At 67.1% G+C, this 456,848-nt stretch carries 404 protein-coding genes, 11 tRNA genes, 1 other RNA gene and 5 pseudogenes (1 of these 421 cut by a window edge); 155 read left to right on the top strand and 266 right to left on the bottom strand.

From position 1 onward, the window contains the following. Positions 1–788: the 5' portion of an HlyD family secretion protein gene (locus tag MRS60_RS09050; RefSeq protein WP_034184249.1), read on the bottom strand. The gene continues 286 nt to the left of window position 1, outside the view; only the first 788 of its 1,074 coding nucleotides appear in the window; it begins with the start codon at positions 786–788; its stop codon lies off the left edge, out of view. Further along, positions 785–2,290: an efflux transporter outer membrane subunit gene (locus MRS60_RS09055; RefSeq protein ID WP_175749451.1), complete on the bottom strand. Its 1,506-nt coding sequence runs from the start codon at positions 2,288–2,290 to the stop codon at positions 785–787. Before MRS60_RS09055 ends, MRS60_RS09050 begins: the two co-directional genes overlap by 4 nt. Positions 2,291–2,942: 652 nt before the next feature. Here MRS60_RS09055 and MRS60_RS09060 point away from each other — a divergent pair. From MRS60_RS09060 to MRS60_RS09075, 4 genes are all read left to right on the top strand, one after another. Beyond that, entirely contained in the window at positions 2,943–4,436 is a 1,494-nt protein-coding gene (locus tag MRS60_RS09060; protein WP_051983825.1) for a basic amino acid/polyamine antiporter, read from the top strand. Between the two features lie 137 nt (positions 4,437–4,573). After that, the gene (locus MRS60_RS09065) at positions 4,574–5,797 is read left to right on the top strand and encodes an arginine deiminase (protein ID WP_243564568.1); all 1,224 of its coding nucleotides are present in this window, start codon (positions 4,574–4,576) and stop codon (positions 5,795–5,797) included. A 52-nt stretch (positions 5,798–5,849) separates the two neighbouring features. After that, positions 5,850–6,851 carry an ornithine carbamoyltransferase gene (locus MRS60_RS09070; RefSeq protein WP_034184252.1) on the top strand — a complete coding sequence of 334 codons (1,002 nt, stop codon included), beginning with the start codon at positions 5,850–5,852 and terminating at the stop codon, positions 6,849–6,851. A 13-nt stretch (positions 6,852–6,864) separates the two neighbouring features. After that, positions 6,865–7,797 (top strand): carbamate kinase, encoded by a 933-nt coding sequence (locus MRS60_RS09075; protein ID WP_105390109.1) that lies wholly within the window; start codon positions 6,865–6,867, stop codon positions 7,795–7,797. Between the two features lie 130 nt (positions 7,798–7,927). Here MRS60_RS09075 and MRS60_RS35150 read toward each other — a convergent pair whose 3' ends face one another. Next, positions 7,928–8,125 carry a hypothetical protein gene (locus MRS60_RS35150; RefSeq protein ID WP_243564569.1) on the bottom strand — a complete coding sequence of 66 codons (198 nt, stop codon included), beginning with the start codon at positions 8,123–8,125 and terminating at the stop codon, positions 7,928–7,930. A gap of 419 nt (positions 8,126–8,544) precedes the next feature. Between MRS60_RS35150 and MRS60_RS09085 the strand changes: the two genes are divergently transcribed. Continuing rightward, entirely contained in the window at positions 8,545–8,856 is a 312-nt protein-coding gene (locus MRS60_RS09085; protein WP_034184301.1) for a hypothetical protein, read from the top strand. A gap of 130 nt (positions 8,857–8,986) precedes the next feature. Here the strand turns inward: MRS60_RS09085 and MRS60_RS09090 are convergent, their stop codons facing one another. The 6 genes and pseudogenes from MRS60_RS09090 to MRS60_RS09115 form a co-directional block, all read right to left on the bottom strand. Further along, positions 8,987–9,361 (bottom strand): DUF3564 family protein, encoded by a 375-nt coding sequence (locus MRS60_RS09090; RefSeq protein ID WP_243564570.1) that lies wholly within the window; start codon positions 9,359–9,361, stop codon positions 8,987–8,989. A gap of 55 nt (positions 9,362–9,416) precedes the next feature. Then, a pseudogene (locus MRS60_RS09095) lies at positions 9,417–9,533 on the bottom strand (cytochrome C); the annotation flags it as partial. 498 nt (positions 9,534–10,031) lie between these two features. Next, positions 10,032–12,431 (bottom strand): phosphoketolase family protein, encoded by a 2,400-nt coding sequence (locus MRS60_RS09100; RefSeq protein ID WP_034184302.1) that lies wholly within the window; start codon positions 12,429–12,431, stop codon positions 10,032–10,034. 317 nt (positions 12,432–12,748) lie between these two features. After that, a complete protein-coding gene (locus tag MRS60_RS09105) occupies positions 12,749–14,470 on the bottom strand; it encodes a bifunctional aminoglycoside phosphotransferase/ATP-binding protein (protein WP_243565614.1) in 1,722 nt (573 codons plus the stop codon). A 142-nt stretch (positions 14,471–14,612) separates the two neighbouring features. After that, positions 14,613–15,953: an ABC transporter ATP-binding protein gene (locus tag MRS60_RS09110; protein WP_051983827.1), complete on the bottom strand. Its 1,341-nt coding sequence runs from the start codon at positions 15,951–15,953 to the stop codon at positions 14,613–14,615. Positions 15,954–15,961: 8 nt separating this feature from the next. Next, positions 15,962–17,695, bottom strand: coding sequence for an ABC transporter permease (locus MRS60_RS09115; protein WP_034184256.1), 1,734 nt, complete (start codon positions 17,693–17,695; stop codon positions 15,962–15,964). A 502-nt stretch (positions 17,696–18,197) separates the two neighbouring features. On the opposite strand from MRS60_RS09115, the gene MRS60_RS09120 reads away from it, so the two are divergent. The 3 genes from MRS60_RS09120 to MRS60_RS09130 all read left to right on the top strand — a co-directional run bounded on the left by MRS60_RS09120 (position 18,198) and on the right by MRS60_RS09130 (position 20,281). Continuing rightward, positions 18,198–19,118, top strand: coding sequence for a DnaJ C-terminal domain-containing protein (locus MRS60_RS09120; RefSeq protein WP_243565615.1), 921 nt, complete (start codon positions 18,198–18,200; stop codon positions 19,116–19,118). A gap of 3 nt (positions 19,119–19,121) precedes the next feature. Continuing rightward, positions 19,122–19,475 carry a chaperone modulator CbpM gene (locus MRS60_RS09125; RefSeq protein WP_347814837.1) on the top strand — a complete coding sequence of 118 codons (354 nt, stop codon included), beginning with the start codon at positions 19,122–19,124 and terminating at the stop codon, positions 19,473–19,475. A gap of 86 nt (positions 19,476–19,561) precedes the next feature. Further along, the gene (locus MRS60_RS09130; RefSeq protein WP_243564571.1) at positions 19,562–20,281 is read left to right on the top strand and encodes a Bax inhibitor-1/YccA family protein; all 720 of its coding nucleotides are present in this window, start codon (positions 19,562–19,564) and stop codon (positions 20,279–20,281) included. A 147-nt stretch (positions 20,282–20,428) separates the two neighbouring features. Here MRS60_RS09130 and MRS60_RS09135 read toward each other — a convergent pair whose 3' ends face one another. From MRS60_RS09135 to MRS60_RS09195, 13 genes are all read right to left on the bottom strand, one after another. Next, entirely contained in the window at positions 20,429–20,905 is a 477-nt protein-coding gene (locus tag MRS60_RS09135; RefSeq protein ID WP_105390103.1) for a papain-like cysteine protease family protein, read from the bottom strand. A 298-nt stretch (positions 20,906–21,203) separates the two neighbouring features. Next, positions 21,204–24,377 carry a multidrug efflux RND transporter permease subunit gene (locus MRS60_RS09140; RefSeq protein ID WP_243565617.1) on the bottom strand — a complete coding sequence of 1,058 codons (3,174 nt, stop codon included), beginning with the start codon at positions 24,375–24,377 and terminating at the stop codon, positions 21,204–21,206. A 112-nt stretch (positions 24,378–24,489) separates the two neighbouring features. Then, entirely contained in the window at positions 24,490–26,124 is a 1,635-nt protein-coding gene (locus MRS60_RS09145) for an ABC transporter ATP-binding protein (RefSeq protein WP_243565618.1), read from the bottom strand. Next, positions 26,124–27,227, bottom strand: a complete 1,104-nt coding sequence (locus MRS60_RS09150) for an ABC transporter permease (RefSeq protein WP_034181386.1) — start codon at positions 27,225–27,227, stop codon at positions 26,124–26,126. The genes MRS60_RS09145 and MRS60_RS09150 overlap by 1 nt, the downstream gene beginning before the upstream one ends. Further along, positions 27,181–28,233 carry a microcin C ABC transporter permease YejB gene (locus tag MRS60_RS09155; RefSeq protein ID WP_034181385.1) on the bottom strand — a complete coding sequence of 351 codons (1,053 nt, stop codon included), beginning with the start codon at positions 28,231–28,233 and terminating at the stop codon, positions 27,181–27,183. Before MRS60_RS09155 ends, MRS60_RS09150 begins: the two co-directional genes overlap by 47 nt. A 12-nt stretch (positions 28,234–28,245) precedes the next feature. Then, complete coding sequence (locus tag MRS60_RS09160) at positions 28,246–30,120, bottom strand: extracellular solute-binding protein (RefSeq protein ID WP_034181384.1); 1,875 nt, start codon at positions 30,118–30,120, stop codon at positions 28,246–28,248. 240 nt (positions 30,121–30,360) lie between these two features. Next, the gene (locus MRS60_RS09165; protein ID WP_034181383.1) at positions 30,361–33,120 is read right to left on the bottom strand and encodes a TonB-dependent receptor; all 2,760 of its coding nucleotides are present in this window, start codon (positions 33,118–33,120) and stop codon (positions 30,361–30,363) included. A 350-nt stretch (positions 33,121–33,470) separates the two neighbouring features. Further along, entirely contained in the window at positions 33,471–34,046 is a 576-nt protein-coding gene (locus MRS60_RS09170) for a helix-turn-helix domain-containing protein (RefSeq protein ID WP_034181382.1), read from the bottom strand. 303 nt (positions 34,047–34,349) lie between these two features. Continuing rightward, positions 34,350–35,540: a tetratricopeptide repeat protein gene (locus MRS60_RS09175; RefSeq protein WP_243564572.1), complete on the bottom strand. Its 1,191-nt coding sequence runs from the start codon at positions 35,538–35,540 to the stop codon at positions 34,350–34,352. A 16-nt stretch (positions 35,541–35,556) separates the two neighbouring features. Beyond that, positions 35,557–35,988, bottom strand: a complete 432-nt coding sequence (locus MRS60_RS09180; protein ID WP_034181380.1) for an ExbD/TolR family protein — start codon at positions 35,986–35,988, stop codon at positions 35,557–35,559. A 144-nt stretch (positions 35,989–36,132) separates the two neighbouring features. After that, positions 36,133–36,555 (bottom strand): ExbD/TolR family protein, encoded by a 423-nt coding sequence (locus MRS60_RS09185; RefSeq protein ID WP_034181379.1) that lies wholly within the window; start codon positions 36,553–36,555, stop codon positions 36,133–36,135. A 20-nt stretch (positions 36,556–36,575) separates the two neighbouring features. Beyond that, positions 36,576–37,478, bottom strand: coding sequence for a MotA/TolQ/ExbB proton channel family protein (locus MRS60_RS09190; protein ID WP_034181378.1), 903 nt, complete (start codon positions 37,476–37,478; stop codon positions 36,576–36,578). Between the two features lie 86 nt (positions 37,479–37,564). Beyond that, positions 37,565–38,266 (bottom strand): energy transducer TonB, encoded by a 702-nt coding sequence (locus MRS60_RS09195; RefSeq protein WP_131948815.1) that lies wholly within the window; start codon positions 38,264–38,266, stop codon positions 37,565–37,567. Between MRS60_RS09195 and MRS60_RS09200 the strand changes: the two genes are divergently transcribed. Further along, complete coding sequence (locus tag MRS60_RS09200; RefSeq protein ID WP_243564573.1) at positions 38,265–38,672, top strand: hypothetical protein; 408 nt, start codon at positions 38,265–38,267, stop codon at positions 38,670–38,672. The genes MRS60_RS09195 and MRS60_RS09200 overlap by 2 nt on opposite strands. A gap of 461 nt (positions 38,673–39,133) precedes the next feature. On the opposite strand, the gene MRS60_RS09205 is transcribed toward MRS60_RS09200, so the two are convergent. Together MRS60_RS09205 and MRS60_RS09210 are read right to left on the bottom strand one after the other, a co-directional pair. After that, positions 39,134–39,619 carry an aminoacyl-tRNA deacylase gene (locus MRS60_RS09205; protein WP_034181377.1) on the bottom strand — a complete coding sequence of 162 codons (486 nt, stop codon included), beginning with the start codon at positions 39,617–39,619 and terminating at the stop codon, positions 39,134–39,136. A 100-nt stretch (positions 39,620–39,719) separates the two neighbouring features. Continuing rightward, the gene (locus tag MRS60_RS09210; RefSeq protein WP_131948857.1) at positions 39,720–40,706 is read right to left on the bottom strand and encodes a cysteine synthase A; all 987 of its coding nucleotides are present in this window, start codon (positions 40,704–40,706) and stop codon (positions 39,720–39,722) included. Between the two features lie 142 nt (positions 40,707–40,848). Between MRS60_RS09210 and MRS60_RS09215 the strand changes: the two genes are divergently transcribed. After that, positions 40,849–41,337: an adenosine-specific kinase gene (locus tag MRS60_RS09215; protein ID WP_243564574.1), complete on the top strand. Its 489-nt coding sequence runs from the start codon at positions 40,849–40,851 to the stop codon at positions 41,335–41,337. Between the two features lie 265 nt (positions 41,338–41,602). Next, positions 41,603–41,890, top strand: a complete 288-nt coding sequence (locus tag MRS60_RS09220) for a YciI-like protein (protein ID WP_034181375.1) — start codon at positions 41,603–41,605, stop codon at positions 41,888–41,890. A 10-nt stretch (positions 41,891–41,900) separates the two neighbouring features. On the opposite strand, the gene corA is transcribed toward MRS60_RS09220, so the two are convergent. Next, entirely contained in the window at positions 41,901–42,878 is a 978-nt protein-coding gene (gene corA, locus MRS60_RS09225; RefSeq protein ID WP_034181374.1) for a magnesium/cobalt transporter CorA, read from the bottom strand. A 179-nt stretch (positions 42,879–43,057) separates the two neighbouring features. On the opposite strand from corA, the gene cydX reads away from it, so the two are divergent. Both cydX and MRS60_RS09235 read left to right on the top strand, forming a co-directional pair. Further along, the gene (gene cydX / locus MRS60_RS09230) at positions 43,058–43,204 is read left to right on the top strand and encodes a cytochrome bd-I oxidase subunit CydX (protein ID WP_034181373.1); all 147 of its coding nucleotides are present in this window, start codon (positions 43,058–43,060) and stop codon (positions 43,202–43,204) included. Beyond that, positions 43,201–43,818 carry an AAA family ATPase gene (locus MRS60_RS09235; RefSeq protein ID WP_034181372.1) on the top strand — a complete coding sequence of 206 codons (618 nt, stop codon included), beginning with the start codon at positions 43,201–43,203 and terminating at the stop codon, positions 43,816–43,818. The genes cydX and MRS60_RS09235 overlap by 4 nt, the downstream gene beginning before the upstream one ends. Positions 43,819–43,919: 101 nt before the next feature. On the opposite strand, the gene MRS60_RS09240 is transcribed toward MRS60_RS09235, so the two are convergent. After that, positions 43,920–45,020 carry a saccharopine dehydrogenase family protein gene (locus MRS60_RS09240; protein WP_034181371.1) on the bottom strand — a complete coding sequence of 367 codons (1,101 nt, stop codon included), beginning with the start codon at positions 45,018–45,020 and terminating at the stop codon, positions 43,920–43,922. Positions 45,021–45,485: 465 nt separating this feature from the next. Further along, the gene (locus MRS60_RS09245) at positions 45,486–45,950 is read right to left on the bottom strand and encodes an Lrp/AsnC family transcriptional regulator (protein WP_006481526.1); all 465 of its coding nucleotides are present in this window, start codon (positions 45,948–45,950) and stop codon (positions 45,486–45,488) included. A 376-nt stretch (positions 45,951–46,326) separates the two neighbouring features. Here MRS60_RS09245 and MRS60_RS09250 point away from each other — a divergent pair, with 376 nt between their 5' ends. Further along, positions 46,327–46,878: a Spy/CpxP family protein refolding chaperone gene (locus tag MRS60_RS09250; protein ID WP_217589560.1), complete on the top strand. Its 552-nt coding sequence runs from the start codon at positions 46,327–46,329 to the stop codon at positions 46,876–46,878. A gap of 129 nt (positions 46,879–47,007) precedes the next feature. Next, complete coding sequence (locus MRS60_RS09255; protein ID WP_021160921.1) at positions 47,008–47,439, top strand: PGDYG domain-containing protein; 432 nt, start codon at positions 47,008–47,010, stop codon at positions 47,437–47,439. A gap of 33 nt (positions 47,440–47,472) precedes the next feature. Here MRS60_RS09255 and MRS60_RS09260 read toward each other — a convergent pair whose 3' ends face one another. The 8 genes from MRS60_RS09260 to MRS60_RS09295 all read right to left on the bottom strand — a co-directional run bounded on the left by MRS60_RS09260 (position 47,473) and on the right by MRS60_RS09295 (position 55,449). Beyond that, complete coding sequence (locus MRS60_RS09260) at positions 47,473–47,835, bottom strand: DUF3022 domain-containing protein (protein ID WP_243564575.1); 363 nt, start codon at positions 47,833–47,835, stop codon at positions 47,473–47,475. 13 nt (positions 47,836–47,848) lie between these two features. Then, on the bottom strand, positions 47,849–48,637 hold the full coding sequence (locus tag MRS60_RS09265; RefSeq protein ID WP_243564576.1) for a YhfC family intramembrane metalloprotease: 789 nt from the start codon (positions 48,635–48,637) through the stop codon (positions 47,849–47,851). 54 nt (positions 48,638–48,691) lie between these two features. Next, positions 48,692–49,735: a LacI family DNA-binding transcriptional regulator gene (locus MRS60_RS09270; RefSeq protein WP_131948809.1), complete on the bottom strand. Its 1,044-nt coding sequence runs from the start codon at positions 49,733–49,735 to the stop codon at positions 48,692–48,694. A gap of 464 nt (positions 49,736–50,199) precedes the next feature. Further along, entirely contained in the window at positions 50,200–51,165 is a 966-nt protein-coding gene (locus tag MRS60_RS09275; protein ID WP_243564577.1) for an NAD(P)-dependent oxidoreductase, read from the bottom strand. A gap of 5 nt (positions 51,166–51,170) precedes the next feature. Then, the gene (locus MRS60_RS09280; RefSeq protein WP_034181366.1) at positions 51,171–52,451 is read right to left on the bottom strand and encodes an MFS transporter; all 1,281 of its coding nucleotides are present in this window, start codon (positions 52,449–52,451) and stop codon (positions 51,171–51,173) included. A 158-nt stretch (positions 52,452–52,609) separates the two neighbouring features. Then, positions 52,610–53,602, bottom strand: a complete 993-nt coding sequence (locus MRS60_RS09285; protein WP_131948807.1) for a sugar kinase — start codon at positions 53,600–53,602, stop codon at positions 52,610–52,612. A 28-nt stretch (positions 53,603–53,630) separates the two neighbouring features. After that, positions 53,631–54,395, bottom strand: coding sequence for a TIM barrel protein (locus MRS60_RS09290; protein WP_105392580.1), 765 nt, complete (start codon positions 54,393–54,395; stop codon positions 53,631–53,633). Positions 54,396–54,555: 160 nt separating this feature from the next. After that, positions 54,556–55,449 carry a LysR family transcriptional regulator gene (locus MRS60_RS09295; protein ID WP_175749465.1) on the bottom strand — a complete coding sequence of 298 codons (894 nt, stop codon included), beginning with the start codon at positions 55,447–55,449 and terminating at the stop codon, positions 54,556–54,558. A gap of 111 nt (positions 55,450–55,560) precedes the next feature. Here MRS60_RS09295 and MRS60_RS09300 point away from each other — a divergent pair, with 111 nt between their 5' ends. Together MRS60_RS09300 and MRS60_RS09305 are read left to right on the top strand one after the other, a co-directional pair. After that, on the top strand, positions 55,561–56,628 hold the full coding sequence (locus MRS60_RS09300; RefSeq protein WP_051983720.1) for a YeiH family protein: 1,068 nt from the start codon (positions 55,561–55,563) through the stop codon (positions 56,626–56,628). Positions 56,629–56,731: 103 nt separating this feature from the next. Then, complete coding sequence (locus MRS60_RS09305) at positions 56,732–58,465, top strand: ClcB-like voltage-gated chloride channel protein (RefSeq protein ID WP_034181361.1); 1,734 nt, start codon at positions 56,732–56,734, stop codon at positions 58,463–58,465. A 96-nt stretch (positions 58,466–58,561) separates the two neighbouring features. Here the strand turns inward: MRS60_RS09305 and MRS60_RS09310 are convergent, their stop codons facing one another. Next, positions 58,562–59,182, bottom strand: coding sequence for a TetR/AcrR family transcriptional regulator (locus MRS60_RS09310; RefSeq protein ID WP_034181360.1), 621 nt, complete (start codon positions 59,180–59,182; stop codon positions 58,562–58,564). A 178-nt stretch (positions 59,183–59,360) separates the two neighbouring features. Here MRS60_RS09310 and MRS60_RS09315 point away from each other — a divergent pair, with 178 nt between their 5' ends. The 4 genes from MRS60_RS09315 to MRS60_RS09330 all read left to right on the top strand — a co-directional run bounded on the left by MRS60_RS09315 (position 59,361) and on the right by MRS60_RS09330 (position 66,359). After that, positions 59,361–60,470, top strand: a complete 1,110-nt coding sequence (locus tag MRS60_RS09315) for an efflux RND transporter periplasmic adaptor subunit (RefSeq protein WP_034181359.1) — start codon at positions 59,361–59,363, stop codon at positions 60,468–60,470. Then, positions 60,467–63,631, top strand: coding sequence for an efflux RND transporter permease subunit (locus MRS60_RS09320; RefSeq protein ID WP_243564578.1), 3,165 nt, complete (start codon positions 60,467–60,469; stop codon positions 63,629–63,631). The genes MRS60_RS09315 and MRS60_RS09320 overlap by 4 nt, the downstream gene beginning before the upstream one ends. A gap of 2 nt (positions 63,632–63,633) precedes the next feature. After that, on the top strand, positions 63,634–65,211 hold the full coding sequence (locus MRS60_RS09325; protein ID WP_243564579.1) for an efflux transporter outer membrane subunit: 1,578 nt from the start codon (positions 63,634–63,636) through the stop codon (positions 65,209–65,211). A 119-nt stretch (positions 65,212–65,330) separates the two neighbouring features. Next, a complete protein-coding gene (locus MRS60_RS09330) occupies positions 65,331–66,359 on the top strand; it encodes a MerR family transcriptional regulator (RefSeq protein WP_243564580.1) in 1,029 nt (342 codons plus the stop codon). Positions 66,360–66,429: 70 nt separating this feature from the next. Here the strand turns inward: MRS60_RS09330 and MRS60_RS09335 are convergent, their stop codons facing one another. From MRS60_RS09335 to MRS60_RS09350, 4 genes are all read right to left on the bottom strand, one after another. Then, entirely contained in the window at positions 66,430–67,140 is a 711-nt protein-coding gene (locus MRS60_RS09335; RefSeq protein WP_243564581.1) for a hypothetical protein, read from the bottom strand. Beyond that, positions 67,115–67,339, bottom strand: coding sequence for a helix-turn-helix domain-containing protein (locus MRS60_RS09340; RefSeq protein ID WP_006488139.1), 225 nt, complete (start codon positions 67,337–67,339; stop codon positions 67,115–67,117). The genes MRS60_RS09335 and MRS60_RS09340 overlap by 26 nt, the downstream gene beginning before the upstream one ends. 8 nt (positions 67,340–67,347) lie before the next feature. After that, positions 67,348–67,911, bottom strand: a complete 564-nt coding sequence (locus tag MRS60_RS09345; protein ID WP_243564582.1) for a DUF2975 domain-containing protein — start codon at positions 67,909–67,911, stop codon at positions 67,348–67,350. 135 nt (positions 67,912–68,046) lie between these two features. Then, on the bottom strand, positions 68,047–69,444 hold the full coding sequence (locus tag MRS60_RS09350; protein ID WP_243564583.1) for a sigma-54 interaction domain-containing protein: 1,398 nt from the start codon (positions 69,442–69,444) through the stop codon (positions 68,047–68,049). 73 nt (positions 69,445–69,517) lie between these two features. Between MRS60_RS09350 and MRS60_RS09355 the strand changes: the two genes are divergently transcribed. The 5 genes from MRS60_RS09355 to MRS60_RS09375 all read left to right on the top strand — a co-directional run bounded on the left by MRS60_RS09355 (position 69,518) and on the right by MRS60_RS09375 (position 74,869). Then, the gene (locus MRS60_RS09355) at positions 69,518–69,697 is read left to right on the top strand and encodes a hypothetical protein (RefSeq protein WP_243564584.1); all 180 of its coding nucleotides are present in this window, start codon (positions 69,518–69,520) and stop codon (positions 69,695–69,697) included. Further along, positions 69,694–70,578: an MBL fold metallo-hydrolase gene (locus MRS60_RS09360; protein ID WP_243564585.1), complete on the top strand. Its 885-nt coding sequence runs from the start codon at positions 69,694–69,696 to the stop codon at positions 70,576–70,578. Before MRS60_RS09355 ends, MRS60_RS09360 begins: the two co-directional genes overlap by 4 nt. A 30-nt stretch (positions 70,579–70,608) precedes the next feature. Next, positions 70,609–72,279: a bifunctional protein tyrosine phosphatase family protein/NAD(P)/FAD-dependent oxidoreductase gene (locus tag MRS60_RS09365; RefSeq protein WP_243564586.1), complete on the top strand. Its 1,671-nt coding sequence runs from the start codon at positions 70,609–70,611 to the stop codon at positions 72,277–72,279. 18 nt (positions 72,280–72,297) lie between these two features. Further along, on the top strand, positions 72,298–73,104 hold the full coding sequence (locus MRS60_RS09370; protein WP_243564587.1) for a sulfite exporter TauE/SafE family protein: 807 nt from the start codon (positions 72,298–72,300) through the stop codon (positions 73,102–73,104). 151 nt (positions 73,105–73,255) lie between these two features. Then, positions 73,256–74,869, top strand: coding sequence for an RICIN domain-containing protein (locus MRS60_RS09375; RefSeq protein WP_243564588.1), 1,614 nt, complete (start codon positions 73,256–73,258; stop codon positions 74,867–74,869). Between the two features lie 105 nt (positions 74,870–74,974). Here the strand turns inward: MRS60_RS09375 and MRS60_RS09380 are convergent, their stop codons facing one another. From MRS60_RS09380 to MRS60_RS09395, 4 genes are all read right to left on the bottom strand, one after another. Continuing rightward, positions 74,975–75,796 carry an ABC transporter permease subunit gene (locus tag MRS60_RS09380; RefSeq protein ID WP_034181346.1) on the bottom strand — a complete coding sequence of 274 codons (822 nt, stop codon included), beginning with the start codon at positions 75,794–75,796 and terminating at the stop codon, positions 74,975–74,977. Then, entirely contained in the window at positions 75,793–76,719 is a 927-nt protein-coding gene (locus tag MRS60_RS09385) for an ABC transporter permease subunit (protein ID WP_034181345.1), read from the bottom strand. The genes MRS60_RS09380 and MRS60_RS09385 overlap by 4 nt, the downstream gene beginning before the upstream one ends. Continuing rightward, positions 76,716–77,876: an ABC transporter ATP-binding protein gene (locus MRS60_RS09390; RefSeq protein ID WP_034181344.1), complete on the bottom strand. Its 1,161-nt coding sequence runs from the start codon at positions 77,874–77,876 to the stop codon at positions 76,716–76,718. Before MRS60_RS09390 ends, MRS60_RS09385 begins: the two co-directional genes overlap by 4 nt. 87 nt (positions 77,877–77,963) lie before the next feature. Continuing rightward, positions 77,964–79,058, bottom strand: a complete 1,095-nt coding sequence (locus tag MRS60_RS09395) for a polyamine ABC transporter substrate-binding protein (protein ID WP_034181343.1) — start codon at positions 79,056–79,058, stop codon at positions 77,964–77,966. 516 nt (positions 79,059–79,574) lie between these two features. On the opposite strand from MRS60_RS09395, the gene MRS60_RS09400 reads away from it, so the two are divergent. Then, the gene (locus MRS60_RS09400) at positions 79,575–79,778 is read left to right on the top strand and encodes a DUF1289 domain-containing protein (RefSeq protein ID WP_006493160.1); all 204 of its coding nucleotides are present in this window, start codon (positions 79,575–79,577) and stop codon (positions 79,776–79,778) included. A gap of 86 nt (positions 79,779–79,864) precedes the next feature. Here MRS60_RS09400 and MRS60_RS09405 read toward each other — a convergent pair whose 3' ends face one another. From MRS60_RS09405 to MRS60_RS09415, 3 genes are all read right to left on the bottom strand, one after another. Beyond that, a complete protein-coding gene (locus MRS60_RS09405; protein WP_034181342.1) occupies positions 79,865–80,506 on the bottom strand; it encodes an OmpW/AlkL family protein in 642 nt (213 codons plus the stop codon). Between the two features lie 65 nt (positions 80,507–80,571). Further along, positions 80,572–81,762: an NAD(P)H-dependent flavin oxidoreductase gene (locus MRS60_RS09410; RefSeq protein ID WP_243564589.1), complete on the bottom strand. Its 1,191-nt coding sequence runs from the start codon at positions 81,760–81,762 to the stop codon at positions 80,572–80,574. 122 nt (positions 81,763–81,884) lie between these two features. After that, complete coding sequence (locus tag MRS60_RS09415) at positions 81,885–83,321, bottom strand: aldehyde dehydrogenase family protein (protein WP_243564590.1); 1,437 nt, start codon at positions 83,319–83,321, stop codon at positions 81,885–81,887. 335 nt (positions 83,322–83,656) lie between these two features. Here MRS60_RS09415 and MRS60_RS09420 point away from each other — a divergent pair, with 335 nt between their 5' ends. Next, positions 83,657–84,022, top strand: coding sequence for a hypothetical protein (locus MRS60_RS09420; protein ID WP_034181339.1), 366 nt, complete (start codon positions 83,657–83,659; stop codon positions 84,020–84,022). Positions 84,023–84,228: 206 nt separating this feature from the next. Beyond that, the gene (locus tag MRS60_RS09425) at positions 84,229–84,786 is read left to right on the top strand and encodes a hypothetical protein (protein WP_243564591.1); all 558 of its coding nucleotides are present in this window, start codon (positions 84,229–84,231) and stop codon (positions 84,784–84,786) included. A gap of 46 nt (positions 84,787–84,832) precedes the next feature. Here MRS60_RS09425 and MRS60_RS09430 read toward each other — a convergent pair whose 3' ends face one another. The 10 genes from MRS60_RS09430 to MRS60_RS09475 all read right to left on the bottom strand — a co-directional run bounded on the left by MRS60_RS09430 (position 84,833) and on the right by MRS60_RS09475 (position 98,424). Further along, positions 84,833–86,071, bottom strand: coding sequence for an MFS transporter (locus MRS60_RS09430; RefSeq protein WP_243564592.1), 1,239 nt, complete (start codon positions 86,069–86,071; stop codon positions 84,833–84,835). Further along, positions 86,052–86,249 carry a hypothetical protein gene (locus tag MRS60_RS09435; RefSeq protein ID WP_243564593.1) on the bottom strand — a complete coding sequence of 66 codons (198 nt, stop codon included), beginning with the start codon at positions 86,247–86,249 and terminating at the stop codon, positions 86,052–86,054. Before MRS60_RS09435 ends, MRS60_RS09430 begins: the two co-directional genes overlap by 20 nt. A 34-nt stretch (positions 86,250–86,283) precedes the next feature. Further along, on the bottom strand, positions 86,284–87,078 hold the full coding sequence (locus tag MRS60_RS09440) for a 2,3-dihydro-2,3-dihydroxybenzoate dehydrogenase (protein ID WP_243564594.1): 795 nt from the start codon (positions 87,076–87,078) through the stop codon (positions 86,284–86,286). Next, positions 87,075–90,989 (bottom strand): amino acid adenylation domain-containing protein, encoded by a 3,915-nt coding sequence (locus MRS60_RS09445; protein ID WP_243564595.1) that lies wholly within the window; start codon positions 90,987–90,989, stop codon positions 87,075–87,077. The genes MRS60_RS09440 and MRS60_RS09445 overlap by 4 nt, the downstream gene beginning before the upstream one ends. Positions 90,990–91,033: 44 nt before the next feature. Next, positions 91,034–91,360 (bottom strand): DUF2218 domain-containing protein, encoded by a 327-nt coding sequence (locus MRS60_RS09450; protein ID WP_034181402.1) that lies wholly within the window; start codon positions 91,358–91,360, stop codon positions 91,034–91,036. After that, positions 91,357–92,232 carry an isochorismatase family protein gene (locus MRS60_RS09455; RefSeq protein ID WP_243564596.1) on the bottom strand — a complete coding sequence of 292 codons (876 nt, stop codon included), beginning with the start codon at positions 92,230–92,232 and terminating at the stop codon, positions 91,357–91,359. The genes MRS60_RS09450 and MRS60_RS09455 overlap by 4 nt, the downstream gene beginning before the upstream one ends. A 48-nt stretch (positions 92,233–92,280) precedes the next feature. Beyond that, complete coding sequence (locus MRS60_RS09460; RefSeq protein WP_243564597.1) at positions 92,281–93,897, bottom strand: (2,3-dihydroxybenzoyl)adenylate synthase; 1,617 nt, start codon at positions 93,895–93,897, stop codon at positions 92,281–92,283. Beyond that, entirely contained in the window at positions 93,894–95,078 is a 1,185-nt protein-coding gene (locus MRS60_RS09465; protein ID WP_243564598.1) for an isochorismate synthase, read from the bottom strand. The genes MRS60_RS09460 and MRS60_RS09465 overlap by 4 nt, the downstream gene beginning before the upstream one ends. Before the next feature lie 49 nt (positions 95,079–95,127). Further along, a complete protein-coding gene (locus MRS60_RS09470) occupies positions 95,128–97,335 on the bottom strand; it encodes a TonB-dependent receptor domain-containing protein (protein WP_243564599.1) in 2,208 nt (735 codons plus the stop codon). A gap of 117 nt (positions 97,336–97,452) precedes the next feature. After that, positions 97,453–98,424, bottom strand: a complete 972-nt coding sequence (locus MRS60_RS09475; RefSeq protein ID WP_243564600.1) for a helix-turn-helix transcriptional regulator — start codon at positions 98,422–98,424, stop codon at positions 97,453–97,455. Positions 98,425–98,585: 161 nt separating this feature from the next. Here MRS60_RS09475 and MRS60_RS09480 point away from each other — a divergent pair, with 161 nt between their 5' ends. The 5 genes from MRS60_RS09480 (at position 98,586) to MRS60_RS09500 (ending at position 103,228) form a co-directional block, all read left to right on the top strand. Next, complete coding sequence (locus MRS60_RS09480) at positions 98,586–99,707, top strand: ABC transporter substrate-binding protein (RefSeq protein WP_034181330.1); 1,122 nt, start codon at positions 98,586–98,588, stop codon at positions 99,705–99,707. 22 nt (positions 99,708–99,729) lie between these two features. Continuing rightward, positions 99,730–100,650: an alpha/beta hydrolase gene (locus MRS60_RS09485; RefSeq protein ID WP_235212497.1), complete on the top strand. Its 921-nt coding sequence runs from the start codon at positions 99,730–99,732 to the stop codon at positions 100,648–100,650. Next, entirely contained in the window at positions 100,647–101,711 is a 1,065-nt protein-coding gene (locus MRS60_RS09490; protein ID WP_243564601.1) for a FecCD family ABC transporter permease, read from the top strand. Before MRS60_RS09485 ends, MRS60_RS09490 begins: the two co-directional genes overlap by 4 nt. Continuing rightward, entirely contained in the window at positions 101,704–102,513 is an 810-nt protein-coding gene (locus tag MRS60_RS09495; RefSeq protein ID WP_034181327.1) for an ABC transporter ATP-binding protein, read from the top strand. Before MRS60_RS09490 ends, MRS60_RS09495 begins: the two co-directional genes overlap by 8 nt. Positions 102,514–102,652: 139 nt before the next feature. Beyond that, positions 102,653–103,228: a polysaccharide deacetylase family protein gene (locus tag MRS60_RS09500; RefSeq protein ID WP_243564602.1), complete on the top strand. Its 576-nt coding sequence runs from the start codon at positions 102,653–102,655 to the stop codon at positions 103,226–103,228. Positions 103,229–103,246: 18 nt separating this feature from the next. Here the strand turns inward: MRS60_RS09500 and MRS60_RS09505 are convergent, their stop codons facing one another. Further along, positions 103,247–104,206: a phosphotransferase gene (locus tag MRS60_RS09505; protein ID WP_243564603.1), complete on the bottom strand. Its 960-nt coding sequence runs from the start codon at positions 104,204–104,206 to the stop codon at positions 103,247–103,249. Positions 104,207–104,231: 25 nt separating this feature from the next. Here MRS60_RS09505 and MRS60_RS09510 point away from each other — a divergent pair, with 25 nt between their 5' ends. Further along, the gene (locus tag MRS60_RS09510; protein ID WP_243564604.1) at positions 104,232–104,921 is read left to right on the top strand and encodes a cephalosporin hydroxylase family protein; all 690 of its coding nucleotides are present in this window, start codon (positions 104,232–104,234) and stop codon (positions 104,919–104,921) included. Here the strand turns inward: MRS60_RS09510 and MRS60_RS09515 are convergent. From MRS60_RS09515 to MRS60_RS09545, 7 genes are all read right to left on the bottom strand, one after another. Beyond that, positions 104,878–106,083, bottom strand: coding sequence for a glycosyltransferase (locus MRS60_RS09515; protein ID WP_243564605.1), 1,206 nt, complete (start codon positions 106,081–106,083; stop codon positions 104,878–104,880). The two genes, MRS60_RS09510 and MRS60_RS09515, sit on opposite strands and share 44 nt — an antisense overlap. 7 nt (positions 106,084–106,090) lie before the next feature. Further along, entirely contained in the window at positions 106,091–107,158 is a 1,068-nt protein-coding gene (locus MRS60_RS09520; protein WP_243564606.1) for an asparagine synthase-related protein, read from the bottom strand. Next, on the bottom strand, positions 107,155–108,033 hold the full coding sequence (locus MRS60_RS09525; RefSeq protein ID WP_243564607.1) for a 4Fe-4S cluster-binding domain-containing protein: 879 nt from the start codon (positions 108,031–108,033) through the stop codon (positions 107,155–107,157). Before MRS60_RS09525 ends, MRS60_RS09520 begins: the two co-directional genes overlap by 4 nt. Position 108,034: 1 nt before the next feature. Continuing rightward, positions 108,035–109,030 carry a phosphotransferase enzyme family protein gene (locus tag MRS60_RS09530; RefSeq protein ID WP_243564608.1) on the bottom strand — a complete coding sequence of 332 codons (996 nt, stop codon included), beginning with the start codon at positions 109,028–109,030 and terminating at the stop codon, positions 108,035–108,037. Further along, entirely contained in the window at positions 109,031–109,780 is a 750-nt protein-coding gene (locus tag MRS60_RS09535) for an FkbM family methyltransferase (protein WP_243564609.1), read from the bottom strand. Positions 109,781–110,031: 251 nt separating this feature from the next. Further along, positions 110,032–111,624: an ABC-F family ATPase gene (locus tag MRS60_RS09540; protein ID WP_034181318.1), complete on the bottom strand. Its 1,593-nt coding sequence runs from the start codon at positions 111,622–111,624 to the stop codon at positions 110,032–110,034. A 132-nt stretch (positions 111,625–111,756) separates the two neighbouring features. Continuing rightward, positions 111,757–114,078: an AsmA family protein gene (locus MRS60_RS09545; RefSeq protein ID WP_243564610.1), complete on the bottom strand. Its 2,322-nt coding sequence runs from the start codon at positions 114,076–114,078 to the stop codon at positions 111,757–111,759. A 153-nt stretch (positions 114,079–114,231) separates the two neighbouring features. Here MRS60_RS09545 and MRS60_RS09550 point away from each other — a divergent pair, with 153 nt between their 5' ends. Continuing rightward, positions 114,232–114,933 carry an ABC transporter ATP-binding protein gene (locus MRS60_RS09550; protein WP_131947561.1) on the top strand — a complete coding sequence of 234 codons (702 nt, stop codon included), beginning with the start codon at positions 114,232–114,234 and terminating at the stop codon, positions 114,931–114,933. Beyond that, entirely contained in the window at positions 114,930–115,733 is an 804-nt protein-coding gene (locus MRS60_RS09555; RefSeq protein ID WP_034181315.1) for an ABC transporter permease, read from the top strand. Before MRS60_RS09550 ends, MRS60_RS09555 begins: the two co-directional genes overlap by 4 nt. 48 nt (positions 115,734–115,781) lie before the next feature. Here MRS60_RS09555 and MRS60_RS09560 read toward each other — a convergent pair whose 3' ends face one another. The 3 genes from MRS60_RS09560 to MRS60_RS09570 all read right to left on the bottom strand — a co-directional run bounded on the left by MRS60_RS09560 (position 115,782) and on the right by MRS60_RS09570 (position 118,338). Next, positions 115,782–116,255, bottom strand: coding sequence for a PliI family lysozyme inhibitor of I-type lysozyme (locus MRS60_RS09560; RefSeq protein ID WP_175749490.1), 474 nt, complete (start codon positions 116,253–116,255; stop codon positions 115,782–115,784). Positions 116,256–116,505: 250 nt separating this feature from the next. Beyond that, positions 116,506–117,057 carry a DUF6013 family protein gene (locus MRS60_RS09565; protein WP_175749491.1) on the bottom strand — a complete coding sequence of 184 codons (552 nt, stop codon included), beginning with the start codon at positions 117,055–117,057 and terminating at the stop codon, positions 116,506–116,508. A gap of 264 nt (positions 117,058–117,321) precedes the next feature. Then, positions 117,322–118,338: a zinc-binding alcohol dehydrogenase family protein gene (locus MRS60_RS09570; protein ID WP_034181313.1), complete on the bottom strand. Its 1,017-nt coding sequence runs from the start codon at positions 118,336–118,338 to the stop codon at positions 117,322–117,324. A 123-nt stretch (positions 118,339–118,461) separates the two neighbouring features. On the opposite strand from MRS60_RS09570, the gene MRS60_RS09575 reads away from it, so the two are divergent. Next, positions 118,462–119,400 (top strand): LysR family transcriptional regulator, encoded by a 939-nt coding sequence (locus tag MRS60_RS09575; protein WP_105393578.1) that lies wholly within the window; start codon positions 118,462–118,464, stop codon positions 119,398–119,400. A 208-nt stretch (positions 119,401–119,608) separates the two neighbouring features. Continuing rightward, positions 119,609–120,454, top strand: a complete 846-nt coding sequence (gene serB / locus MRS60_RS09580) for a phosphoserine phosphatase SerB (RefSeq protein WP_034181311.1) — start codon at positions 119,609–119,611, stop codon at positions 120,452–120,454. An 88-nt stretch (positions 120,455–120,542) separates the two neighbouring features. On the opposite strand, the gene MRS60_RS09585 is transcribed toward serB, so the two are convergent. The 5 genes from MRS60_RS09585 to rimO form a co-directional block, all read right to left on the bottom strand. Further along, the gene (locus MRS60_RS09585; RefSeq protein ID WP_034181310.1) at positions 120,543–121,724 is read right to left on the bottom strand and encodes a cystathionine beta-lyase; all 1,182 of its coding nucleotides are present in this window, start codon (positions 121,722–121,724) and stop codon (positions 120,543–120,545) included. Positions 121,725–121,837: 113 nt separating this feature from the next. Continuing rightward, a complete protein-coding gene (locus MRS60_RS09590; protein WP_243564611.1) occupies positions 121,838–122,380 on the bottom strand; it encodes a hypothetical protein in 543 nt (180 codons plus the stop codon). A gap of 18 nt (positions 122,381–122,398) precedes the next feature. Beyond that, complete coding sequence (gene bktB, locus MRS60_RS09595) at positions 122,399–123,589, bottom strand: beta-ketothiolase BktB (protein WP_243564612.1); 1,191 nt, start codon at positions 123,587–123,589, stop codon at positions 122,399–122,401. A gap of 69 nt (positions 123,590–123,658) precedes the next feature. Continuing rightward, on the bottom strand, positions 123,659–124,585 hold the full coding sequence (locus MRS60_RS09600) for a sugar kinase (RefSeq protein WP_243564613.1): 927 nt from the start codon (positions 124,583–124,585) through the stop codon (positions 123,659–123,661). 3 nt (positions 124,586–124,588) lie between these two features. After that, a complete protein-coding gene (rimO, locus tag MRS60_RS09605; protein ID WP_174381532.1) occupies positions 124,589–125,950 on the bottom strand; it encodes a 30S ribosomal protein S12 methylthiotransferase RimO in 1,362 nt (453 codons plus the stop codon). Between the two features lie 428 nt (positions 125,951–126,378). On the opposite strand from rimO, the gene MRS60_RS09610 reads away from it, so the two are divergent. The 3 genes from MRS60_RS09610 to MRS60_RS09620 all read left to right on the top strand — a co-directional run bounded on the left by MRS60_RS09610 (position 126,379) and on the right by MRS60_RS09620 (position 129,538). After that, positions 126,379–127,743, top strand: a complete 1,365-nt coding sequence (locus MRS60_RS09610; RefSeq protein ID WP_051983719.1) for a M16 family metallopeptidase — start codon at positions 126,379–126,381, stop codon at positions 127,741–127,743. After that, positions 127,740–129,086: a M16 family metallopeptidase gene (locus MRS60_RS09615; RefSeq protein WP_243564614.1), complete on the top strand. Its 1,347-nt coding sequence runs from the start codon at positions 127,740–127,742 to the stop codon at positions 129,084–129,086. Before MRS60_RS09610 ends, MRS60_RS09615 begins: the two co-directional genes overlap by 4 nt. Before the next feature lie 197 nt (positions 129,087–129,283). After that, positions 129,284–129,538 carry a hypothetical protein gene (locus MRS60_RS09620; RefSeq protein ID WP_175749495.1) on the top strand — a complete coding sequence of 85 codons (255 nt, stop codon included), beginning with the start codon at positions 129,284–129,286 and terminating at the stop codon, positions 129,536–129,538. A gap of 289 nt (positions 129,539–129,827) precedes the next feature. On the opposite strand, the gene phaR is transcribed toward MRS60_RS09620, so the two are convergent. The 6 genes from phaR to MRS60_RS09650 form a co-directional block, all read right to left on the bottom strand. Then, on the bottom strand, positions 129,828–130,394 hold the full coding sequence (gene phaR / locus MRS60_RS09625) for a polyhydroxyalkanoate synthesis repressor PhaR (protein WP_034181302.1): 567 nt from the start codon (positions 130,392–130,394) through the stop codon (positions 129,828–129,830). Between the two features lie 119 nt (positions 130,395–130,513). After that, positions 130,514–131,254 carry a 3-ketoacyl-ACP reductase gene (locus tag MRS60_RS09630; RefSeq protein WP_034181301.1) on the bottom strand — a complete coding sequence of 247 codons (741 nt, stop codon included), beginning with the start codon at positions 131,252–131,254 and terminating at the stop codon, positions 130,514–130,516. 106 nt (positions 131,255–131,360) lie between these two features. Then, a complete protein-coding gene (locus tag MRS60_RS09635; protein WP_243564615.1) occupies positions 131,361–132,542 on the bottom strand; it encodes an acetyl-CoA C-acetyltransferase in 1,182 nt (393 codons plus the stop codon). Positions 132,543–132,640: 98 nt separating this feature from the next. Next, positions 132,641–134,506 (bottom strand): class I poly(R)-hydroxyalkanoic acid synthase, encoded by a 1,866-nt coding sequence (gene phaC / locus MRS60_RS09640; protein ID WP_175750324.1) that lies wholly within the window; start codon positions 134,504–134,506, stop codon positions 132,641–132,643. Between the two features lie 359 nt (positions 134,507–134,865). After that, positions 134,866–135,705: a peptidoglycan editing factor PgeF gene (gene pgeF, locus MRS60_RS09645; RefSeq protein ID WP_243564616.1), complete on the bottom strand. Its 840-nt coding sequence runs from the start codon at positions 135,703–135,705 to the stop codon at positions 134,866–134,868. A 6-nt stretch (positions 135,706–135,711) separates the two neighbouring features. Next, positions 135,712–136,920, bottom strand: coding sequence for an RluA family pseudouridine synthase (locus MRS60_RS09650; RefSeq protein WP_175750322.1), 1,209 nt, complete (start codon positions 136,918–136,920; stop codon positions 135,712–135,714). A gap of 41 nt (positions 136,921–136,961) precedes the next feature. Between MRS60_RS09650 and MRS60_RS09655 the strand changes: the two genes are divergently transcribed. Beyond that, positions 136,962–137,786, top strand: coding sequence for an outer membrane protein assembly factor BamD (locus tag MRS60_RS09655; RefSeq protein WP_021163132.1), 825 nt, complete (start codon positions 136,962–136,964; stop codon positions 137,784–137,786). Between the two features lie 121 nt (positions 137,787–137,907). Here MRS60_RS09655 and MRS60_RS09660 read toward each other — a convergent pair whose 3' ends face one another. The 3 genes from MRS60_RS09660 to MRS60_RS09670 all read right to left on the bottom strand — a co-directional run bounded on the left by MRS60_RS09660 (position 137,908) and on the right by MRS60_RS09670 (position 141,257). Then, complete coding sequence (locus MRS60_RS09660; protein ID WP_243564617.1) at positions 137,908–140,157, bottom strand: ATP-dependent DNA helicase; 2,250 nt, start codon at positions 140,155–140,157, stop codon at positions 137,908–137,910. 55 nt (positions 140,158–140,212) lie between these two features. Then, positions 140,213–140,428, bottom strand: coding sequence for a YdcH family protein (locus tag MRS60_RS09665; RefSeq protein ID WP_034181296.1), 216 nt, complete (start codon positions 140,426–140,428; stop codon positions 140,213–140,215). A gap of 76 nt (positions 140,429–140,504) precedes the next feature. Next, positions 140,505–141,257 carry a hypothetical protein gene (locus MRS60_RS09670; protein WP_034181295.1) on the bottom strand — a complete coding sequence of 251 codons (753 nt, stop codon included), beginning with the start codon at positions 141,255–141,257 and terminating at the stop codon, positions 140,505–140,507. 159 nt (positions 141,258–141,416) lie between these two features. Here MRS60_RS09670 and MRS60_RS09675 point away from each other — a divergent pair, with 159 nt between their 5' ends. Further along, positions 141,417–143,741 (top strand): Tex family protein, encoded by a 2,325-nt coding sequence (locus MRS60_RS09675; protein WP_217589500.1) that lies wholly within the window; start codon positions 141,417–141,419, stop codon positions 143,739–143,741. A 266-nt stretch (positions 143,742–144,007) separates the two neighbouring features. On the opposite strand, the gene MRS60_RS09680 is transcribed toward MRS60_RS09675, so the two are convergent. The 17 genes from MRS60_RS09680 to ndk all read right to left on the bottom strand — a co-directional run bounded on the left by MRS60_RS09680 (position 144,008) and on the right by ndk (position 162,726). After that, a complete protein-coding gene (locus MRS60_RS09680; protein WP_034181293.1) occupies positions 144,008–145,924 on the bottom strand; it encodes a potassium transporter Kup in 1,917 nt (638 codons plus the stop codon). Positions 145,925–146,198: 274 nt separating this feature from the next. After that, entirely contained in the window at positions 146,199–146,795 is a 597-nt protein-coding gene (locus MRS60_RS09685; protein WP_034181292.1) for a phosphoribosyltransferase, read from the bottom strand. 6 nt (positions 146,796–146,801) lie between these two features. Next, positions 146,802–148,148 (bottom strand): adenylosuccinate synthase, encoded by a 1,347-nt coding sequence (locus MRS60_RS09690; RefSeq protein ID WP_034181291.1) that lies wholly within the window; start codon positions 148,146–148,148, stop codon positions 146,802–146,804. 113 nt (positions 148,149–148,261) lie between these two features. After that, the gene (locus tag MRS60_RS09695; RefSeq protein ID WP_034181290.1) at positions 148,262–149,410 is read right to left on the bottom strand and encodes an ATP phosphoribosyltransferase regulatory subunit; all 1,149 of its coding nucleotides are present in this window, start codon (positions 149,408–149,410) and stop codon (positions 148,262–148,264) included. Between the two features lie 101 nt (positions 149,411–149,511). Beyond that, complete coding sequence (locus MRS60_RS09700; protein ID WP_006478685.1) at positions 149,512–149,703, bottom strand: DUF2065 domain-containing protein; 192 nt, start codon at positions 149,701–149,703, stop codon at positions 149,512–149,514. A gap of 36 nt (positions 149,704–149,739) precedes the next feature. After that, on the bottom strand, positions 149,740–150,639 hold the full coding sequence (hflC, locus tag MRS60_RS09705) for a protease modulator HflC (protein WP_034181289.1): 900 nt from the start codon (positions 150,637–150,639) through the stop codon (positions 149,740–149,742). Between the two features lie 14 nt (positions 150,640–150,653). Then, positions 150,654–151,997: an FtsH protease activity modulator HflK gene (hflK, locus tag MRS60_RS09710; RefSeq protein ID WP_034181288.1), complete on the bottom strand. Its 1,344-nt coding sequence runs from the start codon at positions 151,995–151,997 to the stop codon at positions 150,654–150,656. Between the two features lie 47 nt (positions 151,998–152,044). After that, on the bottom strand, positions 152,045–153,220 hold the full coding sequence (gene hflX, locus MRS60_RS09715) for a GTPase HflX (RefSeq protein ID WP_175750325.1): 1,176 nt from the start codon (positions 153,218–153,220) through the stop codon (positions 152,045–152,047). A 72-nt stretch (positions 153,221–153,292) separates the two neighbouring features. After that, complete coding sequence (gene hfq, locus MRS60_RS09720) at positions 153,293–153,532, bottom strand: RNA chaperone Hfq (protein ID WP_006399927.1); 240 nt, start codon at positions 153,530–153,532, stop codon at positions 153,293–153,295. 155 nt (positions 153,533–153,687) lie between these two features. Continuing rightward, a complete protein-coding gene (gene der / locus MRS60_RS09725) occupies positions 153,688–155,025 on the bottom strand; it encodes a ribosome biogenesis GTPase Der (protein WP_051983718.1) in 1,338 nt (445 codons plus the stop codon). A 247-nt stretch (positions 155,026–155,272) separates the two neighbouring features. Next, positions 155,273–156,418, bottom strand: a complete 1,146-nt coding sequence (gene bamB / locus MRS60_RS09730) for an outer membrane protein assembly factor BamB (RefSeq protein ID WP_034181285.1) — start codon at positions 156,416–156,418, stop codon at positions 155,273–155,275. A 41-nt stretch (positions 156,419–156,459) separates the two neighbouring features. Continuing rightward, complete coding sequence (locus tag MRS60_RS09735) at positions 156,460–157,089, bottom strand: tetratricopeptide repeat protein (RefSeq protein ID WP_034181284.1); 630 nt, start codon at positions 157,087–157,089, stop codon at positions 156,460–156,462. A gap of 55 nt (positions 157,090–157,144) precedes the next feature. After that, entirely contained in the window at positions 157,145–158,485 is a 1,341-nt protein-coding gene (hisS, locus tag MRS60_RS09740; RefSeq protein ID WP_034181283.1) for a histidine--tRNA ligase, read from the bottom strand. Positions 158,486–158,501: 16 nt separating this feature from the next. After that, the gene (gene ispG, locus MRS60_RS09745; protein ID WP_034181398.1) at positions 158,502–159,809 is read right to left on the bottom strand and encodes a flavodoxin-dependent (E)-4-hydroxy-3-methylbut-2-enyl-diphosphate synthase; all 1,308 of its coding nucleotides are present in this window, start codon (positions 159,807–159,809) and stop codon (positions 158,502–158,504) included. Positions 159,810–159,921: 112 nt separating this feature from the next. After that, the gene (locus tag MRS60_RS09750; protein WP_105392272.1) at positions 159,922–160,941 is read right to left on the bottom strand and encodes a helix-turn-helix domain-containing protein; all 1,020 of its coding nucleotides are present in this window, start codon (positions 160,939–160,941) and stop codon (positions 159,922–159,924) included. A 164-nt stretch (positions 160,942–161,105) separates the two neighbouring features. Further along, on the bottom strand, positions 161,106–162,245 hold the full coding sequence (gene rlmN / locus MRS60_RS09755; RefSeq protein WP_034181281.1) for a 23S rRNA (adenine(2503)-C(2))-methyltransferase RlmN: 1,140 nt from the start codon (positions 162,243–162,245) through the stop codon (positions 161,106–161,108). Between the two features lie 55 nt (positions 162,246–162,300). Continuing rightward, positions 162,301–162,726, bottom strand: a complete 426-nt coding sequence (gene ndk / locus MRS60_RS09760) for a nucleoside-diphosphate kinase (protein ID WP_011352265.1) — start codon at positions 162,724–162,726, stop codon at positions 162,301–162,303. Positions 162,727–162,975: 249 nt separating this feature from the next. Here ndk and MRS60_RS09765 point away from each other — a divergent pair, with 249 nt between their 5' ends. After that, positions 162,976–163,674 carry a Bax inhibitor-1/YccA family protein gene (locus MRS60_RS09765; protein WP_034181280.1) on the top strand — a complete coding sequence of 233 codons (699 nt, stop codon included), beginning with the start codon at positions 162,976–162,978 and terminating at the stop codon, positions 163,672–163,674. Positions 163,675–163,737: 63 nt separating this feature from the next. Here MRS60_RS09765 and rlmD read toward each other — a convergent pair whose 3' ends face one another. Further along, a complete protein-coding gene (gene rlmD / locus MRS60_RS09770) occupies positions 163,738–165,192 on the bottom strand; it encodes a 23S rRNA (uracil(1939)-C(5))-methyltransferase RlmD (protein ID WP_432207821.1) in 1,455 nt (484 codons plus the stop codon). A gap of 147 nt (positions 165,193–165,339) precedes the next feature. Between rlmD and MRS60_RS09775 the strand changes: the two genes are divergently transcribed. Further along, the gene (locus tag MRS60_RS09775) at positions 165,340–166,194 is read left to right on the top strand and encodes an endonuclease/exonuclease/phosphatase family protein (RefSeq protein ID WP_243564619.1); all 855 of its coding nucleotides are present in this window, start codon (positions 165,340–165,342) and stop codon (positions 166,192–166,194) included. 37 nt (positions 166,195–166,231) lie between these two features. Here the strand turns inward: MRS60_RS09775 and MRS60_RS09780 are convergent, their stop codons facing one another. The 10 genes from MRS60_RS09780 to ffs form a co-directional block, all read right to left on the bottom strand. Beyond that, entirely contained in the window at positions 166,232–167,008 is a 777-nt protein-coding gene (locus MRS60_RS09780) for a 3'-5' exonuclease (protein ID WP_034181277.1), read from the bottom strand. 3 nt (positions 167,009–167,011) lie between these two features. Continuing rightward, a complete protein-coding gene (gene rpoS, locus MRS60_RS09785) occupies positions 167,012–168,100 on the bottom strand; it encodes an RNA polymerase sigma factor RpoS (protein ID WP_034181276.1) in 1,089 nt (362 codons plus the stop codon). Between the two features lie 11 nt (positions 168,101–168,111). Further along, the gene (locus MRS60_RS09790) at positions 168,112–169,014 is read right to left on the bottom strand and encodes a peptidoglycan DD-metalloendopeptidase family protein (RefSeq protein ID WP_034181275.1); all 903 of its coding nucleotides are present in this window, start codon (positions 169,012–169,014) and stop codon (positions 168,112–168,114) included. A gap of 5 nt (positions 169,015–169,019) precedes the next feature. After that, positions 169,020–169,952 (bottom strand): protein-L-isoaspartate(D-aspartate) O-methyltransferase, encoded by a 933-nt coding sequence (locus MRS60_RS09795; RefSeq protein WP_034181397.1) that lies wholly within the window; start codon positions 169,950–169,952, stop codon positions 169,020–169,022. Beyond that, positions 169,949–170,710, bottom strand: coding sequence for a 5'/3'-nucleotidase SurE (gene surE / locus MRS60_RS09800; protein WP_034181274.1), 762 nt, complete (start codon positions 170,708–170,710; stop codon positions 169,949–169,951). The genes MRS60_RS09795 and surE overlap by 4 nt, the downstream gene beginning before the upstream one ends. A 106-nt stretch (positions 170,711–170,816) precedes the next feature. Next, positions 170,817–172,022 carry a CaiB/BaiF CoA transferase family protein gene (locus MRS60_RS09805; protein WP_243564620.1) on the bottom strand — a complete coding sequence of 402 codons (1,206 nt, stop codon included), beginning with the start codon at positions 172,020–172,022 and terminating at the stop codon, positions 170,817–170,819. Positions 172,023–172,070: 48 nt separating this feature from the next. Then, on the bottom strand, positions 172,071–172,667 hold the full coding sequence (recR, locus tag MRS60_RS09810) for a recombination mediator RecR (RefSeq protein WP_034181272.1): 597 nt from the start codon (positions 172,665–172,667) through the stop codon (positions 172,071–172,073). A 31-nt stretch (positions 172,668–172,698) separates the two neighbouring features. After that, positions 172,699–173,025 carry a YbaB/EbfC family nucleoid-associated protein gene (locus MRS60_RS09815; RefSeq protein ID WP_006482124.1) on the bottom strand — a complete coding sequence of 109 codons (327 nt, stop codon included), beginning with the start codon at positions 173,023–173,025 and terminating at the stop codon, positions 172,699–172,701. Positions 173,026–173,123: 98 nt separating this feature from the next. Then, entirely contained in the window at positions 173,124–175,472 is a 2,349-nt protein-coding gene (locus MRS60_RS09820; protein WP_243564621.1) for a DNA polymerase III subunit gamma/tau, read from the bottom strand. A gap of 127 nt (positions 175,473–175,599) precedes the next feature. Then, positions 175,600–175,698, bottom strand: an RNA gene (ffs, locus tag MRS60_RS09825) — signal recognition particle sRNA small type. Between the two features lie 389 nt (positions 175,699–176,087). Here ffs and trxA point away from each other — a divergent pair. From trxA to MRS60_RS09865, 8 genes and pseudogenes are all read left to right on the top strand, one after another. Further along, positions 176,088–176,414, top strand: a complete 327-nt coding sequence (gene trxA / locus MRS60_RS09830) for a thioredoxin TrxA (protein ID WP_006402348.1) — start codon at positions 176,088–176,090, stop codon at positions 176,412–176,414. Positions 176,415–176,608: 194 nt separating this feature from the next. Further along, on the top strand, positions 176,609–177,871 hold the full coding sequence (gene rho, locus MRS60_RS09835) for a transcription termination factor Rho (protein WP_006478662.1): 1,263 nt from the start codon (positions 176,609–176,611) through the stop codon (positions 177,869–177,871). A 132-nt stretch (positions 177,872–178,003) separates the two neighbouring features. Further along, positions 178,004–178,504, top strand: coding sequence for a MerR family transcriptional regulator (locus MRS60_RS09840; protein ID WP_034181270.1), 501 nt, complete (start codon positions 178,004–178,006; stop codon positions 178,502–178,504). Next, on the top strand, positions 178,501–180,057 hold the full coding sequence (locus MRS60_RS09845; protein ID WP_034181269.1) for an MFS transporter: 1,557 nt from the start codon (positions 178,501–178,503) through the stop codon (positions 180,055–180,057). The genes MRS60_RS09840 and MRS60_RS09845 overlap by 4 nt, the downstream gene beginning before the upstream one ends. Positions 180,058–180,095: 38 nt before the next feature. Continuing rightward, entirely contained in the window at positions 180,096–180,929 is an 834-nt protein-coding gene (locus tag MRS60_RS09850) for a zinc-dependent peptidase (protein ID WP_131947881.1), read from the top strand. Positions 180,930–181,086: 157 nt separating this feature from the next. After that, on the top strand, positions 181,087–181,347 hold the full coding sequence (locus MRS60_RS09855; RefSeq protein WP_006753671.1) for a type B 50S ribosomal protein L31: 261 nt from the start codon (positions 181,087–181,089) through the stop codon (positions 181,345–181,347). A gap of 145 nt (positions 181,348–181,492) precedes the next feature. Further along, entirely contained in the window at positions 181,493–183,325 is a 1,833-nt protein-coding gene (locus MRS60_RS09860; RefSeq protein WP_105392279.1) for an ArnT family glycosyltransferase, read from the top strand. A gap of 2 nt (positions 183,326–183,327) precedes the next feature. Next, a pseudogene (locus MRS60_RS09865) lies at positions 183,328–184,684 on the top strand (MATE family efflux transporter). Positions 184,685–184,695: 11 nt separating this feature from the next. Here MRS60_RS09865 and lipA read toward each other — a convergent pair. From lipA to MRS60_RS09895, 6 genes are all read right to left on the bottom strand, one after another. After that, on the bottom strand, positions 184,696–185,661 hold the full coding sequence (gene lipA, locus MRS60_RS09870) for a lipoyl synthase (protein ID WP_034181265.1): 966 nt from the start codon (positions 185,659–185,661) through the stop codon (positions 184,696–184,698). A gap of 2 nt (positions 185,662–185,663) precedes the next feature. Then, entirely contained in the window at positions 185,664–186,779 is a 1,116-nt protein-coding gene (locus tag MRS60_RS09875; protein WP_105392281.1) for an acetoin dehydrogenase dihydrolipoyllysine-residue acetyltransferase subunit, read from the bottom strand. 4 nt (positions 186,780–186,783) lie between these two features. After that, positions 186,784–187,788, bottom strand: coding sequence for an alpha-ketoacid dehydrogenase subunit beta (locus MRS60_RS09880; RefSeq protein ID WP_034181263.1), 1,005 nt, complete (start codon positions 187,786–187,788; stop codon positions 186,784–186,786). Positions 187,789–187,842: 54 nt separating this feature from the next. After that, entirely contained in the window at positions 187,843–188,826 is a 984-nt protein-coding gene (locus MRS60_RS09885) for a thiamine pyrophosphate-dependent dehydrogenase E1 component subunit alpha (RefSeq protein ID WP_072437215.1), read from the bottom strand. A 77-nt stretch (positions 188,827–188,903) separates the two neighbouring features. Continuing rightward, on the bottom strand, positions 188,904–189,680 hold the full coding sequence (locus tag MRS60_RS09890; RefSeq protein WP_243564622.1) for an SDR family NAD(P)-dependent oxidoreductase: 777 nt from the start codon (positions 189,678–189,680) through the stop codon (positions 188,904–188,906). 59 nt (positions 189,681–189,739) lie between these two features. After that, complete coding sequence (locus MRS60_RS09895; protein ID WP_131947877.1) at positions 189,740–190,798, bottom strand: ATP-NAD kinase family protein; 1,059 nt, start codon at positions 190,796–190,798, stop codon at positions 189,740–189,742. Between the two features lie 537 nt (positions 190,799–191,335). Between MRS60_RS09895 and MRS60_RS09900 the strand changes: the two genes are divergently transcribed. Continuing rightward, complete coding sequence (locus MRS60_RS09900; RefSeq protein WP_243564623.1) at positions 191,336–193,252, top strand: sigma-54-dependent Fis family transcriptional regulator; 1,917 nt, start codon at positions 191,336–191,338, stop codon at positions 193,250–193,252. 19 nt (positions 193,253–193,271) lie between these two features. On the opposite strand, the gene MRS60_RS09905 is transcribed toward MRS60_RS09900, so the two are convergent. Then, positions 193,272–193,706 (bottom strand): carboxymuconolactone decarboxylase family protein, encoded by a 435-nt coding sequence (locus tag MRS60_RS09905; RefSeq protein WP_034181259.1) that lies wholly within the window; start codon positions 193,704–193,706, stop codon positions 193,272–193,274. Then, a complete protein-coding gene (locus tag MRS60_RS09910; protein WP_105392284.1) occupies positions 193,690–194,151 on the bottom strand; it encodes a MerR family transcriptional regulator in 462 nt (153 codons plus the stop codon). The genes MRS60_RS09905 and MRS60_RS09910 overlap by 17 nt, the downstream gene beginning before the upstream one ends. Positions 194,152–194,436: 285 nt before the next feature. Here MRS60_RS09910 and MRS60_RS09915 point away from each other — a divergent pair, with 285 nt between their 5' ends. Both MRS60_RS09915 and MRS60_RS09920 read left to right on the top strand, forming a co-directional pair. After that, positions 194,437–195,036 (top strand): ComEA family DNA-binding protein, encoded by a 600-nt coding sequence (locus tag MRS60_RS09915; protein ID WP_105392285.1) that lies wholly within the window; start codon positions 194,437–194,439, stop codon positions 195,034–195,036. Between the two features lie 88 nt (positions 195,037–195,124). Next, positions 195,125–195,556, top strand: a complete 432-nt coding sequence (locus MRS60_RS09920) for a YidB family protein (RefSeq protein ID WP_105392286.1) — start codon at positions 195,125–195,127, stop codon at positions 195,554–195,556. A gap of 129 nt (positions 195,557–195,685) precedes the next feature. Here the strand turns inward: MRS60_RS09920 and clpB are convergent, their stop codons facing one another. Further along, positions 195,686–198,283, bottom strand: a complete 2,598-nt coding sequence (clpB, locus tag MRS60_RS09925; RefSeq protein WP_034181255.1) for an ATP-dependent chaperone ClpB — start codon at positions 198,281–198,283, stop codon at positions 195,686–195,688. Between the two features lie 158 nt (positions 198,284–198,441). Further along, entirely contained in the window at positions 198,442–198,960 is a 519-nt protein-coding gene (locus tag MRS60_RS09930) for an Rrf2 family transcriptional regulator (protein WP_034181254.1), read from the bottom strand. A 252-nt stretch (positions 198,961–199,212) separates the two neighbouring features. On the opposite strand from MRS60_RS09930, the gene MRS60_RS09935 reads away from it, so the two are divergent. Beyond that, positions 199,213–199,773 carry a group III truncated hemoglobin gene (locus MRS60_RS09935; RefSeq protein ID WP_243564624.1) on the top strand — a complete coding sequence of 187 codons (561 nt, stop codon included), beginning with the start codon at positions 199,213–199,215 and terminating at the stop codon, positions 199,771–199,773. Between the two features lie 66 nt (positions 199,774–199,839). Here the strand turns inward: MRS60_RS09935 and MRS60_RS09940 are convergent, their stop codons facing one another. The 6 genes from MRS60_RS09940 to MRS60_RS09965 all read right to left on the bottom strand — a co-directional run bounded on the left by MRS60_RS09940 (position 199,840) and on the right by MRS60_RS09965 (position 206,233). Then, a complete protein-coding gene (locus MRS60_RS09940; RefSeq protein ID WP_072437206.1) occupies positions 199,840–200,316 on the bottom strand; it encodes a molybdenum cofactor biosynthesis protein MoaE in 477 nt (158 codons plus the stop codon). A 25-nt stretch (positions 200,317–200,341) separates the two neighbouring features. Next, a complete protein-coding gene (gene moaD, locus MRS60_RS09945) occupies positions 200,342–200,599 on the bottom strand; it encodes a molybdopterin converting factor subunit 1 (protein WP_011352296.1) in 258 nt (85 codons plus the stop codon). 19 nt (positions 200,600–200,618) lie between these two features. Then, positions 200,619–201,866: a molybdopterin molybdotransferase MoeA gene (locus MRS60_RS09950; protein WP_243564625.1), complete on the bottom strand. Its 1,248-nt coding sequence runs from the start codon at positions 201,864–201,866 to the stop codon at positions 200,619–200,621. A gap of 284 nt (positions 201,867–202,150) precedes the next feature. Continuing rightward, positions 202,151–203,602 carry a threonine synthase gene (thrC, locus tag MRS60_RS09955; RefSeq protein WP_105392290.1) on the bottom strand — a complete coding sequence of 484 codons (1,452 nt, stop codon included), beginning with the start codon at positions 203,600–203,602 and terminating at the stop codon, positions 202,151–202,153. Positions 203,603–203,612: 10 nt separating this feature from the next. Further along, positions 203,613–204,941, bottom strand: coding sequence for a homoserine dehydrogenase (locus tag MRS60_RS09960; protein WP_034181249.1), 1,329 nt, complete (start codon positions 204,939–204,941; stop codon positions 203,613–203,615). A 53-nt stretch (positions 204,942–204,994) separates the two neighbouring features. Further along, on the bottom strand, positions 204,995–206,233 hold the full coding sequence (locus MRS60_RS09965) for a pyridoxal phosphate-dependent aminotransferase (protein ID WP_243564626.1): 1,239 nt from the start codon (positions 206,231–206,233) through the stop codon (positions 204,995–204,997). A gap of 316 nt (positions 206,234–206,549) precedes the next feature. Between MRS60_RS09965 and MRS60_RS09970 the strand changes: the two genes are divergently transcribed. The 9 genes from MRS60_RS09970 to MRS60_RS10010 all read left to right on the top strand — a co-directional run bounded on the left by MRS60_RS09970 (position 206,550) and on the right by MRS60_RS10010 (position 214,910). Next, positions 206,550–206,924, top strand: a complete 375-nt coding sequence (locus MRS60_RS09970; RefSeq protein ID WP_243564627.1) for an Mth938-like domain-containing protein — start codon at positions 206,550–206,552, stop codon at positions 206,922–206,924. A 122-nt stretch (positions 206,925–207,046) separates the two neighbouring features. Further along, positions 207,047–208,723 (top strand): glycosyltransferase family 39 protein, encoded by a 1,677-nt coding sequence (locus tag MRS60_RS09975; RefSeq protein WP_034181246.1) that lies wholly within the window; start codon positions 207,047–207,049, stop codon positions 208,721–208,723. A gap of 13 nt (positions 208,724–208,736) precedes the next feature. After that, positions 208,737–209,108 carry an SMR family transporter gene (locus MRS60_RS09980; RefSeq protein ID WP_034181245.1) on the top strand — a complete coding sequence of 124 codons (372 nt, stop codon included), beginning with the start codon at positions 208,737–208,739 and terminating at the stop codon, positions 209,106–209,108. 131 nt (positions 209,109–209,239) lie between these two features. After that, positions 209,240–210,391 carry a DegT/DnrJ/EryC1/StrS family aminotransferase gene (locus MRS60_RS09985; RefSeq protein ID WP_243564628.1) on the top strand — a complete coding sequence of 384 codons (1,152 nt, stop codon included), beginning with the start codon at positions 209,240–209,242 and terminating at the stop codon, positions 210,389–210,391. 6 nt (positions 210,392–210,397) lie between these two features. Further along, complete coding sequence (locus MRS60_RS09990; RefSeq protein WP_034181243.1) at positions 210,398–211,435, top strand: glycosyltransferase; 1,038 nt, start codon at positions 210,398–210,400, stop codon at positions 211,433–211,435. Beyond that, the gene (locus tag MRS60_RS09995; protein WP_243564629.1) at positions 211,432–212,379 is read left to right on the top strand and encodes a formyltransferase; all 948 of its coding nucleotides are present in this window, start codon (positions 211,432–211,434) and stop codon (positions 212,377–212,379) included. The genes MRS60_RS09990 and MRS60_RS09995 overlap by 4 nt, the downstream gene beginning before the upstream one ends. After that, positions 212,376–213,431 (top strand): bifunctional UDP-4-keto-pentose/UDP-xylose synthase, encoded by a 1,056-nt coding sequence (locus MRS60_RS10000; protein ID WP_051983717.1) that lies wholly within the window; start codon positions 212,376–212,378, stop codon positions 213,429–213,431. Before MRS60_RS09995 ends, MRS60_RS10000 begins: the two co-directional genes overlap by 4 nt. 13 nt (positions 213,432–213,444) lie before the next feature. Next, positions 213,445–214,341 (top strand): polysaccharide deacetylase family protein, encoded by an 897-nt coding sequence (locus MRS60_RS10005; protein ID WP_034181241.1) that lies wholly within the window; start codon positions 213,445–213,447, stop codon positions 214,339–214,341. 107 nt (positions 214,342–214,448) lie between these two features. Next, a complete protein-coding gene (locus MRS60_RS10010) occupies positions 214,449–214,910 on the top strand; it encodes a peroxiredoxin (protein WP_006756046.1) in 462 nt (153 codons plus the stop codon). Between the two features lie 192 nt (positions 214,911–215,102). Here the strand turns inward: MRS60_RS10010 and MRS60_RS10015 are convergent. Beyond that, positions 215,103–215,347 (bottom strand): annotated as a pseudogene (locus MRS60_RS10015) (hypothetical protein); the annotation flags it as partial. On the opposite strand from MRS60_RS10015, the gene MRS60_RS10020 reads away from it, so the two are divergent. Both MRS60_RS10020 and MRS60_RS10025 read left to right on the top strand, forming a co-directional pair. Next, positions 215,243–217,045: a PhoH family protein gene (locus MRS60_RS10020; RefSeq protein WP_034181240.1), complete on the top strand. Its 1,803-nt coding sequence runs from the start codon at positions 215,243–215,245 to the stop codon at positions 217,043–217,045. The pseudogene MRS60_RS10015 and the gene MRS60_RS10020 sit on opposite strands and share 105 nt — an antisense overlap. Positions 217,046–217,283: 238 nt before the next feature. Further along, on the top strand, positions 217,284–218,369 hold the full coding sequence (locus MRS60_RS10025; protein WP_243564630.1) for an NlpC/P60 family protein: 1,086 nt from the start codon (positions 217,284–217,286) through the stop codon (positions 218,367–218,369). A gap of 143 nt (positions 218,370–218,512) precedes the next feature. Here MRS60_RS10025 and MRS60_RS10030 read toward each other — a convergent pair whose 3' ends face one another. The 10 genes from MRS60_RS10030 to MRS60_RS10075 form a co-directional block, all read right to left on the bottom strand. Further along, a complete protein-coding gene (locus MRS60_RS10030) occupies positions 218,513–219,523 on the bottom strand; it encodes an inorganic phosphate transporter (RefSeq protein WP_034181238.1) in 1,011 nt (336 codons plus the stop codon). Positions 219,524–219,533: 10 nt separating this feature from the next. Next, on the bottom strand, positions 219,534–220,160 hold the full coding sequence (locus MRS60_RS10035) for a DUF47 domain-containing protein (protein ID WP_034181237.1): 627 nt from the start codon (positions 220,158–220,160) through the stop codon (positions 219,534–219,536). 138 nt (positions 220,161–220,298) lie between these two features. Next, positions 220,299–221,681, bottom strand: a complete 1,383-nt coding sequence (locus MRS60_RS10040; RefSeq protein ID WP_034181236.1) for a replicative DNA helicase — start codon at positions 221,679–221,681, stop codon at positions 220,299–220,301. Positions 221,682–221,820: 139 nt separating this feature from the next. Then, a complete protein-coding gene (rplI, locus tag MRS60_RS10045) occupies positions 221,821–222,273 on the bottom strand; it encodes a 50S ribosomal protein L9 (protein WP_105393807.1) in 453 nt (150 codons plus the stop codon). Between the two features lie 27 nt (positions 222,274–222,300). Then, complete coding sequence (gene rpsR / locus MRS60_RS10050) at positions 222,301–222,576, bottom strand: 30S ribosomal protein S18 (protein WP_034181234.1); 276 nt, start codon at positions 222,574–222,576, stop codon at positions 222,301–222,303. 4 nt (positions 222,577–222,580) lie between these two features. Continuing rightward, positions 222,581–222,880, bottom strand: a complete 300-nt coding sequence (gene priB, locus MRS60_RS10055; protein WP_011657069.1) for a primosomal replication protein N — start codon at positions 222,878–222,880, stop codon at positions 222,581–222,583. 40 nt (positions 222,881–222,920) lie between these two features. Then, complete coding sequence (rpsF, locus tag MRS60_RS10060) at positions 222,921–223,295, bottom strand: 30S ribosomal protein S6 (RefSeq protein ID WP_004193673.1); 375 nt, start codon at positions 223,293–223,295, stop codon at positions 222,921–222,923. A gap of 233 nt (positions 223,296–223,528) precedes the next feature. Then, positions 223,529–224,422, bottom strand: coding sequence for an anti-sigma factor family protein (locus tag MRS60_RS10065; protein WP_105393806.1), 894 nt, complete (start codon positions 224,420–224,422; stop codon positions 223,529–223,531). Next, a complete protein-coding gene (locus MRS60_RS10070; protein WP_131947868.1) occupies positions 224,412–225,053 on the bottom strand; it encodes an RNA polymerase sigma factor in 642 nt (213 codons plus the stop codon). Before MRS60_RS10070 ends, MRS60_RS10065 begins: the two co-directional genes overlap by 11 nt. A 177-nt stretch (positions 225,054–225,230) precedes the next feature. After that, complete coding sequence (locus tag MRS60_RS10075; protein ID WP_047900886.1) at positions 225,231–226,142, bottom strand: LysR family transcriptional regulator; 912 nt, start codon at positions 226,140–226,142, stop codon at positions 225,231–225,233. A 172-nt stretch (positions 226,143–226,314) separates the two neighbouring features. Here MRS60_RS10075 and gcl point away from each other — a divergent pair, with 172 nt between their 5' ends. The 4 genes from gcl (at position 226,315) to lysM (ending at position 230,807) form a co-directional block, all read left to right on the top strand. After that, positions 226,315–228,090 carry a glyoxylate carboligase gene (gene gcl / locus MRS60_RS10080; RefSeq protein WP_243564631.1) on the top strand — a complete coding sequence of 592 codons (1,776 nt, stop codon included), beginning with the start codon at positions 226,315–226,317 and terminating at the stop codon, positions 228,088–228,090. Positions 228,091–228,133: 43 nt separating this feature from the next. After that, entirely contained in the window at positions 228,134–228,943 is an 810-nt protein-coding gene (gene hyi, locus MRS60_RS10085; protein ID WP_243564632.1) for a hydroxypyruvate isomerase, read from the top strand. Positions 228,944–228,984: 41 nt separating this feature from the next. Next, the gene (locus MRS60_RS10090) at positions 228,985–229,878 is read left to right on the top strand and encodes a 2-hydroxy-3-oxopropionate reductase (protein WP_014896847.1); all 894 of its coding nucleotides are present in this window, start codon (positions 228,985–228,987) and stop codon (positions 229,876–229,878) included. 458 nt (positions 229,879–230,336) lie between these two features. Then, positions 230,337–230,807, top strand: a complete 471-nt coding sequence (gene lysM, locus MRS60_RS10095; protein ID WP_034181228.1) for a peptidoglycan-binding protein LysM — start codon at positions 230,337–230,339, stop codon at positions 230,805–230,807. Between the two features lie 96 nt (positions 230,808–230,903). Here the strand turns inward: lysM and MRS60_RS10100 are convergent, their stop codons facing one another. Beyond that, complete coding sequence (locus MRS60_RS10100; RefSeq protein ID WP_034181227.1) at positions 230,904–231,926, bottom strand: asparaginase; 1,023 nt, start codon at positions 231,924–231,926, stop codon at positions 230,904–230,906. A 272-nt stretch (positions 231,927–232,198) separates the two neighbouring features. Between MRS60_RS10100 and MRS60_RS10105 the strand changes: the two genes are divergently transcribed. The 3 genes from MRS60_RS10105 (at position 232,199) to MRS60_RS10115 (ending at position 234,077) form a co-directional block, all read left to right on the top strand. Next, a complete protein-coding gene (locus tag MRS60_RS10105; protein ID WP_034181226.1) occupies positions 232,199–232,489 on the top strand; it encodes a PsiF family protein in 291 nt (96 codons plus the stop codon). Between the two features lie 303 nt (positions 232,490–232,792). Next, a complete protein-coding gene (locus MRS60_RS10110) occupies positions 232,793–233,242 on the top strand; it encodes a membrane protein (protein ID WP_034181225.1) in 450 nt (149 codons plus the stop codon). Positions 233,243–233,489: 247 nt separating this feature from the next. Beyond that, complete coding sequence (locus MRS60_RS10115; protein WP_034181224.1) at positions 233,490–234,077, top strand: BPSL1445 family SYLF domain-containing lipoprotein; 588 nt, start codon at positions 233,490–233,492, stop codon at positions 234,075–234,077. A gap of 96 nt (positions 234,078–234,173) precedes the next feature. Here the strand turns inward: MRS60_RS10115 and MRS60_RS10120 are convergent, their stop codons facing one another. The 9 genes from MRS60_RS10120 to mltG all read right to left on the bottom strand — a co-directional run bounded on the left by MRS60_RS10120 (position 234,174) and on the right by mltG (position 242,830). After that, positions 234,174–235,238, bottom strand: coding sequence for a glycosyltransferase family 4 protein (locus MRS60_RS10120; protein WP_034181223.1), 1,065 nt, complete (start codon positions 235,236–235,238; stop codon positions 234,174–234,176). 273 nt (positions 235,239–235,511) lie between these two features. Beyond that, complete coding sequence (locus MRS60_RS10125) at positions 235,512–236,687, bottom strand: AAA family ATPase (protein WP_243564633.1); 1,176 nt, start codon at positions 236,685–236,687, stop codon at positions 235,512–235,514. A gap of 33 nt (positions 236,688–236,720) precedes the next feature. Then, positions 236,721–237,893, bottom strand: a complete 1,173-nt coding sequence (locus tag MRS60_RS10130; RefSeq protein WP_034181221.1) for a mechanosensitive ion channel family protein — start codon at positions 237,891–237,893, stop codon at positions 236,721–236,723. 90 nt (positions 237,894–237,983) lie between these two features. Continuing rightward, positions 237,984–238,340: a Rap1a/Tai family immunity protein gene (locus MRS60_RS10135; RefSeq protein ID WP_011885036.1), complete on the bottom strand. Its 357-nt coding sequence runs from the start codon at positions 238,338–238,340 to the stop codon at positions 237,984–237,986. A 130-nt stretch (positions 238,341–238,470) separates the two neighbouring features. Next, entirely contained in the window at positions 238,471–239,178 is a 708-nt protein-coding gene (locus MRS60_RS10140) for an ankyrin repeat domain-containing protein (protein WP_034181220.1), read from the bottom strand. A 43-nt stretch (positions 239,179–239,221) separates the two neighbouring features. Next, the gene (locus MRS60_RS10145) at positions 239,222–240,001 is read right to left on the bottom strand and encodes a TatD family hydrolase (protein WP_105392672.1); all 780 of its coding nucleotides are present in this window, start codon (positions 239,999–240,001) and stop codon (positions 239,222–239,224) included. Between the two features lie 141 nt (positions 240,002–240,142). Then, positions 240,143–241,171, bottom strand: a complete 1,029-nt coding sequence (locus MRS60_RS10150) for a DNA polymerase III subunit delta' (RefSeq protein ID WP_243564634.1) — start codon at positions 241,169–241,171, stop codon at positions 240,143–240,145. A 19-nt stretch (positions 241,172–241,190) separates the two neighbouring features. Beyond that, a complete protein-coding gene (gene tmk, locus MRS60_RS10155) occupies positions 241,191–241,811 on the bottom strand; it encodes a dTMP kinase (protein ID WP_034181217.1) in 621 nt (206 codons plus the stop codon). Beyond that, a complete protein-coding gene (gene mltG / locus MRS60_RS10160) occupies positions 241,811–242,830 on the bottom strand; it encodes an endolytic transglycosylase MltG (protein WP_034181216.1) in 1,020 nt (339 codons plus the stop codon). The genes tmk and mltG overlap by 1 nt, the downstream gene beginning before the upstream one ends. Positions 242,831–242,907: 77 nt before the next feature. Here mltG and MRS60_RS10165 point away from each other — a divergent pair, with 77 nt between their 5' ends. Further along, positions 242,908–243,942, top strand: a complete 1,035-nt coding sequence (locus MRS60_RS10165; protein WP_243564635.1) for a YgfZ/GcvT domain-containing protein — start codon at positions 242,908–242,910, stop codon at positions 243,940–243,942. Between the two features lie 76 nt (positions 243,943–244,018). Then, positions 244,019–244,870: an NRDE family protein gene (locus MRS60_RS10170; RefSeq protein WP_034181214.1), complete on the top strand. Its 852-nt coding sequence runs from the start codon at positions 244,019–244,021 to the stop codon at positions 244,868–244,870. 16 nt (positions 244,871–244,886) lie between these two features. Here MRS60_RS10170 and MRS60_RS10175 read toward each other — a convergent pair whose 3' ends face one another. The 4 genes from MRS60_RS10175 to MRS60_RS10190 form a co-directional block, all read right to left on the bottom strand. Next, entirely contained in the window at positions 244,887–245,327 is a 441-nt protein-coding gene (locus MRS60_RS10175; RefSeq protein WP_243564636.1) for a GNAT family N-acetyltransferase, read from the bottom strand. 43 nt (positions 245,328–245,370) lie between these two features. Next, on the bottom strand, positions 245,371–246,330 hold the full coding sequence (locus MRS60_RS10180; RefSeq protein WP_243564637.1) for an alpha/beta hydrolase: 960 nt from the start codon (positions 246,328–246,330) through the stop codon (positions 245,371–245,373). Positions 246,331–246,529: 199 nt separating this feature from the next. Beyond that, positions 246,530–247,009 carry a PaaI family thioesterase gene (locus tag MRS60_RS10185; RefSeq protein ID WP_034181212.1) on the bottom strand — a complete coding sequence of 160 codons (480 nt, stop codon included), beginning with the start codon at positions 247,007–247,009 and terminating at the stop codon, positions 246,530–246,532. After that, complete coding sequence (locus tag MRS60_RS10190; RefSeq protein WP_034181211.1) at positions 247,006–247,320, bottom strand: Dabb family protein; 315 nt, start codon at positions 247,318–247,320, stop codon at positions 247,006–247,008. Before MRS60_RS10190 ends, MRS60_RS10185 begins: the two co-directional genes overlap by 4 nt. On the opposite strand from MRS60_RS10190, the gene MRS60_RS10195 reads away from it, so the two are divergent. Continuing rightward, the gene (locus MRS60_RS10195) at positions 247,301–247,999 is read left to right on the top strand and encodes a tyrosine-type recombinase/integrase (RefSeq protein ID WP_243564638.1); all 699 of its coding nucleotides are present in this window, start codon (positions 247,301–247,303) and stop codon (positions 247,997–247,999) included. The two genes, MRS60_RS10190 and MRS60_RS10195, sit on opposite strands and share 20 nt — an antisense overlap. A gap of 83 nt (positions 248,000–248,082) precedes the next feature. On the opposite strand, the gene MRS60_RS10200 is transcribed toward MRS60_RS10195, so the two are convergent. The 3 genes from MRS60_RS10200 to MRS60_RS10210 form a co-directional block, all read right to left on the bottom strand. After that, positions 248,083–248,334 (bottom strand): PAAR domain-containing protein, encoded by a 252-nt coding sequence (locus tag MRS60_RS10200; RefSeq protein ID WP_243564639.1) that lies wholly within the window; start codon positions 248,332–248,334, stop codon positions 248,083–248,085. Between the two features lie 124 nt (positions 248,335–248,458). Further along, on the bottom strand, positions 248,459–249,007 hold the full coding sequence (locus tag MRS60_RS10205; RefSeq protein WP_243564640.1) for a hypothetical protein: 549 nt from the start codon (positions 249,005–249,007) through the stop codon (positions 248,459–248,461). After that, the gene (locus MRS60_RS10210) at positions 249,004–249,591 is read right to left on the bottom strand and encodes a glycoside hydrolase family 108 protein (protein WP_243564641.1); all 588 of its coding nucleotides are present in this window, start codon (positions 249,589–249,591) and stop codon (positions 249,004–249,006) included. The genes MRS60_RS10205 and MRS60_RS10210 overlap by 4 nt, the downstream gene beginning before the upstream one ends. 1,268 nt (positions 249,592–250,859) lie before the next feature. On the opposite strand from MRS60_RS10210, the gene arsD reads away from it, so the two are divergent. The 5 genes from arsD (at position 250,860) to MRS60_RS10235 (ending at position 257,418) form a co-directional block, all read left to right on the top strand. Further along, the gene (gene arsD / locus MRS60_RS10215; RefSeq protein WP_243564642.1) at positions 250,860–251,225 is read left to right on the top strand and encodes an arsenite efflux transporter metallochaperone ArsD; all 366 of its coding nucleotides are present in this window, start codon (positions 250,860–250,862) and stop codon (positions 251,223–251,225) included. Between the two features lie 14 nt (positions 251,226–251,239). Further along, the gene (arsA, locus tag MRS60_RS10220) at positions 251,240–253,015 is read left to right on the top strand and encodes an arsenical pump-driving ATPase (RefSeq protein ID WP_243564643.1); all 1,776 of its coding nucleotides are present in this window, start codon (positions 251,240–251,242) and stop codon (positions 253,013–253,015) included. A 75-nt stretch (positions 253,016–253,090) separates the two neighbouring features. Beyond that, positions 253,091–254,173, top strand: coding sequence for an ArsO family NAD(P)H-dependent flavin-containing monooxygenase (locus MRS60_RS10225; protein ID WP_243564644.1), 1,083 nt, complete (start codon positions 253,091–253,093; stop codon positions 254,171–254,173). A gap of 477 nt (positions 254,174–254,650) precedes the next feature. Next, positions 254,651–254,965, top strand: a complete 315-nt coding sequence (locus MRS60_RS10230; protein ID WP_243564645.1) for a hypothetical protein — start codon at positions 254,651–254,653, stop codon at positions 254,963–254,965. Between the two features lie 311 nt (positions 254,966–255,276). Beyond that, entirely contained in the window at positions 255,277–257,418 is a 2,142-nt protein-coding gene (locus tag MRS60_RS10235; protein WP_243564646.1) for a hypothetical protein, read from the top strand. A 159-nt stretch (positions 257,419–257,577) separates the two neighbouring features. Here MRS60_RS10235 and MRS60_RS10240 read toward each other — a convergent pair whose 3' ends face one another. The 5 genes from MRS60_RS10240 to MRS60_RS10260 all read right to left on the bottom strand — a co-directional run bounded on the left by MRS60_RS10240 (position 257,578) and on the right by MRS60_RS10260 (position 265,070). Further along, positions 257,578–258,978 carry a sensor domain-containing diguanylate cyclase gene (locus MRS60_RS10240; protein WP_034181209.1) on the bottom strand — a complete coding sequence of 467 codons (1,401 nt, stop codon included), beginning with the start codon at positions 258,976–258,978 and terminating at the stop codon, positions 257,578–257,580. Positions 258,979–259,243: 265 nt separating this feature from the next. Beyond that, positions 259,244–260,422: an acetyl-CoA C-acyltransferase gene (locus tag MRS60_RS10245; protein ID WP_034181208.1), complete on the bottom strand. Its 1,179-nt coding sequence runs from the start codon at positions 260,420–260,422 to the stop codon at positions 259,244–259,246. A 50-nt stretch (positions 260,423–260,472) separates the two neighbouring features. Then, on the bottom strand, positions 260,473–261,105 hold the full coding sequence (gene pncA / locus MRS60_RS10250; RefSeq protein WP_243564647.1) for a bifunctional nicotinamidase/pyrazinamidase: 633 nt from the start codon (positions 261,103–261,105) through the stop codon (positions 260,473–260,475). A 43-nt stretch (positions 261,106–261,148) separates the two neighbouring features. After that, positions 261,149–263,233 carry a 3-hydroxyacyl-CoA dehydrogenase NAD-binding domain-containing protein gene (locus tag MRS60_RS10255; protein WP_243564648.1) on the bottom strand — a complete coding sequence of 695 codons (2,085 nt, stop codon included), beginning with the start codon at positions 263,231–263,233 and terminating at the stop codon, positions 261,149–261,151. A 193-nt stretch (positions 263,234–263,426) separates the two neighbouring features. Further along, positions 263,427–265,070 (bottom strand): 3-(methylthio)propionyl-CoA ligase, encoded by a 1,644-nt coding sequence (locus tag MRS60_RS10260; RefSeq protein ID WP_131948631.1) that lies wholly within the window; start codon positions 265,068–265,070, stop codon positions 263,427–263,429. 155 nt (positions 265,071–265,225) lie between these two features. On the opposite strand from MRS60_RS10260, the gene MRS60_RS10265 reads away from it, so the two are divergent. The 5 genes from MRS60_RS10265 to MRS60_RS10285 all read left to right on the top strand — a co-directional run bounded on the left by MRS60_RS10265 (position 265,226) and on the right by MRS60_RS10285 (position 269,059). Continuing rightward, the gene (locus MRS60_RS10265) at positions 265,226–266,794 is read left to right on the top strand and encodes a protein adenylyltransferase SelO (protein ID WP_243564649.1); all 1,569 of its coding nucleotides are present in this window, start codon (positions 265,226–265,228) and stop codon (positions 266,792–266,794) included. A 46-nt stretch (positions 266,795–266,840) separates the two neighbouring features. After that, the gene (msrB, locus tag MRS60_RS10270; protein ID WP_034181203.1) at positions 266,841–267,272 is read left to right on the top strand and encodes a peptide-methionine (R)-S-oxide reductase MsrB; all 432 of its coding nucleotides are present in this window, start codon (positions 266,841–266,843) and stop codon (positions 267,270–267,272) included. 145 nt (positions 267,273–267,417) lie between these two features. Beyond that, positions 267,418–267,948, top strand: coding sequence for a septation protein A (locus MRS60_RS10275; protein ID WP_034181202.1), 531 nt, complete (start codon positions 267,418–267,420; stop codon positions 267,946–267,948). 1 nt (position 267,949) lies between these two features. Continuing rightward, positions 267,950–268,258 carry a BolA family protein gene (locus MRS60_RS10280; protein WP_034181201.1) on the top strand — a complete coding sequence of 103 codons (309 nt, stop codon included), beginning with the start codon at positions 267,950–267,952 and terminating at the stop codon, positions 268,256–268,258. An 18-nt stretch (positions 268,259–268,276) separates the two neighbouring features. After that, positions 268,277–269,059 (top strand): peptidylprolyl isomerase, encoded by a 783-nt coding sequence (locus tag MRS60_RS10285; RefSeq protein WP_034181200.1) that lies wholly within the window; start codon positions 268,277–268,279, stop codon positions 269,057–269,059. Between the two features lie 170 nt (positions 269,060–269,229). Here the strand turns inward: MRS60_RS10285 and MRS60_RS10290 are convergent, their stop codons facing one another. Both MRS60_RS10290 and purL read right to left on the bottom strand, forming a co-directional pair. After that, entirely contained in the window at positions 269,230–269,775 is a 546-nt protein-coding gene (locus MRS60_RS10290; RefSeq protein WP_243564650.1) for a GNAT family N-acetyltransferase, read from the bottom strand. Between the two features lie 5 nt (positions 269,776–269,780). Continuing rightward, positions 269,781–273,845 carry a phosphoribosylformylglycinamidine synthase gene (gene purL / locus MRS60_RS10295; RefSeq protein WP_175749955.1) on the bottom strand — a complete coding sequence of 1,355 codons (4,065 nt, stop codon included), beginning with the start codon at positions 273,843–273,845 and terminating at the stop codon, positions 269,781–269,783. A 328-nt stretch (positions 273,846–274,173) separates the two neighbouring features. Here purL and MRS60_RS10300 point away from each other — a divergent pair, with 328 nt between their 5' ends. The 3 genes from MRS60_RS10300 (at position 274,174) to pgi (ending at position 278,806) form a co-directional block, all read left to right on the top strand. Continuing rightward, positions 274,174–275,475, top strand: a complete 1,302-nt coding sequence (locus MRS60_RS10300) for an FAD-dependent oxidoreductase (protein WP_034181197.1) — start codon at positions 274,174–274,176, stop codon at positions 275,473–275,475. A 52-nt stretch (positions 275,476–275,527) separates the two neighbouring features. After that, positions 275,528–277,072, top strand: coding sequence for an NAD(P)H-hydrate dehydratase (locus tag MRS60_RS10305; protein WP_243564651.1), 1,545 nt, complete (start codon positions 275,528–275,530; stop codon positions 277,070–277,072). 111 nt (positions 277,073–277,183) lie between these two features. Then, positions 277,184–278,806, top strand: a complete 1,623-nt coding sequence (gene pgi / locus MRS60_RS10310) for a glucose-6-phosphate isomerase (RefSeq protein ID WP_243564652.1) — start codon at positions 277,184–277,186, stop codon at positions 278,804–278,806. Between the two features lie 60 nt (positions 278,807–278,866). Here the strand turns inward: pgi and MRS60_RS10315 are convergent, their stop codons facing one another. Further along, complete coding sequence (locus MRS60_RS10315) at positions 278,867–279,580, bottom strand: ABC transporter ATP-binding protein (protein ID WP_243564653.1); 714 nt, start codon at positions 279,578–279,580, stop codon at positions 278,867–278,869. Here MRS60_RS10315 and MRS60_RS10320 point away from each other — a divergent pair. Further along, positions 279,579–280,253, top strand: a complete 675-nt coding sequence (locus MRS60_RS10320; RefSeq protein WP_034181193.1) for an arylesterase — start codon at positions 279,579–279,581, stop codon at positions 280,251–280,253. The two genes, MRS60_RS10315 and MRS60_RS10320, sit on opposite strands and share 2 nt — an antisense overlap. 84 nt (positions 280,254–280,337) lie before the next feature. Here the strand turns inward: MRS60_RS10320 and MRS60_RS10325 are convergent, their stop codons facing one another. The 7 genes from MRS60_RS10325 to tig form a co-directional block, all read right to left on the bottom strand. Further along, positions 280,338–282,272, bottom strand: a complete 1,935-nt coding sequence (locus MRS60_RS10325) for a SurA N-terminal domain-containing protein (RefSeq protein ID WP_243564654.1) — start codon at positions 282,270–282,272, stop codon at positions 280,338–280,340. Positions 282,273–282,410: 138 nt separating this feature from the next. Beyond that, positions 282,411–282,487, bottom strand: a tRNA-Asp gene (locus MRS60_RS10330). A 23-nt stretch (positions 282,488–282,510) separates the two neighbouring features. After that, positions 282,511–282,586 (bottom strand) — tRNA-Val (locus MRS60_RS10335). Between the two features lie 204 nt (positions 282,587–282,790). Continuing rightward, on the bottom strand, positions 282,791–285,214 hold the full coding sequence (lon, locus tag MRS60_RS10340; protein WP_034181191.1) for an endopeptidase La: 2,424 nt from the start codon (positions 285,212–285,214) through the stop codon (positions 282,791–282,793). 197 nt (positions 285,215–285,411) lie between these two features. After that, complete coding sequence (clpX, locus tag MRS60_RS10345; RefSeq protein WP_006489345.1) at positions 285,412–286,683, bottom strand: ATP-dependent Clp protease ATP-binding subunit ClpX; 1,272 nt, start codon at positions 286,681–286,683, stop codon at positions 285,412–285,414. 166 nt (positions 286,684–286,849) lie between these two features. Next, positions 286,850–287,503: an ATP-dependent Clp endopeptidase proteolytic subunit ClpP gene (gene clpP, locus MRS60_RS10350; RefSeq protein WP_010092137.1), complete on the bottom strand. Its 654-nt coding sequence runs from the start codon at positions 287,501–287,503 to the stop codon at positions 286,850–286,852. Positions 287,504–287,643: 140 nt separating this feature from the next. Next, on the bottom strand, positions 287,644–288,990 hold the full coding sequence (tig, locus tag MRS60_RS10355; protein ID WP_034181190.1) for a trigger factor: 1,347 nt from the start codon (positions 288,988–288,990) through the stop codon (positions 287,644–287,646). A gap of 374 nt (positions 288,991–289,364) precedes the next feature. On the opposite strand from tig, the gene MRS60_RS10360 reads away from it, so the two are divergent. Continuing rightward, positions 289,365–290,510 carry a glycerate kinase gene (locus MRS60_RS10360; protein WP_034181189.1) on the top strand — a complete coding sequence of 382 codons (1,146 nt, stop codon included), beginning with the start codon at positions 289,365–289,367 and terminating at the stop codon, positions 290,508–290,510. 62 nt (positions 290,511–290,572) lie between these two features. Beyond that, positions 290,573–291,022: a MarR family winged helix-turn-helix transcriptional regulator gene (locus MRS60_RS10365; RefSeq protein ID WP_175749950.1), complete on the top strand. Its 450-nt coding sequence runs from the start codon at positions 290,573–290,575 to the stop codon at positions 291,020–291,022. A gap of 190 nt (positions 291,023–291,212) precedes the next feature. On the opposite strand, the gene MRS60_RS10370 is transcribed toward MRS60_RS10365, so the two are convergent. After that, positions 291,213–292,211 carry a 2-dehydropantoate 2-reductase gene (locus MRS60_RS10370; protein ID WP_034181187.1) on the bottom strand — a complete coding sequence of 333 codons (999 nt, stop codon included), beginning with the start codon at positions 292,209–292,211 and terminating at the stop codon, positions 291,213–291,215. Positions 292,212–292,310: 99 nt separating this feature from the next. Continuing rightward, positions 292,311–293,456, bottom strand: a complete 1,146-nt coding sequence (locus tag MRS60_RS10375) for a helix-turn-helix transcriptional regulator (RefSeq protein ID WP_243564655.1) — start codon at positions 293,454–293,456, stop codon at positions 292,311–292,313. 302 nt (positions 293,457–293,758) lie between these two features. Here MRS60_RS10375 and MRS60_RS10380 point away from each other — a divergent pair, with 302 nt between their 5' ends. The 4 genes from MRS60_RS10380 to MRS60_RS10395 all read left to right on the top strand — a co-directional run bounded on the left by MRS60_RS10380 (position 293,759) and on the right by MRS60_RS10395 (position 297,508). Next, entirely contained in the window at positions 293,759–294,805 is a 1,047-nt protein-coding gene (locus MRS60_RS10380; protein ID WP_243564656.1) for a porin, read from the top strand. Positions 294,806–294,825: 20 nt separating this feature from the next. After that, positions 294,826–296,034 carry an MFS transporter gene (locus MRS60_RS10385; protein WP_243564657.1) on the top strand — a complete coding sequence of 403 codons (1,209 nt, stop codon included), beginning with the start codon at positions 294,826–294,828 and terminating at the stop codon, positions 296,032–296,034. 16 nt (positions 296,035–296,050) lie between these two features. Next, positions 296,051–297,160, top strand: coding sequence for a class II histone deacetylase (locus MRS60_RS10390; protein ID WP_243564658.1), 1,110 nt, complete (start codon positions 296,051–296,053; stop codon positions 297,158–297,160). A 117-nt stretch (positions 297,161–297,277) separates the two neighbouring features. Continuing rightward, on the top strand, positions 297,278–297,508 hold the full coding sequence (locus MRS60_RS10395; RefSeq protein ID WP_034181181.1) for a hypothetical protein: 231 nt from the start codon (positions 297,278–297,280) through the stop codon (positions 297,506–297,508). 87 nt (positions 297,509–297,595) lie between these two features. On the opposite strand, the gene MRS60_RS10400 is transcribed toward MRS60_RS10395, so the two are convergent. Beyond that, positions 297,596–297,682: transfer RNA gene (locus MRS60_RS10400), tRNA-Leu, on the bottom strand. Positions 297,683–297,931: 249 nt separating this feature from the next. Here MRS60_RS10400 and hpnD point away from each other — a divergent pair. After that, positions 297,932–298,765, top strand: coding sequence for a presqualene diphosphate synthase HpnD (gene hpnD, locus MRS60_RS10405; protein ID WP_034181180.1), 834 nt, complete (start codon positions 297,932–297,934; stop codon positions 298,763–298,765). Between the two features lie 10 nt (positions 298,766–298,775). Here hpnD and MRS60_RS10410 read toward each other — a convergent pair whose 3' ends face one another. The 3 genes from MRS60_RS10410 to MRS60_RS10420 form a co-directional block, all read right to left on the bottom strand. Beyond that, on the bottom strand, positions 298,776–299,996 hold the full coding sequence (locus MRS60_RS10410) for a DUF1501 domain-containing protein (RefSeq protein WP_243564659.1): 1,221 nt from the start codon (positions 299,994–299,996) through the stop codon (positions 298,776–298,778). A gap of 67 nt (positions 299,997–300,063) precedes the next feature. Next, positions 300,064–301,566: a DUF1800 domain-containing protein gene (locus MRS60_RS10415; RefSeq protein ID WP_243564660.1), complete on the bottom strand. Its 1,503-nt coding sequence runs from the start codon at positions 301,564–301,566 to the stop codon at positions 300,064–300,066. Positions 301,567–301,699: 133 nt separating this feature from the next. Continuing rightward, positions 301,700–301,978 carry a hypothetical protein gene (locus MRS60_RS10420; protein WP_034181178.1) on the bottom strand — a complete coding sequence of 93 codons (279 nt, stop codon included), beginning with the start codon at positions 301,976–301,978 and terminating at the stop codon, positions 301,700–301,702. Positions 301,979–302,236: 258 nt separating this feature from the next. Between MRS60_RS10420 and ompR the strand changes: the two genes are divergently transcribed. The 4 genes from ompR (at position 302,237) to MRS60_RS10440 (ending at position 305,714) form a co-directional block, all read left to right on the top strand. Next, positions 302,237–302,971 carry an osmolarity response regulator transcription factor OmpR gene (gene ompR / locus MRS60_RS10425; protein WP_006478565.1) on the top strand — a complete coding sequence of 245 codons (735 nt, stop codon included), beginning with the start codon at positions 302,237–302,239 and terminating at the stop codon, positions 302,969–302,971. A 39-nt stretch (positions 302,972–303,010) separates the two neighbouring features. Then, positions 303,011–304,372: an ATP-binding protein gene (locus tag MRS60_RS10430; protein WP_034181177.1), complete on the top strand. Its 1,362-nt coding sequence runs from the start codon at positions 303,011–303,013 to the stop codon at positions 304,370–304,372. Positions 304,373–304,561: 189 nt separating this feature from the next. Continuing rightward, entirely contained in the window at positions 304,562–305,110 is a 549-nt protein-coding gene (locus MRS60_RS10435) for a peroxiredoxin (protein WP_034181176.1), read from the top strand. Between the two features lie 76 nt (positions 305,111–305,186). Then, positions 305,187–305,714, top strand: coding sequence for a carboxymuconolactone decarboxylase family protein (locus MRS60_RS10440; protein ID WP_006478562.1), 528 nt, complete (start codon positions 305,187–305,189; stop codon positions 305,712–305,714). A gap of 148 nt (positions 305,715–305,862) precedes the next feature. Here the strand turns inward: MRS60_RS10440 and ispF are convergent, their stop codons facing one another. Continuing rightward, on the bottom strand, positions 305,863–306,348 hold the full coding sequence (gene ispF, locus MRS60_RS10445; RefSeq protein ID WP_034181174.1) for a 2-C-methyl-D-erythritol 2,4-cyclodiphosphate synthase: 486 nt from the start codon (positions 306,346–306,348) through the stop codon (positions 305,863–305,865). Positions 306,349–306,370: 22 nt separating this feature from the next. Further along, the gene (ispD, locus tag MRS60_RS10450) at positions 306,371–307,081 is read right to left on the bottom strand and encodes a 2-C-methyl-D-erythritol 4-phosphate cytidylyltransferase (protein WP_243564661.1); all 711 of its coding nucleotides are present in this window, start codon (positions 307,079–307,081) and stop codon (positions 306,371–306,373) included. A 107-nt stretch (positions 307,082–307,188) separates the two neighbouring features. Between ispD and mfd the strand changes: the two genes are divergently transcribed. The 4 genes from mfd (at position 307,189) to MRS60_RS10470 (ending at position 313,664) form a co-directional block, all read left to right on the top strand. Beyond that, a complete protein-coding gene (gene mfd / locus MRS60_RS10455; RefSeq protein ID WP_243564662.1) occupies positions 307,189–310,659 on the top strand; it encodes a transcription-repair coupling factor in 3,471 nt (1,156 codons plus the stop codon). A 94-nt stretch (positions 310,660–310,753) separates the two neighbouring features. Then, positions 310,754–311,974, top strand: coding sequence for an acetylornithine deacetylase (gene argE, locus MRS60_RS10460; protein ID WP_131948644.1), 1,221 nt, complete (start codon positions 310,754–310,756; stop codon positions 311,972–311,974). 60 nt (positions 311,975–312,034) lie between these two features. Then, positions 312,035–313,054 (top strand): threonine/serine dehydratase, encoded by a 1,020-nt coding sequence (locus MRS60_RS10465; RefSeq protein WP_034181170.1) that lies wholly within the window; start codon positions 312,035–312,037, stop codon positions 313,052–313,054. A gap of 145 nt (positions 313,055–313,199) precedes the next feature. Continuing rightward, a complete protein-coding gene (locus MRS60_RS10470) occupies positions 313,200–313,664 on the top strand; it encodes a DUF3574 domain-containing protein (protein ID WP_243564663.1) in 465 nt (154 codons plus the stop codon). Positions 313,665–313,751: 87 nt separating this feature from the next. Here the strand turns inward: MRS60_RS10470 and MRS60_RS10475 are convergent, their stop codons facing one another. Continuing rightward, positions 313,752–316,274, bottom strand: a complete 2,523-nt coding sequence (locus MRS60_RS10475) for a penicillin-binding protein 1A (RefSeq protein WP_243564664.1) — start codon at positions 316,272–316,274, stop codon at positions 313,752–313,754. A 443-nt stretch (positions 316,275–316,717) separates the two neighbouring features. On the opposite strand from MRS60_RS10475, the gene MRS60_RS10480 reads away from it, so the two are divergent. The 4 genes from MRS60_RS10480 (at position 316,718) to MRS60_RS10495 (ending at position 320,088) form a co-directional block, all read left to right on the top strand. Continuing rightward, on the top strand, positions 316,718–317,398 hold the full coding sequence (locus MRS60_RS10480) for a PspA/IM30 family protein (RefSeq protein ID WP_243564665.1): 681 nt from the start codon (positions 316,718–316,720) through the stop codon (positions 317,396–317,398). 79 nt (positions 317,399–317,477) lie between these two features. Then, the gene (locus MRS60_RS10485) at positions 317,478–318,638 is read left to right on the top strand and encodes a tetratricopeptide repeat protein (protein ID WP_243564666.1); all 1,161 of its coding nucleotides are present in this window, start codon (positions 317,478–317,480) and stop codon (positions 318,636–318,638) included. A gap of 233 nt (positions 318,639–318,871) precedes the next feature. Next, a complete protein-coding gene (gene mscL / locus MRS60_RS10490) occupies positions 318,872–319,303 on the top strand; it encodes a large conductance mechanosensitive channel protein MscL (RefSeq protein ID WP_034181166.1) in 432 nt (143 codons plus the stop codon). Between the two features lie 338 nt (positions 319,304–319,641). Then, positions 319,642–320,088 carry a hypothetical protein gene (locus tag MRS60_RS10495; RefSeq protein WP_027784713.1) on the top strand — a complete coding sequence of 149 codons (447 nt, stop codon included), beginning with the start codon at positions 319,642–319,644 and terminating at the stop codon, positions 320,086–320,088. 66 nt (positions 320,089–320,154) lie between these two features. Here the strand turns inward: MRS60_RS10495 and MRS60_RS10500 are convergent, their stop codons facing one another. Then, positions 320,155–321,048 carry an NAD(P)-dependent oxidoreductase gene (locus tag MRS60_RS10500; RefSeq protein ID WP_175749942.1) on the bottom strand — a complete coding sequence of 298 codons (894 nt, stop codon included), beginning with the start codon at positions 321,046–321,048 and terminating at the stop codon, positions 320,155–320,157. A gap of 135 nt (positions 321,049–321,183) precedes the next feature. Between MRS60_RS10500 and MRS60_RS10505 the strand changes: the two genes are divergently transcribed. Together MRS60_RS10505 and MRS60_RS10510 are read left to right on the top strand one after the other, a co-directional pair. Further along, positions 321,184–321,393: a dodecin gene (locus MRS60_RS10505; protein WP_011549586.1), complete on the top strand. Its 210-nt coding sequence runs from the start codon at positions 321,184–321,186 to the stop codon at positions 321,391–321,393. A 224-nt stretch (positions 321,394–321,617) separates the two neighbouring features. Further along, positions 321,618–322,547: a LysR substrate-binding domain-containing protein gene (locus MRS60_RS10510; protein ID WP_006478550.1), complete on the top strand. Its 930-nt coding sequence runs from the start codon at positions 321,618–321,620 to the stop codon at positions 322,545–322,547. 87 nt (positions 322,548–322,634) lie between these two features. Here MRS60_RS10510 and MRS60_RS10515 read toward each other — a convergent pair whose 3' ends face one another. Then, positions 322,635–324,047: an 8-oxoguanine deaminase gene (locus MRS60_RS10515; protein WP_034181164.1), complete on the bottom strand. Its 1,413-nt coding sequence runs from the start codon at positions 324,045–324,047 to the stop codon at positions 322,635–322,637. 519 nt (positions 324,048–324,566) lie between these two features. Here MRS60_RS10515 and uraH point away from each other — a divergent pair. Both uraH and MRS60_RS10525 read left to right on the top strand, forming a co-directional pair. Beyond that, positions 324,567–324,920 carry a hydroxyisourate hydrolase gene (gene uraH, locus MRS60_RS10520; RefSeq protein ID WP_011352401.1) on the top strand — a complete coding sequence of 118 codons (354 nt, stop codon included), beginning with the start codon at positions 324,567–324,569 and terminating at the stop codon, positions 324,918–324,920. A gap of 54 nt (positions 324,921–324,974) precedes the next feature. Beyond that, on the top strand, positions 324,975–326,168 hold the full coding sequence (locus MRS60_RS10525; RefSeq protein WP_034181163.1) for a urate hydroxylase PuuD: 1,194 nt from the start codon (positions 324,975–324,977) through the stop codon (positions 326,166–326,168). A gap of 92 nt (positions 326,169–326,260) precedes the next feature. Here MRS60_RS10525 and MRS60_RS10530 read toward each other — a convergent pair whose 3' ends face one another. After that, entirely contained in the window at positions 326,261–326,671 is a 411-nt protein-coding gene (locus MRS60_RS10530; RefSeq protein ID WP_034181162.1) for an ACT domain-containing protein, read from the bottom strand. A gap of 123 nt (positions 326,672–326,794) precedes the next feature. Then, positions 326,795–327,199 carry a RidA family protein gene (locus tag MRS60_RS10535; protein ID WP_034181161.1) on the bottom strand — a complete coding sequence of 135 codons (405 nt, stop codon included), beginning with the start codon at positions 327,197–327,199 and terminating at the stop codon, positions 326,795–326,797. 152 nt (positions 327,200–327,351) lie between these two features. Between MRS60_RS10535 and MRS60_RS10540 the strand changes: the two genes are divergently transcribed. Then, positions 327,352–328,317, top strand: coding sequence for a LysR family transcriptional regulator (locus tag MRS60_RS10540; RefSeq protein WP_034181160.1), 966 nt, complete (start codon positions 327,352–327,354; stop codon positions 328,315–328,317). An 81-nt stretch (positions 328,318–328,398) separates the two neighbouring features. On the opposite strand, the gene MRS60_RS10545 is transcribed toward MRS60_RS10540, so the two are convergent. The 11 genes from MRS60_RS10545 to MRS60_RS10595 all read right to left on the bottom strand — a co-directional run bounded on the left by MRS60_RS10545 (position 328,399) and on the right by MRS60_RS10595 (position 338,573). After that, on the bottom strand, positions 328,399–328,911 hold the full coding sequence (locus MRS60_RS10545; RefSeq protein WP_034181159.1) for an ureidoglycolate lyase: 513 nt from the start codon (positions 328,909–328,911) through the stop codon (positions 328,399–328,401). After that, the gene (gene alc, locus MRS60_RS10550) at positions 328,908–329,921 is read right to left on the bottom strand and encodes an allantoicase (RefSeq protein WP_243564667.1); all 1,014 of its coding nucleotides are present in this window, start codon (positions 329,919–329,921) and stop codon (positions 328,908–328,910) included. The genes MRS60_RS10545 and alc overlap by 4 nt, the downstream gene beginning before the upstream one ends. A gap of 62 nt (positions 329,922–329,983) precedes the next feature. Then, positions 329,984–330,505, bottom strand: a complete 522-nt coding sequence (gene uraD, locus MRS60_RS10555; RefSeq protein WP_034181157.1) for a 2-oxo-4-hydroxy-4-carboxy-5-ureidoimidazoline decarboxylase — start codon at positions 330,503–330,505, stop codon at positions 329,984–329,986. Beyond that, the gene (puuE, locus tag MRS60_RS10560) at positions 330,502–331,455 is read right to left on the bottom strand and encodes an allantoinase PuuE (protein ID WP_034181156.1); all 954 of its coding nucleotides are present in this window, start codon (positions 331,453–331,455) and stop codon (positions 330,502–330,504) included. The genes uraD and puuE overlap by 4 nt, the downstream gene beginning before the upstream one ends. Before the next feature lie 148 nt (positions 331,456–331,603). Continuing rightward, complete coding sequence (locus tag MRS60_RS10565; RefSeq protein WP_217589423.1) at positions 331,604–332,395, bottom strand: aspartate/glutamate racemase family protein; 792 nt, start codon at positions 332,393–332,395, stop codon at positions 331,604–331,606. A 10-nt stretch (positions 332,396–332,405) separates the two neighbouring features. Then, on the bottom strand, positions 332,406–333,890 hold the full coding sequence (locus MRS60_RS10570; protein WP_034181154.1) for an NCS1 family nucleobase:cation symporter-1: 1,485 nt from the start codon (positions 333,888–333,890) through the stop codon (positions 332,406–332,408). Positions 333,891–334,037: 147 nt separating this feature from the next. Next, a complete protein-coding gene (locus tag MRS60_RS10575) occupies positions 334,038–334,742 on the bottom strand; it encodes a GntR family transcriptional regulator (RefSeq protein WP_034181153.1) in 705 nt (234 codons plus the stop codon). Between the two features lie 306 nt (positions 334,743–335,048). Continuing rightward, complete coding sequence (gene ldcA / locus MRS60_RS10580; RefSeq protein ID WP_131948653.1) at positions 335,049–335,987, bottom strand: muramoyltetrapeptide carboxypeptidase; 939 nt, start codon at positions 335,985–335,987, stop codon at positions 335,049–335,051. Positions 335,988–336,087: 100 nt separating this feature from the next. Beyond that, positions 336,088–336,684 (bottom strand): tRNA adenosine(34) deaminase TadA, encoded by a 597-nt coding sequence (gene tadA, locus MRS60_RS10585; RefSeq protein WP_181152213.1) that lies wholly within the window; start codon positions 336,682–336,684, stop codon positions 336,088–336,090. Continuing rightward, the gene (locus tag MRS60_RS10590; protein WP_034181150.1) at positions 336,681–337,082 is read right to left on the bottom strand and encodes a DnaJ family domain-containing protein; all 402 of its coding nucleotides are present in this window, start codon (positions 337,080–337,082) and stop codon (positions 336,681–336,683) included. The genes tadA and MRS60_RS10590 overlap by 4 nt, the downstream gene beginning before the upstream one ends. A 279-nt stretch (positions 337,083–337,361) precedes the next feature. Next, positions 337,362–338,573, bottom strand: a complete 1,212-nt coding sequence (locus MRS60_RS10595) for an MFS transporter (RefSeq protein ID WP_105390479.1) — start codon at positions 338,571–338,573, stop codon at positions 337,362–337,364. Between the two features lie 352 nt (positions 338,574–338,925). Here MRS60_RS10595 and MRS60_RS10600 point away from each other — a divergent pair, with 352 nt between their 5' ends. The 6 genes from MRS60_RS10600 to MRS60_RS10625 all read left to right on the top strand — a co-directional run bounded on the left by MRS60_RS10600 (position 338,926) and on the right by MRS60_RS10625 (position 344,175). Beyond that, the gene (locus MRS60_RS10600; RefSeq protein ID WP_105390478.1) at positions 338,926–339,696 is read left to right on the top strand and encodes a GntR family transcriptional regulator; all 771 of its coding nucleotides are present in this window, start codon (positions 338,926–338,928) and stop codon (positions 339,694–339,696) included. After that, positions 339,693–341,432 (top strand): fumarate reductase/succinate dehydrogenase flavoprotein subunit, encoded by a 1,740-nt coding sequence (locus tag MRS60_RS10605; protein ID WP_243564668.1) that lies wholly within the window; start codon positions 339,693–339,695, stop codon positions 341,430–341,432. Before MRS60_RS10600 ends, MRS60_RS10605 begins: the two co-directional genes overlap by 4 nt. Positions 341,433–341,443: 11 nt before the next feature. Beyond that, positions 341,444–341,689, top strand: coding sequence for a 4Fe-4S dicluster domain-containing protein (locus tag MRS60_RS10610; RefSeq protein ID WP_131948657.1), 246 nt, complete (start codon positions 341,444–341,446; stop codon positions 341,687–341,689). 146 nt (positions 341,690–341,835) lie between these two features. Further along, a complete protein-coding gene (locus MRS60_RS10615; RefSeq protein ID WP_243564669.1) occupies positions 341,836–342,828 on the top strand; it encodes a HEAT repeat domain-containing protein in 993 nt (330 codons plus the stop codon). Further along, positions 342,825–343,166, top strand: coding sequence for a gamma-butyrobetaine hydroxylase-like domain-containing protein (locus MRS60_RS10620; protein ID WP_243564670.1), 342 nt, complete (start codon positions 342,825–342,827; stop codon positions 343,164–343,166). The genes MRS60_RS10615 and MRS60_RS10620 overlap by 4 nt, the downstream gene beginning before the upstream one ends. A gap of 391 nt (positions 343,167–343,557) precedes the next feature. Next, on the top strand, positions 343,558–344,175 hold the full coding sequence (locus MRS60_RS10625) for a 3'-5' exonuclease (RefSeq protein WP_243564671.1): 618 nt from the start codon (positions 343,558–343,560) through the stop codon (positions 344,173–344,175). Positions 344,176–344,582: 407 nt separating this feature from the next. Here MRS60_RS10625 and MRS60_RS10630 read toward each other — a convergent pair whose 3' ends face one another. Then, positions 344,583–344,843, bottom strand: a complete 261-nt coding sequence (locus tag MRS60_RS10630) for a hypothetical protein (protein WP_243564672.1) — start codon at positions 344,841–344,843, stop codon at positions 344,583–344,585. A 141-nt stretch (positions 344,844–344,984) separates the two neighbouring features. Here MRS60_RS10630 and MRS60_RS10635 point away from each other — a divergent pair, with 141 nt between their 5' ends. Further along, the gene (locus MRS60_RS10635; RefSeq protein WP_243564673.1) at positions 344,985–345,704 is read left to right on the top strand and encodes a hypothetical protein; all 720 of its coding nucleotides are present in this window, start codon (positions 344,985–344,987) and stop codon (positions 345,702–345,704) included. Between the two features lie 48 nt (positions 345,705–345,752). After that, positions 345,753–346,852, top strand: a protein-coding gene (locus tag MRS60_RS10640; RefSeq protein ID WP_243564674.1) for an IS3 family transposase whose coding sequence is annotated in 2 segments (ribosomal slippage) — positions 345,753–346,005 and positions 346,005–346,852 — 1,101 coding nt in all. Because the reading frame shifts where the segments join, the coding sequence is not laid out codon by codon here. Positions 346,853–347,049: 197 nt separating this feature from the next. On the opposite strand, the gene guaA is transcribed toward MRS60_RS10640, so the two are convergent. From guaA to MRS60_RS10665, 5 genes are all read right to left on the bottom strand, one after another. Further along, the gene (guaA, locus tag MRS60_RS10645) at positions 347,050–348,669 is read right to left on the bottom strand and encodes a glutamine-hydrolyzing GMP synthase (protein WP_175749932.1); all 1,620 of its coding nucleotides are present in this window, start codon (positions 348,667–348,669) and stop codon (positions 347,050–347,052) included. A gap of 107 nt (positions 348,670–348,776) precedes the next feature. Continuing rightward, entirely contained in the window at positions 348,777–349,379 is a 603-nt protein-coding gene (locus tag MRS60_RS10650) for a hypothetical protein (RefSeq protein WP_034181137.1), read from the bottom strand. Between the two features lie 6 nt (positions 349,380–349,385). Continuing rightward, a complete protein-coding gene (guaB, locus tag MRS60_RS10655; RefSeq protein WP_034181136.1) occupies positions 349,386–350,846 on the bottom strand; it encodes an IMP dehydrogenase in 1,461 nt (486 codons plus the stop codon). Between the two features lie 277 nt (positions 350,847–351,123). Next, a complete protein-coding gene (locus MRS60_RS10660; protein ID WP_243564675.1) occupies positions 351,124–351,924 on the bottom strand; it encodes a DUF2182 domain-containing protein in 801 nt (266 codons plus the stop codon). A gap of 33 nt (positions 351,925–351,957) precedes the next feature. Next, positions 351,958–352,722 carry a DUF899 domain-containing protein gene (locus MRS60_RS10665; RefSeq protein ID WP_243564676.1) on the bottom strand — a complete coding sequence of 255 codons (765 nt, stop codon included), beginning with the start codon at positions 352,720–352,722 and terminating at the stop codon, positions 351,958–351,960. Positions 352,723–352,836: 114 nt separating this feature from the next. Here MRS60_RS10665 and MRS60_RS10670 point away from each other — a divergent pair, with 114 nt between their 5' ends. From MRS60_RS10670 to MRS60_RS10680, 3 genes are all read left to right on the top strand, one after another. After that, positions 352,837–354,057: a helix-turn-helix domain-containing protein gene (locus MRS60_RS10670; RefSeq protein WP_243564677.1), complete on the top strand. Its 1,221-nt coding sequence runs from the start codon at positions 352,837–352,839 to the stop codon at positions 354,055–354,057. Positions 354,058–354,088: 31 nt separating this feature from the next. After that, complete coding sequence (locus MRS60_RS10675) at positions 354,089–354,775, top strand: Vgb family protein (RefSeq protein WP_243564678.1); 687 nt, start codon at positions 354,089–354,091, stop codon at positions 354,773–354,775. A 170-nt stretch (positions 354,776–354,945) separates the two neighbouring features. Then, positions 354,946–355,929 (top strand): DMT family transporter, encoded by a 984-nt coding sequence (locus MRS60_RS10680; RefSeq protein ID WP_105390467.1) that lies wholly within the window; start codon positions 354,946–354,948, stop codon positions 355,927–355,929. Between the two features lie 63 nt (positions 355,930–355,992). Here MRS60_RS10680 and MRS60_RS10685 read toward each other — a convergent pair whose 3' ends face one another. Both MRS60_RS10685 and MRS60_RS10690 read right to left on the bottom strand, forming a co-directional pair. After that, positions 355,993–356,316, bottom strand: coding sequence for an RnfH family protein (locus tag MRS60_RS10685; RefSeq protein WP_034181131.1), 324 nt, complete (start codon positions 356,314–356,316; stop codon positions 355,993–355,995). A gap of 4 nt (positions 356,317–356,320) precedes the next feature. Beyond that, entirely contained in the window at positions 356,321–356,758 is a 438-nt protein-coding gene (locus tag MRS60_RS10690; RefSeq protein ID WP_034181130.1) for a type II toxin-antitoxin system RatA family toxin, read from the bottom strand. 98 nt (positions 356,759–356,856) lie between these two features. Here MRS60_RS10690 and smpB point away from each other — a divergent pair, with 98 nt between their 5' ends. After that, entirely contained in the window at positions 356,857–357,303 is a 447-nt protein-coding gene (smpB, locus tag MRS60_RS10695) for an SsrA-binding protein SmpB (RefSeq protein WP_034181129.1), read from the top strand. Positions 357,304–357,554: 251 nt separating this feature from the next. Here smpB and MRS60_RS10700 read toward each other — a convergent pair whose 3' ends face one another. From MRS60_RS10700 to ppsA, 3 genes are all read right to left on the bottom strand, one after another. Then, positions 357,555–358,490 carry an SPFH domain-containing protein gene (locus MRS60_RS10700; protein WP_034181128.1) on the bottom strand — a complete coding sequence of 312 codons (936 nt, stop codon included), beginning with the start codon at positions 358,488–358,490 and terminating at the stop codon, positions 357,555–357,557. 33 nt (positions 358,491–358,523) lie between these two features. Then, positions 358,524–358,958 carry an NfeD family protein gene (locus MRS60_RS10705; protein ID WP_243564679.1) on the bottom strand — a complete coding sequence of 145 codons (435 nt, stop codon included), beginning with the start codon at positions 358,956–358,958 and terminating at the stop codon, positions 358,524–358,526. Positions 358,959–359,135: 177 nt separating this feature from the next. After that, positions 359,136–361,535, bottom strand: coding sequence for a phosphoenolpyruvate synthase (gene ppsA / locus MRS60_RS10710; RefSeq protein ID WP_034181126.1), 2,400 nt, complete (start codon positions 361,533–361,535; stop codon positions 359,136–359,138). A gap of 378 nt (positions 361,536–361,913) precedes the next feature. Between ppsA and ppsR the strand changes: the two genes are divergently transcribed. Beyond that, positions 361,914–362,729: a posphoenolpyruvate synthetase regulatory kinase/phosphorylase PpsR gene (ppsR, locus tag MRS60_RS10715; RefSeq protein WP_034181125.1), complete on the top strand. Its 816-nt coding sequence runs from the start codon at positions 361,914–361,916 to the stop codon at positions 362,727–362,729. A gap of 91 nt (positions 362,730–362,820) precedes the next feature. On the opposite strand, the gene MRS60_RS10720 is transcribed toward ppsR, so the two are convergent. From MRS60_RS10720 to rpsB, 18 genes and pseudogenes are all read right to left on the bottom strand, one after another. Further along, positions 362,821–363,920 (bottom strand): IS3 family transposase gene (locus MRS60_RS10720; protein ID WP_175750021.1). Its coding sequence is split into 2 segments (ribosomal slippage): positions 362,821–363,668 and positions 363,668–363,920, totalling 1,101 coding nucleotides; the frame shifts between segments, so codons are not numbered across the junction. 99 nt (positions 363,921–364,019) lie between these two features. Then, a pseudogene (locus tag MRS60_RS10725) lies at positions 364,020–365,382 on the bottom strand (IS3 family transposase). 96 nt (positions 365,383–365,478) lie between these two features. Further along, positions 365,479–366,261, bottom strand: a complete 783-nt coding sequence (locus MRS60_RS10730) for a TrmH family RNA methyltransferase (RefSeq protein ID WP_105390466.1) — start codon at positions 366,259–366,261, stop codon at positions 365,479–365,481. Continuing rightward, positions 366,258–366,902, bottom strand: a complete 645-nt coding sequence (gene rnhB, locus MRS60_RS10735) for a ribonuclease HII (protein ID WP_034184751.1) — start codon at positions 366,900–366,902, stop codon at positions 366,258–366,260. The genes MRS60_RS10730 and rnhB overlap by 4 nt, the downstream gene beginning before the upstream one ends. Beyond that, positions 366,899–368,068, bottom strand: coding sequence for a lipid-A-disaccharide synthase (gene lpxB / locus MRS60_RS10740; protein ID WP_034184750.1), 1,170 nt, complete (start codon positions 368,066–368,068; stop codon positions 366,899–366,901). The genes rnhB and lpxB overlap by 4 nt, the downstream gene beginning before the upstream one ends. Before the next feature lie 3 nt (positions 368,069–368,071). After that, a complete protein-coding gene (lpxA, locus tag MRS60_RS10745; protein ID WP_217589410.1) occupies positions 368,072–368,860 on the bottom strand; it encodes an acyl-ACP--UDP-N-acetylglucosamine O-acyltransferase in 789 nt (262 codons plus the stop codon). A gap of 58 nt (positions 368,861–368,918) precedes the next feature. Then, positions 368,919–369,386 (bottom strand): 3-hydroxyacyl-ACP dehydratase FabZ, encoded by a 468-nt coding sequence (fabZ, locus tag MRS60_RS10750; RefSeq protein ID WP_006495559.1) that lies wholly within the window; start codon positions 369,384–369,386, stop codon positions 368,919–368,921. A gap of 129 nt (positions 369,387–369,515) precedes the next feature. Further along, positions 369,516–370,595 (bottom strand): UDP-3-O-(3-hydroxymyristoyl)glucosamine N-acyltransferase, encoded by a 1,080-nt coding sequence (gene lpxD / locus MRS60_RS10755; RefSeq protein WP_175749925.1) that lies wholly within the window; start codon positions 370,593–370,595, stop codon positions 369,516–369,518. 16 nt (positions 370,596–370,611) lie between these two features. Next, positions 370,612–371,109 carry an OmpH family outer membrane protein gene (locus tag MRS60_RS10760; RefSeq protein ID WP_034184747.1) on the bottom strand — a complete coding sequence of 166 codons (498 nt, stop codon included), beginning with the start codon at positions 371,107–371,109 and terminating at the stop codon, positions 370,612–370,614. A 64-nt stretch (positions 371,110–371,173) separates the two neighbouring features. Beyond that, positions 371,174–373,483: an outer membrane protein assembly factor BamA gene (bamA, locus tag MRS60_RS10765; protein ID WP_105390464.1), complete on the bottom strand. Its 2,310-nt coding sequence runs from the start codon at positions 373,481–373,483 to the stop codon at positions 371,174–371,176. A gap of 62 nt (positions 373,484–373,545) precedes the next feature. Beyond that, complete coding sequence (gene rseP / locus MRS60_RS10770) at positions 373,546–374,931, bottom strand: RIP metalloprotease RseP (protein WP_175749924.1); 1,386 nt, start codon at positions 374,929–374,931, stop codon at positions 373,546–373,548. Positions 374,932–374,942: 11 nt separating this feature from the next. Further along, positions 374,943–376,139, bottom strand: coding sequence for a 1-deoxy-D-xylulose-5-phosphate reductoisomerase (locus MRS60_RS10775; protein WP_034184744.1), 1,197 nt, complete (start codon positions 376,137–376,139; stop codon positions 374,943–374,945). A gap of 15 nt (positions 376,140–376,154) precedes the next feature. After that, positions 376,155–376,976, bottom strand: coding sequence for a phosphatidate cytidylyltransferase (locus MRS60_RS10780; RefSeq protein WP_243564680.1), 822 nt, complete (start codon positions 376,974–376,976; stop codon positions 376,155–376,157). Further along, positions 376,970–377,752 (bottom strand): polyprenyl diphosphate synthase, encoded by a 783-nt coding sequence (uppS, locus tag MRS60_RS10785; protein WP_006478494.1) that lies wholly within the window; start codon positions 377,750–377,752, stop codon positions 376,970–376,972. Before uppS ends, MRS60_RS10780 begins: the two co-directional genes overlap by 7 nt. A 49-nt stretch (positions 377,753–377,801) precedes the next feature. After that, positions 377,802–378,362 carry a ribosome recycling factor gene (frr, locus tag MRS60_RS10790; RefSeq protein ID WP_021159105.1) on the bottom strand — a complete coding sequence of 187 codons (561 nt, stop codon included), beginning with the start codon at positions 378,360–378,362 and terminating at the stop codon, positions 377,802–377,804. A gap of 91 nt (positions 378,363–378,453) precedes the next feature. Continuing rightward, positions 378,454–379,167, bottom strand: a complete 714-nt coding sequence (pyrH, locus tag MRS60_RS10795) for a UMP kinase (RefSeq protein ID WP_006402648.1) — start codon at positions 379,165–379,167, stop codon at positions 378,454–378,456. 153 nt (positions 379,168–379,320) lie between these two features. Beyond that, positions 379,321–380,202 carry a translation elongation factor Ts gene (gene tsf, locus MRS60_RS10800; protein WP_034184758.1) on the bottom strand — a complete coding sequence of 294 codons (882 nt, stop codon included), beginning with the start codon at positions 380,200–380,202 and terminating at the stop codon, positions 379,321–379,323. Positions 380,203–380,364: 162 nt separating this feature from the next. Further along, positions 380,365–381,105 (bottom strand): 30S ribosomal protein S2, encoded by a 741-nt coding sequence (gene rpsB / locus MRS60_RS10805; RefSeq protein ID WP_011352461.1) that lies wholly within the window; start codon positions 381,103–381,105, stop codon positions 380,365–380,367. Between the two features lie 390 nt (positions 381,106–381,495). Here rpsB and map point away from each other — a divergent pair, with 390 nt between their 5' ends. From map to MRS60_RS10820, 3 genes are read left to right on the top strand one after another with little or no spacing between them, the layout of a single operon-like run. Beyond that, a complete protein-coding gene (gene map / locus MRS60_RS10810; RefSeq protein ID WP_034184742.1) occupies positions 381,496–382,311 on the top strand; it encodes a type I methionyl aminopeptidase in 816 nt (271 codons plus the stop codon). Positions 382,312–382,356: 45 nt separating this feature from the next. Then, positions 382,357–384,933 (top strand): [protein-PII] uridylyltransferase, encoded by a 2,577-nt coding sequence (locus MRS60_RS10815; protein WP_243564681.1) that lies wholly within the window; start codon positions 382,357–382,359, stop codon positions 384,931–384,933. Between the two features lie 16 nt (positions 384,934–384,949). Then, entirely contained in the window at positions 384,950–386,785 is a 1,836-nt protein-coding gene (locus tag MRS60_RS10820) for a pseudouridine synthase (protein ID WP_243564682.1), read from the top strand. Between the two features lie 94 nt (positions 386,786–386,879). On the opposite strand, the gene def is transcribed toward MRS60_RS10820, so the two are convergent. From def to MRS60_RS10845, 5 genes are all read right to left on the bottom strand, one after another. Continuing rightward, complete coding sequence (gene def, locus MRS60_RS10825; RefSeq protein WP_217589404.1) at positions 386,880–387,413, bottom strand: peptide deformylase; 534 nt, start codon at positions 387,411–387,413, stop codon at positions 386,880–386,882. Next, positions 387,410–389,485 (bottom strand): NAD-dependent DNA ligase LigA, encoded by a 2,076-nt coding sequence (gene ligA / locus MRS60_RS10830; RefSeq protein ID WP_131947358.1) that lies wholly within the window; start codon positions 389,483–389,485, stop codon positions 387,410–387,412. The genes def and ligA overlap by 4 nt, the downstream gene beginning before the upstream one ends. A 166-nt stretch (positions 389,486–389,651) precedes the next feature. Beyond that, positions 389,652–390,926 (bottom strand): cell division protein ZipA C-terminal FtsZ-binding domain-containing protein, encoded by a 1,275-nt coding sequence (locus MRS60_RS10835; RefSeq protein ID WP_131947359.1) that lies wholly within the window; start codon positions 390,924–390,926, stop codon positions 389,652–389,654. 85 nt (positions 390,927–391,011) lie between these two features. After that, positions 391,012–394,524: a chromosome segregation protein SMC gene (gene smc / locus MRS60_RS10840; RefSeq protein WP_243564683.1), complete on the bottom strand. Its 3,513-nt coding sequence runs from the start codon at positions 394,522–394,524 to the stop codon at positions 391,012–391,014. A gap of 139 nt (positions 394,525–394,663) precedes the next feature. After that, positions 394,664–395,605 (bottom strand): DMT family transporter, encoded by a 942-nt coding sequence (locus MRS60_RS10845; protein WP_034184736.1) that lies wholly within the window; start codon positions 395,603–395,605, stop codon positions 394,664–394,666. A 159-nt stretch (positions 395,606–395,764) separates the two neighbouring features. On the opposite strand from MRS60_RS10845, the gene dapC reads away from it, so the two are divergent. The 6 genes from dapC (at position 395,765) to cls (ending at position 401,936) form a co-directional block, all read left to right on the top strand. Continuing rightward, positions 395,765–396,997: a succinyldiaminopimelate transaminase gene (gene dapC / locus MRS60_RS10850; protein WP_217589398.1), complete on the top strand. Its 1,233-nt coding sequence runs from the start codon at positions 395,765–395,767 to the stop codon at positions 396,995–396,997. A gap of 44 nt (positions 396,998–397,041) precedes the next feature. Then, positions 397,042–397,869, top strand: a complete 828-nt coding sequence (dapD, locus tag MRS60_RS10855; protein WP_243564684.1) for a 2,3,4,5-tetrahydropyridine-2,6-dicarboxylate N-succinyltransferase — start codon at positions 397,042–397,044, stop codon at positions 397,867–397,869. Continuing rightward, positions 397,869–398,237 (top strand): ArsC family reductase, encoded by a 369-nt coding sequence (locus MRS60_RS10860; protein ID WP_034184733.1) that lies wholly within the window; start codon positions 397,869–397,871, stop codon positions 398,235–398,237. The genes dapD and MRS60_RS10860 overlap by 1 nt, the downstream gene beginning before the upstream one ends. An 83-nt stretch (positions 398,238–398,320) precedes the next feature. Next, positions 398,321–399,460 carry a succinyl-diaminopimelate desuccinylase gene (gene dapE / locus MRS60_RS10865; protein WP_105390455.1) on the top strand — a complete coding sequence of 380 codons (1,140 nt, stop codon included), beginning with the start codon at positions 398,321–398,323 and terminating at the stop codon, positions 399,458–399,460. 11 nt (positions 399,461–399,471) lie between these two features. Next, the gene (gene prmB, locus MRS60_RS10870) at positions 399,472–400,380 is read left to right on the top strand and encodes a 50S ribosomal protein L3 N(5)-glutamine methyltransferase (protein ID WP_111016713.1); all 909 of its coding nucleotides are present in this window, start codon (positions 399,472–399,474) and stop codon (positions 400,378–400,380) included. 107 nt (positions 400,381–400,487) lie between these two features. Then, positions 400,488–401,936, top strand: a complete 1,449-nt coding sequence (gene cls / locus MRS60_RS10875; RefSeq protein WP_175749919.1) for a cardiolipin synthase — start codon at positions 400,488–400,490, stop codon at positions 401,934–401,936. Positions 401,937–401,999: 63 nt separating this feature from the next. Here cls and MRS60_RS10880 read toward each other — a convergent pair whose 3' ends face one another. Next, positions 402,000–402,479 carry a glutathione peroxidase gene (locus MRS60_RS10880; RefSeq protein WP_011549528.1) on the bottom strand — a complete coding sequence of 160 codons (480 nt, stop codon included), beginning with the start codon at positions 402,477–402,479 and terminating at the stop codon, positions 402,000–402,002. Positions 402,480–402,615: 136 nt separating this feature from the next. On the opposite strand from MRS60_RS10880, the gene MRS60_RS10885 reads away from it, so the two are divergent. Next, complete coding sequence (locus MRS60_RS10885; RefSeq protein WP_131947362.1) at positions 402,616–404,547, top strand: ATP-binding cassette domain-containing protein; 1,932 nt, start codon at positions 402,616–402,618, stop codon at positions 404,545–404,547. A 166-nt stretch (positions 404,548–404,713) separates the two neighbouring features. Here MRS60_RS10885 and MRS60_RS10890 read toward each other — a convergent pair whose 3' ends face one another. The 3 genes from MRS60_RS10890 to alr form a co-directional block, all read right to left on the bottom strand. After that, entirely contained in the window at positions 404,714–404,980 is a 267-nt protein-coding gene (locus MRS60_RS10890; RefSeq protein ID WP_034184728.1) for a DUF2866 domain-containing protein, read from the bottom strand. A gap of 146 nt (positions 404,981–405,126) precedes the next feature. Next, entirely contained in the window at positions 405,127–406,503 is a 1,377-nt protein-coding gene (gene radA / locus MRS60_RS10895; protein ID WP_131947363.1) for a DNA repair protein RadA, read from the bottom strand. A gap of 11 nt (positions 406,504–406,514) precedes the next feature. After that, positions 406,515–407,585 carry an alanine racemase gene (gene alr / locus MRS60_RS10900; RefSeq protein ID WP_243564685.1) on the bottom strand — a complete coding sequence of 357 codons (1,071 nt, stop codon included), beginning with the start codon at positions 407,583–407,585 and terminating at the stop codon, positions 406,515–406,517. A gap of 218 nt (positions 407,586–407,803) precedes the next feature. On the opposite strand from alr, the gene lplT reads away from it, so the two are divergent. Continuing rightward, complete coding sequence (gene lplT / locus MRS60_RS10905; protein ID WP_034184726.1) at positions 407,804–409,111, top strand: lysophospholipid transporter LplT; 1,308 nt, start codon at positions 407,804–407,806, stop codon at positions 409,109–409,111. Between the two features lie 58 nt (positions 409,112–409,169). After that, positions 409,170–409,979: a bifunctional hydroxymethylpyrimidine kinase/phosphomethylpyrimidine kinase gene (gene thiD, locus MRS60_RS10910; RefSeq protein WP_034184725.1), complete on the top strand. Its 810-nt coding sequence runs from the start codon at positions 409,170–409,172 to the stop codon at positions 409,977–409,979. A gap of 18 nt (positions 409,980–409,997) precedes the next feature. Here the strand turns inward: thiD and MRS60_RS10915 are convergent, their stop codons facing one another. From MRS60_RS10915 to tsaB, 4 genes are read right to left on the bottom strand one after another with little or no spacing between them, the layout of a single operon-like run. Next, on the bottom strand, positions 409,998–410,963 hold the full coding sequence (locus tag MRS60_RS10915; RefSeq protein WP_175749917.1) for a DUF1853 family protein: 966 nt from the start codon (positions 410,961–410,963) through the stop codon (positions 409,998–410,000). After that, positions 410,960–412,003: a uracil-DNA glycosylase gene (locus MRS60_RS10920; RefSeq protein ID WP_243564686.1), complete on the bottom strand. Its 1,044-nt coding sequence runs from the start codon at positions 412,001–412,003 to the stop codon at positions 410,960–410,962. Before MRS60_RS10920 ends, MRS60_RS10915 begins: the two co-directional genes overlap by 4 nt. Beyond that, complete coding sequence (rimI, locus tag MRS60_RS10925; RefSeq protein ID WP_034184722.1) at positions 411,990–412,490, bottom strand: ribosomal protein S18-alanine N-acetyltransferase; 501 nt, start codon at positions 412,488–412,490, stop codon at positions 411,990–411,992. Before rimI ends, MRS60_RS10920 begins: the two co-directional genes overlap by 14 nt. Then, complete coding sequence (tsaB, locus tag MRS60_RS10930) at positions 412,487–413,254, bottom strand: tRNA (adenosine(37)-N6)-threonylcarbamoyltransferase complex dimerization subunit type 1 TsaB (protein ID WP_105390449.1); 768 nt, start codon at positions 413,252–413,254, stop codon at positions 412,487–412,489. The genes rimI and tsaB overlap by 4 nt, the downstream gene beginning before the upstream one ends. A 147-nt stretch (positions 413,255–413,401) precedes the next feature. Here tsaB and MRS60_RS10935 point away from each other — a divergent pair, with 147 nt between their 5' ends. The 3 genes from MRS60_RS10935 (at position 413,402) to aceA (ending at position 417,268) form a co-directional block, all read left to right on the top strand. After that, the gene (locus MRS60_RS10935; RefSeq protein WP_011352486.1) at positions 413,402–413,671 is read left to right on the top strand and encodes an acyl-CoA-binding protein; all 270 of its coding nucleotides are present in this window, start codon (positions 413,402–413,404) and stop codon (positions 413,669–413,671) included. A gap of 359 nt (positions 413,672–414,030) precedes the next feature. Next, positions 414,031–415,572, top strand: a complete 1,542-nt coding sequence (locus MRS60_RS10940; RefSeq protein WP_034184720.1) for a DEAD/DEAH box helicase — start codon at positions 414,031–414,033, stop codon at positions 415,570–415,572. A gap of 388 nt (positions 415,573–415,960) precedes the next feature. Further along, positions 415,961–417,268 (top strand): isocitrate lyase, encoded by a 1,308-nt coding sequence (gene aceA, locus MRS60_RS10945; protein ID WP_034184719.1) that lies wholly within the window; start codon positions 415,961–415,963, stop codon positions 417,266–417,268. A 192-nt stretch (positions 417,269–417,460) separates the two neighbouring features. Here the strand turns inward: aceA and MRS60_RS10950 are convergent, their stop codons facing one another. Further along, the gene (locus MRS60_RS10950; RefSeq protein WP_034184755.1) at positions 417,461–417,895 is read right to left on the bottom strand and encodes a universal stress protein; all 435 of its coding nucleotides are present in this window, start codon (positions 417,893–417,895) and stop codon (positions 417,461–417,463) included. Positions 417,896–418,054: 159 nt separating this feature from the next. Then, complete coding sequence (locus tag MRS60_RS10955) at positions 418,055–418,960, bottom strand: LysR family transcriptional regulator (RefSeq protein WP_034184718.1); 906 nt, start codon at positions 418,958–418,960, stop codon at positions 418,055–418,057. Between the two features lie 154 nt (positions 418,961–419,114). On the opposite strand from MRS60_RS10955, the gene MRS60_RS10960 reads away from it, so the two are divergent. Together MRS60_RS10960 and aceB are read left to right on the top strand one after the other, a co-directional pair. Next, positions 419,115–419,876 carry a haloacid dehalogenase type II gene (locus MRS60_RS10960; RefSeq protein ID WP_105390445.1) on the top strand — a complete coding sequence of 254 codons (762 nt, stop codon included), beginning with the start codon at positions 419,115–419,117 and terminating at the stop codon, positions 419,874–419,876. Between the two features lie 65 nt (positions 419,877–419,941). Next, positions 419,942–421,534, top strand: coding sequence for a malate synthase A (gene aceB / locus MRS60_RS10965; RefSeq protein WP_034184754.1), 1,593 nt, complete (start codon positions 419,942–419,944; stop codon positions 421,532–421,534). Between the two features lie 125 nt (positions 421,535–421,659). On the opposite strand, the gene MRS60_RS10970 is transcribed toward aceB, so the two are convergent. After that, the gene (locus MRS60_RS10970) at positions 421,660–422,073 is read right to left on the bottom strand and encodes a gamma-glutamylcyclotransferase family protein (protein WP_243564687.1); all 414 of its coding nucleotides are present in this window, start codon (positions 422,071–422,073) and stop codon (positions 421,660–421,662) included. 258 nt (positions 422,074–422,331) lie between these two features. Here MRS60_RS10970 and MRS60_RS10975 point away from each other — a divergent pair, with 258 nt between their 5' ends. Then, positions 422,332–423,210 carry an AraC family transcriptional regulator gene (locus MRS60_RS10975; RefSeq protein ID WP_034184715.1) on the top strand — a complete coding sequence of 293 codons (879 nt, stop codon included), beginning with the start codon at positions 422,332–422,334 and terminating at the stop codon, positions 423,208–423,210. Positions 423,211–423,236: 26 nt separating this feature from the next. Here the strand turns inward: MRS60_RS10975 and MRS60_RS10980 are convergent, their stop codons facing one another. The 9 genes from MRS60_RS10980 to gltX all read right to left on the bottom strand — a co-directional run bounded on the left by MRS60_RS10980 (position 423,237) and on the right by gltX (position 426,500). After that, positions 423,237–423,701, bottom strand: a complete 465-nt coding sequence (locus tag MRS60_RS10980) for a GNAT family N-acetyltransferase (protein WP_034184714.1) — start codon at positions 423,699–423,701, stop codon at positions 423,237–423,239. 228 nt (positions 423,702–423,929) lie between these two features. Further along, positions 423,930–424,006 (bottom strand) — tRNA-Asp (locus tag MRS60_RS10985). 73 nt (positions 424,007–424,079) lie between these two features. After that, positions 424,080–424,155, bottom strand: a tRNA-Glu gene (locus MRS60_RS10990). Between the two features lie 65 nt (positions 424,156–424,220). Continuing rightward, positions 424,221–424,297 (bottom strand) — tRNA-Asp (locus MRS60_RS10995). Positions 424,298–424,376: 79 nt separating this feature from the next. After that, positions 424,377–424,452 (bottom strand) — tRNA-Glu (locus tag MRS60_RS11000). A 63-nt stretch (positions 424,453–424,515) separates the two neighbouring features. After that, positions 424,516–424,592 (bottom strand) — tRNA-Asp (locus MRS60_RS11005). A 78-nt stretch (positions 424,593–424,670) separates the two neighbouring features. Continuing rightward, positions 424,671–424,746: transfer RNA gene (locus MRS60_RS11010), tRNA-Glu, on the bottom strand. Between the two features lie 140 nt (positions 424,747–424,886). Further along, positions 424,887–424,962: transfer RNA gene (locus MRS60_RS11015), tRNA-Ala, on the bottom strand. A gap of 128 nt (positions 424,963–425,090) precedes the next feature. Continuing rightward, positions 425,091–426,500: a glutamate--tRNA ligase gene (gene gltX / locus MRS60_RS11020; protein ID WP_034184713.1), complete on the bottom strand. Its 1,410-nt coding sequence runs from the start codon at positions 426,498–426,500 to the stop codon at positions 425,091–425,093. Between the two features lie 280 nt (positions 426,501–426,780). Between gltX and MRS60_RS11025 the strand changes: the two genes are divergently transcribed. Further along, the gene (locus MRS60_RS11025) at positions 426,781–427,707 is read left to right on the top strand and encodes a patatin-like phospholipase family protein (protein WP_034184712.1); all 927 of its coding nucleotides are present in this window, start codon (positions 426,781–426,783) and stop codon (positions 427,705–427,707) included. Positions 427,708–427,863: 156 nt separating this feature from the next. Here MRS60_RS11025 and MRS60_RS11030 read toward each other — a convergent pair whose 3' ends face one another. The 6 genes from MRS60_RS11030 to MRS60_RS11055 all read right to left on the bottom strand — a co-directional run bounded on the left by MRS60_RS11030 (position 427,864) and on the right by MRS60_RS11055 (position 434,912). Next, on the bottom strand, positions 427,864–428,538 hold the full coding sequence (locus MRS60_RS11030) for a C40 family peptidase (protein ID WP_034184711.1): 675 nt from the start codon (positions 428,536–428,538) through the stop codon (positions 427,864–427,866). A gap of 128 nt (positions 428,539–428,666) precedes the next feature. Continuing rightward, positions 428,667–430,289 (bottom strand): ABC transporter ATP-binding protein, encoded by a 1,623-nt coding sequence (locus MRS60_RS11035; RefSeq protein ID WP_243564688.1) that lies wholly within the window; start codon positions 430,287–430,289, stop codon positions 428,667–428,669. Then, entirely contained in the window at positions 430,286–431,383 is a 1,098-nt protein-coding gene (locus tag MRS60_RS11040) for an ABC transporter permease (protein ID WP_175749911.1), read from the bottom strand. Before MRS60_RS11040 ends, MRS60_RS11035 begins: the two co-directional genes overlap by 4 nt. A 48-nt stretch (positions 431,384–431,431) precedes the next feature. Beyond that, on the bottom strand, positions 431,432–432,475 hold the full coding sequence (locus MRS60_RS11045; RefSeq protein WP_034184708.1) for a microcin C ABC transporter permease YejB: 1,044 nt from the start codon (positions 432,473–432,475) through the stop codon (positions 431,432–431,434). Between the two features lie 52 nt (positions 432,476–432,527). Then, a complete protein-coding gene (locus MRS60_RS11050; RefSeq protein WP_034184707.1) occupies positions 432,528–434,411 on the bottom strand; it encodes an extracellular solute-binding protein in 1,884 nt (627 codons plus the stop codon). Between the two features lie 141 nt (positions 434,412–434,552). Then, positions 434,553–434,912 carry a hypothetical protein gene (locus tag MRS60_RS11055; RefSeq protein ID WP_034184706.1) on the bottom strand — a complete coding sequence of 120 codons (360 nt, stop codon included), beginning with the start codon at positions 434,910–434,912 and terminating at the stop codon, positions 434,553–434,555. Between the two features lie 297 nt (positions 434,913–435,209). Here MRS60_RS11055 and MRS60_RS11060 point away from each other — a divergent pair, with 297 nt between their 5' ends. From MRS60_RS11060 to MRS60_RS11075, 4 genes are all read left to right on the top strand, one after another. Next, positions 435,210–438,428 carry an efflux RND transporter permease subunit gene (locus tag MRS60_RS11060; protein WP_105390437.1) on the top strand — a complete coding sequence of 1,073 codons (3,219 nt, stop codon included), beginning with the start codon at positions 435,210–435,212 and terminating at the stop codon, positions 438,426–438,428. Further along, positions 438,418–439,593: an efflux RND transporter periplasmic adaptor subunit gene (locus MRS60_RS11065; RefSeq protein WP_243564689.1), complete on the top strand. Its 1,176-nt coding sequence runs from the start codon at positions 438,418–438,420 to the stop codon at positions 439,591–439,593. Before MRS60_RS11060 ends, MRS60_RS11065 begins: the two co-directional genes overlap by 11 nt. Then, positions 439,586–441,001 carry an efflux transporter outer membrane subunit gene (locus MRS60_RS11070; protein ID WP_105390435.1) on the top strand — a complete coding sequence of 472 codons (1,416 nt, stop codon included), beginning with the start codon at positions 439,586–439,588 and terminating at the stop codon, positions 440,999–441,001. The genes MRS60_RS11065 and MRS60_RS11070 overlap by 8 nt, the downstream gene beginning before the upstream one ends. A gap of 110 nt (positions 441,002–441,111) precedes the next feature. Continuing rightward, complete coding sequence (locus MRS60_RS11075) at positions 441,112–441,354, top strand: DUF4148 domain-containing protein (RefSeq protein ID WP_243564690.1); 243 nt, start codon at positions 441,112–441,114, stop codon at positions 441,352–441,354. 73 nt (positions 441,355–441,427) lie between these two features. Here MRS60_RS11075 and MRS60_RS11080 read toward each other — a convergent pair whose 3' ends face one another. The 3 genes from MRS60_RS11080 to MRS60_RS11090 are packed head-to-tail and all read right to left on the bottom strand — an operon-like array spanning position 441,428 to position 444,190. Beyond that, entirely contained in the window at positions 441,428–442,093 is a 666-nt protein-coding gene (locus MRS60_RS11080; protein ID WP_034184701.1) for a response regulator transcription factor, read from the bottom strand. Positions 442,094–442,112: 19 nt separating this feature from the next. After that, positions 442,113–443,504, bottom strand: coding sequence for a sensor histidine kinase (locus MRS60_RS11085; RefSeq protein ID WP_034184700.1), 1,392 nt, complete (start codon positions 443,502–443,504; stop codon positions 442,113–442,115). A gap of 11 nt (positions 443,505–443,515) precedes the next feature. Further along, entirely contained in the window at positions 443,516–444,190 is a 675-nt protein-coding gene (locus MRS60_RS11090) for a response regulator transcription factor (protein ID WP_006483985.1), read from the bottom strand. Positions 444,191–444,408: 218 nt separating this feature from the next. Here MRS60_RS11090 and MRS60_RS11095 point away from each other — a divergent pair, with 218 nt between their 5' ends. Next, positions 444,409–444,705 carry a DUF4148 domain-containing protein gene (locus tag MRS60_RS11095; RefSeq protein ID WP_243564691.1) on the top strand — a complete coding sequence of 99 codons (297 nt, stop codon included), beginning with the start codon at positions 444,409–444,411 and terminating at the stop codon, positions 444,703–444,705. Positions 444,706–444,805: 100 nt separating this feature from the next. Here MRS60_RS11095 and cyoD read toward each other — a convergent pair whose 3' ends face one another. The 8 genes from cyoD to MRS60_RS11135 all read right to left on the bottom strand — a co-directional run bounded on the left by cyoD (position 444,806) and on the right by MRS60_RS11135 (position 453,999). Next, positions 444,806–445,138 carry a cytochrome o ubiquinol oxidase subunit IV gene (gene cyoD / locus MRS60_RS11100; protein WP_131947377.1) on the bottom strand — a complete coding sequence of 111 codons (333 nt, stop codon included), beginning with the start codon at positions 445,136–445,138 and terminating at the stop codon, positions 444,806–444,808. After that, positions 445,139–445,747 (bottom strand): cytochrome o ubiquinol oxidase subunit III, encoded by a 609-nt coding sequence (gene cyoC, locus MRS60_RS11105; RefSeq protein ID WP_034184697.1) that lies wholly within the window; start codon positions 445,745–445,747, stop codon positions 445,139–445,141. It lies immediately after the preceding gene. After that, complete coding sequence (gene cyoB, locus MRS60_RS11110) at positions 445,747–447,753, bottom strand: cytochrome o ubiquinol oxidase subunit I (protein ID WP_034184696.1); 2,007 nt, start codon at positions 447,751–447,753, stop codon at positions 445,747–445,749. The genes cyoC and cyoB overlap by 1 nt, the downstream gene beginning before the upstream one ends. A 3-nt stretch (positions 447,754–447,756) precedes the next feature. After that, positions 447,757–448,644 (bottom strand): ubiquinol oxidase subunit II, encoded by an 888-nt coding sequence (gene cyoA / locus MRS60_RS11115; RefSeq protein ID WP_034184695.1) that lies wholly within the window; start codon positions 448,642–448,644, stop codon positions 447,757–447,759. Positions 448,645–448,916: 272 nt separating this feature from the next. Next, positions 448,917–450,446, bottom strand: coding sequence for an NADH-quinone oxidoreductase subunit M (locus MRS60_RS11120; RefSeq protein ID WP_034184694.1), 1,530 nt, complete (start codon positions 450,444–450,446; stop codon positions 448,917–448,919). 499 nt (positions 450,447–450,945) lie between these two features. Next, positions 450,946–452,334, bottom strand: coding sequence for a hypothetical protein (locus MRS60_RS11125; protein ID WP_243565619.1), 1,389 nt, complete (start codon positions 452,332–452,334; stop codon positions 450,946–450,948). A 207-nt stretch (positions 452,335–452,541) separates the two neighbouring features. Continuing rightward, positions 452,542–452,635: transfer RNA gene (locus MRS60_RS11130), tRNA-Ser, on the bottom strand. Positions 452,636–452,748: 113 nt separating this feature from the next. Beyond that, positions 452,749–453,999 carry an aspartate kinase gene (locus tag MRS60_RS11135; protein WP_034184693.1) on the bottom strand — a complete coding sequence of 417 codons (1,251 nt, stop codon included), beginning with the start codon at positions 453,997–453,999 and terminating at the stop codon, positions 452,749–452,751. Here MRS60_RS11135 and MRS60_RS35155 point away from each other — a divergent pair. Continuing rightward, positions 453,982–454,219 (top strand): annotated as a pseudogene (locus MRS60_RS35155) (hypothetical protein); the annotation flags it as partial. The gene MRS60_RS11135 and the pseudogene MRS60_RS35155 overlap by 18 nt on opposite strands. Before the next feature lie 123 nt (positions 454,220–454,342). Here MRS60_RS35155 and tilS read toward each other — a convergent pair. Further along, a complete protein-coding gene (gene tilS / locus MRS60_RS11140; RefSeq protein ID WP_243564692.1) occupies positions 454,343–455,761 on the bottom strand; it encodes a tRNA lysidine(34) synthetase TilS in 1,419 nt (472 codons plus the stop codon). A gap of 46 nt (positions 455,762–455,807) precedes the next feature. Then, a complete protein-coding gene (locus MRS60_RS11145; protein WP_006478433.1) occupies positions 455,808–456,779 on the bottom strand; it encodes an acetyl-CoA carboxylase carboxyltransferase subunit alpha in 972 nt (323 codons plus the stop codon). Positions 456,780–456,848: the final 69 nt, after the last annotated feature.

Below are 456,848 nucleotides of genomic sequence, written 5' to 3' on the forward strand. Positions count from 1 at the left end.
CGACCGACGACCGTTTCGGGCAGGAAGAACGTCATGTAGACGTCCGACAGGTCGACGACGTTGAGCACCTTGCCGCCTGCCGGCAGCACCTCGCCCGATTCGGCCACGCGATACTGGACGCGCCCGTCGCGCGGCGACGTCAGATCGCTGTCCGAGATGTCGGCCTGCACGCGCGCGACGGTCGCCTGCGCGGCCGTCACGGCGGAGCGCGCCGCAACCAGCTGGGCCTTCGTGGCGTCGATCGCGGCCTGCGCGGCTTCCGCCTGCGCACGCGCGGCGCTCACGGTTGCCCGCAGGCTGCCGGCGCGCGCGCGATCGTCGTCGAGCTCCTGCAGCGACGACGCACCGTCGCGCGACAGGGTTTCGGAACGCGCGAGCCGCCGCGTCGCCGCGTCGAGTTCGCTTTCCCGCTGCACGACCACGGCCGCCGCGGCAGCCTTGTCGCTGCGCCGCTGCGCGACCTGCGCGTCGACGCTCGCCGCGGTGTTCACCGCCTGCTGCTCCCTGGCGCGCGCTTCGTCGAGCTGCGCCTGCAGCACGACGACGTCCATGTGCGCGAGTGGCTGCCCGGCCTTCACGAAGTCGCCTTCGTCGACGAGCATCGCGGCGACGCGCCCCGGCAGCTTGGTCGCGACGTCGATCTCGGTCGCCTCGATCCGGCCGTTGCCGCTCACCAGGCCGGCATCCGCGTGTCCGTCGCGCCAGCGTGTCCACCCGTAGTAGATCAGGCCGATCGCGAGCACGGCGGCGCCGGCACCGATCAGAAGAGGGCGCTTGATGGTTTTCATCGTGTGGAATCCGGATCGGTCGAAGTGTTGATCGGCGACGCGGCGGCCTCGTCGTCCTCGTGCGTCGCGCCGCCGAGCGCGCCGTACAGCGCGACGCGGCTCGACAGCAGCGCACGGCGCGCCATCACCCATTGCTGCTCCGCGTTCATCAGGTCCCGTTGCGCGTCGAGCACTTCGAGGAACCGTGTGGCGCCGCTGTCGTAGCGCAGCTTCGCCAGGCGCGCCCGTTCGGTTTGGGAGGCCAGCGTGGCGCGCTCGATGCGTACCTGGTCCGCCAGCCAGTAGCGGGACGCGAGCGCGTCGGACACGTCGCGGAAGGCGCCTTGCAGCGTCTTTTCGTACTTCGCGAGCGCCTCGTCGCGCTGCGCATGCGCAAGGGCGAGATTCGAGCGGTTTCGGCCGCCGTCGAAAAGCGGCAGCGTCACGGTGGGGACGATCGACCATACGCCGGCGCCGGACGACAGCAGATCATGCAGCGCGCTGCTGCCCGAGCCGATCGAGCTCGTCAATGCGATGCGGGGAAAGAATGCGGCGCGCGCTGCGCCGATGTTCGCGCGCGTCGCCTGCAACTCGTGCTCGGCCGCAATCACGTCCGGACGGTTGGCGAGCAGCGACGAAGGCAGGCCGGGGGCGAGCGACGGCGTCACCGCGCCGTCGTCGAGCGCGAGCGGCGCGTCGGGCAGATCCGGCGGCCCGCCGACGAGCAACGCCAGCGCATCGGCAGCCGACGCGCGTGCCTGCTGCAACTGGACCCCAAGGGATTCCGCCTGCTGCAGTAGGATCTCCGATTGCGTCAGGTCGAGTCGCGAAATCGCGCCGGCCGCCTGGCGAAGCCGGAAAATCCGCAGCGATTCGCGCCGCGTGTCGATCGTCGCGCGGGTCAGCGCGATGCGTTCGTCGAGCTCGCACAGGGTCAGGTACGCGTCCGCGACCGCGGTGATCACGCTCAGCGTCGCGGCTCGCCGGGCCGCATCGCTCGCCAGGTAGCGCTGGAGCGCCGCGTCTTTCAGGTTGCGCACACGGCCCCAGAAATCGATCTCCCATTGCGTCTCGGCCAGCCGAACCTCGTAGACCTGGCCGATCATGGGCGTCGGGGACAGGAAGCCGCCCGGTGTACGAAACCGCGCGTAGGCGGCGCCCGCATCGATCGACGGCCACTGGTCCGCGCGGCGGATGCCATAGACGGCGCGTGCCTGCTCGACGCGCGCGACGGCCGCGCGCAGATCGCGATTGTCGGTCAGCGCCTGTGCGATCAACGCGCGAAGACGCGCATCGACGAAGTATTGCTGCCACGCCGGCACCTGCGCCGCGACCGGGGCGTTGGCGTTGACGCTGACGGATGGATCCGGAAATGCGGCAGGGATCGGCGCGGCGGGACGCTCGTCGGGCGGCGCAAGCGACAGGCATCCCGAAAGCAGTCCCGCGCCCGTTGTCATCGCAACGAAACGCACGCACCGCGCAACGGCGATGTGGAAGTCAGCGGGAAGCGCGATGGCGCGCATGGAATGCCTCGGCGAATACGGGAACACGGGATGGCGCCGCCTCGTGGCGTCGCCGCTTCGGGTTCACTTATATCCGACGATAGCGGTCCCCGCCCTTGATCTGTATCACTTCGGCGGGGATGCGTTTCGAGCGGTGCTTCGCTTGACATCTGCGCCGGAAATGTATCAACCCTACGGGTAGCGTCGTACGCCGGACTCGAGCAAACCGCTGGGGGAAGAAGTGCAAAGAGTCGACGCATCCGCCAATCCACCGCCGACCGCTTGCAGGCTCCCCGCGCATCTCCGTTGCCGCCCCCGGGTTCCCCCTTGACATGAGTCAACCGACATCGGCGATTCGGTACCTACTATCGTCATTGGAATCGGCGGGCGCCACGGCGTTGCACTTGCACCGGCATACCCCGCTTGCCTGTCGAGTGATGCCGTCGATATCCGGTTTGCTTCGATCCCGGTCGCATCGATCGATATAAGTAGGACTCCAATTCTTCCTGATTGGACCACGGTTTGTTACCGACGCGTTTCCCGTTCGTTTCGACGAAAACGCATCGGCCGGTTGCGCTGCCCGCAGCCGGGAAGAGCGCCCGTTACGGTGCGACGTCGCAGCATCCAGTCGCATGCCGTGGCCAGGCCAAGTCAACGCATTCGGAGAACTGGTATGAGCCAACCTGTAGTCGAAAAACCGCCGGTCGACGGCCAGCAGCCGTCGAAGCCGGCGGCCGGCGGCCCGGAAACGCGCAAGCTCGGCCTGCTGCTGTTGAGCGGCATCGTCGTCGGCTCGATGATCGGCGGCGGTGCCTTCAACCTGCCGCAGAACATGGCCGCGGGCGCCGGCCTGGGCGCCATTGCGATCGCATGGGCCATCACGCTCGTCGGCATGTTCTTCATGGCCAACGCGTTCCGCACGCTGGCGGACCAGCGTCCCGACCTGACTGCCGGCATCTATTCCTATGCACGAGAAGGTTTCGGCAAGTTCGCCGGCTTCGAGATGGCGTGGGGGTATTGGCTCAGTTCCGCATTCGGCAACGTCGCGTTCGCGGTGCTCATCATGCAGACGCTGGGATATTTCTTTCCGGTGCTCGACGGCAAGAACTGGCAGTCGATCGTGGGCGGTTCCCTGTTGATCTGGGTCTTGCACTTCATGGTGCTCTCCGGCGTGAAGCGGGTGGCGATCCTCAACACGATGGCGAGCATCGTCAACATCGTCACGCTGTCGATCGCGATCGTCGTGATCGCGCTGTTCTTCCAGAAAGGGCACTTCACGTTCGACGTCTGGGGGCAGCAGCAACACCTGGGCAGCACGCTCGCGCAGATCAAGAGCACGATGCTGGTCACGCTGTGGGTGTTCATCGGCATCGAGGGCGCCGTGGTCGTGTCCGATCGGGCGCGCAACCAGCACGAAGTGGGTACCGCGACGTTCATCGGGCTCGCGGTCTGCACGACGCTCTACTTCCTGCTTTCGGCGCTGCCGTTCAGCGTCATGTCCCAGCACCAGCTGGCCGGCCTGCAGAACCCGTCCTCCGCGTATGTGCTGGAGCAGCTCGTCGGGCACTGGGGCGCGATCTTCATCGTCGTCGCGTTGCTGTTTTCGGTACTGAGCTGCTGGCTCGCGTGGACGGTGCTCGTCGCCGAACTGCCCTTTGCGGCTGCCAAGGACAACATTTTCCCGCGCTTCCTGTCCCGCGAGAACCGGCATCACGCGGCCGCGCCGTCGTTATGGCTGTCGAGCGCGGTGATGCAGGTGATGATGTTCGTCGTGCTGTTCGCGCATGACGCATGGATCTGGCTCATCAGTGTGGCCGGGGTCATGATCCTGCCGCCGTATCTCGCGAGCACCGGCTTTCTGTGGAAGTGCGCCACGCAAAAGGGCTTTCACGAGCGGGCGGGCGAGGGCAAGCGCGCGTCGATCTGGACCGGCGTGCTGGGAACCGTTTATGCGGCCTGGCTGCTCTATGCGGCCGGCCCGACCTATCTGCTGATGTCCACCATTTTCTTCGTCGTCGGCATCCCGGTGTTCTGGTATGCGCAGCGCGAGAAGGATCCGCAGTCGAACGTCTTCACCGCTCGCGAACGCGTGGCGGCCGTCGTGCTGCTTGCGGTCGCGGTAAGCGCGGTCGTGCTGTTCGCGAAGGGCATCGTGTCGGTCGGCTGATGCGCGCGCCCGCCGGCTTCCGGGTTTCGACAGCGTGACCCGGAATCTCGACGGCGGGCATGGACGCGACGGCCGCATGCGACTCCCGACCGCCGTCGCGATCTAACCACTACTTCAGGATCAAGGACCATCAAACCATGACATTGGGCGTTCACTCCGAAGCCGGCAAGCTGCGCACCGTGATGGTGTGCGCGCCGGGCCTCGCTCATCGGCGGCTCACGCCGGCCAACTGCGGCTCCTTGCTGTTCGACGACGTGCTGTGGGTCGACAAGGCGATCGAGGATCACCAGACCTTCGTGCGTGTGCTGCGCGAACGGGACGTGGAAGTGCTGGAATTCCAGCACCTGCTGGCCGAAGTCTGTCTCGATACCAACGCGCGAGACTGGATCCTCGATCGCCGCATCACCGAGGAGGAAGTCGGCACCGGCATGTTGCGGGAACTGAGGTTATGGCTCGAATCGATGCCGGCGCAGCGGCTTGCCGACGCACTGATCGGCGGCGTCGCCAAATCGGAGCTGCCGTTCGACGCGCGCGGCCTGTTCGGCGGTTATCTGGAGCGGTCCGACTTCGTGATTCCGCCGCTCGTGAACCTGATTTTTCAGCGCGATCCGAGCGCGTGGATCTACGGCGGCGTGACGTTGCATCCGATGTTCTGGCCGGCGCGGCGCAAGGAAACGCTGCTGCTCGCCGCGGTCTATGCTTTCCATCCGCGTTTTGCCGGCCAGGTTCGCACCTGGTGGGGCAATCCCGACGTCGACCACGGCACACAGACGCTCGAAGGCGGCGACGTGATGGCGATCGGTAACGGCGTGGTGCTGATCGGCATGGGCGAGCGTTCGAGCCCGCAAGCCGTGACGCAGGTGGCGCGCGCACTGTTTGCCGGACACGGCGCGAAGCGCGTGATCGCCTGCCAGTTGCCGAAGTCGCGCGCGTCGATGCATCTGGACACGGTGTTCTCGTTCCTCGACGCGGACTTCGTCAGCATTTATCCGGACGTGGCCGACGAGATCCGCTGCACGAGCCTGTACCCCGGCGACGCGCTCGGGCAGGTGCGCTACGAGCGCCATGACGGCCGGTTCCTGGAAGTCGTCGCCAACGCGCTCGGCGTCGGCTCGCTGCGCGTGCTGACGACGGGGGGCGACCGCTACGAGAGCGAACGCGAGCAATGGGACGACGGCAACAACGTGCTCGCGCTGGATCGCCGCGTCGTGCTCGCGTACGACCGCAACACCTACACGAATCGCAAGATGCGCCAGGCCGGCGTCGAAGTCATCGAGCTGCCGGGCGGCGAACTCGGCCGCGGGCGCGGCGGCAGCCATTGCCTCAGCTGCCCGGTGGCGCGCGATCCGATCGCGCTCTGACCGCACATTCGACCGCGCATTTTGCGCCGATATCGACAGACGGAATCTCACCATGTTCAACGTACACAACCGCAGCTACCTGACGCTGATCGACTATACGCCGCGCCAGATCCGCTATCTCCTCGACCTGTCCCGCGACCTGAAGCGGGCGAAATATGCGGGAACCGAGCAGCCGCGCCTGACCGGCAAGAACATCGCGCTGATCTTCGAGAAGACCTCCACGCGCACGCGCTGCGCGTTCGAGGTTGCCGCGCACGACCAGGGCGCGCACGTCACCTATATCGACCCGACCGGCTCGCAGATCGGCCACAAGGAATCGATGAAGGACACGGCGCGCGTGCTGGGCCGCATGTACGATGCGATCGAGTATCGCGGCTTCGGCCAGGCCATCGTCGAGGAACTCGCGCAGTATGCGGGCGTGCCGGTCTACAACGGGCTGACCGACGAATTCCATCCGACCCAGATGCTGGCCGACGTGCTGACCATGCACGAACACAGCGACAAGCCGCTGCACGAGATCGCGTATTGCTACATCGGCGACGCGCACAACAATACCGGCAATTCGCTGATGATCGTCGGCGCGAAGCTCGGCATGGACGTGCGCCTGTGCGCGCCGCGGCATCTGTGGCCGCATGACGAACTGATCGCGCAATGCCGCGAGATCGCCGCGAAAACCGGCGCGCGGCTCACGCTGACCGAGCAGCCTGCGGAGGCCGTGAAAGGCGCGGACTTCATTTATACGGACGTGTGGGTGTCGATGGGCGAGCCCGAGGAGGCCTGGGTCGAACGCATCCGCACGCTGCTGCCGTACCAGGTGAACGCCGCGCTCCTGGCGGCAGCCGGCAACCCGCGCGTGAAGTTCATGCATTGCCTGCCGGCGTTTCACGACGCTCATACGGTAGTGGGCAAGCAGCTCGCGGATCGCTTCGGCTTGACCGACGGCGTGGAGGTGACCGACGAGGTATTCGAGTCGGACGCGTCCATCGTCTTCGAGCAGGCCGAGAACCGGCTGCATACGATCAAGGCCGTGCTGGTCGCGACGCTGGCGAGCTAGGGGAGGGGAACCGATGCGTATCGTGGTCGCCCTGGGTGGCAACGCGCTGCTGCGCCGCGGCGAGGCGATGACCGCCGCCGCTCAGCAGGAAAACGTGAGACTGGCCGCCGCCCAGCTCGCGGGCATCGCGCACGGCAACGAACTCGTGATCGTGCACGGCAACGGCCCGCAGGTCGGCATGCTCGCGGCATTGTCCGGGCAGGCGCCGGTTGCCGAACGTTTCCCGCTCGACGTGCTCGACGCCGAGACCGAAGGCATGATCGGCTACCTGATCGAACTCGAATTGCGCAACCGGCTGTCTGCATCGCGCCCATGCGCGACGCTGCTGACGATGGTCGAGGTCAGTGCGTCCGATGCCGCCTTCGACCGGCCCGACAAGCCGGTCGGCCCGGTGCTGACGCAGGCGGCTGCGACCGAAGCGGCACGTTCGAATGGATGGACGATCGTCGCCGACGGCAGCGGCTATCGTCGTGCCGTGCCGAGCCCTCGACCGCTGCGCTTTCTGGAGATCGAACCGGTGCGCGCGCTGCTCGCGACCCGGACTATCGTGATCTGTGCGGGTGGAGGCGGCATTCCCGTCGTGAAAGCGAACGACGGTCGGCACCGGGGAATCGAGGCGGTGATCGACAAGGACCGCAGTGCGGCGCTCCTCGCGCGCGAGCTCGACGCAGACCTGTTCGTGATCGCAACCGACGTGGCGGGCGTTTACCTCGACTGGGGCACGCCCGACGCACGCATGGTCCGGCGCACGTCGCCGGAAGCGCTCGCGGCGCTGCAGTTCGCGGCCGGATCGATGGGGCCGAAGGTCGAAGCAGTCTGCGACTTTGCGCGGACAACCGGGCGACGCGCGGCAATCGGCGCGCTCTCGGATATCGCGCGGCTCGTCGACGACACGGCGGGCACGTCGGTTCTGGTCAGTCAGGCAAGCATGTTCGTGGAGCGTTGAGGCCACTCGCGACGCTGGTTGCCAACGTGCGGATTCGAGCAATGCCGATGACGGAGTGACGAATTGGCTCCGCGATTCCGTCAGGCGCGCATCGTGAAGATCTGACGCCCTGAACCGACTTCGAGCCGAATCACAATCGCGGCGTGATCGTCAGCATCGCGAAGGTCGCGATCGGCGCGCTGTTCGGCACGCCGTCGGGCCAGCTGCGGGTGCGCTGCCATGTCGACAGGCTCCTGATCAGCCGGCTGCCGGCCTCGCATCCGGCGCAGGCGCGCATGCCGGTGCGCGGCCTCCCGTCGAAGCCGACCCGACGTTCGTGCGGGTCCATCCCTGCGTGTCGCCGAAGATTCAGTTGTCCGCCCCGCATACCGAGCGGGCCGGCGTGCGCTCGAGCGCCCCGGCCCCGCCTGATGCCGGCGGCCCGGGGCGATAGCGACGCAGCGATCGGTGCGGGTTTCTTCGTCGCGGTTCCTGCGGCGCTCCGGCCTGTCCGGTTTCACGGTGAAAGCGTGCGATCCGTTGCTTGACCACGGTCGGCGCGAGCCGCCGGTTCGTTGCGCGACCGGCGCCGGTTGTCGGGCAGCGTGCGGTGATGTCCGTCGGTTGACGCACATCAACAAGGCAGTGCCGTGGCCATGGAAGATTGACGTACGAGTACGAAATCAAGTATTGCGAGCGCACCACACTGATGAACCGGCTCTCGCCATCAATCGGCGCAATCAACAGGAGCTGAACATGGGAATCTGGATGCAAATCGCTTACTTCGGCTTCGCCGGGTCGACTCAGTTGGAAGCGGAAGCGAGCATCCAGCTGATGCGCCTCGAGCAGTTCAGTCCGCAACTGGCCGGCTGCCATCTCGCGATCGAGGCCATGGGCGCGTCGACTCGCCAGCCGAGGTATGACGTACGACTCGATCTGATCACGCGCAACGGGGAACTCCGTCCCGTTCCGCATATGACGGGCACGGATCCCATGAACGCGTTGGAGCGGGCATTCGACCTCGCCGAGCGGCAACTCGGCACGAGCGCGGCCACTGGAACCCACGAAAACTCTCGCTGACACGTCCCGCGCATCGGGCGTGCTTCGCCATGGCCCGATGCACCGGCCCGCGGCGGTTTGCGGCGACTCGCCAGGCGTGTGTTGATCCGCCGCGTCGACGGAGCCGGCGCAGTCGGCAGCCTTGGTCCGATTAACTTTCCTCGTCGCCCGTGAATACCTCGTGTTCCGGCGTCTCCGCCGTATCGTCGACCCACTGCACCCGCCATGTGCCTGTCACTGGCGCCTGCATGGCGTCGCGCAGCCAGCGCGCGCAGCCGGCCTGGCCTTCGAACGGCCCGGACGATGCGTCGAGATCGAGATCGTCGAGCCAGCAGAGGGTGCCGGCGTTGTCGGGCCCCGTCATCAGGGTGGCGCTGCCTTCGCGGACGAGTGTCCCCCACGCGGGCAGGTCCATTCCGGCATGACCCTCGCGCGACCAGCGTCGCGTGGCCGTGTCGATCCAGAGAATGGCATAGGCCGACGGGTTGTCGCAGGCGAAAGTATCGAGATGCAGCGTGATCCGCACAATGGGCTCCGAATCGATGAAGGAGGGCGGTCGCCGTCACCGGCGGTCGCGGCTTTTACTGGCTCATGACCCGGCGAATCAGCGTATGCGCGTCCTCGGAGGACAGCGGGCCGCCGTGCTCGGCGGGCGGCGGCATCGCGGCGTCGCCCCGGTGCGCACGGCCGCCCGGTCTCGGTGTGTCATTGGAGCGGTAGTCGTCGCGCGCGTGTCCGGCAAGTAGTCCGACTCAGTCTATGCGTGGCCCCGAGCCGGCGCTTGATGCAGGTCAAATGCGGGAACGCGCTCGCCGACCGGTTCTTCGCGATCTGGCGCGCGGCCGGACTGGAATCGCCCGGGATGGAAAGTCAGGCAGGGTTTGGAGAACAGCCGCCGGGGAAGAATGCCGACTGCGGCTACGGCCGGTGAAAACCCTCGCGGACGGCGCTCGGGTACGCCAGCAGCCGCAAGCGCCAACCGCCGGCTGTCCGACTCGAAAGGGGCACGCATCCCGCCCGGATAGCGCGGCACGACATGCGCCGGCCGCTGTGCGGCCGTCATCGCATCGATACGCGCCGATGCCGGCCGGCGGGCGATTCGTTCGTGCACGCGTCGGCGGGGTAACGACGGGGCGTGCGGCCGCGGTTCGCGATCGGCCCGAGACCGTGGCCGCCTCCCGGCGAATACGCGCGGCTCACGGCATCGGGCTCCGGCTTCCCGGCGTCGCGGGCCAGCGCCAGTCGCGGATTTCCGGCAGGTCGTCGCCGTACCGGTCCACATGGCGGCGATGCTCGACCAGCCTGTCGCGCAGGTACTGCCTGAAAAGCGCGCCCGACTGCACGTGTTCGCCCGCATGATCGAGCACGGCCTCGCACAGATGGAACCGGTCGACCCGGTTGAGGACCGTCATGTCGAACGGCGTCGTGGTCGTTCCTTCCTCGATGAAACCGTGCACGTGGAAATTCGCGTGATTCGTGCGGCGATAGGTCAGCCGGTGAATCAGGGTGGGGTAGCTGTGATGCGCGAATATCACCGGCCGGTCGGTCGTGAACATCGCGTCGAAATCCGCGTCGCTCAGCCCGTGCGGATGAACGTCGGCGGGCTCCAGCGTCATCAGGTCGACGACGTTGACGACCCGGACGCGCAACGCCGGCAGATGGGTGCGCAGCAGGTCGACGGCCGCGAGCGTCTCGAGCGTCGGCACGTCGCCCGCGCAGGCCATCACGACATCCGGCTCGCCGTCGCTGCTCGCCCATTCCCAGATGCCCGCGCCGGTGCTGCAATGCCGGATCGCGGCATCCAGATCGAGCCATTGCGGCGCCGGCTGCTTGCCGGCGACGATCACGTTGATCCGGTTCCAGGTGCGCAGCGCGTGATCCGTGACGACCAGCAGCGTGTTCGCGTCGGGCGGCAGATAGACGCGCACCGTGTCGGCCTTCTTGTTGACCGCGAAATCGATGAAGCCCGGGTCCTGGTGGCTGAAGCCGTTGTGGTCCTGCCGCCAGACGTGCGATGTCAGCAGGTAGTTGAGCGACGGCAGCGGCCGCCGCCAGCGGATTTCCCGGCAGGCCTTCAGCCATTTCGCATGCTGGTTGAACATCGAATCGACGATATGAATGAACGCCTCGTAGCACGACATCAGCCCGTGTCGCCCGGTCAGCAGATAACCTTCGAGCCAGCCCTGGCAGGTGTGCTCGCTGAGCATCTCCATGACCCGGCCGTCGGGCGCGAGCTGGACGTCGTCCGGATCGGTCTCGGCCATCCAGGTGCGCGCGGTGACGTCGAACAGCGCCGACAAGCGGTTGGATTCCGTTTCGTCGGGGCCGAACACGCGAAACGTCCGGTCGGCCAGATTCGCGGACATCACGTCGCGCAGGAAGCCGCCCATCACGCGCGTGGCCTGCGCATCGACCTGCCCGGGCGCGGGCACCGCCACCGCGTGGCGGGTGAAATCCGGCATCCGCAACTCGCGCGCTTCGCCGCCGCCGTTCGCCACCGGATTCGCGCTCATCCTGCGCGATCCGGCCGGCGACAGTGACCGGATCGCCTCGCACGGACGCCCGTCCGCGTCGAACAGTTCGTCGGGGCGATAGCTGCTCAGCCAGGCTTCCAGCAATTGCAGGTGTCCCGGTTGTTTCAGGTCGGCGATCGGCACCTGATGCGACCGGAAGTGCCCCTCCGTTTTCAGGCCGTCGACGCGCTTCGGGCCGGTCCAGCCCTTGGGCGTGCGCAGCACGATCATCGGCCAGCGAGGGCGGTCGAGCTCGCGTCCGCCGCGCGCCCGGTTCTGGATGCCGCGAATGTCGTCCAGCGCGTCGTCGAGCGCGGCCGCCATGCGCTGGTGCATGGCCATCGGCTCGTCGCCCGAGACGAACAGCGGCCGATAGCCATAACCGGTCAGCAGGCTCTCCAGTTCGTCCTGTCCGATGCGGCTGAGGATCGACGGGCTGGCGATCTTGTAGCCGTTCAAATGCAGGATGGGCAGCACCGCGCCGTCCGATGCCGGATTGAGGAATTTGTTCGAGTGCCAGGCGGTGGCGAGCGGCCCGGTTTCCGCCTCGCCGTCGCCCACGACGCAGGCGACGATCAGCCCGGGATGATCGAACGCCGCGCCGAACGCATGCGACAGCGAGTAGCCCAGTTCGCCGCCTTCATGAATGGAGCCCGGCGTCTGCGGTGCGACGTGGCTCGGTACGCCGCCGGGGAAGCTGAACTGGCGGAACAGCGCCGCCATGCCCTCGGCGTTTTGCGGCACGTTCGGATAGGTGTCGCTGTACACCCCTTCGAGCCATGCGTTGGCAAGCACGCCGGGGCCGCCGTGGCCCGGCCCGGCGATGAACAGCATGTCCAGGTCGCGTGCGTTGATCACCCGGTTCAGATGCGCGTAGATGAAGTTCAGCCCCGGCGTCGTGCCCCAGTGACCGAGCAGACGAGGCTTGACGTGCGCGATCTGCAGCGGCTCGCGAAGGAGCGGATTGTCGAGCAGATAGATCTGCCCGACCGACAGATAGTTGGCGGCCCGCCACCACGCGTTCATGCGATGCAGCAGTGCGTCGGAAAGCGGGGCGGGGGAGGCCAGGTCGGCTTGGGTCATGCAACGCTCCTGAAAGCGGCCGTGCCGCATGGAAGACAGTGCGATTCGCGACGAATCGATCAGCATCCACCGTACGGTGAGTCGCGGCGCGGCGCTTGATCGTCATCAAGCCGGTGCAACGGCCGGCAGGCGAATTCGTCATACGGCTTGCCGATCTTGCCGATTTGGCAGGGCCCACGCCGGACATGTCCGCCGCTGCCCGACCGCGGCCGGCGGCGGGATCGTCGGTAACGCGAATAGCGGCTCCGCAACGTGGAAAACGATGCGCGCCGCCTTCGGCGCACGTAGCACAGTTGCGCAGTTGCGCAGTTCTCGAATCAACCGGGGAAGGCCGGCACCGTCCCCGGCAACGAACCGACGCACGAGCGCTTCGCCGCTTCTGCGGCGGCGCGCACCCGCTCCGCGTGCAACGCGGCCATTAGCGGCCGCCAGTATCCCGCTGACAGGAATCGATCGATCGGCACCTCCGCGTCGAAGGAAAGCGAGATCGCCGCTTCGTGCGCCGTCAACGGCTCGGCGTCGCGCCATTGCGCGTCCAGCACCGCCGGCCCCGCATCGGACGCGTCGCTTCCGGCCAGCCAGCGCCGCTTGACGCGTTCGGCCATGCAGGCCCGGCCGGCGCGGAAATCGAGGATGAACACCGGTACGCCAAGCGCCTCGGCAAGCGCGACGAAGCGCGCCCGGCGGGCGTGGGCCAGGAAGGTGGCGTCGACGATCGTCGGGTAGCCGGCCCGCAGTGTGGTCTCCGCGATCGCGCGCAGCCGATCGTATTGGGCGTCGATCGCGCGCGCCGCATAGGCGCCGTCGGACAATGCGCCGCGCTCGACGGGAGCGAGCGGATGCGTGCGTTTGCGCTCGCTGTCGCTCGACACGCGGACCGCGCCGATCAGATCGGCCAGCGCGCGGCTTGCGACGGATTTGCCGGAGCCGGACACGCCGTGGCATAGCAGCAGATACGGCGGCGGCCGGTCTGCGACGCGCGCGGCGAGCGCAATGTAACGTCCGGCCACGCGCAGGTCGTCGTCTTGTGCCGATGTGAGTCGCGGGCCGCCCGAACCGGCGCGCAGCACGGCCACCTGCGCGCGCACCAGCGCGCGATAGCCGACGTACAGCGACAGCGCCGCGAGGCCGGCGAAATCGCCGGTCGCCTCCAGCCAGCGATTGAGCAGGCGACGGGCGAGATCGGCGCGGCCGTGCGCGCACAGATCCATCACCAGGAACGCCAGGTCGTTGACGACGTCGATCCAGCGGAGTGCATCGCTGAATTCGATGCAGTCGAACATCAGCACGTCGGTGCCCCGGCGGACCAGATTGTCGAGATGCAGGTCGCCATGGCAGGCGCGCACGAAGCCGTCCGCGCGGCGCGCGTCGAGATGACGGGCGAGTGCCCTGCAGCTGTGTCGATAGCTGTCCCGCAGCGCGGCCGGCAGGGCCATCGGCCCGACCGCGAGCGACGCGAGCACGGCGTCGAGTTGCGCGTGCAGCAAGGCCGCGCTGCCGAACGCGGCGGACGGCACGTCCTTGCTGGCGCGCGCATGAAAGCTCGCGAGCCGGGCCGCGACGCGGTCGATATCAGCGTTCGTGAGCGCTCCCGCCGCAAGCAGGCGGGAAAACAGCGCTGCCTGGTCGAAACGGCGCATCTTCACCAGATAGTCGATGGCCGCCACCGCACGCGTATCGCAGCCGGCAAGCCGGCAACCGCGCCGCGTGCGTTCGAGCGGCATGACGCCCAGATAGAGTTCGCGCGCCAGCGGCCGGTTCAGGACCAGCTCGGCGGCGCAGCTGCGGCGCCGGGCGGCGAGGGGTCTGAAGTCGGCAAAGCCCAGGTCGAGCGGCTTGAGCCGCTTGTAGGCGAAACGTCCGGCCAGGTAGACCACCGACAGATGCGTCTCGATTCGTTCGATCCGGCCGGCAGGGTGCGGGTAGAAGGACGCGCGCCGCAGCGCCGCGTCGAGCCGCCGCGCATGACGGCGGGCGGCCCGCAACCGGTTCTGCTTTCGCAGCGGGCCCAAACGGCGGGGGAGCACGGCAAGCGACATGATTTCCGTGGGATTCGACAATGAATCGCGCATGAAGGGCGTCCGGCCGCCGGATGCGGCTGCCGCCCCGGTCCGGGCTCGCCGCCGTGTCCGCACGAGTCCGCGGACGGGCGCGCCGGCGCGGTTCCGGCGGGTTTCGCGCCTAGTCATCGCCGGCTCCGAACATGCGGGTCGCGTCGTCGTAGGTGTAGAGCCCCGACGCGCGGCCCCAGTCGATGACGGTTCGCAGCGTATCCGCGGCGTCCTGCCGGTTCAGGTGATCTTCCAGTTCGAGCTCGAAACGCTCGCGCGGCGCCCGGTGCCCGTCACGCTCGTCGAGGATTGCCCGGATGTGGCTGGCAAGCGGGACGAAATGCTCGAGATGCTCGCGCAACAGCCGCTTGCGGTCGGCCGCATGTCCCTGCGCATAGACCCGGCCGGCGGCGGTCAGCCGTATCGCTCCGTCGTGCAGTTCCGCGAACGCCAGCAGATGCAGCGCGGCGGCGGCGGGCAGCAGTTCGTTCACCTTGAGCAGCGGCCCGGCGATCTTCGACAGTTCGGTGTAGCCGTTGGTCGAGCCGGCGGCGAGCGTCTCGATGAAGCCGTCGATGCGGTGGCTCGACACCATCGGCAGCCGCTGCGTGAAATCGGGCAGCCCCTTGCGCTGCGCATCGAGCGATTCGACGAGCCGCGCGGTCAGGATCGCGTAGATTTCGTTGGCGAGCGCCTGGAACTGGCTGTCGAGACGCTGGCGCGGATGCGGCAGCGGAATCTCGAGCTCGGCGACGATCTGGCCGGGATGCGCGCCCAACACGAGCACGCGGTCGCACATCTGCACCGCTTCCTCGATGTTGTGCGTGACGAGCAATACCGCTTTGGTCGGCAACTGCCGCGCGGCCCAGAGATCCAGGAAATCCAGGCGCAGCGTGTCGGCGGTCAGCACGTCGAGCGCCGAGAACGGCTCGTCCATCAACAGCAGCGCCGGTTCGCCGACCAGCGCGCGCGCAAACCCGACGCGTTGCCGCATGCCGCCCGAGAGTTCGCGTGGAAATGCGGATTCGAAGCCGTCGAGACCGATCAGCTCGATGACCGACAACGCGCGCCGGCGAACGACGTCGCGCGGCAAGCCGCTCGCGTCCAGTCCCAGCTCGACGTTGTCCAGCACGGTCAGCCACGGGTAGAGCGCGAACGTCTGGAACACGACCCCGATCCCTTCCGCGGGGCCCGCGAGCGGCGCGCCGCGATAACGGACCTGGCCGGACGAGGGCTTGATGAGGCCGCCCGCGATGCGCAGCAGCGTGGATTTGCCGGACCCCGACCGCCCCAGCAAGCCAAGAATCTCGCCTTCGCGCAGCGTCAGGTCGACGCCGGCCAGTACCGGCAGCGGTGCGCCCGAGGGTTTGGCGAACGACATGCAGATATCGTGCAGTTCGATCACGGGCGGCGCTTCGCGAATTGCCGGCGCGGCGTCGGGCTGGATGGAAGCAGGCGTAAGTTCGGACATGGGCGGACTCAATCCAGTCGGGCGCGGCGTTCCGCATACACATAGAGCGGACGCCACAGCAGGCGGTTGGTGGCGATCACCAGGATCGACATCATCGTGATGCCGAGTGCGATGCGCAGGTAGTCGCCCGCAACGGTCATGTGTGCGATATAGGCGCCGAGCCCGCCTCCGTCGAGCGCGGTCGGCCCCCAGCTGACCGCTTCGGACACGATGCTGGCGTTCCACGCGCCACCCGATGCCGTGATCGCACCCGTGACGTAATACGGAAAAATGCCGGGGAGCACCACCTTGCGCCACCACGCATGCGGCCGCAGGCGCAGGCTCGCGGCGGCTTCCCGCAGATCGTTCGGCAGCGCGGTCGTGCCCGCGATCACGTTGAACAGGATGTACCACTGCGTGCCCAGGATCATGAGCGGGCTCAACCAGATCTTCGGCGCGAGGCCGAAGCGCACGATCAGGAACACCGCCATCGGAAACAGCAGGTTGGCGGGAAATGCCGCGAGAAACTGCGCAATCGGCTGCACGCGCTCCGTCAACCTTGGCCGCAGTCCGATCAGCACGCCGAGCGGCACCCAGACGATCGACGCGATCGCAATCAGCACGACGACCCGCGCCAAGGTCAGCATGCCGTCGTGCGCGACGACGGCGACATCGCTCCACATCAGGCGCGGCACGGCGACGCGCAGCAGGACCGAGACCAGCCAAGCGAGGCCGGCGGCGCACGAGGCCAGCCAGATCGCGTCGCCCGCGCGCCGGGACAAGGGCAGACGCGGCGTGAGCGCATGCCGCGGCAACGCGAGGCGCGCGTGCGCGGCCCGCTGCAGGATCGAGCCGAGCGGCGCGCTGGCCTGCCGAATCAGGCTGGAGCGCCGCAGCAGATCGAGCACCCAGCTGTGCGGCGCGCTTCGGCTGGCCGTCTGCTCGAAGCGGAACTTGTCGGCCCAGGCGACCATCGGCCGAAACAGCAACTGGTCGTAGAGCACGATGGCGACGGTCATCGCGAGAATCGCATAGCCGACCGCGTGGAGATCGCGCTGCTCGATCGCCCGCGCGACATACGAACCGACGCCCGGCAGCGCGATCTGCAGGTTGCCGACCGAAATCGCTTCGGAGGCAACCACGAAGAACCATCCGCCCGACATCGACATCATCGTGTTCCAGATCAGGCCGGGCATCGCGAACGGCACCTCGAGCCGCCAGAATCGTTGCCATGCCGACAGCCGCAGGCTGCGGCTCGCTTCGTCCAGATCGTGCGGCACCATCCGCAGCGACTGGTAGAAACTGAAAGCCATGTTCCATGCCTGGCTCGTGAAGATCGCGAAAATCGCCGCCAGTTCGGCGCCGAGCAGATTGCCGGGAAACAGCGACACGAAAAACACCACCGTAAACGACAGGTAACCGAGAATCGGCACCGATTGCAGGACGTCGAGCAGCGGAATCAGCACCATCTCCGCGCGGCGGCTCTTCGCGGCGAGCGTCGCGTAGGTGAAGGTGAAACACAGCGACGCGAACAGCGCGGCCAGCATGCGCATCACCGTGCGCAGCGTGTATCCCGGCAATGCGTCGGGCGCGAGCGTGACGCTCGCGTGCTGCGCGATCGCGAGAGGGCCGACCATCTGCCGCGCGCCGGCGCCGACGAGCACCACCAGGCCGAGCACCAGCAGCACGGCAAGCGGGTCGCGCCAGTCGGGCGCGCGCGGGTGCCAGTGTCCGCCGTGCAGGATGTCCGCATGGTGCTCCAAAGTGGGTCCCCCCGTTCGGTTTCGTCACATCGTCGGCCACGCTGGCCGGCGGGCCGTTGACATGGGTCAAGCATGGCCTGAGCCGCTCGGGACGGGCGACGGCGCGGGGGGCCGGATCGGGTTCATGCGAGTGGGTCAGGTATCGCCCGGGCGGGCGCGATCCGGCCGGTTGAACGCGCAGCGCCCGGGCCATGCGCCGCTGCGGCGAATCCGCCCGGTCCGGGACCAGGTGCACTCGACACTCGGCGCCCGGCGCCCGGGAAGCTTCGTCCACGCGCGCCGCGGGTCCGTCGCGACATCGGCGTGCGCGTTGAGATGGATCAATCCCCGTTGCAGGATCGCTGAATACGCTGCGAAGGAGGGTGCGTGAACGCGCGTGGACGATACGTTCGCACCGCCGTGCCGCGCCATGCCGGAATTCGCGGCACGGAGCGCCGTCTCGGCCAGGCTGCAGCGACGCATGCGCCGACCGGTCCATCGCTCTTACCGCCAGATCTTTCTCATGGAATACAAAGACTATTACGAAGTGCTGGGCCTGGCGCGCGACGCGACTCAGGACGACATCAAGCGGGCGTATCGCAAGCTCGCGCGCAAATATCACCCCGACGTCAGCAAGCATCAGGATGCCGAAGCGAATTTCAAGGAAGTGGGGCAGGCCTACGAGGTGTTGAAGGACCCCGAGAAGCGGGCTGCCTACGACAGACTCGGCGCCGGCTGGCATGGCGGCGACGCATTTCACCCGCAGCCGAACTGGGACGAAGGGTTCGAATTCAGCGGAGCCGGTGCGCCGCCCGACTTCGACGACTATCTGGCGTCGATCTTCGCCGCCGGGCGGGCCAGGCAGGATCGGCCGCTCAACGCCGGGCGCGATCACCATGCGAAGCTCGTCGTCGATCTGGAAGACGCGTATCGCGGCGCGCAGCGCGTCATTTCGCTGAGCGTGCCGGTCGTCGACCCACAGGGTCACGTGCGGCTGCAACCGCGGACGCTGAACGTCGCCATCCCGAAAGGCATCCGGGCCGGACAGTTCATCCGGTTGGCGGGACAGGGCGGTGCAGCGCATGGCGGCGGCGCGCCCGGCGACCTGTATCTCGAGATCGTGTTTCGCGACCATCCGCGGTTTCAGGTGGACGACCGGGATGTGACGGTCGATCTCCCGGTCGCGCCGTGGGAAGCGGCACTCGGCGCAACGGTCACGACGCCGACGCCCGACGGCGAGGTCGCGGTGACCGTGCCCGGGAATTCGCCATCCGGAAGACGGCTGCGATTGAAAGGCAAGGGGATTCCCGGCGATCCGCCCGGCAACCTGTACGTGAAGCTGAATATCGTGCTGCCGCCCGCCGACAGCGAGCGAAGCAAGGCCGCCTACGACACCATGCGCCAGTCGTTCGATTTCGACCCGCGCGCGCATTTTTACGGGTGATGCATGATGAAAGAATCCGAAACCGCCTGTCTGCAAGGACAGGTCATCGACGAGTGCGTCGAACTGACGTTCGTCGAGCTGTGCCGGATGAGCGGCGCGTCCGAGGAAGAAGTGACGCTGTGGGTCGCGGAGGGCGCGCTCGATCCGATCGGCGCCGGTCCGCGAGAGTGGCGTTTCAGCGGCGCGGTGCTGCGCCGCGTCGCGATCGCGCAGCGCCTGTCCCGGGACCTGATGATCAACCCGCCAGGCATCGCGCTCGCGCTCGATCTGCTCGACGAGATCGATGCGCTGCGCGCTCGCACCCGGGCGGCCCCGACCGCGCATCGGGAATCGGGGCCGCCCGCGGGCCCCGCCTGATTCGACTGCCCGACGGGCGAGATTGATCACGGGGGCGGCCATGACGAAGCGCGGCCGCCACGATTGCGATCCGAGGAGACTTGATCATGGGAAACGACTTTCGCAAGGCAGCACGAGCGGAAGAATCGCAGCGCGTATGGGAGGGCGACGACGTCGGCCTTCGACAGTATGTGCGGCGCGTCTACAACTATATGGCCGGAGGCCTGGCGCTGACGGGCGCCATTGCCTACATCGGCGCGTCGACGGGGTTTTACCGCTCGATCGTCGGAACGCCCCTGTTCTGGGTCGTGCTGCTCGCACCGCTGGCGCTGGTCATGTTCCTGAGCTTCCGCATCGAGCACATCAGTTTCGGCGCGGCGCAGATCAGTTTCTGGGCCTACGCAGCGCTGGTCGGGCTCTCCCTTTCCGGCATCTTCCTCGTGTATACGGGCGAGAGCATTGCACGCGTATTCTTCATCAGCGCGGCCACCTTCGGCGCAACGAGCCTCTATGGCTACTCGACACGGGCCGATCTCTCACGCTTCGGCTCCTTTCTGTTCATGGGGCTGATCGGCATCATCATCGCGGGGGTCGTGAATCTCTTCCTGGCTTCCTCGGCGCTGCAGTTCGTCGTTTCAGTGATCGGCGTGCTCGTGTTCACGGGGCTCACCGCATACGACACGCAACGCATCAAGCGCCTCTACATAGCGGGCGAAGAGGGCGAGATCGTCGGCAAGAAGGCGATCCTGGGGGCGCTTGCGCTCTATCTCGACTTTCTCAACCTTTTCCTGATGCTGATGCGGCTCCTCGGCAACCGCCGCAGCTAGGCGAACAACGGTTTCGGATCGGGACCGGAAGCGCCGCGGAAAGCCGGCGGGATCACCTCCGGTGCAAGCAGGGGCAGATTCCTGTCCAACCCGCGCGCTTGTGACAGGAATTTACGTCGACCTTGTTCGCCCCCGACAAACGCAACCTCAATAGCGGCTCGGATCTTTCACCAGCAGCCCGTCGGGCTTCCATCGTCCGGAGTCAAGCGTCCCCAAAAGCATCGTGCGTGCGGGAGGCCCCTCCGGATCGTTGTAGTGAACGACGCTATGCTGGATGCCGGTAATGACGATCACATGACCCGGTTCATCCAGAAAATGACCCGCAGCCCAGATCGGACCGGAGTCCGTCAGTACCGCAGCGAGCCACTCCGGGGTGATCTTGTCGGGCTGATCAAGCGGCACGAGTCCTTCAGCGGCGCATAACTCAAGGATTCTTGCCTCGGGGAGCCCCCGGTCCGCCTGCCATAGCTTCGGAATGCCCCGGCGCGGTCCAGGGCGGAAGTAGTACGAAACCATGCACGCCGCGGCATACCAGCACGCGTTTTTCACCTCTTTGGAACCTGACTTGGTCATCTTCACGCCGCTCTGATCGACCAGCCCAACGTTTAGTCTGACGTCTACCATTTCGGGTCTCGAAGCATGATGAATCTATAAGAGTAGGAAGAGTCGGGCTCGGCGACAACCATCCCGGCAGATCATGGCGATCCGTTCCATTGCAGCCATCGAAGTCTCCGGCGCTGGGTTGCCGGCGACCGGTCAGCTTACGCGGCCCGAAAGCGGACATTTCTATGTAGCCAAAAGCGGACATTTCAATCTAGCCACTACAACCAGTCAATTCGATAATCGATCATCAGCATTATGTAAAATATGATATTCACGTCCCCAAACCCCTGACTCCGCCGCCAACAACCCTCCGCGACCATCAATCCACCTCCGGATCCCCAACCGTCTCCGCCCGCCTTGCCTCGCGCCTCGTCATCGCAACGTGCCGGCCACGCCGGCCCACGGACGCGACAACCCGAAACGCCACCGGCGCGAACACGAGCCCGAACATCGTCGCGGCAAGCACACCCCCGAACGCACCCGTGCCGATCGAACGCCGGCTTTCCGCACCAGCGCCCGTCGCCAGCACGAGCGGCACGACCCCGAGCAAAAACGCCATCGACGTCATTACGATCGGCCGGAATCGCGCGGCGGCCGCGTCGATCACCGCCTGCCGCAGCGGCACGCCGCGCCCGGCCAGATCGCGCGCGTACTGCACGATCAGGATCGCGTTCTTCGCCGCCAGCCCGACCACGGTGATCATCCCGACCTTGAAGTACACGTCGTTCGGCATGCCGCGCGCGAGCGCCGCCGCAATCGCGCCGATCATGCCGAGCGGCACGATCGTCAGCACGGACAGCGGAATCGACCAGCTTTCGTACAGTGCGGCAAGCGCCATGAACACCGCGAGCACCGACAACCCGACGAGCAGCGGCGTTTGCCGCGCGGCAACCTGCTCCTCGCGCGCCGCATCGACCCAGTCGAAACCGATCCCGGCCGGCAGCGCGCCGGCGAGCCGCTCCATCTCAGCCATCGCCGCGCCCGAACTCGTGCCGGCCGCCGCCCGGCCGCTGATGTCGAGCGACGGATAACCGTTGTAACGATTCAGCATCACCGGGCCGATCGTCCAGTGCGGCGCGGCGATGGCCGATAGCGGAACCATGTCGCCGGTGCGGTTCGGCACCGTCAGCGCCATCAGTTGCGCATCGGTCGCGCGTGCGACCGGGTCGGCCTCGATGATCACCCGCCGCATCCTGCCCGACGCCGGAAAATCGTTGATGTAGTTCGAGCCGAACGTGCCGCCCAGGAGCCCCGCGATCCGCTCGAACGGTACGCCGAGCGCATACGCCTTCGCGCGATCGACATCGAGTTCGATACGCGGCGCGTCCGGCAGGTCCTCGAAATGCACGGCGGCGAGCAACGGATCCGCCTTCGCACGCTCGGACAGTTGCTCGCGAGCCGCTTTCAACGCGTCGAGCCCGACGCCGCCCCGATCCTCGAGCCGGAACGTGAATCCGTCGGAATGCCCGATGCCGCGCACCGACGGCGGCAGCGACGCCTCGACGTCGCCGTCGAGGATCGTGCCGAAACGCCCGTTGAGCCGGTCGCGCAGCGCCATCGCGTCGATGTCGCGCTGCGCCCAGTCCTTCAGCTCCACAAACGCCATCCCGACGTTCTGCCCGCTGCCCGCGAAACTCCAGCCGATCACGCTCGTCACGTTCGCGATCGCCGGCTCCGCGCGCAGGATCGCCTCGACACGCTCGACGACCGCGAGCGTGCGCGCCTGCGTAGCGCCCGCCGGCAACTGGATCATCACCTGCAGTTGCCCCTGGTCCTCGGTCGGCAGGAAGCCGCCCGGCATCATCCAGTACAGCAGCCCGCATGCGATCACGAGCGCCGCGTAGACCGCCACGACCAGGCCGATGCGGCGCACGGCGAACGCGGCGATGCGGCGATAACCGGTCTCGACGCGTGCGAAGGCCGCACCGAACCGGTCGGCCAGACGCGCTCCGATGCCGCGTCGCCGCGCGCGGCCGGTTCCGCCATCGTGTCGCGCGACCGGCTTCAGCAGGTTCGCGCACAGCGCGGGCGTGAGCGACAGCGCCATGAACGACGACACCAGCATCGACGCGATCATCGCCACCGCGAACTGCCGGTAGATGCCGCCGACAGTGCCGGGAAAAAACGCCATCGGCACGAATACGGCGGTCAGCACCGCGGTCACGCCGACGATCGCACCGCCGATCCGCTTCATTGCCCGGCGCGTGGCGTCGCGCGGCGACACGCCCTCCTCCATCACGCGGTGCACGCTCTCGACGACGACGATCGCGTCGTCGACGAGGATGCCGATCGCCAGCACGAGACCGAACATCGTGAACACGTTGATCGACAGTCCGAACGCCCACATCGCGACGAACGCGCCCATCAGCGTGACGGGAATCACGACGGTCGGCACCAGCGTGTAACGCAGGTCGCGCAGGAACAGCCACATCACGCAGAACACCAGCACGACCGCCTCGACGAGCGTCAGCACGACCTCCCGGATCGCGATCGTCACGAAATGCGCACCGTCGAACGGAATCTCGATCGCCACGCCCGGCGGTAGCACCCTCGACAGCTCGGCGAGCCGCGCGCGGATCGCGTTCGACGTTTCGAGCGCGTTGCCGCGCGGGCCGAGCTGGATGCCGACGGTGGCCGCCGGTCGGCCGTTCAGCCGCGAATAGAACGAGTAGTCGTCGCGGCCGATTTCGACCCGCGCGACGTCGGCAACGCGCACCGCCGAACCGTCCGTCTTCGACTTCAGCACGATCCGGCCGAACTCGTCCGGCGACGCGAGCTGGCCCTTGACGACAATCGACGCGGTGAGCTGCTGGCCGCCCGGGAACGGCGCATCGCCGATCGCGCCGGCCGTCACCGTCGCGTTCTGCGTGCCGATCGCCGCGATCACGTCGTCGGCGCCGACACCGTATTCGCGCAGCTTGTGCGGATCGAGCCAGACCCGCAGCGCCTCGTCGGCGTCCCACAGCTCGGCCGCGCCGACGCCCGGCGCACGCTTCAGTTCGCGCAGCACGTAGCGGTTCAGGTAATCGCCGAGCTGAGCGGAATCGCGCGTGCCGTCGGTCGACGTCAGCGTGACGAGCATCAGGAACGTGTTCGCCGCCTTGAACACGCCGATCCCCTGCTGGACGACCTGCTGCGGCAACCGCGATTCGACCTGCTTCAGCCGGTTGTTCACGTCGACGAGCGCGATGTCCGGATCGGTGCCGGGCGAAAACGTCACGTCGATCTCGAGGTTGCCGTGACCGTCGCTGCTCGTCTCGTAGTACAGGAGCCCGTCGGCGCCGTCGAGGCTTTCCTCGATGATGCTGCCGACGTCGCCGTCGACCGTCTCGGTCGACGCGCCCGGATACGCGGCCGTGATCACGACCCGCGGCGGTGCGAGGCGCGGATATTGCGCGATCGGAAGCTGCGGAATCGCGAGCACGCCCGCGACGACGATTGCGAGCGCAACGATCCACGCGAAAACGGGACGATCGATGAAGAATGACGGCATCGGCATGCGTCAGCGAACCGACGGCGTTCCGGCACAGGGCCGCAGGACGACATCGCCGTCGGCACCGCCGCACGGCACGCGGGCGGCCTGGGCGCGCTTCGCCCGGTTCACGTCAATCATCGGTTCTCTCTTGCGGGCCGCGCACCGGAGCCAGCATCGACGACGCCAGCAGCGCGCGTGTATACGGATGGGACGGCGCATGCAGCACGTCGAGCGTATCGCCCTCCTCGACCACGCGCCCCGCCTTCATCACGACGACCCGGTGGGCCATCGCACGCATCACCGCGAGATCGTGCGTGATGAACAGGTAGCTCAGCTTGTACTTCCTTTGCAGATTCGTCAGCAGATTCAGCACCTGCTTCTGGATCGACACGTCGAGCGCGCTCGTCGGTTCGTCCAGCACCAGCAGTTCCGGCTCCACCGCCAGTGCGCGCGCGATCGCGATCCGCTGCCGCTGGCCGCCGGAGAATTCGTGCGGATAACGCAGCATCGATTCGGCCGGCAGGCCGACCTCCTGAAGCAGCGCGGCGATCCGCGCGCGCCGCGCGCCTGCGGCCACCTGCGGCCGGTGCACGGCGAGCCCCTCGCCGACGATCTGCTCGACCGTCATCCGCGGCGACAACGAGCCGAACGGGTCCTGGAACACGACCTGCATCCTGCCGTACAGCGCGCGCCTGCCGCCCGTGGTCTGCAGCGCATCGAGCGGCATGCCGTCGATCTCGATCGAGCCGGCCGCCGGCCGCTGCAGGCCGAGCACGGCTGCCGCCAGCGTCGATTTCCCCGAGCCCGACTCGCCGACGATCCCGAGCGTTTCGCCGCGCCTCAGGTTCAGCTTCACGTCGTGCACGGCCCGGAACGTCGTCTTGCCGAGCGCCGCCCGCCAGCCTTTCGCCGCGATGCGGTAATCGACGGCGAGATCCCGCACGTCGAGGATCGTCGGCGCGCCGGCCGCGACCGGCTCGACGTCCCGCTGCGGCGCGCTGTCGAGCAGCCGGCGCGTATAGGCGTGCTGCGGCGCGGCGAACAGCGCGCCGGTCGTGTTCGTCTCCACGAGCACGCCCTGCTCCATCACGGCCACGCGCTGGGCGAAGCGCCGCACGAGATTCAGGTCGTGCGTGATCAGCAGCACGGCCATCCCGCGCGCGGCCGCCTCCTGCTCCTGCAACTCGATCAGCAGATCGACGATCTGCTGGCGCACCGTCACGTCGAGCGCCGTCGTCGGCTCGTCCGCCAGCAACAGCCGCGGCCGGCACGCCAGCGCCATCGCGATCATCGCGCGCTGCCGCTGCCCGCCCGACAACTGATGCGGAAAACTGTCGATGCGCCGCTCCGGCTCCGGGATACCGGTGCGCCGCAGCAGCGCGATCCCGCGCTCGCGCGCGTCGCCCGGCCGCAGCCCCTCGTGCAGCCGCAGGCTCTCGGCGATCTGCTTGCCGATCGTATACAGCGGATTCAGCGCGGTCATCGGCTCCTGGAACACCATCGCGATATCGGCGCCGCGAATCCCGCGCATCTGCTGTTCGGTCTTCGCGAGCAGGTCCTCGCCGTCGAACAGCATCCGTCCCGACAGCGTCGCCTGCTGCGCGAGGCGCAGTATCGACAGCGCTGTCACGCTCTTGCCCGACCCCGATTCGCCGACGAGCGCCACGCGCTCGCCGCGGCCGATCGACAAACTCAGGTCCTGCACGGCCGCCTTCGCACCGAAGCGCGCCGAAAACCCGTCGATCTGCAGCAACGCGTTCGTCATCATCGCCCCCCGCCGAACGCCGAGCCGCGCGAGCGCGTGTCGAGCGCGTTGCGCAGCGCGTCGCCCATGAAAGTCAGCAGCAGCAGCGTCACCACCAGCGCCGCGAACGCGGAGATCGAGATCCACCATGCGTCGAGGTTGTTCTTGCCCTCCTGAAGCAGCTCGCCCAGGCTCGGCGTCGGCGGCTGCACGCCGAGGCCCAGGAAATCGAGGCTCGTCAGCGACAGGATCGCGGCGCTCATCCGGAACGGCAGGAACGTGATCACCGGCGTGAGGCTGTTCGGCAGCACATGGCGCCAGATGATCTGCGCATTCGTCAGCCCCATCGTGCGCGCCGCTTTGACGTAATCGAGCATGCGGTTGCGCAAGAATTCGGCGCGCACGTAATCGGACAGCACGAGCCAGCCGAACATCGACAGCAGGATGAACAGCAGCCATAGCGACGGCGTGAAGATCGACGCGAAGATGATCAGCAGGTACAGGTCCGGCAGCGCGCTCCAGATCTCGATCAGGCGCTGCCCGACCAGGTCGGTGCGGCCGCCGTAGAAGCCCTGCAGCGCGCCCGTCAGCACGCCGACCAGCACCCCCGACACGGTCAGCGCGAACGCCATCAGCACCGACAGCCTGAACCCGTACAGCAGCCGCGCGAGCACGTCGCGCCCGAACTGGTCGGTGCCGAGCCAGTTGCTCGACGACGGCGGTGCCGGATACGGCCGCGATGCGAAGTAGTCGATCGTGTCGTAGCGGTAGCGGTTCGGCGGATAGATCGCGAAATTGCCGTGCGACTCGAGCTTCGCGCGCATGTACGGATCGAGATAGTTCGTCCTGGCGGGAAAGTCGCCGCCGAACGCGGTCTCCGGATAGTCCTTCGCGATCGGAAAATAATAGTGCCCGTCGTAGCGCACGAGCAGCGGCCGGTCGTTCGACAGGCCGTCCGCACACAGGCTGAGCGCGAACAGCGCCGCGAAGATCACGAGGCTTGCATAGCCGAGCGGCTGCGCGCGAAAGCGCTGCCACGTGCGCCGCCACGGCGACGGCGACGGCGCGCACGCGGGGTCAGTGGTCCAGGCGGCCGAACTGGATACGGGGGTCGACGACGACATAGCAGATATCCGCGATAAGCTTGGTCAGCAGACCGATCAGGGTGAACAGGAACAGCGAGCCGAGCACGACCGGATAGTCGCGGCGGATCACCGAGTCGTACGACAGTTGCCCCATCCCGTCGAGCGAGAACAGCGTCTCGATCAGCAGGTTGCCGTTCAGGAATGCGCCGACGAATGCTGCCGGCAGCCCGGTGAGCAGCGGGATCGCCGCATTGCGCAGCACGTGCTTCCACAGCACGTCGCGCTCCGGCGCGCCCTTCGCGCGCGCGGTCAGCACGTATTGCCGGCCGATTTCCTCGAGGAACGTGTTCTTCGTCAGGATCGTGACGATCGCGAAATTGCCGATCACCGACGCGGTCACCGGCATCACGATGTGCCACAGATAGTCGAGCGTCTTGCCGATCAGCGTCAGGTCGTCGAAGTTGTCCGACGTGAGCCCGCGCATCGGAAACACCTGCCAGAACGTGCCGCCGCCGAACAGCATCAGCAGCAGCACGCCGAGCACGAAACCCGGCACCGCGTAGCCGGTCAGCACCAGCACGCTCGTCACGGTGTCGAACCGCGAGCCGTTGCGCACCGCCTTCGCGATGCCGAGCGGTACCGACACGAGATACGTGAGGATCACCGTCCACAGCCCGAGCGTGATCGACACCGGCAGCTTCGACCGGATCACCGCCCACACGCTGCGGTGCGCGAAGTAGGACTGGCCGAGGTCGAACGTCGCATAGCTTTTCAGCATCAGCAGATAGCGCTCGAGCGGCGGCTTGTCGAAGCCGAACTGCTTGCGGATCTGCTCGATCTGCTGCGGATCGACGCCCTGGCTGCCGTGGTAGCCGCCCCCGCCTCCGCCCGCCTCGCCTCCACGCGTGCTTCCGTGACGCAACTGCGCGAGCACCTGCTCCACCGGACCGCCTGGCACGAACTGCGTGACCGCGAACGTGATCGTCACCACCCCGACCAGCGTCGGGATCATCAGCAGCAGCCGCCTGAATATGTATGCCAGCATCGTTGTTCCCCGTCAGGCCGCCGGAGCGGGTTGCGCCGTCGGCTTCTTCACGTACCAGTAGTCGATGATCCAGTCCTCGTATTGATAGGAGTCCGGCACAATTGCCGGATGGCCGAGCGTCGCCTTGTACGCGATCCGCGCGTTCGGCAGGTAATACTGCGGGATCAGTGCGTACAGGTTGATCAGCACGCGGTCGAGCGCGTGCGTGGCCGTCTCGAGATCGTCGAGCGTGTCGGCCGCGAGCGCCGCGCGGATCAACGCATCGACGGCCTTCGACTTCACGCCCGGATAGTTCTCGGAGCCCGGCTGCGATGCGGCCGCGCTGCCGAAACGGCGCGTCAGCTCCGCGCCCGGGATCGTCACGGGCAGATAGATGTACGTCGTCATGTCGTACTCGAAATTGTCGAGTCGCTTCAGGTAGACCGCGCTGTCGATCTCGTGCAGGTACGCGTGGATGCCGAGCGTCGCGAGCGCCTGCGTGTACGGCAGGATCAGGCGGTCCATACCGGGCTGGTCGTCGATGATCTCGATCGTCATCGGCGTGCCGTTCGCGTCGCGCAGCGCACCGTCGCGGTAGTGCCAGCCGGCCTGCGCGAGCAGGTCGCGCGCTTCCTTCAGATTCGCGCGCAGCGAGCCGGGCGGCAGCGTCGACGGCTGGCCGATCATCGGGCCGAACACCGCCGGCGGCAGCGTCGACCGGTAGGGTTCGAGCAGCGCGAGCTCCTTGGCGCTCGGCACGCCGGACGCCGCGAACGGGCTCGCCTCCCAGAAACTGCTGGTGCGACGGTACTGCCCGTAGAACATCATCCGGCTCATCCAGTCGAAGTCGAACGCCAGCGCGAGCGCATGCCGCACGCGCACGTCCTGGAACATCGGCTTGCGCATGTTCATCAGGAAACCCTGCATCTGCGCGGGGCCGTCCCGGAATTCCCCCTTCTTCAGCATGCCGTTGCGAAAATTCTTGCCGACGTACTTGCGCGCCCACTGCGTCGAGCTGTATTCCATGCGCGCGTCGACATCGCCGGCCTTGAACGCCTCCAGCGACGTGTACTGGTCCAGGTACAGCTTGAACGACACGCGGGCGAAGCGAAACATCCCGCGCCGCGACGGCAGGTTCGCGGCCCAGTAGTGCGGGTTGCGCACATAGCTGATCTGCTTGTCGTTCTTGCGCTGCTCGATCAGGTAAGGCCCGCTCGCGATCGGCGGCACGGTTGCGATCTGGTCGAACGGCGGCCGAGTGCCGTCCGCGCGTTGCCCCCATTTCGGCGAGAACACCGGCAGATCGCCCGCGATCAGCGCCGCGTCGCGCTCCGCGTGCTTGAATTCGAAGCGGATCGTCCGCGCGTCGACCACCACCGCGCGCTTGATGATCGAGAACTGCGCGTTGTAGATCGGCGACGCCTGCGGGCTCGTCAGCGTGTCGAACGAATACTTGACGTCAGCTGCGTTGATCGCGTCGCCGTTCGAGAAGCGTGCGGCCGGGTTGAGGTGGAACGTTGCCGACAGCCGGTCCGGCGCGACCTCGACGTCGTCGGCGATCAGCGCGTATTCGGACGCGAGCTCGTCCCAGCTGCGCTGCATCAGCGTGTCGAACATCAGGTTCTTGATGTCCGGCGCGGGCGAGCCGCGCACGAGGAACGGGTTCAGCGAATCGTAGCTTTGCGCTTCGTCGTAGTTTTCGAAATCGAGCGTGCCGTTGTCGGGCGCATCGACGTCCGCATACGCGAAATGCGTGAAATCCGGCGGATATTTCGGCTGGTCGTATTGCGCGATCGCCGACACCGCGAGCGCCGCACGCGGCATGGCGCTACCCGACACGAGCAGCACGGCGCACGCGAACAGCGCTGCGCGCGGCACGCCTGCCCATCGCCATTTCAACAGTTTCATGGTCGGTCTGTCCGAAAGCGTGCGGGCGCGATGCCTGCGCGCGGTCGATGCCTGTGCAGGATGCCGCGTGCCGCCCGCATCCCGCTGGTTGTTCGTGCTGCAAACGATCCTGCAAGCTGCATCGCCGCGCGTCCCGGTTGCGGGCCGTCGTGGCGCCAGGCGAAAAAGGGCCGCTCCAAAAAAAGGGGAGGTGGACGTGGAGCGGCCGGTCCAAAGCCTGTCAGTGCATCGCGATCGCCGTCAGAACTTGTACGTCGCGCCGATCTGCGCGAACCGGCCGACGTACGAATACACCGACGTGTCGTACCCGTTCTGGCTCAGCGTGCCGTTCGCGAAGATCGGGTCGTACGGCGGCGTGCGGTTGAAGATGTTGTCGATGCCGCCGTAGATCGTCCAGTTCTTGAAGCCCGTGTACGTCAGCATCAAGTTGAACTGGCTGTACGAACCGACCTTCGACGGCTCCGGCAGCAGATTCTGCGCGTACGGGCCCGTGAACTGCCACGTCAGCGCCGCGTCGAATTTCCGATAGTTCCAGTCCAGCGTCGTGTTGCCGCGCCAACGCGGGAAGCTGCCGCCGAAAGGCTGCGTGATCGTGAAGTTGTTGCCCGCGCCGTTCACCGGTGCGCCGCCCGGGAAGCCGATCTTGTAGCTGTTGATGTACGCCCAGTCGCCAGACAGCGTGAGCATGCCCCAGCCCTTGAGCGGCAGCCCCTGGCGGAACGTGCCTTCGAAGCCGTTCGTGTCGAGGTAGCCGAGGTTCTGGTACGGAATCACCTTGTACAGCAACTGGCCGGTCGTCGGATCGGTCACGACCTGCGACGGCTTGCCCTGGCCGATCACGTTGTCGATGCGGATCTTGTACCAGTCGAAGCCGATGTCCGTGTAGCGGCTCGGCGAGACCTGGAACCCGATGTTGAAGTTGCGCGTGCGTTCCGGCGCGAGGTTCGGGTTGCCGACCGTGATCGACGTGTAGTTCTGGCCGGTGGCCGGGTCGACCTGGATGCCGAGCGTCTGCGACTTGCTGTCCTCGACGAAGGTCGGCGCGCGGAAGCCGCGGTTGTACGACGTATACAGCGTGAGCGCCTTGATCGGCTGGTAGCGCAACGCAAAGCGCGGCGAGAAGGCGCCGCCCACGTCCGTGTAGTGGTCGTAGCGGCCCGCCTGGCTGAACGTCAGGTTCTCCAGGATCGGCACGTTGATCTGGTAATAGACGGCCGCGACGTTGCGCGCGCCGTTCACTGTCTCCAGATCGGGCGAGATCACCGCGCCGCTCAGGTATTCGGAGCCCGGCGTCAGCGTTTCGCTCTGGTGCGTGAACTGCGCGCCGAAGCCGATGCCGACGTCGCCGGTCGGCAGGTGGAACAGGTTCGGCGTCGACAGCGTCGCGTCGATCGTGTCGAGCTTCGAAATGCCGAGGTTGTTCGCTTCCTGGAACAGCCCGTTGAACGCGTTCGGCGTCGCCGCCGGGTTCGCGAAATTCAGCGTGCCGTTCTGATAGATGTTGTTCAGTGCGTTGACGTTGAGCTGGTTCGTGAACACGTTCGACACCGTGCTCTGCGAATGGCTGACCGAGGTGGCCCAGTCCCAGTCGCCGTACGGTAGCGTAAACGAACCCTTGATGCCGGTTGACGCGCGCCAGTAGTTGGCCCAGGTCTTCTGCGCGACCGCGTTCGGAAACGCGTACGTGAGTGGCGTGGCCGCGCCCGTCGTGTTGTACGGGTTGCTCACCGGCACGACCGTGTTGAACGGCGACAGCAGCTGCGTCTGCGGATTCCACACCAGCGCCGGGTTCTGCGGATTGCCGATCACGTTGCCCCACAGGCCGTTGTTGGTCGTGGTCGTGTTGTAGCTCTCGAGGAAGTCCGCGAATGCCGCCGTCTTGTCGTCGATCTTGAAGTCAGCATGGAGCTTCGCGTTCAGGCGCTCGGTCATCGGCAGGATCGATGTGCTTTCGGCCGTGTTGTACGAGCAGATCGTGCCCGGCAGGCCGGCCGACAGCGAGTTCGGCGCGGCCGGGCGGACCGCACCGCCGAACGGGCAGCCGTTCAGCGCCTGCGCACTGCCGTCGGGCATGTTCCAGTAGGACGGCGCGAGCAGCGAAAAGCCCCCCGGCTTGCCCGTGAAGTCCTGATTGCGGGTCGAATCGCGGTCGGCGAGCGTGAAGCCGTTCGACTTGTAGTAGCTGAGCGCCGCGGTCACGTTGAAGCGGTCGGCGTTCAGGTCGCCGAAGCCGCCGAGCACGCCGAACTTCATCGTCCCGTCGCCGTTGCCGGCATTGATCGCGCTGCCGAGGCTGCCGTCGAGCTGCAGGCCGCGGAAATTGTGTTTCGTGATGATGTTGACGACACCGCCGATCGCGTCCGAACCGTATTGCGAGACGGCGCCCGTCTTCACGATTTCGATGCGCTCGATGTCGTTGAGCGGCAGCGTATTGAGGTCGAAGAACGAATCGACGCTGTTCGAGAAGAATGCGTACGGCGCCACGCGCTGGCCGTCGATCAACACGAGCGTGTATTTTTCGGACAGGCCGCGCAGCGCAATGCCGGCGGCGCCGGCCGCGAAGTTGCCCGACTGCCCCTCGCCCCAGCTGTTCGCGGAGTTGGCCGCCGCATTGCGCAGGAAGTCGGCGACGGTCACCGCACCGCTGCTCTGAATTTCCTTCGGCGTGATCGTCTGCACCTGCTGGAAACCGGTCTTGTCCGCCTGCCGGATCAGCGAGCCCGTCACTTCGAACCGCTTGATCTGCGCGACCTTGCCCTGCCCGTTCGCGCCGGGTGCGGCGGGCATCGCGTCGGCTGTCGCACCGGATGCCGCCACGGGCGCCGCGGCGCCCGCCTGTGCGACGGTCACGGGCGCACCGTTCGCGACCGCATCCGCGATCGCGACGGCGCCCGGCGCCGGCTGGCTCTGGGCGAACGCCGGCGGCACCAGTGCGGCCGTCAGCGCCAGTTCCGCCCAGACTATCCTCTTGATGGCCAACGCCAAAACTCTCTGCTTCATCTTGTTCCCTCTCGCTCGTAGTAAGACCCCACCTGCTGTGCGCCGGAACCTTGTGAATTCCTTGCGCGTCCTGGGTGCCCGTGTTGCGGAACCCGCGATTGCCACTCTTCCGACTGCCATGATTCGAACGGATCGGCCTCGGGGCACCCGTGCCAGTCAGCATCACCGTCTTTCTTTATTTTTATTCGCCATGCTAATTACCTACGTTGAGCGCACTTCCCTGCCAGATCCTGATCCGATGGATGGCGAGTCCTGCAGGCGACGAGAACATCTCGCGCGCCGTGCCGCGTACCATCCGCTGTCGATCGGGTACTTCTCCTTCATCGCGGCGCGCAGCGCCGGCCGCCCCGCTAGAACAGCCTCGGCGTGCCGACCCAGACGATCACCGCCTCTTCGTCGGCCGTGTTGTGCCACGCATGCGGCATCGTCGATTCGTAATGCGCGGTATCGCCCTGGCTCAGCGTGAAGGTGCAATCCTCGAGTGTCAGCGCGACCTGTCCGCGCATCACATAGACGAACTCCTCGCCCGCGTGCGTCGTCACCTCGGACGGCGGCTGCCCCGCCGGCATCCTGACGAGAATCGCGTCGAGCTTGCGGCCACCCGCCGGATTCGTCAGCCTGGCGAACAGGCTGGCCGAGTTCGCGAACTGGAAATACTGCAGCGCGTTCCCGCGGCACACCGAGCGCGCTTCCGTCGGCGTGTCGATGAAGTACTGCATCGTCACGCCCAGTGCCTTTGCGATCCGGACCAGCGACGTGATCGACGGCGTTGCCCGCCCGCGCTCGACCTGCGACAGGAACGGCTTCGAAATGCCGGCGATCGTGGCCGTTTCGTCCAGCGTGAGTTTCAGGCGATGGCGCAGCGCCCGGATCTTGTTGCCGAGCGACACGGCGACGAGCACCGACTCATCAGGGGGCAAAACCATGGAAAGTCGGAGCCTCGCAGTCGAAATCGGTTTGATGTCGGCAACCCTTGACCGATGCGGTGACGCAACCGGCCCGGCGCGATACGCGGCTGCGCGCTGCCGCTGCGTGCAAGCGGTGCGCGGCGCAGCGCGGCATCGTCGCTGCATCGCCGTGCAGCCTTCGTATATTTCATTCGGTTTACTAACTAACAAGGCTGCCCCTTTTCCTCGTCGAACCTGATCGTCAAGCACTAGTACCGTCGCGGCGGCACGCCGCTTGTCGACCGCGCCCGCGCCGCGCGCCGTCGCGCCTTTCCGTTGCCGTTACCGGGATGCCACCGCCGTCCAGAGCTTTGCCAGGTCGCCTGAACCGTCTGATCCCTTGACCGTGCGCAGCACCTGGACCGCATGCGCCTTCTGGCCGGCCACGTAATACGCCTCGCCGAGCCGCAGTCGCGCCGCGTCGGGATGCTCGAGCCCGCCCTTCGCGATCGCCTGCTCCATCATCGGCAAACCCTGCTGCGCATGACCCGCGAAGACGAGGTTCATGCCCGCGTCGATCGGCGCCGCCGGCGTCGCGGCGTCCCCGCCCGGTTGCGCGCGCTTGGCGGCGAGCGCCTGCAGCCGCTTCTCGCGGTCCGCCTGTGCGTCCTTGCCGAGTACGCCGGACGCGAACCCCTGGTCGATTACCTGCTTGCCTTCGGCCGACGATCCCGCAACCAGTGCGAGCTGCGTCATCTCCATGTATGCGTCTGCCGTCGCAAGCGACCCCGTCGCCCGGCGCAGCCGGTAGATGTCGAGGTCGAGCGACGACAGATATCCGGGGTTGCCGCGAATGGCCGTGACCATTTCGTCCCAGTACGCTGGGCTCGGGTGGTACGCCACCAGCAGCCCGAGCGCACTGCGGTATGCGTTGCCGCCCTTCACTTTCTGCGCGCACGTCGCGAGCATCTGCAACTGCCCTTCGTCCGGTGCGTGTCCACCGTTCGCCTGCGCGTCCGTGCTCGCCTTCAACTGGCTCACGACCGGCGCGCAATCGTTCGACAGGTAATACGACTGCGTGAGCAGCGTGCGCATTTCCGGATCCGTTCCCCCTACCTTCAGGTAGCGCTGCGCGGTCCGGATCGCCAGCGGATAGTTCTTCTGCTGGAAGTAGATGCCGGCGAGCGCCGCCGCGGTCCGCTGCTCGTCCTCGCCCGACAGCCGCCCCGAGTTCAGTACGGTTTCGTACGCCTGCGCGGCCGTGCCCGAGTCGCCGGCCGCCATCGCCGCCGCACCGCGCATCTCTTCCACCATGTACGTTTCGTACGGCGTCCGGTTAGGGACGGCGGCCGCCTGCGCGATCTTGCCGAGCGCGTCGCGATACTTGTGCGCCCGGTACAGTTCCTGCGCCGCCGCCAACGGTTTCGCCACGTCCGGCCGAAGCGCGTCCGCCGGCAACGCCGGCCGGCCGAGCATGCATGCCGCGCCGAGTGCCGTCACCGCCATCATCCGTTTCCATCGTCGCTGGTTCATCGGCTCGTCCGTTTCGTCATTGCATGAATTGTTCGTTACCGATCAGGCCGATCTTGGTCGCGCCCACGCGTTGCGCGGACGCCAGCACGGTCGCAACGTCCTTGTACGGCACCAGCTTGTTGGGCCGCAGATGGATCTCCGCCTGCACGGGTTCCGCCGCCACCTGGGTCAGCTTCGCCTCGAGCGCCGCACGGTCCGGCACCGGCGCGCCGTTCCACGTCGTCGTGCCGTCGAAATCGATGTCGATCTGCACGACTTCCGGCGGCGTTGCCGGCGGCGGCGGATTGCCCACCGGCAAGTCCATCTTCACCGAATGCATCTGAATCGGGATCGTGATGATCAGCATGATCAGCAACACCAGCATCACGTCGATCAGCGGCGTGGTGTTGATGTCGACCATCACGTCCGGTTCTGCGTTGCCCCCGCCCGAAGGCACGTTCATACCCATCGTCGACTCCTGTCGATCAGCGTTGGTGCTTTAGCGCTTATGCTGGTCCCATGCTTTGCGGTCGAGCAGCGTTCGCACTATCGCGCTCGTGTCGGCCGGAGCACTTACTCCAGCCCCATGCTTCACAGCCATTCCCGTGCGCGGCTATCCGCCACGTGCGGGTGGCTCCGTAATGAACGACAGCTTCGCGATCCCCGCGCGCTCGCACATCGTGACCACCCGGCCAATGAACTCGTAGCGCGTGTTCTGGTCGCCCCGCACGTGGACGCTCGGCTGCGGCTGCTGCTGCGACACGTCCTTCAGCTTCGCGAGCAGCGTCGGCGCGTCCACCAGTTGCTCGCCCCAGAAGAAATCGCCGTCGCGGTTCACTGCGATCTCGATGCTTTTCGGCGTCGTCTGCAGCGGCTGCACCGTCTCCTTCGGAAGCTGAAGCTGGATCGTGTGCGTCACGACCGGAATCGTGATCAGGAAGATGATCAGCAACACCAGCATCACGTCGACGAGCGGCGTCGTGTTGATGTTGGCGATCACCTCGTCGCTATCGTCCTGCCCGACGTTCATGGCCATCGCGCTTCTCCGTCAGCCGATCAGTTCGCGAGCGATGCCGCCGGCGCCGGCGCGCGCACCGGGCGCCGGTTGCCGGCCAGCAGCACCGTGTGTAATTGCGCGCCGAAGTTGCGGACCCGTTCCATCACCGACTTGTTCCGCCGGACCAGGAAGTTGTAGCCGAGCACCGCCGGCACCGCGACGGCAAGACCGATCGCGGTCATGATGAGCGCCTCGCCCACCGGGCCCGCGACCTTGTCGATCGACGCCTGGCCGGCGATGCCGATCGCCGTCAGCGCGTGATAAATCCCCCAGACCGTGCCGAACAGCCCCACGAACGGGGCCGTCGAGCCCACCGTGGCCAGGAATGCGAGCCCGTCCTGCATGCGGTTCGATACGTTCGTGATCGAGCGTTCGACCGACACGTCGATCCACGTGTTGCGGTCCACCGCTTCCAGCAGTGCGTCTTCGTGATGCTCGCCGGCCTCGATCGCCGTTTCGGCGATGAACCGGAACGGCGACGCCTCGTCGAGCAGCCTGGCGCCCTCGGCCAGCGACGGCGCGGACCAGAGCTGTGCGTCCGCCAGCTTCGCGCGACGATTCGCGCGCAACTGTTCCAGGAACTTGGTGATCATGATGTACCAGCTCCCCATCGACATGATCACCAGCAGGATCAGCACGAAACGTGCGACGAAATCGCCGTTCTTCCATAGCGCACCGAGCCCGTACGGGTTCTCGACCGCTTCCGTCGTGGCCGGCGCGGGCGGCGGCGCCGGCTCGGCGGCGGCCGGCGCCGGCGTGGCCGACGGTGCCGCGGCCTGTGCCGACGTGCCGGCCGCCCCGCTTGCCTGCGCTTGGGCGAGCTGCGGCGCAACGAACCCGTCGACTGCGGCGACGGACATCAACATGCTTGCCGCCAGCGCGGCCAGTGAACGCTTCGTCATACCCCACTCCAGTTCTTTCGGTGAACTTAATACTTCAGTTCGAGACGGTTTTCCCCGGCCCGGCGCGAGCCGGGCCGCCCACTGCATCAATTCAGATTGAACGAGAACGGCACCTGGACCCGCACCGACTGGCCCTGCGCGACGCACTTGAACCGTTTCACGGTGTTGTAGGCGGCGCGATCGAGGATCGGATCGGCGGACTGCGCCACGCGCTCGTTCGTGATGTTCCCTTCCGCATCCACGATGAATTCGATCGTCACGTCGCCCGTGATGTTGTTTTCCTGCGCTTCCTTCGGGTACTGGATCGACGCGCGAAGCGTGTCCGAATTCGGGCAGACGACGCCCACGTCATGGCTGACCGGCTTGGCCGGTGCCGGAGCGGGCGCCACGACCGGCGCCTGCACGGCCGGCGCGGAGGGTACCGGCGCCGACTGGTGCGTGATCGTCGCCTGCGGCGGCGCCTGCACCGGCACTTCCGGCGGCGGGACGAACGGCGGTGGCGGCGGCGCGAATTTCGGCGGCGGGAGCTTGACCACGGGCATCGGCGGTGGCGGCGGCGGCTTGACCGGCTCGATGATGCGGGTTTCGATCGGATGCTGGATCACCTGCACGACTTTCGTCGCGAGGCCGTTGAGCAATGCGTAGATCAGCACTGCGTGCAGCACCAGGACGATTCCGATGCCGCCGAACCGGCGCACCGGATTCTGCTGCTTCCTGCCGAACTCTCGCGGACGCCCCAGCATAGCCAGTCCGCTGTTCGAAGTAGCCAGACGTTCTTCGACTTTCATGCCCACCATCCATCCCCCAAGCGATTCGCCCAGTTTCGGGTTGCGGCCGGTTGCGAAGCCAGGTCGGCATCGCCTCCGCTTCAACCCGAAGATTTCATTTCAAATTCAATTTTCAATCCGAATTGAAAGAATCAAATTCGAATTCCAATTAATTCGTTTTCAAGGAATCGTTCCGGCCGGCGCGGCCCGGTGCGTCACACCGGAAATCCACGCGCCTGCACGTTCAGGCAATTGTCAGCTGAGCTGGCGCGATCTCGCGTTTCGTTTTCGCATGACGGTCACCGTTCGTTACACGGTGATGTCAATAGCGCCGTTCACTTGGGTGCAGAAGATAGCAAGGAAAAAATTTTGCCGTCAAACTTTATTTGATGCCCAAATACAAAGTTTGGAGGGTTTGTTCAAATAATATTCCGGTAAGCATAAATCCAGCTTCCATTATTGAAATAGTAATTGATTTGTATGCGTATATTCGAAATCGAATACTCAACCCTTTCGACATAAATATCCCCGTATTTCCCACGCCGCACCAAAATGGTTCGTCCCGGAAAAACGGGCGAGGCGCGCCCCTTCGCGTCACCAATGCCGGCATCGGTCGTCCAATACCCCCGCCCACCCGCCTCCAGCCGGCCGGCACGGCTCGATACGCACGTCGAGTGCACGAATAGCCAGCAGCACAATTGATCTGCAATCCGATGCAAATAGGAGGCGAACCTTCATCACGATAAAGTCCGCCAAACAGTTTCGGATATCGAATCAACTGTCACAGATGACACCACGCGCCCGTGCACGACCAAGCCGCCTACGCATCGGCACGCACACCTGCGCATCGCCCCGCGACTCGCCGCGTGCGTCGCGTGCGTCGCGCTATCAGGACTGCATCCCCTGCATCTTGTGCGAGAAATGCGCGCGCTCGGCCGTCTCCATCAGCGCCAGGAATTCGTCCTGCGTCATGTGGATCAGCGCTTCGTGGTCGCCGGCCTCGAAATAGACTTCCGGCTGCTGCGCGAGGCGCTCCTCGAGGAACGTTTTCATCCCGTACGCCATGCAGACCGGCGGCAGCGCGCCCATGTCGCAATCCTTGAACAGTTCGCGCAATTCGACCTCCCGGGCGAGCACGAGATGGCGGCCCGTCTTCACCCAGAGATCCGACAGGCGCACGGCGTGCGTCGTCGGCAACACGGCGGCGACGTAGCCCTCGTCGTCCTCGAGGAGCACGGTTTTCGCGAGGCGATCGCCGGGAATATGCGCGGCGGCGGCCGTCTCCATGCTCGTATGGCTATAAGGGTGGTACACGACTTCGTACCGCGATGACTTCTGGCGCAGGCAATCCTGCAGGGTGGCTGACACGGACATGGCACACCTCGTCTGACGAATCGAGCGAACGGCGTTCGCACCGGATTCGTTCAGCATAGTTCGCATTCGGGCCGATGGAAATCGCCGCCTCGCCCCTTCGTCATTCGGGCTCCAACCCAGGTTCCAACCCCTTTTCGCGCAGCCATTCGCGGTTGAAAAGCCGCGCGCGATAGATGTCGCCGCGATCGCACAGCAAGGTCACGATCGTGTGTCCCGGGCCCATCCGGCGGGCCAGCCAGACCGCCGCCGCGACGTTGATGCCGCTCGATCCGCCGACGTACAGCCCTTCTTCGCGCAGCAGCCGGTAGACCATCTTCACGCACTGCGTATCGTCGATCCGCACGGCGTCATCGATCGGCGCGCCGGCGAGATTCGCGGTGACGCGCGTCGAGCCGATGCCTTCGGTGATGGAGTTGCCTTCGGCGCCGAGATCGCCCGTTTTCACGTAACCGTAGAGCCCGCTGCCGTGGGGATCGGCCAGTACGATCCGGACCTCCGGATTCTGCTCCTTCAGGTAGCGGCTCACGCCCGCCAGCGTGCCGCCCGTGCCGGTCGCGCAGACGAATGCATCGACCGTGCCCGCCGTGTCGCGCCAGATTTCCGGCCCCGTCGTCTCGTAGTGCGCCTGCCGGTTGACGACGTTGTCGAACTGGTTGGCCCATACCGCGTTGTCGAGTTCGTCCGCGAGCCGCCCGGCAATCTTCTGATAGTTGTTCGGGTCACGGTACGGCGCCGCCGGCACCGGGCGCACGTCGGCGCCGAGTGTGCGCAGGATCGCCATCTTGTCCGGCGATTGCGTGTCGGGAATCACGATCACGCAGCGATAACCGCGTGCCGCGCAGATATGCGCAAGGCCGATGCCCGTGTTGCCCGCGGTGCCCTCGACGACGGTGCCGCCCGGCTTCAGCGCGCCGCGCTGCTCGGCGTCGCGGATGATGTAGAGCGCCGCGCGATCCTTCACCGAGCCGCCCGGATTCATGAATTCCGCCTTGCCGAGGATCTCGCAGCCCGTTTCCGCGCTGAGCTTCGCCAGCCGGATCAACGGTGTGCGCCCCACGCAGTCGACGAAGCCTTGTCGCACGTCCATTTCGCCCTCCTCTGCATTCGCGCTCGCGCGCCATACACAACGAAGGATAGGACGCGCCCGCCGCTTTCGGCGCCGGCCGCCGCGTACTAAGCTTGGAGAGCCCATTGCGGCGCGCGCGCCGCATCGCCAGACGAGGTCCGCCATGCCGCAATTGCACACCGTCGCCGTCGACAAGCCCGAGGCCATGAATTTCATCCTCGGCCAGTCGCATTTCATCAAGTCCGTCGAGGACATCCACGAGACGCTGGTCGGCACCGTGCCCGGCATCCGTTTCGGGCTCGCGTTCTGCGAGGCATCGGGCAAGCGGCTCGTGCGCCGTTCCGGCACCGATGCGGAGCTCGTCGAACTCGCGTGCCGCAACGCCCTCGCAATCGGCGCCGGTCACGCTTTCATCGTGTTCCTCGGCGACGGTTTCTATCCGGTCAACGTGCTCAATGCGATCAAGGCCGTGCCGGAGGTCTGCCGGATCTACTGCGCGACCGCGAACCCGACCGACGTGATCGTCGCGGAAACCGCGCAAGGACGCGGGATCGTCGGCGTCGTCGACGGCTTTCCGCCGCTCGGCATCGAGAACGACGACGATGTGCGCTGGCGCAAGGATCTGCTGCGCACGATCGGATACAAGGCGTAGCGTGGGCCGCCGGGGCGGATGGGTCATGATCGCGCCTTCCCTGCCGGGGCCCGTCCTGCAGACTCCGCTGCATGAAAGGCGCGGTCGCGGTCGGGATTTCGGGGCGCAGGAAAACCGGACCGTTAGTTGCATTTTTGAAGACGAAGGTACGCTTCCGCTTGCGTCGCGCCACTGCCGCCCGGCTGTCCTATACTGGCCGCAGCAGACCGACCGACGGCCGCGCCGACACACCGGCCACAGCCGCCGATTCTTCCCGGAGCAACGCATGCATTACCAGCTGATTTACGAACTCGTCGACGATTACCTGTCCCGTCGCGAACCGTTCCGCGCCCAGCATCTCGCGCTCGCGCAGGCCGCGACCGAGCGAGGCGAACTCGTGCTCGCCGGCGCGCTGTCGGACCCGGCCGATCAGGCCGTGCTCGTGTTCGAAGGCGATTCGCCGGAAGCGGCCGAGTCGTTCGCGCGCGCCGATCCGTACGTGCAGAACGGCCTCGTGAAATCCTGGCGCGTGCGCCCGTGGCGCGTCGTGGTCGGCAAGCACGCGCCGCGCTAGACGCGCGAGGCTACAGCCACCCTGCCCGCTTGAAGCGCCACCACAGCGCGAGATCGGCCGCGACCATCACCGCAATGCAGCCGTAGAAGCCGTATTTCAGGTGCAACTCGGGCATGTTCGCGAAGTTCATCCCGTAGATGCCGGCAATCATCGTCGGAATCGCGAACAACGCCGCGAACGAGCCGAGCCGCTTGGTCACCTCGTTCTCGGCGAGCGAGATCATTCCGAGGTTGACCTGGATCGCCGTCACGACCATCTCGCGCCGCCCTTCGATCGTCTTCACGATCCGCTGCAGATGGTCGTACACGTCGCGGAAGTAATGCTCCATCCCGCTGCATATCTGCGGGATGCGTCCGCCCGTGAGCTTCGCGAGCGGCTCGATCAGCGGCGCCGTGTGCTGATGCAGCATCACGAGGCGGCGCTTCAGCGAATAGAGATCCTCGATGATCGCGCGCGACGACGCGGGCGTGGCCTTCGTGAAGATGCGGTCCTCGAGTTCCTCGAGTTCGGCGCCGAGCGTTTCGAGGATCGGGAAATAGCGGTCGACGACCTGGTCCATCAGCGCATAGAACACGAACGCCGAGCCTTCCTGCAGCAGATGCGGCTCGCGCTCGCAGCGCTTGCGCACGTCGCGGAAGTCCTGCTCGGTGTGGTTGCGGATCGACAGCACATAGTTCGGGCCGACGAACACGTTCAGCTCGCCGACCTTGAGTTCGCCGTCGCCGTCGAGCTCGACCATATGCAGCACCGCGAACAGCGAATCGCCGTACTCCTCGATCTTCGGCCGCTGATGCCCCTTGCGGGCATCCTCGAGCGCGAGTTCGTGCAGCCCGAACTCCTCGCCCATCAGGTCGATTTCGTCGGGCGTCGGATCCTTCAGCGCGACCCACACGAAGCACTCGGGCTTCGACACGTAGTCGCTGATGGCGTCGATATCGATGTCGGCCAGCTTGCGGCCGTCCTGGTATGCAGCACAGTTGATCAGCATGTTGTCGGTGATGTTGCGGTTTACGCATCAGTTTACCGGTTTGCTACGCGGTCGGCCCGGCTTGCGCGGCACACCGATATTGGTCATGATCGGGCTGCGTGCACCGCAGCACGCGCACCAACGCACTTCGGCACGTACGCCGCACGGCCGTGCGGCCCAACCGTCAAGGAGACAGACCCATGTGGTATTTCTCGTGGATACTCGGCATCGGCGTGGCACTCGGCTTCGGCATCATCAACGCGATGTGGCTGGAAGCGGAAGTGTTCTCGCGCGGCGACAAGCGCAGCGACACGTCGAGCCAGGGGTCGGGGAGCAAATATTCGTGACGCACCTGGTGTTCTTCTGCGGTCACGCCGGCACCGGCAAGACCACGCTCGCGAAGCGGCTCATCGGGCCGCTGATGCGCGCGACCGGCGAAGCTTTCTGCCTGCTCGACAAGGACACGCTGTACGGCCGCTACAGCTCGGCCGCGATGGGCGCGCTCACCGACGATCCGAACGACCGCGACAGCCCGCTCTATCTGAAGCATCTGCGCGATCCCGAATACCACGGCCTGCTCGACACGGCCCGTGAAAATCTTGCGCTCGGCATCAGCGCGATCGTCGTCGGCCCGCTGTCGCGCGAAGTGCGCGACCGGCGCATCCTCGACCGCGCGTGGCTCGGCATCGCGCCCGACGTCACGCTGACGGTCGTCTGGGTCCACACGTCGGAAGACGTCGCGCACGCGCGGATCGTCGCGCGTGGCAACCCGAACGACGCGTACAAGCTCGCGCACTGGGACGAATACCGGCAGCGCCGCTTCGTACCGACCGGCCACGAATGCGACGGCATCGTGATGTTCGATAACACCGCACCGTCCGACGCGGACGTCGACGCATTGCTGTACCGCATCGTGCCGCCCGCGCCCGCCGCGACGATCGTGCCACCGCTGCCGGCCTGACCGGCACCGGCGCCCTTCTCTCTCCCCCCAAAAAAACAACGCCGGAAGCGCTGCTGCGCTCCCGGCGTCGTACGGCCCTCGTGCCTGAGACTGGCGGGTGGTCAGGCCACCGCGTGCACGCGCTCCATCGTGCCGCCTTCGTACAGCTTGCCGAAGCGGTTCGACAGGAACGCCTTCAGCGACACCTTTTCCTGCGGGATGAAACCGCTCTGCGGCAGCTTCTTCTCGCGGAACAGATCCAGCACCGCGCACATCGCGCCGGCCGTCGTGATCTGGATCGCGCTCATGTGCATCCCGCACACGTCCTTCGCGAAGATCTTGCGCGTGAACACGTCCTGCACGAGCTGGCCGTCCTTCACGCCCGTCACCGTGACGAACACGAGCACAACGTCCTGCTTCGTCGACGGCACCGCGCGGCGCATGATCGACTTCAGCGTGTCGCGGTCGGTCGACAGGCGCAGGTCCTCGAGCAGGAACTGGACGAGCTCGCGGTGGCCCGGGTAGCGCACCGACTTGTAGTCGAGCGTCTCGACCTTGCCCGACAGCGTCTCGCACAGCGTGCCCAGGCCGCCCGACGTGTTGAACGCTTCGTATTCGGTGCCGTCGAGCGAGAAGTGCTCGAGGCCTTCGAGCGGCTGCACCCACTGCTTGCGGCCGTCGCGGATCGCTTCGCACGGCTGGCAGTATTCGTTGATCAGGCCGTCGACGCTCCACGTCAGGTTGTACTTCAACGCGTTGGTCGGATACTCGGGCAGCGCGCCGACGCGCATCTTCACGTCGCGCACTTCGCTGAAGCCGTTCACGAGTTCATGCGCGGCGATGCCGATGAAGCCCGGCGCGAGGCCGCATTGCGGCATGAACGCACGGTCCGAACCGTCGGCCAGTTCGCGGATCGCGTGGGTCGCACGCACGTCTTCGGTCAGGTCGAAGTAATGGACGCCCGCAGCCTTCGCGGCGGCGGCGACGTTGACCGCGAGGTAATAAGGCAGCGCGTTGACGAGCGCATCGAAGCCCTTCACTGCTTCGCGAATCGCGTTCGCGTCGGCCGAATCGACCCGTTGCGTCGCAATGCCTTCGCGCGACAGCTTTGCGAGCGCATCCGCATCGCGGTCGAACGCGACGACTTCGTAGTCGCCCGTTTCACGCAGCATGTGAGCAATGGTGTGGCCGATCAGACCTGCGCCGACGATGGCGATTTTCATGCGCTTATCTCCTGATGATGGGTTGCTGTTGTGGACGGCGTTGAGCCATGAACACAGTTTAGGGACGCGCAAAATCAGTTCCAAGACGAAGAATGATGCGAAACGACCGATAATTTCGACGAAATGACGATTCGTTTCGTCCAAACGACCAAACCATCTAAAAATCGCGTATAGCTCGTGCCGCAAGCGGACCGTTACGGCCTGCGTTCTCGAAGGCGGAAAGAAGGAGGAACGACGCGCACTCGTCATGTGCGGAAATGCGCAAGAGAATGCGGCATGGATGCGTCGAACGACGCGTGGAAACGGCCGTCTGGGCCGTCTGCGCCCCTGCGGAACATCGGGCACGGCGGTGTCGAATACGTGGAGTCGCGTGCACTCGGCGCGCACGAATATGCTCGCCGATCACGCAGATATCTGTGCGGAATACTCGACTGCGACATCGAATGCGATGTCGCGAGGTGCGCATCAGCCGCCGATCGTCCCGCGATCGATCTTGCGCGAAAGAATGATCGACGTCGTCGTGCGTTCGACGCCTTCGAGCGTGCCGATCTGGTCGAGCAGGTCGTTGAGCCGTTCGGGCGAATCGGCGCGCAGCCACGCGACGTAGTCGTACTCGCCGCTCACCGCACACAGCAACTGCACTTCGGGCATCCGGTCGAGCTTGCGCAACACGTCCTTGCCGAACTTCGGCGTGAGGATGATGCCGACATACGCGTAAATGCTCGCGTCGAGCACGTCCTGCCCGAGCCGGACGCTGTAGCCGGCGATCACGTTGGTGCGTTCGAGCCGCGCGATGCGTGCGACGACCGTCGTGCGCGCGACGTCGAGCTGGCGCGCGAGATCCGCGACGCTTGCACGCGCATCGGCTTGCAGCAGCGCGACGAGTTGCCGGTCGAGATCGTCGAGTTGGTCGAGGCGGGGTGGACGCATGAGGCCGGGCCGGCACGCGCCGGCTAAGTGGAAGGTGACGCGATGATAGCGCCGAACGCCGGTACGCCCAAACGGCATCGCACGACTGCTCAATCGCGCGCCGTCATGCGGTCGCGCTGCCTTGTCGGTGCGCAACGACCGCACCCGAATCGCGCTCTCGCTTGCCGAGCCCGTCGCCGGTACGTGCCGGACCATCGCCAGCCCCGCGCCGATCCGCCATGTCCCTTTCAATTTCGATTCGTATCGGATGTAAGCAAGTGTCGCATTCACTACCGCGCTGCACGCAACGTGCTACTAATAATGTGCGACGCGAGATGCGTGCTTGCGGCAATTGCCGCCGCGCCCGCTCGCAAGACACCACCCCGGAGAGCCAACCATGAAGAAAATCTCGCTCACCCTCGCTACGCTCGCCGTTGCAGCCAGCGCGTTCGCGCAAACCCCGGCGCAGCCGCAAGCGCCCGCTCCGGCCACGACGGCTGCGGCCGCAGCATCGGCCCCGAGCGCCGAGCAGCGCGCGGCACGCCACGAAGCGCGCGTCGAGCAGCGCATCAAGTACCTGCACGACCAGTTGAAGATCACGTCGGCGCAGGAACCGCAATGGAAGACGTTCGCCGACACGATGCGCGACAACGGCGAAACGATGGGCCGCCTCTATCGCGACCGGATGGCCAAGCACGACGTCTCCGCGCTCGACGACATGAAGCAGTATGCGGAACTGTCGCAGGCGAACGCCGACGGCGCGAAAAAGCTCTCCGACGCATTCGCGCCGCTCTACGCGAGCTTCCCGGCCGAGCAGAAGGCGCTGGCCGACACGACGTTCCGCAGCTGGCTGAACCATGGCGGCGAGCACCGCGGCAAGGGCAAGACGAAGGCCAAGGAAGGCAAGGCGGCAGCCGCGCCGGCCGCAAGCGCACCCGCGCAACCCTGACGCCCTCCCCGCCGGCGCCGAGCTGCCCGTTACGGGCCGAACGGCGCCGCGCGTCCTGCCGGCGATCGGCGCGTCACACGGCGCGCCGAATTCGGGATAAGCTCCCGGCTTTTCCCGCACTTCCTCGCCATGCTCGAACTCAAGCACATCGATCTGCGTACCGACCCGCAGGCCCGTCGCGTCGTCAAGGACGAAACCGTCGCCGTTTCATTCGCGGACGCAGACGGCGAACTGATGAGCCTCGAAGGCCCGAACCGCTATGTCGCGGGCGACGCGCTGATCACGGGCTCGACCGGCGACCGCTGGGTCGTGTCGCGCGCGCGCTTCGACGCCAAATACCTGCCCGCCGATCCGGCACTCGCGCACGGCGCACCGGGCGCCTACCGGAACCGGCCGGCCGTCGTGCTCGCACGCCGGATGGACGAGCCGTTTACGATCGCCCGCTCGGAAAACGGCGACACGCTGCGTGGTGTCGCCGGCGACTGGGTAATGCAGTACGCACCCGGCGATTACGGCGTCGTGCAGGCGCAGCGCTTCGCGCAGGTCTACCGCGACGCGTAATCCGCCGCGCCGGCATGAAGCCGGCGCGCATGCTCACGCAAAGTCTTCGTCGAGTTCGAGTTCCGCGCTGCGCTCGACGGCCTCGCCGGCCGCGTGGCGCTCCTCGAGCGACCCGAGCATCGCTTCCGTATACGCATGCAGCACCGCATGGCTGCGCGCGCGATGCATCGGCTTGAGCGCGAGATAACGCGCGAGCGCGGCCGGCACGATGCGGATATCGAGCGTCATCCGCTTCGGCGTCGCGCCGAAACGCATCGCGAGCCAGTGCACGGACAGGAACCGCCCGCGCTCGTCGCTGCTTTCGGCGAAGCGCGTCTGCTCCGGAAAGAGATCGCAGATCACGCGCGCGAGCGCGTCGAATTCGGCGCTCCGGCATTCGATCAGATAGTCGTCCATCCCGTCTCTCCCGTCAGGCAGCCGTACGCGGCGGCCGGCACGTCTTCACCATCACGACGACCAGGATCGCGGCCAGCACGAAATACGCGGCCTCGACCCATGCGGCCGGCAGCACGCGCACCTGGTACAGCAGCGCCGGCGCCGCCGCGAGCGCATGCAGCACGATCGCGAGCGGCAGCACGCCCGCGCGGCCGGCACGCACACCGCGCCAGACCAGCACCGACAGCGCAAGCTGCAGCACGAACGCCCCGCAGCGTTCGAGCAGCAACAGCAGGATCGACTGCACCGACAGCGTCGCAAGCATCACGTGCAGCCGCACGACGGTGTCGCCCGGCAGGTCGGAAAGCTGCGTCTCGAGCTGGCCGCGGCTTGCCAGCCACGCGAGATACGACCACTGGCCCCATACGAGCACGCCGACGAACCACGCTTCGGCGCCGCCGTGGCCGATCCCGTAGCCGATCGCGCGACCGTCGCCGGCCGACGCGCCGTAGCGCCGGTTCAGGAAACGCATCCCGAGATAACGGCCGACTTCCTCGAATACGGCGGTCGCGAGCGCGCTGTATGCGACGAACGCGAGCGGCTGCGTCAGCCAGCCATCCGCCGGCGTCTGGCTCAGCACGAGCCCGTGGAACGCGCGTTCGACGATCATCGCAAACAGCGTGAAGACGGCGACGCCGACGATCGTGTCGCGGCGGTTGAGCGCGAGCGGCTTGCGCAGGATACGGAAGAGGACAAGCGGCAGCAGCGCGATGATCAGCGTGGCGGCGATCAGCACCGCCAGCGTGACGGGAGCGACAGTCATGTATTTCCTTGTTCGGGGCAGCGCACCTGGCGCGCTGCGTGCCCCGCATGATACTCAGCTTGCGGTCGACGCGCGCGCGATCAGCTCGCCCGGCAGCATCGCGACGCGCACGTCGCCCGCTGCGCCGTCGATCCGCTCGTGCACGAATTCGACGGCCTTGTAGCCGATTTCGTAGGTCGGCTGACGGATCGTCGTGATGCCGATCAGCTCGGCCCATTCCGGATCGTCGATCGACAGCAGCGCGGCCTTCTGCTGCCACGCGGCGCCGAAACGCGCGCGCAGGTGGCGCGCGATCGCGAGCGCGACCGGCGCGTTCGCGGCGAACAGCGCCGCGCGCACGCCGCGCCGCGTCGCATCGTCGATGCGCGTATCGAGGTCGGCGAGTGCCGCCGCGGCCGCGTCCGGCTCGTTCAGGTCGAGCACGACCGTCGCCGGCACCGGCAGCCCGCGCGCGCCCAGCGCCGCGCGGAACGCGGCCTCGCGCAAGCGCCGCGAGCTGACGTGCTCGAACGGCTGCACGACGAAATGGATCGCGTCGAAGCCGTGCTCGATCAGGTGCGCGACCGCCGTCTCGATCGCATCGGCATTGTCGAGGCCGATCAGGTCGGCCTCGAAGCCCTCGACCGTCCGGTCGACGAGCACGGCCGGGATGCCGGCGCCGCGCAGCGGGCGCAGCACGTCCTCTTCGGCGCCGAGCGCGTTGACGATCAGCCCTTCGACACGGTAGGTCGTGAGCAGCTGCAGGAAGCGGCGCTCCATCTCGACCTCGTTCGCCGCGTGACAGATGAGCGGCATGTAGCCGAGCGCGTGGCACGCGGCCTCGACGCCCTGCAGCACTTCGACGGTGTAAGGATTGGTCAGGTCGGCCGCGAGCATGCCGAGCAGCCGGTTGCGGCCGCGCTTGAGCCCGCGCGCCATCTGGTTCGGCCGGTAGTTGAGGCGCGCGATCGCCGCCTCGATCCGCTGGCGCAGATCGACGGACAGCACATGCGTTTCGCCGTTCAGGTAGCGCGAAACGCTGGTCTTGCCCGTGCCGGCCTCGCGTGCGACATCGCTGATCGTCGCCGGACGCGGCGTGGAAGGATGCGAATCGGTCACTGTCGTGCCTCGCGACGTACGATCCGTGCCGCTTCGTGAGCGGACGGACCTTTGTTGTTGGAAACGTAAGCCACCCGGCGGACTCCTCTGTCGACCAGCGTTAGCGCTTTAGCGCTTACGCTGGTCCCATGCTTCGCGGTCGATCGGCGTCAGCCCTTCAACGCTCACGCTGATCCCATGCTTCGCGGTCGATCAGCGTCAGCCCTTCAGCGCTTACGCTGATCCCATGCGTCGCGGTCGATCGGCGCCGGCGCATCGGCGCCCGCTCCAGTCACGTGCAAAAGCAGTCGGCCGCACCGGACCTGGCGCGGATGCCCGTCGCCGGACGCCGCCGGCAGCATTGCCGGGCCGTCGATGCGACAAGCGGGCGATCATAACGCAGCCAGCCCTCCGGCACCAAGACCATCGCCTCTAACGGCGCCGGCGCCCCGCCGGCCGGCTGTCTTCCCGTTACCCGGCGCGGCTCAGGCCCGCGCGAGCGCATCCGGATTGACGAGATTCGCGCGCAGCGTGCCGGCCAGCGCGCCGACCAGGTTTTCCGCGGCGCAGCGCGCCATCGCGTGGCGCGTCTCGTGCGTCGCCGAGCCGATATGCGGCAGCGCGACGACATTCTTCATTTGCAACAGCGGCGAATCCGCCGGCAGCGGCTCCTTCTCGAACACGTCGAGCCCCGCGCCATGGATCGTGCCCGCGCGCAGCGCGTCGACCAGCGCGGCTTCGTCGACGACGGGCCCGCGCGACGCATTGATCAGGATCGCGCCGCGCTTCATCTTCGCGAATTCGGCCGCGCCGATCAGGTGGTGCGTTTCCGGCGACAGCGGCACCTGCAGGCACACGAAATCCGACTGCGCGAGCAGTTCGTCGAGCGTCACGCGCCGCGCGCCGTACTGCGTCTCGGCTTCGGCATGCGCGGACCGGTTCGCGTACAGCACCTGCATCCGGAAGCCGAGCGCCGCGCGGCGCGCAACCGCGCCGCCGATCCGCCCGAGCCCGACGATGCCGAGCGTCTTGCCCTGCACGTCGGTGCCGTACAGGTCCGGGCCGATGCTGCGATGCCAGTGGCCGGCCTTCACCCACTCGGCCAGCTCGACCACGCGCCGCGCGGACGCCAGGATCAGCGAAAACACCGTATCGGCGGTCGACTCGGTCAGCACGTCCGGCGTATGCGCGAGCACGATCCCGCGCCGCGTGAGATCCGCGACGTCGAAGTTGTCGTAGCCGACCGAGATCGTCGACCAGGCCTTCAGCCGCGGTGCGCGGTCGAGCATCTGCGGCGTGACCTTCAGGCTCGCGCCGATCGCGCCGTCCGCGTTGCCGAGCGCATCGGCGAGCGCGTCGGCGCCGTCGGCCTGCTCGACGTCCGCATGCTCGCGCAGGTACGCGAGAACGTCATCGGGCAGCGGCTTGTACGCGACGATACGAGGCTTCATCAGTTTCATTTTCCTTGCAGCGGCGCGGCGAGCGGATGCGCATCGCGCGCCTGGGGTTTGACGGACAGCGTGAGGATCACCGCGGCGACGAGCGCGGCGCTCATGAACGCGTACGAAGCGACGGGCGACCCGGTCGCGCCGTTCAGGTAGCCGACGAAGTACGAGCCGACGAACGAGCCGAGCGCGCCCATGCTGTTGATCAGCGCCATCGCGCCGCCGGCGACGTTCTTCGGCAGCAGTTCCGGCACGATCGCGAAGAACGGGCCGTACGGCGCGTACATCGCCGCGCCCGCGACCACCAGCAGCGCATACGAGATCCAGAAATGCGACGAGCCGAGCGCATACGACGCGGCGAACGCAGCCGCGCCGATCAGCAGGAACGGCCATACGAAGCCGCGGCGCGAGCCGACCTTGTCGGACGCCCACGATGCGGCGAGCATCGCGATCGTCGCCGCGAGATACGGCAGCGCGGACAGCCAGCCGGTCGCGACCATCCCGAGGTCGGAGCCGTTCTTGACGATCGACGGCAGCCACAGCACGAAGCCGTACACGCCGATGCTCCAGCAGAAATACTGCGCGCACAGCTTGATCACGGCCGGCGAGCGGAACGCCTCGCCATAGTTGCGTACGGGCTTGATCGCCGCCTGCTCGGCCGCGAGCGCGGCGTCGAGGTCGCGCTTTTCCTGCGCGGTGAGCCACGGCGAATCGGCCGGCTTGTCCTGCACGAGGAACCACCAGCACACGGCCCAGAGGATGGCCGGCACGCCTTCGGCGATGAACATGTGGCGCCAGCCGAATTCATGCACGAGATAGCCCGACACGATCGACATCCACAGCACGGTGACCGGGTTGCCGAGGATCAGGAACGTGTTCGCGCGCGAGCGCTCGCTCTTCGTGAACCAGTTGCTGATGTAGATCAGCATCGCCGGCATCACGGCCGCCTCGACGACGCCGAGCACGAAGCGGATCGCCATCAGCGACGGGATGTTGCTGACCACGCCGGTGAGCGCCGCGCAAGCGCCCCACAGCACGAGGCTGACGAACACGAGCTTCTTCACGCTGCGGCGTTCCGCATAGATCGCGCCGGGAATCTGGAAGAAGAAATAGCCGAGGAAGAACAGCGCGCCGATCAGCGACGACAGGCCCTTGCCGATCCCGAGATCCTGGTTGATGCCGGCCGCGGCCGCGAACCCGTAGTTTGCGCGGTCGAGGTAAGCGAGGCTGTACGTGATGAACACGATCGGCATGATCGTCCACCAGCGTCGGGCTGCGAGATTGGTTGCCATCAGAATGTCTCCTTTGTTGACCGGGCTGGCGCTTCAGCGCTTCGCGGCCGGAACCGGTGCTTCCGCACCGCTCCGGTCGCCTGCTTTGCCGTCCGGTCTCACGCAAAGCGGTGCTTGATGCACGAAATGAATCCGCGGATTGTGCCGTGTTCGGCCTCTCATTGCGCGGTGACGGTTTCCTCTAAGCGATCGGCGCGATTGCTGACATTTTCGAGCCGGTCGAGTGCTTCGCGCGTCGGCAAGCCTTCCGAATCGCCGATCACCTGGATCGCAAGCGCGCCGATCCGGTTGCCGCGCGCGACGGCCTGTTCGACGCTGCGGCCTTCCAGCAGCGCGCTGACCACGCCGACCGCGAAGCCGTCGCCGGCGCCGACCGTGTCGACGACGCGTTCGACACGCTCGCCCGCGACCGTGCCCTCGCGGCCGTCGGCCGTCCGGAAGTACGCGCCTTGCTCGCCGAGCTTGATCACGACGCCGCGCGCGCCTTGCGCGAGATAGAAGCCCGCGATGTCGGCCGGCGTGTCGTGCCCGGTGAGCTGCCGCCCCTCGGCGAGGCCCGGCAGCACCCAGTCGGCGAGCGTCGCGAGCGCGTTCAGCGTCTTCGCCATCACGTCGGCGGACGGCCACAGCGTCGGGCGCAGGTTCGGGTCGAACGAGATCGTCTTGCCGGCCGCGCGCATCTCGCGCGCAAGCTGGAACGCGAGTTCGCACGACGTCGCGGAGATCGCCGGCGCGACACCCGTCAGGTGCAGGTGGCGCGCGCCGAGCACGTAGTCGGCCACGTAGTCGTCGCACGACAGGTGGCTTGCGGCGGAGCCCTTGCGGAAATATTCGACGGTCGGATCGCTGCCGTCGTCGGTGCGCGACTTCAGCTGGAAACCGGTCGGGTAACGCGGATCGACGGTCACGCACGACGCGTCGATGCCTTCGCGTGCGAGCGTGTCGAGCACGTAGCCGCCGAACGAATCGCGGCCGACGCGGCTCATCCAGCCGACCCTGTAGCCGAGCCGCGACAGGCCGATCGCGACGTTTAGGTCGGCGCCCGCGATCCGCTTCGTGAATTGCGCCGCATGCGCGAGATGGCCGGGCTCGGTCGCGACGAACATCGCCATCGCCTCGCCGTAGGTCACGACATCGAGTGCTGCTTTCATGAGTGAACTCCTCAGGATCCTTCTGCCGTCACGCCGTTGCAAGCCACGCGACGCGCCGGCATGCATCGCCCGCCAGGTCGGCCGCGTCGAACGGAAACTCGATGCCGCGCGGCGCATGCAGCGGCAGCGCCGCGAGCACGCCGGTCACGAGCGGGTCGTTCGGCGCCGGCGCGGCCGCGAAACGGCGCGCGCCCTCGCCTGCGACCGCCTTGCAATGAATGTATTCCACATGCGGCGCGAGCATCTGCGCGCAGTCGAGCGGTGCTTCGCCCGGCCACTGCCAGTTGCCGATGTCGAACGTCATCCCGAGCGCATCGGGCATGCCCGCCGCGGCCAGTGCGTCGAACAGCCCGCGGAATTGCGCGAGCGCGCCGCCGACCGGAAGCTGGCCGTTCTCGACCACCACGCGGGCACGCGCGCCGCGCGACAGCGCGACGATGTCGGCAGCGTGCGCGTCGCCTGCAAAACCGCCGAGCTGGAATTTCACGAAACGCGCGCCGAGCGCGTCGGCTTCCGCGAGCGCGTCGCGCAATGCGTCGGCATCGAGCGCGCCCGTTTCCGTGTACAGCGTGGCCGGCGTCGAATAGACCGACCACAGCCCGTGGCCGGCCAGTTGCGCGCCGAGCGCGGCCAGCGCACCGGGCGTCGTGTCGTCGTCCGACGCGAACAGCTCGCGCCTCACCTCGAAACCGGTCGCACCGGATGCCGCCGCGGTCGCGACGAATGCGCTGTGGCCCTCCTGACGCACGCGGTCCATCCCGAATGCGCTCGCCACGATCACGATGTCTGCCATTTTGCCCTTTTTTACCGGAATGGAACCGGTTCCATTTGCTTGAGACGGATGGTGCGCTTCGCTTCGAACGCACGCCATAGAGGAAATCCCTAGGGCCGGGCGCCACGCGAACGCGCGTCCGCCGGCGCGCATCGCACGTTTCCGGGCGGGCTTCGTCCGCTCAGGCGAGGTCCTGCGCGAGACTCATTTCAAGGAACTGCGAGGCAACCCGCGACGGCGCGCCGCCATGCGGCACGAGGATGGAGAAATGACGCGTGAGCGGCGCGGGCGCCAGCGAGCGCAGCACGAGCGCCGCATCCTGGTGACGCAGCGACATCGCGGACACGAACCCGACGCCCATCCCGGCACGCACGGCCTCCTTCACGGCCTCGACGCCCGCGATCTCGAACGCGACGCGCATCGGCGCGCCGCCATGCGCGAACGCCCGCTCGACGAGCTGCCGCACACCGGAGCCCTCCTCGCGCAGCACGAGCGGATGGGCGGCGAGCGCGGCCAGCGTCACGCCCGCATCGTAGTCGGGCGCGGCCAGCGGATGGTCGGCCGGCACGATCGCGACGATCTCGTCCTCGTGCCACGCATGCACGGCCGTGCCGGGCGGCAGCGCCTCGCCGGGCGGCCCTTCGATCATCGCGATGTCGAGCGACGGCAGCGCGGCGACCACGTCGGCCGTATTGCCGCTCATCGTCTGGATCGCCACGCGCGGCGCGCGCGGCTGGAACGCCGCGATCAGGTACGGCAGCAGGTAGCTCGCCGGCGTCGTGCTCGCGCCGATCCGCAGCGTGCCGGCCTCGAGGCCGCGCACCGCGTCGCGAAACGCGCGCGCCTGCGCAAACGTGTCGCGCTGCGCCTTCGCGTACTGCGCGAGCTGTTCGCCGACCGGCGTCAGCCGGATGCCGCGGCCGTCGCGCTGGTACAGCGGCTCGCCGAATTCGTCCTGCAGCAGCCGCAACTGGCCCGACACGGCAGGCTGCGACAGATGCAGCGCCACGGCGGCACGGCTGATGTTCAGGTGCTCGGCGACGGCCGCGAACGTTATCAGTTGATCCGGGGTCATGGGGTTGAATTATCGGCTTTCCGGATAGTTTACGTCACAAATCACAATTTTTCATATCGATATAACAAAATTAGGATTACAGCATCGCAACACGCTCAACTACGGTGCTCCATGTCCACTGCCCCGACTCCCCATCTCAGCCACGCCGCGCCGTCGATGCGCGGCCAGTTGAACGGCGTTCTGTTCGTCGCGCTGTTCGCCGCCGCCGTCACGAGCCTGTCCGAGCTCCCCGCAATCGCCGGGCTCGGCCTGTCGCCGCTGATCGTCGGCATCGTCGCCGGTGCGCTGTACGGCAATGCGCTGCGCGACGGCATGCCGGCCAGTTGGGCGGCCGGCGTCAATTTCTCCGCGCGCAAGCTGCTGCGCATTGCGGTCGCGTTCTTCGGGTTGCGCGTGAGCCTGCAGGAAATCGCGCAGGTCGGCCTGCCGGGCCTGACGGTCTCGGTGCTGGTCGTCGTCAGCACGCTCGTGATCGGCACCTGGGCCGGCATGAAGCTGATGAAGCTCGACCGCGACGCGGCGCTGCTGACCGCCGCCGGCAGCGCGATCTGCGGCGCGGCCGCCGTGCTCGCGTTCGAGTCGACGCTGCAGTCGAAGCCGCACCAGAGCGCGATGGCCGTGGGTAGCGTCGTGCTGTTCGGCACGCTGTCGATGTTCCTGTACCCGATCGCGTATCACGCCGGGCTGCTGAACCTCGATCCGGCCGGCCTCGGCCTGTTCTTCGGCGGCACGATCCACGAGGTCGCGCAGGTGGTCGGCGCAGCCAGCGACATCAGCCCGCAGGTCGCGCACATCGCGACGATCGTCAAGATGACGCGCGTGATGCTGCTGGTCCCGGTGCTGCTGGTGCTTGGCTGGTGGCTCGCCCGCTCGGCCCGCGCCACGGCCGGCGGTGCGCAAGGCAAGCGCAAGGTGGCGGTGCCCTGGTTCGCGCTCGGCTTCCTCGGCTTCGTGATCGTCAATTCGCTGAACGTGCTGCCCACCGACGTCACGCATACGCTGAACGTGCTCGACACCTTCGCGCTGACGATGGCGATGACCGCGCTCGGCATCGAGACGCGCGTGTCGCAGATCCGCGCAGCCGGCCCCCGCGCACTGGTGACCGGCCTGATCCTGTACGTGTGGCTGATCGCCGGCGGCTACGGGATCACCTGGGCCGTGCAGCACTGGCTTGGCTGAGCCGCCTGTCCGCAGCACTTCGCGCGCCGCGCCCGACGGGATGGTCCCGCGGGCGCGGCGCGGTGCTATGCTTCGCGTCGTTTTCCATCGCCCCCTTTCAGCCGTGCTCTCGTTCCTGCTGAAGCTGCGCACTCGCGCCGAAACGCTGTTCCGCCTGTCGGACGCCCATACGATGCTGATCTGGTCGGCCATCGTCGGCGTCGGCGGCGCCTTCGCCACCATGGCGTTCCGCGAAGGCATCGACCTGATGCAGCGCCTGATCTCCGGGCACAGCGGCAGTTTCGTCCAGATGGCGAAGAGCCTGCCGTGGTACGTGCGGTTCTGGATGCCGGCCGCGGGCGGCTTCCTCGCCGGCTGCGTGCTGCTGCTCGCGACACGCGGCGACAAGCCGTCCGGCAAGACCGACTACATGGAATCCGTCGCGCTCGGCAACGGCATCGTGCCCGTGCGGCAGAGCCTGTGGCGCAGCGTGTCGTCGCTGCTGACGATCGGCAGCGGCGGCTCGATCGGCCGCGAAGGCCCGATGGTGCAGCTCGCGGCGCTCGCCGCGTCGCTCGTCGGCCGCTTCGTGCACTTCGACCCGCCGCGCCTGCGCCTGCTGGTCGCGTGCGGGGCAGCTGCCGGCATCACGTCCGCGTACAACGCGCCGATCGCCGGCGCGTTCTTCGTGTCGGAGATCGTGCTCGGCACGATCGCGATGGAGAGCTTCGGGCCGATGGTCGTCGCGTCGGTCGTCGCGAACATCGTGATGCGCGAATTCGCCGGCTACCGGCCGCCGTACGAAATGCCGGTGTTTCCGGCCGTCACCGGCCCCGAGGTGCTGCTGTTCGTCGTGCTCGGCGCGCTGTGCGGCGTGCTCGCGCCGCAGTTCCTGCACCTGCTCGACGCGTCGAAGAACCAGTTCAAGCGGCTGCCCGTGCCGCTGCCCGTGCGGCTCGCGCTCGGCGGCCTCGTCGTCGGCGTGATCTCGGTGTGGATTCCGGACGTGTGGGGCAACGGCTACAGCGTCGTGAACCACATCCTTCATTCGCCGTGGACCTGGCAGGCGCTCGTCGCGGTACTCGTGTTCAAGGTGATCGCGACCGCCGCGACCGCCGGCTCGGGCGCGATCGGCGGCGTCTTCACGCCGACGCTGTTCGTCGGCGCGGTGTTCGGTTCGCTGTTCGGGCTCGCGATGGAAGCGCTGTGGCCCGGCCATACGTCGGCATATTTCGCGTATGCGATCGTCGGGATGGGCGCGTTCATGGCGGGCGCCACGCAGGCGCCGCTGATGGCGATCCTGATGATCTTCGAGATGACGCTGAGCTATCAGGTCGTGCTGCCGTTGCTGGTGTCGTGCGTGTTCGCGTATTTCGTCGCGCGCGCGACGGGCACGACGTCGATGTACGAGATCACGCTGCACCACTACCAGGACGCGCAGGAACGGCTGCGGCTGCGCACCACGCAGATGCGCGAGCTGATCCAGCCCGCGCAGACGGTCGTGCCGCTCACCGCGAGCGTCGCCGACATGACGCGCGTGTTTCTCGAATATCCGGTGAAGTACCTGTACGTGACCGACGACGCCGGGCGCTTCCGCGGCGCGGTCGCGCTGAAGGACATCACGTCCGACCTGCTCGACAAGCGCGACACGTCCGACAAGACCGCCGCGCACTACGCGCATACGCCGTTTCCGCTCCTCACGCCCGACATGCCGCTCGCGACGGCGCTCGAACGCTTCATGGCGTTCCAGGGCGAACGGCTGCCGGTGATCGAAAGCGAAGCCGAGCCGACGCTCGCGGGCGTCGTCTACAAGACGTCGCTGCTCGACGCGTACCGGCGGATGACCGGCGAGCGCTGACGCGCACGGTGCGGCTCGCGTCGCACCGCACCGTACCGCTTCATCGCATGCAGCCTGCCGCGGGCGAACACGATGCCCGCGAACCCGCTTCCCCGCTCAGTCCGGCGCGCGCCCCAGCACGACCCGTGCGAAGAACCCCGCGAGCACCGATTCGGCCACGTCGGCCGGCACGTGCTGCGGATCGGCCGTGTAGTACGACTGCACGCCATCGCACAGGCACATCAGCCCGAACGCGAGCGTCTCGGCCGGCAGCAGCAGCGGCGTGCCCGAGCGCTCGGCGAAGCGCTGGATGAATTCGGCCATCTGCAGGCGCTTGCCGTGCAGGAACTGGTTGAAGCGCACGCGGAATTTCGCGTCGCGCGCGGCCTGCAGCTTCGCCTCGCCCCACAGCAGCGAGAACTCGTCGTCGCGGAACAGCGTCCGGTAATGCGCGAGCGTCATCGACTCCATCTGTTCGCGCGTCCCGCCCTCGTCGAAAATCGCCTCGAAATCGGCCCGCACCGCCTCATGGTTGCGCTCCAGCAACTCCAGCAGCAGGTCCGACTTGCTGCGGAAATTCGAGTAGAACGCGCCGCGCGTATAGCCGGCCGCGGCCGCGATGTCCTCGACGCTCGCAGCCACATAGCCTTTCTTCAGAAAAATACGATGCGCAGCTTTCAGCAGACGTTCGCGCGTCTGGTCCCTGCTCTGCTCGCGAGTTAAGCGCTGTGGTTTCATGGCGCGCAGTCTAGCACCATTACCCCTTCGGATTCACCTTTGCATTCAGATACAGGTGTGTATTAGAATCCGCCACAGTTTCTGAAATTGTTGTCCGCGCGCCGCTACCGGCGCCGCTTGGGGCAAGCGCCCGTCGCGCTTGCCGGCTTCGTTCCGCTCCATCTCCCCTGGGGGTTTCGTGAATCGCTCCGGTTCCCGCGCCGCGCTGCTGATCGGCGTCGCGCTCTTCGTCGCCGCCTGTCATCCGAAAGAATCCGCGCCGCCCGCGCCGCGCCCCGTCGTCGCGCTGCCCGCGCATGCCGATGGCGCCGCGGTCGCGCGCACGCTGCCCGGCGAAATCCAGCCGCGCTACGCGACGCCGCTGTCGTTCCGCATCGCCGGCAAGATCGTCGAGCGCAAGGTGCGGCTCGGCGATACGGTCAAGGTCGGCCAGGTCGTCGCGCTGCTCGATCCGTCCGACGTCGAGAAAAACGCCGCGAGCGCGCAGGCGCAGCTCGATGCCGCGACGCACACCCTCGCATTCGCGAAGCAGCAGCTCGACCGCGACCGCGCGCAGGCGCATGAAAACCTGATCGCGACCGCACAGCTCGAGCAGACCCAGAACAGCTACACGTCGGCGCTCGCGCAGCGCGACCAGGCACAGCAGCAGCTCGCGCTCGCGAAGAACCAGCTCCGCTATGCGACGCTCGTCGCCGATCATGCGGGCTACATCACCGCCGAACAGGCCGACACCGGCCAGAACGTGTCGGCCGGCCAGGCCGTCTACCAGCTCGCGTGGTCCGGCGACGTCGACGTCGTCAGCGACGTGCCCGAGGCCGCGCTCGCGTCGCTCGCACCCGGCCATGCAGCGACCGTCATGCTGCCGTCGCTGCCGGGCCGCCAGTTCGCCGCAAAGGTGCGCGAAGTTGCGCCGGCCGCCGATCCGCAAAGCCGCACCTATCGCGTGAAGCTCACGCTCGCCGCGCCCGATCCGGCGATCCGCCTCGGCATGACCGCGAACGTCGCATTCGACGGCGCGCCGGCCGCCGGCGACGCGCAGCCGATCACGCTGCCCGCGACCGCGCTGTTCCACGACGGCGCGCAACCAGCCGTGTGGGTCGTGCGCACCAAGGACGACACGCTCGAATTGCGCCGCGTCGACGTCGCGCGCTTCAACGAGCGCACCGTCACCGTGTCGCACGGGCTGCAGCCGGGCGAGCGCGTCGTGCTGCAGGGCGTGCATACGGTCAGCGCGGGCGAGAAGGTGCGCCCGATCGCGCCGCTGCATCCGGAGGACTTCGCATCGTGAGCACCCCCCGCGAAGAAGGCCGGTTCAACCTGTCGGCATGGGCGCTGCGCCACCAGGCGCTCGTCGTCTACCTGATCGCGCTCGCGACGCTCGCGGGCATCCTCGCGTACACGCGGCTCGCGCAGTCCGAAGACCCGCCGTTCACGTTCCGCGTGATGGTGATCCGCACGTTCTGGCCCGGCGCGACCGCGCGGCAGGTGCAGGAACAGGTCACCGACCGGATCGGCCGCAAGCTGCAGGAAACGCCGGCCATCGACTTCCTGCGCAGCTATTCGCGCCCCGGCGAATCGCTGATCTTCTTCACGATGAAGGATTCGGCGCCCGTGAAGGACGTGCCCGAGACCTGGTACCAGATCCGCAAGAAGGTCGGCGACATCGGCTATACGCTGCCGCCCGGCGTGCAGGGCCCGTTCTTCAACGACGAATTCGGCGACGTCTACACCAACATCTGGACGCTCGAAGGCGACGGCTTCTCGCCCGCGCAGCTGCACGACTACGCGGACCAGTTGCGCACCGTGCTGCTGCGCGTGCCGGGCGTCGGCAAGGTCGACTATTTCGGCGACCCCGACCAGCGGATCTTCATCGAGGTGAACAACGCGCAGCTCACGCGCCTCGGCATCTCGCCGCAGCAGCTCGGGCAGGCGATCAACGCGCAGAACGACATCTCGTCGGCCGGCGTGCTGACGACCGCCGACGATCGCGTGTTCGTGCGGCCGAGCGGCCAGTTCGACAATGTCAATGCGATCGCCGATACGCTGATCCGCATCAACGGCCGCACGTTCCGGCTCGGCGATCTCGCGACGGTCAAGCGCGGCTACGACGATCCGGTCGTCACCCAGATGCGCGCGGCCGGCTCAGGTGCGGCCGGCAAGGCCGTGCTCGGCATCGGCGTGACGATGCAGCCGGGCGGCGACGTGATCCGGCTCGGCAAGGCGCTCGACGCCGAATCTAAGGACCTGCAGGCGCGGTTGCCGGCCGGCCTCAAGCTGGTCGAGGTATCGAGCATGCCGCATGCGGTCGCGCATTCGGTCGACGATTTCCTCGAGGCGGTCGCCGAAGCCATCGCGATCGTGCTGGTCGTGAGCCTCGTATCGCTCGGCCTGCGCACCGGGATGGTCGTCGTGATCTCGATTCCGGTCGTGCTCGCGGTCACGGCCCTGTTCATGTACCTGTTCGACATCGGGCTGCACAAGGTGTCGCTCGGCACGCTCGTGCTCGCGCTCGGGCTGCTCGTCGACGACGCGATCATCGCGGTCGAGATGATGGCCGTGAAGCTCGAACAGGGCTACAGCCGCGCGCGCGCCGCCGCGTTCGCGTACACCAGCACCGCGTTCCCGATGCTGACGGGCACGCTCGTCACGGTGTCGGGCTTCCTGCCGATCGCGCTCGCGAAATCGAGCACCGGCGAATACACGCGCTCGATCTTCGAGGTGTCGGCGATCGCGCTGATCGCGTCGTGGTTCGCGGCCGTCGTGCTGATCCCGCTGCTCGGCTACCACATGCTGCCCGAGCGCAAGCGGCAGGCGCACGAAGCGCACCTGCCCGACGACCACGAGCACGACATCTACGACACGCGCTTCTACCGGCGGCTGCGCGGCTGGGTCGACTGGTGCATCGAGCGGCGCTTCGTCGTGCTGCTGATCACGGGCGCCCTGTTCGTCGTGTCGCTGATGGGCTTCTCGCTGGTGCCGCAGCAGTTCTTCCCGAGCTCCGACCGGCCCGAGCTGCTGGTCGACCTGCGGCTGCCCGAGGGCGCGTCGTTCGCGGCGACGCTGCGCGAAACCGAACGCCTCGAGAAGGCGATCGACAAGCGCCCCGAGATCGATCATTCGGTGAACTTCGTCGGCAGCGGCGCGCCGCGCTTCTACCTGCCGCTCGACCAGCAGCTGCAACTGCCGAACTTCGCGCAGTTCGTGATCACCGCGAAATCGGTCAAGGATCGCGAGAAGCTCGCGACCTGGCTCGAAACCACGCTGCGCGACAAGTTCCCGGCCGTGCGCTGGCGGCTGTCGCGGCTCGAGAACGGCCCGCCGGTCGGCTATCCGGTGCAGTTCCGCGTGAGCGGCGACAGCATCGCGACGGTCCGCTCGATCGCCGAGAAGGTCGCGGCGACGATGCGCGGCGATGCGCGCACGGTCAACGTGCAGTACGACTGGGACGAGCCGGCCGAGCGCTCGGTGCGCTTCGAGATCGATCAGAAGAAGGCGCGCGAGCTGAACGTGACGTCGCAGGACGTGTCGAGCTTCCTCGCGATGACGCTGTCCGGCGCGACCGTCACGCAGTACCGCGAGCGCGACAAGCTGATCGCGGTCGACCTGCGCGCGCCGCAGGCCGACCGCGTCGATCCGGCGAAGCTCGCGGGCCTCGCGCTGCCGACGCCGAACGGCCCGGTGCCGCTCGGCTCGCTCGGCCGCTTCGAGCCGACGCTCGAATACGGCGTCGTGTGGGAACGCGACCGCCAGCCGACCATCACCGTGCAGTCGGACGTGCGCGCCGGCGCACAGGGCATCGACGTCACGCACGCGGTCGACGCGAAGCTGAACGCGCTGCGCGCGCAGCTGCCGGTCGGCTATCAGATCAACATCGGCGGCTCGGTCGAGGAAAGCGCGAAGGCGCAGAACTCGATCAACGCGCAGATGCCGCTGATGGCGATCGCCGTGTTCACGCTGCTGATGATCCAGCTGCAGAGCTTCTCGCGCGTGCTGATGGTCGTGCTGACCGCGCCGCTCGGGCTGATCGGCGTGGTCGCCACGCTGCTGCTGTTCGGGCAGCCGTTCGGCTTCGTCGCGATGCTCGGCGTGATCGCGATGTTCGGGATCATCATGCGCAACTCGGTGATCCTGGTCGACCAGATCGAGCAGGACATCGCGGTCGGCCACGGCCGCGTCGACGCGATCATCGGCGCGACGGTGCGGCGCTTCCGCCCGATCACGCTGACGGCCGCGGCCGCCGTGCTCGCGCTGATCCCGCTGCTGCGCTCGAACTTCTTCGGGCCGATGGCGACCGCGCTGATGGGCGGCATCACGAGCGCGACCGTGCTGACGCTGTTCTACCTGCCCGCGCTGTACGCGACGTGGTTCCGCGTGAAGCGCGACGAACGCGACCCGCAGGACGGCCCGCCGCATGACGGCAGCACGCCGGCCGCGCCGACGGGAGCATGACCATGGATGTGTCGATGAACCTGAAAACCCAAGCCGTGCGCGCGCTCGCAGCCGCGAGCCTCGCCGGGCCCCTGGCCGGCTGCGCGTGGTTCGCGCCGAGCGGCGAGCCGCCCGCGATGCCGTCTCCGGCGCATTACGGCGCGGTGCCGCAAGTCCAGCAGACCGTGTCCGCGCAAGGCGTCGCGCAGCAGTTCGAAGTCGGCGCGCAACCGGTGCCCGACTGGTGGAAGCAGTACCGTTCCGATGCGCTGAACGCGCTCGTCGACGAAGGGCTGCGCAACAGCCCGACGCTCAGTGCGGCGTCGCATTCGCTGGATGCCGCGCGCGAGCAGTTGCGCGGGCAGATCGGCAGCTCGATGCTGCCGTCGATCGACGCGGTCGGCCAGGCCACGCGCCAGCGTGCGCTCGGCGTGCCGATTCCGGCGCTCGGCGCACCGACGCTGCTGTACGACACGTTCGTCGGGCAACTGCAGGCGAGCTACACGGTCGACCTGTTCGGCGCCTCCCGCTTCGCGAACCGCGCGCTCGCGAAACGCGTCGACGTCAGTGCGTTCCAGCTCGAATCGGCGCGGCGCGCGCTGGCCGCGAACATCGTCACCGCGTCGATCACGGTGTCGGTGCTCAACGCGCAGATCGACACGACCGAGCGGCTCGTCGCGCTCGCGAACGACCAGGCGCACGACGCCGAACGCCGCTACGCGCTCGGCTCGGCGTCGCGCAGCGACGCACTGAACGCGCGGCAAAGCGCCGACACGTTCGCGGCAAGCCTGCCCGCGCTGCGCCAGCAGCGCGACTCGGCGCGCCATGCGCTCGCGGTGCTGGTCGGCCGCACGCCCGACCGGCCGCCGGCCGATCTCACGCTCGCCGATCTGCATCTGCCCGAGCAGGTGCCCGTCGTCGTGCCGTCGGACCTGCTGCAAAGCCGCCCGGACATCCAGGCGGCCGACGCGGGGCTGAAGGCGGCCGCTGCGGAAGTGGGCGTCGCGACCGCGCAGCTGTTCCCGCAACTGTCGCTGTCGGCGGCGATGGGCAAAGGCGGCTTCAGCTGGCCGGCCATGCTGTCGGGCGCCGGCGCGATCTGGAACGTCGGCGCGTCGCTGAGCCAGCCGATCTTCCACGGCGGCGCGCTGCTCGCGCAGCGCCGCGCGGCGAAGGCCGCCTACGAGGCCGCGGTCGACCAGTACAAGCAGGCCGTGCTCGGCGCGTTCCAGAACGTCGCCGATTCGCTCGCGGCGCTCGAACACGATGCGGAGGCACTCGACGCATCGTCCCGCGCCGCGCTGTCCGCACGCGGCGCATACGACGACGCGGCCGCCCGCGTGCGGCTCGGCGCGCTGCCGCCGTCGGCCGCGCGCGCCAGCGAGCTGCAGTACCGCAACGCACGGCTCGACGAGATCCGCGCGACCGGCGCGCGGTTCGCGGATACCGCGCGGCTCTATCAGGCGATGGGCACGCCGCCGGCCGATAAGGCCGACAAGGCCGATCAGTCCGGCAAAACCGGCAACACGGCCGGCGACACCGCAACCGGCCAGGAAGCGCGCGCCGCCACGCCCCCCGACACCGCGCCTTCGCCGCAATAAGCCGGCCCTTCGATCGGGCGCGCGGTCAACCCGTCGCGCGCCCGATTTTCGATCTTCCGCTTGACCCTCACGTAGCGTAACGTTCGAGACTCCAGTGTGCGTACCGAACGGAGGAACGAATGCAGCTGAAAGTGGGAGAACTGGCGAAACGCAGCGGGCTGACCGTCCGCACGCTTCATCACTATCACGCGATCGGTCTGCTGACGCCTTCGGCACGTGCCGACAACGGCTACCGGCTGTACGACCGCCACGACATCGCCCGGCTCCACCAGATCCAGGCGCTGCGTCGCTTCGGACTGTCGCTCACCGAAATCGGCAACTACCTGAACCAGCCCGGCACCCCGCTCGTCGATCTCGTCGCGAAGCAGATCGCGCTGCTCGACCGCCAGCTCGCGCAAACCGCGCAGCTGCGCGAGCGGCTCGTGAGCCTGCACGCGCAGCTGGCCGCGGGCACGGAGCCGGAGCTGGCCGATTGGCTCACCACACTGGAGTTGATGACCGTGTACGACAAATATTTTTCCGAGGAAGAACTCGCGCGCATGCCGATGTACCGAAAGAGCCAGGCGGGCGACGCGGAATGGATCGCGCTCGTCGGCGAGGTCCGTGCGCTGCACGACGCGGGCGTGCCGCCCGAGGACGAGCGCGTGCGCGCGCTCGCCGGCCGCTGGATGGCACTGCTCGTGCGCGACACGAACAACGACCCGCGTCTGCTGGCGAAGCTGAACCTGATGCACGAGCGTGAACCGGCGATGCAGTCGAAGATCGGCATTTCGACCGCGTTGCGCGACTACGTGCTGCGCGCGACCGCCGAAACGAAGATGCGGATCTTCGAGAAATATCTCGCGCCGGACGAAATCCGCTTCATGCGGGCGCACTACGGCAAACGCGCGATGGAATGGCCGCAACTGATGGGCGACGTGCGCGACGCGATCGACGCGGGCGCGAAGCCCGATTCGCCGGAAGGCCGCGCGCTCGCGCAGCGCTGGCTCGACCTGTTCTGCAGCTATGCGGGCCACGATCCGGCCACGCACGCGAAATTCCGTCACGCGATGATGAACGAGCCGGCGCTGACGAAGGACGCGTGGGTCGACGATACGCTGCTCGGTTTCATCCGCGAGGCGATGGCGCAGTTGGTGCCGGCGCGCTGATCAGCGACGTGGCGGCGGTACGCAGGTCGCCTGCGCGCCGCCGCCAGGCCCGTGAGGCAGGCCGCCCGCGTCACCACTTGCAGCCGGTATCGCGAACCGCATCCAGTGCGAGCATCGGCAACGCAAGGAGGCCGGCGCCCGAGTACGCGCTCCGGCAGTCGACGCGGTGCGCGCGTGACATCCCCCCGGCCAACCTGGCGTCGACGGTATCGCGACGCGGCGCCGCGTGACCGGACGACGCGCCCAATGCGTCGATCGCCGCGTCGGCAGTGCTGCGCCCTGAAGCGCGCCGCACACCGATCGACGCCAGATCGCGCCCCCAGTCGACATCGGGCATCGACGCGTTAGCCGGCCGGTTGTCGCGTCCATCCGGCGCGACACCGGCAGGCGCGTCCGTTCGTGCATGCAGCGTCCCGAATGCATCCGGAAGCGAACGCGCCGGCATGCGCGCGTTCGCGGCGGCGCCGGAACGTTCCGGCGCTCGACCATTGCCGCCCACCTTCCCGTTCCGTCCGGTGCGTCCGGCCATGCCGGTTGCCGGCGGTTGGACCGGCCGCGCCGGAATCAACACGACGCTCAGCGCGGGCCGGGCCGGCGCCCCGACCTCGGGCCTCGCCGCACCGACCGTCGGCGACGCCCAGCGCAGCACGAACCATCCGAGCACGTGGATCGACGCCGCGATTGCGAATGCCACCGCGACGACGCCCAGCCGCCGCCGTCGCGCCGCCGCGCCGGCCGCACGCCACGGCGATGCGTCAGTCGGGCTCGCCGCCGCCGTCATCGCTGAACGCGAGCAGGTCGCCGGGTTGGCAATCGAGATAGCGGCAGATGGCTTCGAGCGTAGCGAAACGGATGCCCTTGACCTTCCCCTGCTTGAGCAACGACAGGTTCTGTTCGGTGATGCCGACCGCCGCCGCGAGATCCTTCGAGCGGACCTTCCGGGTCGCGAGCATCACGTCGAGCTTGACCACGATCGTCATGGCGGGCCTCAGACGAACTGCCGATGTTCGGCGTCGAGCTCGCTCGCCTGCCGGAGAATATGCGCGATCACCGCAATACAGGCTGCCGTAAACAGCGCGACAACGTAAGGCATGCTGAAGCCGATGCTGACCACGCGATGGCCGACCGGCTCGCGCATCGTCGCCCACACGCTCAGGAGCGGTTCGCACAACAGGCTCAGCAGCACCCACAGGCCGATCGCACGGCCCGTCTTGCCGAGATGGCCTGCCGCCTGCGCGGAGAAATAGTCACGGCGCGCGTAAGTCCGGAACAGCGCGCGCAGATGGCGCAGGCCGTTCGCGAGCGCGACGAGCGGCACGCTCGACAGCAGGATGCCGACCGCCTTTTGCCACCACGGGAAAGCAGCGACATCCACGTGCAGGTTCGACATTACCGAGTCCGTGAGGCCGAATACGAAACCGGGCCCGGAGTCGGCCGCGCTCAGCGACGGAAACGCCCGGCAAGCGGCGTTGAGCACCAGCATGGCGACGATGAACCACAACGTGACGGCAGCCATGCGCTGGCTGATGCGGGCAATACGATCGGAATGCATGCGACATCCTCTTCGATGGTGGTGAACACGCATCGATTGTACGTCGACACTTATCGTAAAACGATAATTATTTTTCGCATGACATGAATTTATGATTGCCGGGCATGTTCGTCACCGATACGCCGGAACACCCGCTCACCCGCCGCGCGTGCCCAGCCCGAGCGCCTTCAACCGCCGGTACAGCGTGCGCTCGCTCATCCCCGTGCGCTCGGCCAGCGCCTTGCGTGTGCCGGTGAATTCGCCGGCGATCCGCACCAGTTCGGCATCCGTCAGCGCGCCCGCCGCGCCCGCGCCATCCTGCTGCGCCGCCGATGCCGCCACGAGTTCGGCCGGCAGATGCTCGACGCGGATCGTCCCGTCGTCCGCGAACAGGCATGCGCGTTCGAGCACGTTGCGCAGTTCGCGGATATTGCCCGGCCACGCATACGCGTCGAGGCACGCGTGCGCGCGCTCGGTCAGCACGAACGGCCGGGCCGCGAACGGCCGCGCGCCCGCGTCGCCCGCATTCGCGCGCGCGTTCGCGATCCGCCGCAGGATCGATTCGGCCAGCAGCGCGACGTCGCCCTGCCGTTCGCGCAGCGCCGGCAGCGGAATCGGAAACGCGTTGATCCGGTAGTAGAGGTCCTGCCGGAACCGGCCGTCGTCGATCATCTCGCGCAGCGGCTTGTGCGTGGCCGCAACGAGCCGGAAATCCGCGCGCAGCGCCTCGACGCCGCCGACGCGCCGGAACGTGCCCGACTCGATCAGCCGCAGCAGCTTCACCTGCATCGGCAGCGGCACGTCGCCGATCTCGTCGAGAAACAGCGTGCCGCCCTGCGCGGTCTCGACGAGGCCCGGCTTGCGCTGGTTCGCGCCCGTGAACGCGCCCTTCTCATAGCCGAACAGTTCGCTCTCGAACAGCGTCTCGGCGATCCCCGAGCAATCGACGACGACGAACGGCCCCATCGCGCGATCGCTCGCCTCGTGCAGCGCGCGCGCGAACAGCTCCTTGCCGGTACCCGACTCGCCGAGCAGCAGCACCGGCAACATCGACGGCGCGACGCGCTGCAGTGCGCCGAGCGCCGCGTTGAACGCGTCGGCGCCGCCGACGAGCCCTTCCGCGCTCGGCTGCGCGGACGCGCTGCGCACCGTCGTCAGCCGCTCGACATACGCGATCACGTTGCCGTCCGCATCGAAGATCGGCCGCAGCTCGACGTCGACGTGCTCGGGGCCGCGCGGCGTGTGGTGGATGTGCAGCACGCGGTTCAGCCCGCGCGATTCGAGCGCCTGCTTCATCGGGCAATGCTCGCCGGCCTGGTCGCACGGCACGTCGTAGTGATGCGAGACCTGGAAGCAGTGGCGGCCCACGTGCTCGACGCCCGCCACGCCGAACTGGCGCCGGTACGCATCGTTCGCCGCGAGGATGCGGTAGTCGGGATCGACGACGATCATCGGCTGCGGGTCCTGCTCCAGATAGGCGACGAGCGCGCGGACGTCGGGCGTGACATCGCGGCGCGGCGCGGGAACGATCGGGATGGTGTCGTGCGGATTCATGCGGACGCTCGGTGACGGTTCTGCCGGACGGACTGCCAGGCTGACTGCCAATTCTGCCACGACACTGCCAGATATGGCAGTCAACATGTTCTACCGGCTGGCGCCAACGCCCGCGCAGCGCCTCGGCCGCGCCGAAAACCCGAACCAAATCAAGTCTCTGGCCTATCGGCCGGCACCGCTGTGCCGCTTGGCATGCTTCTTGAGTCAGAGATCCCGATTGCAAATGCAGAACCCGATCGAGGACACCCCGTGAGCAACGCCCCCACGCTGTCGGTCGAAGGCTTTTTCGACCCGGCGACCCACACCGTCAGCTATCTCCTGCTCGATACGGCGAGCCGCGCGTGCGCGCTGATCGACAGCGTGCTCGACTACGACCCGAAATCCGGCCGCACGCGCACCGCCAGCGCCGACCGGCTGATCGCCCGCGTCGCCGAACTCGGCGCGACCGTGCACTGGCTGCTGGAGACGCACGTGCATGCCGACCACCTGTCGGCCGCGCCGTACCTGAAGGCACGGGTCGGCGGCCGGATCGCGATCGGTTCGCACGTGCGCCGCGTGCAGCACGTCTTCGGCACGCTGTTCAATGCAGGCCCCGGCTTCGCGGAAGACGGCCGCCAGTTCGACCGGCTCGTCGACGACGGCGACACGCTCGCGCTCGGCACGCTGACGATCCGCGCGCTGCACACGCCGGGCCACACGCCCGCGTGCATGACCTACTGCGTCGACAACGCGACGCAGCGCGCGGCGTTCGTCGGCGACACGCTGTTCATGCCCGACTACGGCACGGCCCGCTGCGACTTCCCCGGCGGCGACGCGCGCACGCTGTACCGCTCGATCTCCCGCGTGCTCGCGCTGCCGCCCGACACGCGCCTGTACCTGTGCCACGACTACCAGCCGGGCGGCCGCGACGTGCAGTTCGTGACGACCGTCGCCGAGCAGCGCCGCGCGAACGTGCACGTGAAGGACGGCGTGACCGAGGACGATTTCGTCGCGATGCGCACCGCGCGCGATGCGACGCTCGACATGCCGGTGCTGATGCTGCCGTCCGTGCAGGTCAACATGCGCGCCGGCCACCTGCCGGAGCCCGAAAACAATGGCGTGCGCTACCTGAAGATCCCGCTCGACGCGATCTGAGCGCCGCCGCCCCCAACCGAGAACCCCGACATGACCACCATCCGCAAGCTGACCGACGCGCTGTCGGTCTCGCCGCAGATCGCGGCGGCCGACCTGCCCGCGCTGCACGCGGCGGGCATCCGCGCGATCGTCTGCAACCGGCCCGACGGCGAAGGCCCCGACCAGCCGACCGTCACCGAGATCCGCACGGCCGCCGCGCCGCTCGGCATCGACGTGCATTACCTGCCGGTCGATACGGGCAAGGTGACCGACGACCAGGCCGCGCAGTTCGGCGCGCTCGTCGCGTCGCTCGACGGCCCGGTGCTCGCATACTGCCGCAGCGGCATGCGCTCGGCCACGCTGTGGGCGCTGTCGCAAGCGGGCCTGCGCCCGCTGGACGACATCGTCGCGACGGCCGATGCAGCCGGTTACGACCTGCGCGCGCTCGCGTCGCGCGTCATGCAAGGCGGCCGCCAGGCGGCGCCGACTGTCGACGCGCGGCACGACATCGTGATCGTCGGAGCGGGCGCGGCCGGCATCGCGGTCGCATCGAGCCTGCTCGCGCGCGACGCGTCGCTCGACATCGCAGTGATCGATCCGGCCGACGTCCACTACTACCAGCCGGGCTGGACGATGGTCGGCGCGGGCGTGTTCCAGCCCGAGACCACCGCGCGCCAGATGACCGACTTGCTGCCGCGCGGCGTGCACCGGATCCAGGCTGCCGTCGCCGGCTTCGAGCCCGACACGCACACGGTCGTGCTCGACGGCTGCCGGCGCATCGGCTACCGCAAGCTCGTCGTGTGCCCGGGGCTCAAGCTCGACTGGCACGCGATCGAAGGCCTCGCCGACACGCTCGGCCGCAACGGCGTCACGTCGAACTACCGCTACGATCTCGCGCCGTACACGTGGGAGCTCGTCCGTACGTTCCGCGGCGGCAACGCACTCTTCACGCAGCCGCCGATGCCGATCAAGTGCGCGGGCGCGCCGCAGAAGGCGATGTACCTGTCGTGCGACCACTGGCGGCGCGCGGGGCGCCTCGAGGCCGCGAACGTCGAATTCCTGAATGCGGGCGGCGCGCTGTTCGGCGTGGCCGACTACGTGCCCGCGCTGATGGAGTACGTGAAAAGCTATGACATCGCGCTGTCGTTCGGCCATAACCTCGTCGCGATCGACGGGCCCGCGCGCCGCGCGACGTTCGCGCGTGCGCTGCCGGACGGCGGCAAGGAAACCGTCGTGCGTTCGTTCGACATGATCCACGTCGTGCCGCCGCAGAAGGCGCCCGACTTCGTGCGTTCGAGCCCGCTCGCCGACGCGGCCGGCTGGATCGACGTCGATCCGGCGACGCTGCGGCACAAGCACTTTCCGGACATCTACGCGCTCGGCGACGCCACCAACACGACCAATGCGAAGACGGCCGCGGCCGCCCGCAAGCAGGCGCCAGTCGTCGCGCACAACCTGCTCGCATCGCTCGGCCGCGCGCACGGCGACGCCGCGTACGACGGCTACGGCTCGTGCCCGCTCACCGTCGAGCGCGGCAAGATCGTGCTCGCCGAATTCCTGTACGGCGGCAAGGTCGCGCCGACCTTCCCTGCATGGCTGATCGACGGCAAGCGCCCGTCGCGGCTCGCATGGCTGCTCAAGGAACGCGTGCTGCCGCCGCTCTACTGGAAGGCGATGCTCAAGGGCCGCGAATGGCTCGCGAAGCCCGCGATCGCACGTTGACCGGAGCCCGATGACGTCATGCTGATTTCCCTCGTACTCGGCGGCTTCGTCGGCGCCGTGCTCGGCCTGACCGGCGCCGGCGGCGGCATTCTCGCGGTGCCCGCGCTCGTCGTCGGCATGAGCTGGCCGATGCAGCAGGCCACGCCCGTCGCGCTCGTCGCGGTGGCCGGCAGTGCCGCGCTCGGCGCGCTCGAAGGCTTCCGCCGCGGGCTCGTGCGCTATCGCGCCGCGCTGCTGATGGCCGTGGCCGGCGTGCCGCTGACCACGCTCGGCGTGCGGCTCGCGCACGTGCTGCCGCAGCGCCTGCTGCTCGCGCTGTTCGCGCTGACGATGCTGATCGTCGCCGGCCGCCTGCTGCGGCAGGCGCTGCGACACGCACCCGTCGACGCGGACGCGTCGCCGCTGTGCATCGGCCGCGTGAATCCCGATACGGGCCGTCTCGTGTGGTCCTGGCCGGTCGGCTTCGCGCTCGCGTCGACCGGCGCGATGACTGGCCTGATGACGGGGCTGCTCGGCGTCGGCGGCGGCTTCGTGATCGTGCCGATGCTGCGCAAGTTCACGAACGTGTCGATGCACGGCATCGTCGCGACGTCGCTGATGGTGATCGCGCTGGTCGGCGCCGGCGGCGTGTTCGCGACGCTCGTATCGGGCACGCGCGCGCCGCTCGACGTGACGCTGTGGTTCACCGTCGCGACCGCGCTCGGCATGGCCGCCGGCCGCGGTGCATCGCGGCACCTTGCCGCGCGACACGTGCAGGCCGGCTTCGCGGCCGTGCTCGTGTGCGTTGCGCTCGGAATGCTGGCGAAGGCGGTGTTCGGCGCATAAGCCGGCTCAGCATCCGGGTGCGGAACCGATCCCGCGCCCGGCTCGCGACGCGCCCCATCCGTCGCGAATTTGTCAGGACCGCATGCTAGACTCGCCGCCGCGCGCCCGTCCGTCGCGCGTCGAAAACGAATAACTATTCAGGAGTCCGGCCATGCTCGTCCCGTCCGTCAGCCGCGCGGCAATCGCTGCGCTGATGCTCGCTCCGCTCACTGCGCTCGCCGCGCCCGCCTACACGGCGACATTGACGCTCGCCAGCCTGTCGCCGTCCGTCGGCGGCACCGACAAGGCGACGCTGAAACTCGCCAACACCGGCACCGAACCGGCTGCCGCCGGCCTCTCCATCGGCATGCCCGCCGGTTTCACCGCGAACGGTTTCACGAGCGCGTGCGGTGGGACGCTGGCCAGCGACGGCACCGCGCAGCTCGCGCTGACCGGCGCGACGGTGCCGGCAGGCGGCGCATGCACGTTCACCTTCACGCTCGGCGTACCGCCCGTCGCGTCCCTGCCGCCACCGGGCGCGCGCAGTTTCAGCATCGCGGCCAGCACGGCGCCTGGCCTCGCGACACTGTCGGCCAGCACCGCACCGACGCTCAACGGCTTCCTCGGCGCGACGCCGGGGCTTTACAGCAACACGTGGTTTCCGTCGACGCTGCGCAGCGTCGCGATCCTCGACCTGTTCATCACGCCGCGGACCGACCCGGGCCCGAACTCCAACGTGTTCTGGTCGAACCAGGTCAACTCGCTGCACGGCTACACGGGTTTGCAGTCGACCGAACTGGTGTCTGCCAGCGAAGGCACGGGCAAGCAATTCCTGTTCAGCCTGTGGGGCGCCACCGCCGCGAAACCCGGCACACCCGCGAGCGCCGGCATCGGCGCCGGCAGCTACTGCACGGTCAGCGGCTCGGCGACGGATGGCAGCGCCGGCGCGCAATGCCGCTATCGCTACGAGTGGCAGGCCGGCCACACGTACCGCTTCCGCATCACGCCGGACACGAGCCAGGGGCCCGGCTGGTTCAAGAGCAACGTGACCGACGTGACGGGCGGCGCGACCGGCGACAGCTTCGACATCGGCAGCATCTACGTCGGCACGACGCAAACGCAGGTTCCAGTCTCGTCGATCAGCCAGTGGGTCGAGTACTTCGACTGGAATTCGAGTCGCACGAGCTGCGCGTCGGTTGCATATACGAACGCGCAATTCAGCGTGGCTGCTTACGATGGGCTCGGCAATCCGGTGACGGTGCCTGTCCCGTCGGTCACGGTCAACAAGACGTGTCCCACCGCCTACGCCAATGCATCCGAATCGAACGGCGTCGCGACGCTGATCGGCGGCCCGCAGCAGTCGGCCGCAGGCCTCGTCAAGGCGAATGGCGCTTGCCTGACCGCATCGGGCGGCCTGCGCGACGGCAATGCCGCGGTGCTCGGCGCCTGCCCGACGCTCGCGTCGGTGCGCGCCTCCGGCGGCACGCACTTCAATCCGCAATTGTGGGTCGCCGCGGGCGACGGCACGCTGCAGACCAAGTACAGCTACTGCCTCACCGCGCAGGCACCGAGCGCGGGCAACGGCACGCTGCTGCGCACCTGCGTCGCCGGCGAGGCCGATCAGCAATGGCTCGTCAAGGCCGGCACGGCGCCCGGTTCGGCACAGCTCGTGTCGCAGCCGACGGGCCGCTGCCTCGCGCCCGCCGCCGGCGGCACGCTGAGCCTCCAACCGTGCTCGGCCGCCACTGCGGTCTGGACGACGCCCGGCAAGAGCTTCGCGTACTGACCGGCGACGACCTGCGCCGAGCGGCACGCAGGCCGCCCAAACAAAACGCCCGGCCCGACTCGTCGTCGGCACCGGGCGTTTTTCGTTGCGGAAGCAACCTGCGCGTCAGGTCGCGAACCCCGCCATCCGCTTGCGCTCTTGCCGCAGCATCACGAAGTTCGCGATCACGACGCCGGCCGTCACCGCGACGATGAACAGCGTCGCGAGCGCGTTCATCTCCGGATTCAGCCCGAGGCGCACGCGCGAGAACACGACGAGCGGCAGCGTCGTCGAGCCGGGGCCCGACAGGAACGCCGACAGCACGAGGTCGTCGATCGACAGCGTGAACGACAGCAGCCAGCCCGCGATCAGCGCCTGCGAGATCAGCGGCAGCGTGATCGTGAAGAACACCTTCAACGGCGTCGCGCCGAGATCGAGCGCGGCTTCTTCCAGCGACGGATTCAGCTCGCGCACACGCGACTGCACGATGATCGCGACATACGAGATGCACAGCATCACGTGGCCGAGCCAGATCGTGAAGATGCCGCGCTCGGCCGGCCAGCCGATCCACTTCGCGAGCTCGATGAACAGCAGCAGCAGCGAGATCCCCTGGATCACCTCGGGAATCACGAGCGGCGCGTTGATCATCCCGCTGAACAGCGCGAAGCCGCGAAAGCGCCCCATCCGCGCGAGCACGAAGCCGGCCCACGTGCCGATGAACACCGACGCGAACGCGGTCAGCACGCCGATCTTCAGCGACAGCCACGCGGCCGTCAGCAGTTCGTCGTCCTCGACGAGCGCCGAGTACCAGCGGAACGAAAAGCCCGACCACACGGTGACGAGCTTCGACTCGTTGAACGAATAGACGATCAGGCTGATGATCGGGATGTACAGGAACGCGAAGCCGGCAAACAGCGCCGCGAACTGCAGGTAACGATTCGGCTTCATCGGCGGCCCCCCTGCTCCTTCGCCTGGAAGTGCTGGAACATCGCCATCGGCACGAGCAGCAGCAGCACCATCGCGCAGGTCACCGCCGACGCCATCGGCCAGTCTGCGTTGTTGAAGAACTCATTCCACATCACGCGACCGATCATCAGCGTGTTCGCACCGCCGAGCAGTTCCGGAATCACGTACTCGCCGACCGCCGGGATGAACACGAGCAGGCAGCCCGCGATGATCCCGTTCTTCGACAGCGGCAGCGTGATCTGCACGAACGCCTTCCACGGTTTCGCGCCGAGATCGTATGCGGCTTCGAGCAGGCGCAGGTCCATCTTCACGAGGTGCGCGTAGAGCGGCATCACGAGGAACGGCAGGTACGAATACACCATCCCGATGTACACCGCGTAGTTCGTGCGGTACAACTCGATCGGCGTATGGGTCAGGCCGATCCACATCAGGAAGTTGTTCAGCAGCCCGTTGTTCTTCAGGATGCCGATCCATGCATACACGCGGATCAGGAACGACGTCCAGAACGGCAGCATCACGCCCATCATCAGCAGGTTGCGGGTCGCCGGGTTCGAGCGCGCGATGTAGTACGCCATCGGATAGCCGATCAGCAGACACAGCAGCGTCGTGACCGCGGCCACCCACACCGAGTTCACGTAGGTCGCGAAATACAGGCTGTCGGTGAACAGGAACGCGTAGTGCGACAGGTTCAGCGCGACGTGCACGACGCCGTCCGCGTACGACGCGAGCTCGGTGTACGGCGGGATGCCGAGCTGCAGCTCCGCGAAGCTGATCTTGACGACCAGCACGAACGGCACGAGGAAGAACAGCACGAGCCACGTGAACGGCCCGGCGACGACCGCCGACGCGCCCGTCAGGTTGAAGCGCCGCACCGGCCACTCGAGCAGGGACTTGAACGCGCTCATGACGTCAGCACCACGCCTGCGGTCGCGCTCCAGCGCACGTAGATCTCGTCGCCGAGCGACGGCGTGTCGAGCTCCGAAATCGCGAGGCTCGACACGTTCGCGATCACCGTCTTGCCCGCGTCGAGCTTCACGTGATATAGCGAATAGCCGCCCATGTACGCGACGTTGCTGATCCTGCCGCGCGCCCAGTTGAACGCGCCTTCGGGCGGCTTGCGCGTGAGCGCGATCCGCTCGGGGCGCACCGATACCGTGACCGGCATCCCGAGCGGGCCCGAGATCCCGTGGCTCACGTACAGCCGGCTCGGCAGCTCCGGCGATTCGATGTACACGTGGTCGGGTTCGTCCTCGACGGTCACGCCGTCGAACAGGTTCGTCGAGCCGATGAACTCGGCCGAGAAGCGGCTGTTCGGATATTCGTAGACCTCGTTCGGCGAGCCGATCTGCACGATCTGCCCTTCGCTCATCACCGCGAGGCGGTTCGCCATCGTCATCGCTTCTTCCTGGTCGTGCGTGACCATGATGCAGGTGACGCCGACCTTGTTCAGGATGTTGACGAGCTCGATCTGCGTGCGCTGGCGGATCTGCTTGTCGAGCGCGGACATCGGCTCGTCGAGCAGCAGCAGCTTCGGGCGCTTGACCAGCGAACGCGCGAGCGCGACGCGCTGCTGCTGGCCGCCGGAGAGCTGATGCGGCTTGCGCTTCGCGTACTTGCTCATCTGCACGAGTTCGAGCGCCGCATGCACGCGCTCCTTCAGCTCGGCCTTCGGCACGCCTTCCTGCTTCAAGCCGAACGCGACGTTCGACTCGACCGACATGTGCGGGAACAGCGCATACGACTGGAACATCATGTTCACGGGCCGCTTGTACGGCGGCATCTGCGCAAGGTCCTCGCCGTCGATCAGGATCTTGCCCGACGTGACCGTCTCGAGGCCCGCGAGCATCCGCAGCAACGTCGACTTGCCGCAGCCCGAGCTGCCGAGCAGCGCGAACAGCTCGCCCTGGCGCACGGTCAGGTTGACGCTGCGCACGGCTTCGGTGTCGCCGAATTTCTTCACGACGTCGACGATCTGGACAAAGTTCTCGGCGCGCGCATTGGCGCCGGAGGAGGAAACGGAGGACGGTGCGCCCGCGACCGGCGCACCCGACTGGCTATTCATGATGTGCTGCTTCTCTCCTGCGTTTAACGAACAAAGCCCCCGGGGGCACCAGGGGCTTCATGACTGCTGGGGGAACGCCGGCTCGCGTCAGCGGCCCGACTTCAGCTCGGTCCACAGACGCGTCTGCAGGCGCTGGATTTCAGGCGGCAGCGGCTTGAGCAGGAACAGCGTCTTCACGACGTCGGCCGGCGGGTAGACGGCCGGATCGTTCGCGACGTCAGGCCGCACGTACTTGCGTGCCTCGGCATTGGCGCTCGGGTAGTACACCGCGTTCGTGATCGCCGCGTGCACCTTCGGATCCTCGATGTAGTTGATCCACTGCAGCGCGGCATCCTTGTTCTTCGCGTCCTTCGGGATCGCCATCACGTCGAACCACACCGGCGCGCCGCCCTTCGGAATGTAGTACTCGACCTTGTACGGCTTCTTCGCCTCGATCGCGCGATGCTTCGCGATCACGACGTCGCCCGACCAGCCGAACGCGAAGCAGATGTCGCCGCCGACCAGGTCGTTGATGTAGCCCGACGAGTTGAATTGCGTGATGTACGGGCGGATCTTCTTCAGCACTTCCATCGCGGCCTTGTAGTCGGCCGGGTTCGTGCTCATCGGATCCTTGCCGATGTAGTGCAGCGTCGCCGCGAACATCTGGTCGGGCGCGTCGAGCACCGACACGCCGCAGGTCTTCAGCTTCGAGAGGTTTTCAGGCTTGAACAGGATGTCCCAGTTGTCGAGCGGCACCTTGCCGAGCGCCTGCTGCGCCTTGGTCAGGTTGTACGCGAGACCGGTCGTGCCGTACGCCCAGGGCACCGAGTACTTGTTGCCCGGATCCGCGCCCGCGACGAGCGCCATCAGTTGCGGATCGAGGTACTTGAGGTTCGGCAGCTTCGACTTGTCGAGCGGCGCGAAGATGCCGGCGGCGATCTGCTTGCCCGCGTAGTTGCTGGTCGGCACGACGATGTCGTAGCCCGAGCTGCCCGTCAGCAGCTTCGCCTGCAGCGTGTCGTCGCTGTCGTAGTTGTCGTAGCGGACCTTGACGCCCGCCTGCTTCTCGAAGTTCGGGATCGTGTCCTTCGCAATGTAGTCCGACCAGTTATAGACATTGAGCTGCGTATCCTTCGCCGCTGCCGCCGATGCACCCACGCACAGCGCGAGCGCTGCGAACCGGCCCACTACTTTTGCTTTCATCCCGTTCTCCCTCCGGCCGAACCGTTTGTCCGGCTGCCGTCTGCCTCGTCACGGCGGCGCATTCTGGTGCTCCGCCCCTCGAAAACCCCGAAAACTACCACCATTCGCGCTCCGTCACAAAAAAATCATGCCGGTGTCGCGCAAACGGAACAGATTACCGCCGCCGACCAGTCAGGCCGCCCGTGCGGTCGGGCATTCCGAGGGGAATTCTATCGGGTAATCCGCGGCTGTCCACCGGGAAAAACGGGCAGCAGCGCAACCGTGTTCGCCGGCTGCTCGGGTCGCGCGCCCGACGGCCGGGCACGCCGGCGTTTCACCGGTGAAATCGCGGCGCGCTTCGCGCACCGACGCGTGGCTGGCCGCCCCGTGGGCCAGGCGTTGCCGTGCGGCTGCGCCGGACCGGCCAGCCGCACGTTACGACGATGCGCCGGTACCGCATGCCGGCCGCACCCGCCGGGCCGATCGGCCACGATGCATTAAAATGGCGGCTGACGATTCAACTGCGCGAACCCTCCGATGGCCTCCAATCTCCACGACCTGCCCGACAGCCCCTGCATCGGCGTGTGCTCGACCCTCTTCGACGAAGTCTGCAAGGGCTGCGGCCGCACGGCCGCCGAAGTGTCGAACTGGGTGTTCCTGAGCGACGACGAAAAGCGCGCGGTGTGGGAGCGCATCACGCGCGAAGGCACTGCGATGCGCTTCCAGTACGACAAGCTGTAAATCCATCGCGCATAAAAAAAGCGGCATGACGACCGCCATGCCGCGAACCCCAACTCTGTTCTAACTCTGTTCTTTTCCCGCCGCGTCTAGAACTTCATCCCGACGCCCACGCCGACGATCAACGGATCGATGTGCAGCGTGCCGATACCCTTGTCGCCGAGCGTCGCATCGGTGCTCATCCAGATCTTCTTCACGTCGACGTTCATGAACACCTTCTTCGTCAACTGCACGTCGACGCCGAACTGCAGCGCCGGCCCGAAGCTGCTCTTGTTGATCGACACGCCTTCCCCGCCGACGTTGAGCCCGTTGTTGTAGAAGTACGTGTAGTTCAACCCGGCGCCGACGTACGGACGCACCTTGCCGGCATGGTTGAAGTGATACTGCAGCAGCAGCGTCGGCGGCAGCACGCCCACGCCGCCGAGGTTGCCGAGGCTCGACGTCACCTGGTGCCGCGACGTGCCGAGGATCAGCTCGACACCGAGGTAGTCGCGGATCATGTACGTGAAGTCGAGCTCGGGCACGATCGCGTTGTTCACGCCGACGTTGAGCGCGCCGAGCGTGTCGCTCGCGCGCTCGTTCGGCTGGATGCTGATCGCGCGCAGCCGGACCAGGACGTCACCCTGGTTGATGCCGTCGCCCGGCGACGCCGCGTGCGACACCGACGGCATCGCGACGAAGCTTGCCGCGACGGCGGCAGCGGTGACAAAAGTTCGAATCGTTTTATGCATGGTACGGACCCCCAAAGAATGGTTTCCATTCTCCCCGTAGGGTCTTTTCCTTATCTTGATATTCGTCAAGCCAGCGTAAACGTGGGGCGGTTTGCCGCAGGCTCGGTCGCACGGCCCGTCAGCAGCAGGTCGAGCAAATCGCGCACGCTGCGGATCGCGCGGCCGAACGGCAGCGCTTCGCGGCCGCGGAAGAACAAGCCGTTCGCGACGTCGCCGCGCAGCGCGGCCGCCAGCCGCGTGTCGATGCAGAAATGGCCGAACTTCTCGATGCCGTCGCGCAAGCCGCATACGCTCAGGCATTCGAGCGCGGTTGGACAGCGCTGCTTGAATGCGCCTAGCTTGTTGCGAATACGCGTCTCGTTGCGCAGGTAACGATCGAGCCATGGCGTCTTCACCGCGCGCGCGGGCAGCCCCGTCACGCTGACGAATTCGACGATGTCGTCGGGCGTCGCATCGGCGAGCACGCGCTTGAAGTCCGGATGCGCGTCACCCTCTTCCGTCACCGCGAACGGCGTCCCGACCTGCACGCCGTTCGCACCGGCCGCCAGCGCCTCACGCACCATGTCGTGACTGTTGATCCCGCCCGCAACGATCAGCGGGATCGTGTCGCGCGCGAGGCCGAGCGACGCCATCACCTGCGCGGTCTCGTCGAGCACGCGCGCGAAATCGAAGCGCGCGTCGTGCATGTCGTCGATCTGCGTGACGCCGAGGTGGCCGCCCGCGTGCGCCGGATGCTCGATCACGATCGCATCGGGCAGGCGCCCCTTCTTCATCCACTTCTTCAGCACGAGCGCGATCCCGCGGCTGTCCGACAGGATCGGGATCAGCGCGATGTCGTGTCCTTGCGTGAGATCGGGCAGGTCGAGCGGCAGGCCCGCGCCCATCACGACCGCATCGGCGCCCTCGTCGCACGCGACTCGCACGTAGTCCGCATGCGCGCTCACCGCCTTCATCACGTTGACCGCAATCATCCCGCGCCCTTCGCCGTAGGTCTTCGCGAGACGGATCTCGCGCGCCAGTGCGTCGAGGTTCGCGGCCTCTAGCGTCGCGCGATCGGGCTGCGCACGGCAACGCGCGAGCAGGTCCGCATGATGGTGGCGCAGGTCGATGCTCGCGATCGTGCCGACCGCGCCTTCGCGCGCGACGCTGCCCGCCAGCCGGTGCGCGGAGATGCCGACGCCCATGCCACCCTGCACGACAGGCAGCAAGGTACGGCCGCGTATCGTCAGCGGCGGAAAGGAAGTGCGTACGGTCATCGGATACCTCGTCGGAACATCGGAACCGCGATGATCGGCGATTCACTGCAGCGCACCTTGACGGCCGTCAATAAAAAACGGCACGCGAGCGTGCCGTTTCCGGTTCATGCAGTGCGAAACGCTCAGGCCGGCTTCGCTGGCTTCAACTGCATCGACTTGTACTCGAGATACTCTTCGAGCCCGTACACGCCGTTCTCGCGGCCGTGCCCCGACTGCTTGTAGCCGCCGAACGGCGCGGCGCCGTTCCACGTGCCGCCGTTGATGTCGACCTGCCCCGTGCGGATGCGCCGCGCGATGCCCATCGCACGTTCGTCGCTGCCGGCCCATACCGCGCCGCCGAGCCCGTACGGCGAATCGTTCGCGATCCGCACGGCTTCGTCTTCGTCGCGATACGTGATGATCGACAGCACCGGCCCGAAGATCTCTTCCTGCGCGATCGTCGATTTCGGATCGACCCGGCCGAACACGGTCGGCTTCACGAAGAAACCTTTCGCGAGCCCTTCCGGCAGGCCCGTGCCGCCCGTCACGAGTTCCGCGCCTTCATCGATCCCGCGCTGGATGTACGCCTGCACCCGCTGCTGCTGCACGGCCGACGCGAGCGCACCGAGGCGCGTCGCGTCCTGCCGCGGATCGCCCGCCACGTATGTTTCGGCCACGGCCTTCGCAATCTCGCGCGCCTCTTCGTAGCGCGCTTCCGGCACCAGCATCCGCGTGTGCGCCGAGCAGGTCTGCCCCGCGTTCAGGTAGCACGCGTTGACCGTGCCCTTCACCGCCGTCGCGAAATCGGCATCGTCGAGGATCACCGACGCCGACTTGCCGCCCAGTTCGAGCGCGACGCGCTTGACGCCTGCGGCCGCCAGCTCGGCCACGCGCTTGCCGGCGCGCGTCGAGCCCGTGAACGACACCATGTCGACGTCCGGGTCGGTGGCCAGCACTTCGCCGACGACCGGGCCGTAGCCGCACACGAGGTTGAACACGCCGGCCGGCAGGCCGGCTTCGTGAATCGCTTCGGCGAGCATGAATGCGTTGAGCGGCGCGACTTCGGACGGCTTCAGGACCACCGTGCAACCGGCCGCGAGCGCCGGCGCGACCTTCAGCGTGACCTGGTTGAGCGGGTAGTTCCACGGCGTGATCGCCGCGACCACGCCGACCGGCTCGCGCACCACGAGCGAGTTGCCGACCTGTGCCTCGAATTCGAACGACTCGGCGAGCTTCGCATACGCCTTCCAGTTGTAGATCGGGCCGCCGACCTGGATCGCGCGCGACAGCTTGATCGGCATCCCGACTTCGCCGGTGATCGACTGCGCGAGTTCCTCGCTGCGCGCCTGCAGACGCTCGACGATCTTGCGCAGATAGCCCGCGCGCGTCGCGGCCGGCGTGGCCGCCCACGCGTCGAAGGCCGCGCGCGCCGCGCGGATCGCGTCCTGCGCGTCGGAGGCGATGCCCTCCGGAATCCGGCCGATCACGGCCTCGGTGCCCGAGTCGATCACGTCGATCGTGCCCGTTCCGGCCGGTTTGCGCCATGCGCCGTCGATATAGAACTGGTCGTAGATTTTCATCGTGTTCCGTCTCCTGTCGGGCAGAGTTGGCGCTTTAGCGCTTATGGCGGCTGGAGCAGGTACTCCAGCCCCATGCTTCGCGGGAAAGCCGACATTCTAGCGAGCGTTGCGGTCGACTGGCGTGACGATTGACAGCCGTTCGAAAGGACTCCGGCCTCTGCCGCACCCTCGCTGCGCCGTCGGCGTGAACGCCGGCCCGACGTCCGCGATACCGCCGTCGTGTCCGCATCCGCCCGGGTGCGCGGCCGGGCCCGCATCGTGCTATGTTTTTATTATCGGCACCGGCCCATTGCGACCGGCGCCGCCCGGAATCGACGCATTTCGTGAGCGCTGCCATGTCCGACGCATCCCATACCCTCGGCTCGCAAGACCGCCTGGAGCTGCTTTGCTGGCTCACCTGCGGCAATCTCGGCGCGTTTTACCTCAACGAATCGTGGCCGGACGCCACGTTCCAGGTCCAGGCCGCGCACCGCTGGCTCGATCGCCATCACCGTCAGGCCGACTGGCTCGCGATCGCCAAGCTCGCGGCGCTCGCGCAGGACATCGCGAAGCGGCACGCCGGGTTCGTGGACGCGCCGTGGGCACGCGACGCGGTCGAGGAAATCGTCGATACCGACGATCTCGACTATCGGGCAAAACTCGTGCAATGGGTGTACGACGATTGCTGCAAGGCGCTCGCGGACAAGCGGCTGGCCGATTGAGCTGCGTTTCGAGCCGCACGCGTGCGGGCCGCGGCACCGCTCTGCGCGACGGTCTTTTCGTCGATGCGGAAGTAGCGGCCTGACTGACAGCGTAGGTACGCCAGCACCGCCCCCTGCGCGGACACACGCGAAGCGTCATGGAATCGTCGTCGCCTGTCGTTCGGACCATCCGGCCCAATCCCACCTCGAACCCGAAGGATGCTCGCGTGGCGCTCGCCTATCGATTTCTGCTGATCGCCGGCGTATCGGCCGCGCTGATTGCCGGTTCCGGAACTGCCCATGCGGCGCCCGCGCCCGCGGCAACGGCTGCCGCGGCATGCCCGTCGCCGTCGTTCGACCGCTATCCGGCACCCGCCGCAAGCGCACCGCGCAAGCCGGCGGCGTCGCCCAGGCTGACCGCCAGGGAAGCGCGCCTGTACCGCACCGTCATTCGCGACGCATTCACGCAACCGGCCAATTTTGCCGGCTACTATCGCGTCGCGACCTGGGGTTGCGGAACGGATTGCCGAAATTTCGCGATCGTCGACAAGTACACGGGCAAGACGTACACGATGCCCGGCGTGCAGGCCATCGCGGGCGTGATGGGCAACGACGACGAACGCGTCGCTTTCCGCGCCGGCAGCAGGCTGCTGATCGTCGCGGGCTGCTTCAACGACGATTGCGGCGACGGCAATGCGAAGGCTGCCCGGTTCTTCTACGAATGGACCGGCACGCGGCTGCGGCAGGTCGGCACTTGTCCGCTGGTCGTTGCGCCAGTCGAATAACAGTCAAATAACCGGCAACCGATCCGCGCAGCACTCACGAAAACCGTCACGCCGCCGGCGCGCGTGCCCCGTCGCCGCATGCCGCGACGAACACGACCGCGAGCACCACGCCGATCGACACGAACGGCGCCGCCGGATGCAGTTCGTACAGCATCGTACCGGCCAGCGGCGCGACGACCATGCTGAGCCCTTGCGCCATCGACATCGCGCCCGCGCACGCAGCCTGCTCGTGCGCTTCGACGCGCGTGCTCGCGAGCGCCGCGACTGCGGGAAACGCGGCGCCCAACCCGCACGCCGCCACGAAGTAGCTCGCGCACAGCAGCAGCGGGTACGCGGCCTCCGCGGCCAGCGCCGACACGAACCCCGCGCCCCCCGCCAGCGCGCCCCAGCGCAGGCACTGGAGCGGCGCGACCGCACGCAGGCGGCCGACCAGCGACTGCGTCGCGATCAGCCCGATGCCGGCGCTGCCGAGCGCGTAGCCGACCACCATCGACGCGTCGCCCGTCCGCACGTGCAGCCGGTCGATCGCGTAAAAGCCGAGCACGCTGTTCGCGATCATCACCGCGCTGTACAGCGCGAACGCGCTGCACCACGGCAGGCGCAGGCGCGGATCGGTCGGCTTCAGCCGGGGCGGCGCCTGCCGCGCCGCATGCGCGCCGTCGTCGCGCAGCCGTCGCAGCCCCGCCAGTCCGGCGAGCGGCAGCAGCGCGAAAACGGCGAGCGCGAGCGTCATGTCGATCCCGGCCAGCCAGCCCGCGAGCGGCGGCGCGAGCACCATTCCGATCGCGCCCGCCGCGCCGAATCGTGCGACCGCGGCCGCGCGCCCCGTGGCCAGGGTCCGGTCCGCGATCCACGCCATGGCCGCGACTGGCAGCCCCGCATAGCAGCCGCCCATCGCCGCGCGCGTAACGAGCAGCGCGACAAAGCCCGCCCATACCGGCGGCACGGCGCTGCCGCCGTCGCGCAGCGCCCAGCCGACGTAGCCGGCCAGCAGCAGCGAACTCGCGACGAAGCCGCCGATCGCCGCGCGCATCGCCGGCAGCCGCCCGCGGGTGTCCGCCGCGCGCCCCCAGCGCGGCGCGGCGATCATCCACACGAGCCCGACGATGCCGATGATCGCGCCGACATGTAGCGGCTCGAGATGCATGCGCCGCGCCATCGGCCCGGCGATCGTGACGAATGCGTAGGTGCCGGCCACCATCGCGAAATTCACGAACAGCAGCGGCAGGAAAGATACGCCGGCATCGGCCGGCGTGGGCACGGAGTCAGCGGAAGTCGTCGACATAAGGTGTTCCGATGAAAGAAGGCAAGCGTCGTGCGTCAGCACGAATGGACGCCGGCATCGCGTGACGCAGCGCATCGGGCACGGGCAGCCGCGCGCCGACGCGCAGCCGTTCCTCGTAACGCAGCAACGCGAACGCGCCTGCCGCGCCTCGTTCGACACAGGCCGGAATGTGTTTCATGACGATGCGCCGGAAACGGACGAAGGCCGTGCCGTCACACACCGAGCGTCGCGCCGCCGTCGACGCACAGCGTGTGCAGCGTCACGTGGCGCGCGGCATCGGACAGCAGGAACAGCACGGTGCCGGCGACGTCGTCCGGCGTGGCGATGCGGCCGAGCGGGATGCCCGTGCGATAGGTTTCGAGCGAACCCGCGATGACGCCCGCCGGGCCTTCCGGGCCGCGCCACAGTTGGCGCTGCATCGGCGTGTCGGTCGAACCCGGCGCGACGATGTTGCAGCGAATGCCGTGGCCGGCCAGTTCCAGGCCGAGGCAGCGCGTGAACTGATGCGCGGCGGCCTTGGACGCGGCGTAGGCGGCCATCTGCGTGCGCGGCACGAGCGCCGCGTTCGACCCGACGGTCACGATGCTGCCCGCGCGTCGCACGATCATGCGCTGTGCGACCGCGCGCGACAGGTGGAACACGCCGTGCGCGTTCACCGCGAAGCAATGCGCCCAGTCGTCGTCGCTCAGCGACGTCGCGGTCGCGAGCCGCAGCACGCCGGCGACGTTCGCGAGCATGCCGATCGGGCCGACCGCCGCCTCCACGTGCTCGATTGCCGCGCGCACGGCGTGCGCGTCGGCCACGTCGACCGTGAACGGATGGACGCGGCCCGGCGCCGGCGGCCGATCCCCGGTCGCGCGCGCCAGCGCGTCGCCGTCGGCGTCGAACGCGGCGACGTCGGCTCCGCGCGCGGCGAGCGCGCGAACCACGGCGGCGCCGATCCCGCGCGCCGCGCCGGTCACGACGGCCACGCCCGCCGGAAATGTCATTTCGGGTTCCCTGCTCATCGCTTCAAGTTCCTCGTATCGGTTTCCATGTCGGCCCATGCGGCGAGCCGTTCGGTCAGTGCGGCGCCGATCGCCGCCATCGGTTCGGGATCGGACATCCCGTCGTGCGAGCAGTCGAGCGCCACGCAGGTCGGCAACGCCGCCGGCCGGTGCACGGCCCAGCTGTCGGGCGCCGGTGTACCGGGCCGCTTGCGGGTCGCGTTGAACAGCAGCAGTTCGCCGCCGTAATGCGGGGTCGGCGCCGCACGGAACTGACGCATCTGCCGCAGCGTCGCGTCGACCAGCACGTCGAGCCCTGCGCCGCCGAGCGCTGCGAACGGGCTGTTCGCGCGCAGCAGGCGCTGCCGCAGCAGCGCGTCGGACAACGCCGCCGTGTCGAAATCGCCGTTCACCGTCAGCAGGATCCGCAGCGCGTCGCCCGTCTCCGGCTGCGGCTGTGCCGTCCATGCGGACGACGGATAGCTGTCCATCAGCGCGAGCACGCCGACCGGTGCGCCTGCGCGTTCGAGGGCCGCCGCGACCGCGTACGCGAGCGCGCCGCCCAGCGACCAGCCGAGCAGGTGGTATGGACCGTTCGGCTGCAGCGCACGCACGCGCTGCACATAGGTGTCGACGAGCGCGTCGAAATCGGCCGCGCCGTTCGTGTCATCGACCGACAGCTGCAGCCCGTCGATCGTCGTGTCGGGCAGGTACGCGGCGAGCCGCAGGTAGCTCCACGCGAGGCCATCGGCCGGATGGATGCAGATCAGCCGCTGCGCGGGTCCGCCCGCCGCCTGAATCGCGAGATGCGGCGCGAACGCGTCGCGCGCCGCCCGCGGCCGGTATGGCAGCGGCGTGCGCAGCGCAGCCGTCAGCGCCGCGACCGTCGCGTGGCGGAACAGCATCGACACCGGCACGTCGCGGCCGAGCGCGGTCGCCAGCCGCGCGCTCGCCTGGATCGCCTGCAACGACTTGCCGCCAATGTCGAAGAAATTCGAATCCGGCGTCAGCGCGACGCCGCCGAGCACGCTGCGCCACGCGTGCATCACCTGCCGTTCGAGCGCGTCGGCGCGCGGATCGTCGTCCACGCCGATGCGACCCGCCATCGCGAGCTGATGCAACGCGTTGCGATCGGTCTTGCCGTTGACGTTGCGCGGCAGCCGTTCGAGCACGTGCCACGCGTCGGGAATCGCCGCGGCCGGCAGCGCGTCGGCGAGCTGCGCGCGCAGCGCGGCCGTGTCGTCGACCCCGGCGACGAACGCCGCGAGCGTCGTCACGTCGGCGTCGCCGCGCAGCGCGACGACCGCTGCCTCGCGCACGTCCGGCGTGCGCAGCAGCCAGTCCTCGATCTCGCGCGGATCGATGCGCACGCCGCTGATCTTCACCTCGTGGTCGATCCGGCCGTCGAACACCAGCCGGCCATCGCGCACGGTGGCGAGATCGCCGGTCCGGTAGGCACGCGCGCCGCTCCCCGGCAGCGTGACGAAACGCGCGGACGTCAGCGCCGCATTGCCCGGATAGCCGAGCGCCAGCGCGTCGCCGCACAGCACCAGTTCGCCCGTGCGGCCCTCGGCCACCGGATACAGCCGCTCGTCGACGACCTGCGCGTCGACGCCCGCGCGCGGCGTGCCGATCGGCACCGGCTCGCCGTCGCGCCAGACCGCGCCGGGGCCGCTCACGCACGCGGCCGTCGCGATGATCGTGGTTTCGGTCGGCCCGTAGGTGTTCAGCAGCACCTGGTTCGGCAGGTGCGCATGCCAGCGCCGGATCCGCTCCGGCAACGCGGCCTCGCCGCCGATGATCGTCAGGCGCACGCCGGCGAGGCGTTGCGCATGGCGTACGTCCAGTGCGTGGGCGAGCACGTGCCAGTACGCGGTCGGCAGGTCGAGCACCGTGATGCGGCGGCGCTCGACCTCGGCCGTGAACGCGTCGACCGAGTCGAGCATCGCGTCGTCGCGCAGCACGAGCGTCGCGCCATTGCAAAGCGTCGCGAAGATCTCCTCGAAGCTCGCATCGAAATGCAGCGGCGCGAACTGCAGCACCCGGTCGCCCGGACCGATGCGATACAGGTCGCGCGTGCTCGCGACGAAATGCGCGAGCGCGCCGCGCCCGACCAGCACGCCGTTAGGCCGGCCGGTCGATCCCGACGTGTACAGCAGGTACGCGGGCTGTGCCGCGTCGGGCGCCACGCACGCCACGTCATGCGGCGACGGCACACGCGCCGCGTCCAGATCGAGCACCGGCCGGCCGCCTGCGCATTCGCGATACGCATCGCGCGTGATCACCAGCGCAGGCGCTGCATCCGCCAGCATCGCCGCGACGCGCTGCGGCGGCCCGTCCGGATCGATCGGCATGATCGTCGCGCCGACCTTCAGCACGGCCAGCATCGCCGCGATCACGTCGGGCGCGCGCGGTGCCGCGATCGCGACGCGTGCGTCGCGCGCCACACCCCGTCGTCCGAGTTCCGCCGCAAGCGCATCGGCATCGGCGAGCAGCGCGCGATAGTCGATGCGCCGGTCGCCGGCCTCGATCGCCGGTTGCGCCGGCATGTCGAGCGCGATGCGTTCGATCCGCGCGAGCACGTCGTCGCACGGTCCGGCGAGCGGCGCACCGCGCACGATCGACGGCGCGGGCATCCCGTCGAGCAACGCACCGACGGGTTCGTCCGGCGCCTGTCCGGCGAACGCGTCGAGCCACGCGGAAAGATCGTGCGCCTGCGCGGCGAGCACGGCCTCGTCGTATGCGTTCGGGTTTGCTTCCAGCGCCAGATGCCACGCGCCGCCGCGCACGGCGAGCGTCACGTTCAGATCCTTCACCGGGCCGCCGCTTACCGCGCGCGTATCGCTCGCGAGCCCGTGGAACGCGACCTGCCGTTCGAACGGCATCACGTTGACGGCCTGGTTGAACAGGAACGCGTTGCGTTCCAGCAACCCGAGATCGCCGCGAATCCAGCCATACCGGTAATACAGGTGCGGCCGGATCGCGCACAGGCGCTCCGCGCATTCGCGCGCGAGCGCACGCGGCGAGCGCCCTGCGCCGACATGCATGCGCAGCGGCACGATGTTCATCGCCATGCACGGCACGCCGAGTGCCGGCGTGCCGAGCCGGTTCATCACCGGCAGCCCGAGCGTCAGGTCGCACCGGCCGCCCTGCTTCGCGAGCCAGATGCCGACCGCGCACAGCAGCCACGCATTCCAGTCGACGTCGACGCGCTCGGCGGCCGCGCGGAGCGCGTGCACGCGCTCCGCGTCGAGCACGTGCGTCGCGCGCAGCGCGCACGGGGCAATATCCTGCTTCGGCGCGAGCACGAGCGGCGCGGGCACGTCGCGCAGATGTTCGCGCCAGAACGCGCGATCGGCATCGAAGCCGCCGGCGCCGCGATAACGCGCCTCGGCCTCCACCACGCGATCGATCCGCCAGTCGGGCAGCGCCGGCAGCGGCCCGCCGCCGACGCGCGCGTTGTAGCGGGCGGCCACGGCCTGCTGCAGCAGCCCGTAGCCGAAGCCGTCGAGCGCGATGTGATGCACCTGCAGATACCACCAGTGCCGGGTCGGCGACAGCCGCAGCAGCGCGGTGCGGTATAGCGGATCGGCCGTCACGTCGCAGCAGATCGCGAGCGACGCCTTCATCCATGCGTGCGCCGCCTGCACGGGATCGGCTTGCGTCGACAGGTCGACGAGCGGCAGCCGCGTGCGCGGCGGCCGGCGCCCCTGCCACAGCGCATCGTCTTGCCACGCGAACCGCATGTGCAGCGCGTCGGCGTGATCGAGCACGGCCTCGACGCTGTCGGTCAGCGCGGCGACGTCGAGCGCGCCGTCGAGCTCGACGGTCTCGGCCGTCAGATAGCCTGGATCGTCGGGGTCGACCTGTTGCGCGACCCAGATTCCGTATTGCGCGGACGTCGCGCGGATCGGCAAGGATTCGTTTTTCATGAGCGGGCTTGCTCCGAGGTTCGTTGAGCCGGAGACGGGCCGCATCACGCGCCCCGCTCCCATGCGACCACCAGCGCCCGGTTGCGCGCCATCAGCCCCAGGTGCTCGTCCATCACGTACTGGATCTGCTCGAGCTGCTCCGAGGAATCGGCTTCGCAGCGAAGCTGCAGCACGTCGTCGGTGCGCAGCATCCGGCAAACGCCGTACGGGAAATCGACGGTCGCGCGATGTTCGTCGAACACGACGGGCACCTTGATCGCGTAGTGCTTGCACAGCTTGAACAGCACGCGGTCGGCCTGCGGCACCGACACCTCCGCCGTGCTGACGAACGGCGCCGGACGGGCATCGGACATCGCCGGACGCGCCGTCATGCGCTCACCTGCGCCGCGCGCTGCAGCACCCGCGTCCATGCGCCAAGCGTCGGCTGCTCTGCGAGCTGGACGAACGTGACGTCGTAGCCTTGCGCGCGCCACTGCTCGACGAGCGTCATCATCCGGATCGAATCGAGCCCGCAATCGACCAGGTTGTCGTGCTCGCGCAGGTCGGCGGCAGGCATCCGCAGGCTGCGGGCGACCTGCGCCGCGATCGCGGCGAGCGTCGGTGCCGCGTCGTCCGCTGACGCGACGCCGACGAGCGCGCTCGTGGTCACCGCCATCCCGCAGCGGCCGGCCACGTAGTCGATCGCCATGCGGTGCTCGCGCTCGGAGAAATCCGCGAGCGCGTCGGCGACGAAGAACGGCTGCACGTCGCGCATGAACGCGTCGCAGGCGGTCATCAGACAGCCGATGTGCGCATAGATCCCGCAGATCGCGAGCTGGTCGCGTCCCAGCTCGCGCAGGCGCGTCTCGAGCGGCGAGCGCCGGAACGCGCTGTAGCGCCACTTGTCGAGCACCGTGTCGCCGGGCGCCGGCGCGAGTGCGTCGCAGATCGCCGCACGCGACGGCTGCGCGGTGAGGCCCGGCCCCCACATGTCGGTCAGGAGCGCCCGGTCGGCCGCGGCCTGCGTCGCCGGCTGCGCGGTGTAGTAGACCGGCATCCCGGCCGCATGCGCAAAATCGATCAGGCGGCGCACATGCAAGACGAGCGTCGGCACGGGCGCGGCCGCACGGTCGTAGAAGTCGAGGAAGTAGTCCTGCATGTCGTGCACGAGCAGCGCCGCGCGGTGCGGGTCGAACCGCCAGTTCACGCGGTTCGCCGGCAGCTCGGCCGGCATCGGATAGGAAGCGATTTTCGGAATGGCCATGATGGATTGCATTGGAATGGAGGAATCGACGGGGCGCCGCCGCGCCCGTCAAGCGGCGGCGGCGAGCCGATCCGCGATGTGCTGCCGAAGCGCGCGCTTGTCGATCTTGCCGACCGGCGTTTTCGGGAATGCATCGACGAATTCGATCCGGTCGGGCACCTTGTACGCGGCCACGCCCTGTCCGCGCACGAATCGGACGAGGTCCGCTGCGGCCGGCGCGGGCGCGCCGCGAATCACGTATGCGCAACTGCGTTCGCCGAGATACGGGTCAGGCATCGCGACCAGCGCCGCGTCGACGACGCCCGGATGCGCGAGCAGCAGGTGTTCGATCTCCTCGGCCGGGATCTTCTCGCCGCCGCGGTTGATCTGGTCTTTCGCGCGCCCCTCGACGACGAGCTGGCCGCCCGCCGTCAGGCGGACGCGATCGCCGGTGCGATAGAAGCCGTCCGCCGTGAACGCGCGCGCGTTGTGCGCGGCTGCGTCGTAGTAGCCGCGGATCGTGTACGGGCCGCGCGTCAGCAGATGGCCGACCTCACCGGGTTCGACCGGGCAGTCGTCGTCGTCGACGATGCGGATCTCGTCGTCCGGCGAGATCGGGCGCCCCTGCGTGGCGATCACCACGTCGCGCGGGTCGTCGAGCCGCGTGTAGTTGACGAGCCCTTCGGCCATCCCGAACACCTGCTGCAATTGCGCGCCGAAGCCGTCGGCCGCGCGCGCCGCGAGCGCCGGATCGAAGCGCGCGCCGCCGACCTGCACGAGTTCGAGGCTCGCGAGCGCGCCGCGCCGCTGCCCGGCCGCGGCCAGCCACACTGGCACGAGCGGCGGCACCAGCGCCGCCACCGTCACGCGCTCGCGCTCGATCAGCGGGAACGTGACGTCGGGGCTCGCGTTGTCGCTCAGCACCACGGTGCCGCCGGCATCGAAGACGCCGAGCGAGCCCGGCGAACTCAGCGCATAGTTGTGCGCGGCCGGCAGCGCCGCGAGATAGACGCTGCGCTCGGTCAGCCCGCAGATGCGCGCGCTCTCGCGCACGCTGTACAGGTAGTCGTCATGCGTGCGCGGGATCAGCTTCGGCGTACCCGTGCTGCCGCCCGACAATTGCAGGAACGCGATCTCGTGCGCGCCGGGCCCCGGCGGGAGCGTGATGTCGGGCGTCGCCTCCGGCAGCGCGACGCGCGTATTGCCGGGCGCCGTGAACAGCACGTGACGCAGTGTCGGCGCATCGGCACGGATCTCGCTCGCGAGCGCCCGGTAGTCGAACCCGTCGTGCTGTTCCGCCGCGACATAGGCGAGCGCGCCCGCGTGCCGGCAGAAGTAGCCGATCTCGCGCCGGCGATGCGCGGGCAGCGCGAACACCGGCAGCGCGCCGATCCGGAACAGTGCGAACGTCACCGCGAAAAATGCGACGCAGTTCGGCAGTTGCACGACGACGCGGTCGCCCGGCACGATCCCGCACGCGGTCAGCGCGCGGGCCGTGCGTTCGGCTTCCGCCGCGAACGTCCGGTACGACCAGCGCAGGTCGCCCTGTACGAGCGCGATGCGTTCGCCGTGCCGCGCGACGCGTTCGTCTAACCACTGAGCGAACGACTGGCCGAGCCAGTACCCCTTCTGCCGGTACGCGCTGGCGAACGCGTCCGGCCACGGCGTGCAGTTCGCGGACGTCATGCAGCCTCCCGCGCGGCGCCCGATGCGGCATCTCGATCGATATCGAGCGCATCCAGCATGGTCCGGAACTTGGCGGCGGTTTCCGCGCGTTCGCCATCGGGCGTCGATTCGGCGACCACACCCGCGCCCGCATAGAGCCGCAGCGTACGGTCGAACGCTTCGGCGCAGCGAATCGTGACGACCCACTCGCCGTCGCCGTGCACGTCGACCCAGCCGAGCATCCCCGCATAGAAGCCGCGATCGAACGGCTCGGCATCGCGAATGCAGTCGCGCGCCGCCGTGCGCGGCGCGCCGCAGACGGCGGGCGTCGGATGCAGCGCGAGTGCGAGTGTCAGCACATCCGCGTCGGTTTCGCCGCACACCTCGGTCGACAGATGCCACATCGTTTCCGTATGGACGAGCGACGGGCGCGCCGGCACGTCGAGCCGCCGGCACAGCGGCGCGAGGCTGTCGCGCACGGCTTCGACGACGACCCGGTGTTCGTCGAGATCCTTCGCTGACGCCAGCAGCGCCTGCGCGCGACGCCGGTCCTCGACCGGATCGCGGCTGCGCGGCGCGGAGCCTGCCAGCGGATTCGCGCGCACGATGCCGCCGAAGCGGTTCACGAGCAGTTCCGGGCTCGCGCCCAGCAGCGTGCGGCCCCCGCCGAGATCCACGGAGAACGTATAGCCGTGCGGATTGCACGACGCGAGTCGCGTAACGAGCGCCGCAACGTCGACCGGCGCGTCGCCGGTCGCCTCCAGCGTGCGCGCCAGCACGACCTTGTCGAGCTCGCCCGCGCGAATCCTGGCGACCGCCTGCGCGACCGCGTCCGCATAGGCATCCGCCGACGGCACCTCGCGCGTCGCGTAGCGCGTGCCGGCCGGGCGGGCTGCCCGCAGCGCGCCGAGCGGCCGCGCGCACAGCATCGTGCGCGCGACCCGCAGCGCGGCCGGTGCGTCGACGTCGAACGGCACAGCGCCGACTACCGCCGCACCCATGCAGCCGTCGGCCCGCTCGCGGCGCAACGCGTCGTTCACGCGCGCCGCGAGCGGCGCGTCCGCATGCGGGATCGCCGCCGCAACATCGCAGGCCAGCAGCGTATGCGCCGGCGTTGCGAGAAACAGCGGGGCATCCGCGCGATACACATCCCATACGTTATGGGGTACTAATAGTTCGTCAGGCCGGGAAATCGCATTCATGACATTGCCTCCAGATTGAACGAGCCGGCGCGGCGCGCCGGCCATGCCGTCACATTTCGGCGGTCAGACTGACCGCGATGCGGCGCCCCTGGTCGACGAGCCAGTTGCCGCTCAGCCCGGTCGTGCGCGTGCGATCGTCGATCGGCACCATCTTGTTGGTCAGGTTCAGCACTGCGAAATTGACGGAGAAACGCTTGTCGATCCGGTAGCGCCCGCCGAGATCGAAGGTCGTCGTCGACGGCCGCTCGCGCACGCCCTGCGCGCCGTTGCGGAACGCGGCCCAGTATTCGCTGCCGATATAGTTCGCCGTCGCGTAGAGATCGAGCTTGGCCGTCGGCGTCCAGTCGACCTGCACGTTGAATTTGTGCTTCGGCGTCTTGTCGAGCGGATAGCCGTCGAGCGAACTGCCGTTGAACGCCTTCTCGCCGCTGCCTTCGCGGCGCGATTCGGTCAGCGTGTATGCGCCCGACACCTTCAGCGTGCGCGACAGGCGCGTGCCCGCGCCGATCTCGAGCCCGTACAGCTTGACCCGGTCGATGTTGTCGTACACGTAGATGTTGCGGCCCGGCGAGCGCGGATCGGGCTTGCCCGTGTCGTAGCTCGCCACCTTGTTCTTGAACAGGTTGTTGAACAGCGTCAGGCCCGCGTACGTGTCGCCCAGGTCGTAGCGCACGCCGAGCTCCTCGGTCAGGCTCGTCTCCGGCTTGAGATCCGGATTGCCGCACAGCGTACCGGGCGTCGCGCCCGCCGCGCCGCCCGACGTCATGCAGTAGCCGGCCGTGCTCTGGCGCAGCGACGGCGGCCGGAAACCGGTCGATACGCCGCCGCGCACCGTCCACGCCCGGCTGAGCTGGTACACGCCGTAGATGCGCGGGCTCACGTGGCTGCCGTAGCGGTCGTCGTGATCGAGCCGCACGCCGGTCGTCAGCGTGAAGCGGTCGTTGAAGAAGTAGTCGTTCTCGCCGAACAGCGCCCACGCGTTGCGTGTGACGCGATCCGCATTGGCCCCATGCCCTTTCGGCACCGCGTCCTGCACGCTGACGCCCGACAGCCGCGACCAGATGTGCTGGCCGCCCACGGTCAGGATGTTGCGCTCGCCCCACCACGGGATCGCGGCCTTGGCTTCGAGGATCGTGTCGGTCAGTGCGGGCCTCACCGGCGAACGCCCGGCCGGCGTCCACTGGTCCTGCACGCCGCGCTCGCCGTACAGCGATACCGTCGTGTCGCCGAAGCCCCAGCGGCCGTCGTGCGTGATGCCCCAGTAATCGCGGATATGACGCGTCTCCGTGAGCGCGGTGGCCGCCGTGCGCGGCGTAAGCGGCGCGGCGCTCTTGCCCGGCGTGCTGAGATAGGTAAGCTGCTCGCGCCCGATATTGACGCTCACGTCCTGGTTGCTCGCGGGTTTCGCGGACAGTTTCACATCGAAGCTGCCGATCCGCTGCCCGTTCGCCCCGCTCGTTCCGCTGTTCGGGTAGTAGATGTCGTCTTCGCCGCGATGCAGGAGACGCCCCGACGCCTGCAGCCCGAGCACGTCGGATTTCAGCGGACCGCCAAGCCAGAAGTCGACGCTCTGCGTGTCGCCCTGGTTCGATTCGAGCTGCCACACGCTGCCGGCCGTGATCGTGCCGCCCCAGCGCTTCGGCACCTTGCGCGTGATCACGTTGATCACGCCGCCCATCGCGTCGGCGCCGTACAACGACGACATCGGCCCGCGCACGACCTCGATCCGCTCGATCGCCGACAGCGGCGGCATCAGGTTCGACTGCACGCCGGCCGTGCCGCGGTTCATCGTTTCGCGCGTGTTCTGGCGGCGGCCGTCGACGAGGATCAGCGTGTACTCGCCCGGCATCCCGCGAATCGAGATGTCCTGGTCGTTCGGCGAAGCACCGACGACGCTCACGCCCTCGACGTTGGCGACGATCTCGGCGACGGACGTGTACGGCTTCGCGTCGATGTCTTCCCGGCTGATCACCGAAATGCTCGCGGGCGCCTCGCGGATCGCCTGCTCGCGGCGGCTCGCCGTGACGACGATCTCCTTCAGCGCGGCCGGATCGGCGGCAGCCTCCGGCGGCGCGGATCCGGCCGGCTTGGCCCGGTCGTCCGGTCCGGCGGCGGCGGATCGGGCGGCGACAGACGACGCCGCGGCGGGTTCCGCCGTTGGGTCAGGCGTCTGCGCCCACGCGCACGACGCGCCCATCAGATACAGGCCGGCAACGACGACCGGCTTGAATGCAAAGCTTGCAGCTTGATTCGACATGGTGGCGCTTTCGATGTTTCATGATGTGATTGATTCTCATTCTCATTATGAAACATGTAATCAACCGAAATCTTTGCGTAAGCATCGAAGTCGTTTGAGCGCCGTCGCCGGCCGTCGTCAGCGCCGGTCGCTGCGTCGCGCCAGCGTCGGCGTGACGCCGAAGCGGCGCTTGTAGGCCGTCGCGAAGTTCGCGGCGCTCGTGTAGCCGGCCAGCGCCGCAGCCTGCTTGACGCTCACCGCATCGCGCTCGAGCGCGAGCCGCGCGCGCTGCAGATGATGTTCGCGGACGAAGTCGAACACGGTCGTGCCATAGGCCGCGCGGAACCGGCGCTGCATCGCGTTCGCGCTCATCCCGGCGTGCCGCGCGATGTCGTCGAGCGACAGTTCCTGCGCCGCGTCGCTCGCGAGGAACGCGCGCAACTCGGCCATCCGCCGATAGTCGCGCGAGCCGAGCGACGCGTCCGCCGTCTGCGCCGCACCGGTCTCGAGCGGCGTGAAGGCCTCGGCGAGCAGTTCGAGCACGCGACTCTCCAGATAGATCGCCTGCAGCATCGGCTGATAGGCGGGCGGCCGCACGATCTGTTCGGCGAGCGCCGTCGCACGCGGCGTCGGCTGCCAGAAGCGGATCGCGAGATGCGCGGACAGCATCGCGTCGAGCCGTTCCGGCAGGACGCCGCGGCTGGCCGCCTGCAGATGGCCGAGCCATTCGCCCGACATCGCGAGGCTCAGCCGCCGCGCGTAACCGCCCTTGCTGAGCCGCCTGCGGAACGTGTCCGGCTCGACCGCGTTGAGCAGGAACGACTGCATCCGCACCGCAGGCCGCGCGGCTTCGCGGTCCGTGCGGCCGGTGCGCCGCCCGTCCGTCGTCAACACCACGCGCCGATCGCCGTACGACACGTCGAGCGCACCCTCGAGCAGCAGCACGAGATGCAGGCCCGGCGAACACTGCCCCGACATCACGGCGTCGAATTCGTCGGTTGCGTCGTCCGAATGGATCCGCAACCCGGGCCGCACCTCGCGGATCCGCGCGACGTGCGCGTCGTGTCGATAGCGATCGGAATGGGAAGCGGCTGGCGTCAGCGCTGTCATGTCGTCATACCCCCGCGCACAGGCCTCTTGCGCCCGCGCAAACTATTTTGGTGTTCGATCAAATGGCCGATGCCCCTGTCACGGCCTCGGCTCGGCTACAATCAAATGAGAATTGTTCTCATTTATATCGTATCGGGAGTCGCGTGAAAAAAACAAGCGGAATGTGGGCCATGTTGGGTGTATGGCTGTGCGGCTGGCTCGTGATGCATGCCGCGCAGGCGGACACGACGACCGTCACCGACCTGGCCGGGCGGCAAGTCCGGATTCCTGCGCGCGTCGAGCGCGTGCTGCTCGGCGAGGGTCGCCTGCTGCCGGCGCTGGCGGTGGTCGACGGCGACGATCCGACGCGCCGCCTCGTCGGCATGATGGGTGATTTCGAGCAGCTCGATCCCGCGAGCTACGCGCAATGGCTCGCGCGCTTCCCGCGCCTGAAGGACGTGCCGCGCATCGGACGCTCGCAGTCCGGCAGCTTCAGCGACGAGCGCGCGCTCGCGCTGCGTCCGCAGGTCGCGATCTTCGGGCTCGGCGGCGGCCACGGCCCCGGCGAGCGCGATCGCGAAACGCTCGCGCGGCTCGAGGCGGCCGGCGTCGCGATCGTGTTCGTCGACTTCCGGCACGACCCGCTCGCCAACACGCCGCGCAGCATCGCGCTGCTCGGCCAGGTGCTCGGCTCGCCGCAGCGCGCGACGGAATTCAACGCGTACTGGCAGCAGCAGCTCGATCTCGTCCGCACGCGGCTCGCGACCGCGCGCCCGGCCGCGCCGAGCGTGTTCCTCGAAAGCCGCGTCGGCCTGTCGGGCGACTGCTGCGACACGATGACCGGCATGATGGGTCACCTGCTCGACGCCGCCGGCGGCAACAACGTCGCGAAAGGCCGCGTGCCCGGCGAGCACGGCACGCTGAACCCCGAATACCTGCTGAGCCGCCAGCCCGATTTCTACATCGGCACCGCGATCGGCTCGCTCCAGACGCTGCAAAGCGCACCGCAACGCATCGCGCTCGGCGCCGGCGTGCCGCACGACGCCGCCGTCCGTTCGCTCGACCGGTCGCTGAAGCGGCCGCAGATCGCGCCACTGCGCGCGGTCCGCGAGCGGCGCGCGTATGCGATCTGGCATCACTTCTACAATTCGCCGTTCAACGTCGTCGCCGTGCAGGCGATGGCCAAGTGGCTGCATCCGGCGTTGTTCGCCGATCTCGATCCGCGCACCACGTTCGACACGATGGTGCGACGCTTCCAGCCCGTTCCGCTGCAAGGCGAATACTGGGCGCAGGAAGGGTCCTGACATGCGGATGCCCGCCTCCTCCATGCGCCGCTCCCTGCTCGTCGCCGGATTGGCCGGCCCGCTCGGCGGCCGGCTCGCGCCCGCGCGCGCCGCCGATGCGCCTGCGTGGCCCGGCCTCGACGCCGCACTGCCGGTCGTCGTGCCGAACAGCCGCCAGTTCGACGTGACGATCGCCGGCCGCACGCGGCGTCTGTTCGTCTCGCTACCGGCCGAGCGTTCAGGCTCGGCGCCCCATCCGGTGCTCACCGTGCTCGACGGCAATGCGCTGTTCCCGCTCGCGGCGCAGCTCGTCCGCAATCTCCGCGCGCGGCCCGACGGCGCGCGCGACGCCGAGGCCGTCGTGATCGGCATCGGCTATCCGGTCGACGGGCCCTACGACATGGCCGCACGCGCGGACGACTACACGCTTGCGCCGTTGCCGAACGGCCGCGGCGTCGTCGCGGACCGCTTTCTCGACTTCATCGAGCACGACGTGCAGCCGTGGCTCGCCCGCCAGTTGCCGGTCGATCCCGAGCGGCAGACGCTGTTCGGCCACTCGTACGGCGGCCTGCTGACGCTGTACGCGATGCTCACGCGCGCGCACCTGTTTCGGCGCTACGTGGCCGCGAGCCCGTCGATCTGGTGGGGCGAGCGCGCGCTGCTGCCCTATGCCGACCGGTTCGCCGCGCAAATCGCCCCGCTCGCACCACCGCTGAGCGTCCTCGTGACCGCAGGCAGCCTCGAGGAAGGCGCTCCAAACCCCGACGCCGAACGGATGCGCCGCCAGCAGGCACGCAAGCAGGTCAGTTCCGCCCGCGACTTCGTCGCGCGCGTGGGTGGCCGCCCAGGGCTCGACGCCGCGTTCCGGCTGATCGACGGCGAGGATCACGGCGGCGTCGTGCTGCCGAGCCTCGTGCTTGCGTCACGCGTGGTTGTCGAGCCCGCGTCCGGAGCGGCCGCATGAGCACGACGACACCCGTTTCGCCTCCGTCGCTGCGACTCCGCTACCGCGCGGTCGCCGCGCGGCGTATCGGTGCGCTGGCCGCACTCGCATGCGTGCTCGTCGCACTGCTCGTCGTCGACGTCTCGACCGGCCCGTCGTCGTTTCCGGTCGCCGACCTGGTCGGCGGCCTGTTCCGGCCCGACGGGCTGCCGCTCGAACAGCGCGTGATCCTGTGGGACGTGCGCCTGCCGTATGCGCTGATGGCCGTGCTCGTCGGTGCGTCGCTCGGGTTCGCCGGCGCCGAAATGCAGACCGTGCTGAACAACCCGCTCGCGAGCCCGTTCACGCTCGGCATGTCGGCCGCCGCGAGCGTCGGCGCGTCGCTCGTCGTGATTTCCGGCTGGCACCTCGTGCTGTGGAACGAGAACGTCGCGCTGTCGCTCGGCGCGTTCGTGTGCGCGAGCGTCGCGACGCTGCTGATCGTCTGGCTCGCGTGGCGCCACGGCGCGTCGACCGAAACCGTCGTGCTGTTCGGCATCGGCCTGATGTTCAGCTTCGAGGCCCTGCTGTGGCTGCTGCAGTTCATCGCCGACGCGAATGCGCTGCAGCAGATCGTGTTCTGGAGCATGGGCAGCCTGGCCCGCGCGACGTGGGGCAAGATCGCACTGCTGACCTGCGTGTTCGCCGCCTGCGCGCTGTGGGCAAGCGTCGACGTTGCGTCGTTGACGGCGCTGCGCGCCGGCGACGAGCAGGCGCGCAGCATGGGCATCGCGGTCGAGCGGCTGCGGCTCGTCGCGCTCGCGCGCATCAGCCTGCTGTCCGCGACGGCGCTGTCGTTCGTCGGCACGATCGGCTTCGTCGGCCTCGTCGGGCCGCACGTCGCGCGGCTGCTGGTCGGCGACGAGCATCGCTACTACCTGCCGGGCGCGACGCTCGCCGGCGCGATCATGCTGGCCGGCGCGTCCGTGCTCAGCAAGACGCTGATCCCCGGCGTGACACTGCCGATCGGCATCATCACCGCGCTGGTCGGCGTGCCGTTGTTCATGTTGCTCGTCAGCCGGCGCAGGAGGCTCGATGGCTGAGTCGATGCTGCATCTCGACGCGCTGTGCGTCCGCTACGGCTCCCGGGTCGTGCTCGACGGGCTGTCGCTCGCGCCGGTCGAGCCGGGCACGACGATCGGGCTGCTCGGGCCGAACGGGGTCGGCAAGTCGACGCTGCTGCGCGCGCTGGCGCGGCTCGCGTCCGCGACCGGTCGCGCGGCATTCGGCAGCCTCGACCTGCTGTGCGGGTCGCGCCGCGAACACACACGGCAGGTCGGCTATCTGCCGCAGACCTTGCCGCAACCGTCGTCGCTGCTCGTGTACGAAGCCGTGCGCAGCGCGTTGCGCGCCACCTGCGGCGGCCTGTCCGACGCGACGCGCGACCGGCGTTTGCAACAGGTGTTCACGCGGCTGCGGCTGCACCCGCTGGCGATGTCGTCGCTCGACCGGTTGTCGGGCGGCCAGCGGCAGATGGTCGGGCTCGCGCAGGTGCTCGTGCGCGACACGCCGCTGCTGCTGCTCGACGAACCGACCAGCGCGCTCGACCTGCGCTGGCAATTGCTCGCGCTGGAGGCGGTCGGCGAAGCGGCCCGCCGGCGCGGCGCGATCGTGCTGGTCGCGATGCACGACCTGAATCTCGCATCGCGCTTCTGCGACCGGCTCGTGCTGCTGAGCGCCGACGGACTCGTCGCGGACGGCGCACCGGCCGACGTGCTGACGCCGCCGAACCTGCGGCGCGCGTACCGCGTCGATGCAAGGGTCGAGCGCACGGCGTCGGGCGATTATGTCGCGCTGGCGGAGCGAGCGATTCCGGACGAGCCGGCGCTTGCTTGCGACGATTGAGCGATTCAACGCTTGAGCACGGGCGGTATCGCCCGGCCGTGTTGCGCCCGCACGCTTGCGCTCGCTGACGACGCACGACCGGTCAGCCGCCGGATTGCGCTATCGTTCCGGTTCCACTCACGCGCGCGCCCTCCCCGCGATGTCCATTCACCTCAGTTTCGACGACGGCCCCGGCCCGTTGACGCCAGCCTTGCTCGACGTCCTGCGCAACGCCTCGTGCGCAGCGACTTTCTTCCTGCTCGGCAAGAACCTCGCGGGTGCGCTCGACATCGCGGCGAGAATGGCGCGTGAAGGCCATCGGCTCGGCAACCACACCCATTCGCATGCGAGACCGGGCGCGCTGGCGGACGACGAGTTGATCGCCGAAATCGATGCGACCGACGCGCTGATTCGCGACGCGTATCGCCGGGCCGGTATGCCCGCACCGGATACGATCCCGCTGCGCCTGCCTTACGGGCTGATGCCGCAGGACAATCGCGCCGGCGTACTTGCACGCCTTCAACGCGAACACACAGGCTGGAGCGCAATCCTCGACGATTGGCTGCGCCCGGCGCCGTCGCCCGAAGCACTGTTCGACGCAATGCGCGCGCATGTCGCCGACAGCGCGGCACGGCATCGCGACGTGCTGTTCTGCATGCACGACGGATCGCGGCATGGCGAAGCGCGCCCCAACACGGTCGAAGCCGTGCGCCTGTTCCTGAATCGACAAAACTGACGCGGCGGCCGGCCAGCTTCAGGGCGCCGCGCCGTCCAGCAACTGCCGCCAGCCGCCGAGAAACCCGATGCCGGGCCCCGGCATCCACAGGCCGCGTTGCGCGGCTTCCAGATGGATCAGCGTCTGGTCCACGCAGAACAGCGACATCAACGCAGCGCGGTTCGCGCGCATCCAGTCCGGCGCAGCATCGGCCCGCGTCGCCGCGTAGGCTTGCAGGCCGGCGTCCCATCGCTGCGCATCGAAAACGAAGTGATCGTCCCTGCCCGCATCGCGCGACAGCGCGAACAGCGCAAAGGCCGCCTCGAGCCATTGCGCACCCTGCCCGACATCGTCGAAATCGAGTACGCCGCTCACCGCACGCCCCACGTACAGCAGGTTGCCCGCGTGATAGTCGCCGTGCAGCCAATGCACCGGCCCCGTCAACCAGCGTGCCGCGGCGTCGAGATGCATGCCGATTCGCCGGATCATCGTGCCGTAATCGCCGCTCAACTCGCCCGGCAACGACGGCATTGCGCGCGCCGACACGCGTGCATGGCGCGCCGACAGCCACGCCAGCGGTGCCGATTCGGTCGCCGATATCGCCGCCAGCGCCGCATGCAGATGCGCGAGCGCGCGCATCGCATCGATCGCGCCCGCTTGCGCGTCGTCGGGCAAGCCGGGGCTGCCGTCGATATGCTCGAACAGATGCAGCCAGCTTCCATCGGACACCTGCACACCGGGCTGCGCATCCACGGTCGGCCGCAGTCGCGGCAGCGCGGGCAGCATCGGCGCCGTTCGCGAACGGCCGAGATCGCCGAGTATCGACGCCTCGCGATGCACCTGTTCGACCGGCTTGCCGGACCACGACACGCGCAGCACCACGCGCTCCGAATCGCACTCGACGAGGTACGTTTTGTTAGTATGGCCCGACGACAGCGCCTGCAGGCGCGCCGGCCCGAGGTTCCAGTGCCGGCGAAGCCAGGGTTCCAGCGTTTTCACGTCACTCCTACTCGTTGCATTGACCATGTCAGAGCGTCCTTCGGCCCGCATGCGGGACATCAACATCGAATGGCTGACGCGCGCTGCCGAATTCGACCATCTGTTCCAGACGCGCTGGCTCGGCGAGCGCTTCTTCCATCTGCCCGGCGACATGCTCGCGCTCCAGGAACTGATCTGGCGCGAACGCCCCGACTGCATCGTGCAGACCGGCATCGCGGCGGGCGGCGGCGTCGTGTTCTCCGCGTCGATGCTGGAATTGAACGGCGATCGCGGCCGCGTCGTCGCGATCGAGCCGCGCCTGCGCGACGAGGTCAGGCAGCGCCTGCAATCGCACCGGCTCGCTGATCGCATGGTGCTGATCGAAGGCGAATCGTGCGCGGCCGACACGCTCGCGTCGGTGCGCGCCCAGATCGGCGACGGCGCGCGCGTGATGGCGATCCTCGATCTCACGCATACGCACGCGCACGTGCTGCGCGAACTCGAATGTTATGCATCGTTCGTGACGCCCGGCAGCTACGCGATCGTGATGGACACCATCATGGAATATCTGCCGGCATCGATGTTCGACGGCAAGCCGTACGGCAAAGGCAACAACCCGGCGACGGCCGTGCGCGAATTTCTCGCCCGCGACGACCGGTTCGAAGTCGACGCGGACATCGAGGACCGCGTGCTCATGACGCTGTCGCCAGGCGGCTTCCTGAAGCGAGTTCGCTGATCAGGCGGGCGGCCTGCGCCGAGCCGTCGCGCGCGTAGCTCGCACGGATCCGCGCCGCGTGCTCGCGCAGCGGCCCGGGACGCAACAGGCGCTCGAGCGCATCGGTAATGTCCGCGACGCCAGCCTGCTGCAGATCCAGCACGCATCCGGCGCCGGCCCGTTCGACGAAGTGCGCCGAATGAAACTGGTCGTTGCAGAACGGCGACAGCAGCATCGGCACGCCGCATGCGAGCGACTCCATCACCGAGTTCGCGCCGCCGTGGCTGACGAACGCGTGCGTGCGCCGCAGCAGCGCGAGTTGCGGCACATAACGCACCGCGACGACACGCTCGTCACCGGCCGGCAGCAGATCCGAATCGACCAGTTCGCCCACCGACAGCACCAGTTGCGCCGACGTCGCGCGCGTCGCGTCGATCACCTTCGCGAATACGTCCGGGTGGTAATAAAGCTGGCTGCCGAGCGACATGTAGACGAGCGGGCGATCCGCGTCGAGGCGTTCCCACGGGAACGGCGTCTCGTCGCCGCGCGGGCCGGACGGCAACGCGGGGCCGACCAGTTCGATACCCGGCGGCGGCGCACCGACCAGCGCATCGGTCGTGAACGCGAGCGTCAGATGCGGCGACAGGATGTCGCAACCGCGAAAGCGCGCGTCGAGACCGTAGCGCGCGAACAGGCGCGTGCGTTCCGGCGCGAGCCAGCGCACCGTGCGCAGCAGTTCCGAATCGAGATCGTCCGGCAGCACCGGATTCAGCGAATTCGACATCGAGACCCACGGCAGCCCTTCCAGCTCGGCGGCAATCGCCGCCGCATAGAGCAGCGGATCGATCACGACCACGTCGGGCCGCCATTCGCGCAGCACCGCGCGGATGCCGTCCACCTGCGCGGGCGCGAGATCGATCAGCAGCGTGCGGATCCAGTGCCGCAGCCAGTCGGCATCGCGAATGTTCGCCGCGAAGCTCGCGCCGCGCGACAGGTCGTGGCGTTCGGGTGTCTCGCGCGGCCCGACGAACGCGAAGTCGCCCGCGCCGTCGAGCTGCGCGCTGATGTCGGCCGGCGCGTAGAACGCGACGTCGCAGCCGGCGGCACGCAGATGCTGGGCCGGGCCGATGCACGGATTGACGTGCCCTTTTTCGGGCACCACGCAGAACAGGATGCGTTTCATGAGCGGCTCAGGTCGGGCGATGCGCGGCATCGAAGTGGATGTGGTCGAGATGATCGAGGATCAGCGTCAGCGTCGCCCACAGCACGCGTTCGGTATCCGCCTGCAATGTGGGCACGGCAAGACCGAGCGTGTCGGCCAGTGCATGCGTGCGGTCGCGATCGAGTAGTGCCGTGAGGTCCATCGCCGGCGCGAGCCGCCCGCGCTTGGGGCCGTGCACGAGCCGGTCCGGCAGGTTCAGGCGCGCACCGAGATCGCGCAGGCACTGCTTGTTCGGGTCGGGTTCGATGCTCGTCAGATGCGCGACGACGGCGGCGTCGACAAACGGCGGATACAGGTCGACCGACGCCGCATCGAACAACGCATGGCACAGCGGCAGATAGTTGGCCGACCGGTCGCGGCGCAGCACCTGGTCCGCACCGTCGCCGGTGATGGCCACCTCGATGCCGTCCGCGGCCATTGCCTCGGCCAGCAGCAGCTTCGCGACCGGATGCAGGTTGAACATCGGCTCCTCGACCGCATGGGTCGTTCTCGGCAGCGCGGCCACGAAATCGGCCTCGTTCGCGCGCACGATCTTCACCGTCGCCTGCATCTGCGCGGCCAGTTCGAGTGCGGCATCCCGTTCGCAATAGTCCGGCATGTCGGTCGCGAGGATGTAGGACGTCACGTGCCGCTGCGCGCCGAGTTCGCGCAGCAACGCGAGCAGCAGCGCCGAATCGAGCCCGCCGCTCAGCGCCAGCGCGACGCGCTTGCCGCTGTCGAGCGCGCGTTGCAGCGATGCGCGCAGCACGGTTTCCAGATCGCCGCGCTGCGGCCGCTCGGGCGCCGGCTGCACCGCCAGCCCTTGCGGCGAACGGATCAGCGCATGGCCGGGCGGCACTGCCAGCACGTCGCGCAGCACGGTGCGGCCGATGGGACGCTCGCCGCTCAGATAGCCGGCGATGGCGGACGTGTCCGGCGCGCCGGCCGGTTGCCCCGACGCATGCAGGACGGCCCGGATTCCGGACGCCGACACGCCGCTGCGCGGATGGTAGTGCAGACGATCGAAACCGAACAGGTCGCGCGTGCCGACGATCATGGATAACGAGCCTTCAAGGTGTCCACTTCAATGCGTTTGAGGATGCGATGCGGCGCCACCGGCGCGCTGCCGCCCTGGCAATGCAGGCACGCTTCGAGCGGCGCCTCGCGTTGCAGATAGGCGAGCATCGCGTCGAGCATGCCTGCGTCGTCGCGCAGCGGCAGGCCGTCGGATTGAAAATCCTTCTCACCCTTGTACAGCGTATGGAAATGCGCGGGACGCGTGCACGTGTAGAACATGCCGTCGCGAATCATATGGCAGCGCTCGCGGATCCAGCAATCGCGATAGAGGCGCTGCGCGTCGTCGCGGTCCGTGCCGGGCTGTGCGCGATTCATCGTCGTGAACACGTCCTGCACCTTCCAGTTCAGACGGACGTCGAAACGCGCCGCCTGGTGCTCGACGTGCGCGATCAGGTCGGGCGAAAGCGACGGCTTCGGGTAACGCGAGATCGTCAGCGCATCCACCGACTGCCAGAACGCGTCCGGCATCTCGCCGAGCTTCAGGCCGTTCGTCGTGACCGAGATCACGGGCGCGATGCCCGTGGCGCGCACGCGTTCGACGAGCTCGACGAGCGCCGGGTGCAGCAGCGGTTCGCCGCCGACCAGCTTGAACATGCGCGGGCTCAAGACCTTCGCGGCCATGCGCAGATCGGCATCGAGCGAATCGGGGCTCGCATGCCACTCGGGCAGGAGCGGCGACAGCGAGCAGCATTCCGCGCAGGTCAGGTTGCAGTGATCGACGATATGCGCTTCCAGCGAGCGCGTCCGGACGCGCCCGTCTTCGACGCGGTAATCGCGATCCAGCGGCGGCGGGAAGACATGTTGCCGTTCGCCGGATGGCAGCGGGTTCGTGGCCCGGTTCGGATTCGCATTCACTTCAGTTTCCTGCTTCCACGCATTGGGAAAAGAAATCGACGAGACGGCCGCGCGCGTCCACCATCGCGGACGCCATCGTCACCGCCCCGCTCAGGTGCGCGGCGAAACGCGCCGGATCGTCGAGCCAGCCTTGCACGACCCACAGCTTGAGCGCGTGCTGCACACACGCGGCATCGACGGCCCACGCGATGCGCGCGGGATCCACCGGCCGGACCCGCCGGTACGCGCGCACGAAGGCTTCCGCCAGGTGCGGCGCTTCCAGCGGCAGATGATTCAGGCAACGCACCAGCTCGTATTCGCGCGGCGCGCCGATCGACGCTTCCCAGTCGAGGATGAGCGGCGGCGTGCCCGCGTCCGCGAACAGGTAGTTGAACTGGTTGTAGTCGTTGTGGATCGGATGCTGCGGATCGTCGGCGGGAAACGCTTCGACGCTGCCCGGATAGAAGCGGTCGATCATGCGCAGCGCGAGTTCGACATAGCGCCGCAGGTTCGCGGCGCCGTCGTTCGAGCGAGCGCGATCCAGCGCGTCCAGCAGGCTGCGGCGCACCGCGTCGGCGTCGATCGCGGTCAGCCGCGCGCGGATCGTGTCGAGCGACGGCAGATGAAGCCGTTCGAGGCTCAAATGCAACGCCGCCAGACTCGCGCCGAGCGCATCCCATTCGGCAGGCGAAAACGTATCGTAGGTTCTGAACTGCCCCGCTTCCCAACGCGTCACCATTGCGTGCGCGCCGGTGCCCGTCCACATCGGTTCGCCGGCCGTCGTGCGTTTCAGCGTCTGCACACGGAAGCGCGCATCGCCATGCGTCTCGAAATGCGCGAGGACGGCGGCTTCCTTGGCCGCGCGCGCATGATGCTCCGGCGCATAGAGCTTGACCGCCACGCCGCCGTCGTCGGTCGGCAGGTGCCATACGCGTTCGCCGACCTGTCGCGGCGGCCCGCTCTGGCCGAACGCGTAGGCGTCGCGGATTGCGTCGAAGGTGACGGCGTGCTGGTCCATTCAGATGTGCTCTGCCGGCCCGTGCCGATACGGATGCCCGCTCAGGAACGTGTTGTGCCCGACGTAGCGCAGCTTGTACATCGCCGGCCGGAACAGCACCGACGGAGCGTTGTTCGCGATGCCGAGCAGTGGGTACAGGTCCTGCCGCACGAAGAATGCGTTGTTGCCCATGTCGTCGCAGCAGACGAGCTCATAGCCCTTCTGCCTGCCGAGATGAACGAGCGATTCGAGGCTCGCGCCGTAATAGGTCGAGCCGTCCCATTCGTGGTCCGGATTGAAGCACATGACCCAGCGTTCGGGCGGCGTGTAGTACGGGTTGTATTCGATCACGACGATGCGCGGCTGAAATGCTTGAAGGCCGCGCCAGACCCAGTAGTCGTTGCCGTCGATATCGATCGACAGCAGGTCGAAGTCGGCCGGTGTGTGCGCATCGGCGAGAAGTTGCTCCACCGTGTCGGGCTGGACGCGGCCGTGATGCAGACGCACGCGCTCCGCGCCCGCGTAGTGAGCGGCAAGCTTGCCGAACCGGTACGCGCTGCCTTCCACCAACACGCCCGCCCAATCCTGTTCGCGCAGCAGCCGCGCAGTGTTGCTGTTGCGCAGGCCGTCGCTCGCGCCGATATCGACGCAGAAGCGATTCGTAGGCGCGATCCGCTCCATCAGCCGCGCCAGAATGCTTTCCTCGGTGCCCTGCGCGTACAGGCTTGGCGCAAGGCCGGACAAGTCGAGCGGCAGAGGATGGTCCTGCATCGAGGGGCGGCTCCGGGTCGGGATGGGGAATAGGGATCAGGGATTGGTGTTCGGAGGGTAATTTACCCGAAGTCGATTGATCGGAGGAAACTGGAATGCGCTACGCAGTATGGCTTTGCCGGCGGCGGAAATGAAAAAGCCCGCATCGACAATGCTGTCGATGCGGGCCTGATGCGATTTTGGCGGTTTCCCTCCACGCACCGCGCTTCCTGCTGTCTAGCCGCGGCACATGAACGGAAGCGTCAGGACAATTACTCCTGCCCCTGGCTCGTCAGGAATTCCTCATAGTTACCACCGAAGTCGAACAGCGTACCGTCCGTACGCACTTCGATGATCCGGTTCGCCAGCCCGCTCACGAACTCGCGGTCGTGCGACACGAAAATCAGCGTGCCTTCGAACTGCTCGAGCGCGATCTGCAGCGACTCGATCGATTCCATGTCCATGTGGTTGGTCGGCTCGTCCATCAGCAGCACGTTGTGGCGGCCGAGCATCAGCTTGCCCCAGATCATGCGGCCCTTCTCGCCGCCCGACAGCACCTTCACCGACTTCTTGATGTCGTCCGACGAGAACAGCAGGCGGCCCAGCGTGCCGCGCACCATCGTTTCGTCGTCGCCGTCCTTGCGGTACTGGTCGATCCAGTCCATCAGCGTGATGTCGTTCGGGAACTCCTCGTACGTGTCCTGCGGCATGTAGCCGACATTCGCGTTCTCGGACCACTTCACCGTACCGTGCTCGAGCTCGAGCGCGCCGAGCAGCGAACGCAGCAGCGTCGTCTTGCCCGCGCCGTTCTCGCCGATGATCGCGATCCGCTCGCCCGGCTGCACCGACAGGTTGAAGTTCTGGAAGATCGTGCGCTCGTACTTCTTCGTGATCTCTTCCGCGACCACCGCGACGTTGTGCAGCTTCTTTTCGAACTCGAAGCGGATGAACGGGTTCTGGCGCGACGACGGCTTGAATTCCTCGATCTTGATCTTGTCGATCTGCTTCGCGCGGCTCGTCGCCTGGCGGGCCTTCGACTTGTTCGCCGAGAAGCGGCGCACGAAGTCCTGCAGTTCGGCCACGCGCTCCTTCGCGCGCGCGTTCGCCGCGGCCTGGCGCTCGCGCGCCTGTGCCGATGCGAGCATGTAATCGTCGTAGTTGCCCGGCCAGACCTTCAGCGTGCCGTAGTCCATGTCGGCCATGTGCGTGCACACCGAGTTCAGGAAGTGACGATCGTGCGAGATGATGATCATCGTCGAGTTGTACTCGTTGAGCGTATGCTCGAGCCAACGGATCGAGTTGATGTCGAGGTTGTTGGTCGGCTCGTCGAGCAGCAGCACGTCGGGCTTCGAGAACAGCGCCTGCGCGAGCAGCACGCGCAGCTTCCAGCCCGGCGCGACGTCGCTCATCGTGCCGTTGTGGAACTTCTCCTCGATGCCGATGCCGAGCAGCAGCGCGCCCGCGCGCGCCTCGGCGTCGTAGCCGCCGTATTCGGCGAACTTGCCCTCGAGCTCGGCCGCGTGCATGTAGTCGTCGTCGGTGGCTTCCGGGTTCGCGTAGATCGCGTCACGCTCGGTCATCGCGGCCCACATCTCGGTGTGGCCCATCATCACGACGTCGAGCACGCGCACGTCTTCGTACGCGAACTGGTCCTGGCGCAGCTTGCCGAGACGCACGTTCGGCTCCAGCGCGACGTTGCCGGCGCTCGGCTCGAGGTCGCTGCCGAGGATCTTCATGAAGGTCGACTTGCCACAGCCGTTCGCGCCGATCAGACCATAGCGGTTGCCCTCGCCGAATTTGACCGAGATATTCTCGAACAAGGGCTTCGGCCCGAATTGCATCGTGATGTTGGCAGTAGAAAGCACGGCAGGTCCCGTTAAAGGATAAATCGACGGAAAACCGTGTATTTTAGCAGGTGTCGGAGAAACTGCCGACCATGCCGTTCCGGCCCCGCCAATCCGCCCTCCGCGCCGGGCACCCGCCGGTGCCCGCCCGCCTCACTTGCCGGCCTTCGCCGCCGCCTTCTGCGCTGCCTTCTCCTTCATCTGCCCGAACAGCTGCGAGCACGGCACGTCCTTGTTGTTGCTCGGCGCGATCAGCGGAATCAGCGCCGCGAACGGGTTGATCAGGCCGAGCCCGATCATCGCGCCGGCACGCAGCGCGAGCGCACCCGCGTCGACGCCGACGTCCGGGTTCTTGAACGTGCCCTTCGCGTACAGCGGCGAGCGCAGCGAGAAGATCCGGAAGCCCTTCGTGTGCGGATGGATCTTCAGGTCGAGCGTTTCGTCGCGCAGGCTGATCGTGCCGTCGACGTTGATCAGCGCGTCGTCGGTATCGAGCGCGAACACCTTCGGGTCGAGGATCCCGTTGGTCGCGACGAAGTCGATCGCCGCGCAATTGATGTTCACGTCGCGATTGCCGAACAGCTTCTCGTAGACGACGTTCGCGACGTTCAGCCCCGCGGCTTCCATCAGCAGGCGGCTGATGCGGCCGTCGGTGACGAGCGCCTTCACTTCTCCGGTCGACGTCGCCGCGAGCGCGGCCGGCGAGTTGCCGGTCGCCGACAGCGACGCGTCGCCGTTGATCTCGCCGAGCGCCGATTGCATCACCTTCTGCGCCGGGAACAGCTGCTTGAGCTTCAGGTGCCGCGCGGCCACCGTGAAGCGGCCCTTCAGCGGCGCGCCGCTGCCGTCGAGATGCGCGGTCGTCGCGAGCGTGCCGCCCGCGACGCCGAACTGCAGCGGTTCGAGCGACAGCACGCCGTCCTGCATCACGATGTGCGTGTACAGATTGGTGATCGGCAGGTTCGCGCTCTTGATCAGCTTGCGGCCGGTGAACTTCACGTCCGCGTCGAGCGCGCGCCAGCGGTCGGTACGGAACGTCTCGACCGGCAGCACGCGGCCCGGCGGCTGGCGTGTGGTGTCGCCGCGCTTGGCCTTGCTCGCAGCCGTGTCCGCGCCGATCACCGGCGCGAGATCGGAGAACTGCAGCAGGTTCGACACGAGTTCGCCCGACAGCTTCGGCCGCGGCTCGCGCTGCTCGTACACCAGCGTGCCGCCGAGATCGCTGCCGCCGACGCGGCCGTTGAAGTTCTCGTAGCGGAACGTGCTCGCGCGCCGCTTGAAGTTGCCGATCAGCCGCCCTTCGGTCGCATAAGGCGGCGTGTCGGGCAGCGTGATGCCGGTGAGCTGGTAGAGGTGCGACATCGACGTGCCCTGCAGCCACAGGCGCAGGTCGAGCGCCGCTAGATTCCGCGGGTCGGTCAGCGTGCCGACGATCGCGAGCCGCGTGTCGCCGGCCTTCACGTCGGCCTGCAGCGGGAACGGCCGCGACGTGTCCTCGACCGCGAGCACGCCGCCGAGCTTGCCGGTGCCGCTGATCGGCACGTTCTTGTAGCGGCCGTCGACCTTCAGCCCGAACGCATAGGTCGGGCCGGACGGCTTCGCGGGTGCCGCGGTGCCGCTTGCACCGGATGCGGCGGACGCACCCGACGCGCTGGATGCACCTGATGCGGCCGCCGACGCCGACGACGACGACGCAGGCGCCGGCGCCGGCGCAACCGCAGACGCTGCCGCAACCGCCATGGACGACGACGATGCCCCCGCAGCCTGCGCCGCCGATGCACTCGACGCAGCTTCCGCATTCGCCTTCGCGCTCAGTTGCGCGGCGCCGTGCTTGCCGACACGCTGCGCGGACGCCGCACGCGACGTCTGCTCCTGCTCCTTCAGCACGTCGCCGAGCGGAATCGGCTGCCCGAGCGTATCGATCGCGACGGTCAGGTCGGCCTTCGTGATCGCGTCGCGATACGTGACGGTGCCCTTCGCGAAGCCGAAGCTGTCGAGCCGCACCTTCCACGGCGACGGCTGCGACGATTGCTTGAACTGAAAGGTCCACGTGTTGCGGCCGTCGGCGAGTCGCTCGAGGTCGACGGCGGGATTCACGACGTCGATCGACGGAATGACGATTTCATGCGCGAGCAACGGCAGGATCGCGAGATCGAAGTGCGCGGCATCGAGCGTGACGAACTTGGGCGCCTTCGCCCAGTCGGGGTTGCCGATCTCGAGCTGCGTGGCCGAAAAGCTCGGCCAGGGCACCCAGGCGCGCCAGCCGGTCTCGCCGTCGGGGCGACGCCAGCCGACCTTCAGGTCGCCGTTGATCGCGAACGGGCGGCCGAGCGCGGCACTCACCTGTTCGTTGACCCACGGCTTCGCGCGGTTCCAGTCGAATGTGAAGAGAAAGACGCCGGCCGCCGCGATGAGCACCGCGACGATACCGACGATCCATGCAGCCGATTTGCCGATGGCTCGGGTTAGCGTCATGGCGGTTCCGTTGTTGTTCTGAAATGTTGCCGCACCATGCCGGGCCGCTTGCGTGGACGAACGGCGCACGACACCCGCGGCTTTTCAAATCGGTATTATGACGCACGGCATGGCGACCTTTCGGCGCCATTAACGCTTTTTTTCATTTGTGACATGACAGCCCCCACCGGCCTCATCGACGCGCAGCGCATCACGCGACGCGACGCCAGCAGCGGCAAGACGCTGCTCGCCCCGACCGATTTCAGTCTCGCCGCGGGATCGCGCATTGCTATCACGGGACCGTCCGGGTCGGGCAAGAGCGTGCTGCTGCGCGCGCTCGCGCTGCTCGATCCGCTCGACGGCGGCCACATCCTGTGGCGCGGCCGCCGGATCCGGCGCAGCGCGATCCCGCGCTACCGGCGCAGCGTCGCGTACGTGCGCCAGCGTCCCGCGCAGATGGACGGCACCGTCGAATCGCAACTGCGCTATCCGTATTCGCTCGCAATCTATCGCGACGTCGCGTTCGATCGCGCGCGCGCCGAAGCGCTCGCCGCACGTGCCGGCCGCGGCCCCGACTTTCTCGACAAGCGCGCGAGCGAACTGTCGGGCGGCGAAGCGCAGATCGCCGCGCTGCTGCGTGTGCTGCAGCTCGACCCCGACGTGCTGCTGCTCGACGAGCCGACCTCCGCGCTCGATCCCGAATCGGCGCGCGCGATCGAAGCGCTCGTCGGTGCGTGGTTCGACGCGGCGCCCGACGCTCGCGCGTACATGTGGATCTCGCACGATCCGGCCCAGGCCGCGCGGATCGGCACGACGCGACTCGTGATGCAGGCCGGCGTGCTGCACGCTGCAAACCAGATGGAGGCTGCGCGATGAGCCCGGCACTGCAGGACCTGAGCCTCGTCGACGTCGGCATCGCCGCCGCGCTCGTCGCAATCAACGGCGCGATCTCGGCGGCGCTGTCGCTAGGCCTCGGCCGCAAGCTCGCGCTCGCGGCCGTGCGCACCGTCGTGCAGTTGCTCGCGATCGGCTATGTGCTCGGCTGGGTGTTCGGCCATCCGCACTGGTATGTCGTGCTGCCGCTCACCGCGCTGATGACGTTGATCGCCGGGTTCGCCGGCGCGGGACGCGGCAAGCGCACGTACCGCGGCCAGCGCATCGACAGCATCGCGTCGATCTGGTTCAGCAGCTGGTTCGTCGCGGCGGTCGGCCTGTTCGTCGTGATCCGCATCCATCCGTGGTACGCGCCGCAATACGCGATTCCGATCCTCGGGATGATTCTCGGCAATACGCTGACGGGCGTGTCGCTCGGCGTCGAGCGGATGATGGAAGAGCTCACCGCACGCCGCGACCGCGTCGAGACCGCGCTCGCGCTCGGCGCGACGCGCTGGGAAGCCGCGCAGGACGCCGCGCGCCAGGCCGTGCGCGCGGGCATGCTGCCGACGCTGAACCAGATGGCCGTCGTCGGCGTCGTGAGCCTGCCGGGGATGATGACGGGCCAGGTGCTGGCCGGCCAGTCGCCGCTGCAGGCCGTGCGCTACCAGATCGTGATCATGTTCCTGATCGCCGCGGCGTCCGCGCTCGGCACCGTCGGCGCGGTGCTGATGACCTACCGCCGGCTGTTCTCGGCCGATCACCGCTTTCTCGCAGCGCGGCTCGAGGAGCGCGCGCACTGACACGCGGTGGCGCCGCGCAATGCGTTCGCGCGGTGCGCGATCAGCGCGTCAGCGCGCGACGCGGCGCTTGCCGATCGCCTGCCGCAACGCGGCCGCGATGTCCGCGTCGGGCGCGAGCCCGTCGACCGACGCGACGAGCCGAACCGCACGCGGTGTCGTCACATAGGCCTGCGCACCGACATAACCGCCGCTGCCGGCCGAGCGCGTCGTCACGACGAGCGCCTGCGGCGCGCGTGCGCCGAGGTCGGCAGTGAACGCGTCGGTGACCGTGCCATCGCGCGCATGCAGCGCACCCGTCACGTAGTCGTCCGTATCGAAGCCGGGTGCGGCATGCGCGGTCGAATACACGCGCACCGCGTAGCTGCCGGTCGAGCACGGTTCGAGTGCGCCGCTCGACACGACCGCCACCTGCTGCCGCGACGGCAGCTCGATCTTCTTCACGAAACTGCAATCGTCGGCCGCCTGCGCGTGCGCGGAGACGAACGCTGCGGCCGACAGCAGCATGCACATTCGGAATTTCATCGGGATATCGTTACAGGAAGGTGATGACATGGCGGAGCATAACGTGACATCCGCATGACGTCACGCAGGTTGGCACGTTGCGCCGACGCGCGGCGAACGGTTGCCATGCCGTCGCCGCGGCAACATAGCGCGAAGCAGGTCGCGGGAAAGCATCGTGACGGCGACACGAAACGCTCACGTGCCGCCCTGCTCGTCCCGCCAGTCGAATCCGTTGCGCGCGCACCGGACGAAACGCCGGCCCGCGCGCTGCTCACCGCTTGATCGACACCGTCACCTTCGTGCCGTCGCTCATCGTCACGGACTTCGAACCGCCGTTGGTCGGAATCGACACCCACTTCACCTGGCTCACCGACACGACGTCCGGGCACTGCAGCGACTTGCCGCCGGCCGTCACGGTGCGCATGCCCTTCGGCGCGGACGCCTGGAAGCTCATCTGCACGTTCGCGATCCCCTTTGCGTCGATCGACGGCGCGAGCCGCACCTGGGTCTGGCGCACCATCGCGCCGTTCGCGTCGCGCGGCAGGTTGTCCGCGTTCGGGCAGCCGTCCGGCAACGCGACCGCGCCGCTCGGCGGCACCGACTTCCAGTTGAAGTCGTCCGTCTCGCCCGAGCGGATCTTGCGGGTCTCCTGCATATTGCCGAAGGTCTTCGAGTCGACCTTGACGGTGTATTCGAGCTGTCCCGTACCGCCGCCCTTCAGGCTGCCCTTGACCGGCGGCGCCGCGAATACGCTCGCGCTGACGCACGCTGCCGCGAACACGGCCGACCACGATGCGGCGACTGACAAGCTGCGTTGGCTCATGCTGACCTCCTTGTAATGCGGCGGCACGCGCGTGCCGCGCGGTTTTCGATGCATGATGCGTTGCCAGTCTACCGCCAAGCGGCATGCAATGCGCCGCAAACGCATCGGGTGTTACCCCGCTTGCGTTCACGGCGTTGCAACCTTACGCGCGATGCCGGCTCTCGAGAAAACGCCGGGCCACCGCAGGTTTTCAGCCTCGCAGAACGCCTCGTTGGGGGATGCCTCGTCGAAGAGCCTGGCACGAAGCGACGAGTTCGAGCGCGCTCAGAAACCGCTCAGCACGAGCTTGCCGATCGTGCGCCCGGCTTCGAGCAACTGGTGCGCGCGCCGCACGTTCGCGGCATTGATCGCGCCGAGCTGTTCACCGAGCGTCGTGCGCAGCGTGCCGCCGTCGACGAGCCGCGCGACTTCGCCGAGGATCCGGTGCTGCTCGATCATGTCCGGCGTCTCGAACATCGCCCGCGTGAACATGAACTCCCAGTGAAACGCGGCGCTCTTCGCCTTCAGCAGTTCGACCGGCACCGGCTTCCCGTTCTCGACGATCGTGCAAATGCCGCCCTGCGGCCGGATTACTTCCGCCGCGGCGGGGAAATGGCGGTCCGTGTCGTTGAAGATCAGCACGTAGTCGACGTTCGGATGCCCTGCTTCGCGCAGCTGCGCAGGCAGGTCGCCGAAATGGTCGACCACCGCGTCCGCACCGAGCGAGCGCACCCATTCGGCCGACGCCGGCCGCGACGCGGTCGCGATCACGTGCAGCTTGCCGAGTGCCTTCGCAAGCTGGATCGCGATCGAGCCCACGCCGCCCGCGCCGCCGATGATCAGCACCGACTTGCCGGCGTCCGCGCCCTGCGGCGACACGCGCAGCCGGTCGAACAGCGCTTCCCACGCGGTCAGCGCGGTGAGCGGCAACGCGGCCGCGGCGGCAAAGTCGAGCGTGCGAGGCTTCAGCGCGGCGATCCGTTCGTCGACCGCATGGAATTCGCTGTTCGCGCCGGGCCGCGTGATGCTGCCCGCGTAAAACACTTCGTCGCCGGGCCGGAACAGCGTGACGTCCGCGCCGACCGCGACGACCGTGCCTGCGGCATCCCAGCCGAGCACGCGCGGCGTGTCCTCGACCTGCGGCTTCGGCGCACGCACCTTGGTGTCCACCGGGTTCACGGAAATCGACTCGACCTTCACGAGCAGGTCGCGCGGGCCCGGCACGGGCTGCGGCAGCTCCACGTCGAGCAAGGCCTGCGGGTCGTCGATCGGCAGATAGCGGGTCAGTCCAACGGCTTTCATCACGAAACTCCTTTCAGGGAAACGGGCGGGCCGCGGCGCAGCCCGATGAACATCATCGTAGGCAACCCGATCCTTCGAGAAAACCGCTATATTTCCTGAAACATTTTCAGGAATTTCAGAATAATGGCGTCCGATCCGATTCCGGCACCCGACAAGCCGCTCGACCTGCTCGACGTCGCGCTGTTCGTGCGCGCGGCGCTGCTCGCGAACGTCACCGCGGCCGGGCGCGAATTCGGCGTGTCGGCCGCGGTCGCGAGCGCGCGCATCGCGCAGCTCGAGCGCCAGCTCGGCGCGCGGCTGCTGCACCGCACCACGCGCCGCATCAGCCTCACGCAGGACGGCGAGGTCTTCATGGCGCGCGCCGACGCGCTGCTGTCGGCCGCCGACGCCGCGCGCGCGTCGGTCGGCCGCGGCCGCAGCGAGCCGTACGGGCGGCTGAAGGTGTCGATGTCGTCGTCGTTCGGCCGCCAGCATGTCGCGCCGGTGATTCCCGCGTTCCTGCGCCGCTATCCGTCGGTATCGCTCGACCTGCGGCTGTCCGACGAGATCGTCGATCTCGTCGACGACGGCTACGACGTCGCGATCCGCCTCGGCGCGCTGAAGGATTCGACGCTCGTCGCGCGCAAGCTCGCGGTGAACCGCCGCGTGCTGTGCTGCTCGCCCGCGTATCTCGCCGAACGCGGCACGCCGCGCCATCCGGCCGACCTCGCGCAGCACGAGTGCGTGATCCTCGGCGACCAGCGCGACTGGTCGTTCGCGACGCCGCAAGGCCCGCTGACCGTGCGGGTCGGCGGCCGGCTCGTCGCGAGCAACGGCGAGGCGATCCGCGAAGCGCTGGTCGACGGCTTCGGGATCGCGATCAAGTCGACCTGGGACGTCGGCCCGCTGCTCGCGAGCGGCGCGCTCGTCACGGTCCTCGACGACTATCCGTTCGCGGACGACGTCGCGATCTGGGCCGTCTATCCGAGCCGCGCACACGTGCCGCTGAAGACGCTCGCGTTCATCTCCTTTCTGGCCGAACATTTCGGCGATCCGCCGTACTGGGATCGCGTGGACAGTTGATCACCGGCATCGGCCGAAGAATCGCTGTCCGCGTCTATCCCGACGGCTTCCGGTTCGGTATCTGGCAGCTATCCGATAGCTATCGGATACCAACCGGCTACAATGGCGCGTTCGCGACGCCATGGCCCGCAGCCGAACGGGGCCCGCGTCCGCAGGCGGCCGTCCGTTGGCCGCGCATGCATTTCATTCGCCTCGCAACCATCCCGCCATGACCCACAACCTCGTCATCCAGAGTCTTGCGCCGCTGTCGGACGCCCATCACAAACCGCTGCTCGCGCTGTCGCGCGGCACCCGCATCGTGCAGACCGACGATCACGCGCTGCGCATCGAAAACGCGAACCCGGCGCAGCGTCTCGACATCGACGCGTACTGCGGCACGCACGCGCTCGACTTCGCATTCGTCGAGGCCGGCCGCACGCTCGGCGATTTCGGGCTCGTCGTGATGGACATGGATTCGACGCTGATCACGATCGAGTGCATCGACGAGATCGCCGATTTCTGCGGGCTCAAGACGCAGGTCGCCGAGATCACCGAAGCGTCGATGCGCGGCGAGATCCGCGACTTCAACGAAAGCCTCACGCGCCGCGTCGCACTGCTGGCCGGGCTCGACGCGCAGGCGCTCGAGCGCGTGTACGAGGAACGGCTGCAACTGTCGCCGGGCGCCGAGACGATGCTTGCCGGCGTGAAGGCCGCAGGCATGAAAACGCTGCTCGTGTCGGGCGGCTTCACGTTCTTCACCGAGCGGCTGAAGGCACGCCTCGGCCTCGACTACGCGCATGCGAACACGCTCGAGATCGTCGACGGCAAGCTGACCGGCAAGGTGCTCGGCGAGATCGTCAACGCCGACGTGAAGGCGCGCCTGCTGCGCGACACGTGCGCATCGCTCGGTCTCGAGCCGAACCGCGCGATCGCGATGGGCGACGGGTCGAACGACCTGAAGATGATGGCCGAAGCCGGGCTGTCGGTCGCGTTTCACGCGAAGCCCGTCGTGCGCGACGCGGCGACGGTCGCGTTCGATCACGTCGGCCTCGACGGGCTGCTGCGGCTGTTCTGATCCCGCACGACCTCGAACGAAAAACGCCGGCGCGATGTTGCATCGCGCCGGCGTTTCGTTTTTCCCGCGGGACGTTTTCGGCCTGCGATCAGCCGAGTACGGCCTGCATCGCGCGCTCGATATCCGCGCGCAGGTCGGTTTCGTCCTCGAGACCGACGTAGAAACGCACCAGCGTGCCGCGATGCGGCCAGTCCGGACGCATCGACGCGACGTCATAAGGCATCGCGAGGCTGCACGCGCCGCCCCAGCTCCAGCCGATCGCGAACAGCTCGAGCGACTCGACGAAGCGGTCGATCTGCTCCGCGCTGTAGCGCGCGTCGAACACCACCGAGAACAGCCCGCCCGCGCCCGTGAAGTCGCGCATGAACGACGCATGCCCGGGGCAGTCGGCGATCTGCGGATGCAGCACCGAAGCGATCTCCGGCCGAGCCTTCAGCCATTGCGCGAGCGCGAGCGCGCTCCTGCTGTGCGCGTCGAAGCGCACCTGCATGCTCGGCAGGCTGCGCAGCACGAGCGAACAATCGTCGACCGACACACCGATCCCGCAGCGCATCCGCGCGAGCTTCAGCTTCGCGTGCAGTTCCGCGTCCGCGGTGATCGTCGCGCCCATCAGCACATCGCTGCCGCCCGACTGATACTTGGTCAGCGCCTGCACCGAGATGTCGACGCCGTGCTCGAACGGCTTGAATGCGAGCCCGGCCGAATAGGTGTTGTCGATCGCGGTGACGATGCCGCGCGCCTTCGCGGCCGCCGTGATCGCCTGTACGTCGGGCACTTCCATCGTCACCGAGCCGGGTGCCTCGATCCAGATCAGCCGCGTGTTCGGCTGGATCAGCTCGGCGATGCCGGCGCCGACGAGCGGATCGTAGAAGCGCACGGCGATGCCGAAATCCTTCGCGAGCCAGTTGCCGAAATCGGCGTTCGGCCCGTACACGTTGTGCGGAATCAGCACGTCGTCGCCGGCTTTCACGATCCCGAAGTAGACGTTCATGATCGCCGCGAGGCCCGACGGCTGCAGCAGCGCGTGCGTGCCGCCCTCGATCTCGGCGAGCCGCTGCGCGAGCGCGAGCGACGTCGGCGTCGCATGCAGCCCGTAGCGCCACTGGTTGTCGTTGTGCCAGACGAGCGCGCGCATCGTCGCGAGATCGGGGAACACGACCGTCGATGCGCGCGCGACCGGCGGCACGAACGAGCGGAAGCCTTCCGGAATGACGTCGTCGGGTTGAACGATGCGGGTTTGCAGCGCGCGCTTGGGAGTGGATGCAGTCATGACAGGAAGCCGGGCACAAGGCCGTTCGGTTGCGGAATATGTCGCTAGATTAGCCAAAATCGGCGCATTTGGCCCGGTACAATGCGCGCCGCGCACGCCGAGCCAGCGCGAGCTCAGTCGTCGGCGCGCAGATTGACGACGCCGCCCACCGTCTCGATTTCCTGCACGCGGCCGTCGCGGACCTGCAGCGCCGCGCGCTTGCCCGGCGCCAGGCGCAGCACGACGGGCTGCGGGTCCGACTCGTCCGAGTTCATCCGGTCGGCCTTCAGGTCGCCCGTCGTGTCGAAGCGGCCGATCCATACGCCGGAGATGTTCGTGCCGTCGTTCGATTCCTCGATCTCGAGCGTATCGCCATCGCGATCGCCCGCGAGCAGGACCACCTCGCCCGTATCGGCGAACTGGTATTCGCCGTGCACGCCTTCCTCGTCCGTCTTCGGGCCGAGATGCACGACGATCGGCCGGTCGCCGAGCGTGCCTTCGTAGCGCGGCAGCCGCGCGAATTCGGGATTCGGCCGCAGCGGCCGCGCGGGTGCCGCTTCATCCTGTTGCGCGCCCGGCGCGACAGCCTGCGCCGCGACCGCGCCCGGCAGCGCGATGCCCGCCGCCAGCGCGCATGCGACGACAAGCGCCCGTTGCCATTCCGAATATCGACCCACCTTGCGTTGCTCCTTGCTTCAGATTCGCTCGAAAATCGCGGCGATGCCCTGCCCGCCGCCGATGCACATCGTCACGAGCGCGTATCGGCCGCCGATGCGCTGCAGCTCGTACAGCGCCTTGACGGTGATCAGCGCACCCGTCGCGCCGATCGGGTGGCCGAGCGAAATGCCGGACCCGTTCGGATTCACCTTTGCCGGGTCGAGACCCAGCTCCTTCGTCACCGCGCATGCCTGCGCGGCGAATGCCTCGTTCGCCTCGATCACGTCGAGATCGGCAACCGTCAGCCCCGCGCGCTCGAGCACCTTATGCGTGGCCGGTACGGGACCGATCCCCATGTAGGCCGGATCGACACCCGCATGCGCATAGGCAACGAGGCGCGCGAGCGGCTCGGCGCCGCGCTTCTCGGCGACGCTGCGCTCCATCAGCAGCACCGCTGCCGCCGCATCGTTGATGCCCGACGCGTTGCCGGCCGTCACCGTGCCGTTCTCCTTTACGAACACGGGCCGCAGCTTCGAGAAGTCGTCCAGGCTCGCGTCGTGGCGCACGTGCTCGTCGCGATCGAACACGACCGGCGTGCCCTTCTTCGAGCCGATCAGCTCGACCGGCAGGATCTGCTCCTTGAAGTAGCCGGCCTTCGCCGCATGCGACGCGCGACGGTGCGATTCGAGCGCGAGCGCGTCCTGCGCGTCGCGTGAAATGCCGTACTTCGCGGCGACGTTCTCGGCCGTCACGCCCATGTGGATCGTCTGGAACGGATCGTTCAGCGCGCCGACCATCATGTCGACCGCACGCATATCGCCCATGCGCTGCCCGAAGCGCGCGGCCGGAATCGAATACGGCGCGCGGCTCATGTTCTCCGCGCCGCCCGCAATCGCGACGTCAGCATCGCCGAGCAGCACGCCCTGCGCGGCCGACACGATCGCCTGCAGCCCGGAGCCGCACAGCCGGTTGACCGTGAGCGCCGGCGCATGCTGCGCGACGCCGCCGTTGATCGCGGCAACGCGCGCGAGATACATGTCCTTCGGTTCGGTGTGCACGACATTGCCGAACACCACGTGGCCAACCTCGTCACCCGACACCTGCGCTCGCCGCATCACTTCGCGCACGACTTGCGCACCGAGCTCGGTCGGCGCGATGTTCTTCAGGCTGCCGCCGAATTCGCCGATCGCGGTACGCACGCCGCTCACCACCACCACTTCGCGTTGCATGTTGCCTCCTCATCCTTCTGTTCGAATGAATGGATCGTGCGGGGCCGTGGCCGGCGTGCGCATGCCGCGTCAGCCTTGCATCAGGCGCTCCACCGCATCGCGGTGCGGAATCGGCGCGACCGCGCCGTAGCCCGTCGTCGACAGCGCCGCCGCCGCGTTCGCATAGCGCGCCGCCGCGAACGGATCGTCGCCCGCGACGATCCGCGCGACGAAGGCGCCACCGAAGCAGTCGCCCGCGCCCGTCGCGTCGACGGCCTCGACCGCGAAGCCCGGCACGACGCGCCGCTCGTTCGGCGTCGCGACATATGCGCCGTCCTTGCCGAGCTTCAGCGCGACGACCTGCGGCCCGTGTTCGAGCATCGCGTCGACGATCGCGTCGCGATCGTTCGCGCCCGTCAGCGCCGTGACGTCGTCCCAGCTCGGCAGGCAGATGTCAGTCTGGCGCAGCGCCTCGCGCATCACCGCGCGGGCGCGCGGCAGCGGCCACAGCTTCAGGCGCAGGTTCGTGTCGAAGCTGGCCTTCACACCGTTGCGGCGCGCATGGTCGATCGCCGCGAACGCGGCATCGCACGCGGCCGTGCTGATCGCGAGGCTGATGCCCGACAGGTGCACGGCCTTCGCCGCCGCCAGCGCGTCGAGCGGCAGGTCGCCCGCCGTGTAGCGGCTCGCCGCGGAGCCCGCGCGCAGATAGTCGAACTGGTGGCCGTCGGCGCCGTGCGTGACGAAATACACGCCGGTCGGCGCCGTGCGATCGATCCGCACGTACGTCGTATCGACGTGCTCGGCGCGCCACATGTCGGCCAGCAGGCGGCCGAACGGATCGTCGCCGATCGCCGACACGAAGCCCGTCGACGCGCCCTGGCGCGCCGCCGCGATGCAGAAGTTCGACGTGTCGCCGCCGAAGCCCTGCAGGAATTCCGGACGGCCCGGCTGCGACTGGTTGAATTCGATCATCGCCTCGCCGAGCGTGAGGATCTCCGGAAATGCGGCGCTCATCGCTTACACCTCGCCCCACAGATCGTGGCCGTCGGCGCCCGTGATCTTCACGGACACGAAATCGCCGACCTTGTAGCGCTTCGACGCCTTCGTCGCCGGCTCGACATACACGACGCCGTCGATCTCCGGCGCATCGGCTGCCGTGCGGCCGATCCCGCCTTCTTCGCCGACTTCGTCGATCAGCACCTTGAGGGTCTTGCCGACCTTGCGCTGGATGCGGTTCGCCGACACTTCCTCGGCGACTTCCATGAAGCGCGCGCGGCGTTCTTCACGGACCTCGTCCGGCAGCGCGCCGTCGAGTTCGTTCGCGGTCGCGCCTTCGACCGGCGAGTACGCGAAGCAGCCGACGCGGTCGAGCTCCGCTTCGCGGATGAAGTCGAGCAGCGTTTCGAACTGCTCTTCCGTCTCGCCGGGGAAGCCCGCGATGAACGTGCTGCGGATCGTCAGGTCCGGGCAGATCTCGCGCCACTTCTGCACGCGCTCGAGCACCTTCTCGGCGTTCGCCGGACGCTTCATGCGCTTCAGCACTTCGGGGTGCGCGTGCTGGAACGGCACGTCGAGATACGGCAGCACGTGGCCCTTGAACGGACCTTCGGCCATCAGCGGAATCACTTCGTCGACGCTCGGATACGGATACACGTAGTGCAGGCGCACCCATGCGCCGTACTGCGCGGCGAGTTCGCCGAGCGCGGCGACCAGGTCGGTCATGCGCGTCTTGATCGGCTTGCCGTTCCAGAAGCCCGTGCGGTACTTCACGTCGACGCCGTAAGCGCTCGTGTCCTGCGAGATCACGAGCAGTTCCTTCACGCCCGACTTGAACAGGTTCTCGGCCTCGAGCATCACTTCGGCAACCGGACGCGACACGAGATCGCCGCGCATCGACGGGATGATGCAGAACGTGCAGCGGTGATTGCAGCCTTCGGAGATCTTCAGGTATGCGTAGTGGCGCGGCGTGAGCTTGATGCCGGCCGCGGGCACGAGGTCGACGAACGGGTCGTGCGGCTTCGGCAGGTGCGAATGCACGGCCTGCATCACTTCGCCCACCGCGTGCGGGCCGGTGACGGCGAGCACCTTCGGATGGACTTCCTCGATCAGGTTCGAGCCGCTGGCGCTCGCCTTCGCGCCGAGGCAGCCGGTGACGATCACCTTGCCGTTCTCGGTCAGCGCTTCGCCGATCGCGTCGAGGCTTTCCTGCACGGCTTCGTCGATGAAGCCGCAGGTGTTGACGACGACGAGGTCGGCGCCGTCGTAGGTGCCGGAGATTTCATAACCTTCGGCGCGCAACTGGGTGATGATTTGTTCGGAATCGACGAGCGCCTTCGGGCACCCGAGGGATACGAAGCCTACTTTGGGGGACTGGGACATCTGGAATGTGGGGGCGTGGCGGCAAAAGCGTGAGTTTACAGCTATTTATGGGTCGGCGAGCCAAAATGAACGGCTGGCGGCAACATGGACGCCAGTTCGAATACGCCGCACGACGGGCGGCGGGTCATGAATCAGAGTTTGATGCAACCCTTTCACTTCGGGGCGAGCGACCGCCGCAGAGGTACGACGCCCCCCCCTGGATCGCCCGAGACAGTTCCTGCCCCGGCTGCGACGACACCTGCCCCTCGCGCCCGTGCTTTCTTCCTTTTGCCACGAAAAATTCGAACCCGTCTCATTCCACGATGAACCCGATGCCACGTAGCATCGAGCGTCGTGCGCAGCGCCGCGAAAATACGCCTGGCCCCTCGCTGGCCGCACTGGCCAGCCCCTAACCCTTCACGTTCATCGTGTCCACGAGAAAAAGTCCCATGTCATTGCCGCGTTCAATACGGACAGGGCTCTCGCTGTGCCTGCTGATCGCAGGCACGGCGATGGCCCAATCCAGCCAGATACCGGGCTTTACCCATGTGCGCTCCCTGGCCGGTATCGACGAATACCGCCTCGACGCCAACGGCCTCACCGTGCTTGCCCTGCCCGACCCTGCCGCGCCGGTGGTCAGTTTCCAGGTGTTGTACCGGGTCGGCTCGCGTAACGAGGCCGCCGGCACCACCGGCAACACCCACCTGCTGGAACACCTGATGTTCAAGGGCAGCCGGCACTACTCGAAGGACCAGGGCAACTCGGTGAACGACTATCTGGAGCGGGCGGGCGCCAGCTTCAACGCCACCACGTCGATGGACCGCACCAACTATTTCGGCACGCTGGAACGCCACGCGCTGGAAGGTTATATCGCGATCGAGGCCGACCGCATGCGCAACCTGCTGCTGCGCCCGGAGGACCTGGCCAGCGAGATGACGGTGGTGCGCAACGAGTACGAGCGCGGCGAGAACCGTCCTTTCCATGCGTTGTTCCAGCAGGTGCTGGCCACCGCTTATCAGGCGCATCCCTACCACCATCCCACCATCGGCTGGCGCAGCGACATCGAGCATGCCAGCGTCGACAAGCTGCGCAGCTTCTACGACACCTTCTACTGGCCGGACAATGCGGTGGTCATCCTGGTCGGCGATTTCCAGCCGGCGCAGGCGCTGGGCTGGATAAGGCAGTACTACGGCGGCATTCCGCGCGCGCCCCATGCGATCCCGGCGATGACCACCGAGGAACCGCCGCAACAGGGGCCGCGGCGGCTGGTGCTCAAGCGGGCCGGCGAAACCGGCGGCCTGATCATGGCCTTCAAGGCACCCAACGCGCTGCATCCCGATGCGGCCGCGCTGAGCGTGCTCGGCCTGGTATTGAGCGAGGGCAAGGCCAGCCCGCTGTATCGCACGCTGGTGGACACCGAAATCGCCACGCACGCCGGCGCCGGCTTCCAGGCGCGACGCGATCCCGGCCCGTTCGTGATCACGATCAACCTGTCGCCCAACGCCCAGCATGATCAGGCCGAGAAAATCGCGTGGGCCGAACTGGAACGCATCAAGACCCAGGGCGTGACGCGCGAGGATATCCAGCGCGTGCTGGGCCCTTACCGGGCCGAGCAGATCTACCAGCGCGACGGCGTCAGCAAGACTTCCGCACTGCTCGGCGAAGCGGTCGCGCAAGGCGATTGGACCTTGTTCGTCACCGAGCTGGGACAACTCGAAAAAGTCACGCCGGCCGACGTGCAGCGTGTGGCCCGCCAATACCTCGTTGAAGACCAGAGCACCACCGGCTGGTTCGTTCCGGAGAAGTCGAGATGATGCGTGTTCGTTTCAATCGCTTGCTGTCATGGGTGGCAACGCTGGCCATGCTGTGGCTGCCTGTCGCGGCTCAGGCGGGCATCGCCGATCGCGTGGTGCGCGCCCAGGCCGGCAGCATCGACCTGTTGGTCTATCCGATGGCGCCGCGCGAAATGGTGTCCGTTGCCGCGGTGATGCCGCTGGGCGATGCGGACACGGCCAGCAAGGCGGCCAATCCCGCCGTGCCCTTGCTGACCGGCATGCTGCTGGAGGCGGGCACCACCCGTCGCGACAAGGTGGCGATCTCCACGCTGCTGGATAGCCTGGGCGCCCAGCTGTCGTTCCAGACCGCGGCGGGCTACGTCGGCATATACGGCAAGAGCCTGACCCGGGATTTGCCTACCCTGATCGACCTGATGGCCGAGCAGTTGCGCGCGCCGGCCTTCAAGGCCGACGAACTGGCCCGGGCCAAGACCCGGCTGGAGGCCGGCGTCCGCCAAAGCGGGGAAGTCCCGGGCATACGGGCGCGCGATGCATTGTCGCTGGCCATCTACCCCGAGGCCCATGTCAACGCTCCGGTGCCGCGCGAGCGGATGCTCGAGGCCATTGCCGCCGCCACGCTGGACGACATCAAGGCGTTTCATCGCACGTACTACGGCCCGGCACACATGACCGTAGTCGTGGTCGGCGGTGCGGACCCTCGCGGCCTGCAGGCCAAGGTGACCGAGGCCTTCGCGGGCTGGAGCGGCGGCAAGGCGCTCGTACGGCAGGGGCCGGCACGCCTGGCCAGTCGGGCCGACACGCAGCGCATCGCGATGAAGGACAAGGCGTCCATCAGCGTGGCGATGGGGCAAGCCATCGACCTGCGCGCCAGCGACGCCGACTACCTGCCCCTGAGCGCGGGCATCGCCATCCTGGGCAGCGGCTTCACCGGCCGCCTGATGGCGACCGTGCGCGACCGGGAAGGCCTGACCTACGGAATCGGCGCCGGCCTGTCCGGCCTCTCGTTGATGGAAGGCGGCTTCGTCGTCAACACCAACTTCGCCCCGCCTCTGCTGGACAAGGGCATCGCCAGCACCCGTCGGGTACTGGACGCCTGGTGGAAACAGGGCATCACCCAGACGGAACTGGATGCACGCAAGGACGGCATGATCGGCCGCCAGCAGGTCGCGATGGAAACCACCGGGCAGATGGCCGCCATGCTCGCCCAGACGGCGCTTCAGGACCAACCGCTAAGCGACCTGGACACCTACCCCGAGCGCGTCCGCGCGCTGACCGTGGAACAGGTCAACACCGCCATCCGCAAATACCTGGACCCCGGCCAAATGACGTTGGTGCAAGCAGGGACGTTTGCGGAGAGGTAGCGGTAGCGGTAGCCGTCGCTCCGCTTCGTCCCGCCCTCCCGACCCGGCTTCGGCCGGGTCGTTGCTATCGCATATGCGTGGACCAGCGGGCAAGCACGATCGGCAACCGCGGTCGCGCGACAATCGCCGCGGAAGCGCACCGCCGCTATGCGAAAATCGAAGCCTTCGCTCTCTTCCATCCACCCAACGGGGCTCGCATGACCACCCACATCACGATCGAATTCACCCAGCACGCGGCAGAAGCCATCGGTGAGCAAACCAGCACGAGCTTTTCCTACGACCAGGGTGCCCACGTGCCGCAACCCGGCGACTTCGTCGAGATCGAGAATTCGCGGCAGACGTTTCTCGTGATCGGCCGCGTGTTTTCGCTGAAGGCCAACTACAGCGCGGTCAAGCTCGTTCTCGACCTTCCTCCGCCGGACGATCACCAGGATTTCAGTTCGGAACTGTGAGCGAAGGCGGGCGAACACACCGAGCCGGGTGTCTGTCCGGCCGTCCTGACGGAGCCTTCCGCCTGCACTAAGCCAGCATTTCGGAAACGGCCTCACCCAACGCCAGACCCGGCATCGCGGGCACGGGCATGCGGTGCCGACGATCATGAACGACCGTCGGCGGCGCCTTCCGGCAGGCGGCAGCCGCACATCGTCGTGCCCGAGCACACGATCGGCCGCAGCGCACCACGCTTCACGGCATCGGCCCTTCGACGGCTCGCGCCGCCGCGGCCGGCCTGCCGCAAAATCGCTACTTCTTCTCCGGCTCCGTGGAACCCGGCTGCTTGAACGGGAACGTGCTGAACATCGACTTCGCCTGGTTCTGCATCTGTTCCTGCATCTGCACGAACATGTTCTTCGACTGCTCGATGTAGCTCGTCATCATCCCTTGCATCATCGGCGCCTGCATGTTCATGAACTGCGACCAGACTTCCGGATTCATCGCATTGGTGTCGTACATGTTCTTCGACTGATCCGCGAGCTTGTTCTGGATGTCGATGAACGCCTGGATGTTCTTTTCCAGGTACGTGCCCATCATGCCCTGCATCGCGTGACCGTAGAAACGGATGATCTGCGACAGCATCGACGACGAGAACATCGGCACGCCGCCGCTTTCCTCTTCGAGGATGATCTGCAGGAGGATGCTGCGCGTCAGGTCTTCGTTGGATTTCGCATCGACGACCTTGAAGTCCTCCTGCTCCAGTACGAGCTGCTTCACGTCGGTGAGCGTAATGTACGTGCTTGTCTCGGTATCGTAGAGCCGGCGGTTCGGGTACTTCTTGATGAGCCGTTCGGCCGTCTTCTTTGTAGTAGTCATGTAACGCCTTTCTGTGCAGCGTAGCGCAAGTGACGAATCCCCGCCGCCCGAACCCGGGAGGCGGGGGCCTTCGGAACACACCCGGCTGCACGGCCACCCGGCCCGCGCAGCCCGGGCGTTCAGCCCATGTGCAGGCCGCCGTTCAGCGAGAAGTCGGCGCCCGTCGCGAAGCCGGAATCGTTCGACGCGAGCCACGCGACGATCGAGCCGATTTCCTCCGGCCCGCCGAGACGCCGCACCGGGATCGTCGCGACGATCTTCTCCAGCACGTCGGGGCGGATCGCCTTCACCATGTCGGTGCCGATGTAGCCCGGCGACACGGTGTTGACCGTCACGCCCTTCGTCGCGACTTCCTGCGCGAGCGACATCGTGAAGCCGTGAATGCCGGCCTTCGCGGTCGAATAGTTGGTCTGGCCGAATTGCCCCTTCTGGCCGTTCACCGACGAAATGTTGATGATCCGGCCCCAGCCACGCTCGACCATCCCGTCGATCACCTGCTTCGTCACGTTGAACAGGCTCGTCAGGTTGGTGTCGATCACGGCGGTCCAGTCTTCGTGCGTCATCTTGCGGAACACGACGTCGCGCGTGATGCCCGCGTTGTTGACCAGCACGTCGATCTCGCCGACTTCGGCCTTGACCTTGTCGAACGCTTCCTTGGTCGAGTCCCAGTCGCCGACGTTGCCTTCCGACGCGATGAAATCGTACCCGAGCGCCTTCTGGTCCTCGAGCCATTTCACACGGCGCGGCGAGTTCGGGCCGCAGCCCGCGACGACCTTGAAGCCGTCCTTAAACAGACGCTGGCAAATGCTGGTGCCGATGCCGCCCATCCCGCCCGTTACGTACGCAATTCGCTGAGACATAAATCTCACTCCATTTTTTGGTTTCGAGAGCTGCCGAGGCCCCCTCTGACTTCACGTGGCGCCGGCCGAAGCCGCAATCGGCCGGCGCCCGGATTCGGTTCGCCGGTTACGGACGCTCGACCGCGAGCGCGACACCCATCCCGCCGCCGATGCACAGCGACGCCAGCCCGCGCTTCGCATCGCGCTTGGCCATCTCGTGCAGCAGCGTCACCAGGATCCGGCAGCCCGACGCGCCGATCGGGTGGCCGATCGCGATCGCCCCGCCGTTCACGTTCACCTTCGACGTGTCCCAGCCCATCTGCTTGTGCACCGCCAGCGCCTGCGCCGCGAACGCCTCGTTGATCTCCATCAGGTCCAGGTCGCCCGGCGTCCAGCCCGCGCGCTCCAGGCACCGGCGCGACGCCGGCACCGGGCCCATCCCCATCACGCTCGGATCCACGCCCGCGTTCGCATACGCCTTGATCCGCGCCAGCGGCGTCAGGCCCAGCGCCGCCGCCTTCTGCGCCGACATCACCAGCACCGCCGCCGCGCCGTCGTTCAGGCCCGACGCGTTCGCCGCCGTCACCGAACCGTCCTTCGAGAACGCCGGCTTCAGCCCCGCCAGCGATTCCGCCGTCACGCCGTGACGCACGAACTCGTCGGTCGCGAACTGCAGCGGCTCGCCCTTGCGTTGCGGAATCGACACCGGCACGATCTCGTCGTCGAAGCGCCCGGCCTTCTGCGCGGCTTCCGCCTTGTTCTGCGACAGCGCCGCGAACGCGTCCTGCTCTTCGCGCGTAATGCCGTATTCCTTCGCGACGTTCTCCGCCGTGATGCCCATGTGGTACTGGTTGTACACGTCCCACAGCCCGTCGACGATCATCGTGTCGACCAGCTTCGCGTCGCCCATCCGGAACCCGTCGCGCGAGCCCGGCAGCACGTGCGGCGACGCGCTCATGTTCTCCTGGCCGCCCGCGATCACGATCTCCGCGTCGCCCGCGACGATCGCGTTCGCCGCCAGCATCACGGCCTTCAGGCCCGAGCCGCACACCTTGTTGATCGTCATCCCGGGCACTGCCGCCGGCAGCCCGGCCTTGATCAGCGACTGCCGCGCCGGGTTCTGCCCCGAGCCGGCCGTCAGCACCTGGCCCATGATCACTTCGCTGATCTGCTCGGGCTTCACGCCCGCACGCTCCAGCACCGCGCGGATCACCGTCGCGCCCAGCTCAGGCGCCGCAATCTTCGCAAGCGAGCCGCCGAATTTGCCGACCGCGGTCCGCGCGGCCGATACGATCACTACGTCCGTCATTTCCCTGTCCTCCAGGCCCGCACGACACGGCGCATCGTTACCGGCCCTGTTAAAAAACTGCGGTGCATCGGACAGCGTGCGCCGCTGTCCGGTTTTCGTCAATCGCGCTGCAATACGTAGCGCCCCGGCGCCGGCTCGATCACCGGGAACTGCGCGGAACCCGGCTTGGCGGGCGGCGCCACCTTGCGGCCGCCGTACTGGTCGAGCCACTCGACCCAGGTTGTCCACCAGCTTCCCGGCTGCTCGGCCGCACCGGCAAACCAGTCGTCCGCGGCTTCGGGCAGGTCGCTGTCGTTGACCCAGTAGCTGCGCTTCTTCTTCGCCGGCGGATTGATCACGCCCGCGATGTGACCCGACGCGCCGAGCACGAACTTCAGCGGGCCCGACAGGATCGACGTCGACGCGTAGGCCGTCTGCCACGGCACGATGTGATCCTCGCGCGAGCCATAGATGAAGGTCGGCACGTCGATCAGCGACAGGTCGACGGATTCGCCGCACACGGTCAGCGCGCCCGGCTCGCGCAGCTTGTTCTCGAGATAGGTATTGCGCAGGTACCACGCATACATCGGGCCCGGCAGGCTCGTCGAGTCGCTGTTCCAGTACAGCAGATCGAACGGCGCGGGCGTGCGGCCCTTCAGGTAGTTGTCGACGACGTAGTTCCACACGAGGTCGTTCGGCCTCAGGAACGAGAACGTGTTCGCGAACTCGACGCCGTGCATCAGCCCCGGTTGCGTGCCGTTCTTGCCGCCGATGGTCTGCTCGCGCATCTGCACGTGCGCCTCGTCGACGAACACGTCGAGAATGCCCGTGTCGGTGAAGTCGAGCATCGCGGTGAGCAGCGTCATCGACGCGGCCGGGTGTTCGCCGCGCGCGGCGAGCACCGCCAGCGCGGTCGCGAGCATCGTGCCGCCGACGCAGAAGCCGAGCGTGTTGATCTGTTCGCGGCCGCTGACCTGCTGCACGGCATCGATCGCCGCGAGCAGCCCTTCGTTCATGTAGTCGTCCCACGTCTTGTGCGCGACCGATGCATCCGCATTGCGCCACGACACGAGGAACACCTGATGGCCGCTCGACAGCGCGTGCGCGACGAGCGAATTCTCGGGCTGCAGGTCGAGGATGTAGAACTTGTTGATGCACGGCGGAACGATCAGCAGCGGCCGCTCGAACACCTTGTCCGTCTTCGGCGTGTACTGGATCAACTGGATCAGGTCGTTCTCGTAGACGACCGCGCCTTCAGTACACCCGAGGTTCTTGCCGACCACGAACTGCGATTCGTCGGTCTGCGAAATCTTGCCGCGCTGCAGGTCGCCGAGCAGGTTCATCATCCCCTGCCGCAGGCTTTCGCCCTGCGTCTCGAGAATCGATTTCTGCGCGTCGGGATTGAGTGCGAGGAAGTTGCTCGGCGCGGCGGCGGCCGTCCATTGCTGGACCGTGAACCGAATGCGCTCGCGCGTCTTCGGATCGGTCTGAAGCGCGTCGGCCAGTTCCTGCAGATAGCGCGCGTTGAGCAGATACCAGGCAGCCGCGAACGCATGCGCCGGCGACGCCTTCCATGCATCGCCGCTGAAGCGGCGGTCCTTCAGTTCGGGCGATTCGAGCTTCGCGGCGGCCGCCTGCTGCATCAGCGTCATGCAATCGCGCGCGTAGTCGGCCTGCAGTGTCTGCAGCCGTTCGGGCGGAATCGCCGCAACCGGCAGCTTCAGCCCCGCGAACGGCGACGCCATGCTGCCCAGATCGGGCATCGACGGCACCTGGAACGGAAACGAAGTCGGGAACTGGAATGTCGCGAACGGATTGGCAGTGGCCGACGCAGTCGCGGCGCGCGCCGGATCTGCAAAACCGCGCCACGCGCTCAACCACGATTCGAACATCTGCTGCATCGGCTGGGCGGCCGGATCGAAGCCGGTGCTGCCCGTGGAAGTGCCCGCCTGAGCGGACGTCGACGAATTTTTCGATGCTGTCATTACCTGCCTTACCGGTGATTCGTGAGCGTCTATCGTGAAATCCTGCTCGCGCGCGGCGTGCCGGTTGCGAGCCGGGCCGTCATGCTCTGGAGAGGCGTCTCCAGATTCTGCCGCAGTGCGGTATTTTTATCATTATCGTTTTCCCCATGTGAAGCGCCATGTCAAACCGCTGAACATTTCCGCACAGAGATAATCCGTGCGCAACAGACGGGACAAGGGTTTCGGCGAAACATAAAACATTTTGGTCGACTTGACTTCGGGATTTTTCATTCGGCTGCGCATGCAACGCCGCATTGCCGTCTAAATATCGAGATAACCGATTTCGCGACGCAACAAAACCATGCGCGCATGCGCATGCGTCAATCGGCCAGCCAGATCGCCGCCGCCATGCGGCCCGTCACGCGGTCGCGCCGGTACGAATAGAAGCGCGCGCGTTCGGTGACCGTACAGGCGGTCCCGCCGCTCACGTGCGCCACGCCGGCACGCGCGAGGCGCAGGCGCGCGAGCGCATGGAGATCGGCGAGAAACTTGCCGGGCGTGCCGTCGATCGCGACGAACGCACGACGGGTTTCATCATGCTCCGACTGCGGGGCCGTGTCGAGAAACGCGTCGCGCACGTCGGCGCCGACCTCGAACGCCTGCGGGCCTATCGCCGGCCCGAGGTACGCATGAAGCGTGTCCGTCGCGCCGCCCGCGAGTGCCGCGACGCGCGCCGCGGTCTGCTCGACGATGCCGGCCGCGAGCCCGCGCCAGCCCGCATGCGCGGCGCCGACCGCGCGGCCCCGCGCGTCGCACAGCAGCACGGGCAGGCAGTCGGCCACCATCACGACGCAGACGGCGCCCGTCCGGTCCGTGACGCTCGCGTCGGCCCGCACCGGTGCCGCAGCCGCGGGCGCCGCCGCGATCACCTCGTCCGCGCGCACGATCTGCGCGCCGTGAACCTGCTCGAGCCATGCCGCGCTCGACTGGCCTGCCAGCGCGAGCAAGCGCGCGCGATTCGCGGCGACATGGACGGGATCGTCACCGGTATGCAGGCCGAGATTCATCCCGCCAGCCAACGCGGCACCGTCCTGCCAGCGCCCGTACGGGCCTTCGCTCACGCCGCCGTCGCGCGTCGTGATCAGCGCGCGCACGCGCGGCGACACGTGCCAGTCGGGCTGCACGCAGTCCTGCCACGTCAACGGCGCCAGGTTCGTCATCGGCACTCACTCCTCCTCATCGTCCAGGTACGGCTCATCGTCGTGATACTCGCCGCCGAAATCGTCATCGTCGTAGACACCGTCGTCGTCATCGAATTCCTCGTCGCCCTGCCCGAAGCCGAGCGCCGCGACGAGTGCGTTCATGTCGTCCGGCAACGGGCAGCGCCACTGCATCGCCTTGCCGGTGACCGGATGCACGAGGCCGAGCCGCCATGCATGCAGCGCCTGTCGCGCGAACCCGTCCGGAAGCGGCGCGACCGAGCGCTTGCCGCGCGCGCGTCCGTAGACGGGGTCGCCGAGCAGCGGGTGCCCGGCATGCGCGCAGTGCACGCGGATCTGGTGCGTGCGGCCGGTTTCGAGGTCGCACTGGATCGCCGAAACCGGCTGACGTTGCCACACGCATGTGTCAACCGTGCGGAAATGCGTGCGCGCGGGCTTGCCCGACGCGCCCGTGACGACGGCCATGCGCGTACGCTCGCGCGGATCGCGGCCGATCGGCGCGTCGATCGTGCCTTCCTCGGGCATCGTGCCCCACACGAGCGCGAAATAGCGGCGCTTCACCGTGCGGGCCTGCAGCTGGCGCACGAGGTCCGTCTGCGCGGCCAGCGTGCGTGCCACCACCATCAGGCCGGAGGTCTCCTTGTCGAGCCGGTGGACGATCCCCGCGCGCGGCAGGCCGGCCGCCGCGTCGCCGTAGCGATGCAGCAGGCCGTTCAGGATCGTGCCGCTCCAGTTGCCGGCCGCCGGGTGCACGACGAGGCCGGCCGGCTTGTTGATGACGACAAGCGCGTCGTCTTCGTAGATGACGTCGAGCGGCACGGGTTCCGGCGTGAACGCGAGCTGCTCGGGCAGCAGGTCGGGCACGAGCTCGATCTTCGCGCCGAGCGGCACCGGCTGGCGGATCTTCGCCGGCGCGCCGTCGAGCAGCACGCGCTGCGCCTCGATCCAGCTCTGCAGGCGGCTGCGGGAGAATTCGGGGAACAGCTGGGCGAGCGCCTTGTCGAGGCGTTCGCCCGCGAGCGACAGCGGCACTTCGACGACGCGCGGCGCGTCATCGCCCGCCGCGGACGGCGCTACGGACGGTTGCAATACGTCGCCGGTCAGATCGTCATCGAGGGAATCCCCCGAGGCAGCGTCGGCGGGCCGACCGCTTGGGCTATAATCTTCGCGATTTGGTGTGCCCGGCTGGGCATTCTGCGAACTTGAACGGGTCATTTAGACTGGGTCACCGAGACTTGAAGCTAGGACATGCGAGCATGATGAATTCGACCAAACGTACGGCCAGAACCGTCGCCGCCCGGGCTGCGGCGGTAGCGGCCGCGGCCCTCATCGCCGGCTGCCACGGCTTGCCGCAGAAGCAGGACGAGACGGCTACCTGGTCGAACAACAAATTATACTCAGAGGCCCAGGACGCACTGTCCGGCGGCGACTGGGGCAAGTGCGCGAAATATTTCGAATCGCTGCAAGGTCGCGATCCGTTCGGCCATTTCGCGCAACAGGCGCAGATCAACGTTGCATACTGCAACTGGAAGGATAACGAAGCGGCAGCCGCCGACCAGGCCGTCGACCGCTTCATCCAGCTCCACCCCGATCATCCGGATATCCCGTACGCGTACTACCTGAAGGGGATGATCCACTTCAACGACGATCTGGGCCTGTTCGGCCGCTTCTCCGGCCAGGACATGAGCGAGCGCGATCCGCAGGCGCTGCGCGAATCGTACGATGCGTTCAAGGTCGTCGTCGACCGCTTCCCGAAGAGCAAGTACGCGCCCGACGCGGCTGCACGGATGCGCTACATCGTCAACGCGCTCGCGTCGCACGAAGTGCACGCGGCCGACTACTACTACCGTCGTGGCGCGTATGTCGCGGCCATCAACCGCGCGCAGCTCGCGATCAAGGACTACAAGGGCGCGCCGGCGATCGAGGACGCGCTGCACATCATGATCCTGTCGTACGGCAAGCTGAACCAGCCGCAACTCGCCGAGGACACGAAGCGCGTGCTCGCGGGCACGTTCCCCGACAGCCCGTATGTGACCGGCCATTCGCGCCCCGGTGCGAAGAAGTCGTGGTGGCAGTTCTAAAGCGCTGCGCGACGCAACGCCAGTTGCACGAACAAAAAACCCGGCCATCGAGCCGGGTTTTTTGTTGGCGCCGCATTGCGGCGGCACAGGCGCGGTCGCGCGGCGGTCGCCGCGCGCGCCGTCACATGCGTTTTTCCGAGCGGTGCTCGTCGAAGAAGTCCTGGACGACCGCGATCTCGCGGGTCCGCTTGAACGGCGGCAAGCTCTGCCAGATCCGACGCCCGTAAGGCTTGTCGACGAGCCGCGTGTCGCAGATCATCAGCACGCCGCGATCCGTCTCCGCACGAATCAGCCGGCCCGCGCCCTGCTTCAGCGTAATCACGGCCTGCGGCAACTGGTGCACGGCGAACGGGCTCAAGCCCTTCTTCGTCAGCGCGTCGAGCCGCGCGGCCAGCACCGGATCGTCGGGCGGTGCGAACGGCAGCTTGTCGATCACGACGAGCGACAGCGCGTCGCCGCGCACGTCGACGCCTTCCCAGAAACTCTGGCTGCCGACCAGGATCGCGTTGCCATACGCGCGGAAGCGATCGAGCAGCTCGGTGCGGCTCGCATCGCCCTGCACGAGCAGCGGCGTATTCCAGCCGCGCGATTCGATCACGTCGCGCAGCTTCGACGCGATCCGGTCGACCGCGCGCAACGTCGTGCACAGCATGAACACGCCGCCGCCGGACGCCTCGATCGCCGGCAGCGCGGCATCGAAGACGGCATCGGTAAATGCGGGCGAAGACGGCTGCGGCAGGTTGCGAGGCACGTACAGCAGCCCCTGCGACTGGTAGTCGAACGGGCTCGCGAGCGTCATCGAACGACGCGAGCTGAGGCCCATCTGCGCCGCGTAGTGCGTGAAATCGCCGCGCACCGACAACGTGGCCGACGTGAACACCCATGCACGCGGCACGCCCGCGCGCTGCTTCGCAAAGATCGGCGCAACCGACAGCGGCGTTTCGTGCAACTGGACGGTATGCGCGAACACCTCGACCCAGCGCACCTTCTCGTTCGGATCGCCGTCGGACGCCGCCTTGTCGCCGGCCGCTGCCGCATCGGCCTTCGCGGCCGCCTCCGCCGCGCCGGGCGCGACCCAGCCGGCCAGCAGGTCCTGCAATTCGCGTGCGCGCCGCAGGCATGCACCGAGCGACTCCGCCCGTTCGGCCTGGCTCGCGAGCGCCGACGCGAGCGCATCGAGCGCCGCCTCGAGCGCGTCGAGCGCGCCGAACATCGGATGATCGTCGCCGAGCTGGGCGAGCGACATGCGGACGATCTGGTCGTTCGCGAACGCGAGGCGCAAGTCGCGTGCCGCCCGTTCGAGATCGCCGCCGAGCTTCACCCACTCGACCGCGTCGCGCGCATGGCTCAGGCCTTCGGCCACCGTGTCGCGCGCGAGCTCGAGGATCTGCGTCGTCGACAGCGTCTCGCCGAAGAACAGCGTCGCCGTCTCCGGCAACTGGTGCGCTTCGTCGAAGATGATCGTGTTCGCGTTCGGCAGCAGTTCAGCCATCCCCGTGTCGCGCAGCATGATGTCCGCGAAGAACAGGTGGTGGTTGACGACGACGACGTCGGCCTGCTGTGCCTCGCGCCGCGCCTGCATCACGAAGCATTCCTTGTAGTGCGGGCACTCCTGGCCGAGGCAGTTGTCGCGCGTCGACGTGACCATCGACCACACGGGTGCCGTTTCCGGCACGCTCGCGAGTTCGGCCTTGTCGCCGCTCTTCGTGAGCTTCGCGAAGCGGACGATTTCCTGCAGGTAGGCCGTGTCCTGCCGCGACGGCAGGCGGCCGTTGTCGGCCGTGCGTTGCAGGTAGTAGTGGCACAGGTAGTTTGCGCGACCCTTGAGCATCGCGACCGTCACCGGCACCGCGAGCGCGTTGCGCACGGTCGGGATGTCGCGCTGGAACAACTGGTCCTGCAGGTGCTTCGTGCCGGTCGACACGATCACCTTGCCGCCCCACAGCATCGCGGGCACGAGATACGCATAGGTCTTGCCGGTACCCGTGCCGGCCTCGACGATCAGCGTGTTGTCGCCTGCGTCGCTGTCGGACTCGGCGGCCGCGGCATCGTCCGCCGCCGGCCCGGCCGTCTTGTCGCCGTCGCCGAGGCGGCGCGCCGGCCGCTTGCGGGTTTCGAAGATCTCGGGTTCGGGCATCCGGCGCGCGGACGCTTCCATCGCGGACGCAACCGCACGCGCCATCTCGATCTGCGACGTACGCGGCCGATAGCCGTCGAGCGCGCGCGCCAGCAACCCGCCTTCGCCGAAGATCGTGTCGAGTTCGTCGACGCGCTTGCGGCTCAGCTCGAAGGTGCCTTCGGGCGCACGAACGCGCCCGGCGGACGACGCGTCTCGCCGGGCATCGGGGGTGGCTTCAAGCGGTGAATTCAAGGCAAGCGTTCCTGTGTCCAGCGCCCGAGCGGCGCCGGCGCTTGCCAGGCCGCGCTCAGGCGCGCTTATCCGGTTCCAGCTGCGATTGCAGCAAAATGATTTTGTCCTTGGCTGCCAGCTTTTCCTTCTTCAGCCGGTGCAGCGTGATGTCGTCGATGTCGGAGTGTCCTTCCTTCAGCTCGATCTCCCGAGCGAGCTGCTGGTGCTGCTCCTGCAATGCAGCCAAACGGTTGTGCAATTCCTGCTGCTGTTCCGTGAGACGGTTTTGCATGTTTGCCTCCTCATCGAAGCAGCGCGCCGGCTGGCGTGCCAACGCGCACGAGACTGATCCCGATCAATCCAACACGTTACTGCCCCTGCTGTTGCTGCTGCTTGGCCTTCTCGGCCGCTTCCTGCTGACGCCGCTCGACATCGGCCTTGTGCTGCGCGGCTTCCTTCTGCTTCTGCTCGTAGCGCACGGCGTTGTCCGCCCGCTCCTGCGCCTTCTGCGCCGCCTGCTGGTGCGCCTGGTCGAGCTTGCGCTGGAAGTCGGCCTGCTTCTGGTCGTATGCCTGCTTGCTCGCCGCGCGCTGCGGCCCTTCCGCGCCGCGCTGTGCCTGCTTCAGCGCATTCTGCTCCTGCTTGTCGCGGAACGCAGCCGCGTTCGCCGCGTCGTTCGCCGCGCGCTGAGGCGCTTCCGCCGCATTCTGCGCCTGCTTCAGCGCCTGTTGCTGGTCGCGCTGCTGCGCGCGCACCGCGCGCTGCTCGTCGTTCAGCGCAAGCTGCTCCTGGCGGATGCTCGCCCGCTCGTCGCGCATCTGGTCGCGAGCCTTGCCGAGACAGTGATTGACGAAGAACTTGCTGTAGCAATCGTGCTCGGCCACCGCATAACGATAATCGTTTTCCGCGGAGCGCTGATTGAGCACTTTTTGACGGGCGTCGAAATCCGGTGCGGCTGTGGCCGTAGCGGGTGCGGCTGCGACGGCTTCCGGCGCGGTTGCGTCGGAAGCCTGCGCGAACGCACCGGAAGGCCCGGCAGACAAAGCCGCGGCGAGCGCTGCGCCGAGCGCGGCGAGAGAAATGCGGGAAGTTGGCAACGTCGTAGGAAAGCTGCGGGACATGTGTCAAATTCTATCACCCCCGGCTGGGCGCTCCGCCATTTATGGCAAAATGCCCCGCTTCACCCACCCGCGGCATCTGGCCCGTCGGGCCGCCGTGCAGCCTGCCGCTCCGGGCCTGCCGGCCCGCGCCGCGATTTCAGCAGGCAGATCATCCACGACATGACGGAAACCGTAGCACTCAAGATCGTACAGCGCATCGCCACCGAACTGTCCGTCCAGCCGCGCCAGGTCGCGGCGGCCGTGCAACTCCTCGACGAAGGCTCGACCGTTCCGTTCATTGCCCGGTACCGCAAGGAAGTGACCGGCAACCTGGACGACACGCAGCTGCGCCAGCTCGAGGAACGCCTCCTGTATCTGCGCGAACTCGAGGATCGCCGCGCGGCGATCCTGTCGAGCATCGACGAACAGGGCAAGCTGACCGACGAACTGCGTGCCGCGATCGACGCGGCCGACAGCAAGCAGGTGCTCGAAGACCTCTATCTGCCGTACAAGCCGAAGCGCCGTACGCGCGCGCAGATCGCCCGCGAAGCCGGCCTCGAGCCGCTCGCGCAGGCGCTGCTCGCGAACCCGCTGCTCGACCCGCAGGCCGAGGCGGCCGCGTATGTCGACGCCGACAAGGGCGTCGCCGACGTGAAGGCCGCGCTCGACGGCGCACGCGACATCCTGTCCGAACAGTTCGGCGAGACGGCTGAGCTGCTCGGCAAGCTGCGCGACTACCTGCACAACCAGGGCGTCGTGTCGTCGGCTGTCGTCGAGGGCAAGGAAAACGAGGAAGGCGAGAAATTCCGCGACTATTACGACTACGCGGAAACGATCAAGACCGTGCCGTCGCACCGCGCACTCGCACTGTTCCGCGGCCGCAACGCGGGCGTGCTGACGGTCAAGCTCGGCCTCGGCGAAGAGCTCGACGCGCAGGTGCCGCATCCCGGCGAGGCGATGATCGCGCGCCATTTCGGTATCGCGAACCAGAACCGCCCGGCCGACAAATGGCTGTCCGACGTATGCCGCTGGTGCTGGCGCGTGAAGGTGCAGCCGCATATCGAGAACGAACTGCTCACGCAACTGCGCGAAACCGCCGAAACCGAAGCGATCCGCGTGTTCGCGCGCAACCTGAACGACCTGCTGCTCGCGGCACCGGCCGGCCCGAAGGCCGTGATCGGTCTCGACCCCGGCCTGCGCACCGGCGTGAAGGTCGCGGTCGTCGACCGCACCGGCAAGGTACTCGCGACCGACACGATCTACCCGCACGAGCCGCGCCGCGACTGGGACGGCTCGATCGCGAAACTCGCGCGCATCGCCGCGCAGACGCAGGCCGAACTGATCAGCATCGGCAACGGCACCGCGTCGCGCGAAACCGACAAGCTCGCGAGCGAACTGATCGCGAAACACCCCGAGCTGCGCCTGCAGAAGATCGTCGTGTCGGAAGCCGGCGCGTCGGTCTACTCGGCGTCCGAGCTCGCGGCGAAGGAATTCCCGGAGCTCGACGTGTCGCTGCGCGGCGCCGTGTCGATCGCGCGCCGCCTGCAGGACCCGCTCGCCGAGCTCGTGAAGATCGAGCCGAAGGCGATCGGCGTCGGCCAGTACCAGCACGACGTGAACCAGCGCGAACTCGCCCGCTCGCTCGACGCGGTCGTCGAGGATTGCGTGAACGCGGTCGGCGTCGACGCGAACACGGCATCCGCCCCGCTGCTCGCACGCGTGTCGGGCCTGAACGCGACGCTCGCGCGCAACATCGTCGACTACCGCGATGCGAACGGCCCGTTCCCGTCGCGCGAGCACCTGCGCAAGGTGCCGCGCCTCGGCGACAAGACGTTCGAGCAGGCCGCCGGCTTCCTGCGCATCAACGGCGGCGAAAATCCGCTCGACCGCTCGTCGGTGCACCCGGAAGCCTATCCTGTCGTCGAGCGGATGCTCGCGAAGATCAGCAAGCGCATCGACGACGTGCTCGGCAACCGCGAGGCGCTGTCGGGCCTGTCCCCCGCGGAATTTGTCGACGAACGTTTCGGCCTGCCGACCGTGCGCGACATCCTGTCCGAACTGGAGAAGCCGGGCCGCGATCCGCGCCCGGAATTCAAGACGGCGACGTTCCGCGAAGGCGTCGAGAAGGTTTCGGATCTCGTGCCGGGCATGACGCTCGAAGGGGTCGTGACGAACGTCGCCGCGTTCGGCGCGTTCGTGGATATCGGCGTCCATCAGGACGGCCTCGTCCACGTGTCCGCGATGTCGACGAAGTTCATCAAGGACCCGCACGAAGTCGTGAAGGCCGGCCAGGTCGTCAAGGTGAAGGTGATCGACGTCGACGTGAAGCGCCAGCGCATTGCGCTGACGATGCGCCTCGACGACGATGCGGCAGCACCCGGCATGTCGTCGCGCGGCGGCCAGGATCGCGGCAACGCGGGGCGCGGTGCCGCACGCCCGCCGCGTTCGCGCGAGCCGGAACCGGCCGGCGCGATGGCCGCGGCATTCGCGAAGCTGAAGCGCTGAGCACGCGAAAGCCGTCGACGCACGCAAAGCCCGCCGCAAGGCGGGCTTTTTTATTGCTGCCGCGAACGCACACGACTCGACGCTCGCTGGCGCCTGCGCGCACGCAGTCGGCTATCTGATTGGATGGTTTGGCTTGTGCGGAACACGCAGCGCGAGGCGGCTGCGTTTGCTTTGCGTTTGCAGCCGGCGCGATGCGAACGATCGCGGCAGGCCTCGGCGGTCGACAGACGCGGCGCGCGGCCAGGAAGCCCGCGCGCCGCGCCCGCTCAGATCTCGATCTTCGTGCCGAGCTCGACGACGCGATTCGCCGGAATCGAGAAGAAGTCGGTCGGCTTCGCGGCGTTCTGATGCATCCACGCGAACACGCGCTCGCGCCAGATCGACATACCGGGCAGATGCGTCGGCACGACCGTTTCGCGCGCGAGGAAGAACGACGTATCCATCAGCTCGAACGTCATGTCGTGCGCGCGGCCGAATTCCTCGAGCACGGCCTTCACGTCCGGCGTCTCGTTGAAACCGTACTCGGCCTTGACGATGTACAGCCCGCCGCCCGCATCGCGCGAGCTCAGGCGCTTGTCGTCGCGCACGTAAGGAAAATCGCGCGTGACGAACGTCAGGAAAATGGTGCGCTCGTGCAGCACCTTGTTGTGCTTCAGGTTGTGCAGCAGGCTGACTGGCACGAGCTTGTCGTTGCCGGTCAGGTAGATCGCGGTGCCCGACACGCGATGCGGCGGATGCGCGAGCAGCCCCTGCAGGAACGGCTCGAGCGGAATGCCGTCGGCCGCCGTGCGCTCCTTGACGATGTGGCGCCCCTTGTACCAGGTCATCAGCAGGAAGAACAGCAACGCGCCGATGCCGAGCGGCAGCCAGCCGCCCTGCGCGACCTTCAGCAGGTTCGCGCCGAAAAAGCCGAGGTCGATCGCGAGGAACACCGCGATGATCGCGCCGACCAGCAACCGGTTCCAGTTCCACACCTTCACCATCACGACGCATGCGAGCACGGTCGTGATCACCATCGTCGCCGTCACCGCAATGCCGTACGCGGCCGCGAGGTTGTCGGAGCTCTTGAAGCCGACCACGATGCAGAGGATCACGAACAGCAACAGCCAGTTCACGACCGGCACGTAGATCTGGCCGATCGCGAGTTCCGACGTATGCAGCACCTTCATGCGCGGCACGTAGCCGAGCTGGATCGCCTGCGACGTCAGCGAATACGCACCCGAGATCACGGCCTGCGACGCGATCACGGTCGCAACCGTCGACAGCACGACGAGCGGCAGCAGCCCCCATTCGGGCGCCAGCAGGAAGAACGGGTTCTCGATCGCCTTCGGGTTCTGGATCAGCAGCGCGCCCTGGCCGAAGTAGTTCAGCACGAGCGACGGCATCACGAGCCCGTATGCAGCGAGGCGAATCGGCTTCGCGCCGAAGTGACCCATGTCCGCGTAGAGCGCTTCCGCACCGGTCAGCACCAGCACGACCGAGCCGAGCACGACGTAGGCCTGCAGCAGGTGATCGGCCATGAACGACGCTGCGTAGTACGGATTGATTGCCGCGATGATGCCCGGCACGCGCACGATGTGGTACACGCCGAGCGCCGCGATCACGACGAACCACAGCACCATGATCGGGCCGAACAGCTTGCCGACCAACGCGGTGCCGTGGCGCTGGATCCAGAACAGCGCGATCAGGATCACGATCGTGATCGGCAGCACGAGGTGCGACAGGTGCGGCGTCGCGATTTCGAGACCTTCGACGGCCGACATCACCGAGATCGCCGGCGTGATCACCGCGTCCCCGTAGAACATGCATGCGCCGAATATCCCGAGCGCCATCAGCGCACCCGCGACGCGGGTTTTCGAGTCGAGCGGCCGCAGCGACAGCGCCATCAGCGCGAGCACGCCGCCTTCGCCGTTGTTGTCTGCCCGCATCACGAACAGCAGGTACTTGACGCCGACCACCAGGATGATCGCCCAGAACAGCAGCGAGATCACACCGAGAATCGAGCTTTCGGTCAGCGGAATGCCGTGCGCGGGGCTGAACGCCTCCTTGAGCGAATACAGCGGGCTGGTGCCGATGTCGCCGAACACGACGCCGATGGCTGCTATCGCTAGCGCCCGCATCGAGTGTTGTTGCGTCGAGTGCGGCGCGTGTGCTGCGTCGGTCGCGTGGATCGTGTCGTTCATATGAAGCGTAATAATCGGGTCCGGGTCGGACAAAACGAGCGCTATTCTACTCGCGCCCCCGTGAAACGCCGCCCTGCTCTGTTGCCGTGAAACCACGTGATCCACGCTGCGCATGCAATCCGGCGCGAGCTGTGGCAGGGCTGCCATCATAGCCGGGGCGGCGCCGTCTGCCTACCGGATACGCAGCGCACACCGCGCCGCACAAACGGTGCCGCAACGAAAAACGGCGCCGCAAGCGGCGCCGTACAAGGCTTTCCTTCGATCGGCCGGCCGCTTACGCGCCCGAACCGTCGCGCTGCGCGCGACCGCGCTTGATCCATGCCTCGAGGTTGTGCGGGCGAACCGTGTCCCACTCTTCGAACGGCTGATGAATCCACGGATTCGTCGGCAGATATTGCGTGTGATAGTCGGGCTTGACCTTCGAGCAACCCTTGTACCAGAGCACGGCCGAACGCACGGCCGTCACGGCCGGATAACGCTCCTTCAGGTGCTCCTGCACACGCGCGAGCGTGACGCCCGAATCGACGAGATCGTCGACCAGCAGCACGTTGCCCGCGAGGTTGCCGCGCGTCATCGTGATGTACTGCGCGATGTCGAGGTCGCCCTGCTCGGTGCCGGCCGCTTCCCGGTACGAACTCGTCGCGAGGATCGCGAGCGGCACGTCGTAGATGCGCGACAGTTGATCGCCGACGCGCAGGCCGCCGCGCGCGAGACACAGGATCTGGTCGAACTTCCAGCCCGATGCATGCACCTCGAGCGCGAGCAGCTCGATCAGACGATGATATTCGTCCCAGCCTACCCACAGGTTCTTGTCATCGTTGCGCGGATCGGTCATCAAGTCTGCCGCCGTCATCGTGATTTGCTGCGTCATCTGGGGTTACACCTTGAACGGATGGCGGAGCAGGATCGTTTCGTCGCGGTCCGGGCCCGTCGACACCATGTCGACCGGCACGCCAGCTACTTCCTGGACGCGGCTCAGGTAGGCCTGCGCGTTCGCCGGCAGTGCTTCCCACGTCTTGATGCCGACCGTGCTTTCCTTCCAGCCGGAGAACGTTTCGTACACGGGCTCGCAACGGGCCACATCGGCCGCACCGCGCGGCAGGATGTCCACATCCTTGCCGTCGATCTTGTAGCCGACGCACAGCTTGACTTCGTCGAGGCCGTCGAGCACGTCGAGCTTCGTCATGCACAGGCCCGACACGCCGTTGATCTGGATCGAGCGGCGCAGCGCGGCCGCATCGAGCCAGCCCGTGCGGCGCGGACGGCCGGTGACGGAACCGAATTCCTTGCCGACGTTCGCGAGCGTGACGCCGACCTGGTCCTGACGCTGCGGGTTGTCCGCATCGTACAGTTCGCTCGGGAACGGGCCCGAACCGACGCGCGTGCAATACGCCTTCGTGATGCCGAGGATGTAGTTGAGCTTCTGCGGACCGACGCCCGCGCCGGCCGACGCCGCACCCGCGACGCAGTTGCTCGACGTGACGAACGGATAGGTGCCGTGATCGATGTCGAGCAGCGTGCCTTGCGCGCCTTCGAACAGCAGGTTCTGGCCCGCGTTGTTCGCGTCGTACAGGCGGCGCGACACGTCGGCCACCATCGGCTTCAGGCGGTCGGCATAGCCGAGCATCGTGTCGAGCGTGGCCTGGAAGTCGACGGCCGCGCCACCCAGGTACTGGGTCAGCACGAAGTTGTGGAAATCGAGGTTTTCGCGCAGGCGGTCGGCGAAGGTCTTCGCATCGAACAGGTCCTGCACGCGCAGCGCGCGGCGGCCGACCTTGTCTTCGTACGCGGGGCCGATGCCGCGGCCCGTCGTGCCGATCTTGCCCGCGCCCTTGCGCGCTTCGCGCGCCTGGTCGATCGCGATGTGGTACGGCAGGATCAGCGTCGCGGCTTCGGAAATGAACAGACGGTCGCGCACGTTCACGCCGGCTTCTTCGAGCTCGCCGATTTCCTTGAACAGTGCTTCGGGGGACAGGACGACGCCGTTGCCGATGTAGCAGGCGACGCCTTCACGCATGATGCCCGACGGAATGAGGCGCAAGATCGTTTTCTTGCCGCCGATGATGAGGGTGTGGCCGGCGTTGTGACCGCCCTGGAAACGCACGACGCCCTGAGCGTGGTCCGTCAGCCAGTCGACGATCTTGCCCTTGCCTTCATCACCCCATTGAGTTCCCACAACGACGACATTGCGCCCGGGAGTCACGTTCACTGCGCTGGCAGACATGTTGATTCGTTAGCTGGTTAAAAACGTATTCTACCTATGTTCGCGGGCGTTTCCGAATTTTTCCGTTTCGCTTCAACGATATGCACGCCGAAGCACGGCCCGCGAACGCCTGTTTATCGGGGTTCGACCACCCATGCGCCGTTGCGCTCGACGAGCGAACGGTCGCATGCGAACTCGTCGAGCACGTGGTCGTGGCCCGGCAGTGCCTGGATCACGACCTCGCCCGCATCGCGCAGCGCCGCGACGGCCGCGCCCAGCGCGTCGTCCTGCGCCCACGGCGCGAGAATCGCGGTGCCGCGCGCCTCGACCGGCGAAATCCGCGCGAGCTCGCGCAGGTCGAGCGAGAAGCCCGTGGCCGGACGGGCACGGCCATATGCCTGACCCACGTGGTCGTAGCGGCCGCCGCGTGCGATCGCGTTCGGCACGCCGTCGATGTACGCGCTGAACATCGCGCCGCTGTGGTACGCGTAGCCGCGCAGGTCGGCGAGATCGATCGCCACTTCGGCGCCCTTCGCCTGCGCGGCGAGCTGCGCCAGATCGTCGAGCGCCCGCGTGATTTCGGGCAGCACCGGCAGCCGTGCACGCGCCTCGGCGAGCACGCTCGCGTCGCCGTAAAGGCTCGGCAGCGCGCGCAGCGCTGCGCGCGTATCGGCACCGAGATCGTCGGTGAGTTCGTTCAGCAGCGGCACGTCCTTGCCCGACAGCGCGTCGTACAGCGACTCGCCGCGCTCGGCGGCCTGTGCATCGCGCGCCAGCAGCGCCGCGAGCACGCCCGCATGGCCGAGGTCGAGACGGATGCGCGACAGGCCCGCGAGATGCAGTGCGTCGAGCATCAGTTGCTGGATCTCGAGATCGGCTTCCAGCCCGGCGTGCCCGTAGATTTCGGCACCGATCTGGATCTGCTCGCGCGTCGCGTGCAGGCCGCGCGGACGCGTATGCATCACGTGGCCCGCATAGCAGAGGCGCGTCACGCCCTGACGGTTCAACAGGTGCGCGTCGATCCGCGCGACCTGCGGCGTGATGTCTGCGCGCAGGCCGAGCGTGCGACCCGACAGCTGGTCGACCAGCTTGAAGGTGCGCAGGCGCAGATCGGCGCCGCCGCTCGTCAGCAGCGACTCGAGATACTCGAGCAGCGGCGGCATCACCATTTCGTAGCCGTACGAACGGAAACGGTCGAGCAGCCTGCGGCGCAGCTCCTCGATCTTGCGCGCTTCCGACGGCAGTACGTCGGCGATATTCTCGGGAAGTAACCAGGTCGACATCGGTACGGTCCTACGACGGGAAACAGCGCGCGACACGCGCGCCGCAATATGAATCGAAAATTCGGAATCGGGCGGGACGAACGGCGGATGCGCCGTCCGGATCAAGTGGCGAGCAGCAGCAGTACGAGCCCGAGCACCATCACGATCAGCCCGCCGATCCGGATATGATGCGGCGGCCGCTCAGCTATTCTACGAAACGTGTCGCGCCAGGCGACGGGAAACACGAAGGGAAACGCTCCCTCGATGATCAGCATCAGCGCTACTGCGAGCAACAACGAGCCAGCCAGGTCCATGCGAGCGACGGCGCCGCTCGACGCGGCGCCCCAAGGTCAGTGTTTGCGGGGAGCAGGCGCCGACGGTGCGGCACCGCCCGTCGGGCTGCGCATGAAGCGGAAGAACTCGCTGTCGGGATCGACGACGATGATGTCGTTGCGCTTGAACGTCTTCCGGTAGGCCTGCAGGCTCGCGTAGAACTGATAGAACTGCGGATCGCGGCCGAACGCGTCGGCGGCAATCGTCGCGGCCTTCGCGTCGCCCTCGCCCTTGATCGTCTGCGCGGATTTGTACGCGTTCGCGAGCACGGCCTGCTGTTCGCGTTCGGCGTCGGCCTTGATCTGCTCGACGTCGGACGCGCCTTCCGCACGCACCTGTGCCGCCTGATCGCGCAGCGCGCCGATCATCCGCTGATAGACGGCATCCGTCTGCGCAGCCGGCAAGTCGACGCGCGTCAACTGGACGTCGACCACGTCGACGCCGAAACCGGACGCTTTCGCCTTCGCCGCGTCGCGGGCCGCGTCGGCGATCGCGCGCTGGCCGCCGAGGGCATCGTCGAGCGCACGCTTGCCGAACGCGTCGCCGAGCGCGCTCTTCAGCACACCGGCCAGGCGTTCGGTAGCCGCCGCCGGATCGCCGCCCGTCGCCGTGAAATATTTCAGCGGATCGCTGATCCGGTACTTCACCGCATACGCGACGAGCAGGTCGTGCTTGTCTTCCGTTGCCAGTTGCAGCGGATCGGACGACTCGAGCGATTGCAGGCGCGTGTCGATCAGCGTGGCCGTCTGCAGTGGCGGCGGCAGCTTGAAATGGATACCGGGGCCGGCGAGTTCGGGCTGCGCGCCGTCGCGGCCCGACAGCACGGCCGTATGGCGCGGATCGACGGTCAGGACCGTCGAGGAGGCCGCGAAGGCAACGATCACGATTGCGACGACGAGCGCAATGATTCGGTTCATGTTCTGCGCTCCCGTTACTTCAGATCGTCTTCACGCGACCGGCTGCGGAACGCTTCGCGCGATGATCGCAGCACGTCGGTGCCCGACGCCGCGGCGGCCGGTGCCGCGCTCGCGGGTACGGCTGCCGACGGCGCGACAGCCGCCGGTGCGGACGCCGCATCGGGCGCGGTTGCGCCGGTGGACGTCGCGGCGTTTTGCCGCCCCTGCTCGACGAGCTTGTCGAGCGGCAGATACACGACGCTGTTGCCGCCCTTGTTGCCGACGAACACCTTCGTCGCGTTCGAATAGATTTCCTGCATCGTATCGAGGTACATCCGCTCGCGGATCACCGCCGGCGCCTTCGAGTACTGCGCGTAGACCTGCTTGAACCGATCGGCATCGCCTTCGGCTTCCGTGACCACGCGATCGGAATACGCCTTCGCTTCGTCGACGAGCTTCGCGGCATCGCCCTGCGCCTTCGGCAGCAGGTCGTTTGCGTATGCCTGCGCGGCGCGCTTCGCGGCCTCGCGCTCGTCGCGCGCCTTCGCGACTTCACCGTAGGCGGCCTGCGTCTGCTCCGGCGCCGCGACGCTCTGCATCGTGACGGCCGTCACCTCGAGCCCCGACTGGTAGCGGTCGAGATCGCGCTGAATCGCGGCGGAAAGCTGCCCGCGCAGCGCGTCGCGATCCTGGTTCAGCACGTCGGCCGCGCTGCGCGTACCGACGATCGCACGCACCGCGGCCTGCGCGGCCTGCGACACGCTGCGCTCGGGATCGACGCTGCGGAACAGGTAATCGGTTGCCGAACGAATCCGGTACTGGACGATGAAGCGCACGTCGACGATGTCGGCATCGCGCGTCAGCATTGCCGCTTCCTTCACGTTCGCGAGACGCACGACGTTGTTGCGGCCGATCTCGATCGATCGGACCTGCGACGTATCGACGATCTCGTGCGACGCGAACGGATACGGCGCGCGCCAGTGCACGCCCTGGCCGACCGTGCCCGACAGCTTGCCGAGCTGCAGTACGACGCCCGTCTGGCCGTCCTGCACGACGAACAGCCCGCTGCCCGCGTAGACCGCGACCAGCACGCCGATCACGATGCCGACGCCGACCCGCGCAGCCCGTCCGTTGTCGGGACGGAAGCCGTTGCCGCCTTTGCCTCCGAAGAGGCCGCTCAGGCGGCGGTTGAAGTTGCGCCACATCTCGTCGAGATCGGGCGGACCTTCGCCGTCGCCGCCTTGCGGACGCTTCGATTCGTTCGCACGGGGACGGGATCCGTCTTTGCCATTGCCTTCGCCGCGTCCCCAGCGGGGATCGTTGATCGACAGCAAGGCGCGCATCCGCCGCCAGGTACTCCGCTCGTTGTATTCGTTCACCAGAGTTTGTTCACCAGATTAGACGCCGGCGAACCGGCCGGGACCGGTTAGCGCCCGTGTTCGGAAATCGTGCGGTCTTCGTGTGATTCAGCGGACGCGCCGTCGAGTGCGCCGTTGGGTAACATCGCGCTGGGAAGGTGTTCCGCGGAGGCAATCTCTGCGATGGCGGCACGCAACGCGTCAAGACCCTGACCGGTGCGTGCGCTCAAAAAGACGCGCGAAATATTACCATACTCGTCCCGCTCGACCGCGTCGCCGCGGGCCGCCAGCTCGGGCACGGCGTCGATCTTGTTGAACACCAGCACCTGCCGGATCGTGTCCGCGCCGATCTCGTGCAGCACGCCGTTAACCTGCTCGATCTGCTCGAGCCTGACCGCACTCGATGCATCGACCACGTGCAGCAGCAGATCCGCGTGGATCGTTTCCTCGAGGGTCGCGCGAAACGCCGCGACGAGCTGGTGAGGCAGCTCGCGGATGAACCCGACCGTATCCGACACGACGATCTGGCCGACCTCGTCGCCGAGGTACACGCGCCGCGACGTCGTATCGAGCGTGGCGAACAGCTGGTCGGCCGCGTAGGCCTGCGCTTTCGTCAGCGCATTGAACAGCGTCGACTTGCCCGCGTTCGTATAGCCGACCAGCGACACCGACATCGTGCCGCTGCGCGCGCGCTGCCGGCGTTGCGTGCTGTGTTGCCGGCGCAGCCGGTCGAGCCGCGACTTCAGCATCTTGATGCGCTCGCCGATCAGCCGGCGGTCGGTTTCGAGCTGGGTTTCGCCGGGGCCGCGCAGGCCGATACCACCCTTTTGCCGTTCGAGGTGGGTCCAGGCGCGAATCAGCCGCGTCGACAGGTATTGAAGCTGCGCGAGCTCGACCTGCAGCTTGCCTTCATGGCTGCGGGCGCGCTGCGCGAAGATATCGAGGATGAGGCTCGTGCGATCGACGACCCGCCTGTTAAGTGCCCGCTCCAGATTACGTTGCTGGGCCGGCGCCAGTGCGTGGTTGAAGATGACGATTTCGACGTTGTGCGTGTCGCAGGCAAGCCGCAGTTCTTCGGCTTTGCCGCTGCCGATGAACATCGCGGCATCGGGACTGGCGCGACGACCTGTGAGGGTGACGGCGGGACGGGCCCCCGCGCTGGAGGCGAGAAGACTGAGTTCTTCGAGACTGGCTTCGAAATCGGTCTTGCCGAAATCGATGCCGACGAGCGCTGCGTTGATCAAATTATCGGGTGTCAAGATAAGGCGGCTGGCATCGGTCGCTCGCGGCGACCGGATGCCGGCCGCTGCGATAGGTTAGGACGAAGCTTCCGCGTCCGGGTGGAAATTCACCGGGCGCGCCGGCACGACCGTCGAGATGGCGTGCTTGTAGACCATCTGGGTCACCGTATTACGGAGCAACACGACGTACTGGTCGAACGATTCAATGTTCCCTTGGAGCTTGATGCCGTTGACGAGGTAGATCGAAACGGGAACGTGCTCTTTGCGCAGTGCGTTCAAAAACGGGTCTTGTAACAATTGCCCTTTGTTGCTCATGGCGTACTCCATCTTTTTTTGCAGGTTGATCTGGATTGGCGGGGAAGAAAAAGAGATCCGGCGCCAATCGCTACACTATAGCCGATTTTGCCTGCCCCGCCCGTGGCATAGGCCTTGCGGCCTATCCCTTGCGGGACGCGTGTAACAGGCGTGCTTCAGCCCTTGTCCGCGTACGGATTGTTCGACGAACGGAACTCTATGCGCAATGGAGTCCCGGTCAGCGAGAAAGTTTCGCGGAACCGGTTTTCCAGGTAGCGCTTGTACGTTTCCGTCACGGCGTCGAGCGCGTTGCCGTGGATCACGATGATCGGCGGATTCTGGCCGCCCTGGTGCGCGTAGCGCAGCTTCGGACGCACCGGGCCGCGACGACGCGGCTGCTGGAACTCGACGGCCTCGATCAGCGCGCGCGTGAGCTTCGGCGTCGGCAGCTTCGCCATCGCCGCCGCGTACGCGTCGTCGACCGAGCGCATCAGCGTGCCGATGCCCGTCTTCTTCGCGGCCGAAATGAAGTGCGATTTCGCGAAGTCGAGGAATTTCAGCTTACGGGTCAAATCCGCTTTCGCGCGATCGCGTGCGTGCTCGTCGAGCCCGTCCCACTTGTTGACGCCGATCACGAGCGCGCGGCCCTGCTCGACGACGAAGCCGGCGATGTGCGCGTCCTGGTCGGAAATGTCCTGCTGCGCATCCAGCAGAAGAATGACGACATTAGCGTCGGAAATCGACTGCAGCGTCTTCACGACCGAGAACTTTTCGATCGCTTCGAACACCTTGCCGCGGCGCCGCAGGCCGGCCGTGTCGATCAGCGTGTATTTCTTGCCGTTGCGCTCGAAGTCGACGTAGATCGAATCGCGCGTGGTGCCCGGCATGTCGAACGCGATCACGCGGTCCTCGCCGATCAGCGCGTTCACGAGCGTCGACTTGCCGACGTTCGGCCGGCCGACGATCGCGATCTTGATGCCGCGCGACGGGTCGTTCTCGTCTTCCTCTTCGGGCTGGTCCCTGTATGCGACTTCCAGCGCCTCGTTGATCATGTCGGTCACGCCGTCGCCGTGCGCGGCCGAGATCGCGCGCGGGTCGCCGAGCCCGAGCTCGTAGAAGTCTGTCGCGACCGCCGTATACTTCATCCCCTCGGCCTTGTTGACGACGAGAAAGATCGGCCGGCCGGTCTTGCGCAGGTAGTCGGCGATCGACTTGTCCTGCGGCGCGAGCCCGTTGCGGCCGTCGACGATGAACACGACGACGTCGGCCTCTTCAACCGCCTGCCGCGTCTGGCGCGCCATCTCGTGCAGGATGCCGTCCTTCGCGACGGGTTCGAAGCCGCCCGTATCGACGACCAGGTACGGCCGCTCGCCGACGCGCCCTTCGCCGTAATGGCGATCGCGCGTCAGGCCCGGCAAGTCGGCAACCAGCGCATCGCGCGAGCGCGTGAGCCGGTTGAACAGCGTGGATTTCCCCACATTGGGGCGCCCAACGAGGGCAATGACCGGTTTCATCTATGTTTTCTACGGTGAAGCGCAGCAGCGGGAGGCCCGCTGCTGCGGGCGGCTGCGCTGAATGAAAATATCACGAATTCGCGCCGCGCCGGATGCGCGCGCCGGGCGCGCGTTGCGCGCCGTCGTCTTTCGTCTCGAACTGCCTGTCAAATACCGAGCGGCCGGGAACACCGGCCGCCTTCATGTCGCGCGGCCAGGGCGCGCGGGACAAGCCCGCCGCACCGCGACCGCGCATGTTTCGTGCGCGTCAGCGCGGACGGAATCCGTACAGGCCGCCGTCCTTCGTCTGCACGACGAGCGTATTGCCCGCGAGGACCGGTGCAGCCGTAATCGCGCTGCCGTCGGTCTTCATCCGCGCGATGAAGCTGCCGTCTTCGCGCGACAGGAAGTGCACGACGCCCTGGTAGTCGCCCATCACGAGCGCATGCCCGAGCAGGTACGGCACGCCGACGTCGCGGCTCTTCAGCTTGTCGTTGCGCCAGAGCTGGTTGCCCGACGCCGCGTCGTACGCCGTCACGACCGACCAGTCGTCGCCGCCGGCGACCACCGAATCGTCCTGTGCGAGGCCGCTGCGGCTCGAGAACGCCTTTTCCCACAGCGGGCGGCCCGAGTTTGCATCGAAGCAGCCGAGCTGACCCTGGAACGTCACCGCGCAGGCTTCGGCGCCCACGAGCGTCGGCGGACCGCTGACGTCGTTGATGCGCTCGACTTCGGTCACGCCCTTCGGAAACGACACGGGCGTCTGCCAGAACGGCTCGCCCGTCTGCAGGTTGATCGCGACGAGACCGCCGCCCGGGAAGCCCGCCAGCACCGCCGCGTCGCCCGCGAACGTCATGCCGGCCGACACGCGCAGGTTCAGCGGCACCGCGCGGTTGCGGTAGTTCCACTTCTGCTCGCCCGTCTGCGCGTTGAAGGCGATCACCTGCCCGTCGATCGTGCGGACGACCACGAGGCCGTTGCCGACGAGCGGCGGCGAGAAGATCTCGCCCTGCACGCTGGTCTTCCACAGTTGCTTGCCGTCCGGGCCCAGCACGAACACGCCGCCCTTCAGTGCGCCGACCGCGGTCAGGTTGCCGTCGCTGCCGACACCGGCCGACAGGTCCGAATCGACCTTCGAGCGCCAGACCGTCTGGCCCGTCTTCGCGTCGATCTTCTCGACCGAACCGTTTTCGCCCGCCGCATAGACGGCGTCGCCAACGGCCACCGGCGAGAACAGGTAGCGTCCGCCCTTGCCGACGCTCGCCTTCCAGACCTGTTGCACGTCCATCACGGGCTTGAACTCGGTGAGCGGCGTCGGCACGCGGCGCGCATCCTTCGACGACGAGCAGGCCGCCAATGCCAGGACAGCCGCCGCGCAGGCAACGGGCACAGCGTAACGTTTCAGCAAATTCATCGGTTAGCGAAGCAGAGTTAAGAGGTTGAGGGGACCGGTGTTCAGCCGCCGAGCGCGTCCAGCTTGAACTGCACGAGCTGGCGCGCGGACTGGTCGTCCTTCGACAGGCCGTCGAGCGCCAGCTTGTAAGCGGCGCGCGCATCGTCGGTCTTGCCTTGCGCGGCAAGCAGATCGCCGCGGCGATCGGCCACGAGGCCCTTGAATGCATCGAGCGGCGTACCCGACAGCAGCGCGAGGCCCGCGTCGTATGCCTTCTCGTCGAGCAGCAGCGATGCGAGACGCAGCTTCGCGATCTGCTTGTACTCGTCGTCCTTGGCGTGATCGACGGCCCATTGCAGCTGCGCCTTCGCGCCTGCGGAGTCGCCGGCCGCGTACAGCACCTTCGCGGCCGCGAGCGCCGTCATCTGCGCATACGGCGTACTGCCGAACTTGTCTTCCATGTCGGCGGCCGCGCGAGCCATCGTCGCCTTGTCGTTCGCGGCGGCGGCCTTCTGGACTTGCTCGTACAGCCCGGACGCCTCGGCAGCCTGACGGCGCTGCCAGTAGTTCCAGCCGTTGAAACCGGCCGCGACGACGAGCGCCGCGAGCACGATCCACGTGGTCAGGTTGCCCCAGCGGGCCCACCACGCCTTGACACTTTCAATCGATTCTTGTTCGTCGTGATAACTCATCGGCGAGCGATTCCTTCCTGTTCAGGCCTTTCTTGTCGAGCGATTGCCAGCGCGATCAGTCGTCGCCGTCTTCGGCGGATGCAACCATCGCATTGATTAGGAATTCGGTCAAGCTTTCGACCGGTACGGTCTGCTGAACGTTCTTTTCCCCGTCTTCGCCTGCACCGCGCAGTGCTTTCACGCCCACCGTGCCGTTCGCGACCTCTTCTTCGCCGAAGATCACCGCGAATGCCGCGCCGCTTGCATCGGCCCGCTTCATCTGCGACTTGAAGCTCGCCGGCGCGCCGTCGGCGCTGCAGTGGAAGATCACGTCGAGGCCCGTGTCGCGCAGGCGCTCCGCCGCGATGAACGCCTGTTCGCGGGCGGTCTCGCCCTGGTGCACGACGTACACGTCGACGCCTTCCTGCTCGGGCGCCAGATCCTCTTCCTTCAGCAGTTCGAGGATGCGCTCGATGCCCATCGCCCAGCCGCACGCGGCGGTCGGCTTGCCGCCGAGCTGCTCGATCAGCGGATCGTAGCGGCCGCCGGCCGCGACCGTGCCCTGCGCGCCGAGCTTGTCCGTCACCCACTCGAACACGGTCAGGTTGTAGTAGTCGAGGCCGCGCACGAGACGCGGGTTGATCTTGAACGGAATGTTGTTCGCGAGCAGCAGGCGCTGCAGCCCCTCGAAGTGCGCGCGCGATTCGTCGCCGAGGAAGTCGATCAGCTTCGGCGCATTCTGCGCGATCTCCTGCAGCGCGGGATTCTTCGTGTCGAGCACGCGCAGCGGGTTCGTATACAGGCGGCGCTGCGCTTCGGCGTCGAGCGCGTCGACGTGCTGCTCGAGATACTTGATCAGCTCGACGCGGTGCGCGGCGCGTTCTTCGGCGAGGCCGAGCGAGTTGATCTCGAGCTTGATGCCGGTCAGGCCGAGGTCGTCCCACAGGCGCTGGCACATCATGATGATCTCGGCATCCGCATCGGGCCCCGCGAAGCCGAGCGCCTCGACGCCGACCTGGTGGAACTGGCGGTAGCGGCCGCGCTGCGGACGCTCGTGGCGGAACATCGGGCCGATGTACCACAGGCGCTTCGGGCCGTCGTACAGCATGTTGTGCTCGATCGACGCGCGCACGACGGCCGCGGTGTTTTCCGGGCGCATCGTCAGGTTCTCGCCGTTCAGCGCGTCGGTGAAGCTGTACATCTCCTTCTCGACGATGTCGGTAACTTCGCCGATGCCGCGCGTGAAGAGCTGCGTGTGTTCGACGATCGGCGTGCGGATGTTCTGGTAGCCGTATGCGCGCAGCAGCGATTTCACGGTGGCTTCGAAGAATTCCCACAGGCCGGCATCCTGCGGAAGGATGTCGTTCATGCCCTTGACGCCGGTGAGCTTCTCGATCTTGCGTTTCTGTTCAGTCATCGTGTGTGTTGACGAATTAGTTCACTGCCGCGTCGGCGCGGCCATAGTTGCGTGCGACGTAGTCGCTGACGATCTGCTGGAATTCCTCGGCGATCCGCTCGCCGCGCAGCGTCTTGACCTTCTCGCCGTCGACGAAGACGGGCGCGGCCGGGTTTTCGCCCGAACCCGGCAGGCTGATGCCGATGTTCGCGTGCTTCGATTCGCCCGGGCCGTTGACGATGCAGCCCATCACCGCGACGTTCATCTTCTCGACGCCCGGGTACTCCTTGCGCCAGACCGGCATCTGCTCGCGCAGGTAGGTCTGGATCTGCATCGCGAGTTCCTGGAACAGCGTGCTCGTCGTACGGCCGCAGCCCGGGCACGCGATCACCATCGGCGCGAACGAGCGCAGGCCCATCGTCTGCAGGATTTCCTGGCCGACGATCACCTCGCCCGTGCGCGACGCGCCCGGTTCCGGCGTCAGCGAGATGCGGATCGTGTCGCCGATCCCTTCCTGCAGCAGCACGCCGAGCGCAGCCGTCGATGCGACGATGCCCTTCGAGCCCATGCCGGCCTCGGTCAGCCCGAGGTGCAACGCGAAGCCGCAGCGGCGGCCGAGTTCGCGGTACACGGCAATCAGGTCCTGCACGCCGCTGACCTTGCACGACAGCACGATGCGGTCGCGGCCGAGACCCAGCTCGACTGCACGCTCGGCCGAGCCGATCGCCGACTGGATCAGCGCCTCGTACATCACGCTTTGCGCGTCCCACGGCTGCGAGCGCGCGCCGTTCTCGTCCATCATGCGCGCGAGCAGGTCCTGGTCGAGACTGCCCCAGTTCACACCGATCCGCACCGGCTTGTCGTACTTGGCCGCGGCCTCGATCATCTGCGCGAACTGCGTATCGCGCTTCGCGCCCTGACCGACGTTGCCGGGGTTGATCCGGTACTTCGACAGCGACTCCGCGCAGCCCGGGTAGTCGCGCAGCAGCAAGTGGCCGTTGTAGTGGAAATCGCCGACGAGCGGTACGGTCACGCCCATCCGGTCGAGCTGCTCGCGGACCGCCGGCACGGCAGCCGCGGCCTCGGGCGTGTTGACCGTGATGCGCACCAGTTCCGAGCCCGCGTTCGCGAGCTCCTTGATCTGGATTGCCGTGCCGATCGCGTCGGCCGTGTCGGTATTCGTCATCGACTGCACGCGCACCGGCGCGTCGCCGCCGATCGTCACGAGCTGCCCGCCCCAGCGGACATCCACCGCATGCGACACGCGGCGGGGCTGATGCCCGCCGAACACCGGCTCGGTTGAACAAATCTGACTGCTGCGTGGGGATTGAGCTTCGGATTGCATCGATAGATCCATTTACGCGGAATGCGCCGCAACGCGGCGCATGAATTGAAAAAGCGCCGTGTCCTCACGGCCTGCCGATATCGACGACAGGCCTTCGCCACGGCGCTTGACGTCAGGGCAACGTGAACCGCGCCACATTACCCCGCGCTGCCGAATATTTTGCCGGATCGACAGGTTTTCCGTCGAACGCGACCGCGTCGAGGCCTGCCTTGTTGCCGATCGTGACCTTGAACGGCCCGTCGCCGGCGACCTGCTTCGTCTCGCCGGCCCGCACCAGTGCCGAGAACAGCTCCTTGCCGTTCTTGTCGCGCACGCTGAACCAGCAATCCTGCTTGACCTTCAGTTCGACCATCGACTGGCCAGCCGCAACCACGACGCTCGCCGGCTCGGCCGGCGCAGCGGCACTCGCGGCCGTCGCTGCCACGACAGGTTGCGATGCAGCCGACGCCGCGACCGGTGTCACGGGCGCCGGGACAGCAGACGCAATCGCCTGCGCCGGGGCGGCGGATGCAGCGGCCGGGGCCGGAACCTCATTGGCTGCTACGACCGACGCGCCGCTCGCGGCCGCCTCTTCGACGGAAGACGACGATGCCGCCGACGCGCTCGCAGCCGACGCATGTTCCGCGTCGCCGCCCTTGAAGCGCGCGAGCAGGCTCGACGAATCGCCGCCAGTGTGCCACATCAGTACGGCAACCACCGCGACGACGACGATCGCCGTTCCCCACAGCCACGGGTGGTGGTGCGAAGAGCCGCCCAGCGGGATCGACACGCGGCCGCGCGGCAGATCCGTCCCCGACGATGCGGGCATCGACAGATCGACTTCCGGCACCCCGCGCTCGCGGCGCAGCGCCTGCGCGAACGGTTCCGGATCGACGCCGAGCATCTTCGCGTAGCTGCGCACGACACCGAGCGCGAACGTCACGCCAGGCAAATGACTGATGTCGCCGGCCTCGAGCGCCCGGAGCTTCTGCGGTGCGACCTTGAGCCGCGCCGATACGTCGTCGACCGTCCAGCCCTTTGTCTCCCGAAGCTGCGCCAGCCGGCTGCCGACCGCCGCCAGCGATTCCAGTCCCGCCGGTGCCGGTCTTGCGGCATTCGTCTCTGCGCCGTTAGTCGGCTGCGGCTCACTCATCCTTGTCCTCGCGTCGATTCTTCTTCACTGGCGGCCGCCGCCGGCTCCCGCCGGCCTGCACCCGCAACTGTTCATACCATGCGCGGCGCCGTGGCGCCGCGACCGATCGCTATTCGCGTGTTGTACCGCCAAGAGGTTCGGGCATCCCCGGCTAGGCGCCCCCGTCAAACTGCCCGAACTTCGATGATTTTTGCTGCTGCGCCCGTTCGTTCCGCGAGGCGCGTGCGGTCCTTCACCGCGCCGGCCAGCTGGCCGCACGCGGCATCGATATCGTCACCGCGCGTCTTGCGCACGGTCGTGACGACACCCGCGTCGATGAGGACCTGTGCAAAGCGCTTGATCTGCTCCGGCTTCGAGCGGATGAGGCCCGATTCCGGGAACGGATTGAACGGGATCAGATTGAACTTGCACGGCACGTCGCGCGTGACGGCCAGCAGTTCGCGCGCATGCGCTTCGGTGTCGTTGACGCCGTCGAGCATGCAGTATTCGAACGTAATGAAGTCGCGCGGCGCGACTTTCAGATAGCGCTGGCACGCGGCCATCAGCTCGCGAAGCGGATACTTCTTGTTGAGCGGCACCAGCTCGTCGCGCAGCGCATCGTTCGGCGCGTGCAGCGAAACGGCCAGCGCGACCGGCAGCTCGGCGCCGAGGCGGTCCATCATCGGCACCACGCCGGACGTCGACAGCGTGACGCGGCGGCGCGACAGGCCGTACGCGTTGTCGTCGAGCATCAGCCGCATCGCGGGCACGACCGCGCTGTAATTCAGGAGCGGCTCGCCCATGCCCATCATCACCACGTTGGTGACGACCCGTTCGGCCTTGCCGTTCGGGCCGGGCGCGCGGCCCAGCGACGCTCGCAATGCAAATTCGGCCATCCGCAACTGGCCAATGATTTCGGCTGTCGACAGGTTGCGGGAAAAGCCCTGCTTGCCCGTCGAACAGAAGCGGCAGTTGACCGCGCACCCGGCCTGCGACGACACGCACAGCGTGCCGCGCGTCTCTTCCGGGATGAACACGGTTTCGACCGCATTGCCGTTTCCGACGTCGATCAGCCACTTGCGCGTGCCGTCGGTGGAAACGTGATCGCTGGCGATATCCGGCATCACGATCGACGCGCGGCCCTTGAGTTTCTCCCTCAGGGACTTCGCGAGATCGGTCATGCCGTCGAAATCGCCGGCGTTGTATTGGTGGATCCAGCGCTGCAACTGCTTGGCGCGGAACGGCTTCTCGCCGAGGCTGCCGCAGTACGCGACAAGACCCTCGGCATCGAAGTCGAGAAGATTGACGGAAGTTTCGCTCGTCATGATGTGCTGCCTTGCCGCGTGCGCTGAATCCTGCCTACCTGCTGCCAGCCAGAGCTTAACGCGAGTAAACGTTCATTTCCGGGAAGAAGAACGCGACTTCGACGGCAGCCGTTTCAGCTGCGTCCGAGCCGTGCACGGCGTTCGCGTCGATGCTGTCGGCGAAGTCGGCGCGGATCGTGCCCTTTTCCGCCTTCTTCGGATCCGTCGCGCCCATCAGGTCGCGGTTCTTCAGGATCGCGCCTTCACCTTCCAGAACCTGGATCATCACCGGGCCCGAGATCATGAAATCGACGAGATCCTTGAAGAACGGACGCGCTGCGTGAACCGCGTAGAACTTCTCTGCGTCAGCACGCGACAGGTGTGCCATGCGCGATGCGACGATCTTCAGGCCGGCGCCTTCGAAACGGCTGTAGATCTGGCCGATCACGTTCTTTGCCACCGCATCCGGCTTGATGATCGACAGGGTGCGCTCGATTGCCATAAAAACTCCAAGAAATTAAGAAGTTACAGGTTCAAATGAATCCGCTATTGTAGCACGATCCCGTGTATCATTGCGATTGAACCCTTACACACGTGAAAGGTTCCGAATCCATATGTTTTGCGCCGCGCAGCCATTGAAACCTCGCGGCGCGGAACGTATCTTAGCCATAGCTGCTCCGGTTTGCTGCGCCGCACACCGCGCGCGCCGAACCGGCCCCGGACGCCCACGCGTTCCATGTTAGGAGAAACCATGAACGACTATCCGTACAATTTCGGTCGCGGCGGTTCCGTCAGCACCGCCGAGGTTCGCAACCGCGTGCTGCGGAACACGTACTGGCTGCTCGCGCTATCGATGGTGCCGACCGTGCTGGGCGCCTGGGTCGGCGTCACGACGGGCTTCTCGCTGTTCGCGGCCACGAGCCCGATGATGAGCCTGCTTGCGTTCTTCGCGATCGCGTTCGGCTTCATGTTCGCGATCGAGCGGACGAAGAACAGCGCGGCCGGCGTGTTCGTGCTGCTCGGCTTCACGTTCTTCATGGGCCTGATGCTGTCGCGGCTGCTGAGCTTCATCCTCGGTTTCTCGAACGGCCCGTCGCTGATCATGCTCGCGTTCGGCGGCACCGGCATCATCTTCGCCGCGATGGCGACGATCGCCACCGTCAGCAAGCGCGATTTCTCGGGCCTCGGCAAGTGGTTGTTCATGGGCGTGATCGTGATCCTGCTCGCGTCGGTCGCGAACATCTTCCTGCAGCTGCCGGCGCTGATGCTCACCGTGTCGGTGCTCGCGATCGCGATCTTCTCCGCGTACATGCTGTTCGACGTCCAGCGCGTCGTGAACGGCGGCGAGACGAACTACATCTCGGCGACGCTCGCGATCTACCTCGACCTGTACAACGTGTTCACGAACCTGCTCGCGCTGCTCGGCATCTTCGGCGGCAACCGCAACTGACGTTCGCCACGCACCATGAAAAAACCGGCCCTCGGGCCGGTTTTTTTACGTCCGCCGCCCGGCTCAGTCGCGCTCGAACAGCGCGATCGATTCGACGTGCGACGTATTCGGGAACATGTTCACGACACCGGCGCCCTTCAGCCGGTAGCCGGCCTCGTGCACGAGCAGGCCCGCGTCGCGCGCAAGCGTCGACGGGTTGCACGACACGTAGACGATCCGCTTCGGCAGCGGGCCTTCGCCGCTTTGCGCGATCTCGGCCAGCGCCTTCGACACCGCGAGCGCGCCTTCGCGCGGCGGATCGATCAGGAACTTGTCGAATGCGCCGAGCGCGCGGAGGTCGTCGCCCGTCACTTCGAACAGGTTCCGGCATGCGAACGTCGTATGGCCGTCGACACCGTTCTCGCGCGCATTCGCAAGCGCGCGCGTCGTCAGCGTGTCGCTGCCCTCGATACCCATCACCTCGCGCGACAGGCGCGCGAGCGGCAGCGTGAAGTTGCCGATCCCGCAGAACAGGTCGAGCACGCGGTCGTCGCGCGACGGCGCGAGCAGGCGCAGCGCGCGGCCCACCAGCACGCGGTTGATCTGATGGTTGACCTGCGTGAAGTCGGTCGGCTTGAACGGCATGCGGATGCCGAACTCCGGCAGCGTGTAGTCGAGCGACACGTCGAGCGGATAGAACGGCGTCACCGTGTCGGGGCCCTTCGGCTGCAGCCAGAACTGCACCTTGTGCTCGTCCGCGAACGCGCGCAGCAACGCTTCGTCGTCCGCGTTGATCGGCTCCAGCACGCGCAGCACGAGCGCCGTGACCTCCGAGCCGACCGCGAGCTCGATCTGCGGCATCCGATCGCGGATCGACAGCCCCTCGACGAGCCGGCGCAGCGGCACCAGCATTGCCGACACGTGCGGCGGCAGCACTTCGCAGCTCGTCATGTCGGCAACGTAGCTGCTCTTTTTCTCGTGGAACCCGACCAGCACGCCACCCTTCTTCGCCACGTTGCGCACGGTCAGGCGCGCACGGTAGCGATAACCCCACGACGGGCCGTGGATCGGCGCGAACATCGTTTCCGCCCGCAGCTTCGCCAGGTGCCACAGGTTGTCTTCAAGCACGCGCTGCTTGACCGCCACCTGCGCGCGCATGTCGAGATGCTGCATCGAGCAGCCGCCGCAGGTGCCGAAGAACTTGCATTTCGGCTGCGTGCGCATCACGCTCGGGCGCAGAATATCGACAACCGTCGCCTGCTCATAGCTCGGCTTGCGGCGGTAGCTCGAATAGGTCACACGCTCGCCGGGCAGCGCGCCCTCGACGAAGATGACCTTGCCCGGCTCGCCGTCCTCGGTCACCGTGCGGCCGACACCGCGCGCTTCCATGTCGAGCGATTCGATCTCGAGAACCGGGGCGATCCCGGGCGCGACGGGCGCATTTTTCGATTTGCGCGCAGAAGTGGGGACGGCTTCGGACACCAGCTTTTCCTGACAAACGTTGAAGAAGGCGAGATTGTAGACGACGAAGGCCCGCATCGGGCAAGCGCCGACACTTAAGCATAGACGGCCCCGCATTGCGCCGGGACGGCCACGCGAATAGCTCAGGAACGCCCGCAGCCGGCGGGATGCGAACCAGTCAGGAGAGGCCGGGAACCCGAGATCCGCCCGACAGGAGATTCGACCATGCAATTGATCGACTGGAACATCCAATGGGGTCGGGACGCCAACGGCGTTGTCGACCTTTCGCGCACCGTCGCGACGATCCGCCGGCTCGGCGATTTCGACGTGCTGTGCCTGCAGGAAGTCACGCGCGGCTTCGGCGCACTGCCCGGCCGGCCCGGCCCCGACCAGTTCGTCGAACTCGCGGCACTGCTGCCCGGCTATACGATCATCGAAGCCATCGGCGCGGACCTGCCGGCCCTCGAACCCGGCGCGCCGCGCCGTCAGTTCGGCAATGCGATCGCGACCCGGCTGCCGGTCGGACGCGTGCTGCGCCAGTTACTGCCGTGGCCGGCCGACGCCGGCGCGCCGTCGATGCCGCGCATCGCGCTCGACGTCGAGCTGCACGCGCCGTTCGGCCCGCTGCGCGTGGTCACCACGCACCTCGAATACTATTCGGCGCGCCAGCGGCTTGCGCAGGTCGACGCACTGCGCGACCGGCATCGCGAGGCCTGCGCGCACGCGGAACGGCCCGCGCCCGCCGAAACTGCCGAGGGGCCGTTCAGCGCGACCGGCCAGCCGTGCGACGCGATCGTCTGCGGTGATTTCAACAGCGCGTTCGGCAGCGATGCGTACCGGCGCTTCCTGGAGCCGATCGCCGACGCCCCGCACTTCGTCGACGCATGGGTCGCGCGGCATCCCGGCAGCACGCCGCCGCCGACGGCCGGCGTCTACGATACGGTGCAATGGTCGGAGGGGCCGCTCGCGTGCGACTTCGTGTTCGTGACCGATACGCTGCTGCCGCGCGTCATGCGCTGCGAGATCGACGGCGACGTACGCGCGTCGGACCACCAGCCGGTGCTGCTCGAACTCGCCTGATCGCGCCGGCCGCGTAGCACCGCGACGCCCGCCCGCGCTACGCGGCGAAGCCGGCCAGGTATTCGGCCCAGTGCGACGCCGGTTCCTGCGCGAGCGCGTTCTTCACGAGCAGGATCTCGTCCGCATACTCGCTCTGCGTCAGGCCGCCGCGCATCAGCTGGAACCGGCAATACAGCAGGTATGTATTGACGACGTCGGTCTCGCAATAATTGCGAATTTCCTCGATCCGCCCGTCCTGGAACGCCGGCCACACCTGGCTGCCGTCCATCCCGAGCTTGCCCGGAAAGCCGCACATCTTCGCGAGCGCGTCGAGCGGCGCGTTCGCGCGCGCCTGATACATCGCGAGCACGTCCATCAGGTCGGTATGCCGCGAGTGATAGCGCGAGATGTAGTTGTTCCACTTGAACTCGCGGTCGTCCTCGCCGAGATCCCAATAGCGGGTCGCGGGGATACCGTGCACGAGCGCGCGGTAATGGAGCACCGGCAGATCGAAGCCGCCGCCGTTCCACGACACGAGCTGCGGCGTATATTTCTCGATCACGCGGTAAAACGACTGGATCAGCGTCGCTTCGTTGTCCTGCGGCGTGCCGAGCGAGCGGACGCGAAAGCCGTTGTTGTCGCGGAACACGCACGAGATCGCCGCAATGCGCTGCAGGTGATGCGGCAGGAAATCGCCGCCGGTCTTCTCGCGCCGTGCGGCGAACGCATGTTCGGCCACGGCGGCATCGTCGAGCGTCGCCGGCAGGTCTTCCAGACGGCGAATGCCGTCGACATCGGGAATCGTCTCGATGTCAAAAACAAGAATCGGAGTCATCGGTTACAGAACGGCGTCCTTGCGCACGCCGTTGGAGGCGAAAAACCGCTTGAGGCGCACCAGCGCTTCCTGCTGGATCTGCCGCACGCGCTCGCGCGTGAGCCCCATCTCGTCGGCGAGCTCTTCGAGCGTCGCCGGTTCGATGTGGTTCAGGCCGAAGCGGCGCTCGATCACGTGCCGATGCTTGTCGGACAGCCGCGACAGCCACGCGCGCGTCAGCGTCTCGAGCTCGCGGTGCTGCACCTCGGCGTCGGGCGACTGGCTCTGGTCGTCGGGCAGCAGGTCGAGCAGGCTGCTCGCGGGATCGAGGTCGAGCGGCGCGTCGAGCGACGCCGTGTGCTCGTTGAGCGCGAGGATGTCGGTGACTTCCTCGGCGGTCTTGCCGGTGAGATAGGCGATGTCGTCGATGCTGGCTTCGCGGCGCTCGGCCGCCTCGCCCGTCGACATCGAATTCTTTTCGAGGTGGCGCTTCGCGCGCAGCACCTGGTTCAGTTCGCGGATCACGTGCACGGGCAGGCGCACCGTGCGGGCCTGGTTCATGATCGCCCGCTCGATGCTCTGCCGGATCCACCAGGTCGCATAGGTCGAGAAACGGAAACCGCGCGTCGGGTCGAATTTCTCGATCGCGTGCATCAGGCCGAGGTTGCCCTCCTCGATCAGGTCGAGCAACGGCACGCCGCGGTTCAGATACCCCTTGGCGATGCTGACGACGAGACGCAGGTTGCGCTCGATCATCACCTGCCGCGCCTCGAATTCGCCGGCCTTGGCGAGCCGGGAATAGCGCTGCTCTTCCTCGACGGTCAGCAGCGGCTTCACGCTGATGCGGTTCAGGTAATGCTGGATCGTGTCGGCCGTGAGCTCGGCCTGCAGCAGCGTGCGGAAATCGTCGACGTCGGGCGCGGCTTCCGCGCGGCCTTCGCGCTCGTCGTCGCCACCGTCCGCCTCGGCGTCGCGCGCCTCGAGATCTCGTTCGTTTTCCGCGACGTCGTCGTCATCGTCCGTCGAAGCGCCAGCTCGCCCCGCCGATGCTTGCGTGGCACGACTGATCTTCTCAGACTCGGCTTGCGGCTCGTGGCGCTTCGATTTCGGCATGGTCGTCTCGGTTATTGAGGCGGCAAATACTTCAGCGGATCGACAGGCTTACCCTGCCGGCGAACCTCGAAATGCAGCATCACGCGGTCGGCATCGCTATTACCCATCTCGGCGATCTTCTGCCCCTTCGTTACCGCGTCCCCCTCTTTTACCATCAAAGCGCGATTGTGTGCATACGCCGTGAGGTAAGTTGCATCGTGTTTGATGATAATGAGGTTGCCGTAGCCACGCAGGCCGTTGCCCGAGTAGACGACGCGGCCGTCGGCCGCCGCCTTCACGGCCTCGCCGGCCGTGCCGCCGATGTTGACACCCTTGTTCTTCGCGTCGTCGAACCCGTTCAGCACCGGGCCGCGCGCGGGCCACGCGAACGTCACGGGGCCGCTCGGGGCCGCCGCCGTATCGCTCGACCCGGTGGCCGCAGCCGGCGGCGTTGCGAGCGTGGACGACGTGCCGGCGGCCGGCGTCGCGGGACCGCTGCTGAGCGGCGCAGTCGCGACGGCGGCGCCCGCGATCGGAGCGGCGGCCGGTACGCCCGCAGCCGGTACGCCCGCAACCGCAGCGCCGCCCGGCGGCGCAACGCGCAGCAACTGGTCGACTTCGATCTGGTTCGGGTTCGTCAGGTTGTTCCACGACGCGATGTCGCGATAGTTCTGCCCGTTCTCGAGCGCGATCCGGTACAGCGTGTCGCCCGGCTTCACCCGGTAGTAACCCGGCGGCGGCGGCCCGAGCGGCACCGCGGGCTGCGCGGCGGCCGTCGTGCCGAGCGACCCGGAGCGGTCGACGACGGGCGCGTTGTCGAGCCGCGTCGCACAGGCGGCCAGTAGCGTGGAGAACGCAGCCACACAGATCGCGCGCTGGGCGAACGTGAGCGGTTCCCTGGATCGGTTGTTTTGCATCGCGCGCAACATACTCATCGGTTTCAAATCACTCCGGATTTTAAAGGGACAAAGAAAACGCGATCAAGCCGGGACTCTCGCCATTGCGCGTGCGCGACGCGCTCGACGAGCGTGAGCACCTGGTGCTGCCCGCTCTGCGCGCCGACCGGCGCGACGAGCCGCCCGCCGATCGCAAGCTGCTCGAGCAGCGCCTGCGGCACGTCGAGCCCCGCCGCCGCGATCACGATCGCGTCGAACGGGGCCGCGGACGGCAGGCCGACACGCCCGTCGCCGTAGTGCAGACGGATGTTCGGCACGCGCAGCGGGCGCAGGTTCAGCTTCGCGCGCTCGTAGAGCGGCTTGATGCGTTCAATCGAATACACGTCGCGTGCCACGTGGCTCAGCACGGCGGCCTGATAGCCGCAGCCCGTGCCGATCTCGAGGACGCGCTCGAGCGTGCGGCCGGCCATCGCGAGCTCGATCATGCGCGCGACGACCGACGGCTTTGAAATTGTTTGCTGATGGCCGATCGGCAACGCCGAATCTTCATAGGCCTGCGTCGCAAGCCCAGGATCCACGAACATGTGGCGCGGCACCGCGGCCATCGCATCCAGCACACGCGCGTCGGTCACGCCGTTCGCGCGCAGCCGTTCGACCATCCGCTCGCGCACGCGTTCCGACGTGAGCGCGAACGCGCCGGCCGGCGCGACGCTCGGCGCGGCCGGCTTCGGCAGCGCAGGCTTCGACGCGGTCGGCTTCGGCGCGGTCGCAGGCTTCGCGGCGGCGGAACCGGACAGCGGCGCCCGCCCGGCAGCCGGCTTTACCGCAACCGGTTTCAGCACGGCTGCGGGCTTGTCGGCGGCCTTCGGCACCGCGACCGCCGCATGGCGTTCGCCGGCCCGACCTTCCGATTTGCGTGGCGCTCGCTTGAGATCTTCGAGCGCGAGCGGGAACCGCTTCGCGCGCTCGCCGCTCATGAAGCCCGCCCTCCGGCGCGCGCCCATTCGCGCGTCGCAGGCAGCATCTGTGTATGCGTGAGGTCGAGCTGCAGCGGCGTGATCGACACGAAACCGTTTGCGACGGCGTGGAAATCGGTGCCCTCGCTCGCGTCCAGCGCCGCGCCCGCCGCCCCGATCCAGTAGACCGGCTCGCCGCGCGGGTCGGTCTGGCGAATCACCGGCTGCGACGGATGACGCTTGCCGAGGCGCGTGACCTTCCAGCCCTTCAGTTCGTCGTAAGGCAGGTTCGGAATATTGACGTTCAGCAGCGGCTGGCCCGGCAGCGGATTCGCGAGGAAGTGCTCGACGATTTCCGCGGCGACGCGCGCGGCGTCTGCCAGATGGGTCCAGCCCTTGTCGGCCAGCGAGAATGCGATGGCGGGAACGCCGAACATGATGCCTTCGGTGGCCGCTGCAACTGTCCCCGAATAGAGCGTGTCTTCGCCCATGTTCTGGCCGTTGTTGATCCCCGACACGACGAGGTCAGGCTTCGCGTCGGCCATCCCCGTCAACGCGACGTGCACCGAATCGGTCGGCGTGCCGTTCACGTAGAAGAAACCCGTACCCGTCGCGCGCTGCACCGACAGCGGCCGCCACAACGTGAGGGAATTCGATGCGCCGCTGCAGTTCTGCTCGGGCGCGATCACCGTGAGTTCGGCCAGCGGCTGCAGCGCTTCGCCGAGCGCGGCGAGACCGGGGGCGAGATAGCCGTCGTCGTTGCTGAGTAGGATTCGCATCCGGCGATTGTAACCGAGGAAAGATGGCGCGAGAGCGACAGTCCGGCGGCCGCGGACGGGCGATTGCGCACGGTGCGCCGCCGCATCGAGCGGCGGCGTTCTGCGTTCAGATCGCGCCCGCGTCGCGCAGTGCGGCAATCGCCTGCGCGTCGTAGCCGAGGCCGCGCAGCACCTCGTCCGTATGCTCGCCGAGCTCGGGCCCGAGCCAGCGCGTTTCGCCCGGTGTGTCCGACAGCTTCGGCGTGATGTTCGGCAGCGGAACGTCGGTGCCGTCGGCGAGCTTGAAGCGCTGGATCATCTGCCGCGCGACGAACTGCGGATCGGTGAACATGTCTGCTGCGCTGTAGATGCGCCCGGCCGGCACGTCGGCCGCATTGAGCACGACAAGCGCATCGTCGATCGTGCGCGGCGCGAGCCACTCGGCAATCGCGTCGTCGATTTCCTGCGTACGCGGCACGCGCCCGTCGTTGCGCGCGAGCGCGGGATCGTCGGCGAGGTCGTCGCGCTCGATCGCCTTCATCAGCCGCTTGAAGATCGGGTCGCTGTTGCCGCCGATCACGATGCTGCCGTCGCGGCACGCATAGGTATTAGACGGAACGATGCCCGGCAGCGACGCGCCGGTGCGCTCGCGCACCATCCCGTACACGCCGTATTCGGGCACCACGCTTTCCATCATGTTGAATACGGCCTCATACAGTGCAACGTCGACCACCTGCCCCGCGCCGCCGTTGACCTTGCGGTGATGGAGCGCCATCAGCGCGCCGATCACGCCGTGCAGCGCGGCGATCGAATCGCCGATCGAGATGCCGATGCGCGGCGGCGGCAGGTCGGGATAACCGGTAATGTGGCGCAGCCCGCCCATCGATTCGGCGATCGCGCCGAAGCCGGGCCGGTCGCGGTACGGGCCCGTCTGCCCGTAGCCGGACAGGCGCACCATCACGAGGCCCGGGTTGTCGGCCGACAGCACGTCGTAACCGAGCCCGAGCTTTTCGAGCAGGCCCGGACGGAAGTTCTCGATCACGATGTCGGCCTCGCCCGCGAGCTGCCGCGCGATGGCCTTGCCGGCATCGGATTTCAGGTTGAGCGTGACCGATTTCTTGTTGCGCGCCTGGACGGACCACCACAGCGACGTGCCGCCCTGCTCCGGATGGAGCTTGCGCCACTTGCGCAGCGGGTCGCCGCCGTTCGGATCCTCGATCTTGATCACTTCCGCGCCGAATTCGGCGAACAGCCGCGACGCGAACGGCCCCGCGATCAGCGTTCCGAATTCGAGCACTTTGACGCCCGCGAGCGGGCCCTGGCTGGTGCTCATGTGTCTCCCTGGCATGAGGAACGGCGCCGCCGGCAGGCGGCGCCCGGCTTACATCGTGCGGCGGTCGAGCATCGCGCGGGCGATGGTGCCCGCGTCGACGTATTCGAGCTCGCCACCCACCGGCACGCCGCGCGCGAGGCGCGTGACCGCGAGACCGCGCGCCTTCAGCGTCTGGCCGAGGTAGTGCGCGGTGGCTTCGCCCTCGTTCGTGAAGTTGGTCGCGAGCACGACTTCCTTCACGATTCCGTCGGACGCGCGCCGCACGAGGCGGTCGAAATGGATTTCCTTCGGACCGATCCCGTCGAGCGGGCTCAGTCGCCCCATCAGCACGAAATACAGCCCGCGGTAAGTCATCGTCTGCTCGAGCATGATCTGGTCGGCAGGCGTCTCGACGACGCACAGCAGCGTCGGATCACGCTCTTCGTCGCTGCAGACCTCGCAGATCTGCGCTTCGGTGAACGTGTTGCACTTCTCGCAGTGCTGCAGGTGCTCGGTCGCGAACAGCAGCGACCGGCCGAGCCGCTCCGCGCCCTCGCGGTCGTGCTGCATCAGGTGGACCGCCATGCGCTGCGCGGATTTCGGCCCGACGCCGGGCAACACGCGCAGTGCTTCGACGAGAGCGGACAGGGCGGACGGCTGTTTCATACGGCGGCAAACAGTGGCAAGGACGCCGCGCTCAGAACGGCAGCTTGAAACCCGGGGGCAGCGGCAGGCCCGACGTCATGCCGCTCATCTTTTCCTGCGACGTCGCTTCGGCCTTGCGCACGGCGTCGTTGAACGCAGCCGCGACGAGATCCTCGAGCATGTCCTTGTCGTCCGCGAGCAGGCTCGGGTCGATCGACACGCGACGCACTTCGTTGCGGCACGTCATCGTCACCTTGACGAGGCCCGCCCCCGACTGCCCTTCGACTTCGATCAGCGCAAGCTGCTCCTGCATCTTCTTCATGTTTTCCTGCATTTGCTGCGCTTGCTTCATCAGTCCGGCGAGGTTGCCTTTCAACATGGGAATACTCCTTCTTTCTTGATCGTGTGAAAACCGGCACGCCGAGCGTGCCGGCCAGTGTGTGCGGGCGTGATTGTGCCTGTCGCGGTGCGGTCAGTTCAATGCAGCGTCGGCGGCGGGCCGTCCGGCGCCGAATCGGCGAGCGGACGCACCGAGCCCTCGACGATGCGCGCACCGAAGTCGCGCACGAGCTGCTGGACGAACGGGTCGCCGTGAATCTCCTGCTCGGCCTCGCGCTGGCGCGCCGCGCGCGCGGCGGCATCGAGAGCCGCCGCCGTGCGTCGTGCAGGCCCGACCTCGACCGCCACTTCGACCGGCTTGCCGAGCGCATCGGCCAGCGCGGCCTTCAGCTTCGCGACCTGCGCGGCGTCCGCGTACTGCGGCACCGGCACGGAAAGTTTCAATGTCGTCGCATCGACGGCCGTCAGTTCGCTGTTGAACGCGAGCTGGTATGCGACGCCCTTGAGCGGCAGCCGCGCGGCCAGCGCCGGCCATTCGCCGTCGAAACCGACCGGATCGAGCGCGATCGCGGGCGGCAACGGCCGCGTGTCGACCGGTGCGGCCGGACGCGCTTCCGCCAGCTGCGGCGCCACGCGCACATCGTCGGGACCGCTGTCGAACACGGGGACGAAGCCATCGTCGGGCCCGCCGAACATCTCGTCGGCGCTGAGCGGCACGTAGTCGTCCGGCGGGATGTCCTCCCACGGCGGCGAAGCCTGGCGCGAATCGGCCGACTGCGGCGCACGGGCGGCAGCGCGCGGCGTCGGCACCTGCACGGCTGGACGCGGCGCGGCCGGCTTCTCGGCGGCCGGCTGGACCGCCGGCTTCGGGGCAGCGCCTGCCCGCGCACGGTCGGACGACACGCGCATCCCTGCGTTGCGCAGCACGTCGAGCGCGGCGGCGGCACCGCCTGCGCGCGATGCCGGACGCGCGGCGGGCTCGGGCGGCGCAGCGCGCGGCACCGGTTCGGCCGGCGCAGCCGGTTCGTCGTTTCGTTGCGCAACGGCAGCGGCGGCAGGTGGCTCGGGTTCCTTGCTGGCCGGCGGCGGCATATCGCCGGCCGGCGCCGCATTCGCTTCCGACTGCGGCGCCTCGACAACTTGTGCATCAACCGGAGCCGGCGTGGATGCCTGAGCCGCAGCCGGCTTCACGGCCGGCCGGCTCGCTTCGGCGCCGGACTGCGCCGGCGCTGAACGCACGACCGGCGCAACGGAGGCAGCCGGTGCGGCAGCCTGCGGACGCACTGCGTCGGCGGCGGCAGCCAGTACCGGCTTCGCCGCAGCGGCCGAAGCCGCGGCAGCGCGCGGGCCCGGCACTGCACGCGGCACGGACGGCTGGCCGCCCGGCGCACTGCCGGCGGCAACGGCCGGCTCGAACGCGAGCATCCGCAGCAGCGTCATCGTGAAACCGGCGTACTCGTCCGGCGCGAGGCCGAGCTCCGCGCGGCCGACCGTCGCGATCTGATAGAACAACTGCACCTGCTCGGGGCTCAGCGTCTCCGCGAAGCGGCGCAGGTCGGACGCTTCCGGCCATTCGTCGAGCACCGAGCCCGGCGCGAACTGCGCCCACGCAATCCGGTGCAGCAGGCTCGCGAGATCCTGCAATGCGGTCGAGAACGACAGGCTGCGCAGCGACATCTCGTCGGCAATCGCGAGGATTTCCGGGCCGCCGCCGGCCGCGAGCGCGTCGAGCAGGCGCACCATGTAAGTCTGGTCGAGCGCGCCGAGCATGCCCGACACGGCCGACTCGGTCACCTCGTTCGCCGAATAGGCGATCGCCTGGTCGGTGAGCGACAGCGCGTCGCGCATGCTGCCCTGCGCGGCACGCGCGAGCAGGCGCAGCGCCTGCGGCTCGAACGTGATCTGCTCTTCGCCGAGGATCCGTTCGAGATGCGACACGATGTGCCCGGCCGGCATCTGCTTCAGGTTGAACTGCAGGCAGCGCGACAGCACGGTGACGGGAATTTTCTGCGGATCGGTCGTCGCGAGGATGAACTTGACGTGCGGCGGCGGCTCTTCGAGCGTCTTCAGCATCGCGTTGAACGCGTGGTTCGTCAGCATGTGCACTTCGTCGATCATGTAGACCTTGAAGCGCGCATCGACGGGCGCGTACACCGCGCGCTCGAGCAGCGCGGCCATTTCGTCGACGCCGCGGTTGCTCGCGGCATCCATCTCGACGTAATCGACGAAACGCCCCTCGTCGATCTCGCGACAGGCACGGCACACGCCGCACGGCTGCGACGTGACGCCGGTTTCACAGTTGAGTGCCTTCGCGAAGATCCGCGACAGCGTCGTCTTGCCGACACCGCGGGTTCCGGTAAACAGATAGGCGTGATGGAGACGCCCGCCGTCGAGCGCGTGCGTAAGCGCCCTGACGACGTGCTCCTGGCCGACGAGCGAAGCGAAATCCTTCGGACGCCACTTGCGTGCGAGAACTTGATAGGTCATCGGGAAATTGTATCAGTAACGCTGCGTTGCGCCGACACGCGAAACGGTGCGAAAGACGGGCAAAGTGCAGGTAAAACGGAGTGTGACGCGGAAATAAAAAACGCCCTGCGAACGGGGCGAGAAGGAAGGTGACGAGCCCGACCCTCGGCACTGGCGGAAAACGATTGTGGCTGCTTCGTTCCCGACCTGACCAGGTTCACCGCCCCACCATGCGAGGAGGCCCGTCACGGCATATTCTATCACCGCTTGCGGATGAATGCGACCGTTTGTTCGCACCAATGCGAACAACCCTGCCAGCCGGCGCGTGTCCGGCGCCCGGAATCGCTACATATATGCCACCCCCTTGTAATTCGCGAGCCGGCCTCCACCTGCAGGGCACAACGGTCGAACGTCGCGTCGTACCCCTACTCGCGTAGCGGCTACTATCGCTGCCCGCAGCAGATAGCAATTTAGGCTAATATGACGCCCGAACGACCCGCGAGCCGCGGCATGCAGCGCTTACGCCCCTCCTTTCCGGGAGCGGAGTGACCTGCCGCAGCGGCCGGCAGCCTACGGCGGCCGGTACGCCGCAACGCGCAAGCAGGCAGTCCCCGAACCGTAAGAGGTATTGACCCAATGAGCGAACAGATCAAACACATCAGCGACGCATCGTTCGAACAGGACGTCGTCAAGTCCGACAAGCCCGTGCTCGTCGATTTCTGGGCCGAATGGTGCGGCCCGTGCAAAATGATCGCCCCGATCCTCGACGAAGTCGCGAAGGACTACGGCGACAAGCTGCAGATCGCAAAGATCAACGTCGACGACAACCAGGCCACGCCCGCGAAGTTCGGCGTGCGCGGCATCCCGACGCTGATCCTGTTCAAGAACGGCGCGGCCGCCGCGCAGAAGGTCGGCGCGCTGTCGAAGTCGCAGCTCACCGCATTCCTGGACAGCCACCTGTAATACCGGCAGTTCCGCGGACGTGTTGTCAACCGGCAACACGTCCGCCGTCAAGCCGCCGATCGGCCGCTCAAGCGCGAATCGGCCTATGCTAGAATTAAAAAACGTCTACAAGACGCATTTAAGTCTCTGAGCGCTTCCGCTCGCCCTCCTCCCTTATTTCTTTCGTCGCTTCTCCTCCCTGGCGGGTTCTCCGTATGCATTTATCCGAGCTCAAGTCTCTGCACGTGTCCGAACTGATCGAAATGGCCAATGGCCTCGAGATCGAAAACGCGAACCGCCTGCGCAAGCAGGAGTTGATGTTCGCCATTCTTAAAAAGCGCGCCAAGACGGGAGAGACGATCTTCGGCGACGGTACGCTCGAAGTGCTGCCGGACGGCTTCGGCTTCCTGCGCTCGCCGGAAATGTCGTACCTCGCGAGCACCGACGACATCTATATCAGCCCGTCGCAGATCCGCCGCTTCAACCTGCACACCGGCGACACCATCGAAGGTGAAGTCCGCACGCCGAAGGACGGCGAGCGCTACTTCGCGCTGGTGAAGGTCGACAAAGTCAACGGGCAGCCGCCCGAGGCCTCGAAACACAAGATCATGTTCGAGAACCTCACGCCGCTGCACCCGAACAAGCCGCTGTCGCTCGAGCGCGAAATGCGCGGCGAGGAAAACGTCACGGGCCGCATCATCGACATGATCGCGCCGATCGGCAAGGGCCAGCGCGGCCTGCTCGTCGCGTCGCCGAAGTCGGGCAAGACCGTGATGCTCCAGCACATCGCACACGCGATCAAGCAGAACCACCCGGACGTGATCCTGTTCGTGCTGCTGATCGACGAGCGCCCTGAAGAAGTGACCGAAATGCAGCGCTCGGTTGCCGGCGAAGTGATCGCATCAACGTTCGACGAACCGGCCACGCGCCACGTCCAGGTCGCCGAAATGGTGATCGAGAAGGCCAAGCGCCTCGTCGAAATGAAGCACGACGTCGTGATCCTGCTCGACTCGATCACGCGCCTCGCACGCGCATACAACACCGTGATCCCGGCATCGGGCAAGGTGCTGACGGGCGGTGTCGACGCGAACGCGCTGCAGCGTCCGAAACGCTTCTTCGGTGCTGCGCGCAACATCGAGGAAGGCGGCTCGCTGACGATCATCGGCACCGCGCTGATCGAAACCGGCAGCCGCATGGACGACGTGATCTACGAAGAGTTCAAGGGCACCGGCAACATGGAAGTGCACCTCGAGCGCCGCCTCGCGGAAAAGCGCGTGTATCCGTCGATCAACCTGAACAAGTCGGGCACGCGTCGCGAGGAAATGCTGATCAAGCCCGAGATCCTTCAAAAGATCTGGGTGCTGCGCAAGTTCATCCACGACATGGACGAAGTCGAGGCAATGGAATTCCTGCTCGACAAGATCCGCCAGACGAAGAGCAACTCCGAGTTCTTCGATCTGATGCGCCGCGGCGGCTGATCGCCCCGCCCCGCAACGAACGGCCGCCCGCGCATCCTGCCCGGCGGCCGTTTTTCGGCCTCAACCTGAACGTGAACGTACAGGTTGATCTATAATCGCGGCATCGCCCCGACCGACTCTCCCCGCCACCCGATGCCGAACGACGCCTCCACCCCGCTGCTGACCGTGAGCGACGCCGCATCGCGGCTCGGCGTCACGCCGCGCACGCTGAAGTATTACGAAGAGCGCGGGCTCGTCACGCCGTCGCGCAGCGAAGGCCGCTACCGCCTCTACGACGAAGCCGATCTCGAACGTTTCGCGCGCATCCTGCGGCTGCGTGCGCTCGGCTTCTCGCTGCATGGCATCACCGAAATGCTGAAGCGCCCGCTGGAAGAAACGGGCGACGGCCGGCGCCGCTATTCGGATGCGTCGCTGCGCGACATCCGCACCGGCCTCGCCGAGCAGATCGACACGCTCGACCGGCGAATCGCGGCCGTCCAGCGCGAACTGAAGGAAGCCGTCGCGCTGCGCAAGGAACTGCAGCACGACATCGACTACGTCGAGCGGCGTCTCGCCGGCGAAAACCCCGATGCGCTGATCGCGCAGCGGCGGGCCGAAGCCGGCGCGCGGCGCACGCGCAAGGATCGCGAATGAACGCGGTGCCCGGCCGCTCGCCGCTGTGGAGCCGTGCGAACCTGCGCGCGGACCTGCTCCCGTGGGCGCTCGCGCTCGTCACCGGCATCGACTACTTCGACAACGCGGTCTTCTCGTTCTTCGCAAGCTACATCGCGGGCGGCATCAACGCATCGCCCGACGAACTCGTGTGGTCGTCGAGCGCGTACGCGGTCACGGCCGTACTCGGCATCCTGCAGCAGCAATGGTGGGTCGACCGGCTCGGGCATCGCCGCTACGTTGCGGGCTGCATGCTGATGTTCTCGTTCGGTGCGATCGCGGCCGCGCTTGCCGACACGTCGCTGGAACTCGCGTTCGCGCGTGGTTTCCAGGGCTATTTCATCGGCCCGATGATGGGCGCGTGCCGGATCCTGATCCAGATCAGCTTCAAGCCGCAGGAACGGCCGCCCGCGACGCGCGCGTTCCTGATCATGATCCTGCTCGGCAGTGCGCTCGCGCCGATCGTCGGCGGGCTGCTCGTCGCGCATTCGACATGGCGCGCGCTGTTCGCGTGCACGGCGCCCGCCGGCATCGCGTTCGCGATCCTTGCGCTGCTCACGCTGCCCGATTCGGGCCGGACACCCGACGACGAACGCGGCTCCGGACACTTCTGGCCGTATGTCGTGTTCGCGCTCGCGCAAGGAGCACTGCAGATCGTGCTGCAGCAGGTGCATTACCAGCTCTACAGCGGCTCGCCGATGCTGATCCTGCTGACGATCGCGGGGATCGGCGCACTCGCATGGTTCGCGTATCACCAGTGGCATCACCCGACGCCGCTCGTGCGGCTGCATGCGTTCCGCGAGCGGACGTTCCAGGTCGGGCTGCTGCTCTACATGTTCTATTACTACGAGACGACGGGCTTCAGTTACCTGACATCGCGGTTTCTCGAAGGCGGGCTCGGCTATCCGGTCGAGAACGCCGGGCGCCTGGTCGGCACGATGTCGCTGATTTCGGCCACGGCGCTGTTCGCGTACCTGCGCTACGCGAAATTCGTCACGCACAAGAAGTGGTTCGTCGTGCCGGGGTTCGCGATCGCCGTCACGGCCGCGCTGTGGATGACGCGGATGACGCCGCAGGTCGGCGAAGCCGCGCTGATCGTCCCGCTGCTGCTGCGCGGGCTGCTGCTGCTCTTCATCGTGCTGCCGGTGGCCAACCTGACGTTCCGGATCTTCGCGATCGACGAGTACACGCACGGCTACCGGCTGAAGAACATCGTGCGGCAACTGACGATCTCGTTCGCGACGTCGTCGGTGATCATCGTCGAGCAGCATCGCGTGGCCGTGCACCAGACGCGGCTCGTCGAGCGCGCGAACGTGTTCGACCCGATGTTCCAGCAGACCGTCGACGCCCTGACGCGCAGCTATGCGGCCGCCGGGCATGCGCTGAACGAAGCGCACGGTCTCGCGATCGCCGCCATCGCCCGCATGGTCGCGCAACAGGCGTCGTTCCTCGCGTCGCTCGACGGTTTTTACTTCCTGGCGGGCGTCGCGCTCGTCGGCGGCCTCTTCGCGGCATGGCAAAAAGAGATCGATTGAGTTAAAAGACAGGCTTTGGATTTCCGTCCGCAGCCTCCATGCTATCGAAACTGACCCGCTGGTTCGACGACCGCCGCCGCGACCGCGCGCTGCGCAGCCACCCGATCCCCGACGCGCTGTGGCAGGACACCGTCGAGCGCCTGCCGTTCCTCGCGACGCTGTCGCCCGATGCGCTCGGCCGGCTGCGCGAGCTGACGAGCCTGTTCATCGCGAAGAAATCGTTTTCGACCGCGCACGGGCTCGAACTGACCGACGCGATGATCGTCGCGATCGCCGCGCAAGCCTGCCTGCCGGTATTGAATCTCGACCTGTCGCTGTACGACGGCTGGGTCGGCGTCGTCGTGTATCCGGGCGAATTCGTGATCCGCAAGACCGTGCAGGACGAGGACGGCGTCGTCCACGAGGTCGAGCAGGATGCGAGCGGCGAGGCATGGGAAGGCGGCCCCGTGATCCTGTCGTGGGAAGACGCGCAGATGACGGACGGCCATGACGCGTACAACGTCGTGATCCACGAGTTCGCGCACAAGATCGACATGGTCAACGGCGCGGCCGACGGCTATCCGCCCCTTTTTCGCCGCTGGCACGCGCCGCACCTCGACGCGCAGGCGTGGGCCGACGTGTTCGAACATGCGTACGACCAGTTCTGCGCGCGCGTCGACGCGGTGCCGGAGCGCGCGTGGGCGCGCTTCGAGCGGGAATCGCTGATCGATCCCTATGCGGCCGACCACCCGTCGGAATTCTTCGCGGTGTGCAGCGAGGCGCTGTTCGTGCGGCCGAAAGCGTTCGAGTCCGAATTTCCGGAGTTGTACCGGCTGCTCGCCCGCTATTACCGGCAGGATCCGGCCGGCACCGGCGCGCTCGACGCGCCGTGAAAATTATTCGTCAACCATCTGATTTTCTGGCATAATCGCGGTTTTTCGACCTTAGGCAAGTGGCTCGCGCCGGGCTTGGCGTCGTCTGGTATGCGCAATGTGCGCGCTCCGGCACGGCAAGCGGCGGGTTGGCTACCGCTCTCACCAAGGAAAGACCATGAAAGAAGGCATCCACCCGAACTACCGCGAAGTCGTCTTCCAAGACATGTCGAACGGCTTCAAGTTCATCACGCGCTCGACGATCCAGACGCGCGAAAACATCGAACTCGACGGCAAGACCTACCCGCTCGCCAAGATCGAAGTGTCGTCGGAATCGCACTCGTTCTACACGGGTCAGCAAAAGATCATGGACACGGCAGGCCGTGTCGAGAAGTTCAAGAACAAGTTCGGCGTACGCGCCAGCGGCAAGGCGAAGTAAGCTTCGCACCGCATCCGGTGGTTGCAACGCACCGGTATCGCACAAAAAGGGCAGCCCAGGCTGCCCTTTTTTGTCTCTGCTCGCCGGAAAAGCGCCGGCCGGCGTCCGGGCAACGACCTGACGCGCAGCAGCCGGCGCGTCTACAATGCCGGATGCTCGAAACCGGCTCGACCGCGCGCACCCGCGCCGGCCGCCTGCCCATAACAAAACGCTCATCTGCATGAAGCCTGTCGTCCGTCTCACCGCCTCCGCCACGCGTGCGCTGCCGCGCTGGCTGCTGCTCACGCTCTGCTTCGTCTACGCCGCGTTCGGCCTGTTCGGCCGCGACCCGTGGAAGAACGAGGACGCGGCGGGCTTCGGCGTGATGTGGACGATGGCCAAGGGCGGCTGGCACGACTGGCTGCTGCCGAACCTGGTCGGCAAGTTCATCACGACCGACGGGCCGCTCGGCTACTGGCTCGGCGCGCTGTCGATCCGCGGCCTCGGCCCGTGGGTCGATGCAAGCAATGCGTCGCGCATCGATACGGGCGTGCTGTTCTGCGTCGCGTGCGCATTCGTCTGGTACGCGGCCTACCTGCTCGGCCGGCGCGCCGAGGTCCAACCGTTCAAGTACGCATTCGGCGGCGAGCCGGAACCGCGCGACTACGGCCGAACGCTCGCCGACGGCGCGCTGCTGGTCCTCGTCGCATGCTTCGGCCTCGCGGAACGCGGGCACGAAACGACGCCGCAGGTCGCGCAGTTCGCGTGGATCGCGATGCTCGTCTACGGGATCGTGCGCGGCATCGACAAGCCGATGCAGGGCGCGCTGTGGTGGGGCCTCGCGATCGGCCTCGTCGCGCTGTCCGGCAACCCGGTGCTGGTCGTCGCGCTGCTCGCCGGCACCGCCGCGCTGTGGCTCGTCACGCCCGAGATGCGCAACCTGCGCCTGCCGCTGGTCGGCGTGCCGCTCGCGGCCGCGATCTTCGCGCTGTGGCCGCTTGCCGCGTTCGTCGCGGCGCCCGACGACGCCGCGTGGTTCTTCAACCAGTGGATCCACGGCAGCCTGATGCGCTTTTCGGGCCCGCCGACCGCCGTGCTCGCGTATGCGGCGAAGAACCTGCCGCTGTTCACGTGGCCCGCGTGGCCGCTCGCGATCTGGGCGTGGTGGAGCTGGGCCGGCATGCGCCGCCGCGCGCACATCGCGATTCCGCTGTCGGTCGCCGTGCCGCTCGTCGCGCTCGTGATCCTGCAGAGCCAGCAGTCGAACCGCATGTACATGCTGTTGCTGCCGCCGCTCGCGGTGCTCGCGACGTTCGCGCTGCCGACCCTCAAGCGCGGTGCGATCAACGCGTTCGACTGGTTCGCGGTACTGAGCTTCACGATCCTCGGCACCTTCGTATGGCTCGTGTGGCTCGCGTCGCTCACGGGCTTCCCGCATCCGCTCGCGCGCAACCTCGCACGCCTCGTGCCGGGCTACGAACCGCACTTCAAGATCCTGTCGTTCATCTGCGCGGTGATCGTCACCGTGTGCTGGTGCGTGCTCGTGCGCTGGCGCGTCTCGCGGCAGCCGAAGGTGCTGTGGCGCAGTGTCGTGCTGTCGGGCGCCGGCACCACGCTGATGTGGGTGCTGCTGATGACGCTGTGGCTGCCGATCGTCAACTACGGCCGAACCTATCGCGATGTCGCGCAACAGATCGCGCTGCACCTGCCGTCCGACTACGAGTGCATCTCGCCGGTGCGGCTCGGCGATGCGCAGATCGCGACCTTCGCGTACTTCGGCAACATGCACTTCGATTTCTCCGGCGACTGCGACGTGATCCTGCGCCAGGACCGTTCCGACTTCGGCGAGCCGAGTGCGATGTCGCAATATGTGTGGCGTCTCGTGTGGGAAGGCCGCCGCGTCGCCGACCGCGACGAACGCTTCCGCCTGTACGAGCGCATCGAACGGCCGAAGACGCCCGTCAAGCGGCGCCCGCCGCGCCGCCAGGCGGCCGATTGACGATGTTCGGCGACATCCGCCGGATCGTCGGTCTCGCGTGGCCGGTGCTGGTCGGCCAGCTCGCGATCATCGCGTTCGGCGTGATCGACACCGCAATGGTCGGCCGCTACTCGGCCACCGATCTCGCCGCGCTCGGGCTCGGCTCGTCGATCTACGTGTCGATCTACATCGGGCTGACGGGCATCCTGTCCGCGCTGCAGCCGATCACCGGGCAACTGTACGGCGCGCGACGCTATGCCGAGATCGGCGAGGAAGTCCGCCAGGCGCTGTGGCTCGCGCTGCTGCTCGCGATACCCGGCTTCCTGCTGCTGCATTTTCCCGAGCCGCTGCTGCACATCGCGCACACGCCCGCCGCGCTGCACGACCGCACCGTCGACTACCTGCGCATCCTGTCGTACGGGCTGCCCGCCAGCCTCGTCTTCCGCATCTACAACGCCCTGACCAACGCGGCCGGCAAACCGCGGCTCGCGATGATCCTGCAGATCGGCGCGCTGCTGCTCAAGTTTCCGCTCAACGTATGGTTCATCTTCGGCGGGTTCGGCGTGCCGGCGCTCGGCGGCCCCGGCTGCGGGCTGGCCAGCACGCTGATCAACTGGGCGCTCGCGCTGATCGGCTACACGCTGCTCGCGAAGCTCGACGTGTTCGCGCCGCTCGCGATCTTCTCGCGCTTCTGCTGGCCCGTCTGGGAGCGCCAGAAGGCAATCCTGAAACTCGGCGTGCCGATGGGCCTGTCATACCTGATCGAGGTCACGTCGTACACCTGCATGGCGCTGTTCATCGCGCAATTCGGCACGACGACGCTCGCCGGCCACCAGATCGCCGGCAACATCGGTGCGGTGCTGTACATGACACCGCTGTCGATCGGCGTGGCAGCCTCGACGCTGGTCGCGCGCGCTTGGCGCCGGACGCCCCGAGGAAGCACGGCTGCTCGGCCGGCACAGCGTGATGTTCGCGTGCGGCGTTGCCGCGACATACGGCGTGCTCGTATTCACGCTGCGCCCGCTGATCGTCGGCGGCTATACGCCGAACCCGGCCGTCGCCGCGGCCGCGCTGCCGCTCGTCGCGATCGTCGCGTGCTACCACGTGTTCGATGCGCTGCAGGTCACGTCGGCGTTCGTGCTGCGCGCGTACAAGGTCGCGATCGTGCCGACCGTGATCTATGCGGTCGCGCTGTGGGGCGTCGGACTCAGCGGCGGCTACGTGCTCGGCTTCGACGTCGGCGGCATCGCGCCCGCATGGCTGACGGGCGCGCGCGGCTTCTGGTTCGCGAACACCGTCAGCCTGATGCTCGCGGGCGCCGGGCTCGTGTTCTACCTGCGCCACGTAAGCCGCGCGCACGTATCGACTCAGCCGGCCTGACGCGCCGCCCGCTACGCATCCGCCAGCACGTCGGCCGCGTGATAGGACGACCGCACGAGCGGACCGGCTACGACTTCCCTGAAACCGAGCGCCAGCGCCTCTTCGCGCCACGCGGCGAATGCGTCCGGACTCACGTAGCGCCGCACCGGCAGATGGTGCTCGGACGGCGCCAGATACTGGCCGAGCGTCAGCACGTCGACTTCGTGCGCGCGCAGGTCGCGCAGCGTGTCGCGCACCTCGTCGTCGCGCTCGCCGAGCCCGAGCATCAGCCCCGACTTCGTCACGAGCGTCGGCCGCGCGGCCTTCGCCTGCGCGAGCAGTTCGAGCGAGCCGCGATAGTCGGCGCCCGGCCGCGCCGCGCGATACAGCGACGGCACCGTCTCGATGTTGTGGTTGAACACGTCCGGCCAGGCCGACGACAGCGCGTCGAGCGCGCGCGCGACGCGGCCGCGGAAGTCCGGCGTCAGCACCTCGACGCCGATACCCGGCACGCTCGCGCGCACCGCTGCGATGCACGCGGCGAAATGCGCGGCGCCGCCGTCGCGCAGGTCGTCGCGGTCGACCGACGTGATCACGACGTAGCGCAGCCCGAGCGCCGCGACCGCATCGGCCAGCCGCGCGGGCTCGTCGGGATCGAGCGGCTCGGGACGGCCGTGCGCGACGTCGCAGAACGGGCAGCGCCGCGTGCACAGCCCGCCCATGATCATGAAGGTCGCGGTGCGCTGCGCGAAGCATTCGCCGATGTTCGGGCACATCGCCTCCTCGCAGACGGAATGCAGCCGATGGTCGCGCAGCACGGCCGCCATGTCGGCCACCGCCGCGCTCATCATCGGCCGCGCGCGCAGCCACGGCGGCTTCGGCAGCGCCGCGCCGGCCGCGGGCTCGACGCGCACCGGAATGCGCGCGAGCTTGTCGCGGCTTCTCGCGCCCGGCTGGCCGAGCGCCGTGAGGCTGGGTCGTTCGAGCGCGGCGGCCATCGTCAGTCTCCGAGAAACGCGACGATCAGGCGGTTCACGTCGGCAGCCGCCTCCATCTGCACCATGTGCCCGCTGCCGGCGATCACCTCGGCGCGCACGCCGTCCGGCAAGCCCTGCGCGTGCTGCGCGGGGATCACCTGGTCGCGCTCGCCCCAGATCACGAGCGTGCGCGGCGCGAGCGCCGCGAGCCGCTCGCGGAACACGCGCCGCTGCGCCGCGCCGTCGAACGCGGCGTTCGCGATCTTTTCCAGCGCGGCCTGCACGCCCTCGAGCCGCTTGTACTTGACGAGATCCTCGACGAGTTGCCGCGTCACGAGCGCGTTGTCCGCGAACAGTGCACCGAGGTGCGGCTTCAGCGTGTTGCGGCTGTTGCCGGCGACGAAGCCGTCGATATAGGCACGGTTGATGTCGGTGCCGAGCCCCGCGCTCGCGATCAGCGTCAGCGACGCAACGCGCTGCGGCGCGCGTTCGGCCGCAGCCATCGCGACCGCGCCGCCCATCGAATGGCCGATCAGGTGCGCGCGCTCGATGTGCTGCGCATCGAGCAGCGCGAACACCGTGTCGGCCAGCTCATCGAGGCTGCCCGTGTCGACCGCCTTGCCCGACTCGCCATGACCGGGCAAGTCGAGCGCCCACACGGGCCGGTGCGCGGCGAGATCCGCGTGATTGAACAGCCAGTTGTTCAGGTCGCCGCCGAAGCCGTGGATCAGCACGGCGGGCGTGCCCGCGCCGTCGCCGAGCTTCAGGAAGCGCACCGTGCGGCCGCCGATCTGCGCCTTCTCGGGCTGCGGGCCCGCCGCTTCGTCGGACGCCGCGCTCGGCACGAAATCGCGCTGGAACTCGGCGATCGCCGCATCGATGTCGGCATCGCTCGCCTCGGCCGCCGCGACGACGCCGAGCAGCGCGCCGACCGGCAGCGTCTCGCCCTCCTGCGCGACCTGCCGGCGCAGCGTGCCGTCGAACGCGCATTCGACGCCCGACGAGATCTTGTCGGTCTCGACGTCGAGCACTTCGTCGCCCTTCGTCACGCGTTCGCCGAGCGCCTTCAGCCAGCCGTTGACCTGCCCCTGCTCCATCGACAGCCCCCACTTGGGCATCGTGATCATGTGAATCGACATCGTGTCAGCTCCTCGTCTTCAGGACCGCCTGCGCAATCGCATCGGCGGACGGGATATACAGGTCTTCCAGCACGCTCGCGAACGGCGCGGGCGTATGCGGCGCGGTCACGAGCTCGATCGGCGCCTTCAGCGTTCGGAACGCGCGCTGCGCGACGAGCGCGGCGATGTCGGTCGCGATCGAGCAGCGCGGGTTCGCTTCGTCGACGACCACCACGCGCCCGGTGCGCTCCGCGCTTTCGAGGATCGTCTCCTCGTCGAGCGGCGACGTGGTGCGCAGGTCGATCACGTCGACCTGGATGCCGTCCTTCGCGAGCTTCGCGGCCGCATCCATCGCGAGATGCACCATCCGGCCGTACGTGACGATGGTTGCGTCGTCGCCGTCGCGCATCACGTTCGCCTCGCCGAACGGAATCGCATAGGACTCCTCCGGCACGTCGCCCTCGCGCGTGTAAAGCAGCTTGTGCTCGAGGAAGATCACGGGATCGTCGTCGCGGATCGCCTGGATCAGCAGCCCCTTCGCGTCGTACGGCGTCGACGGGCACACGACCTTCAGCCCCGGGATGTGCGTGAACAGCGACGTGAGCATCTGCGAGTGCTGCGCGGCCGCGCGCAGCCCGGCGCCGTACATCGCGCGAATCACGACCGGCGTCACGGCCTTGCCGCCGAACATGTAGCGGAATTTCGCGGCCTGGTTGAAGATCTGGTCGAAGCACACGCCCATGAAATCGATGAACATCAGTTCCGCGACCGGCCGCATCCCGCACGCGGCCGCGCCGACCGCCGCGCCGATGTAGCCGCCTTCGGACAGCGGCGTATCGAGCACGCGGCCCGGAAACTTGTGGAACAGCCCCTTCGTCACGCCGAGCACGCCGCCCCACGCGTCGTCCTCGCCCGGCGCGCCCGCGCCGCCCGCATTGTCCTCGCCCATCACGATCACGCTGTCGTCGCGCGCCATCTCCTGCGCGAGCGCCTCGTTGATCGCCTGCGAATAAGTGATCTTCCTTGCCATGTCTGTCTCCTGGAATGTTCGGTTCGCCGTGCCGGCTGCAGTGTCAGGCCGCGCTCACGGGTACGACACGTAGACGTCGGTCAGCAGGTCGGCCGCGTCGGGCAGCGGCGCGGCCTTCGCCTGCGCGACTGCGTCGTCGATCAGCGCCTTCACCTGGGCGTCGACCGCGCGCAGGTCGTCGGTCGTCAGCGCCTCGGCGCGCACGACGCGCGTCTCGAAGTGCTTCAGGCAGTCCTTCTCGTCGCGCAGCTTCTGCACCTCGCCGGGTGCGCGGTAGGTCTGCGCATCGCCTTCGAAATGACCGAAATAGCGCGTGAACTTCACCTCGACGAGCGTCGGGCCGCCGCCGTTGCGCGCACGCTCGACGGCCTCGCCGAGGGCTTCGTGCACCGCGAAGAAGTCGAAGCCGTCGACGATCACGCCCGGCATCCCGAACCCGTTCGCGCGATCCGCGATGTTGTCGGTCGCGACCGACCAGCTCGACGACGTCGCTTCCGCATAACCGTTGTTTTCGGCGACGAAGATCGCGGGCAGCCGCCACACCGACGCGAGGTTCATCGATTCGAAGATCACGCCCTGGTTCGACGCACCGTCGCCGAAAAAGCACACGCCGACGCCGCCGGTCTTCCGGTGCTTCGCCGCGAGCGCCGCGCCGCACACGAGCGGACCGCCCGCGCCGACGATCCCGTTCGCGCCGAGCATCCCCATCGACAGGTCGGCGATGTGCATCGAGCCGCCCTTGCCGTGGCAGACGCCGGTCTTCTTGCCATAGATCTCGGCCATCATCCCGCGCACGTCGACGCCCTTCGCGATGCAATGGCCGTGGCCGCGGTGCGTGGTCGCGACGTAATCGGCGAGGCCGAGGTGCAGCATCGTGCCGACCGCGGACGCCTCCTCGCCCGCGTACAGGTGAACGAAGCCGGGGATCTCTCCGGTCGCGAATTCGACGTGCAAGCGCTCCTCGAATTCGCGGATCGTGCGCATCAGCCGGTATGCGTCCAGCAGCTTGTCCCTGCTGAGCTGGGTCGAAACGGTCATGTGTGTCTCCTGGGTAGGTCTGACTGCGAATGCCGCCGCGGCCGTGCCGCGGCGACGGATTGCACGGCCTGCGGCCGTCAGTGGAACGTGAAGCCGCCGTCGACGTTCACGGCCTGGCCGGTCACGTTGTCCATCGTCGCGAAGAACAGCGCGAGCCGGCCCATGTCTTCGGGCGTCTGCGCGCGGCCCTGCGGGATCAGCGTCAACTGGTGCCGCTGCCACGATTCCTCGACCGATTCGCCGTCGGTCTTCCATTCGTCGGACAGCCGGTCCCACATGTAGGTACGCACGATGCCCGGGCAGATCGCGTTGACGGTCACGCCGTCGCGCGCGAGCTCCTTCGCAAGCGCGTTCGTGAAGCCGACGACCGCGAACTTCGATGCGCTGTAATGGGCGAGATTCGGAAAGCCTTCCTTGCCGGCAATCGACGCGACGTTGATGATCCGGCCGCGGCCCTGCGCCTTCAGATGCGCGAGCGCCGCGCGGCAGCCGAGGAACGTGCCCTTCGCATTCACGTCCATCACGAAATCCCAGTCGCGTTCGGTCAGCGCTTCGACCGGATGAATGCTGATCACGCCCGCGCAGTTCACGAGGATGTCGAGCCGGCCGAGTTCGGCGAGCGCCTGCGCGACCATCGCATCGACCTGCACGGCCTGCGTGACGTCTACCTTCGCGACCGCCGCCCGGCGGCCGAGCGCGCGCACCTCGCTCGCGGTGGCATCGAGCGCATCGTCGAGCAGGTCGGCCAGCAGGATGTCGGCGCCCGCGCCGGCGAGTGTCAGCGCAATGCCGCGGCCGATGCCGCGCGCGCCGCCCGTGACGATGGCGACCTGTCCTTCGAGTGGGGCTGTCATGGCAATGTCTCCTTGATGTTCGTTATGGATGTCGAAATGTCGTTCGGAAAAACGGATGCTCAGTTGCGCCATGCGCCGGCATCGCGCAGCAATTGCCGCGAAGACGCGTAGCGCAGCGTGCGGCCGATGTCGACCGTCAGCGGCCCACGCCAGTCGAGCGAAATCTCGTAGCGATCGCCGCGCGCCACCTCGATCTCGCGCTCGCCGTCGAACGCGAGCGTGCCGCGCTCGAACGGGATCGTCTGCCACGCGCCCGGTTCGAGCCGCTCGCAACTGCGCATCACGACTCGGTCGACGCGGCCCGGTGCGATCGGCGCGACGAGCGGCGTGCCGGCCGTCTTGCCTTCGTCTGCGAAGCGCATCGCGAGCCCGTGCGGCGCGCTGCGCTCGAGCGGTGCCCATGCGCCGCCGAGCGCGGACAGGCCGATGCCGTCCGGTTCCGCGAACGTCAGGTAGAGCGAGTCGATGTCGTCGGGCCCCGAAATCGCACGGGCGCCGATGAAGCGCTGTCGCGCCGCGCACACGTCGACGAGCGCAATCTCTTCGCGCCCCGACTGTGTGCCTGCCACGCAGCGCACGACGAGCCGCTTGTTGCGCGTGAACGCAACCTCGGCCGGCACGGCGCCGGTCGCGGCGAGTCCGGCCGCGACGCCTGCGACGGTCGCCTCGCGATGTTCGGGAAACGCGTTGTTGGTGCCGGTGGACAGCGCGACGAGCGGCGTCGCGCCGCAATGCGCGGCCACCGCACGATGGGTGCCGTCGCCGCCGAGCACGACGATCAGCGCGACTTCCATCCGGTGCAGGTACGCGGCGCCGGCTTGCGTATCGGCGACGGTATCGGTGATCGGCAGGTCGACGAACTCGACCTCGGGCCAGCGCTCGTGCGGCGCGACCGCGCGATGTGTGTCGAGCGCGCGCAGCAGCAGCGTCGCGATGCCCGTCCGGTCGCGCAGCGTCAGCACGCGCTCGACGCCCATCGCGCCGAGGCCGGCCAGCAGGCGCACGATCATGTTCGCCTTCTCCGCCGTCGGAAACACGGATGCATGCGTCGTGAGGCGGCGGATGTCGCGCCCCGATGCGGGGTTCGCGATCACACCGACGGTAACGGGCGTCGTCACGGGTTTGTCTCCATCCAGTTGACCGGCACCGGCGCATTGGCGCCCGCTCCGGCCCTGCCTGTTTCGTCCGCTGCCATCGACGGGCTGCGGATCGTCGTCGCCGACGCGACTGCGCCGGGCTTGCACGTGATCTCTGCAAGCGGCGTGCCATCGTGTGTGCAATGACCGCGAAACCCGCGCCCGCGCTGGCGCGGCGGGCATGCACATGTTCCGGGTTCGCGACCGTGACGACGCAGCGCGCGGCGAATCCGCGCGTGCGTCTCACGCCGTCGTTGCGACGACGCGCTCGTCGCGACGCCTGCGCAAGCGCGCCGCCCTGCCTGCAAACCCTGCGTTGACGCGGCGTGGCGCATGCCGCGACAAGCCGGACGACCGCCGCGTGCCACGCATGCAGGTGTCTCAACCGCGCGAGACGGGGCGAGAGACGCATGAGACGAACGTCTCACGCGTGCTGCGTGCTGCGATGCAATGTGATCCGCCGGACCGGATGTGCTACAAGAACATCGAATTCCCCGCCGTACGGAACCGGAGCCGACCATGCCCTACGCCGTCCCCCAGGCCCAGCACGCCGACCGTGTGCTCGGCGCGCTCGCCGGACGCCTGCCCGCGCCGGCCGATTCCGCGCGCCTCGTGTCGTCGTGGCAACGTTCGCTGGAGCGCTACCGTCTCGACCCCGCTTCGTCGATCGGCCCGCGCGTGCTGACCGCGTCCGAGCTGCGCGAAGTGCGCGACAAGGAGGAAGCCTTCCTGCGTGCGTCGGGCCAGTGCCTGACACGGCTGCACGACATGATCCGCGTCGCCGACTACTGCGTGATGCTGACCGACGCGCACGGCGTGACGATCGACTATCGGATCGACCGCGAGCGCCGCAACGACTTCCGCCATGCGGGGCTGCACATCGGCTCGTGCTGGTCGGAAAGCGAGGAAGGAACGTGCGGCGTCGCGAGCGTGCTGACCGATCTCGCGCCGATCACCGTGCACAAGACCGATCACTTTCGCGCGGCGTTCACGACGCTCACCTGCAGCGCGGCGCCGATCTTCTCGCCGGGCGGCGAACTGATCGGCGTGCTCGACGCGTCGGCCGTCCATTCGCCCGACGGCCGCGACAGCCAGTGCCTCGTCTACCAGCTCGTGCGGCAGAGCGCGGCGCTGATCGAGGACGGCTACTTCGTGCACAGCACCGCGCAGCACTGGATATTGTTCGGGCATCCGAACCGTCACTACGTCGAAGCGCAACCCGAGTGGCTGATCGCGTTCGACGAATGCGGCAATATCGTCGCCGCGAACCGGCAGGCCCGCGACGCGCTGCCGGCGCTGCGCGAACCGCGCCATATCGACGAGATCTTCGATGCAACCGAGATGCCGCTGCGCGATGCCGCGCGGCTCGATACGATCGTCGCGCTGCGGCTGCGCGCGACCGGCGCACCGCTCTATGCACGGCTGCGTGCGCCGCTACGACGCGCCGGCCGCGAGCCCGGCACGGTATCGCGGCGCGCGGGCACCGCGACGCGCCACGTCGGCGCGCTGACGCCGTTCCTGCACAGCAGCGACACGCATATCGCGCAACAGGCGGAACTCGCGCTGCGCGTCGCGAGCAAGCGGCTGCCGATTCTCGTGCTCGGCGAAACCGGTGCGGGCAAGGAAGTGTTCGCGCGCGCGATTCACGATGCCGGTGCGCGGCGCGCGCGGCCGTTCGTCGCCGTCAATTGCGGCGCGCTGCCGGAAGCGCTGATCGAGAGCGAACTGTTCGGCTATGCGGCCGGCGCGTTCACCGGCGCGCGCAAGCACGGCGCACGCGGCAAGATCGCGCTTGCCGACGGCGGCACGCTGTTTCTCGACGAAATCGGCGACATGCCGCTCGCGCTGCAGACACGGCTGTTGCGCGTGCTCGCCGACGGCGAGGTCGTGCCGCTCGGCAGCGATACGCCGGTGCGCGTCGACCTCGACGTGATCTGCGCGACGCACCGCGATCTCGCGCGCATGGTGGCTGACGGCACGTTCCGCGAAGATCTGTATTACCGGCTGAGCGGCGCGACGTTCGAACTGCCGCCGCTGCGCAAGCGCGCAGACGTGCGCGACGTGATTGCCGCCGTGTTCGCCGAGGAAGCGCAGGCGACCGGCCACGTCCTCACGCTCGACGCGACGCTCGCCGAACAGCTCGCCGCCTATCCGTGGCCCGGCAACGTGCGGCAGTTGCGCAACGTGCTGCGCTATGCGTGCGCGGTGTGCGACGCCGCGCGCGTGACGCAGCGCGACCTGCCGGCCGACCTCGCCGCGCAGCTCGGCGGCGCCCCGGCCGGCGCACTGCCCGACGACGAACGCGGCCGCATCGTCGCGGCGCTCACCGCGCACCGCTGGCGGCCCGACGCGGCCGCGCAGGCGCTCGGCATCTCGCGCGCGACGCTGTACCGGCGGATCGCGAAACACCGGATCGTCGCGCCGCACCGCGCGTGACGAGCCGGCGCGACCGCCATCACGCGGCCTGCGCTGCCGCTTCGCTTGCTTTCCCGGCCTCACCGGCCGCTTCGTCGCGCCGCACGAACACCTCGTGCGCGGCGAACAGCGCGTTCAGCGCGGCCGGGAAACCCGCGTAGATGGCCACCTGCATGAACACCTCGACGATCTCGTCGCGCGTGCAGCCGACGTTCAGCGCGGCCTCGATATGCACCTTCAGTTGCGGCTGTGCGTTGCCGAGCGCGGCCAGCGCCGCGATCGTCGCGATCTCGCGTGCTTTCAGGTCGAGCTGCGGCCGGCTGTAGATGTCGCCGAAACTGAACTCGACCAGGAGCCGCCCGAAATCCGGCGCGATCGGTGCAAGCGCCGCGATCACGCGTTCGCCCACTTCGCCGTCGATTTCCTTCAGTTTGTTCCAGCCGCGCGTATAACGATCTTCAACGAGTTGTTCCATCGTGTCCGTCCTGTTCCGATTGAGAGTGAGAAGGTGTCGCCCGTCGTTCCGTATCGCGTTCCCGCGCCTCGTAGTACGCGATCTTGTCGCCGATCGCGTCGAGGCTCGCCTGCAGCTCCGCGATATGCGCGCGCACCGCGTCGCGATGCGCAACCAGCAACCGCCGCCGCGCGCCGAACGTCGGCTCGCCTTGCGCGCGCAGCGCCGCGAACTGCTGCATCTGCGCGATCGGCATGCCGGTCGCCTTCAGGCGCATCACGAACGCCAGCCAGTCAAGGTCGGCCGGCGCATAGAGCCGGTGCCCGGCCGCCGTGCGCGAAATCGCGCGCAGCAGGCCGGCCTGCTCGTAATACCGCAACGTATGCGTCGACACGCCGGTCAGCTCGGCGACTTGCCCGATCGTCAGCGGACCGGCGGCGGAAGGTTTGGATACGGTTTTCGACATGGCAGGAACAAGGTTAGGAGTTAGAGCTAACTCTAAGTCAAGCACTATCGAACGGCCAGCGCGACGACAACCCGCAACGCCCCTCGACACCGTAAAGAATGGTCAAAACCGCCGCCCGGCGCGGCTTTCGGCCTTTACAGCGACGCAAGCCTTCAGCAAGATTCGGTCAGCCTGTCTTAAAAAGGGCACGCATTTGTCCTATGCTTAACGGCGACGCCCGGCCAGGTCTCGCCCCGCCGTCCGTTGCAACAGCCATTCATCCGTCAGAACCAGGGAGCCTTTGCCATGCTGAAAAAGCTGCTGATGCTGTTCGTCGCGCTATCGCTGTCGCTCGCCGCAGGCTTTGCCGCGGCCGTCGAAGTCAACACGGCCGACCAGGCCGCGCTCGAAGCCGTGAAGGGTCTCGGGCCCGTCAAGTCGAAGGCGATCATCGACGAACGCACCAAGAACGGCCCATTCAAGGACGCCGACGATCTCGCAAATCGGGTGAAGGGTCTCGGCACGAAATCGGTCGGGCATCTCGAGGAAAACGGCCTGACGATCGGCGGCTCGTCGACGCCGCCGAAAGGCGTGAAGCTGTCGAAGCCGGCCGCGACGACGTCGGCAACGACGTCGACAGGCACCGCATCGACGTCCACGACCGCGACGGCCGGCACGACGGCCACGGCGCCGGCCCCGGCGGCAAGCGCGCCGGATGCGGCCGCGAAGCCGGCCAAGACCAAGCGCGCGTCTAAGAAGGAAAAGGCGGCAGCGGCCGCAGCGGCATCCGCCGACGCGGGTGCGAGCGCACCGGCCGCAGCGTCGTCCGCGAAGGCGGCGAAGGGTTCGAAGAAAAAGAGCAAGAAGGACAAGGCAGCCTCCGCCGCCGCGGCGTCGGGCGCCTGATGTGCGCCGCGCGCGCGACGGCGTGCGCGCGGCATTCGTTCAACGGGCGCCCTTATTGCGGCGCCCTTATCGGTAAAGGTGAAGAATCATGGGTCTCCTCGACATCGTCGGCGGTCTGATCGGCGGCCAGGCCGGCGGCAACTCGCAAAGCGCACTGATCACGACCGCGCTCGAATTCATCAACAACCAGCCGGGCGGCCTGAACGGGCTGATCGAGAAGTTCCAGAAAGGCGGCGCCGGCGAGGTCATCGGCTCATGGGTCGGCACCGGCGAGAACCAGCCGATCTCGGCCGACACGCTGCAGAACGTGCTCGGCTCGGACGTCGTCGGCTCGCTCGCGAGCAAGATCGGCATCGATCCGGGTCAGGCCTCGTCGATCCTCGCGCAGGTGCTGCCGCACGTCGTCAACAGCGCGACGCCGAACGGCGAAGTGCCGGCCGGCGGCCAGATCGATACGTCGAATGTGCTCGGCACGCTGACGCAGCTCGCCGGCATGTTCGGCGGCAACAAGCAGGCCTGAGCCCGCGCCGCTTCACGGCCCCCGCTTCGCGGCCCAATCGGGCCGCTCCATATGCAAACACCCCGCCGAGGCGGGGTGTTTGTTTTTGCGCGCCCGGCGCGAACCGGGCGTGCGGCCGGTGGCCGGCGTTCAGTGAACGACGCGGTCGAACACGAACTTGCCGTCGTTGACGTCGACCGGAATCACGTCCTTCGGACCGAAGCGGCCCGCGAGGATGAGCTTCGCGACCGGGTTCTCGATCTCCTGCTGGATCGCGCGCTTCAGCGGCCGCGCGCCGAACACCGGATCGTAGCCGACCTTCGCGATCTGCTCGAGCGCCGCTTCCGACACGTCGAGCGCCATGTCGAGCTTCGCGAGCCGGTCGTGCAGACGCGCCAGCTGGATCTTCGCGATCGACTCGATGTTGCTGCGGTCGAGCGCATGGAACACGACGACGTCGTCGATCCGGTTCAGGAACTCGGGGCGGAAATGCTGCTTCACCTCGAGCCACACCGCGTCCTTGATCTCGTCCTGCGGCGCACCGGTCATCGCCTGGATCACCTGCGAGCCGAGGTTCGACGTCATCACGATCACCGTGTTCTTGAAGTCGACCGTGCGCCCCTGCCCGTCCGTCATGCGGCCGTCGTCGAGCACCTGCAGCAGCACGTTGAACACGTCCGGATGCGCCTTCTCGATCTCGTCGAGCAGGATCACGCTGTACGGCTTGCGGCGCACGGCTTCCGTCAGGTAGCCGCCTTCCTCGTAGCCGACATAACCCGGCGGCGCGCCGATCAGCCGCGCGACGCTGTGCTTCTCCATGAACTCGCTCATGTCGATGCGGATCAGGTGCTCTTCCGAATCGAACAGGAACGACGCCAGCGCCTTGCACAGCTCGGTCTTGCCGACCCCCGTCGGGCCGAGGAACAGGAACGAGCCGTACGGACGGTTCGGATCGGCGAGACCCGCGCGCGAGCGGCGGATCGCGTCGGCCACCGCGCCGATCGCCTCATGCTGGCCGACCACGCGCTCATGCAGCTTTTCCTCGATGTGCAGCAGCTTCTCGCGCTCGCCCTGCATCATCCGCGACACGGGAATCCCCGTCGAACGCGACACGACTTCCGCGATTTCCTCGGCGCCGACCTGCGTGCGCAGCAGGCGCGGACGCGTCGGGTTGTGCTGCTCCCGCTCTTCGGCCTGCGTGACCTGCTTCAATTGCGCCTCGAGCTGCGGCAGCTTGCCGTACTGCAGCTCCGCGACTTTCTCCAGCTTGCCTTCACGCTGCAGCCGCGCGATGTCCGCCCGCGCCTTCTCGATCTCTTCCTTGAGCTGCGCGCTGCCCTGCACCGCGGCCTTCTCGACGGTCCAGATCTCCTCGAGGTCCGCGTATTCGCGGCCGAGGCGGTCGATCTCTTCCTCGATCAGCTGCAGGCGCTTCTGCGACGCTTCGTCCTGCTCCTTCTTCACGGCTTCGCGCTCGATCTTCAGCTGGATCAGCCGGCGATCGAGCTTGTCCATCTCTTCGGGCTTCGAATCGATTTCCATCTTGATCTTCGAAGCGGCTTCGTCGATCAGGTCGATCGCCTTGTCGGGCAGGAAGCGGTCGGTGATGTAGCGATGCGACAGCTCGGCCGCGGCAACGATCGCCGGGTCGGTGATGTCGACGCCGTGGTGCAGTTCGTACTTCTCCTGCAGCCCGCGCAGGATCGCGATCGTCGCCTCGACGCTCGGCTCGTCGACGAGCACCTTCTGGAAGCGGCGTTCGAGCGCGGCATCCTTCTCGATGTACTTGCGGTATTCGTCGAGCGTGGTCGCGCCGATGCAGTGCAGCTCGCCGCGCGACAGCGCCGGCTTCAGCATGTTGCCCGCATCCATCGCGCCTTCGGCCTTGCCCGCGCCGACCATCGTGTGGATCTCGTCGATGAAGACGATCGTCTGGCCTTCGTCCTTCGCGATGTCGTTGAGCACGGCCTTCAGCCGCTCCTCGAACTCGCCGCGGTACTTCGCGCCGGCGAGCAGCGCGGCCATGTCGAGCGACAGCACGCGCTTGCCCTTCAGCGTCTCGGGCACTTCGCCGTTGACGATCCGCTGCGCGAGCCCTTCGACGATCGCGGTCTTGCCGACGCCCGGCTCGCCGATCAGCACCGGGTTGTTCTTCGTGCGGCGCTGCAGGATCTGGATCGAGCGGCGGATTTCGTCGTCGCGCCCGATCACCGGATCGAGCTTGCCCGAACGGGCGCGCTCGGTCAGGTCGACCGTGTACTTCTTCAGCGCCTCGCGCTGGCTTTCGGCATCCTGGCTGTGCACCTGCGAGCCGCCGCGCACCGCGGCGATCGCGGCTTCGAGCGCCTTGCGCGTGAGGCCGTGCTGACGCGCGAGCTTGCCGGCGTCGCCCTTGTCGTCGGACACGGCGAGCAGGAACATCTCGCTCGCGATGAACGTGTCGTTGAGCTTCTGCGCTTCCTTGTCGGCCTGGTTCAGCAGCCCGGCCAACTCGCGGCCGATCTGGATGTCGCCGCCCGTGCCCGTGACTTGCGGCAGGCGCGAGATCGCTTCGTTCAGCGCGCCTTGCAGCGCCTGCACGTGAACACCCGCGCGCGACATCAGCGAACGGGCGGAACCGTCGTGCTGCGCGACCAGCGCCGCCAGTACGTGAACGGGTTCGATGTATTGATTGTCGCGGCCTGCCGCAAGGCTTTGCGCGTCCGCGAGTGCTTCCTGGAACTTGGTGGTGAGCTTGTCGATTCTCATTTTGTCGAGACCTCCAATTTTCGATTAACACCAAGATGAGGATGGTTATGCGCCTTTCAAGCGAAATTCGGGTTGATTCAGCGCAAAAAGTCGCTGGATGGCAATGCCGCGGCCGAGAGGCGGGACGCAGCCGGATCGCGGGACGCGGCGCCCGCGTGTCAGCCGGCCGTCGACGGCGGCTCGACGGGTGCAGGCGATTCGTCCGGTGACGGCGCGGCGCGCACAAGCGCGACCGGACGGATGCCGAGCAACGCAGCAAGCGGCGACGCGGGTTCGACCAGTTCGCCGAGCGTGTGACGATCGAGCTCGGCGAAGAACGCATCGCGCGCGGCCGCCAGCACCCCCTTCAGGCGACACTGCGGCTCGATCACGCAGCCGCGCGACTCGCTGCCGTCGGTCGAAAAGCAGCCGACCAGCGCGAAGTCGTTCTCGGTCGCGCGCACGACCTGGCCGACCGTCAGCAGCAGCGATTCGGGGAACAGCCGCAGCCCGCCGTTGCGGCCGCGGACCGTGTCGACCCATCCCAACTCGCCGAGCTGCTGCACGACTTTCATCAGATGGTTCTTCGAGATGCCGTAGGCATCCGAGATCTCCTGGATCGTCGCGAGCCCCTCGCCGCGCACGGCAAGGTACAGCATCACGCGCAGCGAGTAGTCGGTGTAGTCGGTGAGTCTCATGGGCGAATTCGGAAAAGATCGATCGTGCCCCGATTGCGCGGGCCGGGCCGGTCGGGAAGCGCGCCGGGCCGGCTGACGGTCCCGTTCCGCTGCCCCGGGTTGCCCGGATGGCGCGCGCACAATAAGATGCGTTACATCTGCACGTTTTTCAGGGGTTGTTGGACGCTATTTTGCGTCAAAATTCTGCCGGCGTCCTGCGCGTTGCCCGCGCCGCCGCTTCGTCGTTGCCTCGATCTCCCGGCCCTTTTTGCCATGACCGCCCTGCCTGCCTCGCCCGAAACCGCCCCGGCCCGCCCTCGCGATGCCGAGCCGACCGAAGACAACATCCGCGATCTCGTCTACGCGTTCTACGACCGCGTGCGCGCCGATCCGCTGCTCGGGCCCGTGTTCGACGCGAAGCTGGCCGGCCGCTGGGACGACCATCTGCCGAAGATGGTCACGTTCTGGTCGAGCCTCGTGCTCGGCACCAAGGGCTATCGCGGCAACGTGCAGCAGGCGCACCAGCCGCTCGACGGGATCGAGCCGGCCCATTTCAGCCGCTGGCTGTCGTTGTTCCTGAAGACCGTCGAGGCGCGCTACGCGCCGCCCGCGGCGATCCGCTTCATGGAACCCGCGCTGCGGATCGCACAGAGCCTGCAGTTGAGCCGGTTCGGCTGGGATTACCGGATTCCGCCCGAGCAGCAAGCGCTGCTCGATGCGATCGCGCCGCGCCGCCGCGATGCGGGCGACGATCCGCACGCATTGCCGTCGCGCGCCCGCGGCGAGCCGTTTCCGACGAAGATCGTCGGGCGCAGCACCGATCCGGACGCGTAACGCGCACACATCGCGCGCGACGATTACGCACATGCGGCACATCGCCGCATCGCGCGGACGCCGCGCTCAGCGCGGCGTGTTGCCCGATTCGACGCCCCAGCGCGCGAGCGCCGCATCGTCGGTGCTGCGCGCATCGACCCAGCGCTCGCCGTCCGGCGTCGTTTCCTTCTTCCAGAACGGCGCTTCGGTCTTCAGGTAGTCCATCACGAATTCGCACGACGCGAACGCATCGCCGCGATGCGCTGCGACCGTCGCCACCATCACGATCTGGTCGAGCGGCAGGAGCCTGCCGACCCGATGCACGATCGCGACGTCGATGCCCGGCCAGCGCCGGCAGGCCTCGGCGGCGATCTTCTCGAGCGCCTTCTCGGTCATCCCCGGATAGTGCTCGAGCTCCATCGCGGCGACCGAATCGCCTTCGTTCAGGTCGCGCACGGTGCCGACGAAGCACGCGATCGCGCCGATCTTCGGATTGCGCGCGCGCAATGCCGCGACTTCGGCGTTCAGATCGAAGTCGTCGGTCTGGATTCGTATCGTTGCCATCACACGCTCCGGTCCCATGCCGAGCTCAACCGCCCGTCACCGGCGGAAAGAACGCGACCTCGCAACCTTCGGTGAGCCGCGTGTCGGGATCGGTCATCTCGTGGTTGCACGCCATGCGCAATGCGCGCCCTTCGGCGAGCGTCTCCGCCCACGCACCGCCGCGCACGCGCAACCACGCGCGCACGTCGCCGACGGTCGTTACGCTGTCCGGCACGTCGGCCTGCTCGTCGGCAACGCCCAGCGCTTCTCGTACGCTTGCAAAAAATTTCAGCTGAATCTTCATGGTTCGGGAAGCCGCCGCGTTACGACAGCAATTCGGAAAACGGAATGAAACGCACGGTCTCGCCTGCGCTGATCGCGTGCTGCGGCGGATTGTCGATCAGGCCGTCGCCCCAGACCGTCGACGTCAGCACCGCCGAGCTCTGGTTCGGGAACAGATCGAGGCCGCCGGCCGCATTGACGCGTGCGCGCAGGAATTCGTTGCGCCGGTCGCCCTTGCCTTGCGAAAAGTCGGCGCGCAGCGACAGCGCGCGCGGCGCGACGTCGCGCACGCCGGACAGGCGCAACAGGAACGGCCGCACGAACAGCAGGAACGTGACGAAGCTCGATACGGGGTTGCCGGGCAGCCCGATGAAGTGCGCATCGGGGCGATCGTCGCCGCGCCGCACCGCGCCGTACGCGAGCGGCTTGCCGGGCTTCATCGCGATCTGCCACAGCGCGAGCCGCCCTTCGGACTCGACGGCCGGCTTCACGTGATCCTCGTCGCCGACCGATACGCCGCCGCTCGTCAGGATCACGTCGTGATCGCGCGCAGCCTCGCGCAGCGTGTCGCGCGTCGCGGCGAGCGAGTCGGGCACGATCCCGTAATCGGTCACGTGGCAGCCGAGCCGCTCCAGCAGCCCGCGCAGCGTGAAGCGGTTCGAGTTGTAGATCGCGCCGGGCTTCAGCGGCTCGCCCGGCATCGTCAGCTCGTCGCCGGTGAAGAACACCGCGACGCGAATCCGCCGTGCGACCGACAGTTGCGCACAGCCGACCGACGCGGCCAGGCCGAGCGCCTGCGGCGTGAGCCGCGTGCCGGCCGGCAGGATCACCGCCCCCTGCCGGATGTCCGCGCCCTGCGCGGTGATCCATTCACCGGCCTTCGGCGTATGCAGGATCTCGACCGCATCGCCGTCGGCCGACGTCCGCTCCTGCATCACGACGGCGTCGGCGCCGGGCGGCACCGTCGCGCCGGTGAAGATCCGCGCGGCCGTGCCGGCCGCGAGCGGCACGGCCGGATGACCGGCCGGAATCCGCTGCGACACCGGCAGACGCCGCTCGCCGTGCAGCAGGTCGGCGACGCGCACCGCATAACCGTCCATCGCGCTCGTATGCATCGGCGGCACGTCGAGCGGCGAGCTCACGTCGGCCGCCAGCACGCGGCCGAGCGCGTCGAGCGTGGCGACGGTTTCGGTGCCGGGCAGCGGCTTCGCGGCATCGAGCAGCGCGGCGAGCGCCTCGGCGGTCGACAGCATCGGCGCGCGCGGCGCCGCGGGATTCGGGTTCGACATCGATGGAATCGGGGAACGTTGGAGTCAATACGTCATTGTAGCGACGCCGTCGCGCGGGCGCGCGATATGGCCGACATGCGAGAACTGTGATCGTCGTGGACGCGCGGGTCTGGCACCTGTTTCGTGCGACGTTCGACTGCAGACGCGCGGCGGGCTGCCGAACGCCTGCATATCGCAGTACCGCTGCACCGCACCGCCAAACGAAACGGCCGGAACCCCGATCCGTTCGACGAATCGGCATTCCGGCCGTCCTGCGCAGCCGGGCCCGCGGGCCCGGCCGTGCGTCACGCGCCCGTATGCGCGGCGATGAAATCCTTCACCTGCTGCGCGTCGGCCTTCACGACCTCGAAGCGCTGCGGCAGCGCCTCGAGCCCGTCGAATGCGGCCGGCCGCTCGGCTTCGCGATCGAGCGCTTCACGGATCGTCTCGCCGAACTTGATCGGCTGCGCCGTCTCGAGCACGACCATCGGCACGCCTGCGTCGAGATGCTCGCGCGCAACCTTCACGCCGTCGGCCGTGTGCGTATCGATCATCGTGTCGTAGCGCGAGAACACGTCGCGGATCGTCGCGATGCGGTCCGTGTGGCTGCTGCGGCCCGACACGAAGCCGAACTCCGCGACGCGGGCGAAATCGCCGCTCGCCGCGAGATCGAAGCCGCCCTTCTCCTCGACGTCGCGGAACAGCTGCATCACGCGCGCCGGATCGCGGCCGAGCAGGTCGAACACGAAGCGCTCGAAGTTCGACGCCTTCGAGATGTCCATGCTCGGGCTGCTCGTGTGATACGTGTTCTCGGCGCTGCGCACGCGATACGCGCCCGTGCGGAAGAACTCGTCGAGCACGTCGTTCTCGTTGGTCGCGACCACGAGCTTCGCGATCGGCAACCCCATCATCCGCGCGATGTGGCCCGCGCACACGTTGCCGAAGTTGCCCGACGGCACCGTGAACGACACGCGCTCGTCGTTGGACTGCGTCGCCGCGAAATAGCCCTTGAAGTAGTACACGACCTGCGCGACGACGCGCGCCCAGTTGATCGAGTTGACCGTGCCGATCTTCTGCTGCGCCTTGAACGCGTGATCGTTCGACACGGCCTTCACGATGTCCTGGCAGTCGTCGAACACGCCTTCGACCGCGAGGTTGAAGATGTTCGGATCCTGCAGGCTGAACATCTGGGCCGTCTGGAACGCGCTCATCTTCTTGTGCGGCGACAGCATGAACACGCGCACGCCGGCCTTGCCGCGCATCGCGTATTCGGCCGCGCTGCCCGTGTCGCCCGACGTCGCGCCGAGGATGTTCAGCGCTTCGCCGTGCTTCGCGAGCGTGTACTCGAACAGGTTGCCGAGCAGCTGCATCGCCATGTCCTTGAACGCGAGCGTCGGGCCGTTCGACAGTTCGAGCAGCGAGATCGGTGCGCCGTTCTCGGTGCCGAGCGTCTTCAGCGGCGTGATGTCGGCTGCGTTCTCGCCGTGGCGCGTGTTGCTGTACACGTCGGCCGTGTACGTGCGACGCGTGATCGCACGCAGGTCGTCGGCCGGCACGTCGTCGCAGAACTTCGACAGGATCTCGAATGCGAGATCCGCGTACGGCAGCGCGCGCCAGCGCGCGAGCTCGTCGGCGGACACCTTCGGATACTCGGCCGGCAGGTAGAGCCCGCCGTCCTTCGCGAGACCGCCGAGCAGGATGTCGGAGAACGTATGGCGCTCGCCGAAGCCGGCGCCGCGCGTGGAGATGTAGTTCATGTCTTCCGCCTCAGTTCAGCGCTTCCATGCGCAGCTTCGTCACCTTCGACACGACCGTCGCGAGGCTCTCGATCTGCGCGATCGCCGCGTTGACGTTCTTCTCGAGCGTCTCGTGCGTGATCAGGATGATGTCGGTCTCGCCGTTCGCGCCGTCGACCTGCTCCGATTCCTTCTGCAGCAGCGCGTCGATCGAAATGCCCGATTCGGCGAGGATGCGCGTGATGTTGGCGAGCACGCCGGTCTGGTCGGCCACCCGCAGGCGCAGGTAGTAGCCGCTCGTGACTTCCTCGATCGGCAGGATCGGCGTGTTCGACAGGCTGTCGGGCTGGAACGCGAGGTGCGGCACGCGATGCTCGGGGTCGGCCGTGTGCAGGCGCGTGACGTCGACGAGATCGGCGACCACCGCCGACGCGGTCGGCTCCGCGCCCGCGCCCTTGCCGTAGTACAGCGTCGTGCCGACCGCGTCGCCGTGCACGACGACCGCGTTCATCGCGCCTTCGACGTTCGCGAGCAGGCGCTTTTCCGGGATCAGCGTCGGGTGCACGCGCAGCTCGATGCCGTTTTCGGCGCGGCGCGCGATGCCGAGCAGCTTGATCCGGTAGCCGAGTTCTTCCGCGTAGCGGATGTCGGTTGCGTCGAGCTTGCTGATGCCCTCGACGTACGCGCGGTCGAACTGCACCGGCACGCCGAACGCGATCGCGCTCATGATCGTCGCCTTGTGCGCGGCGTCGATGCCTTCGATGTCGAAGGTCGGATCGGCTTCCGCGTAGCCGAGCTCCTGCGCGGCCTTCAGCGCGGTCGCGAAGTCGAGCCCGCGGTCGCGCATTTCCGACAGGATGTAGTTCGTCGTGCCGTTGATGATGCCCGCGATGTACTGGATGCGGTTCGCGGTCAGGCCTTCGCGCAGCGCCTTGATGATCGGGATGCCGCCAGCGACGGCCGCCTCGAACGCGACCATCACGCCCTTCGCGCGCGCGGCCTCGAAGATCTCGGTGCCGTGCACCGCGAGCAGCGCCTTGTTCGCCGTCACGACATGCTTGCCGTTCGCGATCGCGCGCAGCACGAGCTCGCGCGCGATGCCGGTGCCGCCGATCATCTCGGCGATGATCGCGATCGACGGATCGTCGACCACCGAATTGAAATCGTCGGTGATCTGCGCGGCGCCGGCGTCGCCGCCGAGCGCAGCCTGCGCCTTGGCCGGGTTGCGCACGGCAATGCGCGTCACCTCGATGCCGCGCCCCGCGCGTCGCTTGATTTCTTCCTGGTTGCGGCGCAGCACCGTGAAGGTGCCGCTGCCCACCGTGCCGAAGCCCAACAGGCCAACTTTGATCGGTTCCATGCTGCGTGTGATCGATGAGTAAGAAGTAATGGGTTCCGTGTGGTCCTGCCCGCTCAGGCCGAATGGCGCTTGCGGTAGCCGTCGAGGAAGCGTGCGATCCGGTTGATCGAATCGGTCAGGTCGTCGAGGTTCGGCAGGAAGACCACGCGGAAGTGGTCCGGCGTCGCCCAGTTGAAACCCGTGCCCTGCACGAGCAGCACGCGCTCTTCGAGCAGCAGGTCGAGTATGAACTGCTGGTCGTTCTGGATCGGATAGATTTTCGGATCGAGGCGCGGGAACATGTACAGCGCGGCCTGCGGCTTCACGCAGGTCACGCCCGGAATCGACGTGAGCATGTCGTACGCGAGCTCGCGCTGCTTGTACAGGCGCCCGCTCGGCACGATCAGCTCGTTGATGCTCTGGTAGCCGCCGAGCGCCGTCTGGATCGCGAACTGCCCCGGCACGTTCGCGCACAGGCGCATCGACGACAGGATGCCGAGCCCCTCGAGGTAGTCCTTCGCGCGCCGGCGGTTGTCGCCGCCGAGGCCCGACACGGCCATCCAGCCCGCGCGGTAGCCGCACGAGCGATAGCTCTTCGACAGGCTGTTGAACGTGACGGTGATCACGTCCTCCGACAGCGAGCCCATCGCCGTGTGCTCGAGGCCGTCGTAGACAATCTTGTCGTAGACCTCGTCGGCAAACACGATCAGCCCGTGCTGGCGCGCGATCTCGAGCAGGTCCAGCAGCAATTCGTCGGAATAAAGCGCGCCCGTCGGGTTGTTCGGGTTGATCACGACGATCGCCTTCGTGTTCGGCGTGATCTTGCGGCGGATGTCGTCGAGATCGGGCATCCACGCGTTCTGCTCGTCGCACACGTAGTGCACGGGCGTGCCGCCCGACAGGCTCACCGCGGCCGTCCACAGCGGGTAGTCGGGCGCGGGCAGCAGCACTTCGTCGCCGTCGTTCAGCAGCGCCTGGGTCGCCATCACGATCAGCTCGGACGCGCCGTTGCCGATGTAGATGTCGTCGAGGCCGACGCCCAAGACGCCCTTTTCCTGCGTGTAGTGCATCACGGCCTTGCGGGCCGAGAACACGCCCTTCGAATCCGAATAGCCCGACGACGCCGGCAGGTTGCGGATCATGTCCTGGATGATCTCGTCCGGTGCGTCGAAGCCGAACGGCGCGAGGTTGCCGATGTTCAGCTTGATGATGCGGTGGCCTTCTTCCTCGAGGCGCTTCGCGTGCTCGAGCACCGGGCCACGGATGTCGTAGCAGACGTTGAGCAGCTTGTTCGACTTCTGAATCGGTTTCACGACGACACGGTTCCTGGGTTGGCCTTGCGGCCGGGGGGACGGGATCAAAACTGGAAAGCGGCCGGTCTGTGCGCGCTGTCTAGACTGGGAAAAAGCGGGCGATCGGGCGCGGCTTGTGGCAGCGCGCGATGCAAGTGGCGCCCGGGGGCGACCAAAAAGTTATAATTTAGCGGATTTTGGCCGACTTTCGCAATGCACCATAGCCGCGCCGGGCCCGCGCCGTCAGGCGTCCCGCGTGCACAGGCGCGCGAAACCAGCCGCCCCGGGCCCGTGCGGCCCTGCAACACATTCCCCTACGGAACCGCGGAATACCGATTTGAAACTGCACCAGGACGCGAGCGGCGCGCTCAACACCGTCACCGGCTACGGCCCCGATTATGTCGACGTCAATCTCGAACGCCATGAAACGAGCGTCATCGTGCTGCCCGGCGCGCCGGTCCAGGCATGGCCCGTGTCGTCGTTCGACGCGCTCGCGCCCGTGCATTTCGCGATGCTGCTCGACCCGACGCCCGAACTCGTGATCTTCGGCAGCGGCGCGCGGCTGCGCTTCCCGCACCCGCGGCTGGTCGCCGCGCTCACGGCCAGGCGGATCGGCGTCGAGACGATGGATTTCCAGGCCGCGTGCCGCACCTACAACATCCTGATGGCCGAGGGCCGCAAGGTCGCCGCTGCGCTCTTAATTGAACGTTAATCCCCGATGCGGTAAAACTCGGGCCGGCGCAGCGGGTCGATCCCCGGATCGGCCCGGCCAGGCCGCCCGCCCCGGCGCAACCCGCCGGCGGCCCGTCACAACAACCAACAGGCTGAAAACCCATGAACGATACGCCGTCGAGGCTACCGCTCAATCGCATCACGCTCGTCCTCCTGCTCGTCGCGCTCGCGATCGTCTGGTTCGCGCCGCTCGGGCTGCGCCACCTGATCCCGAGCGACGAAGGCCGCTACGCGGAGATGGCGCGCGAGATGTTCGTTACCGGCGACTGGATCACACCGCGCTACAACGGCTACAAGTATTTCGAGAAGCCGCCGCTGCAGACCTGGCTGAACGCGCTGACGTTCGCATGGTTTGGCATCGGCGAATGGCAGGCGCGCCTCTACACGGCCGTCGTGAGCTTCGCCGGCGTGCTGCTCGTCGGCTTCACCGGCGCGCGCCTGTTCAACCCGCTGTCGGGCTTCCTCGCGGCCGTCGTGCTCGCGAGCTCGCCGTACTGGAACCTGATGGGCCACTTCAACGCGCTCGACATGGGGCTCGCGTTCTGGATGGCGCTGTCGCTGTGCTCGCTGCTGCTCGCGCAGCGGCCCGGGCTGCGCCCGGCCGCGGCGCGCGGCTGGATGTGGGCGTGCTGGGCCGCGATGGCATTCGCGGTGCTGTCCAAGGGCCTCGTCGGCCTGATCCTGCCGGGCGCCGTGCTCGTGCTCTACACGCTGATCGCGCGCGACTGGGCGCTGTGGAAGCGCCTGTATCTCGTCAGCGGCCTCGTGATCTTCTTCGCGATCGTCACGCCGTGGTTCGTGCTCGTCCAGCAGCGCAACCCCGAGTTCTTCAACTTCTTCTTCATCGTCCAGCAGTTCCGCCGCTACCTGACCCCGGAACAGAACCGCCCGGGACCGCTGTACTACTTCGTGCCGGTGCTGCTGGTCGGCTTCCTGCCGTGGCTGTCGGTCGCGTGGCAGAGCATCCGCCATGCGCTGCGGATGCCGCGCCAGCCGAACGGCTTCTCGCCGATGCTCGTGCTGCTGATCTGGAGCGCGTTCATCTTCCTGTTCTTCAGCGCGTCGCATTCGAAGCTGATCTCGTATGTGCTGCCGATCGCGCCGGCGCTCGCGCTGATCATCGGCGCGTACCTGCCGCTGGTGTCGGCCGACCGGTTCCGCCGCCACCTGCTCGGCTACCTCGTGTTCTTCGTCGCCGCGGCATTCGGGATCATCTTCCTCGCGTACCAGGGCGATGCCCGCACGCCGAACGCGCTGTACCGCGCGTTCCAGATGTGGCTGTACGCGGGCCTCGCGATCGCGGCCGCGCTGACGCTCGCGGCCGCGTGGCTGAACCGCCGCGCGGGCGTGGCCGCCGCGATCGCCGCGTTCGGCGCCGCCTGGCTCGCGTTCGGCACGATCGGCGGCACCGGGCACGACGAGTTCGGCCGCTACAGCTCGGGCGCGCAACTCGCGCCCGCCGTGCGCGCCGAACTGGCGAAGCTGCCGCCCGACACGCCGTTCTACTCGATCGAGATGCTCGATCACACGTTCCCGTTCTATATGGGCCACACGACGATCATGGTCCAGCGTCAGGACGAACTCGCGTTCGGGATCTCGGTGGAGCCGAACAAATGGATTCCGACCGTCAACGAATGGATCACGCGCTGGAAACAGGAAACCCATGCGCTCGCGATCATGCCGCCCGGCCAGTACGACGCGCTGGTCAAGCAAGGCGTGCCGATGCGCGTGATCGCGCGCGACAACCGCCGCGTGATCGTCGAGAAACCGCAATCGTAAGGACGCCCGCCGCATGAATCCCGTTTCGTTCGTCTGCATCATCACCGGCGTGATGCTCAACGCCTGTGCGCAACTTCTGCTGAAAGCCGGCGTCAACGCCGTTGGACACTTCGAATTCAGCCGTGCGAACATCATCCCGGTCGGCCTGAAGATCGCGACCCAGCTGCCGATCATCGGCGGCCTGAGCTGCTACGTGCTGAGCGTCGTCGTCTGGATCCTCGGGTTGTCGCGAGTCGACGTGTCGATCGCGTACCCGATGCTGTCGCTCGGCTACGTCGTCAACGCATTCGCGGCCTGGTACCTGTTCGGCGAGGTGTTGTCGGTCCAGCGGCTCGTCGGCATCGGCATCATTTTGATCGGGGTGCTCGTGCTTGCACGAAGCTGAGCATGCCTCGCGGCGTTAAGCGTCTGCCTACAAAAAATCACGGTACGAATCCGCCAACCGGTGTTTAATGCCGGTTTCGGACGGGATTGCCCGACCCTTTTATTACACGCCATTACAGGCCAAAAGCGTTCATGAGCCAGACTACCGCTCCGTTTCTGCCGTTCACCCGCCCCGAGATCGATGAGGAAACCATCCAGGGCGTCGTCGAAGTGCTGCGCTCGGGCTGGATCACCACCGGCCCGCAGTGCCAGAAATTCGAAGCGGCACTGTCCGAATACTGCGGCGGCCGCCCGGTCCGCGCGTTCAACTCGGGCACCTGCACGCTCGAGATCGGCCTGCGCATCGCGGGCGTCGGCGCCGGCGACGAGGTGATCACGACGCCGGCGTCGTGGGTCTCGACCAGCAACGTGATCCTCGAGACGGGCGCGACGCCCGTGTTCGCGGACATCGATCCCGTCACGCGCAACATCGACCTCGACAAGCTCGAGCAGGCGATCACGCCGCGCACGAAGGCGATCATCCCCGTCTACCTGGCCGGCCTGCCGGTCGACATGGACCGCCTGTACGCGATCGCGCGCGCGCACAACCTGCGCGTGATCGAAGATGCGGCGCAGGCGCTCGGCTCGACGTGGAACGGCAAGCGCATCGGCGCGTTCGGCGACATCGTGTCGTTCAGCTTCCACGCGAACAAGAACCTGACGACGATCGAAGGCGGCGCACTCGTGCTGAACAACGAGGACGAAGCGACGCTCGCACAGAAGTACCGGCTGCAGGGCATCACGCGCACGGGCTTCGACGGGATGGACTGCGACGTGCTCGGCGGCAAGTACAACCTGACCGACGTCGCCGCGCGCGTCGGCCTCGGCCAGCTGCCGCACCTCGAGCGCTTCACCGCGCAGCGCCGTGCGCTCGCGCGCGCGTATTTCGCCGCGTTCAACGGCGGCCCGGCCGCGAAGCTCGGCGTCGGCCTGCCGGTCGCCGAATTCGAGAACGGCAACTGGCACATGTTCCAGATCACGCTGCCGCTCGAGCGGCTGTCGATCCCGCGCGCCGAGTTCATGGCGCAGATGAAGGAACGCGGCATCGGCACGGGCATCCACTACCCGGCGATCCATCTTTTCACGCTGTACCGTGCGCGCGGCTTCAAGGAGGGCATGTTCCCCCACGCCGAACGATACGGCGCGTCGACCGTCACGCTGCCGCTGTTCACGCAGATGACGGAGGGCGACGTGCGTCGCGTGGTCGACGCCATCAACCAGATTTGTGAACAATACGGAAAATAAGCGTACATGAGTCACCTTGAAGCACGCGCCGGGCATCCGGGCGCCGGGCACCTGGACGCCGGCCGGCCCGAAGTATCGGTCATCATCCCCGTGTACAACGAGGAAGACGGCCTCGCCGCGCTGTTCGCGCGGCTGTATCCGGCGCTCGACGCACTCGACACGTCATACGAAGTGATCCTGATCAACGACGGCAGCCGCGACCGCTCGGCCGCGATGCTCGCCGACCAGTTCCACGTGCGCCCCGACACGACGCGCGTCGTGCTGCTCAACGGCAACTACGGCCAGCACATGGCGATCCTCGCGGGCTTCGCGCAATCGCGCGGCGAGATCGTCATCACGCTCGACGCCGACCTGCAGAATCCGCCCGAGGAAATCGGCAAGCTGATCGCGAAGATGCGCGAGGGCTACGACTACGTCGGCTCGATCCGCAAGCAGCGTCAGGACAGCCTGTGGCGGCGCAAGGCGTCGCAGATGATGAACCGGCTGCGCGAGCGCATCACGCGCATCAAGATGACCGACCAGGGCTGCATGCTGCGCGCGTACAGCCGCCGCATCATCGACACGATCAACGTGTGCGGCGAAGTCAACACGTTCATCCCCGCGCTGGCCTATACGTTCGCGCAGAAGCCGACCGAAATCGAGGTCGCGCACGAGGAGCGCTTCGCGGGCGAGTCGAAATACTCGCTGTACAGCCTGATCCGGCTGAACTTCGACCTCGTGACGGGCTTCTCGGTCGTGCCGCTGCAGTGGCTGTCGTTCATCGGCGTGATCCTGTCGCTCGGCTCCGCCGCGCTGTTCGTGCTGCTGCTCGTGCGGCGCTTCATCGTCGGCGCGGAAGTGCAAGGCGTGTTCACGCTGTTCGCGATCACGTTCTTCCTGCTCGGCGTGATCATCTTCGCGCTCGGCCTGCTCGGCGAATACGTCGGCCGCATCTACCAGCAGGTGCGCGCACGGCCGCGCTACCTGATCCAGGCCGTGCTCGAGCAGCACGACGGCATGCCGGCGGTGCCGGCCGGCGCGAACCGCACGGGAGCCGCGCAATGAAGCCGCGCGCGGTCGTCTTCGCGTATCACAACGTCGGCGTGCGGTGCCTGCAGGTGCTGCTCGCGCGCGGCGTCGACGTCGCACTTGTCGTCACGCACGAGGACAATCCGAACGAGAACATCTGGTTCGGCAGCGTCGCGTCCGTCGCGGCCGAGCACGGCATTCCGGTCGTCACGCCGGCCGATCGCGCCGATCCGTCGTTGCGCCGCGCGGTATCGGACGCGCAGCCGGATTTCATCTTCTCGTTCTACTACCGGCACATGCTGCCGGTGGACCTGCTCGCGATCGCGCCGCGCGGCGCGTACAACATGCACGGTTCGCTGCTGCCGAAATACCGGGGTCGGGTACCGACCAACTGGGCCGTGCTGAACGGAGAGACCGAAACCGGCGCGACGCTGCACGAGATGGCCGCGAAGCCCGACGCGGGCGCGATCATCGGCCAGACCGCGGTGCCGATCCTGCCGGACGACACGGCCACGCAGGTGTTCGACAAGGTCACGGTGGCCGCCGAGCAGACGCTCTGGCGCGTGCTGCCCGCGCTGCTCGCGGGCGAGGCGGCGCACCTGCCGAACGATCTCGCGACCGGCAGCTATTTCGGCGGGCGCAAGCCCGAGGACGGCCGCGTCGACTGGTCGAAGCCGGCAGCGCAGGTCTACAACCTGGTGCGCGCGGTGGCGCCGCCGTATCCGGGCGCGTTCACGGACGTCGGCGGCACGCGTTTCGTGATCGCGCGCGCGCGTCTCGCGGCGCCCGGCAGCGCGGCAGCGGCCGCCGCGGCGGATTTGCCGCCCGGCCTGCACGTAAGCGATAATGCGCTATTCGGCGTCTGCGGCGACAGCCGCGCCCTATCCATTCTCGAGCTGTGGCAGCAGCGCGACGGCAGCGAAACCGTCGTGACGCCCGCGGAATTCGCGCAGTTCATTCATTCTTCCCGTCATTCATGAAAGCAAAAAAAGTCCTGATCCTGGGTGTGAACGGCTTCATCGGCCATCACCTGTCGAAGCGCATTCTTGAAACCACCGATTGGGAAGTGTTCGGCATGGACATGCAGACCGATCGGCTCGGCGACCTCGTCAACCACGAGCGGATGCATTTCTTCGAAGGCGACATCACGATCAACAAGGAGTGGGTCGAGTATCACGTGAAGAAGTGCGACGTGATCCTGCCGCTCGTCGCGATCGCGACGCCCGCCACCTACGTCCAGCAGCCGCTGCGCGTGTTCGAGCTCGACTTCGAGGCGAACCTGCCGATCGTGCGCTCGGCCGTCAAGTACGGCAAGCACCTCGTGTTCCCGTCGACCTCCGAGGTCTACGGCATGTGCTCGGACGAGCAGTTCGACCCGGATGCATCGGCCCTCACCTACGGCCCGATCAACAAGCCGCGCTGGATCTACGCGTGCTCGAAGCAGCTGATGGACCGCGTGATCTGGGGTTACGGGATGGAAGGCCTGAACTTTACGCTGTTCCGTCCGTTCAACTGGATCGGCCCGGGCCTCGACTCGATCTACACGCCGAAGGAAGGCAGCTCGCGCGTCGTCACGCAGTTCCTCGGCCACATCGTGCGCGGCGAGAACATCAGCCTCGTCGACGGCGGCTCGCAGAAGCGCGCGTTCACCGACATCGGCGACGGCATCAGCGCGCTGATGAAGATCATCGAGAACAAGAACGGCGTCGCATCGGGCAAGATCTACAACATCGGGAATCCGAAGAACAACTTCTCGGTTCGCGAGCTCGCGCACAAGATGCTCGAACTGGCGGCCGAATTCCCCGAGTACGCCGATTCGGCCAAGCAGGTGAAGCTCGTCGAGACGACGTCCGGCGCCTACTACGGCAACGGCTACCAGGACGTGCAGAACCGCGTGCCGAAGATCGACAACACGATGCAGGAACTCGGCTGGGCGCCGCAAGCGACGTTCGACGACGCGCTGCGCAACATCTTCGAGGCGTATCGCGGCCACGTCGCCGACGCGCGCGCGCTCGTCGAACAGCAAGGCTGATCGGGACGCTCGCTTGGCTCGCATCGTCCTCAAGATCGACGTCGACACGCTGCGCGGCACGCGCGAAGGCGTGCCGAACCTCGCGCGCATCTTCGACCGCTTCAGTGCGCGCGCGACCTTCCTCTTCAGCCTCGGGCCCGATCACACGGGCTGGGCGCTGCGGCGCGTGTTCCGCCCCGGCTTCCTGAAGAAAGTGTCGCGCACGTCGGTGGTCGAGCACTACGGCGTGAAGCAGCTGATGTACGGCGTGCTGCTGCCGGGCCCCGACATCGGCCGCCGTGCGATCTCCGACATGCGCGCGATCCACGAGGCCGGCTTCGAATGCGGGATCCACACGTGGGATCACGTGTACTGGCAGGACAACGTCCGCGTGCGCGATCGCGACTGGACCGCGCGTGAAATGCAGAAGAGCCACGCGCGCTTCATCGAGATCTTCGGCACGCCGCCCGTCACGCACGGCGCGGCCGGCTGGCAGATGAACGACTCCGCGTTCGAGCAGATCGACGCATGGGGGATGCGCTACGCATCCGACGGCCGCGGCCATTCGCCGTACCTGCCCGTCGTCGGCGGCCGCACGCTGTCGCACGTGCAGATGCCGACGACGCTGCCCACGCTCGACGAAGTGCTCGGCATCGACGGCGTCGACACGCACAACGTCGCCGCGCACATCCTCAGGTTCACCGAAACCAATCCGCACGACCAGGTGTTCACGCTGCACGCGGAACTGGAAGGCCAGAAGCTCGCGCCCGTGTTCGAGCAACTGCTCGCCGGCTGGCGCGCGCAAGGCCACACGTTTGCGACGATGGGCGACTACCACGCGACGCTGGACCGCGACTCGCTGCCATCGTACCCTGTCACGTGGGGCGAAATCCCCGGCCGCTCCGGCGAACTGATCGTCCAGCCCGACTGAGTTCGCACGCGAGCCGGCGTCGCCCGCCGCGCCCTTGCGGCGCGCTGCCGCGACGCCCCGCCGAACCGCGCCGCAGCGGCGCCTTTCCATAACAACAGGAGAAACACGTGTCTGTCGAAGTTGACCGTCAAGTTCCCGATTTCACCGCACCGGCCACGGGCGGCGACATTTCGCTGTCCGACCTGAAGGGCAAGAAGCTCGTGCTGTACTTCTATCCGAAGGACAACACGCCGGGCTGCACGACCGAAGGGCTGCAGTTCCGCGATCTCTATCCGAAGTTCAAGAAAGCCGGTGCGGAAGTCATCGGCGTGTCGCGCGACAGCCTGCGCTCGCATGACAATTTCAAGGCAAAGCTCGAACTGCCGTTCCCGCTGATCTCCGATGCCGACGAAGCGCTGTGCGCGCTGTTCGATGTCATCAAGATGAAGAAAATGTATGGCAAGGAAGTGCGCGGAATCGAGCGCTCGACGTTCCTGATCGACGCCGACGGCGTACTCCGTCAGGCATGGCGCGGCATCAAGGTGCCGGGGCATGTGGACGACGTGCTAAGTGCTGTACAAGCGCTTTGAGGCGCGTTATATTGGGCCGCAATGAATGCCAGTTCGCCCCATATTTCTCGTAGCTGCGCCGGTGCTCGATGCGATGCTTCCCGGCACCTGACGCGCATCACGACGGTATCAGCCGAGCCGCATGCCCCTGTCGACGGGGCAGCGGCTTTTTTTATGGATTGCGCGCCGGCCCTCGGTCCGGCCCTCACCCCGTCAAGGAGCTGATCGACACTTAGGCGAACCGGCTAGACGAAATTCCTGTGCGCCACCGCGCGCAAACTGCATGCGTCTACGTCACGCAGGATGCGATCAGCGGCGCACGCCTTGCGACACGATTCCTCCCGAGGGACACCATGCCTTTGCCTACTCCCCCCAGCAAGCTCGGCAGCCTTCTGCCGCCCGACGAATACAAGGCGAAAGCGCGGCCCGCGAAAGCCGCGAAGAAATCCGCCGAAGGGGACGCATCCACAGCCGGTGACTATGGTCCGGCCAGCGTGGCCCAACCGATGATCGAAGCCGCGAACACGGCCGCGCCGCTGCGCGCCGTCGCGTCTTCGGCGCAAGATGCCGCGAGCGCACCCGCACGCGGCCGCAAGACCAGACAGACGGCCGCACTGTTGCAGCCGATGCCGGCGCCCGCCGCACCCGCGGCGCCGGTCGTCGCGCGCAACGACAAGCCGGCCGCCGACAAACCGGCCGCGGCTCCCGCGCGCGATGCCGGTGCGGCGACGAAATCGCGCGGCCGCAAGCCCGCCGACGCCGAACTGCAGAAACTGTTCGTGCTCGACACCAACGTGCTGATGCACGACCCGAGCAGCCTCTTCCGCTTCGAGGAACACGACGTCTATCTGCCGATGATGACGCTCGAGGAACTCGACAACCACAAGAAGGGGATGTCCGAAGTCGCGCGCAACGCACGCCAGGTCAGCCGCACGCTCGACGCACTCGTCGCCGATGCGGGCGCGATCACGGCCGGCATCCCGCTGTCGCGCCTCGGCAGCCGCGAGGCGCTCGGCCGCCTGTACTTCCAGACCAAGCTCGCCGACATCGCACCCGTCGAAGGCTTGCCCACCGGCAAGGCGGACAACCAGATCCTCGGCGTCGTGCGCGCGCTGCAGCGCGACCGGCCCGACCGCCAGGTCGTGCTGGTGTCGAAAGACATCAACATGCGGATCAAGGCGCACGCGCTCGGCCTGCCCGCGGAAGACTACTTCAACGACCAGGTGCTGGAGGACTCGGATCTCCTCTACAACGGCGTGCGCGAACTGCCGCAGGACTTCTGGACCAAGCACGCGAAGGGCATGGAGAGCTGGCAGGACACGAAGACGGGCACCACGTACTACCGCGTGACGGGCCCGCTCGTCGCGTCGATGCTCGTCAACGAGTTCGTCTATCTCGAGCCGCAGAACGGCGAACCGACGTTCCACGCGATCGTCCGCGAGCTGAACGGCAAGACGGCGCTGCTGCAGACGCTGCGCGACTACAGCCACCACAAGAACAACGTGTGGGGCATCACCGCGCGCAACCGCGAGCAGAACTTCGCGCTGAACCTGCTGATGAACCCCGAGATCGACTTCGTCACGCTGCTCGGCCAGGCCGGCACCGGCAAGACGCTCGTCGCGCTCGCGGCCGGCCTCGCGCAGGTGCTCGACGACAAGCGCTACAACGAGATCATCGTGACGCGTGCGACCGTGCCCGTCGGCGAGGACATCGGTTTCCTGCCCGGTACCGAAGAAGAGAAGATGCAGCCGTGGATGGGCGCATTCGACGACAACCTCGAAGTGCTGCAGAAGACCGACGACGCTGCCGGCGAATGGGGCCGTGCCGCGACGCAGGAACTGATCCGTTCGCGCCTGAAGGTGAAGAGCATGAACTTCATGCGCGGCCGCACGTTCGTCGACAAGTACCTGATCATCGACGAGGCGCAGAACCTGACGCCGAAGCAGATGAAGACGCTCGTCACGCGCGCGGGCCCCGGCACGAAGATCGTGTGCCTCGGCAACATCGCGCAGATCGACACGCCTTACCTGACCGAAGGCAGTTCGGGCCTGACCTACGTCGTCGACCGCTTCAAGGGCTGGGGCCACAGCGGCCACGTGACGCTCGCGCGCGGCGAACGCTCGCGGCTCGCCGACTACGCGTCGGACATCCTGTAACGCGGCAGGCCGGCCCACCCGCCGGCTTTCGACGCATCGCGGCGCTCCGTTTTCCGGAGCGCCGTTTTTATTTGGGGTCGAAAACTCAGGTAACGCATCGTCACGCAACAGCCTCACTTACGCGCGAAACTTCAAGTAAATTCTCAGGAATGGTTGCTTAAGCCCCGCCGGAGCGTCTACCATCGGGTCTGTCTGTTGTCATACGATTCGCGAGCGCGCCGCGCTCGCCCGCCTTGCCATGCTTCGAATCTGCGTTCCCGTCGCCGTCGTTTCGCTGCTTGCGGCCTGCTCCAGCATGCCGCCGCAGTCGGCATCGCGCGAGCCGGGAATGAAGATCACGACGCCGCGCGCGTTCCCCGCTCCCGCCAATTTCCCGAAATTCGTCGATCACAGCGTCGGCCAGGAAGAAATCTCGATCCAGGCGATGAGCCTGGTCGGCGTCCCGTATCGCTGGGGCGGCAATACGCCGACGAGCGGCTTCGACTGCAGCGGACTCGTGCGCTACGTGATCGGCCGCGCGGCCGACGTGAACCTGCCGCGCACGACCGCCGACATGAGCGGCCGCGGCGTGTCGATCGAGCCCGAGCAGATCGCGCCGGGCGACCTGATCTTCTTCAACACGACCGGGCGGCCGCATTCGCACGTCGGCATCTATGTCGGCAAGCTGCGCTTCGTCAACGCACCGTCGACGGGCGGCACCGTGCGGCTCGACTACCTGACGAACCCATACTGGGCCAAGCGTTTCGACGGCATTCGCCGCGTTGCGCCGCCGCGCGCGACGCCCACGCCGTTCGATGCGCCGACCTACGAGGCGAAGCGCGACGAGCCGCGCAACCCGCCGGTGGTTACGCCCGCTCCTGTCGTGACTGCCGCCGCGCCGCCGCGGCCGCCTGCCTATGCTTCGTCGCAAGCCGGAGCGACGCAGTCTCCAGCTCCGGTCATGCCGGCCGCGCAAGCCGTGACGACCGCCGCAGTTGCGCCTGTGGTCGCGCCCGCCGATCCGTACGAACCGCCGCCGCCGCGCGTGCAGGCAGCCCGGCAACCGGCAACGTCGGCGAATGGCGATGGCGGCCTGACCGCGATGACGGCGAATGCAGCGCCGGCCGGCCCGGTAGAAGCCGGCACGCAGATTCCGACGACGGCACTGACGGCCGCCCAGGCCGCCGCATTCGATGCGGAACCGCCGCCCGCGGCAACCGCAACGTCGCCGCGCAGCACCGAGCCCGTGCAGGTGCTGCGTGCGTCGACGCAATCCGCGCCCGTCAGCCCGCGCACCGGCACCGCGGACGATCCGATTGCCCGGTTCGCGAACGGAAGTTACTAACCCGGCGCTCAAATTCCAACGGCAACCTCGGCAGTATCCGCCGCAGCCCCGCCGTTCGTCGCAAATTTCCTCGCCCCCAAAGAAAATGCGCCGCAGCCTTTCGGCTTGCGGCGCATTTCATGTCGAACCGACAGCGTTGGCGATCAGAAGATCTGGTGCCCGAGCCACCATCCGCCGGCCGCGATCAGCGCGGACGCCGGAATCGTCAGCACCCACGCCCACACGATGTTGCCGGCGACGCCCCAGCGCACGGCCGACAGCTTCTGCGTCGCGCCGACGCCGACGATCGCGCCGGTGATCGTATGCGTGGTCGATACGGGGATACCGAGGAACGACGCGATGAACAGCGTGATCGCGCCGCCGCTTTCGGCACAGAAACCGCCGACCGGCTTGAGCTTCGTGATCTTCTGGCCCATCGTGCGCACGATGCGCCAGCCGCCGAACAGCGTGCCGAGGCCCATCGACAGGTAGCACGCGCCGATCACCCATGCGGGCGGCGCATCGCCCGTCGCCGACGCATAGCCCGACGCGATCAGCAGCATCCAGATGATGCCGATCGTCTTCTGCGCGTCGTTGCCGCCGTGGCCGAGGCTGTACAGGCCGGCCGACAGCAGCTGGAGCCGGCGGAACCGCCGGTCGACCTTGCTGGGTGCGGTACGGAAATACAGCCACGACACGCCGAGCATGAACAGCGAACCGAGGATGAAGCCGAGCAGCGGCGAAATGAAGATGAACGCGACGGTCTTCATCAGCCCGTCGATGTTCAGCGAGCTCCAGCCCGACTTCGCGAGTGCCGAGCCGACGAGGCCGCCGATCAGCGCGTGCGACGAGCTCGACGGAATCCCGTAGTACCAGGTGATCACGTTCCAGCCGATCGCACCGACCAGCGCGCCGAACACGACGTAGTGGTCGACGATCTCGGGATCGATCGTGCCTTTACCGACGGTCTGCGCGACTTTCAGGTGGAAGATGAAATACGCGATGACGTTGAACGCCGCCGCGAACACCACGGCCTGCTGGGGTTTCAGCACCCCGGTGGACACGACGGTGGCGATCGAGTTCGCCGCATCGTGGAAGCCGTTCATGAAGTCGAATACGAGCGCGACGAGCACCAGCGTCGCGACCATCCATAGGGCGAGTTGTATCGAATGCATCGTGGTCCGCTCAGGCGTTTTCCAGCACGATGCCTTCGATGATGTTCGCGACGTCCTCGCACTTGTCGGTAATCTCTTCGAGCAGCTCGTAGATCGCCTTCAGCTTGATGAGCGTCTTCACGTCGTCTTCTTCGCGGAACAGCTTCGACATCGCGGCGCGCAGCACGCGATCGGCCTCCGACTCCCAGCGGTCGATCTCCTCGCACTGCTTGAGGATCTGCGCCGACTGCTTCATGTCCGACAGCATCCCGACCGCCTGCTGCACGTGCTGCGCCGACTGCGTGACGATGTGCGCGAGCTGGCTCGCCTCGGACGTGACGGCCTGCACGTCGTACAGCGACACGGCCGTCGCGACGTCTTCCATCAGGTCGAGGATGTCGTCCATCGTCGTGATCAGCTTGTGGATCTCGTCGCGATCGAGCGGCGTGATGAAAGTCTTGTGCAGCAGATCGATCGCTTCGTGCGTGAGCTTGTCGGCGGCCTTCTCGGCCGTCTGCACGTTTTGCTTGTGAATCTCGGCGTCGGCGAGATTGTCGATCAGCAGTTCGAGTTCGCGTCCGCCGGCAACGATGTGCTTCGCGTGCGCGTTGAAGAGTTCAAAGAACTTGCCCTCGGTGGGCATGAATCGACCGAACATGGGATTCCTGAGAGATTGTCAAACTACTGTCACGAAAACGGGCGACATTGTACCGTTTTCGGTCGCGCCGCGACGCGCGCATATGCGCACGCCGGGATTGGATACAACGCTTGGCGAAATAAGAGTTTACATCCGGCGCTACTCGCCGTAGAAGGTCTGCGCCCCGGCAAAGTTGTCGAACTTCGTGTATTGACCCAGGAACGTGAGTCGAACAGGGCCGATCGGGCCGTTACGCTGCTTGCCGATGATGATTTCGGCCGTGCCCTTGTCCGGGCTGTCCGGGTTGTAGACTTCGTCGCGATAAATGAACAGGATCACGTCCGCGTCCTGTTCGATTGCGCCCGATTCGCGCAAATCGGACATCACCGGACGCTTGTTCGGGCGCTGCTCGAGGCCGCGGTTCAGCTGCGACAGCGCGATCACCGGCACGTCGAGTTCCTTCGCGAGGCTCTTCAGCGACCGCGAGATTTCCGAGATTTCGGTCGCGCGGTTCTCGCCCTGCGACGAACCCGACATCAGCTGCAGGTAGTCGACGATGATCAGGCCGAGCTTGCCGCATTGCCGCGAGAGACGCCGCGCGCGCGAGCGCAATTCCATCGGGTTCAGGCCACCCGTCTCGTCGATGAAGATTTGCGCCTCGCTCATCTTCTGCACTGCGTGCGTCAGTTTCGGCCAATCCTCGTCCGTCAGGCGGCCCGTACGCATCCGGTGCTGGTCGAGCCGGCCGATCGAGCCGAGCATACGCATCACGAGCTGGGTACCCGGCATTTCCATCGAGAACACCGCGACCGGCAGCCCGTACTCGACCGCGACATATTCGCCGATGTTCATCGAAAATGCGGTCTTACCCATCGACGGGCGCCCCGCCACGATGATCAGTTCGCCGCCGTGCATCCCGGACGTCATCCGGTCGAGGTCGACGAAGCCCGTCGGCGTACCGGTGACGTCGCTCGGGTTCGCGGTGTGGTACAGCGTGTCGATGCGCTCGACGACCTGCGTGAGCAGCGGGCCGATCTCGAGGAAGCCCTGGTTGCCGCGCGCGCCCTCTTCTGCGATCGAGAACACCTTCGACTCGGCTTCGTCGAGCAGCTGGCGGACTTCCTTGCCCTGCGGATTGAACGCGTCGGCCGAGATTTCGTCGGCGACCGACACGAGCCGGCGCAGCACCGCACGGTCGCGCACGATTTCCGCATAGCGGCGGATGTTCGCCGCGCTCGGCGTGTTCTGCGCGAGGGCGTTCAGGTATGCGAGCCCGCCGACGTCGTCGGCCTTGCCGGACGTGGTCAGCGCTTCGTACACGGTCACGACGTCGGCCGGGCGCGTCGACGCGATCAGCCGGCCGATGTGCTCGTAGATGATCCGGTGGTCGTAGCGATAGAAATCGCCCTGCGACAGGAAATCGGCAATCCGGTCCCAGGCCGCGTTGTCGAGCAACAGGCCGCCGAGCACCGACTGTTCGGCTTCGACCGAATGCGGCGGGACTTTCAGCGATTCGATTTGAGGATCTTGCGGCGCGTTCATGGGTTGGGATTATCGCGAATTACACAGGACGACGCCATACCGGCCGCCAGTGATGCGGCAATAAAAAAGGCAGGCCCCGGTTGCCCGGGCGCCTGCCCTTGTCCGGACAGCGGAGGCCGCCCGGAAAGCTTGCGTACGCTTACGCGTGGTCGCCGATCACGTTGACCGTGACGTCGACGACGACGTCCGTGTGCAGTGCGACCTGGACGTTGTGCTCGCCGATCATCTTCAGCGGGCCTTCCGGCATGCGAACTTGCAGCTTCTCGACTTCGAAACCTGCCTTCTTCAGCAGTTCCGCGACGTCGCCGTTCGTGACCGAGCCGAACAGACGGCCGTCAACGCCCGACTTCTGCGTGATTTCGAACGCCTGGCCGTTCAGCTTCTCGCCGACTGCCTGCGACGCTGCCAGCTTTTCAGCGGCGATCTTTTCGAGTTCAGCGCGGCGCACTTCGAATTCGGCGATCGCTTCCTTCGTTGCACGGCGAGCCTTGCGGTTCGGGATCAGGAAGTTGCGAGCGTAACCGTCCTTGACCTTGACGATGTCGCCGAGGTTACCCAGATTGGCGACTTTTTCCAACAGAATGATTTGCATTCGAATTCTCCTTATGGCGTCGCCGAGTTACGCCTTGTGCTGATCGGTGTACGGCAGCAGCGCGAGGAAACGCGCACGCTTGATTGCCGTGTCGAGCTGACGCTGATAGTGCGACTTCGTACCCGTCAGGCGAGCCGGCGTGATCTTGCCGTTTTCACCGATGAAGTCCTTCAGCGTTTCCGTGTCCTTGTAGTCGATCTGATCGACGCCGGCGGCCGTGAAACGGCAGAACTTCTTGCGCTTGAAGAGCGGGTTTTGTTGCTGACGACGCTTGTCGAATTTTTTACCAGTCGGGCGGGCCATGATTTCAGTCCTTTCCAATGTCCTGCAATGCAGTGATGTGAAACACCAAGGTTCTCGCGTTGCGGCTTTTCTTTGCCAGGAAGCCCGTGAACAGCGTCTCGACGCCCATTTCACGGCTTTCCAGCCTGCCGCTCGCCTCACCGGCCGCCACCGCCTCGATCGTCATTTCGACCTGACGGGGAATGCCTGCTTCGACGACTTCCGTGCGGTGATGCAATGTGGCGCTTGCGATCGGAACACCTGCCGGCGTATATCGCACCGGTGCGCGTTCGACGACGCTCGCCGTCAATTGCAACCTGTTCACGTGAGTGGCGCGCTCCTTGATGGCTTAATGAATGACGAACTTAAGCCTGCGCTTCGGTCGGCTGAGCTGCAGCCGCCTTCTTGGCTTCTTCGCGCTGAACTTCCTTCATCATCGGCGACGGGCCGGTTTCGGCCTTCTTCATCTTGACGATGAGGTGGCGCAGCACGGCGTCGTTGAACTTGAACGCGTGTTCGAGTTCGTCGAGCGTCGTCTGGTCGCACTCGATGTTCATGCAGACGTAGTGAGCCTTCGCGAGTTTCTCGATCATGTAGGCCAGTTGGCGACGGCCCCAGTCTTCGACACGGTGGATCTGACCGCCGTGCGACGTGATCGTGGACTTGTAACGCTCGATCATCGCGGGCACTTGCTCGCTTTGATCGGGGTGCACGATGAATACGATTTCGTAATGACGCATTACACACTCCTTGTGGATTAAAGCCACCCGGGCGTCTGAACCGGTGTGGCAAGTGAGAAGCCGAAGATTCTAACCCGGATACGGGGCGCATGCAAGGCCAATCAACGATTCGCGGCCGGATTCGGCCGTGTTTTCAAAGACTTGAAGGGCCGGGCCTGCGTAATCGGCCACCCGTCGCCCTTTTGCGATCGGGGTCGGGACACAAGCGCACCGGGCCGCGGCCCGGCGCACCGTCACTCGCTATGCGTGCCGGCGAGTCGCGCGTCGAGCGCCGTCCTGAACGCCGCGAGGGCCGACGGCTCCGCGTCGGTCACGGCCCACCACGTCATCCCGGCCGCGTCCCAGCGGTCGAGCGCATAGCCCTGCGACACGGTCGCGTACGGGGCCGCCGGCCCAACGCCTGCCGGCCGCACGTAGACGTCGATCACGTGCTGCCGGTAACGATAGACGAGCACCGCGACGCGGCGCCGCCCGACGTAGTCGAGCCGGCCGCCGACCAGTGCGAAGCCGCTCGCCGCGAGATCCTCGACCGGCGGCGCATAGTCGAGCCGGCCGTTGAACCATGGCTTGACCGTATGCCGGTCGGTCGAGATCACGTCGATGGCGCGCGCCGACAGGTCGGCCCGCACGTGGCTCGCGACGAGTTCGTCGACCGTGCGGTCGGTGTCGGCGTGGCGCGCGGACAGCGCCATCCCGGCCGCCGCGGCAAGCGCGACCATCAGCGCCACGCCCCAGCCGAGCCCGGGTAGCGCGGCGACACGCGGCCCCGGGCCCGTCGGCGCCGGGCGTGCCGATACGCCGCCGCCCAGCCAGCTGAACCAGCGACGGCCGCGCGGGCGCGGCTGCGATCGCGGCGCGGGTTCAGGCTCGGGTTCCGCCCGGGATTGCCCGCGGGTCCGCCCGTCCCCGGCTGCCGGCAGGCTCGCAAGGATGCTCGCCCGCAGCGCCTCCGGCGCGCGGTGATAGTCGGCCTGCCGCACGGCCTGCACCAGCGTGACGATCCGCGCGCGATCGCGGCGGCACGCGTCGCACCCGTCGACATGCTGCTGGACGCGCAACGCATCGGGCGCCGACAGCTCGCGGTCGACGTCCGCGTCCAGCAATGCTCGCGCTTCGTTACAGTCCATCGATAGCCTCCGATGCGGTTCCGCCTGCCGGCGTACGGCCCGGCCTGCCTTTGGCCGCCGGCGCGGGCTCGCCGCCCAGCAGCACGGCGAGCCTGCGACGGCCGCGCGCGAGCCGCGACATCACCGTGCCGACCGGCACGTCCGCGATCGCCGCGATCTCGCGGTAGCTCAGGTCCTCCATCTCGCGCAGCACGAGCACCTCGCGGTATTCGGGCGGCAGCTTCGCGAGCGCTGCATTCACGAGCCGCACGTTCTCGCCGCGCAGCAACTGCGCGAGCGGATCCTCGGTCGCCGGTTGCCAGTCGTCGGGAACGTCGGTGTCGTCGAGCGTGTCGGGCAGCGCGACCTCGTGCGCGTGCGTACGGCGGCGCCACTCGGTGTACCAGGTGTGGCGCACGATCGTCAGCAGCCACGGCCGCGCGTTGTCGCCGCGACACGAATCGATGAAGCGCAGCGCGCGCATGCACGCGTCCTGGACGACGTCGTCCGCATCGCCGGCGTTGCCGCTCAGCCAGCGCGCGAGGTTGTACGCGGCGTCGAGATGCGGCAGCACGAGCGTACGAAACCGCTCGCCGCGCGCTACCGCGTCGTCCGCCGCCTGCTCATCGACCGCCTGTCCGGCTTGCCCCACATGGCCTCCCTGGTCCCGGCGGCCGAAACCGCGCCCGTTCCGCGCATGGCGCCCGGACAGACCGGCAACGTGCGCGCTCGATGACCTTACCGTCGTTGCGTCGAGTTTATTCCCGCGCAACGCACGTGAAGCGTAAAAAATCCATGGTCAGCCGTGTGGCCGTGCCGCCCGCCGCCGTTACGGCGTGGTGCTCCAGTAGCCGGGGCGCGCGTATGCGGCGCGCAGGTAGTCGATGAAATAGCGCACGCGTGCCGGCACGTAGCGCTGTTGCGGGTAGACGGCGAGGATGTCGTAGTCGGGCAGCGCATACTCGTCGAGCACGGTCTCGAGCTCGCCCGTTTCGAGCTGCGCGGCGATTTCCCACGTCGAACGCCAGCCGAGCCCGAGGCCTTCGGCCACCCAGCGGTGCAGCAGCTCGCCGTCGTTGCAGTCGAGATTGCCCGCGACGCGCATCGTCGCGATCTTGCCGTGGCGCTGGAAATACCAGCCGCGGTTCTGCCCGCCCTGCAGGTTGAACGCGAGGCAGTTGTGCTTCAGCAGGTCGTCGAGCGACTTCGGCCGGCCGTGCCGGCGGAAATAGTCGGGCGTGCCGCACACGACACGCCGGTTCGACGCGAGCTTCACCGCGACGAAGTTCGGATCGACGGCACCCCCGATCCGGATCGACAGGTCATAGCCTTCGCGCACGAGATCGACGACCCGGTCGGTCAGGTTGAACGACAGCTGCATCTCGGGTTTGTCGGCCAGGAAGCCCGGCGCGTGCGGCGCGACGTGCTTGCGCCCGAACGCGGCCGGCGCGGACACGATCAGGTGCCCGCTGACCGCGCGCCGCCCGGCGGCCAGCTCGTTCTCGGCCTGGTCCCATTCGGACAGCAGCCCGCGGCAGCGCTCGAGGAACGCCGCGCCCTCCTCGCTGACCACCAGCCGCCGCGTCGAGCGATACATCAGCTTCACGCCGAGGCGCTTCTCGAGCGCGTCGATGCGCCGCCCGAGCACCACCGGCGACACGCCCTCCTCGAGTGCCGCCGCCGCGAGGCTGCCGGCATCGGCAACCCGCACGAACGTCTCGATCTGCTTGAAGCGATCCATCTGCCGTCTCCGTCTTCGTTCCGACACCGGCGGGAAACCCCGCCCGGCCGTCATTCCATACTTTTAGTTTCGAAATAAGCGACTCCGGCTGATCTTATCAAACCTTTCCTGCATCCCTAAAGTGTCCCCAACAGACCGATTCGCACGATCCGCCACATTCAAGGAGACATTCATGGCCAAGATGAGAGCCGTCGACGCAGCAGTGCTCGTGCTCGAGAAGGAAGGCATCCAGACCGCGTTCGGCGTGCCGGGCGCAGCCATCAACCCGTTCTACTCCGCCATGCGCAAGTCGGGGGGCATCAGCCACGTGCTGGCCCGCCACGTCGAGGGTGCCTCGCACATGGCCGAAGGCTTCACGCGTGCCGCCCCGGGCAACATCGGCGTGTGCATCGGCACGTCGGGCCCCGCCGGCACCGACATGATCACGGGCCTCTACTCCGCATCGGCCGACTCGATTCCGATCCTCGCGATCACGGGCCAGGCACCGCGTGCGCGCCTGTACAAGGAAGACTTCCAGGCCGTCGACATCGAGTCGATCGCGAAGCCGGTCACCAAGTGGGCCGTCACCGTGCGCGAGCCGGCGCTGGTGCCGCGCGTGTTCCAGCAGGCATTCCACCTGATGCGCTCGGGCCGTCCGGGCCCGGTGCTGGTCGACCTGCCGATCGACGTGCAGCTCGCCGAAATCGAGTTCGACATCGACACGTATGAACCGCTGCCGGTCTACAAGCCCGCGGCCACCCGCGCGCAGATCGAGAAGGCGCTCGCGATGCTCAACGACGCGGACAAGCCGCTGATCGTGTCGGGCGGCGGCGTGCTCAACGCAGCGGCCGAAGACCTGCTCGTCCGGTTCGCCGAAACGATCGGCGTGCCGGTGATCCCGACGCTGATGTCGTGGGGCGCGATTCCGGACGACCACCCGCTGATGGCCGGCATGGTCGGCCTGCAGACGTCGCACCGCTACGGCAACGCAACGATGCTCGCGTCCGACTTCGTGCTCGGCATCGGCAACCGCTGGGCGAACCGCCATACGGGCAGCGTCGAGGTCTACACGAAGGGCCGCAAGTTCGTGCACGTCGACATCGAGCCGACGCAGATCGGCCGCGTGTTCGGCCCGGATCTCGGCATCGTGTCCGACGCGAAGGCCGCGCTGGAACTGTTCGTCGCCGTCGCGCAGGAATGGAAGGCCGCCGGCAAGCTGAAGGACCGCAGCGCATGGATCGCGGAATGCCAGCAACGCAAGCGCACGCTGCAGCGCAAGACGCACTTCGACAACGTGCCGGTCAAGCCGCAGCGCGTGTACGAAGAGATGAACAAGGTGTTCGGCCGCGATACGTGCTACGTCAGCACGATCGGCCTGTCGCAGATCGCCGCCGCGCAGTTCCTGCACGTGTTCAAGGCACGCAACTGGATCAACTGCGGCCAGGCCGGCCCGCTCGGCTGGACGATCCCCGCCGCGCTCGGCGTGCGTGCGGCCGACCCGAGCCGCCCGATCGTCGCGCTGTCCGGCGACTACGACTTCCAGTTCATGATCGAGGAGCTGGCAGCCGGCGCGCAATTCAAGCTGCCGTACGTGCACGTCGTCGTGAACAACTCGTACCTCGGGCTGATCCGCCAGGCGCAGCGTGCGTTCGACATGGACTACTGCGTGCAGCTCGCGTTCGACAACGTGAACGCACCGGAACTGAACGGCTATGGCGTCGACCACGTGGCCGTCGCCGAAGGCCTCGGCTGCAAGGCGCTGCGCGTGTTCAAGCCGGAAGAGATCGAGCCGGCGCTGCGGCAGGCGCAATCGCTCGCGGAAGAGTTCAGCGTGCCGGTGGTCGTCGAAGTGATCCTCGAGCGCGTGACGAACATCTCGATGGGCACCGAAATCGACGCGATCAACGAATTCGAGGATCTCGCCGAAAAGGCCGAGCACGCACCGACCGCCATCTCGATGCTCGACTGATCCGCAGGACATTTTTGACTGACCGACCGAAGAGGCTTAGCTCATGCCGAAGTTTGCTGCAAACCTGACCATGCTGTTCAACGAAGTGCCGTTCCTCGACCGCTTCAAGGCGGCCGCGGACGCGGGCTTCGACGCCGTCGAGTTCCTGCTCCCGTATCCGTACGCGAAAGAGGAACTCGCCGAGCGGCTCGAGACGCACCGCCTGCGCCTCGTGCTGCACAACCTGCCCGCCGGCAACTGGGACCAGGGCGAGCGCGGCATCGCGTGCCTGCCCGATCGCGTCGGCGAGTTCCAGGAAGGCGTCGGCCGTGCGATCGAATACGCGAAGGCACTGAAGGTGCCGCAACTGAACTGCCTCGTCGGTATCCCGTCGGCCAGCACCGCGCGCGACAAGACCTTCGTCACGATCGTCGACAACCTGCGCTTTGCGGCCGATGCGCTGAAGCGCGAAGGCATCCGCCTGCTCGTCGAGCCGTGCAACAGCTTCGACATCCCGGGCTTCGCGCTGAACCGCTCGTCCGAAGGGCTCGACGTGATCCGCGCGGTCGGCTCGGACAACCTGCTCCTGCAGTACGACATCTATCACATGCAGCGCATGGAAGGCGAACTGGCCGCGACGATCGAACGCAACCTCGCATCGATCGGCCACGTCCAGCTCGCGGACAACCCGGGCCGCAACGAGCCGGGCACGGGCGAGATCAACTACGCGTTCCTGTTCGCGCTGCTCGACCGGCTCGGCTACGACGGCTACGTCGGCTGCGAATACAAGCCTCGCACCACCACGACGGAAGGCCTCGGCTGGCTGCACAGCATCGCCGGCTGCGCGCCGGGCTCGGCGCGCCGCGCCGCCTGAGATCCGCCCTTCCCGCTTTCGCCCCTATAGGAGACTTTCACATGGCAACCATCGGTTTCATCGGCCTCGGCATCATGGGCGCGCACATGGCGCGCAACCTGCTCAAGGGCGATCATCAGCTCGTCGTGAACGGTGCGTTCCCGATCCCGGACGACCTGCGCGCGAGCGCCAAGGTCGTCGCGAACTCGACCGAAGTCGCGCAGAACGCGGACATCATCATCTCGATGGTGCCGGACACGCCCGACGTGCGTAACGTGCTGTTCGCCGACGACGGCGTCGCGAAGGGCCTGACGGCCGGCAAGCTCGTGATCGACATGAGCTCGATCTCGCCGCTCGACACGCAGGAATTCGCAAAGCAGATCAACGCGCTCGGCTGCGACTACCTCGACGCGCCGGTGTCCGGCGGCGAAGTCGGCGCACGCGAAGCGACGCTGACGATCATGGTCGGCGGCCCGGAACAGGCCTTCGAGCGCGCGAAGCCGCTGTTCGAGAAGATGGGCAAGAACATCACGCTCGTCGGCGACAACGGCGCGGGCCAGACCTGCAAGGTCGCGAACCAGATCATCGTCGCGCTGAACATCGAGGCCGTCGGCGAAGCATTGCTGTTCGCCGCACGCTCGGGCGCCGATCCGGAGCGCGTTCGCCAGGCACTGATGGGCGGCTTCGCCGCATCGCGCATCCTCGAAGTGCACGGTGCGCGGATGACGAAGCGCACGTTCGATCCGGGCTTTCGCATCGAGCTGCACCAGAAGGACCTGAACCTCGCGCTCGACGGCGCACGCAAGCTCGGCCTCGCGCTGCCGCATACCGCGAGCGCGCAGCAGCTGTTCAGCGTGTGCGCATCGCACGGCGGCAAGGCATGGGATCACTCGGCACTCGTGCGCGCGCTCGAGATCATGTCGAACTTCGAGATCGGCCAGACGCCGGCCGCGTAACGCGGACGCAAGAACGCGCGGTTCCGCCGCTATGGCGGACGCGCGCGCAGAACACGCGCGATCCGGCCGCGGCCGGTCGCATCGATGCGCGACGCACGCGCGCATCACGGTGGGGCGCCCCGCCGCGCATCGCTAACCGCATGCGCGACGGGACGAAAAACGCCGCTCTGGGCTGAGAGCGGCGTGGTGGGGTCCGCAGCGGCACCCGGCGGCGCCGGGGAAGCCTTGGTCGGTCAGACGTCGTCGTCGGGTGTCCGCCTGTCGGATTTCGCGTATTACATTTCTTTACGTTCGAGCTTGCGATTTTTCATGCAATCGTCGCGCTGAACGCCTACACTTTCGCCACGCCTTTCGAGAAAACCGCCGCGCTTGCGTTCACTCCGGTGAATGCGTCCAGCGCGGTGTTTTTTCGCCACTTCATGGCGCGTTTTCTTTTCAACCACCTAAGGAGTGCAGCGATGGGTCTTCTTTCGTTTATCAAAGAGGCGGGTGAAAAACTGCTGGGTCATGCCGACGCGCAAGCGGCGGAAGATCCGAATGCCGCGAACCAGACCGCGGCCGATGCGATCAAGAACTACATCAGCACGCAGGGTCTCGACACGTCGAACCTGACGGTCGCGTTCGACGGCGCATCGCGCACCGTCACGCTGTCGGGCAGCGTCGCCGATCTCGACACGAAGGCCAAGGTCAAGGTCGCGGCCGGCAACGTGCAGGGCGTCGCGGGCGTCAACGACGACGATCTGCAGCCGGACGATCCGGAAGTGCAATACCACGACGTGAAGCCGGGCGACACGCTGTCGGCGATCGCCAAGGAAGTGTATGGCGACGCGAACAAGTATCCGGCGATCTTCGAGGCGAACAAGCCGATGCTGTCGAGCCCGGACCGGATCTACCCGGGCCAGAAGCTCGTGATTCCGCCGCAGTCCTGAGCATCCGCGCAGGATTGAAAAACAAAAAAGGCAGGCCATCCGGCCTGCCTTTTTCTTTGGCAATGCCGCACCGCCCGAGCGGCGGACGGACATCGGTCAGAACGTATCGAATACGCGCTGCAGTTCGTCACGCGCCCGGATGCCGTTCGCCAGCGCGAGCATCAGCAGCACGCGCGCCTTGAACGGATTCAGCGAGCCCGCACTGACGAAGCCGAGCGCGTCGTCGTTGGCCGCGCCGTTGCGCATCACGTGCCCCGAGCCGACGCGCGACGCACGGATCACGGCAACGCCCGCGTTCACCGCATCGGCGAGCGCCGCCTGCAGCGTCGCATGGATCGACCCGTTGCCGGTGCCGGCCACGACGAGCCCGCGCACGCCGGTCGCCACCAGCGCATCGACGGCCGTGCGCGTCACGCCCGCGTAGCTCGCAACGACTTCGACGGGCGGCCACGTTGCGGCGATCGCCAGTTGCGCATCGCGCGAACGCGTGACGCGGCGCGCGAATTCGACGCGGCCGTCCTGCACCCAGCCGAGCGCACCGAGTTCCGGCGACTGGAATGCGTCGACCGCATAGGTGCTCGTCTTCACGACGTCGCGCGCGCCGTGGATCCGGTTGTTGAACGCGATCAGCACGCCCTGCCCGCGCGCGGCCGGATGCGCGGCCACCGTCACCGCGTTCAGCAGGTTCAGCGGGCCGTCGGACGACAGCGCGGTCGCCGGCCGCATCGCGGCCGTCATCACCACCGGTTTGTCGCCTTTCACGACCAGGTGAAGGGCATACGCGGTTTCCTCGAGCGTGTCGGTGCCGTGCGTGATCACGATGCCGTCGACCGCCGGATCGGCCATCAGCGCGTCGATCCGCGCGGCGAGCGTGTTCCACAGCGGCAGTGCGAGATCCTTGCTGTCGATGCTGGCGATCTGCTCGGCGTCGATGCGTGCGACCGACGCGAGCGCCGGCACCGCGTCGACCAGGAAACCGACGCCGAGCGCGCCGGCCTGGTAACCGGCCGTGCTGGCCGCGTCGGGCGCGGCACCGGCGATCGTGCCGCCGGTGGCCAGCACGGCGATGCGCGGCAGGGCCGCCGCGGACGGGGGGGATGCGGGATTCGGAGTATTCATGGCCGCGATTGTAATGGCTCGCGGCCGGGATCCGGCAGGTTCCGGCGCCACGGCCGATGCCGGCCGCCGCGCATCATGGTTTGTCCCGATCGTCCGGTCGCGCGCGCCGTCAACGGCCGCGGCGCCCGCAACGTTATAGGAAGTGCCGTTTCGGTGTTTTTCACATTGATTCGCCATAATCGGAGCGCGCGGTGCGATGTGGCCCTATCCTCATCGCAACGTGCTTCGTGACGGCATCGATAACACGCAATTCACCCCATGGGAGTGTCGAAATGAAAATCCAATCGCTCGTAGCCGCAGTGCTCCTCGGCGGCATGCTGGCTTCCCCCGCGTTCGCGGCGAACAGCCAGCAGGACAAGATGAAGGCCTGTAACACCCAGGCAGCAGGCAAGACGGGCGACGAACGCAAGGCGTTCATGAAGGACTGCCTGTCGGCGAAGCCCGCGAAGGCGATGACGCAGCAGGAAAAGATGAAGGCCTGCAACACGCAGGCCACCGGCAAGAAGGGCGACGACCGCAAGGCGTTCATGAAGAGCTGCCTGAGCAGCCAGCCGGCCGCCTGAGTTCCGGCGCTCCCGTATCGAATGCCGCGCACCGCTTCGGCGGGCGCGGCATTTTTGTTTTCGTTGCATGCGCATCGACGCATACGCGCGTGAAACGCCTGCCGCACGCGTTCCGCCGCCGCCGTTCGACCGCCCGCCTCCACCCGTCCCGCTTTCCGGGCCCGCCGTACCGGCGCCGCCACATGGTGCGGCAATTCGCCGCGTTTTCTTCTATGATGGCTGCAACGCGGCCCACCCAAGTACAAGAAGCGCCATCGGGCCGCCCTCGAGACGGACGCGCACGCGCGTCAATTGGAGGCATGGATGGCATGGAGACAACACCGCTGGTTCCGCCGCTGGCTGATCGTGATCGTGTTCTGGGCCGTGCCCGTCGCGATCGTCGCCGTGCGCGAGATCCGCGAGGAAATGGCTTACAACAAGGCGGACCTGCAGCTCGCGCTGACCACCTGGCAGCTCACCGACGCGCAGCAGGCAGCCGGCGCCGCCGCGAAGTGCCACGGGGATCCTGACGACGCGCGCGCGGCCGGCTGCCCGGCCGACGTGCTCGCCGCCAACGCGCCGCGCCAGCAGGCGGCCCGCGACGAATACGTGGTGCGCCGCGCTACGCTCGCGGGCTATCTGTGGCATGCGTTCGTCGGCTACTGGGTCGTACCGGCCGCGTTCCTGTTCGCCTGCGGCGTCGTGATCGCACTGATCCGCCGCGCGCTGCGCCGCCCGCCGATCAAGCCCCCCGTCCCGCCGGTCACGCACTGACCCGCCCGCAAGCGCCGTCGCCGCCCGATTTGCCGCCCTTGTTCCTCGCACGCCGACCCGCGCGGGGCGCGTCGGCGCGCGGCCGCCGATCCGATCGGTCCGTTGGTGCGCAGCGACACCGCCACCCCGATTTGACGCTCTTTCACGCACGAACGAAAAGGGGTTGTAATCCGCTGTGATATAACTGCCGACGTGATCCGCTCCTTGAGCGAGACTCACTCCGAACGTCATCCGATGGAGAATAACGATGCAAAAACGGAATCTTGTGCTGAAAGCCGCCGCTGCGCTCATCGTCGGTAGCCTCGCGCTCACCGGTTGCACCACCACCCCGGACAAGCCGGACAACGCCGCGACCAGCGCGTCGAAGCGTCAGGCAATCGACTCGAGCGTCGACGCAACGCTGTCGCGCCTGTATTCCACGGTCAAGGGTTCGCGTGAACTCGTCGCGAAATCGCGCGGCGTGCTGGTCTTCCCTGACGTGCTCCAGGCCGGCTTCATCGTCGGCGGCCAGTCCGGCAACGGCGCGCTGCGCGTCGGCGGCAGCACGGTCGGCTACTACAACACGTCGTCGCTGTCGGTCGGCCTGCAAGCCGGCGCGCAATCGAAGGCGATCGTGTTCCTGTTCATGACGCAGCAAGCGCTCGACGAATTCCGCGGCTCGGACGGCTGGGCAGCCGGCGCCGGTGCATCGGTCGCGCTCGTGAAGATGGGCGCGAACGGCGCGATCGACACGACCACGGCCACCGCACCGGTCCAGGTCGTCGTGCTGACGAACGCGGGCCTGATGGGCGATGTGTCGATCAACGGCACGAAGGTCACGAAGCTCAAGATCTGACGCTCACGCACCGCCCGTGCGCACCGCGCGCGGGCCATGCGCAAACGGCGATGTCCTTGCGGGCATCGCCGTTTTTTTATCCGCCCGCGCTCCGCGTCAGGTCGTCGAGTCGATCACCTTGAAGCGCGAGCGCTTCTGCGCGCGGATCACCGACTGGTAGACGTCGACGTACTGCTGCGCCATCCGGCGCGACGTGAAGCGTTCCTCGAAGCGCTGCCGCACGCGTGCACGCGGCAGCAGGTGCAGCCGGTTCACGGCGGCCACCGCGCTGATTTCATCCTCGACGATGAAACCCGACACGCCCTCGTCCAGCACCTCGGGCACCGCGCCGCGATTGAACGCGATCACCGGCGTGCCGCACGACATCGCCTCGATCATCACCAAACCGAACGGCTCCGGCCAGTCGATCGGGAACAGCAGCGCATGCGCGCCCGACAGGAATTCGGCCTTCTGGTGATCGGCGATCTCGCCGATGTATTCGACGTGCGGCAACGCGAAGAGCGGCTTGATCTCGCGGTCGAAGTATTCCTGGTCGGCCGCATCGATCTTCGCGGCGATCCGAATCGGCAGCCCGCACTGGCGTGCGATGCTGATCGCCGTGTCGACGCGCTTCTCCGGCGAGATGCGGCCGAGGAACGCGAGATAGCGCGGCTCGACGGGCTGCGGCATGTACAGCGTATCGGGCAACCCATGGTAGACGGTCGTCAGCCATTTCGCCTGCGGCAGCGGCTGGCGCTGCGAGTTCGAAATCGAAATCACGGGCGCCGTGTTGAACGTGTCGAATACCGGCTGCTGCTCGGGCAGGTCGAGCCGGCCGTGCAGCGTCGTCACGTAAGGCGTTTCCTGCCGGTTGAAGACCGAGAACGAGTAGTAGTCCATGTGGAAATGGAGCACGTCGAAGTCCTTCGCGCGGCGCGCGACCGTCTCCATCAGCAGCATGTGCGGTGCGACGCGGTCGCGGATCGACGTGTCGAGCCGCAGCGCGCGCGGCCAGACCGGCTCGAGCTTCGCGCGTGTCGTCGAGTCGCCGCTCGCGAACAGCGTCACATCATGGCCGAGATCGACGAGCGCCTCGGTGATGTAGGACACGACGCGCTCCGTGCCGCCGTACAGCTTCGGCGGCACCGATTCGGTCAGCGGGGCGATCTGGGCAATTCTCATGGTCCACGTCTCCTGTGTCCTGTCCCGTACGGCACGCGGGAGTGTGCGCTTTTCGCGCGCCCCCGCCCCGTGCAGCGCCGGCCGGCACGGCGCCGGCCGGATATCCCGCCATTATTGGCGATCCCGATGCCCGGAACCGCCTGTCTTGCATTTTATGGGCGTTGTTACAGACAGGATACATTCGTTCCGCCTCGCCCGATCGCACCGCATCGGGCACCGTCGGGGCATGCCCCCGCCCGGGCGCCGGACGCGGCCGAATGCACGCCGCCCGCGTCAGCGCGACGGCCACTTCCACGGCGGCAGGTCGCGCGCGTCGGCATCGACGAGCGCGGTCGCGCCGAGCTGCTTGTCGAGCACCAGCGATTCGCAGCCGGCCTCGCGCTCGAGCGTCGCGATGAGCCGCGCCGCATGCGACACGACCAGCACCTGCGAGCGCTGCGCGGCCTGCGCGATCAGGCGGCCGAGCGCCGGCAGCAGATCGGGATGCAGGCTGGTCTCCGGTTCGTTCAGCACCATCAGCGCCGGCGGCCGCGGCGTCAGCAGCGCGGCCGCGAGCAGCAGGTAGCGCAGCGTGCCGTCGGACAGCTCGGCCGCCGCAAGCGGCCGCAGCAGCCCCGGCTGGCGCATCAGCACGTCGAAGCGGCCGCGGCCGCCCGGGTTGTCGATCTCGACCGATGCGCCGGGAAACGCGTCGGCGATCGCCGCATCGAGTGCCGCGCCGTCGCCGATTTCGCGGATCGTCTGCAGCGCGGCGGCGAGGTCGGCGCCGTCATCCGCCAGCACCGGCGTATGGGTGCCGATGTGCGACTGCCGTGCCGGCGCCTGCGCATCGGTCCGGAAATGGTCGTAGAAGCGCCACGAGCGAATCCGCTCGCGCACCGCGATCATCTCGGGCGCGCCGGTCGGATCGGCGAACTCGGTCATCATGCTGTCGAAGCTCGCGACCGGCTGCGGAATCGTCTGCCAGTCGCCCGACGCGGTGCGTGTGCGGATCTGTGCACCCTGCCGGTCGACCAGCAGCGTCGACGGGCGCGGCAGCGCGCCGCCCCAGATGCATTCGCGCTTGACCACCGGATCGAGCGCGAACTGCGATCTGCTCGGGAGCGGCAGGCCGAGATCGATCGAATAGCCGAAATCGTCGCACGCGAAGCCGAGCTTCAAGCTCACGGGCCCCTTGCGCACCGTGCCGGTCACCGGCTCGTCGCCGTTCAGCATCGCGCGCGAGAAGCGCTCGGGGCCGGCCCACAGCGTCGACGGCAAGCCGCCCTCGCGGGCGAGCGACGGGATCACGCGGCCCTGCGCGGTGTCGGCGAGCAGCCGCAGCGCGCGGTATACGCTCGACTTGCCGCTGCCGTTCGGCCCCGTGACGACGTTGAGCGCCGCGAGCGGCACGATCAGCTCGCGCAGCGAGCGGTAATAGGCGATGGCGAGCGTGTTCAGCGCGGTCATGACGATGGATGGCGGGCAGGCACCGGGCCGCGTTCAGCGGCCTTCGACGGCCTGCGGATCGGCTGCGGTGTTGGCCGCCGTGCTGGCGGCAGGCGCCCGCGCGTGCGGCCGTTCGGGATTCGGCGCGTCCGGCGCGGAATCATGCGGATACAGTTCCATCCGGCTGCGCGGCAGGCATTGCGGATAGCGGTCCTGCAGGTATGCGATCAACCCTTCGCGCACGCGGCAGCGCAGATCCCAGCACGACGACGAATCGGCCGCGCTGACGAGCGCGCGCAACTGCATCGTGCGCTCCGTCGCATCGGTCACCTGCAGCACCTGCACGCGGCCGTCCCACTCGGGCGCCGCATGGACGAGCCGCGCGAGCTCCTCGCGCAGCGGCGCGAGCGGCGTACGGTAGTCGACCGACAGGTAGACCGTGCCGATGATTTCCGCGCTGTTGCGCGTCCAGTTCGTGAACGGGTTCTCGATGATCCACTGCAGCGGCACGACGAGGCGCCGCTGGTCCCACAGCCGCACCGACACGAACGAGCCGGTGATTTCCTCGATGCGCCCCCATTCGCCCTGGATCACGACCACGTCGTCGAGCCGGATCGGCTGCGTGAGCGCGATCTGCAGCCCGGCAATCAGATTGCCGAGCACCGGCCGCGCGGCGATACCGGCGACCAGGCCCGCGACGCCGGCCGACGCCAGCAGGCTCGCGCCCACCTGGCGCACGTTCGGGAACGTCATCAGCGCGGCGCCGGTGCCGACGATCACGATCAGCACCATCACCGTCCGCACGAGCACCTTGGCCTGCGTATGGATGCGCCGCGCCTGGAGGTTGTCGGCCGTATCGAGCGGATGCGCCCGGATGATCGCGTCGCCGACGCCGGCCGCGAGCCGCACCAGCAGCCACGTGAGCGACACGATGGAGCCGACCGCCGCCGCGGTGCGCATGCCGCCCACGAACGACATGCCGTCGTCGGCCTGGACCCACAGGAATTCGAGAGCCAGCAGCGCGAGCACGACGAGCGACGGCTTGTCGATGTAGCGCAGGATCGCGCTCATCAGCGGATACGGCTGCGCGATGCGCTTGACGATGCGTGCGCCGAGACGGTGCACGATCGTGACGACCAGCACGACGATGACCGACACGGCCAGCGTGCCGAGCCACGAATGCAGCGGCGCATCGGCGATGCGCTGCAGTTCCTCGATTGAAATCATCGGCGCCCGGGATGCTTCGGTTATGAGGCGCGCACGCCTCGTCCTGGATGCGTCGGCGACGTCCGGGTAGCGCCCGGACACGGCGTCAGATCAGTTGCCGCCCCTGCAGGGAAACGCCTTGCCGAGACCGAGCGACACCGCGGTGCTCGCGTTGTAGTCGGCCAGCTTCGGATTTTCCGCGATGTACTTGCGCACCGCATCGGTCATCTGCTGCGCCCGGATGTCGGGCGGCAGGCAGAAATACTGGCCGACACGCGGCCCCGTGGTGCCGCCGATCGCGTCGATGGTGTTGTAGACGCCGTCGGCAGCGCCTTCGATGTAGGCCGCGCACGACGCCCGCGACTTGACGTCCGTCTTCGCGCACAGCCGGTCGAGATCCGCGCCCGTGAAAGCCGCCGCCGACAACGGCACGGCAAACGCCGCGGCACAAAACATTGCGCGCAACATGGTGTTCCTTATGTCAATGCGGCCCGAGACCGCCTGCTGCGTTGGCCGGCGCGGCGCCGGACACCCTTCTCCGGCCGGAATCCGCCCGGCCGGGTGCGCACCGCCGCGCTGGCCGGTGCACCGAAAACCGTCATTTTGCACTCTTTTGCGCATCTGCCGGCGCCGACGCGCCGATACGCACCGTACGCTTGCTCAGGATGTCGATCGCGTCCGGCGCCTTGTAATGCTTCGCGAACTCGAGCGCGGTGATGCCGAGCTGGTTCTTCACCTGCGGATCGGCACCCTGGTCGAGCAGCAGCGTGACCGTCGACGCATGGTTGCCGCGCGCGGCCATCATCAGCGGCGTGGTGCCGTTCGGCGAAGCCGTGTCGATATACGCGTCGTGGTCGAGCAGCACCTTGACGACCGCGTCCTGGCCGTTGGTCGCCGCGTAGTGCAGCGGCGCCCAGCCCTTCTTGCTGACTTCCGCGCCCTTGTCGATCAGCAGCTTGACGAGGCCGACGTCGCCGTTCAGCGACGCGAGCATCAGCGCGTTCTCGCCGGCCTTGTCTTCCTTCTCGAGGTCGACGTTCGGCGTCGTGGCGATCGCCGCCGCGACCTTGTCGGATTTCTCGCGCGCGGCGATCACCAGCAGCGGGTCGCCGTTCGGTGCGAGCGTGTTCGGATCGAGGCCGTTCTTGAGCTGCTTGCCGATGTCGGCGATGTCGTCGAACTTGACGGCCTTGACGATCGCGTCGAGCGACTCGGCATGCGCGCCGGCTGCAGCGAACAGGCCGCTCGCGACCAGCGCGGCGGCGACGAGTGCACGTTTGGTCAGATGGTTGGTCGGCTTCGTCATTGTTGTGGGCTCCTTCCCTGGGTTGTCGGCTGCGCGCGCGTCGTTAGCGGGCGATCTTGAACAGCCGGAAAAAGTTCTCAGTCGTCGCATCGGCCAGCGCCTCGACGGCGATCCCGCGCTCGGATGCGATAAAGCGTCCGACATGGCTGACGTACGCAGGTTCATTCGGCTTGCCGCGATACGGCACCGGCGCGAGGTACGGCGAGTCGGTCTCGATCAGCAGCCGGTCGAGCGGCACGCGCCGCGCGACGTCCTGCACGTCGGTCGCGTTCTTGAACGTGACGATGCCCGACAGCGAGATATGGAAGTTCTGCGCGAGCGCCTGCTCGGCGACGGGCCACGGCTCGGTGAAGCAGTGCATCACGCCGCCCGGCACGTCCGCGCGCTCCTCGGCCATGATCCGCAGCGTGTCCTCCGACGACGACCGCGTATGGACGATCAGCGGCTTCATCGTCGCGGTCGCCGCGCGGATGTGCGTGCGAAAGCGTTCGCGCTGCCATTCCATGTCGGCGATCGAGCGGCCCTCGAGACGGTAGTAGTCGAGGCCCGTTTCGCCGATCGCGACGACCTTCGGGTGCGCGGCCAGCTCGACGAGTTCCGCGAGCGTCGGCTCGCGCGCGTCCTCATGATCGGGATGCACGCCGACCGACGCGTAGACGTTGTCGTACGCGTCCGCGATCGCGAGGACCTCGGGCAGCGTCTCGAAATCGACGGACACGCACAGTGCGTGCGTGACGTCGTGCTCGCGCATGTTCTCGAGAACGGCCGGCAGGCGGTCGGCCAGGCCCTTGAAATTGATGTGGCAGTGAGAGTCGACGAACATCGTGTTTCCTGAATACGTAAGGCGGGCGCTCATGCGCTCGCCGGCGTGCGGCAACCGGCGGCGTTCGCGGGCCGGCAGGCCGCGGTCGCGTCGCTGAGTAAGCCGAACATCGTTTCGCAACCCATCAGAAACAATGCCGGGTCACGCGAACATTTCCCGATACCCGAGAAACAATTCCTCGAATACGAGCCGCGCGTTCAGCGGATGGTTCTCGACCGTCCGCTGCCGCGTCACGGTCTTCATGAAGCGCGCGAACGCGTTCGCGTCGACCGATTCCGCGCAGCGCGCGAGCGCCGCCGCGTGCATCGGGAAGTAGCGCGGCGCGCCCGCCATCCGCTGCGCGAGCAGATCGTACAGCCAGCGCTGCAGCCAGCCGAGCACCAGCGGCACCGGCAGCTTCTGCAGCGTTTCGCCGCATGCGAACGGGTCGCACGCCGCACCGGCCGCGAGCTGCCCGAGCGTGTAGTCGCGCAGCGGGCGGTTCTCGTCGCTCGCGAGCGCCAGCGCGGCGAGCGGCGCGCCGCCGGCTTCGGCAAGCAGCGCGCTCGCATGGTCGACGCCCTGCGCCGCGAGCCAGGCCGCGGCCGCGTCGGGCGCCGGCACGGTCATCGGCCACTGCCGGCAGCGGCTGATGATCGTCGGCAACAGGCGGTCGATGCGCGCCGACACGAGCAGGAACACGACGCCGGACGGCGGTTCCTCCAGCGTTTTCAGCAGCGCGTTCGATGCGGCGACGTTGAGCGCCTCGGCCGGATACAGCACGACGACGCGCGCGCCGCCGCGGTGCGAACCGACCCCGCAGAAGTCGAGCAGCGCGCGCACCTGCTCGATCTTGATTTCCTTGCTCGGCGCGCGCGTCTTCTTGCCGCCTTCGTCCGCGTCGGCCGGCTTCGCGTCGTCCGCGGCGCCCGGCGCTTCGCCGGCCAGCACCTCGGGCAGCACGATCCGGTAGTCCGGGTGGTTGCCCTGCGAGAACCAGGTGCAGGCCGCGCAGGTGCCGCACGGCTCGCCGCTCGGCAGCGGCGATTCGCACAGGAAGCCCTGCGCGAGATGCTGCGCGAACTGCAGCTTGCCGATCCCGGCCTGGCCGTGCAGCAGCAGCGCATGCGGCCATTGCGCGCGCAGTTGCTGCAGGCGGTTCCAGTCGTCGGTCTGCCACGGATAGATCATGTGGTGCGTTCCTTGCGGGTTACAGCGCGGCGAGCACGCGTTCGAGCTGCCGGCGGATCTCGGGAATCGACTGCGTCGCGTCGACGATCGCGAAGCGGTGCGGCGCCTCTTCCGCGCGCCGCAAGTACTCGCCGCGCGTGCGCGTGAAGAACGCATCGGACTCGCTTTCGAACTTGTCGGGCATGCGCGCCGCGCCGCGGCGCTCGCTCGCGACCTGCGGCGCGACGTCGAACAGCACCGTGAGGTCGGGCTGGAAACCGCCCTGCACCCAGCGCTCGAGCGTCTCGAGCTTGTCGCGCGGCAGCCCCCGGCCGCCGCCCTGGTACGCGAACGTCGCATCGGTGAAGCGATCGGACACGACCCAGTCGCCGCGCGCGAGCGCCGGCTCGATCACGAGCGCAAGATGCTCGCGGCGCGCGGCGAACATCAGCAGCGCTTCCGTCTCGAGATCCATCGGCTGGTTCAGCAGGATCTCGCGCAGTTTCTCGCCGAGCTGCGTGCCGCCCGGCTCGCGGGTAACGACGACCTGCCGGCCGGCCGCGGCCAGCTTGCCCTGGAGGCGTTCGCAGAACCATTGCAGGTGGGTGGTCTTCCCCGCCCCGTCGATGCCTTCGAACGTGATGAATTTACCGCTCGCCATTATTGACCTCGTATGTACTTGTCCACGGCCTTGTTGTGGTCGCCGAGCGTATCCGAGAACACGCTCGTGCCGTCGCCCTTCGCGACGAAATAGAGCGCGCTCGTCTGCGCCGGATTGATCGCCGCCTGCAGTGCGGCGACGCCCGGCAGCGCGATCGGCGTCGGCGGCAGGCCGCGTCGCGTGTAGGTATTGTAAGGAGTGTCGGCCTGCAGGTCGCGCTTGCGCAAGCGGCCGTCGTACGCGTCGCCGAGCCCGTAGATTACCGACGGATCGGTCTGCAGCGGCATGCCGATGCGCAGCCGGTTCGCGAACACGGCCGCGACGAACGCGCGGTCGGCCGCGTGGCCCGTTTCCTTCTCGACGATCGATGCGATCGTCAGCATTTCGTAAGGCGACTTGTACGGCAGCCCCGGCGTGCGCGCGGCCCAGGCCTCGTCGAGACGCGTCTGCATCAGGTGGTACGCGCGCCGGTAGATGTTCAGGTCGCTCGTGCCCTTGTCGAACAGGTAGGTATCCGGGAAGAACAGCCCTTCGCCGCTGCCGCGCTGCACGGTGCTGTCCGACGCGCCGATCGCGCGCAGCAGCTCGGCGTCGCTCATGCCGGCCGTGGTGTGCGCAAGATCGGGGTTGCCGTCGAGTTCCGCGCGCATCCGCTTGAAGGTCCAGCCTTCGATCACCGTCGCGACGTATTCGTTCACGTCGCCGCGCGCGATCTTCTGCAGGACTTCGTAAGGCGTGATGCCCGTCTTGAATTCGTAGTTGCCGGACTTGAGCCGGCTCGACAGCCCGAGCACGCGCGTCATCGCGACGAAACCGAACGGCTCGACCGGCACGCCGCCGCGCTTGAGCTGCAGCGCGACGCTCTTCACGCTGCTGCGCGGCTTGATCGTGACGTCGAGCGATGCCGAACCCAGCAGCAGCGGCCGGGTCGCCCAGTAATATCCGCCGCCCGCGCCGGCAGCGGCCACAACGACGGCCAGCGCCGCGATCGTCGCGGCGCATTTCTTCAGTAGGGACATGGAAACGTGACTCAGGTAAGACCCATATAATACTTGCTCGCCTCCGTCAAAGTCAGGGTTGACTGTTCCCTCATTCCATGAGCTCACCGTTCGCTTCACCGGCTGCCCAGGCCGCATCCGCCTCGCTCCCCGTATTCCCCCGCCCGTCCGCCGCCGATTTCGATGCGCCGGGCGCCTGCATGCCGCTGCCGCAGTTCGGCGTGATCGACGTGGCCGGCGACGACGCCGCGACGTTCCTGCACAGCCAGCTGACCAACGACATCGAGCATCTCGATGCCGCGAGCGCGCGGCTGTCCGGCTATTGCTCGCCGAAGGGGCGCCTTCTCGGGTCGTTCCTCGCGTGGCGTGCCGGCCACGACGTGCGCCTGCTGGTGTCGAAGGACGTGCAGCCCGCCGTGCAGAAGCGGCTGTCGATGTTCGTGCTGCGCGCGAAGGCGAAGCTCACCGATGCGAGCGACGCGCTCGCGGTGGTCGGCTTCGCGGGCGACGTGCGCGACGCGCTGGCGGGCATCTTCGATGCGCTGCCGGACGGTGTGCACGTGAAGGTCGACGGGCCGGCCGGCACGCTGATTCGCGTGCCCGATGCGGCCGGCCGCAAACGCTATCTGTGGATCGGCCCGCGCGCGGAAGTCGATGCACGCATCGCCGCGCTCGCCGGCACGCTGCCGGTCGTGTCGCCGGCCGTGTGGGACTGGCTCGACATTCGCGCGGGCGAGCCGCGCATCACGCAGCCGGCCGTCGAACAGTTCGTGCCGCAGATGGTCAACTTCGACGTGATCGGCGCCGTCAACTTCCGCAAGGGGTGCTACCCGGGCCAGGAAGTCGTCGCGCGCAGCCAGTACCGCGGCACCATCAAGCGCCGCACCGCGCTCGCGCATGTCGCCGGCGAGACCGATACCGTGCATGCCGGCGTCGAGCTGTTCCACAGCGACGATCCCTGCCAGCCATGCGGGATGATCGTCAACGCGGCGGCCGCGCCCGCGGGCGGCGTCGACGCGCTCGTCGAGATCAAGCTCGCCGCGCTCGACAACGGCACCGTGCACGTCGGTTCGGCCGACGGCCCGGCGCTCGCGTTCGACGCGCTTCCGTACGCGTGGCCGACGGAAGCGTGACGCACTGACAACCCGTTCGCGCGCCGGCTCGCGAGTCGCAGCCGGCGCCCGATGTTTCCTGCGAGAGATTCGCCCGATGTGTCTGATTGCCTTCGACTGGCAGCCTGATGCCGCCGCCGGTCCCGTCTTTACCCTCACCGCCAACCGCGACGAGTTCTTTCGCCGCACGAGCGCGCCGCTCACCTGGTGGGAGGATGTACCGGGCGTGCTGGCCGGCCGCGACCTCGAAGCCGGCGGCACGTGGCTCGGCATAACGCGCGACGGCCGCTTCGCGGCACTGACGAACTACCGCGCGCCGTTCGACATCCGCGCGGGCGCGCCCACCCGCGGCAAGCTCGTGTCCGATTTCCTCCGCGGCCCGTCCGTCGCGCCGCTCGACTATCTCGGGCAGCTTGCCGAGCATGCGGCCGTATACAACGGCTTCAACCTGCTCGTCGGCGACTGGAAGCGGCGCGAACTCGCGTGGTTCTGCAACCGAGCGCCCGACGGCGAAAGCAGTGTCGCCGCGCCCGTCGCGATCGCGCCGGGCGTGCATGCGCTGTCGAATGCGCGGCTCGATACGCCCTGGCCGAAAGTGGTGCGCAAGCGCGCGGAGCTCGGCACGCTGCTCACCGACAATCCGACCCCGTCGCTCGACGAACTGATCGATCTGATGCGCGACCCGCATGTCGCGGACGACGACGCGCTACCGCACACGGGCATTCCGATCGAGCGCGAGCGCGCGCTGTCGGCCGCGTTCATCGAAACGCCCGAGTACGGCACGCGCGGCACGACCGCGCTGCGCGTCACGATGAAGGAAGGCGTGCGACTGACGGTCGAGATCAAGGAGCGCTGCGACGACGACGGTTCGCACCGCACCGTCCGCCCGGGTGCGTTCGAGCGCGCATTCACGTTCGACGTCGACGTCGGCGCAACGCGGTCGCGCTGAACGCGCATTCCCCGCGCTACGGCGCGCGCGCCATCTCGACGTGCGGCACGCCGGCTTCGACGAACGGTTCGCCGACCGCCGCGAAGCCGTGCCGCACATAGAACGCCACTGCCGAATCCTGCGCGTAGAGCCGCACGACGGCTTCGCCGCGGCGCCGTGCGCCATCGAGCAGCGCGTTCAGCACAGCCGACCCGACGCCCTGCCCGCGCGCGTCGGCCAGCACGGCGACGCGGCCGATCGTGCCGGACGGCAGCAGCCTCCCCGTCGCGACCGCGCGGCGTATTCCCGTCGCCGCGTCGATCCGGTACGCGACCGCATGGAGCGATAGCGGATCGTCGTCGTCGAGCTCCCATTCCGGCGGAATCTGCTGCTCGCGCACGAATACCGCGTCGCGAATCCGCGCAGCGTCGCCACCCAGTACCGTCCAGTCGCCCGTTTCCACTACGCCGTCCGTCATCGCAGCTCTCCATGCGGCGCGCGCGCCGTCGAACGCCCACCCGTCAAACTTCGTCGAATGCGGCCTTCAGCGCCGCGACCGCATCGGCATGCGCAGCCCGCACCTCGGGCACGTAGCCGCCCATCTTGAAGAATTCGTGGATCATCCCCGGATAACAGACCAGCGTAACCGCGTTGCCGGCCGCGCGCAGCTTGTCCGCGTACGCGGCGCCCTCGTCGCTCAGCGGATCGTATTCGGCCGTCGCGATCCAGGCCGGCGCAACGCCCGCGAACGACGGCGCGTCGCGCGTGCCGTCGAGCGGCGCGAAGCGCCAGTCGTCGCGGTCGGCCGGATCGCGCACGTACTGCGTGAAGAACCACTGGATCGTGTCCTGCGACAGCAGATAGCCGTTCGCGAGCCGCGCGTGCGAGTCGGTGTCCTGGTAGCCCGTCACGCCCGGATAGATCAGCATTTGAAGCGCCAGGCGAATGCCCGCGTCGCGCGCGAGCACCGCGCAGACGGTTGCGAGCGTGCCGCCCGCGCTGTCGCCGCCGACCGCCAGCCGCGCGGCGTCGATGCCGAACGCGGCAGCCTCGCGATGCAGCCAGCGCAATGTGTCGTCGGCATCGTTCACCGCGGTCGGAAACCGGTGCTCGGGCGCGAGCCGGTAGCCGACCGACAGCACCGCGCATTGCGCGTCGTGCGCGAACATCCGGCACAGCGCATCGTGCGTGTCGACGCTGCCGACCGTGAAGCCGCCGCCGTGGTAGTAGACGAGCGCGGGCAGCGGCTCCGCGAGGCTCGGCTCGACCGGTAGGTACAGCCGCGCGCCGATCGTGCGGCCGTCGCGCGTCGGCACGACGCATTCCTCGACCGAATGCATCGGCGCCGGCGCGACGTCGAGGATCGGCGCGCTCTTCTCGTACGCGGCGCGCGCCTGCTGCGCCGTCTGGTGGTGATAGGACGGACGTTTCGCGCGCTCGATCATGTCGAGCACCTGGGCGATCTTCGGATTCAGCGGCATCGGTGAGGACGGCGCCTGCGCGGCGCCGTGAACGGACAAGCGTCACATGATGCCACGCCCGCGTCAGGCCGGCGCCATGCGCGCCGCGTGTCGAAATACCGGCCCTTCGGTGTCCTGTGAAGCGCGTCCTTCACGCAATCTCGCACCGCAAAACAAAACGGCCCTGCCTGTGAAGAGGCAGGGCCGTGCGTCCGGGCGCTTACGCGTCGCTCGGGCCGGGCTGCGCGTCCGGCGCCGTGCGCGAGCGTTGCCGCTTGATGTCGCGGCCCACCGCGAGCCGCCGCATGTACTTGAACGTACCGAGCGCCTTCGCGACGAAGTTGCCGTCGCTGTCGCGCACTTCGCCTTCGCAGTAAGCCATCGTCGTCGAACGATGCATCACGCGCCCGTACGCGCGCAATTCGCCGCGCCCCGGCTGCATGAAGTTCACCTTCATCTCGACCGTGACGACGCCGACGCCGTCGTCGGTCAGGCTGCGCGCCGCCATCGCGAGCGCGATGTCCGCGAGCGTCATCGTCACGCCGCCGTGCGCGATGCCCCACGTGTTCATGTGCCGCTCTTCGAGCGGCAGCACGATCTCGCTCGCGCCGTCCTTCGCGGACACGAGCTGCACGCCGAGCAGGTCGACGAACGGGCTTTCGATCGACGGGCCGTCCGTCGGGGATGCCGCGTCGCTCATCGTGCGCTGTCGACGACGTAGTCGACGCACTCGCGCGATTCGGCCACCGCGACGACGAATTTCTTCACTTCAAGGTGAACCGGGTGCACCTGGTAGGCGTCGAGCGCGGCCTTGTCCGCGAAATCGGACACGAGCACGATGTCGGAGGTCGCGTCGAGGCCCGGCGTCGCCACGCCGACGTCGATCTGCAGGATACCCGGCACGAGATCGCGGCAGCCTTCGAGCTTTTCCTTCAGCTTCAGCGCGTTCTGCGCGCGCGTCGCGCCTTCCGCGGTTTCCTTCAACTTCCACATGACAATATGTCTGATCACTTCGTTCGCTCCAGTTCGTGTTGGTTCGGCGAATGGCCTTGAACCCATACCAATCGGGCACCCTCAGCCCTTTTACCGTTCGCTCCCGTTCGCCGAAAATCGCGCCCAGCCTGGGGGGGAAAAGCGGGTATCAAAGCGGGTATCATTTCAAACTTCCAATGACGATACCCGCTTTTTCACCGTCCCAGTTACCGACGTCAAGATCCGGCAAGCGAAGGCAGGCAACAAGCCTACCAAACTTACCGACGGCAATGGACTGTATCTGTTGGTGAAGCCGTCCGGCTCCAAGCTCTGGCGATATAAGTACCGAATTGCTGGGAAGGAGAATCTCTTCGCGATCGGTGAATATCCAACGGTCAGCCTCCAAGCCGCTCGCGCGGCGCGTGACGATGTCCGCGAACTCGTCAAGAAGGGACTGCATCCGTCGCATGCGCGACAGGAAGTGCTGTCGGCGCGTATCAACGAAGGCAAAGCAACTTTTCAAGCCGTCAGCGACGAGTGGCTGGAGAAGAAGCGGAAGACGTGGACCGAACGACATTTTGGCGAGATTCTGCGCATGCTAGAAACCGATGCGTACCCGTTCATCGGGAACCGCCCCATGCGCTCCATTACCGCCCACGATGTCCTTGCTTTGACGCGCCGAGTCGAAGAGCGGGGCTCGCCTTCCGTAGCAATTTAGCTCCGTCAGTACGTATCGAACGTGTTCCAATACGCGGTGATCACACTTCGGGCAGATACGGACGGCGCCCCCATTCCTCAGGATCAAACGAGACTTGAGATCAGGTGGCAGTCGCACGTAGCACGGTGGCCGTGCCGCGCGATCGGGATGCCGCCATCCGTCATCGATGAGTCGCCCTCTTCAATGATGTTGGGCGACACGTCGGGATGCTGCGGACATGACACACGATCGCCCTTGCGGGCAACATAGCGGCCATCGAAGCGCATCGAAATTGACCCTGTTTCGACCTTGCCGCCGTGGTCGGTGTCGTCGCCTACCCGAATCAAATTGATCATCTTCGCTCCAGGCTATGGACATGCGTTAACTGTGCCGCATTCAATCCAGCGCTCTATAATCCTTCCGTCTTTCGCGGTATATCTGATCCTCCAAAACTTAAGGTCGTCAGAAATATTCAATAGTTCAACCGCGCCCCTTTATTATGTATGCCTTTGATTTATTTTTGCTGGCTGGCTCTGCGTATAAGTATGCTCGATTAGCAATCACTTGCCTATTCTTGGATGCCTTTCCATCCTTGGTTAGGAAAACATCGAATGGGCCGTAAAAAAAATCGCCATCTGGATTTTTTGTGACCTTCCAGTGCAATTCTCCGTTATTTAATGAAATCTCTGAGACCCCATTTTTTGCACCAAAGAACGAGAAGAAGTTGATCGTAGCATGCAATCCGTCAGGCGATATTGTGCCATCCAAATTGCTGGTCCCTTCTGGGTCACAATCAATTCTTCGTCCTTCTTCGGTGATAAAGCAATAGCTCCCTGCAACTTGATTGCCTGAGGATTTGTGTAATTTAATGACAAAAGTGGAATAGGGTTTCTTGCCTTCGTGTTGCGCAGAAACATACCGCCATTCGCCAAGAAGTGGGCTCACCTCAGTTTGAGGCACTTGCGCAATCGCCGCCTCGAATCCAATAAGAAGGCACAGGCCAATAAAAATGCGCATCAATCTATTCATAATTTTACCTGAAGGCAGTCGTTAACACGGTCAAGCCAGCCCTTCAAGAAAACGACTTGACTGGAATCATTGTCGACCAACATCTTGTAATATTTTCGGCGAATTTCCGCGATATCCTGGAGCAACTGGTCCTGATCTTGAACCGCGTTTATCGCTTTGATTGTGTTGGAGCCAAGGCCACCATCTTCGCCCACACCGGCTCCGTATTTTGAATTAAGCATTTTCTGAATTTGCTTCACGGCGCCGCCAGATGTAATCGTCCAATCGTATGTCATAAGAGCAATGCGGTCGTCACGGAATTGGCAAAATCCTTTTGGCTCCCAGAATCTCTTTAAATAAATTACCTCTGCTTGACTCTCGGCAAGCGCTTTTAGATTTTCGACGGCTGGCTCAACCCCAAGGTCTTCCTTGGCATATTTCTGCCACGTCGGCCAAGCTATCCCGCTATTTGCGAGTCCACCTTTATCGTTTTTGTTGTTCACAATTCCGCCCTCGTGATTCAGAATAATTTTAGATATCTTCTTGAAGCGAGCGGCGCAATCGCCACAACCCTCTTCGCTTTTTTGGGCGAAGTTTCCAATCAACCCGATCGGATGGAGATGCCACGGGTTCGGTTCCTTCGGGAACGCGTCCGACCGGAACGCCGGGACTGCGTATATGCTGTGTTACAACTAAAAATTACAAATAATAAACAAAAATATTAAATAATGCTTTCACAAAAAGACCGCATTCGATCAAAGAGGTGATTGCGGAATTTAGCTAGATAGCGCCAAAGATCATACCAAATTCCGCTCGGCACGATATAGGCACCGTGACGATTCTTGACGGTCTTCTTGATGCTATCAACGAACATCTGGCATCGTGACCGCAATTGCGCGGGCTCACGTGGCCGCAGATTACACCTGTCCTCGCGCCTCCATTCAGTTGCGAACTCCTTGCAATGACGACGCGCATGTGAGCAACACAAGGTGATTTTGAAAAGGCTCCATCGATAAACGATCTGTCCTTTCTAGACTCGGAAGTTCTCAAAGCGGTCTGGATTACGGATTCCAGCCGAATCACTGGATGGTATATCGCAGCGTCCTTTTTAATCCACCGCGCGTCTTTTCAGGAGAATCGTTCGTAGACTCGTCAGCCGGCACTCCCCCCGGACTCAACCTCTTGTACCAAGTCTTGCAAATATCCTGGTAGCGCTATCGCTTTTAGACGGTTGCAGAGTTCTTCACGGTCCCTACTCGCTAGTCGCATGCGTCCCGCCGCCATAGCCAGCAGGAATCCTGCTTCCGTTTTACGCTGATCCGTTCTCAAGCCGCCAACGGAGACCGCTCGGCCGTTAAGTCGCGAGTAACTGCAGGCACTCTTTCAGCAACTCCCGCACTACAAGAGCAGGAGAACCACAATTGCGATTCAATGCTGACGATGCTGTTTCCCAGAACGATCGAACTCTGCCGAGCGCGTTGAGAAGAAATCGATCTCGGTGCCGCAGAGTGGCGGGTTCCTCCGGAAAACATCAAGTTAGGTGATCGACCTCATCCTGGAGAATATGAAGTCCGACCCTCAGGAAATTTGCCGCCCCTCCACCGTCCCACTGCAGGCAACGATAATCCGGTCTGTGTAGCCGCCTTATTGACGCCTCCATTGCGCTAGCGCAAACGCGATCGCTCCGCGCGCCTTACCTTAGTTCGAACGATGAATCCGCCCGCACATTTTTGCGCGGTGCGAATTTATGCGCATCGAGCGAAACCACATTCGCAGGGCGATCCGCGGTCGGCGTGAATTCACCCACCTGTGCCCGCAGACGCATCCGTGCATGTGGAAAGCGCTGAATTCCGATTGCTCTGAGGCGGCTGCCATGAAGAAACTCGAAGTGTTCGATCCCGCGATGTGTTGCTCGACGGGCGTTTGCGGTGTGGATGTGGACCCCGTGCTGGCGCAATTCGCTGCGGATCTGAAGTGGGTCGAGGCGCACGGCGTGACCGTGGCTCGTTACAACCTCGGTCAGGCGCCGCAAGCGTTCGCGGCCAACGCCGCGGTGGTCAAGGAAATGGAGGCCGGTATCGAGCGACTGCCGATCCTCGTGATCGATGGCGATATCGTGTCGACGGGGATGTATCCCTCCCGCCAGCAACTCGCGCAGAAACTCGGCTTTGCGCTGACGACGGCGGAAAAACCGCATATCAAGGTCGGCAGCTGTTCGCCAGGCTCCGGCTGCTGCTAGGGAGGCCCATGTCCATGCCCTCGCTGCCCTTACTGCTCGGATTGCAAAGCCGATATCTATTCTTCACCGGGAAAGGCGGTGTCGGCAAGACATCGCTTTCCTGTGCCACCGGCCTCGCCATGGCGGATGCCGGCAAGCGGGTTCTGATCGTCAGCACGGACCCCGCCTCCAATCTCGACGAAGTACTCGGCGTCGGCTTGGGTCAGTTGCCGACGGCGGTGCCCGGCGCGCCCGGCCTGTTCGCGTTGAACATCGACCCGGAAGCGGCTGCCCAAGCCTACCGGGAACGCATGGTCGCACCGTATCGCGGTGTCTTGCCTGCAGCTGCCATCCGCAACATGGAAGAGCAGTTTTCCGGCGCCTGCACCGTCGAAATAGCGGCCTTCGATGAATTCTCCAAGCTGCTCGGCGACCCGGCTGCGACGGCGGATTTCGGTCACGTGATTTTCGATACGGCACCGACCGGGCACACGCTGCGGCTCTTGACGTTGCCTTCGGCGTGGAACGCGTTCATCTCGTCGTCGACGGGAGGCGCCTCGTGCCTCGGTCCGTTAGCCGGCCTGGAAAAGCAGAAGGCGCTGTACACGGCGACCGTGGAACGCCTTTCGAGCGCAGCGGAAACAACCGTCGTTCTGGTGAGCCGACCCGAAGTCGCCGCGCTGCGCGAAGCAAACCGCACGCGGCACGAACTGGCTGAACTCGGGATTCGCAATCAGGTGCTGGCGATCAATGGCCTCTTTGCCTCGGACGGGCATGACGACGCAATTGCGACCGCGATGGCGCGGCGCGCGCAACAGGCGCTGGCCGACATGCCGCGCGAACTGACCGGCTTGCCGCAGATACGCATTCCTTTTCTGCCGCGCGGCACGGTCGGCCTGGACGCGCTGCGCGACATGGCGCACCCTGAGCGCGTGCGCATGCCGACCGAGCGCCGGGTCCCCGAAACCGCCTTGCCACCGGGTCTCGGCCGCCTCGTCGACGAACTGTCGGCCGCGGGCCACGGTGTGATCATGACGATGGGGAAAGGCGGCGTAGGCAAGACCACGGTGGCAGCTGCAATCGCCGTCGCGCTCGCCGGGCGCGGACACGAGGTGATCCTCTCGACCACCGACCCCGCCTCGCATGTGGCCGCCACCGTCGATGGCGTCGTACCTGGCCTGAGCGTCACACGCATCGACCCGGCGCGGGAAGTGCAGCAGTACACCGAAGAAGTGCTGACCAAAGCGTCATCACACCTCGATGCGAGCGGCCGGGCGATGCTCGAAGAAGATTTGCGCTCGCCCTGCACCGAAGAAATTGCCGTCTTCAGGGCCTTCGCCCGCACGGTCGATCAAGGCAAGTCCGGCTTTGTGGTGCTGGACACGGCGCCGACCGGGCACACCATTCTGCTGCTTGATGCAGCGGAGGCCTATCACCGTGAAGTGATGCGCACACAGGGCGACATGCCGGAGTCGGTCCGTCAACTGCTGCCGCGCCTGCGCGATCCGGATTACAGCCGGATCCTCATCGTCACGTTGCCGGAAGCGACTCCGGTTCACGAAGCGGAACGCCTGTGCGCCGACCTGGCGCGCGCCGGAATCACGCCGTATGCATGGGTCATCAACCAGTCGCTGCTGGCGAGCGGCACGACCGATCCCATGCTGTGTCAGCGAAGCGCTTATGAGGTACCGTTCATCCGCCGTGTGGCGGACGAGCTGGCGCAGCGGACCGCACTGATCCCGTGGCTCGCCGAGGCACCGGTCGGGGCGGCCGGCCTCGAGCACGTGATCACGTCACGGGCGGCCACCTAGTGCGCCGATCAGCGCCTCCAGGCCCAATGGGCCGTGTCACCGCCAGAATTCGAACAGGAGATGGGACGACAGCGCATGCCTACAGACATCGATGTAGTCGTCATCGGAGGTGGCCAGGCCGGGCTTGCCACCGCCTACTTCCTGCGCCGTGCGGGACTCGACTATCTCGTGCTGGATGACCAGAGTACCCCCGGGGGTGCCTGGCGACATGGCTGGGATTCACTCCACCTGTTTTCGCCGGCGCAATGGAGTTCGCTGCCAGGCTGGCGGATGCCCGTATCACGCGATAAGTACCCGTCACGCAACGAGGTTATCGACTATCTGGCGCGATATGAGAATCGTTATGACTTCCCTGTCCGGCGCCCCGTTCATGTCGAACACGTTTCACGCGTCCAGCATGGCCTGCTAGTCACCACCGATCGGGGAAAATGGTTGGCCAAGGCGGTCGTGAGTGCGACCGGCACCTGGAGCGCACCCTATGTCCCTGACTACCCTGGACGCGAGATCTTTCGTGGTCGCCAGATGCATTCGGCGCAGTATCGCAATCCAGACGATCTACACGGAAAAGACGTGCTGGTGATAGGCGGCGGCAACTCGGGTGCGCAGATTCTGGCGGAGGTATCGGCCGTCTGTAACGCTACGTGGGTGACGTTGCAGGAACCCGTTTTTCTTCCCGACGACGTAGATGGCCGGGTCTTGTTCGAACGCGCGACCGCCAAATGGCAGGCTCTGCGCGATGGGCACGCGATGACGGCGCCAGTAGGCGGCTTGGGCGACATTGTCATGGTGCCCCCTGTACGAGAGGCGCGCGCGCGAGGCATCTTGCACGCAACGCGTCCATTCAGCCACTTCGATACAGACGGCGTCGTATGGAGCGACGGCACGCATTCCTGCGTCGATGTAGTGATCTGGTGTACTGGGTTTCGCCCCGCACTCAAACACCTTGACCCGCTACAGATCTGTGGCGCCGATGGATTGCCAAGGACACACGGAACGCACGCGACAGGCGAGCAGCGCTTGTGGCTGGTCGGCTATGGTGAATGGTGTGGTGCCGCCTCGGCTACGCTCATCGGTGTGATGCGTAGCGCGCGGGACGCTGTGCAGGGCATCTCGCACGATCTGCTTCGGACCACGGACCGAGTGCACCGCACACCATAGGCAATTGTCCGAGGCCGACAAAACGCAGACAGGCATCATTGTTTTCAGAACAACCGATCACTTGTATTGCGTAAGACTGGAGCTGATCTCTCGGTCAGCGTCCGATCAGGTCCGAGATTGCCTGGACGCCTTCCACATCACGATATGCCGGATCACTTCGGTTGCTCCTGTTCGTTGGGGTTCACGATGCGGGCGCGGCTCGCATCGCGGCCGGCCGGGCGACGCCCGGCCCGTCGTCTGTCTGCTTCGCTTGCACGCGATAGCGGGCGATCGGGGAAAAAGCGCGTATCGAATCGGCTGTCGTCCGACCTTGCCGGAGACGATACGCACTTTTTCACCGCGTCGGCACTCGACGGCGCGATCCGCGCAAACGGCGGCAGGCACCAAGCCTGCCAAACTTGACGGCTCCGATGGAACGATCGCACGGTTCGCGGCCGAACCAGTACCGATCACGGGGTCTGTTATCCGGATCGCGCTTTGGAGCCAGAACGGCGCACCTCTTCCGCTGCATCGCAGGAACGCGGATTGCTCATGCGTCGCGCGCTCCGTTTCCGCGCATTCCGGCATTGCCCGACAACAGCCGGCACAACCGCGACGATTCAATTCCTGTTCGGCATCAATCGCCGGATTGAAACGTCATTGCCAATTGTTTCACTACCGCATATCCGCATTCCATTATTCATTTTCATTAAATCGCATATTTTACCGACTCAACGAGTAATAATTGCGATCGCCTTTTCAATCGAATACCGGAAAACCGCTAAAACATTATTGACTTCGACTTTCCCGTAAATTTAGAATCCCCTACGACGGCTTACGCTTCATTTCCTCCCGCCGCACACGAGTCGCCATTCGCTCGCGCGAAGGCTACCCCTGAGCCTTTTCCCATGCCGCGCCGGGGCGACGCCCTTTGCCATTTCCGTTTTCGGCACTGATCGGTAATTCGCTTATTTGCCGCGCAATTCGCTTGTCGCAGAAGCACCGCATCTCGATTAATTCCAGGCATTCGCCCCGAATGCCCGCAGCTCTGAACGAAACGGACAGAAGATCCGTTCACTCGACCATTCCGATAAAAATCGCCAGTCACCAGGAGGGATATCAACATGCATCGCCTTGCGAAGTCGCTGTGTCTCGGGTTCGTCTGCGCCGGCCTGCTCGCGGCCTGCAACGACGACGACGACCGGTCGAGCGACGCACCGTCGCACAACGCCGCGCTGTCGTTCCGCATGGACACCGGCGGCCAGATCAATGCGTTCTACCGGCAGGACAAGGTCGCCGCGCACCTGCTGGCGCGCTCGTCGACGAAACCGCGCCTGCTCGTGGTCTTCCCCGCCGGCAACAGCGGCACGGGGCTGTGGTTCGACGACACCGCGCAGCCGGTGAACTGGAGTCTCGACACGCCGCCGTCCGCGCTATCGGCCCCCGACACGCACGGCCGCCCGCTGTACGGGATCGGCGCCGACGTGTCGGTGGACACCGACACGCTGACGATCCGCCAGGGCGTGCTCAGCAACGTGCGCTTCCTGCGCGACTTCAACGGCGGCGCAACGATTCCGCAGCAGATCGTCACGGCGCCGACGACCCAGGGCAGCGCAGCGCAATGGCAACGCGACCGGATCGACGGCGCGCCCGGCTATGCGCTGCGCATCACGCTGCGCGACGGCGGCAGCATCGCGCCGGCGGCGGGCGGCAAGCTCGTGCTGCGAGCACCGGCGGGCGCGCACACGCTGAAGCTGCATGTCGACGCGCTGTCGGGTGAGACGCCGCTGTCGCCGATCACGCGCGCCGATTTGCTCGCGCCGTCCGTGAACCCCGATCCGGTCAGCCAGAACGTGCTCGAATTCCTGAGCTTCCACGACAAGCTGCTGGCCGGCTCGTGGCAGTACGACACGTACTTCGGCCGCGACACGCTGATCTCGGTCCGCATGCTGATGCCCGTGCTCGAACCCGCGGCGATCGAGGCCGGGCTGTCGTCGGTGCTGGGCCGCCTGTCGGCCGACGGCAAGGTCGCGCACGAGGAAGGCATCGGCGAATTCGCGCTGGTCGACAACCAGAAGAACGGACGGCCGAACGATCCGACGCCGACCTACGACTACAAGATGATCGACAGCGACTACCTGCTCGCGCCGATCGCGGCCGCGTGGCTGATCGACGATACGCGCGGCCAGGCCCGCGCGGCCGCCTATCTGGCGCAGCGCGGCAGCGACGGGCAGACCAACGGCAGCCGCCTGGTCGTCAACCTGCTGCACGTCGCGACGACCGCGCAGCCGTTCGCGCAGCAGCCGTCGGTCGCGAACCTGATCCACCTGCGATCCGGCGAGATCGTCGGCAACTGGCGCGACAGCACCGACGGGCTGGGCGGCGGCGTCTACCCGTACGACGTGAACGCGGTGCTCGTGCCCGCCGCGTTGCGCGCGGCGAATGCGTTCCTCGCGCGCGGCCTGCTCGATCCGTACCTGGATGCCGCGCAGCGCGCGACGCTCGCCAACACGGCGAACCAGGCCGCCACGTGGGAAATGCAGGCGCCGCCGCTGTTCCAGGTCAGCGTGCCGGCCGCGCAGGCAGCCACCGACGTGTCGGCCTATGCGCCGTCCGCCGGCGTGCCGGCCGGCGCCGCGCCGAGCGCACCGTTGTCGTTCTACGCGCTGTCGCTCGATCAGCAGGGCAACCCGGTTCCGGTGATGAATTCCGACGGCGGCTTCGCACTGCTGTTCGGCACGCCGCCGGACGACGAACTCCAGCGGATCGTAACCGACGTCACGCGGCCGTTCCCGACCGGGCTCGTGACCGATGCCGGCATGCTGATCGCGAACCCGGCGTATGCGAACCAGTCGCTGTGGCCGAAGTTCACGAGCTCCGCGTATCACGGCACGGTGATCTGGTCGTGGCAGCAGGCGATGTGGGTGGCCGGGCTCGACCGCCAGCTCGCGCGCCAGGACCTGTCGGCCGCGACACGCACGTTGCTCGCGCAGGCGCGGCAGACGATCTGGCAAGTGATCTCGAACGGGCGCGACATGCGCACGTCGGAGATGTGGACGTGGTCCTACGTGAACGGCCAGTACCGGACCGATGCGTTCGGCACGCGCAGCGCCGACGCGACCGAAGCCAACGCGGCGCAGCTCTGGAGTACGACGTATCTCGCGATCCGCGATCCGCAGCAGCGCGCGGGCAAGTACTGGTGGCAGGCGTCGCAGCGGATGCAGGAGGTGCAGCCGAAAAACGCAGCGGTCGTGGCATCGCGCTAGCGCATTGCCCATCGCGCGCCAACCGAGCATGCCGAAGCTCCGGGGTGTTCCCGCCCCCAGGGCTTCGGCAGGGGCTGCATCGATCATCGCTTCGGCACAACCGCGTTGCCGAACGCACCGCACTCGCTCAACGACGCCGGCGTGCCGCTCGAACCCGCGTCACCGCGACACGACCCGGTTCCGCCCTTCCCGCTTCGCCTGGTACAGCCGCTCGTCGACCACCCGCAGCAGCGCATCGACCGTACTGCCGTCGACCCCGTATTGCGCGACGCCGACGCTGACCGTCACCTGCACGCGCTTGAAGTCCAGCCCGAACGGCGAACTCGCGATCGACGAGCGCACGCGCTCGGCCGTCATTCGCGCGCCCTCGAGCGGCATCTCCGGCAGCAGCGCCATGAACTCCTCGCCGCCGACTCGCGCGAGCCCGCCCGCCGGGCGGATCGCCTCGAGGCACTGGCGTACGACGCCGCGCAGCACCTCGTCGCCGATCTGGTGCCCGTACGCATCGTTGATGTTCTTGAAATTGTCGAGATCGAGCGCGAGCAGGCAAAACGGCGTGCCGTCGCGCTCGGCCCGCACCATCTCGCGCTCGACCTGCGCGATGAACTGCCGGCGGTTCGATGCGCCCGTCATCGGATCGGTCGCGGCCATGTACTCGAGCTTCTGGTTCGTGCGCCGCAGTTCCTGCAGCGCGCTCTCGGCGCGCGCCATCGATTCCGACAGCCGGCTCATCAGGTCTTCCTGGCTGTAGATCGCCGAGAACGAGCGCGTCGTCTGCAGCGCCTGCACGACGCCGTAGCTGAGCAGGAAGAAGCCGCCCGCGAAGATCGCGTGCGCGAGCCACCACATGTGATTCCACGGCTTGCCGAGAATGAATGCGAGCGACGACAGCGCGAACGCCATGATCGACACGCCGTAGATCACCATCAGCGGCGAGCGGATCCGCCGCGCGAGCAGCACGCCGACGTTCAGCAGCGAGAACACGAGCGCGCCGCCCTCCATCGACAGCCGCGTGCCCAGCGCGCCCGCGACCGGCGAATACGCGATGTACGCAACGGCCACGTTGACGATCACGAAGAACACGATCCACGGCAGCCATGTCCGCACGCTCGTGCGCTTCTCGATGCGATCGGGCGGACGCGAATAGGACATCAGGCCCGTGAGCAGCAGGATCGACATCACGAGCCGCGACGCGGGCCCGTACAGCAGGAACAGCCAGATATTGTGGTGCGCCATCCCGGTAAACGCACCGTGCAGCGAATAGATCATCGCGAAGCCGAGAAAGCCGAGCGTCAGCCAGCGCAGCAGCGGCTCGCCGGACGACCGGTAGCACACCCACGTCACGTAGGTGACGAACGCGCCCTCGAGGGTCGCCGCCGCAATCGCGATTTCATGGAACGCGTGGCTCTCGAACACGACGTGCGGGTCGCTGAAGAACCACAGATAGGCGATCAGATAGGCAGGCAGCAACGCGAATCCGACCAGCAGGCATTTCGCGTAGAGCCTCGCGGCCGCGCTGACGACGCGCGGCGGTTCCCCGGCTGCATAGGTCGTACTCATTCGGTCCCCGGTCGGTCTGCTGCGTTGGTTCAACCTTCGCGGCACGTATCGCGCGACGTACGATCCGGCCCATCGTGCCGAAAGGCAAATGTCAGAGCAAGTATAGGTGGGGCAATTCGTTTGACAAGTAAGGGGAAACGGCATTGCCGGGAGCACGCTTTTTGCCTCCCGGTCGTTTCGAATGGCAATCCTGCCGCGCCGATTCGCGTCGCATCGCGGCCGCCGGCCTCGCCGAAGCGAAACCGCGGCCGCCACCAGCCAAAAATCAGATGATTTCGAACAGGCCGGCCGCGCCCTGCCCGCCGCCGATGCACATCGTGACGACCACGTATTTCACGCCGCGGCGCTTGCCTTCGATCAGCGCATGGCCCGTCAGGCGGGCGCCCGACACGCCGTACGGATGGCCGACGGCGATCGCGCCGCCGTTCACGTTCAGGCGATCCTCGGGAATCCCGAGCGTGTCGCGGCAGTACAGCACCTGCACCGCGAACGCCTCGTTCAGTTCCCACAGGCCGATGTCGTCGACCTTCAGCCCCGTCTGCTTCAGCAGCTTGGGCACCGCGAACACGGGGCCGATGCCCATCTCGTCCGGCTCGCAGCCGGCCACCGCGAAGCCGCGGAACACGCCCAGCGGCTGCAGCCCTTCGCGCTGCGCCACATCGGCGCTCATCACGACGCACGCCGACGCGCCATCCGAGAACTGGCTCGCATTGCCGGCGGTGATCACGCCGCCCGGCACGGCCGAACGAATTTTCGACACCCCTTCGAGCGTCGTGTCGGGACGGATGCCTTCGTCGGCCGATACGGTCACTTCCTTCGTGAACAGGCGGCCCGTCGCCTTGTCGGCGATACCCGCGAGCACGGTGATCGGCACGATCTCGTCGCGGAAGAGACCGGCTTCCTGGGCGGCCGCGGCCCGCAGCTGCGACTGCACGCCGTACTCGTCCTGCCGCTCCTTCGAGATTCCGTAGCGCTTCGCGACGTTCTCGGCCGTCTGCAGCATGTTCCAGTAGATCTCGGGCTTGTGCTCGACCAGCCAGCCCTCCTGGACCATGTGCCGGTTCATCTCGTTCTGCACGCACGAGATCGATTCGACGCCGCCCGCGACATACACGTCGCCTTCGCCCGCGATGATCCGCTGCGCGGCCAGCGCGATGGTCTGCAGCCCCGACGAGCAGAAACGGTTCACCGTCATCCCCGGCACGGTCACCGGCAGCCCCGCGCGCAGCGCGATCTGCCGCGCGATGTTCGCGCCGGTCGCGCCTTCGGGGTTCGCGCAGCCCATGATCACGTCCTCGACGCGCGCGGGGTCGAGCTTCGCGCGTTCGAGCGCGGCCGCGACCACGTGGCCGCCGAGCGTCGCGCCGTGCGTCATGTTGAAGGCGCCGCGCCAGGATTTCGCGAGCGGCGTGCGTGCGGTCGATACGATTACGGCTTCGGTCATGCGAGTCTCCTTCGGTCCTGCTTCATGTCCTGATTCGGATGGGGAATGCGCTACGCCGCCGGGCGCGCGCCCGCGGACGTCACATGTGCGACGCCCGCTGCCTGCATCTGCTGCCATGCGTGCGCGAGCGACCCGTTCAGGTCGATCGCGCGGCACGCATCGTTGATCACCGCGGCTTCGAAACCGGCCGCGCGCGCATCGAGCGCCGACCACGCGACGCAATAGTCGGTCGCGAGCCCGCAGCACCACACGCGCTTCGCGCCGAGTTCGCGCAGATAACCCGCGAGCCCCGTGCGGGTCGTGCGGTCGGCCTCGACGAACGCGGAATAGCTGTCGATCTGCGCGTCGCCGCCCTTGCGGATCACGAGCCGCGCCTGCGGGATGTCGAGGTCGCGATGCAGCGCCGCGCCGTCGGTGTCCTGCACGCAGTGTACGGGCCACAGCACCTGCTCGCCGTACGGCAGCGCGAGCGTCGAGAACGGCTCGCGACCCGCGTGGTTCGCCGCGAACGACACGTGCTCGCGCGGGTGCCAGTCCTGCGTCAGCACGACCTGGTCGAAGCGTCGCGCAAGCGCGTTGATCACCGGCACGACCGCGTCGCCGTCCGGCACCGCGAGCGCGCCGCCCGGCATGAAGTCGTATTGCACGTCGATCACGAGCAGTACGTCGTCGGTGCGTTTCATTGCGTTTCTCCTGGGGAATCGGTCGCGCCGTCGTGCGATATCGTCAGCCGTTGAACCCGCGGCCGGCCTTCGCAAGCTCCACGATCGACGGCGCGAGCTGCCACGCGTCGCCGTTCGGCGCGGCCGCGTAGCGGCGAATCGCGCGCTCGACGTTGTAGAGGCCGACCGTGTCCGCGTACAGCATCGGGCCGCCGCGCCACAGCGGGAAGCCATAGCCGGTCAGGTAGACCATGTCGATGTCGGACGCCTTCGATGCGATCTTCTCTTCGAGGATCTTCGCGCCCTCGTTGACGAGTGCGAACACCAACCGCTCGACGATCTCGTCGTCGCCGATCTTGCGCCGCTCGACGCCGCGCTCCTTCGAATACGCGACGACCATCTCGTCGACCAGCGACGACGGCTTCGCCTTGCGATCGCCCGGCACGTAGTCGTACCAGCCGGCGCCCGTCTTCTGGCCGAAGCGGCCCTGCTCGCACAGGCGGTCGGCGATCTTCGAGTACTGCAGATCGGGCTTCTCGACGTAACGACGCTTGCGGATCGCCCAGCCGATGTCGTTGCCGGCGAGGTCGCTCATCCGGAACGGCCCCATCGCGAAACCGAACTTCTCGATCGCGCGATCCACCTGCGCGGGCAGCGCGCCTTCCTCGAGCATGAAGAGCGCCTGGCGGATGTACTGCTCGATCATCCGGTTGCCGATGAAGCCGTCGCACACGCCCGACACGACCGCCGTCTTGCGGATCTTCTTCGCGACGGCCATCACGGTCGCGAGCACGTCCTTCGCGGTCTGCGCGCCGCGCACGACCTCGAGCAGCTTCATCACGTTCGCCGGGCTGAAGAAGTGCATGCCGACGACGTCCTGCGGACGCTTCGTGAACGCCGCGATCCTGTCGACGTCGAGCGTCGACGTGTTCGACGCGAGGATCGCGCCCGGCTTCGCGACTTCGTCGAGCTTCCTGAACACCTGCTCCTTCACGCCGAGTTCCTCGAACACGGCCTCGACGATCAGGTCCGCATCCTTCAAGTCGTCGTAGGACAGCGTCGGCGCGATCAGCGCCATGCGCGCGTCGAGCTTCTCCTGCGTGAGCTTGCCCTTCTTCACCTGCGCGTCGTAGTTCTTGCGGATCGTCGCGACGCCGCGCTCGAGCGCTTCCTGCTTGGTCTCGAGCAGCGTGACGGGCAGGCCCGCGTTGACGAAGTTCATCGCGATCCCGCCGCCCATCGTGCCCGCGCCGATCACGCCGACGCGGCGGATCTCGCGCAGCGGCGTATCGGCCGGCACGTCGGGAATCTTGCTCGCCGCACGCTCGCCGAAGAACGCATGGCGCAGCGCGCGGCTTTCCGGCGTCATCATCAGCGCGACGAAACCCTCGCGCTCGGCGACGCTACCCTTGTCGAACCCGTTCAGCACGCCGGCCTCGATCGCGTCGATGCACTTGTGCGGCGCGGGGAAGTTCGGCGCGGCGGCACGCGCGGAATTGCGCGCGAACTGGATGAAACCCGCGGCGTTCTCGTGGACGATCTTGCGGTCGCGCACGCGCGGATGCGGCCCCTTCTGCGCACCGACCTTGCGCGCGAACGCGACGGCCGCGTCGAGCAGGTCGCCGTCGGCCATCTCGTCGAACAGCCCGCTCTTCGCGAGCTGCTCGGACGGCACGGGCGCGCCCGACACGATCATGTTCAGCGCGGTTTCGAGCCCGACCGCGCGCGGCAGGCGCTGCGTGCCGCCCGCGCCCGGCAGCAGGCCGAGCTTCACTTCGGGCAGCGCGACCTGCGCGCCGGGCGCCGCGACGCGGTAGTGCGCGCCGAGCGCGAGCTCGAGGCCGCCGCCCATCACGACGCTGTGCAGCGCCGCGACGACGGGCTTCGCGCTCGCCTCCACCGCTCGGATCACGGTGTGCAGCGTCGGCTCCTGCAGCGCCTTCGGCGTATTGAATTCGGTGATGTCGGCGCCGCCCGAGAACGCGCGGCCCGCGCCGGTCAGCACGATGGCCGTGACCGACGGGTCCTGCGCGGCGCGATCGAGCGCGTCCATGACGCCCTGGCGGGTCGACAGGCCGAGCCCGTTGACGGGCGGATTGTTGAGCGTAAGGACGGCCACGCCGTCGCGAGTCGAGTAATCCACTGCCATCTGCCTGCCTCCATGCATCGCGCGCCGGGGTGGCTGCGCTTCATTGTGCGCGGTCGAACAGCCGCATGTCCGGATCGAACGGAGGCAGCATACAACGAAAAAGCACGGTCGTTCAATTTGAATTTGTATCCCGATCGGGGGGCGGATCGGGCGACCGGATCGCGGGCCGTCGCCGGCCCGGGCCTGCCTGGCCTTATGGCTCGCAAACCGCCGTCGGCAACACGTAGTCGCGGAATGTCTCGCGCAGCTTCAGCTTCTGCAGCTTGCCGGTCGCGGTGTGCGGCAGCGATTCGACGAACACGACGTCGTCGGGGATCCACCATTTCGCGACCTTGCCTTCGTAGAACGCGAGCAGCGCGTCGCGGCTCAGGTTCGCGCCTTCGCGCGGCACCACGACGAGCAGCGGACGCTCGGTCCATTTCGGGTGCGCGCATGCGATGCACGCGGCTTCGGCCACGCCCGGGTGCGCGATCGCGACGTTCTCGATGTCGATCGAGCTGATCCACTCGCCGCCCGACTTGATCACGTCCTTGCTGCGGTCGGTGATCTGCAGGAAGCCGTCGGGGTCGATCGTCGCGACGTCGCCGGTCGGGAACCAGCCGTCCGACAGCGGCGACGTGTCGCCGCGGAAGTAGTGGTCGATCACCCACGGCCCGCGCACCTGCAGTTCGCCGAACGCGACGCCGTCCCACGGCAATTCATGGCCGTCCTCGCCGACGATGCGCATGTCGACGCCGCAGATCACGCGCCCCTGTTTCTCGAGCAGCCGGCGCTGCGCGTCGAGCGGACGCTGCGACTGCGCCCAGTTGAGCTTCGCGAGCGTGCCGAGCGGCGACAGTTCGGTCATCCCCCACGCATGAATCACGCGCACGCCGTATTCGTCCTCGAACGTGCGCAGCATCGCGGGCGGGCACGCGGAGCCGCCGATCACCGTGCGGTTCAGCGTCGAGAAGCGCACGCCGGCTTCGCGCATGTAGTTCAGCAGGCCGAGCCACACGGTCGGCACGCCCGCGGAGAACGTCACCCGCTCGGCTTCCATCAGCTCGTACAGCGATTTCCCGTCGAGATCCTTGCCGGGCAGCACCAGCTTGCCGCCGGTGAGCGGCACCGCGTACGGCAGCCCCCACGCATTGACGTGGAACATCGGCACGACGGGCAGCACCGCATCCATCGCGGACAGGTTCATCGCGTCGGGCAGCGCGGCGCCGTACGCGTGCAGCACCGTCGAGCGGTGCGAATACAGCACGCCTTTCGGATTGCCGGTCGTGCCCGACGTGTAGCAGAGCCCCGACGCCTGCTGCTCGTCGAGGCGCGGCCAGTCGTAGCGGCCGTCCTCCGCTTCGACGAGCGTTTCGTAGCAGAGCAACGGCGTTGCGCAGGACGGCAGGTGCGCGGCGTCCGTCATCGCGACCCAGCCCTTCACGTGCGGGCATTGCGGCGCGATCGCGTCGACCAGCGGCGCGAAATTGATGTCGAACAGCACGTAGCGGTCTTCCGCGTGATTGACGATGTACGCGATCTGCTCGGGGAAGAGGCGCGGGTTGATCGTGTGGCATACGGCGCCCATCCCGCCGATCCCGTAATACGCTTCCAGATGCCGGTAGCCGTTCCACGCCAGCGTGCCGACGCGGTCGCCGGTTTCGACGCCGAGCCGCGCGAGTGCCTGAGCGAGCCGCTTCGCGCGGTGTTCGCAATCGCGGTACGTGTAGCGATGCACATCGCCCTCGATGCGCTTCGACACGATCTCGGTGTCGCCCGCGTGACGCGCGGCATGCGCGATCAGCGAGGACACCAGCAACGGCATGTCCATCATCTGGCCCAGCAACGGCTTACCCATCGTCTTGTTCTCCCGGAAGGACGCGAATCGGTGACCAGCCTCGAACCGGCGCGCGCCCGTCAGCGGCCCGGACGGGCGCGGCGCACGGTGCGCGGGCCGCCATGCGGGCGGCGCGGCGCCGCCTTACAATATCGGCTTACCCAGAGGCGCTCAACATGTCGTTTTCCCGAAGCGCAGCCGATCCGGCTGACACCTTGCCCGACCTCGCCGCCACGCTCGGCGCACCCGCCGAAGGCGCGTTCGTCCAGCTCGGCGACGCGTTTCATACGCGGCTGCCGGCCGCGCCGCTTGCCGCGCCGTACGTCGTCGGCTTTTCCGACGAAGTCGCGCAACTGCTCGACCTGCCGGCGTCGCTCGCCGCGCAGCCCGGCTTTGCCGAACTGTTCGCCGGCAACCCGACGCGCGACTGGCCCGCAACCGCGATGCCGTACGCATCGGTATATTCCGGCCACCAGTTCGGCGTGTGGGCCGGCCAGCTCGGCGACGGCCGCGCGCTGACGATCGGCGAGCGCACCGGCACCGATGGCCGCCGCTACGAACTGCAACTGAAAGGCAGCGGCCGCACGCCGTACTCGCGGATGGGCGACGGCCGCGCGGTGCTGCGCTCGTCGATCCGCGAATTCCTGTGCTCGGAAGCGATGCATCACCTCGGCATCCCGACCACGCGCGCGCTGACGGTGATCGGCTCCGACCAGCCGGTGGTGCGCGAGGAGATCGAGACGTCGGCCGTCGTCACGCGCGTGTCGGAAAGCTTCGTGCGCTTCGGCCACTTCGAGCACTTCTTCTCGAACGATCGCCCCGACCTGCTGCGCCAGCTCGCCGATCACGTGATCGACCGCTTCTATCCGGATTGCCGCGACGCGGACGATCCATACCTCGCGCTGCTCGAAGCCGCGACGCTGCGCACGGCCGACCTCGTCGCGCAGTGGCAGGCCGTCGGCTTCTGCCACGGCGTGATGAACACCGACAACATGTCGATCCTCGGCGTGACGATCGACTACGGCCCGTTCGGCTTCGTCGACGCGTTCGACGCGAACCATATCTGCAACCACTCCGATAACAGCGGCCGCTACGCATACCGGATGCAGCCGCGCATCGCGCACTGGAACTGCTATTGCCTTGCGCAGGCGCTGCTGCCGCTGATCGGGCTGCAGCACGGCATCGCCGATGACGATGCGCGCGCCGAGCGCGCGGTGGACGACGCGCAGGCCGTGCTCGCGAAATTTCCGGAACGCTTCGGCCCAGCGCTCGAACGCGCGATGCGCGCGAAGCTCGGCCTCGAACTTGAACGCGAAAACGATGCCGAACTCGCGAACAAGCTGCTCGAGACGATGCATGCGAGCCATGCGGATTTCACGCTGACGTTCCGCCGGCTCGCGCAATTGTCGAAGCACGACGCGAGCCGCGACGCGCCCGTGCGCGACCTGTTCATCGACCGCGACGCATTCGACGCCTGGGCGAACCTCTACCGCGCGCGGCTGTCGGAGGAAACGCGCGACGATGCGGCACGTGCGGCCGCGATGAATCGCGTGAACCCGAAATACGTGTTGCGCAACCATCTGGCCGAAGTCGCGATCCGGCGCGCGAAGGAAAAGGATTTTTCGGAGATCGAGCGGCTCGCGCAGGTCCTGCGCCGACCGTTCGACGAACAACCGGAGCATGAAGCATACGCGGCGTTGCCGCCGGACTGGGCCGGGTCGCTCGAAGTGAGCTGCTCGTCCTGAAGCCCCCAACCCACGCGTATCGACCGACCGATCAGGAGAACCCCACATGTCCCACGATTCCGACGACAAGACCTTCCCGTACGAGAAGGACGACGCCGAGCTGCGCCGCCGGCTCACGCCGATGCAGTACGAGGTCACGCAGCATGCGGCGACCGAGCGCGCCTTCACCGGCGAATACACCGACACCGAGGACGCCGGCATCTACAAATGCGTCGTCTGCAGCACGCCGCTGTTCGAATCCGGTTCCAAGTTCCATTCTGGCTGCGGCTGGCCCAGCTACTTCAAGCCGCTCGACGGCGAGGTGATCGACGAGAAGGTCGACTACTCGCACGGCATGGTGCGCGTCGAGGTCCGCTGCAACCATTGCGGCGCGCATCTCGGGCACGTCTTCGAGGACGGCCCGCGCGACAAGACCGGTTTGCGGTACTGCATCAATTCGGCTGCGTTAAACTTCGAGTCCCGACCCGAAAACGAATGAGCGGCGCCGGGCGGATCGGCGGGGCGACCTTTGCCCGGGCAACCTGCTCTCGGGCTGGCCGCCCCGATCCGCGACGGCGGCGCCTGGCGGGTCCCTACAACGGTGAAAGGCCGCGCACGCGGCGTTTCACGCAGCTGCGAGCGCCATGAAATTCCTGTTCGATCTGTTTCCGATCATCCTGTTTTTTGTCGCCTTCAAGGTCTGGGGCATCTTCACCGCCACCGCCGTCGCGATCGTCGCGACGCTGGCCCAGGTCGCATGGGTCGCCTTCCGGCACCGGAAGGTCGACACGATGCTGTGGGTCAGCCTCGGCGTGATCGTCGTCTTCGGCGGCGCCACCCTCGTCCTGCATGACGAGAAATTCATTCAATGGAAACCGACTGTGCTGTACTGGCTGTTTGCGGTCGGGCTGCTTGCCGCGCGCTATGCGTTCGGCAACAACCTGATCGAGAAGATGATGGGCAAGCAGCTCACGCTGCCGCACCCCGTGTGGGACAAGCTGAACGTCGCGTGGGCGCTGTTCTTCGCGGTGCTCGGCGTCGCGAACCTGTACGTGGTGCACAACTTCACCGAATCGCAATGGGTGAACTTCAAGCTGTTCGGCACGACGGGCGCGATGGTCGTGTTCATCATCCTGCAGAGCCTGTGGCTCACGAAATACCTGAAGGACGAATGACATGACGGACGCCTTTCTCCACGCGTCGCCCGAAGAACGCATCGCGCTGATCGAAGCGCGCCTCACCGCGTCGCTCGCACCCGTGTCGCTCGCCGTGCGCGACGACAGCGCGCAACACGCGGGCCACGCCGGCGCGGCCTCGGGCGGCCACTACACGGTCACGATCGTGTCGGCCGCATTCGCGGGCAAGCCGCGCGTCGCACGGCACCGGCTGGTGTATGATGCGCTCGCTGATGCGATGCAGCGCGGCATTCACGCGCTCGCGATCGTGGCTTACACGCCCGAAGAATTCAACGAATCTTCAATCTAGTCTCATTAGGAATTCCCGATGATCCTCAAATCCCCTCGCCTGTGGGTCGCGGCGGCTGCATTCGCAGCGGCACCGGCATTCGCCCAGAACATCGCCGTCGTCAACGGCACGCCGATTCCGAAGTCGCGCGCCGACGCGATGGTCGCGCAGCTCGTCCAGCAAGGCCAGACCGACAGCCCGCAACTGCAGCAGGCCGTGCGCCAGGAACTCGTGAACCGCGAAATCCTGATGCAGGAAGCGATCCGCGAAGGCATCCCGAACCGTCCGGACGTGAAGGCGCAGGTCGCCGTCGCGCAGCAGACCGTCGTGCTGCGTTCGATGATCGAGAGCTTCCTGAAGAAGAACCAGCCGACCGACGCCGAAGTGAAGGCGCGCTACGACGAACTCGTCAAGGGCGCAGGCGGCAATCGCGAATATCACCTGCACCACATCCTCGTCGACAACGAGCAGCAGGCCAAGGACCTGATCGCGAAGATCAAGGCCGGCGCGAAGTTCGAGGATCTCGCGAAGCAATACTCGAAGGATCCGGGCTCGGGCAAGAACGGCGGCGACCTCGACTGGTCCGACCCGAAGGCATACGTGCCGGAATTCTCGGCGGCCGCGCAGAAGCTGCAGAAAGGCCAGATGACCGACGCGCCGGTGAAGACGCAGTTCGGCTGGCACATCATCCGCGTCGACGACATTCGCGACATCGCGCCGCCGCCGTTCGACCAGGTGAAGGCGCAGATCGCGCAACAGCTCGTGCAGCAGAAGCTGCAGGCGTTCGAGGAAGGTCTGCGCCAGCAGGCAAAGATCCAGTAACGCAGGCGCTCGTCTCCGCGCATCGAAAAGCCGCTCTTCGGAGCGGCTTTTTCATTTGGCGCGCGGGATCGCATGCATCGTGAGGTTTCGGCAGTCAGTCGACACGCGATAAAAAGGCCGCTCCGAAGAGCGGCCTCTCGTGCCGGACATCACCCGCGCCGCAGCATTCGCTACGCGGGATGGAACGCGTCGTGATAGCGCACTTCACCCGACGGCAGCGGCGCCGCTGCGTCGAACGACAATGCGAGGAAATACTCGGGCGGCACGCCGGGAAACACGATGCGGCCGGACGGCTCGAACCCGAAGCGCGCGTAGTACGCGGGATCGCCGAGCACGACGCAGCCGCGCGCGCCGAGCCGGCGCAACGCGTCGAGCCCCGCGCGCACGAGCCCGGCGCCGATGCTCTGCCGCTGGCAGTCGGGTAGCACCGCGAGCGGCGCAAGCCCGTACCACTGCTGTCGATCCGCCGGCTCAGCACCGATCGCGACCGGCGAGAACGCGACGTGGCCGATGATGCGGCCGTCGCGCTCCGCGACGAGCGACACGCTCAGTGCGCCGCCCGCGCGCAGCGCGTCGACGATCCGCCGCTCGAACTGCCCGCCCTGCGGTTCGCCCGCGAACGCCGCGACGATCACGCGACCGATCGCGTCGGCCTCGCTCGCGCGCTCGTCGCGCAGCGTGACGACCTCGACCGACGCGTTCGGGGCGAACCTCATCCGGATCAGCCGATCCAGCGGCGCGCGTTGCGGAACACACGCATCCACGGACTCGCTTCACCCCAGCCTTCCGGGTGCCAGCTCATCGCGACCGTGCGGTGCACGCGCTCCATGTGCGGCATCAGCACCGAGAAGCGGCCGTCGGCCGTCGTCACCGACGTGATGCCGGCCGGCGAGCCGTTCGGGTTGAACGGATAACGCTCGGTGGCTTCGCCGCGGTGGTCGACGTAACGCATCGCGACTGCAACGCGGTCGATGTCGCCCTGCTGCGAGAAGTCCGCATACCCTTCGCCGTGCGCGACCGCGACCGGAATCCGCGAGCCTTCCATCCCCGCGAAGAAGATCGACGGCGACTTCTCCACTTCGACGAACGAGAAGCGTGCCTCGAACTGCTCGGACTTGTTGCGCGTGAACTTCGGCCACGCTTCCGCGCCCGGGATCATCGACGCGAGGCTCGACAGCATCTGGCAGCCGTTGCAGATGCCGAGCGCGAACGTGTCCGGACGCGCGAAGAACGCCGAGAACATGTCGGCGAGGTTCGCGTTGAAACGGATCGTCTTCGCCCAGCCTTCGCCCGCACCGAGCACGTCGCCGTACGAGAAGCCGCCGCACGCGACCGCACCCGCGAAATCCGCCAGCGTCGCGCGACCCGCGAGCAGGTCGCTCATGTGCACGTCGTGCGCGTCGAAGCCCGCGCGGTCGAACGCGTAGGCCGTTTCCAGATGCGAGTTCACGCCCTGCTCGCGCAGGATCGCGACGCGCGGCCGCGCGCCGGTCGCGATGAACGGCGCGGCGATGTCGTCGGCCGGATCGAAGCTCAGCACCGGCGAGATGCCCGGATCGGCCGCGTCGAGCAGCGCGTCGTATTCGGCATCCGCGCACGCGGGGTTGTCGCGCAGGCGCGCGATGCGCCAGCTCACTTCGCCCCATGCACGGTGGAGTTCGGTGCGCGGCGCGTCGAAGATCTTCTTCGCGTCGCGGTACACCTCGATCACGTCGCGGTCGTTGACCGAGCCGATCACGTGCGAGCACGTCGACAGGCCGAATTCGCGCAGCGCGCCGAGCACCGCGTCGCGGTCGGCCGTGCGCACCTGCACGACGGCGCCGAGCTCCTCGGAGAACAGCGCGCGCAGCGTGCGATCGTCGCGGCGGCCGCTCGTCTGCTTCGCCCAGTCCTTCGCGTCGCCGTAGTCGGATTCGTGATGCGGGTCGAGCGTCAGCATGTCGACGTTCAGCGACACGCCCGCGTGGCCCGCGAACGCCATTTCGCACACCGTCGCCCACAGGCCGCCGTCCGAGCGGTCGTGGTACGCGAGCAGCTTGCCCTGCGCATTGAGCGACTGGATCGCGTTGAAGAAGCGCTTCAGGTCTTCCGCATCGTCGACGTCCGGTGTCGTGTCGCCGACCTGCTGCGTGACCTGCGCGAAGATGCTGCCGCCCATCCGGTTCTTGCCGCGGCCGAGATCGATCGCGATCAGCACGCTGTCGCCCGCGTCGGCGACGCGGCGCAGTTGCGGCGTCAGGTGGAGCCGCACGTCCTCGACCGGTGCGAATGCGGAGATGATCAGCGACACCGGCGAGACCACTTCCTTCGCGACGCCCTGCTCGTCCCACTTCGTCTTCATCGACAGCGAGTCCTTGCCGACCGGGATGCCGATCCCGAGCGCCGGGCACAGCTCCATGCCGATCGCCTTGACCGTGTCGAACAGCGCGGCATCCTCGCCGGCCGTGCCGCACGCGGCCATCCAGTTCGCCGACAGCTTCAGCTTGTCGAGCGACGCGATCGGCGCGCTCGCGATGTTCGTGATCGCTTCGCCGACGGCCATGCGGCCCGATGCCGGCGCGTCGATCACCGCGAGCGGCGTGCGCTCGGCCATCGTCATCGCCTCGCCCTTGAAGCCCGCATAGTCGAGCGCGGTGACCGCGCAGTCGGCCACCGGCACCTGCCACGGGCCGACCATCTGGTCGCGCACCGACGTGCCGCCGACCGAACGGTCGCCGATCGTGATCAGGAACGACTTGCTGCCGACCGTCGGGTGCTTCAGCACGTCGACCGCGACTTCCGACAGCGCGATGCCCGTCACGTCGACCGGCGCGCGCTCGGTCGCCACCCGCGTGACGTCGCGGTGCATGCGCGGCGGCTTGCCGAGCAGCACTTCCATCGGCATGTCGACCGGATATTCGTCGGCACCCGTCGCTTCGGCGTCGACGAGCTGCAGCTGGCGCTCGTCGGTTGCAACGCCGACCACCGCGAACGGGCAGCGCTCACGCGCGCAGATCGCCTCGAAGCGCGGCAGGTCGGCCGGCGCGATCGCGAGCACGTAGCGCTCCTGCGCCTCGTTCGACCAGATCTCGCGCGGCGAAAGGCCCGATTCCTCGAGCGCAACCTTGCGCAGTTCGAAGCGCGCGCCCTTGCCCGCGCCGTCGACGATCTCGGGGAACGCGTTCGACAGGCCGCCCGCGCCGACGTCGTGGATGCTCAGGATCGGGTTTTCCGCGCCGAGCTGCCAGCAGCCGTTGATCACTTCCTGCGCGCGACGCTCGATTTCGGGGTTGCCGCGCTGCACCGAGTCGAAGTCGAGCTCGGCCGTGTTCGCGCCGGTCGCCATCGAGCTCGCGGCGCCGCCGCCCATGCCGATCCGCATGCCGGGGCCGCCGATCTGGATCAGCAGCGAGCCGGCCGGCACGTCGTGCTTGTGCGTGTGTTGATCCGCGATGTTGCCGAGGCCGCCCGCGATCATGATCGGCTTGTGATAGCCGCGCACCAGGCCGCCGACGTTCTGCTCGTACACGCGGAAATAGCCGCCGAGGTTCGGGCGGCCGAATTCGTTGTTGAACGCGGCGCCGCCGAGCGGGCCGTCGATCATGATCTGCAGCGGCGACGCGATGCGGTCCGGGCGGCCGTACGGGCCGTGCGCATCGTTCGGGTTGCGCTCGCCGACCGGCTGCGCCGCGTCGCGCGCGTTTTCCCACGACTGGCGTGCATCGGGCAGGTCGAGGTTCGACACGGTGAAGCCCGTGAGGCCGGCCTTCGGACGCGCGCCGCGGCCCGTCGCGCCTTCGTCGCGGATCTCGCCGCCTGCGCCGGTCGCCGCACCCGGGAACGGCGAGATCGCCGTCGGGTGGTTGTGCGTCTCGACCTTCATCAGCGTGTGCGTGAGCTCGGTGTGGCGACCATAACGCTCGCCCGGCTCGCCGGCCGCGCCCGCGTTGCGCGGGAACCAGCGCTCGGCCTCGGCGCCGACCATGATCGACGAGTTGTCGGAATACGCGACGATCGTGCCCTGCGGGTTCAGCTTCTCGGTGTTGCGGATCATCGCGAACAGCGACATGTCCTGAGCTTCGCCGTCGATCGTCCACTGCGCGTTGAAGATCTTGTGGCGGCAGTGCTCGCTGTTCGCCTGCGCGAACATCATCAGTTCGACGTCGGTCGGGTTGCGTTCGAGCTTGCGGAACGCATCGACCAGGTAGTCGATCTCGTCGTCGGCGAGCGCGAGGCCCAGCTCGACGTTCGCACGCTCGAGCGCGCCGCGGCCGACGCCCAGCACGTCGACGCTCGCGAGCGGCTTGGCCGGCAGTTCGTCGAACAGGTGCTTCGCGTCGTCGCGCGCGGCGACCACGCTTTCGGTCATCCGGTCATGCAGCGCAGCGGCGACGGCTGCACGCGCGTCGTCGGACAGCGCCTTCTTGCCGCCGAGCAGGCCCGACTTCAGCGTGACCGTGAATTCGACGCCGCGCTCGATGCGGCGCACCTGCGTGAGGCCGCAGTGCTGCGCGATGTCGGTCGCCTTGCTCGCCCACGGCGAGACCGTGCCGAAGCGCGGCAGCACGACGAAGGTCTCGGCCGCGCCCTTCTCGGCCGCCGGCTCGAACGGCGCGCCGTAGTGCATCAGCGCGTCGATGCGCGCGCTGTCGTCGGCCGACAGCGGCTCGGCCGCATTGACGAAGTGCAGGAACTGGCCGCGCACCGCGACGATGTTGGCGTCGATTTGCCTGAGCGTGTCGAGCAGACGGGTTTGACGGAAATCGGAGAGGGCCGAAGCGCCGGGAAAACACGAGAAGTGAGCCATGGGCTGGACTGACGTCGATGAGTCGCGCGAAGTGGCGACGTGGGGCGAAAGGAAGGCCGTAATTATACCCGGAAGTCGGTCGCCCCAAACCGGCCGATCGGCAGCCCGCATGCACCGCGACGGTGCCGCGTCACGCGCCGCGCACGGCCGCCCGCCGGGCCGGCCCGCCCGGGTGCGGCAGCCGGCGGCGGCCGCGCGGCCGTACGGCACCTGCTCGCGCGGCGCCGGTTCCCGCGATTTTGGCGCTATCATTCCGGGTTCACCGGGCCCGGGCCCTCAGCGAATCCTCACCGGGCGGCGTGCGCGCCGCCCGTCATCGAAGCAATCCATGGATGTCATCGTCATCGGCGGCGGAATCAGCGGCGTCGCCACCGCCTACCAGTTGCGCGCGGCCGGCCATCGCGTGTGCGTGGTGGAACGCCACGCGACCGTCGCGCAGGGCGCGACCTACGGCGACGGCGGCGCGCTGCTGCCGAGCCCGCTCGACGTCTGGTTCGGCCCGACCTTCATGCGCCAGCGCCAGCCGCGCGACAGCGGCATCGTCTACAAGCCGGGCTTCAACGGCGGCGTGCGCCGCTTCGTCAAGCAGCTCGGCGCGCTGCGCGAGCCCGATGCGTTCGCCGCACAATACGCGCGGCTGCGCCCGCTGATCGACGCGTCACGCGACACGCTCGCCGACATCGAGGCGCGCCTCGAACTCGAATTCGAACAGAAGCCCGGCATCCTGCACGTCGTGCGCGATCCGCGCGACTGGGAAGCGATGCAGCCCGCGCTCGACCTGCTGCGCACGCTCGACCAGCCGTACCGCATGCTGAGCGCCGACGAATGCGCGGCGCTCGAACCGTCGGTGCCGGCCGAGCCCGGCTTCGCCGGCGGCGTGCTGCTCGAGACCGAGCGCACCGGGAACTGCCCGCTGTTCGCGAAACTGGTCAAGCAGACGCTCGACGAGCACGGCGTGCAGTTCCGCTTCGGCGCGGACGTCGCCGCGATCCGCGTCGACACCGGCCGCACCGCGATCGAACTCGTACCGTCCGGCCACCGGAACGCGGCGAAGGCGCACGAGGTCGACGTGATTTCCGCCGACGCGATCGTGGTCGCCGCCGGCGCCGGCAGCCTGCCGCTGCTCGAACGGCTCGGCTGGCGCCTGCCGCTGCACCCGGTGCGGGTCCACACGCTCACCGCGCCGGTCGCGTACGAAGAGCACGCGCCGCACCTGAGCGTCGTCGATTCGATCAAGCGCATCTCGATCACGCGCACCCACCAGCGGCTGCGCATCGGCGGCGGCGCCGTGCTGCAGAGCCTGGCCGACACCGCGAAGCCGCTTGCCGAGCCGCTGTCCGAGGCCGCGCTCGCGCTGCTCGGCCAGGCCGTCCACGACTGGGTGCCCGGTGCCGCCAGGATCTCGGCCGCGCTGTCGTGGCAAGGCACGCAACTGCTGTCGCCGGACGGCCTGCCCGTCGTGGGTCCGACCCCGCATCCGCGCGTGTTCGTCAATTTCGGGCACGGCCCGACTGGCTGGGGCCTCGCGTGCGGGTCTGCTAAAGTGGTGACCGACTACCTCGGCGGCGACGTGCAGCACTGGCCCGCCGACACGCTCGCCGCACTGCGCGCCGGGCGCTTCACGACCTGACCGCCGCGGGATCGCCCCGTGGCGGCACCTTGCCAGCCGCCACGATCCCGCGATGACCGCTACCCGCCCGCCTCCCGATTCCGATCCGATCGCACTGCTGCGCGTCGCCGACTTGCGCGCCGCCGAAGCCGACGCGACCGCGGCGCTGCCGCCGCACACGCTGATGGGCCGCGCGGGTGCCGCCGCCGCGCGCTGGCTGTCCGAGCGCGTCGCCGGCGATGACCGCCCCGTGTGGTTCGCGGTCGGCCCCGGCAACAACGGCGGCGACGCGCTGGTGGCCGCCGCGCAGCTCCAGCAGCTCGGCGTCGCGACGCAGGCGTGGATGCCGGTGCCGGTCAAGCCGGACGACGCGCAATGGGCGCTCGGCCTCGCGCGCGCGGCCGGCGTCCCGCTGTCGGCCACGCCACCCGCGTCGCTGGACGGTTACGCCTGGGTCGTCGACGGGCTGTTCGGCATCGGTCTCGGCCGCGCGCTCGACGGCGCATTCGCCGAACAGGCCGCGCGCATCGCCGCGCATGCACGCAGCGGCGGCCGCGTGCTCGCACTCGACGTGCCGAGCGGGCTCGACAGCGATACGGGCCGAATCGTCGGTGCGGGCGTCGCCGTCGCGGCCACGCATACGCTCACCTTCATCGGCGCGAAGCCAGGCCTCTACACGGGCGACGGCCGCGACCTCGCCGGCGAGATCGACGTCGCGTCGCTCGACGTCGCGCCGCCCGCCGCGCCAGCCATCGTGCTGAACACGCCCGCGCGATTCGCCGCGGCGCTGCCCGCGCGCGCGTTCGCGTCCCACAAGGGCACCTTCGGCAGCCTCGCGGTGCTCGGCGGCGACACCGGCATGTGCGGCGCGCCGATCCTGGCCGCGCGCGCCGCGCTGTTCGCGGGCGCCGGCAAGGTGCACGTCGGCTTCCTCGGCGCCGGCGCGCCGCCGTACGACCCGCCGTTCCCCGAACTGATGCTGCATCCGGCCGATAGCCTCGACCTCGGCGCGATGACCGCGATCGCGGCCGGCTGCGGCCTCGGCACGCGCGAAGCCGCGGCAACGCTCGTGCGCGACGTGCTCGCCCACGATGCCGCGACGCTGCTCGATGCGGACGCGCTGAACCTCGTCGCGACGCACGCGGACCTCGCGGCCGCCGTCGCCACGCGCGGCGCGCGCGGCAATCCCTGCGTGCTGACCCCGCACCCGCTCGAAGCCGCGCGGCTGCTCGGCAGCGACACGGCGACGGTGCAGCGCGACCGCGTCGCGGCCGCGCAGGCGCTCGCCGCGCGCCATGCGGCCGTCGTCGTGCTGAAAGGCTCGGGCACGGTGATTGCGGCACCCGACGGCCGCGTGACGATCAACCCGACCGGCAACGCGGCGCTCGCCACCGGCGGCACCGGCGACGTGCTCGGCGGCCTGATCGGCGCGCTGCTCGCACAGCGCGTCACACCGTACGAAGCGGCGCTCGCGGGCGTCTACCTGCACGGCCTCGCGGCCGACACGCTGACTGCGCACGGCACCGGCCCGGCCGGGCTCACGGCCGGCGAACTCGCGCCGATGGTGCGCACGCTGATCAATCGCCTTTTTTATCCGTCGCCGCGCGCCGACACGTAACGCCGCTATACTGACTGCCCCGCCGCACGGCGGGCCTTCTCGTCCGCCGGCCTGCCGATCCCGATGAGCCGGCGCGGCATTCCTCCCGATTCACGCTTCACTCGAACCGCCATGACGCTGAATTCGCTCCCCGCCTGGACTGCCCTTCAATCCCACTTCGAACAGATCCGCCACGCCCGGCTGCGCGACTGGTTCGCACCGGAAAACGACCGCGCGCCGACCCGCGCCGAACGCTTCACGATCCCGGGCGCCGGTCTCGCGGCCGATTTCTCGAAGAACCGCATCAACGACGAAACGCTGCGCCTGCTCGTGCAGCTCGCGCGCGACACAGGCGTTGAAACGCGCCGCGACGCGATGTTCGCGGGCGAGATCGTCAACCCGACCGAAGGCCGCGCCGCGCTGCACACCGCGTTGCGCGCGACCGACCCGCAAGCGCCGTTCCACGCGCAGGTGAGCGCCGAGCGCGCGAAGATGGCGACCTTCGCGCGCGCCGTGCGCAGCGGCACGTGGACGGGCTACACGGGCAAGCGCATCCGCCACGTGATCAACATCGGCATCGGCGGTTCCGATCTCGGGCCGAAGATGGTCGTGCATGCGCTGCACCACGTCGCGACGCCCGACATCTCGACCCACTTCGTGTCGAACGTCGACGGCGCCGATCTCGCGCGCGTGCTCGAACAGGTCGATCCCGAGGAAACGCTCGCGATCATCGTGTCGAAGACCTTCACGACGCTCGAGACGATGACGAACGCACGCTCGCTGCGCGACTGGTTCGTCGCGCGCGGCTGCCCCGAGGACGCGCTCGCGAAGCACTTCGTCGGCGTGTCGGCGAACCCGGCCGAAGTCGTGAAGTTCGGCATCGCCGCGGACAACGTGTTCGAAATGTGGGACTGGGTCGGCGGCCGCTATTCGCTGTGGTCGGCGGTCGGCCTGTCGATCATGATCGCGATCGGCCCCGAGCAGTTCGACGAACTGCTGGCCGGCGCGGACGACATGGACCGCCATTTCCGCGAAGCGCCGCTCGAGCGCAACCTGCCGGTGCTGCTCGGCCTGATCGGCATCTGGTATCGGAATTTCTTCGGCTCGCAGAGTTATCTCGTCGCGCCGTATTCGGAAGCGCTGCACTACCTGCCGTCGTACCTGCAGCAACTCGAAATGGAGAGCAACGGCAAATCCGCGCGCCTGGACGGCACCTTCGTCGATTACCCGACGTCGGCCGTCACGTGGGGCGAGCCGGGCACCAACGGCCAGCACGCGTTCTTCCAGATGCTGCACCAGGGGCCGACGATCGTGCCGATCGACTTCATCGCGGTGCTGACGCCCGAGCATCCGCTCGCGAGCCATCATCCGAAGCTGCTCGCGAACTGCTTCGCGCAGAGCGAGGCACTGATGCTCGGCCGCACGCTCGATGAAGCGCGCAAGGTCGCCGGGCCGGGCAAGGAGGCGCTCGCGCCGCACCTGACGTTCCCGGGCAACCGCCCGACGACGACGCTGCTCGTCAATGCGCTGACGCCGCGCACGCTCGGCGCGCTGATCGCGCTTTACGAGCACAAGGTGCTCGTGCAGGCGACGGTGTGGGACATCAATCCGTTCGACCAGTGGGGCGTCGAGCTCGGCAAGATTCTCGGCAAGGTCGTGGAAGCCGACCTGTCGGCCGAGTCGGTCGATCCCGCGAAGCACGACTCGTCGACCACGGCGCTGATAGAACGCGCCCGCACGGCGCTCAAGCGCTGACGCGACCGCGTCATGCGCACGCCGGCCGCGCATTGCAACCCGCGCGGCCGGCAGGAAAATTCAGGCGCCGCGCTGCACTGCGTGCGGCTCGACGATGTGCCCGGCGTCGAGCGTCACCGTCGTCGCACAGCGGCGCGCAAGTTCGGCATCGTGCGTGACGAGCACGAGCGTTGCGCCGTGCGTGCGATTCAGTTCGAACATCAGGTCGATGACCGCGTGCCCCGTCGCCGCGTCGAGGCTGCCGGTCGGCTCGTCGGCAAACAGGATCGCCGGGCGCGTGACGAACGCGCGCGCAAGCGCGACGCGCTGCTGCTCGCCGCCCGACAGCAGTTTCGGATAATGCGCGGTGCGTTCGCCCAGACCGACCTGCACGAGCAGCGCCCGTGCGCGATCGGCCGCCTCGCGCGCACTGATGCCGCCCCGCAGTTCGAGCGGCAGCATCACGTTCTCGAGCGCCGTCAGGTGCGGCATCAACTGGAACGACTGGAACACGAACCCGACGGCACCGTTGCGCAGCGCGGCGCGCTCGTCCTCGTCGAGCTGGTCGAGCGCGCGGCCGAGCAGGCGAACCGTGCCGCTCGTCGCGCTGTCCAACCCTGCAAGCAGGCCGAGCAGCGTCGACTTGCCCGACCCCGACGCGCCGACGATCGCGAGGCTGCTGCCCGGCCGCACGGCGAGCGTGATGCCGTCGAGGATCGTCAGCTCGCCCGTTGCGTCGGCGACCCGCTTGCACACGTCACGGACTTCGATGATCGGATCGGTAATCTTGAACATGGACACGACATTTCGCTGGAAAAGACGCGCGGCTCTCGCCGCGCTGCTGGGCACCCTGCTGACCGCAACCGCGCCCGCACGCGCCGCGACGGCGCCGGCCCCGGCATCGGGCCAGCCGGTGATCGTCGTGCTCGGCGACAGCCTGTCGGCCGAATACGGGCTGCCGCGCGACACGGGCTGGGTTGCATTGCTGCGGCAGCGGCTCACGAACGAGCGAATCGATTATAGCGTCGCGAACGCCAGCGTCAGCGGCGACACCACGAGCGGCGGCCGCGCGCGGCTGCCTGCGGTGCTGCAACGGCTCAAGCCTTCGATCGTCGTCGTCGAGCTCGGTTCGAACGATGCGCTGCGCGGCGTGCCGCTCGCGACGACCGAGCAGAACCTGCGCGACATCATCGCCGGCGCACGGCGCGCACGGGCAAAGGTCGTGCTGGTCGGCATGTACGTGCCGCCCAATTACGGCCCCGACTACACGCAAAAGTTCCACGCCGTCTATACGCGGCTGTCGAAGGATCTCGGCGTGCCGCTCGTGCCGTTCCTGCTGGCCGGCATCGAGAACAAGCCCGAGATGTTCCAGGCCGACCAGATGCATCCCGCGCGGCAGGCGCAGGGCATCCTGCTCGACAACGTGTGGCCGGCGCTGAAGCCGCTGCTCGGCAAGCCGCGCGGCTGACGACGTACCGCCCCGCCGGAAAACAAAAAGCCCCGCTCGAAGCGGGGCTTTTTGTTGTTTTTATTGTTGCGTGCGAAACGATGCTCAGTTGTCGCCGTCCTGCGACTGGCTGGTCGTCGTCCCGTACAGCTTCACCTTCGAGCGATCGCGCAGCGCGGCGAGATACGCTTCGCCTTCGCTTTGCGCGTCGACCTGCGCCATCTGCTGCTGCGCGGCCGCCAGTTGCTGCGGATCGACGGCCGTACCCGGGATCACCGCGTTCACGCGGTAGATCGCGTAGCCGTCCGCGCCGAGATCGACGCCGACGTAAGCCGGCAGCGTCTTCGCATCGACCTTGTAGACGGCGCTCAGCGCGGCCGGCGTCAGGCCCTGCGATTGCGTGCGCGACACCTTCTGCGCTGCCGCGAACCCGTCGGTCGACTTCGACTTCTGCAGCTCGGCGAGCTTCGCTGCACCGTCCTTCTGCGCGAGTGCCGCGGCCTGCTCGGCGACGACCTTCTGGCGCACGACGTCCTTGATCGCATCGAGTGCAGGCACGGCAGCCGGCTTGTAGTCGGTCACGCGCGCCGAGATCAGCGTGTTGTTGCCGACGTCGATCGCCTGCGTGTTGTTCTGGTTCTTCACCGAGTCGTTCGCGAACACGGCGGCCAGGAACCTCGGATTGTTCAGCGGGCTCGTCGGCGGCAGCTGCGGATTCGGCGTCGGCGTGACGGTGGCCGTCTGGATCGTCAGCTTGTACTTGTCCGCGGCCGGCTGCAGCGTCTTCGCCTTTTCATAGACGGTCGACGTGAAACCTTCCGCGTTGTCCGTGAACGCCTTCGATGCGTACTGCTGCTTCAGGTCCACCGCGATCCGGTCCTTCACTTCCGCGAACGGCTTGACGGCCGCCGGCTTCACTTCGGTCGCCTTCAGCACGTGGAAGCCGAGATCCGACTGCACGACACCGCTCACGTCGCCCTGCTTGAGCGCGAACGCGGCATCGTCGAACGCCTTGCCGCCCGCCGTCGAGCCGCGCGTGATGAAGCCGAGGTCGCCGCCCTTCGCGGCCGACGGCGCGTCCTGCGAGCTCTTCTGCGCGATCTGCGCGAACTGGTCCGGATGCGCCTTCACGTCGGCGAGCAGTTGCTCGGCCTTCGCCTTCGCTGCGGCCTTGTCGGCAGCGCTTGCGCTGCTCGCCGCGGCGATGAAGATGTGGCTCACGCGAACCTGCGCTTCGGTGCGGAAGTGCGTCGGGTTGTCGTCGTAGAACTTCTTGATGTCCGCATCGGTCGGCTGCGCGCTTGCAGCGGCCGCGGCCGGCGAATAGACGAGGTACTGGATCGTTGCGGTCTCGGGCGTCGCGAAGCCTTGCTTGTGCGCGTCGTAGTACGCGGCGAGCTGCGCGTCGGTCGGCTGGACCTTCGATGCGTAGTCGCTCGTCTTCAGCACGAGCGCCTGCACGTCGCGCTGCTGCGCGGCGAGTTCGGACAGGCGTTGCGCGAGGCTCTTCGGCGTGAACGCGCTCGACACGATGCTGGCCGGAATCTGCTGCAGCGCGAGGCTGTAGCGCACCCGCTCCTGATACTGCTCGGGCGTCATCCCCTGGAACGACAGCAGTTGCGCGTAACGCTCGACGTCGATCGAACCGTCGGGCTTCTTCAGCGACGCGATCATCGGGTCGCTCATCAGCGCATCGCGCACCGCATTGTCGGACGCGGTCAGGTGCAGGCGTTGCGTTTCATCGGCCAGCACGCGCTGCTGGATCAGGCCGTCGAGCACCTGCTTGCGATGCTCGGGCGTATCGAACATCTTGATGTCGAACTGCCCGCCGAGCGCCTGACGCGCCTGGTCGATCTGCTGGCGGAACGCGCCGTCGAATTCGACCCGCGTGATCTTGTGCCCGTTGACCGCCGCGGCGTTCGCACTGTCGTCGAAGAAGCCGCGGAAGCCTTGGATCCCGACAAAACCCAGCCCCGGCAACACGATCAGGAGCAGGAGCGCCATCATCAGGCGCTGGTGATTACGGAAGAAATCGAGCATGCGTGACGGGAAAATTGGACAAAACGACCGATATTACAACATACGGGGTGGGACGGGAGAAAAGCGGACGTGCAGCAAGCGGGCGCAACGGACAGCACAAACGAAAATGCCCGCACAAGGCGGGCACTTTCGTTTGTTTGGCGGAGCGGACGGGACTCGAACCCGCGACCCCCGGCGTGACAGGCCGGTATTCTAACCGACTGAACTACCGCTCCTTGGTCTGGCTGAATCAGAAAACTGGTGGGTGCTGAGGGGTTCGAACCCCCGACCTACGCCTTGTAAGGGCGCCGCTCTACCAGCTGAGCTAAGCACCCGTTCCCGATTCGTTCTGGCTGCGACCTGCGTTTCCGCATCAACAACCAGCGAGCCCGCAAGTTTAATTCATCCCCGATCATTTTGCCAAGCCCGGATGCGAATTTTTTTGCTGCGCCCGCTCGCGATTCCGCCATGCATAAAAAAACCCGCGGACACGCCGCGGGTTTCGTGAACAACCGTCAGCAAGGACGGCGTTCAGGGTCTCAGTGCTTGACGACTTCCGTCGAGCCGGCATCCTTCGCCGCCTCGCCGACCGGCGCTGCTGCCTTCGCTTCTTCTTCCGGCGGCAGCGGAGTCGGCGAACGCTCGAGCGCGAGCTCCAGCACCTTGTCGATCCAGCGGACCGGCACGATCTCGATCGCGTTCTTCACGTTGTCCGGAATGTCCGCGAGATCCTTCACGTTCTCTTCCGGGATCAGCACGAGCTTGATGCCGCCGCGATGCGCGGCCAGCAGCTTCTCCTTCAGCCCGCCGATCGGCAGCACTTCGCCACGCAACGTGATTTCGCCCGTCATCGCGACATCGGCACGCACGGGGATACCCGTCAGCACCGACACCAGCGCGGTCGTCATCGCACCGCCGGCGGACGGACCGTCCTTCGGCGTCGCGCCTTCCGGCACGTGGATGTGGATGTCCTGCTTCTCGAACGCTTCGTCCTTGATGCCCAGACGGCGCGAACGCGAGCGCACGACCGAACGCGCAGCCTCGACCGACTCCTTCATCACGTCGCCGAGCGAACCCGTGCGGATCACGTTGCCCTTGCCCGGCATCACCGCGGCTTCGATCGTCAGCAGGTCGCCGCCGACTTCCGTCCACGCGAGGCCCGTCACCTGACCGACCTGGTTTTCCTTCGCCGCGAGGCCGAAGTCGTACTTGCGCACACCGAGGAACGTATCGAGGTTCTCGCCATCGACCTTGATCGCGCCCGATGCCTTCTTCAGCAGCAGCATCTTCACGACCTTGCGGCAGATCTTCGACACTTCCCGCTCGAGCGAACGCACACCGGCTTCGCGCGTGTAGTAGCGGATGATGTCGCGGATCGCCTGTTCGGTGACGTCGATCTCGCCTTCCTTCAGCCCGTTGTTCTTCTTCTGCTTCGGCAGCAGGTAACGCTGCGCGATGCTGACCTTCTCGTCTTCCGTGTAGCCCGACAGACGGATCACTTCCATCCGGTCGAGCAGCGGCGGCGGGATGTTCAGCGAGTTCGACGTCGCGACGAACATCACGTCCGACAGGTCGAAGTCGACCTCGATGTAGTGGTCGGCGAACGTATGGTTCTGTTCGGGATCGAGCACTTCGAGCAGCGCCGACGACGGATCGCCGCGGAAATCCATGCCCATCTTGTCGACTTCGTCGAGCAGGAAGAGCGGATTGCGCACGCCGACCTTCGTCAGGCTCTGCAGGATCTTGCCCGGCATCGAACCGATATACGTACGGCGATGGCCGCGGATCTCCGCTTCGTCACGCACGCCGCCGAGCGCCATCCGGACGAACTTGCGGTTCGTCGCACGGGCGATCGACTGGCCGAGCGAGGTCTTGCCGACACCCGGAGGCCCGACGAGGCACAGGATCGGCGCCTTGACCTTGTCGACGCGCTGTTGCACCGCGAGATACTCGAGAATGCGTTCCTTGACCTTCTCGAGGCCGAAGTGATCCTCGTCGAGCACCTGCTCGGCGTTCGACAGGTCGTTGTTGACCTTGCTCTTCTTGCGCCACGGCAGGCCGATCAGCGTGTCGATATAGTTCCGCACGACGGTCGCTTCCGCCGACATCGGCGACATCAGCTTCAGCTTCTTCAGCTCGGCATCGGCCTTCTTCTTGGCTTCCTTCGGCATGCGCGCGGCGTTGATGCGCTTCTCGAGTTCCTCGAGATCGGCACCCTCTTCGCCTTCGCCCAGTTCCTTCTGGATCGCCTTGACCTGCTCGTTCAGGTAGTACTCGCGCTGGCTCTTTTCCATCTGGCGCTTCACGCGCCCGCGGATGCGCTTTTCGACCTGCAGGATGTCGATCTCGGCTTCGAGCTGCGCGAGCAGGTGCTCGAGGCGCTCGATGACCGGGAACATCTCGAGGATGTGCTGCTTCTGGTCGAGCTTCAGCGGCAGGCGCTCGGCGATCATGTCGGCGAGGCGGCCTGCTTCGTCGATGCCCGACAACGACGTGAGGATCTCCGGCGGGATCTTCTTGTTCAGCTTCACGTACTGGTCGAACTGCGACACGATCGCGCGGCGCAGCGCTTCCGTTTCGGCGCTGTCGGCATGATCGGGCTCGAGCGGCATCACGTCGCAGGAGAACTGCGTCTCCTGTTCTTCGATCGACAGTGCCTTCGCACGCTGCAGGCCTTCGACGAGCACCTTCACGGTGCCGTCCGGCAGCTTCAGCATCTGCAGGATGTTGGCGATGCAACCGACCTCGTACATGTCCTTTTCGGTCGGTTCGTCCTTGGCCGCGGTTTTCTGGGCGACGAGCATGATGTGCTTGCCGCCTTCCATCGCTGCTTCGAGGGCCTTGATCGATTTCGGCCGGCCCACGAAGAGCGGAATCACCATGTGCGGGAAAACGACGACATCCCGCAGCGGCAGCAGCGGGAGCGTGATGCGTTCCGGCGGGAGAAGTTGGGTGCCTGACATTTCATTTCCCCATGAGTGGAATCAATTGTTCGGTAATTGAGGCCGCCACAACGAATTGCAAGCCTTCAAGTGCGGGAAATATTCGGTAAGAAAGTAACCACCGCGTGTCGAGTCAGAGTTACCCACAAGATAAACGAAAAAAAGCCGCCCACGGTCTCATGAACGGCCTTTTTCGCAGAACATCGTCGGCAAGCCGGTCAGTTCGAACCCGCCACCTTCGGCGTGTCCTCGTAGATCAGCAAAGGCTTGCCGTCCCCATCGATGACGTTCTCGTCGATGATGACCTTGCTGACCCCTTTCATCGTCGGCAGCTCGTACATCACATCGAGCAACGCCTGTTCGATGATCGAACGCAAACCGCGCGCGCCGGTCTTGCGGCGGATCGCCTTGCGGGCGACTGCCTGCAGCGCGCCCGGCCGGATCTCCAGCTCGACGCGCTCCATCGCGAACAGCTTGTGATACTGCTTGACGAGCGCGTTCTTCGGCTCGACCAGGATCTTCATCAGCGCGGCTTCGTCGAGCTTGCCGAGCGTCGCGACCACCGGCAGGCGGCCGATCAATTCGGGGATCAGACCGAATTTGATCAGGTCTTCCGGTTCCGTTTCGCGCAGCACTTCGCCCGCGTCGCGCTCCTGCTTGCTCTTGACCGTCGCGCCGAAGCCGATGCCGGTTTTCTCGGTGCGATCGGTGATCACCTTCTCGAGACCGTCGAACGCGCCGCCGCAGATGAACAGGATGTTGGTCGTGTCGACCTGGATGAAATCCTGGTTCGGGTGCTTGCGGCCGCCCTGCGGCGGCACCGACGCCATCGTGCCCTCGACGAGCTTCAGCAGCGCCTGCTGGACGCCCTCGCCCGACACGTCGCGCGTGATCGACGGGTTGTCCGACTTGCGGCTGATCTTGTCGATTTCGTCGATGTAGACGATCCCGCGCTGGGCCTTGTCGACCTCGTAGTTGCAGTTCTGCAACAGCTTCTGGATGATGTTCTCGACGTCCTCGCCGACGTAGCCGGCTTCGGTCAGCGTCGTCGCATCGGCGATCACGAACGGCACGTTCAGCAACCGCGCGAGCGTCTGCGCGAGCAGCGTCTTGCCGGAGCCCGTCGGGCCGATCAGCAGGATGTTGCTCTTCGACAGCTCGACGTCGTCCTTCTTGTCGAGATGCTTCAGGCGCTTGTAGTGGTTGTACACGGCCACCGCGAGGATCTTCTTCGCGCGCTCCTGGCCGATCACGTACTGATCGAGGATGTCGCGAATTTCCTGCGGGCTCGGCAGATCCGACCGGGACAGGCTGGCCTCGACGCCCGCGGCAGCCGCCTCGTCGCGAATGATCTCGTTGCAGAGGTCGATACATTCATCGCAGATGAACACCGACGGGCCCGCGATGAGTTTTTTCACCTCATGCTGGCTTTTCCCGCAAAACGAGCAATACAACAGCTTCTCGCTGTTCGAACCTTTTTTGTCCGCCATGAATGTAGAGCCTCCGGACAGGTAAATGACATGATACGCCGAATGCTCCGAACGCCGCGCCTAGGGCGCGACCGGAGCCGGCCGGATGCGCTTGCCGCAGAGGCTCGGGGCGTGCGGAACATCGCAGGGGCGCCGCGCGAATCGGGGCGGCACCCCACTTAAAAGTTTACGGGCGCTTCAGCAGCACCTGGTCGATCAGCCCGTACGCCTTCGCGTCTTCGCTCGACATGAAGTTATCACGGTCGGTGTCGCGCGCGATGCGCTCGACGTCCTGGCCGGTGTGCTGCGCGAGCAACTGGTTCAGCCGCTCCTTCAGGTAGAGGATTTCGCGCGCCTGGATCTCGATGTCGGATGCCTGGCCGCGTGCGCCGCCGAGCGGCTGGTGGATCATCACGCGCGAGTTCGGCAGCGCGAAGCGCTTGCCCTTCGCGCCCGACGCCAGCAGGAACGCGCCCATGCTGGCCGCGAGGCCCATGCACAGTGTCGATACGTCCGGCTTGATGAACTGCATCGTGTCGTAGATCGCCATGCCGGCCGACACCGACCCGCCCGGGCTGTTGATGTACAGGCTGATGTCCTTGTCGGGATTCTCGCTCTCGAGGAACAGCAACTGCGCGACCACGAGGTTCGCGGTCTGGTCGTTCACTTCGCCGACCATGAACACCAGGCGCTCCTTCAGGAGACGCGAATAGATATCGTACGAACGCTCGCCGCGGCCGCTCGTTTCGACGACGATCGGCACCAGCCCCAGTGCTTGCGCCTCGAAACCCTGCGGCGCGTTCGAAGCAAGCATGTCCAGCAATTCAGCGCGAGTGATCATTCAATGAACCTTGTTCGAATGGAAAATTGAACGGAGGGAAGCCGCCCGCTCAATCGCCATATTAATGGCAACCGTGCGCTTGACGTAAAAACGGCGTGCAGGCCGTCGCTCCGACAGCCGGCACGCCGCTAGAGCGACACTTACGCTTGCGCCGATGCGCTCGCGAGTGCCTCGAAGCTCACTTCCTTGTCCGTCACCTTTGCCTTGCCCAGCACGAAATCGACGACGTTGCTTTCAACGACGAACGCTTCCATCTCGGCGAGGCGCTGCTGGTTGGAATAATACCAGCGGACCACTTCCTTCGGGTCTTCGTAGCTCTTTGCGAACTCGTCGACTTCCGCGCGGATCTGTTCCGGCTTCGCTTCCAGGCTGTTCGACTTCACGAGCTCGGCCAGCACGAGGCCCAGCTTCACGCGACGCTCGGCCTGCTCGGCGAACATCTCGGCCGGGATCGGTGCGTCCTTCGCGTTCGGCACGCCGCGCTGCGCCAGATCCTGGCGAGCCATTTCGACGAGACGTTGCTGGTCCTGCTCGATCAGCGCCTTCGGCACGTCGAGTTCGGAAATCTTCAGCAGCGCGTCCATCACCTGGTTCTTGACGATCGACTGCGTGCGGCGCTTCGCTTCGCGCTCGAGGTTTTCCTTGATCTCGCCGCGCATCTTGGTGAGGTCGCCGTCTTCGATGCCGAGCGACTTCGCGAATTCGCCGTCGATTTCCGGCAGGTGCGGCCACTCGATCTTCTTCATCGTGACCGTGAATTGCGCGGTCTTGCCCGCGACGTCTGCACCGTGGTAGTCGTCCGGGAACTTCAGGTCGAACGTGCGCGATTCGCCGGCCTTCAGGCCCAGCGCCGCGGTTTCGAATTCCGGCAGCATGCGGCCTTCGCCGAGCACGAACGGGAAGTCTTCGGCCGTGCCGCCCTGGAACGCGACGTCGTCGATCTTGCCGACGAAGTCGACCGTCACGCGGTCGCCGTTCTTCGCTGCGGTGTCCGCGCCGCCGTCGCCGTGCTCGCCGGCTTCGCCGCGTGCGTGGTAGTGCACGCGCTGCTTGCGCAGGATGTCCAGCGTGCGGTCGATTTCGGCGTCGCCGATCGACGTGGTCGAGCGCTCGACTTCAGCCGTCGCCAGATCGCCGATCTTCACTTCCGGGTAGACCTCGAACGTCGCGTCGAACGCGTACGCATCTTCGGCTTGCTCCTGCTTCGGCTCGAAGCTCGGCTGGCCGGCGACGCGCAGGTTTTCCGCGCGGCTGATCGTGAAGAACTCCTGGCCGATCTTGTCGCTCAGCACTTCCGCCTCGACCTGACCCGAGTACTGCTGCGCGACCATCTTCAGCGGCACCTTGCCCGGGCGGAAACCCGGCATGCGCACGTTCTTCGCGAGTTTCTGGATACGGGCGTCGATTTCCTTCTGCACGGTGTCTTTCGGCAGGGAAATCGTCACGCGGCGTTCAAGCTTGCCGAGGTTCTCAACAACGTTAGCCATGGCTTCAATCGTCCTAAAATTATTCGAGCGAATCGGGTTTTCCTTGCCGTGCCTGCCTGCGGCATTGCATATGCCGCGCCGGAGCGCCACGCCATCCCTGCACGCGCCGGATGGCTAGCGCAAGCGGCTCGGAGCACGGCTTTGGCCGGAAGAATCGACTATTCTAGCAAACAATTTTCCTCGCACCTCCAGTTCGGCGCGACGCGCATGCGTCTGCGCCATGTCAGCAGCCCCTTGCACGGCAATGCGCGCGGATCGCCGCTATGCCGTACGCCGTATCCACCGCGGGCCCGCCATCCTGTAAGCTCCGATTGAGGGTGCGCCGCCGTCGCGCCCCATTATTCTTCACACCAATCACGCCTTCCGGAGACACCATGCCGCAACACCCGTCCGCGCCTGTCGTCGTCATCGCGCCCGATTCGTTCAAAGGCTCGCTTTCCGCCGAGCAGGTCGCGGATGCGATCGCCACCGGCATCCGCCGCGCGCGCCCCGACGCGGTCGTGCGCTGCTGCCCGATGGCCGACGGCGGCGAAGGCACGCTCGACGCGATGCTGGCCGGCGGCGGCACGCGGCGCTCGCTGCGGGTGGCCGGCGCGTCGCTCGCGGCACGCGACGCGGCGGTCGGTGTGATCGACGCGCGCACCGCGATCGTCGAGACGGCCGAGATCGTCGGCATTACCGATCCGGTCGGCATGAGCGTGCCGGTCGACGCGCGCAGCACGCGCGGGATGGGCGAGGCGATCCGCACGCTGCTCGACGACGGCGTGCGCCGCTTCTTCGTCGCGCTCGGCGGCAGCAGCACCAACGACGCGGGCGCCGGGCTGCTCGCGGGCCTCGGCCTGCAATGCTTCGACGCGGCCGGCCAGCCGGTCGAGCCCGTGCCGTCGCGGCTCGCCGACATCGCGCGCATCGACGCGTCGGCGCTCGACCCGCGCCTGAAGGAAACGGAATTCGTCGGCATGTCCGACGTCGACAACCCGCTGACGGGCGCGCACGGCGCGACCGCCGTGTTCGGCCCGCAAAAAGGCGTGACGTCCGCGCAGGTTGCGACCCTCGACGCCGCGCTCGGCCATTTCGCCGATCTGCTCGAAGCCGCGCTCGACCGACGCGCCCGCGACCTGCCCGGCGCCGGCGCCGCGGGCGGCCTCGGTTTCGCGCTGCACATGCTCGGCGCGCAGTTCGAAGCCGGCGCCGAAGTGGTCGCGCGGCAGGTCGGGCTCGACGCGGCGCTCGCCGGCGCCGACTGGCTGATCACCGGCGAAGGCCGCTCCGACGTGCAGACGCTGCACGGCAAGGCGCCGTTCATCGCGTGCCGGCACGCACAGGCCGTCGGCGTGCCCGCGTCGCTGCTGTCGGGTGCGGTCGACCCGGCCGCGCTGCCGCGCCTGTCCGAACATTTTTCCGGCTGCTTCTCGCCGGCTCCCGGGCCGATCACGCTCGACGTCGCGATCCGCGACGCAGCGAACCTGCTCGCGAACGAAGCGGAGCAATTGACACGCCTAAAGTACGGCGCACACTGACCGTTGACCCGAGCGCGCGATACAGGAACAATCGGGCCCGCCCTTTTTCTTCAGGATTCGCTATGAAAGGCCGTCAAACCGGGCTCGATCAGTTTCTGACCTATCGCCTCCATGCACTCACGAAGCGATCCGACCGCGGGATCGGCGAGATGTACCGGCACAAGCTCGACATCTCGCTGCCCGAGGCACGCGTGATCGCCGCCGTCGGCGCGTTCGGTCCGTTCTCGATCATGGATCTCGCGCGCCACACCAATCTCGACAAGAGCCAGGCGAGCCGCGCGGCCGAAGCGCTGCTGCGCCAGGGGCTGCTCGAGCGCAGCGCGAGCGACGAGGATGGCCGGATCGTGCTGATCGCGCTGACCACCGACGGCCGCGCGCTGCATCGCAAGATCATGCCGATCGTGCGCAAGTGGAACGACGGGTTGCTCGCGTGCCTGTCCGACAGCGAACGCCAGACGTTCGAGCGGCTGCTCGACAAGGTCGTCGCGCACGCAACCGAGCGGGACGACTGAGCCGCGTGACGGGCTCGGCATCGGCAGACGATCGAGCGCTGCCGGCAGCATTGATCCGATGAATTCGACGGGCCGCCCGGGCCGCGTAACCAGCGACCGGGCGGCCCGTTTTGCATCATGCGGCGGCATCCGCCAAGGGTCGCGCTTCGCCGCGTTGCCCGCGACCGCGAATCCATCAGGCTCGCAGACGCTACAGCCCGCTGTTGGCCGCGCGCTGGCGCAGCAGCCCGAGCACCGCGTCGCAATACGGGGTCGGCACATCGAGCTTGCGCCCGAGCTCAGGAAACACGCCGAGGATCGGCCCGATCTCGAGCGGACGCCCCGCTTCGAAATCCTGCAGCATCGACGTCCTGAACGCGCCGAGCTTGCGCGTGACCGCGATCCGTTCGGGACCGCTCATCCCCGTCGACAAGCCGAGCTTCGCGCCGATCGCGGCAGCCTCCTCCATCATCCGCAGCGCGAGATCCTGCGTGAACGGATCGTCGAGCAACTGCTCGGCCGTCGATCCCGTCAGCGCACTCAGCGGATTCATGTTCATGTTGCCCCACAGCTTCGCCCAGATCTCGGTCCGGATCGCGGGCGTCGATTCAACGTCGAAACCACCCGCCGCGAGCGCAGCGGCGAACCGTGCGGTGGCCGAGTCGAGCCGCGGATCGGGTGCGCCGACGATCAGCCGGTTGCCGCGCCCGCGGCGCACGACGCCCGGCGCGTCGGTGCTCGACGACAGGTGCACGACGCAGCCGATCGCCTGCGCGGGCGGCAGCGCCGCCGACACCGCGCCGGCCGGATCGACCGCGTCGAGCGGCACGCCGTCGATCGGTCCTTCGAGCCCATGCGTGAACCACCACGGCAGCCCGTTCATCGCCGCGACGATCACGGTGTCCGGCCCGACCAGCGGCGCGATGCGCGCGGCCAGCGCCGGCAGCGCCTGCGCCTTCAGCGCGATCACCACGTAGTCCTGCACGCCGAGCGCGGCCGCATCGTCGCTCGCGCGCACCGGCACCGACGATGTGACGCCCGCCTCGTCGATCACGCGCACGCCGTGCGCGTTCAGCGCGTCGAGCGTCGCGCCGCGTGCGTATGCGCTCACGGTCATGCCGGCCCGCGACAGCGCGGCCGCGAGCAATCCGCCGATCGCGCCGACACCGACCACCGCCGCGCGCACCGACCCTGAATTCGTGTCGTTCATGATGGAATTCCGTCTCCCGGGAGCTGACGAGCATAACGCTCAATGGTTGCGGATACAACCATTATGGCGGAGCGTGCCACGTGCGCGCGTTCGAGCGATTCAGCGCGGCTCGCCGTCCGCTTCCACCGGTTCGTCATCGGTCGCGCCGCCCGTCGCGCCGAGCACGCCCGCGATCTGGCTCTTGTCGTGCATGCCGAGCTTGCGGTACGCACAGCGCAGGTAGTGGCGCACGGTCGTCGGCGAAATCGCCATCTGTTGCGCGACTTCCTTGTGCGAACGGCCGGCGCCGTAATAACGGATCGCGGCCAGCTCGCGCGGGCTCAACCGGTCGAGCAGCGAGCGCGGCCGCGCCTCGATCTGGAACAGCCCCGCGACGGGCACGCACTGGATGCGCAGCGCATCGCCTACGAACGGCTGGCCCGACTGGCGCCGCAGGTGCGCGACGAGCGGCTGCGGCACGCGCGTGCCGGCCCACGCCGGCCATTCGGCGCGCAGCACGTCGTCAAAGCCGTGATCGGCGTGGTGGAGCACGCCGAAGTTGTCGCACAGCGCGCGTGCGGCCGGTGCGACCGTATCGCCGCGCTCGCGCGTGAGCTGCGCGGCGCGATTGATCGTGAGCGCGGCCGCGAGATGCGGAATCACTTCCTCGAAACGGCGCGCATCATCGTCGCTGAACGGGCGATTCAGGCCCTGGCGGTAGATCGACATGAACGTCGTCAGGCCGAAGCGGCGATCGAGCGTGCACACGCACATCAGTTGCGCGAGCCCGTACTTCACGCACCAGTCGCGAAACCGCGCATCGAGCCCCGGCTCGACGACCGACAGCCGCACCGCACGTCCGTGCGCGCCGCGCAGCGTGCGGTGCGCGAGCGGGTCGCAGTCGCGCACACGCTTCCAGTCGCCGAAGAACGCGTGCGGCAGGCGATACAGAAAGCTGTTGTGCATCACGGGGCCGGTGGACGCATGCGTCGCGACGCCCGTCCATGCGGCGTCGAACGGGACGAGCGCCTGCAGCAGCGTAAAGAAGCGGTATTCGAATTCGCCGATGCCGGACTGCGCGGCGACCGCGTACAGATCGAGCAGCATCAGCCCGAGTTCGCGCTGCGATGCGTCGCCGCGTGCGACACCATCGAAATCGGCACGACGCGAAGGCAGCGGCGGCCACGCGAATTCGTCGAGCACGATGGCGGCCGGCACGTCGCGCAGCGCTTCGAGATCCTGCCCGGTATCCGTCGTGATCCTCACCTTCCGCCCCCCTGCCCGACCGGGCCGCTGATGCGCGCAACGCAGTCCGCCGATTATAGCGAGCGGCTTTTTTGGCGGGCCACGGTGCCGGAACCGGCGGCAACCCCATCCATTTGAACGGTGCGCGGCACGTTGCTGCTCCGCAGCACGCCGTGCCGAGGCATCGCGCCGCGTGCATGCTGCGCACTTCGGGTTTTCCGCACCGTTCATCTGTACGACTGTTCGAAGGTTTTCCCGCTGCGGACACTGCGTCGCGACAACACCAACGACAAACCGATGCAGCACGGTATGGAGAACCCCTCGTGACGAAACCCAGCTTCATCCGCACGGCCGCGGCCGCCGCGACGCTCGCCGCGTGCAGCGCCGCCGCGCACGCGCAGTCGACCCTCACGCTGTACGGCGCGCTCGACGCCGGCGTGCAATACCTGACGCACGCCGACGGGCGCCACTCGGCCGTGCAGTTGCAGAACTACGGCATCCTGCCTTCGCAGATCGGGCTGAAGGGCAACGAGGATCTCGGCGGCGGCTGGCGTGCGCTGTTCAAGCTCGAGCAAGGTCTCAACCTCAACGACGGCACCGCGACCGTGCCCGGCTACGCGTTCTTTCGCGGCGCATACATGGGTATCGCGGGGCCCGTCGGCACCGTCACGTTCGGCCGGCAGTTCAGCGTGCTGTTCGACAAGACGCTGTTCTACGATCCGCTCTGGTACGCGTCGTACAGCGGCCAGGGCGTGATCGTGCCGATGAACGCGAACTTCATCGACCACTCGATCAAGTACCAGTCGCCGACGTTTGCCGGCTTCGACGTCGAGGCGCTCGCCGCGACGGCCGGCGTCGCCGGCAATACGCGTGCCGGACGCGTGCTCGAACTCGGCGGCCAGTACACGAGCAACGGCCTGTCGGTCAGCGCGGTGCTGCATCAGGCGCACGGCGATGTGTCGGCGGCCGCCGACGCGTCGGCGCGCCGCCGCGAACTCGGCACGCTCGCCGCGCGCTATGCGTTCGCGTCCCTGCCGCTCACCGTCTACGCCGGCGTCGAACGCCTGACGGGCGACCTCGACGCGGCACGCACGATCGTCTGGGGCGGCGCGCGTTACCTGAGCTCGAACGGAATCGGCCTGAACGCGGGCGTCTACCACACCGACTCGCGCACGCCGGCGATCGGCCATCCGACGCTGTTCATTGCGAGCACCACGTACGCGCTGTCGAAAGGCACCGTCGCGTACGCGAACCTCGGTTATGCGCGCAACAGCGGCCAGAGTTCGCAGACCGTCTACGAATACGACCCGACGACGCTCGCCGGCACGTCGCAGTTCGGCGCGATGGTCGGCATGTACCACCTGTTCTGATTCCCCAACGAGATCCCGCCATGAAAATCCTGTCTCCGGATGCCGCACTCTCGCCCGACGGCCGCGCGCCGACGTTCGCGCGCTCGACGCTCGCCGCGCTCGTCGTGTTCGCGGCCATCACGCCATTGCTGCTGCTCGTCGCACCGGCCGTCGCGAGCCAGCTCGCGATGCAGCTCGGGCTGTCCGCATCGCAGATCGGCACCTACTTCTTCGTCGAACTCGGTGCGTTCAGCCTCGCGACCGTGCCGTCGTACCTGTGGCTCGGCCGCGTCGACGCGCGCCGCGTCGCCGCGTTCGCGATCGCGCTGTTCGGCGCGGGCAACCTGCTGACCGCGCTGTGGATGCCGGGCTTCGCCGCGCTGCTCGCGCTGCGCGCCGTCACCGCGCTCGGCGGCGGCTCGCTGATGGTGCTCTGCATGACGAGCGCGGCAACGAGCAGCAACAGCGACCGCGTGTACGGGCTGTGGGTCGTCGGCCAGTTGGTCGCGGGCGCGATCGGCCTGTTCGTGCTGCCGCATGTGTTCGCCGCGTTCGGGCTGCGCGCGCTGTACATCGCGCTCGCCGCGCTGGCGCTGCTCGCGGCACCGCTGTCGCGCGGCTTTCCGTCGTCGCTCGGCGCGCGGATGGCGTCTGCGCAAACCGCGCATGACGCTGCGACGCATGCGCCGCGAAGCTTCGTCGTGCTCGCAATCGGCGCGGTGCTGACGTTCTATCTCGCGATCGGCAGCGTGTGGACCTTCGCGAGCCGCGCGGCGGCGGATGCCGGGCTCGATCCGCAGTCGACCGGCAACGTGCTCGCGATCGCGAGCGTGATGGGAATCGCCGGCGCGGCACTCGCGTCGTGCGCCGGCGGCCGGCTCGCGCGGCGCGCGATGCTGGCCGCCGGTTACGCGCTGCTCGCGGCCTCGCTCGTCGCACTCGCCGCGATGCGGCACGCGGGCGGCTACAGCGCGGCGATCTTCGCGTTCAAGTTCGCGTGGACCTTCGTGCTGCCGTTCATCCTCGCGACCGTCGCGCAGATCGACACGTCAGGCCGCCTCGTCGCGACGCTCAATTTCGTGATCGGCGCCGGCCTCGCGGCCGGCCCGCTGCTCGCCGGGCTGATGCTCGACGCCGGCGGCACGATGCGCGCGCTGTTCGCGGCCGCGACGGCCGTCGCGATCATCTCGTTCGCCGCGCTGCGCCATATCGATCGCCGCGCGCGCCCCGCCGTTTCCTCCCAACCGTGACAGGTCACGCACATCCATGAATCGCACTGCCTTCTTCACCGACGAACGCACTTTCTGGCACACCGGCGGCACGCACGCGCTGTTCTTCCCGGTCGGCGGCTGGGTCCAGCCGCCGTCGAGCGCGGGCTACGCGGAATCGCCCGATTCGAAGCGCCGCTTCCTGTCGCTCGTGCAGGCTTCGGGCCTTGCCGCGCAACTCGACCTGCGCGGCGCCGCCCCAGCCACGACCGCCGACCTGCTGCGCATTCATCCGGCGCACTATCTCGACGCGTTCCGCGCACTCAGCGACGCGAACGGCGGCGACCTCGGCGACCTCGCGCCGTTCGGCAAGGGCAGCTACGAGATCGCCGCGCTGTCGGCCGGCCTCGCGATCGCGGCGGTCGACACGGTCGTCGGCGAGCGCGCGGCCAATGCGTTCTCGCTGTCGCGGCCGCCCGGCCATCACTGCCTGCGCGACCGCCCGATGGGCTTCTGCATGCTCGCGAACATCCCGATCGCGATCGAGGCCGCCCGCGCGAAACACGGCATCGAGCGCGTCGCGGTGATCGACTGGGACGTGCATCACGGCAACGGCACGCAGTCGATCTACTACGACGATCCGGACACGCTGACGATCTCGCTGCACCAGGATCGCTGCTTCCCGCCCGGCTACAGCGGCGCGGACGATCGCGGCGAAGGCGCGGGTATCGGTGCGAACCTGAACGTGCCGCTGCTCGCGGGCAGCGGCGACGATGCGTATCGCTACGCATTCGAGCGGATCGTGCTGCCGGCGCTGGAACGCTTCCGGCCCGAGCTGATCGTCGTTGCGAGCGGCCTCGACGCGAGCGCGGTCGACCCGCTCGCGCGCATGCAGCTGCATACCGACAGCTATCGGTTCATGACGCACGCGGTGAAGGATGCCGCGCGGCACCATTGCGGCGGGCGGCTCGTGATCGTTCACGAAGGCGGCTATTCGGAGGCCTACGTGCCGTTCTGCGGGCTCGCGATCGTCGAGGCGCTGGCCGGCATTCGCACCGACGTCGCCGATCCGATGCTCGACCTCGCGATCGCGCAGCAGCCGGGCGCGCGGTTCGTCGCGTTCCAGCGCGAGCTGCTCGACGAACTGGCTGCGTCGTTCGGGTTGTAACTTGTAACGCTCGGGAATGAACATGACGGGGCCGGCATGCGCCGGCCCTTGCGCGATCCGTGCGGATGGGGTTTCCTGTGCTTTTACCCCTGTTTCGGCCGAGGCCGCACTCTTCCGATGAAATCGTCCCCGCGCGATAACGACGACAATGCCAAAACGCGCCGCCAGCCTTCGAAGCTGGTGCTGAACATCGCCGCCGTGGCGGTCGGCCTCATCACGTTCGCGATCGGCGCGGCGTGGTTGATCTATAGCTGGATCGTCGATCGTGAAGCGCAGTATTTCGCGATCCCGCTGGTGTTCTCGGTGCCGGTGATCGTGGCGGTCGCGATCCGGAGCTTCTGGGAGTAGATGCGCTTGAAACAAAAAAGCGCTGCGGTCAGCCGACCGGCAGCGCTTTTTCGGGAACGGCACCCTGACGGGTGCTGGTCCGACTTCTGGTGCGTGAGGCCGGACTCGAACCGGCACACCCTTGCGGGCGTCAGGACCTAAACCTGGTGCGTCTACCAATTTCGCCACTCACGCGCATTTTCCGTCGCCTGACCGCGCGGCACGCAAGATGCGTTCTCCGCGCGCCCGGTACCGCTCGGGACACTTCACGCCGGCCTGAAAACCGGCACGTCCGATCAGGCGAGCGCGAGATTCTACCCGATCCGTGCGGCCTTGTCTCGCCCTGCCGGCACCCGTCGTGCAGCGGTGCTAGAATGCCGCGCTCGACGTTTCGGCACCGCGCCGCCGCGCGTCCCCCGAACCCGCCCCCACCCGATTCCGCCCGTGAACTTCGACGACTACTGTCAGCAAAAGGCCGCCCCCGCGGGCTCCAGCGTCTACTACGCGTTGCGTCAGGCGCCGCTCGCCACGCAGCCGCGCCTGACGGCGCTGTTCGCGCTGCGCCGCGAGCTCGAGGAAACCGTCAAGGAAACCAGCGACCCGACCATCGGCCACACGAAGCTCGCGTGGTGGCACAAGGAACTCGCGGCACTGGCCGACGCTCAGCCGTCGCACCCCGTCACGAAGGCGCTCGCGCAGCATCATCCGGCGATCGCCGCCGAGGCCGACGCGTTGCGTACGCTCGTCAACGGTTACGGGATGGACCTCGAACAGGCGCGCTACCTCGATTTCGCGAACCTGCAGCGCTACATCGCGCAGGTCGGCGGCACCTTCGCGTCGCTGGTCGCGCGCGCCAGCGCCGCGAACCCGGCCGACCCGCAGCCGTGGGCCGCGGACACCGGCCGCGCGCTGATGCTCGCGCAATTCGTGCAGGAACTCGGCAACGACGCGCGCCACGGCCGCATCTACCTGCCGATCGACGAACTGCAGCGCTACAACGTGACCGCAGCCGATCTGCTGAACCGCCGCTACAGCCCGGCCTTCACCGAGTTGCTGCAATTCCAGACGGCGCGCGCGCGCGAAGCGCTCGCGGCCACCGATGCCGCGATCCCCGCGCCCGAACGCCGCGCGCAGCGCACGCTGCGCGCGCAGATCGCGCTGGCCGGCGCGCTGCTCGACGAAATCGAGCGCGACGGCTACCAGGTGCTGCACCAGCGCATCGCGCTGACGCCGATCCGCAAGCTGTGGATCGCGTGGCGCGCCGCACGCCGGCGCTGAACCTGACGCATCACGCCTTCAACAACGGCAGCGTGTCGAAGCGCTGCTGCAGCACGCGCGTCGCGTCGAGCCCCCACCACGGCCCGAGCACGGTCGCGTAGAGCTGGCGGAAATCGACCGCGACCGGCAGGTTGCCGTTGCCGTCGAGCCGCCCGAGCGCCGGCGGCGCGCCGTACAGGCCCCCGGCCACGCGGCCGCCCATCACGAAATGCGGCGCGGCCGTGCCGTGATCGGTGCCGTTGCTCTGGTTCTCGCGCACGCGCCGCCCGAATTCCGCATACGTCATCACGAGCGTCTGGTTCCAGCGCCCGAGTTCGATCAGCGCGCCGCGCATCGCGCTCATTCCTTCCGCAAACTGCTTGAGCAGCGCGGCCTGCTGCCCCGGCTGGTTCTGGTGCGTATCGAAGCCGTTGAGCGTCAGGCGCAGCACCGCGACGCCATCCTGCGCACCGGGCCCGGACGCTTCGCATGCGGCCAGCACCTGCATCGCGGTCTTGACCGACGTGCCGAACGTGCCGGCCGGAAACGCCGTCCTGAATTCACGCATCCCGCCGCGCGGGCGCAGCCGGTCGGCTGCCTTCACGATGTCGTTCTCGACGTCGATGATGTGCGCCAGCGCCGGGTTCTGCTCGCGCAGCGACGACGGTTCGGCGAGCCGGGCCGCACGGATGAACTGCGCGGGATTGACGAGCGCGATCGCGCGCGCGCCGTTCGCGAGCGGCCCCATCTCCGCGCTGCCGAGCACGACGCCGTCCGCCGCGAAACCGGGCGGCACCGGCGCCTGCGCGAACGTGCGCGTGAGCCAGCCTTCGTGCAGGTACTGGTCCGAACGCGACGCGGTATCCCAGATCTCGATCGAGCGGAAATGCGACAGATTCGGCTGCGGATAACCGACGCCCTGCACGACCGCGACCTGCCGGTCACGCCACAGCGGCATCAGCGGCGCGAGCGACGGGTGCAGCCCGGTGTGCGCGTCGAGTTGCAGCACCTGCTCGCGCTTGATGCCGATGCCGCGCCGGAACTGGTAGTACAGCGGGTCCGCATACGGCACCACCGTGTTGAGGCCGTCGTTGCCGCCCTTCAGCTCGACGAGGATCAGCACGTTCGCATAGCCGGCCGCCGCTTGCCGGCCAGTTATCGCCCCCGAGGCCGCCAGCGCGGGCGACTGCCACATCGACACGCCCGCCGCGGCAGCGGCGCCCGTCAGCGTCAGAAAATCACGTCGGTTCATCGCGCATCCTTTGGTTCGCCGCTCGGCACCTTGGCCGCTCCGGCGCTCCGATTCGTCGTCGTTTGCATCATTTCAGTTGATAGGCCGGATCCATCAGCAGCGCTTCGAGATACGCGCTGCCGGTCGAATCCGTGTCGATCGCCGCGACCGGCGACACCGGCAGCACCGCGTGCTGGAGCTGAAGCTCGGTCGACAATCCCGCGATCGCCTGCGGCCGCGCGCGATATTGCGCCAGCCAGCGTTCGAGGTCGAAGCGCAGGCCGCCGCGCGCGGGCTTGGCCGGTGCGCCGCGCATCCCGGCAGCGGACGCCGTATCGGCCACCGGCATCGCTTGCGCACGCGCATTCGGCGGCGGCGCCATCGGATGCGCCAGCGGCCGCATGCCGGCCGTCTCCGTCGCGCGGAACAGTTGCTCGACGAACTGCTTGCGCGCCAGCAGCGTGGTGCTGTTGATCCACAGCGCGCCGCCCGGCCAGCCCTTCACGTTCGGCGGATAGAACAGGTTCTGCCCGAGTGTGCGCACGGTGTTCGCGAGCATCTGCGGATCGCCGTACGCGACGTCGAACAGCCGCACCGACCCGACGACGAACTCGGCCGGCGACTTGACGAGCACGCCGCGGTTGCGCGGATCCCAGAACGCGTCGGTCGACCACAGCGCGGCGAGCGCCGTGCGAATGTCGTAGCCGCTCGCGCGAAACCGTTCGGCCACGCTATCGAGCGCGCCCGCGTCGGGCGTATCGGACACGAACTCGCGCCACAGCTTGCCGACGATGAAGCGCGCGGTGCCGGGCCGCTTCAGCAGGATGTCGACAAAGCCGTCGCCGTCGAACGGCCCCGTCTCGCCGAGAATCGTCTTGTCGCCCGCGTCGTGCCATTCGGGCCGCACCTCGAAGCGCAGCGTATCGGGATCGATCGTCCAGCCCGTCATCGCACGCGCGGCTTCGGTCACGTCGTACTGCGTGTAATGCCCTTCGCCGAGCGTGAACAGCTCCATCACCTCGCGCGCGAAATTCTCGTTCGGGCGCCCCTTGCGATTGCTCGCGCCGTCGAGATACTGCAGCATCGCCGGGTCCTTCGCGACCGCGTGCAGCAGCGTGCCGAAGTTGCCGAGCGCCTCGCGGCGAAAGAGCGCGTTCTGCGCGGCCATCGTTTGCGGATAAGGCACCTTGTCCTGCCCCGACGTGAAGTGCCCGTGCCAGAACAGCGTCATGCGCTCGGTCAGCGGCGACGGCGTCACGACCATCTCGTTGACCCACGCCGCGCGCAACGCCTCGTAGCGGCGATCGCGCTCGCGCTGCTCGTCGCGCCGCATGTCGGGGGTCAGCGCCTGGCGCTGCGCGCGCGTCGGCGGCAGCTCGGCGATCCAGTCGGGCCACGCCGTGACGGGTTCGCGGCGAACGTTGCCGAGCGTGTCGGCCACGACCTGCGCGCGCGTCATGCCGACGATGCGCGCAACCTCGGCCGGCGCGGGAGAGAAACCGGTGCGGCTCAGGAAAAACAGCGCATCGTCGGCGTCGAGCGCCGACTGCATGGCGGGCGACGGCACCGGTGCGGCAGCGTTCGCTTTCATCGTCATGGACTCCCGGAACGCACCGGCGGTGCGGATGCCGGTACAACGGCAATCGGCAGGCGAAAGTTGACGGAAAAAGTGCTACGAATTTTTTCGGCGCGGTGTGTTCCGCGCAGGTCGAGGACGGCACGCGTCAGCGCTTGTACAACTCGCGAACGGCATCTTCGATGTGCTGGCGCAAAAGGTGGCGCTCCTCGGGCGTCATGTGCCCGTCGCGGCGGCGCTGTTCGAGATCGGGAGGCACGGCGGAACGGACCGTCGTATCGGCGGCATGATCGGGCTGCTGCGTTTTGCCGCGCGGCAGCTTGCGCGACGGCGCACCCTGCTCGGGGCGCTGCGCATACGCGAAGTTCGACGCATATGGACCGGCAAGCGCGATCGTCAGCATCAGTGCAATCCGGGCAGATCGCATGACCGTCCTCGCTTCTTTGGTCGATTTGTTCCCTTCGTCACGCGGCAACCGGCTACCTCTGGTACTTGAAAAACCCTGCGGAATTCGGGTGTGCAAAGATGAAAGATGGAATGCAGGGGAGTATCTACCGAACTTCGGCTTCGAGTAAAGGAATCTCTATAGCCTGCCTTTACTCGGCGCGACACTACGGGTAAATTTTGTAACCGACTGTAACGCGCGAAAATTCGCGGCCGTGCGCCAATTCCCATTCGCGATAAGATGCCGATCATGGAAACGAAAAACCCCTCCAAGATTCTCGTCGTCGACGACGACCCACGCCTGCGCGATCTGCTGCGCCGCTATCTCGGCGAGCAGGGTTTCAACGTATATGTCGCGGAAAACGCGACCGCGATGAACAAGCTCTGGGTCCGCGAGCGCTTCGACCTGCTCGTGCTCGACCTGATGCTGCCGGGCGAAGACGGCCTGTCGATCTGCCGCCGCCTGCGCGGCAGCAACGACCGCACGCCGATCATCATGCTCACCGCGAAGGGCGAGGACGTCGATCGCATCGTCGGCCTCGAGATGGGCGCCGACGATTACCTGCCGAAGCCGTTCAACCCGCGCGAACTCGTCGCGCGCATTCACGCGGTGCTGCGCCGCCAGGCGCCGGCCGAACTGCCGGGCGCACCGTCCGAAACGACCGAGGTGTTCGAGTTCGGCGAGTTCTCGCTGAACCTCGCGACGCGCACGCTGACGAAGTCCGGCCAGGAAATTCCGCTGACGACCGGCGAGTTCTCGGTGCTGAAGGTGTTCGCGCGTCATCCGCGCCAGCCGCTGTCGCGCGAGAAGCTGATGGAGCTCGCGCGCGGCCGCGAATACGAAGTGTTCGACCGCAGCCTCGACGTGCAGATCTCGCGCCTGCGCAAGCTGATCGAGCCGGATCCGGGCAGCCCGCGTTTCATCCAGACCGTCTGGGGCCTCGGCTACGTGTTCATTCCGGACGGCGCCGCCTGATTTTTTCTTTTCCGGTTTCGCCCGCCCACGGCCCGTCCCATGCGTATTGACCGGCGCCTCCTGCAGCTCGCATTCGGCGGGCTGTTCTGGCGCACCTTCCTGCTGATCGCGCTGCTGATCTCGGTCAGTCTCGCCGCGTGGTTCCAGAGCTTTCGCGTGATCGAGCGCGAGCCGCGTGCGCAGCGCGTCGCGCTGCAGCTCGTCGCGGTCGTGAAGCTCACGCGCACCGCCCTGCTCTATTCCGATCCCGATCTGCGGCGCGCGCTGCTGCAGGATCTCGAGAGCAACGAGGGCGTGCGCGTTTACCCGCGCGAGAAAACCGACAAGTTCAAGTTGCAGCCCGACGAATCGCTGAATCGCCTGATCGAGCACGACATCCGCAGCCGCCTCGGCGACGATACCGTGATCGCGCAGTCGGTCAACGACATTCCCGGCGTGTGGATCAGCTTCAAGATCGACGACGACGATTACTGGGTCGCGCTCGATCGCGACCAGCTCGACAACGTCACGGGCCTGCAGTGGGCCGGCTGGGGGCTGTTCGCGCTCGCGCTGTCGCTGTTCGGCTCCGCGTTCATCACGAGCCTCGTGAACCGGCCGTTCTCGCGGCTCGCGCTCGCCGCGCGCCAGGTCGGCTCGGGCCAGGCGCCCGAGCCGCTGCCCGAGCGCGGGATGGGCGTCGCGGCCGACACCAATCGCAGCTTCAACCAGATGGTGCGCGACCTCGAACAGCTCGAGGCCGACCGCGCGCTGATGCTCGCGGGCATCTCGCACGACCTGCGCACGCCGCTCGCGCGGCTGCGCCTCGAAACCGAGATGAGCCCGTCCGACCAGGCCACCAAGGACGCGATGGTCGACGACATCGAGCAGATGGACCGCATCATCGCCGCCTTCATCGACTACGCGCGCCCGTCGCAGCGCAAGCCCGAGCCCGTCGACCTGTCGTCGATCGCGCAGGAGGTTGCCGCGCGCATAGCGAGCGAGGACGGCGTCGAGATCCGCACGCGGCTCGCGCCGAGCGCGGTCATCGAAGCCGACGAGACCGACATGCGCCGCGTGATCGGCAATCTCGTCGAGAACGCGCGCAAGTACGGCCAGAGCAAGCAGGACGGCATCTCGCGCATCACGCTCGAGACGCGCATATCGCACGCGCGCGTCGAGCTGTCGGTGAGCGACGAAGGCCCCGGCATCCCCGAAGATCAGCTGCCGCTCGTGATGCGGCCGTTCTATCGCGTCGACACCGCGCGCACCAAGGCGGACGGCACGGGCCTCGGGATGGCGATCGTGCTGCGGCTCGTCGGCCGCTATCGCGGCGCGCTGCGACTGCGCAACCGCAACCCCGAAGCGGGCCTCGAAGTCACGCTCGAATTCCCCGGCGCCGGCAAGGCGCGTGCGACCGCGTGACGCGCTCGCGCACGCTTCTTGCGCCCCACACTATCGATCCGGTTGAAAAAAACTATGAAGATCGTTAGTCAAAATCTATTGAAGTATTTTATTAATAGTGTTATAGTCTGCCGCATGCTGTCACATCATCGTTGCAGCACCGAGGTAGCTTGACTCAGCCTTCTTCCCAACTCATACAGGAGTATCCGCATGAAAACCGTGGGCGATAAACTCGAAGCTTTCACCGTCGTAGCCGCGAAGCCGGGCTTCAACAATCACGAGGAAAACGGCCAGTCGGCGTTCGAGACCGTCACCGAAGCGTCGTTCCCGGGCAAGTGGAAGATCATCTACTTCTATCCGAAGGATTTCACGTTCGTGTGCCCGACGGAAATCGTCGAGTTCGCGAAGCTGACGAAGCAGTTCGAAGAGCGCGACGCCATCCTGCTCGGCGGCAGCTCGGACAACGAATTCGTCAAGCTCGCATGGCGCCGTGAGCACAAGGACCTCGACAAGCTGAACCACTACTCGTTCGGCGACGTCAAGGGCGAGCTGATCGACCAGCTCGGCGTGCGCGACAAGGAAGCCGGCGTGGCCCTGCGTGCAACGTTCATCGTCGATCCGGACAACACGATCCAGCACGTTTCGGTGAACAACCTGAACGTCGGCCGCAGCCCGGAAGAAGTCCTGCGCATTCTGGACGGCCTGCAAACGGACGAACTGTGCCCGTGCAACCGTGCAGTCGGCGGCGCAACGCTGTAAGCGCATCGATGCACGAAGCCCGCGGCGCACGTCCTGCCTGCGGGCTTTTTTAACGGCCAACCCATAGGAGATATCAATGGAATTCATCGATTCGATTAAGGCGCGTATTCCCGACTACGCGAAGGACATTCGCCTGAACCTCGACGGCACGATCTCGCGCTCGTCGCTCGAAGGCACCGATGCGGTCGGCGTCGCGCTGGCGGCGGCGATCGCGGCGAAGAGCACGGTGCTCGTGAAGACGATCCGCGAAGCCGGCGTGCTGTCGCCCGAAGAGACGAACGCCGTGCTGACGGCAGCCGCGCTGATGGGGATGAACAACACCTGGTATCCGTATGTCGAGATGGCCGACGACGCCGATCTGAAGACGCAGCGCGCCGAGCTGCGGATGGGTGCGTACGCGACGCACGGCGGCGTCGACAAGCGCAAGTTCGAGATGTACGCGCTCGCCGCGTCGATCGTCGGCAAGTGCCACTTCTGCGTGAAGTCGCACTATGCGCTGCTGAAGAACGAACAAGGGATGACCGTCACGCAGCTGCGCGACGTCGGCCGCATCGCGTCGGTGATCAACGCCGCCGCGCAGGTGATCGCCGCCGAAGGCGAGTAAACGGCTGCATGAGCGGTTTCGCCGCGCGACCGGCAGCCGTGCCGGAGCGGCGGCCGCCACAACGAAAATGCCACGCACCAGCGTGGCATTTTTCATTTCCGCAGCACCACCGCGCGCGGAACGAGCCGCGCGCCGCCACAACCGGCCATCAGCCGCCCTGCCTGACCAGCAGCGCGGCAGCCTGCGCCTCGATGCCCTCGCCGCGGCCGAGATAGCCGAGCTTCTCGTTGGTCTTCGCCTTCACGTTCACGCGGTCGAGCGGCAGCCCGAGATCGGCCGCGATGTTCGCGCGCATCCCGTCGATATGCGGCGCGAGCTTCGGCGCCTGCGCGATCACGGTGCTGTCGACGTTCTGGATCGTGAAACCGGCCGCCTGCACGCGGGCGACGCACTCGCGCAGCAGCACGCGGCTGTCCGCGCCCTTGAACGCCGCGTCGGTGTCGGAGAAATGGCGGCCGATGTCGCCGAGCGCCGCCGCGCCGAACAGCGCGTCGGTGATCGCGTGCAGCAGCACGTCCGCGTCCGAGTGGCCGAGCAGGCCGCGTTCGTACGGAATCGTCACGCCGCCGATGATGAGGGGGCGCCCCGGGACGAGCTGGTGCACGTCGTAGCCTTGTCCGATTCTGAAATCCATGCGTGTTCCGATTGAGTAAGTGTCAGGTGGATTGCGGGGCGCGCGCGAGGATCGCTTCCGCGAGCGCGAAATCTTCCGGATACGTGACCTTGAAGTTGCGCAGGCTGCCCTGCACGACGCGCGGCGTGTGGCCCGCCCATTCGATCGCGCTCGCTTCGTCGGTCAGGTCGTGCCCTTCGCGCTGCGCGCGCAGGATCGCCTCGCGCAGCATGCCGATGCGGAACATCTGCGGCGTCTGCGCCTGCCACAGCGCGTCGCGCGACTCGGTGCGCGCGATCGCGTCGCCGCCGGCCGGTACGCGCTTGAGCGTATCGGCCACCGGCAGTGCGACGATACCGCCGACCGTGTCGTCCTTCAGCGTCGCGACGAGCGTACGGATCAGCTCCGGCGTGATGCCCGGGCGCGCGGCATCGTGCACCAGCACCCAGTCGTGGTCGGTCGCGCCGAATTCGGCCAGCCCGAGCAGCCCGTTCAGCACCGACGCCTGCCGCGAGCCGCCGCCGCAGCGGCGCACCGCGAAGCGCAGGCCCGCGAAGCGGCGCGCGTCGAAATGGGAATCGTCGGGCGCGAGGACGACGAGCGTCTGCGCGAATTCGCTGCACGCGTCGAACGCGGCGAGCGTGTAATGCAGCAGCGCGCGGCCGGCCAGCGTGCGATATTGCTTCGGCACGGCCGAACCGGAGCGGCTGCCCGTGCCGGCACAGGGAATCAGGGCGAAAAGTCGGGGAGTCACGAAAGGAAACGCCGGAAAGGTGAAATCGAGAAGCGGATTTTATAATAGGTCTTTCGTCTCGACCGGCGCACCGCGATGCGCCCGTGCACGCCACCCCTGCCGTCCCTATGCCAGATAACGCTTCCACCCTGTCCGCCTCGCCCGTTGCCCGCGTCAAACCCGGCCAGCGCTTTGCCTTCGACGGCGCGCACGGTTCCGCCGACGCGCTCGCCATCGCCCGTTATCTTGCCGACAACCGCCGGGACGTGCCGCTCCTCGCGGTGATCTGCGCGAACGCGGTCGACGCGCAGCGGCTTTCGCAGGAAATCCGCTACTTCTCGCCCGATGCGCGCGTGCGCCTGCTGCCGGACTGGGAAACGCTGCCGTACGACACGTTCTCGCCGCACCAGGACCTCGTGTCCGAGCGGCTCGCGACGCTGCACGACCTCGGCGAAGGCCGCTGCGACATCCTGCTCGTGCCCGCCACCACCGCGCTGTACCGGATGCCGCCTGCGTCGTTCATGGCCGCGTACACGTTCGCGTTCGCGCAGGGCGAACGGCTCGACGAGGCGAAGCTGAAGGCGCAGCTCACGCTGGCCGGCTACGAGCACGTGAGCCAGGTCGTGCGGCCCGGCGAATACTGCGTGCGCGGCTCGCTGATCGACCTGTACCCGATGGGCTCGCCGCTGCCGTACCGGATCGACCTGTTCGACGACCAGGTCGACTCGATCCGCGCGTTCGACCCCGACACGCAGCGCAGCCTCTACCCGGTGCGCGACGTGCGCCTCTTGCCCGGCCGCGAGTTCCCGTTCGACGAAGCCGCGCGCACGGCCTTCCGCAGCCGCTGGCGCGAGACCTTCGAAGGCGACCCGAGCCGCGCGCCGATCTACAAGGACATCGGCAACGGCGTGCCGTCGGCCGGCATCGAGTATTACCTGCCGCTGTTCTTCGACGAAACGGCCACGCTGTTCCACTACCTGCCGCAGGACGCGCACCTCGTGTTCACCGGCGATCTCGAAGCGTCGATCCGCCGCTTCACGGCCGATACGAAGCAGCGCCACGCGTTCCTGTCGCACGATCGCGAGCGGCCGATCCTGGAGCCGCAGCGGCTGTTCCTGTCCGACGAGGATTTCTTCGCGTTCGCGAAGCCGTTCGCACGCGTCGTGCTGCCCGCGCAACCGGCCGGCGGCTGGGCGACCGCGCTGCCCGAGCTCACCGTCGACCGGCATTCCGACGATCCGCTCGCGTCGCTGCGTACGTTCGTCGAATCGTCGGGCAAGCGCGTGCTGCTGACCGTCGAATCGGCCGGCCGCCGCGAGACGATCCTGCAGTTGCTCGCCGAGCACCATCTGCGGCCGGTGTCGAACGACCATTTCGCCGGCTGGCTCGCGAGCGACGAACGCTTCGCGCTCGGCGTCGCGCCGCTGTCGAGCGGCTTCGCGGTGCCGGGCGAAGGCTACGCGATCGTCACCGAGACCGAGCTGTACGGCGCGCTTGGCCGCCGCGCGGGCCGTCGCCGGCAGGAACAGGCCAGCAACGTCGACGCGATGGTGCGCGACCTGTCGGAGCTGAAGGTCGGCGACCCGGTCGTCCACGCGCAGCACGGCATCGGCCGCTACATGGGCCTCGTGTCGATGGATCTCGGCGAAGGCGAAACCGAATTCCTGCATCTGGAATACTCGGGCGACAGCAAGCTCTACGTGCCCGTCGCGCAATTGCACGTGATCTCGCGCTACAGCGGCGCCGATCCCGACAGCGCGCCGCTGCACGCGCTCGGCTCCGGCCAGTGGGAGCGCGCGAAGCGCAAGGCCGCGCAGCAGATCCGCGATACGGCCGCCGAGCTGCTGAACCTGTACGCGCGCCGCGCGGCCCGCGAAGGCCACGCGTTCGCGCTCGACCCGCGCGACTACGTGAAATTCGCGGAAAGCTTCGGCTTCGAGGAAACGCCCGACCAGGCTGCCGCGATCGCGGCTGTGATCGGCGACATGACGAGCGGCAAGCCGATGGACCGCCTCGTATGCGGCGACGTCGGCTTCGGCAAGACCGAGGTCGCGCTGCGCGCCGCGTTCATCGCGGTGATGGGCGGCAAGCAGGTCGCGCTGCTGTCGCCGACCACGCTGCTCGCCGAGCAGCACACGCAGACCTTCGTCGACCGCTTCGCGGACTGGCCGGTGCGGATCGTCGAGCTGTCGCGCTTCAAGACCACGAAGGAAGTGAATTCGGCGATCGCGCAGATCAACGAAGGCAGCGTCGACATCGTGATCGGCACGCACAAGCTGCTGTCGTCGGACGTGCAGTTCAAGCGCCTCGGCCTCGTGATCATCGACGAGGAACACCGCTTCGGCGTGCGCCAGAAGGAAGCGCTGAAGGCGCTGCGCGCGGAAGTCGACGTGCTGACGCTCACCGCAACGCCGATCCCGCGCACGCTCGGGATGGCGCTCGAAGGGCTGCGCGATTTCTCGGTGATCGCGACCGCGCCGCAGAAGCGGCTCGCGATCAAGACCTTCGTGCGCCGCGAGGAGGAAAGCGTGATCCGCGAGGCGATGCTGCGCGAGCTGAAGCGCGGCGGCCAGGTGTACTTCCTCCACAACGAGGTCGAGACGATCGAGAACCGCAGGGCAATGCTCGAGGAGCTCGTGCCCGAGGCGCGCATCGTGATCGCGCACGGCCAGATGCACGAGCGCGAGCTCGAGCGCGTGATGCGCGATTTCGTCGCGCAGCGCGCGAACGTGCTGCTGTGCACGACCATCATCGAGACCGGCATCGACGTGCCGAGCGCGAACACGATCATCATGCACCGCTCGGACAAGTTCGGCCTCGCGCAGCTCCACCAGTTGCGCGGCCGCGTCGGCCGCTCGCATCACCAGGCCTATGCGTACCTGCTGGTCCACGATCCGCAGGCACTGACCAAGCAGGCGCAGCGCCGGCTGGAAGCGATCCAGCAGATGGAGGAACTCGGCTCGGGCTTCTATCTCGCGATGCACGACCTCGAGATCCGCGGCACCGGCGAAGTGCTCGGCGACAAGCAGTCGGGCGAGATCCACGAGATCGGCTTCCAGCTTTATACGGACATGCTGAACGACGCGGTGAAGGCGCTGAAGAACGGCAAGGAGCCCGACCTCACCGCGCCGCTGGCCGCGACGACGGAAATCAACCTGCATGCGCCCGCGATCCTGCCGGCCGACTACTGCGCGGACGTGCAGGAGCGGCTGTCGCTGTACAAGCGGCTCGCGAACTGCGAGCACGGCGACGCGATCGACGGCATCCAGGAGGAACTGATCGACCGCTTCGGCAAGCTGCCGCCGCAGGCGCACGCACTCGTCGAGACGCACCGGCTGCGCATCGCCGCGAAGCCGCTCGGCATCGTGAAGATCGACGCGAGCGAAGCCGCGATCGGGCTGCAGTTCGAGCCGAATCCGCCGATCGATCCGATGCGGATCATCGACATGGTGCAGAAGCACCGGCACATCAAGCTCGCGGGCCAGGACAAGCTGCGCATCGAGACGCGCTCGCCCGATCTCGCGATCCGCGTGTCGACGATCAAGGAAACACTGCGCGCGCTCGCGCCGAAGCAGGGAGCGGCCGCCGCGGTGCGCTGAGGGCCGCGGCGATGCTGCACCGCACCGCGCCCGGCGCAGGCGGGCCGGCGCGTTTTTGAGTATGATTTTCCCATTCATCAGACGGAGTTTTGCCATGTCCACTCTCGACGCGACGGCGCCGTCCGCCGCAACCCAAGGCGATGCATCGCTGGTCAGTCTGCCCTGGGTCAAGCAACTGGTGTCGATGGACACGACGAGCCGCGTGCCGAATCTCGGCCTGATCGAAACGGTGCGCGACGCGCTCGCCGCGAAAGGCATCGTTTCGACGATCACGCACGATCCGCGCGAAGGCTGGGCAAACCTGTTCGCGACGGTGCCCGCGCACGACGGCTCGACGAACGGCGGCATCGTGCTGTCCGGGCATACCGACGTCGTGCCGGTCGACGGCCAGCAATGGGACAGCAACCCGTTTGCGCCGGAAATCCGCGACGGCCGCCTGTACGGCCGCGGCACCTGCGACATGAAGGGCTTCATCGGCACGGCGCTCGCGCTGTTGCCCGAGATGCAGGCGACGAAGCTCGCGAAGCCGATCCATTTCGCGCTGTCCTACGACGAGGAAATCGGCTGCGCGGGCGCGCCGCTGATGATCGCCGACCTCGTCAAGCGCGGCGTGCAACCGTCCGGCTGCATCGTCGGTGAGCCGACCAGCATGCGGCCGATCATCGCGCACAAGGGCATCAACGCGTACCGCTGCTGCGTGCGCGGCCACGCGGCGCATTCGTCGCTGACGCCGAAGGGGCTCAACGCGATCGAGTACGCGGCGCGCCTCATCTGCCACATTCGCGACATCGCCGAGCGCTTCCGCGCCGAAGGCCCGTTCGACGAGCTGTACGACGTGCCGTTCACGACCGCGCAAACGAGCACGATCCAGGGCGGCAACGCGATCAACACGGTGCCGGCCGAATGCCGGTTCGACTTCGAGTTCCGCAACCTGCCGACGCTCGATCCCGAGCAGATCTTCACGCGCATCGAAGCATATGCGCAGGAAACGCTGCTGCCGCAGATGCTTCGCGAGCATCCGAATGCCGCGATCGAGTTCTCGAAGATCGCCGCGGCGCCCGGCCTCGACGCGACCGAACAGGCCGCGATCACGCAGCTCGTGCGCGCATTGACCGCCGACCAGGACAAGCGCAAGGTCGCGTACGGCACCGAAGCCGGCCTGTTCGAACGCGCGGGCATCCCGAGCGTCGTGTGCGGGCCCGGCAACATCGAGCAGGCCCACAAGCCGAACGAATATGTCGAGCTCGCGCAGCTCGCCGGCTGCGAGCAGTTCCTGCGCAAGTTCATCCGCAGCATGTCGGTCGACGCGCACTGACTGCCTCCCGCCACGCCGGCCCGCGTGTGCGGGCCGGCCCACTCCGCCACCCGCCACGTCATGTCGACTGAACAGCAGGGCACTGCCCATACGACGATCGACGGCGAGCCGATTCCGACGCTCGACGAAATCGCCGCGCAGCATTTCGCGTTGTCGCCCTGGGTCGCGCGCACGCCCGTGTTCGAACGCGCCGACCTGCCGTCCCTCGAGGGCACGCACGTCAATTTCAAGTTCGAACTGCTGCAGGTGAGCGGCAGCTTCAAGGCGCGCGGCGCATTCACGCACCTGCTCGCGCTCGACGAGGCACGCAAGGATGCCGGCGTCACCTGCGTGTCGGCCGGCAATCATGCGGCGGCCGTCGCGTATGCGGCAATGCGGCTCGGCAGCAGCGCGAAGGTCGTGATGTTCCATACCGCGAGCCCGACGCGCATCGCGCAGTGCAAGCAGTACCGCGCGGAAGTCGTGCTCGCGGGCAGCGCATCACAGGCGTTCGATCTCGTGCGGCGGATCGAGGCCGAGGAAGGCCGCTTCTTCATCCATCCGTTCAACGGCTATCACACGATCCTCGGCACCGCGACGCTCGGCTACGAATGGGCGACGCAGACACCCGACCTCGATGCGGTGATCGTGCCGATCGGCGGCGGCGGGCTCGCGGCCGGCATGGCGACCGCGCTGCGGCTCGCGAATCCGCGCGTGCACGTGTACGGCGTCGAGCCGGAAGGCGCCGACGCGATGAGCCGCAGCTTCGCGGCGAATCACACGATCAAGATGAGTGCGATGCAGACGATCGCGGATTCGCTGATGGCGCCGCATACCGAGGAATACAGCTACCAGCTGTGCCGGCGCCACGTCGACCGCATCGTGACCGTGTCCGACGACGCGCTGCGCGCCGCGATGCTGTTCCTGTTCTCGCACCTGAAGCTGTCGGTCGAACCGGCTTGCGCAGCCGCACTCGCCGCGCTGCTCGGCCCGCTGCGCGAAACGCTGCAGGGCAAGCGCGTCGGCGTACTGCTGTCGGGCACGAACACCGACCCCGGCACGCTCGGCATGCATCTCGCGCACGCGAAACTGCAGCACTGACCACACGCCGGGCGCCGGCGAACCGACCTAGGGTTATCCCCAGATTATGTTGACAGCCCTGTTGATAACCCGCCGAACAAGCACGCAAGTGGTTGAGCGCGCAGCGTTTTGCGCGCACGAAGGTCGTCGGACGCGAAATGAGCAAATGCGGCCGCTATGGGCTGCAATCTGGCGGCGCCGCGCGCGGCCGCTGATCGCCGCCGCGGCGATTGCACTGCTCGCCGGTTGCGCGGCACCGCCCTCGCCCGTCGCCGACGCGCAGCCTGCCTGCACGCAGCCGGGCGCGAGCCGGATGTTGCAGGCCGACCTGCTGTTCGGGCGCGATATCGCGGGGCGCGGCCCCGTCACCGATGCGGAACGCGCCGCGTTCCTCGCCGACACCGTCACGCCGCGTTTCCCCGACGGCCTCACGTACTGGGACACGCACGGCCAGTGGCGCGACCGCGCGACCGGCAACATCACGCGCGAAGACAGCTTCGTGATCCGTATCATCGCCGACGATACGCCCGACACGCACGCGCGGCTCACCGCGATCCGGCACGCGTACGCGGAGCGGTTCCATCAGGAGTCGGTCGGCATCACGTTCGTGCCGGCCTGCGCGTCGTTCTGATTCCGCGTCTCCCGCTACCTGCCGGCAGCGTGCAAAAAAACGGGCGCCCGAAGGCGCCCGTCGCATGCCGGAACAGCGGCGTACCGCTTACTTGCTCTCGAACATGTCCATGATCTGCTGCTTCTCCTGCGCCGTGACGGGCGGCGGCGTGAGCCCTGCCGCGCCCGCCGAGCCGAGTGCGTCGTTCGCGCTGATCGCGTTCTCGGCCGGATTGATGTCGACGTTCCCGACGAAGCCGTTGCCCGGCGTGCGATCGGCGTAGTACAGCTCGCCGTCGAGCGAGGTCAGGCCGTCCGGCATCGGCATCTGCTGCTCCGGCACGCCGTTCAGCGCGGTGCGCATGTAGTTCACCCAGATCGGCAGCGCGAGCTGAGCGCCGAATTCGCGGCTGCCGAGGCTCTTCGGCTGGTCGAAGCCCATCCACGCGACCGCGACGAGCGACTGCTGGTAGCCGGCGAACCAGCCGTCCTTCGCGTCGTTCGTCGTACCCGTCTTGCCCTGCATATCGCTGCGGCCCAGTGCGTTGGTGCCCGCGCCCGTGCCGGCCGTCGCAACCGTATGCAGCAGGCTGTTCATCACGTATGCGTTGCGTCCTTCGATCGTGCGCGGCGCGGTGCTGCCCGCGATCACCGGCTGCGACTTCTGCAGTGCCTGGCCGCGCGCGTCGTCGACTTCGGCGATCAGGTACGGATCGACCTTGTAGCCGCCGTTCGCGAACACCGCGTAGCCGGTCGCGAGCTGCAGCGGCGTCACGAGGCCCGCACCGAGCGCCATCGGCAGGTACGGCGGCGTCTTCGCGGGATCGAAGCCGAAGCGCTGCGTCACGTACTGCTGCGCATACTGCGTGCCGATCGATGCGAGGATCCGGATCGACACGAGGTTCTTCGAGCGCTGCAGGCCGGTGCGCATCGTCATCGGGCCGTCCGGCTGGTCGTCGTCCTTCGGCTCCCACGCGGTGCCGCCCGGCACGCTCGGCGGGAAGTACAGCGGCGCGTCGTTGATGATCGTCGCCGGCCCGAGGCCCTTGTCGAGCGATGCCGAATAGATGAACGGCTTGAACGACGAGCCCGGCTGCCGCCATGCCTGCGTCACGTGGTTGAACTTGCTCTTGTTGAAGTCGAAGCCGCCGACGAGCGAGCGGATCGCGCCGTCCTGCGGCGCGATCGCGACGAGCGCGCCTTCGACCTGCGGCAGTTGCACGACCTGCCAGCCCGTCTTGCCGTCCTTCAGCACGCGCACGACCGAGCCAGGCTTGATGCGCAGCGCGTTGTTCGCGCGGGGCCCAAGTGCGGCCGACACGAAGCGCAGCCCGGCCGGGCCGATCGTCGTCGTCGCGCCGCCGACGAACTGCACCTCGACCGCGTTCGGCGAGGCCGACAGCACGACCGCCGACTGCAGGTCGCCGTTGTCCGGGTGATCGGCGAGCGCATCGTCGATCGCCTCGTCGCGGTCGTCGCCGGCCGCGGGCAGGTTGATCGACGCTTCCGGCCCGCGATAGCCGTGGCGGCGCTCGTAGTCGAGAATGCCGCGACGCACGGCCTGGTACGCGGCTTCCTGGTCGGCCGAGTTGATCGTCGTCGTGACGGTCAGCCCGCGCGTGTAGGTTTCGTCCTTGTACTGCTGGTACATCATCTGTCGCACCATCTCGGCGACGTATTCGCCGTGCACCGCGTACTGGTTGCCCGGCGTGCGCACGTGGATCTCTTCCTTCACGGCCGCGTCGTACTGCGGCTGCGTGATGTAGCCGACCTCGAGCATGCGCTTCAGGATGTATTCCTGGCGCACCTTCGCGCGCTTCGGATTCACGACCGGGTTGTACGCGGACGGCGCCTTCGGCAGCCCCGCGAGCATCGCCGCTTCCGCGAGCGTGATGTCCTTCAGGTCCTTGCCGAAATAGACCCGCGCGGCGGCCGCGAAGCCGTACGAACGCTGGCCGAGATAGATCTGGTTCATGTACAGCTCGAGGATCTGGTCCTTCGTCAGGGCCTTCTCGATCTTGTACGCGAGCAGCATCTCGTAGATCTTGCGCGTGTAGGTCTTCTCGCTCGACAGGAAGAAGTTGCGCGCGACCTGCATCGTGATCGTGCTCGCGCCCTGGCGCGCGCCGCCGTGCATCAGGTCGGCGACGCCCGCCCGCAGGATGCCGACGAAATCGACGCCACCGTGCTCGTAGAAGCGGTAGTCCTCGATCGCGAGCACCGCCTTCTTCATCACGTCCGGAATGTCCTGGAAGCGCACCAGGCTGCGGCGCTCCTCGCCGAACTCGCCGATCAGCACGTGATCGGCCGTGAACACGCGCAGCGGCACCTTCGGCTGGTAGTTGGTCAGCGCATCGAGCGACGGCAGTTGCGGCGCCATCACGACCAGCGCGTAGCCGACGATCAACGCACCGACGATCGCCAGCGTGGCGAACAGGCCGGCGAACCACAGCGCGACGCGCGAACCGAACGTTCGACGCCCCCCGCCGCCGCTGCGCTGTGCGCGGCGGCCGTCGTCGCGATGGTCGCGATCGTCGTCATCGGGGTAATAGGCTCCGGACGGTGAACGGCGCAGCGTGTAGTGGGGTTCGTTCCTGTCGGAAGAAGAAGGTGGTCGTTTGATAATTGGCATGTCGGAATGGCGGGCGTACGTGGCGCCCTCGGACGCATGCGGAAATGCAAGCGGATGGATCAGAGCGGGTGCATCGAGATGCGACTGTCACGTCGACAGACCCCGCCGCGCGGCGATCCGTTCCCGCGACGTGACAGCGCATTTTAATGAAATCGACCGGGTGCCTTCGCGATTTTTTGTAAAAATTCCCGCAACGCCGTGATTTGCGGAACGTATTGTCGGCATCCTCGGCCTATCATGGACACGCAATATGGTGCGCGCGGCCGATTTTCTTTCAACCGCGAAAGGTTTGTCATCCCGATACGCAAGCCGCTTGAACTCACGCGTTTAAGCCGTATTTAAGTGAACCGGTGGTGTAATATCCGCCGGCTCACGCGGGTTGCAACCAACACGCGGCGGGCATTGCCGCGGTTACGCGGCGCCTTTCAACCACGGAGGATTTCATGTCGCTTTTCGACTCTGTTTCGCGCACGATCAAAGGCCTGCTGAACGATGCGGCCGATTCGGTACAGGATCCGTCGCGCGACGCACGGCAGATCGTGCGGGAGCTCGACGACAGCATCGGTCGTGCCGAAAATTCGCTGATCGAGATCGAGGCGCAGGTCGCGACCCAGCGCAGCAAGCGCGATGCGGCCGACGACAAGGTAAAGAAGTACGAAGACGGCGCGAAGCGCGCGCTGCAGTCCGGCGACGAAGCGCTCGCACGCGAGGCACTGGCCGCGCAGGCGAACGCGGAAGCCGAGCGCGACGCGCTCGCGGCCGAGCTGACGACGCTCGAGCCGTCGGTCGACAAGCTGAAGGGGCAGATCGCCGACATGCGCCAGCGCCGCAACGACCTGAACGCGCGCTCGAACATCCTGCAGGCCAAGCAGGAAATCGCGCAGGCGAAGGATGTCGCGGCAAGCGCCCTGGGCGGCATCGGCGGCAAGAACCTGTCCGAGGACTTCCAGAAGCTCGAGGACAAGGTCGCACTGCAGAACGCACGCTCGGACGCGCGCCTCAATTCGGCCGACACGTCGAGCGGCAAGGCGCTCGACGACAAGCTCGCCGCACTGAACAAGGGCCCGTCGGTCGAGGATCGCCTCGCCGCGCTGAAGAAGCAGCTCGACACGCCCGCGCAGTAACGGCAACCGCGCCGCGGCCCGCCCGGGCACGCGGCGCGAACCGATCGTCAGGAGACGGGCGCCTGCGCCCGGTTCGACCATGAAGAAATCTCTCGCCGCACTCGGCCTCTCGCTGATGCTGCTGTCGTCCGCCGCGTTTGCGGTACCGTCGCTGCAGCAGGTCGAGCAGTCGATCGCCCAGCGCAACTGGCAACAAGCCGACACGCAGCTGTCGCAAGTCATCGACGCCCATCCGAACAACGCGCACGCGCGCTACCTGTATGCGCAGGTGCTGGACCGCGAAGGCCGCGCGTCCGACGCGCTCGCGCAGCTGCAGCGTGCGAAGTCGCTCGATCCGCAACTGCGCTTCACCGACGCGTCGCGCTTCGCGCAGACGGAGTCGCGCATTCGTGCGGACGCCGCGCGCGTGAGCGGCAACGCGCCGTCGGCCACACAGGCCGGCACGCTGCAGCCGTCGCTCGCGCCCGCCGTCGCGCCGGCCGAAAAACACGGCCCGTCGACCGGCATGTGGATCGGCCTCGGGCTGATCGTCGCGGTGATCGCGCTGGTGCTGCGCTGGACGCTGCGGCGCGCGCGCACGGCCGACAACAGCCGCGCCGACGACGAACGCCGCACGCAGCTCAAGCGTGCGACCGACGTACTGAACGACATCCGTCCGCTGAAACTCGACGCGAAGCTGTCGACGGCGCCCGGCGCCGCGGCGCTGATGGGCGAACTCGAAGCGATCGAGACCGACGCGCGCACGCTCGTCGAGGCGCTGGCGAACGGCAAGAATCCGATGCCGCCGTATCAGGTCGACGAACTCGAGCAGCGTCACGCGAGCGTGAAGGCACGCGTCGAAGGCCGACCCGATCCGGCCGCGCAACCCGCGCCGCCGGCGAACGGCAGCGGCTCCGTATACGCGCAGGAAGCCGATCGCATGACGGGCGCGCAGGGCCAGCCGTATCCGCAACAGCCCTACCCGCAACAGCAGCCGCCCGTCGTGATCCAGCAAGGCGGCGGCGGTTTCGGCGGCGGGATGGGCGGGCTGCTGACCGGCGTGCTGCTCGGCGAGGCGATGTCCGGCGGCCGCGAGCGCGTGGTCGAACGCGACGTGATCGTCGACGGCGAGCACCGCCGGCAGGATGCCGACCCGGGCTTCGACCTCGGCCGCGGCGACGCGTCGAACTGGAGCGACAGCGGCAGCGGCAACGTCGATCTCGGCAGCAACGACGACGGCTGGACGGACGACAACACCTGACCCTGCGCGGCGCGTCGACATTCCCGTCGACGCGCCGCAACACACGCCACGCTCCCCTGCATGACCGGCCGCGCCGACGCGCGGATTTGTCAATCATTTCAAGATGGACTACCGGCAATGGGGAGCGTTCGCTATCATGCGGCCATCGGCGTGCCACCGACCCTCATTCGACGCAATACAAGCCTGCGCGTCGCGGCACGCCTCCTCTGGCACCAACAAGGAGAAAGCCGCTCATGAGCATCATCAAGGAATTCAAGGAGTTCGCCGTCAAGGGCAACGTGATGGATCTCGCCGTCGGCGTGATCATCGGCGGCGCCTTCTCGAAGATCGTCGATTCGATCGTGAAAGACCTCATCATGCCGGTCATCGGCTTGCTGACGGGCGGCCTGGATTTCTCGAACAAGTTCGTTCTGCTCGGCACCATCCCTCCGACGTTCAAGGGTAATCCCGATTCGTTCAAGGACCTGCAGACGGCCGGTGTCGCCGCGTTCGGCTACGGCTCGTTCATCACCGTGGCGATCAATTTCGTCATCCTCGCGTTCATCATTTTCCTGATGGTGAAATTCATCAACAAGCTGCGCAAGCCGGAAGAAGCCGCGCCGGCCGCGACGCCGGAAGACACCGTGCTGCTGCGCGAGATCCGCGATTCGCTCAAGCAGCGCTGAGCCGCTGAGCGCCCCGCCTGTCAGGCCCGCCCCGTGCGGGCCTTTTTATTGCGCACGCCATGCGCCGCCCGCCGCATGCAGCCTGTCTCATTTTTTTGTGACGCGCGAATGCACGCGCGGGGAAAGCGGGTCTATGATGGAGACTAAACGACAGTACGGGCGCCAAGACGCTGGCTGTGTCGATCATGGCGAGCAGGTCGACGGGAGACATTGATCGTCGTACTGCACGAATGCAGCATTTTCGTGTGCTATAAAGGATCGACATGCGGCGTACATAGCCGGGAGTGGGTCGCATGAAAGTGCCGCATTTCTTGCAATTGTTTTTGAGGCGAGTGTTTATGTCCTTCCCGAAAAAACGTCGGCGTGCCCAACAGGATGGCCAGGAGTCATTCCTCGCGGTGTTGCGTCACTCGAAACCTTTCGCCCAGCTCGACACCAAGATTGCCCGCGCCCGTGCGCAGGACGAACCCGTCCTCTACGCGCATGTGCTGCCCGGTCTCGACGTGCTCCTGTGCAGCGTGCGCGGCGCACAGCCGCCCTATCCGGCCATCGCCGAGTTGCGCAAGCGCTGCATCGAATCGATCGCCAACGCGCTCGAGCAGCCGCTGGACGGCCTCGAGAACGGCGGGTACTGGTACGAAGCGAACGGCTTCGGCTTCCTGGTATTCGCGAGCCGGGCACGCGCGCGCATCCTGCCCGAGTTTGGTGCAGGCACGAAAGCGAGCCTGCGCGGCGGGCTCGGTCGCCAGAACGCCGGCGACACGACACCACGCTCCCTCGGCTGAACCGCCAGTCATTCGATGGGCCGCCTCCGGGCGGCCCATCTGCCATTCACGCGCGCCGCTTGCCCGTCACGCGGGCTGCCGACGCCCGTTGCCGGGCCGAACGATATCGATGAACGCGGCGAAATCGGCGCCGGCGAGCCCCTGCGCGGCGCCGAGCCGCAGCACCTGCTGCACGGTGGCCGACACGGGCATCACCGCCCCCGTGTCGCGCGCCGCGTCGGCGATCGCATCGACGTCCTTCTGGAATGTGCTCAGCGCGCCGATCGGCGCGTGACCGCTCGACGTCATGCGCGGCACGAACGTCTGCAGCAGCACCGAATCGGCCCAGCCGCCGGCCAGCGCCTCGGCCAGCCGCGCGGCGTCGATGCCGCTCGCCTGCGCGAGGCCGACGGCCTCGGCGATCGCAGTCACCGTCGCGGTGACGATCGCCTGGTTGCACAGCTTCGCCGTCTGGCCCGCTCCCGCGTCGCCCATGTGCGTGATGCGCGACGCGTACGTGCCGATCAGCGGCCGCACCGCGTCGAGATCGGTCGCGCGGCCGCCGGCCATCACCGCGAGCGTGCCGGCCTGCGCGCCCGGCACGCCGCCCGACACGGGCGCATCGACCCAGCCGGCGCCGAGCGCGGCCGCGCGCGCCGCGTAGTCGCGCGTCGCGGCAGGCGGAATGCTCGAATGATCGACGATGCGCCGCAGGCGGCGCGCCGCCGCGTCGCCGGAAAGCAGCCCGTGCTCGCCGAACACGACGTCGCCGACCGCACGCCCGTCGAGCACGCACACGAATACCGTATCGACGCGTTCCGCCAGTTCGCGCGGCGTGCCGACCACCTGCGCGCCGTCCTTCACGAGCGCCTCGGCCTTGTCGCGCGAGCGATTCCACACGCTGACCCGATGCCCGGCCGCCAGCAGATGGCGAATCATCGGCGCGCCCATCAATCCCGGTCCGCAAAATCCGACTTCCACGATATTCCTCGTCTCCGATATGGGTTGCACTTGCCGCCCATCATACCTATCACTCAAGAAGCCGGGCACGCGCGGCGCCGCTTCGGGACCGCAGCTTGCACCGGCGATACAGACCGATATCCCAGGGAGCGCATCATGAGCGACCACGTGTACAAGCTGATCGAACTGACCGGTTCGTCGCAGCAATCGAGCGACGACGCCATCCGCAACGCGATCTCGAAGGCCGGCAAGACACTGCACAACCTGCACTGGTTCCAGGTGACCGAAACGCGCGGCCACATCGAAGGCGACCAGGTCGTTCACTGGCAGGTCACGCTGAAGGTCGGCATGCGCATCGACGACTGACACAACCGCCGCATCACACGCCGAGCCGCGATCCGGAGTCGCACTACACGTGCCTCCGCGCGGCGCCGCGCGCGCCCGCTTGCAACCCCGTTCAGGCCCCTTGTCGAGGCCCGGCCGGCGGGTGCGTGCGGGTATCCATCTCTTGACGCTGACTTTCGTTCATATTAAAAACGATATACCCACAGTACCCCTCGATCAGCCCAGCCATATAACCTGGAGAAATCATGAGTCAGCAACGCGAGGCGATCGACACGTACCTCTTGCGCGTCTTGCACACCTTGTTGATGGAGCGCAGCGTCACGCGCGCGGCCGTCAAACTGAACCAGTCGCAACCGGCGATCAGCGCCGCGCTGCGGCGCCTGCGCGACATCACCGGCGATCCGCTGCTGGTGCGCGGCAAATCCGGCATGGTGCCGACCGAATACGGGCTGCGTCTGCTCGAGCCCGTGCAGAATGCGCTGCGTGAAATCGAGCGCATCAAGTTCCAGCAGCACAACTTCGACCCGGCCACGTCGATCCGCTGCTACCGGATCGGCTGCCCCGACTACCTGAACGTGCTGTTCGTGCCGACCGTCGTCGAGCGCTTCCGTCTGGCCGCGCCGAACGCGACGCTCGAGTTTCACTCGCTCGGCCCCGCGTTCGACTACGAACTCGCGCTGGAAGACGGCAAGCTCGACATCGTCGTCGGCAACTGGCCCGAACCGCCCGAGCAGCTGCACCTGTCGAACCTGTTCGTCGACGAGATCGTCTGCCTGATGAGCAACACGCACCCGTTCGCGAAGCGCGGCGGGCTCACGCTCGACCAGTACCTGAACGCGCCGCATCTCGCGCCGACGCCGTACTCGGTCGGACAGCGCGGCGCGATCGACGTGCATCTCGCGCGCGAACGGCTCAAGCGTCATGTGGTCGTCACGCTGCCGTACTTCAACCTCGCGCCGTACGTGCTCGTGAAGTCCGACCTGATCTTCACGACCACGCGCCTGTTCGCCGATCACTACGCGAAGTTCCTGCCGCTGTCGGTCGTGCCGGCGCCGCTCGACTTCCCGCCGATGCAGTACTACCAGCTGTGGCACGAGCGCTGCCACTACTCCGACGAAGTGCGCTGGCTGCGCAGCCTCGTCGCCGAAGCCACCCGCACGCTGATCGAAGCGTAACCGCACGCACCGCCCGCGCCGTCGCGGCGCGGAGCAACGCGACGGCGGCCGGCGGCAAGGCGGCCGCCGTATCGCTTCAGGCTTCGTTCAGCGCGATGCCTCGACGAGCGCCTGCGCGAGCGCGTTATGGCGCTCGATGACGGGCGGCAGATCGAGCGTCGCCAGCCGCCCTTCCCGCACCACCACCTTCCCGTTCACCACCGTGTACGCCGTCTGCGACGGCGCGCAGAACACCAGCGCCGCGACCGGATCGTGCAGCGCGCCCGCGAACAGCGGCTGGCGCAGGTCGAACGCGGCGAAGTCCGCAGCCATGCCTGGCTTCAGCGCCCCGATATCGTCGCGGTTCAGCACCTTCGCGCCGCCGAGCGTCGCGATCTCGAGCGCTTCGCGCGCGGTCATCGCATCGGGCCCGAAGCCGACTCGCTGCAGCAGCAGCGCCTGCCGCACTTCCGCGACCATCTGCGCGCCATCGTTCGACGCGGAGCCGTCGACGCCGAGGCCGACCGGCACGCCCGCGAGACGCATCTTCTTTACCGGCGCGATACCCGACGCGAGCCGCATGTTCGAGCACGGACAGTGTGCGACGCCGGTGCCGGTACGCGCAAACAGGCCGATGCCCGCATCGTCGAGCTGCACGCAATGCGCATGCCATACGTCGTGGCCAACCCAGCCGAGATCTTCCGCATATTCGGCGGGCGTCATCCCGAACTTCTCGCGGCTGTACGCGATGTCGTTGACGTTCTCCGCGAGGTGCGTGTGCAGCGACACGCCGTACTCGCGCGCGAGCACGGCCGCGTCGCGCATCAGGTCGCGGCTCACGGAAAACGGCGAGCATGGCGCGACCACCACGCGCAGCATCGCGTAGCGGCCTTCGTCGTGATAGGTCTCGATCAGGCGCTGCGTGTCGCGCAGGATGTCGGGTTCGCGTTCGACAACGGAATCGGGCGGCAGCCCGCCGTCGCGCTGGCCGACGCTCATCGCACCGCGGCTCGCATGAAAACGCATGCCGATCCGCTGCGCGGCGCCGATGCTGTCGTCGAGCCGGCTGCCGTTCGGGTAGATGTACAGATGGTCGCTCGACGTCGTGCAGCCCGACTGTAGCAGCTCGGCCATCGCGGTGAGCGTCGACACCTCGATCATCTCGGGCGTCAGGTGCGCCCAGATCCGGTACAGGTTCGTGAGCCAGCCGAACAGCTCGGCGTTCTGCGCGGCCGGCACCGCGCGCGTGAGGCTCTGGTACATGTGGTGGTGCGTGTTCACGAGCCCCGGGATCACGAGGTGGCCGCGCAGGTCGAGCACTTCGTCGGCCGTGTCGGGCAGCTCGGCGGTCGGGCCGACCGCGACGATCCGGTTGTCTTCGATGTAGAGCCCCGCGTCGCGCAATTCGCGGCGCGTGTCGTCCATGGTCACGAGCACGTCGGCGTGCTTGACCAGCAGGGTTTTCGGGCGGGATGGGGATGCGTTCGGCGCGTGTGCGCCGGCGTGCTGCTCGAGGTTCATGCGTTCTCCGCGTCGGTCGGCCCCAGGGGCTGATCCTGGGGACGGTCACAAAGCCGTTCGAACGCTGATTCGCGGCACGCCCCGGTGCCTGCGTCCGTTCGAACGCCCTGGCCCGGTTACCCGGCGTGCTCGCCGTCTTCGGGGTACGCGCGGGCCACAGGCCGACGCGCACGGCGGGAGGATCGCCCAAGCACGCGCGGCGCACAATGCGCAATCCGTAATACCGCACTTCACGGTTCCGATATGGTACGCCGCGCGCGCCTGGTCCGCCCTGCCGCCGGACGCCCGAAACGCAGGCTGAAAGCCATATCCGGCGTGCCGTCGACAGCCGCTTATGCGCGGCGCATTATCTTCGATATCGCGCCCGTATTTGCTCGGGGAACCTTTTTACAATGCCTGCACGGCGCTCGCTTCACCTCGCCGACGGGTATGTAGCCACGTGACGTGGAGCCTCGATCCGCCGCACAGTCAATGGATCGAGTCGCCGCCGAACCTCGCATTCACACAAGGACACAACGAATGGGAAAGCTCACTACCCACGTACTCGATACGGCGCACGGTCGTCCCGGCGCCGCAATCAAGGTCGACCTCTACGCGCTGGACGGCGAATCGCGCCGCGCGATCAAGACCGTGCTGACCAATAGCGACGGCCGCTGCGACGAACCCCTGCTCGAAGGCGCCGCGCTCGCCGCCGGCGAATACGAACTCGTGTTCCATGCCGGCGACTACTTCGCGTCGCTCGGCGTGAAGGTGCCCGAACCCCGTTTCGTCGACCGCGTCGTGCTGCGCTTCGGCATCGCCGACACCGGCTCGCACTACCACGTGCCGCTGCTCGTGTCGCCGTGGTCGTACAGCACCTATCGCGGCAGCTGACATACGCATCGGCGCCCGCATCAAAGACAAACGATCTGAGTCTGGAGGAGTTTCATGGAAGGCTTCATCACCGACTGGCTGAACCTCGCGCTGCGATGGCTGCACGTCATCGTCGCCATCGCGTGGATCGGCGAGTCGTTCTATTTCGTCGCGCTCGACAACAGCCTGAAACCGCCGACCGACCCGAACCAGCGCAAGCGCGGCGTGTTCGGCGAACTGTGGCACGTCCACGGCGGCGGCTTCTACAACATGCAGAAGTACACGGTCGCCCCGCCGGAAATGCCGGATGACCTGCACTGGTCGAAGTGGCCGTCGTACACGACCTGGCTGTCGGGCTTCTCGCTGTTCTTCGTGCTGTACCTGCTCGCGCCGAACACCTACCTGATCGACAAGAGCGTGCTCGACATGGGCCCGGTCGTCGCCGTCGCATCCGCGCTCGGCTTCCTCGCAGCCGGCTGGATCGTCTACGACTCGCTGTGCCGCCTCCTCGGCACCAACGACCGCGTGCTCGGCATCTGCGTCGGCCTCTACGTCGTCGTCGCGGCGTACCTCGCGTGCCACATCTTCGCGGGCCGTGCCGCCTACCTGATCGTCGGCGCGATGCTCGCGACGATCATGTCGGCGAACGTGTTCTTCGTGATCATCCCCGGCCAGCGCAAGATGGTCGACAAGATGCTCAAGGGCGAAGAGCCGAACCCGATCTACGGCAAGCGCGGCAAGCAGCGCTCGGTGCACAACACGTACTTCACGCTGCCCGTCGTGTTCGCGATGCTGTCGAACCACTATGCGATGACGTACACGAACAAGTTCAACTGGATCGTGCTCGTGCTGATCATGCTGGCCGGCGCACTGATCCGCCAGTTCTTCGTGATGCGTCACCGCGGCAAGCAGCTGTGGTACCTGCCGATCGGCGGCGTCGCGCTGCTGTCGGGCGCGCTGGTGTGGACGATGCCGAAGCCGGTCGCACCGGAAGCGCAGGCCGCCAACGCGCCGAAGATCGTGATCAACGACATCATGCCGATCCTGCAGCAGCGCTGCGTCGAGTGCCACTCGTCGAAGCCGACGCTGATGGGCAGCGCACCCGCGGGCGTGCTGTTCGATACGCCGGACGAAGTGTCGAAGAACGCGCAGCGCATCTACGAACAGGCCGTGCGCCTGAAGGCGATGCCGATCGGCAACGTCACGCACATGACCGACGACGAGCGGACGAAGCTCGCCGCCTGGTTCGAGGGCGGCGCGGTCAAGTAAGCCGCCGTGCGCCGGTTGCCGGCGCCATCCTCTCCGTTCGCGGGCCCGGTGACGGGCCCGTTTTTTTTTGCGTGTTCCGAATGCGCAGCGCGCTAGCCGCGCATCGCGTCGCGCTGCAGTGCGACGAGCGCCTCGAGTGCACGCGGGCCGTCGTCGAACGGCACGAAGATGTGGTCGTGATACGCGGCCGCCATCACGTTGCAACTGATGCCGGCCGCGCCGAGCGCCCGCGCGAATGCCGCGGTGAGGCCGACTGCCGCGAGATCGGAATGAACGGTCAGCGTGATCCACGCGGCGCGGAACAGCACGGGCCAGCCGCGACGCGCAGCCGCCTCTTCGTCGACCACAACCGTCAGCCCTTCCGCTTCGCGGAACGTTGCAATCGTTTCGGATAACGATACGTCTGTATCAATCGGCAGCGAGACGAACGCGAACGCGCCCGGATGCAGTTCGGGTTGCATCGTGCGCAGCAGGATCGCGAGGTCGTTCTCAGGTTGGCTCATCGGAGGAATACGTCCGGAACAGGACGTCGTGCGGTGGCGATGCGGGCACGATAGCACGCGCGATGACGGTGCCATGCACGCACCGCCGCGACTTCGCCCGCAAGCCAGCCTCGGACGGCCACCTCACCCGTCGACGGATTCCGGCAACCGCGCGATCGCCTTGATCTCGAACTGGAAGCCGTATAGCCAGGTCACGCCGACGGCGGTCAGCGTCGGATGCGGCGCGTCGCCCCAGTACTCGGGGACGATCTCCCAGATCCGCTCGAACGTCGCTTCGGGGTCGACGAGGAACACCGTCACGTCGACGACATCGTCGAACGTGCAGCCGGCCGCACTCAGCACCGCGTTCAGGTTGTCGAACGCGCGGCGAACCTGCGCGCCCAGCTCCGGCTCGGGCGAACCGTCGTCGCGGCTGCCGACCTGCCCGGACACGAACAGGAAACCGTTCGAGCGCAGCGCCGGCGAGTAGCGGTTGCGCTCATACAGCGCCCGGCGACCGGGCGGGAAAACTACGCTACGCTTTGCCATCCAACACCTCCATCAGTCAGTGGGGCGAAGCCGCCCCTGCATCAACGATGAAGGCACTTTAAGGACCGTCGCCCGGCGGATAAACCAGCAACCCTGTCCAACACTGTTTGCGCGCACCAAACAATTTCCGACCGACGCGGAGCCCTGACCCGATGGATCGATTCGACGCAATGCAGGCGTTCGCCCGCGTAGTGGAAGCCGGCAGCTTCACGAAGGCGGCCGAGACGCTGCACATGAGCCGCACCACCGTCACGCAACTGGTGCAGCAGCTCGAAGCGCGGCTTCGCGTGAAGCTGTTCAACCGTACGACGCGCAAGGTCGTCGTCACCGCCGACGGTGCCGCGTACTACGAGCGCGTGGTGCGGCTGCTGGCCGACATGGACGATGCCGAAACGAGCCTGTCCGCCGCGTCCGCGTCGCCCCGCGGGCGGCTGCGCGTGGACGTGCCGAGCCCGTTCGCGCGCCTGATCCTGATCCCCGCGCTGCCCGCGTTCCATGCGCGCTACCCGGACATCCAGCTCGACATGGGCGTGAGCGACCGCGTGGTGGACGTGATCGGCGAGAACGTCGACTGCGTCGTGCGCGGCGGCGAACCGGCCGACCGCTCGCTGGTCGCGCGTCGCGTCGGCGACCTGCGGCTCGGCGTGTATGCGTCGCCTGCCTACCTCGCGCGCGCCGGCACGCCGTCGCATCCGGCTGAACTGGAAGACACGCATCACCGGATCGTCGGCTTCCTGTGGGCGCGTACCGGCAAGGCGCTGCCGTTTGCGATGGAATGCGACGGCGAGCGCGTCGACGTGCGCGGGCGCTACGTGCTCGCGGTCGACGACGGCAACGCATACCTCGAGGCCGGCCTCGCCGGGCTGGGCATTCTGTGGCTGCCCGACTACATGGCTGCCGCGCATCGCGAGCGCGGCGAACTGGTGCAGCTGTTCGACGCGTGGCAGCTCGAACCGATGCCGATGTACGTCGCGTTCCCGCCGAACCGGCACGTCAGCGCGAAGCTGCGCGTCTTCGTCGACTGGATCGCCGACCTGATGGCGCAGCATGCGCCGGTCGCGAACCGGCGTCGCGGCGGCAGCGGTTCGCGCGACACGGGCAAGACCGTGGCGACCTGAGTCGCTCATAAACGGCCGCACATAAAAAAACCCGCGCAACATGCGCGGGTTTCGACGAGTTGGCGCGGAAACGCCGACGACTCAGGCGGTCAGCGCGGTTAGCGCCTCATCGGTGAGCCACAGCGATTCCTGCAGATCCTGCTCGTTGAGGTTCAGGCCGTCGCCGCCCCGGTCGACCACGATGAAATCGCTGACGCCGCCGAGTGCGATCAGCGGGTGATGCCACACGCCCTTCGCATAGTTGACGCCCTGCCAGCCGCTCGTCACGAACGCGCGGATCTTCGCCGGATCGAGATCGCCCGCGGGCGCCACGACGACGAGATACGGCTGGTCGTTCAGCGGCACGAAGGCCTGGCTGCCGAGCGGGTGCCGCTCGAGCATCTTCACTTCGAACGGCAGCGTGCGCGGCTGGCCTCGAAACAGGTTGACGAGCGTGCGGCCGTCTTCGTCGCTCACATCGACTTTCGCGAGATCGTGAAAGCGGATCGTCGTGCCGAGATTGATCGGGATCTGCTTTGCTCCTTCCGTCTCGATCACGTCGCCGAACGGCGCGAACGCTTCCTTGGTCAGCGGTTCGATAACAAGCGTCTTCATTTGTCGAGCGTCCCCCACAGACGCAGGCGCGACACGCCGCCGTCCGGAATGATGTTCAGTCGCACGTGCGTGACGGGGCCGAGCGACGCGATGTCGGCTTCGAAGTAGTGCTGCTTGTCCATCTGCAGCTTCTGTTCGCCGAGCAGCACCGGCCAGAACATCGACTGCGTGATCAGCGAGCTGTCGGTGCCGCCCGACACATAGGCAGCCTGGATCGAGCAGCGATCCGGGTAGTTGCCCTTGAAGAACGCGGTATCGACTTCGATCTTGCGGATCACGCCCGGCTGCGCGAGCGCGATGATCGCCCAGTCGTTGCCCGGCTCGCGGCGGCGGCGGGTTTCCCAGCCGTCGCCCATGTTCACACCGCGGCCCGGCAGCAGCAGGTTCGACGCAACGCCGAAGTGCTGGTTGTTCGCGGCCACGACGTAGCCGCCGTTTTCCATCGCCGCGAGATCGAACTGCTCGGTTGCGCTCGCACCGGCCCAGTCGAGCTGCGGCTGGCCGTACACGCGCAGGCGCGCAATGCCGCCGTCCGGATAGATGTTCACGCGCAGGTGCGTAAATGCACGTGCATCGCTCGCTTCGACGTAGTGATGGCTGTTGCCCTGCAGCGTCGTCGACGGCAAGATCTCGACCCACTCGGTCGCATGCGTCGGCGCGCCGTCGGCCACGAAGGCGGCCTCGATCGACGCGGCCGGCGGGAAGTTGCCGGTGAAGTGGCTCGTGTCGATGTCGAAGCCCTTGATCACGCCCGGGCGCGCGAGCTTGACGATGCACCAGTCGTAGCCCGTCGTGCGCTTGCGGCGCGTTTCCCAGCCATCCATCCACTTGCCGTGGTCGTCGTATTTGCCGGGAATGAACACGGCCGGCTCGGGGTTCAGCATCCGGTCCTTCGGCGCGAAGAAATCGTCGCTGGCTTCGAGCGCCTGCGCACCGAGGCGCGGGTCGGCGAGATTCACGTAGCGCCGCGTGAATTCGGGTGCGTTGGGATCGAGAAGCGGAACAGCCATGATATTTCCTTGTTTCAGTGATGCGATCCGGCCGCCGCGACGCAGCAGGCCGTATTGCGGTGTCAGGCGTCGATCAGGTCGTCGAGGCGGAAGCGCGCGATCCGGTAGATCTGGTCGAGGCTCGCGCGCAGTTCCTCGGCGCGCGAATGATTCACGCGCGACTCGAAGTTCGCGATGATGCCGTGCCGGTCGTAGCCGCGCACCGCGAGGATGAACGGGAAGCCGAACTTCTCGCGATACGTGCGGTTCAGCGTCAGCAGCTTGTCGAACTCTTCCTGCGTGCACTGGTCGAGGCCCGCGCCGCTCTGCTCGCGCGTCGACTCGGCCGTCAGCTCGCCGCGCACGGCGGCCTTGCCGGCCAGCTCCGGGTGAGCGTTGATCAGCGCGAGCTGGCGCGCTTCTCCGCCCGTTTCCACCGCGCCCGACATCGTCTTGTGCAGCGCGTCGATGCTCGCGAACGGCCGCTCGCCCGCGGCGACCTCGGCCACCCACGGCGAATGTTCGAAAATCCCCGACAGCGCCGCGACGAATGCGTTCGGCGCCATCGTGTTCAATTGATTCAACGTGTAACGCATCGCCTTCATGCTTTCCCTTCGTTTCGATGATTGGGCTGATACGGATGATGTTCACGCCAGTGACGCGCGATATCGACACGGCGCGTCACCCATACGCGATCGTGCTTCTCGATGTGATCGAGGAACCGCTGCAGCCCGCGGAACCGGCCCGGCCGGCCGAGCAGCCGGCAGTGCATGCCGATCGACAGCATCTTCGGCGCCTCGTCGCCCTCTGCGTACAGCACATCGAACGCGTCGCGCAGATAGTCGAAGAAGTGATCGCCGGTGTTGAAGCCTTGCGGCGTCGCGAAACGCATGTCGTTCGTGTCGAGCGTGTACGGCACGATCAGTTGCGGCGACGTGCCGCCGCCCGACACGGCGACGTCCATCCAGAACGGCAGGTCGTCGCCGTAGTTGTCGGAGTCGTACAGGAAGCCGCCGTATTCCGCGACCAGGCGGTGCGTATTGGGGCTGTCGCGACCGGTATACCAGCCGAGCGGGCGCTCGCCCGTCACGCGCTCGATCGCCTCCATCCCGAGACGCATGTGCTCGGCCTCGAGTTCGGGCGTCATGCTCTGGTAGTGGATCCAGCGCCAGCCGTGGCACGCGATCTCATGGCCGAGCTCGACGAACGCGCGCGCGAGCTCCGGGTGACGCTCGATCGCCATGCCGACGCCGAATACCGTCAGCGGCAGCCCGCGCTTCTCGAATTCGCGCAGGATGCGCCACACGCCGGCCCGCGAACCGTATTCGTAGATCGACTCCATGCTCATGTGGCGGTCCGGATACGCGGCCGCGCCGACGATTTCCGACAGGAACTGCTCGGAGCCCGGATCGCCGTGCAGCACGCAGTTCTCGCCGCCCTCCTCGTAGTTCAGCACGAATTGCACGGCGACGCGGGCGCGCCCCGGCCAGTTCGCCTGCACGGGATGGCGGCCGTAGCCGATCAGGTCGCGAGGATAGTTGGGATCGAGTGACATGGTTCGAAGTGCGGCGAAAATTCGCTGGAGTAATGGGTTCGCATCGACCGCGCGGGTGCCGCAGGCCGGCCGCGCGGGCCGATGCGTTGACGGCCCAGTGTAGCGAAAACGTCCAGACGCGCCCATACAGCGGCGCAGATAGTGCGTGTCAGACGGTGTGTATGTGCGGTTGCGGCAAATTCGGGGCGGGTTCCGCCGCCTCCCCGTCCGGCGGGCTGAAGCGGGCGAATGCGCCGTCGTAGCGCTTCGGCAGCGGCCGCGCGTAGTCGCCGCGCTTCGCGGTCGCGAGGCGCAGCGCAACGAGCGCCTCGGCCCACTTGACGGCCGCCGTGACGCCCTCGACCACCGGCGCGCCGATCTGCTGCTCGATCTCGTGCGCGAATTCGGCCATCCCCGCGCAGCCGAGCACGATCGCGTCCGCGCCGTCCTCGTCGAGCGCGCGCCGGCATTCGTCGACGATGATCCGGCGCGCGGCCGAGCCCGGCCGGTCGAGTTCCAGCACCGCGACGTCGGTCGCGCGCACGTTGCGGCAGAACCGCTTCATCCCGTAGCGTTCAGCCAGGTGCCATGCCATCCCGCAGGTGCGCGCGAGCGTCGTGACGACCGAGAAGCCGGGCGCGAGCACGCTCGCCGCATGCATCGCGGCCTCGGCGATGCCGATCACCGGCCCGCGCGCGAGCTCGCGCGCCGCGTAGAGGCCCGGATCGCCGAAGCACGCGATCACGTATGCGTCGCAGCCGTCGCGCTCGCCCTGCGCGATCTCGGCGAGCAGCCCGGGCGTCGCGAGCGCCTCGTCGTAATACCCTTCGATCGACGGCGGCCCCATCGGCGGGCTCACCGCGACGATCTCCGTGCCCGCGGCCGCGACGTCGCGCGCGCAGCGGCCCATCGCGTCGGTCATCCGCTGCGTCGTATTCGGATTGATCAGTCGGATCTTCATCGCATGCTCCTCAGGCCTTCGCGCTCACGAGCAGCCGGTAGAACACGAAGCCGAGCCCCGCGCCGATGAACCACGAGAAGTTCGCGACGCCCTGCCAGCCCGGCACCATCACGCAGGCGACCGCGATCACCGCGGCCGGCAGCAGCGCGGCGAGCGCACGGCGGTTCACGCCGCCCGTGTACCAGTAGGTGCCGCTCTCCGACATCGTGTACAGGTCGTCGCGCACGAGCCGGCCGCGCTTGACGAGATAGAAGTCGGCGATCAGCACGCCGTACAGCGGGCCGATGAACGCGCCGAGCACGTCGAGCGTGTAGTGGATCACGGCCGGGTTGTTGAACAGGTTCCACGGCGTGATGAAGATCGACGCGACGGCCGCGAGCATCCCGCCCGCGCGCCAGCTGATCAGCCGCGGCGCGACGTTCGAGAAGTCGAACGCGGGCGACACGAAGTTCGCGACGATGTTGATGCCGATCGTCGCGATCGTGAACGTCAGCGCGCCGAGGATCACCGCGGTCGGATGATCGATGCGGCCGACCGTCTCGACGGGATCGGTGATGAGTTCGCCGAACACCGGCAGCGTCGCGGCCGTGGTGATTACCGTGACGAGCGAGAACGCGAGGAAGTTGACGGGCAGCCCCCAGAAATTGCCGCGCTTCACTTCGCCGAACGAGCGGCAGTAGCGCGAGAAATCGCCGAAGTTCAGCATCGGCCCGGAGAAGTACGACACGACCAGCGACACCGCCGTAATCATCACCGGGATCACTTCCGCGCCGTGATACTTGACGCCGCCGAGGTTGATGCCGATGTTGCGCCAGCCCGCGCGCCACACCATGTAGCCGGCGAGGATGAACATCACGACATAGACGGCCGGGCCCGCGAAGTCGATGAACTTCTTGATCGTCTCCATCCCGTTCCAGAACACGAACGCCTGCAGCACCCACAGCAGCATGAACCCGGCCCAGCCGACCGCGGACAGCCCGAGGAAGCCGTAGCGATGGACGTCCGCATACGGCAGCCATTGCGGAAAGAACTTCAGCACGACGATCACCAGCGCGCTCGAAGCGAGATAGGTCTGGATGCCGTACCACGCGATCGCGATCAGCCCGCGGATCACGGCCGGCACGTTCGCGCCGAGCACGCCGAACGTCGCGCGGCACGCGACCGGATACGGCACGCCGATCTGCTGGCTCGGCCGCGCGATCAGGTTGCACAGCACGTTCACGAGGCCGATGCCTACGATCAGCGCGATCAGCACCTGCCAGCTCGTCAGCCCGAGCGCGAACAGGCTGCCCGCGAACACGTAGCCGCCGACGCTGTGCACGTCCGACATCCAGAACGCGAAGATGTTGTACGAGCCCCATGTCTGATTCTTCAGGGGTGCCAAATCTTCGTTGTACAGACGTTCGCTGTAACCGCCCGGCAGCGTCGGATCGCCGCCCTCGCCGCCTTCTTCCGCCGGATAGGCGCTGTCGTGCGCCACACTGAACTGAGCCATGACTTCTCCTTGACGCGGCCGGGGCCGCTCCACTGTCATCGTTACCGCTCCGGATCGTCGCCCGGAGTCGGACCAGCGGCCCGCGGCGGACACCGCAGGCCTGCATTGCTCTCGTTCTGTGGCGCGCGGCCGGGTTCGCGTCGCCGCTCAGGCGCCGCCGAACACTTCGCGCAGATCGACCTGCCCTTGCGCGGGCCGGTCCAGCATCTTCAGTTCGACATGCTGCAGGTGGCGCGCCATCAGCGTCACCGCCCGCTTCGGATCGCCCGCCTCCAGCGCGGCGAGGATCTCGTCGTGGTCGTCGCACGAACACGGGCTGCGCCCGTGCGATTCGTACAGTGCCGACATCAGCGTCGAGCGTGCGACGAGCCCCTCGAGGCACTCGCTGAGCGTCGCATTGCCCATCAGCGTGGCGAGCGCCGTATGGAATTCGCCCGACAGCCGGATCCATGCCGCGAAGTCGTGCCGCTCGAACGCCTTGCGTTCCTTGTCGATCAGCGCGGCGACGCCCTTCAGCCGCTTCGCGCCGGGCCCGGTCGCGAGCCGCTCGACCACGGCGAGCTCGATGATCCGGCGCATCTCGAACACCTCGTGCACGTCCTGCAGCGTCGGGCTCGCGACGAACGCACCGCGGTTCGGCTCGAGCTCGACCAGCTTGTCGGTCGCGAGCTGCGCGAGCGCCTGGCGGATCGTCCCGCGCTTCACGCCGAACACGTCGCAGAGCTGCGCCTCCGTCAGCTTCGCGCCGGGCGCGAGCCGATGCTCGAGAATCGCCGTGCGGATCCGCTCGGCGATCGCTTCGGGACTGGCGGCACCGGACGGGTGGGAATCGGGCTCGTTCATGATCTGCATCGTGTGATGGTCCTCATCCTAGGATGGACATAAAGATTGTCAACAATTCTTTTCCGACATTTCGCACAATCGGCGTGCACGGACACGACTCCAATCGGTGCAGGATGCGCGAAATCCATGCACAACAAGCCTGAGTGCCATGACAGAGGCCGTCTCGTCGTATACCCTCCCGGCCATTTTGTTGACAAAACTGGTGCAAAATCCGGCGACGATTCTGTCGACGTCAGCCGAAATTTTTGACCGTTAGTTGCACAATTACGTAAAGAAAAAGGCGGAGAACCCGCCTTTCGATCGACCGCGCCCGCATCAGCCGAGATGCGGATAATCGGACAACGTGAGCCGGAAACCGTGCGCATTCGCGACCAGTTGCGCCTGCGCGCCGAACGGCAGCGTCAGCAGGTCGGGCACGTGGCCGAACTGCAGGCCCGTGACGACCGGAATACCGACCACCTCGCGCACCTGGTCGATCATCGCCTGCATGTCGTAGCCGTTGTCGTACTCGAACGTCCGCGCGCCGGTGAACTGGCCGAGCACGAGCGCCTGCTGGCGCGCGAGCAGGCCCGACAGGTGCAGTTGATAGATCATCCGCTCGATCCGGAACGGCTGTTCGTTGACGTCCTCGATGAACAGGATGCCACCCTCGATGTCGGGCATGTAAGGCGTGCCGACGAGCGACGTGAGGATCGCGAGGTTGCCGCCCCACAGCGTGCCCGTCACGTTCATGGTCTGCACCTGCGGTGCTTCGGCGATGATCGTCGTGCTCGGCTGCGTCAGCGTCTGCCAGAAGTGTTGCATCGTGAAGTCGCTCGGCGTTTCCGCGCCGAAATCGGCGGAAAGCATCGGGCCGCCGAACGTCTTGATGCGCGCCTTCGCGTACAGCGCGAGCTGGATCGCCGTGAAATCGCTGTGGCCGACGAGCGCGACCGGCTGGTCGCGCAGCCTGCGCTCGAGCCCGCGATAGTCGAGCCCGTGCAGGATCCGCGCGGCACCGTAGCCGCCGCGCACCGCGAGCGCAATGTCCGGCAGCGGCCGCTCCGGATCGGCGAGACGGTTCAGGTCGCCTGCCCGCTCGCCGTCGGTGCCGCCGAAACGCTGGAAGCGCCGCTGCGTCGCCTCGATGTTCTCGATGCGCTGCTGCGCGGTGCTGAGGCGTTCGAGCGCGCGATTGATCGCGTCGGGATCGTGCGGATAACCGGACGGCGCCAGCAGGCGGATGGTGTAGGACGCGGCGGGCTGGAAGGACATGGCGAAAGGTGTCGGGTCGTCAAACCTGCTTAGAGGGTCCGAACCGTCTTCGGTTCAGCGGAACCGTGCGCGCCCGGGGCGACAGGCGCGGCCGGCGCGACTATGACGCGCCGGATTCGGCGTCGCGGGCCAGCCGTGCTTCGCGCAACGCGCGACGGCGCTCGGCGAAGAACGACTTCAGCGCGGCGCCGCACTCGTCGGCGAGCACGCCGCCGGTCACTTCGGTATGGTGGTTGAGCTGCGGATTCGCGAACGCGTCGATCACGCTGCCGCATGCACCCGTCTTCGGATCGGCGGCACCGTAGACGACCCGCGCGATGCGCGCGTGCATGATCGCACCCGCGCACATCAGGCACGGCTCGAGCGTCACGTACAGCTCGCAGCCGGGCATCCGGTAATTCTGCAGATTTTGCGCGGCCATGCGCAGCGCCGCCATTTCCGCATGGGCCGACGGGTCGTGCCCGCCGATCGGATGATTGAAGCCGCGTGCGATCACTTCGTCGCCGCGCACGAGCACCGCGCCGACCGGCACTTCGCCGGCCGCGCGCGCCTCTTCCGCGGCGGCCTGCGCGAGCCGCATGAAATGCAGGTCGCGCGCCGATACGGGTGCGGTTTCGGAAATAGGAGACTGTGCGGCGGGTTCAGCGGCCGCGTCGGCCACCGATCGGGCTGCGTCGTGCAGCGCGTCGGACGTCACATCGGCCCCGTTTCGGCGGGCGCCTCGTCGAGCCCGCGCTCGCACAGGCGTTCCGCGATGCGCCGGCAGTAGTCGCGCGGCATCACCATCGGGCCGCCGCGCAGCGATTCGAGCGCCATGTCGAGCGCCAGGATCTTCGCCTGCAGCCGGCAGCGCGCGGCGCGGTCGCTGACCGCCTGCACTTCGTCATGCAGGTTGCGCAGCGCGCGCAATTGCTCGACAGCCGGCGGCACGAAGCCCGCGTTCTTCAGGATACGGTTGGCCACCCGCACCTCCTCGGGCACGAGCAGGTCGTCATCCAGCGCCTGCGGCGCGCCGGTACCCGGCAAATCGTCGAACTCGCCCCGCGCGGCGGCGGCGGCAATACGTTGTTCGACCAGGGCGTCAAGCAATCTCATCAGTCAATGGGAACAATGCGGCAGGCCGAATTCTAGCAGGGTGACGCGGGTATGACAGGCCCTTCGAATACATGCTCGATATTGTGCTTTTAGGGGCCGAATCGTGACGCATGCGCGCCGATCGGCGCCAGTTGCCGGTCTGCTGCGCCGCAGCGGGCGAAGCGCCGTCCGGGCACCGGCAAATGCAGGCGGTGTCGGGCCCTGATTTTTATCTGCGGCGGTGCGTTCCGGGCGTCGCCAATCCGGCGAAACGGACACCGCCCCACTTCCGCTGCCGGGTCACGCGGCCACCGTTTCCGGCCGTGCTTTCGCAAACGGGCGAAACATCATCGCGATCAGGAACGCGCCGAGACCGATCGCGAACGAACCGAGGTACAGCCAGCCGTAACCGCCGAACGTATCGACGATCAGGCCGCCGGCAACGGGCCCCGCGGCCATGCCAAGGCTGCCGGCCATCGCGCTGCCTCCGATCACGGTGCCCATCATCCGCAGCGGGAAGTTCTCGCGCGCGAGCACCGAATACAGCGGCATCACGCCCGCATAGATGAAGCCGAACAGTGTCGCGACCGCGTAGAACCCGTCCAGCGTGCGCACGAAGTAGTAGCCGAGCGCGCCCAGCGCCTGCGCGAGCAGCCCGGCCACCAGCATGCGCTTCGCGCCGACACGGTCGCCGAGGAGCCCGAACACGATCCGGCCGCCCATGCCCGCGAGCCCTTCGACGCTATAGATCGACACCGCGACGATCAGCGGGATCCCGCACGTCACCGCATAGCTGACCGTATGGAAAATCGGACCCGAGTGCGTCGCACAGCAGAAGAAATTGGTCAGCAGCAGCACCATGAACTGCGGCGAGCGCAGCGCGTCCGCGACCGACATCGCCGCGGGCGCGCCGGCAGGCGCAGGCGCCGCGTGCGCACGGTCGAGCGCGGGCGCCCGGCGCACCAGCAGCGACACTGGGATCATCACGACGGCCGCCAGCGCGGCGACGAGCAGCATCGACGTGCGCCAGTCGTGCGTCGACACGAGCCACGCGGCCAGCGGCGACATCGTCATCGGCGCCATCCCCATGCCGGCCGAGACAAGCGACACCGCCAGGCTGCGGTGCGTGTCGAACCAGCCCGTCACGCACGCCATCATCGGCGCGAACACCGCGGCCGTCGCACTGCCGACGGCAAGGCCGAAGGTCAGCTGGAACGCGAGCAGCGACGGCGCTCGGCTCGCCAGCGCGAGGCTCGCCGACAGCAGCACGGCGCCCGTCACGACGACCGCGCGCGTGCCGATCCGGTCCGACAGGCTGCCCCACCCCATGCTCGCGAAGGCCATCGCGATGAAGCCGAGCGTCATCGCGCCGGAAATGCCGGTCATCGACCAGCCCGTGTCGCGCGCAATCGCGCGCAGGAACACCGGCAGCGAAAACATCGCGCCGATCGCGATGCAGCCCATCAGGCCGCCCGCGGCGACGATCACCCAGCGGTATCGGGAATCCGGCATTTGGCGTCTCCTTGTTCGTTTCGGCAATCCTCGGGAACCGCGCGCCTGCTGCGCCGCGCGGCGGCCTGCCCGGCTGTCGCATCGACGCTGTCGCGAACCCGGTCGACATGGATACGACGAGCGACGCATCGGGAAATCGACATGTGCGGCGCACGCGCCGGCGATTTTTTGGATTGTCAGCCGATCCGCGCGGCTGGCAACGGGCGGATCGTTCGAACACCGAACGCAGGAGCGCCCCTCCGGCCCGCCGCCCCGCTTTTCCGATTTCGGAAAGTCGAAATCAGAAATGGTTGGTTTGGACGCACGATCGCGCTGGCTACACTCGGACCATCTTGTCATAACAAGTTGACCGATGCCTCCAACCAACGTCGTCCCGCTGTCGGCGGCCCCGCTCTACGTGCAGATCAAGGACACGCTGCGCGCGCGCATTCTCGACGGCACCCATGCGCCGCACAGCAGGATGCCGTCCGAGCACGAACTCTGCGCGATGTTCGACGTCAGCCGCATCACGGTGCGCCAGGCGCTCGGCGACCTGCAGAAGGAAGGCCTGCTGTTCAAGCTGCACGGCAAGGGCACGTTCGTGTCGAAGCCGAAGGCGTTCCAGAACGTGACGTCGCTGCAGGGGTTCGCCGAGGCGATGTCGTCGATGGGCTACGAGATCGTCAACCAGTTGCGCAGCTTTCGCACCGTGAAGGCCGATCGCCATCTCGCGACGAAGCTGAACGTGCCGGAAGGCGCGCCGCTCGTCGAGATCCATCGCGTGCGGCTGCTGAACCGCGAGCCCGTGTCGCTCGAACAGACCTGGGTGCCCGAAGCGCTCGGCAAGCGTCTTGCGGGCACCGATCTCGCGACCCGCGACATCTTCCTGATCCTGGAAAACGACTGCGGCATCCCGCTCGGTCATGCCGACGTGTCGATCGACGCGATCCTCGCCGACGACGAGATCGTCGACGCGCTGCACGTCGAGGAAAGCAGCCCCGTGCTGCGCATCGAGCGCCTCACGCACGACGCATCGGGCGCACCGATCGACTACGAATACCTCTACTTCCGCGGCGACGCCTTCCAGTACCGGTTGCGCATCGACCGGCAGAAGGCGCGCAAACCTGCAAGGAACCCGAAATGAATACCCATCTGCACGAATACGACGTCGTCGTGGTCGGCGGCGGCACGGCCGGCCCGATGGCGGCGATCAAGGCGCAGGAACGCGACCCGTCCCTGCGCGTGCTGCTGCTCGAAAAAGCCAACGTGAAGCGCAGCGGCGCGATCTCGATGGGAATGGACGGACTGAACAACGCGGTAATCCCCGGGCATGCGACGCCCGAGCAGTACACGCGCGAGATCACGATCGCCAACGACGGCATCGTCGACCAGGAAGCCGTGTACGCGTATGCGACGCACAGCTTCGCGACGATCGAACAGCTCGACCGCTGGGGCGTGAAGTTCGAGAAGGACGGCACCGGCGACTATGCAGTGAAGAAGGTCCATCACATGGGCTCGTACGTGCTGCCGATGCCGGAAGGACACGACATCAAGAAGGTGCTGTACCGACAACTGAAGCGCGCACGCATCGCGATCACGAACCGGATCGTCGCGACGCGCGTGCTGACCGACGCGCACGGCCGCGCGAGCGGCGTACTCGGCTTCGACTGCCGCACCGCGGAGTTCCACGTGATCCGCGCGAAGGCCGTGATTCTCTGCTGCGGCGCGGCCGGCCGGCTCGGGTTGCCGGCGTCGGGCTACCTGATGGGTACGTACGAGAACCCGACCAACGCGGGCGACGGCTACGCGATGGCCTATCACGCCGGCGCCGCGCTCGCGAATCTCGAATGCTTCCAGATCAATCCGCTGATCAAGGACTACAACGGTCCTGCATGCGCATACGTGACCGGGCCGCTCGGCGGCTTCACCGCGAACGGCCGGGGCGAGCGCTTCATCGAGTGCGACTACTGGAGCGGCCAGATGATGTGGGAGTTTTATCAGGAACTGCAAAGCGGCAATGGCCCCGTGTTCCTGAAGCTCGACCACCTCGCGGAAGAAACGATCCGAACCATCGAGCAGATCCTGCATACGAACGAGCGGCCGAGCCGCGGCCGCTTCCATGCGGGGCGCGGGACCGACTACCGCAGCCAGATGGTCGAAATGCACATCTCCGAGATCGGCTTCTGCAGCGGCCACAGCGCGTCGGGCGTCTACGTGAACGCACGCGCGGAGACGACCGTTCCCGGGCTCTACGCCGCCGGCGACATGGCCGCCGTCCCGCACAACTACATGCTCGGCGCTTTCACGTACGGCTGGTTCGCCGGGCAGAACGCGGCCGACTACGTGGCCGGCCGCGACCATGCACCGGTGGACGACGAACAGGTCGACGCCGAACGTACACGCGTGTTCGCCCCGCTGTTACGCGAGCGCGGCCTGGCGCCCGCACAGGTCGAATACAAGCTGCGCCGCATGGTGAACGATTACCTGCAACCGCCGAAGGTGACGCGCAAGATGGAAATCGGGCTTCAGCGTTTTGACGAGATTACTGAGGATATCGAAGAAATAAAGGCGAGCCACCCTCACGAACTGATGCGCGCGGCCGAAGTGCGGGCGATCCGCGACTGCGCGGAAATGGCCGCTCGCGCGTCGTTGTTCCGCACCGAGAGCCGCTGGGGGCTGTATCACCATCGCGTCGACTATCCGCACCGCAACGACGCCGAATGGTTCTGCCATACGTGGCTGCGCAAGGATGCCTACGGCGCGATGCGCAGCGAGAAGCGGCCGATCGAGCCTTACATCGTGCCGCTGGCCGACGACGAACGCGGCGCCTACGCGCATCTGCGCATCCGTGAACCGGCCGCGCTCGCGGCCGCTCTCTGAGGAGCCTTACCATGCCCCATACCCCGCACGACATCTTCCAGCGCAGCAGCGCGCCCGTCACGATCGACGAGACGCTGTGCATCGCAGACAAGGGCTGCACCGTCTGCGTCGACGTGTGCCCGCTCGACCTGCTCGCGATCGACGTGACCAAGGGCAAGGCCTACATGCAGTTCGACGAATGCTGGTACTGCATGCCGTGCGAGCGCGATTGCCCGACCGGTGCGGTCAAGGTCGAGATTCCTTACCTGCTGCGCTGACCGGGTGCGCGGCCAATCGTCGTCATGCCGCCCGAGCGGGTCGTGCATCGACGACGTGATGGCCGGGCCGACGTTCGCCAGGTTCGCATCGCCCATGCACCGCGTTCCACGAGCAGCCGCCCTTTCATCGAACCGACCTTTTGCCCATGACCGCTTTCTCTTCCACCTCCTCGCTGCCCGGCACGCACGATCCGGATCTGGTCGCGCTCGTCGCCCGCCTCGCTGCGCCCGACGCATCCGTGCGCCGCATCGCGCTGCTTGAGCTCGCAGATCTCGAGGAATCCGATCTCGTACCCGCGTTCGTCGCGGCGCTGCGCGACGATCCGTCGGCCGACGTGCGCAGCGAGGCGGCTCGTGTGCTCAGCGCATGGGAACAGCCCGACGTCGTCGATGCGCTGTGCCGCGCGTTGCTCGATCCGGACGACGGTGTGCGCGCCACCGCTGCACAGAGCCTGTCCGAACTGAAGGACGCGACATCGGGCGCCGTGCTGTGCGGCTGGGCCGACCGGCCCGAGCCGTTCGTGCGTAGCGCCGTGCTGCGCGGGCTGCGCGAGTTGCGCGATCCCGATGCGTTCGCGCCTGCGTTGCGCGCACTCGACGCCGACGCCGCGGCCGTGCGCGCCGAGGCCGTCGCCGTGCTCGGCTGGCTCAGGGATATACGCGCACTGCCACCGCTCGCACGCATCGCGACAGCCGACGCCGACGCGGACGTGCGGCGTGTTGCGGTCGGCGCGATCGGGTTCGCGGCACCCGGTGACACGACCGTTGTCACCGCATTGCTCGTGGCACTGCGCGACACTGCATGGCAGGTCCGCGAGGAAGCGGCCGCAACACTCGGCAAGCTGCGTGTCGCGATCGCGCGTAACCAACTCGTCGCCGCACTCGACGACGACTACTGGCAAGTGCGATTGCGCGCCGTGCGCGCGCTCGGGCAGCTACGCGATGCTGCTGCGGCGCCGGCCGTCGTCGTGCTGCTCTCGCATGCGATCAGCAATCTGCGCAAGGAAGCCGCACTTGCACTCGGCGAATTGCGCGACCCCGGCACGCTGCCCGCACTACACGACGCACTCGAGGATCGCGATCCCGAAGTGCGCAAGGCCGTGCGGATCGCGATCCAGCAGATCGGAGAAGCACGATGACACCACCGACCGAAATCGTGCTCGACCACGCAGCGCGTGCGTTGACGCTGCGCTGGCCGGGCGGCGACATGCAACGCATCGGTTATGTGCAGCTACGCAGCAGTTGCCCGTGCGCTGCTTGCCGCAAGATCCGGTTCGGCGCAGGCGTGGTCGACGCGCGACCGGACGTGACGCTGGACGGCGTGGAAGCGGCCGGTTACGGCATTCGCCTGCTGTTCGGCGATGGTCATGCTCGCGGCATCTATCCGTGGCCGTATCTGGCGGAACTCGGAAAACGCGACACGGATCCGGACATCGGCACGCATTGCGTGCGCATGTTCGGCGATCTCGCGAACTGACCGTCAGCGGGCCGGCCTCGCATCGGTGCCCCGTTCCGGGCTCGCAGCATGCTTCGATGCGCTGCCGCGCCCGCTCGGCACACTCGAAACGTTGCCGCCGAAGCCATCGCGCGCGGCACGCAGCCGTGTTACGCGTCATGCGTCATGCGCGACGCATCGGCAGCACGCATTCGACGATCGAAAAGGCGCGCTGCATGAAACCGTTGAACCGATCTGCATCGCACCGCAGTCTTGGAATCGGAGGTTGACAACGCCCCCATGGCACAGGATCGCAAGCGGCGAAATGGCGAGGACGATCGCTTCTCGGGCTGGACGCGTCTTTCACAGGCCCGAAGATGCTAACCTCTTGGCCAAACTAACGCGCCACCGCATGAAGCAATAGGATTCAACAATGCAAACCGTTGCGGTACTGGACTTCGAAACGACCGGGCTTTCGCCGAATCTGGGCGACCGTGCTACCGAAATCGCCGTCATCCTTCTACGCGACGGACAAGTCGTCGACCGTTTCCAGAGCTTGATGAATGCGGGCCGACGCATACCGTCCGATGTCGTCGCGCTGACCGGCATCACGAACGACATGATTGCGTCGGCTCCCCCGGCGTCGAAAGTCATGAAAGAAGCGGCGGCGTTCGTCGGCAAGCATGCCGTCGTGGCGCACAACGCCGGTTTCGACAAACGGTTCTGGCAGTCGGAACTCGGACTTCTCGACATGTCAGCCGAGCACTCCTTTGCCTGCACGATGCTTGTGGCGAGACGCATCTACCCGGACGTTCGGAGTCACCGCCTGTCGAGCCTGGCCGAGACGCTGCAGTTGCCGAAATCGGGCCGCGCTCACCGGGCCATGGTCGACGCCGAGATGGCCGGTCATCTGTGGTGCCGGTTGCAGCACGACATTGCGCGGACTTATGGACTGGATCGTATCGATCACGATCTGATGACACGTGTCCAGACAACGAGCAAGGCGAAGGTGCCCATGTATTTGCGTTCGCTCGTACGCTCGCACACGTGAAATCGGAGCAAGGGGCGCAAGCCATCGCCATCGAACGCACCTTCGGCTGCTGAAAGCAGTGCCGACGAAACCCGACAACAGATTGCCGCGGCAAGAATGCCGCACGACGCTTCCTGACTCATGCAACGCATCAATGCAAACGGCCTGGCAACCGCCAGGCCGTTTCTTGTCCGAATCTGCGACTGGACAGCTGACGCGCTGAACCAGCAATCCGCCTACGAACTATCGCGACATCAACCAATGCGCAACGACGAGAGCGGAATCAAGCGCTGATTCAGCAGGAATGCTTCCCACTCAGTGATCTACAAAAGACATAGTCTATTGATTTTCATGGATATTTTTTCCGCTTATATTCTCGATACCATCAGAAATACCATGTCCAGCGAGCGCTAAAAATTGTTGCGTGGCTAGTCCAACCGGTTTACTCCTGCCCTGGCCGCCGAAGCCGATTCCGCAGCGAAAGCAGACAATGCCTTTTGCGGTTCGGCGCCAGATGCCTCCAGGCCTCGTAGCGCTTGACTGGCGCCATCTCTGATGTCCAACTCCTTGTCCGATAACAGCCGGTTGCTCTCATCGCGCACTTGATCCGGATGGAGATACTTCACGTCGAGAATGGGCAAAGCGGCATAGCGCAGCCGAGCATCTTCGCTGTGAAGCAAGCGGGCCACAGCGATTGCCTCCTCCTCCGAGTACAGCCCTTTGAACACAGCTGCTCGGAGGAGATCCGGCCGTAGCCCGCCGGTTACAGCTCCTTCCAAGAGCTTTGAGCGCAACAGTGCTGAGCCGGCAGCTTCAGCTAGGAAAAGCACGTGGAGCTTCAGGCCAAGCGCGGGCTTCAACGGGGGGATGACCTTTGGGATGCCCTGATGGACTTGTCCAGGGGCGTTTCCGACGGCACGATCGACGCGGGGGTCTTGGCTGTGTGCCCAAACAGCAGCGGCACGATCCGCGAAGCCTTGGCCGAGGACATCATCCGGCTGGGCGCGGGACGAACCGACGGACTGCGCGAGATTGGCCAAGCGTGGGCGGCGCAGCTGTTGGCATCGTCCTTGGACGCTACCCTGGTATGCAGACACTTGCGCATCGTCGTGGTCAGCGCGGTTGACGGAAGCCGGGAGGCTGAGGCTACGGCCGCTGAGCGGCTTGGCCGCATCGTCCAAAACCAGGAGGCAGCGTGGCCGGTGCTTGTGGAGTATGGGCGGCGCTTGATACGCAGGAGGGAACGGTCGGCACCAGAAGACATCTACCGAACCTTGTCGCTCGCCAAGGTCGCACTGAAGACTAGCGAAGTCGAAACGCGCGTTCAGTTGTCCGCAGCCACACGCCAATGGCTGCATCGCACCTACGCCAGCATGACTATTCTTGGCATGCACAGCAAAGTTCCCTTCGAGGCATGTTGGCTCGAACTGGATGCACATGCGATGGAGGATACGTCGACTGAACAGGAGGACCTCGACAAGGCTCTTCGCCGCTACCATGAGTACGGCCATCGTCGCAGGAACGGCGGTGACCTGAGGCGTTTCTTGTAGCCATTTGGCAAGTGAGTTCTCTTTTATCCTAGAGGCAAGGAGAACTCGATGAAGAAGCGATTTACCGACGAGCAGATCATCCGCATCTTGCGAGAGGCCGAGAGCCGGGATGAGCCGGTGAAGGATCTGTGCAAGCGCCACAACATCTCGGAACAGACCTTCTATCGTTGGCACAACAAGTTCGGCGGGATGGACGTGGCTGACGCGCGTCGACTTAAGGAGCTGGAATCGGAGAACGATCGGCTCAAGCGCCTGATCGCCGAGCAGATGCTGGTGATCGACGGCCTGAAGGAATTCAGCCGAAAAAAATGAGCACCCCGACGGGCCGGCGCGAAGCGCTGGAAGTCCTGACTCGGCGGGGGCTCTCGCAACGCAAGGCATGTTGCTACCTGGGGCTGAGTCGCCGGGTGGCAACCTATACGCTCAAGCAACCGGAGAAGGATCGGAGCCTGGGCGAGCGACTGATCGCGGCCGCTCAGGAAGTGCCGCGCTTCGGCTACCGGTGGATGTCGGCTTGGCTGGCGCTGGGCGAATCGCGCGTGCGGCGAATGTGGCGAGCCTTGCAGCTCAACATTCCGCGGCGGCGTCCTCGCCGTCGTCGTTGTGGCAACGACATTCGCCTGCCCGGTGCGACACAACCCAATTCGGTATGGAGTTACGACTTTGTGCACGATCAACTGGTGGATGGGCGGGCGTTGAAGATGCTTTGCGTGATCGACGAATACACCCGCGAGTGCCTGGCGATCGAGGTCGGCGCCAGCCTGCGGTCGCAGGATGTGATTCTGACGCTGTCGCGACTGATGCGGCTGTACGGCAAGCCCGCATTCGTTCGGTCGGACAACGGCGCCGAATTTACCGCTGCCAAGGTCATGCGCTGGCTGCGAGATGCTGAAATCGGCCCGGCCTTCATCGCGCCCGGCAGTCCGTGGCAAAACGGGTTCGTCGAGAGCTTCAACGGCAAGCTGCGCGACGAATTGCTGAACCGGGAATGGTTCCGCAGCCGCGCCGAGGCCAAGGTGCTCATCGAACGCTGGCGGCAGTTCTACAACGAGCGCCGGCCCCATAGCGCACATCGCTATCAACCTCCCGCTACGGTCCGTCGAGCCTGGCTGGATTCCGATAATATCGACACGAGACTCACTGCCTGATTGGTCACAAAATTCCGCCGCAGGTCAGTCTTGGCATCATGCAGAAACGATACCATCGTTCATACCATAAGGAAAACGTGCTTGAGGGTGCCGGAAGATACCGGCCATTGCCAGACAGGAATGCAAAAAAGCCCGCAAAATCGCGGGCTTAGGTGTGTTTTACTGCCAACGGATGCCGGCCGGTGCCGGACGCCGAATCACTCCCACTCGATCGTCGCCGGCGGCTTCCCCGAGATGTCGTACACCACCCGGTTGATCCCGCGCACCTCGTTGATGATCCGGTTCGACGCGCGGCCGAGCAGCGCGTACGGCAGGTGCGCCCAGTGTGCGGTCATGAAGTCGGTCGTCTGCACCGCGCGCAGGGACGTCACGTAGTCGTACGTGCGGCCATCGCCCATCACGCCGACCGACTTCACCGGCAGGAACACCGCGAACGCCTGGCTCGTCAGGTCGTACCAGCTCTTGCCGACATCGGCCTCGCCGCACAGGCCGGCAGCCGCATCCTGCGCGGTCGCCGTCGTGTTGCGCAGCTCTTCGATGAAGATCGCGTCCGCACGCCGCAGCAGTTCAGCGTATTCGCGCTTCACTTCGCCGAGAATCCGCACGCCGAGGCCCGGGCCCGGGAACGGATGGCGGTACACCATCTCCGGCGGCAGGCCGAGCGCGACGCCCAGTTCGCGCACTTCGTCCTTGAACAGGTCGCGCAGCGGCTCGAGCAACTTCAGGCCAAGCGTTTCCGGCAGGCCGCCGACGTTGTGGTGGCTCTTGATCGTCGTCGCCTTCTTCGTCTTCGTACCGCCCGATTCGACCACGTCCGGATAGATCGTGCCCTGCGCGAGCCACTTCGCCTTCGACAGCTTCTTCGCCTCGGCCTGGAACACCTCGACGAACTCGCGGCCGATGATCTTGCGCTTCGCTTCCGGATCGGTCACGCCGGCCAGGTGGCCGAGGAACTGATCGGACGCGTCGACGTGCACGACCTTCGCGTGCAGACGGCCCTCGAACATGTCGAGCACCATCTTGCCTTCGTTCAGGCGCAGCAGGCCGTGGTCGACGAACACGCAGGTGAGCTGGTCGCCGATCGCGCGGTGAATCAGCGCAGCCGCGACGCTCGAATCGACGCCGCCCGACAGGCCGAGAATCACTTCCTCGTCACCGACCTGCTCGCGAATCTTCGCGACGGCTTCCTCGATATGGTTGCGCATGATCCAGTCGGGCTTCGCGCCGGCGATCTGCAGCACGAAGCGCTCGATGATCTGGCGGCCCTTCACCGTATGCGTGACTTCCGGGTGGAACTGCACCGCGTAGTAGCCGCGCGCCTCGTCGGCCATGCCGGCGATCGGGCAGCTCGGCGTCGACGCCATCAGCGCGAAGCCCGGCGGCAGCTCGGCGACCTTGTCGCCGTGGCTCATCCAGACCTTCAGCATCCCGTGGCCTTCGGCCGTCGTGAAATCCTCGATGCCGTCGAGCAGGCGCGTATGGCCGTGCGCGCGCATTTCCGCATAGCCGAATTCGCGATGGTCGCTCCACTCGACCTTGCCGCCGAGCTGCACGGCCATCGTCTGCATGCCGTAGCAAATGCCGAGCACCGGCACGCCGAGATCCCACACGGCCTGCGGCGCGCGCAGCTGGTGGTCTTCGTACGTGCTCGCGTGACTGCCCGACAGGATCACCGCCTTCGGCGCGAACTCGCGGACGAAGTCGTCGGACACATCGTTCGGATGAATTTCGCAGTAGACGTGCGCTTCACGCACGCGTCGCGCAATCAGTTGGGTGACTTGCGAACCGAAGTCGAGAATCAGGATTTTGTCGTGCATGGCTGCGGACGGGATGAAGAGAATAAGAAAAGCAGCGCATCAAGCGCTGCGTCAATAGCATGGACAGCGGCGTCGGGCGGCAGGCGGCACGCGCGACGCATGGCCGGTCAATCCTGCATCGGCGGGCGCTCGTCGAGTGCGACACCGCCCGACGATGATTGGCTGGATGCAGCCGACGAAGGTGCAGCAGGCGCCGCAGGACGGCTGACGACAGGTTCGACGCGCTGCGGTGCGGGCGACGACGCCGGCGCCATCGCCGGCTCGGCCGGACGCTGCGCCGGAGCGCGCGCGTCGAGCGCCTGCGCCTTCTCGCGCCGGCGCACGGCCGATGCGAGCCGCACGCCGCCGAGGCCGAGCACGATCAGCGCGACCCCGGCCACGGCCGACAGCACCCGGCCGGCGGCCGCGAGCGCGGGACCGCTGCCGGTGCCGATCGACCAGACGATCGTCAGCGCGCCGGTCAGCCAGTACACGTGGCCGACCGACCGCGCGACGGGCGCCGTGAGATCGCCGTTGAACGCCGCATGAAACGCGAGCCACGCGAGCCCGAGCAACGCGATGCCGAACGCCTGGCCGAGCATCGCCGGCTGGATGTTCGCAAGCTGCAGCGCGTTGAAGAGCGACTGCCAGGGCGTCAGCACGAACAGCACGCCGAACGCCAGCAGCAGCACGGCATCGATGATCAGCACGGCTCGCAGCAGCGGTTTCATCGGCGGTCAGTCCACGTGGTAGTTCGGCGCTTCCTTCGTGATCTGCACGTCGTGCACGTGCGACTCGCGCATGCCCGCAGCGGTGATCTGGACGAATTCGGCCTTGTCGTGCAGCTCGTCGATCGTCCGGCAGCCGCAGTAGCCCATGCTGGCGCGCACGCCGCCGACCAGCTGGAACAGGATCGCGTTGACCGAACCCTTGTATGCGACGCGGCCTTCGATGCCTTCCGGCACGAGCTTGTCGATGTTCGCCGAGTTGTCCTGGAAGTAGCGGTCTGCCGCGCCGTCCTTCATCGCACCGACCGAACCCATGCCGCGGTACGCCTTGTACTGGCGGCCCTGGTACAGGAACACGTCGCCCGGCGACTCTTCGGTGCCCGCCAGCATGCTGCCCATCATCACCGCGTTCGCGCCGGCCGCGAGGGCCTTCGACACATCGCCCGAGAAGCGCACGCCGCCGTCGGCGATGCACGGCACGCCGGTGCCCTTCAGCGCTTCCGCGACGTTCGCGATCGCGCTGATCTGCGGCACGCCGACGCCCGCGACGATCCGCGTCGTGCAGATCGAGCCGGGGCCGATACCGACCTTGACCGCGTCCGCGCCGTATTCGACGAGCGCCTTCGCGGCGGCGGCCGTCGCGATGTTGCCGCCGATCACTTCGACGTGCGGGAAATTCTGCTTGACCCAGCGGACGCGCTCGAGCACGCCCTTGCTGTGACCGTGCGCGGTATCGACGACGATCACGTCGACGCCGGCCTGCACCAGCAGCTCGACGCGTTCTTCGTTGTCCGGACCGACGCCGACCGCCGCGCCTGCGCGCAGCTTGCCGTGTTCGTCCTTGCACGCGTCCGGGTGCTCGGTCTGCTTCGTGATGTCCTTGACGGTCATCAGGCCGCGCAGTTCGAACGCGTCGTTGACGACCAGCACGCGCTCGAGGCGGTGGCTGTGCATCAGCGCCTTCGCTTCGGCGAGCGGCGTGCCTTCCTTGACCGTGACGAGGCGCTCGCGCGGCGTCATGATCGACTTGACCGGCTCATCGAGGCGCGTTTCGAAACGCAGGTCGCGGTTCGTGACGATACCGACGAGCTGCGGGCCTTCGACGACCGGGAAACCCGAGATGCCATGCTGGCGCGACAGCGCGATCACGTCGCGCACCTTCATTTGCGGCGGCACCGTGATCGGGTCACGGACGACACCCGACTCGAAACGCTTGACCTTCGCGACCTCGCGGGCCTGTTCGGCCGGCGTGAGGTTCTTGTGGACGATACCGACGCCACCCTGCTGCGCCATCGCGATCGCGAGACGACCTTCGGTGACCGTGTCCATGGCGGCGGACACGAGCGGCATGTTCAGGGAGATGTTGCGGGTCAGCTTGGTCTTGAGGCTGGTGTCGCGCGGGAGAACGTCGGAGAAGGCGGGTACGAGGAGCACATCATCGAAAGTGAGTGCTTTTTGGATCAGACGCATGGCAAATCCTATGGGCGCAAAAGCGAATTATACGCGAAGCGCTGCGAATTTTCACAACACGAACAACGGCTTAGCCGTTTTCGTGTGTTCGGGGGCCGAATCGTTCGGATCGCCGTTCGGTTCGTTTTCGATCGCCTTTCGTTTCACCGCCGCATCGAGCCATTCGCGCAACGGGCTGCGCCGCGGCAGCTGCGGCTGTCGCGGCCGAGCCACACGCCAGCCGCGGCACCGGTCGCCCGCGGCCGGCGACGCGCCGGATCGGCTCGCCTCCCCGGCCTTATACCAGCCCGGCCGCGCGCGCGATCATCGCGAGGCCGCCCCCGATCGCGATACCGCCGACCAGCCGCGCAACACGCTCGCCGGCCGGCGCCAGCCGCTCGGCGGCGATCGCGACCGTCACGGCGGCCATCACGCGCAGATCCATCATGCCGGCCGCCAGCGCGATCGCCATCAGGTTCCCGCAACAGGCGCCGCAACGCATCGCGGTTCGCACGCCGTGCCGCCAGGCCGCACCGGCGGCCGCCCGCGACCGGTGCGGGCCCGCCGCCGCGTGCCGGCAGCACGCCAGCCGGCGCGCCTTCCACGCCGAGAACTGCAACACGCCCGCGCCGAGCACGACCGCGCCGGCCGTGAACGGCATCGCACGGGCGAGCGCCGGCAGCCGTGCGGCGGTCGTCAGCGTGCCGCCGAGCGCAAACGTCACCGCGCCGAGCGCCATCCATACCGCGAAATAGCCGGCGCTCGCGACGACGACCAGCCCGGTCGAGCGCGCCGCGCCCAGCGGGCCGACGCTCTGCCGGTACCGCCAGAGCGTCGGCGCCAGCACGGGCAGCATCATCGTCACCGTCATCGCGCCCCACATGCCGGCGAACGCCGCGAACGCGCGGCCGGCGCCCCATCCGCATGGCCGCAGCCACGCCGACGACAGCGTCCAGCCGCCGGGCATCGGCTCGTCGCCCATCGCGTCCATCGACGCGTGCTGCGCCAGTGTGACCATCGCCGCGGCGGCGAACACCGCGACGAGCGCCGTGCCGAATGCGCGATCGCGGCCCCTGTCGCCGATTGCCGGCCGTGTCATCGCACGCTCCTCCCGCCCGTCGCCGGCCCGCGCTCAGCCGCGCGCGTATTCATCGTGGCGGCGCCACCACGGGCCTGCCTCGTTGCGCCCGCGCGGCGCGTGATCGAGCCACTGGTACATCCCCCACAGCCCGTCGAGCCCGCGCGCATAGGTCGAGTACGTGTGATAGACGGCACCGTCCTCGCGCACGAACGCACTCATCCCCGGCCGGTCCAGCGAATACGTGACCGCGTCGGTGCCGCACGTCGCCGCGAACTGCACGACGGGCGCCGGCGGCGGATCCATGTCCATCGCGTGCCCCGCCCGCGCGTAGTTGTATTCGACGTCGCCCGTGCGCTGCTGCGTTTCGGTGAACGACACGTTGAAGTCGAAGTTGAAATCGCTGCCGACCGACGACGCCCACGGGAAGGTCCACCCCATCCGCTGCCGGTACGCGAGCAGCTTCGCGAGCGGCGCGCGCGACACGGCCGCGAGCGTTACGTCGTGGTTCGCCAGGTGTACGGCAAAACCGTCGAAACCGTCCGCAAGCGCCGAGCACGACGGGCAACCGGCCTTGTAGTCGGGGCCGAACATGAAGTGATAGACGAGCAGTTGCGAACGGCCGCGAAACAGGTCGTCGAGCGTCGCCTGCCCCTCTTCCGTGTCGAACCGGTAGGTCTTGTCGACGCGCACCCACGGCAGTGCCTGGCGCCGCCGCGCGAGTTCGTCGCTTTGCCGCGTCAGCGCCTTTTCTGCTTCGAGCAGCGCCCTGCGCTCGGCCAGCCATTCGTCGCGCGTTCCGGTGAGATGGGTCGTCATTGCGGGTTCCTCCTTCCGATGGGTATCCGGGCACGGCGTACGGCGCCGTGTGCGTGGTGCTAGATTAGTGCTCGGCATCGGGCCGGAGGGAGTGACAAGTGTGTCGGGATTCGAATGGATTCGTTGATCACCGCGGCCGCGCGCGCGCTCGCGGCCGGTGACGCGCTCGGTGCGCTGAACCGCGTCGCGCTGCGCGACGACGCGCCGGCGCTCGCGCTGCGCGGCATCGCGATGGCGCAGCTCGGCGATTTCGAACGCGCGCGGGCACTCGTGCGCGGCGCCGCGCGCGCATTCGGCGCGAAGGAAGCCGTGGCGCGTGCGCGCTGCGTCGTCGCCGAAGCCGAGATCGCGCTCGCGTCGCGCGACCTCCGCTGGCCGACGCGCGCGCTCGATGCCGCGTGCGCGACGCTCGACGCGCACGGCGACCGCGCGAACGCCGCGCATGCGCGTTATCTCGGCGTGCGCCGGCTGCTGCTGATCGGTCAGATCGACGATGCCGAACGGATGCTCGCGACGCTCGATCCCGCGCCGCTGCCGGCCGCGTCGCGCGCCGCCCATGAACTGATCGTCGCAGGCATCGCGATGCGCCGCATCCGCACGCATGCGGCCCGCGCGGCGCTCGCCCGTGCACGCGCGGCTGCCCGCGACGCCGGCATCGCCGCGCTGACGGCCGAAGTCGACACCGCAGCGCGCGTGCTCGATGCGCCGGCCGCGCGACTCATCGCGCGCGGCACGTCGCGGCTCGTTCGGCTCGACGAAGTCGAGACGCTGTTCGCGTCGAATGCGCTCGTCGTCGACGCGTGCCGCCACACGGTGCGCGACGCGCGCACGACCGTGTCGCTCGCGCGCCGCCCGGTGCTGTTCGTGCTCGCCCGCGCGCTCGGCGAGGCATGGCCGGCCGACGTGTCGAGAAACGCGCTCGTGGCCACCGCGTTCCGCGCGAAACATGCGGACGAATCGCATCGCGCGCGCCTGCGCGTCGAGATCGGCCGGCTCCGAGCAGTGCTGCGGCCGCTCGCGAACGTCACCGCGACGCCGCGCGGCTTCGCGCTCGAACCGCTCGGCGTGCGCGAGACCGTCGTACTCGCGCGCCCGGTCGACGATCGCCACGCGGCCGTGCTCGCGCTCCTCGCCGACGGCGAGGCGTGGTCGAGCTCCGCGCTGGCGCTCGCGCTCGGCGCGAGCCAGCGCACCGTGCAGCGCGCGCTCGACGCGCTCGCCGAAGCGGCCAAGGTGCAGGCGCTCGGCCGCGGCCGCGCGCGCCGCTGGATGACGCCGCCGCTGCCCGGATTCGCGACGACCTTGTTACTCCCTGCCGCGCTTCCGGGAGATTAGGATGGCCTCACCGAACGACGAGGTGACGAACATGAAACGCTCCAATGCAGACATCATTCGCGAGTACGGCCCGTTTCCGGGCGTCGACGGCGTGCACGGCGTCACGTTCGACGGGCGGCACGTGTGGTACGCGTCCGGCGACAAGCTGAATGCGCTCGATCCGGAGCGCGGCACGACCGTCCGCTCGCTCGACGTCGCCGCGCATGCGGGCACGGCGTTCGACGGCCGCCACCTGTTCCAGATCGTCGAGGACCGCATCGAGAAGATCGATCCGGAATCGGGCCGCGTGCTCGCGACGATTCCGGCACCCGGCGGCGGCGCCGACTCGGGGCTCGCGTGGGCCGAAGGCACGCTGTGGGTCGGCCAGTACCGCGAACGCAAGATTCATCAGATCGATCCCGAATCGGGCGTCGTGCTGCGCACGATCGAATCGAACCGCTTCGTCACCGGCGTGACGTGGGTCGACGGCGAGCTGTGGCACGGCACCTGGGAAGCCGACCAGAGCGATTTGCGGCACGTCGATCCGCGTACGGGCCAGGTGCTCGAGCAAGTCGACATGCCGTCCGGCGTCGGCGTGTCGGGGCTCGAATCCGACGGCCACGATCTTTTCTACTGCGGCGGCGGCAACAGCGGCAAGCTGCGCGCCGTGCGGCGCCCTGCGCACGTGCGGACGTCGGGCGACGGCGCCGGTGCGACGCCCGACCCGGCCGACGGCTGATTCGCACCGTACCGCGGCCGCGAACCCTCGATAACCAGGAACGGATCGCGGCCGCTCCGTCGCACGGCACGTCGAAGCCCCGCCACACCCCGAGTGCAGGAATGAACAAGACGCCGCCGAATCGGCGTCGCTAAGATGCGCGCTCGTCAGTCATGTGTTCGGAGCGGTCGATGCGGCGCGGTGTGGTCTATGGTGTCCTGGCAGGTGCCCTGTGGGGCATGGTGTTTCTCGTTCCGCGGCTGCTGACCGACTTCTCGCCGCTGCTGCTGAGCGTCGGCCGCTATGCGATGTATGGCCTCGTGTCGCTCGCGGCCGCGCTGCCGGCCGCTCGCTCGCTGCTCGCGCGGCTGACCCGCGAGGATCTCGTCGCGCTCGTAAAGCTCGCGGTCGTCGGCAACGTCGCGTACTACATGCTGCTGTCCGGCGCCGTGCACCTGATCGGCATCGCGCCCAGTTCGCTGATCGTCGGCGTGCTGCCCGTCACCGTCACGCTCGCGGGCCTCGGCGACCACGGCGCCGTGCCGCTGCGGCGGCTTGCCGTCCCGCTCGCACTGGTGATCGCGGGTATCGTCTGCATCAACGTCGACCTGTTCACGTCCGAGGCCGCGCATGCGACGACGCTCGGCCAGAAGCTCGCGGGCATCGCCTGCGCGGCCGGCGCGCTCGGGAGCTGGACCTGGTACGCGGTCGCGAACACGCGCTACCTGCAGCGCCATCATCATTTCGGCGGCAACGAATGGTCGGTGCTGTGGGGTGTCGTGACGGGCCTGATCGGCGCACTCTGCTGGATCGCGATCCTCGCGCTGCCGGCCGGCACGGTGCAGGCGGCCGTCCCGGCGTCGCGCTGGCAACTGTTCTGGCTGCTGAACCTCGTACTCGCGATCGGCGCGTCGTGGCTCGGCAACGGGCTGTGGAATGCGGCGTCGAAGCGGTTGCCGCTCACGCTGTCGGGCCAGTTGATCGTGTTCGAAACCGTGTTCGCGATGCTCTACGCGTTCGTGTACGACCAGCGGATGCCGCACGCGCTCGAGATCGCCGCGCTCGTGCTGCTGCTCGCTGGCGTGTACGGCTCGGTGCGACAGCACGGCGATACGCCCGCCGGCGGCGACACGCCGGGCAGCGCGTCGGTCAACGCGAACGCCGCGGCCCACTGAGCGCCGCGGCGTTTGATCGGACGAATCGGAGCGGAAAGAGCGAAAGAAGCGGAACCGCGCGCGTCAGCGCGCGTCCTTGTGCATCCACTTGCGGCCCTCGATGGAGCCGGCGCGGCGGGACTTGTCGACGCGCCGCTGGCGCGCCAGTTTCGGATCGACGATCAGCGGGCGGTAGATCTCGACGCGGTCGTGGTCGGCGAGCGGCGCGTCGAGCGGTGCGAGCTTGCCGTACACACCCGTCTTCGCTTGCGCGAGGTCGATCTCCGGGTGCAGCGCGAGCACACCGCTCGCGTCGATCGCCGAGCGAACGGTCGCGCCTTCGGGCAGCGACACCCGAATCAGCGTCTGGCGGTCCGGCAGTGCATAGCAGACTTCGATCGACAGCATCGCGTCACCCCTTCCCGTAGCGCTGGTCCGCGCGCTTCACGAACGAATCGACGAACGTGTTCGCGATGTGGCTGAACACCGGCCCGATGATTTTCTCGAGCAGGATGCTCGAAAACTCGTAGTGCAGCGCGAATTCGATCTTGCACGCATCGGCGCGCAGCGCGGTGAAGCGCCACGAGCCCGTGAACTTCTTGAACGGGCCGTCCGTGAACTCCATGTCGATCCGCGTCGGACGCTGCTGCGTGTTGCGCGTCGCGAAATGCTGCTTGATGCCCTTGAAGTTGATATCGATGCGCGCTTCCATCCCGCTGTCGTCCTGACGGCGAATCTCGACGCCGCCGCACCAGGGCAGGAAATTGGGGTAATCGGCCACGTCGGTGACGAGGTCGAACATCTGTTCCGCCGAATGACGGATCAATACGGTTTTCTGGACATCTGCCATAAATCGCGCGGCATCGCTGAAGGTGGGAAAGCAAGCCGGGCGATTCTCGCCCCGCTTTGCTAAAATCGTGATTTTAAACGAGTTGGCCCAATCCATTCATGAGCATCATCGACAACAGGAAGGCGCACTTCGATTATCACATCGAGGAACGCTACGAGGCGGGGCTCGTGCTGGAGGGCTGGGAAGTCAAGGCGCTGCGCGCCGGGCGCGGCCAGATCAAGGAAGGCTACGTCGTGGTGAAGAACGCGGAGATCTTCCTGATCGGCACCCATATCAGCCCGCTGCCCGAGGCTTCGACGCACATCAAGCCCGACCCGGTTCGCACGCGCAAGCTGCTGCTGCACCGTGAGGAAATCAAGAAACTGATCGGCAAGGTCGAGCAGCGCGGCTACACGCTCGTGCCGCTGAACTTCCACTACAAGGGCGGCCGCGTGAAGTGCGACATCGCGCTCGCGAAGGGCAAGAAGCTGCACGACAAGCGCGAAACCGAGAAGAAGCGCGACTGGGAACGCGAGAAGGCACGCATCATGCGCGCCGGCGCCTGACACGCGCGACGCGTATCGCAAACGACACGGCCCGCTCGAAGCGGGCCGTGTTGCTTTGAACTACATGAATCGTCGATACCGGTCGATCGACGGAGCCTGCCGGCTGGATTCCACACGCAACGCCGCTTGTTTCGGCTGAAGATACGCGCCGGCGGCATCCCGCAAGCTTTACCCGAACCGGCCCGGCTGCGCGACGATTGGCCGCATGCTGACCGCACGCGGCAACCGCCTGCGCATCGGACAATTCCGGCTCAGCCCTTCCCGCCCGCGGCCGGCGACGCGTTCTTGACGATCGACATCGCCGACGCGATCGCACTGCCGAGATCCGACAGGTTCGACGGCACGATCAGCGTATTGCCCTGCTTCGCGAGATTCGAGAACGCGCCGACATACTGCTCGGCGACCTTCAGGTTCACCGCGTCCATCCCGCCCTGCGACTGCATCGCGTTCGCGATCTTCTGGATCGCCTGCGCGTTTGCCTCGGCCACGGCAAGAATCGCGGCGGCCTCGCCCTGCGCCTGATTGATCGCGGCCTGCCGCTCGCCTTCGGACTTCTGGATCGCCGCCTCGCGCGCACCCGACGCGAGGTTGATCTGTTCCTGCTTGCGGCCTTCGGACGCGGCGATCAGCGCGCGCTTCTCGCGCTCGGCGGTGATCTGCGCCTGCATCGCGTGCAGGATCTCCTTCGGCGGCGTCAGGTCCTTGATCTCGTAGCGCAGCACTTTCACGCCCCAGTTCGCCGCGGCCTCGTCGAGCGCCGACACGATGCTGTGGTTGATGAAGTCGCGCTCCTCGAAGGTCTTGTCGAGCTCCAGCTTGCCGATCACCGAGCGCAGCATCGTTTGGGACAACTGCGTGATCGCGAGCACGAAGTTGCTCGACCCGTACGACGCCTTCATCGGGTCCATCACCTGGAAATACAGCACGCCGTCGACCTGAAGCTGCGTGTTGTCGCGCGTGATGCAGATCTGGCTCGGCACGTCGAGCGGAATTTCCTTCAGCACGTGCCGGTACGCGATGCGATCGACGAACGGCAGCACGATGTTCAGCCCCGGCGACAGCGTCGCGTGATAGCGCCCGAAGCGCTCGAGCACCCACGCATGCTGCTGCGGCACGATCTTCACCGTCTTCGACACGATCACGATCGCGATGACGAGCAGGACAACCCAGATGATCAGCGAATCCATGAAATATTCCCTCCTTGTTGTATCGGCGGACAATCAGCCCGCGGGTTTCGCCACGACCACGAGACAGTTGCCGCGCACGGCGCTTACCTGATACACGTGCGCATCGTCGCGCTCGCCGTTCGCCAGCTCGACGTCCCAGTCGGCGCCGCGATACTGCACGCGCGCACGGCCGTCACGCCACGCGTCGACCGTGACGGTCGCGCCGATATCGAGATTGACGTCGGGATTCGTCGACGTGTCGCGCTTCTGCTTGCGGCCGAGCCCCGAACGGCGCAGCACGATCATTGCGACGATCGCGACCACGGCCGCCGCGCCGAACTGCACGTGCGGCGCGAAACCCGCCAGTTGCAGCAAGCCGCCCGTGAGAAAGCCGAGCGCGATCATCAGCAGATAGAACGTGCCCGTCAGCAACTCGGCCACGACCAGCACACCCACCGCGACCCACCAGAACAGATGCCCCGACATCATTGTGGTCTCCAGAAAACATCCCCCACGCTCACTTGGCACGCTTGGGGCGGCCCGGCGCGTACCGACAAACAAAAACACCCCGGCGCCTACCGGGGTGTTTATAGCATGAACCTTGCATTTTGCCTTCAACGAAAGCGCAGCAGACCTGCGCTTTCGCCGAAGGTGCGTTACCGGCCGTTACTTCCGGTTGGCGAGCGCCTGCCACGTATCGATGATCGTGTCCGGGTTCAGCGAGATCGACACGATGCCTTCGTCGGCCAGCCATTGCGCGAAGTCCGGGTGATCGGACGGGCCCTGGCCGCAGATGCCGACGTACTTGCCCATCTTGCGGCAGGTATCGATCGCACGCTTCAGCAGGAACTTGACGGCCGGATCGCGTTCGTCGAAGTCGACTGCCAGCAGTTCCATGCCCGAGTCGCGGTCGAGGCCGAGCGTGAGCTGCGTGAGGTCGTTCGAGCCGATCGAGAAACCGTCGAAGTGCTGCAGGAAGTCTTCGGCGAGGATCGCGTTGGTCGGGACTTCGCACATCATCACGAGGCGCAGGCCGTTTTCACCACGCTTCAGGCCGAACTTCTCGAGCAGGCCGACGACACGCTCCGCCTGCTTCACGGTACGCACGAACGGCACCATGATCTCGACGTTGGTCAGGCCCATCTCGTCGCGCACGCGCTTCAGTGCACGGCACTCCATCTCGAACGCCGGCGCGAAGTCTTCCGCGATGTAGCGCGACGCGCCGCGGAAGCCCAGCATCGGGTTTTCCTCGTCCGGCTCGTAACGCGAACCGCCGATCAGCTTCTTGTACTCGTTCGACTTGAAGTCGGACAAGCGCACGATCACGGGCTTCGGATAGAACGCCGCGGCGATCGTCGCGACACCTTCCGTCAGCTTGTCGACGTAGAACTGACGCGGCGACGCGTGGCCGCGCGCGACGCTCTCGACGGCCTTCTTCAGGTCCTGATCGATGTTCGGGTACTCGAGAATCGCCTTCGGGTGAACGCCGATGTTGTTGTTGATGATGAACTCGAGACGCGCGAGGCCCACGCCGCCGTTCGGCAGCTGCGAGAAGTCGAACGCGAGCTGCGGATTGCCGACGTTCATCATGATCTTGACCGGGATTTCCGGCAGTTCGCCGCGCTGCACTTCCGTGACTTCCGTCTCGAGCAGGCCGTCGTAGATCTTGCCTTCGTCGCCTTCCGCGCACGACACGGTGACGAGCGCGCCGTCCTTCAGCACGTCGGTTGCGTCGCCGCAGCCGACGACCGCCGGCACGCCGAGCTCACGCGCGATGATCGCCGCGTGACAGGTCCGGCCGCCACGGTTCGTGACGATCGCGGCTGCACGCTTCATCACCGGCTCCCAGTTCGGGTCGGTCATGTCGGCAACCAGCACGTCGCCCGGCTGCACGCGTTCCATTTCCGACGGATCCTGGATCACGCGCACGCGGCCCGCGCCGATCTTCTGGCCGATCGCGCGGCCCGTCGCGAGAACCTGCGACTGGCCCTTCAGCTTGAAGCGCTGCTCGGCCTTGCCGCTCGCCTGGCTCTTCACCGTTTCCGGACGCGCCTGCAGGATGAAGATCTTGCCGTCGCGGCCGTCCTTGCCCCACTCGATGTCCATCGGACGCTGGTAGTGCTTCTCGATGATGACCGCGTACTTCGCCAGCTCGATCACGTCCTCGTCGGTGATCGAGTAGCGGTTGCGCTGCTCGTGCGACACGTCGACCGTCTTCACGCGGCCCGGCTCGCCCGGCTGCGTGAATTCCATCTTGATCAGCTTCGAGCCGATCGAGCGGCGGATGATCGGGTATTTGTCCTGTGCGAGCGTCGTCTTGAACACATAGAACTCGTCCGGGTTCACCGCGCCCTGCACGACGGTTTCGCCCAGGCCGTAGCTCGACGTGATGAACACGGCGTCCTTGAAGCCCGATTCGGTGTCGATCGTGAACATCACGCCGGCGGCGCCGACGTCCGAGCGGACCATGCGCTGCACGCCGGCCGACAGAGCGACCTCGGCGTGCGTGAAGCCCTTGTGCACGCGGTACGAGATCGCGCGGTCGTTATACAGCGACGCGAACACGTGCTTCATGCGGTCGAGCACGTCTTCGATGCCGACGACGTTCAGGTACGACTCCTGCTGGCCGGCGAACGATGCGTCGGGCAGGTCTTCCGCGGTCGCGGACGAGCGCACGGCGAACGACAGCTCGCCCGGCGAGCCGTTCTTCAGGACTTCGAACTGCGCGCGGATTTCCTGCTCGAGGCGCGCCTGCATCGGCGCGTCGACGATCCACTTGCGGATTTCGGCACCGGCTTCGGCGAGCGCCTTCACGTCGTCGATGTCGAGCGACTCGAGACGCTTGGCGATGCGGTCGGTAAGGTCGTTGTGCGTGAGGAAATCGCGGAAAGCGAGCGCGGTCGTGGCGAAACCGGTGGGCACGCGAACGCCAGCTTCGGAAAGCTGGCTGATCATCTCGCCGAGCGACGCATTCTTGCCGCCGACGATCTCCACATCGGTCATCCGCAACTGCTCGAACGGAATTACATACGCCTGGTCCTTTGCGACGTTTGCTGCGTTAGTCATACAAGCCCCTAAGTGTGAAAAAAATGCTCGATCGCGCAAGTGGGCTTGGACGCGGGCGCTTGCAAAAAGGCGCGGCGCGTCTTGCGCAACCTGTTAGATAAACAATCGCAGCGGCGGAAAAACCTTCCGACCCGATTTGCAAAAATCCCGGCAGAACGGCGATATTTTCAGACCAATCGCCAAACTTGCCGGGAATTTTGGAATCGCGCGGCCGGGCCACGAGCGCCGTTCGCGCCCTGCCCCCGCAATTGCTTATCCAACAGGTTGCCGCTATTCTACCGTGCCGGCTGCCGGATGTGGCGCGACCTTGTCACTGTGTCTGGAGGCGAACCTCCAGCCGCCCCGTGCAACCGCCCTTCACGTTCGACGCCCAGATTCATGCTGCCTACCGTTTTCATCGTCTCCGACGGCACCGGGATTACTGCCGAAACCTTCGCGCATTCGATCCTCTCCCAGTTCGACCAGAAATTCCGTCTCGTGCGCGTGCCGTTCGTCGACTCGCTCGACAAGGCCTATGCGACCGTCGAGAAGATCAACGAGGCCGCCGTGCACGACGGCCGCCGCGCGATCGTGTTCACGACGCTCGTCGACAGCGAGTCGAACGACATCGTCAAGCGCTCGAACGCGCTCGTGCTCGACATGTTCCAGCGCTTCGTCGAGCCGCTCGAGCAGGAACTGGAGCTCAAGTCGAGCCACGCGATGGGCCGCGGCCACCAGAACGCGGACACCGAGGAATACAAGACGCGGATCGAGGCGATCAACTTCTCGCTCGCGCACGACGACGGCCAGTCGAACCGCAACCTGTCGGAGGCCGACGTGATCCTCGTCGGCGTGTCGCGCAGCGGCAAGACGCCGACGAGCCTGTATCTCGCGATGCAGTACGGCGTGAAGGCCGCGAACTATCCGCTGATTCCGGAAGACTTCGAACGCGGCAAGCTGCCGTCGGCGCTCTCCGCGCACCGTGAAAAGCTGTTCGGGCTGTCGATCGACCCGCAGCGCCTGTCCGAGATCCGCAACGAGCGGCGGCCGGGCAGCAAGTACGCTGCGCCCGAGAACTGCCGCTTCGAGATCAACGAGGCAGAAGCGATGATGCGTCGCGAAGGGATCAAGTGGCTGTCGTCGACGCACAAGTCGATCGAGGAAATCGCGACGACGATCCTGCAGGAAATCCGCCTCGACCGGCAGTCGTACTGAGCGCCGGCGCACTTGCGGCCGCTCGGCCGCCGCCGGAAAAACAAAAAGACCGCGTCGATGAGCTTGACCTGAGACGGAATTTTGTGACCAATCAGGCAGTGAGTCTCGTGTCGATATTATCGGAATCCAGCCAGGCTCGACGGACCGTAGCGGGAGGTTGATAGCGATGTGCGCTATGGGGCCGGCGCTCGTTGTAGAACTGCCGCCAGCGTTCGATGAGCACCTTGGCCTCGGCGCGGCTGCGGAACCATTCCCGGTTCAGCAATTCGTCGCGCAGCTTGCCGTTGAAGCTCTCGACGAACCCGTTTTGCCACGGACTGCCGGGCGCGATGAAGGCCGGGCCGATTTCAGCATCTCGCAGCCAGCGCATGACCTTGGCAGCGGTAAATTCGGCGCCGTTGTCCGACCGAACGAATGCGGGCTTGCCGTACAGCCGCATCAGTCGCGACAGCGTCAGAATCACATCCTGCGACCGCAGGCTGGCGTCGACCTCGATCGCCAGGCACTCGCGGGTGTATTCGTCGATCACGCAAAGCATCTTCAACGCCCGCCCATCCACCAGTTGATCGTGCACAAAGTCGTAACTCCATACCGAATTGGGTTGTGTCGCACCGGGCAGGCGAATGTCGTTGCCACAACGACGACGGCGAGGACGCCGCCGCGGAATGTTGAGCTGCAAGGCTCGCCACATTCGCCGCACGCGCGATTCGCCCAGCGCCAGCCAAGCCGACATCCGCCGGTAGCCGAAACGCGGCACTTCCTGAGCGGCCGCGATCAGTCGCTCGCCCAGGCTCCGATCCTTCTCCGGTTGCTTGAGCGTATAGGTTGCCACCCGGCGACTCAGCCCCAGGTAGCAACATGCCTTGCGTTGCGAGAGCCCCCGCCGAGTCAGGACTTCCAGCGCTTCGCGCCGGCCCGTCGGGGTGCTCATTTTTTTCGGCTGAATTCCTTCAGGCCGTCGATCACCAGCATCTGCTCGGCGATCAGGCGCTTGAGCCGATCGTTCTCCGATTCCAGCTCCTTAAGTCGACGCGCGTCAGCCACGTCCATCCCGCCGAACTTGTTGCGCCAACGATAGAAGGTCTGTTCCGAGATGTTGTGGCGCTTGCACAGATCCTTCACCGGCTCATCCCGGCTCTCGGCCTCTCGCAAGATGCGGATGATCTGCTCGTCGGTAAATCGCTTCTTCATCGAGTTCTCCTTGCCTCTAGGATAAAAGAGAACTCACTTGCCAAATGGCTACAAGAAACGCCTCAGGTCAAGCTGACCCCGTAAAGTTGGACGGGTAAATTAGGCCGCCAAGGGCTGAGTTCTGTACTGCACGGGACTCAGCCCTTTTAGCTTGAGCTTGATGCGGTCGTGATTGTAATAGTGGATGTAGTCGGCAATGGCGCGACGCAATTTCTGGACGTCTGCGAAGTGTGTCAACCGGAAGCACTCGGATTTGAGTGTGCCGAAGAAGCTTTCCATCGCGGCATTATCCAAGCAGTTGCCCTTGCGTGACATGCTCTGCGGCATGCCTCGCTCAGCAAGCTGTTCGCAGTATTCTCGCATTTGATAAGCCCAGCCTTGATCCGAATGCAGCATCGGTGTCTCATCAGCTGCCAGTCGCTTGAGTGCCTTGTCCAGCATGGCTTTGATCATGGCGAAGTCGGGGCGCTCGCTCATTTGCCAGGCAATGACCTCGCCGTTGTACAAATCCAGAACCGGCGACAAATATAGCTTCTTGCCGCCGACATTGAATTCGGTCACATCCGTCACCCACTTCTCATTGGGCCTATTGGCTTCGAATTGGCGGTTGAGTAGATTCGGCGCTATGCGCCCACGCTCTCCCCGATAGGACCGATATTTCTTGGGCCGAACGAGCGACTTCAGACGCAGCACTGACATCAGTCGCTGCACCGTCTTGCGGTTGACCCAAGTGCCCGCTCGACGCAATGCAAGCGTGATCCGGCGATAGCCGTAACGCCCTTATGCTGGGCGAAGACATCGGCGATCTTCGCCTTGAGCTCGGCGTGACGATCTCCCGCCTTGGTCGCTGCCACTTGGTAATAGAACGTACTACGCGCCAGGCCTGAAACCTTGAGCAAGACCGTCAACGAATGGTGCTCACGCAAGGCGTTCACGATTTGCGCGGTTTCTTTGGCTTTGCTTGCTCCTTGGCTCGGAGCAGTTCGTCCAACTTTTTTAGGTACGCCACCTCCGCGCGCAGATACTCATTCTCTTTAAGAAGGTCTTCGCGTGAGCGCTCGTCTGCGGGCACGGCAGTAGGCTGGGCAGGCTGTTTGGGCTTTGACATCTTGGGTGGCCGGCCTTTGCGGCGCGGCATGAGAGCTTCGAAACCACCCTCATGATACTGGCGCTCCCAGCGACTCACGCAGTTGGCTTCGCGCAAATCGAATACCGCGCATGTGCGCTGGTATGACAGCTCATGGCGCCACATGTGTTGCAGCACCGACATCTTGAAGTCAGTGCTATACGTCTCGTGCTTCTTGCGCAGCCCTGCTTTGCCATGTACCCGGAAAGCGCTCACCCAACGCCGCAGTGTTGAATACCCAACTCCGTACTTCCGGCCGAGCGACTCGCAACTGCCTTCGCCGCTCAGATATGCCTTGACCAATTGTTGCTTGAACGACGGGTCATACTTCGTCATGAAAAAACCCCCAAGGGTTGGAGTGATGTCCAACTCTTGGGGGTCAATTCACGAACGCGGCCTTTTTCGTGGTGCGGCGAATGCTGGCGTGGGGCGTCACGCAGGCCGCTGCTGTCGCACCTGCTCGAACAGGCAGACCGCCGCTGCTGCCGCGACATTCAGCGACTCCATCCCGCCCGGCTGCGGAATCGTCACGCGATGCGTGGCCGCATCGCGCCAGAACGCCGATACGCCGGCGCCCTCGTTGCCGAACACCCATGCGACAGGCCCCGACAGGTCGCAGTCGTAGAGCGCCTGCGCGCCATGCGAATCGGTCAGCGCGACCGGCACGTCGAGGCGTTCGGCGAGCGCCGCGGCGTCAACATCCTCATGGATCGACAGCAGGAAATGCGCACCCATGCCCGAGCGCAGCACCTTCGACGACCACGCGTAGGCCGTGCCCGGCGCACAGAACACGTGACGCACACCGGCCGCCGCGGCGCTGCGCAGGATCGAGCCGACGTTGCCGGCGTCCTGCACGCCGTCGAGCACGACCGACGTGTGCGTCACGCGCTCAGGCAGCGGTTGCGCCGGCCGGTCGACGAGCAGCAGGAACCCGACGCCGTTGACGACGTTCGACAACTGCCCGAACAGCGCATCGGGCAGCGTGACGACACGCTGCGCGTCGACGCGCGCGACGATCGCCTGCGCCTCGGCGTGGCCGAGCGCGCCTTCGGTCGCCACGCACAGCTCGGGCGTCGCACCCGTATCGAGGTACGCGCTCGCGAGATGGAATCCTTCGAGCAGCGCCTGGCCGCTGCGGCGCTGATGGTGCGTCGAACCCGCGAGCGCCTTCAGGCGCTTGTACAGCGGGTTGTCGCGGGAAGTAATGCTTTTCATCGAATCAGGTCGAGTGCCGCGCGGACCGGCGCGAACGAGCGCCGATGCGCTTCGCACGGGCCGTGCTCGCGCAGCGCGGCAAGGTGTTTCGCGGTGCCGTAACCCGCATGCACGTTGAAACCGTATACCGGGAAGCGTTCGTGCAGGTCGACGAGCATGCGGTCGCGCGTGACCTTCGCGAGGATCGACGCGGCCGAGATGCTCGGTACGAGCGCATCGCCGCTGACGATCGCCTCGGCACGCACCGTCAGCGTCGGGCAGCGGTTGCCGTCGATCTGCGCAAGCGTCGGCAGGACCGACAGGCCCTCGACGGCCCGCTTCATCGCAAGCATCGTCGCGTGCAGGATGTTCAGCGTATCGATTTCGTCGACGCTTGCCGACGCAACGCAATACGCGCGCGAACGCGCGACGATCAGGTCGTACAGCACGTCGCGCTTCTTCGCGGACAGCGCCTTCGAATCGTCGAGCCCGTCGATCGGCTGCGCCGGATCGAGAATCACCGCGGCGGCCACCACCGGCCCCGCGAGCGGGCCGCGGCCGGCTTCGTCGACACCGCAGACGATCTCGTCGGGCCGGCTGAAGTCGAAGCCGCCCTGCACGTCGCTCGACGCGCGACGACGCGGTGCACGTACTGCCGTCATGCGCGCCCCTTGCGTTGTTCGAGCACGCGCACGACCGCTTCGGCCGCCTTCGCAGCCGTGTTCTGCCGCAGCGAAAGATGCATTTCGGTAAACACGTCGGTCAGCGTGCGGCGGTTCGCGTCGTCGCGCAGCTGCGTGAGCGTCGCATCGGCGAGCGCCTCGGGCGTCGCGAAATGCTGCAGCAGCTCGGGCACGACGAAGCGCCCCGCCAGGATGTTCGGCAAGCCGACATACGGCAGGTAGCCCTGCCGGCGCATGATCTGCCCGGTCAGCCAGGGCACCTTGTACGAGATCACCATCGGCTTCTTCAGCAGCGCGGCTTCCAGCGTGACGGTGCCGCTCTTCACGAGGATCGCGTCGGCGGCCGTCATCGCGACCTGCGAGCGGCCATCGGTGATCGTCAGCGCGAGTTGCGGATGCGCGTCGACGAGCGGCTGCAGCAGCTCGCGCAGCGCGGGCGTCGCCGCCGGCATCACGAACCGCACGCCGGGCTCGCGCTGCTGCATCAGCGCCATCGCCGCGAAAAACGTCGGGCCGATCAGCGCGATCTCCGAGCGCCGGCTGCCCGGCAGCACCGCGATCACGGGACCGTCCGCGGGCAGGCCGAGCGCGATGCGCGCACCGTGCGTGTCGGGCTCGAGCGGGATCTCGTCGGCCAGCGGATGGCCGACGTAGGTCGACGCGACGCCGGCCTTGTCGAGAATCGCCGGCTCGAACGGGAACAGGCACAGCATGTGATCGACGGACTTGGCGATCTTCTTGATCCGGCCGCCGCGCCATGCCCAGATCGACGGGCACACGAAGTGGATCGACGGGATGCCCGCGTCGCGCACGGCCTGTTCGACACTGAAGTTGAAATCCGGCGCGTCGATGCCGATGAACGCGGCCGGCCGCTCCGCGAGCAGCTGGCGCTTCAGCTCGCCGCGAATCCGCAGGATCTCGGGAATCTGGCCCAGCGCCTCGACATAACCGCGCACGGTCAGCTTGTCCATCTGCCAGTGCGAATCGAAGCCCTGCGCGATCATCCGCGGCCCGCCGATCCCGTAGTACTGGGCCGATTCGGGCAGCCGCTCGCGCAGCCCGCCGAGCAGCGACGCCGCGAGCAGGTCGCCCGATGGCTCGCCTGCCACCATCGCGAGCCGAAGCTGATTGGTCGGAAACGGCATCGCTTAGCGGATGATGCCGCGTTGCGACGCGTCGATGAACTCGACGAGCGCCTTCACCGGCGCATCGCCGTCGCCGCCCGCCTCCGCCAGCTCGCGCAACTGCACCTTCGCTTCCTCGAGCGACAGGCCGTTCTTGTACAGCAGGCGGTACGCGCTGCGCAGCGCCGAAATCGCGTCGGGCGAGAAACCGCGCCGGCGCAGCCCTTCGATGTTGATCCCGTGCGGCTCGGCCTTGTTGCCTGCCGCGATCACGAACGGCGGAATGTCCTGCACGAGCGCCGACGCGCCGCCCAGCATCGAGTGCGCACCGATGCGCACGAACTGGTGAACGCCCGACATCCCGCCGACGATCGCCCAGTCGCCGATCTCGACGTGGCCGGCCATCTGCGCGTTGCTCGACAGGATCACGTGGCTGCCGACGCTGCAGTCATGGCCGATGTGCACATAGGCCATGATCCAGTTGTCGTCGCCGAGCGTCGTCACGCCGACGTCCTGCACGGTGCCCGTGTGGATCGTCGTGAATTCGCGGATCGTGTTGCGGTTGCCGATCACGAGCTTCGTCGGCTCGTCCTTGTACTTCATGTCCTGCGGACGGCCGCCGACCGATGCGTAATGGCCGATGCGATTGTCCTCGCCGAGCGTCGTGTGGCCTTCGATCACGCTGTGCGAGCCGATCGTCGTGCGCGCGCCGATCGTGACGTTCGGGCCGACGATCGCGTACGGGCCGATCTCGACCGATTCGTCGATCTGCGCGCCCGCTTCGACAATCGCGGTGGGATGAATCCTGGTCATGCGCCGTTGCCTCTCGATGTGATGTGTCGCGTTGCGTTGCCCATGCGTGCCGCGTCGCTCAGGGCGCCGCGTCGGCCGTCTTGACCGTGCACATCAGTTCGGCTTCCGCCGCCACCTTGCCGTCCACTTCCGCCACCGCCTTGAACTTCCAGATGCCGCGGATGTAGCGTTCGAACGTCACGTTCAGAATCAGTTGGTCGCCCGGTTCGACCACGCGCTTGAAGCGCGCGCCGTCGATCCCGACGAAGTAATACAGCGTGTTCTCCGGATCCTTCGGCTGCTCTTCCGCGAAGGTCAGCAGCGCCGCGGCCTGCGCGAGCGCCTCGAGGATCAGCACGCCCGGCATCACCGGCCGCTTCGGGAAGTGCCCCTGGAAGAACGGCTCGTTGATCGACACGTTCTTCAGCGCTTTGATCCCTTTGTGCGGCTCGAGTTCGAGCACGCGATCGACGAGCAGAATCGGGTAGCGATGCGGCAGCAGCGTGAGGATCTTGTGGATGTCGAGATTGATTTTTTCAGTGCTCATGATGGTTCGTCTCACGCAGAGGCTGCGCGGTGGTGATGCAAAGGCTGAAGCGGGCCGCCATGCGGCCCAGTCTGACAAACCGGGCCGGTTGCGCTGGCCGTGCCCGGTTGGTGGTCTCGCATGGCGCGCTCAGGCGTCCGTGCCGCCCTGGGCGGCGAGCGCGGCTTCGAGCGCCTTGATTCGGTCGCGCAGCTTGTCGAGGTTGCGCACGAGCGCGGCGCTCTTGTTCCATTCGCCGTGGTCGACGGCCGGGAACGCGCTGGTATAGATGCCGGCCTTCGGCAGCGACTTCGATACGCCCGAATTCGCGGTGATGATGACGTAATCGCCGAGCGTCACGTGGCCGGCGATCCCGGCCGCGCCGCCGATCATGCAGTGGCGGCCGATCGTCGTGCTGCCCGCGATGCCCGCCTTGCCGGCGATCACCGTGTAGGCGCCGATCCGGCAGTTGTGGGCGATCTGCACCTGGTTGTCGATCTTCACGCATTCCTCGATGACGGTGTCCGCCATCGCGCCGCGATCGATCGTCGTGTTCGCGCCGATCTCGACGTCCGGGCCGATCGATACGCCGCCGACCTGCGGGATCTTGACCCAGCTGCCGGTGCGGGCGTCGCCGTCGCCGACGAAATCCGGCGCGAAGCCGAAGCCGTCGGAGCCGATCACCGCGCCCGAATGGACGATCGCGCGCGGGCCGACCTTGCAGCCGTGATACACCGATGCGTTGGGATAAAGATGCGAGCCTGCGCCGATCGTCGTGCCGCGGCCGACGAATACGTTCGCGTCGAGCTGGACGCCGTCCTCGATCACCGCGCCGGCCTCGACCGTCACGTGCGGGCCGATCACCGCGCTCGCGGCGACCTTCGCCGCCGGATCGATCGTCGCGCTCGGATGCACGCCGGCGGCGCGCGGCGGCGCGGCCAGGTCGATGAACATCTGCGCGACGCGTGCGAAGTACGCGTACGGATTCGGCGTCACGATGAAATTGCGACCGCTAGCGGCCGCGCCCAGCTTTTCCAGATCCTTCGGTGCGATCAGCACCGCGCCTGCGCGGGTCGACTCGACCTGCGACAGGTACTTCGGATTCGCGAGGAACGCGAGTTGCTGAGGGCCTGCCTGGTCGAGCGGTGCGAGCCCGCCCACCTTGCACTGTGCGTCGCCGGCGATCTCGCCGCCGAACCGCTTTACGAGTTCCTCAAGCGTCAATGCCATTCGTCGTCTGCTCCGTTCAGTTCGCCGAGCCGGACGCGAGCGCCTTGAGCACCTTGTCGGTGATGTCGATGCGCGGGCTGACGTACACGGCTTCCTGCACGATCAGGTCGTAGTTCTGCTGCTCGGCGATCTGCTTGATGACCTTGTTCGCCCGCTCCAGCACGGCCGCCAGCTCCTCGTTGCGACGCTGGTTCAGGTCTTCGCGGAACTCGCGCTGCTTGCGCTGGAAGTCGGTATCGAGCTGGGCGAGATCGCGCTGCTTCTGCGCGCGATCGGCCGCCGACAGCGACGTGCCGCCCTTGTCCAGCGAATCGGACATCGACTTCAGACGCGCCGCCAGATCCTGCAGATCCTTGTCGCGCTTCGCGAACTCGGCTTCGAGCTTCGTCTGCGCCGCCTTCGCGGGCGCCGACTCGCGCAGGATCCGATCCGAATTGACCGCCGCGATGCGGGCGACGTCCTGTGCGTGCACCGTCGCCGCGCCCAGGGCCAGCGCAACGGTCAACGCGCACATCACTCGTTTCGAAAACTTACCGGTTAGCAAAATTACCCTCTCGTTGCTGTTGTCATGCGTTCGGTCAGAACGCCGTCCCGATCTGGAACTGGAATTTCTGGTACTGGTCGCCTTCGTGCTTCTGCAGCGGGAAGCCGAGGCTCAGCTTCAGCGGGCCGATCGGCGAGATCCACGCGAGACCCACACCATAGCCGTAACGCAGGCCGTTGGCGCCCGTACTCGTGCCGCCCGGCGCGTTGCCCCACACGTTACCGCCGTCGAGGAACGTGAACACGCGCAGCGTGCGGTCGTAGCCGGTGCCCGGCAGCGGGAACGTCAGTTCGATGTTGCCGACGAGCATCTTCGAACCGCCGATCGGGTCGTTCGTCTTCGTGTCGCGCGGGCCCAGCGAGCTCGGCTCGTAGCCACGCACGGAGCCGATACCGCCCGCGTAGTAGTTCTTGAAGATCGGGTACGGGTTACCGATACCGTTACCGTAGCCGCCCTGCAGGTTCAGGCCCAGGATGAAGCCGCGCGAGAACGAATAGTAGTACTGCGCCTGCAGGTCGGCCTTGTAGTACTGGATCTTGCCGACCGGCACGCCGTATTCAACGTTCGCCTGCGTGAAGTAGCCGCGGCTCGGGATCAGCGCGCTGTCGCGCGCGTCGCGCGACCACGCGACGGTCAGCGGCACCGTGTTCGACACGCGGCCGAACTCGTTCACGTAATCCTGGTAGCTCTGCGGCGTGTTCGAATCGACGTCGAGGCGGTTCTGCTCGAAGCCCGCGCCGAAGTAGACGGTGTCGACTTCCGAGAACGGGATGCCGAACTTCAGGTTGCCGCCCGCGCTGATGATCCGGAAGCTCGAGCTCGTCGAATAGTAGAGCGGCTGGTACGTACGGTAGTAGACGTCCGTGATCCGCTTGATGCCGTCGACCGTGAAGTACGGGTCGACCTGCGTGACGGTCAGCGTGCGGTAGCTCTTCGCGGTGTTGACGTTCACCGACAGGCTGGTACCCGAACCGAACACGTTGTCCTGCGACACGCCGGCCGACAGCACGACCTTGTCCGTCGACGAGAAGCCCGCGCCCAGCGTGATCGCGCCGGTCGGCTTTTCGTCGACCTTCACGTTCACGTCGACCTGGTCGTTCGTGCCTTCGACCGGCACCGTCGTCACGTCGACGTTGGTGAAGTAGCCGAGACGGTTCACGCGGTCCTTCGACAGCGCGAGGCGGTTCGAATCGAACCACGAGCTTTCGAGCTGGCGCATTTCGCGGCGCACCACTTCGTCGCGCGTACGCGTGTTGCCGACGACGTTGATGCGGCGCACGTACACGCGGCGGCTCGGATCGACCACGAGGTTCAGGTTCACCTTGTGGTTCGCCTGGTCGATGTCCGGCTGCGCGTTGACGGCCGCGAATGCGTAGCCGTATTCACCGAGCTTGTCGACGATCGACTTGGTGGTCTGCTGCAGCTTTTCGGCCGAGAAGCGGTCGCCCGGCTTGATCTTGATCAGCTTGTTGAGTTCGGCCTCGCGATCGAGCAGGTTGCCCGACAGCTTGATGCCCGACACCGTGTACGGCTCGCCTTCGTGCAGCGTGACCGTCAGGTACATGTCCTTCTTGTCGGGCGAGATCGACACCTGGGTCGACTCGATGTTGAACTCGAGGTAGCCGCGGTTCAGGTAGTACGAGCGCACGGCCTCGAGGTCGCCGGTCAGCTTTTCCTTCGAGTACAGGTCGTTCTTCGTGTACCAGGAGAACCAGTTCGGCGTCGACAGCTGCATCTCGTCGCGCAGCGTGCTCGTCTTGAACGCCTTGTTGCCGATGAAGTTGATCTGGCGGATCTTCGCGCTCGGGCCTTCGGCCACCGCGAACAGGATCGACACGCGGTTCGCGTCGACCGGCGTGACCGTCGTCTTGACTTCGGCCGCGTAGAAGCCGCGCGTCAGGTACTGGCGCTTGAGCTCCTGCTCCGCCTTGTCGACGAGCGCCTTGTCATAGTAGCGGCCGTCGGCGAGACCGACGGCGCGCAGCGCCTTCGTCAGGTTGTCCTTGTCGAATTCCTTCGTGCCGGTGAAGTCGATCGACGCGATCGCCGGACGCTCCTGCACCTGCACGATCACGACGTTGCCCTGCGTGGCGATGCGCACGTCGTTGAAGAAGCCCGTCGCGTACAGCGCGCGGATTGCTTCGGATGCCTTGTCGTCCGTGAAGGTATCGCCCTGCTTGATCGGCAGATAGGCGAACACCGAACCCGCTTCGACGCGCTGCAGCCCCTCGATCTTGATGTCTTGCACCACGAACGGTGCCGCTGCATGCGCCGCGAGGCCGTGCGCGGCGAGCGCGGCCGCTGCAACTGTCTTAGGTACAAAGCGATGAGGTTTGAACAACATGCATCCCCAATATTTAAGCTGCATCAAATCGGGCGACTGCCCAGCGGCGGCCGCCTGACGCTTCAGAAATGGATTAGCCGAGCCAGATCGTTGAACAGCGCGATCGCCGACAACGCGACGATGCAGATCAACCCGGCTCTTTGCAGAATCAGTTGCCAGCGCTCCGAGACGGCTTTCCCGGTCGCGGCTTCAACCGCATAATATAACAGATGCCCCCCGTCCAAAACGGGAATCGGCAACAAGTTCAGGACGCCAAGGCTAATGCTGACAAGGGCGAGGAACGACAGGAACGCCGACGGACCGAGCCGTGCGCTCTTGCCCGCGTAGTCGGCGATCGTCACGGGGCCGGACAGGTTCTTCAGCGACGCGTTGCCCGTGATCATCCGCCCGAACATCCGCAGCGAATACACGGAGATGTCCCACGTGCGGCGCACGCCGAGCCGCAGGCTCTCGATCGGCCCGTAGCGCACGTCGACGGACGGCGCGTGCATCGACAGCGCCGCGCCGATCCGGCCGACCTGCTGCCCCGATTCGTCGTCGCGCTGCATCTGCGGCACGATCGATACCGTCTGCGCGGCGCCGTCGCGCTCGATCCGCAGGTCGAGCGCCTTGCCCGCATGGTGCTTGACGGAATCGATGAAGCGCGACGCGCCGCCGATCGGCTTGCCGTCGAGCGCGACCAGCTTGTCGCCGGCCTTCAGGCCCGCCTGCTCCGCCGCGCTGCCGGGCTGCACCGACGCGACCGACAACGTGCCGCCGCCGGCCTCGAAGCCCAGGTGCGTCATGAAATCGTCATCGAGCTGACTTTCGGGAACATTGCGGAGGTCGACGCGGAAATCGAACGTCGCGCCGCCGTCGCGCGCGCCGAGCACGATCTCGCGATGATCGAACGCGGCCGCCAGCAGCTTCCAGCGCAGGTCCGACCACGACCGCACCGGTTCCGACTCGCCGCCCTGCGCATCGCCTACGCGCGCGTTGCGGATCGACACGATCGTCTCGCTGCCGTCGAAGCCCGCGCGGGCCGCCACCGTGCCGGCGGCCGGCGGCGCGACGATCGCGGCCGGCTCGGTCACGCCGGACGCAAATACGACGGAAAACAGCACGATTGCCAACAGGAAGTTCGCAATCGGCCCGGCCGCGACGATCGCGATGCGCTTGTAGACCGACTGGCGGTTGAACGCCTGGCCGAGCTCCTCGGGCTTGATGCCGGGGCCCGGATCGCGCTCGTCGAGCATCTTCACGTAGCCGCCGAGCGGCAGCGCGGACAGCGTCCACTCGGTGCCCGTCCTGCGGCTGACCCAGCGCGCGACGGGCTGGCCGAAGCCGATCGAGAAACGCAGCACCTTCACGCCGCACCAGCGCGCGACGCGATAATGTCCGTACTCATGCACGACGACCAGCACCCCGATCGCCACCGCAAACGCGATCAGTTCGACCAGCACGTTCATGAGCACTCCATTCAGACAGTACGCTCCACGCGGGGCGCAGGCGCTTTTGCAATGATCGCGGCGGCGAGGCGGCGTGCCTCGGCATCCGCCGCCAGGACGTCGTCGAGCCCGTCGGGCGCGCGGTTCGGCAGCGCGTTGAGCACTGCATCGACCGTCGCCGCGATCGCCATGAAGCCGATCCGGCGCTCGAGAAACGCTTCGACCGCAACTTCGTTCGCCGCGTTCAATGCGGCGCTCGCGATGCCGCCTTCCTCAAGCGCCTTCAGCGCGAGCGCGAGGCACGGGAAGCGCGCGTAATCGGGCTTCTCGAACGACAGCTGCGCGATCTGCGCGAGGTCGAGCTGGTCGACGCCCGCATCGACGCGATCGGGAAACGCGAGCGCATGCGCGATCGGCGTGCGCATGTCGGGGTTGCCGAGCTGCGCGAGCACCGAGCCGTCGCGGTACGACACGAGCGAATGGATCACGCTCTGCGGATGGATCAGCACGTCGATCCGGTCGCCCGGCAGCCCGAAGATCCAGTGCGCCTCGATCACCTCGAGACCCTTGTTCATCATCGTCGCGGAATCGACCGAGATCTTGCGGCCCATCACCCAGTTCGGGTGCTTGCACGCCTCGTCCGGCGTCACGTCGACGAGCGTGGCCGGCTCGCGCGTGCGGAACGGGCCGCCCGACGCGGTCAGGATGATCTTCGAGATCCCGCCGTGCTCGCCCGCATCGCGCGGCATGCACTGGAAGATCGCGTTGTGTTCGCTGTCGACCGGCAGCAGGATCGCGCCATGGTCGCGCACGGCGTCCATGAAGATCGCGCCCGACATCACGAGCGCTTCCTTGTTCGCGAGCAGGATCCGCTTGCCGGCACGCGCGGCCGCGAGGCTCGGCACGAGGCCTGCCGCGCCGACGATCGCCGCGACCACCGTGTCGCAGCCGTCGCTCCTCGACACGTCGACGAGCGCCTGCGGCCCGTGCAGCACGGTCGTCTTGCTGCCCGCCGCGCGCAGTTTCGCTTCGACGTGTGCGGCCGTCGCGGCATCGCCGACCACCGCCACTTCAGGCGCGAAGCGCAGGCACTGCTCGACGAGCTTGTCGCCGTTGCGGTGCGCGGTCAGCGCGTAGACCGAGAAGCGCTCGGGATGGCGCGCGACCACGTCGAGCGTGCTGTCTCCGATCGAGCCCGTGGAACCGAGCAATGTCAGACGTTTTTGCATAACAGAGATAATGGTTTAACCAAGCAGCAGCATCGCGAGCGGCAGCACCGGCAGCAGCGCGTCGACACGGTCGAGCACGCCGCCATGGCCAGGCAGCAGTCCGCTCGAATCCTTCACACCGGCCTGCCGCTTCAGCAACGACTCGAACAGGTCGCCGATCACGCTGTACGCGACCAGCAGCGTCAGCGCGGCCCACGCACCGGGCATTCCGTAGCGCACGGCGAATGCAGAAAACAGGGTCGGCTCGAAAGCATGCGCGGCCGTCGCGACACCGGCGACGACCATCACCGCAAGCCAGCCGCCGATCGCGCCTTCCCAGCTCTTGCCGGGACTGATCGCAATGGCCAGTTTACGCTTTCCGAAAGCCTTGCCCGCGAAGTATGCGCCGATATCGGCCAGCCAGACGACCAGAAGCAGCGACAGCACGAACGGCACGCCCTGCGCGCGCGCCGCGACGAGCGCATGCCAGCAGGCCGCGAACACGATCAACCCGGCCGCCAGCAGGAACGGCCGCCAGACGCCGCCCGCAAGTTCGGGCTTGCGCCGCAGCGCGAACGGGCCGACCAGCAGCCAGAACACGCCGGCCGCCATGAAAAGGGGACGGGACGCAGTCGCATCGATGCCGAGCGGCGTGGTGGCCGCCAGCGCGAGCGCCGCGACGACCGCATAGACGACCGGGGCGGCACCGCCGAGCTTCAGCAGGCGCGCCCATTCCCATGCGGCGAACACGAGCACGACGCCGATCAGCGCGCCGAACGCGGCGAGCGGCGCGAACAGCGTCACCGGCAGCAGCACTGCCAGCATCGCGATCGCCGTGATCACACGGGTTTTCAGCATGAAAGGGAGTCGGCGTTCTGCGATTGCGGTTCGAGCTGCGCGCTCGTGCGCCCGAAACGGCGCTCACGCTCGGTATACGACGCCATCGCGTCGGCCAGTGCCGCGCCGTCGAAATCCGGCCAGTATTTGTCGGTGAAATAGAATTCGGCGTACGCGAGCTGCCACAGCAGGAAGTTGCTGACGCGCTGCTCGCCGCCGGTGCGGATGAAGAGATCGGGCTCCGGCGCATAGGCCATCGCCAGGTGCGGCGCGAATGCGTCCTCGGTCACTTCGACCTCGCGACCCTCGCGCACGGCCTGCTCGACGAGCTTCTTCGTCGCCTGCAGGATGTCCCACCGGCCGCCGTAGTTGGCAGCGATGGTGAGCGTAAGACGGGTGTTGCGCGCCGTCTTGGTCTCGGCGCGGCGAATCAGTTCGCGGATGCGCGGCTCGAAGCGGTCGAGATCGCCGACGACACGCAGGCGGATCCCGTTCGCATGCAGCTTGCCCACCTCGCGCTCGAGCGCGGTGATGAAGAGCCGCATCAGGAACGACACTTCGTCGTTCGGCCGGCGCCAGTTTTCCGAACTGAACGCGAACAGCGTCAGGTATTCGACGCCGGCGCGCGCGCAGCCTTCGACCACCGCCCGCACGGCATCGACGCCGCGGGTATGCCCCGCGACGCGCGGCAAGCGGCGTTCGGTTGCCCAACGGCCGTTGCCGTCCATGATGATCGCGATGTGACGCGGCACGACGCCGACGTCAGGCACGCGAACGGTAGAGCTGGTATAGGTCATGGCCGTTGAGACAGTAATGCGGGAAGAAGGCGGCGCGCGAGGACGGTCGTCAGACCGTCATGATCTCGGCTTCCTTGGTCTGCACGAGCTTGTCGATTTCGGCAACGTGCTTGTCGGTCAGCTTCTGCACGTCGTCGCTCGCGCGGCGCTCGTCGTCTTCCGAGATTTCCTTGTCCTTCACGAGCTTCTTGAGCGCTTCGTTCGCGTCGCGGCGCAGGTTGCGGATCGCGACCTTGGCCGTTTCGCCTTCGCTCTTGACGACCTTGGTCAGCTCGCGGCGGCGCTCTTCCGTCAGCGCGGGCATCGGCACGCGGATCAGGTCGCCGGCCGTTGCCGGGTTCAGGCCCAGATCGGCTTCGCGAATGGCCTTCTCGACCTTCGCGACCATGTTTTTTTCCCACGGCTGCACGCCGATCGTGCGCGCGTCGACCAGCGTCAGGTTCGCGACCTGCGAGATCGGCACCATCGACCCGTAGTAGTCGACCTGCACGTGATCGAGCAGACCGGTGTGCGCACGGCCCGTACGGATCTTTGCCAGATCGTTCTTGAACGCTTCGATCGAGCGCTGCATCTTCTGCTCGACGCCCTTCTTGGTATCAGCGACACTCATTTCAACCTCCGAACCTTCAAACCTTCAAAGAACGCGGGTCCTGCCCGGCGCATCCTGCGCGCCACGGCCAATGACCCGCATCCGCGGGAGTTTACACGTGGACGAGCGTACCTTCGTCCTCGCCCAGCACGATGCGCTTGAGCGCGCCCGGCTTGTTGATCGAAAACACGCGAATCGGCAGCTTCTGGTCGCGGCACAGCGCAAACGCCGTCGCGTCCATCACCTGCAGGTTGCGGCTGATCGCCTCGTCGAAGCTGATCGTCGTGTAGCGCGTGGCCGACGGATCCTTCTTCGGATCGGCAGAATATACGCCATCGACCTTGGTCGCCTTCAGTACGACCTCGGCGCCCACTTCCGAGCCGCGCAGTGCCGCGGCGGTGTCCGTCGTGAAGAACGGGTTGCCGGTGCCGGCCGCGAAGATCACGACGCGGCCCTCCTCGAGCTGGCGGATCGCGCGGGGCCGGATGTACGGCTCGACGACCTGGTCCATCCGCAGCGCGGATTGCACGCGCGCCTCGATGCCGGCGTGGCGCATCGCGTCCTGCAGCGCCAGCGCGTTCATCATCGTCGCGAGCATCCCCATGTAGTCGGCAGTCGCGCGGTCCATGCCGGCCGCGCCGCCCGCGACACCGCGGAAAATATTACCGCCACCGATCACGACCGCCAGCTGCGTACCGAGACGCACGACTTCGGCGATATCGGCCACCATCCGTTCGATCGTCGCGCGATTGATGCCGAAGGCATCGTCGCCCATCAGCGCTTCGCCGGAGAGTTTGAGGAGGACGCGTTTATAGGCATTGGACATAGGGGCTTCCGAGCGACGAGAGGATGACAACCACGAACTGTAGGGGCGAAATACTGATTCGGGCAAGCGCCGACGGTCGGACCGGGGTTCCCGGCCGGCCGGCGGCGCCGGCCGCGGCGGAGCGGACGCCCGCCGCGGGTACTGCCTGACTGCTTACTGCTGCTTTGCTGCTGCGACTTGCGCGGCCACTTCGGCGGCGAAGTCGTCCTGGCGCTTCTCGATGCCTTCGCCGACGACGAACAGCGCGAACTTCTGCACGGCGGAATCCGCTGCCTTCAGCATCTGCTCGATCGTCTGCTTGTCGTTCTTCACGAACGTCTGGTTCAGCAGCGACACTTCCTTCAGGTACTTCTGGACGCTACCGTCGACCATCTTCGCGACGATCTCGGCCGGCTTGCCCGATTCCGCGGCCTTCTGCTCCGCCACACGGCGTTCCGTCTCGATCAGCTCGGCCGGCACGTCGGCCGACGACAGCGCGACCGGCTTCATTGCCGCGATGTGCATCGCGACGTCCTTGCCGACCTGCTCTTCCGCACCCGTGTACTCGACGATCACGCCGATGCGCGCGCCGTGCAGGTACGTTGCGATCTTGTTCGCGGTTTCGAAGCGGACGAAACGGCGGATCGACACGTTCTCGCCGATCTTGCCGATCAGTGCCAGGCGCACTGCGTCGACCGTCGAGCCTTCGAGCGGCAGCGCCGACAGCGCGGCCACGTCGGCCGGGTTCTGCGTCGCGACGAGTTCGGCGACCGTCTTCGAGAATGCGAGGAAGTCGTCGTTCTTCGCGACGAAGTCGGTTTCGCAGTTCAGTTCGACCAGCGCGCCTGCGTTGCCGCCGACGAACGATGCGACGACGCCTTCGGCCGTCACGCGCGATGCCGCCTTGCTCGCCTTGTTGCCGAGCTTGACGCGCAGCAGCTCTTCAGCCTTGGCCAGATCGCCGTCGGCTTCCGTCAGCGCCTTCTTGCACTCCATCATCGGTGCGTCGGTCTTCGCGCGCAGTTCTGCCACCATGCTTGCGGTAATTGCCGCCATCATTCGCTCCTTGAGTCTGTATTCACAACGCCGCCCGCTTGGACGCGAACGGCCGAGATTCGTTTCCGGACCCGCGCCGATTCGGCGCGATCAGGTCCGGCGCACAAGCTTAAAAAAAGGGGGCCTGTTGAGAGCCCCCTTTTTGCGCCGGCTCGGGGCCAGTTACGCGTTTTCCTCGACGTACTCGTCGTCGCCGCGCGCTGCCTGGACCACTTCGTTGACCGCGTTCGCACGGCCTTCCAGGATCGCGTCGGCCACGCCTTCCGCGTACAGCGCGACTGCCTTGCTCGAGTCGTCGTTGCCCGGGATCACGTAGTCCACGCCTTCCGGCGAGTGGTTCGTATCGACCACGGCGATGACCGGCACGCCCAGCTTGTTCGCTTCGGTGACGGCAATCTTGTGGTAGCCGACGTCGACGACGAAGATTGCGTCCGGAATGCCGCCCATGTCCTTCACGCCGCCGATCGACTTCTGCAGCTTGGCGATTTCACGTTCGAACAGCAGCGCTTCCTTCTTGCTCATCTTCTCGGTTTCGCCCGATTCGACGGCCGCTTCCATGTCCTTCAGGCGCTTGATCGACACCTTCAGCGTCTTGAAGTTGGTCATCATGCCGCCGAGCCAGCGTGCATTGACGTACGGCATGCCCGCGCGCTGCGCTTCCTGGGCGATCGTGTCGCGCGACTGGCGCTTCGTGCCGACGAACAGGATCGTGCCGCGGTTCGCTGCCAGCTGGCGCACGTACTTCTGTGCGTCCGTGAACATCGGCAGCGTCTTTTCGAGGTTGATGATGTGAATCTTGTTGCGGTGACCGAAAATGAACGGTGCCATCTTCGGGTTCCAGAAGCGCGTCTGGTGACCGAAGTGGACACCCGCTTCCAGCATTTGGCGCATCGTAACTGCCATGTGAATTCTCCACGAGGGTTGGGTCTTAAGCCGGCCGCCGTACCGCCGCGCGAACCTGCCCCCGAAATACTCCGGAAGGCAACGAATTCCGCGCGGACGGCACCCTGGTTGCGCCGGCTTGCGATTCGACACGTGCAAAACGCCCGTGCCGTAAGCCTGTCACCGCGATGCCGCCCCAACATGGGGCAAACTCGGCATTTGGATATCGACTTAGCCAAAGAGTATAGCACGCCGAGTTGTCGGCTCTCAAGTCGCTCACCACTTTCGCTTGCCGTGCGGCAGCCGGCCGGACAATCCGCGAAAACCCGCATCGGCACGGCCGGCAGGGGCTGCGACGCCCGCCATAAGGTGCGATAATCCATCAATTCACCGCATTCCAGGCATACCTCGATGACTATTACGCTCAAAAACGAACACGATATCGCCGAGATGCGCGTCGCCTGCCGTCTCGCGAGCGAAGTGCTCGACTTCATCACGCCGCACGTCGTCGCGGGCATCACGACCGCCGAACTCGATCGCCTCTGCCACGAGTTCATGCTCAACGAACAGGGCACGATCCCCGCGCCGCTGAACTACCAGCCGCCCGGCTATCCGCCGTACCCGAAGGCCACCTGCATTTCGGTCAACGACGTGATCTGCCACGGCATTCCCGGCGAGAAGGTGATCAAGAACGGCGACGCGCTGAACATCGACATCACCGTGATCAAGAACGGCTACTTCGGCGACACGAGCCGGATGTTCATCGTCGGCGAGGGCTCGATCCTCGCGAAGCGCCTCGTGCAGACCACCTACGAATGCATGTGGCTCGGCATCGACCAGGTCAAGCCCGGCGCGCACCTCGGCGACATCGGCCACGCGATCCAGAAACATGCGGAAGCGCAGGGCTACAGCGTCGTGCGCGAATACTGCGGCCACGGCATCGGCACGGTGTTCCACGAAGATCCGCAGGTCGTCCACTACGGCCGTCCGGGCACGGGCATCGAGCTGAAGCCCGGGATGATCTTCACGATCGAGCCGATGATCAACGCCGGCAAGCGCGACATCCGCACGATGCCCGACCAGTGGACGGTCAAGACGCGCGACCGCAGCCTGTCCGCGCAGTGGGAGCACACGGTGCTCGTCACCGAAACCGGCTACGAAGTGCTGACCGTGTCGGCCGGCACGCCGGCGCGCCCCGTGTTCGCGCAACCGGCCGCCGCAGTCTGAGCGCCGTCGCGCCAGCCCGCCCCGCCCCCACCTGAACGGCCGCCCATGAGCGCTCACGCCGCCCCCTCGCCCGACGCGCTGTCGCGGCGCGCCGAATTCAAGGCCGCCAAGGCCGACATGCTCGAGCGCTTTCGTCGCGCGACGAACGTCGCGTCTCTGATGCACGCGCAGTCGAAACTCACCGACGACGCACTGAAGCGCGTGTGGGACGATTGCGGGCTGCCGGCGACGCTCGCGCTCGTCGCCGTCGGCGGCTACGGGCGCGGCGAGCTCGCCCCTTATTCCGACGTCGACATCCTCGTGCTGCTGCCCGATGCGCACGACCCGGCGCTCGACCCGCGCATCGAGCGTTTCATCGGGATGGCATGGGATCTCGGCCTCGAGATCGGCAGCAGCGTGCGCACGGTCGCGCAATGCATCGAGGAGGCATCGCAGGACGTCACGGTGCAAACCTCGCTGCTGGAAGCGCGCCGCATCGTCGGCAGCACCGCGCTGTTCGAGCGCTTCACGGTGCGCTACCACGAGGCGCTCGACGCCCGCGCGTTCTTCACCGCGAAGGTGCTCGAGATGCGCCAGCGCCACGCGAAGTTCCAGGACACGCCGTACAGCCTCGAACCGAACGTGAAGGAAAGCCCCGGCGGGCTGCGCGACCTGCAGACGATCCTGTGGATCGCGCGCGCGGCGGGTTTCGGCAGCAGCTGGCGCGAGCTCGACACGCGCGGCCTCATCACCGATCGCGAAGCGCGCGAGCTGCGCCGCAACGAGGGTTTCCTGAAGACGCTGCGCGCACGGCTGCACGTGATCGCCGGCCGCCGCCAGGACATGCTCGTGTTCGACCTGCAGACGCAGGCCGCGGAGAGCTTCGGCTACCAGCCGACGCAGGCCAAGCGCGCGAGCGAGCAGCTGATGCGCCGCTATTACTGGGCCGCGAAAGCCGTCACGCAGCTCGCGACGATCCTGATCCAGAACATCGAGGCGCAGCTCTTCCCCGCGACGAGCGGCATCACGCGCGTGCTGTCGCCCGACCGCTTCGTCGAGAAGCAGGGGATGCTCGAGATCGTCGACGACGGCGTGTTCGAACGCCATCCCGATGCGATCCTCGAAGCGTTCCTGCTGTACGAAACGACCCGCGGCGTGAAGGGCCTGTCCGCGCGCACGCTGCGCGCGCTGTACAACTCGCGCGAAATCATGAACAACGCGTGGCGCCGCGATCCGCAGAACCGCGACACGTTCATGCGGATCCTGCAGCAGCCCGAAGGAATCACGCACGCGTTCCGGCTGATGAACCAGACGAGCGTGCTCGGCCGCTATCTGCTGAACTTCCGCCGCATCGTCGGCCAGATGCAGCACGACCTGTACCACGTGTACACGGTCGACCAGCACATCCTGATGGTGTTGCGCAACATCCGCCGCTTCGCGGTCGCCGAGCATGCGCACGAATACCCGTTCTGCAGCCAGCTGATCGGCAACTTCGACCGTCCGTGGGTGCTGTATGTCGCGGCGCTGTTCCACGACATCGCGAAGGGCCGCGGCGGCGACCACTCGACGCTCGGGATGGCCGATGCGCGGCGCTTCTGCCGCGAACACGGGATCGCCGGCGACGACGCAGCGCTGATCGTGTGGCTCGTCCAGCATCACCTGACGATGAGCCAGGTCGCGCAGAAGCAGGACACGAGCGACCCCGAAGTCATCAAGCGCTTCGCCGAACTCGTCGGCAACGAACGGCGCCTCACCGCGCTCTACCTGCTGACCGTCGCCGATATCCGCGGCACGAGCCCGAAGGTGTGGAACACGTGGAAGGGCAAGCTGCTCGAGGATCTGTACCGCGTCACGCTCGCGGTGCTCGGCGGCGCGAACCCCGATGCACACTCGGAGCTGAAGTCGCGGCAGGAACAGGCGCTCGCGCTGCTGCGCCTCGAGACCGTGCCCGACGACGCGCACCGCGCGCTGTGGGATCAGCTCGACGTCGGCTTCTTCCTGCGTCACGATGCGGCCGACATCGCATGGCAGACGCGTGTGCTGTACCGGCACGTGAACGCCGAAACCGCGATCGTCCGCGCGCGGCCGTCGCCGATCGGCGACGCGCTGCAGGTGCTCGTGTACGTGAAGGACCGCCCCGACCTGTTCGCGGACATCTGCGCGTATTTCGACCGCAACGGGCTGTCGGTGCTCGACGCGCGCGTCAGCACGACGCGGCACGGCTACGCGCTCGACAACTTCATCGTCACGCAGACCGAACGCGACGTGCGGTACCGCGACATCGCGAATCTCGTCGAACAGCAGCTCGCGGCGCGGCTCACCGAAACCGCACCGCTGCCGGAACCGTCCAAGGGCCGCCTGTCGAGGCTGTCCCGAACCTTTCCGATCACGCCGCGCGTCGACCTGCGGGCCGACGAGCGCGGTCAGTACTACATCCTGTCCGTGTCCGCCAACGACCGGCCGGGCCTTCTCTATTCGATCGCGCGCGTACTCGCCGAGCATCGGATCGGCGTCCACGCGGCGCGGATCAATACGCTCGGCGAACGCGTCGAGGACATCTTCCTGCTCGCGGGCGCCGGCTTGTCCGACAACCGCCTGCAGATCCAGCTCGAAACCGAATTGCTGCGTGCGATCGCAGTCTGAATGAATCCCAGCGTTTATGCGCACCAAATTGACCGTCAAGAATCCGCGGCCGGCGTCGCCGACCCGCGCACCTGTCCGCTCCGGCAGCCTCGTCGCCCGCAAGGCGGTGCGTCCCGCTGCGCCGCCCGCGGCAGACAAGCCGGCCCGCCCGAAGAAGGCGTCGGGCCCGGCAGCCGCCGGCGAACGCACGTTCAAGCCGCGCGGTGCCGCGGGCGCCGAGCGCCCGGGCGCAGATCGCGCAACGGCCAAGCGTGCGCCGCGCGACGGCGGCGCCGAACGCGGCTATCGCAGCGCTGACGGCAAGCCCGACTCGCGCCCGCCCCGGCGCAGCGACGCCGATGCGCGGCCTCGCCGCGCGGGTGCCGAAGGTGGCGCGCGCGCACCCTATCGCGACAAGGCGGCCGGCGAAGGCGCGAAACGCAGTTTCGACGACCGTCGCTCATCGTCAGATCGCCCGCCCCGTCGCAGCGACGACGATGCACGGCCGCGCCGCGCAGGCGCTGACGACGGCAAGCGCACGCCCTATCGCGACAAGGCAGCTAGCGAAGGCGCGAAGCGCAGCTTCGGCGACCGCCGTCCGCCTTCGGACCGCCCGGCCCGTCGCGGCGACGACGATGCACGACCGCGCCGCGCAGGTGCCGAAGGTGGCGCGCGTGCACCCTATCGCGACAAAGCGGCCGGCGAAGGCGCGAAGCGCAGCTTCGATGACCGCCGTACGTCGTCCGACCGCCCGCCCCGTCGCAGCGACGACGATGCACGACCGCGCCGCGCAGGTGCCGAAGGTGGCGCGCGTGCACCTTATCGCGACAAGGCGGCTGGCGAAGGCGCGAAGCGCAGCTTCGGCGACCGCCGTACCTCGTCCGACCGCCCGCCCCGTCGCAGCGACGACGATGCACGGCCGCGCCGCGCAGGCGCCGACGACGCCAAGCGCACGCCCTATCGCGACAAGGCAGCCGGCGAAGGCGCGAAGCGCAGCTTCGGCGACCGCCCGGCTCGCCCCGCACGCGACGGCGAGCGCCGCGCGTCCGGCACGGGCCTGAAGACCGCGCAACCCATCAAGCGCCAGGCTGCCGACACCGATTACGGTGACGAAACGGGCCTGATGCGCCTGTCGAAGCGGATGTCCGAGCTCGGCATGTGCTCGCGCCGCGAAGCCGACGAATGGATCGAAAAGGGCTGGGTGCTCGTCGACGGCGAACGCATCGACACGCTCGGCACCAAGGTGCGCGCCGACCAGAAAATCGAGATCGACGAGCGCGCAAGTGCCGCGCAGGCCGCGCAGGTGACGATCCTGCTGCACAAGCCGGTCGGCTATGTATCGGGTCAGGCGGAAGACGGCTACGAGCCTGCGGCCGTGCTGATCACGCGCGGGAACCACTGGAGCGGCGACCATTCGCCGCTGCGCTTCTCGCCGCAGCACCTGCACGCACTCGCGCCGGCCGGCCGGCTCGACATCGATTCCACTGGCCTTCTCGTGCTGACGCAGAACGGCCGGATCGCGAAGCAACTGATCGGCGAGCAGTCGGACATCGACAAGGAGTACCTGGTGCGCGTGCGCTTCGGCGAACGGCTCATCGACATCGACCAGCACTTCCCCGCGGAATCGCTCGCGAAGCTGCGCCACGGCCTCGAGCTCGACGGCGTCGCGCTGAAGCCCGCGATGGTGAGCTGGCAGAACGGCGAGCAACTGCGCTTCGTGCTGCGCGAAGGCAAGAAGCGCCAGATCCGCCGCATGTGCGAACTGGTCGGTCTCGACGTAGTCGGCCTCAAGCGCGTGCGGATGGGCCGCGTGATGCTCGGCGCGCTGCCGCAGGGGCAATGGCGCTATCTGTCGGCCGACGAGACGTTCTGACCGCGGGCACGCGACGTGCGCCACGCAATGCAAAAGCCCGCTTGCGCGGGCTTTTTTGTTTCCGGCGGACGACGCGAAACGGGACGCGTGCCGCTCAGTCGTCTTCCGCCGGATCGAGCCCCGGGAACAGCACCTCGGTGAAGCCGAAGCGCGTGAAGTCGGTGATCCGCATCGGATACAGCTTGCCGATCAGGTGGTCGTATTCATGCTGGACCACGCGCGCGTGAAAACCGTCGGCGGCGCGGTCGATCTTCGCGCCGAACTGGTCGAAGCCGCTGTAGCGCACCTTCGCGTAGCGGCTGACGACGCCGCGCATGCCCGGCACCGACAGGCAGCCTTCCCAGCCCTCTTCCATGTCCGGCGGCATGTATTCGATCTTCGGGTTGATCAGCACGGTCTCGGGCACCGGCGGCGCATCCGGGTAGCGGTTGTTGTTGCCGAAGCCGAAGATGATGATCTGCAGCCCGATGCCGATCTGCGGCGCAGCCAGCCCGGCGCCGTTCGCATGGTGCATCGTCTCGAACATGTCCGCGACGATCTCGTGCAGCTCGGGTGTATCGAACCGCTCGACCGGTTTGGCGATTTCGAGCAGGCGCGGATCGCCCATCTTCAGGATCTCGCGAATCATGGCGTATTGCCCTCCAGGAGTTGGTGCAGTCCGTCTTCGTCCAGCACGGGGATGCCGAGTTCCTCGGCCTTCGCGAGCTTGCTGCCGGCTTCGGCGCCCGCGACCACGTAATCCGTCTTCTTCGATACCGAGCCCGCAACTTTCGCGCCCGCCGCTTCGAGCATCTCCTTCGCGGCATCGCGCGTGAGCGTCGGCAGCGTGCCCGTCAGCACGACGGTCTTGCCGGCCAGCACGCCCTGCGGCGCCTTCGGCGCGGGCGGCCCTTCGGGCCACGTGACCTTGCCCGGCGCGCGCAACTGCTCGATCACGGTCCGGTTGTGCTCTTCTGCGAAGAACTGGTGGAGCGACTCGGCGACGATCGGCCCGACGTCGTTGACTTCGAGCAGTTCGTCGATCGATGCATCCATGATCGGCGTCAGCGAGCCGAAATGCTTCGCGAGATCCTTCGCGGTCGATTCGCCGACATGGCGGATGCCGAGCCCGTAGATGAAGCGCGCGAGCGTCGTGTGCTTCGCCTTCTCGAGCGAGTCGAGCAGATTCTGTGCAGACTTCTCGGCGAACCGGTCGAGCTCGGCGAGTGTCGCGAAACCGAGATTGAACAGGTCGGCCGGCGTGCGCACGAGATTCAGCTCGACGAGCTGGTCGATGATCTTCTCGCCGAGCCCGTCGATGTCGAGCGCGCGGCGCTGCGCGAAGTGCCACAGCGCCTGCTTGCGCTGCGCCGGGCAGAACAGGCCGCCCGTGCAGCGCGCGATCGCTTCGTCCGGCAGGCGCTCGATCTTCGAGCCGCACACCGGGCATTCGGTCGGCATCACGAATTCGGCCGCATCGTCCGGACGCCGGTCGAGCAGCGCGCCGACCACTTCGGGGATCACGTCGCCCGCGCGTCGCACGATCACGGTATCGCCGATCCGGATGTCCTTGCGGCGCACCTCGTCCTCGTTGTGCAGCGTCGCGTTGGTCACGGTCGCACCGCCGACGAACACGGGCTCCAGGCGCGCGACCGGCGTGATCGCGCCCGTGCGGCCGACCTGCACGTCGATCGCGACGAGCTTCGTCAGCGCTTCCTGTGCGGGAAACTTGTGCGCGAGCGCGAAGCGCGGCGCGCGCGACACGAAGCCGAGGCGCTCCTGCTCGTCGCGCCGGTTGACCTTGTAGACGACGCCGTCGATGTCGTACGGCAGCGACTCGCGCTTCTCGCCGACCTTGCGGAAGAAGCCGAGCAATCCGTCGGCGCCGTGCACGACCGCGCGCTCGCGGTTCACCGGCAGGCCGAGCGTTTCGTACCAGTCGAGCAGCGCGCTGTGCGTGTCGGGCATCGGCATCCCGTCGAGCACGCCGATTCCGTACGAGAAGAACGACAGCGGACGCTGCGCGGTGATCTTCGAGTCGAGCTGGCGCAGGCTGCCGGCCGCCGCATTGCGCGGGTTCGCGAATTCGCGCTGCTCGGCCGCGCGCTGGCGTTCGTTCAGGCGTGCGAAATCGCGCTTGAACATCAGCACCTCGCCGCGCACGTCGAGCACGGCCGGCACGTTCTTGCCCTTCAGCTTCAGCGGGATCGAGCGGATCGTGCGCACGTTTTCGGTCACGTCCTCGCCCGTCGTGCCGTCGCCGCGCGTCGACGCCTGCACGAACACGCCGCGCTCGTAGCGCAGCGAGATCGCGAGGCCGTCGAACTTCAGTTCGCACGCGTATTCGACGGGCTCCGTCACCGAGCCGGCGAGATCGGTCGTCTTGTCGAGCGCGTCGGCGACGCGCTTGTCGAACGCGACGATGTCCTCGTCGGCGAAGCCGTTGTTCAGCGACAGCATCGGCGCGTCGTGGACGACCGGCGTGAAGCCGCCGGCCGCTTCGCCGCCGACGCGCTGCGTCGGCGAATCGGGCGTCACGAGTTCGGGATGGTCGGTTTCGAGCTGCTGCAGCTCGCGGAACAGCCGATCGTATTCGGCGTCGGGCAGATCCGGCTGGTCGAGTACGTAATAGGCGTAGTTCGCCCGCTCGAGTTGGTCGCGCAGCCACGCGGCGCGCGCGTCGGGCTGGCTGGCTGGCGGTTCGGCTTGGGTTCGGGCCATGCTGGCGGCAGATTCGTTCTGAGAAAATCGGATGCCCGATTATCTCAGTTTGACGCCGCGGCGGGGCGTGCAATGCGCGCCGGATCAGCGTGCTGCAGCGCACACGAAAAGGCGTGCGCCGCAACGGCGAACGACGGTGCCGAGGCCCGCCGTCCGCGCCATCGCGTTACTGGCTGAAGAGTCGGCGCGTGACCGGCGAACCGGCCGGGATGCCGGCTTCCTCGAGCTTCGCGTACAGCTTCATCAACTGCTGCTCGATCGCGAGCAGCGTCGACTCCGGCAGCGGCCGGCGCGAATCGTCGACGACCCGCGCGCCGATCCGCTCGGACAGCGATTTCGCGTAATCGCACATCAGCCGGAACGGCAGGATGTCCTCTTCGGCGACCGGCACGTCGAGCACCAGCGTGATCATGTTGCCGCCCTTGTACGTGAGGTCGTCGCGCAGGAAGTTCGTGTCGCCGAACTGCAGCATGAACACGGGGTTCTGCTTCGCGTCGAGCTTCACGAAACGCGTGCCGTCGCGCGACAGCAGCAACCCGTCCTGCGATGCGACCGCCTGCACGTAGTTCGCCGACCACGGCGCGCCGTCCGACATCACGTTGATCGACAGTTGCGCGTCGCACTGCGCGGCAAACGCGTCGAGTTCGCGCGCCATCGCCACCGTCTCCATCATGTCCGGGAATTCCGGTGCGCCGTCGATCGTGTCGGCGAACTGCTGGACGCCCGTCACGAATTCGGAGAATTCGAGCTCGTTCAGCGCGCCGCTGCGGTTCGCGAGCTGCGCGGCCGCGCGCAACTCTTCGTAGCGCACGCCGTTCTGCAGCAGCTCCCACTGGCCGCCTTCCGGCTTGCCTTCGATGTGCACGGGCTTGCTGCCCGCGCGGCGCAGCCGCTGCGCGGCCGGCAGGATCTTGTCGCCCGGCAGCGGCCCGGCGAGGCGGATCGGTACGATGCAGTCGATCCGGCGGTCGACGATCGCGGGCGGCGTCGACGAGATCGTCGTCGCGGCCGGCAGCACGGGTTCGGACGACTCGGCCGGCTCGGCGGCCGCTTCCTGCACGACGGCAGGCACCGCTGCTTCACCGGCGGCCGATTCGGCCGACTCGGACGGCAGGTCGGCGCCGGTCGCCTCGGCCTGCAGATCGGCCGGCATGTCCGCAGGCGCCGCGCCTCCGAACGTCGGCTCGACGCGCGCGGCTTCGGCCGGCGCGGCGGCCGCCGCGACCGGTGCCGCAGGCTCGCGGCGCACCGGCTGACGCACCGGCTCGATGAACGGCAACTCTTCGTCGCGCTCGGGGCGGTTCATCGCCTCGGCCGCTTCCTCCGGCATCGGGCGCGGCATCCTGCGCCGCACCTTCGCGCCCTGCCATGCGTTGTAGACCACGACGCCGCCCACCACGACGGCGCCCGCGCCGATCAAACCGAGTGTCAACTCGTCCATGCACGCTCCATCAGCAATTCTTTTTCGTCGGGATCGCGAACGGGCGCCCATGCGCCGCGCGAACGCGATCCGGTTTCGTCAAACGTCAATTCTGGGCAAAACCCGCTGCGGTTTCCATGTCCACCGCCACGATCCGCGACACGCCCTGCTCCTGCATCGTCACGCCGATCAGCTGCTGCGCCATCTCCATCGCGATCTTGTTGTGCGAGATGAACAGGAACTGCGTCTTGTCGGACATCGCGCGCACGAGATTCGCGAAACGTTCGGTGTTCGCGTCGTCGAGCGGCGCGTCGACCTCGTCGAGCAGACAGAACGGCGCCGGGTTCAACTGGAACATCGCGAACACCAGCGCGGTCGCGGTCAGCGCTTTCTCGCCGCCCGACAGCAGGTGAATCGTCGCGTTCTTCTTGCCGGGCGGCTGCGCCATCACCTGCACGCCGGCATCGAGGATCTCGTCGCCCGTCATGATCAGCTTCGCCTGGCCGCCGCCGAACAGGCGCGGGAACAGGTCGCTGAAGTGGCGGTTGACCTCGTCGAAGGTACCCTGCAGCAGCGTGCGGGTTTCCTGGTCGATCTTGTGGATCGCGTCCTCGAGCGTCGTGATCGCGTCGATCAGGTCGGCCGACTGCGCGTCGAGGAACACCTTGCGCTCGCTCGCGGCCTTCAGCTCGTCGAGCGCGGCCATGTTCACCGGGCCGAGCGCGTTGATCGCATTGTTGAGCCGGGTGACCTCGCCCTGCAGGTACGACGGTTTCAGATCCGGCGTCAGCTTCTCGCTCAGCGCGGCCTCGTCGACCTCGGCCGTCGCGAGCTGCTCGGCGAACTGCTCGACGGACAGGCGCGCGGCCTGCTCCTTCAGCTGCAGCTCGGTGATGCGGTCGCGCAGCGGCTGCAGCGAACGCTCGGCGACGAGGCGCTGCTCGTCCGACGCGCGCAGCTTCGCGGTCAGGTCGTCGAGCTCGATCCGCGCGGCCTGCAGCGCTTCCTCCTTCACCGCACGAATCTCGAGTGCGTCCTGCAGGCCCGTGTGCGCGGTCTGCTCGTTGATCGTCTCGAGCTCGGCGCGCGCGTCTTCCAGCGATGCGGCGACGCGCTCGCTCTGCTCGTGCGCAACCTGGATGCTGCGCTTGAGCTCGTCGATCCGGGTCACCGCGTTGCGTGCGGCGAAGCGCGCGTCGTTCGCGCCGCGCTCCAGGTCACGCGCTTCCTGACGCGCCTGCGTCAGCGACTCGTCGAGCGATTCGAACGCGAGCTGGTTATCTTCGAAGCGTGCCTGCAGCTCCGCGAGTTCGCCGTCGAAGCGTTCGAAATTCGCTTCCGACTCCGCGCGCAGCGCGCGCTGTTCTTCGATCTGCGCACCGATTTCCTCGAGTTCCTCGCGGATCTGCGTGCTGCGCTGCGTATAGCGCTCGTGTGCCTGCGCGAGCTTCAGTACGTCCATCTGCAGTGCATGCACACGCTGCGTCGCACGCTCGGCCTGCGCGCGCACGTCGCCGAGCGCCTGCGTGGCCTGCGTATGCGCGGCTTCCGCGCGCACGGCGGCCGTGCGCGCCTCGTCGGCGAGCAGTGCCTGCGCACGCACCTGGCGCGTCAGGTTCTCGATTTCCTGCTGGCGGGCCAGCATCCCGGCCTGCTCCGAATCGGCCGCGTACAACTGCACGCCGACGCGCGTGACGATATGGCCGGCCTTGACGACGAATGCACCGCCTGCCGGCAGCTGCGTGCGCGTCGCAAGCGCCTGCGCGACATCGTCGGCGACATAGACGTTGCCGAGCCAGTCGTTCAGCACCGCGCGAATGCCCGCGTCGTCGATGCGCACGAGCGACAGCACCGGACGCAGCCCGGCCACCGCCGCGGGCGGTTCGCCGGCCGCGGGCGGCGCGTAGAACGCGAGCTTCGCGGGCGGTGCATCGGTCGCGAACGCCTTCACCCAATCGAGATTCGACACTTCGAGCGCGGCGAGGCGCTCGCGCAGCACGGCTTCGAGCGCCGCTTCCCAGCCAGCCTCGACGTGCAGCTTCTTCCACAGGCGCGGCAGCGCGCCGAGCTCGTGCTTGTCGAGCCACGGCTGCACCTTGCCTTCGGTCTGCACGTTTTCCTGAAGCTGCTTCAGCGCGGCGAGGCGTGCCTCGAGCTGGTGGATCTGCGCGCCTTCGGCCTGCACGCGCTCCTGCGCGGCACGGCGTTCGCCGTCGAGGCGCGGCACCGTTTCCTGCGCGTCGGCGAGACGCGCCTGCGCTTCGGCGAGGATTTCCTCCTGCTCGGCGAGCTGCATGCGCAACTCTTCGAGCTGCGCCTCGTCCGGCGCATCGAGCCCGCCCGCTTCGCTCTTCAGGCGCTCATGACGCTGCTGAAGCTGCTGGAGCTGCTGGTCGGCGTTGCGCTGGTGCGCGGCTTCGAGCTTCAGCGACTGTTCGGTCTGCGCGATCCGCGCGCGCTCGTCGTTGAGCTGCGCCTGCGCGTCGCGCCACTTCGCCTCGAGCGCCGGCAGCGCGTCGTGCTTCGCGGCTGCGTTGTCCTCGGCGAGCGCGGCCTTCTCGTCGGCCATCGCACGCGCCTCTTCGGCTTCCTCGAGCTCGTCCTGCGACTTCTCGGCCTGCGCGCGCCATTGCTCGCGCTGCGCGTTCAGCGCGGCGATCTGCGCCTGCACGCGATTGCGCGATTCGACGATGAACTTGATCTCGGCTTCGAGGCGGCTCACCTCGGCATTCGCCTCGTAGAGCGCGCCCTGCGCGCCCTGCATCGCGTCGCTCGCCGAGTAATGCGCAACGCGCAGCGTCTCGAGCTGCGACTCGACCTCGCGCAACCTGGCCGTCTGCGCCTCGAGGTCGATCTGCGCCTGTTCGATCGCACGCTGCTGCTTCTGCTGCTCGCCGGCGGCCTCGTTCTTGCGCAGCAGCCACAACAGGCGCTGCTTCTCCTCGCCGTCGGCGACGAGTTCCTTGTACTTGGTCGCAACGACCGCCTGCGCCTCGAGCTTCTCGAGGTTCGCGCCGAGTTCGCGGACGATGTCCTCGACGCGCGTCAGGTTCTCGCGCGTGTCGTGCAGGCGGTTCTCGGTTTCGCGGCGGCGTTCCTTGTACTTCGACACGCCCGCGGCTTCCTCGAGGAACACGCGCAGCTCTTCCGGCTTCGCCTCGATGATCCGCGCGATCATGCCCTGCCCGATGATCGCGTACGCACGCGGCCCGAGGCCGGTGCCGAGGAAGATGTCCTGGATGTCGCGGCGGCGGGCCGGCAGGTTGTTGATGTAGTAGCTCGACGTGCCGTCGCGCGTCAGCACGCGCTTCACGGCGATTTCGCCGTACTGGCCCCACTGCCCGGCCGCGCGGCCGTCGGAGTTGTCGAAGATCAGCTCGACGCTGGCCCGGCTGCCGGGCTTGCGGGCGGTCGAGCCGTTGAAGATCACGTCCTGCATCGATTCGCCGCGCAGCTCGGAGGCGCGCGACTCGCCGAGCACCCAGCGCACGGCGTCGATGATGTTGGACTTGCCGCACCCGTTCGGGCCCACCACGCCGACAAGCTGGCCCGGAACCTGGAAATGCGTGGGATCGACGAAGGATTTGAAGCCAGCGAGTTTGATCGAGCTCAGACGCACGGCGGTATCGGATGTGAAGAAGGTGTGAAACGGACGGGGCCGTGCTGCGCGGGACCGGACGGCCCATGCGCGCGACGCGCCCCGGAATTCAAAAGCGGGGCCGCGCGCATACAGCGTTGGGCCCCGCAAACGGCTTCCATCATACCATCGCGCGTGCGCCGTCCCGACCGTCGCCGGGTTTGCCCGGTGCCGGCGCGGCACGATGGACCCTGCTCGACAGCAGTGTCGCCAGCACGATGCACACGCCGCCCGCCCACTCGCGCGCGCTCGGCAGCTCGTTCGCGAACACCCACGCCGACAGCGCGGTGATCACGATCTCGAACAGCATGATGATCGACGCACGGTTCGCCGGCACGCGCGCGAGGCCATATTGCACGAGCAGGTTGTTCGCCGCCATCGTCACGCCGATCGCGGCGACGATCAGCGCGGCGACGCCGAGCTGGCCGCCCGCCGGCACGGCCGGCAACCCTTCGAACAGCGACGCGATCGCGCCGAATACCGCAGCGCCGCCGAACAGCGTCGCGGTGCGCATCTCCGCGCGCATCCCGGGCAGCTCGCGGCTCGCCTTGATCACGAGCACGTTGCTCATCGCGAAACTCAGCCCGGCCGCGAGACCGGCCCATTCGGCCGGGTTGGCCGGCAGCGGCAAGCCGAGCTTCGGCGACCACAGCATCAGCATCGCGCCGCCGATCGACAGCGCCGCCAGCCCCGCTCCTGCCCAGGTCAGCCGCTCGCGCAGCAGGAAGTGCGCGTAAATCGCGGTCCATGCGGGGGTCAGGTAGAACAGCAGCATCACGCGGAGCACCTCGCCGTGGATCGTGCCCCACACGAAACCGAGGTTCGTCACGCCGGCCGTGACCGCGATGCCCGGCAGCACCCAGTGCCAGCGCAGTGTCGCGATCGTACGGTGCCGCGTGACGATCACGAACAGGAACGCGACGACGCTCGTCAGCGCGCTCGCCAGCGTGCCCGTCACGCCGAGCGATGCGAGGATCCGCAACGGATACCAGATCAGGCCCCATACCGACGCGCCGATCAGGATGGCCAGCGTCGGCAGGCTGCCGCGTACCGCGTTATTCATTTGGTTCGATACCCTTTATTCGACCGGCCCGGCCGCCGTTCCGGCGGGCCGTGACCGCATTCCGTCACGCTATAATCGTCCGTTGCGACCCGCGCGCCGTCGGCGCCCGTTCGCAGCCGCGCGGCACGCCCGCCGCTTCTTTCGCTCCAACCGGCCGCGATGGCCGCTTCGCCCGTGAACCCTCGACTCGACTCGCTCCAGCCCTATCCCTTCGAAAAGCTGCGCGCCCTGTTCAAGGACGTGACGCCCTCCGGCGCCCTCAAACCGATCAGCTTCGGCATCGGCGAGCCCAAGCACCCGACCCCGGCGCTGATCCGCGACGCCGTGGTGGCCGCGCTCGACGGCCTCGCGTCGTACCCGGCCACGGCCGGCTCGGACGCGCTGCGCACGTCGATCGCGCACTGGCTCGAGCGCCGCTACGGGCTGCCGGCGATCGATCCGGCCACGCAGGTGCTGCCCGTGTCGGGGTCGCGCGAGGCGCTGTTCTCGCTCGCGCAGACCGTGATCGACGCGCGCCCGTCCGGGCACGGCGAGAAGGCGATCGTACTCTGTCCGAATCCCTTCTATCAAATTTACGAAGGCGCGGCGCTGCTGGCCGGTGCCGAACCCTATTTCGCGAACAGCGACCCGGCCCGCAACTTCGCGTGCGACTACGCGGCCGTGCCCGACGACGTCTGGGCGCGCACGCAGCTGCTGTACGTGTGCTCGCCGGGCAACCCGACGGGCGCCGTGCTGACGCTCGACGACTGGCGCGAGCTGTTCGCGCTGTCCGACCGCCACGGTTTCGTGATCGCGTCCGATGAATGCTATTCGGAAATCTATTTCGACGAAGCGGCGCCGCCGCTCGGCGGCCTCGAGGCCGCGCACCGCCTCGGCCGCGGCTTCGAGCGGCTCGTGATGCTGTCGAGCCTGTCGAAGCGCTCGAACGTGCCGGGCATGCGCTCGGGCTTCGTCGCCGGCGACGCGGCGCTGCTGAAGAAATTCCTGCTGTACCGCACGTACCACGGCGCGGCGCTGTCGCCGGTCTGGCAGCACGCCAGCATCGCCGCGTGGAACGACGAGGCGCACGTGCGCGAGAACCGCGCGCTGTACCTGCAGAAGTTCAATACGGTCACGCCGATGCTCGCCGACGTGATCGACGTGAAACTGCCCGACGCCGCGTTCTACCTGTGGGCCGACGTATCGCGCACCGGGCTGTCGGACACCGAGTTCGCCCGCCGCCTGTACGCCGACTATAATGTTACGGTTCTGCCCGGCTCGTACCTGGCGCGCGATGCGCACGGGTCGAATCCGGGCCGCGATTTCATCCGGATCGCGCTCGTCGCGGGCACCCCCGAATGCGTCGAGGGCGCGCAACGCATCGTCGATTTCTGCCGTTCTCTCGCGCGGTAATCGTCCATCCCGATCAATTCCATCCATCTCCTGCGAAAACGAACATGTCGCAACAACTTCAGCAAATCATCGATACCGCCTGGGAAAACCGCACCGAGCTGTCGCCGAAGGCCGCGCCCGCCGACGTCCGCGAGGCCGTCGCGCACGCGATCGAGCAACTCGACAAGGGTGCGCTGCGCGTCGCCGAGAAAATCGACGGCAACTGGACCGTGCATCAGTGGCTGAAGAAGGCCGTGCTGCTGTCGTTCCGTCTGGAGGACAACGCACCGATGGCGGCCGGCGGCTACTCGCAGTTCTACGACAAGGTACCGTCGAAGTTCGCGAACTACACGGCCGAAGACTTCGCCGCGGGCGGCTTCCGCGTCGTCCCGCCGGCCATCGCGCGCCGCGGCTCGTTCATCGCGAAGAACGTCGTGCTGATGCCGTCGTACACGAACATCGGCGCCTACGTCGACGAAGGCACGATGGTCGACACGTGGGCAACGGTCGGTTCGTGCGCGCAGATCGGCAAGAACGTGCACCTGTCGGGCGGCGTCGGCATCGGCGGCGTGCTCGAGCCGCTGCAGGCGAACCCCGTCATCATCGAAGACAACTGCTTCATCGGCGCGCGCTCGGAAGTCGTCGAAGGCGTGATCGTCGAGGAAAACTCGGTGATCTCGATGGGCGTGTACCTCGGCCAGAGCACGAAGATCTACGACCGCGAAACGGGCGAAGTCAGCTACGGCCGCATCCCGGCCGGCTCTGTCGTGGTCGCCGGCAACCTGCCGTCGAAGGACGGTTCGCACAGCCTGTACTGCGCGGTGATCGTCAAGAAGGTCGACGCGAAGACCCGCGCGAAGGTCGGCCTGAACGAGCTGCTGCGAGGCGACTGATGGCAAAGCCGCACACCGTGGTCGTCTACGGCATTCCGAACTGCGACACCGTGAAGAAGGCCCGCGTGTGGCTCGACGATCACGGCGTCGAATTCGAGTTCCACGATTTCAAGAAGCTCGGCGTCAGCGCGCCGCTGGTTGAAGACTGGCTGAAGGACGTGTCGCTCGACGCGCTCGTGAACAAGCGCGGCACCACGTGGCGCGGCCTGGACGACGCGATGAAGGCGGCCGCCGAAACGAAGACCGGCGCGGTCGCGCTGATGATCCACAAGCCGTCGGTCATCAAGCGCCCCGTGCTCGTCGTCAACGGCCGCGTGAAATCGCTCGGCTTCGCGGCCGATCAATACGCGGCGCTGTTTGCCGCATAGGGCCGCCCGCGCTGCGCCCTAGCCCGACGTCATGTCGCTGCCGGCCACCGTGCCGGCATTTTTTATCGAAAGTGGTCCGAACCATGTCCGCCACCCTAGCCCTTACCGAACAGTTGATCGCCCGCGCGTCCGTGACGCCCGACGATCAGCATTGCCAGCAGATCATGACCGAGCGCCTCGCCGCGCTCGGCTTCGAATGCGAGACCATCGCGTCGCACGGCGTGACCAACCTGTGGGCCGTCAAGCGCGGCACCGACGGCCGCGACGGCAAGCTGCTCGCGTTCGCGGGCCACACCGACGTCGTGCCGACCGGCCCGCTCGAGCAGTGGACCTCGCCGCCGTTCATCCCCGCCCATCGCGACGGCAAGCTGTACGGCCGCGGCGCGGCCGACATGAAGACGTCGCTCGCCGCGTTCGTCGTCGCGTCCGAGGAATTCGTCGCGGCCCATCCCGGCCACCGCGGTGCGATCGCTTTCCTGATCACGAGCGACGAGGAAGGCCCCGCCACCGACGGCACCGTGAAGGTCGTCGAGCTGCTGCAGGCGCGCGGCGAACGTCTCGACTACTGCATCGTCGGCGAGCCGACGTCGACCGCCGAGCTCGGCGACGTCGTCAAGAACGGCCGCCGCGGGTCGATGTCGGGCGAGCTGGTCGTCAAGGGCGTGCAGGGCCATATCGCGTATCCGCACCTCGCGAAGAACCCGATCCACCTGCTCGCGCCGGCGCTCGCCGAGCTCGCCGCCGAGCAGTGGGACGAAGGCAACGAATATTTCCCGCCGACCACCTGGCAGGTGTCGAACCTGCATGCGGGCACCGGCGCGACCAACGTGATCCCCGGCCACGCCGACCTGCTGTTCAACTTCCGGTTCTCGACCGCGAGCACCGTCGAGGGCCTGCAGGCACGCGTGCACGCGATCCTCGACAAGCACGGCCTCGAATACACGCTGAAGTGGTCGGTGAGCGGCCTGCCGTTCCTGACGCCGCGCGGCGAGCTGTCGAATGCGCTGGAAAACGCGATCCGCACCGAGACCGGCATCACGACCGAGCTGTCGACCACGGGCGGCACGTCGGACGGCCGCTTCATCGCGCGCATCTGCCCGCAGGTGATCGAGTTCGGCCCGCCGAACGGCAGCATCCACAAGATCGACGAGCACATCGAAGTGCGCTTCGTCGACCCGCTGAAGAACGTGTACCGCCGCGTGCTCGAACAACTGATCGCCTGATGGAGCCTCGCATGACGACACCTTTTGCAACTGTTCGCGACCTGCTGCGCTACGCGGTCACGCGCTTCTCGAAGGCGAAGCTCGCCTTCGGCCACGGCTCCGACAATGCGTACGACGAAGCGGCCTACCTCGTGCTGCATACGCTCGACCTGCCGCTCGACACGCTCGAGCCGTTCCTCGACGCGCGGCTGCTGCCCGATGAAATCGCGGCCGTGCTCGCCGTGATCGAACGGCGCGCGACCGACCGCGTGCCGGCCGCGTATCTCACGCATGAAGCCTGGATGCATGGCCACCGCTTCTACGTCGACGAACGCGTGATCGTGCCGCGCTCGTTCATCGGCGAGCTGCTCGACGACGGGCTGCAGCCATACGTCGCCGATCCCGAGCAGGTCGGCGCGGTGCTCGAACTGTGCACGGGCTCCGGCTGCCTTGCGATCCTCGCGGCGAGCGCGTTCCCGAACGCCGAGATCGATGCGGTCGACCTGTCCGACAAGGCGCTCGAAGTCGCGGAGATCAACGTGCGCGACTACGGCCTCGAAGACCGCATCGCGCTGCACCGCGGCGACCTCTACGCGCCGCTGCCCGCGTTCCGCACCGACCCCGGCGCACGCTACGACGTGATCCTGACGAACCCGCCGTACGTGAACGCGGCGTCGATGGCCGCGCTGCCGCCCGAATACCGGCACGAGCCGGAGATGGCGCTCGCGGGCGGCGACGATGGAATGGACATCGTGCGACGCATCGTCGCCGAAGCACACCGCTGGCTGCACGACGACGGCGTGCTCGTCGTCGAGATCGGCAACGAGCGCGAGCACGTCGAAGCCGCGTTCGGCGGCCTCGAACTCACGTGGCTGCCCACCAGCGCGGGCGACGACACCGTATTCCTGATCCAGGCGTCGGACCTGCCGCGCAAGGGCTGAGCCGCCCGGCTCCCCGACCGTGCGGCGCACCACTGCGCCGCACGGTTGGGTAAGATGCGCGTAAGCGGCCGCCGCGCCGCACGACCTCAGGAGTCCGTCACGCGCCCATGACCCTCGACTGGCTACATCTCGGCACCCTGATCCTGACCATCCACGTGCTCGGGATCGTCGCGGCGTGCCACGCGATCATGAACACGCGCACGTCGCAAGGCGCGATCGCTTGGGCCGTCTCGCTCGCCGCGATGCCGTACCTGACGCTCGTTCCATACCTGTTCCTCGGCCGCAGCAAGTTCTCCGGCTACGTCGACGCACGGCGCCACGAGCTGGAACTGTTGCGCACGCACACACCGCGCTCGCCGTGGCTCAGCACCCATGTGACCGACGCAACCGACGGGCCGGCGGCCGCCGCGCTCGGGCCGGCCGCCGTGCTCGCGCTCACGCGGCTCGGCGGCATGCCGTTCCTCGGCGGCAATTCGGTGCGCACGCTCGTGAACGGCGACGCGACGTTCTCGGCGATCCTGTCGGCGATCGACGGCGCGCGCGACTACGTGGTCGTCCAGTTCTTCATCGTGCGCGACGATGCGCTCGGCCAGATGCTGCGCGACTCGCTGCTGGCGCGTGCGGCGGCCGGCGTGCGCTGCTGCCTGCTGTACGACAGCATCGGCAGCTTCGACCTGCCGCACAGCTACGTCGACACCTTGCGCCGTGGCGGCGTCGAGGTCCATCCGTTCGCGACCAATCGCAAGTTCGTCAACCGCTTCCAGCTCAACTTCCGCAACCATCGCAAGATCGTCGTGGTCGACGGCAATCGCGCGTTCGTCGGCGGCCACAACGTCGGCGTCGAATATCTCGGCGCGAAGCCGCGCCTGTCGCCGTGGCGCGACACGCACATCGAGATCCGCGGCCCCGTGGTCGCAAGCATCCAGTACGTGTTCGCCGAAGACTGGCACTGGGCGACGCAGAAGCTGCCGCCGCTCGCGCTGCCGCCGCCCGCACAGCCCGGCGACGGCATGCATTGCCTCGTGGTGCCGATGGGGCCGGCCGACAAGCAGGAAACCGGCTCGCTGTTCTTCGTCGAGGCGATCAATGCCGCGCGCGAGCGGATCTGGATCACCTCGCCGTACCTCGTCCCCGACGAAGCCGTGCTCTCAGCGCTGAAGCTCGCGGTGATGCGCGGCGTCGACGTGCGCATCCTGATCCCGAGCCGGCGCGATCACTACGTGGTGTTCGAGGCGTCGAAGCTGTACGCGCGCGACCTGATCGACGCGGGCGTCAAGGTGTTCCGCTACCGGCCCGGCTTCCTGCACCAGAAGGTGGTGCTGATCGACCGCATCGCGGCCGCGATCGGCAGCGCGAATCTCGACAACCGCTCGTTCCGACTCAACTTCGAGATCATGGTGCTGACCGTCGACCGCGCATTCGCCGACGAGGTCGAGACGATGCTAGATGCCGACTTCGCGCAGGCGTACGGCGTCGATGCGAACGAATACCGCCAGTCGCCCGCATGGCGGCGGATCGCGATGCACGTCGCGCGGCTGTTCGCGCCGATCCTGTAGCCGCAGGAAGGACGGCAGCGCCGGCGCGATCCGCACCGGCACGGCGCACGTCGCCCCACGCCGTCACAGCAGCTTGTCGATATCCGCGGCGATTTCGTCGGGCTTGGTCGACGGCGCGTAGCGCTTGACGATGCGCCCTTCGCGGTCGATCAGGAATTTCGTGAAATTCCACTTGATCGCCTTGAGGCCGAGAATGCCGGGCGCCTCGTCGGTCAGGTAGCGGTACAGCGGATGCGCATGGTCGCCCTTCACGTCGATCTTCGCGAACATCGGGAACGTGACGCCGTAATTGCGCTCGCAGAACGCGCCGATCTGCGCGGCGTCGCCGGGCTCCTGCTTGCCGAACTGGTTGCACGGGAAGCCGAGCACGAAGAAGCCGCGCGCCGCGTACTGGTCGTACAGTTTCTGCAGGCCCGCGTATTGCGGCGTGAAACCGCACTCGCTCGCGGTGTTGACGATCAGCAGCACCTTGCCGCGATACGCGTCGAGCGAAACCGGCGCGCCGGCGAGCGTCTCTGCGCTGAACGAATACAGGGTGGACATCGGGCACTCCTTTTACGAAACCGGATCGACCTGGAGTCTAGGCGAAATCGCGCCGTTGCGGCATCCGCCGAGCGGCCGATGCCCGGCAAGAGCGGCGCGCAGTCTAGAATAGCGGTTTTGGCCAGTCATTTCCGCCGTGATCCGTTTCAATCAGTTCAGCCTTGCGCGAGGCACCAAGCCGCTGTTCGAGTCGACCTCGTTCGTGCTCAATCCCGGCGAGAAAGCCGGCCTGATCGGCGCGAACGGCGCCGGCAAGTCGACGCTGTTCGCGGTCCTGCGCGGCGAGCTGCACTCGGACGCCGGCGATTTCTCGATGCCGCCGTCGTGGCGGATCGCCCATGTGTCGCAGGAAACGCCCGCGGTCGACCGCTCGGCGCTCGACTACACGCTCGACGGCGACGCCGCGCTGCGCGAGATCGAGGCACGCATCGCCGCCGCGTCCGCCGCGCATGACGGCGCCGCCGAAGCCGACGCGCACGCGGCCTTCGCCGATGCCGACGGCTACACCGCGCCCGCCCGCGCCGAAGCGCTGCTGCTCGGCCTCGGCTTCACGCTCGCCCAGACACGCGAGCCCGTCGCCAGCTTCTCCGGCGGCTGGCGCATGCGCCTGAACCTCGCGCAGGCGCTGATGTGCCGCTCCGACCTGCTGCTGCTCGACGAACCGACCAACCACCTCGACCTCGACGCGATCGTCTGGCTCGAAGACTGGCTGCACCGCTACCCCGGCACGCTCGTCGTGATCTCGCACGACCGCGAATTCCTCGATTCGATCTGCAACGTCACGCTGCACCTGGAAAACCGCCAGGTGAAGCGCTACGGCGGCAACTACTCGCAATTCGAAGTGCTGCGCGCGCAGCAACTGGCGCTGCAGCAAAGCGCATACGAAAAGCAGCAGAAGACGATCGAGCACCTGCAGAGCTTCGTCGACCGCTTCAAGGCCAAGGCCACCAAGGCCAAGCAGGCGCAAAGCCGGATGAAGGCGCTCGAGAAGATGGAGCTGATCGCGCCCGCGCACATCGCGTCGCCGTTCACGTTCGAATTCCGCACGCCCGACGCCGCGCCGAACCCGATGATGGTGATGGAAGACGTCCGCTGCGGCTACCATGCCGACAACGGCGCGGACATCCCGATCGTCGAACGCGTGGCGCTGTCGATCCAGAACGGGCAGCGCATCGGCCTGCTCGGCGCGAACGGCCAGGGCAAGTCGACGCTGATCAAGACGCTGGCCGGCACGCTCGCGCCGCTGTCGGGCGACGTCCGCGAGGGCAAGGGGCTGACGATCGGTTATTTCGCACAGCATCAGCTCGAAACGCTGCGCGAGGACGATTCGCCGCTCGCGCATCTCGCGCGGCTCGCACCCGATACGCGCGAACAGGAGCTGCGCGACTTCCTCGGCGGCTTCAATTTCTCGGGCGACATGGCGACCAGCGCCGTCGGCCCGTTCTCGGGCGGCGAGAAAGCGCGCCTCGCGCTCGCGCTGATCATCTGGCAGAAGCCGAACCTGCTGCTGCTCGACGAACCGACGAACCACCTCGATCTCGAAACGCGCCACGCGCTGACGATGGCGCTCGCGCAGTTCGAAGGCACGCTGATCCTCGTATCGCACGACCGCCACCTGCTGCGCGCGACGACCGACCAGTTCATGCTGGTCGCGAAGCACCGGCTGCAGCCGTTCGACGGCGACCTCGACGATTACCGCGACTGGCTGCTGCAGCATGCGGCCGAGCAGCGCGCGGCCGCGAAGGCCGACAGCGCGGCTGCGTCGGGCGCGGGCGCCGCGGCGAACCGCAAGGACCAGAAGCGTCAGGCCGCCGAGGAGCGGCAGCGCCTGTCGGTGTTGAAAAAACCGCTGCAGACGCGCATCACGAAGCTCGAAAAGGAAATGGAGACGCTGCACGCGGAGAAGGCGCGCCTCGACGCGTTCGTCGCCGATCCGGCGAGCTACGAGGCCGCGCGCAAGACGGAGCTGACCGACGCGATCCGCAAGCTCGGGGACGTCAACACGCGTCTCGAAACGATCGAGGCCGACTGGCTCGCCGCGCACGAAGAGCTCGAACAGATCGGCTGAACGCGGCCGCAGTGCAGCCGGCCGGCGCCGCCGGCCAGGCACGCCGGCGGCACCGGTTCTTCGACAAGCCATCGGGCCCGCGCCGGGCCCGCATGCGACAAGGCCGGGCGCACTGGCCCGGCCTTTTTACTGCCTTTGTCCGTCGGTTCGCAGGCCGCCTGCCGGCTCAACGCCGCGGCAACGTATCGCGCGGCAGCTGCTCGTCGTCGCCCATCAGGTACCGGCGCCCTTCGGTCGGCCGCCGGATCGCCGCGGCGACCTCCGCTTCGGTCACGTCCTCGGACACGACCTTGCGCGCCAGGCGCCCTTCCTCGTCGATCCATTCGACGATCCGGCATCCGCCGCCCCAGGGCTGGCGAATCGGCTCCGACACGCGGCAGCCGCGCAGGTTGTAAAGGCGTCCGCCCGGCGCTTCCCCATACGATTTCAACATAGGTTCCCTTCGCATTGCGCGGTTCGACAATCCGGCAAAGGATAGGGAAAAGCGATGTCCGGCGGGTTACATCAGCCTACATATTCTTTACAGAGAATTACGCGACAGATCGCCGGCAGCCACAGCCCGCGCGGCTGCCGGGCCGATCACTCGAGATCGCGCACGCGGTCGATCGCCTGCTCGATCCGTTCGACGGCCATCACGTTCAGCCCTTCGATCGGCTGTTTCGGCGCATTCGCCTTCGGGATCAGCGCGGCCGTGAAGCCGAGCTTCGCCGCCTCGCGCAGCCGCTCCTGCCCGCGCGGGGACGGCCGGATCTCGCCCGCCAGCCCCACTTCGCCGAACACGATCAGCCCCTTCGGCAGCGCCTTGTTGCGCATCGACGAATGGATCGCGAGCAGCACCGCGAGGTCGGCGGCCGGCTCGGTGATCTTCACGCCGCCCACTGCATTGAGGAACACGTCCTGGTCGAAGCACGCGATGCCCGCGTGCCGGTGCAGCACCGCGAGCAGCATCGCGAGCCGGTTCTGTTCGAGGCCGACCGCGAGCCGGCGCGGGTTCGGCACGTGCGCGGTATCGACCAGCGCCTGGATTTCGACGAGCAGCGGGCGCGTGCCTTCCTGCGTGACGAGCACGCACGAGCCGGGCACGATCTGCTCGTGCTGCGACAGGAACAGCGCGGACGGATTCGCGACGCCGCGCAGCCCGCGCTCGGTCATCGCGAACACGCCGAGTTCGTTGACCGCGCCGAAGCGGTTCTTGAACGCGCGCACGAGCCGGAACGACGAATGCGTGTCGCCCTCGAAATACAGCACCGTGTCGACGATGTGCTCGAGCACGCGCGGGCCGGCCAGGTTGCCCTCCTTCGTCACGTGCCCGACCATGATGATCGCGGTGCCCGACTGTTTCGCGATGCGCGTGAGCTGCGCCGCGCATTCGCGCACCTGCGCGACCGAGCCCGGCGCCGACGTGAGCGCTTCCGAATAGACGGTCTGGATCGAGTCGATCACGGCCACGTCGGGCCGCTCCGCGTCGATCGCGGCCTGGATCTTTTCGAGCTGGATCTCGGCGAGCAGCTGCAGCTCGGCCGCCGGCGCACCGCCATCGAGCAGCGCAAGCCGTTGCGCGCGCAACGCGATCTGCGCGGCCGATTCCTCGCCGCTGATATAGAGCGCGCGCCGTTCGCTCGCGATGTCCGCGAGCGACTGCAGCAGCAGCGTCGACTTGCCGATGCCCGGGTCGCCGCCGATCAGCACGACGCCGCCGGGGACCAGCCCGCCGCCGAGCACGCGGTCGAATTCGCCGATGCCGGTCGAGAAGCGCGGCACGTCGGCCGCTTCGATGTCGACGAGGCGCTGGACGGGCGCCCGCTTCGCGAGCGACTGGAAACGGTGGGCCGACGGCGACTCGGCGACCGATTCGACCAGCGTATTCCAGGCCTGGCACGACGGACACTGCCCCTGCCACTTCGGGGTCTGCCCGCCGCACTCGCTGCAGACGTAGACGGTTTTCTGTTTGGCCACGCGCAACGCCCTTATTCCGCGCGCACGGGCACGCGGCCGGCGACCGCGCACATCAGCTCGTAGCCGATCGTGCCGCAATGGCGGGCGACATCGTCGATCGGCAGTGTATTGCCCCACAGCTCGACGCGCGCACCGACGCCGGCCTGCGGGCACGGAGTCAGGTCGACGGTGATCATGTCCATCGACACGCGGCCGACGATACGCGTGCGGATGCCGTCGACAATCACGGGCGTGCCTTCCGGCGCGACGCGCGGATAGCCGTCCGCGTAGCCGCACGCGACGACGCCGATCCGCATCGGCGCCTGCGCGGAGAACGTCGAACCATAGCCGATGGCCTGGCCTTTCCCGATCGTTTGCACCGCGATCAGCTCGGACGCGAGCGTCATCGCGGGTTTCAGCCCCGTGTCGGCGATATCGGACGACAGCCCGGACGGCGACGCGCCATACAGCACGATCCCCGGCCGCACCCAGTCGAAATGCGTATCCGGATGCCACAGCACGGCGGCCGAATTCGCGAGACTGCGCGCGCCGGCGATGTTTTCCGCGCCGCGCTCGAACGTCGCGAGCTGCTCAGCAACGCCGCGCTCGTTGTCCGCGTCCGAAAAATGGGTCATCAACGTAATCTGGCCGATGCCGGGGCACGCGCGGGCGCGCTCCCAGGCCGCGCGGTATTTTTCCGGCACGTAGCCGAGCCGGTTCATCCCGCTGTTCATCTTGAGCTGCACGTTGACGGGCTTCGACAGCCGCGCCGTTTCCAGCATCCGCATCTGCTCGTCGTTGTGGACGGTCGTCGTCAGGCTGTAGCGGTCGATCACGTCGATGTCGGTCGACCGGAAGAAGCCTTCGAGCAGCAGGATCGGGCCGGCCCAGCCGAGCTCGCGCAGCTTCACGGCCTCGTCGAGGTCGAGCAGGCCGAAGCCGTCGGTGCCGCGCAGGCCGGGAAACACGCGGGCGAGACCGTGGCCGTACGCGTTGGCCTTGACGACCGCCCAGACCTTGGACGGGCCGGCAAAGCGGCGGACGACGGAGAGATTGTTCGCGAGAGCGGCGGTGTGGATGGTGGCGGAGATCGGGCGCGGCATGGGAAATTTACGTAAAGACGCTTGCGAATCATCAGCTTACCGCGCCTTTTGAGCACCGAAGCCGACAATTTGCGGAACGATCGGGGAATCTTGCTAGTCCGAATTGGCGTATTTTCATGTTATAAAGCCGTGCGCACAACCCATTTCGAACGGAATAAGCCGATCGCATATCAGGCGGCCTACGCGGCCCTGCCGCAGCGACGAAAGCATCGCATCAGATGAAAAAAGGTTTTTACACCATCATGGCCGCGCAGTTTTTCTCGTCGCTGGCCGACAATGCGCTTCTCATCGCCGCCATCGCCCTGCTGAAAGACCTCCACGCCCCCAACTGGATGACACCGCTGCTGAAGCTGTTCTTCGTGTTGTCCTATGTGGTGTTGGCGGCGTATGTCGGTGCTTTCGCGGATTCGCGCCCGAAGGGGCGCGTGATGTTCATCACCAACTCGATCAAGGTGGTCGGCTGCATGATCATGCTGTTCGGCGCCCACCCGCTGATCGCGTACGGGATCGTCGGGTTTGGCGCGGCGGCCTACTCGCCGGCCAAATACGGAATTCTCACCGAGCTGCTGCCGGCCGATCGGCTGGTCGCCGCGAACGGCTGGATCGAAGGCACGACCGTCAGCTCGATCATCCTCGGCACCGTGCTCGGCGGCGCGCTGATCAGCCCGCACATCGCATCGCACGTGATCGCGCACACGCCCCGCTGGATCGGCACGCCCGCCGAAGCGGCGATGGCCATCATCATGGCGATCTACGTGATCGCCGCGCTGTTCAACCTGCGCATTCCCGATACGGGCGCCCGCTATCCGAAGCAGGAACGCGGCCCGGTCAAGCTCCTCACGGATTTCGCCGACTGCTTCATGGTGCTGTGGCGCGACAAGCTCGGCCAGATCTCGCTGGCGGTCACGACGCTGTTCTGGGGCGCGGGCGCGACGCTGCAGTTCATCGTGCTGAAATGGGCCGAGGTGTCGCTCGGCATGTCGCTGTCGGAAGGCGCGATCCTGCAGGCCGTGGTCGCGGTCGGCGTCGCGGCCGGCGCGATCGCCGCCGCCGCCCGGATCCCGCTGAAGAAGTCGCTGACCGTGCTGCCCGTCGGCATCATCATGGGCATCGCGGTGATGCTGATGGCGTTCTACACGCGCGACCTGTTCCCGTCGAACTGGGCCGTGCACTTCGGCCACCTGCGCATGCCGGTCTACCTGATCGTCGCGTACATCTTCCTGATGTGCGTCGGCGCGCTGTCGGGCTACTTCGTCGTGCCGATGAACGCGCTGCTGCAGCATCGCGGCCACGTGCTGCTGTCGGCCGGCCACTCGATCGCGGTGCAGAACTTCAACGAGAACCTGTCGGTGCTCGTGATGCTGTGCCTGTATGCGGTGCTCGTGTGGCTCGACGTGCCGGTCGGTGTCGTGATCGTGCTGTTCGGCACGTTCGTCTGCCTGACGATGTGGCTCGTGATGCGCCGCCACCAGGCGAACCAGCGTCAGTTCGACTCGGTCGCGCTGATCGGCGAAGCGCGGCACTGACGCTACACTTTCCGTTTCCGTCCGCCGGCGCCGGTCTTCGAACCGGCGCGTTGCCATCATGACGCACCCGATACCCAACATCCTGACGATCGCCGGCTCCGATTCGGGCGGCGGCGCAGGCATCCAGGCCGACCTGAAGACGTTTTCCGCGCTCGGTGCGTACGGCGCCAGCGTGATCACCGCGCTGACCGCGCAGAACACGCGCGGCGTGACGGGCGTGCACGCGCCGGACGCCGCGTTCGTGACCGCGCAGCTCGACGCGGTGTTCAGCGACATCCGCATCGACGCGGTCAAGATCGGGATGCTCGCGAACGCGGCGATCGTGCACGCGGTGGCCGACGCGCTGCGCCGTTACGCGCCGCGCTTCGTCGTGCTCGACACGGTGATGATCTCGAAGAGTTCGCACGCGCTGCTCGCACCCGACGCGGTCGATGCGCTGCGCGACGCGCTGCTGCCGCTGGCGACCGTCGTCACGCCGAACCTGCCCGAAGCGGCCGCGCTGCTCGGCGACGCACCCGCGACCACCGAAGACGACATGGTCCGACAAGGCCAGGCGTTGCTGCAGACGGGCGCGCGCGCCGTGCTGATGAAAGGCGGCCACCTGCCCGACGCGGCCGCGAGCCCCGACTGGCTCGTCGATGCGGCGCACACCGTGCGGCTCGACGGCCCGCGCGTGCCGGTCAGCAACACGCACGGCACGGGCTGCACGCTGTCGTCGGCGATCGCCGCGCTGCTGCCGCAGCAGCCCGACCTCGAAAGCGCGGTGCGCGAAGCGAAGGCCTACCTGACCGGCGCAATCGCCGCGAGCGGCCGCCTCGACGTCGGCCACGGCGTCGGCCCGGTTCATCACTTCCATCGCTGGTGGTAAGCGTCGCCTGACGCGGCGTCAGTCGTCCTGCGCCGCGAACGCCTGCGCACGCGCCGGCCAGTCGTCCGGCACGACGAAGCCGCGCGCCGTCTCGCGCCACGTGCGATCGCCGCCCTGCTCATAAATGCCGATCAAGTCGGGGGCCTGACGCGTCGCCAGCACGGACGGCAGCTCGAGTGCGGCCGCGAGCGGTTCGGGTTCGAAGCCGGCGTCGGCGGCAACACGCCGCGGCGCGAGCCAAGCAAGCCGCGGCAACACGCTCCACGCAACGCCGGCACGCTGCGCGGCCGCCCACGCCGGCCACTGCGCATGCGTCAGCCAGAAACCGCGCGGGTGATCCGGCGAGATTTCGGCGGACACCGGCGGCAACGGTGCGCCGTGCGGATAGAACAGCCAGCCCCTGATGAACATCTGCGCGTCGGACGGCGCGCCGTAGCCGAGCAGCGCAAACCCGGCGCGATCGCCGAGCCGCAACTGGTGGTCGAGCAGCCGGCTGCGCTTGCGGTCGAACCGGTCGACGAGATTGGGCCCGACGAAGTCGGCGAGCGACGCGCCGGCGCGCACCGGCGCGCACAGATAGCACTTCACCGCGAGCTCCCAGTGCAGGCGCTGCCCGCCCGGCGCGTCGACGAGAAAATCGACTTCGCCGAGCGTCAGGCCGTTGCTGCGCAGCGGGAGATTGGCCGCGACGAGCCGCAGCGACGGCCCGTGCGTGAGGAAATACTCGAGCAGGCATTCGGCGTAGCGGCCGAGCCGGGTGGGCCGCAACCCGGCGAGCGCGAGGTGCAGCGGCTCGGGCGCCGCATCGAGCGCGGCGAGCCATGCTTCGACGGCCGACTGTCCGGCCGCATCCGGCCACGGATGCGCGAGCGGCGCGCCGGGTGCCGCGGTCAGCAGGCTCGGGCTCGCGAGCAGCCAGCCCAGATCGCGAACCGCGGCGTCGCGCAGCGTATCGACGAATGCGAACGCCGCGCCGGTCGTCATTGCCCGGCCGGCCCGTTCGCGTCGCTACCGTCTGCGCGACGGAACGTGTCGCGCGCGAGGCACAGGTCGGCCCACGCCTTCGACTTGTCCTGCAGGCTGCGCAACAGGTACGCCGGGTGGTAGGTGACGATCACCGGCACGCCTTCGTACGCATGCACGCGGCCGCGCAGCGACGCGATGCTGGCGTCCGTCTTCAGCAACGTCTGCGCGGCGAAGCGCCCGAGCGCGACGATCAGCTTCGGCTTCACGAGCGCGACCTGACGCTGCAGATAAGGCTCGCAGCTTGCAACTTCGTCCGGTTCCGGATTTCGGTTGCCGGGCGGCCGGCACTTGATCACGTTCGCGATATACACGTTGTCGCCGCGCTTGAGCGCCAGCGACTGCAGCATGTTGTCGAGCAGCTTGCCGGCCTGGCCGACGAACGGCTCGCCCTGCTTGTCCTCGTTCTCGCCAGGCGCTTCGCCAATCAGCATCCAGTCCGCTTCACGGTCGCCGACGCCGAACACGGTGTTGGTCCGCTTCTCGCACAGCCGGCAGTGGGTGCAGTCGCGCACGCGCGCGGCCAGCGCATCCCAGTCGAGCATCGCGACCGGCGTTCCGGCGGGACGCGGTTCGGCTGCCGGCATGGGCTCGCCCGGCGGTGCCGCGTCGAACCACGCGAAATCGTCTTCTCCGACAGGCGGCGCGTCATCCATCGGCGGCATTGCATCGGCTGAAGCCGCCGGCGCGAGCATGCGATCGCCATCGACGACACGACGCGCCGGTGCATCCGGAGCCGGTATGCCCGATGCCGGTACGCCCGGCTCGCGAGCCGGCGAGGCCTCGGCGGCTCGCACGACCGCCGGCGGCGCATCGTCTTGCACCGGGGCACGCACCGCGCGCGCCGGCCGATCGGCCGCAACGACGGAAACGTCGTCCGCCGCCCCGGTTTGCGCGACGGCGGCCGCGTCGGCTGCCGCGCCTTCGTCCGCGCGCTGCCCGCGCCGCACCCAGATCTGCGCGAGGCCCATTTCCTCGAGCACCGCTTCAGCCCACGCCATGCGCGTCCCCCTCGTCCTTGTTCAGCGTCAGACGCATCACGATCGCGTCCTCCCGGCTGCGATGCTTCGCCGGATAGTAGTTCTTGCGCCGGCCGATCGTCACGAAGCCGAAACGCTCGTACAGATGGATCGCGCGTGGATTGGACGGCCGCACCTCGAGCAGCACGCCGTCGAGCCGCTCCGCGCGCGAAATGCGCACGGCCTCGCGCAGCAGCGCGAGACCCGCGCCCGCGCGCTGCGCGGCCGGCGCGACGCACAGGTTCAGCAGGTGCATCTCGTCGATCACGGGCATCAGCACGCAATAGCCGATCAGCGAACCCGTCACATGCCGCAGGCACACGCCCAGATAGCCGTTGCGCAACGAATCCTCGAAGTTGCCGCGGCTCCACGGGAATTCGTACGCGACCTGCTCGATCGCAACGACCTCGTCGAGATCCGCGTCCGTCATCGGCGCCAGATAGCGGTCGCTCAGCAATACCCCCGTCATCCCTTCGCTCCGCCCGTCTGCGCGGCCCGTGCCGCGATCCGCTCGGCAGTCGTCTGCGCGACCTTGTCGCGCACGTATTCGGGCGCGGCCTGATCGGCCGGCACCGTGCGTCCGGCGCGGAACGCGCGCAGCGCGGCATGCGCGACCGCCAGCGCATGCGGCAATGCTTCGCCGTCGATCACGGCCGCGCGCGCCGCGGCCGGCAACTGCGCGCCGAACGCGGCAGCCGCATTGCCCGCGAGCGTGAACGGCGCGTCGGGCACGCCGACGGCGCCCGGCGCATCGAGCGACGCCGGATGCAGCGTGCGCCAGTCGCCGGCGCTGTCGTCCCACGCGAAGTCCGCCCAGTAGGCTTCGTCCATCCGCGCGTCCAGCGCGGCAAGCACGCGGGTCGTGCCGGGCGCGCGCAGCCGCGCGTGCTCCGCGCACGCGAGCAGCGTGCCGATCGGCACGACCGGCAGCCCGCTCCCGAACGCGAGTCCCTGGGTAATGCCGGTCGCGGTACGCAGGCCGGTGAACGAGCCGGGGCCGGCGCCGAACGCGATCGCGTCGCAGTCGGCGAGCGTCAGCCCGGATTCGGCGAAAAGCTCCTGGATCGCCGGCAGCACGCGCGTGCTCGACACGGCGCCCGTCTGTTCGTGGCGGACCCAGGTTTGCGGGGTGGAAACGGCGTCATCGGCATGGGCCGAGCGCAGCAGCGCGACCGAGCAGTATTCGGTCGACGTATCGATGGCGAGGAGCACTGTTTGCGTCATGGCCGACATTGTAATGCGGCACCCCGCTCCCACGGGCGATCGGGCCCGATCTGTGCGCGCGTTCGGCGCCGACGGCGGTTTGGAAGGATCGCTCGACCCCGCGCGGCGGTCCGCTTGTTAAGATCGCCCGACCTGAAACCCTTACGGAGACACCCGATGAGCGAACTCACCGCCCAATTCGACCAGGCCCAGATCGACGTCAAGCAACTGACGGAACGCCCGGGCAACCTGACCCTGCTGCGCCTGTACGCGCTCTTCAAGCAGGCAACCGACGGCGATGCGCACGGCGACAAGCCCGGCTTCACCGACATCGTCGGCAAATACAAGTACGACGCATGGGATGCGTTGAAGGGCACGTCGCAGGATGCCGCGAAGCAGCAGTACATCGAACTCGTCGAATCGCTGAAAAACGGCACGGCTTCCTGACCGAACCACGCCGTTCGCAATAGGCAATCAAATCAGTGGCGCAGCGCAGCAAATCTCTTTATAATGCGGCCTGCGTCACCCCCGCGCTCGGCTCGCTTGCCGTTCCGGCCCGACGCCTCGTAGCGTTAAGCTCCAATCCGGTTTAGAACCTGTCCCCTCCTGCTTCGACCCTCGCGGTCGTCACTTATCAGGCTGGCGGCCCCGCTCCTGAAGCGCGCCGCACCCAAAACAGCTTCTAATGCCTCATCCGCCGACTGTTCGGCGGATTGCACCCGTTTCCCGATTTGCTCGCTGAATCCGACGACTTGGGTATGCGCGATTGGCGCCGACGTTTCACCCACTGTGTTTCAAGGATTGTTATGACTTCGAGCATCAACTCCAGCCCGCTCAACGCGATCGCCGACCAGGCGCTCGGTCTCGACGACGCCGCCGTACCGGCCGCGGTCGAACCGGCGTCGGACGAGCCGAGCTTCGCGTCGCTCGGGTTGTCGCCGGAGATCGTCTCCGCGCTGCAGGCCGCCGGCTATGTGAAGCCGACGCCGGTCCAGCAGCGCGCGATTCCGGCCGGCATCGCCGGCCGCGACCTGCTGGTGTCGAGCCCGACCGGTTCGGGCAAGACGGCCGCATTCATGCTGCCCGCGATCGAACGCTTCGCGCAGCTCCAGAAGACGCTGGCGCAGCAACCGCGTGCGCCGCGCGAACCGAACCAGGGCGACCGCCGCGTGCGCCGCCCGCAACCCGTCGCGCGCCCGGGCCTGCTCGTGCTGACGCCGACCCGCGAACTCGCGATGCAGGTCACCACGGCCGCATCGACCTACGGCAAGCACCTGAAGCGCCTGCGCACGGTCAGCATCCTCGGCGGCGTCGCCTACGGCCAGCAGCTGATGCTGCTCGCGAAGAACCCCGAAATCCTGGTCGCCACGCCGGGCCGCCTGCTCGACCACCTCGAGCGCGGCCGCATCGACCTGTCCGAACTGAAGATGCTCGTGCTCGACGAAGCCGACCGCATGCTCGACATGGGCTTCATCGACGATATCGAAACGATCGTCGCCGCGACGCCCGCGACGCGCCAGACGATGCTGTTCTCGGCCACGCTCGACGGCAAGATCGGTTCGCTGACGAGCCGCCTGCTGAAGGATCCCGAGCGCATCGAGATCCAGCAGCGCCTCGAGTCGCGCGCGAACATCGCGCAGACCGTGCACTACGTCGACGACCGCGACCACAAGGATCGCCTGCTCGATCACCTGCTGCGCGACGACGCGCTCGACCAGGCGATCATCTTCACGGCGACCAAGATCGACGCCGACCAGCTCGCCGGCCGTCTCGCCGACGCAGGCTTCGAATCGGCCGCGCTGCACGGCGACCTGCCGCAGGGCGCGCGTAACCGCACGATCCGTGCGCTGCGCGAGCGCCGCGTGCGCGTGCTGGTCGCGACCGACGTCGCGGCACGCGGCATCGACATCCCGGGCATCACGCACGTGTTCAACTACGACCTGCCGAAGTTCGCGGAAGACTACGTGCACCGTATCGGCCGTACGGGCCGTGCGGGCCGCTCGGGTATCGCGGTGAGCCTCGTGCACCACGCCGAACAGGGCGCGCTCAAGCGCATCGAGCGCTTCGTGCGCTCGCCGCTGCCGGTCAACGTGATCGAAGGTTTCGAGCCGCGCAAGTCGGCACCCCCGCGCGGCGGCAACGGCGGCCGCGGCCGTCCGGGCGGCGGTAACGGCGGCGGCCGACGTTTCGGCGGCAAGCCGGGCGGCGGTCATGGCGGCAACGGCCGCAGCTACGGCGGCGGCAATGGCGGCGGCTGGAGCGGCAAGCCGGGCGGCAGCCGCGACGGCGGCCCGCGTCGCGACGGCCAGCGCAGCAGCGGCCCGCGCCGCGGCAATTCCGCGTCGTAAGCACGCACGGGCGGCCGCCCCACCGATGGCCGCCCCGCCAATCCAGCCGACCGGCGCATCTGCGCCGGTTTTTTTTCGTCCCGCCGCACATTTCACGATACGAAAAATTTTTTTGTGTCGTAAAAAATCATGCTGCGTGGCACAACCCAGACGATTGCGGGATGGGAAAAAGCATTTCTTATCCCGAAATCAAGAATTCAAATAATTGATTTAAAACAACTAAAAATTTACGCACTTTCTGATACAGCCGCTGTTTCGCTCCCATCGATTTGCCTAGACTCTTATACAAGACTTCACGAAACGGAACGCGCCGCTTCCCGCTTCGAGAACAGCATCCGCACCGTCAGATTCGACCCATTAGGCAACACACCGCATCAAGGAGCTCATCATGTCGCGTCAGCAACAGGCACAGGAACTGCAAAAGCAATGGGAAACCGATCCGCGCTGGAAAGGCATCAAGCGCGGCTACTCGGCCGAGGACGTGGTCCGCCTGCGCGGCTCGATCCCGATCGAGCACACGCTGGCCAGGCGCGGCGCGGAAAAGCTGTGGGGCCTCATCAACAACGAACCGTTCGTCAACGCACTCGGCGCGCTGACCGGCAACCAGGCGATGCAGCAGGTGAAGGCCGGCCTGAAGGCCATCTACCTGTCCGGCTGGCAAGTGGCCGGCGACGCGAACGTCGCGGGCGAAATGTACCCGGACCAGTCGCTGTACCCGGCGAACTCGGTGCCGCTCGTCGTGAAGCGCATCAACAACACGCTGACGCGCGCCGACCAGATCCAGTGGTCGGAAGGCAAGAACCCGGGCGACGAAGGTTATGTCGACTTCTTCGCGCCGATCGTGGCCGACGCGGAAGCCGGTTTCGGCGGCGTGCTGAACGCGTTCGAACTGATGAAGGCGATGATCGAGGCAGGCGCATCGGGCGTTCACTTCGAAGACCAGCTCGCTTCGGTGAAGAAGTGCGGCCACATGGGCGGCAAGGTGCTCGTGCCGACGCGCGAAGCCGTCGCGAAGCTGTCGGCTGCGCGTCTCGCGGCCGACGTGATGGGCACGCCGACCGTGCTGGTCGCACGTACCGACGCGGAAGCGGCCGACCTGATCACGTCCGACGTCGACGACAACGACAAGCCGTTCCTGACGGGCGAGCGCACGGTGGAAGGTTTCTTCCGCACGAAGCCGGGCCTCGAGCAGGCGATCTCGCGCGGCCTCGCGTACGCGCCGCATGCCGACCTGATCTGGTGCGAAACCGGCAAGCCGGATCTCGAGTACGCGAAGAAATTCGCGGAAGCGATCCACAAGCAGTTCCCGGGCAAGCTGCTGTCGTACAACTGCTCGCCGTCGTTCAACTGGAAGAAGAACCTCGACGACGCGACGATCGCGAAATTCCAGAAGGAACTCGGCGCGATGGGCTACAAGTTCCAGTTCATCACGCTGGCCGGCTTCCATGCGCTGAACTACTCGATGTTCAACCTCGCGCACGGCTATGCCCGCACGCAGATGAGCGCGTTCGTCGAACTGCAGCAGGCCGAGTTCGCGGCAGCCGACAAGGGTTTCACGGCCGTCAAGCACCAGCGTGAAGTCGGCACCGGCTACTTCGACGCGGTGACGCAGACGGTCGAACGCGAAGCATCGACGACCGCGCTGCACGGCTCGACCGAAGACGAACAGTTCTTCGACGGCAAGAAGGTCGCGTAACGCGCGCAAGCGGCGCGGCATCGGCAACAGAACAAAAATCAGGGAGGAGACGGCAGGCGCGCGATGCAGATCGCGCGACCGGCCGCGCGGCCCGCGGGCCGCCAGCAACGACGCGCGCCGGCTTGGTCCGGCGCGCCCTTTTTCTACGGTGCCGGTCCTGCTGCCGCCCGTGCGGCCACAACCGGCACCGCGCTACCGATAGACAATCACCGGAATTTTCGTATGGGTCAGCACACGCTGCGTCTCGCTGCCGATCAGCAGGCTGCCGAGCCCGCGGCGTCCGTGGGACGCCATGAAGATCACGTCGCAGCCGCCGCGTTCGGCCGCCTCGATGATGCCGAGATACGGCGACGGATGCACGCTGGTCCACGTGTCGCAGACGACGCCGGCCACCTTCGCGGCCGATTCGACCTCGTCGAGGTGCGCGCGCGCCTCGCGCTCGCTGCGCGCCCGGAAATCGGCGGGCGGCTCGATGATCACTTCGGAAAACGGCGAGTATGGATACTGCGGCAGGCACGCGTAGGCCGTCACGCGCGCGCCGACCGCGCGCGCCAGGTCGATCGCGCCGTCAATCGCCTTTTGCGACAGTTCGGAACCGTCGGTTGGAACGAGGATGTGCCGGAACATCGCGCCCTCCTTCGTCAATCGCACTCCGCGCGCCGCGATCCCGTTCGGGCCGACCGCGATGCGTCGCGCGTGCCTCCTACGATTGTAGTGTGCGAAACCGCGCAACCGGCACCGGCAGCGGGTTCGCCCTCATATCGGAAACGCGCGGGCACGCGCGGCCTACTCGCCCCAATAACCGGGCCGCTCGTACGTGTGCTTCAGGTAATCGAGAAACAGGCGCACGCGCAGCGGCAGGTGGCGGCGCTGCGGAAACACCGCGTGGATGCCGATCGGCGGCGCGGCGAACGCGTCGAGCACGCTGACGAGCCGGCCGGCCGCGATGTCGTCGCCGACCTCCCACCACGAGCGCCATGCCAGGCCGTGGCCGGCGAGACACCACTCGTGCAGCACCGCGCCGTCCGAGCATTCCATCGTGCCGTTCACGCGGATCGACACGACCTTGTCGTCCTCCTGGAACGCCCAGCCGCGCTGCTGGTTCGCGTTCGCCGCGAGCGCGAGGCAGTTGTGCCGCGCCAGTTCCGCGAGCGTGGCGGGCGTGCCGCGCCGCGCGAGATACGCGGGCGACGCAACGCACACGCGGCGATTCTCGCCGAGCTTCAGCGACACCAGCGACGAGTCCGGCAGTTCGCCGAGCCGCACCGCGCAATCGAACCCTTCGTTGACGAGGTCGACCATCCGGTCGGACAGGTCGAGCGTGACCGACACGTCCGGATGCCCGCTGCTGAACTCGGGCACGAGCGGCGCGACGTGCCGCCGACCGAAGCCGGCCGGCGCGGAAATGCGCAGGTGGCCGCTCGCCTTGACGCCGCCGGCGGACACACTCGCCTCCGCGTTCTGCATGTCGTTGATGATCCGCTGGCAATCCTCGAGGAATGCCGACCCCTCGAACGTCAGCGTGAGCTTGCGCGTCGTGCGTACCAGCAGCTTGACGCCGAGCCGCTCCTCGAGCGCGTCGAGGCGGCGGCCGATGATCGCCGGCGCGACGCCTTCCGCGTGCGCAGCCGCCGACAAGCTGCCCTTCGCCGCGACCGCGGCGAACGTTTCGATCTGTTTGAACCGGTCCATGACTCGCGGGGACGGCACCGCCGCCCTTCAAATAGCTTAAGCCGCTCAAGATTATGTATATGAAAGTAAAAGATCAAGTGATGATTAGCGTCTTTTTTAGCACCTGCGATCACGAATAGAATCGACCCGACCTCTGAAACCGGAGCGCAAGGCTATGTCGGCCACAACGACACTCTCCTCTCCCGACGCAATCCTCTTCGACGCATTCGGCACGTTGTTCGACGTGCATGCGGTCGTGGCCGCGGCAGAGCAGATGTTTCCCGGTCACGGGGAACGGTTGTCGCAGCTGTGGCGACGCAAGCAAATCGAATACTCGCAGCTGCGCACGCTCGCCGATCCGGCCGGCGCCCGCTATCGCCCGTTCCGGGACATCACGCTCGATGCGCTGCGGTTCGCCGCGCGCGCGCTCGGCCTCGCGCTGAACAGCGCGGCCGAGAAGCGGCTGATGGACGAATACGCGTGCCTGTCCACCTATCCCGATACGGTGCCCGCGCTGCGCAAGCTGCGCGCGCTCGAGCCGCGCCCGCCGCTCGCGATCCTGTCGAACGGCAACCCGCAGATGCTCGACATCGCGATCAAGAGCGCCGGCATGTCCGGGCTGTTCGATCGCGTGCTGTCGGCCGACACCGTTCGCGCGTACAAGCCGAGTCCGGCCGTCTACGCGCTCGGCACCGCCGCGTTCGGGCCGAACCCGCGCGGCATCGTGTTCGTGTCGTCGAACGCATGGGACGTCGCCGGTGCCGCGTGGTTCGGCTACACGACGTTCTGGCTCAACCGCACGGGCGCGCCCGCCGAGGAACTCGGCGCACCGCCCGACGGCACGGGCACCGGCATGGCCGACCTGCTCGCATTCCTCGCCACCCCGGCTCCATCCGGCAGACACGCAAACCGCACGCGCCCCGGCCCGGGTGCATGACGCTCGCAGCTGCCGCCTTCCCCTTTCACCGAAACCGCAACTGACCGACCAAGGAGATGAGACTCATGAGCACCCCGATCACGCTGCCGCAAGGCATGACGATCACCGGCGAAATCAAGCCGGGTTACGAAGCGATCCTGACGCCCGACGCGCTCGCACTCGTCGCAGCGCTGCACCGCGCGTTCGAACCGCGCCGCCAGGCGCTGCTGCAGGCGCGCGCCGAGCGCACGAAACGCCTCGACGCGGGCGAGCGCCCGGACTTCCTGGCCGATACCAGGGCGATCCGCGAGGGCGACTGGAAGGTCGCGCCGCTGCCGGCCGACCTGCAATGCCGCCGCGTCGAGATCACGGGCCCCGTCGAGCGCAAGATGATCATCAACGCGCTGAACTCGGGCGCCGATTCGTACATGACGGACTTCGAGGATTCGAACGCGCCGAGCTGGACGAACCAGATCGACGGCCAGATCAACCTGAAGGACGCGATCCGCCGCACGATCTCGCTCGAGCAGAACGGCAAGTCGTACCAGCTCAACGACAAGGTCGCGACGCTGATCGTGCGTCCGCGCGGCTGGCATCTCGACGAGAAGCACGTGACGGTCGACGGCCAGCGCGTGTCCGGCGGCATCTTCGATTTCGCGCTGTTCCTGTTCCACAACGCGAAGGAGCTGATCGCGCGCGGCTCGGGCCCGTACTTCTACCTGCCGAAGATGGAAAGCCATCTCGAGGCGCGCCTGTGGAACGACATCTTCGTCGCCGCGCAGGAACAGGTCGGCATCCCGCGCGGCACGATCCGCGCGACCGTGCTGATCGAGACGATCCTCGCCGCGTTCGAGATGGACGAGATCCTGTACGAACTGCGCGAGCACAGCTCGGGCCTGAACGCCGGCCGCTGGGACTACATCTTCTCGGCGATCAAGAAGTTCAAGAACGACCGCGATTTCTGCCTCGCCGACCGTTCGAAGATCACGATGACGGTGCCGTTCATGCGCGCGTACGCGCTGCTGCTGCTGAAGACCTGCCACAAGCGCAACGCGCCGGCGATCGGCGGGATGAGCGCGCTGATCCCGATCAAGAACGATCCGGAAGCGAACGACAAGGCGATGGGCGGCGTGCGCTCGGACAAGCAGCGCGACGCGACCGACGGCTACGACGGCGGCTGGGTTGCGCACCCGGGCCTCGTGCCGATCGCGATGGAAGAGTTCGTCAAGGTGCTCGGCGACAAGCCGAACCAGATCGCGAAGCAGCGCGACGACGTGCAAATCGAAGGCAAGAACCTGCTCGACTTCCAGCCTGAAGCGCCGATCACCGAAGCCGGCCTGCGCAACAACATCAACGTCGGCATCCACTACCTCGGCGCGTGGCTCGACGGCAACGGCTGCGTGCCGATCCACAACCTGATGGAAGATGCGGCCACCGCCGAGATTTCCCGCTCGCAGGTGTGGCAGTGGATCCGCTCGCCGAAGGGCGTGCTCGACGACGGCCGCAAGGTCACGGCCGACCTCGTGCGCGAATACGCAAAGGTCGAACTCGACAACGTGAAGCGTTCGGTCGGCGGCAACACGCAGCCGTACGAGCGCGCCGCGGCGATCTTCGAGCAGATGTCGACGTCGGAAGGCTTCACCGAATTCCTGACGCTGCCGCTGTACGAGGAAATCTGACGAAGCGGCCCGCCGCGACCGTCGGCCGGCCACGTGCCGTCGCCGGTCGCACGCGACGACCGCACGAAAAAAGCGCCCCGCGGGGCGCTTTCCTTTTGCGGCGAAACCGACTGCCGCGCGGACGCTCAGGCGACCTCTCGCTCGCGCCGGTGCTGGACCCAGTCTCCCGACGCGATGCGCGGACGCCCGGCTGCCGCATGCGCGGCGACCGGGTAATACAGGCATGCGTACTGCCGGCCGCCGAGCTCGACGGTCACCTCTTCCGGCTTGAACAGCGTGTCGACGCCCGGATAAACGCGCTCGATCTCGTCGAGCACGGGAACGAGCCGTTCATCGACCTCGTAGACGTCGCCCCAGACCAGCGACTTGGCCGCAGACCCGGCGACCATCCCCGGATACGGACCGAAATCGTACAGCTCGCCCGGCAGCGCGACCGCGCCAAGCAGCGTCGGCGCGGCGATCCCGTGTCGTGCGGCCGCATGGCCGATGTCGTTGGTCTCTCCGGCTCTCAGGGTGCCGTAGACGAATACGTAGCGCATCGTGGTTCTCCTCTTCGATTCGTATGTTGCCGTGTTCGCGCGCGATTCGTGCGAAATTGCGCACCCATCGATAGACCACCGGATCGGCCCGATGGTTCTGACCGGCAAGCGCGCGGGGCCCCGGGCAGTCGCGCCGACTTCGCCCGCTCCCATACAAAGTTCATTTGACCAGGGCATGATCGCCCCAAAAACCGCCGCATGCGCTCGCGCGGCGCCTTCTAAAATAACGGCATCGCCGCCGCGCCGCCCGAACCGTCCATGAATCCTCCCGTCCAAGCCGACGCATCGAACCCATACGACGTCATCGACATCCCGCCCGAATTCGCGCCGACCGCCGTCCATCCGATGCGCGTGCGCGCGCGGCAGGTCGACGCCGGCCACCGCATCCCGCTGCACACGCATGCGTGGGCGCAGCTCGCGTACGCATCGCGCGGCGTGCTGCGCGTCGCGACGACCGGCACGACGTGGATGGTGCCGCCGTCCCGCGCGATCTGGGTGCCGCCGCGTGTGACGCATGAAGTCGTGATCGTCGAGGAAGCGTATTTGCGCACGCTGTATATCGACGAATCGATCGTGCCGGACGGGCTCGACGCGTGCCGCGTCGTGGAAGTGACGGGATTGCTGCGCGAACTGATCGTCGCACTCGATGCGCGCGAGCTGAGCACCGCGCGCGAGCGCCTGCTGTGCGGGCTCGTGCTCGACGAGCTGAGCCATGCCGAGCCGTTGCCGCTTGCGGTGCCGATGCCTGATGAGAAACGGCTGCGCATGCTGTGCGAATCGGTACTCGCGCAACCGGCGCATGCGGAATCGCTCGAACACTGGGCGAGCGAGGTCGGCGCGAGCACGCGCACGATTTCGCGGCTCTTCAAGCAGGAACTGGGCGTGAGCTTTTCGCAGTGGCGCCAGCAGGCGCTGCTGGCGCGGGCGATCCCGCTGCTGAATCAGGGGCGCCCGCTGTCGCATATCGCGCGCGAGCTCGGCTACCAGAGCCAGAGCGCGTTCTCGGCGATGTTCCGCCGTGCATTCGGCGAAAGCCCGCGCGCGTTCATGCTGCGCGGCTACGAGCACCGCGGCGCGGAAGGCCGCATTGCGGACGACGAATCGCCGGACGACGACGCGATCGACGCCGTCCGCTGAGCGCTGCGCTCCGGATCGTCAGATCTTCAGACCGGCCGCACCATGTGGCGGATCGAGCCGAGTTGCGCGAGCCGCGGGCCGGCTACCCGATAGCCCATGCGCAGGTAGAGACGCGCGGCGGGATTGTCGACGAACACGCGCAACTGCAATTCGTGCAGCCCGCGCGCACGTGCCCAGCGGTGCGCCATGTCGAGCATGTAGGTGCCGGCGCCCTGCCCGCGATGGCCGGCCGCGATCTGGACATCGCGGATATGCAGCGAGTCGCCTTCCTCGGTCACGCGCAGCACGCCGATGCGCTCGCCGTCGGCCTCGAGGATGAAGTTCTCGGATTCGCGCCAGCTCGCATAGAACAGGTCGCTGCGCCACACGAGCCCATGGCGCTTGTAGTAGCCGCCCATGTTGCCGTGCGTCAGCGCTTCGGCAAACGGGAAATCGCCGGGCTCCGCTGGCCGGAGCTGATACAGGAGTCGCAGGTCGGTTGGATCGAGCATCGCGCAGGGGTCAAGAACGCATCCCGCCACGATAGCGCAGTCGCGTGCGGATGCAATCGCGAATTTCTCGTAGCGGCGCGGCGCCTGATTTGCAAGCGCAGCCCTTCGAGTCCCGCCGGAAGCCGCGCAGGCGGCTTCCTCCGCTCCGCGGTCACGCGCCCGAGAACGGGCGCAACAACCGGACGCACAAACGAAAATGCCCGCACAAGGCGGGCACTTTCGTTTGTTTGGCGGAGCGGACGGGACTCGAACCCGCGACCCCCGGCGTGACAGGCCGGTATTCTAACCGACTGAACTACCGCTCCAGTCTTGCTGCTTGCCTGGCAGGCGTCGGTTGCTTCCTGCCGGCGCGTCGTTTGTTCGAACGACGCCGAAATCTGGCGTCCCCTAGGGGATTCGAACCCCTGTACTCACCGTGAAAGGGTGATGTCCTAGGCCTCTAGACGAAGGGGACAACGTACTGCTTACATCCTTAATGCAAAAGCCCGTTCAAAAACGTTCTTTGAACGGGCTTCGTTCTGGCGGAGCGGACGGGGCTCGAACCCGCGACCCCCGGCGTGACAGGCCGGTATTCTAACCAACTGAACTACCGCTCCAGCTTTCTTCACCCCACTTGCAGGACATCGTTCATGTTCCTGCAAGCGTTGCGGCACTTCTACGAAACGCCGCTGAATTTGGCGTCCCCTAGGGGATTCGAACCCCTGTACTCACCGTGAAAGGGTGATGTCCTAGGCCTCTAGACGAAGGGGACAACGTACTGCTTACATCCTTAATACAAAAGCCCGCTCAAAAACGTCTTGAACGGGCTTCGTTCTGGCGGAGCGGACGGGACTCGAACCCGCGACCCCCGGCGTGACAGGCCGGTATTCTAACCGACTGAACTACCGCTCCAGCTTTCTTACCCAACCCGCAGGACGTCGGTTACGTTCCTGCAAGCCTCGCGACACTTCTACGAAACGCCGCTGAATCTGGCGTCCCCTAGGGGATTCGAACCCCTGTACTCACCGTGAAAGGGTGATGTCCTAGGCCTCTAGACGAAGGGGACAAAATCTTTTCAGATCTGTCTGACTTTCGCTATTCACTTCTCATCAACAGCGAAGGCCGGAATTCTAACTGCTTTAGATCATTCTGTGAAGCATTTATTACTACAACTACTGCTTCGCAAATCAATCCAATTTGTTCTGTTGGTGGAGGTAAGCGGGATCGAACCGCTGACCTCTTGCATGCCATGCAAGCGCTCTCCCAGCTGAGCTATACCCCCTTGCAGAACAGAAATGAGATTATATGGACCGACTTTGAACTTGTAAATACCCTTTTTGCGATTCGAGCGAAATTTTTTGCGAAGCTGCCGCGATCTCACGCGCAGACAGCTTCGCTCACGCACGAACCTCAGGCCAGCGCGGCCTCGATGCGCGACACCACGACGTCGCGACCGAACAGCACCAGCACCGCATCGATCGACGGCGTGTGCGTCGTACCGGCCACCAGCAGGCGCACCGGCATCGCGAGTTGCGGCATCTTCAGCTTGTGCGTGCCGAGCGTCGCCTTCAGCGCAGCGGACACCGCTTCCTTCGTCCAGTCGGCCGCCTTCAGCGCGACGACGAGATCGGCCAGTGCCGGCCGCACCGCATCGGTCACGTGCTGCGCGAGCGCGTCGGCTTCCGGTGCCGGCACGCGGTAGAACATCGCGGCGCCTTCCGCGATCTCCTTGACCGTCGTCGCGCGATCCTTCATCAGGCCGACCACGGCGTCGAGCGCCGGGCCCGTCGCGAGCGCCGCGTCGTCGATGCCGAGCGCGTCGAGGAACGGCTTCGCGAGCGCGGCGAGGCGCGCGTTGTCGGCTTCCTTGATGTAATGCGCGTTCAGCCAGCTCAGCTTGCTGTGGTCGTACTGCGCGGGCGACTTGCCGAGATGCTCGAGATCGAACCATTCGACGAACTGCTCGCGCGAGAAGATCTCCGCGTCGCCGTGCGACCAGCCGAGGCGCGCGAGATAGTTGACGACCGCTTCAGGCAGGAAGCCCGCATCGCGATACGCCATCACGCTCATCGCGCCATGCCGCTTGCTCATCTTCTCGCCCTGCTCGTTCAGCACGGTCGGCAGGTGCGCATAGACGGGCGCCTCGCCGCCGAGCGCATTCAGGATGTTGATCTGGCGCGGCGTGTTGTTCACGTGGTCGTCGCCACGGATCACGTGCGTGATGCCCATGTCCATGTCGTCCACCACCACGCAGAAGTTGTAGATCGGCGTGCCGTCCGGGCGCGCGATCACGAGGTCGTCGAGTTCCTCGTTCGAGATCTCGACGCGCCCCTTCACGGCATCGTCCCACACGACCGTGCCGGTCAACGGATTGCGGAAGCGCAGCACGGGCTTCACGCCGGCCGGCGGCTCGGGCAGCACCTTGCCGGGCTCCGGGCGCCACGTGCCGTCGTAGCGCGGCTTCAGGCCGGCCTCGCGCTGGCGTTCGCGCAGCGCGTCGAGTTCCTCGGCCGACATGTAGCACGGGTACGCGAGGCCCTTCTCGAGCATCTGCGCGAGCACCTCGCGATAGCGGTCCATCCGCTGCATCTGGTAGATCGGGCCTTCATCGAAATCCAGACCGAGCCACTGCATCCCTTCGAGGATCGCATCGACCGCTTCCTGCGACGAGCGCTCGACGTCGGTATCCTCGATGCGCAGCACGAACGTGCCCTTCATCTTGCGGGCGAACGCCCACGGATAGAGTGCGGAGCGGATGTTGCCGAGGTGGATGAAGCCGGTGGGACTCGGCGCGAAGCGGGTACGGACAGGACGGGTCATAAACGGTAACTCGAACGCCTGGGGCGCATGAATGATTCGACGCGGGATCGACGGCGGCAGCCCGGACAGCAACGGGGCCGGCGACGCCCGGAACGGGAAAGAAGCCGGAATTATACTCGCGCCTGACATCGCGCCAAGCGCACCGCTTGCTTTATGATGTGCGCGCCGCGGCCGCCAGCCGGCGCGGCGCCGGTCGCACGGAACCTGCCGCGCGGCCGCTCGGAACCTATCGCCGCCGCGGGCCGTGTAACCCGCCGCCAAGCCGCCGGAGAACCATTCGATGTCGTCCCCTCGCCTGTCGCGCCGCCATTTCACGATCGCGTGCGCGTCCGCCAGCCTCGCCGCGTGTACGTCGTTCGGCGGCAAATCCCGTCCCGACAACGCCTCCAACCCCGCGCAGCCGAACGAGAAGCCCGTGAAGATCGGCATCGCGCTCGGCGGCGGCGCCGCGCGCGGCTTCTCGCACATCGGCGTGCTGAAGGCGCTCGAGGCGCGCGGCATCCCGATCGAGATCGTCGCGGGCACGAGCGCGGGCTCGGTGGTCGGCGCACTCTATGCGTCGGGCATGAGCGCGCTGCAGATCAACAAGATCGCGCTCGACATGGACCAGGCCGCGATCAGCGACTGGGCGCTGCCGTTCCGCTCGCGCGGCCTCCTGCAGGGTGTCGCACTGCAGAACTTCCTGAACAAGTCGCTCAACAACCGGCCGATCGAGAAGATGGCGAAGCCGCTCGGCATCGTCGCGACGGATCTGCAGAGCGGCCAGCCGATCCTGTTCCAGCAAGGCAACACGGGGCTCGCGGTGCGTGCGTCGTGCAGCGTGCCGTCGGTGTTCGAACCGGTGAAGATCGGCAACCGCGAATACGTCGACGGCGGCCTCGTGAGCCCGGTGCCCGCGTCGTACGCGCGCAAGATGGGCGCGAGCTTCGTGATCGCGGTCGACATCTCGTCCCGGCCGGACGGCGCGGCGACCAGCAACCCGATCGAGATGCTGCTGCAGACCTTCACGATCATGGGCCAGACGATCAAGACCTACGAGCTCGACAAATACGCGGACGTCGTGATCCGCCCGAACCTTGCGGCCATGGGCGGCAGCGACTTCAACCAGCGCAACGCGGCGATTCTCGCAGGCGAGGAAGCGGTCGCGCGCATCATGCCGGAACTGCAGCGCAAGCTCGCGGCGGCGCGGGGCGTAGCCGCCGCGTAAGAAGCACGCCGGTCGCGGGACGGGACGGCGCGCGCCGCCGCCCCGCGACCTGCGGAACGACTTCCGCGTCGCTGCCTGCGCCGGCCCCAAAACAAAAAACCCTGCCGCCTTTCGGTGACAGGGTTTTTTCGATCCGGTCCGGCTGACCGGCGAACGTCAGTTGTTGCCGCTCGCCGAATCGTCGCCGATCGTCGCGCGCACGCGCTGACGCAGATCCTCGGCCTTCATCGGGAACTCCGACTCGAGCCGGCGCGCGCCGGTAAAACGCTTTTCCCAATAGCCGCTGTCGAGATCGTCGACGCGAACGGTGCTGCCCGTCGACGGCGAATGCACGAACTTGTTGTCGCCGATATAGATGCCGACGTGCGAGAACGTGCGGCGCATCGTGTTGAAGAACACGAGGTCGCCCGGCTTGAGGTTACTCATGCTCACCTTCTCGCCGACCCGGCTCATCTCTTCCGCGCGACGCGGCAGCGACATGCCGAGCGTGTCCTGGAACACGTAGCGGACGAAGCCGCTGCAGTCGAGGCCCGAATCCGGCGAGTTGCCGCCCCAGCGATAACGCACGCCGATCATGTTCAGCGCGCCGACGACGACGTCGCCTGCCTTGCCCGCCATGCCGGCGAGGAACGACTTCGCGCCGCCGCCCGACGGCTGGGCACTGGTCTGCTGGACGGAGGAACCCGACCCGATTTGAGTCGAATTCGTGACATTCTGGTTAAAACTGCTGACTTCGTCGGCGAACGCGCCGGGAGCTGCTGCGAACAGGGCGCCGATGAACAGCCCGGCGATGGTGCGCGCGCATGCCTGGGTCAGGGATCGATGCTGCATTGGTCGATGGAATATGCTTAAAAATCAGCTGATTGGCGGAAAATTTCGGTCGATACTAGCCAGCGCGTAATCGTTTGTCAAAACAAATTAAAAAATACAATCGAGATGATCAGACCATTGGACGCCTATCACGCTTTCCAGACCGCTTTCAACAGCTTTTGTGTGTAAGGATGTGACGGTCTGGTGAAGATGTCGGCGACGTCTCCCGACTCGACGACGGCGCCGTCCTGCATCACCGCGACGCGGTGCGCCATCGCGCCGATCACCTCCAGATCGTGGCTGATGAATACATAGCCGAGGTTGTATTTCTGTTGCAAATTCGCGAGCAGTTTCAGCACCTGCTGCTGGATCGACACGTCGAGCGCGGAAGTCGGCTCGTCGAGGATCAGGATGCGCGGCTCCAGCACCAGCGCGCGCGCGATCGCGATCCGCTGGCGCTGCCCGCCCGAGAATTCGTGCGGATAGCGGTGCAATACCGTGCGGTCGAGGCCGACTTCGCGCAGCACCGCGAGCGACTTCGCGCGGCGCGCATCGGGCGTCATTTCCGGGCGATGCAGCTCGAGCCCCTCGCCGACGATCCGTTCGATCGTGTGACGCGGCGAAAGCGAACTGAACGGATCCTGAAAGACGACCTGCATGTTCGAGCGCAGCGCGGTCTGTTCGCGGCCGCGATAGGTCGACAGCGCGCGCCCCTGGAATTCGATCTCGCCGCCGGCCGTCTTCTGCAGCCCGAGCAACGCCATCGCGAGCGTCGATTTCCCGGACCCCGATTCGCCGACGATGCCGAGCGTTTCGCCCTGTCGCACCGACACCGACACGTCCGCGACGGCCGTCACGGGCACCGTGCCGAACCAGCCCGCGAAACCCAGCCGCTTGCGTGCGAACTGCACGCTCACATGGCGCGCGTCGAGCACGACGGGCGCGATCGGCATCACCGGCGCGACCGTGCGTTGCGGCCGGCTGTTCAGCAGCCGCTGCGTATACGGATGCTCGGGTTCCGCGAAGATCCGCTCGACCGGCCCGCTCTCGACGAGCCGGCCCTGCTCCATTACCGCGACGCGGTCGGCGAAGTGCCGCACCAGATTCAGGTCGTGCGTGATCAGCAGGATCGCCATCCCGCGCTTTTCCGCTTCCTCGCGCTGCAGTTCCAGCAGCAGGTCGACGATCTGCGCGCGGATCGTCACATCGAGCGCGGTGGTCGGCTCGTCGGCGAGCAACAACCGCGGCCGGCACGCGAGCGCCATTGCGATCATCGCGCGCTGCCGCTGCCCGCCCGACAACTGGTGCGGGTAGCTGTCGACGCGCTTGTCGGGTTCCGCGATGCCCGTGCGCGCGAGCAGCGCGATCGCGCGCTTGCGCGCCTCGATGGCCGATACGCCGTCGTGCAGCACGATCGTCTCGCCGATCTGCACGCCGATCGTATACAGCGGATTGAGCGCCGTCATCGGCTCCTGGAAGATCATCGCGATGTCCGAGCCGCGCAGCCCGCGCATCTCTCGCTCGCTCTTGGCCGCAAGATCCTGCCCCGCGAAGCGGATCGCGCCGCTCACGTCGGCGTCGCTCAGCAGCCGCAGGATCGACAGCGCGGTCACGCTCTTGCCCGACCCCGACTCGCCGACCAGCGCGACGCGCTCGCCGCGGCCGATCGCGAGCGTCACGTCGTCCACCGCGACCGTGTCGCCGAAGCGCACATGCAGACGTTCGAGCGACAGCAGCGGCTCGTCGTGCTTCGATACGACCGTTTCGCTCATCGCTGGCCTCCCGCCGCGCGTATCGAATCGGCGATCCGCGTGTCGAGCGCATTGCGCAGCGCGTCGCCCATGAAGGTCAGCAGCAGCAGCGTCGCGACCAGCACGCCGAACGTCGACAGCGAGATCCACCATGCGTCGAGGTTGCCCTTGCCCTGCGCGAGCAGCTCGCCGAGGCTCGGCGTCGGCGGCGGCACGCCGAGCCCGAGGAAATCGAGGCTCGTCAGCGCGAGGATCGCCCCGCTCATCCGGAACGGCAGGAACGTGATCACCGGCGTGAGACTGTTCGGCAGCACGTGGCGCCAGATGATCTGCCAGTTCGTGAGCCCCATCGCGCGCGCCGCGCGCACGTAGTCCTGCGTGCGGTTGCGCAGGAATTCCGCGCGCACGTAGTCGGCCAGCCCGATCCAGCCGAACAGCGACAGCAGCACGATCAGCAGCAGGAAGCTCGGCTCGAAGATCGACGCGAAAATGATCAGCAGGTACAGCTCGGGCAGCGAACTCCAGATCTCGATCAGCCGCTGCCCGACGATGTCGATGCGTCCGCCGAAGAAGCCCTGCACGGCGCCGGCGGCGATCCCGAGCAGCGTGCCGATCACGGTCAGGATCAGCCCGAACTCGACCGACACGCGGAACCCGTACACGAGCCGCGCGAGCAGGTCGCGCCCCTGCGCGTCGGTGCCGAGCCAGTTCTGGCGCGACGGCGGCGCCGGGTTCGGCACGTTCGAGAAGTAGTTCAGCGTGTCGTAGTAATAGCGGTTCGGCGGGTAGACGACGAAGTTGCCGGGCGCCTCGAGCCGCTTGCGCACATACGGATCGAGATAGTCGGCCGGCGCCGGGAAATCGCCGCCGAAGGTCGTCTCCGGGTACGCATGGAACAGCGGGAAATAGTATTGGCCGTCGTAGCGCACGACGAGCGGCTTGTCGTTCGACCACAGCGGCGCCGCAAGGCTCGCGGCGAACGCGACGACGAAGATCACGAAGCTCCAGTAGCCGAGGCGCTGCTGCCGGAAGCGCTGCCATACGCGACGCGCGGGAGACGGCGACACGCGCGCGCGCGCCACATCGATGCGGGACGACACGACGGCCCGGTTCATCGCGCACCTCGCCCGGTGACGCCGGGCATGCAGACGGACGGTTTCATGTCAGCGCTCCAGGTTGTCGAATTGAATGCGTGGATCGACCCACACATAACAAAGGTCGGAAATCAGCTTGGTCGCGAGCCCGATCAGCGTGAACAGGTACAGCGTGCCGAGCACGACCGGGTAATCGCGGCGCACCACCGACTCGTACGACAGCAGCCCGAGGCCGTCGAGCGAGAACAGCGTCTCGATCAGCAGGCTGCCGGTGAAGAACGCGCCGATGAACGCGGCCGGGAAACCGACGATCAGCGGCAGCATCGCATTGCGGAACACGTGCTTCCACAGCACGCTGCGCTCGGAGAGCCCCTTCGCGCGCGCGGTCAGCACGTATTGCCGGCGGATCTGGTCGAGGAACGCATTCTTCGTGAGCATCGTGATGACCGCGAAGCTGCCGACGACCGACGCCGTGATCGGCAGCGCGATGTGCCACAGGTAGTCGAGCACCTTGCCGACGAGCGACAGCTCGGCGAAATTGTCCGACGTGAGGCCACGCAGCGGAAAGAGCTGCCAGAACGAGCCGCCGCCGAACAGCACGAGCAGCAGCACGCCGAGCACGAAGCCCGGGATCGCATAGCCGACGAGCACGACGAGGCTCGTCGCGACGTCGAACGGCGAACCGTTGCGCACGGCCTTCGCGATGCCGAGCGGCACCGATATGAGATACGTGAGGAAAAACGTCCACAGCCCGATACTGATCGACACGGGCAGCTTCTGCACGATCAGCGACCACACGCTCTGGTGGCGGAAGTAGCTGTCGCCGAGATCGAAGCGCGCGAAGCGCTTCAGCATCAGCCAGTAGCGCTCGAGCGGCGGCTTGTCGAAACCGTACAGCGCCTTGAGCTGCGCGAGCTGCTGCGCGTCGACGCCGGTGTGCGCACGCATCCCGAACGGCACCGCGCCCTGCTCCGTCGCGCCCTTGCGCAACTCCTGCACGGCCTGCTCGACCGGGCCGCCCGGCACGAACTGGGTCACTGCGAACGTGAGGGTCAGCACGCCGACGAGCGTCGGGATCATCAGCAGCAGGCGTTTGAGGATGTAGCTCCACATAGGGCGTCGACTCGTGATCGGTAGGCTGGGTTGGACGAAGGGCCGGCGCGGGTCAGTGAGCGGGCTTCGCCCACCAGGTCGACACGACCCAGCCCTCGGCCGAATAGTACAGCGGCAGCGTCTGCGGATAGGCGAGCGTGCGCTTGTACGCGATCCGATGCGTCGTGCTGTACCACTGCGGGACCGCGTAGTAGCCGTGCATCAGCACGCGGTCGAGCGCGTGCGTCGCGTCGAGCAGTTCGTCGCGCGACTGCGCGGTGCCGAGCGCATGCAGCAGCGCGTCGACGGCCGGCGACTTCAGCCCGATGATGTTGTCGGAGCCCGGTTCGTCGGCGAACTTGCTGCCGTAGCGCGAGAACTGCTCGGCGCCCGGCACCTGCACGCCCGGCAGGCGGACCGTCGTCATGTCGTAGTCGAACGCGTCGAGGCGCTTTTGCAGCAGCGCGTAGTCGGCCGTGCGAAAGCGTGCGTCGATGCCGAGCTTTGCCAGATTGCGCCGGTAGGCGGTCACGACACCTTCCATCGCGCCGCCCGCATCGTCGAGGATCTCGAACGTGAACGGCTCGCCCTTCTCATTGCGCAGTGCGCCGTCGCGATAGGTCCAGCCGGCCTGTGCGAGCAGCGCGCGCGCCTTCAGCAGGTTCGCGCGCAGCGAGCCCGGCGGGTTCGTGTCCGGCTGCGTGACCATCGGGCCGAACACGGCCGGGTCGAGCTGCGCGCGCAGCGGCTCCAGCAGCTTCAGCTCGCCTGCGCCCGGCGTGCCGGTCGCCTGCAGGTCGGTGTCGGCGAAATAGCTGTCGAGACGCGTATAGGCGCTGTAGAACAGTTGCCGGTTCAGCCATTCGAAGTCGAATGCGAGATCGAGCGCCTGGCGCACGCGCACGTCGCGGAACAGCGGCCGGCGCAGGTTCATGAAGAAGCCCTGCATGCCCGCGCCGTTGTGCTGGCGGAATTCGCGCTTGACGAGCTCGCCGCTGTCGAAACGCTTGCCGACGTCGCGTCGCGCCCAGTTGCGCGCGATGTACTCGACGAGCACATCGTATTCGCCGGCCTTGAACGCCTCGAGCCTCGCGACGCCGTCGCCGTACAGCTTGTAGACGATCCGCTCGAAGTTGTGGGTGCCGACCCGCACCGGCAGGTCGGCGCCCCAGTACGCGGGGTTGCGCCGGTAGGTGATCGTGCGGCCGTTGTCGTAGCGCTCGATCAGGTACGGGCCGCTGCCGATCGGCTGCTCGAACGCGAGATGGTCGAACGGGATGCGCGAGCCGTCCGCCCGCAATCCCCACTTGCGCGAGAACACCGGCACGCCGCCGGCGATCAGCGGCAGCTCGCGATTCGCGCTGCGGAACTCGAAGCGCACGGTGGCCGGGTCGACGACCACGGCCTTCGCGATCTCAGCGAAATACGCGCCGAACTGCGGCGCGGCCAGCTTGCTCTTCAGCGTGTCGAACGAAAACTTGACGTCGTCGGCCGTGACGGCGTCGCCGTTCGAGAAGCGCGCGCGAGGATTCAGGTGGAACGTGACGGAGCGGCGGTCGGGCGCGATGTCGATATCGTCGGCAAGCAGCCCGTACGCGGAGGCCGGTTCGTCCGAGCTGCCCGTCGCCAGGCTCTCGAACAGCATGTCGATGCCGGGCGCGGGGTTGCCGCGCATCGTGAACGGATTGAACTTGTCGAACGACGTCAGCCGGCTCGGGTTCGCGAGCACGAGCGTGCCGCCCTTCGGCGCATCGGGGTTGACGTAGTCGAAATGCTTGAAGCCCGGCGGATACTTCGGCTCGCCGTACTGCGCAATCGCGTAGGCCGCGTGCGCGGCCGTCGCGGCAAACGCCGCCTGCATCGCAAACACCGCGGCAACGCGGCCGGCGGCCCGTGCGGCATGCAGCGCGCCGAAGCGGACGCGCGCGATGGCGGCCCGGGGCGAACCCTTCGTCATAGAGGCCCTGTCGGTCGAATGAGGGTAGTAACGTGTGACGATTCTACCCATTCAATCCTTCGAGCCAAAAGAAAACCGCCACGCGGGCGGTTTCTTCACGAACGGACGCCGCGCCCGCGTCACGCGGGCGCGGCGTGTCGATCAGCGCCAGCCGTTGTGGCGGCCATGATCCCAGTGACCACGATCGCGATCGCCGCCCCAGCCGCGGCCATGGTGGCGATACCACTCGTCGCGGCCCCAGTAGCGGCGGCCGTCCCAGTAGCGATCGCCGTGCCAGCCGATTATGATCGCCGGCGCAGGCGCATACACGGGCGCAGGTGCATACACCGGCGCCGGCTGATAGATGACCGGCGGCGGCGGCGCATACACGGGCGCGGGCGCGACGTAAACCGGTGCCGGCACGCCGACGTTGATCCCGACATTGACGCCCGCCATTGCTGCGCCCGACACGAGCAAGGCCGTCATACCGGTCAAGAGCGAGGCAACACGCAAGGTCTTCATGGATTCCTCTTCTGATTGTGTCATGTGGTGATTCGACTATAACGGCAAGCACCATCCCCGCATATTTCAAGTTTGTAAGAACTGATGCGCGGCATCGCAACGGGAAGCGTGCGCTAACGTCTTGTAACAATCGGCGCCGGCCGGCCCTCGCCGCGACCGTTCCTAAAACATCTTTCATCCTGGTCCGCGCCCGGCGTTAAGCGGCGCCACGCACACTGCGCGAGCCGAACCGGGTTCCCGCCACGCTTCGGCACCTCGCTGACAGGCCGGCGCCCCGCGCCGGCGGAGACCTCGCCGATGCTGAAACTCGTCCGACTCGCGCTCGCGCGCCCCTACACCTTCATCGTCCTCGCGCTGCTGATCCTGATCGCAGGACCGCTCGCGGCACTGCGCACGCCGACCGACATCTTTCCCGACATCCGGATTCCGGTCATCAGCGTCGTGTGGAACTACGCGGGCCTGCAGCCGGCCGACATGTCGGGGCGCATCGTCACGTATTACGAACGCACGCTCGGCACCACGGTCAACGACGTCGCGCACATCGAGTCGCAGTCGTTCCGCAGCTTCGGGATCGTCAAGATCTTCTTCCAGCCGAGCGTCGACATCCGCACGGCCACGGCACAGGTCACGTCGATCTCGCAGACCGTGCTCAAGCAGATGCCGCCCGGCACCACGCCGCCGCAGATCCTCAACTACAACGCGTCGACCGTGCCCGTGCTGCAGCTCGCGCTGACGAGCGACACGCTCAACGAGCAGCAGCTCGGCGACTACGCGACCAACGTGATCCGGCCGCAGCTGCTGTCCGTCGCGGGCGTCGCGATTCCGTCGCCGTATGGCGGCAAGATACGCCAGGTGCAGATCGACCTCGATCCGCAGGCGCTGCAGGCGAAGGGGCTGTCCGCGCAGGACGTCGCGACCGCGCTCGCGCAGCAGAACCAGATCATCCCGGCCGGCACGCAGAAGATCGGCCGCTTCGAATACAACATCCGGCTCAACGACAGCCCGCTGACGATCGACGAGCTCAATGCGCTGCCGATCCGGACCGTGAACGGTGCAGTGATCTTCATGCGCGACGTCGCGCACGTCCGCGACGGTTTTCCGCCGCAGGGCAATATCGTGCGCGTCGACGGCCGCCGCGCGGTGCTGATGAGCGTGCTGAAAAGCGGCTCGGCGTCGACGCTCGACATCATCGCCGGCGTCAAGGCGCAGTTGCCGCGCGTCGAGGCGACGCTGCCGCCGTCGCTCAGGCTCGTCGTGATGGGCGACCAGTCCGTGTTCGTCAAGGGCGCCGTGAGCGGCGTGGCGCGCGAAGGCCTGATCGCCGCCGCGCTCACCTCCGCGATGATCCTGCTGTTCCTCGGCAGCTGGCGCTCGACGCTGATCATCGCCGCATCCATTCCGCTCGCGGTGCTGGCGGCGATCGCCGCACTCGCCGCCGCGGGCGAGACGCTCAACGTGATGACGCTCGGCGGGCTCGCGCTCGCTGTCGGCATTCTCGTCGACGATGCGACCGTCACGATCGAGAACGTCAACTGGCATCTCGAACAGGGCAAGGACGTGCGCAGCGCGATCCTCGACGGCGCGTCGCAGATCGTCGCACCGGCCTTCGTGTCGCTGCTGTGCATCTGCATCGTGTTCGTGCCGATGCTGCTGCTCGACGGCGTGGCCCGCTTCCTGTTCGTGCCGATGGCCGAGGCCGTGATCTTCGCGATGATCGCGTCGTTCGTGCTGTCCCGCACGTTCGTGCCGATGATGGCCCGTTACCTGTTGCGGCCGCATGCCGCGCATCCGGCGGCCGTGCTCGCGCCGCACGGCGCACCGTTCCCGCCATCGCGCGCACGCAATCCGCTCGTCGCGTTCCAGCAGGGGTTCGAGCGCCGCTTCGCGGCACTGCGCGCAGGCTATCGTGTCGTGCTCGGCCTCGCACTCGCCCATCGCGCACGCTTCGTCATGCTGTTCCTCGCCGCGGTCGCGCTGTCGTTCGTGCTGGTGCCGTGGCTCGGCCGCAACTTCTTCCCGTCGGTCGACGCGGGCGAAATCGCGATCCACGTGCGCGCACCGATCGGCACGCGCATCGAGGAGACCGCCGCGCTGTTCGACCGCGTCGAGCACACGGTGCGCGGCGTCGTGCCGCCGCACGCGCTCGCGAGCATCGTCGACAACATGGGTTTGCCGAACAGCGGGATCAACCTCACGTACAGCAACAGCGGCACGATCGGTCCGCAGGACGGCGACATCCTCGTGTCGCTCGCGGGCGACCACGCGCCGACGGCCGACTACGTGAAGCGGTTGCGCACCGTGCTGCCGCACGCGTTTCCGGGCGTGGCGTTCTCGTTCCTGCCCGCCGACATCGTGAGCCAGATCCTCAACTTCGGCGCGCCCGCGCCGATCGACGTGCAGGTGACCGGCCCCGACCGTGCCGCCAACCGCGCCTATGCGACCGAGCTGCTGCGGCGCATCCGGACGGTGCCGGGCGTCGCCGACGCGCGCGTGCAACAGGCGTCGACCTATCCGCAGTTCACGGTATCGGTCGACCGCGCACGCGCCGCGCAGCTCGGCATCACCGAGCAGGATGTCACCAACGCCGTGGTGGCGAGCCTGTCCGGCACGAGCCAGGTGTCGCCGACCTACTGGCTCGATCCGCACAACGGCGTGTCCTATCCGATCGTCGCGCAGACGCCGCAGTACCGGATGACGTCGCTGTCGGACCTGCGCGCGCTGCCCGTCACGGGCCGCTCGGGCGCCCCGCAACTGCTCGGCGGCCTCGCGACGATCGTGCGCGGCCAGACCGACGCGGTCGTGTCGCACTACGACATCGCGCCGCTGTTCGACATTTTCGCGACGACGCAGGGCCGCGATCTCGGCGCGGTCAGCACGGACATCGACCGCGTGCTGCGGGCGAGCGCCGCCGACCTGCCGAAGGGATCGCGCGTGACCGTGCGCGGCCAGGTGCAGACGATGAACAGCGCATTCGGCGGGCTGCTCGCCGGCCTCGCCGGTGCGGTCCTGCTGATCTACCTGCTGATCGTCGTGAACTTCCACTCGTGGCGAGACGCGTTCGTGATCGTGAGCGGACTGCCCGCGGCGCTCGCCGGCATCGTCTGGATGCTGTTCGTCACACGCACGCCGCTGTCGGTCCCGGCGTTGACGGGCGCGATCCTGTGCATGGGTGTCGCGACCGCGAACAGCATCCTCGTCGTGACCTTCGCGCGCGAACGGCTCGCACACACCGCCGACGCGGCCGTCGCCGCGCTCGAGGCCGGTTTCACGCGCTTTCGGCCCGTGATGATGACGGCGCTCGCGATGATCATCGGCATGGCGCCGATGGCCCTCGGTCTCGGCGACGGCGGGGAACAGAACGCCCCGCTCGGTCGTGCGGTCATCGGCGGCCTGCTGTGCGCGACCGTCGCGACGCTGGTGTTCGTGCCCGTCGTGTTCAGCCTCGTCCACCGGCGCGATCGCGCGCCCCGCTCCGAATCCCTGTCCCTCACTCCGGGAGAACAACATGTCCACTGAATTCGAAATCCGTCCCCCCGGTACGCCGCGCTACCTGAAGCCGCTCGCGATCGCGAGCGTGATCGCCGCGCTCGCCGCCGCGGCAGCCGGCCTCGTCGCACGCGCGCACGACGCGCGCGCGATCGCCGCGTGGACCGCGCAGCAGGCGATCCCGACCGTCGCGACGGTCGCGCCGCAGCCGGCCGCCGCCGATGCGCTGGTGCTGCCCGGCCGCCTCGATGCGTATGTCGACGCACCGATCTACGCGCGCGTGCCCGGCTACCTGCATGCGTGGTACGCCGACATCGGCGCGCACGTCAAGGCCGGCCAGTTGCTCGCGTCGATCGACACGCCCGATCTCGACCAGCAGCTGCAGCAGGCACGCGCCGACCTGCAGAGCGCGAACGCGAACGAGCGGCTTGCGGCCGTCACGGCCGCGCGCTGGGCCGAGATGCTCGCACAGGATTCCGTGTCGCGGCAGGAGGCCGACGAGAAACGCAGCGACCTCGACGCCAAACGCGCGGCCGTCGCGGCAAGCACCGCCAACGTGCGGCGGCTCCAGGCGCTCGAATCGTTCAAGCGGCTCGCCGCGCCGTTCGACGGCGTCGTGACCGCCCGCAAGACCGATGTCGGCGCACTGATCGACGCGGGCAGCGGCAACGGCGCCGAACTGTTCACCGTCTCGGACGCACGGCGGCTGCGGCTCTACGTGCACGTGCCGCAAGACGATGCGGGCGCGATCCGGGCGGGCATGCACGTCGCGCTGAGCGTGCCCGAACGCCCGGGCGCGACGTTCGACGCCACGCTCGCGGATTCCGCGCAGTCGATCGATCCGGCTTCCGGCACGCTGCTCGCGCAGTTCTCGATCGCCAACCCCGCAGGCACGCTGTTCCCGGGCGAATATGCGCAGGTGCGAATCGCAGTGGCCGATGCCGCGCATGCGCTGACGATTCCCGCAAGCGCGCTGATCTTCCGCCACGACGGGTTGCAAGTCGCCGTACTCGACGCGAGCGGGCATGCGCGGCTGCGCAACGTATCGATCGCGACCGATCTCGGCACGCGCGTCGAGATCGCATCGGGGCTCGCAGCCCGCGACCGCGTGATCGACAATCCGCCCGATTCGCTCGCGGACGGCGACCCCGTGCGCATCGCGAGCGCCGCGACGATGGAGCGTGCGCATGGCTGACCGTCTGCTCGCCGGGTTGCTGGGCAGCGTCGCCCTGCTCGCCGGCTGTTCGCTGGCGCCGGCCTATCGCGCGCCGGCCGTTCCGCTTCCGGCCGCCTTTCGCGAAACGGGCCCGTGGGTCGATGCCGCGCCGGCCGACCGCCTGCCGCGCGACGGCTGGTGGCGCGTATACGGCGACACGACGCTCGACCGGCTCGAGCCGCTCGTCGCGCGTGCGAACCCCGACCTCGCCGCCGCCGTCGCGCGGCACGACGAAGCCACCGCGCTGTTCGACGAGGCGCATGCGGCATTGCTGCCGACCCTGGGCATCGATGCCGAGACCGACCGCGACCGGCAATCCGCGCGCCGGCCGCTGCGAGGCAGCGGCCAGCCCGACATCTACGAGTCGAACACGCTCGAAGCGGGGCTCGGCTACGACGTCGATCTGTGGGGCAAGGTCCGCAACACGGTCGCGGCCGGCCGCGACGACGCTCAGGCGGCCGGCGACGACCTCGCCTCCGTCCGGCTCAGCCTGCAGGCCGCCGTCGCCAGCACCTATTTCGATCTCGCGGGGCTCGACCGCGAAGCGGATACGCTGGCGCAAACGATCGACACGTACCGCCGCGCGTGGCAACTGACGGTCAGCCGCCATCGCGGCGGCCTCGCATCGGGACTCGACGTTTCGCGTGCGCAAACCCAGCTCGCGCTCGCACAGGCGCGCGCGTCCGACATCGCCGCGCGCCGTGCGCTCGACGAGCACGCGATCGCCGCGCTCGTCGGCGTATCCGCGTCGACGTTCTCGCTGCCGCCCGTCGCCGCGCTGCCGCGCGTTCCGTCGATTCCGACCGGATTCGCGTCGACGCTGCTCGAACGCCGCCCGGACATTGCCGCCGCGGAACGCCGCGTCGCGGCCGCGAACGCACGGATCGGCGTCGCGCGCGCCGCGTATTTCCCGGACCTGTCGCTCGGCCTCGACGCCGGCTTCCAGAGCGACACGTTTTCGCCGTGGCTCGCCGCACCGAACGAGATCTGGTCGATCGGGCCGCGCCTCGCGATGACGCTATTCGATGGCGGCCTGCGCGCCGCCGGCGTACGCAAAGCCCGTGCGCAGTTTGCCGAACAGGGTGCGCGCTACCGGGCCATCGTGCTGCAGGCGTTTCGTGAAGTCGAGGACGATCTCGCGCTGCTGCACCGCCTTGGCGACGAATCCGGCCAGGACGACGCGGCGCTCGTCGCGGCCCGGCATTCGCTTGCGCTTGCGATGTCGCGCTATCGCGACGGTGCCGTCAGCTATCTCGACGTGGTCACCGCGCAGACGACCGAACTCGATACGCAGATCGCGTCGCTCGATGCCGATGCGCGACGCCTGCAGGCATCCGTCGGGCTCGTGCGCGCGCTCGGCGGCGGCTGGCGCGACGCGCGTTCATGAACGTTTCTTCATCGGCGCGCCGGGCGCCTGGAAGTCCGCGCCCGATAACGTGTTTCCGGCCGGCATCGCACACGCGGCACCGGCCGCTGCCATACGAAAAGGACCACGCCATGAAGACATCGATATTCGCCATCCTCCTCTCCGCCCTCTGCGTCGCGCTGCCCGGCCGGGCCGGCGCAACGCAGCCCAACGCGGCCACCGCGCCGCAGACGCCCGCACCGTCGTCGCCACACGCTGCATGGAATACGCCGCAGGCAACGCCGCTGACGCGTGCGCAGGTCTATCGCGAACTCGTCCATGCCGAACGCGACGGCCAGCTCGCGCAACTCAATCGCGAACTCTATTCGCACTGACCGCACGCGACCGGGCAGGCCGCGCGACGCGCGGCACGCCTGCCGTCCACGAACGTGGCGCGATTCCGCACCGTCATGCGCCCGAGTCGAACCTGAACCCGAATCGCGCAACCGTTTCGATGCGCGCGGAAAAGGCGTGCGCGGCCAGCTTGCGCCGCAGCCGGACGACCAGCGCATTGACCGTTTCGGGTTCGATGTCGGCATCGCCCCATGCGTAACGCAGCACGGCATCGCGCCCGACCGGTCGCCCCGATGCGCGCAGCAGGCATTCGACGAGACGGAATTCCCGTGCGCTGAGCGCCAGCCTCCGGCCCCCCTCTTCGAGGGCGCGCGTCGCCGTGTCGAGCCGAACCGACTCGCGCATCTCGATGACGCCTGCGCGGCGCCACAGCGCGCGCAAACGCTCGTGCAATTCCACGAACGAACACGGATGGGCAAGGCACACGTCGCAGCCGGCCTGCAGCATCCGTGCGCGCTGTGTCGGTGTTGCACCGGCGACGATCGCGGCGATCGTCGCGCCTGCGGCCGATCCGGCGAGTCGCGGCAATGCATCGAGGACCGCCGGGCCGTCAGCCGCGTCGGGCGCAACGATCACGATTGCATCGAACCGGTCCTGCGTCGCCGCGAAGCAGCCGTCGCGCCATTCCCCGACGCGCTCGACGCCGTGTGTGCTCTCGCGAAATGCCTTGTCGAGCCGCGCCGCCTCCGGATGCGGCTGAGCAATCAGCAGGATGCGCATCGACCGTTCCCCGGCGCCGTCATGCCAGCGAGCGCGGCCAGCATTCGACCGTAATCGCCGCACCAGCCGGCTGCGCATCGCCGATCCGCAGCGCGAAACCGTGCACGTGCATCACCGCCGATACGATGCTCAACCCGAGCCCCGAGCCTTTCACATGACGCGTATGCTCGCCGCGATAGAAGCGTTCGAGCACCGCGTCGCGCTCGCCGGGCGGGATGCCGGGCCCGGTGTCCTCGAACCGGACGAGCGGGCCGCCCGGCGTCGCGCGGAGTACGGCGCGCACGCGGCCACCCGGCGGCGTGAACTTGATGGCGTTGTCCGCGAGATTGCTGAACGCCTCGAACAGCAATGCGCGGTCGCCATGAATGCCGTCGACCGGTGCCGCGTCGAGTTCGAACGACACGTCGACGGCTTCGGCGAGCGGCTCGTAGAGTTCGCACACGTCGCGCAGCAATGCCGCGACGTCGACCACGGCAAAGCCGCCGCGCCGGCTCAGCGTACCGATCTCGGAGATGCGCAGCATCGCGCGAAAGCGCTCGAGCAGCCGGTCGGTCTCGTCGCGCGCCGACGCCAGCAGCGCCGCCGACGCGGGATCGTCCGCACAAAAAGGCTGCTCGGCCAGTCGCGCCAGCATCGTATGCACGCGCGCGAGCGGCGTGCGCAGATCGTGCGCGATGCCGTCGCAGGTATGACGCACCTCGCCCATCAGTCGCTCGACTTCGTCGAGCATGTGATTCACGAGATGCGCGAGCAGGTCGAGCTCGTCGTAGCGGCCGACCGGCAGCCGCTTGCCGAGGTCGCCCTCGGCGATCTGCCGCGTGGCGCGCCGGATCGCGGCGACGCGGCGCATCTGCCGCATGCCGAGCATGCTGCCGCCCGCGATGCCCGCGACCAGGATCATCACGCCGCCGATCACGAGCCCGCGGATCGCGACATCGCGGATCTGGATGAAATGCGACAGGTCGCGCGCGACGACCAGCGTCATCCCGTTGTCGCGGCGCACGGCCATCGCGCGCGTGATCGGTGCGGGCTGGCCGTCGAGCAGCACGAGCGTGCGGTTCAGCGTGCGTCCGGCGCGATCCGTACGCAGCGCGGGCAGCGTCGCGATGTCGCCGGCCACGCGGCGCCCGGCCGCGTCGAACAGCCCGTAGAAACTCGTATGCAAGTGTTCGTGCTCGAGTCGCCGGTGGATCGCGAGCGGCAACTGGGCATCGGGAATCGAATCGAAATAGATCAATTGCCACGCGAGCACCTCGTCGGTGTCGCGCGTCATCGTGTGTGTCGCGGCGACGCTGATCACGCCCGCGAGCAGCAGCAGCGAAACCGAGAAGATCGCCGCATACGCGCACAGCCAGCGAAACGTCGTCGTATGCCAGCGGCGTGTGAAGTTCGCCGCGCGGGCCGCATCCATCCGTGCCTCCGTTACGCGAGCATGTAGCCCGAACCGCGCACCGTCTGGATCATCGGGTTCGCGCCGGGCGGGTCGATCTTCTTGCGCAGCCGGCCCATGTGGACGTCGATCAGGTTGGTGCCGGGATCGAAGTGATAGCCCCACACGGCCTCGAACAGCATCGTGCGCGTGATCGTCTGGCCCGCGTTGCGCATCATGAATTCGAGCACGCGAAACTCGGTCGGCAGCAGCGGAATCTCGTCGGCGCCGCGGCGCGCGCAGCGCGAAATCAGGTCGAGCTCGAGCGCACCGACCTTCAACAGTGTCTGCTGAGGCACACCCGACGCCTGCCGGCGGCGCAGCAGCACCTCGATGCGTGCGCTCAGTTCGCCGGAATCGAATGGCTTCGTCAGGTAATCGTCGCCGCCCGCGCGCAGCCCGCGGATGCGCTCGTCGACATCGCCGAGCGCGCTCAGCATCAGCACCGGCGTATCGATGCCGACCGTGCGCATCGCGGTCAGGATCGCGAGACCGTCTGCGCCCGGCAGCATCCGGTCGAGCGTGATCGCGTCGTACGATGCACTCATCGCACGCATCATCCCTTCGCGGCCGTTGTCGATCCAGTCGACCTCGAACCCGCGTGCGGTCAGTTCGCCGACGATTTCGTTCGCGGTCACCGCATCGTCCTCGACCGTCAGTACTCGCATGCCTGTCCTCACAATGAACTTCATGACGGGCGCACGCCATGCGCCCGCGACTATCGTAGACGACGCGATCGCCGTCCGGCGCCAGATGAAAATAGCTTCATCCGGCGCCGGGGCCAACGCGCGTGAAACATGTTTCATCCATGCGTCGCCCACCCGGTCGTGCGCTCCGCCTACGCTGACGTCATGCGGCATCGGGCCGCGAACACAGGAGCCACCGAATGAAACTGTCGACCACCGTCGCCTGCATGCTGCTCGCATGCGCGAGCACCGCCGCGTTCGCGGCACCGCACCTGACGCCGCAGGAATGCAACGCCTACCCGTTCGTTCACACGGGCCACGAAGTCACCCACTCGGACCTCGTGCGCGAGCTGACCGAACTCGAACAGGTCGGCTACGAGCCGGCGCACGCGAGCCCCTACTACCCCGACGATCTCGACGCCGCGAAGGATCGGCTCGCCGCCGAGTATCGTACGGACTGCACGCATGCGCTGACGGCGGACGCGGGCCCGCACTGACCGGCTCGCACCACGCAGCAGGAATAAAAAAGGCGGCACTCGCGTGCCGCCTTTGTTTCATGAACGCGCATGGACATCGACCGCTGCGCCGCGACGCCGCTCAGCGCGACATCATGTTCATGCTGACGTTGTGCATCACCCACAGCGTGCCGACGATCAGGATCGCCGCGGTCAGCACCGTGTAGCTGAATGCCATCACGTTCCAGCGCTGGCCCGACGAGCTGTTCATGTGCAGGAAGTACACGAGGTGCACGACGATCTGCACGAATGCCAGCACGGCCAACGCGATCAGCGACGCATGCGGCGACAGCACGCCGCCCATCACGAGGCCGAACGACGCGGCCGTGAGCAGCACCGACAGGACGAAGCCGGCGACGTAGCCGCCGACACTGCCGTGCCCTTCTTCGAGTTGAGACGAATGCGAATGGGCCATTTAGATCACGCTCGCGAGATAGACAAAGGAAAACACGCAGATCCACACGATGTCGAGGAAGTGCCAGAAGAGGCTCAGGCACGTCAGGCGCCGCAGGTCGCGATCGGTCAGGTCGCCGCCGCGGAACACGATCTGCCCGGCGAGCACGAGCATCCACAGCAGGCCGGCCGTCACGTGCAGCCCGTGCGTGCCGACCAGCGTGAAGAACGCCGACAGGAACGCGCTGCGCTGCGGGCCGGCGCCCTCCGCGATCAGGTGCGAGAACTCGCGCAGCTCCATCGCGAGAAACGCCGCGCCGAGCACGAACGTCACCGCGAGCCACGCGAGCAGCGCGCCGCGCCGCTGCTTGTAGGCAGCGAGCATCGCGAACCCGTACGTGATGCTCGACAGCAGCAGCGCGGCGGTTTCCACCGCAACGCCCGGAATGTCGAACAGGTCTTTCGCGGTCGGCCCGCCCGCAAACTGGTGGCCGAGCACCGCGAACGTCGCGAACAGCGCCGCGAAGATCACGCAGTCGGTCATCAGGTACAGCCAGAAACCGAACACCGAATGCGACGGCGGATGGTCGTCGTGCTCGAGCAGGGTTGCGCTCAAGGTTTTCTGCAACATCAGTTGGCCTCCAGTTCCACGTCGTCGACACGCGCAGGCACGCGCTTGGTCGGCTGCTTGTCTTCGATCTTCCGCACCGTCGACGCGGGGATGTAATAACCGTCGTTATCGCGCGAGCTGTAGATCACCAGCGTCGCGACGATCCCGACGAGCCCGGCGATCGCGAGCCACCAGATGTGCCACACCAGCGCGAAGCCGAGCACCAGGCTGAATATCGCGACCACGAGGCCCGCGCAGGTATTCGACGGCATGTGGATATCGCGGATCGACGCCGGGTTCGGCCGGCCTTCGCCGCGCGCCTTCAGGTCCGCGTACGCGTCGAGCGTGCGCACCTGCGGGATCACCGCGAAGTTGTAGTCGGCCGGCGGCGACGAGGTCGCCCACTCCAGCGTGCGGCCGCCCCACGGGTCGCCCGTCGTGTCGCGGTACTCAGGCAGGTTACGGTTGCGGATGCTGACCACCAGTTGCAGCAGCTGGCATGCAATGCCGATCGCGATCAGCACGGCGCCGAACGCGGCGACCAGCAGCCACGGATGCCAGGCCGGGTTGTCGTAGTGGTTGAGCCGCCGCGTCATGCCCATGAAGCCGAGCACGTAGAGCGGCACGAAAGCGACGTAGAAGCCGACCTGCCAGAACCAGAACGCGGCCTTGCCGAGCTTCTCGTTCAGCTTGAAGCCGAACGCCTTCGGGAACCAGTAGTTGAAGCCCGCGAGATAGCCGAACAGCACGCCGCCGATGATCACGTTATGGAAGTGAGCGATCAGGAACAGGCTGTTGTGCAGCACGAAGTCCGCGCCGGGGATCGCCATCATCACGCCGGTCATGCCGCCGAGCGTGAACGTGACCATGAAGCCGATCGTCCACAGCACCGGCGTCGTGAATTCGATCCGGCCGCGATACATCGTAAACAGCCAGTTGAACACCTTCACGCCGGTCGGGATCGCGATGATCATGGTCATGATGCCGAAGAACGCGTTCACGTTCGCACCCGAGCCCATCGTGAAGAAGTGATGCAGCCACACGAGGAACGACAGCACCATGATCGCGCAGGTCGCGTACACCATCGTCTTGTAGCCGAACAGCGGCTTCTTCGCGAACGTCGCGATGACCTCCGAGAAGATGCCGAACGCCGGCAGGATCAGGATGTACACCTCCGGATGGCCCCACGCCCAGATCAGGTTCAGGTACAGCATCGCGTTGCCGCCGGCTTCGTTCGTGAAGAAGTGCATGCCGAGGTAACGGTCGAGGCCGAGCAGCGCGAGCGTCGCGGTCAGGATCGGGAACGACGCCATGATCAGCACGTTGGTGCAGAGCGCGGTCCACGTGAACACCGGCATCTTCAGCAGCGTCATGCCCGGCGCGCGCATCTTGATGATCGTCACGAAGAAGTTCACGCCGGTCAGCAGCGTGCCGACGCCCGAGATCTGCAGCGCCCACAGGTAGTAATCGACACCTACCCCCGGGCTGAACTGCAGCTCCGACAGCGGCGGGTACGCGAGCCAGCCCGTCTGCGCGAATTCGCCGATCACGAGCGAGATGTTGATCAGGATCGCGCTGACCGCCGTCATCCAGAAGCTCAGCGAGTTGATGAACGGAAATGCGACGTCGCGCGCGCCGATCTGCAGCGGCACGATCAGGTTCATCAGGCCGACCATGAACACCATCGCCATGAAAAAGATCATGATCACGCCGTGTGCCGTGAAGATCTGGTCATAGTGGTGCGGCGGCAGGTAGCCGGGCGCGTTGTACGCGAGCGCGAGCTGCATGCGCATCATGATCGCGTCGGCGAAGCCGCGCAGCAGCATGATCAGCGCGACGATGATGTACATCACGCCGAGTTTCTTGTGGTCGACTGTCGTCAGCCATTCCGTCCACAGCCATTTCCACCGGCCGGTGATCGTCAGCGCGGCGAGAATGCCCAGCACGGCCAGCCCCATGAAGGCGCCGGCCACCATGATGATGGGCTGATCGAACGGGATCGCCGATAGTGTGAGTTTGCCGAACATGCGTTACCCCTTCGTGCCGCAGGCGGCGTCCTTCAGGTCAAGGACGTGGCCATCGTTGTATTTCGCGATGATGTTGTGGAAGAGCCGCGGATCGACCGACGAGAAGTAGCGCACGGGCGCCTTCTCGCTCGGCTGCGCGACGGTGCCGTACACGGTCGCATCGAGCCGGTCCGGCGATGCCTTCACCTTCTGCACCCATGCATCGAACTGTTCGCGCGGCTCGGCGAGCGTGCGGAATTTCATGTCGGAGAACCCGCGGCCGCTGAAGTTGGCGGACGTGCCTGCGTAGTTGCCGGGCTCGTCGGCGATCAGGTGCAGGCGCGTCTGCATGCCGGCCATCGCGTAGACCTGGCCGCCGAGCTGCGGAATGAAGAACGAGTTCATCACCGAATCCGACGTGATGCGGAAATTCACCGGCGTCCCCACCGGAATCGCGAGCTGGTTCACCGACGCGATGCCGAGTTCCGGATAGATGAACAGCCACTTCCAGTCGAGCGCGACGACCTCGACGTCGATCGGCTTCACCGACGACTCGAGCGGCTTGTACGGGTCGAGCTCGTGCGTGGTCTTCCACGTGAGCACGCCGAGAAACAGGATGATCAGCGTCGGCACCGTCCAGATCACGACTTCGATCGCGGTCGAGTGCGACCAGTTCGGCGCGTACGTTGCGTTGCGGTTCGATGCGCGGTAGCGCCATGCGAACCACAGCGTAAGCAAGATCACCGGCACGACGACGATCAGCATCGCCCAGGTGGACGTCGCGATCAGCGCCTTTTCGGCAGCGCCCACGCTTCCTTTCGGATTTAGTACATCTAACTTACAGCCTGACAGGCTCAGCGCCGCGCCGATTGACATCAGCGCCGACCAGCCTCTTGAAGCTCTTGTTTTCATCACACAGCCCGAGGGTCATTGAATCCGTTTTGCGTATGCCCGATGCGCATTCGATTCACGAAAGTGGCCGAATCATACGTCGCGCGGGTGCGATGAAAAACCGGTGGGTGCGACAAATCATCATTGCAAAATCTGCCGTGAGACACATTGTCGCGGGGCAATTTCACGCAGCCGGAAGCGGGCCCGGCGCCGCATGCGCCGGACCGCAATCGATGTGTGCGCAACGACCGCATCGCCGTGCGATGCGCCCCCGCTCTCGCGGCGTGCCGCGATCAGCCGTGCGTCGATGCCATGTACGACGGCTGCGCCCGCACCGGGCCGTCCGCTGCCGGCACCTTCGAACGGCTGGCCTCGTCGATCAGCTTGCCGACGGTCGGATCGATCGCGTCGGTAAACGGTTTCGGATCGATGCCGACCGCCAGCACGACCAGCGCGAGCGACGCGAACATCACGATCTCGCGACGGTTCAGGTCGGCGAGCTTCGCGATCCGCTGGCTCGCGACCTTGCCGAACACGACGCGCTTGAGCATCCACAGCGTGTACGACGCGCTGAGGATCAGCGTCAGCGCCGCGATCGCGCCGATCCAGAAGTTGAAACGGATCGCGCCCATGATGACCATGAACTCGCCGACGAACCCCGACGTGCCCGGCAGGCCGACGTTGGCCATCGCGAACAGCAGCGCGAAGGTCGCGAAACGCGGCATCACGCCCGCCACACCGCCGTACGCGGCGATCTCGCGCTGCTTCGTGCGATCGACGAGCACGTTCACGCACAGCAGCATCGCGCCCGCGACGAAGCCGTACGACACGAGCTGCACGATCGCGCCTTCGACGCCGATCCGGTTGAACAGGAACAGCCCGAGCGTGACGATGCCCATGTGCGCGACCGTCGAGTACGCGAGCAGCTTGCCGAGATCGGTCTGCGCGAGCGCGATCAGGCTTGCATAGACGATCGCGAACAGCGACAGCGCGATCACGGCCGGTGCGAAGAAATGGCTCGCGTCGGGCGTGATCGGCAGCGCGAAGCGCAGGAACCCGTATCCGCCGAGCTTGAGCATCGCGAGCATCAGGGCGGCGCCCGTCGGGCCGTCCGTGTACACGTCGCTCAGCCACGTATGAACCGGCCACATCGGCACCTTGACCGCGAACGCGGCGAAGAAGCCGAGGAATACCAGCAACTGCGGCGCGAAACCGAGCTGCAGCGTGCGCCACACGGCCAGGTCGAACGTATGCGACTGCGCGTACAGGTACAGCATCGCCATCAGCAGCAGCAGCGAGCCGGCGAACGAGATGAAGAAGAACTTCACGGCCGCATACACGCGGCGCTCGCGCCCCCACGTGCCGATCAACAGGTAAAGCGGGATCAGCGTCGCCTCGAAGAAGATGAAGAACAGCAGCCCGTCCTGTGCGGCGAACACGCCGACCATCAACCCCGACAGGATCAGGAACGACGCGTAGTACTGCGCGACGCGCACCGTGACCGACTCCCACGACGCGATCACCACCACGAGCGTCGTGAATGCGGTCAGCACGACGAGCCACAGCGACGCGCCGTCGATGCCGACCCGCCATCCCGAATTGAACGCCGCCAGCCAGTTGCGGCTTTCGACGAACTGCATCGCGGCCGAATGCGCATCGAAACCGGCGACCAGCGGGACGACGGCGACCAGCCCCGCCAGCGCACCGGCGAGCGCAATCAGTCGTGTCCGGCGTGGATGATGGTCGGAACCGGCGCGCAGCACGCACGCGCCAAACAGGATCGGAACCCAGATGGCCAGGCTCAGGAAGGGAAAATCATGCATGTCAACAAGGCCTTGATGAGGTCGCGCACTGCATCGGGGACAGGCGAAACGAAAGGAACGAAATCAGATCGACAGATAGATTTCGTGAATCGCCAATGTTGGCAAAATGTAAAGCGGCATCACACAAAAACTTGATGTCGCTCAAGCGCAGTCGGGTTAACCAGCATAAGGCGATCGATTATTTTTTGCATCGCAGCAGCGCATCGATTTTCGGCGTCGGCGCAGAAGACTGATTTTTATGAGTAATTTTTTGTATTGCGCGATGAGGGATGTCGTGGAAATCGACGCAGCGCCGCAATTTTGACGTCAACGCATCGTTTCGGAGGGCCGGAGCGCGATGGTTGACGCCGTGCCGGAGCGCGATCGCGCGGTGCTCCCAGCCTTACATCACTGCTTTCATTTTTATTTCATTCAGCGTTGCTCGATGCAGGTCCGGCGCGCATGGCCGCTCCACCGTCCGGCGTCGCTGCAGGCACCGCGTCGTTCATGTTCCCGACCGCTAGCGCTGATGACTCAGACGGTCCCATACGCGCATCGTTACCGCGCGATAGTGGTTGTGTTGTGCGGGAAAATGAACGAAGCGGCTGTCGCGCGTGGCATAGACCGGCGATGACGCGAGCGTCATCGCATCGACGATATGGCGCGCATCGATCATGCCGGACTGCAGCAGTTCCACATAGATCGCCTGCTGGTCGCCGCCGCTCGCGTAGACCGACGAACGATCGCCGAAACTCTCGATGCGCGCGCAGATGCGCTCGACCAGTTCGCGCATCGGCGCCACGTTGCGCACGCCGACCATGCATGAGTTGATCGCCCAGGCCGTGTGATCGGTACCGATCACGAAGTCGCGGCCGTCGATCGTACTGTCGACGGACTGACTCTGATCGATCGCCAGGATGTCCGCATCGACCCAGAACACGAACGCGTGATGCGGCAGATGTTCGTGAATCAGATGCAGCTTCGCCCAGTTCGCATCGATGCCGCCCGGCAGGAATGCGGGCGCCTCGCGATACGCGTGGTACGCATAGCCGTGCCGCGTGCAGTAGCGAACGAAGTTCTCCTCGTGCAGGTCGCCGTAGCCCGCGATATGCGATGTATGCAGGCTCACGAACGCAACACGCGCCTGCGGATTCACATGCCGCTCCGCGGCGCGCGTTCGTTGCTGCGCGGCACGCCAGTCGTCCATTGCGTGCGGGTGATCACCACGCTGGACCCGTTCGGCATCGTCGACGAGTGCCGCCACATAGCGGAAGTCGTAGTCGGCAGTCGGCGCCCAGACGCCCTCCACCTGCCGCCACTCGGGCGCCTGGTGCGCCACGAGCGGCCGGGCGCCGGCGATCGCATCGATCGCGACCCCGTCCCGCCAGACCGTCTGGGCCGACGCGAAATGGCCGTTCGCGAGCGGCAAGTCGAACGGCAGCGGCGGAAAGGTCTCCGCAAGCAGCGTCGCCTCGCACGCGTGCTGCCGCTCCGGAAGATGCATCGCCCACTTGCCCAGTTCGACCGCCAGCTTGCGCAACCGCTCCCGCACGTCGGGCACGTTGCGGAAGATCATGCCGCTTGCGGCGGGCAGCGCCGATTTCGACGTCTGCGTCGTGACGATCGCATCGTAACCGTGCGCGACATCCGGCAGCGCGTGCGGGTCGAACACGACGGAGAACGGATCGAGCACGAGCAGCAATGCGCCAGGCTCCATCGCGACGAGCTGCGCGATGATCGCGTGGTACTTGTGCAGGACCTGCTGGCGCTCGCCATACACGTGCATGCCGTCGACCGTCGCATGCCGGTAGCCGTGCAGCCGCGCGTAACGCCCGTGATTGTCGACAAGTCCGTCGACAGGCCGATGAGAGAGGACAGTCAGAACGGAATGCGGGCTGGCCAAGAGCATCACCTTGAGTCGCGCCAATCGATACGCGATATGTAGCGCGTTACCGCCGCTCAAGTCGAGCACTCATTGCCTGACTGGTAACCTCGGCCACTTCCGCCTGAGGATGAGATCCGGCTGCATCGAATGTTTTGTGCGTGAGGGCGTGATGCAGTCGAAAAAGAAAAAGCCCCGTAAGTCCTTGAACTTACGGGGCTTTGTCACCGCTTTTGGCGGAGACGGAGGGATTCGAACCCTCGATCCAGGTTTTGGCCCAGATGCTCCCTTAGCAGGGGAGTGCCTTCGACCTCTCGGCCACGTCTCCCAAACTTTCGCTCGCACCAGGGAGGCAGTGCGACGAGAACGAAATAATATAGGGTTTCGAACCGCGCGTCAATTTCCGTGATGCATTTTCGTCAACGCATCACGAAAATTTCATCATGCCTGGTCGAGTTCGAATGCCTTGTGCAGCGCGCGGACGGCCAGCTCCATGTATTTCTCGTCGATCAGCACCGAAATCTTGATTTCGGACGTCGAGATCATCTGGATGTTGATGCCCTCTTCCGACAGCGTGCGGAACATCTTGCTCGCGACGCCCACGTGCGAACGCATGCCGACGCCGACGACCGACACCTTCGACACCTTCGGGTCGCCCTGCACCTGCTCGGCGTTCACATGGCCCTTCACCTGGTTGGTGAGGATGTCCATCGCCTTCTGGTAGTCGCCACGGCCGACCGTGAACGTGAAGTCGGTTTTGCCTTCGACGCTCTGGTTCTGGATGATCATGTCGACGTCGACGTTCGCATCGGCGACCGGGCCGAGGATCTGATACGCGATGCCCGGCTTGTCGGGCACGCCCATCACAGCAATGCGTGCTTCGTCGCGCTGGAACGCGATGCCGGAAATGACTGCCTTTTCCATGGTCTCGTCTTCTTCAAAAGTAATCAGGGTGCCCGAGCGCATTTCTTCGTCGAGCGCAATCAGCGGATCGGTCAGGCTCGACAGCACGCGCGTCTTCACCTGGTATTTGCCGGCGAATTCGACCGAGCGGATCTGCAGGACCTTCGAGCCGAGGCTGGCCATTTCCAGCATCTCCTCGAACGTCACGCGATCGAGGCGTCGCGCCTCTTCGACGACACGCGGATCGGTCGTGTAGACGCCATCGACGTCCGTATAGATCAGGCACTCTTCGGCATCCAGCGCAGCCGCGACCGCCACCGCCGACGTGTCCGAGCCGCCACGGCCCAGCGTCGTGATGTGGCCGTCCGGATCGACGCCCTGGAAGCCCGTGATGATCACGACCTTGCCGGCATTCAGATCGGCCTTCACGCGCTCGTCGTCGATCGAGTGGATGCGCGCTTTCGTGAACGCGCTGTCGGTCTTGATCGGCACTTGCCAGCCGGCGTAGCTCACGGCCTCGACGCCGATTTCCTGCAGCGCGATCGACAGCAGGCCGACGCTGACCTGCTCGCCGGTCGACGCGATCATGTCGAGCTCACGCGGGCTCGGCTGGCTCGAAATCTCTTTCGCAAGACCGAGCAGACGGTTGGTTTCGCCGGACATCGCCGAAGGCACGACCACCATCTGGTGCCCGGCCTGATGCCATTTTGCGACGCGTTTCGCGACGTTCTTGATGCGCTCGACCGAGCCCATCGAAGTGCCGCCGTATTTGTGTACGATGAGTGCCATTGTCGTTCTGAACTGGAGGAGAGACCGCACGGGCGCGCTGGGCAGGCCGCGTTGCCGTTCGGTCACGCGGCTTGTGGCTGTGGACGGACGACGAGGGGGACGGCTGGGACGCAACACGCAAGCGTGACGGATTTTGCCCGGAAGGCCGATCAGGCCGCGCAAACCGGGTACGTCACGCGGGAAACCTGCACAAATCGCTCAAAAATCGAGCCGAGCAAACGTCCGAGCGTACCCGATAGAAGCCCGCTTGACAAGCCGCTCGCCGTGTCCACGGCCGTTCCGGCGCTGTTTACCAAATGGTGAAAATGGGCGCGCCATCACGCTGCCGGAAGCCTGCCCGCCGTTACGCGATCAGCAGGTCGGGACGCCATTCGATCCGGCGCCATGCGCCGCCGGACGACCCATTGTCGAACAACTCGCCATCGCGGTTCACGCCAAGCCGCGGCACGTAGATCAGCCGGTCGCCCGCGAACAGCAGCGGCACGTCGCGCTGCCATGCCGGCACGCCGCGCTCCTGGAACAGATTCTTCAGCGTCCGGCCCGGCCCGCCCGGCGACGTGCGCATCCGCTCGCCGCCCGCACGGGCGCGCGCGGCGAGCCGTGCGCCGCGCAGCAGCGCCTCCGGCACCGCGTCGGCGCTTCCCGCATCGGCCGGCGCGAACACGAACGTGCCGCGCCATCCCGGCAGGTGCCAGACTTCCTGCCCATCCCACGCGAGCGTCGATTCCGGGTGCGGTGTACCGGTGCCGTCGTCGGCCGGTTCGGCGCTGTCGCCCGCTTCCCAGTAAACGACATCGCGATAGAGCCGCAGGCACTGCCCCGCGTGATCGACGCGCAGCGCATGCGCGTCGTGCGCGGCGCGCAGTTGCCGCATCATGTTGGCGAGCCGGGCGGCGGACGCACCCGGCAAACCGAGCCGGCGCATCCAGAAACGCAGCAGATTCGCGCCGCGCGTGTCGTCGAACGCGACCAGCGACTCGCGCGACAGCGCCCGCCCGTCATCGCGCGCGGCGACGGCGAAATCCAGTTCGGCCAGATCGTCGAGCAGCCGCTGTGCGGCGGCCGCATGCTGGGCCGCGCGACCGAGCGCGTCGCGAAAGCCAGGGAAATGCACGGCCAGCGCCGGCAGCACGTCGATGCGCAGCGCATTGCGCGCGTAGCGCGTGTCGCTGTTCGATTCGTCGTCGATCCATTCGAGTTCGTGCTGCGTCGCATAACGCTCGAGTTGCGCGCGCAACAATCGCAGCAACGGACGCACGCGCTCGACGCTCGCGCCATCGGGACGGTAGCGCGGCGCCATGGCGGCGAGCCCCGCGATCCCCGCGCCGCGCAACAGTTGCAGCAGCACGGTCTCGGCCTGGTCGTCCGCATGCTGCGCAAGCCACAGCGTAGCCGCGCCATAGCGCTCGCACATCGCGTCGAGCGCGGCATAACGACGCTCGCGGGCGGTCGCCTCGATACCGGGACCGCTGTCGCGCGGCACGTCGACGCGCATCGATTCGAATTCGACGCCGAGCCGCGCCGCTGCCGCCTCGGCATGCGCGACCCACGCGTCGGCGTTCGCGCTCAGGCCGTGATGCACGTGCAGCGCGATACAGCGCGACCCGCCCGCGACACGCACGGCCGCGTCGAGCAGCACCGTCGAATCGAGGCCGCCGCTATAGGCGATCGCGATGCGTGCATCGGACGGCATGCCGGAAAGCGCAACGCCGACCGCGTCGAGTACGGCGCGGTCGGCGGAGAATTCGGTCGGTGGGATCACGAGAGTGACGCGCGCTTGGCGGCGCGCGTATCGAGCACGCGGCCGGTCATGCGCCCGGCGTGGTTTCCTTGAACTTGCCGTAGGCCATCAGGCGCTCGAAGCGGCGCTCGCGCAGCGCATCGATGCTCATGCCCTGGAACTGGCGCAGCGAATCGGCGAGCGCGCGGCGCAGCAGCGCAGCCATGCCCTTCGGATCGCGATGCGCGCCGCCGAGCGGCTCGTTGATGATCTTGTCGATCAGGCCGAGCGCCTTCAGGCGGTGCGCGGTCAGGCCCAGCGCTTCCGCGGCTTCCGGCGCCTTCGCGGCGCTTTTCCACAGGATCGACGCGCAGCCTTCCGGCGAGATCACCGAGTAGGTCGAGAACTGCAGCATCATCACGGTGTCGGCCACGGCGATCGCGAGTGCGCCGCCCGAACCGCCCTCGCCGATCACCGTCGTGATGATCGGCGTCTTCAGCTCGGCCATCACGTACAGGTTGCGGCCGATCGCCTCCGACTGGCCGCGCTCTTCCGCGCCGATGCCCGGGTACGCGCCCGGCGTGTCGACGAACGTGAAGATCGGCAGCCCGAACTTCTCGGCGAGACGCATCAGGCGTTCGGCCTTGCGATAGCCTTCCGGACGCGGCATCCCGAAGTTGCGCGCGGCGCGTTCCTTCGTGTCACGGCCCTTCTGGTGACCGATCACCATGCACGGATGGCCGCCGAAGCGCGCGAGACCGCCGACGATCGACAGATCGTCCGCGAATGCGCGGTCGCCGTGCAGTTCGTGAAAATCGGTAAACAGTTCCGCAACGTAATCGAGCGTGTACGGACGCTGCGGGTGCCGCGCGATCTGCGAAACCTGCCACGGCGACAGGTTCGCGTAGAGGTCCTTCGTCAGTTGCTGGCTTTTCTTCGACAGCCGCTCGATTTCTTCCGAAATATCGACAGCCGAGTCATCCTGCACGAATCGCAGTTCTTCGATCTTGGCCTCGAGTTCGGCGATCGGCTGTTCGAAATCCAGAAACGTGGTCTTCATGTGTTCGAATCCTTGGGTCTTGCGGCAGCGCGTATTCTACCCGCGCGGGCGACGCTCAAAACCGACTCT

It is taken from the genome of Burkholderia pyrrocinia (assembly GCF_022809715.1).
GTDB classification, from domain to species: Bacteria; Pseudomonadota; Gammaproteobacteria; order Burkholderiales; family Burkholderiaceae; genus Burkholderia; species Burkholderia pyrrocinia_C.

What these genes read in the sequence shown, in the direction of transcription:
- MRS60_RS09055 (WP_175749451.1), bottom strand. Translation starts at nt 2,290, where the DNA reads ATGCGCGCCATCGCGCTTCCCGCTGACTTCCACATCGCCGTTGCGCGG.
- MRS60_RS09060 (WP_051983825.1), top strand. Translation starts at nt 2,943, where the DNA reads ATGAGCCAACCTGTAGTCGAAAAACCGCCGGTCGACGGCCAGCAGCCG.
- MRS60_RS09065 (WP_243564568.1), top strand. Translation starts at nt 4,574, where the DNA reads ATGACATTGGGCGTTCACTCCGAAGCCGGCAAGCTGCGCACCGTGATG.
- MRS60_RS09070 (WP_034184252.1), top strand. Translation starts at nt 5,850, where the DNA reads ATGTTCAACGTACACAACCGCAGCTACCTGACGCTGATCGACTATACG.
- MRS60_RS09075 (WP_105390109.1), top strand. Translation starts at nt 6,865, where the DNA reads ATGCGTATCGTGGTCGCCCTGGGTGGCAACGCGCTGCTGCGCCGCGGC.
- MRS60_RS35150 (WP_243564569.1), bottom strand. Translation starts at nt 8,125, where the DNA reads ATGGACCCGCACGAACGTCGGGTCGGCTTCGACGGGAGGCCGCGCACC.
- MRS60_RS09085 (WP_034184301.1), top strand. Translation starts at nt 8,545, where the DNA reads ATGCAAATCGCTTACTTCGGCTTCGCCGGGTCGACTCAGTTGGAAGCG.
- MRS60_RS09100 (WP_034184302.1), bottom strand. Translation starts at nt 12,431, where the DNA reads ATGACCCAAGCCGACCTGGCCTCCCCCGCCCCGCTTTCCGACGCACTG.
- MRS60_RS09105 (WP_243565614.1), bottom strand. Translation starts at nt 14,470, where the DNA reads ATGTCGCTTGCCGTGCTCCCCCGCCGTTTGGGCCCGCTGCGAAAGCAG.
- MRS60_RS09110 (WP_051983827.1), bottom strand. Translation starts at nt 15,953, where the DNA reads ATGTCCGAACTTACGCCTGCTTCCATCCAGCCCGACGCCGCGCCGGCA.
- MRS60_RS09120 (WP_243565615.1), top strand. Translation starts at nt 18,198, where the DNA reads ATGGAATACAAAGACTATTACGAAGTGCTGGGCCTGGCGCGCGACGCG.
- MRS60_RS09125 (WP_347814837.1), top strand. Translation starts at nt 19,122, where the DNA reads ATGATGAAAGAATCCGAAACCGCCTGTCTGCAAGGACAGGTCATCGAC.
- MRS60_RS09130 (WP_243564571.1), top strand. Translation starts at nt 19,562, where the DNA reads ATGGGAAACGACTTTCGCAAGGCAGCACGAGCGGAAGAATCGCAGCGC.
- MRS60_RS09135 (WP_105390103.1), bottom strand. Translation starts at nt 20,905, where the DNA reads ATGGTAGACGTCAGACTAAACGTTGGGCTGGTCGATCAGAGCGGCGTG.
- MRS60_RS09140 (WP_243565617.1), bottom strand. Translation starts at nt 24,377, where the DNA reads ATGCCGTCATTCTTCATCGATCGTCCCGTTTTCGCGTGGATCGTTGCG.
- MRS60_RS09145 (WP_243565618.1), bottom strand. Translation starts at nt 26,124, where the DNA reads ATGACGAACGCGTTGCTGCAGATCGACGGGTTTTCGGCGCGCTTCGGT.
- MRS60_RS09150 (WP_034181386.1), bottom strand. Translation starts at nt 27,227, where the DNA reads ATGTCGTCGTCGACCCCCGTATCCAGTTCGGCCGCCTGGACCACTGAC.
- MRS60_RS09155 (WP_034181385.1), bottom strand. Translation starts at nt 28,233, where the DNA reads ATGCTGGCATACATATTCAGGCGGCTGCTGCTGATGATCCCGACGCTG.
- MRS60_RS09160 (WP_034181384.1), bottom strand. Translation starts at nt 30,120, where the DNA reads ATGAAACTGTTGAAATGGCGATGGGCAGGCGTGCCGCGCGCAGCGCTG.
- MRS60_RS09165 (WP_034181383.1), bottom strand. Translation starts at nt 33,120, where the DNA reads ATGAAGCAGAGAGTTTTGGCGTTGGCCATCAAGAGGATAGTCTGGGCG.
- MRS60_RS09170 (WP_034181382.1), bottom strand. Translation starts at nt 34,046, where the DNA reads ATGGTTTTGCCCCCTGATGAGTCGGTGCTCGTCGCCGTGTCGCTCGGC.
- MRS60_RS09175 (WP_243564572.1), bottom strand. Translation starts at nt 35,540, where the DNA reads ATGAACCAGCGACGATGGAAACGGATGATGGCGGTGACGGCACTCGGC.
- MRS60_RS09180 (WP_034181380.1), bottom strand. Translation starts at nt 35,988, where the DNA reads ATGGGTATGAACGTGCCTTCGGGCGGGGGCAACGCAGAACCGGACGTG.
- MRS60_RS09185 (WP_034181379.1), bottom strand. Translation starts at nt 36,555, where the DNA reads ATGGCCATGAACGTCGGGCAGGACGATAGCGACGAGGTGATCGCCAAC.
- MRS60_RS09190 (WP_034181378.1), bottom strand. Translation starts at nt 37,478, where the DNA reads ATGACGAAGCGTTCACTGGCCGCGCTGGCGGCAAGCATGTTGATGTCC.
- MRS60_RS09200 (WP_243564573.1), top strand. Translation starts at nt 38,265, where the DNA reads ATGCCCACCATCCATCCCCCAAGCGATTCGCCCAGTTTCGGGTTGCGG.
- MRS60_RS09195 (WP_131948815.1), bottom strand. Translation starts at nt 38,266, where the DNA reads ATGAAAGTCGAAGAACGTCTGGCTACTTCGAACAGCGGACTGGCTATG.
- MRS60_RS09205 (WP_034181377.1), bottom strand. Translation starts at nt 39,619, where the DNA reads ATGTCCGTGTCAGCCACCCTGCAGGATTGCCTGCGCCAGAAGTCATCG.
- MRS60_RS09210 (WP_131948857.1), bottom strand. Translation starts at nt 40,706, where the DNA reads ATGGACGTGCGACAAGGCTTCGTCGACTGCGTGGGGCGCACACCGTTG.
- MRS60_RS09215 (WP_243564574.1), top strand. Translation starts at nt 40,849, where the DNA reads ATGCCGCAATTGCACACCGTCGCCGTCGACAAGCCCGAGGCCATGAAT.
- MRS60_RS09220 (WP_034181375.1), top strand. Translation starts at nt 41,603, where the DNA reads ATGCATTACCAGCTGATTTACGAACTCGTCGACGATTACCTGTCCCGT.
- corA (WP_034181374.1), bottom strand. Translation starts at nt 42,878, where the DNA reads ATGCTGATCAACTGTGCTGCATACCAGGACGGCCGCAAGCTGGCCGAC.
- cydX (WP_034181373.1), top strand. Translation starts at nt 43,058, where the DNA reads ATGTGGTATTTCTCGTGGATACTCGGCATCGGCGTGGCACTCGGCTTC.
- MRS60_RS09240 (WP_034181371.1), bottom strand. Translation starts at nt 45,020, where the DNA reads ATGAAAATCGCCATCGTCGGCGCAGGTCTGATCGGCCACACCATTGCT.
- MRS60_RS09245 (WP_006481526.1), bottom strand. Translation starts at nt 45,950, where the DNA reads ATGCGTCCACCCCGCCTCGACCAACTCGACGATCTCGACCGGCAACTC.
- MRS60_RS09250 (WP_217589560.1), top strand. Translation starts at nt 46,327, where the DNA reads ATGAAGAAAATCTCGCTCACCCTCGCTACGCTCGCCGTTGCAGCCAGC.
- MRS60_RS09255 (WP_021160921.1), top strand. Translation starts at nt 47,008, where the DNA reads ATGCTCGAACTCAAGCACATCGATCTGCGTACCGACCCGCAGGCCCGT.
- MRS60_RS09260 (WP_243564575.1), bottom strand. Translation starts at nt 47,835, where the DNA reads ATGGACGACTATCTGATCGAATGCCGGAGCGCCGAATTCGACGCGCTC.
- MRS60_RS09265 (WP_243564576.1), bottom strand. Translation starts at nt 48,637, where the DNA reads ATGACTGTCGCTCCCGTCACGCTGGCGGTGCTGATCGCCGCCACGCTG.
- MRS60_RS09275 (WP_243564577.1), bottom strand. Translation starts at nt 51,165, where the DNA reads ATGAAGCCTCGTATCGTCGCGTACAAGCCGCTGCCCGATGACGTTCTC.
- MRS60_RS09280 (WP_034181366.1), bottom strand. Translation starts at nt 52,451, where the DNA reads ATGGCAACCAATCTCGCAGCCCGACGCTGGTGGACGATCATGCCGATC.
- MRS60_RS09285 (WP_131948807.1), bottom strand. Translation starts at nt 53,602, where the DNA reads ATGAAAGCAGCACTCGATGTCGTGACCTACGGCGAGGCGATGGCGATG.
- MRS60_RS09290 (WP_105392580.1), bottom strand. Translation starts at nt 54,395, where the DNA reads ATGGCAGACATCGTGATCGTGGCGAGCGCATTCGGGATGGACCGCGTG.
- MRS60_RS09295 (WP_175749465.1), bottom strand. Translation starts at nt 55,449, where the DNA reads ATGACCCCGGATCAACTGATAACGTTCGCGGCCGTCGCCGAGCACCTG.
- MRS60_RS09300 (WP_051983720.1), top strand. Translation starts at nt 55,561, where the DNA reads ATGTCCACTGCCCCGACTCCCCATCTCAGCCACGCCGCGCCGTCGATG.
- MRS60_RS09310 (WP_034181360.1), bottom strand. Translation starts at nt 59,182, where the DNA reads ATGAAACCACAGCGCTTAACTCGCGAGCAGAGCAGGGACCAGACGCGC.
- MRS60_RS09325 (WP_243564579.1), top strand. Translation starts at nt 63,634, where the DNA reads ATGGATGTGTCGATGAACCTGAAAACCCAAGCCGTGCGCGCGCTCGCA.
- MRS60_RS09330 (WP_243564580.1), top strand. Translation starts at nt 65,331, where the DNA reads ATGCAGCTGAAAGTGGGAGAACTGGCGAAACGCAGCGGGCTGACCGTC.
- MRS60_RS09335 (WP_243564581.1), bottom strand. Translation starts at nt 67,140, where the DNA reads ATGACGGCGGCGGCGAGCCCGACTGACGCATCGCCGTGGCGTGCGGCC.
- MRS60_RS09340 (WP_006488139.1), bottom strand. Translation starts at nt 67,339, where the DNA reads ATGACGATCGTGGTCAAGCTCGACGTGATGCTCGCGACCCGGAAGGTC.
- MRS60_RS09345 (WP_243564582.1), bottom strand. Translation starts at nt 67,911, where the DNA reads ATGCATTCCGATCGTATTGCCCGCATCAGCCAGCGCATGGCTGCCGTC.
- MRS60_RS09350 (WP_243564583.1), bottom strand. Translation starts at nt 69,444, where the DNA reads ATGAATCCGCACGACACCATCCCGATCGTTCCCGCGCCGCGCCGCGAT.
- MRS60_RS09355 (WP_243564584.1), top strand. Translation starts at nt 69,518, where the DNA reads ATGGCAGTCAACATGTTCTACCGGCTGGCGCCAACGCCCGCGCAGCGC.
- MRS60_RS09365 (WP_243564586.1), top strand. Translation starts at nt 70,609, where the DNA reads ATGACCACCATCCGCAAGCTGACCGACGCGCTGTCGGTCTCGCCGCAG.
- MRS60_RS09370 (WP_243564587.1), top strand. Translation starts at nt 72,298, where the DNA reads ATGCTGATTTCCCTCGTACTCGGCGGCTTCGTCGGCGCCGTGCTCGGC.
- MRS60_RS09375 (WP_243564588.1), top strand. Translation starts at nt 73,256, where the DNA reads ATGCTCGTCCCGTCCGTCAGCCGCGCGGCAATCGCTGCGCTGATGCTC.
- MRS60_RS09380 (WP_034181346.1), bottom strand. Translation starts at nt 75,796, where the DNA reads ATGAAGCCGAATCGTTACCTGCAGTTCGCGGCGCTGTTTGCCGGCTTC.
- MRS60_RS09385 (WP_034181345.1), bottom strand. Translation starts at nt 76,719, where the DNA reads ATGAGCGCGTTCAAGTCCCTGCTCGAGTGGCCGGTGCGGCGCTTCAAC.
- MRS60_RS09390 (WP_034181344.1), bottom strand. Translation starts at nt 77,876, where the DNA reads ATGAATAGCCAGTCGGGTGCGCCGGTCGCGGGCGCACCGTCCTCCGTT.
- MRS60_RS09395 (WP_034181343.1), bottom strand. Translation starts at nt 79,058, where the DNA reads ATGAAAGCAAAAGTAGTGGGCCGGTTCGCAGCGCTCGCGCTGTGCGTG.
- MRS60_RS09400 (WP_006493160.1), top strand. Translation starts at nt 79,575, where the DNA reads ATGGCCTCCAATCTCCACGACCTGCCCGACAGCCCCTGCATCGGCGTG.
- MRS60_RS09405 (WP_034181342.1), bottom strand. Translation starts at nt 80,506, where the DNA reads ATGCATAAAACGATTCGAACTTTTGTCACCGCTGCCGCCGTCGCGGCA.
- MRS60_RS09410 (WP_243564589.1), bottom strand. Translation starts at nt 81,762, where the DNA reads ATGACCGTACGCACTTCCTTTCCGCCGCTGACGATACGCGGCCGTACC.
- MRS60_RS09415 (WP_243564590.1), bottom strand. Translation starts at nt 83,321, where the DNA reads ATGAAAATCTACGACCAGTTCTATATCGACGGCGCATGGCGCAAACCG.
- MRS60_RS09420 (WP_034181339.1), top strand. Translation starts at nt 83,657, where the DNA reads ATGTCCGACGCATCCCATACCCTCGGCTCGCAAGACCGCCTGGAGCTG.
- MRS60_RS09430 (WP_243564592.1), bottom strand. Translation starts at nt 86,071, where the DNA reads ATGTCGACGACTTCCGCTGACTCCGTGCCCACGCCGGCCGATGCCGGC.
- MRS60_RS09435 (WP_243564593.1), bottom strand. Translation starts at nt 86,249, where the DNA reads ATGAAACACATTCCGGCCTGTGTCGAACGAGGCGCGGCAGGCGCGTTC.
- MRS60_RS09440 (WP_243564594.1), bottom strand. Translation starts at nt 87,078, where the DNA reads ATGAGCAGGGAACCCGAAATGACATTTCCGGCGGGCGTGGCCGTCGTG.
- MRS60_RS09445 (WP_243564595.1), bottom strand. Translation starts at nt 90,989, where the DNA reads ATGAAAAACGAATCCTTGCCGATCCGCGCGACGTCCGCGCAATACGGA.
- MRS60_RS09450 (WP_034181402.1), bottom strand. Translation starts at nt 91,360, where the DNA reads ATGACGGCGCGTCCGGCGATGTCCGATGCCCGTCCGGCGCCGTTCGTC.
- MRS60_RS09455 (WP_243564596.1), bottom strand. Translation starts at nt 92,232, where the DNA reads ATGGCCATTCCGAAAATCGCTTCCTATCCGATGCCGGCCGAGCTGCCG.
- MRS60_RS09460 (WP_243564597.1), bottom strand. Translation starts at nt 93,897, where the DNA reads ATGACGTCCGCGAACTGCACGCCGTGGCCGGACGCGTTCGCCAGCGCG.
- MRS60_RS09465 (WP_243564598.1), bottom strand. Translation starts at nt 95,078, where the DNA reads ATGAATGCGATTTCCCGGCCTGACGAACTATTAGTACCCCATAACGTA.
- MRS60_RS09470 (WP_243564599.1), bottom strand. Translation starts at nt 97,335, where the DNA reads ATGTCGAATCAAGCTGCAAGCTTTGCATTCAAGCCGGTCGTCGTTGCC.
- MRS60_RS09475 (WP_243564600.1), bottom strand. Translation starts at nt 98,424, where the DNA reads ATGACAGCGCTGACGCCAGCCGCTTCCCATTCCGATCGCTATCGACAC.
- MRS60_RS09480 (WP_034181330.1), top strand. Translation starts at nt 98,586, where the DNA reads ATGTGGGCCATGTTGGGTGTATGGCTGTGCGGCTGGCTCGTGATGCAT.
- MRS60_RS09485 (WP_235212497.1), top strand. Translation starts at nt 99,730, where the DNA reads ATGCGCCGCTCCCTGCTCGTCGCCGGATTGGCCGGCCCGCTCGGCGGC.
- MRS60_RS09490 (WP_243564601.1), top strand. Translation starts at nt 100,647, where the DNA reads ATGAGCACGACGACACCCGTTTCGCCTCCGTCGCTGCGACTCCGCTAC.
- MRS60_RS09495 (WP_034181327.1), top strand. Translation starts at nt 101,704, where the DNA reads ATGGCTGAGTCGATGCTGCATCTCGACGCGCTGTGCGTCCGCTACGGC.
- MRS60_RS09500 (WP_243564602.1), top strand. Translation starts at nt 102,653, where the DNA reads ATGTCCATTCACCTCAGTTTCGACGACGGCCCCGGCCCGTTGACGCCA.
- MRS60_RS09510 (WP_243564604.1), top strand. Translation starts at nt 104,232, where the DNA reads ATGTCAGAGCGTCCTTCGGCCCGCATGCGGGACATCAACATCGAATGG.
- MRS60_RS09515 (WP_243564605.1), bottom strand. Translation starts at nt 106,083, where the DNA reads ATGAAACGCATCCTGTTCTGCGTGGTGCCCGAAAAAGGGCACGTCAAT.
- MRS60_RS09520 (WP_243564606.1), bottom strand. Translation starts at nt 107,158, where the DNA reads ATGATCGTCGGCACGCGCGACCTGTTCGGTTTCGATCGTCTGCACTAC.
- MRS60_RS09530 (WP_243564608.1), bottom strand. Translation starts at nt 109,030, where the DNA reads ATGGACCAGCACGCCGTCACCTTCGACGCAATCCGCGACGCCTACGCG.
- MRS60_RS09535 (WP_243564609.1), bottom strand. Translation starts at nt 109,780, where the DNA reads ATGCAGGACCATCCTCTGCCGCTCGACTTGTCCGGCCTTGCGCCAAGC.
- MRS60_RS09545 (WP_243564610.1), bottom strand. Translation starts at nt 114,078, where the DNA reads ATGACGCTAACCCGAGCCATCGGCAAATCGGCTGCATGGATCGTCGGT.
- MRS60_RS09550 (WP_131947561.1), top strand. Translation starts at nt 114,232, where the DNA reads ATGACAGCCCCCACCGGCCTCATCGACGCGCAGCGCATCACGCGACGC.
- MRS60_RS09555 (WP_034181315.1), top strand. Translation starts at nt 114,930, where the DNA reads ATGAGCCCGGCACTGCAGGACCTGAGCCTCGTCGACGTCGGCATCGCC.
- MRS60_RS09560 (WP_175749490.1), bottom strand. Translation starts at nt 116,255, where the DNA reads ATGAAATTCCGAATGTGCATGCTGCTGTCGGCCGCAGCGTTCGTCTCC.
- MRS60_RS09565 (WP_175749491.1), bottom strand. Translation starts at nt 117,057, where the DNA reads ATGAGCCAACGCAGCTTGTCAGTCGCCGCATCGTGGTCGGCCGTGTTC.
- MRS60_RS09570 (WP_034181313.1), bottom strand. Translation starts at nt 118,338, where the DNA reads ATGAAAGCCGTTGGACTGACCCGCTATCTGCCGATCGACGACCCGCAG.
- MRS60_RS09575 (WP_105393578.1), top strand. Translation starts at nt 118,462, where the DNA reads ATGGCGTCCGATCCGATTCCGGCACCCGACAAGCCGCTCGACCTGCTC.
- serB (WP_034181311.1), top strand. Translation starts at nt 119,609, where the DNA reads ATGACCCACAACCTCGTCATCCAGAGTCTTGCGCCGCTGTCGGACGCC.
- MRS60_RS09585 (WP_034181310.1), bottom strand. Translation starts at nt 121,724, where the DNA reads ATGACTGCATCCACTCCCAAGCGCGCGCTGCAAACCCGCATCGTTCAA.
- bktB (WP_243564612.1), bottom strand. Translation starts at nt 123,589, where the DNA reads ATGCAACGCGAAGTGGTGGTGGTGAGCGGCGTGCGTACCGCGATCGGC.
- MRS60_RS09600 (WP_243564613.1), bottom strand. Translation starts at nt 124,585, where the DNA reads ATGAGCGCCGCATTTCCGGAGATCCTCACGCTCGGCGAGGCGATGATC.
- rimO (WP_174381532.1), bottom strand. Translation starts at nt 125,950, where the DNA reads ATGTCCCAGTCCCCCAAAGTAGGCTTCGTATCCCTCGGGTGCCCGAAG.
- MRS60_RS09610 (WP_051983719.1), top strand. Translation starts at nt 126,379, where the DNA reads ATGTCATTGCCGCGTTCAATACGGACAGGGCTCTCGCTGTGCCTGCTG.
- MRS60_RS09615 (WP_243564614.1), top strand. Translation starts at nt 127,740, where the DNA reads ATGATGCGTGTTCGTTTCAATCGCTTGCTGTCATGGGTGGCAACGCTG.
- MRS60_RS09620 (WP_175749495.1), top strand. Translation starts at nt 129,284, where the DNA reads ATGACCACCCACATCACGATCGAATTCACCCAGCACGCGGCAGAAGCC.
- phaR (WP_034181302.1), bottom strand. Translation starts at nt 130,394, where the DNA reads ATGACTACTACAAAGAAGACGGCCGAACGGCTCATCAAGAAGTACCCG.
- MRS60_RS09630 (WP_034181301.1), bottom strand. Translation starts at nt 131,254, where the DNA reads ATGTCTCAGCGAATTGCGTACGTAACGGGCGGGATGGGCGGCATCGGC.
- MRS60_RS09635 (WP_243564615.1), bottom strand. Translation starts at nt 132,542, where the DNA reads ATGACGGACGTAGTGATCGTATCGGCCGCGCGGACCGCGGTCGGCAAA.
- phaC (WP_175750324.1), bottom strand. Translation starts at nt 134,506, where the DNA reads ATGACAGCATCGAAAAATTCGTCGACGTCCGCTCAGGCGGGCACTTCC.
- pgeF (WP_243564616.1), bottom strand. Translation starts at nt 135,705, where the DNA reads ATGACGAACCTGGCGCCGTTGACGTGGCAGGACTGCGTGCAGCCCGAC.
- MRS60_RS09650 (WP_175750322.1), bottom strand. Translation starts at nt 136,920, where the DNA reads ATGACCCGTTCAAGTTCGCAGAATGCCCAGCCGGGCACACCAAATCGC.
- MRS60_RS09655 (WP_021163132.1), top strand. Translation starts at nt 136,962, where the DNA reads ATGATGAATTCGACCAAACGTACGGCCAGAACCGTCGCCGCCCGGGCT.
- MRS60_RS09665 (WP_034181296.1), bottom strand. Translation starts at nt 140,428, where the DNA reads ATGCAAAACCGTCTCACGGAACAGCAGCAGGAATTGCACAACCGTTTG.
- MRS60_RS09670 (WP_034181295.1), bottom strand. Translation starts at nt 141,257, where the DNA reads ATGTCCCGCAGCTTTCCTACGACGTTGCCAACTTCCCGCATTTCTCTC.
- MRS60_RS09675 (WP_217589500.1), top strand. Translation starts at nt 141,417, where the DNA reads ATGACGGAAACCGTAGCACTCAAGATCGTACAGCGCATCGCCACCGAA.
- MRS60_RS09680 (WP_034181293.1), bottom strand. Translation starts at nt 145,924, where the DNA reads ATGAACGACACGATCCACGCGACCGACGCAGCACACGCGCCGCACTCG.
- MRS60_RS09685 (WP_034181292.1), bottom strand. Translation starts at nt 146,795, where the DNA reads ATGACGCAGCAAATCACGATGACGGCGGCAGACTTGATGACCGATCCG.
- MRS60_RS09690 (WP_034181291.1), bottom strand. Translation starts at nt 148,148, where the DNA reads ATGTCTGCCAGCGCAGTGAACGTGACTCCCGGGCGCAATGTCGTCGTT.
- MRS60_RS09695 (WP_034181290.1), bottom strand. Translation starts at nt 149,410, where the DNA reads ATGTCGACCTGGTTACTTCCCGAGAATATCGCCGACGTACTGCCGTCG.
- MRS60_RS09700 (WP_006478685.1), bottom strand. Translation starts at nt 149,703, where the DNA reads ATGGACCTGGCTGGCTCGTTGTTGCTCGCAGTAGCGCTGATGCTGATC.
- hflC (WP_034181289.1), bottom strand. Translation starts at nt 150,639, where the DNA reads ATGAACCGAATCATTGCGCTCGTCGTCGCAATCGTGATCGTTGCCTTC.
- hfq (WP_006399927.1), bottom strand. Translation starts at nt 153,532, where the DNA reads ATGAGCAACAAAGGGCAATTGTTACAAGACCCGTTTTTGAACGCACTG.
- der (WP_051983718.1), bottom strand. Translation starts at nt 155,025, where the DNA reads ATGAAACCGGTCATTGCCCTCGTTGGGCGCCCCAATGTGGGGAAATCC.
- bamB (WP_034181285.1), bottom strand. Translation starts at nt 156,418, where the DNA reads ATGAATTTGCTGAAACGTTACGCTGTGCCCGTTGCCTGCGCGGCGGCT.
- MRS60_RS09735 (WP_034181284.1), bottom strand. Translation starts at nt 157,089, where the DNA reads ATGAGTTATCACGACGAACAAGAATCGATTGAAAGTGTCAAGGCGTGG.
- hisS (WP_034181283.1), bottom strand. Translation starts at nt 158,485, where the DNA reads ATGACTGAACAGAAACGCAAGATCGAGAAGCTCACCGGCGTCAAGGGC.
- ispG (WP_034181398.1), bottom strand. Translation starts at nt 159,809, where the DNA reads ATGCAATCCGAAGCTCAATCCCCACGCAGCAGTCAGATTTGTTCAACC.
- MRS60_RS09750 (WP_105392272.1), bottom strand. Translation starts at nt 160,941, where the DNA reads ATGAGTGAGCCGCAGCCGACTAACGGCGCAGAGACGAATGCCGCAAGA.
- rlmN (WP_034181281.1), bottom strand. Translation starts at nt 162,245, where the DNA reads ATGACGAGCGAAACTTCCGTCAATCTTCTCGACTTCGATGCCGAGGGT.
- ndk (WP_011352265.1), bottom strand. Translation starts at nt 162,726, where the DNA reads ATGGCAATCGAGCGCACCCTGTCGATCATCAAGCCGGATGCGGTGGCA.
- MRS60_RS09765 (WP_034181280.1), top strand. Translation starts at nt 162,976, where the DNA reads ATGAACGACTATCCGTACAATTTCGGTCGCGGCGGTTCCGTCAGCACC.
- rlmD (WP_432207821.1), bottom strand. Translation starts at nt 165,192, where the DNA reads ATGCGGGCCTTCGTCGTCTACAATCTCGCCTTCTTCAACGTTTGTCAG.
- MRS60_RS09775 (WP_243564619.1), top strand. Translation starts at nt 165,340, where the DNA reads ATGCAATTGATCGACTGGAACATCCAATGGGGTCGGGACGCCAACGGC.
- MRS60_RS09780 (WP_034181277.1), bottom strand. Translation starts at nt 167,008, where the DNA reads ATGACTCCGATTCTTGTTTTTGACATCGAGACGATTCCCGATGTCGAC.
- rpoS (WP_034181276.1), bottom strand. Translation starts at nt 168,100, where the DNA reads ATGCCGAAATCGAAGCGCCACGAGCCGCAAGCCGAGTCTGAGAAGATC.
- MRS60_RS09790 (WP_034181275.1), bottom strand. Translation starts at nt 169,014, where the DNA reads ATGAGTATGTTGCGCGCGATGCAAAACAACCGATCCAGGGAACCGCTC.
- MRS60_RS09795 (WP_034181397.1), bottom strand. Translation starts at nt 169,952, where the DNA reads ATGAGCGGCGAGCGCGCGAAGCGGTTCCCGCTCGCGCTCGAAGATCTC.
- surE (WP_034181274.1), bottom strand. Translation starts at nt 170,710, where the DNA reads ATGCGAATCCTACTCAGCAACGACGACGGCTATCTCGCCCCCGGTCTC.
- MRS60_RS09805 (WP_243564620.1), bottom strand. Translation starts at nt 172,022, where the DNA reads ATGAGCACCAGCCAGGGCCCGCTCGCGGGCGTCAAAGTGCTCGAATTC.
- recR (WP_034181272.1), bottom strand. Translation starts at nt 172,667, where the DNA reads ATGAAACAGCCGTCCGCCCTGTCCGCTCTCGTCGAAGCACTGCGCGTG.
- MRS60_RS09815 (WP_006482124.1), bottom strand. Translation starts at nt 173,025, where the DNA reads ATGTTGAAAGGCAACCTCGCCGGACTGATGAAGCAAGCGCAGCAAATG.
- MRS60_RS09820 (WP_243564621.1), bottom strand. Translation starts at nt 175,472, where the DNA reads ATGACCTATCAAGTTCTCGCACGCAAGTGGCGTCCGAAGGATTTCGCT.
- trxA (WP_006402348.1), top strand. Translation starts at nt 176,088, where the DNA reads ATGAGCGAACAGATCAAACACATCAGCGACGCATCGTTCGAACAGGAC.
- rho (WP_006478662.1), top strand. Translation starts at nt 176,609, where the DNA reads ATGCATTTATCCGAGCTCAAGTCTCTGCACGTGTCCGAACTGATCGAA.
- MRS60_RS09840 (WP_034181270.1), top strand. Translation starts at nt 178,004, where the DNA reads ATGCCGAACGACGCCTCCACCCCGCTGCTGACCGTGAGCGACGCCGCA.
- MRS60_RS09845 (WP_034181269.1), top strand. Translation starts at nt 178,501, where the DNA reads ATGAACGCGGTGCCCGGCCGCTCGCCGCTGTGGAGCCGTGCGAACCTG.
- MRS60_RS09850 (WP_131947881.1), top strand. Translation starts at nt 180,096, where the DNA reads ATGCTATCGAAACTGACCCGCTGGTTCGACGACCGCCGCCGCGACCGC.
- MRS60_RS09855 (WP_006753671.1), top strand. Translation starts at nt 181,087, where the DNA reads ATGAAAGAAGGCATCCACCCGAACTACCGCGAAGTCGTCTTCCAAGAC.
- MRS60_RS09860 (WP_105392279.1), top strand. Translation starts at nt 181,493, where the DNA reads ATGCCGGATGCTCGAAACCGGCTCGACCGCGCGCACCCGCGCCGGCCG.
- lipA (WP_034181265.1), bottom strand. Translation starts at nt 185,661, where the DNA reads ATGGCCGCCGCGCTCGAACGACCCAGCCTCACGGCGCTCGGCCAGCCG.
- MRS60_RS09875 (WP_105392281.1), bottom strand. Translation starts at nt 186,779, where the DNA reads ATGTCGATTCACATGATCACGATGCCCAAGTGGGGGCTGTCGATGGAG.
- MRS60_RS09880 (WP_034181263.1), bottom strand. Translation starts at nt 187,788, where the DNA reads ATGGCAAGGAAGATCACTTATTCGCAGGCGATCAACGAGGCGCTCGCG.
- MRS60_RS09885 (WP_072437215.1), bottom strand. Translation starts at nt 188,826, where the DNA reads ATGACCGTTTCGACCCAGCTCAGCAGGGACAAGCTGCTGGACGCATAC.
- MRS60_RS09890 (WP_243564622.1), bottom strand. Translation starts at nt 189,680, where the DNA reads ATGACAGCCCCACTCGAAGGACAGGTCGCCATCGTCACGGGCGGCGCG.
- MRS60_RS09900 (WP_243564623.1), top strand. Translation starts at nt 191,336, where the DNA reads ATGCCCTACGCCGTCCCCCAGGCCCAGCACGCCGACCGTGTGCTCGGC.
- MRS60_RS09905 (WP_034181259.1), bottom strand. Translation starts at nt 193,706, where the DNA reads ATGGAACAACTCGTTGAAGATCGTTATACGCGCGGCTGGAACAAACTG.
- MRS60_RS09910 (WP_105392284.1), bottom strand. Translation starts at nt 194,151, where the DNA reads ATGTCGAAAACCGTATCCAAACCTTCCGCCGCCGGTCCGCTGACGATC.
- MRS60_RS09915 (WP_105392285.1), top strand. Translation starts at nt 194,437, where the DNA reads ATGCTGAAAAAGCTGCTGATGCTGTTCGTCGCGCTATCGCTGTCGCTC.
- MRS60_RS09920 (WP_105392286.1), top strand. Translation starts at nt 195,125, where the DNA reads ATGGGTCTCCTCGACATCGTCGGCGGTCTGATCGGCGGCCAGGCCGGC.
- clpB (WP_034181255.1), bottom strand. Translation starts at nt 198,283, where the DNA reads ATGAGAATCGACAAGCTCACCACCAAGTTCCAGGAAGCACTCGCGGAC.
- MRS60_RS09930 (WP_034181254.1), bottom strand. Translation starts at nt 198,960, where the DNA reads ATGAGACTCACCGACTACACCGACTACTCGCTGCGCGTGATGCTGTAC.
- MRS60_RS09935 (WP_243564624.1), top strand. Translation starts at nt 199,213, where the DNA reads ATGACCGCCCTGCCTGCCTCGCCCGAAACCGCCCCGGCCCGCCCTCGC.
- MRS60_RS09940 (WP_072437206.1), bottom strand. Translation starts at nt 200,316, where the DNA reads ATGGCAACGATACGAATCCAGACCGACGACTTCGATCTGAACGCCGAA.
- moaD (WP_011352296.1), bottom strand. Translation starts at nt 200,599, where the DNA reads ATGAAGATTCAGCTGAAATTTTTTGCAAGCGTACGAGAAGCGCTGGGC.
- MRS60_RS09950 (WP_243564625.1), bottom strand. Translation starts at nt 201,866, where the DNA reads ATGTCGAACCCGAATCCCGCGGCGCCGCGCGCGCCGATGCTGTCGACC.
- thrC (WP_105392290.1), bottom strand. Translation starts at nt 203,602, where the DNA reads ATGAACTACATCTCCACGCGCGGCGCCGGCTTCGGCGAGCGCCATACG.
- MRS60_RS09960 (WP_034181249.1), bottom strand. Translation starts at nt 204,941, where the DNA reads ATGGAACCGATCAAAGTTGGCCTGTTGGGCTTCGGCACGGTGGGCAGC.
- MRS60_RS09975 (WP_034181246.1), top strand. Translation starts at nt 207,047, where the DNA reads ATGAACGATACGCCGTCGAGGCTACCGCTCAATCGCATCACGCTCGTC.
- MRS60_RS09980 (WP_034181245.1), top strand. Translation starts at nt 208,737, where the DNA reads ATGAATCCCGTTTCGTTCGTCTGCATCATCACCGGCGTGATGCTCAAC.
- MRS60_RS09985 (WP_243564628.1), top strand. Translation starts at nt 209,240, where the DNA reads ATGAGCCAGACTACCGCTCCGTTTCTGCCGTTCACCCGCCCCGAGATC.
- MRS60_RS09990 (WP_034181243.1), top strand. Translation starts at nt 210,398, where the DNA reads ATGAGTCACCTTGAAGCACGCGCCGGGCATCCGGGCGCCGGGCACCTG.
- MRS60_RS09995 (WP_243564629.1), top strand. Translation starts at nt 211,432, where the DNA reads ATGAAGCCGCGCGCGGTCGTCTTCGCGTATCACAACGTCGGCGTGCGG.
- MRS60_RS10000 (WP_051983717.1), top strand. Translation starts at nt 212,376, where the DNA reads ATGAAAGCAAAAAAAGTCCTGATCCTGGGTGTGAACGGCTTCATCGGC.
- MRS60_RS10020 (WP_034181240.1), top strand. Translation starts at nt 215,243, where the DNA reads ATGCCTTTGCCTACTCCCCCCAGCAAGCTCGGCAGCCTTCTGCCGCCC.
- MRS60_RS10025 (WP_243564630.1), top strand. Translation starts at nt 217,284, where the DNA reads ATGCTTCGAATCTGCGTTCCCGTCGCCGTCGTTTCGCTGCTTGCGGCC.
- MRS60_RS10030 (WP_034181238.1), bottom strand. Translation starts at nt 219,523, where the DNA reads ATGCATTCGATACAACTCGCCCTATGGATGGTCGCGACGCTGGTGCTC.
- MRS60_RS10035 (WP_034181237.1), bottom strand. Translation starts at nt 220,160, where the DNA reads ATGTTCGGTCGATTCATGCCCACCGAGGGCAAGTTCTTTGAACTCTTC.
- MRS60_RS10040 (WP_034181236.1), bottom strand. Translation starts at nt 221,681, where the DNA reads ATGAACGCGCCGCAAGATCCTCAAATCGAATCGCTGAAAGTCCCGCCG.
- rplI (WP_105393807.1), bottom strand. Translation starts at nt 222,273, where the DNA reads ATGCAAATCATTCTGTTGGAAAAAGTCGCCAATCTGGGTAACCTCGGC.
- rpsR (WP_034181234.1), bottom strand. Translation starts at nt 222,576, where the DNA reads ATGGCCCGCCCGACTGGTAAAAAATTCGACAAGCGTCGTCAGCAACAA.
- rpsF (WP_004193673.1), bottom strand. Translation starts at nt 223,295, where the DNA reads ATGCGTCATTACGAAATCGTATTCATCGTGCACCCCGATCAAAGCGAG.
- MRS60_RS10065 (WP_105393806.1), bottom strand. Translation starts at nt 224,422, where the DNA reads ATGGACTGTAACGAAGCGCGAGCATTGCTGGACGCGGACGTCGACCGC.
- MRS60_RS10075 (WP_047900886.1), bottom strand. Translation starts at nt 226,142, where the DNA reads ATGGATCGCTTCAAGCAGATCGAGACGTTCGTGCGGGTTGCCGATGCC.
- gcl (WP_243564631.1), top strand. Translation starts at nt 226,315, where the DNA reads ATGGCCAAGATGAGAGCCGTCGACGCAGCAGTGCTCGTGCTCGAGAAG.
- hyi (WP_243564632.1), top strand. Translation starts at nt 228,134, where the DNA reads ATGCCGAAGTTTGCTGCAAACCTGACCATGCTGTTCAACGAAGTGCCG.
- MRS60_RS10090 (WP_014896847.1), top strand. Translation starts at nt 228,985, where the DNA reads ATGGCAACCATCGGTTTCATCGGCCTCGGCATCATGGGCGCGCACATG.
- lysM (WP_034181228.1), top strand. Translation starts at nt 230,337, where the DNA reads ATGGGTCTTCTTTCGTTTATCAAAGAGGCGGGTGAAAAACTGCTGGGT.
- MRS60_RS10100 (WP_034181227.1), bottom strand. Translation starts at nt 231,926, where the DNA reads ATGAATACTCCGAATCCCGCATCCCCCCCGTCCGCGGCGGCCCTGCCG.
- MRS60_RS10105 (WP_034181226.1), top strand. Translation starts at nt 232,199, where the DNA reads ATGAAAATCCAATCGCTCGTAGCCGCAGTGCTCCTCGGCGGCATGCTG.
- MRS60_RS10110 (WP_034181225.1), top strand. Translation starts at nt 232,793, where the DNA reads ATGGCATGGAGACAACACCGCTGGTTCCGCCGCTGGCTGATCGTGATC.
- MRS60_RS10115 (WP_034181224.1), top strand. Translation starts at nt 233,490, where the DNA reads ATGCAAAAACGGAATCTTGTGCTGAAAGCCGCCGCTGCGCTCATCGTC.
- MRS60_RS10120 (WP_034181223.1), bottom strand. Translation starts at nt 235,238, where the DNA reads ATGAGAATTGCCCAGATCGCCCCGCTGACCGAATCGGTGCCGCCGAAG.
- MRS60_RS10125 (WP_243564633.1), bottom strand. Translation starts at nt 236,687, where the DNA reads ATGACCGCGCTGAACACGCTCGCCATCGCCTATTACCGCTCGCTGCGC.
- MRS60_RS10130 (WP_034181221.1), bottom strand. Translation starts at nt 237,893, where the DNA reads ATGATTTCAATCGAGGAACTGCAGCGCATCGCCGATGCGCCGCTGCAT.
- MRS60_RS10135 (WP_011885036.1), bottom strand. Translation starts at nt 238,340, where the DNA reads ATGTTGCGCGCAATGTTTTGTGCCGCGGCGTTTGCCGTGCCGTTGTCG.
- MRS60_RS10140 (WP_034181220.1), bottom strand. Translation starts at nt 239,178, where the DNA reads ATGACGAAGCCGACCAACCATCTGACCAAACGTGCACTCGTCGCCGCC.
- MRS60_RS10145 (WP_105392672.1), bottom strand. Translation starts at nt 240,001, where the DNA reads ATGTTCGTCGACTCTCACTGCCACATCAATTTCAAGGGCCTGGCCGAC.
- MRS60_RS10150 (WP_243564634.1), bottom strand. Translation starts at nt 241,171, where the DNA reads ATGATCTATCCGTGGCAGACCGACGACTGGAACCGCCTGCAGCAACTG.
- tmk (WP_034181217.1), bottom strand. Translation starts at nt 241,811, where the DNA reads ATGGCGAGCGGTAAATTCATCACGTTCGAAGGCATCGACGGGGCGGGG.
- mltG (WP_034181216.1), bottom strand. Translation starts at nt 242,830, where the DNA reads ATGTCCCTACTGAAGAAATGCGCCGCGACGATCGCGGCGCTGGCCGTC.
- MRS60_RS10165 (WP_243564635.1), top strand. Translation starts at nt 242,908, where the DNA reads ATGAGCTCACCGTTCGCTTCACCGGCTGCCCAGGCCGCATCCGCCTCG.
- MRS60_RS10170 (WP_034181214.1), top strand. Translation starts at nt 244,019, where the DNA reads ATGTGTCTGATTGCCTTCGACTGGCAGCCTGATGCCGCCGCCGGTCCC.
- MRS60_RS10175 (WP_243564636.1), bottom strand. Translation starts at nt 245,327, where the DNA reads ATGACGGACGGCGTAGTGGAAACGGGCGACTGGACGGTACTGGGTGGC.
- MRS60_RS10180 (WP_243564637.1), bottom strand. Translation starts at nt 246,330, where the DNA reads ATGCCGCTGAATCCGAAGATCGCCCAGGTGCTCGACATGATCGAGCGC.
- MRS60_RS10185 (WP_034181212.1), bottom strand. Translation starts at nt 247,009, where the DNA reads ATGAGCGACGCGGCATCCCCGACGGACGGCCCGTCGATCGAAAGCCCG.
- MRS60_RS10195 (WP_243564638.1), top strand. Translation starts at nt 247,301, where the DNA reads ATGACAATATGTCTGATCACTTCGTTCGCTCCAGTTCGTGTTGGTTCG.
- MRS60_RS10200 (WP_243564639.1), bottom strand. Translation starts at nt 248,334, where the DNA reads ATGATCAATTTGATTCGGGTAGGCGACGACACCGACCACGGCGGCAAG.
- MRS60_RS10205 (WP_243564640.1), bottom strand. Translation starts at nt 249,007, where the DNA reads ATGAATAGATTGATGCGCATTTTTATTGGCCTGTGCCTTCTTATTGGA.
- arsD (WP_243564642.1), top strand. Translation starts at nt 250,860, where the DNA reads ATGAAGAAACTCGAAGTGTTCGATCCCGCGATGTGTTGCTCGACGGGC.
- arsA (WP_243564643.1), top strand. Translation starts at nt 251,240, where the DNA reads ATGCCCTCGCTGCCCTTACTGCTCGGATTGCAAAGCCGATATCTATTC.
- MRS60_RS10225 (WP_243564644.1), top strand. Translation starts at nt 253,091, where the DNA reads ATGCCTACAGACATCGATGTAGTCGTCATCGGAGGTGGCCAGGCCGGG.
- MRS60_RS10235 (WP_243564646.1), top strand. Translation starts at nt 255,277, where the DNA reads ATGCATCGCCTTGCGAAGTCGCTGTGTCTCGGGTTCGTCTGCGCCGGC.
- MRS60_RS10240 (WP_034181209.1), bottom strand. Translation starts at nt 258,978, where the DNA reads ATGAGTACGACCTATGCAGCCGGGGAACCGCCGCGCGTCGTCAGCGCG.
- MRS60_RS10245 (WP_034181208.1), bottom strand. Translation starts at nt 260,422, where the DNA reads ATGACCGAAGCCGTAATCGTATCGACCGCACGCACGCCGCTCGCGAAA.
- pncA (WP_243564647.1), bottom strand. Translation starts at nt 261,105, where the DNA reads ATGAAACGCACCGACGACGTACTGCTCGTGATCGACGTGCAATACGAC.
- MRS60_RS10255 (WP_243564648.1), bottom strand. Translation starts at nt 263,233, where the DNA reads ATGGCAGTGGATTACTCGACTCGCGACGGCGTGGCCGTCCTTACGCTC.
- MRS60_RS10260 (WP_131948631.1), bottom strand. Translation starts at nt 265,070, where the DNA reads ATGGGTAAGCCGTTGCTGGGCCAGATGATGGACATGCCGTTGCTGGTG.
- MRS60_RS10265 (WP_243564649.1), top strand. Translation starts at nt 265,226, where the DNA reads ATGTCGTTTTCCCGAAGCGCAGCCGATCCGGCTGACACCTTGCCCGAC.
- msrB (WP_034181203.1), top strand. Translation starts at nt 266,841, where the DNA reads ATGTCCCACGATTCCGACGACAAGACCTTCCCGTACGAGAAGGACGAC.
- MRS60_RS10275 (WP_034181202.1), top strand. Translation starts at nt 267,418, where the DNA reads ATGAAATTCCTGTTCGATCTGTTTCCGATCATCCTGTTTTTTGTCGCC.
- MRS60_RS10280 (WP_034181201.1), top strand. Translation starts at nt 267,950, where the DNA reads ATGACGGACGCCTTTCTCCACGCGTCGCCCGAAGAACGCATCGCGCTG.
- MRS60_RS10285 (WP_034181200.1), top strand. Translation starts at nt 268,277, where the DNA reads ATGATCCTCAAATCCCCTCGCCTGTGGGTCGCGGCGGCTGCATTCGCA.
- MRS60_RS10290 (WP_243564650.1), bottom strand. Translation starts at nt 269,775, where the DNA reads ATGAGGTTCGCCCCGAACGCGTCGGTCGAGGTCGTCACGCTGCGCGAC.
- purL (WP_175749955.1), bottom strand. Translation starts at nt 273,845, where the DNA reads ATGGCTCACTTCTCGTGTTTTCCCGGCGCTTCGGCCCTCTCCGATTTC.
- MRS60_RS10300 (WP_034181197.1), top strand. Translation starts at nt 274,174, where the DNA reads ATGGATGTCATCGTCATCGGCGGCGGAATCAGCGGCGTCGCCACCGCC.
- MRS60_RS10305 (WP_243564651.1), top strand. Translation starts at nt 275,528, where the DNA reads ATGACCGCTACCCGCCCGCCTCCCGATTCCGATCCGATCGCACTGCTG.
- pgi (WP_243564652.1), top strand. Translation starts at nt 277,184, where the DNA reads ATGACGCTGAATTCGCTCCCCGCCTGGACTGCCCTTCAATCCCACTTC.
- MRS60_RS10320 (WP_034181193.1), top strand. Translation starts at nt 279,579, where the DNA reads ATGGACACGACATTTCGCTGGAAAAGACGCGCGGCTCTCGCCGCGCTG.
- MRS60_RS10315 (WP_243564653.1), bottom strand. Translation starts at nt 279,580, where the DNA reads ATGTTCAAGATTACCGATCCGATCATCGAAGTCCGTGACGTGTGCAAG.
- MRS60_RS10325 (WP_243564654.1), bottom strand. Translation starts at nt 282,272, where the DNA reads ATGCTCGATTTCTTCCGTAATCACCAGCGCCTGATGATGGCGCTCCTG.
- lon (WP_034181191.1), bottom strand. Translation starts at nt 285,214, where the DNA reads ATGTCAGGCACCCAACTTCTCCCGCCGGAACGCATCACGCTCCCGCTG.
- clpX (WP_006489345.1), bottom strand. Translation starts at nt 286,683, where the DNA reads ATGGCGGACAAAAAAGGTTCGAACAGCGAGAAGCTGTTGTATTGCTCG.
- clpP (WP_010092137.1), bottom strand. Translation starts at nt 287,503, where the DNA reads ATGATCACTCGCGCTGAATTGCTGGACATGCTTGCTTCGAACGCGCCG.
- tig (WP_034181190.1), bottom strand. Translation starts at nt 288,990, where the DNA reads ATGGCTAACGTTGTTGAGAACCTCGGCAAGCTTGAACGCCGCGTGACG.
- MRS60_RS10360 (WP_034181189.1), top strand. Translation starts at nt 289,365, where the DNA reads ATGCCGCAACACCCGTCCGCGCCTGTCGTCGTCATCGCGCCCGATTCG.
- MRS60_RS10365 (WP_175749950.1), top strand. Translation starts at nt 290,573, where the DNA reads ATGAAAGGCCGTCAAACCGGGCTCGATCAGTTTCTGACCTATCGCCTC.
- MRS60_RS10370 (WP_034181187.1), bottom strand. Translation starts at nt 292,211, where the DNA reads ATGAACGACACGAATTCAGGGTCGGTGCGCGCGGCGGTGGTCGGTGTC.
- MRS60_RS10385 (WP_243564657.1), top strand. Translation starts at nt 294,826, where the DNA reads ATGAAAATCCTGTCTCCGGATGCCGCACTCTCGCCCGACGGCCGCGCG.
- MRS60_RS10390 (WP_243564658.1), top strand. Translation starts at nt 296,051, where the DNA reads ATGAATCGCACTGCCTTCTTCACCGACGAACGCACTTTCTGGCACACC.
- MRS60_RS10395 (WP_034181181.1), top strand. Translation starts at nt 297,278, where the DNA reads ATGAAATCGTCCCCGCGCGATAACGACGACAATGCCAAAACGCGCCGC.
- MRS60_RS10410 (WP_243564659.1), bottom strand. Translation starts at nt 299,996, where the DNA reads ATGAACCGACGTGATTTTCTGACGCTGACGGGCGCCGCTGCCGCGGCG.
- MRS60_RS10415 (WP_243564660.1), bottom strand. Translation starts at nt 301,566, where the DNA reads ATGAAAGCGAACGCTGCCGCACCGGTGCCGTCGCCCGCCATGCAGTCG.
- MRS60_RS10420 (WP_034181178.1), bottom strand. Translation starts at nt 301,978, where the DNA reads ATGCGATCTGCCCGGATTGCACTGATGCTGACGATCGCGCTTGCCGGT.
- ompR (WP_006478565.1), top strand. Translation starts at nt 302,237, where the DNA reads ATGCCGATCATGGAAACGAAAAACCCCTCCAAGATTCTCGTCGTCGAC.
- MRS60_RS10430 (WP_034181177.1), top strand. Translation starts at nt 303,011, where the DNA reads ATGCGTATTGACCGGCGCCTCCTGCAGCTCGCATTCGGCGGGCTGTTC.
- MRS60_RS10435 (WP_034181176.1), top strand. Translation starts at nt 304,562, where the DNA reads ATGAAAACCGTGGGCGATAAACTCGAAGCTTTCACCGTCGTAGCCGCG.
- MRS60_RS10440 (WP_006478562.1), top strand. Translation starts at nt 305,187, where the DNA reads ATGGAATTCATCGATTCGATTAAGGCGCGTATTCCCGACTACGCGAAG.
- ispF (WP_034181174.1), bottom strand. Translation starts at nt 306,348, where the DNA reads ATGGATTTCAGAATCGGACAAGGCTACGACGTGCACCAGCTCGTCCCG.
- mfd (WP_243564662.1), top strand. Translation starts at nt 307,189, where the DNA reads ATGCCAGATAACGCTTCCACCCTGTCCGCCTCGCCCGTTGCCCGCGTC.
- argE (WP_131948644.1), top strand. Translation starts at nt 310,754, where the DNA reads ATGTCCACTCTCGACGCGACGGCGCCGTCCGCCGCAACCCAAGGCGAT.
- MRS60_RS10465 (WP_034181170.1), top strand. Translation starts at nt 312,035, where the DNA reads ATGTCGACTGAACAGCAGGGCACTGCCCATACGACGATCGACGGCGAG.
- MRS60_RS10470 (WP_243564663.1), top strand. Translation starts at nt 313,200, where the DNA reads ATGCGGCCGCTATGGGCTGCAATCTGGCGGCGCCGCGCGCGGCCGCTG.
- MRS60_RS10475 (WP_243564664.1), bottom strand. Translation starts at nt 316,274, where the DNA reads ATGCCAATTATCAAACGACCACCTTCTTCTTCCGACAGGAACGAACCC.
- MRS60_RS10480 (WP_243564665.1), top strand. Translation starts at nt 316,718, where the DNA reads ATGTCGCTTTTCGACTCTGTTTCGCGCACGATCAAAGGCCTGCTGAAC.
- MRS60_RS10485 (WP_243564666.1), top strand. Translation starts at nt 317,478, where the DNA reads ATGAAGAAATCTCTCGCCGCACTCGGCCTCTCGCTGATGCTGCTGTCG.
- mscL (WP_034181166.1), top strand. Translation starts at nt 318,872, where the DNA reads ATGAGCATCATCAAGGAATTCAAGGAGTTCGCCGTCAAGGGCAACGTG.
- MRS60_RS10495 (WP_027784713.1), top strand. Translation starts at nt 319,642, where the DNA reads ATGTCCTTCCCGAAAAAACGTCGGCGTGCCCAACAGGATGGCCAGGAG.
- MRS60_RS10505 (WP_011549586.1), top strand. Translation starts at nt 321,184, where the DNA reads ATGAGCGACCACGTGTACAAGCTGATCGAACTGACCGGTTCGTCGCAG.
- MRS60_RS10510 (WP_006478550.1), top strand. Translation starts at nt 321,618, where the DNA reads ATGAGTCAGCAACGCGAGGCGATCGACACGTACCTCTTGCGCGTCTTG.
- MRS60_RS10515 (WP_034181164.1), bottom strand. Translation starts at nt 324,047, where the DNA reads ATGAACCTCGAGCAGCACGCCGGCGCACACGCGCCGAACGCATCCCCA.
- uraH (WP_011352401.1), top strand. Translation starts at nt 324,567, where the DNA reads ATGGGAAAGCTCACTACCCACGTACTCGATACGGCGCACGGTCGTCCC.
- MRS60_RS10525 (WP_034181163.1), top strand. Translation starts at nt 324,975, where the DNA reads ATGGAAGGCTTCATCACCGACTGGCTGAACCTCGCGCTGCGATGGCTG.
- MRS60_RS10530 (WP_034181162.1), bottom strand. Translation starts at nt 326,671, where the DNA reads ATGAGCCAACCTGAGAACGACCTCGCGATCCTGCTGCGCACGATGCAA.
- MRS60_RS10535 (WP_034181161.1), bottom strand. Translation starts at nt 327,199, where the DNA reads ATGGCAAAGCGTAGCGTAGTTTTCCCGCCCGGTCGCCGGGCGCTGTAT.
- MRS60_RS10540 (WP_034181160.1), top strand. Translation starts at nt 327,352, where the DNA reads ATGGATCGATTCGACGCAATGCAGGCGTTCGCCCGCGTAGTGGAAGCC.
- MRS60_RS10545 (WP_034181159.1), bottom strand. Translation starts at nt 328,911, where the DNA reads ATGAAGACGCTTGTTATCGAACCGCTGACCAAGGAAGCGTTCGCGCCG.
- alc (WP_243564667.1), bottom strand. Translation starts at nt 329,921, where the DNA reads ATGGCTGTTCCGCTTCTCGATCCCAACGCACCCGAATTCACGCGGCGC.
- uraD (WP_034181157.1), bottom strand. Translation starts at nt 330,505, where the DNA reads ATGAAGGCGATGCGTTACACGTTGAATCAATTGAACACGATGGCGCCG.
- puuE (WP_034181156.1), bottom strand. Translation starts at nt 331,455, where the DNA reads ATGTCACTCGATCCCAACTATCCTCGCGACCTGATCGGCTACGGCCGC.
- MRS60_RS10565 (WP_217589423.1), bottom strand. Translation starts at nt 332,395, where the DNA reads ATGAAGATCCGACTGATCAATCCGAATACGACGCAGCGGATGACCGAC.
- MRS60_RS10570 (WP_034181154.1), bottom strand. Translation starts at nt 333,890, where the DNA reads ATGGCTCAGTTCAGTGTGGCGCACGACAGCGCCTATCCGGCGGAAGAA.
- MRS60_RS10575 (WP_034181153.1), bottom strand. Translation starts at nt 334,742, where the DNA reads ATGCAGATCATGAACGAGCCCGATTCCCACCCGTCCGGTGCCGCCAGT.
- ldcA (WP_131948653.1), bottom strand. Translation starts at nt 335,987, where the DNA reads ATGTCCTTCCAGCCCGCCGCGTCCTACACCATCCGCCTGCTGGCGCCG.
- MRS60_RS10590 (WP_034181150.1), bottom strand. Translation starts at nt 337,082, where the DNA reads ATGAGATTGCTTGACGCCCTGGTCGAACAACGTATTGCCGCCGCCGCC.
- MRS60_RS10595 (WP_105390479.1), bottom strand. Translation starts at nt 338,573, where the DNA reads ATGCCGGATTCCCGATACCGCTGGGTGATCGTCGCCGCGGGCGGCCTG.
- MRS60_RS10600 (WP_105390478.1), top strand. Translation starts at nt 338,926, where the DNA reads ATGCCTCCAACCAACGTCGTCCCGCTGTCGGCGGCCCCGCTCTACGTG.
- MRS60_RS10605 (WP_243564668.1), top strand. Translation starts at nt 339,693, where the DNA reads ATGAATACCCATCTGCACGAATACGACGTCGTCGTGGTCGGCGGCGGC.
- MRS60_RS10610 (WP_131948657.1), top strand. Translation starts at nt 341,444, where the DNA reads ATGCCCCATACCCCGCACGACATCTTCCAGCGCAGCAGCGCGCCCGTC.
- MRS60_RS10615 (WP_243564669.1), top strand. Translation starts at nt 341,836, where the DNA reads ATGACCGCTTTCTCTTCCACCTCCTCGCTGCCCGGCACGCACGATCCG.
- MRS60_RS10620 (WP_243564670.1), top strand. Translation starts at nt 342,825, where the DNA reads ATGACACCACCGACCGAAATCGTGCTCGACCACGCAGCGCGTGCGTTG.
- MRS60_RS10625 (WP_243564671.1), top strand. Translation starts at nt 343,558, where the DNA reads ATGCAAACCGTTGCGGTACTGGACTTCGAAACGACCGGGCTTTCGCCG.
- guaA (WP_175749932.1), bottom strand. Translation starts at nt 348,669, where the DNA reads ATGCACGACAAAATCCTGATTCTCGACTTCGGTTCGCAAGTCACCCAA.
- MRS60_RS10650 (WP_034181137.1), bottom strand. Translation starts at nt 349,379, where the DNA reads ATGAAACCGCTGCTGCGAGCCGTGCTGATCATCGATGCCGTGCTGCTG.
- guaB (WP_034181136.1), bottom strand. Translation starts at nt 350,846, where the DNA reads ATGCGTCTGATCCAAAAAGCACTCACTTTCGATGATGTGCTCCTCGTA.
- MRS60_RS10660 (WP_243564675.1), bottom strand. Translation starts at nt 351,924, where the DNA reads ATGACACGGCCGGCAATCGGCGACAGGGGCCGCGATCGCGCATTCGGC.
- MRS60_RS10665 (WP_243564676.1), bottom strand. Translation starts at nt 352,722, where the DNA reads ATGACGACCCATCTCACCGGAACGCGCGACGAATGGCTGGCCGAGCGC.
- MRS60_RS10670 (WP_243564677.1), top strand. Translation starts at nt 352,837, where the DNA reads ATGGATTCGTTGATCACCGCGGCCGCGCGCGCGCTCGCGGCCGGTGAC.
- MRS60_RS10675 (WP_243564678.1), top strand. Translation starts at nt 354,089, where the DNA reads ATGAAACGCTCCAATGCAGACATCATTCGCGAGTACGGCCCGTTTCCG.
- MRS60_RS10680 (WP_105390467.1), top strand. Translation starts at nt 354,946, where the DNA reads ATGCGGCGCGGTGTGGTCTATGGTGTCCTGGCAGGTGCCCTGTGGGGC.
- MRS60_RS10685 (WP_034181131.1), bottom strand. Translation starts at nt 356,316, where the DNA reads ATGCTGTCGATCGAAGTCTGCTATGCACTGCCGGACCGCCAGACGCTG.
- MRS60_RS10690 (WP_034181130.1), bottom strand. Translation starts at nt 356,758, where the DNA reads ATGGCAGATGTCCAGAAAACCGTATTGATCCGTCATTCGGCGGAACAG.
- smpB (WP_034181129.1), top strand. Translation starts at nt 356,857, where the DNA reads ATGAGCATCATCGACAACAGGAAGGCGCACTTCGATTATCACATCGAG.
- MRS60_RS10700 (WP_034181128.1), bottom strand. Translation starts at nt 358,490, where the DNA reads ATGGATTCGCTGATCATCTGGGTTGTCCTGCTCGTCATCGCGATCGTG.
- MRS60_RS10705 (WP_243564679.1), bottom strand. Translation starts at nt 358,958, where the DNA reads ATGATGTCGGGGCATCTGTTCTGGTGGGTCGCGGTGGGTGTGCTGGTC.
- ppsA (WP_034181126.1), bottom strand. Translation starts at nt 361,535, where the DNA reads ATGACTAACGCAGCAAACGTCGCAAAGGACCAGGCGTATGTAATTCCG.
- ppsR (WP_034181125.1), top strand. Translation starts at nt 361,914, where the DNA reads ATGCTGCCTACCGTTTTCATCGTCTCCGACGGCACCGGGATTACTGCC.
- MRS60_RS10730 (WP_105390466.1), bottom strand. Translation starts at nt 366,261, where the DNA reads ATGAAAAGCATTACTTCCCGCGACAACCCGCTGTACAAGCGCCTGAAG.
- rnhB (WP_034184751.1), bottom strand. Translation starts at nt 366,902, where the DNA reads ATGACGGCAGTACGTGCACCGCGTCGTCGCGCGTCGAGCGACGTGCAG.
- lpxB (WP_034184750.1), bottom strand. Translation starts at nt 368,068, where the DNA reads ATGCCGTTTCCGACCAATCAGCTTCGGCTCGCGATGGTGGCAGGCGAG.
- lpxA (WP_217589410.1), bottom strand. Translation starts at nt 368,860, where the DNA reads ATGACCAGGATTCATCCCACCGCGATTGTCGAAGCGGGCGCGCAGATC.
- fabZ (WP_006495559.1), bottom strand. Translation starts at nt 369,386, where the DNA reads ATGAGCACTGAAAAAATCAATCTCGACATCCACAAGATCCTCACGCTG.
- lpxD (WP_175749925.1), bottom strand. Translation starts at nt 370,595, where the DNA reads ATGGCATTGACGCTTGAGGAACTCGTAAAGCGGTTCGGCGGCGAGATC.
- MRS60_RS10760 (WP_034184747.1), bottom strand. Translation starts at nt 371,109, where the DNA reads ATGTGCGCGTTGACCGTTGCGCTGGCCCTGGGCGCGGCGACGGTGCAC.
- bamA (WP_105390464.1), bottom strand. Translation starts at nt 373,483, where the DNA reads ATGTTGTTCAAACCTCATCGCTTTGTACCTAAGACAGTTGCAGCGGCC.
- rseP (WP_175749924.1), bottom strand. Translation starts at nt 374,931, where the DNA reads ATGAACGTGCTGGTCGAACTGATCGCGTTTGCGGTGGCGATCGGGGTG.
- MRS60_RS10775 (WP_034184744.1), bottom strand. Translation starts at nt 376,139, where the DNA reads ATGCAAAAACGTCTGACATTGCTCGGTTCCACGGGCTCGATCGGAGAC.
- MRS60_RS10780 (WP_243564680.1), bottom strand. Translation starts at nt 376,976, where the DNA reads ATGCTGAAAACCCGTGTGATCACGGCGATCGCGATGCTGGCAGTGCTG.
- uppS (WP_006478494.1), bottom strand. Translation starts at nt 377,752, where the DNA reads ATGACCTATACCAGCTCTACCGTTCGCGTGCCTGACGTCGGCGTCGTG.
- frr (WP_021159105.1), bottom strand. Translation starts at nt 378,362, where the DNA reads ATGAGTGTCGCTGATACCAAGAAGGGCGTCGAGCAGAAGATGCAGCGC.
- pyrH (WP_006402648.1), bottom strand. Translation starts at nt 379,167, where the DNA reads ATGTCCAATGCCTATAAACGCGTCCTCCTCAAACTCTCCGGCGAAGCG.
- tsf (WP_034184758.1), bottom strand. Translation starts at nt 380,202, where the DNA reads ATGGCGGCAATTACCGCAAGCATGGTGGCAGAACTGCGCGCGAAGACC.
- rpsB (WP_011352461.1), bottom strand. Translation starts at nt 381,105, where the DNA reads ATGGCAGTTACGATGCGCCAAATGCTGGAAGCGGGTGTCCACTTCGGT.
- map (WP_034184742.1), top strand. Translation starts at nt 381,496, where the DNA reads ATGACTATTACGCTCAAAAACGAACACGATATCGCCGAGATGCGCGTC.
- MRS60_RS10815 (WP_243564681.1), top strand. Translation starts at nt 382,357, where the DNA reads ATGAGCGCTCACGCCGCCCCCTCGCCCGACGCGCTGTCGCGGCGCGCC.
- MRS60_RS10820 (WP_243564682.1), top strand. Translation starts at nt 384,950, where the DNA reads ATGCGCACCAAATTGACCGTCAAGAATCCGCGGCCGGCGTCGCCGACC.
- def (WP_217589404.1), bottom strand. Translation starts at nt 387,413, where the DNA reads ATGATTCGCGAGATCCTGAAGATGGGCGATCCGCGCCTGCTCGAAATC.
- ligA (WP_131947358.1), bottom strand. Translation starts at nt 389,485, where the DNA reads ATGGCCCGAACCCAAGCCGAACCGCCAGCCAGCCAGCCCGACGCGCGC.
- MRS60_RS10835 (WP_131947359.1), bottom strand. Translation starts at nt 390,926, where the DNA reads ATGGACGAGTTGACACTCGGTTTGATCGGCGCGGGCGCCGTCGTGGTG.
- MRS60_RS10845 (WP_034184736.1), bottom strand. Translation starts at nt 395,605, where the DNA reads ATGAATAACGCGGTACGCGGCAGCCTGCCGACGCTGGCCATCCTGATC.
- dapC (WP_217589398.1), top strand. Translation starts at nt 395,765, where the DNA reads ATGGCCGCTTCGCCCGTGAACCCTCGACTCGACTCGCTCCAGCCCTAT.
- dapD (WP_243564684.1), top strand. Translation starts at nt 397,042, where the DNA reads ATGTCGCAACAACTTCAGCAAATCATCGATACCGCCTGGGAAAACCGC.
- MRS60_RS10860 (WP_034184733.1), top strand. Translation starts at nt 397,869, where the DNA reads ATGGCAAAGCCGCACACCGTGGTCGTCTACGGCATTCCGAACTGCGAC.
- dapE (WP_105390455.1), top strand. Translation starts at nt 398,321, where the DNA reads ATGTCCGCCACCCTAGCCCTTACCGAACAGTTGATCGCCCGCGCGTCC.
- prmB (WP_111016713.1), top strand. Translation starts at nt 399,472, where the DNA reads ATGACGACACCTTTTGCAACTGTTCGCGACCTGCTGCGCTACGCGGTC.
- cls (WP_175749919.1), top strand. Translation starts at nt 400,488, where the DNA reads ATGACCCTCGACTGGCTACATCTCGGCACCCTGATCCTGACCATCCAC.
- MRS60_RS10880 (WP_011549528.1), bottom strand. Translation starts at nt 402,479, where the DNA reads ATGTCCACCCTGTATTCGTTCAGCGCAGAGACGCTCGCCGGCGCGCCG.
- MRS60_RS10890 (WP_034184728.1), bottom strand. Translation starts at nt 404,980, where the DNA reads ATGTTGAAATCGTATGGGGAAGCGCCGGGCGGACGCCTTTACAACCTG.
- alr (WP_243564685.1), bottom strand. Translation starts at nt 407,585, where the DNA reads ATGCCGCGCCCGATCTCCGCCACCATCCACACCGCCGCTCTCGCGAAC.
- lplT (WP_034184726.1), top strand. Translation starts at nt 407,804, where the DNA reads ATGAAAAAAGGTTTTTACACCATCATGGCCGCGCAGTTTTTCTCGTCG.
- thiD (WP_034184725.1), top strand. Translation starts at nt 409,170, where the DNA reads ATGACGCACCCGATACCCAACATCCTGACGATCGCCGGCTCCGATTCG.
- MRS60_RS10915 (WP_175749917.1), bottom strand. Translation starts at nt 410,963, where the DNA reads ATGACGACCGGCGCGGCGTTCGCATTCGTCGATACGCTGCGCGACGCC.
- MRS60_RS10920 (WP_243564686.1), bottom strand. Translation starts at nt 412,003, where the DNA reads ATGGCGTGGGCTGAAGCGGTGCTCGAGGAAATGGGCCTCGCGCAGATC.
- rimI (WP_034184722.1), bottom strand. Translation starts at nt 412,490, where the DNA reads ATGACGGGGGTATTGCTGAGCGACCGCTATCTGGCGCCGATGACGGAC.
- tsaB (WP_105390449.1), bottom strand. Translation starts at nt 413,254, where the DNA reads ATGTCGGCCATGACGCAAACAGTGCTCCTCGCCATCGATACGTCGACC.
- MRS60_RS10935 (WP_011352486.1), top strand. Translation starts at nt 413,402, where the DNA reads ATGAGCGAACTCACCGCCCAATTCGACCAGGCCCAGATCGACGTCAAG.
- MRS60_RS10940 (WP_034184720.1), top strand. Translation starts at nt 414,031, where the DNA reads ATGACTTCGAGCATCAACTCCAGCCCGCTCAACGCGATCGCCGACCAG.
- aceA (WP_034184719.1), top strand. Translation starts at nt 415,961, where the DNA reads ATGTCGCGTCAGCAACAGGCACAGGAACTGCAAAAGCAATGGGAAACC.
- MRS60_RS10950 (WP_034184755.1), bottom strand. Translation starts at nt 417,895, where the DNA reads ATGTTCCGGCACATCCTCGTTCCAACCGACGGTTCCGAACTGTCGCAA.
- MRS60_RS10955 (WP_034184718.1), bottom strand. Translation starts at nt 418,960, where the DNA reads ATGGACCGGTTCAAACAGATCGAAACGTTCGCCGCGGTCGCGGCGAAG.
- MRS60_RS10960 (WP_105390445.1), top strand. Translation starts at nt 419,115, where the DNA reads ATGTCGGCCACAACGACACTCTCCTCTCCCGACGCAATCCTCTTCGAC.
- aceB (WP_034184754.1), top strand. Translation starts at nt 419,942, where the DNA reads ATGAGCACCCCGATCACGCTGCCGCAAGGCATGACGATCACCGGCGAA.
- MRS60_RS10970 (WP_243564687.1), bottom strand. Translation starts at nt 422,073, where the DNA reads ATGCGCTACGTATTCGTCTACGGCACCCTGAGAGCCGGAGAGACCAAC.
- MRS60_RS10975 (WP_034184715.1), top strand. Translation starts at nt 422,332, where the DNA reads ATGAATCCTCCCGTCCAAGCCGACGCATCGAACCCATACGACGTCATC.
- MRS60_RS10980 (WP_034184714.1), bottom strand. Translation starts at nt 423,701, where the DNA reads ATGCTCGATCCAACCGACCTGCGACTCCTGTATCAGCTCCGGCCAGCG.
- gltX (WP_034184713.1), bottom strand. Translation starts at nt 426,500, where the DNA reads ATGACCCGTCCTGTCCGTACCCGCTTCGCGCCGAGTCCCACCGGCTTC.
- MRS60_RS11025 (WP_034184712.1), top strand. Translation starts at nt 426,781, where the DNA reads ATGTCGTCCCCTCGCCTGTCGCGCCGCCATTTCACGATCGCGTGCGCG.
- MRS60_RS11030 (WP_034184711.1), bottom strand. Translation starts at nt 428,538, where the DNA reads ATGCAGCATCGATCCCTGACCCAGGCATGCGCGCGCACCATCGCCGGG.
- MRS60_RS11035 (WP_243564688.1), bottom strand. Translation starts at nt 430,289, where the DNA reads ATGAGCGAAACGGTCGTATCGAAGCACGACGAGCCGCTGCTGTCGCTC.
- MRS60_RS11040 (WP_175749911.1), bottom strand. Translation starts at nt 431,383, where the DNA reads ATGAACCGGGCCGTCGTGTCGTCCCGCATCGATGTGGCGCGCGCGCGC.
- MRS60_RS11045 (WP_034184708.1), bottom strand. Translation starts at nt 432,475, where the DNA reads ATGTGGAGCTACATCCTCAAACGCCTGCTGCTGATGATCCCGACGCTC.
- MRS60_RS11050 (WP_034184707.1), bottom strand. Translation starts at nt 434,411, where the DNA reads ATGACGAAGGGTTCGCCCCGGGCCGCCATCGCGCGCGTCCGCTTCGGC.
- MRS60_RS11055 (WP_034184706.1), bottom strand. Translation starts at nt 434,912, where the DNA reads ATGAAGACCTTGCGTGTTGCCTCGCTCTTGACCGGTATGACGGCCTTG.
- MRS60_RS11060 (WP_105390437.1), top strand. Translation starts at nt 435,210, where the DNA reads ATGCTGAAACTCGTCCGACTCGCGCTCGCGCGCCCCTACACCTTCATC.
- MRS60_RS11065 (WP_243564689.1), top strand. Translation starts at nt 438,418, where the DNA reads ATGTCCACTGAATTCGAAATCCGTCCCCCCGGTACGCCGCGCTACCTG.
- MRS60_RS11070 (WP_105390435.1), top strand. Translation starts at nt 439,586, where the DNA reads ATGGCTGACCGTCTGCTCGCCGGGTTGCTGGGCAGCGTCGCCCTGCTC.
- MRS60_RS11075 (WP_243564690.1), top strand. Translation starts at nt 441,112, where the DNA reads ATGAAGACATCGATATTCGCCATCCTCCTCTCCGCCCTCTGCGTCGCG.
- MRS60_RS11080 (WP_034184701.1), bottom strand. Translation starts at nt 442,093, where the DNA reads ATGCGCATCCTGCTGATTGCTCAGCCGCATCCGGAGGCGGCGCGGCTC.
- MRS60_RS11085 (WP_034184700.1), bottom strand. Translation starts at nt 443,504, where the DNA reads ATGGATGCGGCCCGCGCGGCGAACTTCACACGCCGCTGGCATACGACG.
- MRS60_RS11090 (WP_006483985.1), bottom strand. Translation starts at nt 444,190, where the DNA reads ATGCGAGTACTGACGGTCGAGGACGATGCGGTGACCGCGAACGAAATC.
- MRS60_RS11095 (WP_243564691.1), top strand. Translation starts at nt 444,409, where the DNA reads ATGAAACTGTCGACCACCGTCGCCTGCATGCTGCTCGCATGCGCGAGC.
- cyoD (WP_131947377.1), bottom strand. Translation starts at nt 445,138, where the DNA reads ATGGCCCATTCGCATTCGTCTCAACTCGAAGAAGGGCACGGCAGTGTC.
- cyoC (WP_034184697.1), bottom strand. Translation starts at nt 445,747, where the DNA reads ATGTTGCAGAAAACCTTGAGCGCAACCCTGCTCGAGCACGACGACCAT.
- cyoB (WP_034184696.1), bottom strand. Translation starts at nt 447,753, where the DNA reads ATGTTCGGCAAACTCACACTATCGGCGATCCCGTTCGATCAGCCCATC.
- cyoA (WP_034184695.1), bottom strand. Translation starts at nt 448,644, where the DNA reads ATGAAAACAAGAGCTTCAAGAGGCTGGTCGGCGCTGATGTCAATCGGC.
- MRS60_RS11120 (WP_034184694.1), bottom strand. Translation starts at nt 450,446, where the DNA reads ATGCATGATTTTCCCTTCCTGAGCCTGGCCATCTGGGTTCCGATCCTG.
- MRS60_RS11125 (WP_243565619.1), bottom strand. Translation starts at nt 452,334, where the DNA reads ATGCTCTTGGCCAGCCCGCATTCCGTTCTGACTGTCCTCTCTCATCGG.
- MRS60_RS11135 (WP_034184693.1), bottom strand. Translation starts at nt 453,999, where the DNA reads ATGGCACTCATCGTACACAAATACGGCGGCACTTCGATGGGCTCGGTC.
- MRS60_RS11145 (WP_006478433.1), bottom strand. Translation starts at nt 456,779, where the DNA reads ATGAAGACCACGTTTCTGGATTTCGAACAGCCGATCGCCGAACTCGAG.